At 57.1% G+C, this 460144-nt stretch carries 423 protein-coding genes, 11 tRNA genes, 1 other RNA gene and 2 pseudogenes (2 of these 437 running past the window's edge); 239 read left to right on the top strand and 198 right to left on the bottom strand.

Annotation, left to right across the window (positions count from 1 at the left end; genetic code table 11):
* From Q1B27_RS02820 to Q1B27_RS02830, 3 genes are all read left to right on the top strand, one after another.
* A protein-coding gene (locus Q1B27_RS02820) for a DMT family transporter (RefSeq protein WP_299843290.1) crosses the window boundary here: on the top strand, nucleotides 1–422 show its final stretch. 463 nt of this gene lie to the left of the window's left edge; only the last 422 of its 885 coding nucleotides appear in the window; its start codon lies off the left edge, out of view; it ends in the stop codon at nucleotides 420–422.
* A 103-nt stretch (nucleotides 423–525) separates the two neighbouring features.
* On the top strand, nucleotides 526–2088 hold the full coding sequence (locus Q1B27_RS02825; RefSeq protein ID WP_299843293.1) for a trimethylamine methyltransferase family protein: 1563 nt from the start codon (nucleotides 526–528) through the stop codon (nucleotides 2086–2088).
* Between the two features lie 701 nt (nucleotides 2089–2789).
* A complete protein-coding gene (locus Q1B27_RS02830; RefSeq protein ID WP_299843296.1) occupies nucleotides 2790–5576 on the top strand; it encodes an ATP-binding protein in 2787 nt (928 codons plus the stop codon).
* Between the two features lie 32 nt (nucleotides 5577–5608).
* Here the strand turns inward: Q1B27_RS02830 and Q1B27_RS02835 are convergent, their stop codons facing one another.
* A complete protein-coding gene (locus tag Q1B27_RS02835) occupies nucleotides 5609–7426 on the bottom strand; it encodes an ATP-binding protein (RefSeq protein WP_299843298.1) in 1818 nt (605 codons plus the stop codon).
* Nucleotides 7427–8112: 686 nt separating this feature from the next.
* On the bottom strand, nucleotides 8113–9060 hold the full coding sequence (locus Q1B27_RS02840; RefSeq protein WP_299843301.1) for an ABC transporter substrate-binding protein: 948 nt from the start codon (nucleotides 9058–9060) through the stop codon (nucleotides 8113–8115).
* 169 nt (nucleotides 9061–9229) lie between these two features.
* Between Q1B27_RS02840 and Q1B27_RS02845 the strand changes: the two genes are divergently transcribed.
* Nucleotides 9230–9931 carry a response regulator gene (locus tag Q1B27_RS02845; RefSeq protein WP_299843304.1) on the top strand — a complete coding sequence of 234 codons (702 nt, stop codon included), beginning with the start codon at nucleotides 9230–9232 and terminating at the stop codon, nucleotides 9929–9931.
* On the opposite strand, the gene Q1B27_RS02850 is transcribed toward Q1B27_RS02845, so the two are convergent.
* Nucleotides 9904–12846: an ATP-binding protein gene (locus Q1B27_RS02850; RefSeq protein WP_299843310.1), complete on the bottom strand. Its 2943-nt coding sequence runs from the start codon at nucleotides 12844–12846 to the stop codon at nucleotides 9904–9906. The two genes, Q1B27_RS02845 and Q1B27_RS02850, sit on opposite strands and share 28 nt — an antisense overlap.
* 71 nt (nucleotides 12847–12917) lie before the next feature.
* On the opposite strand from Q1B27_RS02850, the gene torT reads away from it, so the two are divergent.
* Nucleotides 12918–13976, top strand: a complete 1059-nt coding sequence (gene torT, locus Q1B27_RS02855; protein ID WP_299843314.1) for a TMAO reductase system periplasmic protein TorT — start codon at nucleotides 12918–12920, stop codon at nucleotides 13974–13976.
* A gap of 57 nt (nucleotides 13977–14033) precedes the next feature.
* Here the strand turns inward: torT and guaD are convergent, their stop codons facing one another.
* The gene (gene guaD, locus Q1B27_RS02860) at nucleotides 14034–15323 is read right to left on the bottom strand and encodes a guanine deaminase (protein WP_299843317.1); all 1290 of its coding nucleotides are present in this window, start codon (nucleotides 15321–15323) and stop codon (nucleotides 14034–14036) included.
* A gap of 134 nt (nucleotides 15324–15457) precedes the next feature.
* Here guaD and mgtE point away from each other — a divergent pair, with 134 nt between their 5' ends.
* The 11 genes from mgtE to Q1B27_RS02915 all read left to right on the top strand — a co-directional run bounded on the left by mgtE (nucleotide 15458) and on the right by Q1B27_RS02915 (nucleotide 27183).
* Nucleotides 15458–16888 carry a magnesium transporter gene (gene mgtE, locus Q1B27_RS02865; RefSeq protein WP_299843320.1) on the top strand — a complete coding sequence of 477 codons (1431 nt, stop codon included), beginning with the start codon at nucleotides 15458–15460 and terminating at the stop codon, nucleotides 16886–16888.
* Nucleotides 16885–17442: a 5-formyltetrahydrofolate cyclo-ligase gene (locus Q1B27_RS02870; protein WP_299843323.1), complete on the top strand. Its 558-nt coding sequence runs from the start codon at nucleotides 16885–16887 to the stop codon at nucleotides 17440–17442. The genes mgtE and Q1B27_RS02870 overlap by 4 nt, the downstream gene beginning before the upstream one ends.
* Before the next feature lie 360 nt (nucleotides 17443–17802).
* On the top strand, nucleotides 17803–18276 hold the full coding sequence (locus tag Q1B27_RS02875; protein WP_299843326.1) for an OsmC family protein: 474 nt from the start codon (nucleotides 17803–17805) through the stop codon (nucleotides 18274–18276).
* Between the two features lie 39 nt (nucleotides 18277–18315).
* Nucleotides 18316–19128 (top strand): TIGR00282 family metallophosphoesterase, encoded by an 813-nt coding sequence (locus Q1B27_RS02880; protein ID WP_299843329.1) that lies wholly within the window; start codon nucleotides 18316–18318, stop codon nucleotides 19126–19128.
* Nucleotides 19125–20066 carry a DMT family transporter gene (locus Q1B27_RS02885; RefSeq protein ID WP_299843332.1) on the top strand — a complete coding sequence of 314 codons (942 nt, stop codon included), beginning with the start codon at nucleotides 19125–19127 and terminating at the stop codon, nucleotides 20064–20066. The genes Q1B27_RS02880 and Q1B27_RS02885 overlap by 4 nt, the downstream gene beginning before the upstream one ends.
* Nucleotides 20066–21844, top strand: coding sequence for an SLC13 family permease (locus tag Q1B27_RS02890; RefSeq protein WP_299844858.1), 1779 nt, complete (start codon nucleotides 20066–20068; stop codon nucleotides 21842–21844). The genes Q1B27_RS02885 and Q1B27_RS02890 overlap by 1 nt, the downstream gene beginning before the upstream one ends.
* 1 nt (nucleotide 21845) lies before the next feature.
* Entirely contained in the window at nucleotides 21846–22751 is a 906-nt protein-coding gene (locus Q1B27_RS02895) for a DMT family transporter (protein ID WP_299843335.1), read from the top strand.
* 404 nt (nucleotides 22752–23155) lie between these two features.
* On the top strand, nucleotides 23156–24124 hold the full coding sequence (locus Q1B27_RS02900) for a DUF3179 domain-containing protein (RefSeq protein ID WP_299843338.1): 969 nt from the start codon (nucleotides 23156–23158) through the stop codon (nucleotides 24122–24124).
* 51 nt (nucleotides 24125–24175) lie between these two features.
* Nucleotides 24176–24946, top strand: coding sequence for a DUF1194 domain-containing protein (locus tag Q1B27_RS02905; protein ID WP_299843341.1), 771 nt, complete (start codon nucleotides 24176–24178; stop codon nucleotides 24944–24946).
* The gene (locus tag Q1B27_RS02910) at nucleotides 24943–26076 is read left to right on the top strand and encodes an aromatic ring-hydroxylating dioxygenase subunit alpha (RefSeq protein ID WP_299843344.1); all 1134 of its coding nucleotides are present in this window, start codon (nucleotides 24943–24945) and stop codon (nucleotides 26074–26076) included. The genes Q1B27_RS02905 and Q1B27_RS02910 overlap by 4 nt, the downstream gene beginning before the upstream one ends.
* 66 nt (nucleotides 26077–26142) lie before the next feature.
* On the top strand, nucleotides 26143–27183 hold the full coding sequence (locus Q1B27_RS02915) for a PLP-dependent cysteine synthase family protein (protein WP_299843347.1): 1041 nt from the start codon (nucleotides 26143–26145) through the stop codon (nucleotides 27181–27183).
* A 158-nt stretch (nucleotides 27184–27341) separates the two neighbouring features.
* Here the strand turns inward: Q1B27_RS02915 and Q1B27_RS02920 are convergent, their stop codons facing one another.
* Both Q1B27_RS02920 and soxR read right to left on the bottom strand, forming a co-directional pair.
* Nucleotides 27342–28880 carry a trimethylamine methyltransferase family protein gene (locus Q1B27_RS02920; RefSeq protein ID WP_299843350.1) on the bottom strand — a complete coding sequence of 513 codons (1539 nt, stop codon included), beginning with the start codon at nucleotides 28878–28880 and terminating at the stop codon, nucleotides 27342–27344.
* A 277-nt stretch (nucleotides 28881–29157) separates the two neighbouring features.
* On the bottom strand, nucleotides 29158–29628 hold the full coding sequence (gene soxR / locus Q1B27_RS02925; protein ID WP_299843353.1) for a redox-sensitive transcriptional activator SoxR: 471 nt from the start codon (nucleotides 29626–29628) through the stop codon (nucleotides 29158–29160).
* Between the two features lie 83 nt (nucleotides 29629–29711).
* Between soxR and Q1B27_RS02930 the strand changes: the two genes are divergently transcribed.
* The 5 genes from Q1B27_RS02930 to Q1B27_RS02950 all read left to right on the top strand — a co-directional run bounded on the left by Q1B27_RS02930 (nucleotide 29712) and on the right by Q1B27_RS02950 (nucleotide 35263).
* Nucleotides 29712–30086 carry a VOC family protein gene (locus tag Q1B27_RS02930; RefSeq protein ID WP_299843356.1) on the top strand — a complete coding sequence of 125 codons (375 nt, stop codon included), beginning with the start codon at nucleotides 29712–29714 and terminating at the stop codon, nucleotides 30084–30086.
* Nucleotides 30079–30993 (top strand): DMT family transporter, encoded by a 915-nt coding sequence (locus Q1B27_RS02935; protein ID WP_299843359.1) that lies wholly within the window; start codon nucleotides 30079–30081, stop codon nucleotides 30991–30993. The genes Q1B27_RS02930 and Q1B27_RS02935 overlap by 8 nt, the downstream gene beginning before the upstream one ends.
* A 281-nt stretch (nucleotides 30994–31274) precedes the next feature.
* Nucleotides 31275–32657: a cysteine--tRNA ligase gene (cysS, locus tag Q1B27_RS02940; RefSeq protein ID WP_299843362.1), complete on the top strand. Its 1383-nt coding sequence runs from the start codon at nucleotides 31275–31277 to the stop codon at nucleotides 32655–32657.
* A gap of 232 nt (nucleotides 32658–32889) precedes the next feature.
* Nucleotides 32890–34503 (top strand): citramalate synthase, encoded by a 1614-nt coding sequence (cimA, locus tag Q1B27_RS02945; RefSeq protein ID WP_299843365.1) that lies wholly within the window; start codon nucleotides 32890–32892, stop codon nucleotides 34501–34503.
* A complete protein-coding gene (locus tag Q1B27_RS02950; protein WP_299843367.1) occupies nucleotides 34490–35263 on the top strand; it encodes a squalene/phytoene synthase family protein in 774 nt (257 codons plus the stop codon). The genes cimA and Q1B27_RS02950 overlap by 14 nt, the downstream gene beginning before the upstream one ends.
* 93 nt (nucleotides 35264–35356) lie before the next feature.
* Here the strand turns inward: Q1B27_RS02950 and Q1B27_RS02955 are convergent, their stop codons facing one another.
* A complete protein-coding gene (locus Q1B27_RS02955) occupies nucleotides 35357–36535 on the bottom strand; it encodes an MFS transporter (RefSeq protein WP_299843369.1) in 1179 nt (392 codons plus the stop codon).
* Nucleotides 36536–36736: 201 nt separating this feature from the next.
* Here Q1B27_RS02955 and Q1B27_RS02960 point away from each other — a divergent pair, with 201 nt between their 5' ends.
* The 3 genes from Q1B27_RS02960 to Q1B27_RS02970 are packed head-to-tail and all read left to right on the top strand — an operon-like array spanning nucleotide 36737 to nucleotide 38753.
* A complete protein-coding gene (locus Q1B27_RS02960) occupies nucleotides 36737–37465 on the top strand; it encodes a cobalt-precorrin-6A reductase (RefSeq protein ID WP_299843372.1) in 729 nt (242 codons plus the stop codon).
* On the top strand, nucleotides 37462–38091 hold the full coding sequence (locus Q1B27_RS02965; protein ID WP_299843375.1) for a DNA-3-methyladenine glycosylase 2 family protein: 630 nt from the start codon (nucleotides 37462–37464) through the stop codon (nucleotides 38089–38091). The genes Q1B27_RS02960 and Q1B27_RS02965 overlap by 4 nt, the downstream gene beginning before the upstream one ends.
* A complete protein-coding gene (locus tag Q1B27_RS02970) occupies nucleotides 38088–38753 on the top strand; it encodes an alpha/beta fold hydrolase (protein WP_299843378.1) in 666 nt (221 codons plus the stop codon). The genes Q1B27_RS02965 and Q1B27_RS02970 overlap by 4 nt, the downstream gene beginning before the upstream one ends.
* 140 nt (nucleotides 38754–38893) lie before the next feature.
* On the opposite strand, the gene Q1B27_RS02975 is transcribed toward Q1B27_RS02970, so the two are convergent.
* Nucleotides 38894–39325 (bottom strand): VOC family protein, encoded by a 432-nt coding sequence (locus Q1B27_RS02975; protein ID WP_299843381.1) that lies wholly within the window; start codon nucleotides 39323–39325, stop codon nucleotides 38894–38896.
* 167 nt (nucleotides 39326–39492) lie between these two features.
* Between Q1B27_RS02975 and Q1B27_RS02980 the strand changes: the two genes are divergently transcribed.
* On the top strand, nucleotides 39493–40077 hold the full coding sequence (locus Q1B27_RS02980) for an HNH endonuclease (RefSeq protein ID WP_299843384.1): 585 nt from the start codon (nucleotides 39493–39495) through the stop codon (nucleotides 40075–40077).
* Nucleotides 40078–40097: 20 nt separating this feature from the next.
* Here Q1B27_RS02980 and Q1B27_RS02985 read toward each other — a convergent pair whose 3' ends face one another.
* The 7 genes from Q1B27_RS02985 to Q1B27_RS03015 form a co-directional block, all read right to left on the bottom strand.
* Nucleotides 40098–41162: a hypothetical protein gene (locus Q1B27_RS02985; protein ID WP_299843386.1), complete on the bottom strand. Its 1065-nt coding sequence runs from the start codon at nucleotides 41160–41162 to the stop codon at nucleotides 40098–40100.
* 6 nt (nucleotides 41163–41168) lie between these two features.
* Entirely contained in the window at nucleotides 41169–42680 is a 1512-nt protein-coding gene (locus Q1B27_RS02990) for an MBOAT family protein (RefSeq protein ID WP_299843389.1), read from the bottom strand.
* Nucleotides 42681–42706: 26 nt separating this feature from the next.
* Nucleotides 42707–43564, bottom strand: coding sequence for an MBL fold metallo-hydrolase (locus Q1B27_RS02995; RefSeq protein WP_299843391.1), 858 nt, complete (start codon nucleotides 43562–43564; stop codon nucleotides 42707–42709).
* A gap of 97 nt (nucleotides 43565–43661) precedes the next feature.
* A complete protein-coding gene (locus Q1B27_RS03000; protein ID WP_299843394.1) occupies nucleotides 43662–44183 on the bottom strand; it encodes a polymer-forming cytoskeletal protein in 522 nt (173 codons plus the stop codon).
* Entirely contained in the window at nucleotides 44173–45495 is a 1323-nt protein-coding gene (locus Q1B27_RS03005) for a M23 family metallopeptidase (protein ID WP_299843397.1), read from the bottom strand. Before Q1B27_RS03005 ends, Q1B27_RS03000 begins: the two co-directional genes overlap by 11 nt.
* A 278-nt stretch (nucleotides 45496–45773) precedes the next feature.
* Complete coding sequence (locus Q1B27_RS03010; RefSeq protein ID WP_299844861.1) at nucleotides 45774–46577, bottom strand: ferritin-like domain-containing protein; 804 nt, start codon at nucleotides 46575–46577, stop codon at nucleotides 45774–45776.
* 35 nt (nucleotides 46578–46612) lie between these two features.
* Nucleotides 46613–47074 carry a peroxiredoxin gene (locus Q1B27_RS03015; RefSeq protein ID WP_299843400.1) on the bottom strand — a complete coding sequence of 154 codons (462 nt, stop codon included), beginning with the start codon at nucleotides 47072–47074 and terminating at the stop codon, nucleotides 46613–46615.
* 110 nt (nucleotides 47075–47184) lie between these two features.
* Here Q1B27_RS03015 and Q1B27_RS03020 point away from each other — a divergent pair, with 110 nt between their 5' ends.
* From Q1B27_RS03020 to uvrA, 7 genes are all read left to right on the top strand, one after another.
* Entirely contained in the window at nucleotides 47185–50565 is a 3381-nt protein-coding gene (locus Q1B27_RS03020; RefSeq protein WP_299843403.1) for an AsmA-like C-terminal region-containing protein, read from the top strand.
* Between the two features lie 7 nt (nucleotides 50566–50572).
* On the top strand, nucleotides 50573–51622 hold the full coding sequence (gene queA / locus Q1B27_RS03025) for a tRNA preQ1(34) S-adenosylmethionine ribosyltransferase-isomerase QueA (RefSeq protein ID WP_299843405.1): 1050 nt from the start codon (nucleotides 50573–50575) through the stop codon (nucleotides 51620–51622).
* A 102-nt stretch (nucleotides 51623–51724) separates the two neighbouring features.
* Complete coding sequence (locus tag Q1B27_RS03030; protein ID WP_299843407.1) at nucleotides 51725–52999, top strand: MFS transporter; 1275 nt, start codon at nucleotides 51725–51727, stop codon at nucleotides 52997–52999.
* Between the two features lie 103 nt (nucleotides 53000–53102).
* Nucleotides 53103–53690, top strand: a complete 588-nt coding sequence (locus Q1B27_RS03035; RefSeq protein ID WP_299843410.1) for a DUF924 family protein — start codon at nucleotides 53103–53105, stop codon at nucleotides 53688–53690.
* Between the two features lie 124 nt (nucleotides 53691–53814).
* Nucleotides 53815–55209 carry a dihydrolipoyl dehydrogenase gene (gene lpdA / locus Q1B27_RS03040; protein ID WP_299843413.1) on the top strand — a complete coding sequence of 465 codons (1395 nt, stop codon included), beginning with the start codon at nucleotides 53815–53817 and terminating at the stop codon, nucleotides 55207–55209.
* A 214-nt stretch (nucleotides 55210–55423) separates the two neighbouring features.
* A complete protein-coding gene (locus Q1B27_RS03045) occupies nucleotides 55424–56026 on the top strand; it encodes an outer membrane beta-barrel protein (RefSeq protein ID WP_299843416.1) in 603 nt (200 codons plus the stop codon).
* A 175-nt stretch (nucleotides 56027–56201) separates the two neighbouring features.
* The gene (gene uvrA / locus Q1B27_RS03050; RefSeq protein WP_299843422.1) at nucleotides 56202–59060 is read left to right on the top strand and encodes an excinuclease ABC subunit UvrA; all 2859 of its coding nucleotides are present in this window, start codon (nucleotides 56202–56204) and stop codon (nucleotides 59058–59060) included.
* Nucleotides 59061–59207: 147 nt separating this feature from the next.
* Here uvrA and infC read toward each other — a convergent pair whose 3' ends face one another.
* Complete coding sequence (gene infC / locus Q1B27_RS03055) at nucleotides 59208–59753, bottom strand: translation initiation factor IF-3 (protein ID WP_299844864.1); 546 nt, start codon at nucleotides 59751–59753, stop codon at nucleotides 59208–59210.
* A 203-nt stretch (nucleotides 59754–59956) separates the two neighbouring features.
* On the opposite strand from infC, the gene Q1B27_RS03060 reads away from it, so the two are divergent.
* Nucleotides 59957–60775 (top strand): translation initiation factor 3, encoded by an 819-nt coding sequence (locus Q1B27_RS03060; RefSeq protein ID WP_299843425.1) that lies wholly within the window; start codon nucleotides 59957–59959, stop codon nucleotides 60773–60775.
* A 75-nt stretch (nucleotides 60776–60850) separates the two neighbouring features.
* Here the strand turns inward: Q1B27_RS03060 and Q1B27_RS03065 are convergent, their stop codons facing one another.
* The 6 genes and pseudogenes from Q1B27_RS03065 to cobA form a co-directional block, all read right to left on the bottom strand.
* Nucleotides 60851–61699, bottom strand: a complete 849-nt coding sequence (locus Q1B27_RS03065) for a ferredoxin--NADP reductase (protein WP_299843428.1) — start codon at nucleotides 61697–61699, stop codon at nucleotides 60851–60853.
* Between the two features lie 69 nt (nucleotides 61700–61768).
* Nucleotides 61769–62176 carry a DUF934 domain-containing protein gene (locus Q1B27_RS03070; RefSeq protein ID WP_299843431.1) on the bottom strand — a complete coding sequence of 136 codons (408 nt, stop codon included), beginning with the start codon at nucleotides 62174–62176 and terminating at the stop codon, nucleotides 61769–61771.
* A complete protein-coding gene (locus Q1B27_RS03075) occupies nucleotides 62173–62907 on the bottom strand; it encodes a phosphoadenylyl-sulfate reductase (RefSeq protein WP_299843434.1) in 735 nt (244 codons plus the stop codon). The genes Q1B27_RS03070 and Q1B27_RS03075 overlap by 4 nt, the downstream gene beginning before the upstream one ends.
* Nucleotides 62894–64561 carry a nitrite/sulfite reductase gene (locus tag Q1B27_RS03080; protein ID WP_299843438.1) on the bottom strand — a complete coding sequence of 556 codons (1668 nt, stop codon included), beginning with the start codon at nucleotides 64559–64561 and terminating at the stop codon, nucleotides 62894–62896. Before Q1B27_RS03080 ends, Q1B27_RS03075 begins: the two co-directional genes overlap by 14 nt.
* Nucleotides 64554–64862, bottom strand: coding sequence for a DUF2849 domain-containing protein (locus Q1B27_RS03085; protein WP_299843440.1), 309 nt, complete (start codon nucleotides 64860–64862; stop codon nucleotides 64554–64556). Before Q1B27_RS03085 ends, Q1B27_RS03080 begins: the two co-directional genes overlap by 8 nt.
* A gap of 1 nt (nucleotide 64863) precedes the next feature.
* Nucleotides 64864–65619 (bottom strand): annotated as a pseudogene (gene cobA, locus Q1B27_RS03090) (uroporphyrinogen-III C-methyltransferase); the annotation flags it as partial.
* Nucleotides 65620–65803: 184 nt separating this feature from the next.
* On the opposite strand from cobA, the gene Q1B27_RS03095 reads away from it, so the two are divergent.
* Nucleotides 65804–66265, top strand: coding sequence for an Lrp/AsnC family transcriptional regulator (locus Q1B27_RS03095; RefSeq protein WP_299843443.1), 462 nt, complete (start codon nucleotides 65804–65806; stop codon nucleotides 66263–66265).
* A 39-nt stretch (nucleotides 66266–66304) separates the two neighbouring features.
* On the opposite strand, the gene tpiA is transcribed toward Q1B27_RS03095, so the two are convergent.
* From tpiA to Q1B27_RS03115, 4 genes are all read right to left on the bottom strand, one after another.
* Nucleotides 66305–67060 (bottom strand): triose-phosphate isomerase, encoded by a 756-nt coding sequence (tpiA, locus tag Q1B27_RS03100; RefSeq protein WP_299843446.1) that lies wholly within the window; start codon nucleotides 67058–67060, stop codon nucleotides 66305–66307.
* Between the two features lie 41 nt (nucleotides 67061–67101).
* Nucleotides 67102–67452 carry an iron-sulfur cluster assembly accessory protein gene (locus Q1B27_RS03105; RefSeq protein ID WP_299843449.1) on the bottom strand — a complete coding sequence of 117 codons (351 nt, stop codon included), beginning with the start codon at nucleotides 67450–67452 and terminating at the stop codon, nucleotides 67102–67104.
* 29 nt (nucleotides 67453–67481) lie between these two features.
* Complete coding sequence (locus Q1B27_RS03110) at nucleotides 67482–67844, bottom strand: SUF system Fe-S cluster assembly protein (RefSeq protein WP_299843451.1); 363 nt, start codon at nucleotides 67842–67844, stop codon at nucleotides 67482–67484.
* Between the two features lie 193 nt (nucleotides 67845–68037).
* Nucleotides 68038–68574 (bottom strand): TetR/AcrR family transcriptional regulator, encoded by a 537-nt coding sequence (locus Q1B27_RS03115; protein ID WP_299843454.1) that lies wholly within the window; start codon nucleotides 68572–68574, stop codon nucleotides 68038–68040.
* A gap of 112 nt (nucleotides 68575–68686) precedes the next feature.
* Here Q1B27_RS03115 and Q1B27_RS03120 point away from each other — a divergent pair, with 112 nt between their 5' ends.
* From Q1B27_RS03120 to Q1B27_RS03130, 3 genes are all read left to right on the top strand, one after another.
* Entirely contained in the window at nucleotides 68687–69307 is a 621-nt protein-coding gene (locus Q1B27_RS03120; RefSeq protein WP_299843457.1) for a glutathione S-transferase family protein, read from the top strand.
* A 27-nt stretch (nucleotides 69308–69334) separates the two neighbouring features.
* Nucleotides 69335–70009, top strand: a complete 675-nt coding sequence (locus Q1B27_RS03125) for a cupin domain-containing protein (RefSeq protein ID WP_299843459.1) — start codon at nucleotides 69335–69337, stop codon at nucleotides 70007–70009.
* Between the two features lie 174 nt (nucleotides 70010–70183).
* A complete protein-coding gene (locus Q1B27_RS03130) occupies nucleotides 70184–71476 on the top strand; it encodes a DUF4375 domain-containing protein (protein WP_299843463.1) in 1293 nt (430 codons plus the stop codon).
* Between the two features lie 21 nt (nucleotides 71477–71497).
* Here the strand turns inward: Q1B27_RS03130 and lipB are convergent, their stop codons facing one another.
* Nucleotides 71498–72190: a lipoyl(octanoyl) transferase LipB gene (lipB, locus tag Q1B27_RS03135; protein WP_299843465.1), complete on the bottom strand. Its 693-nt coding sequence runs from the start codon at nucleotides 72188–72190 to the stop codon at nucleotides 71498–71500.
* A gap of 207 nt (nucleotides 72191–72397) precedes the next feature.
* Here lipB and Q1B27_RS03140 point away from each other — a divergent pair.
* A tRNA-Leu gene (locus Q1B27_RS03140) sits at nucleotides 72398–72483 on the top strand.
* A gap of 116 nt (nucleotides 72484–72599) precedes the next feature.
* Here the strand turns inward: Q1B27_RS03140 and Q1B27_RS03145 are convergent.
* The gene (locus Q1B27_RS03145; protein ID WP_299843468.1) at nucleotides 72600–73484 is read right to left on the bottom strand and encodes an HAD hydrolase-like protein; all 885 of its coding nucleotides are present in this window, start codon (nucleotides 73482–73484) and stop codon (nucleotides 72600–72602) included.
* A 237-nt stretch (nucleotides 73485–73721) separates the two neighbouring features.
* Here Q1B27_RS03145 and Q1B27_RS03150 point away from each other — a divergent pair, with 237 nt between their 5' ends.
* The 10 genes from Q1B27_RS03150 (at nucleotide 73722) to phnE (Q1B27_RS03195) (ending at nucleotide 82951) form a co-directional block, all read left to right on the top strand.
* Nucleotides 73722–74501, top strand: coding sequence for a DeoR/GlpR family DNA-binding transcription regulator (locus Q1B27_RS03150; protein ID WP_299843471.1), 780 nt, complete (start codon nucleotides 73722–73724; stop codon nucleotides 74499–74501).
* A complete protein-coding gene (locus Q1B27_RS03155; RefSeq protein WP_299843473.1) occupies nucleotides 74498–75520 on the top strand; it encodes an ABC transporter ATP-binding protein in 1023 nt (340 codons plus the stop codon). Before Q1B27_RS03150 ends, Q1B27_RS03155 begins: the two co-directional genes overlap by 4 nt.
* A gap of 42 nt (nucleotides 75521–75562) precedes the next feature.
* Nucleotides 75563–76816, top strand: coding sequence for an ABC transporter substrate-binding protein (locus tag Q1B27_RS03160; protein WP_299843476.1), 1254 nt, complete (start codon nucleotides 75563–75565; stop codon nucleotides 76814–76816).
* Between the two features lie 58 nt (nucleotides 76817–76874).
* Entirely contained in the window at nucleotides 76875–77768 is an 894-nt protein-coding gene (locus Q1B27_RS03165; protein ID WP_299843479.1) for a carbohydrate ABC transporter permease, read from the top strand.
* Nucleotides 77765–78574: a carbohydrate ABC transporter permease gene (locus tag Q1B27_RS03170; protein ID WP_299843482.1), complete on the top strand. Its 810-nt coding sequence runs from the start codon at nucleotides 77765–77767 to the stop codon at nucleotides 78572–78574. Before Q1B27_RS03165 ends, Q1B27_RS03170 begins: the two co-directional genes overlap by 4 nt.
* Nucleotides 78571–79368 (top strand): metallophosphoesterase, encoded by a 798-nt coding sequence (locus Q1B27_RS03175; protein WP_299843485.1) that lies wholly within the window; start codon nucleotides 78571–78573, stop codon nucleotides 79366–79368. Before Q1B27_RS03170 ends, Q1B27_RS03175 begins: the two co-directional genes overlap by 4 nt.
* 97 nt (nucleotides 79369–79465) lie before the next feature.
* Complete coding sequence (gene phnD, locus Q1B27_RS03180) at nucleotides 79466–80443, top strand: phosphate/phosphite/phosphonate ABC transporter substrate-binding protein (RefSeq protein ID WP_299843487.1); 978 nt, start codon at nucleotides 79466–79468, stop codon at nucleotides 80441–80443.
* A gap of 89 nt (nucleotides 80444–80532) precedes the next feature.
* A complete protein-coding gene (phnC, locus tag Q1B27_RS03185; protein WP_299843492.1) occupies nucleotides 80533–81327 on the top strand; it encodes a phosphonate ABC transporter ATP-binding protein in 795 nt (264 codons plus the stop codon).
* Nucleotides 81324–82136, top strand: a complete 813-nt coding sequence (gene phnE, locus Q1B27_RS03190) for a phosphonate ABC transporter, permease protein PhnE (protein ID WP_299843495.1) — start codon at nucleotides 81324–81326, stop codon at nucleotides 82134–82136. The genes phnC and phnE (Q1B27_RS03190) overlap by 4 nt, the downstream gene beginning before the upstream one ends.
* Nucleotides 82136–82951, top strand: coding sequence for a phosphonate ABC transporter, permease protein PhnE (gene phnE / locus Q1B27_RS03195; protein ID WP_299843498.1), 816 nt, complete (start codon nucleotides 82136–82138; stop codon nucleotides 82949–82951). Before phnE (Q1B27_RS03190) ends, phnE (Q1B27_RS03195) begins: the two co-directional genes overlap by 1 nt.
* 133 nt (nucleotides 82952–83084) lie before the next feature.
* On the opposite strand, the gene Q1B27_RS03200 is transcribed toward phnE (Q1B27_RS03195), so the two are convergent.
* Nucleotides 83085–85097 (bottom strand): TonB-dependent receptor, encoded by a 2013-nt coding sequence (locus tag Q1B27_RS03200; protein ID WP_299843501.1) that lies wholly within the window; start codon nucleotides 85095–85097, stop codon nucleotides 83085–83087.
* 224 nt (nucleotides 85098–85321) lie between these two features.
* On the opposite strand from Q1B27_RS03200, the gene Q1B27_RS03205 reads away from it, so the two are divergent.
* The 5 genes from Q1B27_RS03205 to Q1B27_RS03225 all read left to right on the top strand — a co-directional run bounded on the left by Q1B27_RS03205 (nucleotide 85322) and on the right by Q1B27_RS03225 (nucleotide 90719).
* The gene (locus Q1B27_RS03205) at nucleotides 85322–86377 is read left to right on the top strand and encodes a ChuX/HutX family heme-like substrate-binding protein (protein WP_299843504.1); all 1056 of its coding nucleotides are present in this window, start codon (nucleotides 85322–85324) and stop codon (nucleotides 86375–86377) included.
* A complete protein-coding gene (locus tag Q1B27_RS03210; protein WP_299843507.1) occupies nucleotides 86377–87267 on the top strand; it encodes a hemin ABC transporter substrate-binding protein in 891 nt (296 codons plus the stop codon). Before Q1B27_RS03205 ends, Q1B27_RS03210 begins: the two co-directional genes overlap by 1 nt.
* A 2-nt stretch (nucleotides 87268–87269) precedes the next feature.
* Nucleotides 87270–88343 (top strand): iron ABC transporter permease, encoded by a 1074-nt coding sequence (locus Q1B27_RS03215; protein ID WP_299844867.1) that lies wholly within the window; start codon nucleotides 87270–87272, stop codon nucleotides 88341–88343.
* Nucleotides 88340–89119: a heme ABC transporter ATP-binding protein gene (locus Q1B27_RS03220; protein ID WP_299843510.1), complete on the top strand. Its 780-nt coding sequence runs from the start codon at nucleotides 88340–88342 to the stop codon at nucleotides 89117–89119. The genes Q1B27_RS03215 and Q1B27_RS03220 overlap by 4 nt, the downstream gene beginning before the upstream one ends.
* A 289-nt stretch (nucleotides 89120–89408) precedes the next feature.
* Entirely contained in the window at nucleotides 89409–90719 is a 1311-nt protein-coding gene (locus Q1B27_RS03225) for a hypothetical protein (RefSeq protein ID WP_299843513.1), read from the top strand.
* 10 nt (nucleotides 90720–90729) lie between these two features.
* Here Q1B27_RS03225 and Q1B27_RS03230 read toward each other — a convergent pair whose 3' ends face one another.
* The 7 genes from Q1B27_RS03230 to Q1B27_RS03260 all read right to left on the bottom strand — a co-directional run bounded on the left by Q1B27_RS03230 (nucleotide 90730) and on the right by Q1B27_RS03260 (nucleotide 96507).
* On the bottom strand, nucleotides 90730–91536 hold the full coding sequence (locus Q1B27_RS03230) for an ABC transporter permease subunit (protein ID WP_299843516.1): 807 nt from the start codon (nucleotides 91534–91536) through the stop codon (nucleotides 90730–90732).
* Complete coding sequence (locus Q1B27_RS03235; protein WP_299843517.1) at nucleotides 91533–92417, bottom strand: ABC transporter permease; 885 nt, start codon at nucleotides 92415–92417, stop codon at nucleotides 91533–91535. Before Q1B27_RS03235 ends, Q1B27_RS03230 begins: the two co-directional genes overlap by 4 nt.
* 48 nt (nucleotides 92418–92465) lie before the next feature.
* On the bottom strand, nucleotides 92466–93191 hold the full coding sequence (locus Q1B27_RS03240; protein WP_299843520.1) for a transporter substrate-binding domain-containing protein: 726 nt from the start codon (nucleotides 93189–93191) through the stop codon (nucleotides 92466–92468).
* Nucleotides 93192–93225: 34 nt separating this feature from the next.
* Entirely contained in the window at nucleotides 93226–94002 is a 777-nt protein-coding gene (locus Q1B27_RS03245) for an ABC transporter ATP-binding protein (protein ID WP_299843523.1), read from the bottom strand.
* Between the two features lie 263 nt (nucleotides 94003–94265).
* A complete protein-coding gene (locus tag Q1B27_RS03250; RefSeq protein WP_299843524.1) occupies nucleotides 94266–95564 on the bottom strand; it encodes a tetratricopeptide repeat protein in 1299 nt (432 codons plus the stop codon).
* 24 nt (nucleotides 95565–95588) lie between these two features.
* Nucleotides 95589–96029, bottom strand: a complete 441-nt coding sequence (locus tag Q1B27_RS03255; protein ID WP_299843525.1) for a TerB family tellurite resistance protein — start codon at nucleotides 96027–96029, stop codon at nucleotides 95589–95591.
* A gap of 40 nt (nucleotides 96030–96069) precedes the next feature.
* The gene (locus Q1B27_RS03260) at nucleotides 96070–96507 is read right to left on the bottom strand and encodes a TerB family tellurite resistance protein (RefSeq protein WP_299843528.1); all 438 of its coding nucleotides are present in this window, start codon (nucleotides 96505–96507) and stop codon (nucleotides 96070–96072) included.
* Between the two features lie 454 nt (nucleotides 96508–96961).
* Here Q1B27_RS03260 and Q1B27_RS03265 point away from each other — a divergent pair, with 454 nt between their 5' ends.
* Nucleotides 96962–97567 carry a hypothetical protein gene (locus Q1B27_RS03265; protein WP_299843531.1) on the top strand — a complete coding sequence of 202 codons (606 nt, stop codon included), beginning with the start codon at nucleotides 96962–96964 and terminating at the stop codon, nucleotides 97565–97567.
* Here the strand turns inward: Q1B27_RS03265 and Q1B27_RS03270 are convergent.
* From Q1B27_RS03270 to Q1B27_RS03290, 5 genes are all read right to left on the bottom strand, one after another.
* The gene (locus Q1B27_RS03270; RefSeq protein WP_299843533.1) at nucleotides 97530–99173 is read right to left on the bottom strand and encodes a CTP synthase; all 1644 of its coding nucleotides are present in this window, start codon (nucleotides 99171–99173) and stop codon (nucleotides 97530–97532) included. The genes Q1B27_RS03265 and Q1B27_RS03270 overlap by 38 nt on opposite strands.
* Before the next feature lie 163 nt (nucleotides 99174–99336).
* Nucleotides 99337–99696: a preprotein translocase subunit SecG gene (gene secG / locus Q1B27_RS03275; RefSeq protein ID WP_299843535.1), complete on the bottom strand. Its 360-nt coding sequence runs from the start codon at nucleotides 99694–99696 to the stop codon at nucleotides 99337–99339.
* A gap of 169 nt (nucleotides 99697–99865) precedes the next feature.
* Complete coding sequence (locus Q1B27_RS03280; RefSeq protein WP_299843539.1) at nucleotides 99866–100744, bottom strand: sensor domain-containing diguanylate cyclase; 879 nt, start codon at nucleotides 100742–100744, stop codon at nucleotides 99866–99868.
* Nucleotides 100745–100840: 96 nt separating this feature from the next.
* A complete protein-coding gene (locus Q1B27_RS03285) occupies nucleotides 100841–101752 on the bottom strand; it encodes a sensor domain-containing diguanylate cyclase (RefSeq protein ID WP_299843542.1) in 912 nt (303 codons plus the stop codon).
* Nucleotides 101753–101883: 131 nt separating this feature from the next.
* Complete coding sequence (locus tag Q1B27_RS03290; RefSeq protein WP_299843544.1) at nucleotides 101884–102279, bottom strand: DUF6524 family protein; 396 nt, start codon at nucleotides 102277–102279, stop codon at nucleotides 101884–101886.
* Nucleotides 102280–102435: 156 nt separating this feature from the next.
* On the opposite strand from Q1B27_RS03290, the gene Q1B27_RS03295 reads away from it, so the two are divergent.
* From Q1B27_RS03295 to Q1B27_RS03330, 8 genes are all read left to right on the top strand, one after another.
* Nucleotides 102436–103728, top strand: a complete 1293-nt coding sequence (locus Q1B27_RS03295) for an adenylosuccinate synthase (protein ID WP_299843547.1) — start codon at nucleotides 102436–102438, stop codon at nucleotides 103726–103728.
* Between the two features lie 3 nt (nucleotides 103729–103731).
* A complete protein-coding gene (locus Q1B27_RS03300) occupies nucleotides 103732–103968 on the top strand; it encodes a DUF2842 domain-containing protein (protein WP_299843549.1) in 237 nt (78 codons plus the stop codon).
* A gap of 319 nt (nucleotides 103969–104287) precedes the next feature.
* On the top strand, nucleotides 104288–104989 hold the full coding sequence (locus Q1B27_RS03305) for a 2Fe-2S iron-sulfur cluster-binding protein (protein ID WP_299844870.1): 702 nt from the start codon (nucleotides 104288–104290) through the stop codon (nucleotides 104987–104989).
* A complete protein-coding gene (locus tag Q1B27_RS03310; RefSeq protein ID WP_299843553.1) occupies nucleotides 104982–105314 on the top strand; it encodes a succinate dehydrogenase in 333 nt (110 codons plus the stop codon). Before Q1B27_RS03305 ends, Q1B27_RS03310 begins: the two co-directional genes overlap by 8 nt.
* Nucleotides 105311–105652 carry a succinate dehydrogenase, cytochrome b556 subunit gene (gene sdhC, locus Q1B27_RS03315; RefSeq protein WP_299843556.1) on the top strand — a complete coding sequence of 114 codons (342 nt, stop codon included), beginning with the start codon at nucleotides 105311–105313 and terminating at the stop codon, nucleotides 105650–105652. The genes Q1B27_RS03310 and sdhC overlap by 4 nt, the downstream gene beginning before the upstream one ends.
* A 2-nt stretch (nucleotides 105653–105654) precedes the next feature.
* Nucleotides 105655–107418 carry an FAD-binding protein gene (locus Q1B27_RS03320; RefSeq protein ID WP_299843559.1) on the top strand — a complete coding sequence of 588 codons (1764 nt, stop codon included), beginning with the start codon at nucleotides 105655–105657 and terminating at the stop codon, nucleotides 107416–107418.
* Nucleotides 107415–108371 carry a fumarate hydratase gene (locus Q1B27_RS03325; protein WP_299843562.1) on the top strand — a complete coding sequence of 319 codons (957 nt, stop codon included), beginning with the start codon at nucleotides 107415–107417 and terminating at the stop codon, nucleotides 108369–108371. The genes Q1B27_RS03320 and Q1B27_RS03325 overlap by 4 nt, the downstream gene beginning before the upstream one ends.
* Nucleotides 108368–109036: a fumarate hydratase C-terminal domain-containing protein gene (locus Q1B27_RS03330; protein WP_299843565.1), complete on the top strand. Its 669-nt coding sequence runs from the start codon at nucleotides 108368–108370 to the stop codon at nucleotides 109034–109036. The genes Q1B27_RS03325 and Q1B27_RS03330 overlap by 4 nt, the downstream gene beginning before the upstream one ends.
* A gap of 45 nt (nucleotides 109037–109081) precedes the next feature.
* Here the strand turns inward: Q1B27_RS03330 and Q1B27_RS03335 are convergent, their stop codons facing one another.
* Nucleotides 109082–109849, bottom strand: a complete 768-nt coding sequence (locus tag Q1B27_RS03335) for a sulfite exporter TauE/SafE family protein (protein ID WP_299843569.1) — start codon at nucleotides 109847–109849, stop codon at nucleotides 109082–109084.
* Nucleotides 109827–110735, bottom strand: a complete 909-nt coding sequence (locus tag Q1B27_RS03340; protein ID WP_299843572.1) for a LysR family transcriptional regulator — start codon at nucleotides 110733–110735, stop codon at nucleotides 109827–109829. Before Q1B27_RS03340 ends, Q1B27_RS03335 begins: the two co-directional genes overlap by 23 nt.
* Before the next feature lie 246 nt (nucleotides 110736–110981).
* Between Q1B27_RS03340 and rarD the strand changes: the two genes are divergently transcribed.
* Nucleotides 110982–111896 carry an EamA family transporter RarD gene (rarD, locus tag Q1B27_RS03345; protein ID WP_299843575.1) on the top strand — a complete coding sequence of 305 codons (915 nt, stop codon included), beginning with the start codon at nucleotides 110982–110984 and terminating at the stop codon, nucleotides 111894–111896.
* Here the strand turns inward: rarD and Q1B27_RS03350 are convergent.
* Nucleotides 111839–112390: a TIGR00730 family Rossman fold protein gene (locus Q1B27_RS03350; protein WP_299843580.1), complete on the bottom strand. Its 552-nt coding sequence runs from the start codon at nucleotides 112388–112390 to the stop codon at nucleotides 111839–111841. The genes rarD and Q1B27_RS03350 overlap by 58 nt on opposite strands.
* 104 nt (nucleotides 112391–112494) lie before the next feature.
* On the opposite strand from Q1B27_RS03350, the gene Q1B27_RS03355 reads away from it, so the two are divergent.
* The 3 genes from Q1B27_RS03355 to Q1B27_RS03365 all read left to right on the top strand — a co-directional run bounded on the left by Q1B27_RS03355 (nucleotide 112495) and on the right by Q1B27_RS03365 (nucleotide 115987).
* Nucleotides 112495–113670, top strand: a complete 1176-nt coding sequence (locus tag Q1B27_RS03355) for a LysM peptidoglycan-binding domain-containing protein (RefSeq protein WP_299843582.1) — start codon at nucleotides 112495–112497, stop codon at nucleotides 113668–113670.
* A gap of 70 nt (nucleotides 113671–113740) precedes the next feature.
* Nucleotides 113741–115567 (top strand): ABC transporter ATP-binding protein/permease, encoded by a 1827-nt coding sequence (locus Q1B27_RS03360; RefSeq protein ID WP_299843585.1) that lies wholly within the window; start codon nucleotides 113741–113743, stop codon nucleotides 115565–115567.
* 234 nt (nucleotides 115568–115801) lie between these two features.
* On the top strand, nucleotides 115802–115987 hold the full coding sequence (locus Q1B27_RS03365) for a hypothetical protein (RefSeq protein ID WP_299843588.1): 186 nt from the start codon (nucleotides 115802–115804) through the stop codon (nucleotides 115985–115987).
* Between the two features lie 12 nt (nucleotides 115988–115999).
* Here the strand turns inward: Q1B27_RS03365 and Q1B27_RS03370 are convergent, their stop codons facing one another.
* Both Q1B27_RS03370 and Q1B27_RS03375 read right to left on the bottom strand, forming a co-directional pair.
* Nucleotides 116000–119758: an efflux RND transporter permease subunit gene (locus Q1B27_RS03370; protein ID WP_299843591.1), complete on the bottom strand. Its 3759-nt coding sequence runs from the start codon at nucleotides 119756–119758 to the stop codon at nucleotides 116000–116002.
* Nucleotides 119755–120987, bottom strand: coding sequence for an efflux RND transporter periplasmic adaptor subunit (locus Q1B27_RS03375; protein WP_299843594.1), 1233 nt, complete (start codon nucleotides 120985–120987; stop codon nucleotides 119755–119757). The genes Q1B27_RS03370 and Q1B27_RS03375 overlap by 4 nt, the downstream gene beginning before the upstream one ends.
* A gap of 211 nt (nucleotides 120988–121198) precedes the next feature.
* Here Q1B27_RS03375 and Q1B27_RS03380 point away from each other — a divergent pair, with 211 nt between their 5' ends.
* From Q1B27_RS03380 to Q1B27_RS03395, 4 genes are all read left to right on the top strand, one after another.
* On the top strand, nucleotides 121199–121864 hold the full coding sequence (locus Q1B27_RS03380; RefSeq protein WP_299843596.1) for a hypothetical protein: 666 nt from the start codon (nucleotides 121199–121201) through the stop codon (nucleotides 121862–121864).
* 64 nt (nucleotides 121865–121928) lie between these two features.
* On the top strand, nucleotides 121929–123257 hold the full coding sequence (locus tag Q1B27_RS03385) for a PQQ-like beta-propeller repeat protein (protein WP_299843598.1): 1329 nt from the start codon (nucleotides 121929–121931) through the stop codon (nucleotides 123255–123257).
* A gap of 51 nt (nucleotides 123258–123308) precedes the next feature.
* A complete protein-coding gene (der, locus tag Q1B27_RS03390; protein ID WP_299843601.1) occupies nucleotides 123309–124766 on the top strand; it encodes a ribosome biogenesis GTPase Der in 1458 nt (485 codons plus the stop codon).
* 92 nt (nucleotides 124767–124858) lie between these two features.
* Entirely contained in the window at nucleotides 124859–126004 is a 1146-nt protein-coding gene (locus tag Q1B27_RS03395) for a DUF2235 domain-containing protein (protein WP_299843603.1), read from the top strand.
* Here Q1B27_RS03395 and Q1B27_RS03400 read toward each other — a convergent pair.
* The 3 genes from Q1B27_RS03400 to Q1B27_RS03410 all read right to left on the bottom strand — a co-directional run bounded on the left by Q1B27_RS03400 (nucleotide 126001) and on the right by Q1B27_RS03410 (nucleotide 130069).
* A complete protein-coding gene (locus Q1B27_RS03400; RefSeq protein ID WP_299843606.1) occupies nucleotides 126001–126693 on the bottom strand; it encodes a hypothetical protein in 693 nt (230 codons plus the stop codon). The two genes, Q1B27_RS03395 and Q1B27_RS03400, sit on opposite strands and share 4 nt — an antisense overlap.
* Before the next feature lie 52 nt (nucleotides 126694–126745).
* Nucleotides 126746–128038: a serine--tRNA ligase gene (gene serS, locus Q1B27_RS03405; RefSeq protein WP_299843609.1), complete on the bottom strand. Its 1293-nt coding sequence runs from the start codon at nucleotides 128036–128038 to the stop codon at nucleotides 126746–126748.
* Nucleotides 128039–128194: 156 nt separating this feature from the next.
* Complete coding sequence (locus Q1B27_RS03410) at nucleotides 128195–130069, bottom strand: pentapeptide repeat-containing protein (protein ID WP_299843611.1); 1875 nt, start codon at nucleotides 130067–130069, stop codon at nucleotides 128195–128197.
* A 57-nt stretch (nucleotides 130070–130126) separates the two neighbouring features.
* Here Q1B27_RS03410 and yajC point away from each other — a divergent pair, with 57 nt between their 5' ends.
* The 9 genes from yajC (at nucleotide 130127) to Q1B27_RS03455 (ending at nucleotide 136969) form a co-directional block, all read left to right on the top strand.
* The gene (gene yajC, locus Q1B27_RS03415; RefSeq protein ID WP_299843614.1) at nucleotides 130127–130408 is read left to right on the top strand and encodes a preprotein translocase subunit YajC; all 282 of its coding nucleotides are present in this window, start codon (nucleotides 130127–130129) and stop codon (nucleotides 130406–130408) included.
* 39 nt (nucleotides 130409–130447) lie between these two features.
* On the top strand, nucleotides 130448–133081 hold the full coding sequence (gene secD, locus Q1B27_RS03420) for a protein translocase subunit SecD (RefSeq protein WP_299843617.1): 2634 nt from the start codon (nucleotides 130448–130450) through the stop codon (nucleotides 133079–133081).
* Nucleotides 133074–133826, top strand: coding sequence for a sulfite exporter TauE/SafE family protein (locus Q1B27_RS03425; RefSeq protein ID WP_299843620.1), 753 nt, complete (start codon nucleotides 133074–133076; stop codon nucleotides 133824–133826). The genes secD and Q1B27_RS03425 overlap by 8 nt, the downstream gene beginning before the upstream one ends.
* A 12-nt stretch (nucleotides 133827–133838) precedes the next feature.
* Entirely contained in the window at nucleotides 133839–134192 is a 354-nt protein-coding gene (locus Q1B27_RS03430) for an Mth938-like domain-containing protein (RefSeq protein WP_299843622.1), read from the top strand.
* 65 nt (nucleotides 134193–134257) lie between these two features.
* On the top strand, nucleotides 134258–134875 hold the full coding sequence (gene ccmA, locus Q1B27_RS03435) for a heme ABC exporter ATP-binding protein CcmA (RefSeq protein WP_299843624.1): 618 nt from the start codon (nucleotides 134258–134260) through the stop codon (nucleotides 134873–134875).
* The gene (gene ccmB / locus Q1B27_RS03440; protein WP_299843626.1) at nucleotides 134872–135528 is read left to right on the top strand and encodes a heme exporter protein CcmB; all 657 of its coding nucleotides are present in this window, start codon (nucleotides 134872–134874) and stop codon (nucleotides 135526–135528) included. Before ccmA ends, ccmB begins: the two co-directional genes overlap by 4 nt.
* Before the next feature lie 28 nt (nucleotides 135529–135556).
* Nucleotides 135557–136288: a heme ABC transporter permease gene (locus Q1B27_RS03445; RefSeq protein ID WP_299843629.1), complete on the top strand. Its 732-nt coding sequence runs from the start codon at nucleotides 135557–135559 to the stop codon at nucleotides 136286–136288.
* Nucleotides 136288–136443, top strand: a complete 156-nt coding sequence (ccmD, locus tag Q1B27_RS03450) for a heme exporter protein CcmD (RefSeq protein WP_367181320.1) — start codon at nucleotides 136288–136290, stop codon at nucleotides 136441–136443. Before Q1B27_RS03445 ends, ccmD begins: the two co-directional genes overlap by 1 nt.
* Entirely contained in the window at nucleotides 136436–136969 is a 534-nt protein-coding gene (locus tag Q1B27_RS03455; RefSeq protein WP_299843635.1) for a DsbE family thiol:disulfide interchange protein, read from the top strand. Before ccmD ends, Q1B27_RS03455 begins: the two co-directional genes overlap by 8 nt.
* A 102-nt stretch (nucleotides 136970–137071) precedes the next feature.
* On the opposite strand, the gene Q1B27_RS03460 is transcribed toward Q1B27_RS03455, so the two are convergent.
* The gene (locus Q1B27_RS03460; protein ID WP_299843639.1) at nucleotides 137072–137206 is read right to left on the bottom strand and encodes a hypothetical protein; all 135 of its coding nucleotides are present in this window, start codon (nucleotides 137204–137206) and stop codon (nucleotides 137072–137074) included.
* A 150-nt stretch (nucleotides 137207–137356) separates the two neighbouring features.
* Nucleotides 137357–138019, bottom strand: coding sequence for a hypothetical protein (locus Q1B27_RS03465; RefSeq protein ID WP_299843642.1), 663 nt, complete (start codon nucleotides 138017–138019; stop codon nucleotides 137357–137359).
* 323 nt (nucleotides 138020–138342) lie between these two features.
* On the opposite strand from Q1B27_RS03465, the gene Q1B27_RS03470 reads away from it, so the two are divergent.
* The 3 genes from Q1B27_RS03470 to Q1B27_RS03480 all read left to right on the top strand — a co-directional run bounded on the left by Q1B27_RS03470 (nucleotide 138343) and on the right by Q1B27_RS03480 (nucleotide 140981).
* On the top strand, nucleotides 138343–138828 hold the full coding sequence (locus tag Q1B27_RS03470) for a flavodoxin family protein (RefSeq protein ID WP_299843646.1): 486 nt from the start codon (nucleotides 138343–138345) through the stop codon (nucleotides 138826–138828).
* A 155-nt stretch (nucleotides 138829–138983) separates the two neighbouring features.
* Nucleotides 138984–139172, top strand: coding sequence for a hypothetical protein (locus tag Q1B27_RS03475; protein ID WP_299843649.1), 189 nt, complete (start codon nucleotides 138984–138986; stop codon nucleotides 139170–139172).
* Entirely contained in the window at nucleotides 139173–140981 is a 1809-nt protein-coding gene (locus tag Q1B27_RS03480; RefSeq protein ID WP_299844873.1) for a DUF3857 domain-containing transglutaminase family protein, read from the top strand.
* 93 nt (nucleotides 140982–141074) lie between these two features.
* On the opposite strand, the gene acnA is transcribed toward Q1B27_RS03480, so the two are convergent.
* On the bottom strand, nucleotides 141075–143762 hold the full coding sequence (gene acnA, locus Q1B27_RS03485; RefSeq protein ID WP_299843652.1) for an aconitate hydratase AcnA: 2688 nt from the start codon (nucleotides 143760–143762) through the stop codon (nucleotides 141075–141077).
* A gap of 222 nt (nucleotides 143763–143984) precedes the next feature.
* Here acnA and Q1B27_RS03490 point away from each other — a divergent pair, with 222 nt between their 5' ends.
* A complete protein-coding gene (locus Q1B27_RS03490; RefSeq protein WP_299843655.1) occupies nucleotides 143985–144680 on the top strand; it encodes a thioredoxin family protein in 696 nt (231 codons plus the stop codon).
* A gap of 131 nt (nucleotides 144681–144811) precedes the next feature.
* On the opposite strand, the gene Q1B27_RS03495 is transcribed toward Q1B27_RS03490, so the two are convergent.
* Complete coding sequence (locus Q1B27_RS03495; RefSeq protein ID WP_299843658.1) at nucleotides 144812–145987, bottom strand: MalY/PatB family protein; 1176 nt, start codon at nucleotides 145985–145987, stop codon at nucleotides 144812–144814.
* A gap of 121 nt (nucleotides 145988–146108) precedes the next feature.
* Here Q1B27_RS03495 and def (Q1B27_RS03500) point away from each other — a divergent pair, with 121 nt between their 5' ends.
* The 5 genes from def (Q1B27_RS03500) to Q1B27_RS03520 are packed head-to-tail and all read left to right on the top strand — an operon-like array spanning nucleotide 146109 to nucleotide 148553.
* The gene (gene def, locus Q1B27_RS03500) at nucleotides 146109–146627 is read left to right on the top strand and encodes a peptide deformylase (RefSeq protein WP_299843661.1); all 519 of its coding nucleotides are present in this window, start codon (nucleotides 146109–146111) and stop codon (nucleotides 146625–146627) included.
* Nucleotides 146624–147118 carry a peptide deformylase gene (gene def / locus Q1B27_RS03505; RefSeq protein WP_299843664.1) on the top strand — a complete coding sequence of 165 codons (495 nt, stop codon included), beginning with the start codon at nucleotides 146624–146626 and terminating at the stop codon, nucleotides 147116–147118. The genes def (Q1B27_RS03500) and def (Q1B27_RS03505) overlap by 4 nt, the downstream gene beginning before the upstream one ends.
* 28 nt (nucleotides 147119–147146) lie before the next feature.
* Nucleotides 147147–148052 (top strand): methionyl-tRNA formyltransferase, encoded by a 906-nt coding sequence (gene fmt / locus Q1B27_RS03510; protein ID WP_299843667.1) that lies wholly within the window; start codon nucleotides 147147–147149, stop codon nucleotides 148050–148052.
* Between the two features lie 10 nt (nucleotides 148053–148062).
* On the top strand, nucleotides 148063–148305 hold the full coding sequence (locus Q1B27_RS03515; protein ID WP_299843670.1) for a hypothetical protein: 243 nt from the start codon (nucleotides 148063–148065) through the stop codon (nucleotides 148303–148305).
* Between the two features lie 11 nt (nucleotides 148306–148316).
* A complete protein-coding gene (locus tag Q1B27_RS03520; RefSeq protein ID WP_299843673.1) occupies nucleotides 148317–148553 on the top strand; it encodes a GlsB/YeaQ/YmgE family stress response membrane protein in 237 nt (78 codons plus the stop codon).
* 100 nt (nucleotides 148554–148653) lie between these two features.
* Here Q1B27_RS03520 and Q1B27_RS03525 read toward each other — a convergent pair whose 3' ends face one another.
* Nucleotides 148654–149505 carry a LysR family transcriptional regulator gene (locus Q1B27_RS03525; protein ID WP_299843676.1) on the bottom strand — a complete coding sequence of 284 codons (852 nt, stop codon included), beginning with the start codon at nucleotides 149503–149505 and terminating at the stop codon, nucleotides 148654–148656.
* Between the two features lie 134 nt (nucleotides 149506–149639).
* On the opposite strand from Q1B27_RS03525, the gene Q1B27_RS03530 reads away from it, so the two are divergent.
* From Q1B27_RS03530 to glnT, 15 genes are all read left to right on the top strand, one after another.
* On the top strand, nucleotides 149640–151118 hold the full coding sequence (locus Q1B27_RS03530) for an aldehyde dehydrogenase (protein WP_299843678.1): 1479 nt from the start codon (nucleotides 149640–149642) through the stop codon (nucleotides 151116–151118).
* 17 nt (nucleotides 151119–151135) lie between these two features.
* Nucleotides 151136–152194: an LLM class flavin-dependent oxidoreductase gene (locus tag Q1B27_RS03535; RefSeq protein ID WP_299843680.1), complete on the top strand. Its 1059-nt coding sequence runs from the start codon at nucleotides 151136–151138 to the stop codon at nucleotides 152192–152194.
* Nucleotides 152184–152780 carry an amino acid synthesis family protein gene (locus Q1B27_RS03540; RefSeq protein WP_299843683.1) on the top strand — a complete coding sequence of 199 codons (597 nt, stop codon included), beginning with the start codon at nucleotides 152184–152186 and terminating at the stop codon, nucleotides 152778–152780. Before Q1B27_RS03535 ends, Q1B27_RS03540 begins: the two co-directional genes overlap by 11 nt.
* Nucleotides 152781–153575, top strand: a complete 795-nt coding sequence (locus Q1B27_RS03545) for an alpha/beta hydrolase (protein WP_299843686.1) — start codon at nucleotides 152781–152783, stop codon at nucleotides 153573–153575.
* Nucleotides 153576–153629: 54 nt separating this feature from the next.
* Nucleotides 153630–155318 (top strand): thiamine pyrophosphate-binding protein, encoded by a 1689-nt coding sequence (locus Q1B27_RS03550; RefSeq protein WP_299843689.1) that lies wholly within the window; start codon nucleotides 153630–153632, stop codon nucleotides 155316–155318.
* Nucleotides 155319–155343: 25 nt separating this feature from the next.
* Entirely contained in the window at nucleotides 155344–155772 is a 429-nt protein-coding gene (locus Q1B27_RS03555) for a GNAT family N-acetyltransferase (protein ID WP_299844876.1), read from the top strand.
* 78 nt (nucleotides 155773–155850) lie between these two features.
* Nucleotides 155851–156690 carry a TauD/TfdA family dioxygenase gene (locus Q1B27_RS03560; protein WP_299843692.1) on the top strand — a complete coding sequence of 280 codons (840 nt, stop codon included), beginning with the start codon at nucleotides 155851–155853 and terminating at the stop codon, nucleotides 156688–156690.
* Nucleotides 156687–157052, top strand: a complete 366-nt coding sequence (locus tag Q1B27_RS03565; RefSeq protein WP_299843695.1) for a carboxymuconolactone decarboxylase family protein — start codon at nucleotides 156687–156689, stop codon at nucleotides 157050–157052. The genes Q1B27_RS03560 and Q1B27_RS03565 overlap by 4 nt, the downstream gene beginning before the upstream one ends.
* A 97-nt stretch (nucleotides 157053–157149) precedes the next feature.
* Nucleotides 157150–157566 carry a translation initiation factor 2 gene (locus Q1B27_RS03570; RefSeq protein WP_299843698.1) on the top strand — a complete coding sequence of 139 codons (417 nt, stop codon included), beginning with the start codon at nucleotides 157150–157152 and terminating at the stop codon, nucleotides 157564–157566.
* A 124-nt stretch (nucleotides 157567–157690) separates the two neighbouring features.
* On the top strand, nucleotides 157691–158323 hold the full coding sequence (locus Q1B27_RS03575) for an XRE family transcriptional regulator (protein ID WP_299843701.1): 633 nt from the start codon (nucleotides 157691–157693) through the stop codon (nucleotides 158321–158323).
* An 89-nt stretch (nucleotides 158324–158412) separates the two neighbouring features.
* A complete protein-coding gene (locus Q1B27_RS03580; protein ID WP_299843704.1) occupies nucleotides 158413–159309 on the top strand; it encodes a glutamine amidotransferase family protein in 897 nt (298 codons plus the stop codon).
* Nucleotide 159310: 1 nt separating this feature from the next.
* Nucleotides 159311–159994 carry a GXGXG domain-containing protein gene (locus tag Q1B27_RS03585; protein WP_299843708.1) on the top strand — a complete coding sequence of 228 codons (684 nt, stop codon included), beginning with the start codon at nucleotides 159311–159313 and terminating at the stop codon, nucleotides 159992–159994.
* 12 nt (nucleotides 159995–160006) lie between these two features.
* Nucleotides 160007–161344: an FMN-binding glutamate synthase family protein gene (locus Q1B27_RS03590; protein ID WP_299843711.1), complete on the top strand. Its 1338-nt coding sequence runs from the start codon at nucleotides 160007–160009 to the stop codon at nucleotides 161342–161344.
* Nucleotides 161344–161601 (top strand): DUF3303 family protein, encoded by a 258-nt coding sequence (locus Q1B27_RS03595; protein ID WP_299843714.1) that lies wholly within the window; start codon nucleotides 161344–161346, stop codon nucleotides 161599–161601. The genes Q1B27_RS03590 and Q1B27_RS03595 overlap by 1 nt, the downstream gene beginning before the upstream one ends.
* 3 nt (nucleotides 161602–161604) lie before the next feature.
* Nucleotides 161605–162942, top strand: coding sequence for a type III glutamate--ammonia ligase (glnT, locus tag Q1B27_RS03600; protein ID WP_299843717.1), 1338 nt, complete (start codon nucleotides 161605–161607; stop codon nucleotides 162940–162942).
* 91 nt (nucleotides 162943–163033) lie between these two features.
* Here the strand turns inward: glnT and Q1B27_RS03605 are convergent, their stop codons facing one another.
* Together Q1B27_RS03605 and Q1B27_RS03610 are read right to left on the bottom strand one after the other, a co-directional pair.
* On the bottom strand, nucleotides 163034–163654 hold the full coding sequence (locus Q1B27_RS03605; protein WP_299843720.1) for a thiamine phosphate synthase: 621 nt from the start codon (nucleotides 163652–163654) through the stop codon (nucleotides 163034–163036).
* A gap of 70 nt (nucleotides 163655–163724) precedes the next feature.
* Nucleotides 163725–164054, bottom strand: a complete 330-nt coding sequence (locus Q1B27_RS03610) for a TfoX/Sxy family protein (protein ID WP_299843723.1) — start codon at nucleotides 164052–164054, stop codon at nucleotides 163725–163727.
* Nucleotides 164055–164186: 132 nt separating this feature from the next.
* Here Q1B27_RS03610 and Q1B27_RS03615 point away from each other — a divergent pair, with 132 nt between their 5' ends.
* From Q1B27_RS03615 to Q1B27_RS03625, 3 genes are all read left to right on the top strand, one after another.
* Nucleotides 164187–164927: an RNA methyltransferase gene (locus Q1B27_RS03615; protein ID WP_299843726.1), complete on the top strand. Its 741-nt coding sequence runs from the start codon at nucleotides 164187–164189 to the stop codon at nucleotides 164925–164927.
* Nucleotides 164928–164994: 67 nt separating this feature from the next.
* The gene (gene ctaA / locus Q1B27_RS03620) at nucleotides 164995–166134 is read left to right on the top strand and encodes a heme A synthase (RefSeq protein WP_299843729.1); all 1140 of its coding nucleotides are present in this window, start codon (nucleotides 164995–164997) and stop codon (nucleotides 166132–166134) included.
* 1 nt (nucleotide 166135) lies between these two features.
* Nucleotides 166136–167605, top strand: a complete 1470-nt coding sequence (locus tag Q1B27_RS03625; protein ID WP_299843734.1) for a carboxypeptidase M32 — start codon at nucleotides 166136–166138, stop codon at nucleotides 167603–167605.
* A gap of 69 nt (nucleotides 167606–167674) precedes the next feature.
* Here the strand turns inward: Q1B27_RS03625 and Q1B27_RS03630 are convergent, their stop codons facing one another.
* Entirely contained in the window at nucleotides 167675–168223 is a 549-nt protein-coding gene (locus Q1B27_RS03630; protein WP_299843737.1) for an isochorismatase family protein, read from the bottom strand.
* A gap of 12 nt (nucleotides 168224–168235) precedes the next feature.
* Entirely contained in the window at nucleotides 168236–169099 is an 864-nt protein-coding gene (locus Q1B27_RS03635; RefSeq protein WP_299843740.1) for a hypothetical protein, read from the bottom strand.
* Between the two features lie 127 nt (nucleotides 169100–169226).
* Here Q1B27_RS03635 and Q1B27_RS03640 point away from each other — a divergent pair, with 127 nt between their 5' ends.
* Nucleotides 169227–170096: a LysR family transcriptional regulator gene (locus Q1B27_RS03640; protein ID WP_299843743.1), complete on the top strand. Its 870-nt coding sequence runs from the start codon at nucleotides 169227–169229 to the stop codon at nucleotides 170094–170096.
* A gap of 245 nt (nucleotides 170097–170341) precedes the next feature.
* Here the strand turns inward: Q1B27_RS03640 and Q1B27_RS03645 are convergent, their stop codons facing one another.
* The 4 genes from Q1B27_RS03645 to hemC form a co-directional block, all read right to left on the bottom strand.
* Nucleotides 170342–170929: a GNAT family protein gene (locus Q1B27_RS03645; RefSeq protein ID WP_299843746.1), complete on the bottom strand. Its 588-nt coding sequence runs from the start codon at nucleotides 170927–170929 to the stop codon at nucleotides 170342–170344.
* Nucleotides 170930–170989: 60 nt separating this feature from the next.
* Nucleotides 170990–172387 carry an aminotransferase class III-fold pyridoxal phosphate-dependent enzyme gene (locus Q1B27_RS03650; protein ID WP_299843748.1) on the bottom strand — a complete coding sequence of 466 codons (1398 nt, stop codon included), beginning with the start codon at nucleotides 172385–172387 and terminating at the stop codon, nucleotides 170990–170992.
* A gap of 230 nt (nucleotides 172388–172617) precedes the next feature.
* Nucleotides 172618–173469: a DMT family transporter gene (locus Q1B27_RS03655; protein ID WP_299843753.1), complete on the bottom strand. Its 852-nt coding sequence runs from the start codon at nucleotides 173467–173469 to the stop codon at nucleotides 172618–172620.
* A gap of 21 nt (nucleotides 173470–173490) precedes the next feature.
* Nucleotides 173491–174450 carry a hydroxymethylbilane synthase gene (gene hemC, locus Q1B27_RS03660; RefSeq protein WP_299843755.1) on the bottom strand — a complete coding sequence of 320 codons (960 nt, stop codon included), beginning with the start codon at nucleotides 174448–174450 and terminating at the stop codon, nucleotides 173491–173493.
* Between the two features lie 96 nt (nucleotides 174451–174546).
* Here hemC and hemE point away from each other — a divergent pair, with 96 nt between their 5' ends.
* Nucleotides 174547–175581, top strand: coding sequence for a uroporphyrinogen decarboxylase (hemE, locus tag Q1B27_RS03665; RefSeq protein WP_299843757.1), 1035 nt, complete (start codon nucleotides 174547–174549; stop codon nucleotides 175579–175581).
* A gap of 68 nt (nucleotides 175582–175649) precedes the next feature.
* Here hemE and Q1B27_RS03670 read toward each other — a convergent pair whose 3' ends face one another.
* The 5 genes from Q1B27_RS03670 to gyrA all read right to left on the bottom strand — a co-directional run bounded on the left by Q1B27_RS03670 (nucleotide 175650) and on the right by gyrA (nucleotide 182641).
* Nucleotides 175650–177527 (bottom strand): nucleoside-diphosphate sugar epimerase/dehydratase, encoded by a 1878-nt coding sequence (locus tag Q1B27_RS03670; RefSeq protein ID WP_299843759.1) that lies wholly within the window; start codon nucleotides 177525–177527, stop codon nucleotides 175650–175652.
* A 259-nt stretch (nucleotides 177528–177786) separates the two neighbouring features.
* Nucleotides 177787–178578, bottom strand: coding sequence for an NAD(P)-dependent oxidoreductase (locus tag Q1B27_RS03675; protein ID WP_299843761.1), 792 nt, complete (start codon nucleotides 178576–178578; stop codon nucleotides 177787–177789).
* Between the two features lie 142 nt (nucleotides 178579–178720).
* The gene (locus tag Q1B27_RS03680) at nucleotides 178721–179071 is read right to left on the bottom strand and encodes a DUF6614 family protein (RefSeq protein WP_299843763.1); all 351 of its coding nucleotides are present in this window, start codon (nucleotides 179069–179071) and stop codon (nucleotides 178721–178723) included.
* Nucleotides 179072–179148: 77 nt separating this feature from the next.
* Nucleotides 179149–179748, bottom strand: coding sequence for a hypothetical protein (locus tag Q1B27_RS03685; protein ID WP_299843766.1), 600 nt, complete (start codon nucleotides 179746–179748; stop codon nucleotides 179149–179151).
* Nucleotides 179749–179911: 163 nt separating this feature from the next.
* Nucleotides 179912–182641 carry a DNA gyrase subunit A gene (gyrA, locus tag Q1B27_RS03690; protein WP_299844880.1) on the bottom strand — a complete coding sequence of 910 codons (2730 nt, stop codon included), beginning with the start codon at nucleotides 182639–182641 and terminating at the stop codon, nucleotides 179912–179914.
* Nucleotides 182642–182876: 235 nt separating this feature from the next.
* Between gyrA and Q1B27_RS03695 the strand changes: the two genes are divergently transcribed.
* Together Q1B27_RS03695 and Q1B27_RS03700 are read left to right on the top strand one after the other, a co-directional pair.
* Complete coding sequence (locus Q1B27_RS03695; protein WP_299843768.1) at nucleotides 182877–183146, top strand: usg protein; 270 nt, start codon at nucleotides 182877–182879, stop codon at nucleotides 183144–183146.
* 339 nt (nucleotides 183147–183485) lie between these two features.
* A complete protein-coding gene (locus Q1B27_RS03700; RefSeq protein WP_299843770.1) occupies nucleotides 183486–184106 on the top strand; it encodes a hypothetical protein in 621 nt (206 codons plus the stop codon).
* 75 nt (nucleotides 184107–184181) lie between these two features.
* On the opposite strand, the gene Q1B27_RS03705 is transcribed toward Q1B27_RS03700, so the two are convergent.
* On the bottom strand, nucleotides 184182–184742 hold the full coding sequence (locus Q1B27_RS03705; protein ID WP_299843772.1) for a YSC84-related protein: 561 nt from the start codon (nucleotides 184740–184742) through the stop codon (nucleotides 184182–184184).
* Nucleotides 184743–184967: 225 nt separating this feature from the next.
* Nucleotides 184968–185963, bottom strand: a complete 996-nt coding sequence (gene hemB, locus Q1B27_RS03710) for a porphobilinogen synthase (protein ID WP_299843774.1) — start codon at nucleotides 185961–185963, stop codon at nucleotides 184968–184970.
* 121 nt (nucleotides 185964–186084) lie between these two features.
* On the opposite strand from hemB, the gene Q1B27_RS03715 reads away from it, so the two are divergent.
* The 5 genes from Q1B27_RS03715 to Q1B27_RS03735 all read left to right on the top strand — a co-directional run bounded on the left by Q1B27_RS03715 (nucleotide 186085) and on the right by Q1B27_RS03735 (nucleotide 192740).
* The gene (locus Q1B27_RS03715; RefSeq protein ID WP_299843776.1) at nucleotides 186085–186615 is read left to right on the top strand and encodes a component of SufBCD complex; all 531 of its coding nucleotides are present in this window, start codon (nucleotides 186085–186087) and stop codon (nucleotides 186613–186615) included.
* A gap of 32 nt (nucleotides 186616–186647) precedes the next feature.
* Nucleotides 186648–190103, top strand: coding sequence for a transcription-repair coupling factor (gene mfd, locus Q1B27_RS03720; RefSeq protein ID WP_299843778.1), 3456 nt, complete (start codon nucleotides 186648–186650; stop codon nucleotides 190101–190103).
* A gap of 355 nt (nucleotides 190104–190458) precedes the next feature.
* A complete protein-coding gene (locus Q1B27_RS03725; RefSeq protein ID WP_299843780.1) occupies nucleotides 190459–190845 on the top strand; it encodes a nuclear transport factor 2 family protein in 387 nt (128 codons plus the stop codon).
* Between the two features lie 36 nt (nucleotides 190846–190881).
* Entirely contained in the window at nucleotides 190882–192282 is a 1401-nt protein-coding gene (locus tag Q1B27_RS03730; RefSeq protein ID WP_299843783.1) for an FAD-binding oxidoreductase, read from the top strand.
* Between the two features lie 89 nt (nucleotides 192283–192371).
* On the top strand, nucleotides 192372–192740 hold the full coding sequence (locus Q1B27_RS03735; protein WP_299843786.1) for a cupin domain-containing protein: 369 nt from the start codon (nucleotides 192372–192374) through the stop codon (nucleotides 192738–192740).
* Between the two features lie 294 nt (nucleotides 192741–193034).
* On the opposite strand, the gene Q1B27_RS03740 is transcribed toward Q1B27_RS03735, so the two are convergent.
* Complete coding sequence (locus Q1B27_RS03740) at nucleotides 193035–193295, bottom strand: hypothetical protein (protein ID WP_299843789.1); 261 nt, start codon at nucleotides 193293–193295, stop codon at nucleotides 193035–193037.
* Nucleotides 193296–193299: 4 nt separating this feature from the next.
* Complete coding sequence (locus Q1B27_RS03745) at nucleotides 193300–193953, bottom strand: alpha/beta hydrolase (protein ID WP_085801239.1); 654 nt, start codon at nucleotides 193951–193953, stop codon at nucleotides 193300–193302.
* 157 nt (nucleotides 193954–194110) lie between these two features.
* Between Q1B27_RS03745 and Q1B27_RS03750 the strand changes: the two genes are divergently transcribed.
* The 13 genes from Q1B27_RS03750 (at nucleotide 194111) to Q1B27_RS03810 (ending at nucleotide 203009) form a co-directional block, all read left to right on the top strand.
* Nucleotides 194111–194572, top strand: coding sequence for an Rrf2 family transcriptional regulator (locus Q1B27_RS03750; RefSeq protein WP_299843795.1), 462 nt, complete (start codon nucleotides 194111–194113; stop codon nucleotides 194570–194572).
* Between the two features lie 116 nt (nucleotides 194573–194688).
* Complete coding sequence (locus Q1B27_RS03755; RefSeq protein ID WP_299843798.1) at nucleotides 194689–195768, top strand: cysteine desulfurase family protein; 1080 nt, start codon at nucleotides 194689–194691, stop codon at nucleotides 195766–195768.
* 18 nt (nucleotides 195769–195786) lie between these two features.
* Nucleotides 195787–197310: a Fe-S cluster assembly protein SufB gene (gene sufB / locus Q1B27_RS03760; protein WP_299843801.1), complete on the top strand. Its 1524-nt coding sequence runs from the start codon at nucleotides 195787–195789 to the stop codon at nucleotides 197308–197310.
* A gap of 4 nt (nucleotides 197311–197314) precedes the next feature.
* Complete coding sequence (locus Q1B27_RS03765) at nucleotides 197315–197506, top strand: hypothetical protein (protein ID WP_299843803.1); 192 nt, start codon at nucleotides 197315–197317, stop codon at nucleotides 197504–197506.
* Between the two features lie 31 nt (nucleotides 197507–197537).
* A complete protein-coding gene (locus Q1B27_RS03770) occupies nucleotides 197538–197858 on the top strand; it encodes a heavy metal-binding domain-containing protein (protein ID WP_299843806.1) in 321 nt (106 codons plus the stop codon).
* A gap of 5 nt (nucleotides 197859–197863) precedes the next feature.
* On the top strand, nucleotides 197864–198004 hold the full coding sequence (locus tag Q1B27_RS03775) for a hypothetical protein (protein WP_299843809.1): 141 nt from the start codon (nucleotides 197864–197866) through the stop codon (nucleotides 198002–198004).
* Nucleotides 198005–198078: 74 nt separating this feature from the next.
* A complete protein-coding gene (gene sufC / locus Q1B27_RS03780; protein ID WP_299843812.1) occupies nucleotides 198079–198834 on the top strand; it encodes a Fe-S cluster assembly ATPase SufC in 756 nt (251 codons plus the stop codon).
* Nucleotides 198834–200120 carry a SufD family Fe-S cluster assembly protein gene (locus Q1B27_RS03785; RefSeq protein ID WP_299843815.1) on the top strand — a complete coding sequence of 429 codons (1287 nt, stop codon included), beginning with the start codon at nucleotides 198834–198836 and terminating at the stop codon, nucleotides 200118–200120. The genes sufC and Q1B27_RS03785 overlap by 1 nt, the downstream gene beginning before the upstream one ends.
* Entirely contained in the window at nucleotides 200120–200605 is a 486-nt protein-coding gene (locus tag Q1B27_RS03790) for a YIP1 family protein (RefSeq protein ID WP_299843818.1), read from the top strand. Before Q1B27_RS03785 ends, Q1B27_RS03790 begins: the two co-directional genes overlap by 1 nt.
* Nucleotides 200602–201201 carry a Yip1 family protein gene (locus tag Q1B27_RS03795; RefSeq protein WP_299843821.1) on the top strand — a complete coding sequence of 200 codons (600 nt, stop codon included), beginning with the start codon at nucleotides 200602–200604 and terminating at the stop codon, nucleotides 201199–201201. The genes Q1B27_RS03790 and Q1B27_RS03795 overlap by 4 nt, the downstream gene beginning before the upstream one ends.
* A gap of 3 nt (nucleotides 201202–201204) precedes the next feature.
* Nucleotides 201205–202425 carry a cysteine desulfurase gene (locus Q1B27_RS03800; RefSeq protein ID WP_299843824.1) on the top strand — a complete coding sequence of 407 codons (1221 nt, stop codon included), beginning with the start codon at nucleotides 201205–201207 and terminating at the stop codon, nucleotides 202423–202425.
* A 207-nt stretch (nucleotides 202426–202632) separates the two neighbouring features.
* The gene (locus Q1B27_RS03805) at nucleotides 202633–202764 is read left to right on the top strand and encodes a hypothetical protein (protein ID WP_299843827.1); all 132 of its coding nucleotides are present in this window, start codon (nucleotides 202633–202635) and stop codon (nucleotides 202762–202764) included.
* Between the two features lie 168 nt (nucleotides 202765–202932).
* Nucleotides 202933–203009, top strand: a tRNA-Arg gene (locus Q1B27_RS03810).
* 21 nt (nucleotides 203010–203030) lie between these two features.
* Here Q1B27_RS03810 and Q1B27_RS03815 read toward each other — a convergent pair.
* Nucleotides 203031–203936 carry a LysR family transcriptional regulator gene (locus Q1B27_RS03815; protein ID WP_299843830.1) on the bottom strand — a complete coding sequence of 302 codons (906 nt, stop codon included), beginning with the start codon at nucleotides 203934–203936 and terminating at the stop codon, nucleotides 203031–203033.
* 115 nt (nucleotides 203937–204051) lie between these two features.
* Here Q1B27_RS03815 and Q1B27_RS03820 point away from each other — a divergent pair, with 115 nt between their 5' ends.
* From Q1B27_RS03820 to Q1B27_RS03835, 4 genes are all read left to right on the top strand, one after another.
* A complete protein-coding gene (locus Q1B27_RS03820) occupies nucleotides 204052–205275 on the top strand; it encodes an acyl-CoA dehydrogenase (protein ID WP_299843833.1) in 1224 nt (407 codons plus the stop codon).
* 194 nt (nucleotides 205276–205469) lie between these two features.
* A complete protein-coding gene (locus Q1B27_RS03825) occupies nucleotides 205470–206867 on the top strand; it encodes an MATE family efflux transporter (RefSeq protein WP_299843836.1) in 1398 nt (465 codons plus the stop codon).
* 280 nt (nucleotides 206868–207147) lie between these two features.
* The gene (gene aroQ, locus Q1B27_RS03830; protein ID WP_299843839.1) at nucleotides 207148–207591 is read left to right on the top strand and encodes a type II 3-dehydroquinate dehydratase; all 444 of its coding nucleotides are present in this window, start codon (nucleotides 207148–207150) and stop codon (nucleotides 207589–207591) included.
* Nucleotides 207588–208343, top strand: coding sequence for a LuxR family transcriptional regulator (locus Q1B27_RS03835; protein ID WP_299843842.1), 756 nt, complete (start codon nucleotides 207588–207590; stop codon nucleotides 208341–208343). Before aroQ ends, Q1B27_RS03835 begins: the two co-directional genes overlap by 4 nt.
* A gap of 343 nt (nucleotides 208344–208686) precedes the next feature.
* On the opposite strand, the gene Q1B27_RS03840 is transcribed toward Q1B27_RS03835, so the two are convergent.
* From Q1B27_RS03840 to Q1B27_RS03860, 5 genes are all read right to left on the bottom strand, one after another.
* Nucleotides 208687–209799 (bottom strand): serine/threonine protein kinase, encoded by a 1113-nt coding sequence (locus Q1B27_RS03840; protein ID WP_299843845.1) that lies wholly within the window; start codon nucleotides 209797–209799, stop codon nucleotides 208687–208689.
* 69 nt (nucleotides 209800–209868) lie between these two features.
* Nucleotides 209869–210741: a translation elongation factor Ts gene (tsf, locus tag Q1B27_RS03845; RefSeq protein ID WP_299843848.1), complete on the bottom strand. Its 873-nt coding sequence runs from the start codon at nucleotides 210739–210741 to the stop codon at nucleotides 209869–209871.
* Between the two features lie 75 nt (nucleotides 210742–210816).
* A complete protein-coding gene (gene rpsB, locus Q1B27_RS03850) occupies nucleotides 210817–211617 on the bottom strand; it encodes a 30S ribosomal protein S2 (protein ID WP_299843851.1) in 801 nt (266 codons plus the stop codon).
* A 170-nt stretch (nucleotides 211618–211787) separates the two neighbouring features.
* Nucleotides 211788–212366, bottom strand: a complete 579-nt coding sequence (locus Q1B27_RS03855; protein ID WP_299843854.1) for a GNAT family N-acetyltransferase — start codon at nucleotides 212364–212366, stop codon at nucleotides 211788–211790.
* A 10-nt stretch (nucleotides 212367–212376) separates the two neighbouring features.
* Nucleotides 212377–213330 (bottom strand): homocysteine S-methyltransferase family protein, encoded by a 954-nt coding sequence (locus tag Q1B27_RS03860; RefSeq protein WP_299843857.1) that lies wholly within the window; start codon nucleotides 213328–213330, stop codon nucleotides 212377–212379.
* Nucleotides 213331–213706: 376 nt separating this feature from the next.
* Between Q1B27_RS03860 and Q1B27_RS03865 the strand changes: the two genes are divergently transcribed.
* Both Q1B27_RS03865 and Q1B27_RS03870 read left to right on the top strand, forming a co-directional pair.
* Nucleotides 213707–214615 (top strand): pseudouridine-5'-phosphate glycosidase, encoded by a 909-nt coding sequence (locus Q1B27_RS03865; protein ID WP_299843860.1) that lies wholly within the window; start codon nucleotides 213707–213709, stop codon nucleotides 214613–214615.
* Nucleotides 214616–214736: 121 nt separating this feature from the next.
* Entirely contained in the window at nucleotides 214737–215432 is a 696-nt protein-coding gene (locus Q1B27_RS03870) for a DUF502 domain-containing protein (RefSeq protein ID WP_299843863.1), read from the top strand.
* On the opposite strand, the gene Q1B27_RS03875 is transcribed toward Q1B27_RS03870, so the two are convergent.
* Both Q1B27_RS03875 and Q1B27_RS03880 read right to left on the bottom strand, forming a co-directional pair.
* Nucleotides 215429–216451: a patatin-like phospholipase family protein gene (locus Q1B27_RS03875; protein ID WP_299843866.1), complete on the bottom strand. Its 1023-nt coding sequence runs from the start codon at nucleotides 216449–216451 to the stop codon at nucleotides 215429–215431. The genes Q1B27_RS03870 and Q1B27_RS03875 overlap by 4 nt on opposite strands.
* An 87-nt stretch (nucleotides 216452–216538) precedes the next feature.
* Nucleotides 216539–217312, bottom strand: a complete 774-nt coding sequence (locus Q1B27_RS03880; protein WP_299843869.1) for a 3-hydroxybutyrate dehydrogenase — start codon at nucleotides 217310–217312, stop codon at nucleotides 216539–216541.
* Nucleotides 217313–217583: 271 nt separating this feature from the next.
* Here Q1B27_RS03880 and Q1B27_RS03885 point away from each other — a divergent pair, with 271 nt between their 5' ends.
* A complete protein-coding gene (locus Q1B27_RS03885; RefSeq protein ID WP_299843872.1) occupies nucleotides 217584–219410 on the top strand; it encodes an extracellular solute-binding protein in 1827 nt (608 codons plus the stop codon).
* A 57-nt stretch (nucleotides 219411–219467) separates the two neighbouring features.
* Nucleotides 219468–219944 carry an arsenate reductase ArsC gene (locus Q1B27_RS03890; protein ID WP_299843875.1) on the top strand — a complete coding sequence of 159 codons (477 nt, stop codon included), beginning with the start codon at nucleotides 219468–219470 and terminating at the stop codon, nucleotides 219942–219944.
* Between the two features lie 307 nt (nucleotides 219945–220251).
* On the opposite strand, the gene Q1B27_RS03895 is transcribed toward Q1B27_RS03890, so the two are convergent.
* Nucleotides 220252–220974 (bottom strand): RlmE family RNA methyltransferase, encoded by a 723-nt coding sequence (locus Q1B27_RS03895; protein ID WP_299843878.1) that lies wholly within the window; start codon nucleotides 220972–220974, stop codon nucleotides 220252–220254.
* A complete protein-coding gene (locus tag Q1B27_RS03900; RefSeq protein WP_299843881.1) occupies nucleotides 220974–222086 on the bottom strand; it encodes a Ppx/GppA phosphatase family protein in 1113 nt (370 codons plus the stop codon). The genes Q1B27_RS03895 and Q1B27_RS03900 overlap by 1 nt, the downstream gene beginning before the upstream one ends.
* A 237-nt stretch (nucleotides 222087–222323) precedes the next feature.
* Between Q1B27_RS03900 and Q1B27_RS03905 the strand changes: the two genes are divergently transcribed.
* The 25 genes from Q1B27_RS03905 (at nucleotide 222324) to Q1B27_RS04025 (ending at nucleotide 253954) form a co-directional block, all read left to right on the top strand.
* Complete coding sequence (locus Q1B27_RS03905; protein ID WP_299843884.1) at nucleotides 222324–222620, top strand: virulence factor; 297 nt, start codon at nucleotides 222324–222326, stop codon at nucleotides 222618–222620.
* Nucleotides 222621–222646: 26 nt separating this feature from the next.
* Nucleotides 222647–223579: a methylenetetrahydrofolate reductase gene (locus Q1B27_RS03910; protein ID WP_299843887.1), complete on the top strand. Its 933-nt coding sequence runs from the start codon at nucleotides 222647–222649 to the stop codon at nucleotides 223577–223579.
* A gap of 3 nt (nucleotides 223580–223582) precedes the next feature.
* Nucleotides 223583–224644: a methyltetrahydrofolate cobalamin methyltransferase gene (locus Q1B27_RS03915; protein ID WP_299843890.1), complete on the top strand. Its 1062-nt coding sequence runs from the start codon at nucleotides 223583–223585 to the stop codon at nucleotides 224642–224644.
* A 394-nt stretch (nucleotides 224645–225038) separates the two neighbouring features.
* Nucleotides 225039–225671, top strand: a complete 633-nt coding sequence (locus Q1B27_RS03920; RefSeq protein WP_299843894.1) for a glutathione S-transferase family protein — start codon at nucleotides 225039–225041, stop codon at nucleotides 225669–225671.
* A 26-nt stretch (nucleotides 225672–225697) separates the two neighbouring features.
* Nucleotides 225698–227767, top strand: coding sequence for a bifunctional diguanylate cyclase/phosphodiesterase (locus tag Q1B27_RS03925; RefSeq protein WP_299843897.1), 2070 nt, complete (start codon nucleotides 225698–225700; stop codon nucleotides 227765–227767).
* Between the two features lie 383 nt (nucleotides 227768–228150).
* Complete coding sequence (locus tag Q1B27_RS03930) at nucleotides 228151–229086, top strand: hypothetical protein (RefSeq protein ID WP_299843900.1); 936 nt, start codon at nucleotides 228151–228153, stop codon at nucleotides 229084–229086.
* Nucleotides 229087–229167: 81 nt separating this feature from the next.
* Complete coding sequence (locus tag Q1B27_RS03935; RefSeq protein WP_299843903.1) at nucleotides 229168–230661, top strand: phage tail sheath C-terminal domain-containing protein; 1494 nt, start codon at nucleotides 229168–229170, stop codon at nucleotides 230659–230661.
* A 24-nt stretch (nucleotides 230662–230685) separates the two neighbouring features.
* Nucleotides 230686–231147, top strand: coding sequence for a phage tail protein (locus Q1B27_RS03940; protein WP_299843906.1), 462 nt, complete (start codon nucleotides 230686–230688; stop codon nucleotides 231145–231147).
* Between the two features lie 5 nt (nucleotides 231148–231152).
* Nucleotides 231153–231635 carry a phage tail protein gene (locus Q1B27_RS03945; protein ID WP_299843909.1) on the top strand — a complete coding sequence of 161 codons (483 nt, stop codon included), beginning with the start codon at nucleotides 231153–231155 and terminating at the stop codon, nucleotides 231633–231635.
* Nucleotides 231636–231667: 32 nt separating this feature from the next.
* The gene (locus Q1B27_RS03950) at nucleotides 231668–231838 is read left to right on the top strand and encodes a DUF5908 family protein (protein ID WP_299843912.1); all 171 of its coding nucleotides are present in this window, start codon (nucleotides 231668–231670) and stop codon (nucleotides 231836–231838) included.
* A 13-nt stretch (nucleotides 231839–231851) separates the two neighbouring features.
* The gene (locus Q1B27_RS03955) at nucleotides 231852–232514 is read left to right on the top strand and encodes a hypothetical protein (protein WP_299843915.1); all 663 of its coding nucleotides are present in this window, start codon (nucleotides 231852–231854) and stop codon (nucleotides 232512–232514) included.
* Nucleotides 232507–234294, top strand: coding sequence for a type VI secretion system tip protein VgrG (vgrG, locus tag Q1B27_RS03960; RefSeq protein ID WP_299843918.1), 1788 nt, complete (start codon nucleotides 232507–232509; stop codon nucleotides 234292–234294). The genes Q1B27_RS03955 and vgrG overlap by 8 nt, the downstream gene beginning before the upstream one ends.
* 13 nt (nucleotides 234295–234307) lie before the next feature.
* On the top strand, nucleotides 234308–234607 hold the full coding sequence (locus Q1B27_RS03965) for a PAAR domain-containing protein (RefSeq protein ID WP_299843921.1): 300 nt from the start codon (nucleotides 234308–234310) through the stop codon (nucleotides 234605–234607).
* 6 nt (nucleotides 234608–234613) lie between these two features.
* Nucleotides 234614–235063 carry a GPW/gp25 family protein gene (locus Q1B27_RS03970; protein ID WP_299843924.1) on the top strand — a complete coding sequence of 150 codons (450 nt, stop codon included), beginning with the start codon at nucleotides 234614–234616 and terminating at the stop codon, nucleotides 235061–235063.
* Nucleotides 235064–235083: 20 nt separating this feature from the next.
* Nucleotides 235084–238920, top strand: a complete 3837-nt coding sequence (locus Q1B27_RS03975) for a hypothetical protein (RefSeq protein ID WP_299843927.1) — start codon at nucleotides 235084–235086, stop codon at nucleotides 238918–238920.
* 13 nt (nucleotides 238921–238933) lie between these two features.
* Entirely contained in the window at nucleotides 238934–239974 is a 1041-nt protein-coding gene (locus Q1B27_RS03980) for a hypothetical protein (protein ID WP_299843930.1), read from the top strand.
* Between the two features lie 16 nt (nucleotides 239975–239990).
* Nucleotides 239991–242537, top strand: coding sequence for a hypothetical protein (locus Q1B27_RS03985; protein ID WP_299843933.1), 2547 nt, complete (start codon nucleotides 239991–239993; stop codon nucleotides 242535–242537).
* Nucleotides 242534–246391, top strand: a complete 3858-nt coding sequence (locus Q1B27_RS03990) for a contractile injection system tape measure protein (protein ID WP_299843936.1) — start codon at nucleotides 242534–242536, stop codon at nucleotides 246389–246391. The genes Q1B27_RS03985 and Q1B27_RS03990 overlap by 4 nt, the downstream gene beginning before the upstream one ends.
* A gap of 500 nt (nucleotides 246392–246891) precedes the next feature.
* Entirely contained in the window at nucleotides 246892–247725 is an 834-nt protein-coding gene (locus tag Q1B27_RS03995; protein WP_299843939.1) for an ATP-binding protein, read from the top strand.
* Nucleotides 247722–248288, top strand: a complete 567-nt coding sequence (locus tag Q1B27_RS04000) for a DUF4255 domain-containing protein (protein WP_299843942.1) — start codon at nucleotides 247722–247724, stop codon at nucleotides 248286–248288. Before Q1B27_RS03995 ends, Q1B27_RS04000 begins: the two co-directional genes overlap by 4 nt.
* Nucleotides 248289–248291: 3 nt before the next feature.
* The gene (locus tag Q1B27_RS04005) at nucleotides 248292–249314 is read left to right on the top strand and encodes a hypothetical protein (RefSeq protein WP_299843945.1); all 1023 of its coding nucleotides are present in this window, start codon (nucleotides 248292–248294) and stop codon (nucleotides 249312–249314) included.
* Nucleotides 249315–249501: 187 nt separating this feature from the next.
* Nucleotides 249502–250362, top strand: coding sequence for a GH25 family lysozyme (locus Q1B27_RS04010; RefSeq protein WP_299843947.1), 861 nt, complete (start codon nucleotides 249502–249504; stop codon nucleotides 250360–250362).
* A gap of 40 nt (nucleotides 250363–250402) precedes the next feature.
* Nucleotides 250403–252646: a hypothetical protein gene (locus Q1B27_RS04015; RefSeq protein ID WP_299843950.1), complete on the top strand. Its 2244-nt coding sequence runs from the start codon at nucleotides 250403–250405 to the stop codon at nucleotides 252644–252646.
* Between the two features lie 567 nt (nucleotides 252647–253213).
* Nucleotides 253214–253417 (top strand): hypothetical protein, encoded by a 204-nt coding sequence (locus Q1B27_RS04020; RefSeq protein WP_299843953.1) that lies wholly within the window; start codon nucleotides 253214–253216, stop codon nucleotides 253415–253417.
* 201 nt (nucleotides 253418–253618) lie between these two features.
* Nucleotides 253619–253954 carry a hypothetical protein gene (locus Q1B27_RS04025; protein ID WP_299843956.1) on the top strand — a complete coding sequence of 112 codons (336 nt, stop codon included), beginning with the start codon at nucleotides 253619–253621 and terminating at the stop codon, nucleotides 253952–253954.
* A 2-nt stretch (nucleotides 253955–253956) separates the two neighbouring features.
* Here Q1B27_RS04025 and Q1B27_RS04030 read toward each other — a convergent pair.
* The 9 genes and pseudogenes from Q1B27_RS04030 to Q1B27_RS04070 form a co-directional block, all read right to left on the bottom strand.
* Nucleotides 253957–254046 (bottom strand) — tRNA-Ser (locus Q1B27_RS04030).
* A gap of 91 nt (nucleotides 254047–254137) precedes the next feature.
* Nucleotides 254138–254858, bottom strand: a pseudogene (locus tag Q1B27_RS04035) (alanyl-tRNA editing protein).
* Complete coding sequence (locus tag Q1B27_RS04040; protein ID WP_299843958.1) at nucleotides 254859–257276, bottom strand: DUF3772 domain-containing protein; 2418 nt, start codon at nucleotides 257274–257276, stop codon at nucleotides 254859–254861.
* Nucleotides 257273–258307 (bottom strand): cysteine synthase A, encoded by a 1035-nt coding sequence (locus tag Q1B27_RS04045; protein WP_299843961.1) that lies wholly within the window; start codon nucleotides 258305–258307, stop codon nucleotides 257273–257275. The genes Q1B27_RS04040 and Q1B27_RS04045 overlap by 4 nt, the downstream gene beginning before the upstream one ends.
* Before the next feature lie 55 nt (nucleotides 258308–258362).
* The gene (locus tag Q1B27_RS04050; RefSeq protein ID WP_367181322.1) at nucleotides 258363–259535 is read right to left on the bottom strand and encodes an NUDIX domain-containing protein; all 1173 of its coding nucleotides are present in this window, start codon (nucleotides 259533–259535) and stop codon (nucleotides 258363–258365) included.
* On the bottom strand, nucleotides 259483–259941 hold the full coding sequence (locus Q1B27_RS04055) for a TrgA family protein (protein WP_299843967.1): 459 nt from the start codon (nucleotides 259939–259941) through the stop codon (nucleotides 259483–259485). The genes Q1B27_RS04050 and Q1B27_RS04055 overlap by 53 nt, the downstream gene beginning before the upstream one ends.
* A gap of 2 nt (nucleotides 259942–259943) precedes the next feature.
* Nucleotides 259944–261152 carry a cyclopropane-fatty-acyl-phospholipid synthase family protein gene (locus Q1B27_RS04060; protein WP_299843970.1) on the bottom strand — a complete coding sequence of 403 codons (1209 nt, stop codon included), beginning with the start codon at nucleotides 261150–261152 and terminating at the stop codon, nucleotides 259944–259946.
* A gap of 70 nt (nucleotides 261153–261222) precedes the next feature.
* Complete coding sequence (locus Q1B27_RS04065) at nucleotides 261223–262644, bottom strand: deoxyribodipyrimidine photo-lyase (protein WP_299843975.1); 1422 nt, start codon at nucleotides 262642–262644, stop codon at nucleotides 261223–261225.
* A 57-nt stretch (nucleotides 262645–262701) separates the two neighbouring features.
* Nucleotides 262702–263928, bottom strand: coding sequence for an aminotransferase class V-fold PLP-dependent enzyme (locus Q1B27_RS04070; protein WP_299843978.1), 1227 nt, complete (start codon nucleotides 263926–263928; stop codon nucleotides 262702–262704).
* Nucleotides 263929–264298: 370 nt separating this feature from the next.
* Between Q1B27_RS04070 and Q1B27_RS04075 the strand changes: the two genes are divergently transcribed.
* The 5 genes from Q1B27_RS04075 to Q1B27_RS04095 all read left to right on the top strand — a co-directional run bounded on the left by Q1B27_RS04075 (nucleotide 264299) and on the right by Q1B27_RS04095 (nucleotide 274947).
* Complete coding sequence (locus Q1B27_RS04075; protein WP_299843981.1) at nucleotides 264299–266122, top strand: BCCT family transporter; 1824 nt, start codon at nucleotides 264299–264301, stop codon at nucleotides 266120–266122.
* Nucleotides 266123–266496: 374 nt separating this feature from the next.
* Complete coding sequence (locus tag Q1B27_RS04080; RefSeq protein WP_299843984.1) at nucleotides 266497–268332, top strand: serine protease; 1836 nt, start codon at nucleotides 266497–266499, stop codon at nucleotides 268330–268332.
* Nucleotides 268329–271370, top strand: a complete 3042-nt coding sequence (locus Q1B27_RS04085) for an ATP-binding protein (protein WP_299843987.1) — start codon at nucleotides 268329–268331, stop codon at nucleotides 271368–271370. The genes Q1B27_RS04080 and Q1B27_RS04085 overlap by 4 nt, the downstream gene beginning before the upstream one ends.
* Nucleotides 271371–271406: 36 nt before the next feature.
* Entirely contained in the window at nucleotides 271407–273374 is a 1968-nt protein-coding gene (locus tag Q1B27_RS04090) for a DNA/RNA non-specific endonuclease (RefSeq protein ID WP_299843990.1), read from the top strand.
* Nucleotides 273375–273642: 268 nt separating this feature from the next.
* On the top strand, nucleotides 273643–274947 hold the full coding sequence (locus tag Q1B27_RS04095) for a hypothetical protein (RefSeq protein WP_299843993.1): 1305 nt from the start codon (nucleotides 273643–273645) through the stop codon (nucleotides 274945–274947).
* Nucleotides 274948–275055: 108 nt separating this feature from the next.
* Here Q1B27_RS04095 and Q1B27_RS04100 read toward each other — a convergent pair whose 3' ends face one another.
* The 3 genes from Q1B27_RS04100 to Q1B27_RS04110 form a co-directional block, all read right to left on the bottom strand.
* Nucleotides 275056–276828, bottom strand: a complete 1773-nt coding sequence (locus Q1B27_RS04100; protein ID WP_299843996.1) for a sulfatase-like hydrolase/transferase — start codon at nucleotides 276826–276828, stop codon at nucleotides 275056–275058.
* A 307-nt stretch (nucleotides 276829–277135) separates the two neighbouring features.
* A complete protein-coding gene (locus tag Q1B27_RS04105; RefSeq protein ID WP_299843999.1) occupies nucleotides 277136–278614 on the bottom strand; it encodes an RICIN domain-containing protein in 1479 nt (492 codons plus the stop codon).
* Nucleotides 278615–278987: 373 nt separating this feature from the next.
* The gene (locus tag Q1B27_RS04110) at nucleotides 278988–279269 is read right to left on the bottom strand and encodes a type II toxin-antitoxin system Phd/YefM family antitoxin (RefSeq protein ID WP_299844002.1); all 282 of its coding nucleotides are present in this window, start codon (nucleotides 279267–279269) and stop codon (nucleotides 278988–278990) included.
* 156 nt (nucleotides 279270–279425) lie between these two features.
* Between Q1B27_RS04110 and ssrA the strand changes: the two genes are divergently transcribed.
* Nucleotides 279426–279776, top strand: a transfer-messenger RNA (tmRNA) gene (gene ssrA, locus Q1B27_RS04115).
* Between the two features lie 54 nt (nucleotides 279777–279830).
* On the opposite strand, the gene Q1B27_RS04120 is transcribed toward ssrA, so the two are convergent.
* Nucleotides 279831–281762 (bottom strand): hypothetical protein, encoded by a 1932-nt coding sequence (locus Q1B27_RS04120; RefSeq protein WP_299844004.1) that lies wholly within the window; start codon nucleotides 281760–281762, stop codon nucleotides 279831–279833.
* Between the two features lie 282 nt (nucleotides 281763–282044).
* Between Q1B27_RS04120 and Q1B27_RS04125 the strand changes: the two genes are divergently transcribed.
* From Q1B27_RS04125 to Q1B27_RS04150, 6 genes are all read left to right on the top strand, one after another.
* A complete protein-coding gene (locus Q1B27_RS04125) occupies nucleotides 282045–282857 on the top strand; it encodes a sulfurtransferase/chromate resistance protein (RefSeq protein WP_299844006.1) in 813 nt (270 codons plus the stop codon).
* Between the two features lie 5 nt (nucleotides 282858–282862).
* Nucleotides 282863–284116: a chromate efflux transporter gene (gene chrA / locus Q1B27_RS04130; RefSeq protein ID WP_299844008.1), complete on the top strand. Its 1254-nt coding sequence runs from the start codon at nucleotides 282863–282865 to the stop codon at nucleotides 284114–284116.
* 71 nt (nucleotides 284117–284187) lie between these two features.
* Nucleotides 284188–284658, top strand: a complete 471-nt coding sequence (locus tag Q1B27_RS04135) for an SspB family protein (RefSeq protein ID WP_299844011.1) — start codon at nucleotides 284188–284190, stop codon at nucleotides 284656–284658.
* 118 nt (nucleotides 284659–284776) lie between these two features.
* On the top strand, nucleotides 284777–286168 hold the full coding sequence (fumC, locus tag Q1B27_RS04140; protein WP_299844013.1) for a class II fumarate hydratase: 1392 nt from the start codon (nucleotides 284777–284779) through the stop codon (nucleotides 286166–286168).
* Nucleotides 286168–286344, top strand: a complete 177-nt coding sequence (locus Q1B27_RS04145; protein WP_299844016.1) for a DUF4169 family protein — start codon at nucleotides 286168–286170, stop codon at nucleotides 286342–286344. The genes fumC and Q1B27_RS04145 overlap by 1 nt, the downstream gene beginning before the upstream one ends.
* Nucleotides 286341–286559, top strand: a complete 219-nt coding sequence (locus Q1B27_RS04150) for a ribbon-helix-helix domain-containing protein (RefSeq protein WP_299844019.1) — start codon at nucleotides 286341–286343, stop codon at nucleotides 286557–286559. Before Q1B27_RS04145 ends, Q1B27_RS04150 begins: the two co-directional genes overlap by 4 nt.
* A gap of 194 nt (nucleotides 286560–286753) precedes the next feature.
* Here the strand turns inward: Q1B27_RS04150 and Q1B27_RS04155 are convergent, their stop codons facing one another.
* From Q1B27_RS04155 to Q1B27_RS04165, 3 genes are read right to left on the bottom strand one after another with little or no spacing between them, the layout of a single operon-like run.
* The gene (locus Q1B27_RS04155) at nucleotides 286754–288118 is read right to left on the bottom strand and encodes a cytochrome P450 (RefSeq protein ID WP_299844022.1); all 1365 of its coding nucleotides are present in this window, start codon (nucleotides 288116–288118) and stop codon (nucleotides 286754–286756) included.
* Nucleotides 288115–289341, bottom strand: coding sequence for a hypothetical protein (locus Q1B27_RS04160; protein WP_299844025.1), 1227 nt, complete (start codon nucleotides 289339–289341; stop codon nucleotides 288115–288117). The genes Q1B27_RS04155 and Q1B27_RS04160 overlap by 4 nt, the downstream gene beginning before the upstream one ends.
* 39 nt (nucleotides 289342–289380) lie before the next feature.
* Nucleotides 289381–290133 (bottom strand): cytochrome c biogenesis protein CcdA, encoded by a 753-nt coding sequence (locus Q1B27_RS04165; RefSeq protein WP_299844028.1) that lies wholly within the window; start codon nucleotides 290131–290133, stop codon nucleotides 289381–289383.
* A gap of 21 nt (nucleotides 290134–290154) precedes the next feature.
* Here Q1B27_RS04165 and Q1B27_RS04170 point away from each other — a divergent pair, with 21 nt between their 5' ends.
* Together Q1B27_RS04170 and Q1B27_RS04175 are read left to right on the top strand one after the other, a co-directional pair.
* Nucleotides 290155–290454, top strand: coding sequence for a sulfurtransferase TusA family protein (locus Q1B27_RS04170; RefSeq protein ID WP_367181323.1), 300 nt, complete (start codon nucleotides 290155–290157; stop codon nucleotides 290452–290454).
* 182 nt (nucleotides 290455–290636) lie between these two features.
* Entirely contained in the window at nucleotides 290637–291545 is a 909-nt protein-coding gene (locus Q1B27_RS04175) for a diguanylate cyclase (RefSeq protein ID WP_299844031.1), read from the top strand.
* A gap of 17 nt (nucleotides 291546–291562) precedes the next feature.
* Here Q1B27_RS04175 and Q1B27_RS04180 read toward each other — a convergent pair whose 3' ends face one another.
* The 7 genes from Q1B27_RS04180 to purC all read right to left on the bottom strand — a co-directional run bounded on the left by Q1B27_RS04180 (nucleotide 291563) and on the right by purC (nucleotide 300464).
* On the bottom strand, nucleotides 291563–292123 hold the full coding sequence (locus Q1B27_RS04180; RefSeq protein WP_299844034.1) for an AAA family ATPase: 561 nt from the start codon (nucleotides 292121–292123) through the stop codon (nucleotides 291563–291565).
* Nucleotides 292124–292275: 152 nt separating this feature from the next.
* Nucleotides 292276–295050 carry an Rne/Rng family ribonuclease gene (locus Q1B27_RS04185; RefSeq protein WP_299844886.1) on the bottom strand — a complete coding sequence of 925 codons (2775 nt, stop codon included), beginning with the start codon at nucleotides 295048–295050 and terminating at the stop codon, nucleotides 292276–292278.
* Nucleotides 295051–295594: 544 nt separating this feature from the next.
* Nucleotides 295595–296929: a sigma-54 dependent transcriptional regulator gene (locus Q1B27_RS04190; protein ID WP_299844037.1), complete on the bottom strand. Its 1335-nt coding sequence runs from the start codon at nucleotides 296927–296929 to the stop codon at nucleotides 295595–295597.
* A 5-nt stretch (nucleotides 296930–296934) separates the two neighbouring features.
* Nucleotides 296935–298695 (bottom strand): ATP-binding protein, encoded by a 1761-nt coding sequence (locus tag Q1B27_RS04195; protein WP_299844040.1) that lies wholly within the window; start codon nucleotides 298693–298695, stop codon nucleotides 296935–296937.
* 39 nt (nucleotides 298696–298734) lie between these two features.
* A complete protein-coding gene (purQ, locus tag Q1B27_RS04200) occupies nucleotides 298735–299403 on the bottom strand; it encodes a phosphoribosylformylglycinamidine synthase subunit PurQ (RefSeq protein WP_299844043.1) in 669 nt (222 codons plus the stop codon).
* The gene (gene purS, locus Q1B27_RS04205; protein ID WP_299844044.1) at nucleotides 299403–299642 is read right to left on the bottom strand and encodes a phosphoribosylformylglycinamidine synthase subunit PurS; all 240 of its coding nucleotides are present in this window, start codon (nucleotides 299640–299642) and stop codon (nucleotides 299403–299405) included. Before purS ends, purQ begins: the two co-directional genes overlap by 1 nt.
* Nucleotides 299643–299702: 60 nt before the next feature.
* Complete coding sequence (gene purC / locus Q1B27_RS04210) at nucleotides 299703–300464, bottom strand: phosphoribosylaminoimidazolesuccinocarboxamide synthase (RefSeq protein ID WP_299844048.1); 762 nt, start codon at nucleotides 300462–300464, stop codon at nucleotides 299703–299705.
* 156 nt (nucleotides 300465–300620) lie between these two features.
* Here purC and Q1B27_RS04215 point away from each other — a divergent pair, with 156 nt between their 5' ends.
* The 3 genes from Q1B27_RS04215 to bmt all read left to right on the top strand — a co-directional run bounded on the left by Q1B27_RS04215 (nucleotide 300621) and on the right by bmt (nucleotide 303984).
* Nucleotides 300621–300935: a DUF1476 domain-containing protein gene (locus tag Q1B27_RS04215; RefSeq protein WP_299844051.1), complete on the top strand. Its 315-nt coding sequence runs from the start codon at nucleotides 300621–300623 to the stop codon at nucleotides 300933–300935.
* A 132-nt stretch (nucleotides 300936–301067) separates the two neighbouring features.
* Nucleotides 301068–302936, top strand: coding sequence for a phosphatidylglycerol lysyltransferase domain-containing protein (locus tag Q1B27_RS04220; protein ID WP_299844054.1), 1869 nt, complete (start codon nucleotides 301068–301070; stop codon nucleotides 302934–302936).
* Nucleotides 302937–302973: 37 nt separating this feature from the next.
* On the top strand, nucleotides 302974–303984 hold the full coding sequence (gene bmt, locus Q1B27_RS04225) for a betaine--homocysteine S-methyltransferase (protein WP_299844057.1): 1011 nt from the start codon (nucleotides 302974–302976) through the stop codon (nucleotides 303982–303984).
* A 510-nt stretch (nucleotides 303985–304494) separates the two neighbouring features.
* Here bmt and Q1B27_RS04230 read toward each other — a convergent pair.
* On the bottom strand, nucleotides 304495–305328 hold the full coding sequence (locus Q1B27_RS04230) for a phytanoyl-CoA dioxygenase family protein (RefSeq protein ID WP_299844060.1): 834 nt from the start codon (nucleotides 305326–305328) through the stop codon (nucleotides 304495–304497).
* 71 nt (nucleotides 305329–305399) lie between these two features.
* Nucleotides 305400–306488 carry a PA0069 family radical SAM protein gene (locus Q1B27_RS04235; RefSeq protein WP_299844063.1) on the bottom strand — a complete coding sequence of 363 codons (1089 nt, stop codon included), beginning with the start codon at nucleotides 306486–306488 and terminating at the stop codon, nucleotides 305400–305402.
* A gap of 210 nt (nucleotides 306489–306698) precedes the next feature.
* On the opposite strand from Q1B27_RS04235, the gene Q1B27_RS04240 reads away from it, so the two are divergent.
* Nucleotides 306699–307403 (top strand): B12-binding domain-containing protein, encoded by a 705-nt coding sequence (locus Q1B27_RS04240; protein ID WP_299844066.1) that lies wholly within the window; start codon nucleotides 306699–306701, stop codon nucleotides 307401–307403.
* 72 nt (nucleotides 307404–307475) lie between these two features.
* The gene (locus Q1B27_RS04245) at nucleotides 307476–308132 is read left to right on the top strand and encodes a DUF1638 domain-containing protein (RefSeq protein ID WP_299844069.1); all 657 of its coding nucleotides are present in this window, start codon (nucleotides 307476–307478) and stop codon (nucleotides 308130–308132) included.
* 4 nt (nucleotides 308133–308136) lie between these two features.
* Here Q1B27_RS04245 and Q1B27_RS04250 read toward each other — a convergent pair whose 3' ends face one another.
* Nucleotides 308137–308553, bottom strand: coding sequence for a SufE family protein (locus Q1B27_RS04250; protein ID WP_299844072.1), 417 nt, complete (start codon nucleotides 308551–308553; stop codon nucleotides 308137–308139).
* A gap of 129 nt (nucleotides 308554–308682) precedes the next feature.
* Between Q1B27_RS04250 and Q1B27_RS04255 the strand changes: the two genes are divergently transcribed.
* Nucleotides 308683–309192, top strand: coding sequence for a hypothetical protein (locus Q1B27_RS04255; protein WP_299844075.1), 510 nt, complete (start codon nucleotides 308683–308685; stop codon nucleotides 309190–309192).
* Nucleotides 309193–309202: 10 nt separating this feature from the next.
* On the opposite strand, the gene rnd is transcribed toward Q1B27_RS04255, so the two are convergent.
* The 3 genes from rnd to purM all read right to left on the bottom strand — a co-directional run bounded on the left by rnd (nucleotide 309203) and on the right by purM (nucleotide 312081).
* On the bottom strand, nucleotides 309203–310360 hold the full coding sequence (gene rnd, locus Q1B27_RS04260; RefSeq protein ID WP_299844078.1) for a ribonuclease D: 1158 nt from the start codon (nucleotides 310358–310360) through the stop codon (nucleotides 309203–309205).
* 84 nt (nucleotides 310361–310444) lie between these two features.
* Nucleotides 310445–311038, bottom strand: coding sequence for a phosphoribosylglycinamide formyltransferase (gene purN / locus Q1B27_RS04265; protein WP_299844081.1), 594 nt, complete (start codon nucleotides 311036–311038; stop codon nucleotides 310445–310447).
* Entirely contained in the window at nucleotides 311035–312081 is a 1047-nt protein-coding gene (gene purM / locus Q1B27_RS04270; protein WP_299844084.1) for a phosphoribosylformylglycinamidine cyclo-ligase, read from the bottom strand. The genes purN and purM overlap by 4 nt, the downstream gene beginning before the upstream one ends.
* 451 nt (nucleotides 312082–312532) lie before the next feature.
* On the opposite strand from purM, the gene Q1B27_RS04275 reads away from it, so the two are divergent.
* A tRNA-Ile gene (locus tag Q1B27_RS04275) sits at nucleotides 312533–312609 on the top strand.
* A 295-nt stretch (nucleotides 312610–312904) separates the two neighbouring features.
* Here Q1B27_RS04275 and Q1B27_RS04280 read toward each other — a convergent pair.
* The 3 genes from Q1B27_RS04280 to Q1B27_RS04290 form a co-directional block, all read right to left on the bottom strand.
* Complete coding sequence (locus tag Q1B27_RS04280; RefSeq protein WP_299844087.1) at nucleotides 312905–313102, bottom strand: hypothetical protein; 198 nt, start codon at nucleotides 313100–313102, stop codon at nucleotides 312905–312907.
* A 116-nt stretch (nucleotides 313103–313218) separates the two neighbouring features.
* Complete coding sequence (locus tag Q1B27_RS04285; protein ID WP_299844090.1) at nucleotides 313219–315096, bottom strand: hypothetical protein; 1878 nt, start codon at nucleotides 315094–315096, stop codon at nucleotides 313219–313221.
* 105 nt (nucleotides 315097–315201) lie between these two features.
* The gene (locus tag Q1B27_RS04290; protein WP_299844093.1) at nucleotides 315202–316506 is read right to left on the bottom strand and encodes an ATP-binding protein; all 1305 of its coding nucleotides are present in this window, start codon (nucleotides 316504–316506) and stop codon (nucleotides 315202–315204) included.
* 142 nt (nucleotides 316507–316648) lie between these two features.
* Here Q1B27_RS04290 and Q1B27_RS04295 point away from each other — a divergent pair, with 142 nt between their 5' ends.
* The 3 genes from Q1B27_RS04295 to Q1B27_RS04305 all read left to right on the top strand — a co-directional run bounded on the left by Q1B27_RS04295 (nucleotide 316649) and on the right by Q1B27_RS04305 (nucleotide 318971).
* Nucleotides 316649–317560 (top strand): MBL fold metallo-hydrolase, encoded by a 912-nt coding sequence (locus tag Q1B27_RS04295; RefSeq protein ID WP_299844096.1) that lies wholly within the window; start codon nucleotides 316649–316651, stop codon nucleotides 317558–317560.
* 82 nt (nucleotides 317561–317642) lie between these two features.
* Nucleotides 317643–317717 (top strand) — tRNA-Asn (locus tag Q1B27_RS04300).
* Between the two features lie 231 nt (nucleotides 317718–317948).
* Nucleotides 317949–318971, top strand: coding sequence for a YaaC family protein (locus tag Q1B27_RS04305; protein WP_299844099.1), 1023 nt, complete (start codon nucleotides 317949–317951; stop codon nucleotides 318969–318971).
* A 184-nt stretch (nucleotides 318972–319155) separates the two neighbouring features.
* Here the strand turns inward: Q1B27_RS04305 and Q1B27_RS04310 are convergent, their stop codons facing one another.
* The 4 genes from Q1B27_RS04310 to Q1B27_RS04325 form a co-directional block, all read right to left on the bottom strand.
* A complete protein-coding gene (locus tag Q1B27_RS04310) occupies nucleotides 319156–320760 on the bottom strand; it encodes an AAA family ATPase (RefSeq protein WP_299844102.1) in 1605 nt (534 codons plus the stop codon).
* A 338-nt stretch (nucleotides 320761–321098) separates the two neighbouring features.
* Entirely contained in the window at nucleotides 321099–322586 is a 1488-nt protein-coding gene (locus Q1B27_RS04315; RefSeq protein WP_299844104.1) for a recombinase family protein, read from the bottom strand.
* Nucleotides 322587–322596: 10 nt separating this feature from the next.
* The gene (locus tag Q1B27_RS04320; RefSeq protein WP_299844107.1) at nucleotides 322597–322761 is read right to left on the bottom strand and encodes a hypothetical protein; all 165 of its coding nucleotides are present in this window, start codon (nucleotides 322759–322761) and stop codon (nucleotides 322597–322599) included.
* Nucleotides 322761–323978 (bottom strand): TraM recognition domain-containing protein, encoded by a 1218-nt coding sequence (locus tag Q1B27_RS04325; RefSeq protein ID WP_299844109.1) that lies wholly within the window; start codon nucleotides 323976–323978, stop codon nucleotides 322761–322763. The genes Q1B27_RS04320 and Q1B27_RS04325 overlap by 1 nt, the downstream gene beginning before the upstream one ends.
* A 207-nt stretch (nucleotides 323979–324185) precedes the next feature.
* Here Q1B27_RS04325 and Q1B27_RS04330 point away from each other — a divergent pair, with 207 nt between their 5' ends.
* From Q1B27_RS04330 to Q1B27_RS04345, 4 genes are all read left to right on the top strand, one after another.
* Complete coding sequence (locus Q1B27_RS04330; RefSeq protein ID WP_299844113.1) at nucleotides 324186–324716, top strand: DUF3768 domain-containing protein; 531 nt, start codon at nucleotides 324186–324188, stop codon at nucleotides 324714–324716.
* A 130-nt stretch (nucleotides 324717–324846) separates the two neighbouring features.
* Entirely contained in the window at nucleotides 324847–326139 is a 1293-nt protein-coding gene (gene lepB / locus Q1B27_RS04335) for a signal peptidase I (RefSeq protein ID WP_299844117.1), read from the top strand.
* A 423-nt stretch (nucleotides 326140–326562) separates the two neighbouring features.
* Entirely contained in the window at nucleotides 326563–326913 is a 351-nt protein-coding gene (locus Q1B27_RS04340) for a helix-turn-helix transcriptional regulator (protein ID WP_299844120.1), read from the top strand.
* An 82-nt stretch (nucleotides 326914–326995) separates the two neighbouring features.
* A complete protein-coding gene (locus tag Q1B27_RS04345; RefSeq protein ID WP_299844123.1) occupies nucleotides 326996–327382 on the top strand; it encodes a hypothetical protein in 387 nt (128 codons plus the stop codon).
* A gap of 146 nt (nucleotides 327383–327528) precedes the next feature.
* Here the strand turns inward: Q1B27_RS04345 and Q1B27_RS04350 are convergent, their stop codons facing one another.
* Together Q1B27_RS04350 and Q1B27_RS04355 are read right to left on the bottom strand one after the other, a co-directional pair.
* Nucleotides 327529–328347 carry a hypothetical protein gene (locus Q1B27_RS04350; protein ID WP_299844126.1) on the bottom strand — a complete coding sequence of 273 codons (819 nt, stop codon included), beginning with the start codon at nucleotides 328345–328347 and terminating at the stop codon, nucleotides 327529–327531.
* Nucleotides 328340–328723 (bottom strand): hypothetical protein, encoded by a 384-nt coding sequence (locus Q1B27_RS04355; RefSeq protein ID WP_299844130.1) that lies wholly within the window; start codon nucleotides 328721–328723, stop codon nucleotides 328340–328342. The genes Q1B27_RS04350 and Q1B27_RS04355 overlap by 8 nt, the downstream gene beginning before the upstream one ends.
* A gap of 208 nt (nucleotides 328724–328931) precedes the next feature.
* Here Q1B27_RS04355 and Q1B27_RS04360 point away from each other — a divergent pair, with 208 nt between their 5' ends.
* The 4 genes from Q1B27_RS04360 to Q1B27_RS04375 all read left to right on the top strand — a co-directional run bounded on the left by Q1B27_RS04360 (nucleotide 328932) and on the right by Q1B27_RS04375 (nucleotide 332969).
* A complete protein-coding gene (locus Q1B27_RS04360) occupies nucleotides 328932–329480 on the top strand; it encodes a hypothetical protein (RefSeq protein WP_299844133.1) in 549 nt (182 codons plus the stop codon).
* A 197-nt stretch (nucleotides 329481–329677) separates the two neighbouring features.
* Nucleotides 329678–330037, top strand: coding sequence for a hypothetical protein (locus Q1B27_RS04365; RefSeq protein WP_299844136.1), 360 nt, complete (start codon nucleotides 329678–329680; stop codon nucleotides 330035–330037).
* Entirely contained in the window at nucleotides 330037–332112 is a 2076-nt protein-coding gene (locus Q1B27_RS04370; protein ID WP_299844139.1) for a type IV secretory system conjugative DNA transfer family protein, read from the top strand. The genes Q1B27_RS04365 and Q1B27_RS04370 overlap by 1 nt, the downstream gene beginning before the upstream one ends.
* 20 nt (nucleotides 332113–332132) lie before the next feature.
* Complete coding sequence (locus tag Q1B27_RS04375) at nucleotides 332133–332969, top strand: replication-relaxation family protein (protein ID WP_299844142.1); 837 nt, start codon at nucleotides 332133–332135, stop codon at nucleotides 332967–332969.
* Here the strand turns inward: Q1B27_RS04375 and Q1B27_RS04380 are convergent.
* Nucleotides 332966–333802 (bottom strand): NotI family restriction endonuclease, encoded by an 837-nt coding sequence (locus Q1B27_RS04380; RefSeq protein ID WP_299844145.1) that lies wholly within the window; start codon nucleotides 333800–333802, stop codon nucleotides 332966–332968. The genes Q1B27_RS04375 and Q1B27_RS04380 overlap by 4 nt on opposite strands.
* Nucleotides 333792–334949 carry a DNA cytosine methyltransferase gene (locus Q1B27_RS04385; RefSeq protein WP_299844148.1) on the bottom strand — a complete coding sequence of 386 codons (1158 nt, stop codon included), beginning with the start codon at nucleotides 334947–334949 and terminating at the stop codon, nucleotides 333792–333794. Before Q1B27_RS04385 ends, Q1B27_RS04380 begins: the two co-directional genes overlap by 11 nt.
* A 341-nt stretch (nucleotides 334950–335290) precedes the next feature.
* Between Q1B27_RS04385 and Q1B27_RS04390 the strand changes: the two genes are divergently transcribed.
* Entirely contained in the window at nucleotides 335291–336121 is an 831-nt protein-coding gene (locus Q1B27_RS04390) for a hypothetical protein (RefSeq protein ID WP_299844151.1), read from the top strand.
* Between the two features lie 8 nt (nucleotides 336122–336129).
* Here the strand turns inward: Q1B27_RS04390 and Q1B27_RS04395 are convergent, their stop codons facing one another.
* The 4 genes from Q1B27_RS04395 to Q1B27_RS04410 all read right to left on the bottom strand — a co-directional run bounded on the left by Q1B27_RS04395 (nucleotide 336130) and on the right by Q1B27_RS04410 (nucleotide 338860).
* Nucleotides 336130–336864 carry a DUF2272 domain-containing protein gene (locus tag Q1B27_RS04395; RefSeq protein ID WP_299844154.1) on the bottom strand — a complete coding sequence of 245 codons (735 nt, stop codon included), beginning with the start codon at nucleotides 336862–336864 and terminating at the stop codon, nucleotides 336130–336132.
* 101 nt (nucleotides 336865–336965) lie between these two features.
* Nucleotides 336966–337364 (bottom strand): SH3 domain-containing protein, encoded by a 399-nt coding sequence (locus tag Q1B27_RS04400; protein ID WP_299844157.1) that lies wholly within the window; start codon nucleotides 337362–337364, stop codon nucleotides 336966–336968.
* Between the two features lie 127 nt (nucleotides 337365–337491).
* Nucleotides 337492–337788, bottom strand: a complete 297-nt coding sequence (locus Q1B27_RS24495; RefSeq protein WP_367181326.1) for a helix-turn-helix transcriptional regulator — start codon at nucleotides 337786–337788, stop codon at nucleotides 337492–337494.
* On the bottom strand, nucleotides 337751–338860 hold the full coding sequence (locus tag Q1B27_RS04410) for a site-specific integrase (RefSeq protein WP_299844163.1): 1110 nt from the start codon (nucleotides 338858–338860) through the stop codon (nucleotides 337751–337753). Before Q1B27_RS04410 ends, Q1B27_RS24495 begins: the two co-directional genes overlap by 38 nt.
* Nucleotides 338861–339525: 665 nt before the next feature.
* Between Q1B27_RS04410 and Q1B27_RS24500 the strand changes: the two genes are divergently transcribed.
* Both Q1B27_RS24500 and Q1B27_RS04415 read left to right on the top strand, forming a co-directional pair.
* Nucleotides 339526–339693: an RSP_7527 family protein gene (locus tag Q1B27_RS24500; RefSeq protein ID WP_367181327.1), complete on the top strand. Its 168-nt coding sequence runs from the start codon at nucleotides 339526–339528 to the stop codon at nucleotides 339691–339693.
* 417 nt (nucleotides 339694–340110) lie between these two features.
* Entirely contained in the window at nucleotides 340111–341592 is a 1482-nt protein-coding gene (locus Q1B27_RS04415) for an ABC transporter substrate-binding protein (RefSeq protein WP_299844166.1), read from the top strand.
* Here Q1B27_RS04415 and Q1B27_RS04420 read toward each other — a convergent pair.
* Nucleotides 341589–342311 (bottom strand): cytochrome c family protein, encoded by a 723-nt coding sequence (locus Q1B27_RS04420; RefSeq protein ID WP_299844169.1) that lies wholly within the window; start codon nucleotides 342309–342311, stop codon nucleotides 341589–341591. The two genes, Q1B27_RS04415 and Q1B27_RS04420, sit on opposite strands and share 4 nt — an antisense overlap.
* A gap of 165 nt (nucleotides 342312–342476) precedes the next feature.
* Between Q1B27_RS04420 and Q1B27_RS04425 the strand changes: the two genes are divergently transcribed.
* The 7 genes from Q1B27_RS04425 to Q1B27_RS04455 all read left to right on the top strand — a co-directional run bounded on the left by Q1B27_RS04425 (nucleotide 342477) and on the right by Q1B27_RS04455 (nucleotide 348507).
* Complete coding sequence (locus Q1B27_RS04425) at nucleotides 342477–343025, top strand: cytochrome P460 family protein (protein ID WP_299844172.1); 549 nt, start codon at nucleotides 342477–342479, stop codon at nucleotides 343023–343025.
* 144 nt (nucleotides 343026–343169) lie between these two features.
* Nucleotides 343170–343243: transfer RNA gene (locus Q1B27_RS04430), tRNA-Gly, on the top strand.
* A 95-nt stretch (nucleotides 343244–343338) separates the two neighbouring features.
* A complete protein-coding gene (locus tag Q1B27_RS04435; RefSeq protein WP_299844175.1) occupies nucleotides 343339–343797 on the top strand; it encodes a (2Fe-2S)-binding protein in 459 nt (152 codons plus the stop codon).
* A gap of 3 nt (nucleotides 343798–343800) precedes the next feature.
* The gene (locus Q1B27_RS04440) at nucleotides 343801–346029 is read left to right on the top strand and encodes a molybdopterin cofactor-binding domain-containing protein (RefSeq protein ID WP_299844177.1); all 2229 of its coding nucleotides are present in this window, start codon (nucleotides 343801–343803) and stop codon (nucleotides 346027–346029) included.
* A gap of 9 nt (nucleotides 346030–346038) precedes the next feature.
* The gene (locus tag Q1B27_RS04445) at nucleotides 346039–346602 is read left to right on the top strand and encodes a hypothetical protein (RefSeq protein ID WP_299844180.1); all 564 of its coding nucleotides are present in this window, start codon (nucleotides 346039–346041) and stop codon (nucleotides 346600–346602) included.
* Between the two features lie 37 nt (nucleotides 346603–346639).
* Nucleotides 346640–347692 carry an AbrB family transcriptional regulator gene (locus Q1B27_RS04450; RefSeq protein ID WP_299844183.1) on the top strand — a complete coding sequence of 351 codons (1053 nt, stop codon included), beginning with the start codon at nucleotides 346640–346642 and terminating at the stop codon, nucleotides 347690–347692.
* 59 nt (nucleotides 347693–347751) lie between these two features.
* Nucleotides 347752–348507 carry an SDR family NAD(P)-dependent oxidoreductase gene (locus Q1B27_RS04455; RefSeq protein WP_299844186.1) on the top strand — a complete coding sequence of 252 codons (756 nt, stop codon included), beginning with the start codon at nucleotides 347752–347754 and terminating at the stop codon, nucleotides 348505–348507.
* A 73-nt stretch (nucleotides 348508–348580) separates the two neighbouring features.
* On the opposite strand, the gene Q1B27_RS04460 is transcribed toward Q1B27_RS04455, so the two are convergent.
* From Q1B27_RS04460 to Q1B27_RS04470, 3 genes are all read right to left on the bottom strand, one after another.
* Nucleotides 348581–350404, bottom strand: a complete 1824-nt coding sequence (locus Q1B27_RS04460) for an ABC-F family ATP-binding cassette domain-containing protein (protein ID WP_299844188.1) — start codon at nucleotides 350402–350404, stop codon at nucleotides 348581–348583.
* A 37-nt stretch (nucleotides 350405–350441) separates the two neighbouring features.
* Nucleotides 350442–351170, bottom strand: a complete 729-nt coding sequence (locus Q1B27_RS04465) for a GNAT family N-acyltransferase (protein ID WP_299844191.1) — start codon at nucleotides 351168–351170, stop codon at nucleotides 350442–350444.
* A gap of 79 nt (nucleotides 351171–351249) precedes the next feature.
* Nucleotides 351250–351684 carry an outer membrane protein assembly factor BamE gene (locus Q1B27_RS04470; protein ID WP_367181329.1) on the bottom strand — a complete coding sequence of 145 codons (435 nt, stop codon included), beginning with the start codon at nucleotides 351682–351684 and terminating at the stop codon, nucleotides 351250–351252.
* A 111-nt stretch (nucleotides 351685–351795) separates the two neighbouring features.
* On the opposite strand from Q1B27_RS04470, the gene Q1B27_RS04475 reads away from it, so the two are divergent.
* The 8 genes from Q1B27_RS04475 (at nucleotide 351796) to Q1B27_RS04510 (ending at nucleotide 357549) form a co-directional block, all read left to right on the top strand.
* Nucleotides 351796–352344: a DUF177 domain-containing protein gene (locus Q1B27_RS04475; RefSeq protein WP_299844197.1), complete on the top strand. Its 549-nt coding sequence runs from the start codon at nucleotides 351796–351798 to the stop codon at nucleotides 352342–352344.
* Between the two features lie 153 nt (nucleotides 352345–352497).
* Nucleotides 352498–352704 carry a 50S ribosomal protein L32 gene (gene rpmF, locus Q1B27_RS04480; protein ID WP_299844200.1) on the top strand — a complete coding sequence of 69 codons (207 nt, stop codon included), beginning with the start codon at nucleotides 352498–352500 and terminating at the stop codon, nucleotides 352702–352704.
* Between the two features lie 23 nt (nucleotides 352705–352727).
* Nucleotides 352728–353834 carry a phosphate acyltransferase PlsX gene (gene plsX, locus Q1B27_RS04485; RefSeq protein WP_299844204.1) on the top strand — a complete coding sequence of 369 codons (1107 nt, stop codon included), beginning with the start codon at nucleotides 352728–352730 and terminating at the stop codon, nucleotides 353832–353834.
* Entirely contained in the window at nucleotides 353831–354805 is a 975-nt protein-coding gene (locus Q1B27_RS04490; protein ID WP_299844206.1) for a beta-ketoacyl-ACP synthase III, read from the top strand. The genes plsX and Q1B27_RS04490 overlap by 4 nt, the downstream gene beginning before the upstream one ends.
* A gap of 110 nt (nucleotides 354806–354915) precedes the next feature.
* Complete coding sequence (gene ihfA / locus Q1B27_RS04495) at nucleotides 354916–355218, top strand: integration host factor subunit alpha (protein ID WP_299844208.1); 303 nt, start codon at nucleotides 354916–354918, stop codon at nucleotides 355216–355218.
* Nucleotides 355219–355231: 13 nt separating this feature from the next.
* Nucleotides 355232–356254, top strand: coding sequence for a MerR family transcriptional regulator (locus Q1B27_RS04500; RefSeq protein WP_299844211.1), 1023 nt, complete (start codon nucleotides 355232–355234; stop codon nucleotides 356252–356254).
* A gap of 62 nt (nucleotides 356255–356316) precedes the next feature.
* Nucleotides 356317–356393 (top strand) — tRNA-Pro (locus Q1B27_RS04505).
* Between the two features lie 76 nt (nucleotides 356394–356469).
* A complete protein-coding gene (locus Q1B27_RS04510) occupies nucleotides 356470–357549 on the top strand; it encodes a 2'-deoxycytidine 5'-triphosphate deaminase (protein ID WP_299844214.1) in 1080 nt (359 codons plus the stop codon).
* A gap of 367 nt (nucleotides 357550–357916) precedes the next feature.
* Here the strand turns inward: Q1B27_RS04510 and Q1B27_RS04515 are convergent, their stop codons facing one another.
* The 8 genes from Q1B27_RS04515 to Q1B27_RS04550 form a co-directional block, all read right to left on the bottom strand.
* Complete coding sequence (locus Q1B27_RS04515; protein ID WP_299844216.1) at nucleotides 357917–358114, bottom strand: hypothetical protein; 198 nt, start codon at nucleotides 358112–358114, stop codon at nucleotides 357917–357919.
* 70 nt (nucleotides 358115–358184) lie between these two features.
* Nucleotides 358185–358847: an SMC-Scp complex subunit ScpB gene (scpB, locus tag Q1B27_RS04520; RefSeq protein WP_299844219.1), complete on the bottom strand. Its 663-nt coding sequence runs from the start codon at nucleotides 358845–358847 to the stop codon at nucleotides 358185–358187.
* A 4-nt stretch (nucleotides 358848–358851) separates the two neighbouring features.
* The gene (locus Q1B27_RS04525; RefSeq protein ID WP_299844222.1) at nucleotides 358852–359640 is read right to left on the bottom strand and encodes a ScpA family protein; all 789 of its coding nucleotides are present in this window, start codon (nucleotides 359638–359640) and stop codon (nucleotides 358852–358854) included.
* Entirely contained in the window at nucleotides 359633–360661 is a 1029-nt protein-coding gene (nagZ, locus tag Q1B27_RS04530; RefSeq protein WP_299844224.1) for a beta-N-acetylhexosaminidase, read from the bottom strand. The genes Q1B27_RS04525 and nagZ overlap by 8 nt, the downstream gene beginning before the upstream one ends.
* Nucleotides 360637–361551: an SPOR domain-containing protein gene (locus Q1B27_RS04535; RefSeq protein ID WP_299844226.1), complete on the bottom strand. Its 915-nt coding sequence runs from the start codon at nucleotides 361549–361551 to the stop codon at nucleotides 360637–360639. The genes nagZ and Q1B27_RS04535 overlap by 25 nt, the downstream gene beginning before the upstream one ends.
* 85 nt (nucleotides 361552–361636) lie before the next feature.
* Complete coding sequence (gene argS, locus Q1B27_RS04540) at nucleotides 361637–363382, bottom strand: arginine--tRNA ligase (protein WP_299844227.1); 1746 nt, start codon at nucleotides 363380–363382, stop codon at nucleotides 361637–361639.
* 91 nt (nucleotides 363383–363473) lie between these two features.
* On the bottom strand, nucleotides 363474–365306 hold the full coding sequence (locus Q1B27_RS04545; protein WP_299844229.1) for a sodium:proton antiporter: 1833 nt from the start codon (nucleotides 365304–365306) through the stop codon (nucleotides 363474–363476).
* Between the two features lie 2 nt (nucleotides 365307–365308).
* Nucleotides 365309–366478, bottom strand: coding sequence for a deoxyguanosinetriphosphate triphosphohydrolase (locus Q1B27_RS04550; RefSeq protein WP_299844231.1), 1170 nt, complete (start codon nucleotides 366476–366478; stop codon nucleotides 365309–365311).
* 78 nt (nucleotides 366479–366556) lie between these two features.
* Between Q1B27_RS04550 and Q1B27_RS04555 the strand changes: the two genes are divergently transcribed.
* Complete coding sequence (locus Q1B27_RS04555; RefSeq protein ID WP_299844232.1) at nucleotides 366557–366880, top strand: iron-sulfur cluster assembly accessory protein; 324 nt, start codon at nucleotides 366557–366559, stop codon at nucleotides 366878–366880.
* Nucleotides 366881–366908: 28 nt separating this feature from the next.
* Here Q1B27_RS04555 and Q1B27_RS04560 read toward each other — a convergent pair whose 3' ends face one another.
* The 3 genes from Q1B27_RS04560 to Q1B27_RS04570 are packed head-to-tail and all read right to left on the bottom strand — an operon-like array spanning nucleotide 366909 to nucleotide 369441.
* Entirely contained in the window at nucleotides 366909–367829 is a 921-nt protein-coding gene (locus Q1B27_RS04560; protein ID WP_299844233.1) for a DMT family transporter, read from the bottom strand.
* Nucleotides 367826–368902: a hypothetical protein gene (locus Q1B27_RS04565; RefSeq protein ID WP_299844235.1), complete on the bottom strand. Its 1077-nt coding sequence runs from the start codon at nucleotides 368900–368902 to the stop codon at nucleotides 367826–367828. Before Q1B27_RS04565 ends, Q1B27_RS04560 begins: the two co-directional genes overlap by 4 nt.
* Before the next feature lie 53 nt (nucleotides 368903–368955).
* Entirely contained in the window at nucleotides 368956–369441 is a 486-nt protein-coding gene (locus Q1B27_RS04570; protein ID WP_299844237.1) for a DUF6749 domain-containing protein, read from the bottom strand.
* Between the two features lie 344 nt (nucleotides 369442–369785).
* On the opposite strand from Q1B27_RS04570, the gene xth reads away from it, so the two are divergent.
* Nucleotides 369786–370568: an exodeoxyribonuclease III gene (gene xth, locus Q1B27_RS04575; protein WP_299844239.1), complete on the top strand. Its 783-nt coding sequence runs from the start codon at nucleotides 369786–369788 to the stop codon at nucleotides 370566–370568.
* Nucleotides 370569–370618: 50 nt separating this feature from the next.
* Here the strand turns inward: xth and Q1B27_RS04580 are convergent, their stop codons facing one another.
* Complete coding sequence (locus tag Q1B27_RS04580; RefSeq protein ID WP_299844241.1) at nucleotides 370619–371797, bottom strand: FAD-dependent monooxygenase; 1179 nt, start codon at nucleotides 371795–371797, stop codon at nucleotides 370619–370621.
* Nucleotides 371798–371869: 72 nt separating this feature from the next.
* Nucleotides 371870–372292: an RNA polymerase-binding protein DksA gene (gene dksA / locus Q1B27_RS04585; protein WP_299844243.1), complete on the bottom strand. Its 423-nt coding sequence runs from the start codon at nucleotides 372290–372292 to the stop codon at nucleotides 371870–371872.
* 191 nt (nucleotides 372293–372483) lie between these two features.
* Between dksA and Q1B27_RS04590 the strand changes: the two genes are divergently transcribed.
* The 4 genes from Q1B27_RS04590 to Q1B27_RS04605 all read left to right on the top strand — a co-directional run bounded on the left by Q1B27_RS04590 (nucleotide 372484) and on the right by Q1B27_RS04605 (nucleotide 376180).
* Complete coding sequence (locus Q1B27_RS04590) at nucleotides 372484–373326, top strand: MoxR family ATPase (RefSeq protein WP_299844245.1); 843 nt, start codon at nucleotides 372484–372486, stop codon at nucleotides 373324–373326.
* A gap of 121 nt (nucleotides 373327–373447) precedes the next feature.
* Nucleotides 373448–374815, top strand: coding sequence for a DUF2927 domain-containing protein (locus Q1B27_RS04595; RefSeq protein WP_299844247.1), 1368 nt, complete (start codon nucleotides 373448–373450; stop codon nucleotides 374813–374815).
* 3 nt (nucleotides 374816–374818) lie between these two features.
* Nucleotides 374819–374989 (top strand): hypothetical protein, encoded by a 171-nt coding sequence (locus Q1B27_RS04600; protein WP_299844249.1) that lies wholly within the window; start codon nucleotides 374819–374821, stop codon nucleotides 374987–374989.
* Between the two features lie 6 nt (nucleotides 374990–374995).
* The gene (locus Q1B27_RS04605; RefSeq protein WP_299844251.1) at nucleotides 374996–376180 is read left to right on the top strand and encodes a VWA domain-containing protein; all 1185 of its coding nucleotides are present in this window, start codon (nucleotides 374996–374998) and stop codon (nucleotides 376178–376180) included.
* Here the strand turns inward: Q1B27_RS04605 and Q1B27_RS04610 are convergent.
* The 6 genes from Q1B27_RS04610 to Q1B27_RS04635 all read right to left on the bottom strand — a co-directional run bounded on the left by Q1B27_RS04610 (nucleotide 376177) and on the right by Q1B27_RS04635 (nucleotide 384874).
* Nucleotides 376177–376956 (bottom strand): DUF2189 domain-containing protein, encoded by a 780-nt coding sequence (locus tag Q1B27_RS04610; protein WP_299844253.1) that lies wholly within the window; start codon nucleotides 376954–376956, stop codon nucleotides 376177–376179. The two genes, Q1B27_RS04605 and Q1B27_RS04610, sit on opposite strands and share 4 nt — an antisense overlap.
* A 63-nt stretch (nucleotides 376957–377019) precedes the next feature.
* Nucleotides 377020–378429 (bottom strand): amidase, encoded by a 1410-nt coding sequence (locus Q1B27_RS04615; protein WP_299844255.1) that lies wholly within the window; start codon nucleotides 378427–378429, stop codon nucleotides 377020–377022.
* Nucleotides 378430–378538: 109 nt separating this feature from the next.
* Nucleotides 378539–379666: a peptide chain release factor 2 gene (gene prfB, locus Q1B27_RS04620; protein ID WP_299844257.1), complete on the bottom strand. Its 1128-nt coding sequence runs from the start codon at nucleotides 379664–379666 to the stop codon at nucleotides 378539–378541.
* Between the two features lie 118 nt (nucleotides 379667–379784).
* Complete coding sequence (locus tag Q1B27_RS04625; protein ID WP_299844258.1) at nucleotides 379785–382307, bottom strand: penicillin-binding protein 1A; 2523 nt, start codon at nucleotides 382305–382307, stop codon at nucleotides 379785–379787.
* A 97-nt stretch (nucleotides 382308–382404) separates the two neighbouring features.
* Nucleotides 382405–383622 (bottom strand): N-acetylmuramoyl-L-alanine amidase, encoded by a 1218-nt coding sequence (locus tag Q1B27_RS04630; RefSeq protein WP_367181330.1) that lies wholly within the window; start codon nucleotides 383620–383622, stop codon nucleotides 382405–382407.
* 100 nt (nucleotides 383623–383722) lie between these two features.
* Entirely contained in the window at nucleotides 383723–384874 is a 1152-nt protein-coding gene (locus Q1B27_RS04635) for an aminotransferase class I/II-fold pyridoxal phosphate-dependent enzyme (protein WP_299844262.1), read from the bottom strand.
* Nucleotides 384875–384936: 62 nt separating this feature from the next.
* Here Q1B27_RS04635 and Q1B27_RS04640 point away from each other — a divergent pair, with 62 nt between their 5' ends.
* Together Q1B27_RS04640 and Q1B27_RS04645 are read left to right on the top strand one after the other, a co-directional pair.
* A complete protein-coding gene (locus Q1B27_RS04640) occupies nucleotides 384937–386262 on the top strand; it encodes a M48 family metalloprotease (protein WP_299844264.1) in 1326 nt (441 codons plus the stop codon).
* Between the two features lie 4 nt (nucleotides 386263–386266).
* A complete protein-coding gene (locus Q1B27_RS04645) occupies nucleotides 386267–387016 on the top strand; it encodes a DsbA family protein (RefSeq protein WP_299844266.1) in 750 nt (249 codons plus the stop codon).
* A 90-nt stretch (nucleotides 387017–387106) separates the two neighbouring features.
* Here Q1B27_RS04645 and ispG read toward each other — a convergent pair whose 3' ends face one another.
* From ispG to hemA, 3 genes are all read right to left on the bottom strand, one after another.
* Nucleotides 387107–388231, bottom strand: coding sequence for a flavodoxin-dependent (E)-4-hydroxy-3-methylbut-2-enyl-diphosphate synthase (gene ispG, locus Q1B27_RS04650; RefSeq protein WP_299844269.1), 1125 nt, complete (start codon nucleotides 388229–388231; stop codon nucleotides 387107–387109).
* A gap of 280 nt (nucleotides 388232–388511) precedes the next feature.
* A complete protein-coding gene (locus tag Q1B27_RS04655; RefSeq protein WP_299844272.1) occupies nucleotides 388512–389765 on the bottom strand; it encodes a helix-turn-helix domain-containing protein in 1254 nt (417 codons plus the stop codon).
* Between the two features lie 115 nt (nucleotides 389766–389880).
* Entirely contained in the window at nucleotides 389881–391104 is a 1224-nt protein-coding gene (gene hemA / locus Q1B27_RS04660) for a 5-aminolevulinate synthase (RefSeq protein WP_299844889.1), read from the bottom strand.
* Nucleotides 391105–391328: 224 nt separating this feature from the next.
* Here hemA and Q1B27_RS04665 point away from each other — a divergent pair, with 224 nt between their 5' ends.
* Nucleotides 391329–392705 carry a M20/M25/M40 family metallo-hydrolase gene (locus tag Q1B27_RS04665; protein WP_299844275.1) on the top strand — a complete coding sequence of 459 codons (1377 nt, stop codon included), beginning with the start codon at nucleotides 391329–391331 and terminating at the stop codon, nucleotides 392703–392705.
* A 90-nt stretch (nucleotides 392706–392795) separates the two neighbouring features.
* Here Q1B27_RS04665 and Q1B27_RS04670 read toward each other — a convergent pair whose 3' ends face one another.
* Nucleotides 392796–393911, bottom strand: a complete 1116-nt coding sequence (locus tag Q1B27_RS04670; RefSeq protein ID WP_299844278.1) for an alpha/beta hydrolase — start codon at nucleotides 393909–393911, stop codon at nucleotides 392796–392798.
* 122 nt (nucleotides 393912–394033) lie between these two features.
* Nucleotides 394034–394507: a hypothetical protein gene (locus tag Q1B27_RS04675; protein WP_299844281.1), complete on the bottom strand. Its 474-nt coding sequence runs from the start codon at nucleotides 394505–394507 to the stop codon at nucleotides 394034–394036.
* Nucleotides 394508–394687: 180 nt separating this feature from the next.
* Here Q1B27_RS04675 and Q1B27_RS04680 point away from each other — a divergent pair, with 180 nt between their 5' ends.
* Nucleotides 394688–395554, top strand: a complete 867-nt coding sequence (locus tag Q1B27_RS04680) for an alpha/beta fold hydrolase (protein ID WP_299844284.1) — start codon at nucleotides 394688–394690, stop codon at nucleotides 395552–395554.
* 249 nt (nucleotides 395555–395803) lie between these two features.
* On the opposite strand, the gene Q1B27_RS04685 is transcribed toward Q1B27_RS04680, so the two are convergent.
* The 4 genes from Q1B27_RS04685 to Q1B27_RS04700 all read right to left on the bottom strand — a co-directional run bounded on the left by Q1B27_RS04685 (nucleotide 395804) and on the right by Q1B27_RS04700 (nucleotide 396966).
* Complete coding sequence (locus Q1B27_RS04685) at nucleotides 395804–396253, bottom strand: GNAT family N-acetyltransferase (RefSeq protein ID WP_299844287.1); 450 nt, start codon at nucleotides 396251–396253, stop codon at nucleotides 395804–395806.
* A gap of 160 nt (nucleotides 396254–396413) precedes the next feature.
* Nucleotides 396414–396490: transfer RNA gene (locus Q1B27_RS04690), tRNA-Asp, on the bottom strand.
* 33 nt (nucleotides 396491–396523) lie between these two features.
* Nucleotides 396524–396600, bottom strand: a tRNA-Asp gene (locus Q1B27_RS04695).
* Between the two features lie 129 nt (nucleotides 396601–396729).
* A complete protein-coding gene (locus tag Q1B27_RS04700; protein ID WP_299844290.1) occupies nucleotides 396730–396966 on the bottom strand; it encodes a hypothetical protein in 237 nt (78 codons plus the stop codon).
* Nucleotides 396967–397062: 96 nt separating this feature from the next.
* On the opposite strand from Q1B27_RS04700, the gene Q1B27_RS04705 reads away from it, so the two are divergent.
* Entirely contained in the window at nucleotides 397063–397791 is a 729-nt protein-coding gene (locus Q1B27_RS04705; protein ID WP_299844293.1) for a helix-turn-helix transcriptional regulator, read from the top strand.
* Here Q1B27_RS04705 and Q1B27_RS04710 read toward each other — a convergent pair.
* The 20 genes from Q1B27_RS04710 to pyrH all read right to left on the bottom strand — a co-directional run bounded on the left by Q1B27_RS04710 (nucleotide 397774) and on the right by pyrH (nucleotide 414342).
* On the bottom strand, nucleotides 397774–398460 hold the full coding sequence (locus Q1B27_RS04710) for a hypothetical protein (protein WP_299844296.1): 687 nt from the start codon (nucleotides 398458–398460) through the stop codon (nucleotides 397774–397776). The two genes, Q1B27_RS04705 and Q1B27_RS04710, sit on opposite strands and share 18 nt — an antisense overlap.
* 269 nt (nucleotides 398461–398729) lie before the next feature.
* Nucleotides 398730–398984, bottom strand: a complete 255-nt coding sequence (locus tag Q1B27_RS04715; RefSeq protein WP_299844299.1) for a hypothetical protein — start codon at nucleotides 398982–398984, stop codon at nucleotides 398730–398732.
* A 148-nt stretch (nucleotides 398985–399132) separates the two neighbouring features.
* Entirely contained in the window at nucleotides 399133–400503 is a 1371-nt protein-coding gene (locus Q1B27_RS04720; RefSeq protein WP_299844302.1) for an MATE family efflux transporter, read from the bottom strand.
* A 233-nt stretch (nucleotides 400504–400736) separates the two neighbouring features.
* Nucleotides 400737–400812 (bottom strand) — tRNA-Val (locus tag Q1B27_RS04725).
* Nucleotides 400813–400867: 55 nt separating this feature from the next.
* A complete protein-coding gene (locus Q1B27_RS04730; RefSeq protein ID WP_299844305.1) occupies nucleotides 400868–401428 on the bottom strand; it encodes a histidine phosphatase family protein in 561 nt (186 codons plus the stop codon).
* 29 nt (nucleotides 401429–401457) lie between these two features.
* Nucleotides 401458–401532, bottom strand: a tRNA-Val gene (locus Q1B27_RS04735).
* Nucleotides 401533–401551: 19 nt separating this feature from the next.
* Nucleotides 401552–402088 carry an HU family DNA-binding protein gene (locus tag Q1B27_RS04740; RefSeq protein WP_299844308.1) on the bottom strand — a complete coding sequence of 179 codons (537 nt, stop codon included), beginning with the start codon at nucleotides 402086–402088 and terminating at the stop codon, nucleotides 401552–401554.
* Between the two features lie 271 nt (nucleotides 402089–402359).
* Nucleotides 402360–403511, bottom strand: a complete 1152-nt coding sequence (gene lpxB, locus Q1B27_RS04745) for a lipid-A-disaccharide synthase (protein WP_299844311.1) — start codon at nucleotides 403509–403511, stop codon at nucleotides 402360–402362.
* Entirely contained in the window at nucleotides 403511–404317 is an 807-nt protein-coding gene (locus Q1B27_RS04750) for an LpxI family protein (protein ID WP_299844314.1), read from the bottom strand. Before Q1B27_RS04750 ends, lpxB begins: the two co-directional genes overlap by 1 nt.
* Before the next feature lie 4 nt (nucleotides 404318–404321).
* A complete protein-coding gene (gene lpxA, locus Q1B27_RS04755) occupies nucleotides 404322–405125 on the bottom strand; it encodes an acyl-ACP--UDP-N-acetylglucosamine O-acyltransferase (protein WP_299844317.1) in 804 nt (267 codons plus the stop codon).
* 5 nt (nucleotides 405126–405130) lie between these two features.
* Nucleotides 405131–405595: a 3-hydroxyacyl-ACP dehydratase FabZ gene (fabZ, locus tag Q1B27_RS04760; RefSeq protein ID WP_299844320.1), complete on the bottom strand. Its 465-nt coding sequence runs from the start codon at nucleotides 405593–405595 to the stop codon at nucleotides 405131–405133.
* A 66-nt stretch (nucleotides 405596–405661) separates the two neighbouring features.
* Complete coding sequence (locus tag Q1B27_RS04765) at nucleotides 405662–406249, bottom strand: OmpH family outer membrane protein (RefSeq protein WP_299844324.1); 588 nt, start codon at nucleotides 406247–406249, stop codon at nucleotides 405662–405664.
* A 2-nt stretch (nucleotides 406250–406251) separates the two neighbouring features.
* Nucleotides 406252–408597 carry an outer membrane protein assembly factor BamA gene (gene bamA, locus Q1B27_RS04770; RefSeq protein WP_299844327.1) on the bottom strand — a complete coding sequence of 782 codons (2346 nt, stop codon included), beginning with the start codon at nucleotides 408595–408597 and terminating at the stop codon, nucleotides 406252–406254.
* A 126-nt stretch (nucleotides 408598–408723) separates the two neighbouring features.
* Nucleotides 408724–408849: a hypothetical protein gene (locus Q1B27_RS04775; protein WP_299844330.1), complete on the bottom strand. Its 126-nt coding sequence runs from the start codon at nucleotides 408847–408849 to the stop codon at nucleotides 408724–408726.
* Between the two features lie 95 nt (nucleotides 408850–408944).
* Nucleotides 408945–410294, bottom strand: a complete 1350-nt coding sequence (rseP, locus tag Q1B27_RS04780) for an RIP metalloprotease RseP (RefSeq protein WP_299844333.1) — start codon at nucleotides 410292–410294, stop codon at nucleotides 408945–408947.
* A gap of 2 nt (nucleotides 410295–410296) precedes the next feature.
* Nucleotides 410297–411475, bottom strand: coding sequence for a 1-deoxy-D-xylulose-5-phosphate reductoisomerase (gene dxr, locus Q1B27_RS04785; RefSeq protein WP_299844336.1), 1179 nt, complete (start codon nucleotides 411473–411475; stop codon nucleotides 410297–410299).
* Complete coding sequence (locus Q1B27_RS04790; RefSeq protein ID WP_299844338.1) at nucleotides 411472–412257, bottom strand: phosphatidate cytidylyltransferase; 786 nt, start codon at nucleotides 412255–412257, stop codon at nucleotides 411472–411474. The genes dxr and Q1B27_RS04790 overlap by 4 nt, the downstream gene beginning before the upstream one ends.
* On the bottom strand, nucleotides 412254–412997 hold the full coding sequence (locus Q1B27_RS04795; RefSeq protein ID WP_299844341.1) for an isoprenyl transferase: 744 nt from the start codon (nucleotides 412995–412997) through the stop codon (nucleotides 412254–412256). The genes Q1B27_RS04790 and Q1B27_RS04795 overlap by 4 nt, the downstream gene beginning before the upstream one ends.
* Nucleotides 412997–413560, bottom strand: coding sequence for a ribosome recycling factor (frr, locus tag Q1B27_RS04800; protein ID WP_299844344.1), 564 nt, complete (start codon nucleotides 413558–413560; stop codon nucleotides 412997–412999). The genes Q1B27_RS04795 and frr overlap by 1 nt, the downstream gene beginning before the upstream one ends.
* Nucleotides 413561–413610: 50 nt before the next feature.
* Nucleotides 413611–414342 carry a UMP kinase gene (gene pyrH, locus Q1B27_RS04805; protein WP_299844346.1) on the bottom strand — a complete coding sequence of 244 codons (732 nt, stop codon included), beginning with the start codon at nucleotides 414340–414342 and terminating at the stop codon, nucleotides 413611–413613.
* A 146-nt stretch (nucleotides 414343–414488) separates the two neighbouring features.
* Between pyrH and miaA the strand changes: the two genes are divergently transcribed.
* The gene (miaA, locus tag Q1B27_RS04810; RefSeq protein WP_299844349.1) at nucleotides 414489–415370 is read left to right on the top strand and encodes a tRNA (adenosine(37)-N6)-dimethylallyltransferase MiaA; all 882 of its coding nucleotides are present in this window, start codon (nucleotides 414489–414491) and stop codon (nucleotides 415368–415370) included.
* Nucleotides 415371–415449: 79 nt separating this feature from the next.
* Entirely contained in the window at nucleotides 415450–416256 is an 807-nt protein-coding gene (locus Q1B27_RS04815; RefSeq protein ID WP_299844352.1) for a helix-turn-helix transcriptional regulator, read from the top strand.
* Between the two features lie 56 nt (nucleotides 416257–416312).
* Here the strand turns inward: Q1B27_RS04815 and Q1B27_RS04820 are convergent, their stop codons facing one another.
* Nucleotides 416313–416906 carry a lytic transglycosylase domain-containing protein gene (locus Q1B27_RS04820; protein WP_299844892.1) on the bottom strand — a complete coding sequence of 198 codons (594 nt, stop codon included), beginning with the start codon at nucleotides 416904–416906 and terminating at the stop codon, nucleotides 416313–416315.
* Between the two features lie 192 nt (nucleotides 416907–417098).
* Here Q1B27_RS04820 and ssb point away from each other — a divergent pair, with 192 nt between their 5' ends.
* From ssb to typA, 3 genes are all read left to right on the top strand, one after another.
* A complete protein-coding gene (gene ssb / locus Q1B27_RS04825) occupies nucleotides 417099–417578 on the top strand; it encodes a single-stranded DNA-binding protein (RefSeq protein ID WP_299844355.1) in 480 nt (159 codons plus the stop codon).
* Nucleotides 417579–417891: 313 nt separating this feature from the next.
* Nucleotides 417892–418740 carry a GNAT family N-acetyltransferase gene (locus tag Q1B27_RS04830; RefSeq protein ID WP_299844359.1) on the top strand — a complete coding sequence of 283 codons (849 nt, stop codon included), beginning with the start codon at nucleotides 417892–417894 and terminating at the stop codon, nucleotides 418738–418740.
* An 84-nt stretch (nucleotides 418741–418824) separates the two neighbouring features.
* Complete coding sequence (typA, locus tag Q1B27_RS04835; RefSeq protein ID WP_299844362.1) at nucleotides 418825–420645, top strand: translational GTPase TypA; 1821 nt, start codon at nucleotides 418825–418827, stop codon at nucleotides 420643–420645.
* A gap of 40 nt (nucleotides 420646–420685) precedes the next feature.
* On the opposite strand, the gene Q1B27_RS04840 is transcribed toward typA, so the two are convergent.
* The 3 genes from Q1B27_RS04840 to recA form a co-directional block, all read right to left on the bottom strand.
* Nucleotides 420686–420973, bottom strand: coding sequence for a DUF1330 domain-containing protein (locus tag Q1B27_RS04840; protein ID WP_299844365.1), 288 nt, complete (start codon nucleotides 420971–420973; stop codon nucleotides 420686–420688).
* 1 nt (nucleotide 420974) lies between these two features.
* Entirely contained in the window at nucleotides 420975–423638 is a 2664-nt protein-coding gene (gene alaS / locus Q1B27_RS04845; RefSeq protein ID WP_299844368.1) for an alanine--tRNA ligase, read from the bottom strand.
* Between the two features lie 126 nt (nucleotides 423639–423764).
* Nucleotides 423765–424859, bottom strand: a complete 1095-nt coding sequence (recA, locus tag Q1B27_RS04850) for a recombinase RecA (RefSeq protein WP_299844371.1) — start codon at nucleotides 424857–424859, stop codon at nucleotides 423765–423767.
* Between the two features lie 191 nt (nucleotides 424860–425050).
* Here recA and Q1B27_RS04855 point away from each other — a divergent pair, with 191 nt between their 5' ends.
* Nucleotides 425051–425680, top strand: coding sequence for a gamma-glutamyl kinase (locus Q1B27_RS04855; protein ID WP_299844374.1), 630 nt, complete (start codon nucleotides 425051–425053; stop codon nucleotides 425678–425680).
* On the opposite strand, the gene Q1B27_RS04860 is transcribed toward Q1B27_RS04855, so the two are convergent.
* The 3 genes from Q1B27_RS04860 to guaB all read right to left on the bottom strand — a co-directional run bounded on the left by Q1B27_RS04860 (nucleotide 425672) and on the right by guaB (nucleotide 430739).
* Complete coding sequence (locus Q1B27_RS04860; protein ID WP_299844895.1) at nucleotides 425672–427855, bottom strand: ATP-binding protein; 2184 nt, start codon at nucleotides 427853–427855, stop codon at nucleotides 425672–425674. The genes Q1B27_RS04855 and Q1B27_RS04860 overlap by 9 nt on opposite strands.
* Nucleotides 427856–428075: 220 nt before the next feature.
* Nucleotides 428076–429245: an RsmB/NOP family class I SAM-dependent RNA methyltransferase gene (locus Q1B27_RS04865; protein ID WP_299844378.1), complete on the bottom strand. Its 1170-nt coding sequence runs from the start codon at nucleotides 429243–429245 to the stop codon at nucleotides 428076–428078.
* A 45-nt stretch (nucleotides 429246–429290) separates the two neighbouring features.
* A complete protein-coding gene (guaB, locus tag Q1B27_RS04870; RefSeq protein ID WP_299844381.1) occupies nucleotides 429291–430739 on the bottom strand; it encodes an IMP dehydrogenase in 1449 nt (482 codons plus the stop codon).
* Nucleotides 430740–430991: 252 nt separating this feature from the next.
* Between guaB and Q1B27_RS04875 the strand changes: the two genes are divergently transcribed.
* Nucleotides 430992–433049: an ASKHA domain-containing protein gene (locus Q1B27_RS04875; protein ID WP_299844383.1), complete on the top strand. Its 2058-nt coding sequence runs from the start codon at nucleotides 430992–430994 to the stop codon at nucleotides 433047–433049.
* A 368-nt stretch (nucleotides 433050–433417) separates the two neighbouring features.
* On the opposite strand, the gene Q1B27_RS04880 is transcribed toward Q1B27_RS04875, so the two are convergent.
* Nucleotides 433418–434335 carry a LysR substrate-binding domain-containing protein gene (locus Q1B27_RS04880; RefSeq protein WP_299844385.1) on the bottom strand — a complete coding sequence of 306 codons (918 nt, stop codon included), beginning with the start codon at nucleotides 434333–434335 and terminating at the stop codon, nucleotides 433418–433420.
* A gap of 105 nt (nucleotides 434336–434440) precedes the next feature.
* On the opposite strand from Q1B27_RS04880, the gene Q1B27_RS04885 reads away from it, so the two are divergent.
* Nucleotides 434441–435301: an NAD(P)-dependent oxidoreductase gene (locus Q1B27_RS04885; protein WP_299844388.1), complete on the top strand. Its 861-nt coding sequence runs from the start codon at nucleotides 434441–434443 to the stop codon at nucleotides 435299–435301.
* Between the two features lie 245 nt (nucleotides 435302–435546).
* Here the strand turns inward: Q1B27_RS04885 and Q1B27_RS04890 are convergent, their stop codons facing one another.
* The gene (locus Q1B27_RS04890; RefSeq protein WP_299844390.1) at nucleotides 435547–436173 is read right to left on the bottom strand and encodes a response regulator transcription factor; all 627 of its coding nucleotides are present in this window, start codon (nucleotides 436171–436173) and stop codon (nucleotides 435547–435549) included.
* A gap of 257 nt (nucleotides 436174–436430) precedes the next feature.
* On the opposite strand from Q1B27_RS04890, the gene Q1B27_RS04895 reads away from it, so the two are divergent.
* The 7 genes from Q1B27_RS04895 (at nucleotide 436431) to Q1B27_RS04925 (ending at nucleotide 444303) form a co-directional block, all read left to right on the top strand.
* On the top strand, nucleotides 436431–437603 hold the full coding sequence (locus tag Q1B27_RS04895) for an aminotransferase class V-fold PLP-dependent enzyme (protein WP_299844393.1): 1173 nt from the start codon (nucleotides 436431–436433) through the stop codon (nucleotides 437601–437603).
* A 10-nt stretch (nucleotides 437604–437613) separates the two neighbouring features.
* Nucleotides 437614–438588 carry a D-glycerate dehydrogenase gene (locus Q1B27_RS04900; protein ID WP_299844396.1) on the top strand — a complete coding sequence of 325 codons (975 nt, stop codon included), beginning with the start codon at nucleotides 437614–437616 and terminating at the stop codon, nucleotides 438586–438588.
* A gap of 195 nt (nucleotides 438589–438783) precedes the next feature.
* The gene (gene ggt / locus Q1B27_RS04905; RefSeq protein ID WP_299844399.1) at nucleotides 438784–440532 is read left to right on the top strand and encodes a gamma-glutamyltransferase; all 1749 of its coding nucleotides are present in this window, start codon (nucleotides 438784–438786) and stop codon (nucleotides 440530–440532) included.
* Between the two features lie 270 nt (nucleotides 440533–440802).
* Nucleotides 440803–441747: a CoA ester lyase gene (locus Q1B27_RS04910; protein WP_299844402.1), complete on the top strand. Its 945-nt coding sequence runs from the start codon at nucleotides 440803–440805 to the stop codon at nucleotides 441745–441747.
* A gap of 13 nt (nucleotides 441748–441760) precedes the next feature.
* Complete coding sequence (locus Q1B27_RS04915) at nucleotides 441761–442951, top strand: malate--CoA ligase subunit beta (RefSeq protein ID WP_299844405.1); 1191 nt, start codon at nucleotides 441761–441763, stop codon at nucleotides 442949–442951.
* Nucleotides 442951–443832 (top strand): succinate--CoA ligase subunit alpha, encoded by an 882-nt coding sequence (sucD, locus tag Q1B27_RS04920; RefSeq protein WP_299844408.1) that lies wholly within the window; start codon nucleotides 442951–442953, stop codon nucleotides 443830–443832. The genes Q1B27_RS04915 and sucD overlap by 1 nt, the downstream gene beginning before the upstream one ends.
* Before the next feature lie 156 nt (nucleotides 443833–443988).
* The gene (locus Q1B27_RS04925) at nucleotides 443989–444303 is read left to right on the top strand and encodes a TraR/DksA family transcriptional regulator (RefSeq protein ID WP_299844411.1); all 315 of its coding nucleotides are present in this window, start codon (nucleotides 443989–443991) and stop codon (nucleotides 444301–444303) included.
* Between the two features lie 176 nt (nucleotides 444304–444479).
* On the opposite strand, the gene Q1B27_RS04930 is transcribed toward Q1B27_RS04925, so the two are convergent.
* The 5 genes from Q1B27_RS04930 to Q1B27_RS04950 form a co-directional block, all read right to left on the bottom strand.
* Nucleotides 444480–445190 (bottom strand): hypothetical protein, encoded by a 711-nt coding sequence (locus Q1B27_RS04930; RefSeq protein ID WP_299844414.1) that lies wholly within the window; start codon nucleotides 445188–445190, stop codon nucleotides 444480–444482.
* 138 nt (nucleotides 445191–445328) lie between these two features.
* Nucleotides 445329–446318 carry a C45 family peptidase gene (locus Q1B27_RS04935; protein ID WP_299844417.1) on the bottom strand — a complete coding sequence of 330 codons (990 nt, stop codon included), beginning with the start codon at nucleotides 446316–446318 and terminating at the stop codon, nucleotides 445329–445331.
* A gap of 10 nt (nucleotides 446319–446328) precedes the next feature.
* Complete coding sequence (locus Q1B27_RS04940; RefSeq protein WP_299844420.1) at nucleotides 446329–447825, bottom strand: biotin carboxylase; 1497 nt, start codon at nucleotides 447823–447825, stop codon at nucleotides 446329–446331.
* Nucleotides 447826–447852: 27 nt separating this feature from the next.
* Entirely contained in the window at nucleotides 447853–450585 is a 2733-nt protein-coding gene (locus tag Q1B27_RS04945; protein WP_299844424.1) for an aminotransferase class I/II-fold pyridoxal phosphate-dependent enzyme, read from the bottom strand.
* 103 nt (nucleotides 450586–450688) lie between these two features.
* Nucleotides 450689–451672, bottom strand: coding sequence for a carbon-nitrogen hydrolase family protein (locus Q1B27_RS04950; protein ID WP_299844427.1), 984 nt, complete (start codon nucleotides 451670–451672; stop codon nucleotides 450689–450691).
* 212 nt (nucleotides 451673–451884) lie between these two features.
* Here Q1B27_RS04950 and Q1B27_RS04955 point away from each other — a divergent pair, with 212 nt between their 5' ends.
* Nucleotides 451885–453060 (top strand): benzoate/H(+) symporter BenE family transporter, encoded by a 1176-nt coding sequence (locus Q1B27_RS04955; RefSeq protein WP_299844430.1) that lies wholly within the window; start codon nucleotides 451885–451887, stop codon nucleotides 453058–453060.
* Nucleotides 453061–453087: 27 nt separating this feature from the next.
* On the opposite strand, the gene Q1B27_RS04960 is transcribed toward Q1B27_RS04955, so the two are convergent.
* From Q1B27_RS04960 to Q1B27_RS04975, 4 genes are all read right to left on the bottom strand, one after another.
* The gene (locus Q1B27_RS04960; protein ID WP_299844433.1) at nucleotides 453088–454827 is read right to left on the bottom strand and encodes an ankyrin repeat domain-containing protein; all 1740 of its coding nucleotides are present in this window, start codon (nucleotides 454825–454827) and stop codon (nucleotides 453088–453090) included.
* 270 nt (nucleotides 454828–455097) lie between these two features.
* Nucleotides 455098–455898: a 1-acyl-sn-glycerol-3-phosphate acyltransferase gene (locus Q1B27_RS04965; RefSeq protein ID WP_299844436.1), complete on the bottom strand. Its 801-nt coding sequence runs from the start codon at nucleotides 455896–455898 to the stop codon at nucleotides 455098–455100.
* Between the two features lie 32 nt (nucleotides 455899–455930).
* Entirely contained in the window at nucleotides 455931–456698 is a 768-nt protein-coding gene (locus Q1B27_RS04970; protein WP_299844439.1) for a GNAT family N-acyltransferase, read from the bottom strand.
* Between the two features lie 100 nt (nucleotides 456699–456798).
* Complete coding sequence (locus Q1B27_RS04975) at nucleotides 456799–457002, bottom strand: DUF3553 domain-containing protein (RefSeq protein WP_299844442.1); 204 nt, start codon at nucleotides 457000–457002, stop codon at nucleotides 456799–456801.
* A gap of 27 nt (nucleotides 457003–457029) precedes the next feature.
* Here Q1B27_RS04975 and Q1B27_RS04980 point away from each other — a divergent pair, with 27 nt between their 5' ends.
* Nucleotides 457030–457629, top strand: coding sequence for a histidine phosphotransferase family protein (locus tag Q1B27_RS04980; protein WP_299844445.1), 600 nt, complete (start codon nucleotides 457030–457032; stop codon nucleotides 457627–457629).
* On the opposite strand, the gene Q1B27_RS04985 is transcribed toward Q1B27_RS04980, so the two are convergent.
* The 3 genes in view from Q1B27_RS04985 to obgE are tightly spaced (at most 46 nt apart) and all read right to left on the bottom strand, a layout consistent with a single transcriptional unit that may run on beyond the window.
* Nucleotides 457626–458891, bottom strand: coding sequence for a glutamate-5-semialdehyde dehydrogenase (locus Q1B27_RS04985; RefSeq protein ID WP_299844448.1), 1266 nt, complete (start codon nucleotides 458889–458891; stop codon nucleotides 457626–457628). The genes Q1B27_RS04980 and Q1B27_RS04985 overlap by 4 nt on opposite strands.
* 46 nt (nucleotides 458892–458937) lie before the next feature.
* Complete coding sequence (gene proB, locus Q1B27_RS04990; protein ID WP_299844451.1) at nucleotides 458938–460044, bottom strand: glutamate 5-kinase; 1107 nt, start codon at nucleotides 460042–460044, stop codon at nucleotides 458938–458940.
* Nucleotides 460032–460144, bottom strand: partial view of a GTPase ObgE gene (gene obgE, locus Q1B27_RS04995; RefSeq protein ID WP_299844454.1) — the 3' portion only. The gene runs 925 nt beyond the window's last position; 113 of the gene's 1038 nt are visible here — the last part of the coding sequence; its start codon lies off the right edge, out of view — the gene reads right to left on this strand; its stop codon occupies nucleotides 460032–460034. Before obgE ends, proB begins: the two co-directional genes overlap by 13 nt.

A 460144-nucleotide genomic window follows, 5' to 3' on the forward strand; every position in this document is an offset into this window, starting at 1 on the left:
CAGGGGCAGGGCTGGGCCTGGGGGTGGCCGTTGTTCTTGCGCTGAATTTTGTCACGTTACGCGCCCGCCCGGAATTGCCGATCGCCCTGCTGATCGGGTGCGGCGCACTGATTTCAGGTGTCATGTCCGTTCTGGTCATCGGGCCTCAGGCGATGATGCAAGGGTGGATCCCGCCCATGATCGCAACCGGTGCGGTGGTGCTGCCACTGTCGTTTTTCTCACTGTCGCTGGCGTCACGCTACACGCTTGCATCCAATGTCAGCCTTCTGATGTTGCTTGAAACCGTGTTGGGGCCGTTTTGGGTCTGGCTGGTCATTGGCGAAGCCCCGACAAGCCGCATGTTGCTGGGCGGGATGATCGTGATTGTCAGCCTGGCGGGTTACCTGATTCTGACCGGACGGCGCGGGGCGTCGCCCGCCTAAACCACATCAACATACAAAAGCGACAATCTGCGTCGCAAAACGGCATACAACCACTCCATCGCAGGTGTTTCGTGAAGGCAGAGGTCAAGCGGAAGGTGCAGGTATGGCACGCGACAGCAATCGCAGGAAACGCAGCGGTGGACGGGCCGGGAGCGCGGAGCGGCGCGGCAGTGCGGCTATCGAACAAATGCCCTGGGCCCCGCCGCGCAACACGGATCGTCCAACCGAACCATTGGATGAGGCCGGCGTTCAGGCCGTTCACAACGGTGCGATGCGCATTCTCGAAGAGATCGGTATCGAATTTCTGAACGAGGAGGCCGTCGAGGTTTTACGCGGTTCGGGCGGTTGCACGATCGACGGTGAAAACGTCCGCATGGGCCGCGATTTCGTGATGGAGATGATCGCCAAGGCCCCGAGCCAATGGTCGATCACGCCGCGCAATCCGGGACGGCAGATCACAATCGGGGGCAATCATCTGAACTTCGGCAACGTCTCGTCGCCGCCCAGTTATTGGGACATGGAGATCGGCAAGAAGGTCACCGGCACACGAGAAATGTGCCAGAACCTGTTGAAACTAAGTCAGTATTTCAACTGCATCCATTTCGTCGGCGGCTACCCGGTAGAGCCGCAAGACATCCATGCCAGCATCCGCCATCTGGACGTGCTGTATGACAAGCTGACGCTGACCGACAAGGTGGCCCACGCCTATTGTCTGGGCAAGGAACGCGTTGAGGACGTCATGGAGATGGTGCGCATCGCGGGCGGTCACACGGATGCGGAATTCGAAGCGGGTCCGAAGATGTATACCAACATCAATTCGACCTCACCCCTCAAGCATGATTACCCGATGCTGGATGGCTGGATGCGGCTAGCGAGACGCAACCAAGGCCTTGTTGTTACACCCTTTACTCTGGCGGGTGCGATGGCGCCTGTCACCATGTCTGGAGCTGTGGCGCAATCGCTGGCCGAAGGGCTGGTGGCGGTGGTACTGGCCCAGATCATCCGGCCCGGCGCGTGCTGCGCAATCGGCACTTTCACGTCCAATGTCGACATGAAATCCGGTGCCCCCGCCTTTGGCACACCGGAATACATGCGTGCCACGCAGATGACCGGACAACTGGCGCGGTTCTACGACCTGCCGATGCGCGCGAGCGGGGTTTGCGCGGCCAATGTGCCCGATGGGCAATCTATGTGGGAGACGTCGAACAGCCTGTGGTCCGCGGTGCAGGCAGGGGCGCATATGGTCTACCACGCCGCCGGATGGCTTGAAGGCGGACTGATCGCATCCCCCGAGAAATTCGTGATGGATTGCGAAATCCTGCAACAAATTCAAAGATATATGGACCCAATGCTTATCGCTACCGGCCCTGATGAGATCGCGGTGGAGGCGGTGAAAGAGGTGGGCGACCAGGGCCATTTCTTTGGCATTCAGCACACGCAGGACCGCTACACGACAGCCTTCTATCAACCCTATCTGAGCGACTGGCGCAATTTCGAGGCCTGGGAAGCCGCAGGGGGCATCTGGACCGCACAGAGGGCGCACCAGACCTACAAGGACATCATTTCGAGCTTTGATGCACCGGTCATGGAGGATGCCATCCGTGAGGAGCTTGCCGCCTTTGTCGAGCGCCGCAAATCTGAAGGCGGGGCGCCGACAGATTTCTGATATCCGTCCTGCCACGGAGAATCAGGTTAACGCTCTGAAAACGCTGGAAAACGCCTGTCGGTATAACGTCGGTATTTTGTCGGTATTACGTCGGTGCCGGGATCGGTGTTTGGTGGGTTTAACGGGGCGTGCGGTGACGGGTGCCGGTTCTGCGGACAAAGTACCAATTTGCTGCATTTGTTTCCGATGGCACTTTCGGTTTACCGGGCATTTTGTTCGTAGAAGGTTTGGCGATCAGCGAACCTTGCTTTGCGGTTCCGAAGTAAGTGAATTGAGATTTCGGACCCTTTATCGGTCATTCGTGGTGTTTGTCTGGCTAAAGTTTCACGGTCGCTCCTAAATCAAATCCTCTGGCGGCGGACATGCCAGATGCCGCGGCGTGGCCTGACTAACCGAGCCTTGGTGCACAGTACGGAAATTCTTGCTTCAAAGGTGCCCGTTCAGCGGGGTAAACGGTGAGGCTGCTGCGTCTCAACTCCACTTCTGATTTTCGAGATTAGCGGGAATAATGATATTGGTTTTCAATTGGCAGCTTGTAGGATTTAGCTTTCTCGGCAACGTTCCCAACTTAGCGATTTACCGGCAGAGATCCGATGACGCGTATTGAATGCGCTTCGAGCAACTGAAATCAGCATTATTCCTTTACTCGATACACCTCAGAAATACTGCTAATCTGTCCGAAGTGATGGGGACATTTTAATTTGAAAAAGTTTTTGAAATTTCGAATTCGCGCGTATCTGGTCATGGCTTTTCTTTTGACCTCTGGCCTACCGCTTGCGGTCTTCTGGCTATGGCCGCATTCGGCAGCCCTGCAAAGCCAAGTCGACGAGGTTCATGAGCGACATCTGCTGATCGCAAAGAACTTGAGCTCGACGTTGCAGGTGTACCATCGTGACCTGACAACGGCATTTGGATCTTTCGCTCCGCAGATTTCCAGGGGGCAAGCGATCGAAGCAAAGGGCATTTTTGAAGTTCTGCACTTTCGGCACATTTGCGTTGCTTCCCCGGAAACGGGTGAAGTCATACACGAGTATTTTGGCACTCAATATGCCTGCCCGAAATTTATCCCAGAGGACCGGCTGCAGAATTTTTTACGCCTGGTGCCGCAAGAAGGGATAGGCATTTCGCACGTGGTAGCGGTCGAAGGCGAGCCGCCCCGAATATTCCTGGTAACGCTTGAAAACGGGTTGCTGGTTGTTGGAGCGATTCATACGACATACTTTAGAATCCTCCAGGCAGATATCAGTTTCGGCGAGCGGGGCCACGCGGCAATCGTCGACCGATCAGGGCATATTCTTGCCCATCCAAGCGCGGAATGGACCGATAAGGCGGCTGACCTTTCCAGCATTTCCATAGTCCAGCGGATCATGGCTGGCGAGACTGGTGTCGCCAGATTTTACTCTCCGGTCATGCAGACCGAGATGATTGCCGGATTTGCGTTTGCAGAAGGAACGGGTTGGGGCGTTATGGTGCCGCAGCCTGTTGACGAGTTGCAGGCATTTGCCGACCATATCAACAAAAACGCGCTCCTGGTATTGATCGCAGGACTGTTGTTTTCGTGGTTGGTGGCGTTGGTCATATCTTCCGGACTTTCCCGCCGTGTTAGACATATTGAGGAAGCGGTGGAAGCTGTTGCGGATGGCAAGAGTATCCAACCGGCGCTTCCCGGCAAATCGATTGCGAGCATCAGAGAGTTTGACAATCTGGAGCAGGGCGTGGTCCGGACCGCTGCTGAAATTGCGGGCGCAAAGGCAGCAGAAGCTAGAAAGTCTGAAGATTTGGAGAATGCCAATAAAAGGCTTCGCAACGAGATCAACGAAAAACTCAAAGCCGAATCTGCTTTGGCCAAAAGCGAGAAACGATTCAAAAGCCTTTTTGAAAGCCAACCTATATCAGTCCGAGAAGAGGATTTTTCAAAGGTCAAGGAAACGCTGCACGCTCTTCCGGTGAATAGCGCTTCCGAATTATCGATGTATTTCAAGAAGCACCCGGAAATCGTTCTGGAGTGCGCTTCCAAAATTATCGTGCGCAATGCCAATCAGAAAGCGCTTGAACTGCACGGATACACGGACAAATCGGCTTTTACGGTATCGGTTACGAGAAATTTGAGCGCGAGCGCTCAATCGGCACTTAAAAAGATCTTTCTAGCAATCTTTAGCGGTGAGGGGCTTGTTGAATACGAGAGCAAAATTGTCCGAAAGAACGGTAAGGAACGGACAGTTATGGCTAGATGGTCAGTCGTATCGGGATGCGAAGAAACCTACGAACGTATCATTCTCACTTCGATTGACATGACCGACTACCTGAAAGCGGAAGAACGTTTAAGACAAGCTCAAAAGATGGAAGCGATCGGTCAACTTACTGGAGGCGTCGCGCATGATTTCAACAACTTGCTGGCTGTGATCCTGGGAAATCAGGAGATGTTGAGGGATCAGGTGCAAAGCGAGTCCTTGAATGTTCCACTTTCAGTCGGCCTGATTGACCGCACGGTCGAAGCGACAAACAGAGGGGCAGAGCTAACTCAGAACATGTTGGCATATGCTCGTAAAGCGCAGTTGGTCCCCGAAAAGATAGATCTCAACCAAGTGGTGAAGGAAACAGAAAACTGGGTCGGCCGAACTATCGAAAGTCGCATCGAAATCGACACCATTCAGCAGCCGGATCTTTGGCCAACGATGGTCGATCGGGCTTCTGTACAAAGCGCGCTAGTCAATTTGCTCGTAAATGCGCGCGATGGAATTGATGGCTCCGGTCAGGTGGTCGTAGAGACAAGCAACGTTCACATCGATTTGGAAAATGCTAAAGGTCGAAACAAGGACATACCACCCGGTCGATATGTCATGCTGGCCGTAACGGATAATGGTAGCGGGATAGAACCCGAGATACTCGATCAGATATTTGATCCGTTTTTTACAACAAAAACTGTTGGCAAAGGCTCGGGGTTGGGTTTGTCCATGGTGCAAGGGTTCGTGAAACAATCAGGTGGTGTAATCAGGATCGATTCAAAGCCTAACAAGGGAACGAGTGTTAAAATTTACTTTCCCGCTACAAAGGATGAACTCCCTAAAAGCAGCGCGCAGGATAGCGACGAGCCAAACTATGCCTCGCGTGAGCGGTCCGGAAAACGGCTTCTTCTAGTCGAAGATCAGGAAGATGTGCTGATGGTGATGGAAAGGACGCTGGTGGCCGGCGGATATGAGGTGGTCAGCACAGATAGTGGCGATAAGGCCTTTGAAATTCTATGTAGCGACGATCAGTTTGACCTGGTTGTTACGGACATTGTCATGCCTGGGCGGCTCCAAGGCCCATCTTTAGCCAGGGAGATCCGTGCTTTAAATCCTGGAATACCGTTCATATTCGTTTCAGGATATGCCAGCGAAACGACGGTCCAAGACAAAGATCTGAGACCAGATGATGTTCGGCTGATGAAGCCAGTGTCGCGCAAGACACTGCTTAGAGCGGTCGAAACTGCCATTTCAGATCTGTGATAAGAACCGGCGTATTTTCTGGGCATATGTGATTATCTGAGAGCCTCTTTCATGGCTCTTGCGAGTTGAGCTACTCGGAAGGGTTTGTTCAGCAGCACGCTGTCAGAGTTGAGAAAGCCGTTTTTCATTGCGGCTTCGGCCGGATAGCCGGACATGAAGATGACCTTGATCTTTGGATAACCGGTCCTGAGCTCTTCGGCGAACTCCGGCCCGCTTGCACCTCCCGGCAGGATGACATCCGACAACACGAGCCCGATCTCGCTCCGTCCACTGACAATTCGCCGTGCTTCATTCGCGTCTTCGGCGCAGATGACATTGTATCCCAGGTTCCTGAGCATCATCTCGGCCAGATTCCGAACTGCCGGATCATCTTCGATCACCAGAATGGTTTCTCCTTGCCCGCGCGGCACGGCCTCGTCGTTGGGCTTTACCGGGCTTTCCGTTTCGGAATAGGCCCGCGGCAGGTACAGCTTGACCGTCGTGCCCTTACCCTCTTCGCTGTATATTGTCGCCTGGCCGCCTGATTGCTGGGCAAAGCCATAAATCATGGAAAGACCAAGGCCGCTGCCCTTGCCAACCCCCTTCGTAGTGAAGAAAGGTTCAAAAGCGCGTTCGCGCACCTCCTCGGACATTCCAACCCCGTGGTCCGATACCGAAAGGACCACATAGTCCCCGGCTGTGATCTCAGAGCCATCAATGTTGCTGTCTTCATCCAAAGTGATATTTGCGCATTCAATTATCAGTTCACCGCCATGTGGCATCGCATCCCGGGCGTTGATGCCCAGATTCAAGAGCGCGGCTTCTACCTGGCCAGGGTCGGCAAGAGCGCGCCAGACGCCGTTTCGTGAACCCACCGAAACCACGATAGTTTCCCCAAGCATGCGCTGCAGAACATCGGACATGTCTGAAACAAGTTTGCGTGTGTCGATCACCTCCGGTCTCAGCGGCTGTTTCCTGGAATAGGCCAGCAGGCGCTGCGTCAGTTCGGCACCGCGTTGTGAAGCATGGACGATCGCCGATGTTATGGGTTTGGAGTCCTCGCCTGACTTCAGCTCTTCCAACAGTTCGGCATTGCCCTGAATCACCGCAAGGAGGTTGTTGAAATCATGGGCGATACCGCCGGTCAACTGGCCAATTGCCTCCATCTTCTGGGCCTCGGCCAACCGCTTTTCCGAGCGGCGCTTTTCTTCGCTCGCCTCGGTTCTGGTCTCGGCCATCAGTTTTTCAATCGCCTTGTTGCTCTCTTCAAGGTCAAGCTTTGCCACGAATTCAGAGACGAATAGCTGAGCGTGCCGTTGGATGACCTGGAAGAAAATGAAGAAAAAACTGGCCGCGATGACAGAGAGGCCGATCGCCACTGGATTTGACGCCAGCACCATTCCAACCAAGGCGCCGACGGCAACCGGGCCGGAATAGGAGACGGCCGCGAGCGGAATGGGATAGAGCGTGATTGCCCCGCCACATATCATTCCGGTGACCAATGCGGCCGTGAAAACCTGCGCTCCGCCGTCCACTGATGGCAGCACGAACATGCTCGGATAGACCCAAATCAGGCCGAACATGACCGAGCTGCGAACGACCTTAAGTATGGCGCGCCGGCTGACGATCTCTGGCGCCGCCTTTCGGCGTTGGTGCAGGCTCTGAAGCAGCGTTCGAACCGAGACAAATCCAATCACCAAGGCCCAGATTGCGATCCCGAGAGTGAATTGCGCGGTGATGTAAAGCACCAAGACCAATGCGGCAGCATTCACCAGGTTCACGATCATCAGCGCAGGCATCAATCGAGATAACGCATAAACCTGTTGCGCCCGGATGCGAGCGGGAATTTCAGGATGCTGAAAATTTGTCAAAGACCAGTCGTTCCTTGTCTACAATGCGTATTCTGTTTTACCCAACTATGATTGAGTCACCTAGTCGCAATCGCTGCGTGTGGTTATCTTCACAATAACGGATTTGTCGCAAATTTTGTTATCAGACCCAGATACCCTAGTCGTTCTACGAAGATGTTGCCGCGCCACGCACCATTTCCGTTGATGCTGAACTGGATGTCAGCGTCCTTACACTGCTTGATCTGATTGGCATGCAGATCAAACTACAGTGCAAGTTCACTCATCGCTCCGTCACCCTTCAACAAAGCTACTGCGACTTGCAATCTGGACCATTCTATTGGGGGTGCTCAGGTCATCATATTCAGACATTCGAACTTTGCACAGCATCGGTCAAAATGGCCTTGAAGCTGCCAAACGCAGTGCATCCGGTCCAGGCTCACGTTGCCCGGACGCTGCGGGATGCATTGATGGTGAGATAGGCGGATGGCCATTATCAGCAACTTAGGCACCGCCATCGCTGAGCGAAATTGCGTTTAAGGCCTGCTGCTTGGTGCAAATCAGTGCTGTTTTTTGCACCGGGGCCTGACCTTACCGCTTGTCAGGGCGAGGGTGGGTTAGATGTAAGTAGAAGGATTTGAATCGCGTCGATCCTCCTGAAAATCCAGTCAGGAGGATCGAACCTTTGACGAAAGCAATCGGAAACGCTGTTAGCTGCTGCCGCCTGGCAACCACTCTTTCCAGACGTCTTCGTTGTCTTCCAGCCAGACTGCCGCGGCTTCATCGGGCTCCATTTCTTCGACGTCTACAAGCACGGCCATTTGAGCAATCTGGGCATTTGTGAAGGAGATCTTGCTCAGCACGCCAAAGGCATCCGGCCATTTCTCTTCCATGCCCTCCCACGCGGCTTTCTTGAGATAGCCATTTGCCGGGTTGCCGCAGTCATATAGTGCATCCGGGTTCGGGCCCACGGCTGGGTCCTTGTCACAGCCATCTTCCCACGCGGGGAATTCGACAAACTCGCCGGGCCAGACGGCTTCGGCAAAGTTCGGCGTCCAGTTGAACACGACAACCGGCTTCTTGTCAGCCTCGGCAGCACCGATTTCCGCCCACAGTGCCGCGGCGGAGCCAGCGTTGATCACGGTAAAGTTCATGTCCAGCGCATCCACACGTTCCTGCGCGTGCTTCAGCCAATCCACCGGTCCATCCAGATAGCGACCCTTGCCGCCGGTTTCCGCCGTCGCGAATAGTTCCGCGCAGTCATTCAGGGCCTTCCAGTCGGGCAGGCCGGGACAGGCCTCCTTGGTCCACATCGGGTACCACCAGTCTTCGCGGGTCACGGCATCATGGTTACCCACATCGACAATGCCGCCTTTTTCCAGGGCCGCACGGAACGACGCGCCAAAGGCGCCTTCCCACACCTCAAGTTCGAGTGTCACGTCGCCCAGACGGATCGACTCGTAGACCGCCTGACTGTCGGTGGTGACGAATTCAACGTTATTGCCCATGGATTCGAGTATCTGCCCCACGACATTGCTCATCACAATCTGGCTGGACCAGTTATGGATCGGAATGACGATCGGATCAGAACTGTCGGCCGCATGGACCGGCAGGGCCAAGGCACCAATCGTAAGGCCAATAGCAAGTTGATTTTTCATTATTTTCTCCCTGAAAGTGGTTCAAAGTTTTTTAGGAAACGTCGAGACGACACCGTCTTCCTGCGAGGGAAGGTAAGTCCGGGATGTGAACCAATCTACGGGCCAAGATGAACGCGCTTTACTGAATTGTTAAAAATTGTTAACAACATGCTTTCCAAGGAGCCCGCGCGTGCCTGATCGGTCCCATATTGTCGTTGTCGAGGATGAGCCGGTCACCCGGATGACGCTGACAAGCTATCTGGATGCGCAGGGCTATCGCACCAGCGAGGCGGAAGATTCATCGGAACTGGATGCGATCCTTCAGCACGATCCGGCCGATTTGCTGATTATCGACATCAACCTGGCGGGCAAGGACGGGCTGGAAATCACCCGGGAACTACGTGCCGTGTCCGAGATCGGCATCATTCTTGTATCCGCCCGTTCCGACGATGTTGACCGGATCGTGGGGCTGGAACTTGGCGCCGACGACTACGTGGTCAAACCGTTCAACAAGCGCGAACTGCTGGCGCGGGCAAAAAACCTGCTCAGGCGAACGCAGGCGGCCCGGCAACTGACCCGTAACGTGCGCCATTTCGACGGGTTTCAGCTTGACCTGTCGGGACGCTGGCTGACATCGCGCGAGGGTGATCTGGTGCCGCTGACGCGCGCCGAATTCGAGCTTCTCAAGATCCTGACGATGCATCCGGGCCTGGTGTTGAGCCGCGAGCGATTGATGCAAGGTATCACCCATCGGTCGGACGGGGTGAACGAACGGACAGCTGATGTTCTGGTCCGCCGCCTGAGAGCCAAGCTGGAACGTGATCCAAGGGCACCGCAAATCAATTCGACCGCCCATGGTGAGGGCTACATATTCACCGCGGCGCTTGAGTGATTTTGCCGGTCAGCGGAAATCTCGGCCCAGCAACGTGCAAGCAGACGTTCTGACATGACGACTTCCTGCTCCAGGGCGGGCAGGCAGGTTGTCAACGCTTCGATATCCCCGTCGCGTGCACGCTCTTCGGCATGGTGGAGCTGTCGCTGGAAGGTCGACAGATGAAAATTCGCCACAGCCCCCCTGAGCCTGTGCAGCTCTTGCCGCGCGCCCTCCGCATCACCTTGCCTGATTGCCTGCCGGATTGTCGCGATCCGCTTGGGGGCCTGCTGAAGATAGAGATCGACGATCCGCCCGACCTGCGGTTGACCGATCGCGGCGATATCGGCGGCAAGACTGTCTTTCAGCGCGCCGGCCTGCTGATCATCACCGCTTTGGGATCTGGAGGACGGGAAGACATTTTTGGTCTGGTTGTCGGAAATCACTGCCGAAAGCGCATTCATCAATCGTTCCGGTGAAACGGGTTTGGCCAGGAATGCATCCATGCCCTGCTTCAGATACGCATCAATCTGGTCATCGAAAACATGCGCCGACATGGCGATGATCGGCGTCCCGGCGCGTTTGGGATCGGGCAATTGCCGGACATGATGTGCCACGTCAGTGCCATTGACATCGGGCAGGTTGATGTCCAGCAGGATCACGTTGAAATCCTTTTCGGCCGCAAGTTTCATTGCCGCCGCGCCGCGATCAACCAGGCACACATCGTGCCCCATTTTCCTCAGATACCCGTCCGCCACCATCTGGTTAATTTCATTGTCTTCGACCACCAGAACCTTGAGCGGTGTCAGGGCGTAGCTGGCCTTCAGGGGGATCGTGCCCTGATCCAGCATCGCCCTGTCGCCCAGGCCGAAACTTGCTCTCATCGTAAAGATCGAACCGACATTCGGCGTGCTTTCCACCGACAGCGTGCCCCCCAGGGCCGTGATGAAGCGCTGGCAGATCGCAAGCCCGAGGCCGGTACCGCCAAGCCTGTGCATCGCCGATGCATCGGCCTGCTCGAACGCATCAAAGATACGTTCCTGTGCCTCGGGCAGAATGCCCTCACCCGTATCACTTACCTCGAGCACCAGATCGACATTGCTGTCCGTCACATTGATCAGACGGGCCCGTAGAACGACATCGCCATCCGATGTCGCCTTGATCGCGTTGGACAGCAGGTTGAACAAAATCTGCCGGAGCTTGTTCATGTCCCCGATGATCACCTCAGGCAATCTGCCGTCTACATCCAGGCTCAGATTTGTGCCCCGTTCCGCGGCCACCGGTTCCATCAGGTAGATGATGCCTTGCAAGAGATTACCCAGAACGAAGGGCATGTTGTTTACCACATCCCGCCCGGCTTCGATCTTCGACAGGTCGAGAATTGAATTCAGGATGCCCAACAGGTTTTCGCCAGAGACAAGCGCGGCGTTCAACCGGTCCATCTGGGTATCGGTCAGGGGATCTTCGGGCAGAACCCGCAACATTCCCAGAACCCCGTGCATCGGCGTGCGGATTTCGTGGCTCATCATCGCCAGGAATTCCGATTTTGCCCGGCTCGCCTGTTCGGCCCGCTCGCGGGCCGCACCGTGGGCCTCAACCTCGCGCTCCAACTGCGCCGTCCGGTCCGAAACCAGTCGCTGCAACTCCTCGCGATGCGCGCGCAGCTCCTGTTCGGTTCGCTCCCGCTCTTCTTCAAGTTCGCGTTTAACGATGGCCTGTTTGCGAAACACCTCGACCGCGCGCTCCATCTGGGCGATCTCGTCTGACCCGGCTGGGGTGACTTTCAGGTCGAGATCACCCTCGACCAGCGCCTTCATGTGCTGCGATAGCAGATCAAGCCGCCTTGTCAGGTTGCCACGCACGTAGAACCAAAGCACCGTCAGCGATGCAAGCGCGGCCACCGAGGCAATGACCGTCAGCCGGATCAGGCTGTCACGTATATCGCTTGTGGCCTTTGCACCGGAAAGAACGGCCTCTTCCTGCGATCTTTGTGCCAGATCGGTCGCCTGCTGCCCCAATGTCTGGGCAAGCACGGCGATATCGTTCTGCACCCAGACGATTTTCTCTTTGATAACAAAGGTTCGCGTCAGGATTTCAAAGATGTCCTTCGCAGCCTGATCGGCGGAGTTTACGCCGAGAATTTGCAGCAGATCGGTTGCCTGACCCGCCCGAACGGGATCGCGGATGGCGGACACACGCCGCGCGATAAACGCAAGCAGCCGGTCAAATTCACCTTGGAGCCTGACAAGGTCGGCCCGTTCATCGACATTCGAAATCTGGTTGATGATCAGCCCGATTTCCGACGCGCGAGAGCGTAATTCGAACATCAACCCCAATTGGAACAAATCGACCTCTATCAACTTGTCGAGCGCGTCGAAGTAGTTTTCCTGATCGTTGTCGAATTCGTAGAGCGAAGAAATGATGGCCGTGGTGGCCATATCCGCGTTGGCAACCAGCGTTTCTGAAATTTCCACCAAATCCGCCGCCGCCTTCAGGATGATGTCCAGCCTTTCGTCCCGTGCCTTTGCCAGTTCGATCCGGTGTTCCACCAGGCTGTCCAGATCGCGTATCTTTGCGCCGATCTGCGCGGTGGTTCGGCGCAGTTCCGACTTGTCCGACCCGTCCGGCCCCTCAAAACTGTTCAGACGATCCGATAACGCCTTGACGTGAAAGATCAGGAAAGCCTTGCGTTTTTCCCGTGCTTCCTGGGTGGAAACACTGCCAAGTTCGGGCGCGGCGACGACGATCCGGGCGCTGTCTTCGGCAATGGCGCGCACTTCGGTGATCCGGGGAATGGTCCGTTCGGCAATGCTGGCCTGGGTCTGGGCAATATCGCGCAGCTCGATCCATGCAAATAAACCCGCCAGTGCCGGTGCACCGGCGATCGCCAGGAACGCCAGAAACAATCGCTCACCAAGGCCAATGCGCCATTTCATCTAAAAAACCTACTGCCCGCGCCCGATTTCTGCAAATTGCGAAGCCACGCCGCTTGGCATAGTGTTTCTGAATGAAGTTCCTCGCTGGCTTTTCAACCTGGCTTTTTACGGCTGCTCTGGCAGCACCTGTCCATGGGCTGGACGATTGGGCGTTGGAACGCTGGCTGACGCCCATGGATTATGCCAGCGATACCGAGTCCATCCGGTACAGCCGCATTGAATCGGCCTCGCAAGACTGGAACCTGTGTGTCGCCTATCCGCATCTCAAGGATGCCTACTGGCTGAGCGTCAATTATGGCATGGTTCAGGAGGCGCGGCGACTGGGGGTCTCCTTCAGGCTGGTTGAGGCAGGTGGCTATCCCAATATCGACCGTCAGATTGAACAGATCACAGAATGCATGCGCGAGGGTGCGGATGCACTGGTCATCGGCACCGTGTCTTATGACGGGTTGACCGAAACCTTGCTTGAGATCGCACAGGGCAGACCGGTGATCGCGACGGTAAATGATATTGCCAGCGATGGAATCAGCGCAAAATCGGGCGTGTCCTGGGTGCAGATGGGTGCCGCGGCGGGTCTGGCCATCGCCAAGCGACATCCAAAGGGCAGCCCGCCGGTCAAGCTGGCCTGGTTTCCGGGCCCCGAAGGTGCGGGCTGGGTCAGGTTCGTCCAGCAGGGGTTCGAAGAAGCATTACAACAAAGCTCAGCCCGGATTGTCGTGACGAAATGGGGCGATACCGGCCGTGAAATTCAGGTCCGGCTTGTCGAAGAGGCGCTGATCGAACGTCCGGATGTCGATTATATCGTTGGCAGCGCCCCAGCCGCCGAGGCCGCGGTTTCAATTCTTCGCGCCCGGGGACTGAGCGACAAGATCGGGATCGTGTCCGATTACATGACCCATGCGGTGTTTCGAGGCATTCGTCGCGGCCGCATTCTTTCTGCGCCAACGGATTTTCCCGTCCTGCAGGGTCAACTGGCGATAGAGCAGGCAGTACGGGCCTTGGAAGGGAAGCTTGAGATTTCCCATGTCGGCCCGCGTGTCGTCATCGTCGACCGCGATAATCTGGACGAGATTGGGGCCGACGGGTCGCTGGCCCCTCCGGCATTTCAACCGATGTTTCGGCTGAACTAGGTTTGATGCCGTTTGCGGCCCTGCAATAGCGACGTGATGCTTTAGGGGTGTGAGCTGCTACGCCACGGGGCGGCCAGCGATCCAGACCTGACGGATCGCGCGGTCGTCGCCCATCATGATGGTGGGAAAGATGGCTTCCCATAGATCATCGGCCTGGGCGTGACGCTGGGCGATGGCAGGGGTGGAGGCGAGGTTGATCGCGATCACGTCGGCCTCGGTGCCCGGTTGGATATTGCCGATCACACCGTTCATATGCAGGGTTTCCGCCGACCCGACCGTGGCCAGCCACATCAGTTGTGCCGGATGCAGCGCGGTGCCGGTCAATTGTCCGATCTCATAGGCGGCAGCCATGGTGCGCAGCATCGAAAAGCTGGATCCGCCGCCGGTATCGGTGGCCAGCCCCACGCGCAGCCCCTCGGCGATGCGCGCGGCGGTATTGAAAAGGCCCGAACCGATGAAGGTGTTCGAGGTGGGGCAGTGGATCAGCGCGCCACCCACCTCGCGCAAGCGGTCGCGTTCGCGATCCTCAAGATAGATCGCATGGCCATAAAGCCCGCGCGCCCCCAGAAGGCCGTGCGCTTCGTAGGTATCGAGATAATCGCGCGCCTGCGGGTAGAGCGACCGGACCCAGTCGATCTCGTCGGTCTGCTCGCTCAGATGGGTCTGCATCAGGCAATCGGGATGCTCGGACCAGAGCGCGCCCATCGCCGCAAGCTGTTCGGGCGTCGAGGTAGGGGAGAACCGCGGCGTGATCGCATAAGACAGCCGGTCGACCCCATGCCATTTTTCCAGCAGGGCCTTGCTGTCGTCATAACCCGATTGCGCGGTGTCGCGCAGCCCCTCGGGCGCGTTGCGGTCCATGCAGGTCTTGCCGGCAAAGACACGCTGTCCCCGGGTCTGCGCGGCGGTGAAAAACGCGTCAACGCTTTCGGGGTGGATGGTGCAGTAGCTGCAAACGGTTGTCGTGCCATTCGCAAGGGTCAGATCAAGATAACGGCCCGCGATTTCAGTGGCATAGGTGGCATCTTTAAACTTCATTTCCTCGGGGAAAGTATAGCTGTTCAACCAGTCGATCAGACGTTTGCCCCAGCTGGCGATCATCGCCGTCTGCGGGTAATGCACATGGGCATCGACAAAGCCCGCCATGATCAGCGCGTCGGCCTGATCCTGCAGTTCAGCCCCGGGGGCCATCGCCTGCATTCGCGCGCGCGATCCGGTCGCCGTGATCCGGCCACCCTGCATCAGCACCGCCTCGGTCACCTCTGCCGCGCCCGCCGGATCGCCGTCAAACGGTGAGCGGGTGAAGGACAGGACCTGGCCGGTCAGGATGGTATCGGGATGGGTCATGGCGCCATGCGCTCCTGTTTGATTGCCGCCAGACAGGATACGCATCGCCAATCACAAGGTAAATCTGCCTATTTTCATTGTTTTCCCGAAGCTGCTTCTTTAATCCTCAAGGCAATCACGAAGTGGAGGGGCGCATGGCCGACGAACTTGACCAACACGACCCCGACAAGGACCGCCCCGAGGACGATCGTGAAGACAAGCGCGAGGATGAGCGCGAGGAAGACGCCTATCTGCTGAACCCGCAGGCGGTGGCGCGGATCATCCAGGCGGTCGATCTGGGCGATCAGCAGCTTTTGTGGGACGAGATGGAGCCGCTGCACGCGGCCGACATCGCCGACCTTCTGGAACAGATCAGCGCCTTTGACCGCCGCCGCCTGGTCGAACTTTACGGCGAGGAGTTCGACGGCGATCTGCTGACCGAACTGGACGATTCGATCCGCGAGGAAGTGATCGGCATCCTCCATCCCGAGGTTCTGGCCGAGGCGGTGCGCGAACTTGATTCCGACGATGTGGTCGATCTGGTCGAGGATCTGGAGGACGCGCAGCAAAACGCCATCCTCGAAGTGTTGGAAGACAGCGACAGGCTGGCCGTCCGGCAATCGCTGACCTATCCGGAATATTCCGCCGGCCGTCTGATGCAGCGCGAAGTGGTGATGGCGCCCGAGCACTGGAATGTCGGCGAAGCCATTGATTACATGCGCAATCAGGACGATCTGCCGGAACAATTCTACCACATTATCCTGGTCGACCCCAAGCTGCGCCCGGTGGGCAACGTGATGCTGGGCAAGATCATGGCCTCACCCCGTGTGGTGATGCTGACCTCACTGGTCGAAGAGACGTTTCACACCATCCCCGTCACACAGGACGAGGAAGACGTGGCCTATGCCTTCAACCAGTATCATCTGATCTCGGCCCCCGTCGTAGACGAAAATGAACGGCTGGTGGGCGTGATCACCATCGACGACGCGATGGTCGTGCTGGATGAAGAACACGAGGAAGACATCCTGCGCCTTGCCGGTGTTGGTGAAAGCAGCCTCAGCGACAAGGTGATCGACACCACCAAGCGGCGATTCCCCTGGTTGGCGGTCAATCTGGTTACGGCGATCCTGGCCTCGCTGGTCATCGCCCAGTTCGAGATGGCGATCGCGCAACTTGTGGCGCTGGCGGTCCTGATGCCGATCGTGGCGTCGATGGGTGGCAATGCCGGCACGCAAAGTCTGACGGTGGCGGTGCGTGCGATTGCCACCAAGGATTTGACCTCGAGCAACGTGTGGCGGGTCATCCGCCGCGAATGCATGGTCGGGCTGATCAACGGGCTGATCTTTGCCGTGGTCATGGGCGTCGTTGGCGTGCTGTGGTTCGGCGGGCCGGAACTGGGATATGTGATCGCCGCCGCAATGGTGATCAATCTGGTCGTTGCCGGGTTTGCGGGCACGGTCATTCCGGTGATCCTCGACCGTGTGGGTGTTGACCCGGCTCTGGCCTCGGGCGCGTTTGTCACGACGGTCACGGATGTGGTCGGGTTTTTCGCCTTTCTGGGGCTGGCGGCGGCGGTGCTACTATGAGCGATTTGCAGGCAATCAAGGATGCGGCGCGCAAGGCGGCCTTTGCCCGGCGCAAGCTGGCGCATGAGGCCGCAGGCCCCGGCCGTGCAGCGCTGTTATCGGGGGTTCTGGCGGGCCATCGCGGTGTGCCGATGTCGGGCTTCATGGCGATCCGGACCGAGATTGATCCGTTGCCCGCGATGGAGGAGGCCGCCGCCCACGGACCTGTCGGTGTGCCGGTGATTGAGCGCCTTGGCCTGCCGCTGAAATTTTCCCGGTGGGAGCCGGGCTGCGCGCTGAAGGACGGCCCGTTCGGGGCGATGATCCCGGCGGTGGACAATTTCTTTGAGCCGGAAATACTGGTGGTGCCACTTGTGGCGTTTGACCGCAATGGCGGGCGGCTGGGTTATGGCGGCGGTTTCTATGACCGCACGATCGAGCTTTTGCGGGCCAGGCGCCCGACGCTGGCCATCGGGTTCGCCTATGCCGCGCAGGAGGCCGAGAACCTGCCACTGGAACCCACGGATCAGCCGCTGGACATGATGGTGACCGAGAATGAGGTGATCACCTTCTAGCGACGCAATCGCCCAGCATGCGGCGTGTTTTCGGTGATGCCTGTTGGTTGGATATGTAGTGTCTTTTGTTTGGATATGCGGACGAGACAAACATTCGATCCCGCCACCCCGCCCGGAATCAAGCCGCAGGCGCCGGGCGAGCGCCGGACCGTCCCGACGGGCTGGCGCTTCTGTGAGGTTCGCGCGTTCCGGTGAAGGAGGGGGGATTAGGCGAGGATAAAGTGCCACGCTGATACGTTTCAGCGCCACCCCACGGTCCGGCGCTCGCCCTCAGTTCATGGTCAATAATCGGACGCAAAGCGCTTGTCCTCATCTCTCTGATCAGGTGATGTGGCAGCGACACCTGTGAGAGGACAGCCAATGGCCGAACATGACTATACCGCCCGCGTGGTCTGGACCGGGAACCGGGGGCAGGGCACGACCAGCTACCGCGCCTATGACCGGACCTGGAATGTGGAAACGCCGGGCAAGCCGGTGATCCCTTGTTCGAACGACCCATTGCTGGGGGGCGATCCGACCCTGCATAATCCCGAGGATCTGCTGATTGCCAGCTTAAGTGCCTGCCATATGCTGTGGTACCTGCATCTGGCCAGCGATGCGGGCATCGTCGTGCAGTCCTATGCCGATGATCCGCTGGCAGTGGGAGAGACCGACAAGACTGGTGCCAGCCGCTTTCTGCGCGCCACGCTGCGCCCTCAGATCACCGTGCCCGACGGCACCGATCTGGCGCTGGCCGATACGATCCACCACCAGATACACAAGACCTGCTTCATCGCGCGCTCGGTCAATTTTCCGGTCGATTACGACGCACGCTACCTGACGGCGGACGCTTAGGGCTTGCGCATGGGCGTTCTGCCGCCTACGGCTTGACCCATGAAGATCTTGTTTTTAGGCGATGTTATGGGCCGCGCCGGGCGCAAGGCCGTGACCGAGATGCTGCCGCGTCTGCGCGAAGACTGGCGGCTGGATTTCGTGGTGATCAACGGCGAAAACGCCACCGGCGGCATGGGGCTGAGCGGGGCGCATGCCAAGGTGCTGCTCGAGGCCGGGGCCGATTGCGTCACCCTGGGCGATCATGCTTTCGACCAGAAGGACATGCTGCAATTCATCGAAGGTGAGCCGCGGATCCTGCGGCCGGTCAACTTTGCCAAGGGCGCGCCGGGGCGAGGCCACCGGGTATTCTCGGACCGGCGTGGGCGCAAGGTTCTGGTGGCACAGGTGCTGGGGCAGGTGTTCATGAAACGTGCCTTTGACGATCCGTTCTCGGCCGTGGATCAGGTGTTGCGCAGCCATCCACTGGGCGGCGCGGTGCAGGCGACAATCGTCGATGTGCATTGCGAAGCCACCAGCGAGAAGATGGGCATGGGCCATTATTGCGATGGCCGCGCCAGCGTGGTCGTGGGCACCCATACCCATGTGCCCACGGGTGACGCGCAGATCCTGCCCGGCGGCACGGCGTTCCAGTCCGATGCGGGTATGTGCGGCGACTATCTGAGCGTTATCGGTATGGACAAGGCCGAACCCATGCGCCGCTTCGTCACCGGCATGCCCAAGGCGCGGTTCACCCCGGCGCTGGGCGACGCGACGCTGTCGGGGCTTTATGTCGAGACCGATGACAAGACCGGGCAGGCCACAGCGGTGCATATGGTCCGTCAGGGCGGCAGGCTGGCGCAGGCGGGGCCGTGAACGCCTCGCTCTACGGGTTTCTCGTGCTGATGGGCGCGGGCTGGGGGCTGTCTGTCCCGCTGTCGAAAATCGCCGTTAGCACCGGGCACCAGCCTTTTGGGCTGATCTTCTGGCAGCTTTTCATCGTTGTGGTCGTGCTGGGCGCGATCTGTGCCTGGCGCGGCAAACGCGTGGAACTGGGGCGTCGCTACTGGCGTTTACTGATCATGGTGGCCCTCACCGGTGCTGTTCTGCCGGATATCTTCTTTTACCTTTCTGCCGCCCGTCTGCCCGGCGGGGTGATGTCGATCATCATCTCAAGCGTACCGATGTTTTCACTGCCCATCGCGCTGGCCATGGGGAACGAGGATTTCGCCTGGCGCCGGCTGGCGGGCCTGATGGTCGGACTGACGGGCATCCTGCTGCTGATGGGCCCCGAGGCCAGCCTGCCGGATCGCGCGATGGCGGCCTTTGTGCCCATCGCCTTGCTGGCACCGATGCTATATGCGACCGAAGGGAACCTGGTGGCCAGATGGGGCACACAGGGGCTTGATTCCGTGCAGGTCATTCTGGGGGCGTCGATCCTGGGGATGGTGCTGTCCCTGCCGCTGGCGCTGATCAGCGGGCAATGGATCAACCCGCTGGCGAGCTTCGGCCTGCCCGAGATCGCCCTTGTCGGCGCCGCGACCCTGCATGCCATCGTCTATGCGGCCTATGTCTGGATGGTCGGGCGGGCCGGGTCGGTCTTTACGGCGCAGACCAGCTATCTGGTGACAGGCTTTGGCGTGGTCTGGTCGCTTGTGTTGCTGAAGGAAAGTTATTCCCCTTTCGTCTGGGCCGCGCTGGCGATGATGCTGATGGGTATGTTCCTTGTGCAACCCCGGCGCAGCATCCTGCTTGCCCCCGGCGCGGGCATCGGGGAAGGTGACGACAGATCGCAAGAGGACCGACCGGTTTGATCCAGCTTTTTGATATCTCGCAAACCACGCAGGGCCTGATGGCGCTGGGCGTCGTGGCGTTGATGTTCATCCTTTTCGTGCGCGAATCCTATCCCACCGAAGTGGTGGCGATCAGCGGTGCAGCGCTGCTGCTGGCGCTGGGGCTCTTGCCCTACGAGGCCGCGCTGAACGTGCTGTCGAATCCGGCCCCCTGGACCATCGCCGCAATGTTCATCGTCATGGGCGCGCTGGTGCGCACCGGGGCGCTGGATGCCTTTACCTCGATCGCGGACAGGCAGGCGCGGGTCAATCCCAAGATGGCGATCCTGATGCTGATGATCTTTGTCGTCGTCTCGTCGGCATTTGTGTCCAACACGCCGGTGGTGGTGGTGATGATCCCGGTCTTTGTGCAACTGGCGCGTTCACTGGGCATACCGGCGTCGAAACTGCTGATCCCGCTAAGCTATGCGGCCATTCTGGGCGGCACGCTGACGCTGATCGGCACCTCGACCAACCTGCTGGTGGACGGTGTGGCACGCGCAGAGGGGCTGGAACCCTTCTCGATTTTCGAGGTCACGCCGCTGGGCATCGCGCTGGTCCTCTGGGGCGCGATCTATCTGCGGTTCATCGGGCCGCTTCTGCTGCCCGCCCGCGATAGCATGGCCGATATGCTGTCGGACCGCAGCAAGATGAAATTCTTTACCGAGGCCGTCGTCCCGCCCGATTCCAACCTTGTCGGGCGCGAGGTTACCGGCGTGCAACTCTTCAAACGCGAAGGCGTGCGGCTGGTTGACGTGATCCGGGGCGATCTGTCGCTCAGGCGGAACCTTCAGGGTGTTGAATTGCAGGTCGGGGACCGGGTGGTGCTGCGCACCCAGATGACCGAACTGCTGAGCCTGCAACGCGACAAGAGCCTCAAGCGCGTCGATCAGGTATCCGCGGTTGAAACCACCACGGTCGAGGTGCTGATCACACCGGGCTGCAAGATGGTCGGTCGCAGCCTGGGCACGCTGCGTCTGCGGCGGCGTTACGGGGTCTATCCGCTGGCCGTGCACCGCCGGAACCAGAATATCGGGCGGCAACTGGACGATCTGATCGTCCGGGTGGGCGATACGCTGCTGCTGGAAGGCTCGCCCGAGGATATCCAGCGCCTGTCGCGGGACATGGATATGGTCGATGTCTCACACCCCTCTGCACGGGCCTATCGTAGGGGCCATGCGCCCATCGCCATCGCCGCGCTGGTGGGGATCGTCGCGCTGGCGGGGTTCGGTGTGGCGCCGATCTTTTTCCTGGCCGTTCTGGCGGTGGCGCTGATTTTCCTGACCCGCTGCATCGACGCGGACGAGGCGTTTTCCTTTGTCGATGGCCGGCTGCTGGCGCTGATCTTCTCGATGCTTGCGGTCGGCGCGGCATTGCAGGCATCGGGCGCGGTCATGCTCATTGTCGAGGTCATCGCGCCGGCGCTGTCGATGCTGCCGGGGGTGATGATCATCTGGGCGATCTACCTTCTGACCTCGATCCTGACGGAACTGGTTTCAAACAACGCTGTCGCCGTCGTCGTCACGCCCATCGCCATCGGGCTGGCCGATGCGATGGGCATCGACGCGCGGCCCTTGGTGGTGGCGGTGATGGTCGCCGCCAGCGCCAGTTTCGCCACGCCCATCGGCTATCAGACCAATACGCTGGTTTACGGGCCGGGCGGGTATCGTTTTACCGATTTCATGCGCGTGGGCATCCCACTGAACCTGACCGTGGGCATGCTGGCAAGCTTCCTGATCCCGATGATCTGGCCGCTTTAGAATGACCGCTTTGCCCGCCTCTCGCCCCGGCTGGGGCGTCTTCTGGATGGTGGTGACGGGCGCGCAATTCGTCGGCGTGACGGTGCTGGTCAAATCCATGGGCACACGCATCCCCGCGGCCGAGGCCGCGTTTCTGCGTTATGCCTTCGGGCTGATCTTTTTCGTGCCCATGCTGGGCTCGCTGATGCGGCAACGTTTTGACCGGCAACTCTGGTTCATGTTCACGGCGCGGGGCGTGGCCCATACCGGGGCGGTGGCGCTTTGGTTCTACGCGATGGCGCGCATCCCGATCGCCGATGTGACCGCGATGAACTATCTCTCGCCGGTCTATGTTACCCTTGGGGCAGCGCTGTTTCTGGGTGAAAAGCTGGCAATGCGCCGCGTGCTGGCGGTCTGCGCCGCGCTGATCGGTACGCTGATCATCCTGCGGCCTGGATTTCGCGAGGTCGGCCTGGGCCACCTGGCAATGCTCTTTGTAGCGGTCTGTTTCGGCGTGTCCTACCTGCTGGCCAAGCTGATGACCAACCGGGTCAGCCCGGCTGTCGTGGTGGCGATGCTGTCGATCATCGTCACCATCGGCCTGACGCCGCTGGCCCTGATCAACTGGATCACGCCCACACCGACCGAGGCGGCGCTGCTCTTCGGTGTGGCCTGTCTGGCCACCGGCGGGCATTATACGATGACACTGGCGTTTCAGGCCGCACCGCTTGCGGTCACGCAACCGGTCAGCTTTCTGCAACTGGTCTGGGCGGTCCTGGTGGGCGCGCTTTTCTTCAATGAAGGGGTCGACGTGTTCGTGGTGCTGGGCGGCACCGTGATTGTGGGCGCGGTCAGCTTCATCAGTTGGCGCGAGATGGTGCTGAAGCGGCAGGCTGTCACGCCCAACCCGTCGGCCACCAAGGTCTAGGCCCGCGACAGCGCGATTTCGCAGGGACAGCCACAGCATTCTGCCGGTTTAAGCCACATGCTTTCATCCTTGGCGGTGATGGAACCTGAATTGTGGGCATTGAGGTATTCGGGGAGAGCACCGGAAATTTTCTTTCTTGCCTGTACGGCTCTGCGCACGCCCTGTTAATCCGGCAAAACACCGATTTTCGCACCGACGTAATACCGACAAAATACCGACGTTATACCGACTGGGGTTTTCCAGCGTTTTCAGCCCGTTAACCTGATTCTCTGCCGGTTTGGGCCAAACCGTGCCTTCCTGCAGGGACACACCCCCTCACAATCGCGTGCGGTGGGCTATGCAGGGCGCCATGCGGGGCGCATCATCGGCGCTGCTCCGAAGCGCCGAAACAGGGGGAGATACCGATGCGTCGCCTGATCACGATCCTTGCCACTCTTTCACTCGTCACGGGCATGGCCCACGCTGACCCGGATTTCTGGAAACACGAATGGACCAAGACGAACTTTGACAAGCATACCATTGATAACTGGAAAGAAATTCTGGATGGCGGACCACCCAAGGATGGCATTCCCTCGATCCGCGATCCAAAATTTCGCACCGCCAGCAGCGAGACAAGGATCAGCGACACCGAGCCGGTAATGACGGTCGAAATTGGCAATGCCAAGCCGCGCGCCTATCCGATCCGCTACCTGACCTGGCATGAGATCGTCAATGATACCGTAGCTGGCGTGCCAATCGCCGTCACCTTCTGTCCGCTGTGCAATTCCGGCATCACCTTCGATCGGCGCACCAAGCATGGCACGCTCAGCTTCGGCGTCTCGGGCAAGCTCAGAAACTCCGACATGGTCATGTTCGACCGCGAAACGGAAAGCTGGTGGCAGCAGGCGATTGGCGAGGCCATCGTGGGTGATCTGACGGGCACAAGACTAAAGATGTTGCCCGGCTGGATGGAAAGCTGGGGCCAGTTCAAGGCCCGCAATCCCGATGGGCTGGTCATGGATCAGCCAAATTTTTCAAGAAGTTACGGCAGCAACCCCTATGCCGGGTATGATAGCCGTTCACGCCCCATGCTCTATAACGGCGCGATGCCCCCACATGGTATCTCACCGCTCGAACGTGTTGTCCGCGTGGGCGATCGCGCCTGGCCGCTCAACCGTGTTCGCAAGGAAGGGGGCGTGAACGAAGCCGGGGTCAATATCTCTTGGGAAGGGGGGCAGGCCTCGGCGTTGGATGCCCGTGTAATCGCCGAAGGGCGCGACGTGGGCACTGTCCGCGTGCGCGACAAACAGGGGCGCAACATGGTTCATGACGTGATGTTCGCCTTTGCGTTCCACGCCTTCTGGCCGGATGGAAAGTGGATGATCGGCGGGTAAGGCGTTCCGAAACACTTGACCGGATGCAAGATCCGTGGCCCAGATTGGACCATGATCTTCATGACCCGCCTGTTCCGCATCTTTCTGTGCGGTATGATCGCTTCGGGCTCAACGGCGCAGACCCCTCAAAGCGTCGCGGTTGAGCTTGTTCTGGCGGTGGATACCTCAATCAGCGTCAACGCTGCCGAATACCAACTGCAAATGCAGGGGATCGCCCAGGCGTTGCGCCATCCCGATATTCTGGACGCAATCAGCGATCAGCCCGGCGGTGTCGCGGTAACGCTGGTCCATTGGAGCATTGGCAGTCTGAACCATCAGGCGATCGGTTGGCGCAGGTTAAAGAACGCAGCGGATGTGTTTGATTTTGCAACTGAAGTCGAATCAGTACCGCGTGCCGGCGCAGGGCGCGGTACCTCAATCAGCGATGCTATCAGTTTCGCCACAGGGCTGCTTAGTCAGAATGACTATCAGGGCCGGGCGCTCAAAATCGACATCTCGGGCGACTCGCGCCACAACTCAGGGCCATCACCCAACGCCGCCCGCGATCTGGCGGTGCTGGCCGGGGTCACAATCAACGGTCTGGTGATCGAAGACGGGGACCGCAACCTGGGGGAATATTATCGTCAACTGGTGATTGGCGGCGAGGACGCGTTTGTCATGTCGGTTGATCGCCGCCAGGATTTCGCCCTGGCCATGCAGCGCAAGCTGGCGCGAGAGCTGACGCCGATAGCCCAGCAATCCCCGGGCGCACTTTCGCTGGCCGGGTGCGACGATTGCCATCCGTCTGTTGGAAAGCTTCGAAAAGGAAAGGTAAGCCAATGAACAAGCTGATCGAAATTGACCTTTCAAACAGTCGTCTTCCGACTGACCAAGCGGTCTCAATCCCGCCTGAATGCTACACATCGCCAGAGATTTGCGAAGCCGAGATTGCCCAGGTTTTCCGCCAGAACTGGCTGGGTGTCGGGCGCGCCGATATGCTGGCAGGCCCGGGTAGCTTTCAGACATTGGACATTGCCGGGCAGAACATCATCCTCTTGCGTGACAAGGAAGGCACCCCCCGCGCGTTCGCCAATACCTGTCGCCACCGCGCGGCGCGTCTAGTGGATGGCGCAGGCAGTTGCAAAGGGCTACGATGCCCGTTTCATTCTTGGTTCTATGGGCTGGATGGCCGCCTGGTGCAGGCCCCGCGGATGGACGATGTGCCCGGTTTCAACAAGGCCGATCATGGCCTGATTTCCTATCGCGCCGAAGAACGTCATGGCTTCTTGTTTATCTGCCTGAATGACACCGCCCCGCCGCTTGCCGATCACCTTGACGGGTTCGCGGAAATCCATGCGCCCTGGCCATTGGAGACGCTGGTCAGCGTGCGTCGGCAGGAGATTGAGGTCGACTGCAACTGGAAAGCCTTCATCGAGGTTTTCAACGAATATTATCACTTGCCATTCGTGCATCCCGACACGGTCGACAGCCTTTACTGTCCGCCTGATCCGCCCGAAGAGGTGGTCGGCAATTTTGCCACGCAATTCGGTGCGACGGATGGCACCGGGGGCTTGCTGGAAGACAAGCAAGACAGTGCCTTGCCATCCATTCCCGGCCTAACCGGGCGGGCGGCAAGCGGCGCGCGCTACACCTGGGTCTTTCCCAACATGACCTTTGCCGCCAATACAGACGCACTTTGGTGCTACGAGGCGTATCCGCTGGGGCCGGGCCGCTGCAAGGTGATCCAGACCGCCTGTTTCCCGCCCGAGTCGGTGGCGCTACCGGATTTTAAGGCTAAGGTCTCAGATTACCTTGACCGATTGGATGCAGCCCTGGCCGAAGACATCCCTGCGCTGGTCAATCAGCAAAACGGCCTCGATTGCCCTGATGCGCGCCCCGGGCGTTTCCAGCCCGCGCTGGAGCCGAATGTCGCGGCCTTTGCCCGGTGGTATGCCACCCGGATGTCGGAATGAGGAATGCGTTGGCCCGGTGCGCCGATAGTTCCCATTCGTTGATTGGATTTTCAGAGGATGTGAACGATGAATGATTGGGTGACCACGGCCATCAACATTATCGAGGCAGATTTTCAGCGCTCGGCCGATACGCATCTGTTCAAACTCGAAGTGCCCAAGTTAAGCGGTGTCGACATCTATCTTAAGGATGAAAGCACGCATCCGACCGGTAGTTTGAAACACCGTCTGGCACGCTCGCTATTTCTTTATGCGCTGTGCAACGGCAAGCTGAAAGAAGGCATGACGGTGATTGAGGCGTCGTCGGGCAGCACAGCAGTGTCCGAGGCGTATTTCGCCCGCATGATCGGCCTGCCTTTCGTCGCGGTGATGCCGCGCAAGACCGCCAAGACCAAGATTGCCCAGATTGAACGGTATGGCGGGCGCTGCCACTTTGTCGAAAGCGCTCCGCAAATGCATGATGAGGCGGTGCGAATGGCTGAGGAGGTTGGCGGATATTTCATGGATCAGTTCATGTATGCCGAACGCGCAACGGACTGGCGTGGGAACAACAATATCGCCGAAAGCATCTTTCGCCAGATGGAGCGCGAGCCACACCCCGTGCCGGAAACGGTGGTGATGAGTGCGGGCACCGGCGGCACATCGGCCACCTTGGGGCGCTATATCCTCTATAAAGGGTACAAAACGCGGTTGGTGGTGGTCGATCCCGAAAACTCGGTCTTTTATGAAAGCTTCATGTCGGGTGATCGCACCGTCACCCGCAGTTGTTCAAGCTGTATCGAAGGGATCGGGCGGCCCAAGGTCGAACATTCGTTTCAGCCCGACGTGATCGACGCGATGATCAGGGTGCCGGATCCCTCAAGCGTGGCAACGATCCTCTGGCTGGAACAGCTGACCGGGCGCCGGGCAGGGGCGTCGACCGGTACAAACCTGTGGGGTGTCTTGCAACTGGCCGAAGAAATGCAAAAAAACGGGCGGCAGGGATCACTCGTCACGCTGATGTGCGATAGCGGGGAGAGGTATCTGGATACCTACTACAACGCTGATTGGGTGGCCGAAAACATCGGTGATGTACAACCTTCCTTGGACAGGCTGGCAGCTTGGGAATGACGTATCTGTTAGCATATCATCCCGCTAATTCGTGTCGCCAGCATCACCGGATAAAAGACAGTGATGAAAGCGTCGCGGCCCTTTCTCGGGGCAGGCAACCACGCGGGATCAGTCGGCGCCGGCTTTCGGGCAAGCGCCAACTGACCCTTGAGGGACACTCAGGCAGACAGGTGAATATTGAACGCCTTGCGGATTTCAGCGTCGAGCATGGGATCGAACCGAGCCGCGGAGCGTTCGGACAGAATACGTTCCTTTCGCTCAATCGCATTGGCGATCAGGTCGGGCTTTTCGTTTTCATTCCATTCCTTGGGGCTCATCCGGTTGCCAAGCGCCGGGTAGACGTAATCTGACTGCATCCTGAGGAGCGTCTGATCCGTGCCCAGATAATGCCCCGGGCCATCAATGCAGACCTCGGCGATCTGATCCAGGGCCATGGTCACATCGTTGACCTCGATCCCGCGTACGCAGCGCATCGCATGGCCGATCAGGTCATCACCCAGGATAAGTGATTCATGGCAGAATCCCAGCAGCGATGCATGCATTCCTGCCGCTTCATAGACCATGTTCAACCCGGAAAGCCCCGCCATGACGTTCGAACACATCGCCTCCCACCCGGCTTGCATGTCGGGCAGTTTGGCATCGGTGATGCCGCCCACGGCGCCGCCCGGAAGCCCGTAATACTTATGCATCTGTGCGCAGCCAGAGCTTAGCAAGGCCTGCTCGCCGGAACCGCCGGTCATGGCACCGCTGCGCAGGTCCAAGCCGAAAGGCCAGGTGCCGAAGATGGCCGGGTGCCCCGGCTTGACGGCGTTGACATAGACGATGCCCGCAAGACATTCCGCGGTGGCCTGCACGATGGCACCCGCAATCGTCGACGGCGCGGTGGCCCCGGCCATCCCGGCCGACAATAAAAGCACGGGCATGCCGCCATCGATGCAGCGTTCCATGACTTCGCAGGCCTCTGTCGCGAATTTCATCGGCGGAACGACAAAGCAGTTTGAATTCGACAGGAATGGCCGGGCACGCCAGGCGTCCTCGCCACCTGCGATCATGTGCAGCATTTCAAGGGCAGGGGCCACGTATCCGGGTTCGGTGAATGATGTGCCAATGTGTTTGGTGGTGCCGGAACAACAGGCGTAGATGGTGTTCAGGTCCATTTCACGATTATCGGCGATATCGCGGCAGACCATGGGGCGTTGCACAAAGTGGATATTGTCCAGCTGGTCGCAGATACGCGCAGCATCATGCAGGTCCTGCACCGTGCTGTCGCGGTATTCACGGCCGTTGACATCGACCATGTGCACCGCGGCCCCGGCAGTACCGTAATGCACGCGGGAGCCCCACAACTCCATATCGTGACGCGGGTCGCGCCCGTGCAGCGTGATCTTTTTGCAGGCTTTGGCCAGTGCGTCTTCAACCACCGCACGGGGGAAGCGGATGCGCCCATCCTCTCCCTGAATGGCGCCGGCGCCGGTCAGGTAGGCAACACCACTTTCCGGGGCGTCGGCCAGACCGATGGTTTCCAGCGCTTCGAGAGCGGCGTTATGAATGCGGTCCATGTCCGCTTGGTTGAGTGGTTTGTAAGTACCACCTTCCATGCCCGGACGGATGGGACGCTCTGTGTCGGATAAAGGTGCCTCGCGGCTGGCTTTACGGGCGGCACGTCCGCCAGCGCGGCGGGAAACTGGGGCTGTCATATTGTTGGAATCCTTTGGAAAGCAGTTGTTTGGGGTGAAAGTTCAACCCTGAAACGGCCTGCCACGCGCCGCACGACCCCGGCTTGCGCCGATGGTGCGGACAATCACTGCAATCTTGCAGTTTGGTTCCATCGCCAGATCCTCCCTCAGTCCTGACGCGCGCAATCCGCACGATTCTTGCGGTGAAGTCTATTCCATTAGCGACCGATGTCGCAAACTGACCTTTCTGGCCATGTAAGTTCGAGAATTGTCCAGACGATCGACAGGCGCTGGCCTGTTAATCTGTTTCAACGGGGTCGCCCATCAGATAACGGGGCCCAGCACCCTTGCGGGCGACCCGGTCGCGCTTGTTGTAGAGCGCACAAGTCTTGAGCGACAGGCATCCGCACCCGATGCAGCCATCCAGACGCGCGCGCAGCGCCTGCATCTGCTCAATGCGCGCATCCAGCACAGTACCAAACCTGCGAGAGATCCGCGCCCAATCAGCCTTATTGGGGGTGCGGTGTTCGGGCAGGGTGCGGAGCGCATCGCGGATCTCGGCAATGGTAAATCCCAGGCCTTGCGAAATCATCACAAAGCTCAACCGCCTGATATCGGCTCTTGCGTATCGACGGTGGCCGCTTTCGTTGCGATCCGGCGCCACAAGACCTTCGTCCTCATAATACCGGATGGCTGATTGTGGCAGGCCGGTTCGCTGGGAAACATAGCCAATTGTCAGACCACGTTTTGCCAAGTGTCTGTCAGGCATTGATATTTTTCCTATTGAGTTAAAGTTAACTTGAAGAATTACGTTGGTTATCAAGAAGAATCAATGTTGAAAGGAAAAGGCAAATGAAACTGGAACATGTGAATATCACCGTACCCAACCCCAAGGTCAGCGCGGCTATCCTGTGCGATTTATTCGGTTGGCACATCCGGTGGGAAGGGGCGGCGATGGAGAGCGGTTATACCGTGCATGTCGGCGACGATGACAGTTACCTCGCTCTTTACGCGCCTGCAAAGGAGTTGACGCCTCTGGGCAATACCTATTCGCGGGTTGGCGGGCTCAATCATGTGGGCGTGGTCGTGGACGATATCAGCGCAACCGAGGCACGGGTCAAAGCCGCCGGATACAATCCCCATAATCACGGCGATTACGAGCCGGGGGTCCGGTTCTATTTTGATGGGCCGGATGGCATTGAATTCGAGGTTGTGAATTATGCTTGAGGCAGGATCTAACAGGCAGGCGATCGGGCTTTTGCTCTATACCGGTGGGCTTTTCGGTTTGAATTTCCCGCTTGGAAAGCTGGCGGCCGGGGCAGGGGTTTCGCCCCTGATATGGGCGCTGGTCGTGTCAATCGGGGCGGCGGGGTTGTTGCTGCCGGGGTTGATCTTGCAAGGCAGGCTGACACTCCCGCGCGGACAAATGCTGCGCTACACGGTTATCTCGGGGCTCTTGTCCTTCGCCTTGGTTAATGCGCTGGTATTTTTCCTGATTCCCCGGGTGGGTGCCGGATATGCTGGGTTGATGTTCGCGCTGTCGCCTGTCGTGACCTTGGCGCTGACCGCGTTGGCCGGGTTGAAAATTCCCGGGCGACTGGGGTTATATGGCATCGGGTTGGGGCTGATTGGCGCCGTGCTGGTAGCACTTGGCCGCGGCAGTATTGAAGGTGCTGCAATCTGGAGTGTTTTGGCCTTTGCCATCCCGTTTGCCCTGGCGCTTGGCAATGTCTACCGCACGCTTGATTGGCCAGAGGGCGCGCATCCGGCGGCATTAGCCTTTTGGAGCCACAGTTGGGCTATTCTGACCTATGTCGTGCTGCAATTGGGCCTGTCGGGTGACCTGCCCTTGGATCAACTGCGCGAGGTGCCACTGGCGACGATCATTCAGGCGATTGCCGCCGGTCTGATGTTCCCCGCTTACTTTCGCCTTCAACAGGTCGGTGGGCCGGTCCTGCTCAGCCAGATTGGCTATGTCGCGGCGGCGGTCGGGCTTGGTACTGGTACGGTCTTACTGGGAGAGGTCTATGGCATCGCCACTTGGGCTGGCGCTGCGATCATCGCTCTTGGTATCGGACTGACCGTACGGGCGCAGATCAAGCGGGCACCCAGACCGAGCAGTTGTACTGCTTGAGACAAAACTATCGCCGCCCTTACGCGCCCCACCCACCCTCCCTGGCGCGTGCGGGCGGCGATCCGGGTCTTCGTCCAGATGACACAACGAAAATATCCCCGCTTGCCAGAACCGGGCAGTCTCGGGTATGAAACTCTCATGAAACGGTCAATTTGCATCATTTGCTGCATTACCTGCTGAGATATCTCAGGCGGGCCGTTCTTTCTCATTCAAATCAGTGATTGAAGTTGCTAAGCCCGCCGCTAACCGGCCGTAGACGCCCATGCGCGCGCGAGGATGACATGACGACGATCAAACTGCACAACACCAGAACCCGCAAGAAAGAGGAATTCACCCCTCTCAATGAAAAAAATGTGCAGATGTATGTCTGTGGGCCAACGGTCTACGACCGTGCGCATCTGGGTAATGCGCGCCCCGTTGTGGTATTTGATGTGCTCTACCGGTTGTTACGACATGTCTATGGCACGGATCACGTGACCTATGCGCGGAACTTCACGGATGTGGATGACAAGATCAACACCCGTGCCGCCGAAAGTGGTCGACCGATCAGCGACATCACCGAGGAGACCATTCAGTGGTTTCTCGACGATATGGGGGCCTTGGGTGCGCTTAAACCTGATCACATGCCGCGCGCCACGAAATACATCCCGCAGATGGTCACGATGATCGAAAAGCTGATCGCCGATGGCCATGCCTACGCGGTTGAAGGTCATGTGCTGTTCCGTGTCCGGTCTTACAAGGAATATGGCAAACTGTCGGGTCGTTCGGTCGATGACATGATCGCGGGTGCCCGGGTCGAGGTGGCGCCGTTCAAGGAGGACCCGATGGACTTTGTCCTGTGGAAGCCTTCGAATGATGCACAACCCGGGTGGGACAGCCCGTGGGGGTGGGGCCGCCCGGGTTGGCATATCGAATGCTCGGCCATGGCCTATGAGCTGCTGGGTGAGAGTTTTGACATCCACGGAGGCGGCAACGATCTGATGTTCCCGCACCACGAGAACGAGATCGCGCAGAGCTGCTGCGCACACCCCGAGGGTGGTTTTGCGAAGGTCTGGATGCATAACGAGATGCTACAGGTCGAAGGCAAGAAGATGTCCAAATCCCTGGGCAATTTCTTTACCGTGCGCGATTTACTGGATCAAGGTATCCCGGGCGAGGTGATCCGTTTCGTGTTCCTGAGCACGCATTACCGCAAGCCGATGGATTGGACGGCGGAGAAGGCGCGGGAGGCTGAGGCGACGCTTCGGAAGTGGTATCGATTGGTCGGGTTGGCTGGAGGAAGCTCTTGTTACGACCCGTTGATACAAGCGCTAGCAGATGATCTGAATACGCATGAAGCAATCTCTCTCATCCACGCTTTGGCAAATGCCGGTGACGTTAACGCGCTCAGGTTTGGGCTCGAAATGCTGGGGCTTTGGCAGGGCCAAATACCAAAGTGGGTGGAGATTGAAGGTTTCACGGATGCTGAGGTTGGTACAGTGTCTGATCTCATTCAGCGTCGTGAGAACGCTCGGAAAAAGAAAGACTTTGCAGAAGCGGATCGTATCAGAGATGGACTGACACGGGCGGGCGTGAAGTTGGTTGATACTCCGCAGGGGACCGAGTTTGAGAAACTCCCGAATTACGATGTAAATGTGTTGGACGAAGTTTGGGGCGGGGCATGAGGCAGGCAAGCAAAACTACGGATCGAACTACACATGATTTCGAACCGCCTAAACTTGAGGTGCCAAAATGAGGTTCTTTGCGACAGAGGGCAGCGCCCGAGCCTGGGGGGGCGCATCTGACGCTATTTATTTTTGCGTCGGCGAAACGGTTGCCAAGTCTTTTCCGGTCGAAACGTCGCAAAAGCGCCCTCCCAGGGTCGGGCGGCCTGGGCAAGCCGGGCGGGGTGCGTAAATGACCAGAGAACGCCTCTATCTCTATGACACGACGTTGCGCGACGGCCAGCAAACGCAGGGGGTGCAGTTCTCGACACCCGAAAAACACCAGATCGCCAAGACGCTTGACGAGTTGGGGGTCGATTACATCGAAGGCGGCTGGCCCGGGGCCAATCCGACCGATAGCGAGTTTTTTGAGACGGCCCCGAAGACCCGGGCGCGCATGACGGCCTTTGGCATGACCAAACGTGCAGGTCGCAGTGCAGAAAATGATGATGTGCTGGCGGCGGTGATGAATGCGGGTACCGCCTCGGTCTGTTTGGTGGGCAAGACCCATGACTTTCATGTCGAGACTGCGCTTGGCATCTCGCTTCACGAAAACACACAGAATATCGCGCGTTCGGTTGAGCATATTGTCAGGCAGGGGCGTGAAGCCTTGTTTGACGCCGAGCATTTCTTTGACGGCTACAAGGCCAATGCCGCCTATGCGCTAGAGACGGTGAAGGCGGCTTATGATGCGGGTGCCCGGTGGGTGGTGCTGTGCGACACTAACGGCGGTACGTTGCCGCGTGAAATTTACGAAATCACCAAATCTGTGATCGCCGCAGGCATTCCCGGAGATCATCTGGGTATCCATACCCATAACGATACGGAAAACGCCCTTGCGGGCAGTCTGGCAGCCATTGATGCCGGTGCGCGGCAGGTGCACGGCACGCTGAACGGTCTGGGGGAGCGGTGTGGCAATGCAAATCTGACCGCATTGATCCCGACGCTTTTGCTGAAAGAGCCTTACGCCAGCACGTATCAGACCGGTATCAGCCTGGAAGCGTTGAAAGGTCTCACGCTCGCCAGTCGAAAGCTGGACGATATCCTCAATCGCGTACCACTCAGACAGGCGGCTTATGTCGGTGCATCGGCCTTTGCCCACAAGGCGGGGCTGCACGCCAGCGCGATCCTCAAAGATCCTACAACTTACGAACATATCAACCCCGAAAGCGTTGGGAACGCCCGGATCATTCCGATGTCCAATCAGGCAGGACAGTCGAACCTGCGCCGTCGTCTGGCCGAGGCCGGGCTGGAGGTGGCGCGCGACAACCCGGCCTTGCCGCGCATCCTGGATGAGATCAAGGCGCGTGAGGCCAAGGGTTATACCTATGACAGCGCACAGGCATCATTCGAGTTGCTGGCGCGGGGCGAGTTGGACCTCTTGCCCGAATTCTTCGAGGTGAAACGCTACAAGGTCACGGTTGAGCGGCGCAAGAACAAGTATAACAAGATGATATCGCTCTCCGAGGCGGTCGTGGTGGTCAAGGTCGACGGTGAGAAGAAACTGTCAGTGTCCGAATCGATGGATGAGGCGGGCAGCGACCGTGGCCCGGTGAACGCGCTTTCAAAGGCGTTGGCCAAGGATCTGGGCCGCTATCAGGCACAGATATCTGACATGCGACTGGTCGATTTCAAGGTGCGCATCACCCAAGGGGGGACCGAGGCGGTGACGCGCGTCATCATCGACAGTGAGGACGGGCAGGGGCGGCGTTGGTCTACCGTCGGGGTCAGCCCTAACATAGTCGACGCGTCTTTTGAGGCCCTACTGGACGCGATAAACTGGAAACTCTTGCGTGGAGACAGCTGACCTCAACGCCTGTGCCGATCTGGTGCGCCGGGGGGATCCGGACCGGTTTTTGGCGGCGATGGCATCGCCTGTAGCCGCGCGCCGGGTGCTCTTTCCAATTTACGCATTTAATGTCGAGGTTGCGCGCGCACCCTGGGTCACTCAGGAGCCGATGATTGCCGAGATGCGCCTGCAATGGTGGCGCGATGCGTTGCAGGAAATTCAGACGGGAGAGAATGTTCGCCGCCATGAGGTTGTCACGCCGTTGGCCGGGGTACTTGATGCCGAGGGCGCAGGGTTGCTGGATCAACTGGTGGCCGCGCGGCGGTGGGATATCTACAAAGATGCATTCGAGGATGCAGATCATTTCAGCGACTATCTGGAGAAGACTGCCGGCAACCTGATGCTGGCTGCTGCACGTTCGCTGGGAGCCTGTGACGAGGCTGCAATCCGCGATGCGGGCTATGCACATGGTGTGGCGAATTGGCTGCGGGCCATTCCCGCATTGGAACAGGCAGGACGTATCCCGCTGCCGGACGGTCGGCCCGAGGCTGTTGGTCAGCTTGCATCTGAGGCGCTGACACGGCTGCGTCGTGCCCGGGCGTCACGTGCCAAGGTCTCTGGTGATGCCCGCCCGGCGCTGCTGCCGCTTTGGCAAAGCGGTACGATACTGAACCGGGCGAAAACTCTGCCAGCGCGTGTGGGTGCGGGCACCCTTGATCCAGCCCCGATCCGGTCACGCCTGACGCTGATGGTGCGTGCGGCGACTGGTCTTTGGTGATGTCGTTAAAGTGAGTGCGCTTGTGCGCACGCTTGATATCTCGGCGTCCGCGCCGGGCGCGTCCACCTTGGATTGGTACCTGCCATACGGTATTTATGCGTCTTTCGGGCGCAGCATCAGCCAGATGAGCGCGCCACCGGCCAGCACGAGAAACGGGGTCATCGCCAGATTGACGGACATCCAGCCGGTCTGAGCATCTCCGCCGGAGCAATTCATCAGGCCACCTGATGACAGCGATGCAAGAGTTACACCGCCAAATACCAATAGATCGTTCAGGCCCTGCATGCGGCCCCTTTCATGCGGTTCATGCGCGGCTGCCAGCATGGTTGTGGCGCCGATGAAACCGAAATTCCATCCCAGGCCCAGTAGGATCAGGGCGATGAAGAAATTCGACAGATCAATTCCTTGCAATGCCACCATGCCCGCACATGCCAGGATCACCAGCCCTGTGCCCACGATCTTTTCGACGCCGAAGCGGGCAATCAGGTGCCCGGTAAAGAAGGACGGCGCGAACATGGCCAGCACATGACCGGTGACGATATCTGCGGCATTACCTTCGGTAAATCCACACCCCACAACCGCCAGGGGGGTCGATGTCATGACCAGGTTCATCAGCGCGTAAGAAACTGTCGCACAGATCACGGCCACCGCGATGCGTGGCGTTTTCAGCAACTCAAGGCGGGTACGGCCATGCGGGCTATCTTCGGATGGAGGCTTGGGTTTCGGAATGTCGAGAAAGAGAAACAGAAGTGAACCGAAAAGGTTGAGCGCGACAATGGCGATATAGGTGCCCATGAAGGGGATCACCATTGCCTGCGACGTCACCTTGACCAGTTGCGGGCCAATCACTGCGCTGGCCAGACCGCCTGCCATGACGTAGGAAATTGCCTTGGGCCGGAATGCGTCGCTGGCAGTGTCTGCGGCGGCAAACCGATAAAAAGCTTGGGCTGACATGTAGATGCCGCTGATCAAGCTGCCCAGAAGGAAGACCGGAAAAGACGCCAGATACAACCCGTAGGCCCCGATTGCCCCGCCAAGCGCACCCGCCCCGGCACCGATGAAGAAACCGGCCTTGCGGCCCCATTTCTGCATGATCGAGGAAAGCGGCGTGGCCGCCAGCATCGAACCCAGAACAATCAGCGAGATGGGCAAAGTAGCAAAGCAGATATTGCTGGCCAGCGTTTGCCCGGCAAGCCCGCCAACGACGAACATCATCGCCATCTGCGCCCCCAGAATTGCCTGTGCCAGCACCAGAACTTTGACATTCCGCATCGCGCGTTGGTCATCTGTTCGGATTGCGCGGGCACGCCCTGCCAAGGGCGAGGGCGACTCGATCGGAGTGGGGACAGGTTTGGGATTGCTCATGTGCCAAGAGCTAGCCCCGGGACAGAGGGCCCGCAAGCGCAATTGCATGCTGCGAGATTGGTAATGTGATGACTTGCGACTCGGAGCGCGAGACGACATGAACGTTTCATGACATTACTCTTGCTTGCAGGCACTGGCGAAGCGCAACAGATAGCGCGCGGTTTGGCGGACCGACAGGTGGATGCGGTGGTTTCGCTGGCGGGTGGCGCGCGCATGGCCACAGAAACGGATTTGTCGTGCCGTATTGGCGGTTTTGGGGGTGACGCTGGGTTTCGCGACTATCTGATCGAACAGAAAATCACTGCTGTACTGGACGCCACGCATCCCTTTGCCGCAGGTATCTCGAACCGCACCGCGTCGATCTGTGCCGAGTTTGATCTTCCCTACTGTCAGGTTTTGCGTCCGGCATGGACGGCGCAGGCCGACGATCGCTGGACTTATTTTGAACGCGAAGAGAATGCCGCCCTACACATTGCGCCCGGCAGCATTGTTTTTCTTGCGACAGGGCGGCAGACTTTGGATCGGTTTGCCAATTTGGCAGAGTGTACGTTGATTTGTCGGCAGATTGATCCACCAGACCGCGATTTTCCCTTTAAGAATGGGCGTTTTTTAGTGGGCAAACCGCCATTTTCAGTCGCGCAGGAGAAAGCGCTTTTCCTAGAGTTGAAAGTTGATTGGCTGGTTGTCAAAAATGCAGGCGGAATGGCGTCAGCAACAAAATTGACGGCTGCACGCGGACTGGGGATCCCTGTTGCCATGATCAACCGCCCAAGACAGCCCGAGGCGCGGAAGGTGAGAACAGTGGACGAGGCAATGGACTGGATCGCGGACCTGTGATCGGGCGTATTATTGAAACAGATGCCTGCGTGGCGGAAGGCGCCGAGGCGCTGTGCAAGATCTGTCCGAAATTGGCATATGCGTACGGAGCGACCGGCAAGCTACCACTTCGGCGCAGACCGGATGGATTTGCCCAGTTGCTAAGCGCGATTGTCAGCCAACAGGTTAGCGTGGCCTCGGCTGGCGCAATCTGGGGTCGCATGAAGGCGGCCCGATTGACCGGTCCGCGACAGATAGCACGCGCCAGCGACGATGATTTGCGAGCAGTGGGGCTGAGCCGTCAGAAAATCCGCTATGCGCGTGAATTGTCGAAGGCCGGGATCAATTTCAAAGCGCTACGCGATGCATCCGACGATGAAGTAATCGCGACCCTGATCCGCGTACCGGGAATAGGTGTCTGGACGGCTGAGGTTTATACAATGTTTTCCTTGGGGCGGGCAGATGTGTTTGCGCCGGGCGATCTGGCCTTGCAAGAGGCTGCGCGCATTCTTTATGAGCTGCCTGCGCGACCCACCGAGAAAGAATTGCGAAAGATGGCGATGGTTTGGCAACCATGGAGATCGGTTGCTGCCCGGATACTTTGGGCCTACTACCGGGTGGCGAAGGACAGGGAAGGGATCAGATGACACGCGTATTGAAGTCGGAACGGCGCGAGCCGGTTTCAGGCACGACCCGGTCGATTGTTGTGTTTCTGCATGGCTATGGGGCGAATGGGGCGGATCTGTTGGGGCTGGCTGACCCGCTGGGGGAGCATTTGCCGGATACGCTATTTGTCGCCCCGGATGCACCCGAGACGATCCCGGGTATGCCTTTCGGGTTTCAATGGTTTCCGATCCCCTGGATTGATGGATCGTCCGAGGAGGAGGCCGAGCGTGGTCTGCTTGCAGCATCGGATGATCTGAATGCCTATCTGGATGCCCTGATGGTGGATGAAGATGTGCTTCCCGAGCAGGTTGTTTTATTTGGGTTCAGCCAAGGCACGATGATGGCGCTGCATGTGGCCCCGCGACGTGAGGATGAGGTGGCGGGAATTGTCGCCTTTTCCGGACGACTGCTGTCACCAGAGTTGCTGAAAGATGAGGTGATCAGCCGTCCGCCAGTATTGCTGATCCACGGTGATGCCGATGACGTGGTGCCGCCGCAATCCTTGCCTCAAGCGGCAGAAGCGCTGCAAGAAGCTGGGTGGCAGGATGTCTACGCCCATATCATGAAAGGCACCGCGCATGGAATTGCGCCGGATGGGTTGCAGGTTGCCCTGGCTTTCATGATTGACAAGCTGGGTTTGTAATACTTCCCTCTACCGGCCGCTGGTAGAAAGAGTGCGCTAGAGCGCACGCATGATATCTCGTCGTCTGCCTCCGGCATCCTCCTCGGGGAGCGTGGGGCCAGCGTGACATATCAATTCAATGATGGTCTGCTTCGCAAATGTCAGTCCCACAGACGTGGTTCAGCCATTTCCAGGGAATTACCTGCCGGATCGCGAAAATAGATTGAGCGCGCACCGTTTGGCCAGTGGAAATCGGCCTCTATGGGGATTTTCAGCGCTATCAGCCTGTCATGCCATGCCGCAAGTTCCGCTGCCTCACAGGCAAAGCAAAAATGACCGTGGCCATAAGCACCATGCCCCGGAACTGGTAGATCGGCATTGTCCGATCCGGTTACTGTTACACGGGGATCGAAGATCAGCAGGATGGTTGCGCCGACCCGGAAAAAGACATGCCGCCCCTCGACACATGCGATTTCCTCCAGCCCCAGCAAAGTACCGTAGAAATGCTGTGCAGCCTTTAGGTCATCGACATATAGCGCCGCTTCCAGAGCGCTGGTGGGGGCGGGAGCATCGGGCAACGTATCATGAGTCATGCGGGCAGTTTACCCCGGTGGCGGCGCTCAGGTCATCCCTTGTGGATAACTGACATTGAATCCTTACATTTCACTCTTAGACAGATCTCAATATCTGCGGCCTATCTTGGGCTTGCCAGACTCAAAACACGAGATATAGTGTTCTCATACTCGGGACGGAGCGTTCAATGGACGGTGAATTCAGAACCGAATTTGTCAGGGAATCGGCGGCACTTAAGCAACATCCAGCGCTGGTGCTGAATGCGGATTACCGACCTTTGTCATATTACCCACTGTCCCTTTGGACCTGGCAGGAGGCGGTCAAGGCGGCCTATCTGGACCGGGTGGATATCGTGGCTGAATATGACCACTGCGTGCACAGCCCCAGTACGGTCATCCGAATACCTTCGGTGATTGTTCTGAAAGACTATGTAAAACCTCAAAAGCGCGTGGCCTTCACGCGCTTTAATTTATTTCTGAGGGATGAATTTCAATGCCAGTATTGCGGCGCGCGCGGGGATCTGACCTTTGATCACGTTGTACCGCGCGCAGATGGTGGTGTGACAAGTTGGGAAAATGTTGTCGCGGCATGCAGCCCGTGCAACCTGCGGAAAGGTGCGAAAAGCCTGCGGCGTGCGGGCATGAGCCTGCGCAAACCACCGCGCGCTCCGGGGGCGGAGCAATTGCGCAACCAAGGTAGAAAATTCCCACCCAATCACCTGCATGAAAGCTGGTTGGATTTTCTCTATTGGGATGCTGAATTGCAAGCCTGATAGTTTTTCAGAAGATGCGCTCAGTTCTGCGCAATGACAGGTTTGAATGGTCTGCTGAGGTAGCGTTCAACGACCTGATACACAACGACGTCATGCCGTTTCTCTGCTATCGAACTCAGGTCAGGCTCGCCTGAACGGTTATCGGTGAATGTGACGCTTTCAAACGTTGCTTCGAGGTATTTGACCAGCGAGTTGGAAAAGGAGTCGCCGATCAAAAGAATGGAGCCCGCTTTTGGCCCAATCTGTTTCTGATCGATCTCGACCGTCTGAATCGTTTCGGGCACGCCGTTTTCTTCACCCAAGAGACCATAGAGATCACCTCGAAAATCTTTATCTGTGCTCAAAATCAGCGCATCCCGGGGGATGTCCGGGATGTTGGCGCCGCGGGCATTAAGGGCCGACCGAAGCTCGGAAAACCCGATATAAGCACCTATTTCTGTCCAATGGCTATCGGTTTCATAGTAGATCTTGTCATGCGTTTTTGCCTCTTTCAGCGTATCGCGCAGATCGAACAGAGGTAGTTTGCGGGTGCGTGCCAGCCTTAGCACCTCGTCCAGACGGGATTCGCCAGCGGCCTTGTTGGGGTAGCCACTGAGATACTCTGGGAAGATCGTATGTTTGTTGGGGGCAATCATTGCAATGAAGGTCGCGCCCGAGGCTTCGGCCGTGTCTTGCACCAGTGTCAAACCATCCAGCCAACGATCCGCCTCTCCCTCGGAGAAGGGTAACAATCCCTGATGCAGGGCCAGCGCGCCGTTGAGCGCATTAAAGATCCATCCGTCATCGCCTCGCACTGCATTCAACGAACCGGACGAGCGCAGTACTTTGTCCAGTTGAAATCCGATCTTGAGGTAGGTTCGGCGCAGTCCGAAATGATCGCGCATCCAGGCATTTGTCTCTTCGGGCAGCGTGGTCCAGTTTGTCAGGGCCTGTGACAGCGCCGGGGCGGGGGACAGGCGGCGGTTTTCAACCTTGCTGTCGACAGAGCCGCCGCTGGTCAGATGCAAAAGGACCGGCGTCGTAATCAACACGACAAAGGACAAGGCGGTTAGCAGATTGCGGAAGGCAATGAGGTGTTGCGCCATGATTGCCTAGAACCGGAAATAGATGAAGGGATTGTAGGAACCCGTCGCCAGATCCGCAGCGCAGAGGATCAAGAGGCCGGCTACCCAGACGGGTTCCAGCGCAAGGCGCGGTGCTGGATGCGCCAACAGTGCCATGCGGTCGGTGATCAAAGCCGCCAGTCGACTTTGCGCCACGAGTGGCCAGACAGCAATGACCATGCCAACAGGCAAAAGAATGGCGAGCTGCGGGGCATAGACCAAACTCAGATCTACTCTGCCGCTACCCTGACCAAAAAGCGCGGCGAAATAGGTCAAAGCATCACCCAGATCTTCTGTTCGAAACGGTATCCAGGCCAGCATTACCACAAGCAACAGATAACAATGACGTAGCAAGGTAGGCATCGCAGCAATCCATGTGCCAAACGGGCTGCGTTCCAGAACCAGAAACGCGCCATGCCAGGCGCCCCAGATAATAAAGGCAAACTCGGCCCCGTGCCAGAAGCCGCACAGAAGGAACACGATCGTCAGGTTCAGATAGGTGCGCATCGGGCTCAGCCGATTGCCACCCAGCGGAATGTAGAGGTATTCGCGAAACCAGCGCGACAGCGACATATGCCAGCGCCGCCAGAACTCGGTCACGGACCGCGACATATAGGGGAAGTTGAAGTTTTCGGGGAAATCGAAACCCATCATCCGCCCCAGGCCAAGCGCCATATTGGAATAGCCAGCGAAGTCGAAATAGATTTGGAGCGTGTAGCAGATCAGCCCCAGCCAGGCAGCACCGGGCCCCAGTTCAGCAAGGTTGGCACCAAACGCGGCATCGGCGGCCTCTCCAAAGGCATTGGCCAGCAGGATTTTCTGCGCCAGTCCACGGGTGAATTGCCGGGCACCAGACGCGAAACGATCAAGCGTATGCGACCGTTCCTGGATTTGTCCGGCGACGGTGTGAAATCGGACGATCGGTCCAGCGATCAATTGTGGGAACATCGAAATGAAAAGCGCGGTATCGCGCCACCGCTCAGGTGCCTGAGCATCACGTCGGTAAATGTCGACCAGAAAGCTTATGGCTTGAAAGGTGTAAAAGGAAATTCCCAGAGGCAGATGCAGTTCCAGCGGCGCAACAGACAATTGCAACCCCAAGGATATACTCGTACCCAACAGCAGTTCCGAAAGGAAGCCAGCATATTTGAAGACACCAAGTGCCGCCAGATTTGCGCCCACCCCCAGGATCAGCAGTTGTTTGGTCCTGTTGCGGGACAAAGCGCGTGCCAGCACATGGTTCATCGTAATTGATGCCAGAAGCAGCAAGATAAAGACCGGCTCCCCCCACGCATAAAAGATCAGGCTACCGGTGAGGAAAACGGCATTCTTGAAGGGCAACAGGAAGTAGAGCGCCAGAAAACAAGGCAGGAAATAGAAAAGAAATGGGATGGATGCGAAGGTCACGTCAATTGGTGCCGGATCAGAACTCTGGGACAGGATGGCCTGAAGATGTCTTATCGGCACGGCTCTGGCGTGACAATTGGCAAACTGCCCCATACGTGTTTCACGCAGGAAATGGAGCGCTAGAGGTCTATTTTTAGCCCATCGGTGCCGATTGTCAGTGGCCCGTCCCAGGTTTGGCGGATGCCTACCTCCCAATCTTGTGGTGAGAAACGATCATCTGCACCGGGAACGAAATGGTTCAACGCCAAACGCCTGACACGAGCAAGCCGTGCAATTCGCCCAACATCCGGGGCCGCAGTATGACTGCGCATCAAATGCTGTTTCAGTCGGTCATCGGTGACACCCAAACTGGCGCAGAGCGCATCAACGCCCGCCTCTAGCAGGACTTCGTGCACCAGCAGATCGGCCTGATCGGCAAATGCGATCATTTCGGCGAAATATGTCGTGTCGCCTGACAGGACAATTTTCTTACCGCATGCTTCGAATTTCAAAGCAAAGCTATCGCGAATTGGTGGGTGCCGGTTTCGAAGCGCTGTAATTTTGACGGCGTTCTGATCATATATGAGACCTTCCGAAATTTCGCTGATCCGCGTCAAACCAGCCAGGTCGCAGCGCCCTTCGTCTTCGATGCGCAGGTTGATATCGTACTGCATGGACGACAGGAAAGCGGTCCAGTAGTGATTCAGACCAGCCGGTCCAATGACCGGAATCGGTGTTCTGAGGCCCGCGACCCAGGCCGTGTGAAAGAGCGCTCCAAGCTCAAGGTAATGATCCGAATGCAGGTGCGTAATGATGATCAGATCAATTTCGGTCAATGCGAGGCCCTGATCACAGACAGCCCGGGTCACTCCCAGACCGGCATCGACCAGAATATTCAGGCTGTTCATTTGCAGCAGTGTTGAACTCGGCATGTTTGACCCGGGCTTGATCGCCGGGCCACCTTTGACCCCCAACAGTGCAACGGATGTATCTGTCATCTTGTCACCCTAACGTCTTGTCCCGCACCGCAGACAAAGAAAAGGCGCCGCTGCACATAAGGGCAGGGCGCCTTTCCATCAGTCTGGATTGTTTGGCTCAGGCTTTCTGCGCTGTACCCGCGGCTTGCTGCGGCTTTGGGGCCGCGCCGGATTTGGCGTTCAGCGGGTCGTCCTGACGTTGGACCGAGCCTTCGAAATGTGCGCCGGATTCGATGGCGATTGTCTTGTGGATGATGTCGCCTTCGACACGAGCGGTCGATGTCAGGCGCACTTTCAACCCGCGTACGCGGCCCACGATGCGGCCATTGATCACCACGTCGTCGGCGATCACTTCACCTTTGACGGTAGCGCCTTCACCGATGGTCAGCAGGTGGGCGCGAATGTCACCTTCGACCGTGCAATCAATCTGTACATCGCCGGTGGTCTTGATATTGCCGGTCATGTGCAAATCGGAGGACAGGACCGATGCTGGGGGTTTGGCCTTGGGGGTGCTGGCCTTGAAGTCGCCGCCCGATGCGGGCTCCGGCTTGAAGGCGTCGGGCTTGCGTTCCGGCATTGCAGGCTTACTGGTTTCGTCAGCCTTGGCGCCGGGTTCGTTGATTTTGCTCTTAGAAAACATCTCTTGCAGCCTTGATATAGATCATGGGGTTGACGGCCTTGCCGCCGACACGGACTTCGTAGTGTAGATGCGTGCCGGTGGAACGTCCAGTGTTCCCCATAGCAGCAATTTTTTGCCCGCGCGAGACCCTTTGCCCCTTTTTCACGAAGATCTTAGAGTTGTGCGCGTAGCGGGTTTCGATCCCAAACTCATGCTGAATCTTCACCATCAGGCCATAACCCGATTGCCAGGTGGCATGAGTCACAACTCCATCAGCAGTTGCATAGATGGGGGTGCCGTGGGACGCGGCGAAATCGGTACCCTTGTGCATCCGTCCCCACCGCATGCCAAAGCCCGAGGTGAAGCGGAACGCATCCTTGACAGGAATGGCGAAGGGCGCCTTCTGAGCTGCAATACGATAGAGGTTCAGGTCATCCATCTGATCGAGTAGACGGTTGGCGCGCAGCATGTCCGCTGACGGCTCCTCGCCACGGGTCGAGAATGTCAGCGGTGTCAACGGGCCGCCCTGACCGGAATAGCCCTGGCGCACCTGTGACAAAAGCCTGTCGGTGTTCATGCCGGCGGCCTTGAACATCTTGTCCAGCGGTTCGACCGAGATTGTCATCGCTTCTTCCAACTGGCGGAAGATCTGATCGTTCTTGTCTTTCATCAGCTGAATTTCTTCAGCCATCTGATCGGCCTTCAACAGCGCATCCTGTGCATCCGCAATGACCTGGTCACGCTCTTTCGCGGTATCTTCCAGCGCGGCAGTCAGGAAATCAACGGTACCGTTGCTTTGCGTGGCGACGTCTTCGGCTCCCGCCGCTTCAGCTTGCCCGTCTCCGATGGCCTTAGCCATCTTGTGAACTTCCTGCCGCGCCAGTTCGCGTTCCTTCATCGTTCGGCGTAGCGTGCTTTGGATCACATCGATGCCGGTCTCCAGTTCACGGCGACGTATTTCAGAGGCCAGCAAATCGGATTGCATCACGGAAATTTGCGCCAGTGCCGAGTTGAAACGTTCCTGGGCTGCAAGCGCTTCTTCGGCGCGTTTATCGCGTTCGGATGACAGAGAGTTCAGTCGCGCCTCGTAAGTGCGCTGATCACGCTTGGCTTGTTCGCGGAAATTTCCCGAACCGATACTGTCCATCAACAAGATCGCTGTAGCGATGATTGCCCACGCAACAATCGCCGAGGCGCCGACAAAGGCTAATAGCTGGGATTCAGATCGAAGTCGGATAAAGCGCGTGTCATTATCTGACCGCAGAAAGACACGGCGTTCAGGAAAATGCCGCTCGAGCAGCGCGTGAAACTTAATCGCGATCCTTGTCCGCAAGAAACTGTCCCTCTAGTGACCCGACCCTTTGATGACGCTTTTTTATTGGATTTATATGCGTCTTGGGCAATTGATTAACCAGCCGTTTCCCATTGGGCAAGATTTTTGAACGGTGGTTCATTAGAAATGGGCTGATTGTTGCCTTAACGGCAAAAAATCGCCGATATGCAAAGGGTTGAAGGCTGAGGGATTTCAGATTTCTCCGCAATCTGGCCTCGAAAAAGCCCGCTTCAACTGAACGTTGCGCCAAATTTTGGGATGTTATCCAGGCGGGTGCATCAGGTTTTGACTGGTGACGAAGCGGCCAACGGCCAGTAGAAATCAGGCGGCAATCCGGCCTCTGCGCGCTTTTCTTCGTTGAAGGGAGGCTTCAACGCGCCGTGAAAATATCGCCGAACCAGGTTGTGAAACGCATCCTTCGGGTCGATATCATTCCGACCACAAAGAAAGTGAAACCATTTCGAGCCATAGGCGACATGGCCGACTTCCTCGGCATAGATCACTTCCATCGCAGCCACGGACTTGTCGTCACCTGCCCGCTTGAAAATGTCGATCATGCCGGGGGTTACGTCCAGCCCGCGCGCCTCAAGTACCATCGGAACGACCGCCAGGCGCCCCATGAAATCCTCCGTCGTGTCTTCGGCCGCGCGCCACATGCCCGCATGGGCCGGCAGATCGCCGTAGAAACTGCTATTTGCTTCAAGACAGTCGCATATCAGATTGAAATGCTTGGATTCCTCGTCAGCGGCCTTCACCCAGTCGTCAAAATATCCAATGGGCATTTTCACATCCGCGAACCGGGCGATGATGTCCCAATGCAGGTCGACCGCATTCAGTTCTATATGCGCCACGGCATGTAGGATGGCGATCCGGCCCTTTTCGCTACCGGGGCGGCGACGGGGTACGTCGCGCGGATCCAGCAGTTCGGGCTTTGCGGGTCGGGCGGGGCGCATGGGCGGTGGCGCCCTGCCAATCGCTATCTCTTCACCGGCGGATCGTGCCGCAAACCAACGCTGTGCATGAGCCCGCGACAGTGCAGTCTTCTCGCGACCATCGGCGGTGTTCAGCACCTCAACGGCCATGTCGCTCAGGCTCTTGCCGCTCAGGCTCTTGCCGCTCATAACGCCTGCGCCGCCTCCAACACCTCATCAACATGTCCTGGCACTTTGACCTTGCGCCAGGCACGCGCGATCGTGCCGTCACCGTCGATCAGAAAGGTCGACCGTTCGATCCCCATGAACTTCTTGCCATACATGCTTTTTTCCTTCCAGACGCCGTAGCTTTCGCACACGTCGCTGTCGGCATCGGACAGTAACGCCACCTGCAATCCATGTTTGTCACGGAATTTGTCGTGGCTGGCCACGGTGTCCTTGGAGACGCCAAGCACAGTCGCGCCCGCTGCGGCAAAGGCATCGGCCATATCGGTGAAGGCAATCGATTCCTTCGTACAGCCCGGTGTGTCATCGCGCGGGTAGAAAAACAAAACCACCTTGCCGGGACGCAGGGATGAAAGTGTGATTTCCTCGCCACCATCGCGCGGCAGGGTAAAATCGGGGGCAAGATCGGTGGCGTCAGGCATGGTCTCTCCTTTAAGGATGCAAAAAAGTGAGTTTCATATTAGGTCGCAAGCGGCAAGAATAAAGCCACGAGGCAGCAAAGACCGGCATTGCGCCGGATGAACCGATAAAAATGAACCAGACGAGCGATCAGAAAACTCTCCCGGTGCGTCGCAAGCGCCGCTGGACCTGGCTGTTGCTGGGGCTGGTCAGCATGCTGGTGGCCGGAGCTTTCTATGGAATGTCACTGGTTGGTACGCAAATTACCGCGCCCGAGTGGGTGCGGCAAAAGATCGTTTCCCGGCTGAACTCTGACCAGACGGAATTTGATGTCGCGATTGGTGAGGTTGCGGTGGTTATGCAAGAGGGCTGGAAACCGCGCCTCTTGTTGCGGAACCTTCGGGTCAGCGATGCGGCCGGGGCGCCGCTCGTGAACCTCTCTGACATTGCTGGGACTGTCGCGCTCAGACCATTGCTGCAGGGGCAATTGCAACCAACCTCGATCCGGCTTTCCGGCGCACGGCTCATTCTGCGCCGCTCCGCGGATGGCGTCTTTGATCTGGCACTTGGTGATACGGTCAAATCGGTCGATCAGGCACCGAACATCGCTGCATTGGTCGATGATCTGGATGCGTTTTTGACGCGTGACAGATTTACGGCGCTCAATCGGATCAGCGCCGAAAACCTGAGCATCCAATTCGACGACCGACGCGCCAACCGGTCATGGACAGTGGATGGCGGGCGGTTGGGCCTGACGCGTGACGGGGATGATCTGAACATCCGGGGCGATTTTGCGCTTTTGGGCGGGCGCGATTACGCCACCACGCTTGAGATGAGCTATAGCGGTCGCATTGGCAGCACCGCTGCGGACCTCGGGCTGAGTTTCGAGGACATGACGACCGATGACATCGCCGGACAATCTCCGGCCCTGGCCTGGCTCAGCGCACTCAAGGCGCCGATTTCCGGTGCTTTGCGCACTTCGGTCAGGCCGGATGGCACCTTCGGGCCGCTCAATGCAACCTTGCAGATCGGTGAAGGTGTTTTGCAACCGACCGAAGCGACCGAACCCGTCGCCTTTACCTCGGCCCGCAGCTATTTCACTTACGATCCGGTCATGCAGACCATGCAGTTTGACGATCTGTCGGTTGTCAGCAACTGGGTGACCGCCCGGGCTGCAGGTCGCGCGACCTTGATGAATGTCGAAAATGGCTTGCCCGAGGAAATACTGGGTCAGATTTCGGTGACCGAGATCACTGCAAACCCGAACGAAATCTATGCCGAACCGATTTCGCTGGCCGGTGCCAATATGGATGTCCGTTTGCAGATTGAGCCTTTTCAATTGTCGCTGGGCCAACTCAGTTTCAGCGATCAGGGCAACACGCTGGTCATGAAAGGGGCAGTCAAGGCCGCGCCTGACGGGTGGGATGTGTCGCTGGACGGCCAGATGGATACGCTGACACCCAAGCGTCTGGTCGAGCTTTGGCCGCCGGATTTCGCAGACGGAACCCGAAAATGGATTGACGAAAGTGTCCAATCCGCTGATCTGAAAAACCTGCAATTTGCACTTCGTATCGCGCCAAGCCGGAAACCAGAAGTGTTTCTTGGGTTCGATTTCGATGGGCTGAATACGCGCTTTATGAAGAAGATGCCGCCTATCCAAGAGGCGTCGGGCCATGCGTCGCTCTACGACAACCGCTTTACGATCACGGCCAATAGCGGCCATGTAGTAGCGGCACAGGGTGGTCGGATTGATGTATCGGGCACCAGTTTCATTGTACCGGATGTGCGCATCAAACGCAGCCCCGCGCGGGTACGCCTGAGCACATCCAGTACCATCACCGCCGCGCTTTCGCTGTTGGATGAAGAGCCTTTAAGGATACTTCAAAAGGCCGATCAACCGGTCACGCTGGCAGACGGCCGGGCAAAATTGACGGGGCAACTCGACTTTTTGCTAAAAGACAAGCTCAAAACCTCGGAAGTGGCGTTTGACGTCACGGGCGATCTTAGTGGTGTCCGCAGTGAAAAGCTTGCGCCAGGGCGTCTGATCACCGCTAACAAGCTTCAGGTTTCTGCCGGAAATGAGGCGTTGAAAATTGGCGGTGACGGCCAGATCAGCGGCGTGCCTTTCACCGGTCAATGGGAATCGGCGCTTGGAACGCAGGCAGATGGCACCAGCCGATTTAATGGCAAGATCGAACTTTCCGAACGCTTTACAGATGCCTTTCGGATCGGCCTGCCGCCGGGTGCGATTTCGGGGGCAGGGCAAGCAGACATCACGATTGAACTGGCGCGGGATGCGCCGGGACGTTTTTCGCTTTCCTCCAATCTAATCGGTGTCGGGCTTCGCCTTCGGCAATTGGGCTGGGCGCTGTCGCAAAAGGCATCGGGTACGCTGATTGTTGCGGGCCAGCTTGGGCAACCGCCGACAATTGAAACGGTAAGTCTTGATGCCGGCGGTCTGGTTGCACGCGGCAGTATCCAGCTTTATCCTTCGGGCGGCTTGAACCGGGCGTCGTTTTCGCAGGTCAAACTGGGTACATGGCTGGATGCGCCGGTCGATCTGATCGGACGCGGGGCAGGGGCCTCGCCTGCGGTTCATGTCCGGGGCGGCAGCATCGACCTGCGCCAGACCTCGTTGGCAAGTGGCGGTGGCTCTCAACGTGGCAAGCAGGGCGGGCCGATCACCCTTGAACTGAATTGGCTGCTGATCTCTGAAAGCATCGGACTGACCAATTTCCGCGCGCAGCTTGATACGTCACGGGGTCTTGACGGCAATTTCACGGGCAAAATTAACAATGGTGCGGTGATCAGCGGCCGTGTTGTGCCGCAAAACGGACGCAGCGCATTCCGTATCCAATCTGAAAATGCGGGCGCGGTCATGGTGTCGGCCGGTCTATTGCAGAATGCACGCGATGGCAAAATGGATCTGATCCTGACACCTGCCGGTGAAAAAGGCAGTTATAATGGCAGGCTGGGCATTGATGATTTCCGGGTCAGGGATATTCCCTGGATGGCCGCGCTGATGAATGCGGTCAGCGTCATCGGCATTCTGGAACAGATACAAAGTGATGGATTGCATTTCTCCCGGGTGGACGCGAAATTCCACCTATCGCCGGATCGTGTCACCTTGATCGAAAGCAGCGCAGTCGGTGCATCGCTGGGGATATCCATGGACGGCTATTACTATCTGGGTAGCAAGCGGATGGATATGCAGGGCGTGTTTTCACCGATCTACCTGGTCAATGCCGTCGGCAGGTTTTTCACCCGCAAGGGCGAGGGGCTTTTTGGGTTCACCTACAAGATCAAGGGGCCAGCGTCGTCCCCTTCGGTGTCGGTCAATCCGCTATCCGCGCTCACACCGGGCATGTTTCGGGAATTCTTTCGCCGCTCCCCTCCTAAGGTGCAGCGGGGGGCAAGCGATCAACCAACCACGCAGGCCCCTTCGACCAAACAGGTGCTGCCAAATGAAGAGCCACCGCGCCAACGCAATAACAGCAGTAGCAGGGACCGCTGAAAACCCCATGAAACTAAGTGATTTCGATTTTGATCTACCCGATGGGCTGATTGCAACGCGTCCGGTCAAACCTCGCAGTGCCGCGCGGCTTTTGGTGGCGGAGGGCAAGCGGATCACCGACACACATGTGAATCAATTGCCCGAATGGTTGCGCCCCGGTGACCGGCTGGTACTGAACGATACGCGTGTGATCCCGGCCCGACTCAGCGGGACGCGGACGCGCTTGGGCGATGCGGGAACAACCTCGGCCCGGATCGAGGTGACTTTGCTGGATCCCGGCCCCGAAGGCACGTGGAACGCGCTGGTCAAGCCGCTCAAGAAAATCCGCGAAGGCGAAACGGTGATCTTCTCAGACGAGCTTTCTGCCGAGTTGCTGGGCAAATCCGAAGGTCAGGCGCAGTTGCAGTTCAATCTGACAGGCGATGATTTCGACGCCGCCCTGACCGAGGCCGGAGCGATGCCATTACCGCCCTACATTGCCGCCAAACGCCCGGCGGATGCGCAGGACAAGACCGATTATCAGACCGTGTTCGCCCGCACGCCAGGCGCCGTTGCCGCGCCCACCGCGTCTCTGCATTTTGACGAACCGTTGTTGAAGATCTTGCAGGACAACGGCATCGCATTCACCCATGTCACCCTGCATGTTGGCGCTGGCACCTTTTTGCCGGTCAAGGTCGAGGACGTTAAGACGCATAAAATGCATGCCGAATGGGGAGAGGTCAGCGCGCAGGCCGCGTCCGAGATCGCTGCCACCAAACAGGCCGGGCATCGCGTGATTCCGGTGGGCACAACCGCCTTGCGCCTGATCGAAAGCGCTGCGCGCGGTGGACAGATTTCTCCCTGGCGCGGCGAGACCGATATCTTCATCTATCCGGGTTTCCGTTTTCAGGTCGCCGACGCGTTGATGACCAATTTCCACCTGCCAAGATCCACACTGATGATGCTGGTCTCGGCGTTGATGGGGCAGGGCACGATACGGCAGATTTATGCCCATGCGATTGCACAGCAATACCGGTTTTTCTCTTACGGAGACGCTTCCTTATTGATCCCGGAATAAAACACTGTCACGCGGGCCAAATGCGACCCCAACTGAGTCGCTGCCAAGGATGACAACGCGGTTTTGCAGTTTACGCTGACAGGAACAATCAGGAGTTCCCCGATGATCAAGGTAATGTCCAGCGCCTGGGCCCTTCTTTTGGGCATGATGCTTTTGCAGGTCGGCAACGGCCTTCAGGGGACATTGCTTGGCGTGCGCGGCGAGATCGAAGGCTTTACGACCTTTTCCATGTCGCTGGTGATGTCGGGCTATTTCCTGGGGTTTCTCTTTGGCTCGAAAATGGCACCGGAACTCATCCACCGCGTTGGGCATGTCCGGGTCTTTGCCGCGCTTGGATCGCTGATCTCGGCCGTGCTGATCCTGTATCCCGCGCTGGCCGATCCCTGGGCCTGGGCCCTTGGCCGGGTGCTGATCGGGTTTTGCTTCTCGGGCGTTTATGTAACTGCTGAAAGCTGGCTCAACAACGCATCGTCGAATGAAACTCGTGGCCAGGCGCTATCGCTTTACATGATCATGCAGATGGTCGGGATCGTCTCGGCGCAGGGCATCATGGTGATGGCAGATGCATCGGGGTATGTGCTTTTTGTCATCGCCTCGGTTTGCGTTTCCGTGGCGTTTGCCCCCATTTTGCTGTCAGTCACCCCGACGCCCGCCTATGACACCACCAAACCGATGAGCCTGCGTGAAATTCTGCGCATTTCACCCTTGGGATGTGTCGGTATGCTGCTTCTGGGGGGCGTGTTTTCGGCTCAGTTCGGGATGGCTGCGGTCTATGGCGCCGAGGCCGGGCTGAGCATTGGACAGATTTCGACATTCGTGGCCACCTTCTATGTGGGCGCCCTGATCGTACAATATCCGCTTGGGTATCTTTCAGACCGCATGGATCGGCGTGTATTGATCATGGCGGCAGCACTGGTGGCCGGGGGCGGGGCATTCCTGGCGATGATGTTTGGCAGCTTCTTCCCGATGCTGCTGATTGGCGCGTTCCTGATCGGGGGTACGACGAACCCCCTTTATTCACTGCTGATTGCTTATACCAACGACTTCCTTGAACCTGACGATATGGCCGCTGCCGCAGGTGGTATGGTCTTTATCAACGGGCTTGGTGCGGTTGCTGGCCCGATGGTAACCGCCTGGATCATGGGCGCTATTGGTGCACATGGCTACTTCCTCTTTATCGGCCTTCTGATGTTCAGCATGTCTGCCTATGCCGCCTATCGGATGACCCAGCGTGCCGCGCCTTCGGTCGAGGAAACCGACAGCTACACAATGGTTCTGCCGTCGGCCTCACCCATGGCTGTCGCCTTCGCCCAGGAATACGATATCGAAGCCGCCGAGGCCGAAGCCGAATTGCAAGCGGAAGAGGCAGAAGAGTAACACTCACCTCTATGTGACGTCCGGTAGTATTAATTTACTATCCGGCTTGGTAACAGTTGAGTAACGTGAATTAGTAAATCATAGGAAACCCAAGGAGATACCTATGGTCGCGCCGGACGATGTACTGAGTTTTTGGTTGGATGATGTGGGACAGGCGGGCTGGTACGAAGCTTCGCCCGAACTGGACCAGAAGATCCGGGATCGCTTTGAAGAGGCATGGCATGAAGCCCGAGAAGGCCGGTTTGGTCTTTGGCTGACATACCCTTCAGGCACCTTGGCTTACCTTATCCTGATGGATCAGCTTCCCCGCAACATGTTCCGTGGAGAGGGCTCAGCCTTTGCCACTGACCGCCATGCGCTGGCCGCCGCCAAGGCTGCCATCCATCGCAAATGGGATATGCGGATTGATGAACCCGCACGGCAGTTCTTTTATCTGCCGCTGATGCATTCCGAGAACCTGTGTGATCAGGATCGCTGCATCAGGCTGATCTGCGAACGGATGCCGAAAAATGGACCCAGCAACCTGCTGCACGCGCGTGCCCACCGCGAAGTGATCCGCATGTTTGGTCGCTTCCCCTATCGCAACAAGGCCCTTGGGCGGGAGTGCATCGCGGTGGAGCGTGAGTACATCGCGGATGGCGGTTATGGTGCGACGCTGCGGGATTTGCAAGCTGGCGACGCCGCCGCCTGATCTTCCTTCGAAATAACCCGGTCCAGAAGGCGCCGCGGCGAAATGCTGCGGTCGCAAATTGCTGCGTTGCTGCGTCTGCAAAGATAGTTTAATATCAAACTAATTCTGGAATTCGGAGAACCTCATGGCGTCCAAATCTTTTGATATGATTGTAATCGGGGCCGGACCCGGCGGCTATGTGGCTGCCATTCGCGGTGCCCAAAACGGATTGAACGTTGCAATTGTCGAGCGTGAACATATGGGCGGCATCTGCCTGAACTGGGGCTGCATCCCGACCAAGGCGTTGCTGCGCTCGTCCGAGGTGTTTCACCTGATGCACCGCGCTAAAGAATTCGGTCTCAAGGCGGATGGGATCGACTATGATCTTGATGCCGTGGTCAAACGCTCACGTGGCGTGGCCAAACAGTTGAATGGCGGTGTTGGCCACCTTCTGAAAAAGAACAAAGTGACGGCCGTCATGGGTGCGGCCACGCTGACTGGTAAAGGCAAGGTCAGCGTTAAGACCGACAAGGGCACCGAAGAACTGACCGCCAAGAACATCATTCTGGCCACGGGTGCGCGCGCCCGCGAATTGCCGGGGCTTGAGGCTGACGGAGATCTGGTCTGGACCTATAAACATGCGCTGTTGCCGCCCCGCATGCCAAAGAAATTGCTGGTTATCGGCTCGGGCGCGATCGGCATTGAATTCGCCAGTTTCTACAACACGCTGGGTGCCGACACGACCGTGGTCGAGGTAATGGATCGTGTTCTACCTGTCGAAGACGCCGAAATCAGTGCCTTCGCGAAGAAGGCGTTTGAAAAGCAAGGCATGAAGATCATGCAAAAGGCGATGGTCAAACAGCTTGATCGCGCCAAGGGCAAAGTGACCGCTCATATCGAGGTCGGTGGCAAGGTTGAAAAGCACGATTTCGATACCGTGATTTCTGCCGTAGGCATTGTCGGCAATGTCGAAGGTTTGGGGCTGGAGGAACTGGGCGTGAAGGTTGACCGCACCCATGTTGTGACCGATGAATTCTGTCGCACCGGTGTCGATGGCCTCTATGCGATCGGCGATATTGCCGGCGCGCCCTGGCTTGCGCACAAAGCGAGCCATGAGGGTGTGATGGTCGCGGATCTGGTCGCTGGTAAACATGCGCACCCGGTCAAACCAGAAAGTATTGCGGGTTGTACCTATTGCCATCCGCAAGTCGCATCAGTTGGTCTAACCGAGGCCAAGGCGAAAGAAGCAGGCTTTGACGTCAAGGTCGGACGCTTCCCCTTCATCGGCAACGGCAAGGCGATTGCGCTTGGTGAACCGGAAGGGATGGTCAAAACCATCTTTGACAAGAAAACCGGAGAGTTGCTGGGGGCCCATATGATTGGCGCCGAAGTGACCGAGCTTATCCAGGGTTACGTTGTTGGTCGTCAGCTTGAAACCACCGAAGAAGACCTGATGAACACTGTCTTCCCGCACCCCACGCTATCAGAAATGATGCACGAGAGCGTGCTGGATGCCTATGGTAAGGTCATTCATATCTGACACGTATCTGGCGCGACTTTTGTCGCGTCGCTGACCGGAAAATTCACCCTCGCGCCGCGTGTCGGCCGAGGGTTTTTTGATCTGACCACGCCATTTAACCCCCAATATGCGGATTTGTGAAACGCTGTGTTAACCTCTTGGAAACACATCTTTTACTTGTATCGGCTATTCTTTGGTTCTCGCTCAACAGGGCGAATCCATCAGGAGAATCCCGATGACCGCACATCCGAAACACTTTTGTCTCGCTGCGTTCGCTATATTCGTGGCCGTGCCGGTATCGGCGCAACAGGCGTGGGATGGGCCATATTTGGGCGTTCATGTTGGGGCGGTAACCTCAGATCTCTCAAATGGTATCGCGGCAACGCCGGGCCCGTCAGGCACCACGTCGGGTATGGTTGGCGGCTTCCAGCTTGGATATAACTGGCAGAGCGGCAGCTCTGTTCTGGGGGCCGAGGCTGACGTGACCCTCACCGATATCAGCGACCGTTTTGTTGGTGGCGCTTTTGATGAGGACATGATGACCTCACTGCGCATTCGCGCCGGGGTGACACAGGGTGAAACGCTGTTTTTCGGTTCTTTCGGTGTTGCCTGGACGGAACAGCACACGTCGCTGACCGGTACGGGGTCCAGCAGCGATTTCGAACCCGGCCTGATGCTGGGCGCCGGAGCAGAACGGTTTCTGTGGAACAATATCGCTGGCCGTGTCGAGGCCTATTATGTCGACGCCCCGGCTGAGACACGTAACATCGGTGGCACAGCTGCGGCGAATGGCTCGGAAAACGTGATCTTCCGCGCCGGTCTCAGCCTGCATTTCTAATCAGACGCTCTTCGCACGACGATTCCTGACATTTCCCGTCAGCATGCGCCTGTCGGTATTATCCCTCGCTGCGAAAACCTGCGCCGAAACTCTTATGTTCGCTTATTGTTCGCATTTTTGACTTGGAAGAACCCGCCGCCTCAACTATCTGTAACCCACTGACACGGGGGAGCTGATGGCCGATCTCAAGAAAATCGAGGTACGCGGCGCACGCGAGCACAATCTGGCATCAATCGACGTGGATATTCCGCGCGATGAACTGGTTGTAATCACAGGCCTTTCCGGGTCAGGCAAATCCAGCCTGGCATTTGATACCATCTATGCCGAAGGCCAGCGCCGCTATGTCGAATCGTTGTCCGCCTATGCCCGTCAATTCCTCAATATGATGGAAAAGCCGGACGTTGATCACATCAGCGGTTTGTCCCCGGCGATTTCGATCGAGCAAAAGACAACCTCCAAGAACCCGCGTTCCACCGTTGGCACCGTGACCGAAATCTATGACTATATGCGGCTACTTTTTGCGCGCGTCGGCACACCTTATTCGCCCGCCACCGGCAAACCGATCGAGGCACAGCAGGTTCAGGATATGGTCGACCGCGTCATGGCGATGGAGGAGGGGCTGCGCGCCTATCTTCTGGCACCCATCGTGCGCGACCGCAAAGGGGAATACCGAAAGGAATTCCTAGAACTGCGCAAGCAGGGGTTTCAGCGCGTCAAGGTCGATGGCCAATTCTACGATCTGGATGAACCGCCCACGCTCGACAAGAAATACCGCCACGATATTGACGTTGTGGTCGACCGGATTGTGGTCAAAACGGGCCTTGAGACCCGTCTGGCTGACAGTTTCCGCACCGCGCTTGATCTGGCAGACGGTATCGCCGTTCTGGAAACCGCGCCCAAAGAAGGCGATCCCGACCGCATCACCTTCAGCGAAAATTTCGCCTGTCCGGTCAGTGGATTCACCATCCCCGAGATCGAGCCACGCCTGTTTTCCTTCAACGCCCCCTTTGGGGCCTGCCCGGAATGTGACGGGCTTGGCGCAGAGCTATTTTTCGATGAACGCCTCGTTGTGCCCGATCAGAACCTGAAAATCTACGACGGTGCGCTGGCCCCCTGGCGCAAGGGAAAATCGCCCTATTTCCTGCAAACGATCGAAGCCATCGCCAAGCATTACGAGTTCGACAAGAACACCAAGTGGAAAGATCTTCCCGCCCATATCCAGCAGGTCTTTCTCTATGGGTCGGGCGATGAGGAAATCCAGTTCCGCTATGATGAAGGTGGTCGCGTCTACCAGGTCAGCCGTGTGTTCGAGGGTGTTATTCCCAACATGGAACGCCGCTACCGCGAGACCGACAGCAACTGGATTCGCGAAGAGTTTGAGCGCTATCAGAACAATCGTTCCTGTGGGGCGTGCGGTGGCTTCCGCCTGAGGGAAGAGGCGCTGGCCGTCAAAATCGCTGGTCTGCATGTGGGTGAAGTGGTGCAGATGTCGATCCGCGAGGCGTTTGACTGGTGCCAGACCGTCCCCGAAAGCCTGACCAAGCAGAAGAACGAAATTGCGCATGCGATCCTCAAAGAAATCCGCGAACGGCTGGGCTTCCTGAATAATGTCGGCCTTGAATACCTGACCCTCAGCCGTAATGCCGGCACGCTTTCAGGCGGTGAAAGTCAGCGTATCCGGCTGGCCAGCCAGATCGGTAGCGGCCTCACGGGCGTGCTCTACGTGCTGGATGAGCCGTCTATTGGTTTGCATCAGCGCGACAATGGTCGTCTTCTGGAAACCCTCAAGAACCTGCGAGATCAGGGAAATACCGTGATCGTCGTCGAACATGACGAAGAGGCGATCCGCACTGCCGACTATGTGTTCGATATCGGTCCGGGTGCGGGGGTACATGGGGGGCGCGTCGTCAGTCATGGCACGCCCGATCACATCGCCAGCGATCCAGCCTCGATCACTGGGCAGTATCTGTCGGGCCAACGTGAGATTGAATTTGCCAGCGACAGGCGCAAGGGAAATGGCAAAAAACTCAAAGTTGTCAAGGCGACAGGCAACAATCTTAAAGAAGTGACGGCGGAGTTTCCGCTGGGCAAATTCGTATGCGTCACCGGTGTGTCTGGCGGCGGTAAATCGACGCTGACGATTGAAACGCTGTTCAAAACCGCTTCGATGCGCCTTAACGGTGCGCGTCAGACACCTGCGCCCTGTGAGACCATCAAGGGATTGGAGCATCTGGATAAGGTGATCGACATCGATCAGCGCCCGATTGGCCGCACACCCCGGTCGAACCCGGCCACCTATACCGGCGCTTTCACCCCGATCCGCGACTGGTTTGCGGGTCTGCCAGAAGCCAAGGCACGCGGATACAAGCCCGGACGTTTCAGCTTCAACGTCAAAGGCGGGCGTTGCGAGGCGTGTCAGGGTGATGGGCTGATCAAGATCGAAATGCACTTCCTGCCAGATGTCTACGTCACTTGCGAGACTTGTCAGGGCAAGCGTTACAACCGTGAGACGCTGGAGATTACCTTCAAGGGCAAGTCCATTGCCGATGTACTGGACATGACTGTCGAAGACGCTCAGGAGTTCTTCAAGGCAGTACCCTCGATCCGCGAGAAGATGGACGCGCTCAGCCGGGTTGGTCTGGGCTATATCAAGGTCGGTCAGCAGGCAACGACGCTTTCAGGCGGTGAGGCGCAGCGGGTAAAACTTTCGAAGGAGCTTGCGAAACGCTCCACCGGGCGCACGCTCTATATCCTTGATGAGCCCACGACGGGTCTGCATTTCGAAGATGTGAAAAAGCTTTTGCAAGTGCTCCACGAACTAGTGGAGACGGGCAATACCGTGATCGTGATCGAACATAACCTCGATGTGGTGAAAACCGCGGACTGGATCATCGACATTGGTCCCGAAGGCGGCGACGGGGGCGGTCAGATTGTTGCCACGGGCACACCAGAGGCGGTCGCCGAGGTGCCTGCCAGCCATACAGGCCACTATCTGAAAGATATGCTCAAGCCCCGAAAAGTAGCCGCTGAATAGCCGTATAGCGTCTGACACTCGCCCATGTCCGAAATCGGCAAAATGACTGAAAGAGCGCAACGCGAGGTTGCCTGATTTCGGACGGGGAAGTGTACACAATCGGCGTACACTGTTTACACTGTGTACACCTGCGCATTGCCTTGACGATCAGCGGGCGACGGGGCCGATCACCATGATCATCTGACGGCCTTCCATTTTCGGCATATTCTCGACCTTGCCGATTTCCTTGGTGTCTTCTGCCACACGCTCCAGCAGATCACGGCCCAGTTCCTGATGAGCCATTTCACGGCCGCGAAACCGCAAAGTGACCTTCACCTTGTCCCCGTTTTGAAGGAATTTGACGACGTTGCGCATTTTGACGTCATAGTCATGGGTATCGGTATTGGGCCGGAATTTGACCTCTTTGACCTCGATAACCTTCTGCTTTTTACGGGCTTCGGATTCACGCTTTTGCTGTTCGTATTTGTATTTGCCGTAGTCCATGATCTTGGCGACCGGGGGATTGGCATTGGGCGAAATCTCAACCAGGTCAAGCCCGGCTTCTTCAGCCATATCAAGGGCTTGCTCGGGTGACACCACTCCGACATTATCGCCATCAGCGCCAATCAGGCGGATTTCGTTAGCGCGGATATTTTCGTTGACGCGGGGGCCGGTGTCGCGCTGAGGTGGCGCGTTGTGGGGTCTGCGAGCTATGGTTTTGATCCTTCGATAGCATTCTTATATGAGGCTGCAAACTATCTGCGCCTGCTGGGTGATTCAAGCGCCAAAATAGGCTGATCTGAGCCGAAACCGGCGACATTCCCCCTTGTGGGTTTTAATTTTCGGCTGCATCTGGTGTGTCACAACCTATGTGGCCAAGATTTGTGTGAATGGCCTGATAATTAAGGGGAACTTAGATGAGAAACCTACTTTGGATAATTGTCGCTGCCGTTGTTCTGATCGGGGGTTATATGCTGTTCACCGGAAAATCGGTGAATGAGATGACCGATTCCGTGACCGACACCACGACAGAAACAGAAGCGGCTGAAAGCGCAGCCGACACTGCCGCTGAAGCGGTTGATGAAGCCGCTGACGCGGTTGGCGAAGCTGCGGATGCAGCTGCCGATACTGCTGGCGAGGCCGCAGATGTTGGGGCTGACACGGCGCAGGAAGCTGTGGATACGGCGACCGAGGCTGCCGAATCAGCGACAGACGCTGTTAAGGATGCGGTCGATGATGCCGCAAATGCAGCCAGCGATGCGGTTGATGACGCGGCAAATGTCGCCGGTGATGCTATCGATTCCTTGACCGGCGCCACTGGCGATGCAGCGGATGCGGCCTCGGACGTAGCCACGGAGGCCGAAGAGGCAGCGGACACCGCAGGTGAAGCCGCTACTGACACCGCGACCGAAATGGCCGACGACGCTGCTGATACTGCAAGTGAGGCTGCTGACACAGCGGCCGATACCGCCGGAGACGCTGCTGATGCTGCGACAGACACCGCGACCGAAGCTGCCGATGCTGCAAGCGACACAGCAATGGACGCGACAGAAAGCGCAGAAGAGGCTTTGACGGTTGAGAATTTCAGCCTCGAAAAAGTTAATCAGATGATTGCCGACTCTGACCTTGGTGATGTCAAGAAAACCATGCTGCAAGAATCGGTTAAGGCTGCTCAAGATAGCCCGGAAACTCTGAAAGCGGCGCTTGAGGCGGTGAAGCAAGCCCTCGGCATGTAAGTCTCTAACACGACCAAAAGAGAAACCCGCGCCGAGAAATCAGCGCGGGTTTTTGTTACGGCAAAGCTATTCGTATCAATCCAGGAATGCCTTTTCGACGACGTATTCCTTGGGGGCCGAATTGGCACCTTCGCGCAACCCGAAACCTTCAAGCATTTCTTTTAGCTCCAGATTGAAAGCGAGGTTGCCGCAAACCATCGCGCGGTCTGTTTCAGGGCTCAGCGGCTCCACGCCCAAATCGGTAAATGCCTCGCCTGAGCGCATCAAGTCGGTGATACGGCCCATCTTGGGGCTCTCTTCGCGCGTTGTGGTTGGGTAGTAGCGCAGCTTTTTGAGATTCTCTTCGCCGATCAACTCTTGCAACATCTCGTCATTGCGGATGCTCTCAATCAACTCGGCGCCATAGGTCAACTCACCGACCTCGCGGCAGGTGTGGGTGATGATTACCTCGTCGTAATCCTCGTAGGTCTGCGGGTCGCGCAGGAGCGATGCAAAGGGTGCGAACCCGGTGCCGGTGGCAAAGAACCAGATGCGTTTCCCCGGCAGCAGCGCGTCATGCACCAGCGTGCCCACGGGTTTGGGCCGCAAAATGATCTCGTCCCCGGGCTGGATATGCTGCAACCGGCTGGTCAGCGGGCCGTCCTGCACCTTGATCGAATAGAACTCCAGTTCGTCATCCCACGAAGGCGAGGCGATGGAGTAAGCGCGCAAGAGCGGTTTCTGCTTGCCGGTTTTTGGGTCCGGGTCACCCATCAGGCCGATCATCACAAACTCGCCCGAGCGAAACCGCAGAGATGCAGGCCGGGTCACCCGAAAGGAAAACAGACGATCCGTCCAGTGCTTTACCTGTGTCACCGTCTGCGCATCGGGCAGGGTGGGAAGTTTGACAGCCTTGGCTTCGGTCACAGTAGTAATCTCGTTCATTGCGTTCTGCCGGTCGAATAGACCGGCACCTTTCATTAGTCTTTGATCCAGGTCAGGGGAAGGGGGTAATCAGCCGCGCAGGCGGGCCTGATAATCATGCGCTTGCCATTGAGCGCGGAATTGCCATTGATCTTGGGGCTGTCGGGCCGCCAGTTCATCGCTGATTTCGACCTCGTCAAAGCCCGAGCGGCGGGCCATGGCGTATTGATCGGCAATCACATGCCCCTTGGCGCGCAGGCGACCATCATACCCCATCAGGCGCAGCTGTCTTGCAATGGTAAAGCCGCGGCCATCGGCAAAACTGGGGAAATCGACGCGGATCATCCGCAGGTCGGCCAGCCGGTCGTTCAGCTCGGTCGGATCGCTGTCCGACGTCAGATCAATCGAATGGTCCTGCGCCGTGGCGTCAGACAGGGGGCTGAAACTTTCATTCCATCCATCGGGGGCAAAGCCGGTATCGGTGACAATCACGCTCATGCGTTCACTCCTTTTCGCACCATCTTGCCGTTCACAAAATGGATGCCACATTCGGTTTTTTCGGTATCGCGCCAGCGTCCGGCGCGGGGGTCTTCGCCGGGTTTGACCGGCGAGGTGCAGGGCATGCAGCCAATCGAGGGGTATCCCCTGGCAACCAGCGGATGGCGCGGCAGGTTGTTTTCCTCGATATAGGTGCGGATATCATCCGGCGTCCAATGGGCCAGCGGGTTGACCTTGATCCGGTGAGTGCCCTCTTCGATTTCGAAGAATTCCAGCCCGGCACGGGTGCTGCCCTGATAGCGTTTGCGCCCGGTGATCCAGCCGTCAAAACTGTGCAAAGCAGCCTGAAGCGGCAGCGTCTTGCGCAGGGTACAGCAGGCATCCGGATCGCGCTTGTGCAGATCATCGTCGGGGTCTTGCGCCAGCAGGCTGTTTTGCGACGCGTGCAGGATGCGCAGATCACTCAACCCCAGACGCTCAGCCACCTCTTGCTGGTACACCAGCGTCTCGGTGAACAGCATCTCGGTGTCGATGAAGATCACCGGCGTGTCCCGCTGCGTGACCGACACCATGTGCAGCAGCACCACAGATTCGGCCCCGAAGCTGGAGACCAACGCCAGTTTACCGGCGTAAGGGTCCTTGAGCGCGTGTTGCAGGACGGATATCGCCGAGTGATGGCGATACCTGTCGTTCAGCGCCCTGACCCGTTCGGTCAGGTCACTCTGCGGCATAGGCCTTGTCCTGCTGATAAAGGGCCACCTTGAACGGCGCGAGGCCGACACGGGCATAGGTCTGGGCGAATGTCTCGGTCGGATCGCTGCGCAGATCTAGATAGGCGTAAACGATCCGCTCGATCGCGGGCAGAATTTCGGTTGCCGAAAAGCCCGGCCCGGTCCGGTCGCCCACACGCGCGTTCTCGGTGGCATCACCGCCAAGGGTGATCTGGTAGTTCTCCACCCCCGCGCGGTCCAGACCCAGGATTCCGATATGGCCGACATGATGATGCCCGCAGGCATTGATGCAGCCCGAAATCTTGATCTTCAGATCGCCGACCTCATGCTCAAGCTTCAACTCATCGAACCGTGTGGCAATCTCTTGGGCGATCGGGATTGAACGGGCCGTGGCCAGCGCGCAATAATCCATGCCGGGGCAGGCGATGATATCGCTGATCAGGCCGATGTTGGCCGTGGCCAGCCCGTGTTTCTTCAGCATCGCATGGATCACCGGCAGGTCGGATTTATGCACATGCGGCAGAATCACGTTCTGCTCATGGCTGATGCGCAGCTGATCGTGGCCGTATTTCTGGGCCAGATCGGCCATGACGCGCATCTGTTCGGAACTCGCGTCGCCCGGTGTCGCGCCATGCGCCTTGAGGCTGATTTGCACGATCGCATAGCCGGGGGCGCGGTGTTCCGCCAGGTTGGTGTCGACCCAGGACCGGAAGATCGGATCGTGCTTGTAGGCGGTCTCGTACTCCGCCAACGATGCTTCCCGGAAATCCGGCGCGGCAAAGGCTTCCTTGATCTCGGCAAACAGCTTTTGGTCGATTCCCGAGAAGCTGGGGCGGATCATCTGGAAGACCCGTTCAACCCTTTCGCGGATGTCATCGATGCCATGCTCGTGCACGGTGATCTTGATACGGGCCTTGTATTTGTTATCGCGACGGCCCAGCAGGTTCCAGACGCTGACGGTTGCCTCGAGATAAGGCAGAAGATCCTCTTCGGGCAGGAAATCGCGCAGCACCTTACCGATCATCGGGGTGCGGCCCAAGCCGCCGCCGACGATCACGCGATAGCCGATTTCACCGTCCTGTTCGACGATTTGCAGACCGATGTCGTGGGCCTTGATCACCGCGCGGTCATTTGGGCTGCCGGTGACGGCAATCTTGAATTTGCGCGGCAGAAACTGGAACTCGGGGTGGTCGGTAGACCATTGTCGGATCAGTTCAGCCACGGGGCGCGGATCGGCGACCTCATCCGCGGCGGCACCGGCGAAATGGTCGGCAGTCACGTTGCGGATGGTGTTGCCGCTGGTCTGGATCGCATGCATCTGCACCTCAGCCAGCGCATCCAGCATATCCGGCACATCGCTCAGTTTCGGCCAATTATACTGGATGTTCTGACGGGTGGTGAAATGGCCATAGCCCTTGTCCCACTTGTCGGCGATATCCGCCAACTTGCGCATCTGGATGCTGCCCAGCGTGCCATAGGGGATGGCCACGCGCAGCATATAGGCGTGCAGTTGCAGATAGAGGCCGTTCATCAGGCGTAGAGGCTTGAATTCATCTTCGGTTAGCGCACCGGCGATGCGGCGTTCCACTTGGCTGCGGAATTGCTTGTTACGCTCGGCTACAAAGGCCGCGTCGAATTCGCTATAGTCATACATTGGTCAGCTCCGCTTGCTTGCCATGGTTGTAGTTCGAGGGGCCGGTGCGCCGGAAATCCTCGCGGAAATGGGTGGGTTCTGGCCCATTGTCGCCTGCAGCCACATCGGCCAGATAGGCGCCGACAACCAGCTCGGGCTGGCCTTCAGCCTGCAACAGGCGCAGTTGCGCATGGTCTTCCTCGGCTATCACCTCGGCCTCGCTCAACCGGCGAGTCCAGGTGTCTTCAGCGGTGAAGTAGACAACATCGCCTTCGATCAGTGCGTTGGCGGTCACGACTTTCGGGGTGAATTCACGGGGCATGTCAGGCAAGCTCCTGTTGGGAAATGGTTGAGAGTGAAGAATGCGCCTCGCGCGGGGCAAGGCCATAGAAGGTCAGCGCCGGTCCGTCGAAACCCGAGGCAGAAAGATCAGAGGGCAGGGTGCCCAGCGTGGTCGCTAAAACGCGCTGATCCCGGCGGCTGGCATTTTCGATGACGGTCACTGGCGTGGCCCGGTCCGCCCCATGCATGATCAGGCGGCCCTGAATAAATCGGGCTGATTTCTTACCCATGTAGATCGCTGCAACTTCGCCCTGGCGCGCCAGCGCTTTCCAGTCATGATCGGCAAAACCCTTCATGTCATGGCCCGTTAGTATGCGGACTGAGGCATTGCGACCGCGTTTTGTCAGGCTCTGACCGATGGTGGCGACGCTGGCCGAAGCGGCGGTAATGCCGGGTATGATATGCCAGGTGATGCCAGCGGCCTGAACCGCGTCGATTTCTTCGTCCAGACGCCCGAAGACCGTGGGATCACCGCCTTTGAGGCGAACGACATCTGCACCTTCGCGCGCATGTTCGACAATCGACGCGTTGATATCATCCTGATGGGTGGAGGGGCCGAAACCTTCTTTGCCAACATTGATCAGGATGCTCTTGGCACCCGAAAACGTCAAAATCTCTGAGCTAACCAGGCGGTCATGGATCACGACATCTGCGGCTTCAAGCGCCCGAAGCGCCTTAAGCGTCAGCAGTTCCGGATCTCCCGGGCCCGCACCGACGAAGGCGACATGGCCTGTGCTCTTGGGCGCATGATCAGTAGGGTTGCTCTCAAAGGGTTTCATCGGGCCGGATCCAGAAGTAATTGACTTGCCTCTATATAGGAAATATTCCCACTATTGCGCCAGATGCCCCGCCGAATAAGGACATATGTTTCTCCTGGGCCGCATAGGTGATGATATGTTCCACAATTGAAGGAAATGTAGAATGTCTGTCCGAATAGATGATCTGGACCGAAAAATCCTCGTGCAGTTGCAGCAGGATGGTGGTCAGTCGCTTGATGATATTGCCAAGATTGTAGGCAGTTCCAAGACGCCGGTCTGGAACCGGATTCGCAAGATGCGCGAAGCGGGGGTGATCAAACAGCAGACGTTTCTGTTGGATGCCGAAGCCCTAGGGTTTGAAGCCTGTTTCTTTGTGTTGATCCGTACGTCCGAGCATGATGCGGGATGGCAGAAAGCGTTTTTGAAGGCGCTGCGCGACAGGCCCGAGGTGCAGGAGGCGCATCGGTTGGCCGGGGATATCGACTATATCCTCAAGGTACGGGTTGCGAATGCGCGGGCTTATGACGTGTTTTATCAGGCGCTGATATCAGAGGTGAAGGTGCACAATGTCACTGCACTTCTATCTATGGAAGAGATCAAATCAACGACGATGCTGCCGCTTTGAGATGATGTTCACCGTTGAGCGTTAGGGCGCGGGGATAGATCAGGCGCTTTCTTCCAAAGCTTTGATAATAGGCGAGAAATCAGATTGTTTCAGGCTGGCGCCGCCAACAAGTGCGCCGTCGACATTATCGGTTTCGAAAATTTCAGCGGCGTTTGAGGGTTTGACGGAGCCGCCATAGAGAAGTCGTACGCCATTGCCAATATCGGGCCCGAAACGGGTGATCAGTCGGGTGCGGATGAAATCATGCACCTCGTCGATCTGGGCGACCGTGGGGGTGAGGCCGGTGCCGATGGCCCAGATGGGTTCATACGCGATCACCGTGTTCACGGCTGTCGTGGCATCCGGTACGGAGCTGGAGAGCTGGCCGGCGATGATGTCGAGCGTATTGGCAGCTTCGCGTTCGGACAGACTTTCGCCCAGACAAATGATGGCAGTCAGGCCAGCGGCATGGGCGGCGCGGGCTTTGGCGCGCACCAACTCACTGGATTCATTGTGATTTTCCCGCCTTTCTGAATGGCCGAGGATCACATGAGTTGCCCCGGCATCGGTCAGCATGGGGGCGGAGATATCGCCGGTATGGGCGCCGGTGGCTTCTGAATGGCAATCCTGCCCGCCTATATCTAGTGGTGCGGTGTCGGCCAAGGCTGCGGCGTCGCGGAGAAGGGTGGATGGCGGGCAGATGAGGATATCGACCGACGGATCAGGATGCGCGGAGACCAATGCCTGAAGCTCGGACAATGCGGCGCGTGTGCCGTTCATCTTCCAGTTTCCGGCGGCAAGTTTACGTCTGCTCATTTAAAAATATTTCCTGATACCAATGACTTGCGGCGACAGGCCTACATGCCTTCGAACTTGATGGATTCGCCGCAGCCGCAGGCCTCGGTCACGTTGGGATTGTTGAATTTGAAACCGGATTCCAGCAATGACACTTCGTAATCAATCTGGGTGCCAAAGAGGAACATCTGCGCCATCGGGGCGATCATGACCCGTGCGCCATCCTGTTCGACCACCTCATCATGGGGGTCGACCTGGGTCACATACTCCATGGTGTATTCCATGCCTGCACAACCGCCTTTTTTGACGCCGATGCGCAACCCCTCATGACCATCTTTGGCCATCAGCCTGGCAATCTGGCCAGCGGCGGCATCGGTCATGGTGACGGCCTGTTTTCCGGGAATGCCAAACATTAGCTTCGCCTTATAATCCTTTGATCATTCTACATGAAACCAAGTTCTAGACGCGCTTCATCACTCATCATGTCCATGCCCCAGGGGGGCTCCCATGTCAGCTGCACATCGACCTGCTTCACACCGGCCAAAGGCTCGATCGCTTCGGCGACCCAACCGGGCATTTCGCCCGCCACCGGGCAGCCCGGTGCGGTCAGGGTCATTGCGATGCTGACTGCATTTTCGCTATCAATATCAATGGTATAGATCAGGCCCAGATCATATATATTGACCGGAATTTCGGGGTCATAGACCGAGCGGCACGCCTCGACGATCTGATCATAGAGGGGATGATCGGTGCTGGAGGGCGCGATCAGCGGGGCGCCTTCAAGGGGTTCGGGGCTATGTGTCATCTAAGAGTCCTGACGTTATCCTGACCAAACATATAGGAATTATCCGGGGCCGCGTCCAGTGGCAGTAGGACGCAGCGAAACCGTACAAGGCGTACGTTTTGTACGTGCGAAACGTACGTAAATCAGCGTGTTCGTGGCAACAGGCGTACGGGCCGTACGGAATCGATCCTTTTTCTGCGCCAAAATTGCACCTTCAATCTGCCGCACTGGCACAAATCTGCTGGGCGGCCCGATCCATGACCGACAGATCCTTGAGACTGACCGCGACGGTCATCGCGCCCTGAAGCTGGCACTGGATGCGCAGGGCCAGTCCCGGCTTGTCCGGCATGTCAGGGGGCATGGCTGCGGTCAGCCACGCGATGTTGCCGCGAAAGAATTCGGACACGCGGGTGGCCACCTTGTCGGGCAGCCCCGCGCTTTCGGCGGCCAGCATGCCGCACAGGCATTGCAATTGGTTTTTGCGCAGCGCGTCCCGGTAGACCTGACAAAAGAGCGCCAGCGACCGCGGCCAGTCCTGGGCATCGGGTGCGCCAACCTGCGTCGCGATCCGATCGGCGTAGCGGTCGACAACGGCCAATCCCAGATCTTCCTTGTGGCGGAAATGATAGTGGATGCTGGCCGATTTGATCCCCATCTCATCCGCCAAATCCCGAAAGCTGACGGCGTGATAGCCGCGCAGGCGGATGGCGTTTTCGGCCAGATCAAGAATTTGAGTGCGGGTGTCGGGCATCAGTCTCACGTTTTTGCGATCTATCAGTAGATAGGCTTGACCCGGGGCGAGCGCAAGTGCATACATCTACCTACTACTAGATAGATACATAATACGAGAGAGAGGAAACACCATGAAGGTATATGAATTTGCCGGCTTCCCGAACCCGGCGCGCGTGCGCATTGCCCTGGCGGAAAAGGGTTTGACCGATCAGGTCGAGTTCATCTCGGTCAATGTGCCCGAGGGCGAACATCTGTCGGAGGATTACCGCGCCAAGAACCCATCCGCCGCGGTGCCGCTGCTGGAACTGGAGGATGGTACGTATATTTCGGAGTGTTCGGCGATCACCGAATATCTGGATCAGTTGGATGGTGCCCCGAGCCTGACCGGTAAGACCCCGAAAGACCGCGCGGTGATTCACATGATGCAGCGCCGGGCCGAATCTGGTTTGCTGGATGCGGTGGCAACCTATTTTCATCATGCGACACCCGGCCTTGGCCCAGATGTCGAAAGCTATCAATGTGCGGAATGGGGGACGCATCAGAAGGAAAATGTGCTAAAAGGGATGCGGTATCTGGATGGCGTTCTGGCAGATCAGCCGTATCTTGCAGGCGATGATTTCACCGTGGCAGACATCACGGCCTTTGCCGGGCTTGCCTTTGCCGGATTTGCCGAGATTGCCGTGCCGGAGGAGTGCAAGAACCTGAAGGACTGGCATGCGCGGGTTTCGACCCGGCCGTCGATCGCAGCCTGAGCGCATAGGGAAAAAAGGAGACGGATCATGGGGTTACATGACGATTTTTCCAAACGTGCGGTGGTTCACAGCGCCGACGAGCCTTGGGTGGCGTCCCCCATGCCCGGCGTGGACCGGCGTATGCTGGACCGGATCGGGGACGAGGTGGCGCGGGCCACCACCATCGTGCGCTATGCGCCGGGCAGCAAATTTTCGAGCCATGTGCATACTGGCGGCGAGGAGTTTCTGGTGCTTGACGGCGTATTTCAGGACGAGCATGGCGATTTCCCGGAAGGCAGTTACATCCGCAATCCGCCGCAATCGTCGCATACGCCGGGGTCGGAACCGGGCTGCACCATCTTTGTGAAGCTCTGGCAATTCGACCTTGCCGACCGCACCCATGTGCGGATCGACACCGGGAAAATGCGTTTTGTCCCAGAGCGCGCCGGGGTTGAGGTGATGCCGCTCTTCCATGACGCGCATGAGGATGTCGTGCTGGAGCGGTGGCAGGCCGGGGCGCAGCTTGATCTTGACGCCCCGGGCGGGCTTGAGGTGCTGGTGCTGGACGGTGGCTTTGACGAAGGCGGCGAGAGCTTTGGCAAGCATAGCTGGTTGCGCCTACCGCGCGGTGGTGCCGCGACCATTGCGGTTGGTTCCGAGGGCGCACGCGTCTGGATCAAGCGCGACCATCTGCGGGTTGATCCCCAGCCCCCGTCGGCCTGAGAAACCCTGAAAATCGGCAGACCGGGGCATTTCTGGTCTGCCGGGTCTCGCATGCGCGCATCCTTCACGGTGCCTCCGGCCCCGACAAAGCTGGATTTCTGCCCCAATTCTTCCGAATTCCTGAATCATACCCGAGAGGACCGTAGAACGCAGAAAACGCACGAGGATTGAGCCATGCTGAAAGCGATTGCACGTCTCGCGTCATCCATCCGGGCCCGGGGCAGCAACAGCGCAGAGCCGCCAGCGGAAAGCATTGATCTGTCAGACATGCCGATCATCGTCGCGCAATCGGCGCTGGAGGCGTTTCCCGAAGACCCCCATCCCCTTGTCGGGGCGGTGATTGATTACGTCAACGTGCTGACCTCGCAGGGTCATTTCAACCGCCGCGAAATCCCGGTGCTGGCGATGGCGGCCTATCATGCCGATTATTATCTGGCTCAGGTCAATAACGGCGGCCATTCGCAATTCATCCACAATAGCGGGGCCAACCTGCCGCAGACCACCGCCGATATCCTGTATTGTCTGACCGAAATGGATGCCGAGGAATATCTGTTGGTGTTCCGGATTTTCAACGAGTGGGTACAGTCGCATCCCGACGATGTGGCCCGGCAAACCGGGTTTGACGGGGGCAGGGCGGCGCGGCTGGATGAGCTGGACGATATGTTCTACGCGGTTGAAAGCGATGGATCGCTGCGCGAGATGATTGCCGCGTGGATCAGCACCGCACCCAACCTTTTGGCGCTGCCCGATGCGCAGGTCGCCAATGCCCGGGCACGGCTTTGTGCTGCCAACCCCTATCGCGAGATGCGTGACCGTATTCTGCGCATTGCGGGGCTTGACGCACAGGTGACCGGACAGCCGATGGCGGCGATCAGCATGGCGGCGGGGGTGGCCCAGCCGCTGGCGGCGATCACGCGGGTTGGCAATGGCAGCTACCAAGAGGTCGAGGGCGAGGAGCTGATGTGTGTCACCCTGTTCACCACGGCGGGCAAACGCTGGGCTGCGCTGACCGATGAGGATGTGGTGATTTATGACTGCGTCGAACATGACAACCCGGAGATGCCGTCAGATCCGCTCGAAGCGACGATGGAGCAGATTTCCAATTGGAAGGCGCCGGAGATCGGCGAGGAGCTGGGCAGTGTCACGTTGGCGCAGGCGGGTATGGCCGCCGAGATCGCCGCCCGCACCAAGGCAGCGGCGGCGATTGATCTGATGCTATCCCAACTGCTGCAACCGCCCAGGGTCGATCAAGTCACGATCCGCAGTGCCGGGAAGGGGCCGGATGACGAGGACGGGATGACGGTTCTGTTGGTGCTCAACAATGCCGCGATGGCGATGTCGGCGGTGATCGGTGAAAACGGCGCCAGCCTGCTGAGCGAGCCGGATCATCAGAAGATGGTGCAGGTGACCCGCGCCCAGATCGACGTCCACGCTGCCGAGAATGCGATTGAAAAGCTGGTTGGCTAGGGGGCTGCGGCAAACCCGGCGCTAGGAACGGTCGGTGAATGCCGTCTGAAACGTCTGTCTGAGCGCCACGTCCAGATCATGCATCGTGACCGGCAGGCCCAGATCGACCAGGCTGGTGACCCCATGTTCGGTGATGCCGCAGGGGACGATGCCGTTGAAATGGTCCAGATCGGGTTCGACATTGATCGAAATGCCATGAAAGCTGACCCATTTGCGCAGGCGAATGCCGATCGCGGCGATCTTGTCCTCGGGTTTTGCGCCGCTGGCGGTGAGGGGTTTGTCATCCCGCTGCACCCAGACGCCGACGCGGCCGTCGCGGATCTCTCCGGTGACGTTGAATCGTTCCAGCGTGGCGATCACCCAGCCTTCAAGCTGTTTCACGAAAAGGCGCACGTCATGGCCGCGCTTGCCCACGTCCAGCATCACATAGACAACCCGCTGTCCCGGGCCGTGATAGGTATATTGGCCACCGCGCTGACTGACATGCACCGGAAACCTGTCGGGATCGGTCAGGTCCTGCGGCTTGGCACTGGTGCCGGCGGTATATAGCGGCGGGTGTTCCAGCAGCCAGATCGCTTCGGGCGCCTGGCCCCGGGCGATGCGCGCAACCCGGTCTTCCATTGCGGTGACCGCCTGATCGTAGGGGACAAGCCCGTCCGAGACATGCCATTGCACGGCATCCGGTTCCAGATGGGCAGGGTCGGGCAGCAGCATCAGCACAAGGAGCCTTTTGGCAGAGATCAGGGCGCAGCACCCGCCGCGGGGCACCGTCAGGAGGGTTCTAGCGGTGACCGCGCGGAGTTTCAAAGCCGAATGCACTGGCAGAGCACGTCGGCAGGCAGCGCAGCGTCAAAAACTGCGGAAAAGCTCTTCACAAGCGACGGGCACGTTGATATAGCCTCGCCCACCAAGCCTAGACGTGCGGTCGTGGCGGAATGGTAGACGCGCAGCGTTGAGGTCGCTGTGGGGTAACACCCGTGGAAGTTCGAGTCTTCTCGACCGCACCATCACACAGAATTCGTTATAAATACCTGTATGTTGAGCTAATTTCTTAATCTTTGACCCATGTCGAAAATCGCTTGTTTCGGGTGATCTCTAAGGTGGTGCAAAACTGTGTGCTGCTTCAGATTCGTGCCAGGCGCCAATCCGGGTGCAATTCGGCCTCTGTGCAGAATTTGGCCGTGTCGTATCCGGCGAAGAGGCCATCGCCTGTTACCAATACGGTGCGCCATTCCCGGGCGGCGGCGCCCAGGATGTCAGTGTGAAGCGTGTCGCCGCACATGATGATTTTCCTGGCTGGCGTATCGGGCAAAGAGCGTTCTACCAAATTGTAGACCTCGGGGTAGGGTTTTCCGAAAAACCGGACATGCGCAAACCCCTGGTCCACCAGCAGATGGCCAAAGTGACCGGGTTCGAGTGAAAACCCGTTATCGCGTGGGGCGACCAGATCGGCGTTTGCGATGATGACCGGGCGATCCTTGCGCTGAAGGGAGGCCCGGAGTAGGTCTTGGCGCGTGTCGGTCCAGCCCGCCGAGGATAGAAACAGAAAGCCATCCACCTGATCGTACGCGTCCGCGGCGAGGCCAAGGCGCAGCGTGTCAAAGCCGATATCGGTCAACTGATCTTCGGGCGCGGCAATGCACCCCCAAAGGCCGGGGCTGAGGGCCGCTAGCGCTGCGTCGCGGCTGGTGATGATCTCATTGCTTTCAATCGCGATCCCCAGGCGCTGGAACTTGGCAACCGCCCCGGTGCGATCATAGCTTGCGGCGTTGGTCAGGATGCGAATGTCGCAGCCTTGGGCGCGCAGTTCTTCCAGTCTTCGATCAGCGCCGTCGATCAGGGTTTCGCCGACATTGAGCACGCCGAAAGCATCAAACACGAAGGCCGAGCTGCTGTCGGCAATGTCTGTCAGGGCCGAGATGTTCCGGGTTGTGATCTTTGGTTTTGCCTGCGGGAAGCGGGGCCGAACCTCTTGATATCGGTCGAAAATCGCGGGGGCGCTTAACATTTTTTTTGAGGGCCTTCGGTTCGGTTTCAATGACGCGTACTGGAATAATCCGGTTGCTTCAACTGTAGCGACGCGTGGAGAAATAACAAATCCAAAAGCGAACAAAGCAACAGAAATAGCCCTATAAGGCATACAATACGCCGCGATGCTGCATGGTTTTGTATGTTTGGAATAGATTTTTGTTGTTTTGTTGTTTTGGTAGCCTTAGCCTTGTCCCCAGACGATTCAGGGGTGGAGATGTCTGAAAGAAAGCGAAAGCGGCGGGACAGCATTCTTGGGATCGTGCAGGAGCGCGGCGTCGTTTCCGTGGGCGCGCTGGCTGAGTTGCTTGATGTGTCCACGCAGACAATACGGCGCGACATTGATGAACTGTGTGAATGTGACACGCTGCACCGCAAACACGGGCGCGTGGAACTGGCAGAGCAGCATCTGAACACGCCGTTTGATCAGCGTGCCGCAACAAACCCTGTCAGCAAGCGTGACATCGGCGCGGCGGCGGCCGAGCTGATCCCGGACGGATCGTCCTTGTTCATCTCAATCGGGTCGACGCCCCTGAGCGTGGCGCGGGCGTTGCGCGGCCGCAAGGGATTGACGGTGATCACCAACAATCTGAACGCGGCGATGGAACTGAGCGACGAGTTGTCCAACAGGATCATCCTGCCGGGAGGGGAGTTGCGGCTGCCGGATCGTGATATCCTGGGCGATGAGGTGGTGCAGTTCTTTGACCGCTATCGTGCCGAATACGGGGTTTTCGGTGTGGCCGGTGTGGCCGGTGATGGCAGTCTGCTGGAGTTTCATTCTGCCGAGGTGAAGGTGCGCGAGCGCATTCGCGAGAATTCGCAAGTGTCGCTGCTGGTGCTGGATCAGACCAAGTTTGGTCGCTTCGCCCCGGCGGCGGGTGAAAACATCCGCGATATGGATCACGTGATCCTGGACCGGATGCCCGATGCCGCCTTTGCCCCGCTTTTTGACGATATGAATGACCGGCTGGTGCTGGCGGAAAGAGAAACGGCATGACCGGCGCCCCCTTTGTCATCTTGAAGGATGTGGCCAAGCGATGGAATGGCCAGTTGGGTGTCGAGGAGATCTCGCTGGATATCGAAGAGGGGACGTTTGTTGCGCTTCTGGGGCCGTCGGGCTGTGGAAAATCCACGTCTTTGCGGTTGCTGGCCGGGCTGGAAATACCCGATGAGGGGCAGATTCTGATTGATGGTCGTGATGTGACCACGAGTGCCGCGTCGGATCGGAACCTGTCGATGGTTTTCCAGTCATATGCGCTTTTCCCGCATCTTTCGGTCGCTGAAAACGTGGTCTTTGGCTTGAAAGTGCGCCGGGTACCGCGGGCGGAGCGGGCGGAAAAGATGGCGCGGGCGTTGGAGATCACCGGGTTGCAGGGCTATGAGAGCCGCAAGCCGGGCGAATTGTCGGGTGGTCAGCGGCAGCGCGTGGCCCTGGCGCGGGCCATCGTGGCCGGGCAGCGCTTGTGTCTGATGGATGAGCCACTATCCAACCTTGACGCCAAGCTGCGCAATTCGGTGCGTAAGGACATCAAGAAATTGCAGCGCGACCTTGGCATCACGGTGGTTTACGTCACCCATGATCAGACCGAGGCTATGAGCATGGCCGACAAGGTCGTGCTGATGAAGGACGGGCGCATTCAGCAGGTGGGCACGCCCGACGACCTTTATAATCGACCGGTCAATACCTTTGTCGCCGAGTTCGTGGGCGCGCCGCCCATGGCATTGATCGATTCGTCAACTGTCGACGGTTTTGAGCCGGGGTTTACGCTGGGCGTTCGGGCCGAACATGTGTCAATCGTGCCGGACGGTAAGGGCCGGTTGTCTTGCACCGTGAGCGAGGCGGAATTCCTTGGCTCGGAAACACTGATCGGGCTCAACCATGCGGGGACGACCGGGTTATCGGTGCTGCAACCTGGTCTGTCGCTGATGCCCGAAGGCGCACATGTAGACGTTACATTCGACGATCATAATCTGCACAAATTCAACCAAGAAGGCGAGCGCCTGGCCGGGACATGACGTGGCGGGCGCTGGCAAAGAAATCCTAGGGAGGATCTATCAATGAAACACTTCAAGACATTTGGCCTGTCGGCGGCTTTGGCGGCAGGTATTGCGTTGCCGGCAGCGGCCGAGACCGAACTGACCATGTATTACCCCATCGCCGTCGGCGGTGCCCTGACCGAGGTGGTTGACGGTATCGTTGCGGATTTCGAAGCGGCCAACCCCGATATCAAGGTCAACGCGATCTATTCAGGTAACTATGATGACACCCGCGTGCGGGCGTTGTCAGCGCTGAATTCCGGAGAACCGGCGCAACTGGCGGTCATGTTCTCGATCGATGCCTATGACCTGATCGAACAGGATCTGATCCTGCCGTTTGACGATTTGACGGATGATACTGACTGGTTGAACAGTTTTTACCCGGCGCTGATGGCCAATGGGAAGATCGAGGGCAAGACCTGGGGTATTCCGTTCCAGCGGTCAACGATCGTGGCCTATTACAACAAGGACATGTTCCGCGAAGCCGGGCTTGACCCCGAAAGCCCGCCGACGACCTGGGATGAGCTGATCGACGCGGGCAAGAAACTGACCGGCGACGATACCTACGGGCTGATGATCCCATCGACGGGATATCCTTACTGGATGTTCCAGGCGCTGGCGATCCAGAACGGCAAAGAGGTGATGTCGGATGATGGCGTGACCACCTATTTTGACGATGCGGCGGTCGTTGACACGCTTAAATTCTGGCAGTCGCTATCGGCTGAACATGGCATCATGCCCACCGGAACTGTTGAGTGGGGCACATTGCGCCAGGCCTTCCTTGAAGGTCAGACCGCGATGATGTGGCATTCGACCGGCAATCTGACGGCGGTCAAGAAAAACGCCAGCTTTGATTTTGGCGTGGCCGAACTGCCCGCGAATGTACGCAAGGGATCGCCCACCGGCGGTGGCAATTTCTATGTCTTCAAGGACACAAGCGAGGAAGAGCGCGCGGCGGCCCTGAAGCTGATCCAGTTCATGACATCGCCGGAACAGGCGGCAGAATGGTCGATCGCGACCGGCTATATGGGGGTGTCGCCCGCCGCCTACGAGACCGACGCGCTGAAAGCCTATACCGAAGAATTTCCACCGGCGCTTGTGGCGCGCAACCAGTTGGAAAATGCGGTGGCGGAGTTTTCAACCTTTGAAACCGCCCGCGTGCGCGACGGTCTGAACAATGCCATTCAGTCGGCGCTGACCGGTGCGAAAAGCCCGGAAGAAGCCCTGGGCGAGGCGCAATCCGCTGCGGATCGTCTGCTGAAAGACTACCGCTAACTCAAAATGGCACCGGCCCTGATCAATGGGGGCCGGTGCACATCCGCAAGGCGCAAGCATGAGCAAACAAGTCAATCTGGAACGACGCAGGCAGGCCATTTACGGCTGGCTATTGCTGTCACCCGCGGCACTGCTGCTTTCGCTTTTTGCCTTTTACCCATCGGTCGCGACATTCTGGTCAAGCCTCTTTTCCAAGAATACCCGGCGCAAACCGTCCGAATTCATTGGATCGGAAAACTACGCCGATCTTTTTGCCGACCCGACCTTCTGGCTGGTGGTGAAAAACAACCTTTTCTATGCGGCCATTACCATTCCGGTTTCCATTGCCATCGCGCTGGCCATGGCGCTGTGGGCAAATTCGAAAATTCCGGTACGCGGGTTCGTGCGCACCGCCTATTTCACCCCCACCGTGTTGCCGATGATTGCCGCCGCAAACCTGTGGCTGTTCTTTTACACGCCGGGCCTGGGGGTTCTGGACCAGATCGGCGCCCTGTTTGGCCTGCCTTCGGTCAACTGGCTGGGGCAACCTGAAACCGCGCTTTGGGCCGTGATCATCGTGACGATCTGGAAAGAGGCCGGCTTTTTCATGATCTTCTACCTGGCTGCGCTCCAGACCATTCCCGAAGACCTGAAAGAGGCCGCCGATATCGAAGGGGCCAGCCGCTGGACCTATCTGCGCCGGATCGTGTTGCCGCTGTTGATGCCCACGACGCTTTTCATCATGGTCAATGCGATGATCAACTCGGTCAAGCTGATCGACCATCTGTTCATCCTGACCAAAGGCGGGCCGTCAGATGCGTCGAAACTGATCCTCTATTACATCTGGGAAATGGCCTTTGCCTTTTTCGATGCGCCCCATGCGGCGGCCATGACGATCCTTGTCCTGGCGGTGCTATGTATCGTGGCCGCGATCCAGTTCTTCTATCTTGACCGCCGGACCCATTACCAATGAGCGGTGTTTCAAGACATATCGAGGCTGCGGGGGCGATCCTGCTGGCGCTGATCTGGATATCGCCGCTGCTGTTTGCCTTTTGGGCGGCGTTTCATTCAACCTCGGATGCGGTCAATTTCAATGTGACCGCCCCGTGGACGCTTGATAATTTCCGCACCGCTTGGGATGGCGCGCCGTGGATGCGCTATTTCCTCAACACCTTCCTGCTGGTCACGGTGGTTCTGATCGGTCAGTTCATCCTGACCACGCTGGCCGGGTTTGCCTTTGCCAAGCTGGAGTTTCCGGGCAAGAACCTTGTCTTCATTCTGGTGCTGATGCAGCTTTTCATTCTGCCCGAAGTGCTGATCGTCGAAAACTATGCGATGGTTTCACGGCTTGGCCTGTTCGATACCATTCTGGGTGTCGGTATGCCCTATATGGCGAGCGCCTTTGGTATCTTCCTGATGCGCCAGTCATTCAAATCGGTCCCGATCGAACTGCACGAGGCCGCCCGCATCGAAGGTTGTGGATTGTTGGGTATTCTCTGGCGGGTCTATGTGCCCTTGGCCAAGCCCACCTATCTGGCCTATGCGCTGGTATCGGTTTCGACCCATTGGAACAATTTTCTGTGGCCGCTGATTGTTACCAACTCACCCGAAACCCGGCCACTGACGGTGGGCCTGTCGATCTTTGGGGCACCCGAAAACGGTGTTGATATCAGCGTCATTTCGGCAGCGACGATGATGTCGGTGGCGCCCTTGTTGATCGCCTTCCTGCTGTTCCAGCGCCAATTCGTCCAAGCCTTCCTGCGGGCCGGGATCAAATGACCACCGTTCTTCAGGTCTCGGACACGCACATCGTGGCGCCGGGCCAGATGGTGGCGGGGCGGCTGGATACTGCGGCGTCATTGCAAAAGCTGGTGACGCGGATCGGGGATATGCTGCCACAGATCGGACCGGTTGATGCGGTGCTTGTCAGTGGCGATCTGAGCGATGATGGCAGCCGGGAAAGCTATGCGCATTTTCGCGCGCTGCTTGCGCCTTTGGATCTGCCACTTTTTGTCATTCCGGGCAATCATGATTGCCGGGCACATCTGCGCGAGGCTTTCGCTGATGATGGTTATCTGCCTCAGACAGGTAGGCTGAACTGGCATCGGCAGGTGGGCGAGGTTGATCTGATCGGTCTGGACACGCTGGTCGAAGGGCAGGGCGGTGGTGTGCTGGAGGATGAAACGCTTGAATTTCTGCAAGATGCGCTAGCCAAGGTCGGGCAAAGGCCGGTTCTGTTGGCGCTGCACCATCCGCCTTTTGACTGTGGCATCTGGTTCATGGATGCGATTGGCCTGAGCGGGTCTGACGCCCTGACAGATCTGTTGCAAGCATCGCAAGCCGAAATTCGCATCCTCTGTGGTCATATTCACAGCATGATGGTCATGTCCGTCGGGCGCGCGGTGGCGATTTCGTCGCCGTCCCCCTGCAGCAGCTTTGCCTTTGACCTGCGCGCAGACGCGCCGAAGGGGTTTTTGACCCAGGAGGATGGGTTCTTGGTGCATCAATGGCAGCAGGGCTTCCGGTCGGTCCGTATTCCCTTGGAGGGAGGCGCCGGGCCGTTCCAGTTCTGACATTGCCCTTGCGGCAAGGCAGGTCACCGGGGCAATTTTTCCTTTGTTAAACGACACATTCGACACTAGCCTTGATCTTAATGGGAGGAGACTAAAAATGAATATGACTTCGAAATTATTGTCCGGCGCTGCCTTTGCTTTCTGCCTGTCGCTGGCGACGGAGCCAGCGTTGGCACAGGATTGTCCGCGCGGCGATCTGGATGAGCGCTTTTGCGATGTCGATGGCGATTTGCTGGCAGATACGCCCACCGATGAAAGCCAGTTGCTGGATCCCGACACGCTGATCTTTGCCTATACGCCTGTCGAAGATCCGGCGGTCTACAAAGAGGCCTGGGCGGATTTCCTGACCCATCTGGAAAGCGAGACCGGCAAGAGCGTCGTTTTCTTCCCGGTTCAGAACAATGCTGCCCAGATCGAGGCGATGCGGTCGGGGCGTTTGCATATCGCGGGATTCAACACCGGGTCGAACCCGCTGGCCGTGAATTGTGCGGGGTTCAACCCGTTCACGATCATGGCCGCCGAGGATGGCAGCTTTGGCTACGAGATGGAGATCCTGACCTTCCCCGGTTCGGGCATCGACAAGGTCGAGGATATCAAGGGCAAGCAATTGGCCTTCACCTCACCCACCTCGAATTCGGGTTTCAAGGCCCCGTCGGCGATCCTGAAAAGCGATTTTGATCTGCTGCCCGAGCGGGATTTCGAACCGGTCTATTCCGGTAAGCATGACAATTCGATCCTGGGCGTGGCCAACAAGGACTATCCGGCCGCGTCAATCGCCAATTCGGTTCTGGCGCGGATGATAGAGCGCGACGTGGTGAAAGAGGATCAGCTGGTTTCGATCTACAAATCGCAAACCTTCCCGACCACCGGCTATGGCGTTGTCTATAACCTCAAGCCGGAGTTGAAGGAAAAGATCAGAAATGCGTTCTTCAACTTCGAATGGGACGGCACCAGCCTGAAGGAAGAGTTCGAAAAGAACGGCGAAGGCCAGTTCCTTGAGATGACTTACAAGGAATATTGGGATGTGATCCGCAAGATTGATGCCGCCAACGGCGTCAGCTACGCCTGCGAATAACGTTATTGGTACTCCGGGAAGGGGCGGCGATTTCAGGCCGCCCTTTTCCATACGCTATTTGACATGCAATTCTGGGCGGGAGGGCTTTCATGCTGAGGCTTGAAAAGCTGGTGAAGACCTACAAGACCGGGGATCAGGCGCTGAAAGCGGTCGATCTTGACGTGCCGGACGGTCAGGTTTTGGCTCTGATCGGCCCGTCGGGGGCAGGTAAATCAACACTGATCCGTTGCATCAACCGCCTGGTCGAACCAACCTCGGGGAATGTCTATCTGGGCGATGTGGAACTGACCGGCCTGTCATCCGGCAATCTGCGAAAAGAACGCCGCCGGATGGGAATGATTTTTCAGGAATACGCATTGGTCGAGCGGCTGAGCGTGATGGAGAACGTCCTGTCTGGTCGCCTGGGCTATGTAAGTTTCTGGCGCAGTTTCCTGCGCAAATACCCGCAAAAAGACGTGGATGAGGCATTTCGGCTGCTTGACCGTGTGGGCCTGTTGGACATGGCTGACAAGCGTGCGGATGAACTTTCGGGTGGGCAGCGGCAGCGCGTGGGTATCTGCCGCGCGCTTATTCAGGATCCTGCGCTCTTGCTGGTGGATGAACCGACCGCCTCGCTTGATCCCAAAACCTCGCGTCAGATCATGCGGCTGATTTGTGAGCTGTGCAAGGAACGCGGGCTGGCGGCGATCATCAACATCCACGATGTGGCGCTGGCGCAGATGTTCGTGCAGCGCGTCATCGGGCTGCGTTTTGGCGCGATCGAATTTGACGGACCGCCCGATGCGCTGACGCCGGAGGTGTTGACCACGATCTATGGCGAGGAAGATTGGGAAGCGACCATCGAGAAAATCGACGAAGATGATGAGCCTGAGGCGGCGGAATGAGCACAGACCTCAACACAATCGTTGGCAAGCCTTGGAAGAAACCGCCGTTTATCCAGCGTGCCTGGCTGCGCTGGTTGCTGGTTTTCGGATTTGCGGCCTATCTTGTGGCGGCGGTCCTGACGATCGAGGTCAACTGGTCACGCGTCTATGAGGGGTTGGAGCGCGGCAAGCAGTTTGTCCTGGCCTTCACCAGTCCTGATTTCACTTCGCGCTCGGGCGATATCTGGGAGGGGATGCTGGAAAGCATCATCATGACGGTGGCCGCTTCGGTTGTGGGGATCGGTATTTCGATACCCATCGCGCTTGGGGCGGCACGCAATGTCGCGCCCTTGCCGGTCTATCTGATCTGCCGTGGCATCATTGCGATCAGCCGCGCCTTGCAGGAGATCATCGTTGCGATCCTGCTGGTGGCCATTTTCGGTTTTGGCCCGCTGGCGGGTTTCCTGACACTGAGTTTTGCCACCATCGGGTTTCTGTCCAAGCTGCTGGCTGAGGACATCGAAAGCATGGACCGGGTACAGGCCGAGGCGATCCGGGCGTCGGGTGCGCGGTGGGGGCAATGGATCAATTACGGTGTGCAACCGCAGGTGATGCCGCGTCTGATCGGCTTGTCGATGTATCGGATCGATATCAATTTCCGCGAAAGTGCCATTCTGGGTCTGGTAGGCGCAGGCGGCATTGGCGCGACGCTCAACACCGCCTTTGACCGCTATGAATACGATACGGCGGCGGCCATCCTGTTGATCATCATCGTCATCGTCATGGCGCTGGAATATCTGTCCGGCATCATTCGCGAGCGGGTGCAGTAATGCCGGTTCAGGACGTTCAGGGGCAAAAGATCTGGCAACGGCGTGCGGGCCGGGAATCGCTGTTTCACTGGGTGCTCTGGCTGATCGGGATCGCGGTCTTTGCCTATTGCTGGCAGCAGATTTCGAATGCGACTACCTGGTTCTTTGTCTGGGATGCGCCCAATATCGCAGGCGACATTTGGCGCCGGGCGACCCCGCCTAAATGGGAATACATCACGCAGCTGGGCAAACCCATCTGGGATACGCTGAACATTGCCACTCTGGGAACGATCATCGCGCTTCTTCTGGCGGTGCCTGTGGCGTTCCTGGCGGCGCGTAACACCACGCCGTCGGCGCTTTTCGTGCGCCCCATCGCATTGCTGATCATTGTCTCGACACGTTCGATCAATTCTCTGATCTGGGCGCTTTTGCTGATCGCCATCATTGGCCCCGGCGTCTTTGCCGGGGTGGTGGCCATCGCGATCCGGTCAATCGGGTTCTGTGCCAAGCTGCTATATGAGGCGATCGAGGAGATCGACCACACTCAGGTTGAGGCCATCACCGCCACCGGCGCGTCACGCTGGCAGGTCATGGCCTATGGGATCGTGCCGCAGATACTGCCTGCCTTTGCGGGCATCGCTGTTTTCCGCTGGGATATCAACATCCGCGAATCCACCGTTCTGGGCCTTGTGGGCGCGGGCGGGATCGGGCTGCAGCTTTCCGCGTCGCTGAACGTGTTGGCTTGGCCGCAGGTGTCGTTGATCCTGCTGGTGATCCTGCTGGCGGTGGTGATCTCGGAATGGGTGTCGGCGAAGGTGCGCGGCGCCATTATCTGATCCGGGCAGGTGTCGCAGTCCGATATGCAGGGGGCGGGTTTTTTGCCGCCTTTGGACTTTCAGATTGGGACAGGAATGGAAAAAAGGCGCGGCCAGATTGACCGCGCCCAGGTTGACGTCCGCTTCTCTGCGCTCAGAACGTCTTTGCCAAGGTGAATTTGAAGTTCCGGCCCGGTGCAGGCCGGGTGGAGAGCCTTGGCTGATACTGCTCGTCAAACAGGTTTTCGATGCCGATCCGGAACTCGGTGTCTTTCCAGACGCCTTTATCCGGCGCGATGGTTGCCCGCAGATTATGCGTGACATGGCCTGAACTGCGCACGCCGTCGACAGTAATTGAATCGTTGGCAACCACCTCCCAACTCAAATCGTAGGCGTCGGCAAAACGTTTGCCCACGGTCAACCGCACGCTATCGGCCGCCTGATTGCGCCAATCGCGCCTGACCTGTGCGGCGGTCGTTTCCTCTCCGTCGGTGAAATTGGCGTTCAGATCAAGGTAAAGGCCGTTCTGCATGGCGTAGGAGCCTTCGATCTCGATCCCGCGGGTTTCGATTTCATCCAGGGGCACAAATACAGGCGGCCCGAAGCGCGCGGTGTTGACCACGAAGGATGTGACATCCCACAACTGGGTATCGTAGAGGTTGGCCTTGAGCGACAGCGTGTCGCCGGCACGGAACGCGCCGGTCTTCTCGTAAGACGCGCCAATCTCGTAGGTGCGGGATTTCTCGCTTTGGGTGATGCGGGCGAGATTGTCCAGATCGTCAATCGGCGGCAGAACCTCGGTATACGCGGCGCTGCCAAAGATCGAGAATCCGTTGTCGAACGCATAGCGCAGGGACAGACCACCCATCAGGGCATCATCGGTGAAACGCCCGTTATTGGGCGCGGTTGACCCCTGAATTTCCGAGGTTTCGTAACGGATTGCGGGCGTGATGGTCCAGGCATCGCCGATGGTAATGTCATCGACAGCGAAAACGGCCCATCGGTGATCGTCGCCACCGGGGGCGGAAGACGCATCCAACCGGTCGCGGTGAATGTATTCCAGGCCCGCCACCAGATCGTGACCGACCGCACCGGTGTCAAATAGGGCGCGGTTCTTCAGTGTCACGGTGGTGGTTTCATACTGATGATCGGCGTCCAGCAAGGGGATCGGGGGTGAAAACGGGGTCGGGGTCTGGATGATCTCTTCGTTCGCGTAAGAGATTTGGAAGGTTAGATCGACCAGATCGTTACCTGTCGGATTGTAGCCATAGCGCAGCATCGCGGTCTCGCTGGAAACTTCACGATCCACATTGCCGAACCCCACCCCAAGGCCGAAGGAATCGTAGGGTACATCGAATTGAGTGGAATCGGTCTTGGTATAGGATGCGGTCAGCGAATGGGCATCATCTTCGCCAAAGGTAAGCTTGCCCTTGAAGAGATAAGAAGGGTCGTCAATCCCGCCCGCTGCGGGGTTGATGGGTGCGCCGCGCCCGTCCTTCTGCACATCCAGTTCGCGTTGGGTGTAGTTCAGCAGGAATTCAAGTTTTTCAGTCGGTTGCCAGGCCAGGATGCTGGAATGAGTGATCCCGGTGCCGTTGGATTGATATTCCAGCATCTGGCGAAACCGAAGCCCGACCTCGCCGCCGGTAAAATCGGACGCATCCTTGGTTTCCAGCCGGACAACACCGCCGACCACGCCCGAGCCATATTCGAACGAACCGACCGTACCGCGGATCACCTCGACCTCTTTGTAGAGAGACGGGTCGGTGAACAATTGGTTGCCGATACGATAAAGTTCTTCACTGCCTCGGGTCACACCATCGACCTGGATCAGCACCTTTTGATCAGTTCCAAACGTGTCGTTGGATCCATAACCGCGAATGTTGATCCCCGATCCCTGCGGTGTTGCGCCATTGACCAGCGTCACACCGGGGACGGAGTCGATCAGTTCGGCGATGGTGCCGGCCTGGCGGTCGTCAATTTCGGTCTGGTCGATTTCGGTCACGGCCGTTGCGGTATCGGTACGGACCTCTCGCTTACTTTCGCCAAGGGTGATTGTTCCCAGAAATCCAGCGTCCGTGTCCTGGGCCATTGCCGGTGTCAGTGCCAGATAGGTTAGACACAAGCTGGTGGTGCCCAGCAGCAGGTTGCGTGTGTTGCGCGTCATTGTAGTTCCTTCCGTCCTCGCAATCAGTGATTTTACCGAATGCTTGCGAAAGGCTGGCGCGGTGGTGTCCCGTTTTCCGGGCGTTAACTTTTTATGGTCTTGTGCGCCGTTAAGGAATCATACTAAAAGAGTCAAGAATTTTCATGCCGTCCCGTTGGCATGACCCTTAGCCACATCCGCCTTGTGCGATGCAGCCAGATTCTTTGAAAAGGAACGAGGTTGCCATGGCAGACACCCTGACAGTTGACGCAGAAGAAATTCGTGCCGCCATCACGGATCATCCGAAAATGCGCGCGCGCGATCTGGCGGATAAGCTTAACATCAGTGAGGCGCAGTTGGTGGCGGCGACCTGCGGAAAATCCGCGACCCGCATTGATCCGCACCCAGATCGCGTGATCTGGGCGGCGCAGATACTGGGTGAAGTCATGACCCTGACACGCAATGACAGCTGTGTGCATGAAAAGATCGGGGTCTATGACAATTACCATTCCGGTGCGCATGCCTCGATGGTGCTGACCGAAGAGATCGACCTGAGGATCTTTCCAGCCCATTGGAAGCACGCCTTCATGGTCGAAACCCCGACCGATGCGGGAACGCGCCGCAGTTTGCAGGTTTTTGATGCCGCTGGCGATGCGGTACACAAGATTTTCCTGCGCGACAGTTCGAACGGTATCGCATGGGACGATCTGCGCCAGGATCTGAAACTGTCGGACCAGTCTTCAGAGCAGACCGTGGGGCCAAGAGCGCTAAAAGAAGCGGCGAAATCCGATCCGGGCAAGGTTGAGATATTGCGCAAGGAATGGAAACGGATGACGGATACGCATCAGTTTCTGCGCCTGACCTCGAAGCTCAAGATGAACCGTCTGGGCGCTTACCGGATTGCGGGAGCACCCTTTGTCCGCGCGATTGCGCCGACCGCCGTGAATGCTGCGTTAAAGCAACTTGCGGTCGACGGGACAGAGGTGATGATTTTTGTCGGCAATCGCGGCTGTATCCAGATCCATCAGGGGCCGATCGGGACGCTCAAGGAAATGGGGCCGTGGCAAAATGTGCTTGATCCAGGCTTCAACCTGCATCTGCGGCTGGACCACATCGCCGAGGTCTGGGCCGTCGACAAGCCGACTCAGCGTGGTGCGGCGGTATCGCTTGAGGCTTTCGATGCCGAGGGTGGTTTGATTTTCCAGATGTTCGGCGTCGGAAAGGAAGGGCGTGACAGCCGCCCGGCCTGGCGCGCACTTGTGGCAAGCCTGCCTGATCTGGCGCTTGAAGGTGTTCAGTGATGGCGTTTGGAAACAGGGTTGCCCTGTCATCCGCCATCCTGACCTCGTTTTTCGGGGCAGCGATAGCGATCTGGGTGTCCAATAGTCCGGCCGAGGGCAACAATGACCCGCATGCCGAGGTTCTCAGTATCGGCGGATCGGTCACGGAAATCGTGTTCGCCCTAGGGGAAGGACATCGCCTTGTGGCGCGTGATACCACGTCGGTATATCCCCCCGAGGCAGACCGGCTTCCGGATGTGGGGTACATGCGTGCCCTGTCCCCCGAGGGGGTTCTGGCGGTCGCGCCCGCACTGATCCTGTCAGAGGAGGGCGCTGGCCCGCCCGAGACGATAGCCGTGCTTCAATCTGCCGATATCCCGTTTGTCACCGTGCCGCTGGTACAGGACGGGGCGGGCATCGCGCAGAAAATACGGATCGTCGGTGATGCGCTTGGGGTGCCGGAAAAGGCGGATGTGCTTGCCACCAATGTCGAGGCGGAATTCGCACAGGCGCTTGCCACGGCACAAGGCGCGACCGCAACAGAGCGCAAGCGTGTCCTTTTCGTGCTGAGCACACAAGGCGGGCGAGTGCTTGCATCGGGCACGGATACGGCTGCTGATGCCATCATCCAGCTGGCCGGTGGTGAAAACGCCGTGACAGGATTTTCCGGTTACAAACCCATGACTGACGAGGCGATAAGCCGGGCACGTCCTGATGTCATCCTCATGATGGATCGGACCGATGATCATGGGGCAGATAATCGCTCCTTGCTTTCCATGCCTGCCTTTCGCCCGACGCCTGCGGCCAAGAATGATGCGGTGGTGCGGATGAACGGGCTTTATCTGCTTGGCTTTGGGCCACGAACGGCTGATGCCGTCACCGATCTGAACCAGGCGATCTATGCGCCATGAGCATGGCCCAAGCCGGTGACATGGACACGCTGTCAGCGACCCAGGACAGATCGGACATCGCGCGGCGATGGCATTTATGGCTGGGCCTGTTCCTGTTCATGTCCTGCGTTGCCAGCCTGGCGGTTGGCGCCTCTGGCGCGTCATTCTGGTCAGCGCTTGGGCGTTTGGTTTCAGGGCAAAATCTTACTCAGCTCGAGCAGGTGGTGCTCTGGGATATCCGCTTGCCGCGCACCATCCTGGGTCTGCTGGTTGGCGCGGCGCTCGCGGTGTCGGGCACGGTCTTGCAGGGGCTCTTTCGGAACCCTTTGGCAGATCCCGGAATCGTCGGCATCACCGCCGGGGCAAGTGTTGGCGCAATATTCGCCATCGTCTTTGTCGCAACGCTGCCCCTGATCGTCCTGAACGCCGTTGGCATCTATCTGATCCCGCTGGCAGCCTGTATCGGAAGCTGGGTATCAGTGATGCTGCTCTATTCGATTTCCACAAGGCGCGGGCGCACCTCGGTGGCGACGATGTTGCTGGCCGGAATCGCATTGGCCGCGCTTGCGGGTGCAATTGTCGGTGTCATGGTTTTTGCGGCGGATGATCAGCAACTCAGGGATCTGACATTCTGGCAGTTGGGGTCGCTTGGCGGGGCAACCTGGGCCAAGATTGCGACCGCCGGACCCATCATCGGGGCGGCACTGGTCGGTGCCGTGATGTTGGGGAGCGCGCTGAACGCGATGTCCTTGGGGGAGGCCACGGCCATGCATCTTGGTATCCCCGTGCAGCGTGCCAAGAACCTTGCCATTCTGACTGTATCCATCGCGACTGGGGCTGCAGTTGCCGTCTCGGGCGGTATCGGCTTTGTCGGCATTGTCGTGCCACATCTTCTGCGTCTGGCAACCGGTCCCGATCACAAGCCATTGTTGATCAACGCGGCATTGCTGGGTGGCGCCTTGCTGATCTGGGCGGATGTCGTTGCGCGCGTGGTCATTGCCCCGGCTGAGCTGCCGATCGGCGTCGTAACGGCTATCTTGGGGGCGCCGGTTTTCCTTTGGATTTTATTGCGACGACGCGGAGTACTGGAATTATGAGCCTTCAGGCTGATAAAATCTCGTTGACCATCGGCCGCCGAGCCATTCTGGACAATGTGACGCTTGCGGCTCGGGCGGGTGAGGTTACCGCCATCGTCGGGCCCAACGGATCGGGTAAGACCAGCCTTTTGCGTGCAATCACCGGGGAATATCAGACCGCGGGCACAACGCATCTGAACGGGCTTCTTGTGACGCAGGCCAACGGTGCGCGACTTGCAATCATGCGCGGTGTGTTACCTCAGGCGGCGCGGCTGGCCTTTCCCTTCAAGGCGATAGAGGTGGTGCGCATCGGTCATCAGGCCGGGCCACATGGGGTAGATCGTCAATTGCCGCATCGGGCGCTGGCTGCGGTCGGTCTGTCCGGTTTTGAAGACCGGTTCTATCAGGACCTGTCCGGCGGGGAACAGCAACGGGTGCAGCTGGCCCGTGTTCTGGCGCAGGTCTGGCAACCGGTATTCAGTGGCCAACCGTGCTGGCTGTTTCTGGATGAACCGGTGGCCAGCCTCGATATAGGTCACCAGCTTGGCATCATGCAATTGGCCCGTGACTATGCGCAGCGTGGAGGCGGTGTCATCGCGGTCATGCATGATCTCAATCTTACCGCGATGTTCGCCCACAAGGTTGCAATCATGAAGAATGGTGAGGTTTTTGCGCGGGGCGATCCGCAAACTGTGTTCACCGACACCACCCTGTCTGCGGTCTATGGCTGCAATCTGCGTATCAACACAAAGCCCAGCAAGGACACACCCTTTGTTCTGCCGCAGGCCGTCATATAGGTCAAAGACCGATGGCGTGCCGCCGCTACACGCCACGGTCCTCTCTTAGGGGCGTATCGGACGGAAGGGCGGTCTGTTGCCGCTCACATAATATGATCCGGCGCAGGCGCCACCTGCAGGTGGCGCGGTTTGATCTGGGTCGCAGGCGGCAGGTACCGCCAACGGGCCTGAAAATTTTATGTCGAATTTAGTCATTATAATTCGGTTAAGGTTCAAAGCGTATTCTGAACAGGGTCCCAACGTAAGTAGTGGCGGTGGTTGGGTTTTTCTGATGTGAGTGGTGTTCGCTATGCTTGAACTACTGATAGCGTCGTTGGCGATGGCGATTGGCAGTTCGTTTATTATCGGCAGCGAAGACGATTCAGATGATCAGGTCGAAGCTGAAACTGATAACAACCCCAAGGTTGACCCGGAAAAATACCTTCAGGAAGATCCTCAGGCTGAGGGCGAGACCGACTATACCGTCGCGTCGGATAATGGAATTGGCAATCTGATCGAGGGTGGGGCAGAGGACGAAGCCTTCCTTGTATCAACGGATGATACCGTTTTTGGAAATGACGGGAACGACCTGATTGATATTTTGGCACGGGCCGATCTTGTCGATGGTGGCGATGGTGATGACCAGATTAACCTTGATAATGGCACGCCTGGAAACCCCGGTGGCTATGTCCATTTCAATGGCAGTGATTTCACGCATATCGATACAGACAAGGATATTGCCACAATCCAGGGCGGCGATGGTGATGATCACATCAATGTTGAAAGTGGTTACGCAGACATCTTCACCGGTGAAGGTATTGATACGGTCGATGCGTCGGGGCTTGAGAAAGGTATTATCCACGCCAATGCCGGTGATTTAGTACTGGGTTCTGACGTCGCGGATAGCGATGCGGTTGCCATCAAGACCGAAGGTGGTGCTGAATTTCGCGGGGGCGCTGCGGACGAACAGGGCTTTGCCACTGGCGATGGTTCGGTGCTGGATGGCGGCGGTGGTGATGACCTCCTGATGAGCGATGAGGGCAGCGCCACTTTGACGGGTGGCGACGGTGACGACACCCTGATCAGCGTTGCGGATAAACTGCGATTTAGCGAAGCAACGCGCACAACCGAGTTCGGCCAATGGGTCGACGGGTCTGCTGATATTCTGGATGGCGGCGATGGAAACGACCGGTTGGAGATGTCCAACGGCGACATCGGCACCGGCGGCGAAGGTGCGGATCACATTTCGATCCATTACCTAATGGAAGATGACGCCGCGACCGATGCCGAAAGAGATTTGGGCGGGGCCGTGGTGACCGATTTCGCAGTAGGCGTCGACACGGCCAGTCTGAAAATTGATGACGGGTTCGATGAATGGCACCCGACGGGCGGCCCGGAACTGGACCTGACAGATCGGGTTGAGGTGATTGAGGAAGCTGGCGACACCAAGATCCTCGTCGATGATGAACTTGCCACCACGCTCACCGGTATCACCGGGTTGAAGGTTGGGTTTTCTGATCGTGGTTCTTATGATGACGTCGTTGACAGCGATAGCGGGATTGTTTCGGATCGCAGCGAATTTGACGTTGTGGTCGAATTCTTCTTCGCGAAGGTTTCCTGACGCTAAGGACCTACCGGATGACGTTGACCTTCAGCTTGATTTTCTTGCGTGTTTCCTGCGGCAGGTGCCTATTGAGATAAGTGTTAACCAGCCCGAAGATGCTGACCACGACCAGCGTCAGCAGAATGAAATACATCGCAAGGATCGGGTAGGGAACAAACGGGTTGAATGTCTTGTCGGCGAAGTAGTTCGCGTAATAAAGCGCGTCACCCTTTTGCTGCCATGCCGGGAAACCTGAAAAGAACACCAGCGCGGTGGCGTGAAACAGGAAAATCGCCTCGTTCGTGTAGGCCGGCCAGGCAAGCCGCAACATTGTGGGCCAGACGATCTTTTTGAACCGGGGCCAGCCGGTAAAGCCATAGGCATCAGCGGATTCAACATCGCCCTTTGGAATAGAGCGCAGTGCGCCATAGAAGATTTCACCGGAATAGGCGGCAGTGTTCAGGAAGAGCACCACCAACGCCCCGAGCCAGGCGGCGGTGAACGGCTCGAATATCGGGAAGCTTTGCTTGAGGCTGAGAAAGAGAAAATAGCCAAAGAAGAACTGCACGAAAAGCGGCGATCCGCGGAACAGAAAGATGAACCATTCCGCCGGTTTGCGCAGCCACGGATTGCGCGCGCCCTTGGCCATCGCCAGCGCGGTGGCAAAGAAGAAACCGGCAAGCAGCGCCAGCACCCCGAAATAGATGTTCCAGATCATGCCAGATCCGATCAGCGTGAATTGCTGACAGAGGGTGAAATCCTCTTTCGGAAGCAGGCGTTCGCCAATGCCAATTGACCGAAGCCCATATTCCTGAATGGTCTGCCAGCAACTCATGCTGCGGCCTTTCTCTGGGCTTCACCGCCGGTGGTGGCCTGTCCTCGGGTGAGGCGGGTCATCGTGCGCTCCAGGAAAATCTCTGAAACACGGGTGAAGGCAAGGTAGAAAACCAGTAGGGCGAGGAAATACCACATCCGCCAGTCGCCATGTGGATAATCAGTGAACCTTGTGGTTTTCGAACCACCCATTTCACGTGCCCAATAGACGATATCCTCGACCCCCAGCAGGAACAGCAACGGTGTGGCCTTGATCAGCACCATCCAGAGGTTTCCAAGGCCGGGCAGGGCATAGACCCACATCTGCGGCACCATCACACGGCGAAATGCTTGCTTGCGGCTCATGCCATAGGCTTCGGCGGTTTCCATCTGGGCGCGCGGCACGGCGCGCATCGCGCCGAAAAGGACGTTGGCCGCAAAGGCGCCAAAGACGATGGCAAAGGTAAAGACAGCAAGGAAAAACCCGTAGGTCTCGTGTATCCATTGCGGTGCGTTGCCAAGCGGCATCTTGGCTGCTTGGCAAACAACAAAGTCATTGCCCTGGCGCACGGGTTCCGTCCATTCCGGACACAGGATTTTGTGGCGCGACCATTCGATGGCCTGATCCAGTGCAATGACGAAAAAGAGGAAAAAGGCGATGTCGGGCACGCCGCGCACAATCGCGATATAGGTTTTACCGATCCAGCGAACCGGTGCCACGACCGAGCGCGCCGCGGTGGCCCCCAGATAGCCGAAAAACAGGGCCGTGGGTGCGGTAATGGCTAATAGCAAAAGCACCGTCCCGAAGGACAGGTAGAAGGCCATATGCTTGCCCGTGGTCAGGTAACAACTGAGCCAGGTCAAACCGGAAAGCGTTGATGGGTCGGTGCAATATGAAAACATGAATAAAACGGCGGGGCCGAAGAAGGGCCCCGCCAGATCCTTGTCAGATCAGAAGGTTTCGCCGATTTCCCATTTGGTGATCAGCTCGTTCAGGGAGCCATCGTCTTTCATCGACTGAATGGCTGCATCGAATTTGGCACGCAGTTCACCGTCGCTTTCGCGAACGCCCATGCCGACACCGCCGCCCAACAGGACTTTCTCGTCGAGCAACATCAGAGTGTCATCCTCATCTGCGATAGGCAGCAGGTAGGAGCCATCCGCAAATACCGCATCCGCTTCGCCGTTGCGCACGGCGGCGATGGTTTCTTCAGGCGTGGCGAACTCTACCAGAGTTGCGTCGCTTTCCGCGATATGGGCTGCCTGGATCGTGCCTGTCTGGGCTGCGATCACGCCACCCATGACGTCGACATCCATCGACAATGCCATATACAAGGTCGGGTCAGGCTGTGTGTAGTTCTGTGTGAAATCAATGACTTCATCGCGTTCGTCGGTGATCGACATACCGGCGATGATGACGTCATAGTTGCCCGAGACGAGGTTGGGAATAATGCTGTCCCACTCGTTGGTGACCCATTCACAGGTCAGCTCGGCGCGTTTGCACAGCTCATCACCCAGCTCACGCTCGAACCCGTCAACTTCGCCGGAATCATTGATGAAGTTCCACGGAGGGTAAGCGCCCTCGGTGCCCATGCGAATTGTCTTTTCATGGGCCGCAGCCCAGGCCAGGCCGGCTGTCAGCGTCAGCGCCGCTGTTGCAAGTACTAGTTTTTTCATGAGTTTTCTCCCTTTTACTCAGAAACTTGTTGTCTCAAGCGGCCATCGTCGAGCTGAGGAACTGCTGCAGCCGCTCTGATTTAGGGGCGCCAAATAGCGTGTCTGGCGCACCTTCTTCCTCGATCAACCCCTGATGCAGGAACACAACGTGATCCGAGACATCAGCGGCCATTTTCATATCATGGGTAACGATCATCATGGTGCGGCCTTCAGCGGCCAAATCTTTGATAACCTTGACGACTTCCTGCTCCAGCTCGGGGTCGAGCGCGCTGGTGGGTTCGTCGAAAAGCAATGCCTCGGGCTCCATGCAGAGGCCCCGCGCGATCGCGGCGCGCTGCTGCTGCCCCCCCGAAAGCTGCGCCGGGTAAACGTCGCATTTGTCGCCGATGCCGACCTTGTCTAGATAGTAACGGGCCTTTTCATCGACCTCGGCGCGGTCGCGTCCCAAAACGGTCACCGGGGCCTCCATCACATTTTGTAGGATGGTCATATGGGCCCACAGATTGAATTGTTGAAAGATCATGGACAGGTTGGTGCGGATCCGCAGAACCTGTTTCTGGTCCGCCGGATGCCGGTTCAGCCCTTCACCCTTCCAGGTGACAGGCTCGCCCTTGAACAGGATGTCGCCCTGTTGGCTTTCCTCAAGCAGATTGGCGCAGCGCAGGATTGTGGATTTACCCGATCCCGACGATCCGATCAGTGAAACAACGTCACCCTTTTGGGCAGTAATGTCGACGCCTTTGATCACTTCCAGTGCGCCATAGGCTTTGTGCAGATTGCGGATTTCGATGACGGGCGTCTGATCGGTCAAGGGGTCGTCCTGAGTGGTTGCGGGCGTGTCAGGACGTTAATAGGGCCGAATTTTTGGCATAATGCAACTTGCAAAACGGTTGCTAGCGTCGATTAACTGCCGAATTGACGCTGGGTCAATCCATTTCGGAAGTTCATTCGCAAGGCGATACAGGATGGCCCACCCCATCACCAGGGCGCAGTTGAGGATGAAGACAGTCGGATACCAAACAGGTAAAAGTGACAACTGGGCAAGGGCAGGCGATCAGGATGTCTGCCCAGCGTTCAAACGGCCGCGCTTGTCAGATTTCGCCAGGCTACAGATTCTGCCAGCACGGGGCGACGCAGTGCAAGAATCTGGCGCGCCTCCGTTGCACGATCCTGCCTTAGAAGACAGGTCAGCAGCGCGTGCTCCAATAAATCGCGCTGTGCCCGACTACCGCCGATGCGGGCATGATCAGCCATGCAGTGTGTCAGGTGATGGGCGGCTTTGGCCCAATCCTGTGCAGCAATATGGCGACAGGCCAGCGCAACGTCGGGCACAAGATCGGCGGCGGGGCCCACGGGATGGTCGATGATCACCTGCAACGGTTCGCTTTTGCCGGCCATCGCATGGGCAAGGGCGGCGTGCATGTCGATAAAGGCGTTGCTGGTCTTAGGATAAAATCGGCTGGCATAAGCACTGACCTGTTGCCACCGCTCTGGGGCCACAGTCTCACCTGCAATCTCGGCTCGAAAGAGGATCGAGGCGGTATCCGTCAGCACATTGATCGGCAGGCCAAGTGCTGCGCCGGGGGCAACATCTGCATCGACCGTCTGCCACATCTGCGCGGTGTCGCCCTGTTCCAGCGACCATAGAGCGACATGCCACGATAGATGTCCGTGCATAACGGCGCTGCGGTCGTATCCTTTTAACCACTCTGTCAGGTAATCCGCACCGGTCTTGGTCTCGCCAGCCTCGTACCAGATGTGGGACCGGATATGTGCGCCATTGGCATTGTCGGGATTGAGCGCCAGCGAGCGGTCTATATAGGCATCGGCTTCTTTCAGATTGCCAGTTTCACAGAGCGCAAAAGCATATTGGCTTTGACACCACCAATCATCCTTTCCGTAATGTGGCAAAAGGGCCGCGTTGAAGGCCAGCATTTCGGCCTCGCGTCCGGGCTGGCCAGAAAAGCCGATCAACCCAAAGATCGAGCTACAGGTCTGTGCAACCATCGCGTCGCGAGGATATTCCGAAACATGCGCGCGGATCGCTGTGTAGGCATCGGCGGTCTTACCCGAAACCAGCAGATCCAGCGCGTGGATATGGCTTTGTTCGCGCATCTTGCAGGGGTCAGATAAGGTTTTGGCAGTTGCCATGGCTTCGCGGGTTGCTTCCGCATCGTTGACGGTCTGCAACGCACGGGCAAGGCCCACATGGGCCAGCGCAAATTGCGGATCATGGGCAATCGCTTCTTCGAAAGGTGCCACCACATCTGCCTGAGCGGCAAGCAACCGATACAGCCCGGTTGAATAAGCCTCGGCGGCCTTGGCGCTGTCGGTGGACAAGACATTGCCATATTGATCGGTCCGGACAGACATGAGCGTGGCCTTTCGTGGCGAATTTCAGGGTGAGCCTGCGATGCGTTGGCGGGCGCGGGCGCTATCCATGTCGCTGATACCAAGGAATTTGGCGACCAGACGCAAAAGCGCATCCTCCTGGGCATCGCGCTGCCCGTCGGCCAGGGCCACTTGCCATAATGCTTCAACCACGGCCAATCGGTGCTCGTAATCCACCGCATTCTTAATCGCTTGGGTGAAAACCACCGTGTCGGGCGCCTCGGCTTCCAACGCTTCGGCGCGGCTGCGCAACGCGGTCGCCTCGAACGGGGTCAGACCGTAACGCGCGCCTGTGATCCGGTCGATCCGGTCTTTTTCTTCCGGGGCATAATCGCCATCGGTACGGGCCACGCGGACCAGAAGGGCAGTCAATGCCAGACGCGCATCGTCGTCATTCAGTGGTTCGGGCGCGGGTTGGGTGAGTCTTTTCAGGAATGTAGAAAACATGGCTTAGACTATAGGGTCGACATGCACGAGGTCCAAGAGGTCACAACCCCTCGGCTGTTTCTCGGGCGGTATCGCTGTCAGATTTGCTTAACCCCATGGCAATGCGCGCGGCTTCGATTACAGCGGCCTCCTCGTCATGGCTTTCGCCATCGGCCAGCAGCACTTCCCACATCGCCTCAAGCGCATCAAGCCGCGCCTGAAAGCTGGTGGTTTCCCGGATCACCCGCGCGAAATGCTCGGTCTCTGGCGCTTCATGCTCCAGTTTTTCACAGGTGGCGCGGGTCTTGGCCGCCTCGACCGGATTGAGGCCAAAAAGACGGCTCAGCAACCGATCAATGCGGCTGATTTCCTCGAACTGGTAGTTGTGATCGGATTTGGCCACGCGAACCATCAGTGCACCGAGGGCTAGTTTTTCGTCGGGTTCTGGCAGTGGCTCTGGTTCGGGAGCGGAAAAGGCATTTAGGATACGGTGCAGCATAGATGCAGGTTAAGCACAGCGGCGGGCGTTGGGCCAAGTGGTTTTTGGCGGAAATGAAGCACAATTCCTGCCGATACTTGCAATTATGCCCACCTCCGCGCGACCAAGCCATCGCTTAGTATCCGAGCCTGCTTTGCAAACCCGAAATCACTGGGGTCAGAGCCGTGCAGGAGGGATCGTGCGATTCTGGCTTAAAATTTAATGAGGCGAGTTGCGTGATTTCTTAAAAAATCCCCATAACCCTTTGTTATATATAATGATTGCTAGCATTCTGAACGTGCTTTCCTGTGCCCGAAAGACGATAGGGTGCAATTTGGAAACGGCAGGTTTCCGCCGATGCGACAACCAAAGTGCATTCGCCATGAGAGCGACACATTTGCACCCAAGAATTTACCCGAAGATCGGTCAAACCTCAGAACAGAGAGCAGATATGGCGCAGGTTCGGAGAGAAAAAGTGCAAGAGTTCGAAAATTTCGACTGGATGCAGGGCAGTGCACAGGAGCATCTGGCGATGGCCAGATTGGGCAGCATGGATCAGATTTGCGACCTCGCACGGCGCTATGATTGGGATCAGCATCCCGAAGAGGTTCTGAGCTGGATCATGGCGCAGAAATGCGTCGACCTGGGCACGGCGCTGATGGTGTTCCTGAATGGCGGGCCCGAGCGGTTCAATTACATGCCCAAACGCGATGTGCCCGAAGGCTATCGCGGTGTCGTGCGTCTGCTGGACAATATCTGTCGACGGCTCAACAGCGGTTTCTACCTGGTCGACCCGATGAGCCCGTTGCCTGATCGCAAACGGATCAACAAGTGGCTCACCTATCAGGCTGCGGACCGTGCGGAAGGGCGTTTGGGGCGGTGGCAATTGGATGAAGACATTCTTGAACCGCTCTTGAACGACACGCTGCGCCTTGATGTGCCGGAAGAGGCCAAAAAACAGTCAAACCTGCTGCTCGATATTCTGAGCCCGGCGATTGATCTGGCAACCAAACGCGTGATCGAAGATGAGCCCGCGCCGAAATCTAAACCAGTCGCGACGTCTCAAGTGCAGCGCGGATAAAATCTGCAAAAAGCGGATGCGGTTCAAACGGTTTCGACTTCAGCTCTGGGTGGAACTGCACCCCGATAAACCACGGGTGATCTTTCCACTCCACGATCTCGGGCAAACGACCATCCGGCGACATGCCGGAAAACAGCAGGCCCTGTTTTTCCAACGCCTTGCGATATTTGGTATCAACCTCGTAGCGGTGGCGATGACGCTCATCAATCGCGGTGGTGCCGTAAACTTCGGCCACCTTTGATCCTTCGGTCAGCGTGGCATTATAGGCCCCAAGACGCATCGTGCCGCCTTTGTCGTCACCGACCTTGCGCTTGACCTTTTCGTTGCCCTGGACCCATTCCTTGAGGTGATAGACCACTGGAGTAAAACGTTTTTCTCCTGCCTCGTGGTCGAATTCTTCGGACCCAGCATCGGGTAGATCGGCCACGTTGCGGGCTGCTTCGATCACGGCCATCTGCATACCCAGACAAATGCCTAAGTAGGGGATCTTGTGGGTGCGAGCGAACTCGGCTGCCTTTATTTTACCCTCAGTACCACGCTCACCAAAGCCGCCGGGCACAAGAATGGCATGAAACCCTTCCAGATGCGGGGCCGGGTCCTGAATGTCGAAAATCTCGGCATCGACCCATTCGACATTCACCTTGACGCGATTGGCCATGCCACCGTGGGTCAGCGCCTCCTTGATTGATTTATAGGCGTCTTCCAACTGGGTGTATTTGCCAACGATGGCGACATTGACCTCACCATCCGTGGTGTGGATACGGTCATAGACATCCTGCCAGATCGTCAGGTCCGGCTTGGGCGCGGGTGAGATTGCGAAGGCATCCAGCACCGCCTGATCCAGCCCCTCGCGGTGATAGGCCAGGGGCGCCTCGTAGATCGAGCTGAGGTCATAGGCGGCGACAACTGCCTCTTTGCGGACATTACAGAAAAGCGCGATCTTCTCGCGTTCCTTGTCGGGAATCGGTTGCTCAGACCGGCAGACCAGAATATCCGGCGCGATGCCGATGGATTGCAATTCTTTCACGCTGTGCTGAGTGGGCTTGGTCTTTAACTCGCCACTAGCCGCCAGATAGGGCAGCAGGGTCAAGTGCATGAAAATGCATTCGCCGCGCGGTTTGTCATGGCTGAACTGGCGAATGGCTTCGAAAAACGGCAGTCCTTCTATGTCGCCAACGGTGCCGCCGATTTCACACAGCATGAAATCAACCTCATCCTCGCCGATGCGGATGAAATCCTTGATTTCGTTGGTGACATGCGGAACCACCTGAATGGTTTTGCCGAGGTAGTCGCCGCGCCGTTCACGCTCCAGCACGGTGGAATAGATCCGCCCGGAACTGACCGAGTCGGTCATCCGCGCGGGCACCCCGGTGAAACGTTCGTAATGGCCAAGGTCCAGATCGGTCTCGGCCCCATCATCGGTCACGAACACCTCGCCATGCTCGAACGGTGACATGGTGCCGGGATCGACGTTCAGATAGGGGTCGAGTTTTCGTAGCCTTACCGAAAAGCCGCGTGCCTGCAAAAGCGCGCCCAATGCAGCCGAGGCCAGCCCTTTACCAAGGGAAGAAACGACGCCGCCGGTAATGAAGATAAATCGTGCCATAGGCGTGGCAACCCCCGTGATATTCAGCTGTTTATGAGGCCCTGATCGGGTCAAAAAGACCACAGCACCACGGGACTCGACATATATAGGATTCGGGGCGGCCGCGCAAGACAGCCGCAAGATGATGTTGCGTTAACCCTTTCGGGCCTCAAGCGATAGTGGTTTAGTCGGCGGACGGTGCCAGCGGTGCGTTGTCGTCTGCCGCAGGCGGCAGCAGGTTGTCGTCACCCAAATCGCCCGCGGGGGCTTCGACCGGGGTCGGGGCGTCAGTGATCCGGTCCAGAACCGAACTGCCCGAAGCGTTTTTTGCTGCGATAATGGTCAGCGCCATCGACGTACAGATAAAGGCAATCGCCAGGATCCAGGTCAGTTTGCCAAGCGCGGTTCCGGCCGACCGGCCCGAGATCGCGCCACCGCCGCCGCCACCCATGCCCAGACCGCCGCCTTCAGAGCGTTGCAGCAGCACCACGCCGATCAGGGCGAGGGCAAGAAGAAGGTGAACGGTAAGGACGACGTTTTCCATGTGGGGCGGCCTGTCAGAATGGGTCGGGTCACGGCGCTATCTATGCAATTCGAGCGTCCCCCGCAACCCGGCAATCACAGCAAATGTCCGGGTGAAACCAATCAATCAACGCCGTGACCTGTCCAAAACAGAATTGTTGTGCCTTCCAGACCGCCTTACGGCCCGGCTTTTAGACAGACAGTCGTGCTGCAAGTTCACCTTTTTTCGCCATGTACATATCGCGGTCTGCATGTTGCAGCAGCGCCCGCAAAGATCGGGCATCGGTTGGGCAATGAGCAAAGCCCATACTGGCCGAAACGGTGATGTTCTGGCGGTTGGCCCTGAAGGGTGCGGTGAACATCGCGTGTAGCTTTGCCTTCACTTTCTGTATCGGCTCAGGTGTGGCAACATCGTTCAGGATTGCAGCAAATTCATCACCTCCCATCCGTGCGGCGACCCCTTCGTGTCCGATGGTGTCGACTAGACGTGTGGCGACCCCCTTCAGCAGCATGTCACCACACAGGTGTCCGCAGGTATCGTTGATCAATTTGAACCCATCCAGATCCAGGTAGATCAGGGCAAAACCCTGTCCCTGATGCTGGAAATTCCGATAGGCACTGCGCACCACCTCCAGAAATCCTGCCCGGTTGCGGATACGTGTCAACGGATCGTGGCGGATGCGGTGTTCCAGCGTTTCAAGCCGCTGGCTGGTGGGTGACATATCCTCTACGACCGAGATGAAATGGCCGCCCTCGCCATTTGCCCCCTGTATCAGCCGCACGCGCAGATTGGCCTTCACCACACTGCCATCGGCCCGGATGTACCGTTTTGGAAAGGTTTGGCTGCTGCTTTTGCCCGCTATCAACTGCTCTATGTGCGACAGATTGTCAGCTAGATCATCCGGGTGTGTGACATCCTGAAAGCGCATCTTTTCAAGCTGCTCTTGCGAATATCCCAATATATCGCAAAGCTGCTGGTTCACCCGTAACCAGGTTCCGTCCCTGCCTATGCGGGCCAGTCCGATGGGTGCTTCTTGAAAAATATCTTCGTCAGAATGATCGTGCGTCATTTGAATATCTGCCAGCTTGTTCTAACGGAAAATCAATATGTCGTTAAAGATCCTTAACAAAGTGTTAACGGACAATTAATCAATAACGTCGGTGCCTTACCGTGCCGATTGTTGTCGCTTGAGGCGTTGCGGATATGGTGATCTTTCGATCTCGCGCGGTGCAAGTTTCGCGCTTTTTTCGGCATACATGGACGCGTCGGCAAATTGCATTAACCCATGAATGGAGTGGGCATCCAGCGGGCATCGGGCCAGACCGACACTTGCAGAGATCGTTACATGCCTGTCGCTTGTCTCCATCGGGACGGAAAATACCGAATTCAGACGAAAGATTGCGGCATTCAGCTGTTCCATGCTTGCAGCATTGTTGAGCACGACGGCAAATTCGTCACCGCCGATCCGGGCTACAATACCATCTTGTCCGATCATGTGCGTCAACCGCCCAGCCACCTCTTTTAACAGCATATCACCGCCAACATGTCCCAGCGTGTCGTTGATCTTCTTGAAATCATCCAAGTCAATGTAGGCGAGGGCGAATCCCTTGCCGTGCCGCTCGTAGCGACGAAAGGCGGCGCGCACGCTTTCGGTGAATCCTGCGCGGTTGCGGATGCGCGTCAGCGGGTCATGACGAAGCTTGTGTTCCAAGTGATCAATCAACTGGCGTGTCTCTGAAATGTCTTGAACCGCCATGATGAAATGGGTGTCCTGGCTCTCGGACGCCTGAACCAGACTGACATTGAGATCGGCCCAAAAAATGCTGCCATCGCCGCGGATGAAGCGTTTCGCCATATTGAAGCTGCCGTGGTTTTGTCGCAGCAGCAGCGCCATTTGCGTTAATTCCGGCTCCAGGTCATCCGGGTGTGTGACGTGGTGGATGCGCAGGTGTTGCAACGTGTCTTCGGTCAGGCCCAGCGTATCGCACAGCCGCTGATTTGCCTTCAACCAGCTCCCGTCGCGATCAACGCAGGCAACCCCGACAGGTATTTTTCTAAAGAAATTTCCATCCGTCATATCGTGCGCCATATCTGAATTATCAAAGAAAACCGAACCCCGGGTCGAATCTCTCTGAGCGTGGTAAACAGTCGGTTAATTCACCGCAGATAGTTGACAGATCGTTAGCGGATATCCGCCAGTGGGTAGGCTTACTCGTCCACGTCATCCATGTCGGATTGGCCGCTCAGCATGCGTCGTACATGGCTCCAGCTTAACCCGATACCCAGCACCAGTGACAGGGCGACGATTCCCAGCCAAAGGTTGAAAGACCGGTTCTCCAGGTTCAGCCATCCGATGTCGTAGAGCACCCATAACAGTGCTGCGACAATCGCCAGGATCAATCCCATACCGAACGTCCCGATCGAACGCACGGTGGCGCGCAGGTAGATGATATAGCCCACTAACAGCAACAACCCGAAAAGCATGGCCATCGGCAGCTGGTCATTGAAGTTTTCCTGTGTCCAGCGGACATAATTCCAACGGGTCGGGTTGAAGGTGGCTGCCAACAGCAGAAAGGCCATAAGCCAACGCAACAAAAATCCCATTTTCAGCCTCCGAATTGCCCGTTGTGGCTAAACTGTTCAAATCCTGAGGCGTCTGTCCAGAGCCTCAGCGCGCTGTGGGGTGAATTAGGTGTTTCCCAAGTGCGCTCGCATCGGTATACGGGCGCGGGTTTATCCGGAATTCGAAGAGGAACTGCCGTGGCAAATGTCGTCGTCGTGGGCGCCCAATGGGGTGACGAGGGAAAAGGCAAGATCGTTGACTGGCTGAGTGAGCGCGCCGATGTGATTGCGCGGTTCCAGGGCGGTCACAATGCTGGGCACACGCTGGTGATCGACGGGGAAGTCTATAAGCTGCATGCTCTGCCGTCGGGTGTTGTCCGTGGCGGCAAGCTGAGCGTGATCGGCAATGGCGTGGTTCTCGACCCTTGGCATCTGGTGAATGAGATTGAAACGGTCCGGGGGCAGGGCGTTTCGATCACCCCCGAAACATTGATGGTGGCCGAAAACACCCCGTTGATTTTGCCCTTCCACGGAGAGTTGGACCGTGCCCGCGAAGGCCAGAACTCGGTTGCCAAAATCGGTACCACAGGTCGTGGCATCGGCCCGGCCTACGAAGATAAAGTCGGTCGCCGGGTGATCCGGGTCGCCGATCTGGCGGATGACGCCACGCTTGAATTGCGGGTCGACCGCGCGCTGATTCACCACAATGCCCTACGCAACGGTCTGGGGCTGGAGCCCATCGACCGCGACGTGCTGCTGGCACAGCTGCGAGAGATTGCACCGCAGATCCTCGAATATGCCGCCCCGGTCTGGAAGGTGCTGAACGAAAAGCGCAAAGCCGGCAAACGCATCCTTTTCGAGGGTGCGCAAGGCGCACTTCTGGATATTGATTTCGGTACCTATCCCTTTGTCACTTCCTCGAACGTGATTGCAGGGCAGGCCGCGACAGGTACTGGTATTGGCCCCGGCGCAATTGATTTCGTCCTCGGTATCGTCAAAGCCTATACGACCCGTGTCGGCGAAGGCCCGTTTCCAACAGAACTGCATGATGCGGATGGCGAACGTTTGGGTGAGCGCGGGCATGAATTTGGCGTCACAACAGGGCGCAAGCGTCGGTGTGGTTGGTTCGACGCTTGCCTGTTGCGTCAAACCTGCGCCACCAGCGGCGTCAATGGCATCGCCCTGACCAAGCTCGACGTGCTAGACGGTTTCGATGTGCTTAAGGTCTGCGTGGGCTATGAGTTGGACGGCAAGCGGCTTGATTACCTGCCCACCGCCGCCGATCAGCAGGCGCGTTGCACGCCGATCTACGAAGAACTGCCAGGTTGGTCCGAATCGACCGAAGGCGCGCGCAGCTGGGCCGATCTGCCCGCCAACGCAATCAAATATGTACGCCGTGTGGAAGAGTTGATTGATTGCCCGGTCGCGATGGTCTCAACCTCGCCTGAACGCGAAGACACAATCCTTGTCACCGATCCTTTCGCGGATTGAGTGATGGCGCTCAGCTACAAAGCTCGAAGACGCTGGTCGCTGGTCATCCTGCTTATCGGTCTGCCGGTCTATGTCGTGGTGGCGGTCACGATCGTGAATATGCTGAACCGCCCGCCGATTTGGGCCGAATTGTTGGTTTACGTGGGGCTGGGATTTCTCTGGGCACTTCCCTTCAAGTTCATCTTCAAGGGTATCGGTCAGGCTGATCCAGACGCATCCGAAGACAAGCTGGAAAAGTGATCTGGTTTCAGCTCACGCTCACACCAGACAAAACACTGCATTGCTAACATTTAGGCTCTTGGGCGGAGTCATTTTGACGGCATGACACCGTTCAGGTCAGACTTAGATCTTCAAAGCATCTTCTGATGTTGGATCAGCTTGTTGCTGCGCGCATCAGAAATCGCGATTTGCCATCGTTATTGTAAGCAGAAATTTCATAAGGTGTTAGTATTTTTCACTTTCAGTTAGAAAATCTCATAATGTAGAACTTGATGCGCTAAGACCCCGTTTCGTGAGGCGCAGAGTGACAAAGCCTGATCCATTGCATCTTGACGTCACGATCCGGCGCAGCGATCACGACGGCAGCCGAGACGCGCATTTTCAAGTTCCGGCGAGAGACAATCAAACCATTCTCGATGTTGTTTCGTGGATTCAGCAATACGCTGACCCCACGCTTTCATATCGTTTCGCGTGTCGGGTCGGCATGTGCGGCAGTTGCGCGATGATGGTGAACGGAGAGCCGCGCTGGGCCTGCCGCACGCATGTCAAAAAGGTGCTGAACGGCAGTAAAGTCCACATAGCGCCATTGCGAAACTTGCCTGTTATCAAAGATCTTGTCGTGGATATGGACCCCTTCTTTGACAAATGGGGGCAGGCCGAGGGGCGGCACCACCCCACGCAGACACGGGACGATCCGGTACCTCGGATAGACCCGGAAGGCGCACAGCGGGCCGAGGCAAACGCCGGCATCGAATGCATCAACTGTTCGGTTTGCTATGCGGCGTGCGACACCGTTGCAGGCAATCCGGAATACCTGGGCCCCGCAGCACTACAACGGGCCTGGACCGTGTTCAACGACGGTAAGAACGCGGACAGGCAGGCCATTCTGGATGCGGTATCGGGATCGTCCGGCTGTCATAATTGTCATTCGATGGGCAGTTGCACCCATTACTGCCCCAACGATTTGAATCCGATGCAGGCGATCACGGGACTTAAGCGGGAAACGGTAAAGGCATTTATCAGAGGCAAAAGTAATGCTTGATCTGAAGCTCTACATGGCACAGCGGATCAGCGCGATGATCATGGCGCCGCTGGTGCTGTGCCACATCGCCGTGATGATCTATGCGGTACAGGGGGGGCTCAGCACCGCCGAGATCCTTGGCCGGACCCAAGGATCGGTGTTCTGGTTCCTGTTTTACGGCACGTTTGTCATAGCGGTCTCCGTTCATGCAGCCATTGGCCTAAGGGTGATCGCACATGAATGGCTGCGTTTGACCGGATTCTGGTTGTCCACGTTAACATGGGTAATTTGCCTTGTCCTGCTGTTCATGGGGGCACGCGCCGTAGTGGCCGTGACGATGCTATGATGCGCCCATCAAAGTCACATCCCTTATGGTTCGCCTTTGTTGTGCATCGCCTGTCCGGCATTACGCTCGCCTTGTTCCTGCCAGCGCATTTCTGGATCATGTCCCTGGCGTTGACCAACGCGGATCAATTGGACCGGTTTCTGACCTTCGCCGATAATCCACTGGTCAAGATCGTCGAGTTCTGTCTGGTCTTCTTGTTGTCGATCCACATCTTCGGCGGGTTGCGTCTGCTGGCAATGGAATTTCTGCCCTGGAGCAATGCGCAAAAATCCTTGGCAGCGGCGGCGGTTGGCCTGTCGCTGTTTATCTCTGGCACTTTCTTCCTGCAGGCGATCTGAAAATGGGACCAGAGCAAAATATCAAACGACATGACACCGATATCCTTATCCTCGGCACAGGTGGTGCAGGCCTTTTTGCGGCGTTGCATGCGCAGCAATCTGCGCCACCCGACACGAAAATTACCATCGCGGTCAAAGGATTGCTGGGCAAATGCGGCTGCACCCGCATGGTTCAGGGGGGATATAACGTCGCCTTGGGTCCTGGCGATACGGTTGAGCGGCATTTCATGGATACGATCGAAGGCGGAAAGTGGCTGCCCAATCAGCAGATGGCCTGGCGCCTGTGCGAAGAGGCAGTTGTAAGAGTGCAGGAACTGGAAAACGAAATCGGGTGTTTCTTCGATCGCAATCCCGATGGCACATTGCACCACAAGGCATTTGCCGGACAGACGGCGGACCGCACCGTTCACAAGGGCGATCTGACCGGTATCGAGATCATCAACAGGCTGATGGAGCAGGTCCTGTCGCGCCCCATTGAACGGCTTCAGGAACATCGCGCTATCGGTCTGATTCCCACGCGTGACGGGGCTGCTTTGGCAGGCGTTCTGATGATTGACATGCGCACAGGCAGCTTTCGATTTGTGCGCGCCAAGACGGTGTTGATGGCCACCGGTGGCGGCCCGAGCATGTACAAATATCATACGCCATCCGGCGATAAGACAATGGATGGGCTGGCCATGGCCTTGCGTGCCGGGCTGCCTCTGCGCGACATGGAAATGGTGCAATTTCATCCAACAGGCCTGCTGGCGGGCGACCATAGCAGGATGACAGGAACGGTGCTGGAGGAAGGATTGCGCGGGGCTGGCGGTCAACTGATCAGCCATGCGAGACAGCGTTTCATGTTCGACCATGATGATCGCGGGGAACGTGCGACGCGCGACGTGGTCAGCCGCGGTATTTATGCCGAGATGCGCAAGAACAACAATCCGGAACAGGAAGGTGTATTTATTTCGATGGCACATCTGGGGCCCGAGAATGTGCGCCGGAAATTCAAGGGCATGGTGCAACGTTGTGCCGACAGTGGCTTTGATCTGGCCGCAGGGTTGGTCGAGGTTGTTCCCACGGCACATTACTTCATGGGTGGCGTTGTCGTTGATGTTGATACGCACACCGCGCTGGAGGGCCTCTACGTGGCGGGCGAGGATGCGGGAGGGGCACATGGGTCGAACCGTCTGGGTGGCAATGGCGTCGCGAATTCGACAGTCTATGGCGGAGTTTGCGGGGACACGATGGGTGCCGATATCCGCAAGATGGGCACGCTGCGCGACCCGGACGAAGACAAGCTGGCCGCAGAGGTAGAGCGCGCGTGCCACCCCCTGAGCCGCAAAGCAACGGTGGTTCAACCGCTGCGGCAGAAGTTGCAGGAGGCAATGTGGGAAGACGTGGGGGTCTTGCGGACGAGGACAGGGATGGAGCGCGGGTTGAAACGGATCGCAGAAATTTCCGGCGAACTGATGGATTTGGGCGTCTCACCGGAAAACCTGGCCTTCAACCTGACATGGCACGATTGGCTGAACATGCGATCCCTGTGTGATGTGTCCGAGGTGATCGCCAAGGCTGCTCTTGAGCGTGAAAACTCCCGTGGTGCACATTTCCGGGAAGACTTTCCCGAAGCCGGAGAATTGGACGCCTCCTATTTCACCGTGGCACAACAAAGCGCTGGAGTTGTTAAAATGGAAAGACACGCCGTAGACTTTTCAATCGTTCGCCCGGGAGAGACAATATTACCCGAAGGCGAACCTGAAACATTGGTAATTTCAACATGATAGCCATCGACCTGATCCAGAAGACAGCCGAAACCCTTATGGACAAGGCCGCCATCGAAATCCCCGAGGATTACCTTAGCGGGTTGCAGGCGGCGGCCGAGAGTGAGGATGGTGATCTGTCGTCCTTTGTTCTTCAGGCCATGCTGGAGAACTACAAGGCCGCCAAGGAGGACCGCCGCGCGATGTGTGGCGACACGGGCGTGCCGCGCTGGTACGTCAAGATGGGCAATGATGCGCAGGTCGCGGGCGGCATGGTTGCGCTTGAAGCAGCACTTCGGCGGGCGACGGCAAATGCCACCAACGGGGTGCCGTTGCGGCCAAATCGGGTGCATCCGCTTTGGCGCACGGATCACGACAACAATGTCGGCATCGGCGCACCTGAAATCGAATACGGGTTTGAACCCGAAGGCGACTGGATCGATCTTATCACGGTCCACAAGGGCGGACTTTTTGGCACTGATTACCGGATGCTGTTTCCCTCGGACGGCATCCAGGGGATCAAACGATTCTACCTCGACAGTCTGGTAGCCTTTGGCAAGCGCGGCCTCGCCTGTCAGCCCGCGATCATCGGGATCGGCTTGGGCGGCTCGAAAGATACCTGCATGGTATTGGGCAAACGGGCGGCGACGCTGCGCACCGTGGGCAGTCGCAACTCGGATCCGAAGATCGCGGCGCTTGAGGATGAATTCAAGGAACTTGGCAACTCGATCGGCATGGGCGCGATGGGGTTTGTCGGAAAAAACATGGTCATCGATTGCAATATCGAGGTCGGGTATTGCCACACCGGCGGCATGCAGATGAGCGTCCACGCGTTCTGTCTCAGTTCGCGCCGGGCCGTGGCGCGCCTCTGGCCGGATGGCCGCGTGGTGTTCCGGACCGACCCGGACTGGTTCACGCCCTATCAGCGCCGTGAAACGGTAGAATGGACCCCCGCATTGGAGGCCGCAGAATGAAGCCGCGCGAAATCCGCCTGTCTACCACGCCCACGCCCGAGGCGCTAGCAGAGCTGCGCCTGGGTGACATCGTCTACCTCGACGGGTTGCTCTATACCGCACGCGAGGGCGTTTATATGCGTGCGCTGGAAGACAAGGCCAATATCCCGATGGAACTGCCATCGGAAAGTGCCGCGAATTTCCATTGCTCTCCGGCAGCGGCAATCCGCGAAGACGGCAGTTTCGACCTTGGTGCGGTGACGGCGACCGCCTCTTTCCGCTTTGCGAAATGGCTGCCCGAGTGGATGGCCAAAACAGGGGCAAAGCTGATTATCGGCAAAGGCGGCATGTCGTCGAAAGATTACCGGGAATTTTTTGTCCCAAATGGCGCCATCTACCTGTCAACCGTGGGGTATGGAACGGGGGCGCTGTTGGGACGTGGCGTTAAAAACGTGGAAGCGGTTCATTGGAACGAGGCGTTGGGATTGGCGCAAGCCATGTGGGTGATCCGGTGCAAAAAAATGGGCCCGTTCATCGTTGCTTCTGATCTTGAGGGCAATTGCCTGTTCGAACGGGAAAACGCGAAAATCAGTAAAAATCTGCAAGCGGTATATGAAGGCACTACACCCGCCATCCTAAAGCGCTTTGGTGAGACGGATGATCGCAACGATGAATTGATCGGGTAAGGCGGGACTACGGTTCAGAGATGCCTTGTGGCCAAATGCTGTCTTTCAGGAAAACTCTCTGATCATCAATACAATGCCGGACACAAAGCATAACGCAATCAGCAACCGCTGAAACAGGGCGTCCGGGACACGTTGGTAGGCGATAATGCCGACCTGCGCACTTACGATTGCAACGGGCACGGCGATCAGTGCGAAATACAAGGTCTGCGCGGTGTATTCCCCCCGAATGGCCAGAAGACATGCACTTACCCCTAGAACGCAAAGATTGAAGGGCTGCAAGACACCTCGGGTTTCCGACTTGGGCCAGGAACGCATGGAACACCACATGGTTGGAAGGGCGCCGGACAATGATGCCAGCCCGCCAAGAACGCCACCAAGAAAACCGACCACTCCGTCCACCAGGGGCGTCGGTCGGTCAATGCGCGGCAGGTTGCGACGGAACGTGAAAAAGCCGCCATAGATAATCAAAAATCCGGCCACGACGATTTTCAGGGTTGGCACATCGACATAGGCCAGACTTTGCACCCCAATCGGAATGCCCACCAAGGCCGGCAGAAGAAATCGCATCAGACGCTTTGGGTTGTCGAACATGGCGCCCCGAACCACCCAGAGACCCTGAAGGCCTGTCGCTATCGCCAGCAGCAGGACAAGTGCTACAGCCTGGGCAGGGGGCAGCACGCCCAGAAAAAAGCCCAAGGCAAAAAGCGCTGTGCCAAATCCGGCCAGCCCGTTGATGAACCCGCCAGCGATGGCCCCTGACAGGATCAACAAGATTTCGCTGCTCGGCATTTCAGGTAGGACCGCCAGCGCCATCAATGCTCAGATAACCAATATCGACAGCTTCCAGGATGGCGTCATGGACCACGTTCAAAACCTGTACGCGTGGATTATCCGCCCGATGCGCCAGCACCAATTGCCTTTTGGGGGCGTCCTTTCCCAATGGAATGCGTTTGACGGGCATCGGGTTGGGTGTCTTGACGCAGGTTTCGGGCACAATGGAAACTCCCAGATTGGCGGCGACCATGCTCGAGATCGCCTCAAGGCTTTCCAGTTCCATCGTTTCGTCAACGCGAAGGTTTTTCGCCTGAAGCCAGTCTTCGATCAACTGGCCAACCACGGCATTGCGGTTGAACCTGATGAAAGGGTTATGGGTAATAAGTTCATAAGGATCGTCGCCATCAGTGCCGGGTGAGGCCAAAAGCTGTAGCGGCTCATCGACAATGGGTTTGATCGCAACGTGATTTGGGAGGGTTGCGGGTCGGGAAATGATCGCGGCATCCAGGCGGCCACGTTCTATTTCTGCCAGCAGGTGCAGGGTCAATCCGGGCGTCACCCGAACATGCAGATCGGGAAACCGCCCCTTGAGCAGGTTGATGGCAAGGGGTGTCAGCCCCGTCAGGCTGGTGGGCAGCGCCCCCAGCGAAATGTCCCCCCGCACACCATCGTCGCCAAGCACCGAAGGAACAATATCGTCATAGGCCTGAACCACATCCTTTGCCTTGGCCACGATCGCACGACCGACCGGGGTAAGCTCAGGGGTTCTTTTTGTGCGATCAAAGATCGCAACACCCCAATCCTCTTCCAATGTCTTCATTTGCTGACTGACGGCGGCATGTGTGATGAAAACCTCTTTGGCCGCATCGCTGAACGTCTGGTTTTTCTCTACCGCGATCAGGGTTCTTAGCATTCGGATTGACATGCTTGATCTTCTTACCTTCAGATTTTCTTACATAAGATGCCTTCTGGTTTCATTTGTGTAAAGTTTACTTTTGGTTTTGCAAACTCACTTAAAACGCGACGGTGCAAAACAGGCCGGGTGAAACCAACAAGGATTGAAGCAGGAGCGCAGGCGCGTAGCGGCAGAAATTCTTTCCCGAAACACCTTGCCACTCCTTGTTTCTTAGGTCAGCACCAAGGTTGAATATCAAGGGCAGGGTGCAGACTAATGAGCGAGGCGGCAAAAGGCGTTTGGGCGATGGTCGTGGCCTGCACGATCTGGGGCTTGTCGCCGCTCTATTACAAGCTTCTCGAACATCTTTCCCCGATCGAAATTCTGGCCCATCGAACCCTTTGGTCCTTTGTTCTTTTTGCGATTCTCCTGTTGTTCCAGGGCCGTATCGGGCAAATCGCCGTGGCATTGGGCAGCTTCCGATCGGTCCTGATCATCGGCTGCGCCGCCTTTTTTATCTCGCTCAACTGGTTCGTCTATATCTCGTCCATTCAGATCGACATGGTGCTTGAGGCATCTCTGGGCTATTTTATCTTTCCGCTCATCGCTGTGGTGTTGGGCGCGGTGGTGCTGGGCGAACGCATGGCCCGTGCGCAGGTATTTGCGGTGTTCTTGGCGTTTTGCGCGGTTCTTTTGCTGGCCCTCGGGTTTGGTGTGACCCCTTGGATCGCGTTGGTCTTGGGCACGTCGCTGGGGCTCTACGGCCTGATCAAGAAGGGGCTTTCCGCAGGGCCGGTGGTGTCGGTAACCGCCGAGGTTTTGTTACTCTCACCTATCGCTATCGGCGTTTTGTGGTGGATTCATGCGGGCGGTTCCGGGGCATTCGGGACAACACTACCAGACACGATCCTGCTGATCTTCTCCGGGGTTTTGACCGCCTGGCCCCTCATCCTTTTCAGCTATGCCACCAAACGCGCATCACTGGGCACGGTAGGGTTGGTTCAATACCTTAACCCCAGCCTGCAATTCCTTGTTGCAACAGTTATTTTTCTGGAGCCACTCAGTTATTGGCACGTCATGTCATTTGCGATGATCTGGGCCGCTTTGGTGATCTATTCCGCTTCGGCCCTGCGTCAGGACAGGGCTTTGCGCAAGGCCCCCGAAAGTTCTTTGACCGACCCTACGACCTGAACGTAATCCAGCAGCGCCGCCTCGGCAAAGCCCTCGGCAATCAGATGGCCCAGCATCTGGATCAGCGGTTGCCAGAAATCCTCGGTGTTGAGCAGGAAAATGGGTTTGTCATGCAGGCCCAGTTGCCGCCATGTCAGCACTTCGAAAAACTCGTCCAATGTGCCAGCACCACCGGGCAGAACGATGATCGCGTTGGAGTTTTTGAACATCAGCTCTTTGCGTTCATGCATCGTTGCGGTGACGATCAACTCGCTTAAATCCGCCTTGCCGATCTCGGTCGCCATCAGATGTTCGGGGATAACGCCAAAGGTCTTACCGCCAGCCTCCTGCGCGGCCCGCGCCGTGGCTCCCATCAAGCCAATATCACCCGCGCCGTACACCAGCCGCCAGCCATTTCCGGCCAGCATTTTGCCGACCTCCGTGGCTTCTTCCTCGAATATCGCTTGCACGCCCGAACGTGCGCCGCAAAAGACACAAACTGAGCGTGCGACCATGAATTCCCCCCGTTTCGCTAAGCGTTGTTTTGACCAGTGATACCCTTGTTGTTATCGTCCGACAACCGTACAGCTTGTGCGCGACCGCGGATGGAAGGTTAAAGATGAGCGAAAACAGCAGCTTGTCTCAGCGTGCGACCCTTGGATTTGTAAGCGCTGCAGTACTGGCGATTGTGGCGGCGGGGGCATATTACTCGGGCTTCCTATCACCCGCTGATCAACCCGAATCTGAACGGACGGTCACAGCGCAACCCAAGGGGGATGCGGCAACCGACATCACGTCGCAAACGCAAACGGATGGGGCCGCCATAAGTGAGGCCGAGCCGTCTGCCGACACGCCGCCGCCTGATCCGCCCACGATTGATACGTTCCGTCTGGAACCCGATGGCAGAATGCTGGTTGCCGGACGCACGATGCCAGACTGGGACACGTCAATCTTGCTGGATGGCGAGATCCTGGCATCCGCCACGCCCGATGGCAGCGGCCAGTTCGTTGAATTCCTTGATATCCCAACAAGTGAAGACCCACGGGTTCTGTCGCTTTCGATGCGCCCGGCCAGCGGCGGTGACGCCATTGCGTCTGAGCAGGAGATCATCATTGCACCGACCCCGCGCGAGGTTGCCGCGACGGAGGCATCAGGGGTGACAGCGCAGACCGGAGACGAGCAGACGAACGCAACCGGTGAGCCAACCGAAGGCGCCACGCAATCGCCAACCGTGATCCTTGCGGATGACAGCGGCGTGCGCGTGTTGCAGACGCCCGAGGCCGCCCCGGATGCCACCGACGAGGCTGCGGATGAGAATGGCCCGACACTGATGTCGAGCGTCGCGCTGGACGCAATATCCTATTCTGACGCCGGCCAGGTGCAGCTTTCGGGGCGCGCAAGTGGTGAGGGACATATCAGGGTCTATCTGGACAATGATCCGATCACCACGTCGCCGGTGACCGAAGATGGCAACTGGCGTTCGGACCTGCCTGAGGTTGATACCGGCGTCTACACCCTTCGGATTGACGAGGTAGACGCCGAAGGCAATGTCACTTCGCGCGTGGAAACGCCCTTCAAACGCGAGGATGAGGCGGTACTGGCCAAGGTCGATAGCGCGGCCGATACCCCCAAGATCAAGGCCGTGACGGTGCAGAAAGGATCAACCCTCTGGGCCATCTCGCGCGAGGCTTACGGCGATGGCGTTCTCTATGTGCGCGTGTTCGAGGCGAACCGCGACCGCATCCGCGACCCGGACCTGATCTATCCCGGTCAGGTCTTTACCGTTCCGGAATAGCCGGGCAGGGCTGGCATTCACCACGGCATCGGCCTATGTCACAGAGACGTGAAATGGACAATGCCTGCTGATGCGCCGACGATCGCTGACCACAATTGAGGCTCCGACCAACGGCTGGCGCACCATCCGGCGCGTGGCCCCGTATTTGTGGCCCAAAGATCAGGCATGGGTAAAGCGCCGGGTCGTGCTGGCGCTGATCGCGCTTTTCCTGTCGAAAATGATCGCCGTCGGCACGCCGCTTTTTTACAAGGCTGCTGTCGATGCACTGGCGGGCGAGGGGCAAAACACCGCCTGGATGCTGGCGCTTGGTGCCATTGGCCTGACCGTCGCCTATGGGTTTGCCCGGCTGATGGTGGTCGGCTTTCAACAGGCGCGTGATGCGATCTTTGCACGCGTGGGGCAGCGCGCCTTGCGCGCGCTCGCGCTCAAGACATTCCGGCACATCCACGCGATGTCGCTGCGCTATCACATCACCCGCAAGACCGGCGGCCTGAGCCGGATCATCGAACGTGGCGTAAAGGGTGTCGAGTTTCTGCTGCGCTTCCTGCTCTTCTCGATCGGGCCGCTGCTGTTGGAATTGCTGATGATCGCTGGGGTGCTCTGGACACTCTTTGATTTTCGCTATGTGGCCGTGGTGATGGCCGTTATCGGCGCCTACACGCTTTACACCTTCAAGGTGACCGAATGGCGCGTGAAACTGCGCAAGGAGATGAACGATCAGGACACCGATGCCAACCAAAAGGCCATCGACAGCCTGTTGAACTTTGAAACCGTCAAGTATTTCGGGGCCGAAGAGCGCGAAGCCTCGCGCTATGACGCAGCCATGGCCGGGTATGAGAAGGCGGCGCTGCATTCTTCCTATTCATTGGCGGTCCTGAATTTCGGGCAATCACTTCTGATCACCGGCGGGCTGGTCATCGTCATGGTCATGGCCGCGATGGGGGTGCAGGCGGGCACGTTGACGGTGGGGGATTTCGTCATGGTCAACGCCTATATGATCCAGATCACCATGCCGCTGAATTTCCTGGGCACGGTCTATCGCGAAATCCGCCAGTCACTTGTGGATATGGGTGAGATGTTCGATCTGCTGGAACAGGCCCCGGATGTGACCGATAAATCTGACGCGAAACCGCTGAAGGTAAATGGCGGTCATGTCGTGCTGGACGATGTGCGCTTTGGCTACGAGGATGCGCGCCCGATCCTCAAAGGTGTCAGCCTCGCGGTCAGGCCAGGGCAGACCGTGGCGGTTGTCGGGCCATCGGGCTCTGGCAAATCCACCATCGGGCGGCTCCTGTTCCGCTTCTATGATGTGCAGGACGGGGCGCTGATCATTGACGGGCAGGATGTGCGCACGGTCACGCAGAACAGCCTGCATGACGCCATCGGCGTAGTCCCCCAGGATACCGTCCTCTTTAATGACACGATCGGCTATAACATCGCCTATGGCCGCGACGGGGCCACGCAGGCCCAGATCGAAGAGGCCGCGAAGGCCGCGCAGATCCATGATTTCGTCAGCGGCTTGCCGGATCGCTACGACACGCTGGTGGGGGAACGGGGATTGAAGCTCTCGGGGGGTGAAAAACAGCGAGTGGGCATTGCGCGAACCTTGCTGAAAAACCCACCCATCCTGTTGCTGGACGAAGCGACCAGTGCGCTCGACAGCGAGACCGAACAAGACATTCAGGAGGCGCTGGCCCGCGCCGGGCAGGGGCGTACAGTGATCACCATCGCCCATCGCCTCAGCACTGTGGCCGATGCTGACCTGATCGTCGTTCTGGAAGACGGTCAGATTGTCGAAGAGGGCACGCACGCCGAATTATTGGCGCGACAAGGTCGCTATTCCAGCCTTTGGGACCGTCAGGCCAGCGAGAGAAGCCCCAGCAAGGCGGCAGAATGACGTAACGTCATTTTGCATCCAAAGGTTGTTTGGCGTTTTTTGATTTAGGCGTGCCGTTTTTCCCCTTTGGCGACCGCCAAAGCAGGCGCATGACCTAATTATCACAACAATTTAGTGGTTTCGGCGGGATGGACGCCGGATTCAGTCGGTTCGGGATGGGACCGGTAAGGACTTTATTTTGGAGTTGGTAGGATGATCGAAGGTGTCGTTCTGTTTTTTTCGCCCTGTGGGCGAATGGCACATATTTGGTGCGTGTTGAATGAGGTGCCGCTGTGTTTGGCGTATCGAGAGGATTTCCCGAAACTGTGGCGCAAGCTTCAGATCGGCTCGCGCGTTCAGTTGCGCTCGAAACCGGTGGGCAATCTGATGCGGGCCTGTGAATTACGGCTTTTCGCGATGGAAACGGCGGAGGGCCCATGAGCGCGTCGCGGATTATTCCGCAGCGCGCAGGGGGCGGCCGCCGCGCGGCCTCGGGGTTTCAGACGCGTCACCCTCGTCATTCTTGGCAACCGGTCCTTCCAATTCCCAGATGATCTCCGGCGCTTCGACGCGGCGCGCCTCGATGTTCAGCGCCCAGTCGCGCGCCACCCGGCTGCCCCGACCCAGCGAAAGTTTCGCAAGACCTTTTGAAATCCATTTGACATAGACCCCGGCCCAGATCCGCAGCGCCAGCATCGAGGGCGTGAAGATAAGCGTCAACACCGTCGCAATGCCCAGGCCAAAGACAACCGCCGTGGCCAGCTGCGTCCACCAAAGTGCTGTGGGGCTGTTGAACGAATACCCTCCCTCGGCAAAGTTCAGACTGAGACCGAACATCATTGGTGCCAGACCCGCCATCGTGGTGATGGTGGTCAGCAGAACGGGTCTGATGCGGGCCTCGGCGGTGCGGGTGATGGCCTCGATCCGCGGCATATAGCGGGAAAAGTCCTGATAGGTGTCGATCAGCACGATATTGTTGTTCACCACGATCCCGGCCAGCGCGACAATGCCGGTACCGGTCATGATGATCGAAAACGGCTGGCTCATTACCAGCATCCCGATCAGCACGCCGGTGGTCGACAGCACCACCGCCAGCAATACCAGCACGGCGTTATAGACACTGTTGAACTGCGCCAGCAGGATGATGAACATCAGTCCCAGGGCACCCAGAAACGCCTGTTGCAGGAAGGCGCCAGATTCTTCCTGATCTTCGGCGTCACCGGTCCATTCATATTCCAGCCCAGCGGGCACAACGCCGCTTTCCAGCCATTTCGTCAGCTCGGCAATCCGTTCATTGGCGGTCAGCGGTACCTCGGTCTGATTACCGTTTTCATCGGTCACAGTTGACATCAGGCCATCCACAGTCGCGGCCTTGACGTCGAAATACCGTTTCTGATCGACGCGGCTGATCTGGGCCAGTTTGGGCACCGGTTTGCGCGAGATGAAGTTGCTGAGCGGCACCAGACCCTTGTCGGTACGCAGTTTCAGCGTATCAAGCGTGCTCAGCACACGGTCTTCGTCTGGCAGGCGGATGCGGATGTCGATCTCTTCATCACTGCTGTCAACACGCATCGTATCCAGCAGGATGCCCCTAGTGACCAGTTGCACCATCGCGCCCACGGTCGCCACATCCGCGCCATAGCGCCCGGCCTGTTCAACATCGACGTCGATCTGCCAGTCGATACCGGGCAGGGGCAGGGTATCTTCGACCAGCTTCAGCCCCCGCGTCTCATCGAATTTTGCCCGTGCTTCCTCTGTAAAGGCTTTCAGGGCCTCCCAATCGTCACCCTTGAGGCGCAGATGCACCGGCTTGGCCGAGGCCGGACCCTGCTCAAGCGCCAGGATTTCGATCTGGATACCGGGGATTTTCTTCAGCTCGGCGGTCAACTCATCAAGGGTCTTGTTGCCGTCGGTTTCAGGGCTTGAGATTTGCCGTTCGATATCAATGCCCAGCAAGGGCACGGTGAACCACACCTCGCGGGCGGTCGGACGATCCTCCCACGGCAGCAGCTCGATCTGAACCCGGCCAACCGTATCCAGCGGCGCCTCGGCCCCGCTGGTATTGTTGTTCAGACCACCATCACCGGCAAAGGCAAAAGCGCTTTTGATATTGGGATGGGCCAGCACGATCCGTTCAGCCTGATCAACCAGCGCATCCTTCTGATCCAGTGACAGGTTTCCGCGCGCCTTGATATAGACCAGCGCGTTCTCGGGCTGCGAGTCGACAAAGAACTCGACACCCTTGTTGTTGTTGATGAAATACATCGTGACCGAACCGACCAGCACGAAGATCGCACAGAAAGACAGCAGCGGTGCAATCGGGTTGGCGGCAATCAGGTGGATAAACCAGCCAAAGCGCGTGCGTCGGTAGCCTGCTGTCACCTTGCTGCGGTGATGCGGAAAGAACCGCTCTCGCAGCACGCCCAGAAGGTTCGAGAACCGGCGCGGCAGCGATATCAACCCCAAGAGCGTGGCCGTGATCGCCGCCAGCCCGGCCGCGGCAAGGCACACGACACCCAGCAGGATAACGAAGGACGCGACCAGCGTGGGAATGACCGATGAGAGGATACGACTGCCGTCCATGCTGCCGAACTGGCCACCAACGGCCTCCAGCAATACCGGGATGATGCTGCTGGCGATCAGGCCCACGCCGATGGCCACCGGAAACAGCGACAGATGCCAGTACCAGCGCCAGCCGGCGATCTGGGCAATGCGTTCATTGAACCAGCGTTCCATACGCCCGGTGACCCCGCCGACCACCGGCAGATAGACCAGCGCCACCAACAGCGATGCCGACAGGACGAAGATCAGCGTGACGGGCAGCATCCGCATGAATTGACCCGGTACGCCGGGCCAGAACAGCATCGGCATGAAGGCACAAAGCGTGGTCGCGGTTGAGCTGATGACGGGCCAGAACATGCGCTTTGCCGCTTCGACATAGGCGTGCATCGGGCCCGATCCTTCGCGGATGCGCTTATCGGCATATTCGACCACTACGATGGCTCCGTCGACCAGCATACCCACCGCAAGGATAAGGCCGAACATCACCATGTTGGAAATCGCCACGCCCATCAGGGCCAAAAGCGCGAAACACAAAAGGAACGAGGTGGGAATGGCAAACCCCACCAACAGCGAAGGGCGGATGCCAAGCGTGGCCAGCATCACGATCATCACCAGCGCAATCGCCGTCAGAACCGAACCTTCAAGCTGTTTGACCATCGACTTGATGACCCGCGACTGATCATTCGATGTGCCCACCTCGATCGCCGTCTGCAATTCGGCTGGCCAGGTCTTTTCGGCCTCGGCCACGGTCTCGCGCACCAGTTCGGCGGTGTCGATGATGTTGTATCCCTTGCGCTTGACCACCTGCAGCGCCACGGTGTTTTCACCGTTGAAGCGCGCCGTGCCCAGCCGATCTTCGAAGGTCAGGTTGATCGTTGCCAGATCGCCCAACGTGACCACGCGGTCGCCATTTGTCTTGACCGGCAGGTCGTAGATGTCGCTGGGCTCGTCAAAGGACGAGGGGATCTTGACCGAAAACGTGCCCTGTTCGGTCTCGACCTCACCGGCGGCGATCAACTGGTTGTTGTTCTGCACAACACTGATCAGCTCCAGCGCGGTGACGTTATAGGCCTCCAGCCGCAGCGGATCGATCACCACCTCGACCATCTCGTCCCGGTTGCCCGCGATCCCGGCCTCCAGCACCGGCTCCAGCCCTTCAAGCCGATCCTGCAAATCCTTTGCCAGCCGCGCCATCGTCCGTTCGGGCACCGCGCCGGACAGGTTGACGATGATAATCGGGAATTCGCTGAAATTGATCTCGTTGATCGTGTATTTCTCGGCCCCGTCCGGGAAATCGGCCTCGGCGGTGCTCATGGCATCGCGCACATCGGCCATGATCTTGGTCTTGTCCCAGCCGAACTCGAATTCCAGCGCAACCCCGGCATAGTTCTCCGATGCCGTGCCGGACATTTGCTTCAGCCCGTCCAGGTCGCTCAGCTCGGTCTCCATGACCTTGACCAGCAGTTTTTCACTGTCCTCGGCGGAAATGCCGGGGAAGGGGACCGATACGAACAGCGCCGGAATCTCGATATCCGGTTCACCCTCTTTCGGCAGGCCGACATATGCCAGGCTGCCCGCCAGAAGCGACAGCACGATAAAGGCAATGACCATCCGCGCCCGCGCGGCGGCCCAGTCGACCAGACCTGTCATTGGCCAATCTCCTGAAACGTGGGTGCAACCCGCACCCCGTCGATGACGAATTCCTGACCGATGATGATAACATCGGCCTTTTCGGGCAATCCGGCAAGCCAGACGCCGGTTGGCGTGTCACGCAGCAAGGTCACTGCCACGAATTGCGCGGTCTGTTCCTCGGTAATGATCCGGACGCCCATCGCACCTTCGTTGTTCAGGGTCAGGGACGATTGCGGCAGCAGATGCGCGTTGGTGCCATCGGCGGCAATGATGATTTCTGCGGTCTGGCCGTCGCGCAGGATCAGATCGGGGTTGGGCACCTGAATTTCAACGCGGAAGGTGCGGGTTTCGGGGTCCGCGGCGCGCGACAGGAACGTGACCATGCCTTCGATCTGATCGCCTGTCGCCAGCCGTCCACCGGCGCGTGCGCCCATATTCACACGGTTCACCTCGGTTTCAGGAACAAATCCCACCAGCATCACCGGATCAAGCTGAATGACCGTTGCGCAAAGCGCACCGGGTTGCAGCAGGCTGCCCAGCTCTGCGGTGTCCGATTCCAGCAGTCCGGCGAATGGCGCCCGGATCGACAGACGTTCGATTTCCTTTTCCGCTGCAACAACCGATGCTTCGGCCGATTGGATGCCCGATTTTGTGGCTTCCAGCCCTGATCGCGCGGTTTCAACCCCGGCCATTGCGGCGCTGACCGCGGCCTTTGTGGAGGCCACGCGGGTTTCCGATGCAAATCCGCCCTCAGACAGTTTCGCCGCTGCATTATCGTTGATTTTTGCCTCTTCCAGACGGGCGCGCGCCTCATCCACCCGTGCCTCCGCTTCGGGAATGCGCGATTTGGCTTCCAGCAGGCGCGCCTGCGCTTCGGCCAGCGTGGCCTCGCGCGCGGCCGGATCAAGGCTGCACAGTAGTTGGCCCTCTTCGACAAAGGATCCCTTGCGCAGCGGGTCCGATATAACTTGCCCCGAGGTTTCGGCGCGCAGTTCCACCTCGCGATCCGCTTCGGTCTGACCGCGCAGGACAACCGCGCTGTCGATGGCGCGGGCGACCGAATGTATCGCCACAACCCCTACGGCCTCTGGCGCGTTGGCATCGCCTGTGGTCTGCGCCGCCTCAGCGCTGCCTTCTGCGGTGCTTGCGACGGCTGTTTCCTCACCGGTCAGCGTGTCACGCTGAAAAATGAACACATAGACCAATGCAGAAACGACAATTGCCGCCAGAATCGGAAAGAGACGCATGCGGGTACCTTCTAGTTCGTCCTGCCACCTCGACTATTGAGGTGGGTATTTCTTGAGCGCTTTACAACGCCATATACACTAAACTGTCCGGTTCAGATTATACTTTTCGACGCACCCCCGCAAGGTGGCCGTTTCCCGCCGTTTCGGCGGCCCCTTGGCAGGGCCGTGGCGACACGCTAAGAGGGGTCGAAAATTCAAAGAGGCATCAAGCGTGAGCGATACCGACAGTTTTATTGATGAGGTCACGGAAGAGGTCCGCCGCGATCGTCTGTTCAAAATGATGCGGCGTTATGGCTGGATCGCGGTTCTGGCCGTGATCGCCATAGTGGGCGGTGCCGCCTGGAATGAATGGACCAAAGCCAACGAACGCGCCGCGGCCGAGGATTTCGGCGATGCTATGCTGGCGGCGCTGTCGGTTCCCGATGGTGCCATGCGCGCGGCAGCCCTGTCGGATGTCGAGGCCCCGAATGCGGCCAGTCAGGCGATGATCGACCTGCTGGCGGCGGGTGAAGAATCAGGCGCCGAACCCGAAGCCGCGGCGCAACGCCTTCTGGCGCTTGCAGATCGCAGCGGCATTGATCCGGTTTACCGTCAGATTGCCACCCTCAAAGCGGTCGCGATCCCCGGGTCGGGTCTGACCGCTCAGGAACGCCGTACCCGGCTGGAAGGGCTGGCGCTGGAAAGCGGTTTCGTACGCCTTCTGGCCCAGGAACAACTGGCCCTGATCGCGGTGGAGCTGGGCGACAGGGACGGTGCCCTGACACAGCTACAGCAACTCGTCGCCGATGCAGAGGCCACGCCGGACTTGCGCCGTCGCGCGTCGCAGGTGATTGTGGCGCTTGGGGGTGACCTGTCCGAGGCACCCGAGGAAGAATAGAAACTACCTGTGCCCGGCGATCACGTCCGGGGCAGGGTCGCAGGCGACAAGTGGGGGCGTATCCGTGTTCAAATCGAGTGGTATTATTCTGGGCGCTCTGGGCGCCATTGCCCTGACAGCCTGTTCCAAGGACGAGCCGATCCTGCCGGGCGCGCGTGAAGGCATTCGCGACGTCAGCGTCGACCCCGCCGACATTCCCGCTCCGGCTGTCGCCGAGGATACTGCCCGCGCGCTTGCCCTGCCGCCAGCGCGGTCGAACGCGAACTGGCTGCAAAGCATCAGCTCACCCGGTACGCGCACCGATCACCCCGCGCTGTCTGCGGCCCCCAACCTGGCCTGGTCCGTGTCGATCGGCGCCGGTGACGGGCGCAAGAACCGGATCACCGCCGATCCCGTTGTCGGCGACGGGCGCATCTACACTCTGGACGCCGAAGCGCGTGTGACCGCCGTTTCAACCAGCGGTCAGGTATTGTGGACCACGGACATGGTGCCGCCCAACGATTCGAGAACGGATGCCAGCGGCGGCGGCCTGGCCTATGCGAATGGCACGCTCTATGTCTCATCCGGTTTCGGCCTGATGACCGCCCTTGATGGCGCTACCGGCGCGGAACGCTGGCAGCAGAACCTGCGCGCCACCGGTTCCGGCAGCCCGACCGTCAGCGGTGATCTGGTCTATCTGGTCGCCGGGGACGAGGTCGCCTGGGCCCTGGAAACCAGCACCGGCCGTATCCGTTGGCAGCTTGCCGCCACGCCCGACATCAACAATGTCATGGGCGGCCCGGCCCCTGCCGTGACCGACAAATACGTTGTCTTTGCCTTCGGGTCCGGTGAATTGCAGGGCGCGTTCCGCAAGGGCGGCCTGCGCCTTTGGGACGCACAGATCGCCGGTCAGCGGCCGGGCTATTCCGCCGCCCGCATCGGCGACATCACCGGCGATCCGGTCGTGGTCGGCGATACGCTTTACGCCGGCAGCCACTCGGGCCGCACCGTGGCGCTTGGCCTGGGCAACGGCAAACGCAAATGGACAGCCAATGACGGCGCACTGAACCCGGTCTGGCCTACGGGCGACTCGGTCTTCATGATCTCGGACCGCAATGAACTGATCCGCCTCAATGCCGAGGATGGCACCCGCATCTGGGGCAAGGAACTGCCCTTCTTCACCAAGGACCGCCCGCGCCGCCAGGCCGAAATCTTTGCCCATCACGGCCCGATCATCGCCGGTGGCAACCTGATCGTCGCCTCCAGTGACGCGCAACTCAGGCTGTTCGATCCGGTTTCGGGCGCGCTACGCCGGTCGGTGTCGATGCCGGGCGGCGCTTCGACCAATCCGGTCGTCGCCGGGAATACGCTTTACGTGGTGACCACCAAGGGGCAATTGGCCGCTTTCCGTTAGGCGCGCAATGCTGTAACAGGGCCGCCTGATCGGTTCCGGAGCCTGAAGGACATGAGTTTCACCCTTGCCATCGTGGGACGCCCCAATGTGGGCAAATCCACGCTGTTCAACCGCCTTGTCGGCAAACGGCTTGCCCTGGTCGATGACCAGCCGGGCGTGACGCGCGACCTGCGCGAGGGCGAAGCGCGCCTGGGCGATCTGCGCTTTACCGTCATTGATACCGCTGGCCTGGAAGAAGCAACAGACGCCTCGCTTGAAGGCCGGATGCGCAAACTGACCGAACGCGCGGTCGACATGGCCGATATCTGCCTGTTTCTCATTGACGCCCGCGCCGGGGTGACTCCCACGGATGAGATTTTCACCGACATCCTGCGCAAGCGCTCGGATCATGTCATTCTGGCCGCCAACAAATCCGAAGGTGCCGCCGCCGATGCGGGCGTAATCGAGGCTTATGGGCTGGGCCTTGGCGAACCCATCCGCCTGTCCGCCGAGCACGGCGAAGGGCTGAATGACCTTTACGCGCAACTGATGCCACTGGCCGACGCGTTCGAAGAACGCGCGCGCAAAGAGGCTCCCGAAACCGATGTGATCTTGGAGGAAGACAGCGAAGACGGCGTGCGTGTGCCCACCAAATCGCGCCCCTTGCAAGTGGCTGTCGTGGGGCGGCCCAATGCCGGGAAATCCACCCTGATCAACAAGATACTGGGCGAAGAGCGTCTGTTGACCGGCCCCGAGGCCGGGATCACCCGCGATGCGATCTCTGTGCAGATCGACTGGGATGGCCTGCCCACGCGCATTTTCGACACCGCAGGCATGCGTAAAAAGGCCAAGGTACAGGAAAAGCTTGAAAAGCTTTCTGTGGGCGACGGTCTGCGCGCTGTGAAATTCGCCGAGGTCGTGGTTGTCCTGCTCGATGCCGCGATCCCCTTTGAACAGCAGGATCTGCGCATCGCCGATCTGGCCGAACGCGAAGGCCGCGCCGTGGTGGTCGCGGTGAATAAATGGGACGTGGAGCCGGAAAAACAGCAAAAACTGCGCGATCTTCGTGAATCGTTCGAACGGCTTCTGCCACAGTTGCGCGGCGCGCCACTGGTGACGGTCTCGGCCAAGACGGGCAGGGGGCTCGACCGGCTGCGGCAGGCGGTGGAAAAGGCCAACGAGGTCTGGAACCGCCGGATCACTACCGCGCAGCTCAATCGCTGGCTGACCGGCATGCTGGAACAGCATCCGCCCCCCGCGCCGGGCGGCAAACGCATCAAGCTGCGCTACATGACCCAGGCCAAGACCCGGCCACCGGGCTTTGTTGTGATGTGCTCGCATCCCGACAAGCTGCCTGAAAGCTATTCGCGCTACCTGGTCAACGGGCTGCGCACGGATTTCGACATGCCCGGCACGCCCATTCGCCTGCATATGCGCAGCCAGTCGGACAAGAACCCTTACAAGGCAAAGAAGAAATCAACGCCCTCGCGTCTGCGCAAACATCTTGGCAAGCCTTCCACCAAATCCTGACGTAAGGATTGCCCTACCTTGACGCAGCCCTTGGTTGTGGCTGATGCTCTCCTGCAAGCGCGGTGGATTTTGCGCGGTCTTGGGGGACATTGATGAAACGTATTTTGATTTTTTGTGATGGCACGTGGAATTCGTCGACCATTGAACACGTAACCAATGTCGTCAAAGTCTATGATGCGGTGGTTCGAACGCCGGATCAGGCCTGTCTTTACATACCCGGGGTCGGTACCGGTGGCCGATTTGTCACCTTCGTCGGTAAGTGGGCCAACAAGATTGGCGGCGGCGCTTTTGGCTGGGGCCTGAACCGAAACATCAAGATCGCCTATGCCCAACTGGCCGAGCATTACGATCCGGGCGACAAGATCATGATTTTCGGGTTTTCCCGTGGGGCTTACACCGCGCGCTCACTGGCGGGGATGATCCGCAAGTGTGGCTTGCCACCGAAAAACGCGGTCACGGCACGGGTGGTGCGCAAGGCGTTCCGCCTCTATCGCAAGCGCGGCGACGCCAATGCGCCGGACAAACCCCATATCCGGCGCAAACGGAAGGCGATATCGCCGGGATATGTCACGTCGATCAAGGACAGGGACACGCGAAATGACGGATCGCACCTCTTGGAAATCGCCTATCTGGGTGTTTGGGACACGGTCGGGGCGCTCGGCATTCCCAAGAACCTGCTGGGCGCCGTGGGCAAGCACATCAACCGTCGCCATCAGTTCCACGACACTGATCTGACCAGCCTTGTCAAATCCGCGCGCCATGCGGTCGCCCTGGATGAACGGCGCAAGTTTTATCAACCGGCCTTGTGGGACAATCTCGACAGCGGCAAGAATGGTGGGCTGAACCGCGGTGTCCGGGGGGCAGGGCGGCCATATCAGCAGATGTGGTTCATCGGCGATCACCGGGTACTGGGCGGGCGCAGCACGGCGCGGGGTCTTGTTTCCTATGGGCTCAGCTGGATTGTCGCCGGCGCCAAGAAAGAGGGGATGAAGCTGAAACGCGACGCGGCGATACCCGATACGCGCGGGGATGCGACCGCCTCTGCGCCCGAGATGAACAATCCGCGTGGTTTCTACAAGCTTTCTCCCAAACTGCTGGTATGGCGCACCGGCCCCCGGCGCAAATCCGACAGGCATCCGTCGGTCGACCAGCGCCTTAACGCCGACCCGCTCTATCGCCCGCGTTCGATGGCATCGCTCCGGCCGGATTTGTGGCAAAACAACAGACGCATCACCTAGGCGGTACGGTTTTTGAACGCGAGCAGGGCCATCCCGATTGCCCCGGCAGCGGCAAGCAACGCGATGCCGGTATTCTCACCCCAATTGGCAACAATAACCGCCACCAGCGCCCAAACCACCGTCAGCCCGTATTCCGGCGCCTGTCCCAATGCCATCTGTATCCCTGCCGCAAAGACCAGTGCCGCACCAAGGGCGATCCACGCCCACCCGACTTCTTCGACACCGATCCCGTACCCGGCCCCGAGCAGGCCAAGCGACACGAAACTCGCCGCCGTCAGCCACCCCGCATAAATCGACAGCGGCGCCTGCAACAGCCAGCGATCCGGGCCTTTAGACCGGAAAAGAGCAGCCAGTGCCGTCACCAGCATCACCCAGATCAGGATCGTCGCCATCACCGGGCTGACCTGCGCCACCGATAGCCACGACGCCCCCACGGCAAGGCTGATGAAAAGCGGCCAGCGGGGCCGGTCCCACACCGCATCGGTATCGCGCCGCAACAGGCCAAACCCGCCATGCACCAGCAACCAAAGGTAAATCAGCCCCCAGATCGAAAACGCATATCCCGCGGGCTGCACCGGCGGATTGTCCTGCGCCACCGGGTAAAGGTTGGGATCAAACCCGTCAAACGGCACGAAAAATGGCGACACCGCAAACGCAAGTGCCGCCACGGCGACCAAAATGGCCTTCATTCTCATCTTATCCATGCCCCTGTAACGTATCACGGGGCGGTTTGGTTCACATTCAGATCAGGTTGCCATCCGCCGCCAGCGCGGTCTTGCCGCCCAGATACCCGTGCAACACCTCGGGCAGACGCACCGATCCATCCGCCTGCTGCCCGTTTTCCAGCACCGCGATCAGGCACCGCCCCACCGCCAGGCCCGAGCCATTCAGCGTATGCACGAATTGCGGCTTGCCGCCATCCTTGCCCTTGAACCGCGCATTCATCCGCCGCGCCTGGAAATCCCCACAGACCGAGACCGAGCTGATCTCGCGATAGGTATCCTGCCCGGGCAGCCAGACCTCGATATCATGCGTGCGCCGCGCCCCGAACCCCATATCGCCGGTGCACAGAACCACGGTGCGATAGGGCAGACCCAGCTTTTCCAGAATGCCCTGCGCACAGCCGGTCATCCGGTCCAGCTCGTCGCGCGAGGCATCGGGATGCGTGATGCTCACCATCTCGACCTTCTCGAACTGGTGCTGGCGCAACATCCCCGCTGTATCACGGCCAGCACTGCCCGCCTCGGACCGGAAACATTGCGTATGCGCCACGTAACGGCGCGGCAGATATGCCTCGTCCACGGTCACGCCATTGACGATATTGGTCAGCGTCACCTCGGCCGTGGGCACCAGCCACCAGCCATTGGTGGTCTCATAGCTGTCTTCGCCGAATTTCGGTAACTGGCCTGTGCCAAACATCATCTCGGGGCGCACCAGCACCGGTGTCCAGGTCTCGGTCAGCCCGTTCTCGTCGATATGCGTGTTCAACATGAACTGCGCCAGCGCCCGGTGAATGCGCGCCACCGCGCCGGACATGACGACAAACCGCGCTCCGCTCAGCTTGGCGGCGGTCTCGAAATCCATGCCGGGCTTCACACCCGCAATCTCGTAATGCTCCTTCGGCGCGAAATCGAAATTGCCGGGCGTGCCCCAGCGATGGATTTCAACATTGTCGTCCTCGTCCGCGCCATCGGGCGTTTCGTCAAACGGCAGGTTGGGCAGCCCCATCAGCACTTCCGTCAATTGCTCGTCGAATTTCTTGGCCTCGGCCTGCATCGCCGCCACCTCGGCCTTCTTCGCCGCCACCAGCATTCGCAGACGCTCGAATTCGGCATCATCGCCCTTGGCCTTAGCCGCGCCGACGTCCTTGCTGGCCTTGTTCTGCTCCGACTGTGCGGTTTCCGCCGCATGGATATGCGCTCGGCGCGCCTCGTCGATGCCCAGGATTTCCGCCGAAGGAGACGTCACCCCACGCCGCACCATGGCGGCATCAAAAGCGGCAGGGTTTTCACGAATGGCGCGAATGTCATGCATCGTTCAGGCGTCCTTGGGTTGAGTGAGTCGTCCCGCATCTTATGCCCCAGTTTTTCCCCGGGGTGTAGAGCGGGGTTTCACCTCACAGCCGAAAGAGATGATCACCACAAACCAAAACCGTAGGGTGGGTGCAGCCCACGCACCCCCGGTCAAGCCTCACCCATCATCCTTCGGAGGCTCCTGCGGCAAATATCCCTTTAAACCGGCCTGCCATTTCCGCCATTGCCGTTCGAAGTCATCGGCGGGAAGCTTTTCTTTGGGCCAATGCGCGGGCCAATCTGGATGGTCCGATTTATGTCCCCCCGGCAAAATAACCGACCCGTCACCGAATATGACGTCCAGATGATCGTGGATTAAATTCAGATTTGTAAGGTTTACACTTCGCATAGCGGCTCCTTTGAATGAAGCGCCATCGATAAGTGTGCCTCCATCAAATTTCGTCTGTGAAAAGTCGGCTCCATCAAAAACTGAGCTAATCAAATCGTGCCCGCGCAGATCTACTCCCCACAGATTTGTCCCTGTAAAATTGACATCGTTAAGCTCTGCATTTTGCAAATCCGCCCCCCAAAGAATTGCGTTTTCTAGTTTTGCATCAAAAAGACGCGCTTCTTGTAATTTCGCTCCCTGAAAATTCGCGTGTTGCAACTTCGCTTGTTCGAAGTTGGCAAATTGCAACTTCGCATGCTTGAGATTCGCTCCCTGTAACGCTGCAATCGAGAGACGGGCACCCATCAGTTGAGCGTTCGCTAGCTGCGCTCCCTGTAATACCGCGCGCTTGAGATCCGCTCCCTGCATTCTTGCGCGACTAAGATCAGCGGCTAGCAAATCTGCATTTCTAAGGTCAGACCCCTGCAATTCAGCTCGCCTCAGGTTTGCTCCAGATAAATTTCGGTACTGCAGCTTAATTTTGCGCAGCGGTGCACGTTCCAATCCCAGACGGTAGCCATTTTCCTTTTCCAGTTGTTTCCGCTCCAGCGATCGCCGCTCGATCACTCGCAGTGCTACATCCACATCCAGCCGGGGATGGTCCCGATTTTCTCTTCCCCAGACATTCCAGTCGTCGTTCGTCGGTTCTTCGTTGGGCAGTGGTACATGTTCTCGACCTGCATTCTGCCGGATGTAGGCACAGAGGATCTCCATGATTTGGATATGGTCGCGTACACTATCCTGACTGATACGTTCCAAAGCATAGATTGCACCAATTCGTACTTCTAGATTTGGTTCCGTTGTGTTGAGTGACTGTCGTTCACGGAACTCGTCAATATATTCGCCTATTGTCAATTTGGGTGGCTTTTCGCCCCATTGCACGACAATCCTTCGTGTCACGCCACTCTCAGCGTCCGGATTGGCGTGTGCCAAAACAACCTCCCGTCCAATCCGACTGACTGTCCTTTCTGCACCTAGCCCTTCGACCGCCTTATTGATCCGGTCGGTGATATGGCCTTGCTCGATAGTCTCAGTCTGGCGGCGCGAAAGCACCAGTCGATTCAAGGTCAGGGGCAGGGCGATCACAGCGCCAAGAACTGTTGTCAACGCCGCGACCTGTGCGATGGTAAAACGCCAGTTCCAGACCGCCTCGCTACCCGCCGGCACCGGATGCCAGATCATATCCAACACCAGTTTGTAGAGTCCGAAAAGCAGCGTCAGCAGGATCACCAGCCAGGTTGCACCCATGATCAGAATGATGGGGGCGCTGGCACTACCCAAACCGAGACCTTTCCCGAACCGTTCCAGATGATCGGCGGGTGAGATCCAGTTGTCCGGTTTCTGCGCCGTGATCCATTGAATGAAAAAGGTTACCGCTGTCAGCGCGACAAACACCCACAGCAAGGGGTGGGTCACAATGGCGATGTAACTCTCATATGCACTGGTCATCTGAAAATGCCTTCGTTCAATATTCCCCAATTCCCGCAACCATACCGCGAATTCGGCTAAACGCACGTCGGGAAAAAATACCGACGTAATACCGACGTAATACCGACGTGATACCGACGTCGTTTTCACGCCTTGCAAATAGGCCCTTACGGCCATAGGTTCCGTCAAAATTCGCGGGGGCCTCCCCGCCCTCTGACTCGAAGGAAAGCCCCTATGGAAGCGCTTGGACAGTTCATCCCTCTCATCCTGATTTTTGCGATCATGTGGTTCCTGTTGATCCGCCCGCAACAGAAGAAAATGAAAGAGCACAAGGCCATGGTCGAGGCGGTGCGCAAGGGCGATCAGGTGATCACCCAGGGCGGCATCATCGGTAAGATCTCGCGGGTTAAGGATGCCGATGAAGTCGAGATCGAGATCGCCTCGGGCGTCAAGGTCCGGCTGGTCAAGAACACCATCGCGCAGGTTTTATCCAAGACCGAACCGGCAGATAATTAAGTCGAAGATCACAACTCAACCCGTTGAAAAGGCAGTCTAATGCTTCAAATCGACCTGTGGAAACGCATTGTGATCTGGGGCATGGTAGCCCTTGGTTTGCTGATGGCCCTGCCAAACGGGTTCTACACACGGGTCGAGACCCACAATGACGCGGTGGCCGCCATCGAGGCGGGCCAGAGCAGCGCCGAACTGACCGCCCAGTCCGAGGCGTGGCCTGGCTGGATGCCATCGGGTCTGGTCAATCTGGGCCTTGATCTGCGCGGCGGTGCGCATCTGCTGGCCGAGGTTCAGGTAGCGGATGTCTACCAGGCCCGGGTCGAGGGGATGTGGCCCGAAGTCCGTGACCTTCTGCGCGAAGAACGCGCCACCATCGGCCCCATCCGCCTGCAACCTACCGACGCCCCGGAACTGCGCGTCCGTCTTGTCGAAAAGCCCGAACAGGTCGAAGAAGCCGCCGCCCTCGTCCGCGGCCTCGCCCGCCCGGTCACGACACTTACAGGCGTGGGTGCCAGTGACATAGACGTCACGACTGACGGTGATCAGGTTGTCGTCAGGCTTAGTGAAGCAGAGATGCTTGCCACAGATGAACGCACGGTGCGTCAGGCACTTGAGATCATCCGCCGTCGGATTGATGAGGTTGGCACGCGTGAACCGACCATTCAACGTCAGGGGGCGGATCGCATTCTGATCCAGGTGCCGGGTGTGGGGAGTGCGGCCGAATTGAAGGAGATCATCGGCACGACCGCTCAACTGACCTTCCAGCCGGTTGTCAGCCGCACTGTAAATGAAAACGAAAGCCCGGGTGCCAGCAACGAGGTTCTGCCGTCGCTCGATGAAGAGGGCACATTCTATATCCTTGAACGTGCAGCCGTTGTGACCGGTGAGGAATTGGTCGACGCACAGCCTGACTTTGACCAGAACGGGCGGCCAGCGGTTTCGTTCAGGTTTAACCCCACAGGGGCGCGGAAATTTGGTGACTACACGGCGGAAAATATCGGCAATCCCTTTGCCATCGTGCTGGATGGCGAGGTTATCAGCGCACCGGTAATCCAGAGCCACATTCCAGGCGGATCGGGCATCATCACGGGTCGATTTACGGTCGAAGAATCGACCAATCTGGCAGTGCTTTTGCGCGCAGGTGCCTTGCCTGCAGGGCTTGAGTTCCTGGAGGAAAGGACAATCGGCCCGGAACTGGGTGCGGATAGTATCGAGGCCGGTAAAATCGCTTGTATCGTCGCCTTTGCGCTGGTGCTGGTGTTCATGTTCCTCAGCTATGGAACCTTTGGCATTTTTGCCAATATTGCGCTCATCGTGAATGTGGGGCTGATCTTTGGGCTGCTGAGTTCGATCGGAGCCACGCTAACCCTGCCGGGGATTGCGGGGATCGTGCTGACAATCGGGATGGCGGTTGATGCCAACGTGCTGGTGTTCGAGCGTATCCGGGAAGAGATCAGGACCGCACGCGGCCCCGCCCGCGCCATCGAATTGGGCTATGAGAAAGCGCTTAGTGCGATTACAGATGCTAACATCACAACCTTCATTACCGCGCTGATCCTTTATGCGATGGGGTCGGGCCCGGTACGGGGATTTGCGATCACGCTGGGGCTCGGTATCATCACTTCGGTCTTCACAGCGATCTTCGTGACGCGACTGATGGTGATCATCTGGTATGAACGCAAGCGACCTAAAACTGTCTTGCAGGGTCGGGCGTTGCGTCTTGTACCAAAAGAGACGAAATGGGATTTCTTCCGTCGCTGGCGCATGTCATTGGGGATATCGGCCTTACTGATCGTGGTCGCATTTGGCTCATTCATGGTACAGGGGCTGAATTTTGGCATCGATTTCCGGGGCGGCACGACCATCCGAACCGAAAGCGCACAACCGATTGATGTCGGTCAATATCGCGATGCCATACAGCAGCTTGATCTGGGCGATGTGTCAATCACCGAGGTTTTCGACCCAACCTTTGGACCGGATCAGAATGTTGCGATGATCAAAGTGCAGGCTCAGGAAGGCGAAGAAAGCGTTTCAAATGAAGTGATCCAGAAGATTGAAGACGTGCTGCAATCTGCGATATCCGACCTGAAATTCACAGCCGTTGAAAGCGTCGGGCCAAAGGTATCAGGTGAATTGATCACCGCCGCCGTCATCGCGGTCGGCCTCGCGATTGGAGCTGTACTGGTCTATATCTGGCTGCGATTTGAATGGCAGTTTGCGGTGGGTGCTGTGGCGGCGCTTGTGCACGATGTCGTGCTGACCATCGGCATCTTTTCCGAGTTACAGATACAGTTCGATCTGGCCATTATCGCGGCGCTTTTGACCATCGTTGGATATTCGTTGAACGATACCGTCGTGGTGTTTGACCGAGTGCGCGAGAACCTGCGAAAATATAAGAAAAAACCGCTGTCCGAGGTGTTGAACATTTCGATCAACGAAACGCTCAGCCGGACGATCATGACATCCGTGACCACACTCCTGGCGCTTCTTGCGTTGTTTGTGCTGGGCGGTGACGTGATCCGGGGCTTTGTCTTTGCGATGATCTGGGGTGTGATTGTGGGGACGTATAGTTCGGTCTTCGTGGCAAGTACGATTCTGCTGTGGCTGGGCGTTAAGCGCGACTGGAGCAAACCCGACGCCAATGCCGGTAATCAGTTCGCCAATGTAGATGCCTGACATTCTGGCGCAGGTCCTGGCCACGCCGGGCCTCGTCTGGTTGATCTTGACCATCAGCGTTGCGGGCATCGTCCGCGGGTTCACGGGGTTTGGTACGGCAATGATCTTTGTGCCGATTGCGGGAATATTCCTGCAACCCGCGACCGTGGTGACCGTCATGGTGTTGACAGGCATTGCCAGTACAGCGGCATTGATACCGCGCGCCTGGAGGCAGGCATCGCGGGCAGAGGTGGGGCTGCTTGCCCTGGCGGCCATGATAACCGTGCCGGTGGGCCTCTGGTTTCTGGTGTTGCTGGATCAACTTACCGTACGCTGGATCGTTGCGGCCATCGTTGGCAGCACCTTTATCCTGCTGGTCGCCGGTTGGCGGTTTTCCGGCACCATCAGGTGGCCCGGCCTTCTGATGATTGGCGGGGCTGCGGGGGCCATCGGTGGCCTGACGGGATTGACCGGGCCTATCGTGGTACTCTTCTATCTGGCGGGAAAGTCGGCGGCGCAAACAATACGGGCCAACACGATCCTGTTTTTGGCAGCGCTAGATGTGGTCATCGCCGGAAATCTTCTGTTGCGGGGAACGGTAGGATTGGCCGAGGTTGCGCTGGCCGCGACCCTTGCCGTACCCTATTTCATAACAACGATGATCGGACAGGCGCTGTTTGACCCCAAGCTCGAACGGTTTTACCGCGTGGCGGCCTATGCCGTGATTGGTCTTGCGGTGGTCAGTGGGTTGCCGCTTTGGGGGTAAGGAGGCTTTCAGATGCAAATGACCGAGATTACATTTTCCCAGGCCACACCGATTGACGGCTATGGCCCCGGGTTTTTCCGTGTTGGCGGGCAAGTCTTGCATGGGGCGGTTTGCGTGACAGAAACCGGCGCGCAGATCTGGGGTGGATATGACGATTTCGAGATGCTGAAGGCGCTGGCTGAAAACGTCGATGTGATCTTTATCGGTACAGGTGCCGAAATTGCCCATATCCCAGGGAAATTGCGTGCTGACCTAGAGGAATTGGGTGTTGGCGTCGAAACCATGAGCTCCCCCGCTGCCTGTCGCACTTTCAACGTTCTTCTGTCCGAGGGACGGCGCGTTGCTGCGGCAGTCCTGCCGGTCTGAAAGCCTCTGCCGGAAAGGGCTTATCCCGCTTTTCCACCGCTCGTGATTGCGCTAAGCACATGGTCATGGCGATAAGCGTTTCCGATCTTTCCGTGGCCCGTGGCGGCATCAAGGTGCTTGAGGGGATATCTTTCACCCTCGCCTCGGGTCAGGCACTTGTATTGCGCGGCCCCAACGGGATTGGCAAGACAACGCTTTTGCGCACCATCGCCGGACTTCAACCGCCCATATCCGGCAAGGTCGAGGCCACGCCAGAGAGCATCGTCTATGCCGGGCACACTGATGGGCTGAAAGCCACTCTGAGCGTGCTGGAAAACCTAAATTTCTGGGCGCAGGTCTTTGGGAACAAAGATATTTCCGGAGCCATGAAGCAATATGAGCTGACGACATTGGCGGATCGTCCCGCAGGGGCGCTATCCGCCGGACAAAAGCGCAGATTGGGCCTGGCGCGGCTATTGGTGACGGGACGTCTAGTCTGGGTTTTGGATGAACCGACGGTATCACTGGATCGTGATGCCGTTGCGATGTTTGCGGGCGCTGTGCGGGCACATCTGGGGCAGGGCGGTTCGGCGCTGATGGCCACGCATATTGATCTGGGGCTGGATGAGGCTGCGATACTGGATGTCGCGCCCTACCGCGCCAAGGCGCCGGAACCGGATGATTTCGACGGGGTTTTCCTGTGATTGCATTACTCGTCCGCGATCTGAAACTGGCCATGCGGGCTGGTGGCGGATTTGGCCTTGGATTGGCTTTTTTCCTTATTGTCGTGACACTTGTGCCCTTCGGTGTCGGCCCCAAAAGCTCCCTTCTGGCGGCGATTGCACCGGGTATTCTGTGGCTTGGCGCGCTTTTGGCGTGTCTGTTGTCACTGGACCGGATTTTTGCATTGGATTGGGAGGATGGCAGCCTTGACCTGCTGGCGACGGCACCCTTGCCGATGGAGGCAATCGTGAGCGTCAAGGCCTTGGCGCACTGGGCCACTACGGGCTTGCCGCTGGTAGTGGCTGCGCCGATCTTCGGATTGCTGCTGAACCTGCCCGTTGAGGGGTATAAGCCCTTGATTTTGTCTCTAATTCTGGGCACGCCGGCGCTTAGCGTTATTGGTACTTTCGGGGCCGCGCTGACGGTCGGGTTGAAACGTGGTGGTCTGTTACTCAGCCTGCTGGTTTTACCGCTTTACGTGCCTACATTGATCTTCGGGGCCGAAATGGCGCGGCGTGGTGTCGCGGGGCTGGACAATACCACGCCGATGTTGATGTTGGCGGGGATCACCTGCGGCACGATCGCGCTGCTGCCTTTTGCCTCGGCTGCGGCGCTGCGGGTTAACCTGCGATGAACAAAGAAGAAAACCGGAAGAAACACCCATGAATTCGATCTGGGAATATGCCAACCCCAAGAAGTTCATCCAGACCACCGACAAGGTGTTGCCCTGGGTTTCGATCTTGTCCTGCGTGGCGCTTGTGGTCGGTCTGATCTGGGGTTTCTTCTTTACCCCCGATGATTACCGCCAGGGATCGACCGTAAAAATTATTTATTTACATGTACCTAGCGCGTTGATGGCGATCAATGCGTGGATGATGATGCTGGTTGCCTCGCTGATCTGGATCGTGCGACGGCATCATGTCAGCGCACTTGCTGCACGGGCGGCGGCGCCGGTGGGGATGATCATGACCGTGATTGCCCTGCTGACCGGGGCCATTTGGGGGCAACCGATGTGGGGCACGTGGTGGGCGTGGGATCCGCGACTGACCAGTTTTTTAATCCTTTTTCTCTTTTATCTTGGCTACATAGCCCTGTGGGCCGCGATCGAGAATGACGACACAGCCGCCGACCTGACCAGTGTTTTGTGCCTTGTGGGATCGGTTTTTGCGGTGCTCAGCCGGTATGCGGTGAATTTCTGGAACCAGGGATTGCATCAGGGTGCCTCGCTGAGCCTTGATAAGGAAGAGAATGTGGCCGATGTATTCTATCATCCGCTGCTAGTCTGCATCGCGGGATTTGTTTTACTTTTCATAGCCTTGGTGCTGCTACGGACCCGTACGGAAATCCGGGCGCGACGGATGCGGGCTCTGCTGGCGCGCGAGAGGATGGGATGATGCCGGAACTGGGAAAATATGCGGATACGGTTCTGTCGGCCTATGCGGTGTCGATCGTGTTGATCCTGGGGCTTGTCCTGGTCAGCCTGCTGCGCGCCAAGAAGGTTAAGAGCCAGTTGCAAGAGGTTGAAATGAAAGCGAAAGGCAATGGCTAAAGTCTCACCCCTGATGATGCTGCCGCCGGCAATCTTCCTGGGCCTGGCCGGGCTTTTCTATGTCGGAATGCTGCGCGAAAACCCCGATGCGTTGCCCTCGGCGCTGGTTGACAAGCCCGCCCCGGCGGTGATGCTGACCCAGCTGGGGACCGAAAAACCTTTTGAAGACAGCGACTTGCGCGATGGTACTGTGAAGCTGGTGAACTATTGGGCCAGTTGGTGTGGGCCGTGCCGGGCGGAGCATCCAAACCTTGAGGCATTGTCCGAAGAAGGGGTGACGATCTACGGGGCGAACTACAAGGACGACCCGGTTAAAGCCTTGAATTTCCTAGAGGAGCTTGGAAACCCCTATGCCAAGATCGGAGCGGATGACAGCGGTCGCATGGCGCTGAACTGGGGTGTCTACGGTGTGCCGGAAACCTATGTGATTGATGGCGACGGCAATGTCGTGCTGCGCTTTGCCGGGCCGATCACCGAACGCGTACTGGACAAAACGATCCGCCCTGCCATCGACGCCGCGCGCTGACCCCCCAAAAAACGTACAAGGCGTACGGAATGTACGGGTGAAACGTACGTGAACAGGGGTGATTTCAGAAACGAGCGTACGACCCGTACGTTTTGCCCGACTTTAGCGCCCGCAATCGCGTTCGGCGATGGGGGCGTTCACAGGGCATTTCATCGCATCACCGGTATTTCCCTGTGCGCCCAGAACGGCAAAGAGGGACAGGGCAACTGCCTGAAGACTGATAAGAGTGATACGCATTGGATTGACCGTTTCTGTTGTGCTCCGGGTCAAGATGGGGGTTGCGGACGATATTCAAAGGGGAAGAATATCGCAAATTGCTCACATTTAGGTCATCGGCAATTTGCTGCAGGCACGTGCGGGTGCCCCGTATGAAGCAGGCACTGGCGTTCAGGGGTTTTGCGCCCTTGCGATGCCACCCTCGGCCAGAAGCGAACGGTCGGGTTCGCACCAGCTATCGGGGAGGCTGTCCAGCTCCTCCACAGATCGCGGAAAGCCAAAGACGCAACGATTGCTTGACATGTATCCCGCGACACGCGCCGTATTCTTGATGATCATTTTGGAGACCCGAGCGGCGGTGAGGTGATAATCATCCGCTTTCAGCCGGGACAGCGAAATCACGATGATCTTGAGATCCTCGGCCACACCGCCATAGCTGTTGGCGAAAAGAAATTCTGAATTATTGCCGTTCATATCCTCCTTGATCAGAAAGATGTGGATGACATCCAGATCGGCAGACCGGTCAAGCGAGTTCCAGATCTGTTCGATCAGGGCGTTGGAATCCACTTTTCCCAAAAAAGACGGGGACAGATTGAAGTCACCCGTCAGTTTTCCAATTTCCAGCGGCGGTGCCAGATCGGCCATGAGCCGTTTCTGCAAGGGTTCGAGAAACCGCTGGTCTTCAATCGCCGCGTCGATCTGGATGACGATGCGACTGACCGGTGCAAGCTGATCGAGAGATTGGGCCTGCGCGGGCAGGAAAGGCAGCATCAGGATCAGGGAAATCCGCAGATATGTGATGACGCCCGCCCATGGAATGTCTCGCCTACCCATCTACTCACCATCCTGATTGTTCGTCTACCGTGCTACTTTGCCCGACGGTTTTCTTCTACCGGTCTTTGCAGCGCCGGGGAAGAACGATGCGGTGGGCCGGTGGCGGAGCGTATAATCAGGTACCAGTGCCGCTTTGAAACGGCGGCGCATGTCGCTGACCGGTGGCAGGGCGGCGGTCGATTTGCTAGTCCTGACCCATGTGGACATAAAACATGTGAACCAAAAACGCATTGGATCAGACCAAAAAGACGCCCGTTGGCGACGGATAGAAGCAGATAAGATGGATTTGCAGCCAGCGGATCAGTGAACCGGCATGAGGTGAAATGGCAGAGCTTTTGATCGTATATCACTCGAAAACCGGCGGGAGCCGACAGATGGCCGAGGCGACGGCAGCGGCGGCGCAGGACGAAGGGGCCGTGACGCTGAAACGCGCCGATCAGGCGGGGCCAGGGGATCTGCTGAATGCGGATGGCTATATCTTTTGTGCGCCCGAGAATCTGGCGGCGATTGCCGGGGTGATGAAGGATTTCTTTGACCGGTGTTACTATCCCGTGCTGGGGCGGATCGAGGGCCGGCCTTATGCCCAGATGGTCTGTGCCGGGTCGGATGGCGAAAACGCAGTGCGCCAGATCGCACGGATCGCCCAGGGGTGGCGGTTGCGCGAGGTTCAGGCACCGCTGATCATCTGCACCCATGCGCAGACGCCCGAGCAGATATTGGCGGAAAAGACGATCCCCGAGGCGGAACTGGAGCAGTGCCGGGCGTTGGGGATGGCGCTGGCCGCGGGGCTGAACATGGGCGCGTTCTGATCGCCGTTTCCGGTACTGCCCGGTCTTGCCCGAAACACGGTTCTTGCGGCGACAATCCGAGGCTCAATCCTTGATTGTTTCACCCGGTGCTTGCGTGTTGCACAAACGGGCCGCCGTCGCTAGTTTTCTTACCCATATGGAACAAGGAAATATGTGTGTTGATTAGGTTTTTCTGGTCATTTGTTTGGTTGACCGCGTTTTGCCTGCCCGGCGCGGCGCAGGAAATTTCCGACTATCTTGTCAAGCAACAGCACCCCGCATGGGTTGTGCTGGCGCAGGAGGGCGATTTTGGACCCGAAGCCGACACACCCGATCCGGTAGAATACCTGTTGGTGGATCGGTAGATCCGTGCCGGAGAGGCGGAGACCGACGCCTATTTCCGCCTTGCCACGCGGTTGAACAATTCTGTCGCGGTTGAGGGCAATTCGACGATCACGGCGACATTCGATCCGGAATACCAGCGCGTGATCTTTCATACCATCCGGGTGTTGCGCGGTGCCGAGATGCGCGATCTGCTGAGCGATGCCGCGTTCGACCTTTACCGCGCCGAGACCGAGCGGGATCGGCTGATCTATAATGGCACCCTGGAGCTTTCCTATATCCTGCCGGATTTGCGGGTGGGGGATGTGGTGGATTATTCCTATAGTATCGTCGGTAAGAACCCGGCCATGGGGCCGCATTTTTCGGATGCGGTGCAGCAGCAATATGGCGTACCGATGAAATCCTGGCGCAACCGTCTGCTGTTTCCGCAGGGCTACGACATCCACCTGAAGACCTTTAGCGGGGCGATGGCGCCCGAGGTGAGCGTCGAGGGGGCGCATGATGTCTATACTTGGCAGGACAGGGATGTGCCTGCGTTGCAGGTCGAGGGTAGTCTGCCGCCGGGCACGCTGAGCTTTCCGCAGACCCAGGTGAGCAGTTTTGACAGTTGGGCGGCGGTTGGACGATATTTTGCGCCTTACTTTGATGTCAGCGGACCGAAGTCCGAGGCGATTGCCCGCGTCGCGAGCAACATCCGCGAGTCCCATGCCAGCGAGGCCGCGCGGTTGCGGGCAGCGCTTGGGTTCGTGCAGCGCGAGGTGCGCTATCTGGGGATCGAACTGGGGGCAGGTGGCTATATCCCGCGTCCGGCGGGGCAGGTACTGGCGCGGCGGTTTGGCGATTGCAAGGATATGGTTGTGTTGCTGACCAGCCTGCTGGATGCACTGGATATCGAGGCGGCGCCGCTTTTGGTGAATTCGGATTTACGGGGCGCGGTGCAGAAGCTTGCCCCCACATACGAGGCATTTGATCACGTGATCGTCGCGGCCAAGATTGGCGGCCAGACGTATTTCCTTGATCCGACACGCGGCGAGCAGCTTGGCGATCTGGAGCATCTGCAACAGGGGAGGTTCGGCAAGGGGGTCGTGATTTCGGCGCAAAGCCCCGGCATGATTGAGGCGGATGGGCCACTGCCGCCATTCTACAAGAGTTTCAAGGACCGCTATGTGCCGTTGCCGGACTGGGGAACGATGCGGCTGATCAGCCTGTCCGAATATCACATGGGTGAGGCTGACAATATCGCCAATTGGATCAAATCAGCCGGGCTGAAGGGTGTTGAGCGGAGTTTCCTGGAATATTATCAGGGCATCTATAAGGGGTTGCAGCAGACCGGGCCGCTGAAGCTGGAGATGGACGAAGATGACGCCACGATCCGGCTGACCGCGGATTACATTATTCCCGCCGCCTGGACCCATGATCAGGATGAGCCTGCGATCCGCCGATTCTGGGTTGAACCGCATGGGTTTTTCGATCAGGTGCCGGATTTCGACAATACCACCCGCAAGAGCGCGCATGTGATCGCGCATCCGGTCCGGGTCCGGCATGATGTCGAAGTGCTGCTGGACGACAGCTGGCAGGATGAGAATATCGAGGAAAGCTATGATCATCCGGCGTTCAGCTTTGATGTGAAACACGGGTTCAAGGACGGTATCCTGTCGCGGCAGTATACCTATGTCACCAAGACCAACCGGGTCGAACCCGAGGATTTCCGGGCCAGCAAGGAAACGCTGGATCACGTCCGGTCAGTTTCGCAGACCGAGCTGGCGGAAAATACCCTGGGCGATGGCAGCCTCGGCAGCAATCTGCGCGGTATTTTCACGGGAAAATTCTGAAACAGCTTTCGGGCTTTTACCCGATCATCAGGTCCGCAAATGAAAACGGCCCCGCGATCGGGGGCCGTTTACTGACTGTGGGGCAGGCTGGGTTCAGGCCGCTTTGGCAAGATTCCTGAGCACGTAATGCAGCACGCCGCCATGTTTGATGTAGTCGATCTCGATCGCCGTATCGATCCGGCATTTGAGCGTGATCTCCTTGGTCGAGCCGTCCGCCATCTTGATGGTGCAGGGCACCTCTTGCAGCGGTTTCACGTCATCGAGACCCGAGATCGAAACCTCCTCTTCGCCGGTCAGGCCGAGCGAGGAGCGGGTATCGCCGCCGGTGAATTCGAACGGAATCACGCCCATGCCCACGAGGTTCGACCGGTGGATACGTTCGAAATTCTCGGCGATCACCGCCTTGACGCCCAGCAGGGCCGTGCCCTTGGCCGCCCAGTCGCGGCTGGAGCCCGCACCGTATTGTTCACCGCCGAACACGACCAGCGGCGTGCCCTGATCCTGATAGGCCATCGCGGCCTCGTAGATCGAGGTTTGCTTGCCATCGGGGCCCTTGGTGTAACCGCCTTCGACACCGTCCAGCATCTCGTTCTTTATGCGGATATTGGCGAAGGTGCCGCGCATCATCACCTCGTGGTTGCCGCGACGGCTGCCATAGGAGTTGAATTCGCGCACGGGCACCTGACGGTCGACAAGGTACTGACCGGCGGGCGTGCTTTCCTTGAACGAGCCTGCGGGCGAGATGTGGTCGGTGGTGACCATGTCGCCCAACAGGGCCAGAACACGGGCGCCGTTGATGTTCGAAATCTCGCCGGGGTCTTTCGACATGTTCCGGAAGTAGGGCGGGTTCTGCACATAGGTCGATTGTGGTGGCCAGTCATAGGTTTCGCCCTCGGAAGTCTCAACCGACTGCCATTTGTCGTCGCCCTTGAAAACATCGGCATATTTCGATTGGAACGCTTCGCGGGTAACGGTGCGTTCGACCAGTTCTGCGATCTCGCTTGCCGTGGGCCAGATGTCTTTGAGGTAGACATCCTTGCCGTCGGGCGTTTGGGCAATCGGGTCGGTGGCGAGGTTGATATCCATCGTGCCGGCCAGCGCGTAGGCCACTACCAGCGGCGGGGAGGCCAGGTAGTTGGCGCGCACATCCGGGCTGATCCGGCCTTCGAAGTTGCGGTTGCCCGACAGCACCGACGTGGCGACCAGATCGCCCTCGGCAATCGCCTCGGAAAGCTCCTTCTGAATCGGGCCAGAGTTGCCGATGCAGGTGGTGCAGCCATAACCCACGAGGTTGAAGCCGATCTTGTCGAGATCCTCTTGCAGGCCCGCGGCCTCAAGATAATGCGACACGACTTGCGAGCCGGGGGCCAGAGAGGTCTTGACCCAAGGCTTGCGATCCAGGCCCAAGGCGGCGGCCTTGCGCGCCACAAGGCCCGCGCCAATCATCACGTAAGGGTTCGACGTGTTGGTGCAGGAGGTGATCGAGGCGATAACCACATCGCCGGACGACAGGGTGTAATCTTCGCCCGCGACGGTCACTTCCTTGTCCATCGGACGTTTGAAGGTTTCTTCCATTTCGCGGCGGAAGGCGGGTTTTGCATCGGTCAGTGCCACGTAATCCTGCGGGCGTTTGGGGCCCGAGATGGCCGGGACGATGGTGCCCATGTCCAGATGCAGCGTGTCGGTATAGACCGGGGCGTAATCCGCATCGCGCCAGAAACCGTTTTCCTTGGCATAGGCTTCGACCAGCGCGATGCGGTCTTCGTCGCGGCCGGTATTGCGCAGGTAGCGCAGGGTTTCATCATCGATCGGGAAGAAACCACAGGTGGCACCGTATTCGGGCGCCATGTTGGCGATGGTGGCACGGTCGGCAAGGGGCAGGTTGTCCAGACCCTTGCCGTAGAATTCGACGAATTTGCTGACCACGCCTTTTTCGCGCAGCATCTCGACCACTTTCAGCACCAGGTCGGTGCCGGTTGTGCCCTCGACCATCTGCCCGGTCAGCTCAAAGCCCACAACCTCGGGAATGAGCATGGAAATCGGTTGGCCCAGCATGGCGGCTTCGGCCTCGATCCCGCCGACGCCCCAGCCCAGAACGGCAGCACCGTTGACCATGGTGGTGTGGCTGTCGGTGCCCACCAGAGTATCGGGATAGGCGACCTCATCCCCGTTCTGGTCAGTGTCGGTCCAGACGGTCTGGGCCAGGTATTCAAGATTGACCTGGTGGCAGATGCCGGTGCCGGGCGGGACAACGCGGAAATTATTGAACGCACCCTGACCCCATTTCAGGAACTGGTAGCGTTCCATGTTGCGTTCATATTCGCGGTCCACGTTCATCTGGAAGGCGCGAGGGTTGCCGAATTCGTCAATCATCACCGAGTGGTCGATCACGAGGTCGACCGGGTTCAGCGGGTTGATCTGCTGGGCGTCGCCGCCAAGGGCCACGATCCCGTCGCGCATCGCGGCAAGGTCCACAACTGCGGGCACGCCGGTGAAATCCTGCATCAGCACGCGGGCAGGGCGGTAGGAAATTTCACGCGGGTTCTTGCCGCCTTGCACGGCCCATTCGGAAAACGCCTTGATGTCATCGGTGGTGACGGTGTTGCCATCTTCGAACCGCAGCATGTTTTCCAGCACCACCTTGAGCGCGGCGGGCAGGCGCGAGAAATCGCCTAGTCCCGCAGCTTCGGCGGCGGCGATGGAATAATACGAGACTGACGCACCATTCACGCTGAGGGTTTTACGGGTTTTGGCTGTATCCTGTCCGACGACAATAGGCATCCGGGCCATCCTTTCGAAGAGAGTGCAGAGAAACTTGCCCCGCTTCTGACCGATTTGGCTGAAGCGATCAAGAGGTGTAACGATCTTTTTGTATACTATTGCACACAATGCATCAATATTTCAAGTTTCACGGTTCTCTCGCGAAACCTTGATTGGTCATTGAACGTGTTGTTCCGTAGATAAGTTCCCACCGGAACGGATGAAACACTCGGAAAGTAGAAGATGCGTAGAATAGTAACCCTGTTGGCCGCAGCGATGATGCTGGCAAGCCCTGTCGCCGCCCAGAACGATCCCGTTGTCATCGAACTCTATACTTCGCAGGGATGTTCGTCCTGCCCGCCAGCAGATGCCTTCCTGCACGAACTTGCCGCGCGCGATGATGTCATCCCGCTGGCGCTGCATGTGGATTACTGGGATTACATCGGTTGGAAGGACATTTTCGGCAGTGCCGAGAATACCAAGCGGCAGCGCGCCTATGCCCGCGCCGGGGGCCGCAGGATGATCTATACGCCGCAGATGATCATCAACGGTCGGGATCACGTGGTAGGCAATCGTCCGCGCGATGTAGTCGATCTGATCAAGAAGCACAAAGCTGCCGCGCCCTATGTCAAGCTGAGCGTTCAGCGTCAGGGCAACACGCTGCAAATTCGCGGACAGGCGGAAAAGCCGCTGAAAGATGACCTGACGGTTCAGGTGATCCGGTACAAACCCAAATCGACCGTCGCGATCAAGCGCGGTGAAAATGCCGGGCGTACATTGGATTACGCGAATGTCGTGACCGACCTGACGGTAATCGGCGAATGGGATACAAGCAAACCCTTGTCGATGAACACCAAGGTGAAGGGCGATGCGCCGATCGTGGTTTTGTTACAGCACCAGGGTCTGGGGCCAGTCGCGGCAGTGGCGCGGGTGAAGTAACCTGCATTCAGCAAGATTTTGATTGGGCGAGGCAGAAACAGCCTCGCCCTTTTAATTTTGGTGATGCTGGCACTGGGGGTGGCGCTGATCAGGGAAAGCGGCGTGTGCCACTCTCCGTCCGGTCTGGTGGGTTATTGCAGGTCGGAAAACGCCTGCTGCAACCGCTCGACCGCCTCGGTGACACGGGCGCGCGGTGTGCCGATATTGAACCGCAGGAAGCTTTCGCCGCCCGTGCCGAATTCAGCACCGACGGAAGGCGCGATGCGGGCATCCTGACGGACGCGGCGGATCACCTCGGACATCTCCATGCCGGTATTGGTGAAATCGACCCATGTCAGGTAGGTCGATTGCATCGGCATCGGCGTGACACCGGGAATCTGCGCCATGCCGTCCAGAAACACCCGGCTATTTTCGGCCAGATAGGGGCGCAGATCGTCCAGCCACGCCGCCCCTCGGTCGGAATAGGCGGCCCCGGTCAGGACAACGCCCAGCAGATTGGGGCTGATATCAAGGGCGCGGAACAGCTTGCCGAACCGCGCGCGGAGGTTTTCGTCCGGGATCGAGATTGTGCCCAGGCGGCTACCGGCGATGTTGAAGGTCTTGGAGGCCGAGGTGAGCATGACCAGGCGGTCCAGAACCTCGGGCGCGGCGACGGGCATCGGGACATAGGTTTCGCCCGGATAGATCAGATCGTGGTGGATGTCGTCCGACAGCAGGATCAGGTCGTGGCGCGCGCAGAAGGCGGCCAGCGCGCGCATTTCCTCGGGCGTCCAGATGCGCCCGGCGGGATTATGCGGCGAGCAGAAGATCATCAACTTCTCGCGACCTGTCATCGACGCCTCAAGCGCGGCGAGATCCATGTGGTAGACGCCGTCGCGGATGACCAGCGGGCTTTCCTTCAATGTGCGGCCGGACTTCTTCACCTTGACGGTAAATTCGTGGTAGACGGGGGTGAAAATGATCACCTCGTCCTCGGGCTGTGTCAGCGCCTGAAGGCAGATGCCGATGCCATTTCCCAGACCATAGGTCGAAAACATCGCGGCGGGATCGACCGTCCAGCCATGACGGGTCTGCATCCAGTTGGCGATCTTGTCCTTGAGCGGGTCTTCACCGATGAAATATCCGTAATTGGCCTTGTCGAGCAACCCTTGCGTGGCCTCTTGCAGGAAATCCGGGGCCGCGAAATCCATATCCGCGATCCACATCGCCAGACCATCTTCGGCGGGCACTCCGATCGAAGGCGCTGACATCATATCCCATTTGGTGCAATTGCTGCCGCGGCGGTCGATGATATGGTCGAAACTCATGGGGATCTCCTTGGATGGTCGGGGGCATGCTGCTGGGGATATGCGGGGCGCACGCTAGCGATTTGCCGCCCAAGTGCAAGGGGCGTTGCAGAAGGGCGTTTCATGTCCTAAATCAAGCGCCATGAAGCTGCCTATTCTCATACACCCCGATCCGCGCCTCAAGAAGGTCTGTGCGCCCGTCGACGATCTGTCGGACGAGTTGCGCACGCTGGCCGAAGATATGCTTGAGACGATGTATGATGCGCCGGGCGTCGGCCTTGCGGCCCCGCAGATCGGGGTGCTGAGCCGGTTGATCGTGCTGGATTGCATCAAGGACGAGGAAGAGCCGCCGCGCCCGGTGGTGATGTTCAACCCCGAGGTGGTGGCATCGTCGGACGAAAAGAACGTCTACGAGGAAGGCTGTCTGTCGATCCCCGAGCAATTCGCCGAGGTGACGCGACCCAAAGTGGTGGATGTCCGCTGGATCGGGATGGACGGGAACGAGCATTCCGAGACATTTGACGGGCTCTGGGCCACCTGCGTGCAGCACGAGATCGACCATCTGAACGGCAAGCTTTTCATTGACTATCTTGGTGCGATGAAACGGCAGCTGATCACCCGCAAGATGCAGAAGCTGAAACGCGAAAAGGCGCGGGCTTGAGCGTCCGCCCCTGTCTGCCCTGGCCCGACAAGCGCTTGCGCACGCCGGCTGCGGATGTGGCCGGGATCAGCGATGACATCCGCGGCATATGGGACGACATGATCGACACGATGGAGGCAATGCCCGGTGTCGGGCTGGCCGCCGTTCAGATCGGGGTGATGCAGCGACTGGCGGTGGTCGATGCCAGTGACAGCCGGGGCCAGGCGGTGCGCATGGCCAACCCCGAGGTGCTGCACGCCAGCACACAGCTGCGCGACCACACCGAGGCCAGCCCGAACCTGCCGGGTGTCTCGGCATTGATCAAGCGTCCGCGGGCGGTAACGGTGCGGTTTATGAATGAGGCGGGCGAGATCGAAGAGCGTGATTTCGTCGGGCTCTGGGCCACATCGGTGCAGCACCAGATCGACCATCTGGCCGGGCGGATGTATTTCGATCATCTCAGCAAGGTTAAGCGCGACATGTTGCTGCGCAAGGCAAGGAAGGCGGGCTGAACCCCGCCCTACGGATAAGGGGCAGACGATGCGTGTAATCTTCATGGGAAGTCCCGAGTTTTCGGTGCCGGTGCTGGAGGCGCTGGTGGATGCCGGGCACGAGATCGCCTGTGTCTATTGCCAGCCACCGCGTCCTGCCGGGCGGGGCAAGAAGGATCGACCGACACCGGTGCAAATGCGTGCTGAGGCGTTGGGGTTGCAAGTGCGTCATCCGGTCAGTCTGAAAGGCGCGGCTGAGCAGGCAGACTTTGCGGCATTGCAGGCGGATGTGGCCGTGGTCGTCGCCTACGGGCTGATCCTGCCGCAGGCCGTGCTGGATGCGCCGAAACGCGGATGCCTGAACATTCACGCCTCGCTTTTGCCGCGCTGGCGCGGGGCCGCGCCCATTCACCGCGCGATCATGGCCGGGGATGCCGAGACCGGCGTGTGTATCATGCAGATGGAGGCGGGGCTGGATACCGGGCCGGTCCTGTTGCGCGAGGCGACATCCATCGGGGCAGAGGAGACCACCGGGCAGTTGCATGACAGGCTGTCAGGGCTGGGCGCGGCGGCCATCGTTACGGCGCTGGCGCAACTGGACACATTGACGTCTGACGCGCAGCCCGATGATGGCGTGACCTATGCCGCCAAGATCGACAAGGCTGAGGGGCGGGTCGATTGGGCCTGGACTGCCGTAGAGGTGGACCGGCATATTCGCGGGCTTTCGCCCTTTCCCGGCGCATGGACCGAAGCGGCGGGCCAGCGGGTCAAACTGCTGGCGTCGCGCATCGGGCAGGGCTGTGGCGCACCGGGTCAGGTCATGGATGATGCTCTGACCGTGGCCTGCGGACGCGGGACGGTGCAGGTTTTGCGCTTGCAACGGGCCGGGAAGGCCGCGCAGGATGCGGATGAGTTTTTGCGCGGACTGCCCCTGCCCAAGGGCACCATGCTGTAGGAGAGTGCCGATGTTCTTGATGTTGTTCGGAACGGTCGTGATTGCCGGGATCGTTGGCTATGTCAGCGAAAAGACCGGATTCACGCGCAACGGCTATCTGCCCTCGATCATCATCTGCGTGGGCGGTGCGTTCCTGTTCTATTTCGTGCGGATCATGTTTGGCATCCGCTTCGGCGCGCCGGGGATCGATGCGATCCTGTCGTCGGTCGGGGCGCTGATCATCGTGCCGACCCATTGGCGCGGACGCAGGTAAGGGAGGCGGCAATGGGCGTGATCTGGCTGATTATCATTGGTGCCGCAGCAGGGTTCCTGGCGACGCGCCTGATGCGGATGGAAACCGATATCATCACCACCATCGCCATCGGAATCGGTGGTGCGCTGGTGGGCGGGGTGGTGCTGAACCTGCTTCTGAGGGCGATGGGCATGGCCTCGGGGCTGATCGGGGCGGTGCTGGGATCGTTGCTGCTGATCTGGATCTGGAAGACATATCTTCGCAAATAGGGCTGGCTTTTTTCTCATATCGGTTTTCGGAAGGTGATCCGCAGCGGCAAGTGAAAGGAAATGGTCATTTCCAGTCGTTGCAAAAACACAGAAAGCCTGGCTAGGCGGCGGCGGGCAAGGTGCACAATTCGTCGATCAGCGGGGCAAACCAATGCCAGTTCTGCGCGGCGGTGTCATTCACGATCAGGTTTTTCTTGCGCAGATAGACCGGTGCTTCGGTCAGTTCATGCAAGGTACCTGCGGCCACCAATGGTGCGGCCAGTGCCTGTGGCAGATAAGCCGAGCCACCGCGGCTGAGCAAATATTCCAGTGCCCAGCGTGCGCTGTCGAAACTGACCCGTGCGGTGCCCGCGTCGTGATAGCTTTCGCCGTGGGCGCGGCGGTAATCTTCGCCATGATCGACAAAGATGTATTTCGGGTCGGCCTTGATCGGCGTGTCAGGCTTGTCGGAATAAAGCACCAGTTTCTCGGCCGGCAGCGGATGCACCGTCTGGCTGCCTCGGGCCACGGATTCGTAGGTCAGGATCACGTCGACCAGACCAGAGGCCAGCCATTCCTCAAGGTCGCGGGAATTGCCGTGATGCACCGAGACGGCCATTTCAGGATGGCCCGAAACGACACCGTCAAAAAATGCCTGACCCGGTCCGTGCCAGAGCCCGGTATCGCAGCCAAACGTACAGACCGAGCTGAGCCCTGCCGGCAACCCGGTTTCGTATTTTGCCTGCCGCCAGAGGCCGGTCATTACCCTGGCATAGCGCAGCAGCTTGGTGCCGGCCGGGGTCAGCGTGGTGCCGGATTTCTGCCGGTTGAGCAGGATTTGACCCAGCTCTTCCTCCAGCGTTTTCAGCCGGGCGGTGACGGTGGATTGCGTGACATTCATCTGCTGTGACGCCCGGACAAGGCTGCCGGTTTCCACGATGGCCAGAAAGGTCTGAAGGGAGGTGATGTTCATACGCACGCCTCAAATTCGAATTTCTTGCATTTATCGCACAAAATATTTCGTTTTCAAGAAGTGTTAATTTCTGGCAGGGTGCAATGACAGGAATTTGGCGCGCCTAGTCCGCGCTGCGCGAAAGACAAACAGACATGACAAAAACATATCAGATGCTGATTGGCGGCGCTTGGGTGGATGCCAGCGATGGCGGCACCTTTACCACGTCGAACCCATCCACCGGCGAAGACTGGGCGCAGGTGCCCGAAGCCACCGCCGAGGATGTCGACCGCGCGGTGCGGGCAGCGCATGACGCGTGCTATAACGGCCCCTGGGGGCAGATGACCGCAACCCAGCGGGGCCACTGCCTGCGCCGTCTGGCCGATCTGCTGGCCGAAAACTCGGAATTCTTCGGCGAGGTCGAAACCCGCGATACCGGGAAGATGCTGAAAGAAACCCGCTGGCAATCGAAATACATCGCCGAGTTTCTGCATTTCTATGCCGGTGCTGCCGATAAAGTGCATGGGGAAACCCTGCCGATCGACAAGCCCGACATGTTCGTCTTTACCCAACGTGAACCGCTGGGCGTGATCGCCGCCGTGGTGCCGTGGAACAGCCAGATGTTCCTGACCGCCGTCAAGATCGGACCGGCGCTGGCGGCGGGCAACACCGTAGTGCTGAAAACCAGCGAATTCGCCCCGGCGGTCATTCTGGAATTCGGACAGCTCTTTGCCAAGGCGGGCATTCCCGACGGCGTGATCAACATCGTGACCGGCCATGCGGACCCTTGCGGCAAGGTTCTGACCTCGCACCCGTTGGTGGCGCGGATCTCCTTCACCGGCGGGCCGGTGGCGGCCAAGCATATCCTTCGGAACTCAACCAACAACTTCGCCGAGGTGTCACTGGAACTGGGCGGCAAATCCCCGTTTATCGTCTTCGACGACGCGGATTTGGAAAGCGCCGTCAACGGGTCGGTCTCGGGCATTTTCGCGGCCTCGGGACAGTCTTGCGTCGCCGGGTCGCGCTTGATCGTGCACGAGGATATCGCCGATGAGTTCCTCACCCGGATGGTGAAAATCGCCGAGGCGGCGAAAATCGGCGACCCGATGCTGGACGAAACCGAGATGGGGCCGCTGTGCACCTATGGCCAGCTTGAGAATATCGAACGGCAGGTCGCCCGGGCCGTAGTCGAGGGTGGCAAGGTGCTCTGCGGTGGCAAACGCGCGGCGGGGCAGGGCAGTGACATGTTCTATGAGCCCACGATCATCGACTGCCCCGGCCCGCATCTGGAAATCGTCGATACCGAACTTTTCGGCCCGGTGCTGAGCGTCCTGCGCTTCAGGACCGAAGAAGAGGCACTGCGCCTTGCCAATGACACCGAACATGGGCTGGCGGCGGGTATTTTCACCCGCGATTCAGCACGCGCCTTGCGGATGTCGCGCGCTGTGCGCGCAGGGATCGTCTGGGTGAACACCTACCGTGCGGTATCGCCGATTGCCGAATTCGGCGGCATGAAAAATTCGGGTTACGGCCGTGAAAGCGGGTTCCAGGCACTTTATGACTATACGCGCCCCAAAACGGTGTGGATGAATACCTCATCCGAGCCTTTGGGCAGCCAGTTTGTGGCGCGCTGAGAAAAAGGAGACAGATCATGAAATTCCAACTGGCGATCAATCTGGAGCGGATGGACGATAGCACGGATATGAAGGCCGTGCGCGATCATACGCTGGAAATGGTCAAGATGGCCGATGCGGCCGGGTTCGAGATTGCCTGGGCCGCCGAACATCACGCGATGGAGATGACCATTGCCCCCAACCCGTTCCAGATCCTGACCTGGTGGGGGGAGCACGCGAAAAATATTCGCCTCGGTGTGGGGGTCGTCAACGCGGCCTACTGGCACCCGATCAACCTGGCGGGCGAGGCGGCGTTTCTTGATCTTGTCAGTGACGGCCGCCTGGAATTCGGTATTGGCTCCGGCGCCTATCAGCGCGAGTTTGACCGGATGAAACCGGGATTGGATCAGAAGGACAGCTGGCGCTACATGCAGGAAATGCTGCCCGTGGTGCAGAAACTGTGGGAAGGTGACTACGCCCATAATGGCGAGTTCTGGCATTTCCCGACCGCCACATCCTGCCCCAAACCGGTGCAAAAGGCTGTGCCCGTCTGGGTCGCGGCGCGCGCGCCCATCACCTTTGATTACGCGGTCGAACATGGCTGCAATATCCTCAGCTGGCCGCTGACCATGCCGTTTTCCGAGGCCGAAACCTACCGTGCGCGGCTCGACGATGCGATCGCCAAGCATGATGGTGACTACACCGGCAAATGGGCGGTGATGCGCCACACTGCGGTCTATCAGGATGAAGCCGACCGCAAAGCTGCGATGGATGCCATTCGCGTTCAGCTCAGCCAGTTCGGCAATCTGATGATGAAATCCGGCGATGTGGTCAACGGCTTCCCGGACCGGGTGCCGCTCGACAGTCTCGAAGGCAATGCCCGGGTCGATCCGGAAATGCTGGAAGAAAACCTGATGTTCGGCAGCCCCGCGCAGGTTGTCGAGAAGCTGAGGAAATACGAACAGATCGGCGTCGATGCCTTCCTCTACTATGCCTCGATGGGTATGGATATGGATCAGCAGAAACGCTCTTTGCAGATGTTCATTGATCAGGTCATGCCTGAATTTGCCGAAAAGGAGCTGGCCCATGCCGGTTGAAATCCGCCGTACCCTGACCCTGGTTCAGACCACCTTCAAGGAAGGCTGGAAAGAGGTGGCCGAGCCGACCAAGCTGGTGACCGCGATGGCGATCATCCGTAATCCGTGGTTCGGGCGCGGCCATGTCGAGGATCTGAGCCCGGAGGTCCGTGAGCATGGCCCGGTGCTGGGCAAGCTGCTGACCGAGATGATCCTGAAGGAAACCGGCGGCACGGTCGAAGGCTATGGCAAGGCCTCGGTCGTCGGCATGGGCGGCGAGGTTGAGCATGCGCAGGCGCTGACCCATACACTGTGGTTCGGCAACCAGTATCGCGATGCGGTCAATGCCAAATCCTACCTGGTCTTTTCGAACACGCGCGGCGCGGCGGGCACGTCGCTGATGATCCCGCTGATGGACAAGGATGATGGCGGGCGACGCTCGCATTACCAGACGATCCATACATCCGTGCCGGATGCACCCGCCGAGGATGAGATGATCGTGGCGCTCGGTGCCTCGCTGGGCGGCCATCCGAACCACCGGATCGGCGACCGCTACAAGGATCTTGAGGAAATGGGCCGCGACGTTGACAACCCGGCGGGGGTGTAAATGCCCGTAAGCAAGGCAGGCACGGCCTATGATCTGACCGGCCCCGAAGATGCGCCCGTCGTGGCGATGATCCACGGGCTGGGGTTGACCCGTGCCGCCACGTATCGCGAGATGATCCCGATGCTGGCCGGTCAGTTCCGGGTGCTCAGCTATGATCTTTGCGGTCATGGCGAAAGCGCGTTGCCCCAGGAAACCCCCAGCCTGAACGTGCTCAGCGAGCAGCTGATCGCGTTGATGGACGAGCTGAGGATTGATCGCGCTGCGTTGGTGGGGTTCTCGCTGGGCGGCATGATCAACCGGCGGGTGGCAATGGATCATCCGGATCGCGTTTCGGCGCTTTGCATCCTCAATTCGCCGCATGAGCGCGGTGAAGAACAGCAGAAACTGGTCGAAGATCGCGCACGCGATACCTCTGCGGGTGGTCCGGGAGCGACGATCGACGCGACACTGGAGCGGTGGTTTACCGAAGAGTTCCGTCAGACCCGGCCAGATGTGCTGGCCGAGGTGCGCGATGTGGTGATGGCCAATCATCACGAGAATTACGCGTTGCACCGTTTCGTGCTGGCGGCGGGCGTGGTGGAGCTTATTCGACCCCAGCCGCCGATCACCCACCCGACGCTGATCATAACCTGTGAAAACGACAGCGGTCAGCCCCCGGCGATGAGCCACGCCATCGGGTCCGAGATCGACGGCGCTGGCGTGATCATCCTGCCGGGATTGCAGCATATGGGGCTGGTCGAACGCCCCGACCTCTTTGCCGGGCCGGTAAAAGGGTTTTTGCGGCGGGTTCTGTAGCCCCGCATGGCGGCCACGCCCAAAGCCCAATAAGTTGAAGACAGGAAACGCGACATGAAAAAGATGACAGGTGGTCAGGCAGCGGTCGAGGCGATCCGGGCCGAGGGGACATCCCATGTGTTCGGCCTTATCGGCTCGGCCACGATGGAGATGTTCGACGCGCTTTACGATGCGACCGATATCCAGTTCATCGGTGTGCATGACGAGCGCACCGGCACCCACATGGCAGACGGTTTTGCGCGAATGAGCGGGCAGGCGGGGGTGATCCTTGCCGGTCAGAACGGCCCTGGCGCCACCAATCTGGTGACCGGTCTGGCGCAGGCCAAGGCGGCCTATTCACCGGTGGTCAGCATCGCCGGTGCGCTGGCCAGCGGCCACCGGTATCGTGACGCCTTTCAGGAGGTCGATCAGGATGCGCTCTTCAAGCCGATTACCAAGAAGACCTGGACAGCGACGTCAGCGGATCGCGTGCCCGAGATGCTGCGCGAGGCCTACCGAGAGGCGATGGCTCCGCGCCGCGGTCCGGTGCAGCTCAATCTGCCGCGCGATGTGCTGTCGGCGCAGGCGGAATTCGATGATTTTCAGACCCCGGGGCAATACCGCCCCTTTGCCGCACCCGGTGGCGCCCCGCAAGCAATCGCAGCGGCGGCCAAGCTGCTGGCAAATGCGACACGGCCGGTGATCATCGCCGGTGGTGGCATCAAGAACACCGGCGGTGCGGATCAGTGCATGGCGCTGGCCGAGGCGCTGAATTGCCCGGTTGTCACCTCGCCGGGGCACGGCGATGCGGTGCCTTTCGGGCATCCGTTGAACGCGGGCCAGATGGGGCCGCGCGGTAACATCGTCGCCTCGCGGCTGGTGAAAGAGGCCGATGTGATCCTGGGTTTGGGCACCAGAATTGGCTTTAACGCCACCTTCTATACCTATGATAATATTAACAAAGATGCCAAGATCATCCATGTCGAGATGGAGCCCGCCGCCATCGCCCGCTATTTCCCGGTCGAGATCGGGATCATGGCGGACGCCCCCACGGCGGCGGATCAACTGCGCGAAGCCATCGGCAAGATCAGCGACCGTGCCAGCGCCGAGGTCTGGACCGCGGCGTTCAAGACCGAACGGGCGGCCTTTCTGGCGAAACGCGACGCCGACGCGCAGGTGGATGCGATGCCGATTCACCCCTCGGGCCTGTTCAAGACGCTGCGCGACGTGATGCCCAAGGACGCAGCAGTGACGATGGATGCGGGCACGTTGTGTCTGCAGGCCACCGACGCGCTGAACTACTGGCAGCCCAGGTCGCTCTTTACCCCGCTTGATTTCGGGCTGGTTGGCTTTTCCTTTGCCTGCGGGCTGGGGTTGAAGCTGGCGGCACCGGAACGGCCCATCATTTCGCTCATGGGCGATGGCGGTTTCGGCATGACCGTGTCGGAACTCAGCACAGCGGTCGACTATGGCATAAACACCGTCACCGTGGTGATGAACAACCGTTGCTGGGGGGCTGAGAAAGCCTATCAGCGCGATTTCTTCGGTGAGCGCTATATCGGTGCCGATATCTCAAGCCCGCCCTTCGACAAGCTGGCCGAGCTTTACGGCGCCAAAGGCTATAAGGCCGAAACGCTGGACGAAATGGCGCAGGCGATTGAGGCGGCGCTGGACTGCGGCAAACCTGCGGTTGTTGACGTCAGCGTCGATCCGGCGGCACTCTATTCCTTCAGAAGGGACAGTTTCAAACACCGGGGAGGGTGAAGTGCCTCACGATGTGCGGTTGAAAGTGGTAAAAGCGCCTGCCGATTGGGACGCGTTCCACCGTATTCGGCGCGCTGAATTGTTTACCTCGAAGGGGAAAATGAGCCCTTACGATGAAAATCATGCCGATGACCGAGTACCGGAAAATACGCCCTACCTGTTGGAGGTTGATGGCCAGGCGGTTGGGGTTGCCCGGCTCGACCGTCGGGAAAACATCGGGATCATCAGGTTGGTGGCGATATCTGCGACCCGTCAGGGACAGGGCCTTGGCCGTATTCTGGGCGACCTGCTGGACCGCGAAGCAATGGTAGCGGGGATAGAGGTTTTACGTGTCAACGCCGGCAGAGATGTGGTTGGTTTCTATGAAAGATTGGGATGGAAAGCCGCCCCTTGGGATAAATCGGAGTTGAGAGGTATCGCCGCAAATGCGGTACAAATGCAAAAGCCCCTATGAGGTGGCAGGGCTACCGCGCATGGAGCCGGGCAAAGGGGCTTTGAACTGGGCTGGCATGGCAATTGAGGGTCAGAGGATATGAAAGCACAGAAGATCACACCCGCGATCGGCGCTGAGATTACCGGCGTGGATCTCAGCCAGAAGCTGAGCGATGCAGTGGCCGATGGGCTATATCAGGCGCTTTTGGAACACCAGGTTATCTTCCTGCGCGGCACCGATATTTCTCCGAAAGCCCATATGGCACTGGCGGAAAGCTTCGGACAGATTGATGAGCCGCACCCGCTTTATCCGCATGTCGACGGGTTCGAGCGGATCGTGAAGCTGGAAAATGATAGCGGCGCGCCGCCGGATACCAATAGCTGGCACACGGACCTGACCTTCAAGGCGGTGCAGCCCTTTGCCTCGATCCTCGTGGCGCGGATGGTGCCCGAGGTGGGCGGGGATACGATGTGGTCCAGCAATTATGCCGCCTATGATCGCCTGCCCGAGGGGATGAAAGCCGATCTTGAAGGGCTGGAGGGGATGCATGATATGGGCGATTTTCGCAATTCCTTTGGCACCAGCCCGGAAAAGCTGAACGATGGCATGGCGCGGTTCGGGCATAGCATCCGCCCGCTGATTGGCACCCACCCAGTGACCGGCCGCAAGTTCCTGAATTTCAACGAGGCGTTCGTGACTCATATCCTCGGCCTGCCCACAAATCAGGCCAATGCGCTGAAAACCTGGCTGGCGAACCATATGAACAAGCCCGAGGACCAGATCCGCTGGCGTTGGAAAGCCGGCGACCTGGCGATGTGGGATAACCGCTGCACCATGCATTACGCGGTGGCCGATTACCTGCCGGCCTACCGTTGCATGAACCGCATCACCGTGGTGAAGGATCGCCGCGAAGGCACTGAAATGAAAGTGGCATCATGACCGAAAAAACCTATCCCGCGACCGAAGCACAGCGCCAGACCGATGACTGGAACCCGATGTGGGACATGCTGGCCGAAATGGACCCGGATTACCTTGAGGCGTTCCTGGCCTTTCGTGCGGTGCCACAAAAGCAGGGCCCGCTGCCGCAGAAAACCAAGGAGCTGATTTTCATCGCCATCAACGCCGCCACCACCCATCTCTGGGCGCCCGGCGTGCGGCGTCACATGCAAAACGCCCTGCGCGAAGGGGCCACCAAGGAAGAAATCCTTGAGGTGCTGCAGTTGACGTCGATCATGGGTGTCCATTCGATGGCCCTGGGGGCGCCGATCCTGAACGAGGAATGGGAGAAGGCGCAGAAATAACAGGGTTAATTGGGGATGACGTAGGGTCAGCCCGCGTTGACGCCAGGGCGATGAGGTGACAAGGGGCGCGGGTAATCGGTAAAAGAGAGACCCTCCCATGAAAATTATCCTTCCGCTGGCCCTGACGGGTCTTGTTCTGTCCGGTTGTGCGACCGTGACCCGTGGCAAGAACGAAGATGTGATGTTCACCTCGATGCCTGCGGGCGCGCATGTGACCACCACCAATGGCTATAACTGCACTACGCCCTGCGCGCTGAAGATGAAACGCAAGGACAAGTTCGTCGCCACGTTTGAACGGGATGGCAAGACCCGGCAGGTCCACGTGAAAACCATTGTGGCCGATGGCGGCGGGGCCGCGCTGGTGGGCAACGTGCTGGCGGGCGGTGTGATCGGGATTGGTGTCGATGCCGCCTCGGGCGCGTCACTGAACCATACGCCCAACCCCGTGCATGTCGATTTCACCAGACCGGCGCCAGTGGCAAAGCCCGCTGAAGAAGACGCAGGCACGTCGTAATCGGCCGGGTGGGCGGGGAAGGCGCGATCTTCTCCGCCCGCGGTCCGAATGCACATGACAAGTGCCCGGCAAGGCGTTACCCTGAAAGCGTTTTCAGCCAATAACCCTTGCACGAAGGAAGCACATGGCCAGCGGCAAACTCAGCCAGGACCCGCATAAGGTCAGGGATAAGCGCGAAAAGAACCTTGAGACGGCGATCGGCCGCGAGGTGCGCGATTTCCGCCGTCAGCGCAGCATGACCGTGGCCGATCTGGCCGAGGTGACCGGGTTGTCGGTGGGCATGCTCTCCAAGATCGAAAACGGCGTGACTTCGCCCTCGTTGACCACGCTACAGGCGCTCTCTGCGGCGCTCAGCGTGCCGGTGACGTCGTTCTTTCGCCGGTTCGAGGAGCGGCGCGAGGCGGTGCATGTCAAGGCCGGTGACGCGATCGAGACCGAGCGCGCAGGAACACGTTCAGGCCATCAGTATAATCTGCTGGGGCATCTGGGGGCGAATAACAGCGGTGTGGTGGTCGAGCCCTACATGATCACCCTGACCGAGCAATCCGATATTTTCCCGACCTTCCAGCACGAAGGGATCGAGCTTCTTTATATGCTGGAGGGCGAGGTGGGTTATCGCTACGGCGATCAAAGCTTTCACCTGCGCCCCGGTGACAGCCTGTTTTTCGACGCCGATGAACCGCATGGACCGGATCAACTGATCAAGCTGCCCGCGCGTTATCTTTCGGTGATTTCTTACCCGCAATCCAGCCATTAAATTATTCCTGACAGGAAACATTAATTCTTGAGGTTGAAAAACCTTAAGAGAATCTGTACCCTGTTTCAGAATGATTCATGGAGACGCCAATGTGTGGGATTGTCGGACTATTTCTGAAAGATAAATCGCTGGAGCCCCGTTTGGGCGAAATGCTGACTGAAATGCTGATCACGATGACGGATCGCGGTCCGGACAGCGCCGGGATCGCGGTCTATGGGGACACGCGCGAAGGGCATGCCAAGCTGACCGTGCAGTCGGCGACCCCCGAGGTTGATTTCGATAACCTTGGCAAGGACTTGAGCAGCACAATTGATGCGGATCTGTCGGTCCGCGTGATCGACACCCACGCGGTGATTGATCTGCCCGAGGCCAAGATGGCCGAGGCCCGCGCCGCCCTGAAATCCCTGCGCCCTGACACACGGGTGATGAGCGCCGGGGAAGTCATTGAAATCTACAAGGAAGTCGGCCTGCCCGAGGATGTGGCGCGCCGCTTTGACATTCCCAAGCTGACCGGTACACACGGGATCGGTCACACGCGGATGGCCACGGAATCAGCGGTGACGACGCTAGGCGCGCATCCGTTTTCCACCGGGGCGGATCAATGCCTTGTCCATAACGGCTCGCTCTCCAATCACAACTCGCTGCGCCGCAAGCTGGCGCGCGAAGGGGTGACCGTTGAGACGCTGAACGACACCGAGGTGGCCGCCGCCTATCTGACCTGGAAAATGCAGAACGGCAGCACGCTGGGCGAAGCGCTCGAAAGCGGGTTGGACGATCTGGACGGGTTTTACACTTTCGTGGTGGGCACCAAGGATGGGTTCGGCGTGGTCCGAGACCCGATCGCATGCAAGCCCGCCGTGATGGCCGAAACCGACCAATACGTGGCGTTTGGCAGCGAATACCGCGCGCTGGTCAGCCTGCCGGGCATCGAAGACGCCCGCGTCTGGGAACCTGAACCCGCAACCGTATATTTCTGGAACCATTAAGATGCAGACATTTGATTTGGCAGATAAGGGCCTGCGCGCCCTGAATTCGACCCTGCAAGGGCAGGGGCAAAACACCAACGAAACCGCGTGGGAGGTGGTGAATGCCAAGGGCAGCCACGCCATCGCTGTGGGGCTTGATGCCCCGATCGAGGTCACCGTGCGCGGTTCCACCGGCTATTATTGCGGCGGCATGAACAAGCAGGCGACAATCACCGTCGACGGCTCGGCCGGTCCCGGCACGGGCGAAAACATGATGTCCGGCAAGATCGTGATCGAAGGCGATGCCAGCCAGTATCTGGGGGCCACCGCCCACGGCGGTCTGATCGTGGTCAAGGGCAATGCCGCCTCGCGCTGCGGTATCTCGATGAAGGGTGTCAATATCGTGGTGCAGGGTAATATCGGCCACATGTCAGGCTTCATGGCGCAATCGGGCAACGTGGTGGTCTGCGGCGATGCGGGCGACGCGCTTGGCGACAGCTGCTACGAGGCGCGGTTTTTCGTGCGCGGTACTGTAAAAAGCCTGGGCGCGGATTGCGAAAAGAAAGAGATGCGGCCGGAACATATCGAGTTTCTCAAGGAAATCCTGGCCGAAGCCGGGGTGGATGCGAAACCCGAGGAGTTCACGCGCTATGGCTCGGCCCGCAATCTCTATAATTTCGATGTTGATAACGCTGGCGACTACTAAGGGGTTGAAACCATGACAGAAAACAGAATCCCACACACCACGCCGCGACAGTCGGCAACCTTCACGCAGGACGTCAACAGTGACATTCGCCGTGCGGCGGCGACCGGTATCTACGATATCCGCGGGGGCGGTGCCAAACGCCGTGTGCCCAATTTCGACGACCTGCTGTTTCTGGGCGCGTCGATTTCGCGCTACCCGCTCGAAGGTTACCGCGAGAAATGCGAAACCAATGTCACCATTGGTGGCCTGCATGCGGAAAACCCGATCGAACTGGACATCCCGATCACCATCGCCGGCATGAGTTTCGGCGCCCTGAGCGGCCCGGCGAAAGAGGCTTTGGGGCGCGGCGCGTCGGCGGCGGGAACGTCCACGACCACCGGTGACGGGGGCATGACGCCCGAAGAACGCGGCCATTCCACCAAGCTGGTTTATCAATATCTGCCCTCGCGCTACGGCATGAACCCGGATGATCTGCGCAAGGCTGATGCCATCGAGATCGTCGTGGGGCAGGGCGCCAAGCCCGGCGGTGGCGGCATGCTGCTGGGTCAGAAAATTTCCGACCGCGTGGCCGAAATGCGCAACCTGCCCAAGGGCATCGACCAGCGCTCGGCCTGTCGGCACCCGGACTGGACCGGCCCGGATGACCTTGAGATCAAGATACTCGAGCTGCGCGAAGTCACCGGCTGGAAGGTTCCGATCTACGTTAAGGTCGCCGGTGCGCGGCCCTATTATGACACCACGCTGGCGATCAAGGCGGGCGCGGATGCGATTGTGCTGGATGGCATGCAGGGCGGTACGGCCGCGACGCAGGACGTGTTCATCGAACATGTCGGCCAGCCGACGCTGGCGATCATCCGTCCAGCGGTTCAGGCGCTGCAGGACTTGGGCATGCACCGCAAGGTGCAACTCATCCTCTCGGGCGGTATCCGCTCGGGGGCGGACGTGGCCAAGGCGATGGCGTTGGGCGCGGATGCGGTCAGTATCGGGACGGCGGCGATGATTGCCATCGGCGACAACGATCCCAAATGGGAGGCCGAGTACCAGAAGCTGGGCAGCACTGCCGGGGCCTATGATGACTGGCACGAAGGGCTGGACCCCGCCGGCATCACCACCCAGGACCCCGAGTTGCAAAAGCGCCTTGATCCGATCGAGGGTGGGCGTCGTTTGCGCAACTACCTCAAGGTGATGACGCTTGAGGCGCAGACCATCGCGCGGGCCTGTGGCAAGAACCATCTGCACAATCTGGAACCCGAAGACCTGGTGGCGCTGACGATGGAGGCCGCCGCCATGGCACAGGTGCCTTTGTCGGGCACTGAATGGTGGCCGGGCAAGCCGGGAACCGCCTTCTGATGACACGGTATATGGTGATCGAACGCTTCAAGACGGGCAGTTCGGCCGCCGTATACCAACGCTTTGACGAAATGGGCCGGATGCTACCATCCGGCCTGTCATATCTTGATAGCTGGCTAAGCGCTTCGGACGATGCCTGCTATCAGCTTATGGCGACCGACACCCCCGAAACCTTTGACAAATGGATCGCCCGTTGGGACGATCTGGTGGATTTCGAGGTGATAGAACTGAAAGAAAAACCGACTGGGAGACAATAATCCATGACAAAAGATCTGGCCGCCTTCGCTGCGGAAAACGGCGTTAAATATTTCATGATTTCATTTACCGATCTGTTCGGGGCGCAACGCGCCAAGCTGGTGCCCGCGCAGGCGATTGCGGACATGCAGGAAGACGGCGCCGGGTTTGCCGGGTTCGCCACCTATCTGGATCTGACGCCCGCCCACCCGGATATGCTGGCCGTGCCGGACCCGAGTTCGGTGATCCAGCTGCCCTGGAAGCCCGAGGTGGCCTGGGTGGCGGGCAATTGCGTGATGGACGGTGAAGACGTGGCCCAGGCCCCGCGCAACGTGCTGCGCAAGCTGATCAAAGAGGCCGCCGACGAGGGCATGCATGTCAAGACCGGGATCGAGGCCGAATATTTCCTGCTGACCCCTGACGGATCGGCGCTCAGCGATGAATACGATACCGCCGACAAGCCCTGCTATGACCAGCAGGCGGTGATGCGGCGCTATGACGTGGTGCGCGAAATCTGCGACTACATGCTCGATCTGGGCTGGGGCCCGTATCAGAACGACCACGAGGATGCCAATGGCCAGTTCGAGATGAACTGGGAGTTCGATGACGCGCTCAAGACCGCCGACAAGCACAGTTTCTTCAAATTCATGACCCGGTCCGTGGCCGAAAAGCACGGGTTCCGCGCGACCTTCATGCCCAAACCGGTCGAGGGCCTGACCGGCAATGGCTGCCACGCGCATATTTCCGTGTGGGACGCGCCAGGCGACAAGGCCAAGACCAATGTCTTCGCCATCGAGGCCGGCACCGGCGAAGGTCAGGCCGGCGAATTGGGTCTCAGTGAAAAGGGCGCGCATTTCCTGGGCGGCATCATGAAACACGCCAGCGCGCTGGCGGCGATCACCAATCCGACGGTGAACAGCTACAAGCGGATCAATGCGCCGCGCACCACCTCGGGCGCGACATGGGCACCCAACACCGTGACCTGGACCGGTAACAACCGCACCCACATGGTGCGCGTCCCCGGCCCGGGCCGGTTTGAGCTGCGCCTGCCCGATGGTGCGGTCAACCCGTATCTTTTGCAGGCGGTGATCATCGCCGCAGGCCTCAGCGGCATCCGCCACAAGGCCGATCCGGGCAAGCGTCACGACATCGACATGTATGCCGAGGGTCACAAGGTGCGCGGTGCGCCGAAACTGCCGCTCAACATGCTGGATGCGATCCGGACCTACGACAAGGACAAGGAGCTGAAGGCGATGCTGGGCGAGGAATTCTCAGCCGCCTATATCAAGATGAAACTGCAGGAATGGAATTCTTTCACGGCGCATTTCAGCCAGTGGGAAAAGGACAATACGCTGGATATCTAAGCGGTTGTCACGACGCTAAAAAAGCCCCCGGAACGCAGATTTCGGGGGCTTCTCTTTTGGATCAACGCTGAACGGACAGCGGCTTTGATGATCAGGCCATCGCTCGGGTCAGAACGCCCAGGGCGGCGGCAGGATCATCGCTTTGCCAGATCTCATCGCCGATGCCGAAGAAATCGGTGATCGGTGCCAGCGCGCCGATGATCTCGGCGTCCAGATGCCCTTCGGCCACGACCGGCAGTTCGATCATCTGCGACCACCAGTCGAACAGCTCCGCCTCGGCGACAGAGCCATCGCCAAGCGCAGACACGCCAACCGGACCAAAACTGACGTAATCCGCCCCGGATTCGCCCGCATTCATGCCCTCGTGCCGCGAGGTGCCGCAGAAACTGCCGACAATACCATCGGGGCCAAGCTCCTTGCGGGCGGCGCGGACGGAGCGCGCACCATCGGTCAGGTGCACACCGTCGAGACCCAGCCGTTCGACCAGCATCAGATGGGTGTCGATCACCAGCGCCACGTCGCGGGCATGTGTCACCTCGCGGCAGGCATCGGCAGCGCGCGCGATACGGTCTTCATCCTGGCTGGCAAGGCTCAGGCGGACGCAGGCGATGTCATGGGCATCAAGCACGGCGGCAAGCTGATCGGGAAACCGGCTGAGTTCGATCTCGGGCGGGGTGATGAGGTAAAGTTGCGGCTGCTCTGGTTCGGCCATTGTCGGCGCTCCTGCATGGGTTTGCGCCGCTATAGCGTGGAAATTGTGGTTGGTCTACGTATCTGAGCGGCTATTTCGGCGGCAGGGTCGCGACAAACCCAAGGGCAAGGCCGATCAGGTCTTGCCGGACCCGGTCATCGGCCATCGCATCGTCATCGGCGTCGACCATGCCACCCATCTTGCGGCCGGTGAATGTCATCGGGCCAACGCCGTCCAGTGCCAGGGCCTGGGCCTCGTTTTCCTTGCCGACGCGGAACATCGCGCCGCCCGCATGTACGCCACAGATCATGTTGCCATGCTGCAGAAAACACAGCCCGCCGAACATCTTTTTCTCGGTCAGGCCCGGCAGGTCGGCCAGATCGCCGCGCATCAGTTCGGCCAGTCCGTCGTCATAGGCCATGAGTGCCTCCGTCGTTGGGTGCGGCCAATGTAGGTTTTTTGAGTATTTTCGCCAAGAAGAAGCAGGGGGCGGGGCTTTTCCCGGGCACGGCTTTGGCCTATGAGGCGCAGAAGAGTAACGGAGCCGCGTAACATGCCGACAGATCGTCCACAGCCCGCCTTTGTGTTGGTGCGCCCGCAGATGGGCGAGAATATCGGCGCGGCGGCGCGGGCGATGTGGAATTTCGGTCTGGACCGGATGCGGATCGTAGCGCCGCGCGATGGCTGGCCCAACCCAAACGCTGTGGCGATGGCCAGCGGTGCCGGGCGGCTGCTGGATGAGGCGGTTTTGTGCGCGGATGTGCCCGCAGCGCTTGAAGAATACCATTATGTCTTCGCCACCACGGCGCGGGCGCGAGGGCTGACCAAGCCAATCGTCAGTCCGGAACGGGCGATGCAGATCGCGGCCGAAAAGATCGCGGCTGGTGAAAAGGTGGCGGTGTTGTTCGGTCCCGAACGCGCCGGGTTGGAAAATGACGACATCGCCCGCGCCAACGCGATCATCAACGTGCCGGTGAACCCGGAATTTGCCTCGCTCAACCTGGCGCAATGCGTGTTGCTGACGGCCTATGAGTGGCAGCGCGCGCAGGGCGCGGCCCCCGCCGAGAGGGTCGATATGGCAAAAACCGACTGGGCCGAACAGATCGAGATTGAGAAGCTTTCAGCGCATTACGAGGATCGGCTGGACGAGGCCGGGTTCTTCTTTCCCGAGACCAAGGCCGAGGGCATGAAGATCAATCTGCGCAACATGTGGAGCCGGATGCCATTGACCCGCGCCGATGTGCAGATGCTGCACGGGGTGATGCGGCAGATGGTCCGCTGGAAAAATCGCTGAACGGGGATGCTTGAAGGGGGGGCATTGCCGCACTAGGCTCTGGCCCGGAAGGTAGAGGACAGGCGGGATGAGCGGCAAGCGCAGTATTTTCGAAGAGGTCGACAAGGCACCGGTGCGCGAGGCACCCAAGGGCGGCATGATCGACCGGGGACGCAAAGGCGCACGGGGGGCGATCCGGGCCTGGCTGCTGGTGCTGTTCGCGCTGGTCGTGGTGATGATCGCCGTGGGCGGGCTGACGCGGCTGACCGATAGCGGGCTTTCGATCACCGAATGGAAACCGGTCACCGGCGCGCTGCCCCCGATGAATGCCGCCGACTGGGACGCGGAATTCGCCAAATACAAGGAAATCCCCGAGTTTCAGGTACAGAACAGCTGGATGGAGCTGGCCGATTTCAAGCGCATCTACTGGTGGGAATGGGGCCACAGGCAGTTGGGCCGGGTGATCGGCCTTGTCTGGGCGATTGGGTTTCTTTTCTTTCTGGCAACCAGGAAAATTCCTACTGGCTGGACACAGCGATTGCTGCTTTTGGGCGTTCTGGGCGGCATACAGGGCGCCGTGGGGTGGTGGATGGTCGCCTCGGGGCTTGGGGCTGGCATGACCGATGTGGCCAGCTACCGACTGGCGACGCATCTGGGGCTGGCCTTTGTCATTCTGGGTATCATTGCGTGGTACGTGTTCATGCTGGGGCGGGAAGAGCGTGAGCTGATGCAGGCAAGGCGCGGCAAGGAGGCGAAGCTTTTCGGGCTCTCTACCGGCTGGCTGCATTTCGCCTTTCTGCAAATCCTCATCGGTGCGCTGGTGGCGGGCATCGATGCCGGGCGCAGCTATACCGACTGGCCGCTGATGGGTGGGCAGGTATTGCCGCCGACCATCTGGATGGCCGAGCTGGGCTGGCGGAACCTCTTTGAAAACCCCGGGCTGGTGCAGTTCATTCACCGCATCGTGGGCTACCTGTTGCTGGCCTTTTCCATCGTCGTCTTTTTGCGCGGTCGGCGCAGTGCCAATGGTGCGACCCGCGTGGCCTTCAAGGCGGCGTTCATTGCCCTTCTGGGGCAGATCGTGATGGGCATCATGACGGTCGTTTATGGCGCGCCCTGGCAGGTGGCGATCGTGCACCAGCTTCTGGCGGTGGCGCTTTGGGTGCTGATCCTGCGCGCCCGCTTCCTGAGCCTTTATCCGCAGGCACAATCCATCCGGGGGACCTGAATTGACCGCATTTGACGAATTGATGGCCTATCAGCGCGAGACCGAAGCGCTGAGCCAGATTGCCGGTCGCCTGAGCTGGGACCAGGAAACCATGATGCCCCGCGGTGCGGCCCCGCAACGGGCGGAAGAAAGCGGCGCGCTTGAGGCGGCGATCCATGCAAGGCGCACCGCCCCCCAGGTCGGGGATCTGCTGGCGGCGGCCGAGGCGCCGGATCAGGCCGGCGCGGCGCAGCTCAGGCTGATCAAACGCAGTTTCGAACGGACGCAGCGTGTGCCCGCCGATCTGGCGACGGCGCTTGCGCGGCTGACCAGCCGGGCGCAGGGCGATTGGGCCGAGGCGCGCGAAAACGACGATTTCGCCGCGTTCGCCCCGGTTCTGCAAGCGGTTGTCCAGCTCAAGCGCGAAGAAGGCGCGGCGTTGGCTGATGGCGGCGATCGCTATGACGCGCTGATGGATGATTACGAACCGGGCGCCACCGGCGCGCAGCTTCAGGCGATGTTCGACGAAATGCGCCCCGGCCTTGTGGCCCTGCGCGAACGGGCGCTGAACCACCCGGAACGGGCGGCTGTCAGCGGCAGCTTTGATCCGCAGCAACAGATGAAACTGGCGCGGGAACTGGCGAAGCTCTTTGGCTATGACATGGCGCGCGGGCGGCTTGACAAGGCGGTGCATCCGTTCAGCTCGGGTTCGGGCGATGACGTGCGCATCACCACCCGCACCAGCGAAACCGATCCCTTCAACTGTATCTATTCCACGATCCACGAGGTCGGGCATGCCTGTTACGAGCAGCAGATCGACCGCAGCTATGTGCTGACGCCGGTGGGGCAGGGCGTGTCGATGGGCGTGCACGAAAGCCAAAGCCGGATTTACGAGAACCAGCTAGGCCGCAGCCGGGCATTCTGTGGCTGGCTTTTTGACCAGATGCGCGACCGGTTCGGCGACATGGGCGTGGCGGATGCCGACGCCTTCTATGCCACGGTCAACCGGCTGCATCGCGGCTTCATCCGGACCGAGGCCGATGAGGTGCAGTATAACCTGCACATCATGCTGCGGTTTGATCTGGAACGCGCGCTGATCTCGGGCGATCTGGCCGTGGCCGATCTGGAGGCCGCATGGAATGACCGGTTTGCCGCCGATTTCGGCTATGGCGTCACCCGCGCCTCGGACGGATGCCTGCAGGATGTGCACTGGTCCGTGGGCCTTTTCGGCTATTTCCCGACCTACAGCCTGGGCAATGTCTATGCCGGCTGCCTGCACGAGGCGTTGCGCGTGGCGGTGCCGGATCTGGATGCGCAACTGGCGGCGGGCGATCTTGAGGCCGCAACCGATTGGCTGGCCGAGAATGTGCAACAGCATGGCGGGCTGTACGAACCGCACGAGCTGATCACCCGCGCTTGCGGGGCCGAGCCGACAGCAGCGCCACTGATGCACTATCTCGAAGAGAAGTTCGGCGCGCTCTATCCGGCATAATGCGGCCTGTTCTATGGCCTGAAATTACGCGCGATCAGCGCCGAACGAAGGTGTTGTCGAGGCGTGTCCTCACATGGACAGGATATCGCTTGTAGATCGCACCTGCGCGATCTCACCCTCAAGCGTGGCCATGCTGACCGAATGGATCTGGCTGGCACGATGCGCCGTCCCATCCGGCCCGGTGATGCCATAGGTCCAGACCGCATCAGACGCATAGACAGGCCGAAATCCCAGATCGGCGGCGCTGCGGGTGGTCGATTCCACGCAGTGATTGGCCGTCGCGCCGCACAGAACGACACGCTCGACCCCGGCCTCCTCCAGAATGCCCTGCAACGGCGTGCCGACAAAGCCACTGCTGCCGGTCTTGATGATCACCGGTTCGCCTTTCACCGGCGCGGCAACGGGCTGCACCGCCACACCGGGCGCATCGGGGTGAAACGGATCGTCCGGGTCGGTGCCATGATGGTGAATATGGAGTACCGGCGCCCCGTCGGCGCGGAACTTGGCCAGCAGCGAGGCGATGTTATTTTCGGCCTCCGGGCAAGACCGCTCCGTGCCCGTCGCATCTTCATGGGCCAACGCCATCTGCACATCAATTACCAGCAATGCTGTCTTCATCTCTCAAATCCCCTAAGCGCTGGCGTCGGCACGGCGACCGGCCAAAATCTTTTCCACCCGTTTGCCATAAATCCGGACGTTGATGTCGTCATCAATCACCCGGTCCGGCACTTCGTCATATGTCAGGATGGCCGAAATGCGCGGATGCGCACCTTCGACCTTGGTGACGCCATGCAGGGAATAGCCCCCACGAAACAGGGTGAAAGTTCCGGCACCACGCGAAAACGTCTGCGCCTGTGACATATCCCCCGAAAGCAACCGGTCAACTGCGGCGCGATCTTCGTTCTGATCATTGCGCGAATTGGGCAGAAAGGTGAATTCGCCACCCTTTTCCGCAGCCTGAAGCAGCAAGGTGACCGTGCATTCGGTAGTGTCATAATGCCAGGCGTGCCAACTGCCGGGGCGCAGCGCTACCACGTTCAGTGCCTGGAACTCATCCGCACAACGATAAAGCTGCGCTTTCTTCTGCACACGCCGTACGAAATCTGTCAGAATATCCGAATGATAAAGCCGTTTGATGCCCGTCTCGGCGGGTATCTGATCGTCGGCAAGCTGCACCGCGATATGGGTGAATTCCTTGCGGCGGGGGTCATCTTGGGGCAGCGAAGGATCTATCGCACCCTGATAGATGTTGCGTTTCACATGCAGCACATCAGCGGTCGGCAACAGGTCATTGGCTTCACCATTCAGTCGGATCAGCGCATCGGAGCGCAGGAAACCGTCCAGATTGCACCAGCCTTGGCGCTCCATGCTCTGCTGGCATTCGGCCAGGAACTGCGCCCCGGCACCGCTGTCCAGATCGACAATCGGATAACGATCAAGGTCCACCAGCTCCAGGGCGATATCATCCTGGGCGGAACTGCGGCGTGGCGTCATGGCGCTCTCCTGTCATTGCATGCCGCCGCAGAATGCCCGGCGGTCTTTCGACCCACTATGCAGCTGCGGCTCAAGCAGATAAAACGAAATAATAATCGCCCATGAACATAGAAAACTTGGTCAAACCATGCGCCACAATCTCAACCTGAACTGGCTCCGCAGCTTTGAGGCCGCCGCACGACTGCTCAGTTTTACGGCGGCCAGCCTTGAAATCGGGCTGACCCAGACCGCCGTCAGCCAGCACATCAAGGCGCTTGAGGCACAGCTTGGCGACAAGCTTTTCGTGCGTCGACCCAAGAGCCTGCAACTCACTGATGTGGGCAAAGCCTATCTTCTGACCGTGCGCGAGGCGCTTGATACGATCGAGATGTCGACCACTGGATTGTTCGGTCCCCGCCAGGCCAGCACGATTGTGCTGCGTGCCTCCATGGCATTTATCGTCTGGATATCGCCCCGTCTCGGGGCGTTTCTGCACGAACACCCCGATACCGGGGTCAAGCTGGTAACCTCAATCTGGAAAGGCCCCGCCGACCAGCAACCGGTTGATGTCGATATCATCCTTGGCCCGAATGAACATGCCCGCGCCGATCTTGAGAAACTGTCAGAAGAAACGATCGTGCCGATCTGTGGCACGGCACTCGCACGCGACATCAGAACGCCGCAGGATCTGCTTTTGCAAAAACCGATTCACATCATGGGATTTGACGATCACTGGGCACGGTACCTGTCGGCCTTCGCGTTGAAACCCGCGCTTTCGGGCGGTCATCTGGTCACCGATACCGCAACCACCGCAATCGAAATGGTTGCGGCCGGCCTGGGATGTGCTGCGGTGATCGAACGATTTGCCCGGCAGGCAATCGAAGCCGGGCGCGATATTTCGATCGTGGGTGACCCGGTTGCGTTGGGCCAGTCCCATTTTCTGGTGCGGGCCGAACGGCGCGCATCGGCCCAACCCGCTGTCGAGGCGTTCGAAGCATGGCTTCGGCGTCAATTCTGACATCATGTGCTGTTCTGACGGTACTGCCGACGCGCGCGCCCTGTTAATCCCGCCCATTGCGGTAAATTGCACCGACGTAATACCGACAAAATACCGACGTTATACCGACATGGGTTTTCCAGCGTTTTCAGGGTGTTAACCCGATTCTCCGGGCTTTTGTTGTGACGGATCGAAATCAGGTGTCGACCGCGCTTTAAAATCCGGGGGCAGGGCGCTGGTTAGGGCAGGCGCTAAATCCGCATTGCTCACACCGCGCGCGGCTTTGCCAGTTGCCATTCCAGATTGGCGCGCACCGCGGGCCATTCACCGGGGATGATCGAATAGACAGCGGTGTCACGCAGGCTGCCATTGGCCATGATCATGTGGTGGCGCAGCACCCCGTCGAACTTGGCCCCCAGCCGCTCGATGGCGCGGCGGGATTGGACATTCATGAAATGGGTGCGAAACTCAACTGCGATACAGTCCAGTACCTCGAACGCATGGCGAAGTAGCATCAGCTTGCATTCGGTATTCACCGGCCCGCGTTGCGCCGATTTGCCCAGCCAGGTTGACCCGATTTCGACCCGCCGGTTGGCGGCATCAATGTTCATGTAGGTGGTCATGCCAACCGCGCGGCCCGCCCTGTCCAGGATGGCAAAGGGCAGCATCGCGCCTTGCGCCTGAAGGTCCAGACGACGGGTGATTTCGGCGGCCATCCCGTCCGCTGTCGGGATCATCGTATACCAAAGCCCCTGAAGATCAGCGGCTGCCTCGGAGAGGTCACTGGCCTGCTCCTGCGACAGCGGCGCCAATGTTGCATGAGTGCTGCTTAGCGTGACAGGTTCGGGCCACATCGTTTTGATATCTTTCAGTAAAACCCCACCCCGAGGGAGATCGCAGGGTGGGGCATCAGCTTAACCAAATACTTTGGTCAAAGCCTTGTCAGTCGCACTGACGATCTGGTCGATATCGTCCTTGGTGGCGATCAGGGCCGGGCTGTAGCACAGCGTGTTGTTAAAGCCGGGGATCGATCGGTTGGTCACCCCGATGATCACACCCTGCGCGTTGCAATCGCCGACCACGGCTTGCGCCAGTTTCTCATCCACCGGCTCCTTGGTCGAACGGTCTGACACCAGCTCGGCCCCAAGGAACAGGCCCTTGCCGCGCACCTGACCGATCACTTCGTGCTTGTCCTGCAGCGCCTTCAGCTGATCCAGCATGTAGTCGCCCATCGCCACGGTGTTATCCAGCAGGTTTTCCTCTTCGATAATCGCCATGTTTTCCAGCGCCGCCGCCGGGCCCGCCGTACAGCCACCAAAGGTCGAGATGTCGCGGAAATAGTTCATCGGATCGCTGGCATCGTCACGGAACAGTTCGAACACTTTCTCGTTGGTCACACAGCAGGCAATCGCCGCATAGCCCGAGGCGACGCCCTTGGCCATGGTCACGAAATCGGGTTCGACGCCGTAATGCTGATAGCCGAACCATGTGCCGGTACGGCCCACGCCACAGACCACTTCGTCGATATGTAGCAGGATGTCATACTTGCGGCAAATCTCCTGCACGCGCGGCCAGTAACCCTCGGGCGGAACGATCACGCCACCACCCGCAGTCACCGGCTCAAGGCAGAGCGCACCCACGGTATCCGGGCCTTCACGCAGGATGACCTCTTCGATCGCATTGGCGGCGGCCAGTCCGTATTCCTCACCGCTCAGATCCCATTGCGCGCGGTATTCCAGACAATGCGGAACCTCAACGAAACCAGGGGTATAGGGGCCATATTGCGCACCGCGCTCAGGCTGGCCACCTGCCGACAGGGTGGTGATGGTGGTGCCGTGATAGTCGCGCTCACGGTAGAGGATTTTATGCTTTTTGCCGCCATAGCGTTTATGCGCAATCTGGCGCACCATCTTGAAGGCTTTCTCATTCGCCTCGGAGCCCGAGTTGGTATAATAGACCCGGCTCAATCCCGGCATTTTCGAGATCAGCTTCTCTGAAAACAGCGCGCCGGGGATCGACCCGGTGGACCCCGCGAAATAGGGTAGCTGGATCAGCTGATCCCGAACCGCATTGGCGATACGCTCGCGGCCATAGCCGACGTTGACGGTCCAGACACCGCCCGACACCGCATCGACATGCTCCTTACCCTTCTGGTCCCAAACCCGCATGCCGCGCCCCTCGACGATGATCCGCGGATCTGCCTTGGGATCAGGGCCCGTGAAGGGTTCGTGCTGAATCAGGTGGTGCCAGACATGGGCGCGGTCGGCCTCTACGATTTTGCTGATATCATTATCCAAAACTTTGCCGTCCATTTCGGTTCTCCATCGTTTGAAGCCCGGAGGGGTATCCAGGCGAATTATGCTGCGCGCGCCGCACGTAATATCTAATTCATATCAACGGTCAGAATCAGGGTTTCTGATAGGACCAGTTTCCAGCTTTATCTATCGCCAGTTTTGATCAAATAACAGCGTGGCGGGGAATAAACCCTTGTTTGTACGGCTGATTTCAATCACTCGCTTGTGCAGTCTTCAACGGGCGTTGCTCAAAGGTGACGCGCAAACCTGAGCAGCGCCGCACCGGCAAGGGTGAGTATGGTCGAGACCACTTTCGCCAGGTTCAAAGGCTCCTTCAGGAAGAACACACCGAACAACACGGCAAAAACAATACTGGTTTCACGCAATGCTGTCACCAGTGCAATGGGGGCTTGGGTAAAAGCCCAGATTACCAAGGCGAAGGCAATGAAAGATGCGCTGCCACCCATTAATCCGCGCAGTTTTTGCGTGGTCAGCGCTATGCGTACAATCTGAGGTCGCCAAAGCAACATGGTGCCGGTGAACCCCATTGTCGATCCGATTGCCAACCAGCCATAAAACCCCACCGCCGAACCCGAAAGCCGTGCACCCAGCCCGTCCACCAGCGAATAGGCGGCGATGAAGCAACCGGTTATCAGCGCAAGCGAGGCAGCAGTCAGATTGCGTTGCCCGGTTTCCTTACGCACCAGTGCAAGGCTGATGATGCCGATCCCGATCGTCGCCACGCCGATGATTTCGGGCAGGTTCAGGGCCACGCCCAGCATGCCGACAGACACGCCCGCCACGATCAAAGGGGCCACACCGCGGGCGATAGGATAGACCTGAGAGAGATCGCCCACTCGGTACGCCAATGTCAGAAATATCTGGTATCCGACATGCAACGCGATCCCGGCAAAGAGATACGGTAAACTCTCGGCGGCCGGTAAGGGAAAGCTGATCACGGCCAAGATCGCAAGCGGCGCCTGTCCCATCATCACCGCGCTCATGCCGACAAATTTATCCGTGCCGGATTTCAAAAGCGCATTCCAAAGCGCGTGCAGCAACGCCGCGGCGATCACCACCAGAAAAACGGTTGTGGTCATAGCGACCCCTCCGGTCCGGTCTTACGACCGCCAGTCAAAAAACCCGTCCCCGGCCTCGGACAAGAGGGTTGCCGCCATGGCGCGGCCCAGCTCGGCCCCATCTTCAATCGGTGCGGTGCGATCATCACTCAAGCTTTCGCTGCCATCGGGGCGCAGGATTTCACCGCGCAGGCGCAGCGTGCCATTGTCCAAATCCGCCAACCCGGCAATCGGGGTTTCACAAGACCCATCAAGTGCTTCCAGAAAAGCGCGTTCTGCGGCCAATTGATGACCGGTTTCAGTATGGTGAATGGCGGCCAGCATTTCGGCGGCACGTAGATCGTCCTGACGCCGCTCAATGCCGATAGCGCCTTGCGCCACGGCTGGCAGCATCACGTCAGGATCAATCGCGGCCGTGGCCACGTCGTTGCGATCCAACCGGTTGAGACCGGCCATGGCAAGGAATGTGCAGGCAGCGATGCCATCTTCCAGTTTTTTCAATCGGGTCTGAACATTGCCCCTGAATTCCACTACTTCAAGATGTGGATAGGCCAGCAAAACCTGGGCCTTGCGGCGCAATGAGGACGTACCGACCTTGGCCTTTTCGGGCAGTCCGCCCAGTGATTGTGCAACTGGCGAGACAAAGGCGTCACGTACATCTTCGCGCGGCAGGTAGCAGTCGATTACCAGCCCCCCGGGCTGCAATACGGGCATATCCTTCATCGAATGAATGGCAATATCGATGGCACCGGACAATAGCGCCTCTTCGATTTCGCGGGTGAACAACCCCTTGCCGCCGATCTCTTTGAGCGGCCGGTCGGCATCAATCATTGCGCGATTGTCGCCAGTGGTCTTGATCACCGTGATTTCAAATGCGTCCTGTGGCAGATCAAAGGCCGCCGCCAACCGGTCCCGCGTCTCATACGCCTGCGCCAGTGCCAAAGGAGAGCCGCGTGTGCCCAATTTCATAGGTGTCCGGGGCGAGGGTAAATTCAATGTCATAATAGCGGTTTAGACTTCGCCATTGGCTCTTGCAAGACGGCTGCTGTTGACATCTTGTCGCCTGGGGGCGACCACCCTCTAAACCGGAGGATGAACATGGTCAGGCAAAAGACGATTCTCAAGGCGTTGGCGGGCGAAACGCAGGATGTGCCACCCATCTGGATGATGCGCCAGGCCGGGCGCTACCTGCCCGAATATCGCGCCACCCGTGCCGAGGCCGGTGATTTCCTTTCCTTGTGCTACAACAGTGATCTGGCAACCGAGGTAACGTTGCAACCCATTCGCCGTTACGGGTTTGATGCCGCGATCCTGTTTGCGGATATCCTCTTGCTGCCACAAGCTCTTGGTGCAGATCTGTGGTTTGTCACGGGGGAGGGGCCGCGCCTTTCAACCATCTCCGATCAGGCCGGATTGGATGCATTGAAGCCAACGCCGGACATCCACGAAACACTTTCGCCTATCTATCAAACGGTACGAAACCTATCGGGCGCTTTACCCTCCGAAACGACCTTGATCGGCTTCGCTGGTGCCCCTTGGACCGTCGCCACATACATGATTGCCGGACGCGGTACACCCGACCAGGGCCCCGCCCATGCGCTGAAGGACGAAAATCGCACAGTATTTGAGGGACTGTTGGCGCGCTTGACCGAAGCGACGATCGAATATCTTTCGGCCCAGATCGACGCCGGAGCAGAAGTGGTCAAGCTTTTCGACAGTTGGGCAGGATCGCTTAAAGGTTCAGATTTTGACCGCTACGCGACCGGACCCGCCCGCCAAATAATTGAAGCGCTAAAAGCTCGCCACCCGGATACGCCCGTCATCGCCTTTCCCCGTGAGGCGGGTGACAAATATGTCGGGTTTCATCAGGCCACGGGCGCCGATTGTGTTGCACTGGACAATTCCGTCAGCCCAGGATGGGCGGTTGCGAACGTCCAGAAAGATGGCTGTGTTCAGGGTAATCTGGCGTCGTCGCACATGGTGACCGGCGGTGAGGCGTTGGCGCAAGAAACACGCGCCATTGTCAAAGCCTTCGGCAATGGTCCGCATATCTTCAACCTGGGTCACGGTATTACACCAGATGCCGATCCGGACAATGTCCAACGCATGATCGACGTTGTGCGGGGAGGGTAGCACAAGGGTCTGCCTGCGGTGAAGGCAGCTTCCTCAGCAACCAAAGACGTGCTGCGTTCTTCGTGATGTTACTCGTTGACGATGACGGGTTTCGCCTGATCGGCGCGTTCGATCCATTTCGACAGAGTTTCATTCATGAGTTTGGGATTGCGGGTTTCAATCGCCTGGCCCAAAGCGTTGAGCGCGTTGGCCATTTCGATCTCGGATAGGTGGTTTTCCTGGGCGCGCAGAATGCGTTTATGGGGCGTCGTCAGCATGTCGGACCCGATCAGCAGTTCCTCGTGCATCTTTTCGCCGGGGCGGAGCCCGGTTATTTCAATCTCGATATCGCCTTCGGGATTGGACTCGTCTCGTACGCTCAACCCCGCACCTTGGATCATCTTACGCGCGACATCACGGATCGGAACCGGCTTGCCCATGTCCAGTACGAAAACATCTCCGCCCCGCGCGAATGTGCCAGCCAATAGAACCAGCTGCACCGCTTCGGGGATGGTCATGAAATAACGGGTGATGTCATTATGGGTCAGCGTTATCGGTCCACCGCGGGCAATCTGCTCCTGAAACAGTGGAATGACCGATCCCGAAGATCCGAGCACATTACCGAACCGCACCATCGCAAAACGTGTCGTGGTCGAGCGCGTTGCCAGATCCTGGATCAGCAATTCGGCAAAACGTTTGGATGCACCCATGATCGAGGACGGGCGCACCGCCTTGTCCGTCGAAACCAGAATAAAGCGCTCTACGCCCGCCTCGCGCGCGGCATCAGCCACGACTTTGGTGCCAAGCACGTTGTTACGCATACCTTCAAGAGCGTTGTATTCGACCAGTGGCACATGCTTATAAGCGGCGGCGTGCAGTACGGTATCGACTTTGTATTTTGCCATTACGCCGGTTACCAGATCACGTTCACAGACCGATCCCAGTACCGGCTGAATGTCGATTTCGGTTCCCAGGTGGCGCAACTCTCGGTCAATTTCAAACAAAAGCAGTTCTGAGTGATCCATCAACACCACGCGTTCGGGGTTGAAGGCCATGAGTTGTCGGCAGATTTCTGACCCGATGGAACCGCCCGCACCGGTCACAAGGATCGAGCGGGAATGATAGGTTTCGGAAACGCCGGGCAGATCCTCTTCAAGGCGGTCGCGGCCAAGCAGGGCATTCAGATCGACGGATTTTTGGCCGGCTCCTTTGCCGGTGCGACGCCCGTTGAAATTGGCGAAGGACGGCAGGGCATGGATGTTACATCCCAGAGGCGACAGGCCGCGGATGATGCGGGACTGGACTGCGGCGCTGGCACTCGGCATCGCCAGGATGATCCGTTCGGCGTGGTGGTGTTGCACAAGTTGGGGGATGTCCGTGGGCGCATATACGCCAAGGCCTGCGATGATCTGACCTTGAAGTCGCGGATTGTCATCGGCAAAGGCGACAGGCCTCACGCTGTCATCGGATGCAAGCGCCGCGACAAGTTGCTGCCCCGTCTGTCCGGCCCCGTAGATGATGACCGGCGCACAGGGTTGTCCCGCATTATTACGCCGCTGTCGTCGATGGCGCAGCAGCAATCGGGCGGAAACGCTAAGTATGAGAAATATCAGGCCCGTCACCACAAATACGTGGATAGGTGTTCCAGTCTGAGCCAGCATCGGTGACGCAAGGGCAGCGATATTTGCCATACCGACGGCCACCAATGCTGAATTCGCAAAACCCTGCATCTGGTATATCGCAAGGTCAATTTTATGCAGATCCAGCAGAACCGTTGCAAGCGCCCCGGTGACCAATAACACCAGCAGATCGGTCGGGGCGGCCGCAGGCACGAATCCCCAACGCTCCGTGCCGGAAAGCAAAAGCGATGCGGCCAGATAGGAAATCACAATCAGCAATAGATCGAGTGCAAGCAGCGTCCAAGCCTTATGCGCCCGGTTGAGCGGCGTCGCTACTTCATGTTTCATGCCCGATACCCCCAACGGGCAGATATGCCCCGGTACAGCGTGACGGGCCCGATAGCCCGGCACCTGCTGGTCATTTGGTGTATCTTAGCCCGCCCATCAACACCCGAACAAGTCACGATAGCGCCAGTGCAAGAAACATGTTTTTGCTGATGCTTCTTGGTCCAAATGAGCGACCTGAAATAGTTGTCCGGGCGAAGGACACATTGCGTCACGGTTTTGTGGCAGCCCTTGACCGGTCAAGGGCGTGGTTTGTCGGCGTTCATGCAGGATCACGGTGTTGATGCCATTGCTCTATCAGAGTGTCGGCTTCTGTCGTGAGATGCAGATCGGGTAGCAGTTGGGCGAGGCGGGTTGTATCCAATGTTACCCGTTGAACTGCGCTTGTTGATGCGCGCCGCCAGAGGATTTCCTTGTCTGCGGCGGTTGCCAGAGCTTGCATCGAGATGGGGGTATGGGCCGCGATATTGAGGGTCGCGGGCAGGTCGGACGGAGGCACCCGTACCATCATAATCAGGATTTCGGCCAGATCGCGCGCACCGACATAGCTGCGTAAAGGCCCTTGGCCATCCTCAAACCGGTCGAGTGTCACAGGTTCAGTACCGGTAAGCGCAGGCGCAAGACTGTCTGCGCCCACGACATTGGCAAGCCTCAGGCATGTATGCGCAAGGCTGGGATCATCGAAACCTGCAACGCGCATTTCCAAAGCCAGTTTGGATTGGCCGTAGGCATTGATTGGCGCAGTCGGTGTTTCCTCGTCAGCGTGTTCAGCAGGGCCGTAAACGGCAGCACTGGAAATATGCAGCAATCGAGACGCGCCGCAGGTCAGAGCCACGGCGCGGCTTTCACCGGCCAGTGCCGGATTGAGGGACAGTGCCTCGGCATCCCCAGCGGTCTGGCCCCAAAGCGCGATTACTGTATCACAAGCAGGAAGCCTGTCCGCCGGTTGGCCCGGAGACCACTGGTGGGCGTTTGACCCGCGCAATTTCGTCCGCGATTGAAAATGCAGATCAACACCGTCGGGCGGATCACTCAACCAGATACGGCGTAACATCCGACCAAGCCTGCCGCCCGCACCCAGGGTCAGGACCGAAGCATTCTGTCTATCAACAAGCACCTGTTCACCGGAATTTTTTGAGCTTCATCAAGTAAGTGGTGAAACTGGAATGCTGATGTGGACCTGTCAAGCAGTTCAATCAGATCAGTGCCATCCGTTCTGCACGCTCCGGATCGGGGAAAGGGCGGTAGAGGCCAAAATCAGCCTCGGCGATCAGATCGTGCACACGGGCATGAAGCTGGGCGGTTTGATCATCCGGTTTGCCCGTTAAACGAAAGGCGCGATCAAGTTGGCTAAGGTCTTCAACCTCGACCTCCAACAGGAAATCGCGATAGACGCCGGCCGCCAGGTTCAGCTTGCGCCGGAAAAGTCGCCAATGACCAATAGCACCCTGTTGCTGAAGATGCGACATCCAGGCATCCAGAGCGGCAGAAAACACCAGCGCTTTAGCATCCTGTTTCAGGTCGATGTTGCAAGTATAGAGGTTCATTTCAAAGGCCTCTCAGCTGTCTCAATCGGGGACAGCATGGACCAGCGGGTTTGCCAGCAGGTTAACGCGCTTGAAATTCAGATGTTGGCAAAGAGGTTGATGTCGATGGCATCGTTCTTGTTATCGCGCTCAGCCGGGGGTTTCATGAAGGACGGCAGATCGAGCACCGGTCGCGCCACACGCGGTTCCGTTGGTTTTTTAAGGGCTGGCGGTGTCACGCGACGCGGAGTGACTTCAGCACCGGGAAAACGGATCTTGCGAACTCTCGCTGCGCGTCGGTGACGCATCAGAACTGCACGTCGCATCTCGTGTCGGTTCATGTTGGAGTAGTTCAATATGATGGCACAGACGAGCGTTACATCGCGCCAGAAGGCAGAAATATCTTCGAATTCCAGCAGCAGAAAATTTTGCATCAGGCTGGAACAGAAAACAAAAAGCGCCAGGATCAGTGCGGTATGGCGCAGGCTGATACCCAGCATGAAGGCGATGCTGGCGACGAATAGCAGCGTGGAGCCGATCAGATCGGCGATATTGGCTGGAAGAAACGGCAAGAAAAGTGCCTGTTGGTTGACGCCAGTCACCATATCAAGTGAGACCGCTACGAAATACGAGCCGATTACAATTCGTATCAGGTTAAGGCCTTGCTGATTGAGCCAGCGTTCGTCTCTGCGTTTCACGAGTCATCCCCGATTGGTTTTGAGGCATTGGAAAACAGTGACACTCGTCAGCGCCCGGAACAAAGTGTGGGCAGCCTCTGATTGTGGTCATAATTCGGGCAAGAATAGGCCGACCACGTGAAAATTCGTGGTTAATTGCAAGTTAAGGGCGAGTGATGCTGCCTTATTCCTCTACGGGAGATGGGGCGTCTGGCTGCGCTTCTGTTGCTTCGTCCGCCTCACTTTGTTCCGCGATCCATGCAACACTGACGACCTCTTCGCCCTTGCCGGTGTTGAATACTCGAACACCACCCGCACTACGCGAACGGAACGAAATACCATTGACCGGCACACGGATCGACTGACCCTTCGAGGTAGCCAGCATGATCTGATCTTCCAGCATGACCGGGAAAGACGCGACCAAAGGCCCACCGCGCATTGCTTTGTCCATCGCAGCCACGCCCATGCCCCCACGACCGCGCACGGGATAGCCGTGCGATGAACTGAGTTTGCCCGCGCCTTGGGATGTAATGGTGAGGATCAGATTTTCAGCCGCAAACATCTCATCAAAGCGCTCTTGGCTGATCGCGGCATTTTCGTTGCCATCCTCTTCGGGAGCCGCGTCATCTTCGGTTGCTCCCGCCATTGTGCGACGCATCTTGAGATAGGCGGCGCGCTCGTCCGGCGTGGCGACGAAATGGCGTATGACCGACATTGAGACAACCTGGTCGTCGCCGTTAAGTTTCACGCCACGTACGCCGACGGACGAACGGGAGTTGAACACGCGAACCTCAGTTGTGGGGAAACGGATTGCACGACCGGATTTGGTGACCAGCATCACATCATCGTCGTCCGAGCAGATGCGGGCGTTGATCAGCTTGGTCTCGGAATGATCATCCTCGAATTTCATCGCAATCTTGCCGTTTGATTTCACATTGGTGAAGTCGGACAGGCGGTTGCGTCGCACGGTGCCGGCGGAGGTAGCAAAGACGATCTGGAGTTCAGTCCATTGATCCTCGGGCACATCGACCGGCATGATTGCAGCAATGCTGACCCCGGTGGGGATCGGTAGAATGTTGACGATCGCCTTACCCTTCGAGGTACGCCCGCCTAGCGGCAGACGCCAGGTCTTGAGCTTGTAAACCATGCCATCCGTGGTGAAGAACAAAAGCTGCGTATGGGTATTGGCTACGAAAAGCGTGGTCACCACGTCTTCTTCCTTGGTCTGCATACCGCTCAGACCCTTACCGCCGCGCTTCTGGGCACGGAAATCAGCCAGCGCGGTACGTTTGATGTAGCCGCCGCTTGTTACGGTCACGACCATATCTTCGCGCTCGATCAGGTCTTCGTCTTCCATATCGCCCGACCAATCGACAATTTCAGTCCGGCGCGGCACGGCGAATTGGTCGCGCACCTCGCGCAGTTCATCCGCGATGATGCCCATGATCCGATCGCGAGACGCGAGGATGGCGAGGTATTCCTTAATCTTGCCCGCAAGTTCTTGCAGTTCGTCCGTTACTTCCTTGACGCCCAATTGGGTTAGGCGTTGCAGGCGTAGTTCCAGAATGGCCCGGGCCTGTGTCTCGGAGAGGTTATACGTGCCATCATCGTTGGCTGTGTGGGTCGGATCGTCGATCAGGGCGATATATTCAAGGATGTCGCCCGCTGGCCAACGCCGCGTCATCAGCTTTTCGCGCGCTTCAGCCGCATCGGCGGAGGACCGGATTGTGGCGACGATCTCATCGACATTGCTGACGGCCACGGCCAAGCCACACAGTATGTGGCTGCGTTCGCGTGCCTTACGCAGCTCAAAAGCCGTGCGCCGGGCGACCACCTCTTCGCGGAAGGCGATGAAGGAAGTCAGGAAGGCGCGCAAAGTCAACTGCTCGGGCCGGCCGCCGTTCAGGGCCAGCATGTTGCAACCGAAATAGGTCTGCATCGGCGTGAAGCGGAAAAGCTGGTTCAGCACCACCTCGGCAGTGGCGTCACGCTTGAGTTCGACCACGACTCGTACACCGTTGCGGTCGGATTCGTCCTGTACGTGGCTGACGCCTTCGATTTTCTTCTCGCGCACCTGTTCGGCAATCTTTTCGATCATCGCCGCCTTATTCACCTGATAGGGAATTTCGTCGATGACGATAGCATAACGGTCTTTGCGGATCTCCTCGACCCGGGTTTTCGAGCGGATGATGACGCTGCCGCGTCCCTCGATATAGGCCTTCCGCGCACCCGAACGGCCCAGCATGATGCCACCGGTGGGGAAATCGGGGCCGGGTACGTATTCGATCAGTTGTTCGCTTGTCAGGTCCGGATCGTCGATCAGAGCAAGCGTGGCGTCAACGATCTCTCCCAAGTTATGTGGTGGGATGTTAGTGGCCATGCCCACGGCGATGCCGCCCGCGCCGTTGACAAGCATGTTCGGGAACCGCGCGGGGAGGACGGTGGGTTCTTGATCCTTGCCGTCGTAATTGTCCTGAAAATCGACCGTGTCTTTCTCGATATCGGCCAGCAGCGAGGCGGCGGGTTTGTCCATCCGCACCTCGGTATAGCGCATGGCCGCCGGATTATCGCCGTCCATCGAACCGAAATTGCCCTGACCGTCCAGAAGCGGCAGCGACATCGAGAAATCCTGCGCCATCCGCACCAGCGCGTCATAGATGGCTGAATCCCCATGCGGGTGATATTTGCCCATGACATCGCCCACCGGACGAGCCGATTTGCGATAGGGCTTGTCGTGGCTGTTACTGGTCTCATGCATCGCGTAAAGGATACGCCTGTGCACCGGCTTCAGACCGTCGCGCAGGTCAGGGATGGCCCGACTGACAATGACGGACATGGCGTAATCCAGATACGACGTTTTCATCTCGTCTGTGATCGAGATTTTTGGGCCGTCATAGGCCGGGCGTTCCGGCATATTTTCTTCTGTATCTTCAGGGGGTTGCGGCGTATCGCTCACGTTGGTGCCTGTCCTGTTCGCAATTCTATATTTAGTTGCTGATCTTATATCAGAGACAGGATATGGGGTGCAATGGCTGTTGCCGTTTCGCACTGACAGTGATGTGCGCACGGTGACAACATATTGTTTTCATTGAAAAGTAATTTTTTTGCCCCATGATTAATATATCAGACAAATAATAAGGAGCAGAATAATGGAGATGTCTGAAACCGAGATGATGTTGAAGGGGTATGGGCTGACGACGGCGGAATTTTTCTATCACATGCCGGACTACACCCACGTGCTGAACAGCTTTGTCTGGCAGGAATATGATACCGCGCCGGACCATCCGCGGTTGTTTGAATTCATCGAGTTTTGGCAACGTGAGATCGAGGGCCCACTGCATTCAGTTGCCTTCAGCCATCGTAAATTGATTTCGCCCGGCGAGTGGCGCAATGTGACGGGGGAATTTACGCTGCATTGATCGCGGAAACGGGCTTGTTGCTGCCGCATTGCTTTTAGCAAGTTGTTGTTCTGTTGGCTTCCTCAAGAGTGACAACAGTATCTGCCCTAGAAATTCTTTTTTTATTTGGTGCAGCTAAATCGCAAAAGTCGATTTCCTCTTAGGTTTCTTGAGCTTTGTTGCTGTATTCCACTTAGAAAAACGTTAGCTCGGACGCATAGTTCAATACACTCATAAATGGATATTTTTCCAAAAAGGTTCCGCCAATAATTGTAAATTGGTGATTGATCGCCTTGGCAAATAAGTTGCTAAAACCTTCTGGTGAGGCTTTACTGATCATATTTTTTGGAGGATCGTTTTATGTCGAAGATCAATAGACTTTTCTTTTTCGATACTGTGCGTCTCACGCTGTTTGATGGAAAACTCCAGAAGAAACAGGTCGAAGGATTGACTGGCCTGCTGGATTATTGGGAAAAAAATCACGCAGCGAAGGATGATCGCTGGTTGGCATATGTGTTGGCAACTGCACATCACGAAGTTGACCGCAGGATGCAGCCTATCAAGGAATATGGCGGCGATCGGTATTTTTTTCGGATGTACGATATTCAGGGCGATCGACCGCATGTCGCCCGCGCGCTTGGTAATTTGGCCAAGGGTGATGGGGTGCTTTTTCACGGACGAGGGTTCGTGCAACTGACGGGGCGCGCCAATTATGCTGATTGGCAGAAACGTTTGGGTATCGACCTGACAAGTAGCCGTGCCAAGGCGGATCAGGTGCTCAAGCTCAAGGTTGCGACGCAAATTCTGTTTGAAGGCATGATCAAGGGCACGTTCACCGGTAAAAAACTGGGGGATTATTTCATGAATGTGAAGCAGGATTGGGAAGGTGCGCGGCGCATCATCAACGGCACGGACAAGAAAAAGCTGATCGCTTCCCATGCCAAGGCATATTACGCGGCCATTTCGTATACCACCGCTTGACCGGAAATTCTTTTGGGCTTTACCCGGTCAATGAAGGCGCAAGAAAGCGCCTTCATTTAGTGTAATAAGGTCGTTTTATGGTATGATCCGGGTGTATTTTACACCCTCAAGCGAGGCTCCGGCCATCGCGCCAGCCTGCCCAAAGATCACAGCCACCACCGGCGAGTTGAGTGCCGTGGTTTCTGCCCGAAGGTTCTCACCCTCGTCCTTGAAGACATATTCGATATCAGCCCCGGCGGCCCAACCCGACGAGCGGCGGAAATTTGAAAGTGCATCTTCGGTCATGAAAAACAGAACGTGCGAGAACTGCTGCCCACCGATCTGCAATCCAAAGCTGCCTTTGGTTGCGGAATAGTAATCCACGGTCGATCCATTGATCCGCAATGCTCCGCGACCAAAACCGCCACCCACGCCAAACCCGGCCTCGGTAATCAGAGGCATGACCAGTGTGCCTGCGGATTTCGCGGCGACGTCCTGGACGTTAGGGTAGGTGGTGTAGAGGTAGTTGAGAGTGGAATCGACCCGCGCATCGATGCGCGCGCCGCCTTGACTGCCGACGCCGTTATTGCATGCGGCGGTAAGGCCCGCGCCTGCAAGAGCGGCCAGCGTGAAGCTGCGTCTGGTGAAATTGCTCATAGGTTTGCCTGTTTGGTTGCCTGACTTGAATGCCGATGTTTTTCCTCACCGGTCTACCGCCAGAGTATAGGGGGCAAATCAGCCTCTGTCACTATGGATTGTGGGCGTAACAGGATATGATGGCGGTTGGAACAAGAACAGCTCGCCGCCATCCGTCGCATACAGAAAACCTTGTTGTACAATGTTTTGGATCGATCGACCGAGCCAATAGCTAAGATGTAAGGTTCAACCTAGTGCTTTGGCCACAGCAGGCGCGAAATAGGTCAGCACGCCGTCACAGCCAGCCCGTTTAAAGGCCATCAGGCTTTCCAGCATCGCGCGATCACCGTCGATCCAGCCGTTCTGCGCCGCCGCCATGATCATCGCGTATTCGCCCGAGACTTGATAGGCATAGGTTGGTGCGCCAAAATTGTCTTTGACCCTGCGACAGATATCCAGATAGGGCATGCCGGGTTTGACCATGACCATGTCCGCGCCTTCGTTCAGGTCGCGTTCAACCAACCGCAGGGCCTCATCCGAGTTGGCAGGATTCATTTGGTAGGTTTTCTTGTCTCCCTTCAGCGCACCTGACGCACCGACCGCATCGCGGAACGGACCGTAAAAGGCGCTGGCGTATTTGGCGGCATAGCTGAGCAGCAGCGTGTTCTTATGTCCGGCGGCTTCGAGCGCAGTTCGAATGGCGCCAATGCGGCCATCCATCATGTCCGAAGGACCGATAATGTCGACTCCGGCTTCGGCTTGGGAAAGAGCCTGCTTTACCAGCGCCTCAATCGTTTCATCGTTAACGATTTCGTCTCCCACGACAAAACCGTCATGGCCGGTGTCAGAATAGGGGTCAAGCGCCACATCGGTCATGACCGCAATCTCGGGCACGGCATCCTTGATGGCACGTGTCGCGCGATTGGAAAGATTGTCTGGGTTCCAGGCCTCGGCGCAATCGGCGGTGCGGTTTTCATCGGATGTGTAGGGAAACAGGCAAATAACAGGAATACCCAGATCGGCGGCTTCGCGCGCGGCCTGCACTACCTTGTCAACGCTGCGACGCAAGACGCCGGGCATCGAGGGCACGGGCTCTTCCACGCCGTCGCCTTCGCGAACAAAAACGGGCCAGATCAGGTCTGCCGGGCTTAGGGTGTTTTCAGCTACCAGCGCGCGAATTGCGGCGGATTGGCGGGTGCGGCGCAGGCGTGTTGCGGGGAAGGGGGCTTGGCTCGGGCGCATGGGACGGCTTTCGATGATGTTGCTGATTTCTGAGTGGCATGGAATTTCACGCATCTCAAGGGTAGGAATTGCCGCGCCGCGACGCTAAGAGGGGCGCTAGAGTGACATCAGAGGCGCGGCAGTGGACTGGTATCAGAGTGTATTCGAGTTAATTGACATGCGCAGTTTCAGCAACCTGTGGTTCTGGATTGCGTTGGCGGTGATGTGGTCATCGACCAGTCATTGGGTGTTGGGTGTGCCGTGGGACATGGCGCAACGCGCACGCAAGGAAGATGATGTGCAGGGGGTTACCGATTTTGAAGATCTGGTACGAATCTATACGAACCGCATCCTTTATATTGCGGATACATCCGGGCTGCTTCTGGCGGGGTTTGTCTGTTTCATTCTGACGGTGCTGCTGTTGATGGGATTTGTCTATCGCCATGAATTTGCGCAGGCTGTATTTTTGCTGGCCTTTCCGATGAGTCAGGTTGGACTTCTTTCTGTTGTCACAGCACGGCGCATCCGGCGCGACAAGCTACGAGGCAAGGAACTATATAAGCGGCTATACCGGCACCGGATCATCACCCAGGTGATTGGCATGCTGTCGATCTTTGTGACCGCCATGTGGGGTATGTTGCAGAACTTGTCAGTCGGTGTTTTAGGCGGCTAACGGATAGCAACAAGGCGCGGTGGACGCTTGGCATGGGTGGATCAGAACATATCACGGTGGGTGGTGCGCCCGAAGGGTTTGACGCCCGCCTGATCCTGAAAGAGGTGACCCGGCAAGGTGCGCCCGTTGTTCATATCGCCCGCGATGATAAACGCATGGCCGCCATGGCCGAGGCATTGCGCTTTTTCACCCCTGACATGCCAGTGATGCAGTTTCCCGGTTGGGATTGTCTGCCGTATGATCGGGTCTCGCCCAATGCCGATACCTCAGCCGCGCGGATGGCCACGTTGGCCGGGCTGGTGCACGGCATGCCAGACCGATTTATTCTGCTGACAACGTTAAACGCCGCGACGCAAAGACTACCATCGCGCAGCGTATTGAAAGAGGCGGCGTTCAGCGCCCATGTCGATCAGCAACTGGATGAAAACGCTTTGCGCTCATTCTTGACGCGGATGGGCTTTTCCCAGGCGCCCACTGTGATGGAACCCGGCGACTTTGCCGTTCGTGGGGGGATCATCGACATCTACCCGCCGGGCGATACCGGCCCGGTGCGATTGGATATGTTCGGCGATGTGCTGGATGGCATCCGTCGCTTTGATCCGGCCACTCAACGAACGATCGAAAAGTTAAAGATTATCGAACTGGCACCGGTATCCGAGGTTATTCTGGATGAGGCCGCGATTACTCGGTTCCGGCAGAATTACAGGATCGAGTTTGGCGCAGCGGGCACCGATGACCCCTTGTACGAAGCGGTGAGTGCGGGGCGCAAGCATCAGGGTGTTGAGCATTGGTTGCCGTTTTTTCATGATCGACTGGAGACACTCTTCGACTACTTGCCAGGGGCCACGATCACGTTGGATGACCAGGTGACACCGGCACGATTGGCCCGTTGGGACGGCGTTGCCGATCAGTACGAGGCACGAACCCATGCGCTGGCACAGAAAACTCGGGGCGATACGGTCTACAAGCCTGTGCCGCCGGGCCTTCTATATCTTGATGACGCGGCCTGGGACGATGCGATCAACGGCCACCGGTTGCTGCAACTGGCTCCCTTGCCGCAGGCCCTTGGCCCCGGTGTGATTGACGCGAGTGGCCGGATCGGGCGGAATTTCGCACCGGAGCGCCAGATGGAATCGGTGGCTCTTTTTGGCGCTCTCAAGACCCATATCGACGCAAAACTGGCATCGGGCCCGGTTCTGGTTGCGGCTTATTCCGAGGGCGCGCGCGAGCGTCTGGAAGGCCTCTTGGAAGATGAGGGCATGATCGGTGCGGTGACGGTGAAGGATGCGACCCGGATCGGCAAGACCGGTCTGCATCTGGCTGTTTGGGCATTGGAACAGGGGTTCGAGGCCCCTGATCTGACGGTGATCGCGGAACAGGATATTCTGGGCGACAGGTTGATCCGCGCGCCGAAGAAGCGCCGCCGGGCCGAGAATTTCCTGACCGAGGCGCAGGCGCTGAGCGCTGGTGACTTGGTGGTGCATGTCGACCACGGGATCGGACGGTATCATGGGTTGGAAGTGATCACCGCTGCCGGGGCGGCGCACGAATGCTTGGTGCTGGAATATGCCGAGGAATCGCGTCTTTACCTGCCGGTCGAAAACATCGAACTGCTGTCAAAATACGGTCACGAGGAAGGTTTGTTGGACCGGTTGGGCGGCGGCGCGTGGCAAGCTAAGAAGGCCAAGCTGAAAGAACGCATTCGCGAGATGGCCGACAGGCTGATCCGCATCGCCGCTGAACGCGCCCTGCGCAGCGCTCCCGTGCTGGAGCCCGAACATCACGCCTGGGAGGAGTTTTCCGCGCGCTTCCCCTATCAGGAGACCGACGATCAGCTGCGCGCCATCGAAGACGTGATGGCGGATCTCGAAGCCGGTACACCGATGGACCGGCTGATCTGTGGCGATGTCGGTTTTGGCAAGACCGAGGTGGCGATGCGTGCGGCCTTTGTTGCCGCCATGTCCGGCATGCAGGTGGTGGTGATCGCACCGACGACGTTGTTGGCACGGCAGCACTACCAGAGTTTTTCGGAACGATTCCGCGGTTTTCCGGTTTCTGTCAAGCCGCTGTCACGGTTCGTATCTGCCGGCGAGGCCGCAAAAACGCGGGACGAACTGGCGCGCGGGCAGGTGGATATCGTCGTGGGAACGCATGCGCTTTTGGCCAAGGGCATCCGGTTCAAGAACCTTGGTCTGCTGGTGATTGACGAAGAACAACGGTTTGGCGTGGGCCACAAGGAGCGGCTGAAGCAATTGCGCAGTGACGTGCATGTGCTGACCCTGACCGCCACGCCGATCCCCCGGACGCTGCAACTGTCCTTGTCAGGAGTTCGTGACCTGAGCATCATCGGGACGCCACCGGTGGACCGCCTGTCGATCCGCACCTATGTCAGCGAATTCGATACAGTCACGATCCGCGAAGCGTTGCTGCGCGAACATTACCGCGGTGGGCAGTGCTTTTACGTTGTCCCGCGGATTTCAGACCTGCCGGAGATCGAAGATTTCCTGAAAACGCAGGTGCCCGAGATCAGCTATGTGATCGCGCATGGCCAGATGGCGGCTGGAGAGTTGGATAGCCGCATGAATGCCTTTTATGACGGCAAGTATGATGTGCTGCTGGCCACGACAATTGTCGAATCGGGGCTTGATATTCCTACTGCCAATACGATGGTCATTCACCGGGCGGATATGTTTGGCCTCAGCCAGCTATATCAGATTCGGGGGCGCGTAGGGCGCTCGAAAACCCGTGCCTATGCCTATCTGACGACCAAACCCCGGATGCGTCTTACCCCAACGGCGGAAAAGCGGCTGCGCGTGCTGGGCAGCCTGGATACACTGGGGGCGGGCTTTACCCTGGCCAGCCAGGATCTGGATATTCGGGGGGCTGGCAACCTTCTGGGCGAAGAACAATCCGGGCAGATGCGCGATGTGGGGTACGAACTCTATCAGTCGATGCTGGAAGAGGCGATTGCCAAGATCAAGGCCGGAGAACTCGAAGGGTTAAGCGATGCTGATGATCAATGGGCACCGCAAATCAATCTGGGCGTGCCGGTCCTGATCCCGGAATCTTTTGTGCCTGATCTGGATGTGCGCCTGGGGCTATATCGCCGTCTCAGCGGGTTGCAACGCAAGGTGGAGCTGGAAGGCTTTGCCGCCGAACTGATTGATCGCTTTGGCAAACTGCCGCGCGAGGTCAACATGCTGATGCTGATCGTGCGGATCAAGGCGATGTGCAAAAAGGCAGGTATTGCAAAGCTGGACGGTGGTCCCAAGGGCGCAACGATCCAGTTTCATAATGACAAGTTCGCCTCGCCCCAGGGATTGGTCCAGTTCATTCAGGATCAACGCGGGCTGGCGAAGGTGCGCGACAACAAGATCGTGGTCCGGCGCGACTGGAAGAAAGAAGGCGACAAGATCAAGGGTGCCTTCGCCATCGCACGTGATCTGGCCGAAAAGGTCGTGGCAGAGAAAAAGCGCGCCAAACCCTAAATCTCTAACGTAGGTTCGGCCGACTTTTGCAGGGTGAGTCGGACCGTTTCCAGTGCCCAATTTCACTTTTGGTCGCCAACCGCGCGGTTATTGAACTATAGTGATGTCTAATTCCCACGGTAAATCGACGATTTTTTTATGTAATCCGCAAAACCAGGTGTCGCCAATCTGGCCTAATTTCAAAGTCAAACTGGCCCTATTGGATTGCCCGGTAAATGCCGTAGATGACGCTAGAAGTTACCATCGTCAAACCCCGCAAAAACGGGTTGATCAATGGCTCTGATCGAAGCGCGACCGCAAAGAAAGGCAGCGCTTGCCGACCCTGAAATCACACTGCTTTCCTGGAGAACTGGAAATGTCCAATACCCTGACCGCCCAAGACCTCTCTGACACATTCGATGCCTTCAACCGGCATGATGTGGATGGCGTCATGACCCATTTTGCCGACGATTGCGTATTCTACACCGTTGGCGGCCCCGAGGCCTATGGCGCGAAAATCGAAGGCGCCGAGGCGATCGCCAAGGCGTTCTCGGCCGTTTGGGCAGGCATGAAAGATGCCCATTGGGATCACCACAGCCATTTTGTGCATGGCGACCGCGCGGTTTCGGAATGGACCTTTTCGGGGACCGACGCCGAGGGCATGCGGGTCGAAGCGCAGGGCGCTGACCTCTTCACTCTGCGCGACGGCAAGATTGTCGTCAAACAAGCCCTGCGCAAATCGCGCCCACCTTTTAAAGTATAAGTAATCCTGCACTCTCTGACAGACTGGATGAGAAAAATGCCTGATACAATGCGACCCCGTCACTGGCCCAAGGCCACTTATGACCCCAAATACGATCCGATCATTGATGCGGGCCCTGGTCATAACCGTGACCATGCGCCAACCTATTGGATCGGAACCGCTGGCCCGTTGCCCGAGGATGACGGCCCTGTTTCGGGTGACATGGATGTGGATGTGGTTGTTATCGGATCTGGCTATACCGGTCTGTCAACCGCTATTCACCTTGCAAAAGAGCATGGTATCAAGGCCACCGTTCTAGAAGCTAACACGGTTTCTTGGGGATGTTCGACTCGCAATGGCGGACAGGCACAGATCTCGTCTGGGCGCCTGAAGCGGTCGCAATGGATCAAGCGTTGGGGAGTAGATGTCGCCAAGAAAATGCACGGTGAGGTTTGCGAAGCCTTTGAGCTTTTTAACGACCTGATCAACTCGGACGACATCGACTGTGATCCGCAAACCGGCGGGCATTTCTATATTGCCCACCGCGAAAAAGTCATGCCGAACCTTCAGGCCGAAAGTGACCTGCTGAACAAGACATTCGGCTACGGCTCGCGGGTCATGGGTCGGGATGAATTGCACGAGACATTCGTGAAGGACAACGAAGCAGCCGGCGCCATGTGGGAGCCGGACGGAACCTGCATTCATGCGGCAAAACTGGCATTCAGCTATGTGCGTCTCGCGCGGAAACTGGGCGCGACGATACACACTGCCAGCCCGGTCATGGGATGGAAGGTCGTCGACGGGGTGCATCACCTGACAACACCCGGTGGCACCGTGCGGGCCCGCGCCGTCGCCTTGGCGACCGCCGGATACACGCCCCCGGGGTTGAACTACCGCACCAAGCACCGGCTGATGCCGATCCTGTCGAATTCGATCGTGACACGCCAGTTGACCGATGAAGAGAAAGCAGAATGTGGTTTTCAGACATCGTCACCGCTGACCGACACCCGGACACTGCGCCATTATTATCGCTACCTGCCGGATGGTCGGGTGCAGATCGGCAGCCGCAGTGCCATCACCGGTCGTGATGCCGAGAACCCGAAACACTTGGCGTTGCTGCGCAAGGGGTTGCACCGCAAATTCCCGGCGCTGACGGATATCGACCTTGATTATTCCTGGTGGGGATGGGTTGACGTGAGCCATGATATGATGCCGCGGATATATCAGCCAGATCCCGACCGAACCGTCTATTACGCGATGGGTTACGGTGGCAACGGGGTCATGTATTCGGCGCAGGCTGGCAAACGGCTGGCACAGATCGTGGCAGGCAAGAAGATCGAAGTCGACCTGCCTATCTTCAATTCGCCGCTGCCAAGTCACGGCGTGCTGACACCGTTCCGCCGCATGGGCCAGCGCATCATGTATCCCTATTACTATGTCAAGGATGAGATCCTCTGAGCCCTCGACAGCTGGCGTAGTTATCAATGGAATGGGTCCGGTGTTCGCGCCGGACCCATATGGCTTGAAAGATGAAGGAGCAGGACAGAATGGGAAAATCCGTTATCAATTTCGCAACGCACGAGGGCCGCGCTGGACAGCGCCGCCTTGCTGATCTGCCTGACCGTGTGGTCGAAGGCGACCCACAGCATGAAACCGTGTCACATTTCGAAAGCGATGATGGCAGCGTTCTGGCTGGCACCTGGACCAGCACGCCTGGCAAGTGGCACGCTTTCACCGATCGCGACGAGTTCTGCTATATCATTTCTGGTCACTGTCAACTGATATCAGATGCGGGCGAGGTCCAGGATTTCCAGACCGGCGACGCGTTTTTGATCCCGAATGGGTTCAAAGGCTTCTGGAACGTTATCGAGACCACGACGAAACACTATGTGATCCGCGACTATGCAATTTCTTGATGCGTCTGACGGAATTCTTTTCAACGGTCGTTGCAACAACGTGAATACCGATCCCCGTCGTTACCGACGAGTGTGGACGCCCCGGAGCATCCGGCAAGTGCAAGCCCTGAGAGGGTGATGAGGAGAAGGAATTTTGAGCGCGGCATGGGTGCCTCCAGTCTGATCAAATAGCAGCGAAATGCTGTTTTCTGACCTTCATCTGGGGCGATTGCGTGATGAAAAAATATCTGATCGCCGCAAGGTGAAAAAAACCTCACGCCGGGTGACGCGGTCGGCATCAAAACTTGAGCGAATTTACGCTGATGTGTCGCCCTCGACCGGTTTCGCGCTGTCACGCTTGGCCTTGTAAGCCTTCACACGTTGAGTCAGCAGGGCCTTGGCCTTGATATTGGCACGGCGCACGCGGATCGAGGTCAGAAATGCCTCTTCCGCCGTCTGTGATGTCGCACCCAGCACCTTGACCAGGTCAGCGATAATATCCTCATCCCCGGTGGCGTCGATATACTTGATCGTATCGCTCGCCAGATCGTCGGCCATATCTTCGGTCACGCCCATGCGTTCACCGTGTGTTTTCGGTCAGACGACGTTTGACGTATGTGGTCACGTTGTCGATCATCGTGTCCATGTAAGGTTCTTCAAAAAAGTGGCCCGAGCCGTCAATCTCGGTATGGGTGATGGTGATGCCCTGCTGTTCGTGTAGCTTGTTCACCAGTGCCACGGTATCGGGTGGCGGCGCAACGCGGTCGTTCGAACCGTTGATGATCAGACCCGAGGACGGGCAAGGCGCCAGGAAAGAGAAATCATACATGTTGGCGGGAGGTGAGACCGAAATAAATCCGGTGATCTCGGGCCGACGCATCAGAAGTTGCATGCCGATCCAGGCGCCAAAGCTGAAGCCAGCCACCCAGCAATGTTTCGAATTGTTATTCATCGATTGCAGGTAGTCGAGAGCGGAGGCCGCATCTGACAATTCACCTACGCCCTGGTCGTATTCACCCTGACTGCGACCCACCCCACGGAAATTGAACCGCAGCACGGTAAATCCCATATTGTAGAAAGCGTAATGCAGGTTGTAGACAACCTTGTTATTCATCGTTCCGCCAAATTGCGGATGCGGATGCAGCACGATCGCAATTGGGGCGTCTTTTTCTTTTTGCGGATGATAGCGGCCTTCTAGACGGCCTTCGGGGCCGGGAAAAATTACCTCGGGCATGTTGTGCCTGTGTCTCCCATAAGAGGTGCCGGGATATTCTTGACGAAATCTCTCAAGCACCTTAGAACAATTCTAAGTTCCGGGCTGTGCCGGAAGCGCTGCAAGCGAGATAAGGCTTGTGTAGCGGCAGGTCAATCAATTCGCGGGGGAATGGGCCATGAAACTTAGCACCAAGGGCCGTTATGCCATGGTTGCGCTTGCTGACATAGCCCTGCAATCAGGTGATGCGTTGGTCACGCTTGGCGAGATTTCCAAACGCCAGGACATCTCTTTACCCTACCTCGAGCAGCTATTCGTCAAGTTACGGCGGGCTGATCTGGTGACGTCGGTTCGAGGCCCTGGCGGCGGCTACCGGCTGGCACGGTCAGCGTCGGATATCCGGGTGTCGGACATATTGGCAGCTGTTGATGAAACCGTTGATGCGCTACACAAAGGGGCAGGGGCTTCAGGTGCGGCATCGGGCTCCAAGGCGCAATCGATGACAAATCGGCTATGGGAAGGTCTGAGCGCCCATGTCTATGTGTTCTTGCACCAGACAAGGCTGAGCGATGTGGTCGGCAATGGATTGGCCCCCTGTCCAGCAGTGCCGCACCTTTTTGATGTGGTCGACGAAGAATGAGCGATTTGTGCAACAAAGGTATTGCGCCGTCTTCGGTACCATCGGGGGGTGCCCCAACCTGCGCGTACGTTGGGCGATCGTTATTCATCAAAGATAAAGGCTGGGGCCTGCTTTAGATGGGTCGGGTTTATCTGGATTATAATGCAACTGCGCCGCTGCGACCTGAGGCTCGCGAGGCAATGCTGCGGGCAATGGATGTGGTGGGAAACCCCTCAAGTGTGCATGGCGAAGGGCGCGCGGCTAAGGCAATCGTCGAGCGCGCGCGGGCGCAGGTTGCCAATGCCGTTGGATGCAAGCCGCAGGAAGTTGTTTTTACATCTGGTGCGACCGAGGCGGCGCGCGTGCTTTCAGTGCGTTCTATAGTGGGCTCTGTGGTTGTTCAGAATACAGCACATGATGCCCTATGGTCCTACGCTGCTTTTACGCCAGAGACTGAGCAACAACCTGACTCTGGAAATGTATTTGCGATGGGATTGGCAAACTCCGAGACGGGCGTGATCAGTGATTTGCCTGTGCGTGTTGAAGGTCAGTTTTGCGATGATGATTATCGAGCTGACCTGCTCTTGATCGACATCACCCAAGCTATTGGGCGCGTGCCGTTTTCGTTTGCCTGGTCAGGGGCCGATTTCGCGGTTTGCTCAGCGCATAAACTTGGCGGGCCCAAGGGGGTTGGTGCCCTTGTCGTAAAAGAGGGTCTTGATGTGTCTTCTTTGGCGTCTGGCGGTGGTCAGGAGATGGGCCGTCGTTCCGGCACCGAAAACGTTGTCGGCATCGCTGGCTTTGGGGCTGCGATTGACGCAGCGATGCGCGACCTTGCTGACGGGAAGTGGCAGCAAGTCGAAAAACTTAGAAACATTCTAGAATCATCTATTGAGGAATCGGCGAAAGAGACTATTTTTGTCGGGAAATCGGAAAAACGCCTGCCGAACACCTCTTGTCTGGCTGTTCCAGGATGGAAGGGCGAGACGCAGGTGATGCAGATGGATTTGGCTGGTTTTGCCATCTCTGCCGGCAGCGCCTGTTCAAGCGGGAAGGTGCGCGAAAGCCGGGTTTTGCGAGCGATGGGATATGACACAGAGATCGCGCGATCCGCGATCAGGGTAAGCCTTGGGCCCGAAACGACCGAGGATGAAATTTACCGCTTTGCCAAGACCTGGCTTAAGCAGTTGGACAAGCATCGCGCCCGCGCGGCGTGATACCGAGAGGAGATTAGCATGGCGGTACTTGACGAACCCCAAGTGAAAGAAGGTGTCGATCAGGAAACGGTCGATGCGGTACGTGAGGTTGGTGGCGCCTACAAATACGGTTGGGAAACCGACATCGAGATGGAGTATGCTCCCAAAGGGCTGACACCGGATATCGTGCGTTTGATCAGTGAAAAGAACGAAGAACCAGAGTGGATGACCAACTGGCGGCTGGAAGCCTATGAGAGATGGCTGACCAAGGAAGAGCCCGATTGGGCAATGGTCGACTATCCCGAAATCGACTTTCAGGACCAATATTACTATGCCCGGCCCAAGTCGATGGAGGTTAAGCCGAAATCGCTGGATGAGGTGGACCCAAAACTTTTGGCGACCTATGAAAAGCTGGGCATTCCACTGAAAGAACAGTTGATCCTTGCAGGTGTGGAGGGGGCGGAAAACGCGCCCGCTGAGGGACGCAAAGTAGCCGTGGATGCAGTGTTTGATTCCGTTTCTGTCGGCACAACCTTTCAGGCCGAATTGAAAAAGGCCGGTGTGATATTTTGTTCAATCTCGGAAGCGATCCGGGAGCATCCCGAACTGGTTAGGAAGTATCTCGGTTCAGTTGTGCCGGTCTCGGACAATTTCTATGCCACGCTGAATAGCGCGGTGTTCTCGGACGGATCGTTCGTCTATGTGCCGCCGGGGGTGCGCTGCCCAATGGAGTTGAGCACCTATTTCCGGATCAATGCAGAAAATACCGGCCAGTTCGAACGTACGCTGATCATTGCAGCCAAAGGCTCTTACGTCAGCTACTTGGAAGGTTGCACGGCCCCGCAGCGCGACACCTCGCAACTTCATGCGGCGGTTGTCGAAATCATCATCGAAGAAGACGCCGAGGTTAAGTACTCGACCGTGCAGAATTGGTATCCTGGTGACGAAAACGGCAAGGGTGGGATTTATAACTTTGTGACCAAACGCGCCGATTGTCGGGGCGATCGGGCTAAGGTGATGTGGACACAGGTGGAAACAGGCTCGGCGGTTACGTGGAAATACCCCAGTTGCATCCTTCGCGGGAATGAATCGCAGGGCGAATTCTATTCAATCGCCATCGCAAACAACTATCAGCAAGCCGATACCGGCACCAAGATGATCCATCTGGGAAAGAACACCCGCTCACGGATCGTGTCCAAGGGCATCAGCGCCGGCCATGCGCAGAATACGTATCGGGGTTTGGTGTCCATGCACCCAAAGGCAAAGGAAAGTCGGAACTACACGCAATGCGACAGTTTGCTGATCGGCGATAAATGCGGGGCTCATACGGTGCCTTACATCGAGGTCAAGAATAACTCGTCTCGCGTAGAACATGAGGCGACCACATCGAAGGTGGATGACGACCAGATGTTCTATTGCCGTCAACGCGGTATGGACGAGGAAGAAGCCGTCGCACTGGTCGTGAATGGGTTCTGCAAGGACGTGTTACAGGCGCTGCCGATGGAATTTGCGATGGAAGCACAACAGCTTGTAGCAATTTCGTTGGAAGGGTCCGTGGGCTGATCGAATGGCAGTTCCTTTATCCCAAAAGCTTGCAGCAGCGCTGCCCTATGTGATGCCGGTTGTTGGTGGTTTGATCGGGATCGCGTGGATTAACACAACGGCGCATGGCAACCCATTGTTGGGTATCGCGGTTGGTGCGCTGTCAGGGTGGGCAATAGCCTATTTACTGTTGAAACTTCTCGATCGCGGCGCGTAAGCGCAATGCATTCGTAATCTGGAGCCTGTTCATGATCATCACCACAACTCCGAGCGTAGAAGGGCGCAAGATAACTGAATATTGTGGCATTGTCGTTGGGGAGGCGATCATGGGTGCGAACGTCGTGCGCGACGTGTTCGCATCGATCACGGATATCGTTGGTGGTCGTTCCGGAGCGTATGAATCGAAACTGCAAGATGCGCGTGACACAGCCCTCTTTGAGCTGGAAGAGCGAGCGCGTTCCAAAGGTGCGGATGCGGTTGTAGGGGTCGATCTGGATTACGAAGTTGTGGGTCAGTCGATGTTGATGGTCAGTGCATCAGGCACGGCCGTGGTGCTGGCCCGGGAGTGACGCGAATGACCGTCAACGCAACCGAAGGAGGTCTGATGACGCGATTGGATTATCCGGCGCAAGAGGCCGCTCTCAGTAATGATGAGCGCACACGGCGCGAAGAAGAAACGGAATGGCAGATTCAAAAGATGAACGCCGCGAAATGAGTGCAGGCGAAGGCCTGAAAAAGAATTTCTGGGGCAAGTGAAGAGCTACCCCAAGACAGAAGGAAGTGAAGAAGATGCTGGAAATCACAGATCTACACGTTGATCTTGAAGAGGAAACCAAGACAATTCTCAAGGGTGTAAACTTGAGCGTTGAGGCGGGCAAGGTTCATGCAATCATGGGCCCTAATGGCTCGGGCAAATCCACACTCAGCTATGTTCTGTCAGGACGCGATGGATATGAGGTCACCAAAGGTGCGGCTTCGTTGGACGGCGAGGATTTGCTTGAAATGGAACCGGAAGAACGCGCTGCTGCGGGGCTTTTCCTCGCGTTTCAGTATCCGGTTGAAATCCCCGGTGTTGGCAACATGACCTTCATGCGAACAGCTTTGAATGCACAGCGTAAAGCGCGTGGTGAGGATGAAATGAGCGCTGCGGATTTCCTGAAAATGGTGCGCGAAAAAGCCAAGGATCTGAAGATTGACGCGGATATGCTGAAGCGTCCGGTCAATGTTGGTTTCTCTGGTGGTGAAAAAAAACGCAATGAAATCCTTCAGATGGCCATTCTAGAACCTAAGATGTGCATTTTGGACGAGACAGATTCGGGTCTGGATGTCGATGCGATGAAGTTGGTAGCTGAAGGGGTGAATGCCCTTCGCGGTGCGGGCCGCGGCTTTCTTGTGATCACTCATTATCAGCGCCTGTTGGACCATATCAAACCTGATGTCGTGCACATCATGGCAGATGGCCGGATCGTTAAGACCGGTGGACCGGAACTTGCGCTTGAAGTCGAAAACAATGGTTATGCCGATATCTTGGCGGAGGTGGCGTGATGTCATTGCCTCAGGCAAAACAGGACGCAACAGAGGCACGGCTGGTTTCGATAACTGGGCAGGGTGGCTCCGGTTGGTCGAAAGTTGCGCGCGATGCGGCATTAGAACGGGTCCGGTCAATGGGCCTGCCGACACGGCGTGACGAGTATTGGAAATTCACCAAACCAGAAACTCTGGTTCAAGTAGAAGCTCCGGAAGCAGCGCTGTTTGATGGTGACGACGCAATAATGTTTGACAGCGTTGATCGACTAAAGATTGTTTTCGTTGACGGTCAATACGATGCTGATGCCAGTGATGATCTGGCGCTTGAAGGCGTTACGATCGAAAGACTGTCCGAAGCGACGCAGGCAGATATTCATTGGGCAAAGGACGTCTATGGCGTGCTTGAGACCAATGGGCAGACACCGGTCGAACGCCCCCTTGCCGCTTTGAACACGGCAATGGCCAGCGATGGTATTCTGATGCATGTGACCGGCCGGGTCCGCAAACCGATCAATCTGATTTACAACCATAAATCCACGACATCAGATGCAATCCTGCATCACGTGATCAAGTTGGAAAGAGGCGCGGATCTGACTGTGTTAGAGACCGGCCCAGCCGCCGCGCGCTTTAATAAGACGATGGAAGTGGAGATTGCTGATGGCGCAGGCTTCCACCACGTTCGCGTTCAAGGACGTGATCATGAACGCCGTGCTGTCACCCACATGTTCGCTCGCCTAGGGGCAGAGAGCATATTCAAATCCTTCACAATGACAGCCAATGGTGTTCTGACCCGCAACGAATGTGTGATCGAATTGACGGGCGATGACGCTATCGCCCACGTGGCCGGAGCAGCGATGGGAGATGGTGATTTCCACCATGATGATACGGTGTTCATCACCCATGATGCAGAGCGCTGCGAGAGTCGTCAGGTCTTCAAGAAAGTGTTGCGCAACGGCGCCACCGGCGTGTTTCAGGGTAAGATCCTGGTCAAAGCGGGTGCTCAGAAAACTGACGGCTACCAGATCAGTCAATCACTGCTGCTGGACGAAGACAGCCAGTTTCTGGCCAAGCCTGAACTTGAAATCTACGCGGATGACGTAGTTTGCTCTCATGGTTCTACCAGTGGCGCAATTGACGAAGAGGGGCTGTTTTACCTTCGCGCCAGAGGGGTGCCTAAACCCATCGCGACCGATCTTCTGACATTGGCATTCCTTGCGGAAGCGGTCGAAGAGGTTGAAGACGAAGGTTTACGCGAGGAAATCAACGCTCAGCTCGTGGGCTGGCTGGAACGCAGACGGGGCTGATGCCTGTCGCCGCCGATATAGTAGCAACCTATCGCGGACCACGTCGGGTGATGCGACGCTTGCTTGGCTTGGGCGCGCGCGAAGACCGTGCGCTTGCTGTTTTGATGGCAGCTTGTCTAATCGTCTTCGTGGGTCAGTGGCCGCGTTTGGCACGCGAGGCGCATCTTTCCGGTCAGGAGTTGAACTCGCTTTTAGGGGGGGCATTGTTGGCGTGGATTTTTATAGCGCCACTTATGTTTTATGCTCTGGCCCTGATTAGCCATTTGGCGGCTAAACTGATCGGCGGGCAGGGGACGGGATATGGTGCACGCATGGCGCTTTTCTGGTCATTTCTGGCGGCAAGCCCCCTGATCTTACTACATGGATTGGTCGCAGGCTTTATCGGTCCTGGATTACAGTTGCAGATTGTGGGTGTGTTATGGCTAGTGATCTTTGGCTGGTTCTGGATCATGAACCTGCGTGAAGCGGAATGGGGCAAGGCATGAGCGAAGTGATCGATTTCAAAGGGCTGATACGTCAGTCACTCTTCGCGCCAGCGGATGCGGCTCGACTACTGCTGTCATTGCAGCTGCCACGTCAATGGTTGTGGATGGCGCTTGCGCTGATGTCGGTCCTTAATTCCATCGTCTATTCGATCGGCATAAGGCTTTCGGCACCGACTGATCCTACCGCAATGGCGATGATTCCACCTTTGTTTCAATCCCCATTACTGTTCACCATATTTCTCTTTGGCGGATTGGTGATCACGGTGTTCACCTTGACCTGGGTTGGTCAGAGCATGGGTGGCAAGGCGCAGCTTAGTGATATCTTGGTCGTCATTGCGTGGATGCAGGTACTGCGGCTTTTGTTCCAGGTGGCAGTAACCGTGATGGGTATTCTTTCGGCTCAACTGAGCGCGATGTTTGTGCTGGCCGGATCATTTTGGGGCATCTACATCCTGACCGGCTTTCTGAATACCGCACATGATTTTGGCAATTGGATCAAAGCACTTGGCGTGATGATTCTTGCGGGTATCGCCATGGCCATTGGTCTCACAATGATAATGACCGTTATTGGTGCCACTATTATGGGAGCAGTCTGAGAAATGATGGATCTCGAAAAAATCCGCGCGGACTTTCCTATTCTTAGCCGAGAGGTGAATGGAAAGCCTCTGGTCTATTTGGACAATGGCGCTTCGGCCCAGAAACCGCAGGTGGTGATAGATGCCGTGACCAACGCTTATTCGCATGAATATGCCAATGTACATCGAGGCCTTCACACACTCTCGAATATCGCGACCGAAAAATATGAGGCAGTGCGCGGGATCATAGCGCGGTTTCTTGGCGTGGCAGATGAAGATCAGATCATCCTAAATTCAGGGACAACCGAAGGCATCAACATGGTTGCTTACGGTTGGGCCATGCCACGAATGGAACCAGGGGACGAGATCATTCTGAGTGTCATGGAACACCATGCAAATATCGTGCCCTGGCATTTTCTGCGCGAACGTCAGGGAGTTGTTCTGAAGTGGGTCGATGTAGACGCTACCGGGGCTCTCGACCCGCAAAAGGTGATTGATGCGATTGGCCCCAAAACCAAGCTGATCGCGGTCACGCAGCTGTCGAACGTATTAGGTACGAAAGTGGATGTTAAGGCCATATGCGACGCCGCGCGCGAAATGGGTGTGCCTGTGCTCGTTGATGGCAGCCAAGGGGCCGTACATATGCCCGTGGATGTCGAAGATATCGGATGTGATTTCTATGCCATCACGGGCCACAAACTCTATGGTCCGTCAGGGTCAGGCGCGATTTATGTGCATCAGGACCGATTAGCAGAAATGCAGCCCTTCATGGGCGGTGGGGACATGATCAGGGAAGTTCACAAGGACGGCATCACCTATAACAGCCCTCCTATGAAATTCGAGGCTGGTACACCTGGCATTGTTCAGACCATCGGTTTTGGTGTCGCACTGGAATATATGATGAGTGTCGGCATGGAGGCCATCGCCGCCCATGAGGATGCATTGAGCGCTTATGCCGTGAAACGCTTGACCGGGCTTAACTGGTTGAATTTACAAGGCACAACAGTGGACAAGGCGGCGATTTTTTCATTCACGCTGGACGGGGCCGCGCACGCCCATGACATCAGCACCATTCTGGACAAAAAAGGCGTGGCGGTACGTGCAGGCCATCACTGTGCCGGACCGTTGATGGATCATCTTGGGGTTACTGCAACCTGTCGGGCATCGTTTGGCATGTACAACACCGAATCTGAGGTCGACACATTGATTGATGCATTGGAACTTGCGCACGAGCTTTTTGCCTAAGGTGAAGGCACCTGTTTGGCAACCCTGTTGATTTCATAAAAGTAAATAATATCAATATATTAAGCGTATTTTGGATGATTTGCTCTTCGGCTCAGCGTTGCAGCGTTGCAATCCCGGCACAGCTCCGCCTGTTTTTGCTCAACAAGGATTCGACAATTGGTCTAAGGTGTTGTTAGAGTGCAATTGTTGCCAACAACGGAGAAAAATATGAAACTCTTCAACATCCTGACAGTGATCATGCTCGGCGCATTCCTGACTGCTTGCGCGCAGCAAGAAGAACCCGAGCCCGTAATGGTCGAACCAGAACCGGTTTATGACAAATACGGCAACCCGGTCTAACTGACGACCTAGTTCCGAAAGAATCACTTTAAGCCTGGGTTTGCTTACGCATGCCCGGGCTTTTCGTTTTTGGCCTTTAGTCAAGTTAGCCGCGCGATCAGGAAAGCGGCTTCTATAGGCATTTTCCAATTGAGGCGAGGAAGAGTTTGTCCTATACCGCGCCGCAATGCACCTGTAGCTCAGCTGGATAGAGCGCTGCCCTCCGAAGGCAGAGGCCAGAGGTTCGAATCCTCTCAGGTGCGCCATTTCCCGGATTGTAGAATGAATTATCGGGGCAGGGGATCTTCGTGCTCGGTTTGACCTGCCAACCAGTCCCGGAATTTAGCCAAAGCAGGATCGCTGGACTTCTCTTGCGGCCAAACAAGATAATAGGCGCCGTCTAACTCCGTTGGTTCTCCCCATACAGGTACGAGCCTGCCAGTTGCCAAATCCTGTTCGGCCAAGTAATCCGGCAAAAGCGCTACGCCCAGCCCATGTAATGCCGCTTGAGTGATGGTGGAAAATTGATCGTGAACCGTGCCACTTATTGTTACAGTCTTCTCCCCATGTGCCGCAAACCAATGGTTCCATGCGTCCGGACGTGTTTCTATATGCAGAATGGGTAGTTTCAAAATCTCCTTGGGGTCGCGGATAGGGGCGTCGATCAGACTAGGGGCACAGACCGCGATCACCCGTTCGGTCTTTAATCGTAGATGTTGTGATAAGGGCCAGTCAGCTTTTCCGAAATGTATCGCAGCATCAAAAGGTTCCGTCGCAAAATTAAATGGTTTCAACCGCGTAGTAAGGTTGATTGTGACCTCTGGATGCAATCGGGCAAAATCGGCCAGTCGTGGTACAAGCCAGCGCATACCGAAAGTGGGCAGTATAGCCAGATCAAGACTGCCACCCGATGGGTTCACCGTGAGTTTGAGCGAAGCTTGTGTGATCTGTTGTAACGATTGCCGGATTGTGGCGGCATAGGCGCGCGCATCGGGTGTCAAGACCGTGCCGCGCCCCTGTCGCAGAACCAGCGTCACGCCTAACTGCTCCTCCAATGTTTGCAATTGTCGGCTGACCGCGCTCTGACTAAGTGACAGTTCAGCCGCGACAGCGGTGGCACTGCCCAGACGGTCTAAAGCTTCGATTGCTCGCAGAGACGCGATCGAAGGCAGGAGGCGTCTGGAAGGAGTCATTCTTGCTAATTTCTCATGTAACTTGCGGAATAATCGCTATTCTTGCACCCGAAAGAAGATTATTGTCCAGCTATCCCTGCAACGTCATGCGGAAAACTCATGAAATGGAGTTATTATGACACTCGACGCCCTTACAATGAAAGCCAAAGACGCCCCTGATCTTTCCAAGTTCGACTGGGAAGATCCTTTCCGCTTGTCTGATCAGTTGGAAGAGGACGAACGCATGATCGCTGAGAGCGCTCGTGCCTATGCCCAGGAAAAGCTACAACCGCGTGTAATCAAAGCTTTCAGTGAAGAAGAGACCGACCCCCAAATTTTCCAAGAGATGGGGGAAATGGGGCTATTGGGGACCACAATTCCGGAGGAGTATGGTGGATTGGGCAGCAGCTATGTCAGTTACGGCTTGGTTGCGCGTGAAGTGGAGCGGGTCGACAGCGGATATCGCTCTATGATGTCGGTGCAATCCAGTCTGGTGATGTATCCGATCTACGCTTACGGGTCAGAAGAGCAACGGCAGAAATTTCTCCCCAAGCTTGCCAGTGGAGAATGGATTGGTTGTTTTGGCCTGACCGAGCCTGACGCTGGTAGCGACCCAGCGGGTATGAAAACCCGCGCCGAGAAAACCGAAGGCGGTTATCGCATCACTGGTTCGAAAATGTGGATCTCAAACAGCCCGATCGCCGATGTCTTTGTAATCTGGGCCAAATCGGATGCGCACGACGGCAAGATCCGAGGTTTTGTTCTAGAGAAAGGAACCAAGGGTCTGAGAGCTCCGAAGATCGGCGGCAAACTCTCCCTGCGCGCCTCGATCACGGGCGAAATCGTGCTGGATGGTGTCGAGGTCGGCGAAGAAGCTCTATTGCCTAATGTTCAGGGATTGAAGGGTCCATTCGGTTGCCTGAACCGCGCCCGCTACGGTATCGCCTGGGGCGTCATGGGGGCGGCTGAATTCTGTTGGCACGGCGCGCGGCAATATGGCCTGGACCGCAAACAGTTCAACCGCCCACTGGCACAAACACAGTTGTTTCAGTTGAAGCTGGCTAACATGCAGACGGAAATCGCACTTGGGCTGCAAGCTGCACTTCGGGTCGGTCGACTGATGGACAAGGCCAATGCGGCGCCAGAGATGATCAGCCTGATCAAGCGCAACAATTGCGGCAAAGCACTTGAGATCGCGCGGCATGCTCGTGATATGCACGGTGGCAACGGTATTTCGGAAGAATACCAGGTAATCCGTCACATGATGAACCTTGAAACAGTGAATACGTACGAGGGTACACATGATGTACATGCCTTGATTCTTGGGCGCGCCCAAACTGGCCTGCAGGCTTTCTATTAGAATTATCAATATACTATAGAATAGAGTTAATCCGACGTAATCTCGTTATTCTCCGGTCAGGTGTGCTGATGGCACGCCTGACCATTTTCATGTGCATCAATGAACACGGACCTCGGCATCTGAGCCGTTGCACCGGACGTATAGAAGATTATTTGCTGTTAAGGTCTATGTCCCGGGCGAGGCGGAGAATTTCTATGGCGGTAGCCGAAGCCAGTTTTACCCAAGGCAATCTGATGCGGCATGTGTCGATGATGTCATTCACAGCCAGTCTTGGTTTGATGGCGGTCTTTGTCGTTGACCTGATTGACATCATCTTCATCTCGATGCTGGGGCAGGAAGCCCTGGCAGCTGCGGCGGGTTATGCCAGCACGGTCATGTTTTTTGCCAGTGCAGTAAATATCGGGTTGTCGGTCGCGGCAGGCGCGCTTGTGTCACGCGCGGTCGGGTCGGATGACGAAGTTGATGCTCGTGAATTTGCCACCAGCGTTGCGGTGCTGTCGATTGTGGTGGGGATCATATTGCCGTTGTTGGCGTTGCCCAACATTCAGGGTATTCTGAGTTTGCTCGGCGCGACAGGCGAGGTGGCGGAAAAAGCGGCGCAATACCTGTGGATCATTCTGCCGACAACGATGATTTCTGGACTTTCTATGACGACTGTCGCTGTCTTGCGCGCCTATGGCGATGGATCGCGTGCAATGTATCCTGCGCTTTCAGGAGGGGCAGCAAATGGTCTCCTTGATCCAATCTTTATTTTTGCGCTTGGGTTGGGTCTTCCCGGCGCTGCGATCGCTACGGTGGTTGCGCGTTTTGTCACGCTTGGCATGGCGTTGTATCCGGTGGTCACGCGCTATCAGGCATTCTCAAAGCCACGCCCGCAATGTATCAAGCGAGACGCCACAATTGCCACCCGCATTGCGATACCGGCGGTGCTGGGAACCGTGGCGACTCCTGTGGGCACCGCTATTGTCACTCGTGAAATGGCCAAATACGGCACTGATGCCGTGGCGGGCATGGCGGTGATCAGCCGTATAATCCCAGTAGTTTTTTCTGTAGTGTTGGCGCTTTCCGGTGCCATTGGACCGATCATCGGTCAGAACTATGGGGCAGGGCAGATGGATCGCGTGAAAGAAGCGTTTTGCGACGCACTTAAGTTCGTCGGCATCTATGTCATCCTAGCTGCTGCACTTCTCTTTTTGTTGCGGGAGCCAATTTCGGGCCTGTTCGATGCTACCGGAATGACCAAGACATTGATCTTTCTATTCTGTGGTCCTTTAGCGTTGGCATCGTTTTTTAACGGTGCGATTTTTGTCGCCAACGCGTCGTTCAACAATCTTGGACATCCGGGCTACTCAACATTGATCAACTGGGGGCGCAACACATTGGGTACATGGCCGTTGGTGATTTGGGCTGGCGCTACTTGGGGTGCACCTGGTGTTTTGATCGGGCAAGCCATCGGCGGTGTGATCTTTGCAGGGCTTGCGGTGATGCTTGGACTGAGGGTCATTGCCAAGCCAGAAGAGGACCTGATCCCGATAGGGTTTAAATATCAGGAAGATCGCATTCACACATTGTGCAATCGTTGTGGGCGCTAGGTTTAGCTTTAGTCAATACGTTAAGCGCATAATCAGTATTATGTAAATGTTAGTGGAATACATGGATTTGGATTCGTTGTCACTATTTCCGTTATTTTACAATGCAATACCTGGCATTCTTACTCTAAATACACTCAAATACTTTCATTATTTTGAAACATCTAGAGGCGCTCTGCCACCTAACGATTGTCAAAAAACCGCGAATTTCAAGAACTTGGTGATGGGATGCTCGACAGCGTCAAGCATTACAGTCTAAAAGGACAACGAGGGAAATTTCGCCATGACTTCTATACTTGTACTCAATGGACCCAATCTCAATCTGCTGGGTCAACGGCAGCCTGACGTCTATGGCAGCGCTACGCTCGCCGATATAGAAAAAATGTGCCGGGCTAAGGCAAAGTCTCTGGGCGTCGATCTCGAATTTCGTCAAAGCAATGACGAAGGTGCTCTGCTGGATATGATTCATGCAGCGCGAGGTGTGCATATAGGGATCATTTTGAACGCTGGCGCTTACACGCACACGTCAATTGCCTTGCGCGATGCAATCAGTTCGGTCGAGTTGCCAGTGATTGAATTGCACCTCTCGAACATACACGCCCGTGAAGAATTTCGTCATCATTCCTACATAAGCGGCGTTTCGTTGGGCATGATCTGTGGGTTTGGCGCTGCCGGGTATCCGATGGCTGTCGAAGCGCTGCACCGACACCTTGGGGGCGCAGGATGATTCCAACAACGCAAATCAATCGCCTGCTCAATACGCCCAGTATCGAAGAGCTCTGGGATATGCATACCAAGAGCATGGCGTCTTATGGTTTTGACCGTCTTATCTATGGCTATACGCGGTACCGCACCGCGACATCACTCGGCGATCCTGAAGATTTTGTGTTACTGACAAATCACGCGCCGGATTACACCGACGTATTCATCGGACAAGGATTATTCTTTCATGCACCTATGGTCCGATGGGCGCTGGAGCATGATGGGGCCTGTTCGTGGTCGGTTTTGAAAATGATGATAACTTCGGGCGCCATGACAGAACAGGAAGCCAAGGTGTTGGAGTTCAATCAATCCAAGAGCGTGACAGCCGGATACTCTGTCAGCTTCAAATCCATTTCACCAAGGACCAAAGGGGCCATTGCACTTACAGCTCGTGAGGGTTTGGATCAGGATGAAGTCGACGCTATTTGGGACGAACATGGTGATGACATTATTGCTCTGAACAACATGGCCCATCTGCGTATCCTGTCCCTGCCCTATACTGCGCCGGGACGTACCTTGACCAAACGCCAGCGCGAAGTTTTGGAATGGGTTGGAGACGGAAAAACCATCCAGGACATCGCCATGTTACTGGAATTGACACCCGCCACGGTTGAGAAACATTTGCGTCTGGCGCGTGAAGCACTCAGTGTCGAAACCACCGCACAGGCGGTTCTAAAAGCAGCTTTTCAGAATCAAATGTTCGTCATTGATACATAATACTCGTAAAACGAGAGTATTGTTTCCAACAAAAACATAAATTTACGCCTTGGTAAGGAAATCCAGACTTTCGTTACCTAGCGTAAAATAGCAATATGGTGATGTTCCGTGAGTGGTGGCTTTATAGCCCGGGAACATCGGATCCGGAACCTCTGTGATATCAGGGCACTCGGATCTGCCGGTCCTACCGGATGTCGGCCACTGGTCTTATTGATCGGGTCAGTGGTCGGCGCTTACCAGACTGTCGTTTCATCCCCAATTTTAGGGCAGTCTTCTACTACCGCGGTGTCGCTTTTTAGGGCGACACCGCAACCGTTTGACGGGCTTGCCCCCCCCTGCCCCGTCACATGTTCGGGAAGTAATCCTGGCATGTTCCTTCACGGTAGACGTCCGCAGTGCAACAATGAAGACCGCCACCAAACGCATATGCATCGCGCAGTTCGACCTCCACCACATTCAGTCCCAGCTTATCCATCTGCTCGGCCTGATATACTTCGGATTTCTCGACACAGACGGTTTTGGGATCAAGCACCAGTACGTTCATGCTGAGCCAAGTGGAAGAATAGCAAAGCGGTGGCGGAGCATTATGCGCGGGTTGCGCCGCATCCACGATCTCCCAGTCATTATCGCTGAACATTTTGCGCTGCTCGTCAGGTAGACGGCGCTGCGGGTTATTCAGGATCAGGCCTGGGCGCAAAGGTGTAAATGTTGCGTCGATATGGATCGGATACGGATCACCAGGAAAGTTGACGGTATGTATTCGGTGATCCGGGAAATGGCGGCGAATCCATTCAATGCCCTTAAGGTTGGTTGTGAACCCGTGCTGAACCACCAGATCGCGGCCAAACCGCAGGACATCAGCTGCGTCAAACAAGGGTTCTTCCTCTGTGGTAACAAAGAATTTTTCTGCGGCCCATTGCAGGCGCTTCTCCACACCGATTTTGTCCGAAAGATAATCGGGATGATAATCTGCATCGGTCAAACGTGGCTTGGGCGCGCATTCGTGGCGGAAATTCGGGTCTTCGTTGAAATACCGCTGCATCAGCGGGCGATAATTGAGGTACTCGAACCATCGGCAGCGGTACGACATCGTGGCTTCGAGCATTTCCGACCCGACCGTCAGCAAAACATCACGCGGTGGCATGCAACCAAATTGGCTATCCGTATGAAAATCCGGCGTCGTTGCGGGCTGGCTATGGTCAATAGAAATTGGACGATCCACGCGGATGCCGCGCTTTTCCAACATCGACGCGAAGTTATCCAGAAGCTCATTCGCGCGGTCGATGGTTTCCTGCGGGCGGCGGCCCCATTGGCCGCGCATATCGCTATCCTCGGGCACCTTGGCGTCCAGCGCAGGTTCTTCCGGCGGGATGTGACAATCATCCGCGCGGCCTACGATCACATGTTTCAGTGGATCCCACTCGTTCCAGCTGTTGACGACAGTTTTTTGAGACAATGTACCTCTCCCCGGAAATGAAACGGGGCACCCGATTGGATGCCCCGTCTATCTTGTGAAAACAGGCGCTTAGCCCTGAACGGCCTTGGCGACCTCGGCGGCGAAGTCTTCTTTTTCGACTTCGATACCTTCGCCGACCTCAAGCCGTACGAAACCCAGGATTTCAGCGCCGGCTTCTTTAGCTGCGACCTCAACCGTCAGATCGGGGTTCATCACGAAAGACTGACCCAGAAGCGTTACTTCGGACATGAATTTCTTCATGCGGCCGACGATCATCTTCTCGATTACCTGTTCTGGCTTGCCGGATTCGCGAGCGATGTCGATCTGGACCTGCTTTTCCTTCTCGACAACGGCCGGGTCCAACTCAGCCTCGTTCAGCGCTGCGGGATTGGTGGCGGCGATATGCATCGCAACCTGCTTGCCGAAACCAGCGTCGCCTTTCAGCGCAACCAACACACCGATTTTGCCCATTCCATCAGCGGCCGCGTTATGCACGTAGGACACAACGGTGTCACCTTCGACCGAGGCCATTCGACGTAGAGACATGTTTTCGCCGATGGTGGCGATTTTGTCGGTGATCGTTGCTTCGACGGTCTTGCCACCTAGGTCAGCGGCTTTCAGCGCGTCGACGTCGGCAGCGCCAACCGCAGCACCTGCGATGGCGCCAACCATGCCTTGGAATTCAGCGTTCTTGGCGACGAAGTCGGTTTCCGAGTTGATCTCGACAGCAACGCCGCGATCACCGTCAACCTTGACCGCTACCAGACCTTCAGCGGCGGTACGTCCGGATTTCTTGGCTGCTTTTGCCAGACCCTTGGTGCGTAGCCAGTCAACGGCAGCTTCCATGTCACCATCATTTTCAGTCAGGGCCTTTTTCGCATCCATCATGCCTGCGCCTGTGGAATCGCGCAGTTCTTTCACCATTGCAGCAGTGATCGCCATGTCGGCTCTCCTCGAATTTGTCAGTGGATCAGGGGGCGGGCCTACCCTGCCCCCTTGTCATTTCTGTAAAGCGGTTCAGCTTTCGGCGGGCGCCTCTTCGGCAGCAGCTTCTTCGGCTGGTGCTTCTGCTGCGACTTCTTCAATCGGCGCTTCTGTCATGGCACCCAGGTCAACGCCAGCCGCACCCATCTGCGCTGACATGCCGTCAAGCGCCGCGCGGGCAACCAGATCAGTGTAGAGAGTGATCGCGCGGGCCGCGTCATCGTTGCCGGGGATAATATAGTCGATGCCATCAGGTGAGCAGTTGGTGTCAACCACGGCCACGACCGGGATGCCCAATTTGTTGGCTTCGGCCACGGCCAAGGCTTCTTTCTTGACGTCGATGACGAAAAGAAGATCCGGAACACCACCCATTTCACGGATACCGCCCAGGGAAGCCTGCAATTTGGTTTGATCACGTTCGATGCCCAGACGCTCTTTCTTGGTCAAACCCTCGGCACCACCTTCCAGCGCCTCGTCAATCTGCTTCAGACGGTTAATCGACTGAGAAACGGTTTTCCAGTTCGTGAGCGTGCCACCCAGCCAGCGGTGATTCATGTAGTATTGCGCACATTTTTCAGCCGCCTCGGCGATTGGTGTGCTGGCTTGGCGTTTGGTTCCGACAAACAGCACCCGCCCGCCCTTCGCGACTGTTTCGCGGACAACGTTCAAAGCCGCGTCCAGCATCGGAACGGTCTGCGTCAGATCCATGATATGGATGCCATTGCGCGCGCCATAAATGAACTCGCCCATACGGGGGTTCCAACGTTGCGTCTGGTGGCCAAAGTGAACGCCAGCTTCAAGCAACTGACGCATGGTGAACTCGGGAAGAGCCATGTCGTTTTCCTTTTCCGGTTTTCGCCTCGGCACGGGGACGAGGCGAATGCCTCAACCGGTGGACATATGGGGATGTCTCCCCCAATGGCCCGCCCGTACCTGCGGATTTCAATGGAGCGCGCATAAAGGAGAACGCGCACCATGGCAAGTGTTAAATCCGGTGTAAAAGCCTATTCTGGCAGGCGGATCATCAGGATCCATTCGGTTCCGGGGCATTGCCAACCTTCGGCCTCGACCACCGGAAGACGGGCTTTTTCCTTATACCATTCACTACGATACAACTTAAGCGCTGCCACGTTGCTATCTTCGACAATCAGGCTCATGCCTTTTTCCAACGCGTTTCCGGCAACGGCCCGCAATAGTTTGCGACCGATACCAAGCCCCTGAAACTCAGGAAAAACAGCCAGTGCATTGACGTAGTGAGTGCGCGGCGCCAGATTTTCCAACTGAATCAGCGGCTTGAATAAAGGCGGCGTGTCATCCTCGATGGCTTCGGGTTCGTCACCGATGTCATAAGTGATAACCCCGCCTGCGGTCTGTCCGTCAACTTCTGCCACCAGGCAAGTGCCTTGTGCGGATTTTTCGATCTTTTCTCGCATGCGCTGCAGTACGATGTCGTCCAGATTACCGTCCGGCCCAGCCGATTGCGCCCAAACCCATGGGGCAAGTCCTTCGCTGGCCAACTCAAAGACGCGCCTGAAAGCAGGCGCGTCATTCGTGTTTGCGGGACGTAACAGTATGTTCTGCATGTCACCTCCTTCAAGCGGCATGAGCATGACTCTTCACGCAACACCTGCCCACTGCTTCGATATGACGGTGATCCGTGCCACAGCACCCGCCCAGAACCTTGATCCCGGTCAGACCTTGCATCATTGCCGCGTGAAGCTGACCAAATTCGACCGGATCACCATCGTCAAGCTCTTCGGCATTGTCCAATTCCTCGTGGCTCATCCGGCTGGCATTTGCACGCATGCCGCCCAGGCGCGAGGTCCAATCGGCGCCATCCAAAATAGCGGAATAGTGGTCCGGATGTGCGCAGTTGATCATATAGTAGATCGGTTCGGCATCTGTCGCAGCATCGACTTGCGCGATAGCGTCCGCGATCGTCTGGCCGGTTGGTAAGATGCCATTGGTCTCTACAGTGAAAGAGAGTACGACTGGTATGCCAGCCGCTTTGGCCGCACGGGCAATTCCGATCGCTTCTTCGACGTAGTTCATCGTCACAGCTGAAACCATATCGGCACCGGCCATCGCAAAGTTGACAACTTGTCTGGCGTGATATTCCTGCGCCTCTTTGGCAGTCAGCGCGTGATCCGCCACATAGCCATCACCCTGCGGGCCGATCACACCGTTTACGACAATAGTCACACCTTGCGCTTCCCAAGGAGCAGAAATGTCTCGGGCAAAACTGACGGCCTTGGCATTGATCTTATCTATAGCTTCGGCACTGAAACCGGTATCCTCGGCCCAGCCCTGACTTGCCCGCCAAGTCGGTGTGTCGAGCACAAACCCAGTGTCATTTTCTTTAGCGAGTTGCAGGAACTTCTCGAAATACCCGTGCAGAATAGTTCTGCCCTTCTCATCATTTAGCAGAGGGAACGCAGCAAAGGCTGGCAGGTCCAATCCTTCGAGAAAGACCAACGTTGTCTCCAGACCGCCATCCGTCAGGAAAGGTTTTGTTGTCGTAAGCAACGCGTCCAATTTTGAATTCATTGAAAATGTCATTTTAAAGTTCCTCATATCACAAGGTAGAGTGTCATTTACATTTTGATCGACGTGCCGTCCGTCTCAATTCCGTCGACATAGCGATGCGGCGGGTGTGCGCCGCGAAAGTTGCAGTTTGTTTTCATCGGCCCACAATTCAGGTTTCAAATGTTACAAACGAAGCTTTTGAAAAATTTTTAACTTAGCCAAATTGTATCAATGGCTTACTTAGACTTGGTTTCGTCAATTGAAATCTGATGCAGAAACAACTGAAACTCATTGCAATGCCTTGAAACAGAGTTGAAACAATGCGCTGATGCGAATGCCCGCTGCGACCATGAAATTCTCCTTTGCGCGTCCGTTCCGAAAACATCATGATCAAAATATGGATATCTTTGCCCTTTCTCCCGAAATTCACGGCGCACTTAAAAACGACCAACCGGTTGTCGCTCTGGAAAGCACGATCACTACCCACGGTATGCCCTATCCGGACAATCTGGAGACCGCCCATGAGGTTGAAGACGCCGTGCGCAATGCCGGGGCAACTCCTGCCACCATCGCCGTGCTAGATGGCCGTCTCCACATTGGTCTCAGCGATCCCGAATTGGAGAAACTTGCGACGTTACCAGACGCGTCCAAACTTAGCCGTGCTGATCTGGCGGTTTGCCTGTCGCGTGGTGGCACTGGGTCTACCACTGTCGCCGCCACAATGATCGCAGCGGCACAGGTGGGTATTGCCGTCTTCGCTACCGGCGGTATTGGGGGGGTGCATCGCGGGGCCGAACACAGCTTTGATATCTCCGCTGATCTTCAGGAACTGGCGCAAACTCCCGTCACGGTGGTCAGCGCCGGGGCCAAAGCCATCCTCGATTTACCCAAAACGCTTGAAGTTCTGGAGACATTTGGCGTACCCGTCATTGCTTATGGGCAAGACAGTTTTCCTGCTTTCTGGTCGGCCACGTCCCACCTGACCGCGCCTTTGCGCATGGATAGTGCGATGCAAATCGCCGTTGCTCACGGCATGCGGAATGCATTGAACTTGCCGGGTGGTCAATTGGTAGCAAATCCGATCCCCGAAGATGATGAAATCCCGGCAGAACAACTGGAACCGCTCATCAGGCGAGCAATTAGCGAAGCTGAAGTGGCGGGCATCAATGGCAAGGCGCTAACTCCCTTTTTGCTTAAGCGCATTTTCGAGTTGACCGAAGGTAAATCCTTGCGCGCAAACATCGCTTTGATTCTCAACAACGCGCGTCTGGCAAGCCGGATCGCAATCGAAATCGCCAAGCTGTGACAACGCCGGGTTGTAAAGTGATACAAATGCCTGACCCGGCTAGCTTTCTTAGCCGTTCCCCCATTGTCGCATGGCGGATTTCTGCTTACATAGCGGGCATGTTCAACTGCCTGACGAGCCAATGAATACGCCATTCGACGAAGAGCCGCCGCAACAGAAGAAACCGCGCATGTTCGCTGGGCTGCGCGCAAGTTTTCTGACTGGTCTGGTTGTTATTGCACCCGTTGGTCTGACGATCTGGCTGATGTGGACAGTGGTCGGCTGGGTAGATGGATTTGTGCTGCCTTTGGTGCCCTACAATTTCAATCCCGAGAAGTACATTGGCATCAACCTTCGCGGCGTCGGCGTTATCTTCTTCTTCGTATTCACGATTTTTATAGGTTGGATTGCCAAGGGCCTGATCGGACGGTCCCTGATCGCCTATGCGGAAACGCTGGTCGAACGGATGCCGGTCGTCAGAACCATCTATTCTGGTATCAAACAGATATCCGAGACGGTTTTCGCGCAATCAGAGCGTAGTTTTGAAAAGGCCTGTCTGATCCAATATCCGCGGAAGGGCATCTGGGCTATTGGTTTCATCTCGACCACTGCCAAGGGCGAAATCGCTGACCATCCCGAAACTGCCAGCGAGATGCTCAGCATCTTTCTGCCCACGACTCCGAACCCAACCTCTGGATTTCTGCTTTTTGTCCCCAAGGAAGATGTGATCGAACTGGATATGACGGTCGAAGATGCTGCCAAACTGGTGATCTCGGCAGGCCTTGTCTATCCAGGGCAGAACGGAAGTAATGGCAACGGGGCGTCTAATCAATCCTAGCCGAACATCTCTTCCAGATTGGTCGAGCTGACGTTGTTCAACAACACGAAATGATTCTCCAGGAAGGTATCTGCGGCCGCCCGCCCGGCTTCCTTCAAGCGTTTCAGCAGATACGGGTTAGGAAAAAGTTTCGTCGCCACGGATAGTTCGCGCATCAGATCGTCATCTGCGATCATATGCACCAGGACTCGTTTCATCGCTCCCTCATCTACCGTACCCTCTGCAATCAGTCGCTGGACAAAATTGATCGCGCGCAATTCGCGAAGCAGTGACGAGTTGAAACTGATCTCGTTGATCCGGTTCTGAATCTCATGTGCCGCCATCGGCACCTCAGCCCGTTCCAGCGGATTGATGTTCACGATAACAATATCAGCTGGCAATGCCGGGGCGAAAAGCGGAAACAATGCCGGGTTGCCCGTATAGCCCCCATCCCAATAGTGATCCCCTTCTATTTCAACGGCCTGAAACAGTGTTGGCAGACAGGCTGACGCAAGCAAACTGTCTGTATTGATTTCATCGCCTGTGAAAACGCGGATCTTGCCGCTGTGTACGTTGGTCGCACAAACGCAAAAAGCTGGGCCGTCGTTGGCGCAGATCTGGTCATAGTTGAACTGATCCACAATCCGTTGCAGCGGATTGCTGTAGAACGGCCCATACGCGTAGGGGGATACAATGCGCGACACTGTATCGGCGAAAGTGAAGGGAAACGAGAATTGCATCGCATCGCTCACCAAACCCGGTGTGGGTAAAAAACCGGACATCCAGACTGGCATCCGCATATCCTGCACCGCGCCTATTTGACGCCACAGCCAATCAAGGTTTTCGCGCGCGCCTTCTCGACCGTTCAAAAGCCACCCAGCCTTCAATGCCGCGCCATTCAGCGCGCCTGCTGAGGTACCCGAGATGCCCGCGATCTCAATACGCTCATCTTCTAGAAGCCGGTCCAACACGCCCCAGGTGAAAGCCCCGTGCGCGCCACCGCCTTGTAGGGCCAGATTAATTCGTTTCACCTCTGCCATGCGCCTTTACCTCTTTTGGGTCCAATGCTCGTGGGTTGTAGAGAGTGAACCCTACTGCAGTCGTATCGCGTCAGTGATGCGAAGCAATCACAGCGCTGTCCAACCGCCATCAACGCTGATCGTGGTGCCGGTGATTTGCGTCGCTGCATCGGAACATAGGAATACGGTTGTGCCGCCAATCTGATCCACGGTCGCCATCTCACGGCTAGGCTGGCGTGTTAGCATCACTTCACGCAACACTGTTTCCCGATCCATGTCATATTCTTTCATCGTGTCCGGAATTTGTGCTTCGACCAGCGGGGTCAGTACGTAGCCGGGGCAGATGGCATTTGCAGTGATGGGCTCCTCCGCCGTCTCCAGCGCCGTAACCTTGGTCAACCCCACAACGCCATGCTTTGCTGCGACATAGGCCGATTTGAACGGGCTTGCTGTCAGACCGTGTGCCGAGGCGATATTGACCACCCTGCCCCAACCTGCCTTGCGCATCATCGGCAAAGCGGCGGCGGTAGTATGGAAAGACGAACTCATATTGATCGCGATGATCGCGTCCCATTTCTCGGGCGGAAAAGCATCAATTCCTGCCACATGCTGGATTCCGGCGTTATTCACTAGAATATCGCAAGCGCCGGCTTTCTCGATCAACGCGCGGCATTGATCGCCTTTGGACATATCTGCCTGAATGTAGCGGGCATTGATCCCGTGTTCAGTGCCCAGTTTTTCGGCCAATGCGTGATCATCCGCCGAATCGGTGAAAGAGTTCAGAATCACATCGGCACCGGCACGGGCCAATTCCGTTGCGACCCCCAAACCGATCCCCGAATTTGATCCGGTGATGATTGCTGTTTTGCCAGAAAGCGACATGGAACACCTCTCCTTTTGTATATAGGCGTTGCATAACATGCTGCATCTGCAAAGTGCAGGGGGTCACCGATCACAACCGCACAAAAAAACGCCCGCACGAAGCGGGCGTTAAGTTATTGAGGCAGGTTTCATACAGGCAAGAAACCTATCGAGCAGTAACCTCTTTATAAGCAATCTGGCGCTCGCATCCAAGCTAAAAGTTTGAAAAGACGTGAATCCCTATTTACGTTCAGCGTCAGACAAACAAGGTGCCCAAAGGATTGTTGCCAAAATGAGATCAGAATTTTTCCGCTCATTGGCGGCATTGGTGACAGCTTTTTTGGTGATTTTTACCCCACAAGTTGCCCCGACGGAACCCATGCATGGCATAGCTATGTATGGCGATCCGGCTCTACCACCCGATTTTGTGTCACTGCCCTATGCCAACCCAGATGCCCCGAAGGGTGGTCGGGTCGTTACCGGCAATGTTGGCAGCTTTGATTCGCTTAATCCTTTCATCGTTAAAGGCACTCCGCCCTGGCAACTTCGTTATCTAACGCACGAGACTCTGATGGGGCGTTCCTATGACGAACCCTTCTCGCTTTATGGTCTTTTGGCCGAATCGGTTGAAACCGGGCCGAATCGCGAGTGGGTCGAATTCACGCTGCGTCCCGAGGCCCGATTCTCAGATGGTAGCCCCGTGACGGTCGAAGATGTGATCTGGTCTTATCAGACACTTGGCACCAAGGGGCACTCCCGCTACCGCGGCGCTTGGAACAAGATTGACCGGATTGAGGCCACGGGAAGCCGAAGCGTACGTATCTCGTTCAACGCACCTGACCGTGAATTGGCATTGGTCGCTGGCCTGCGTCCGATACTGAAGAAAGCTCAATGGGAAGGAAAGGAATTCGGAGAAACCCGGGTTGAGGACATTCCGATTGGCACTGCACCTTACCTAGTTGAAAACTACGAGGTCGGACGCAGCGTCGTACTACGTCGCAATCCGGATTATTGGGGCAAAGATTTGCCATTGCGTCGGGGTACGGCCAATTTCGATGAAATCCGCATTGAATTCTACGGCGACAACACCGTGCTGAAAGAGGCGTTCAAAGGCGGTGCCATTTCCTATGTTCGGGAATTCAACGCTGAGAAATGGGAAACTCAGTATGATTTTCCTACCATCGCACGCGGCGATATCGTGAAATCGGAAATCCCTCATCAGAAACCTTCGGGCATGACCGGTTTCGTCATGAACACACGGCGCGCGCCGCTGGACGATATCCGCGTACGCGATGCGTTGATCCATGCCTTCAATTTCGAGTTTATCAACGATACGCTGACTGGCGGTCGTCAGCCGCGCATATCGTCATATTTTTCGAATTCCGAATTGGGAATGCAACCCGGCCCGGCCGAAGGACGCGTGCACGAATTGCTTATGCCGTTCATGGACAGTTTGCCGGACGATACGATCAATGGCTACTCCCTGCCCCAAGGTGATGGCAGTAAACGCAATCGTGCGAATATTCGCAAAGCTATGACGCTGCTAAATGACGCGGGCTGGTCGGTACAGGATGGTGTACTCAAAAATGACAAAGGTGAGCTTCTGGAATTGACTGTTTTGTTGCAACAGGACGGGCTGATTCAGCAGGCAACCGCAATCATGGATATCTATGCGCGCGCGCTTGAACGATTGGGGATCAAGCTGACCATCGATAGCACGGACAAGGCACAGTATGCCGAACGAGAGGCGCAGTATGATTTCGACCTCACCTTCTTTCGTCGCGCCCTTTCGCTCAGTCCCGGAAACGAGCAACTGTACTATTGGGGCGCGGATATTGCGGACCAACCCGGTGGCCGCAATCTGATGGGTATGAAATCTGATGCTGCCGAGGCAATGATCGATGCGATGTTGCAATCACAAACCCGCGCAGATTTCATCGCAGCGACACGCGCGCTGGATCGTGTGTTGACCAGCGGTCGCTATGTAATCCCGATCCACCAATATGCCGTCGGCCGCATCGCTCACAAAAAAGAACTACGCTATTCTGAAAACAATCTCCCGATCTACGGCGATGGTGTTCATTTCCTACCTGATGTCTGGTGGTATGAGGAAAACTGAAAGCCCATCCGAAATGTCTGTCATAGCTTTGTTACATCGTCGGGATAGCAAACTGATATGAATATTCTTGTTCTCTGCACCGGCAACTCCGCCCGTTCAATCCTGCTTGAAAGCATCTTTAACACCTATGGTGCTGGTCGCGTGCGCGCGTGGTCTGCAGGATCAAAGCCCACAGGAGTCGTGCATCCTCAATCCTTAAAACTGTTGGGTAAACTCAGCCACGATATAACGTCGGCGAGATCGAATAGTTGGGATGAATTTGCAAGCCCGGATGCGCCAGCGATGGATCTGGTCATCACCGTGTGCGGTTCCGCAGCGGACGAGGAATGCCCGATCTGGCCCGGAGCACCGTTGCGCGCGCATTGGGGCGTTGACGATCCTGCCGCGGTGCCTCCCAAAGATTGGGAAAATGCCTTTTCCGTCGCCTATGAAACGTTGGAGCGCCGTGCTCGAGCTCTCCTGAGCAAAGAAATCGAGAGCATGTCGCCTCAACAGTTGCAAACAGAATTGAAAGCTATCAGTGCGCTTGCCTAGTCGGAAAATCAAAATAAATGCCCAGAATTTGATTTGGGAACGCACCAAAAACGCCTTAAATAGATGTCAACCAATGGCCTTCATTATCGTTGCACCGATAGCACGAGGGTTTCATGGCGCATCACCCGCGAATTTCAGATAACAAACGGCACGCCCGCCTGTTCGAGTTGATCCGACAGGAAAATTTCGCCGCTGACAGGACAAAATGCGTCCATCGTAAGTCTTCATTGAATACGAGTGAAATACAGCACTTCCTTACGCAAGCACATCGTTCATTGCACCCAGTCGAAACTGGAAAAGACCGACATTAACTTTCTCCCCTAAAGCCAGTTGCTACAACGAATTTTTCAGAGCTATCTGAACGTGAAGCTGGCGGTTTGACATTTGCAACCTTGGTAAAACGTTGCTTGAGGAGTTTCTGCAACTCGCCCTCGGCACCACCCGCAAGCACCTTGGATACGAACGTGCCACCCTGTTCCAACACATCGAATGCCAGATAGGCCGCAGCCTCGCACAGTGCCATGATCCGCAGGTGGTCGGTCTGTTTATGCCCAGAGGAGGCTGCGGCCATGTCCGACATCACCACATCTGCCGGGCCTCCCAACCATTCCTTTACCTTGTCGTCGGCGCCTTCATCCATAAAATCTAGCACGTGGAATTCGCACCCTGGCAAAGGTTCAACTTCTTGCAGGTCGATGCCGATGATCCGCCCTATTGCCTTGCCTGACTTTTCACCCCTGGCATTCACGCGCGGCACCGCCACCTGACACCAGCCGCCCGGTGCGCACCCCAGGTCAACAACCCGCGCACCCGGCACCAGAAAGCGAAACTTGTCATCCAGTTCCATGATCTTGAAGGCCGCCCGGCCCCGATATCCCTCGTTCTGGGCGCGTTTGACATAAGGATCGTTCAGTTGCCGTTGCAACCAGCGCGTGGACGAAGCGCGGCGCCCACGTGCGGTCTTGACCTTGATTGTCAGATCGCGCTGCCCCCGCCCGGAGGTATTTTTTCCATCAGGTCCATTAGCCATCAGTCGCTCCCATCCGTCAAAACACCATCTTCCGACATTTGCGCATACAGCATGCCCTCGCGCAGCCCGCGATCCGCCACCGACAAACGATCCGTGGGCCAACACCGCAACAACGCCTGCAATATAGCGGCGCCTGACATGATCAACGCCTGTCGGTCAGTCCCGATCCTTGGATCGCGCCGGCGTCCAACGGGTCCAAGCGCCAGATAGGACCGGATCACCTTGTCAATTTCTTCACTGGTCATGCGCAACCCGTCGACCTTGTTGCGGTCATACCGTTTTAGTCCCAAGTGACTGGCGGCTACTGTCGTAACGGTGCCGCTGGTCCCCACAATCTGAAAACCTTCGCGTGGCGGTTCGTCTTTGTAGGGCGCAAATTCCGCCAGGTTTTCCTCGAAGAACCAGCTCATTAACGCAAATCTTGCGCTGTCATCCTCGACATCGTTGAATTGATCGCGCAACGTCGCAACGCCCAAAGGTACACTGATCCAATCCACAACCTTGGCAGCAGACGAGCGATTATCGATGCTGTGAAATCCGGTGTGCATCCGCATAATGGATTTGGGCCGTTCATGAGAGGGCACATTCGTCAGGTCGATCCAGACCAGCTCGGTTGAACCACCACCAATGTCGACGACCAACAACTGGTCGGTCTTCCGACTGACCAGCGGAGCGCAGGATACAACAGCTAGTTGCGCCTCTTCCTGCGGTTCGATGATATCCAGTTTCAGACCTGTTTCACGTCGCACCCGTGACATGAACTCTTTGCCATTGCTTGCGCGTCGGCACGCTTCTGTCGCGACCAGACGCATCCGTGTAACCTTGTGTCGCTTGAGTTTTTGCTGGCACACCCGAAGGGCCTGAATAGTCCGGTAGATCGATGAACGTGACAGCCTTCCCGATCGCTCCAGCCCGGCACCCAATTGTACGGATTTTGAAAAGCTGTCCACAACAACGAATTGACTGCCCTGTGGCTGGGCAATCAACATACGACAACTATTTGTTCCCAGATCCAGCGCCGCGTAAAGGTTGGCTGGATCAGGCGAGCTCAGTGCGGGGCTCTCTACCGATTTCGGGATCGCGCCCGCACCTTCGGGACGCTTGGGCGCCATGACGTCACGCCCTCCATTTCGAGTTATCCCCAAACTATGACGAGAAATGCCGCCACGCAAGCTTTCAGAAGATTGATCATCTTCTTGAATGAAATTCGTATTCTCGCCGGTGGCACAGCCCCACTGGCTTGCGTTATGGTTGCGACGTCGCTCGCAGAACCTGTTCTGTCGAAAATCGACGTCGTGGATGGGTCGCCCTGCATTAGAGAAGGGCAACTGGGCAAAGAGGAATCAGCCATGGTTGACGTAACCATCGTATATTGGCGGGACATTCCCGCGCAGGTGATTGTCGGCAAAGGCCGTCGGGGTGCCAAACGGCAATTGCCCGAACGCTTTGAGCAGGCGATTGACCGCGCTGCCATGAAGGTGAATGCGAAAAGCACTGATGACTACCTGGCCGAATGGCGCAAGGCCGCGCCCTATCCGGTTGAGGGAGATGCCGAACTGGTAGCAGATTCCGAGGCTGCACGGCTGGACGCTGAATACGATCAGGATCGCATCAAAGCCCTGATCGCCAATGATGGCTGGGCATGAGCCCACGTTCTTTATGGGAGGCCGCAATGGCTCTTTTGAACTTCCGCAAGCGTGAAAAATCTGGGAGCACCCCGATCAATGGCCAGGTCGAGGCTTTCCTCAAGGATTATTCGATCGAAGTGATGCCGCGTACGGCCGAAAAGGTCGAGGATTTCCGCGCTCTGCTGCCCAAGGGCACTCGTGTCTATATCGCCCATATTGAGGGTACGCCGATTGACGATATGGTCGCCACCGCCAAACGTATCGCCAACGAAGGTTACGCGGTGATGCCGCATTTCCCGGCGCGGATAATCAAAGATCGAGCAACGCTGGCAGACTGGATAGCCCGCTATCAAGGCGAAGCCGGTGTCGATCAGGCCCTTCTTTTGGCTGGTGGCGTGGACAAGCCTCACGGCGATTACCATTCCTCGATGCAATTGCTGGAGGCCGGAGAATTCGACAAGGCAGGTTTCAAGCGCCTGCATGTCGCGGGTCACCCAGAGGGCAACAAGGACATTGACCCGGACGGGTCGATGAAAAATGTCGAAGACGCGCTGCGGTGGAAGCAGAAATTCAGCGAAACAACGAATGCCGAGATGGCGCTGGCCACGCAATTTGCGTTCGACGCCAAGCCGATCATCGCTTGGGCGGACAATCTGGCTGCGGCGGGTATCACCCTACCCGTTCATATCGGTATCGCCGGTCCTGCAAAACTTCAGACGCTGATCAAGTTCGCGATTGCCTGCGGCGTTGGTCCATCCCTAAAAGTTCTGCAAAAGCGGGCTATGGATGTATCCAAACTGCTGCTGCCTTACGAGCCTACTGATGTTGTCGCCGAACTTGCCGCCCACAAGGCCGCAAATCCCGAATTCAACATCTCGCACGTGCATTTCTTCCCGCTGGGCGGAATCAAGACCAATGCCACTTGGGCGATTGAAAACGGTGGCGCGTCAACCGTGCCCGCCAACCAACAAGGATAAGACATGACCCGTACCATCGTCGAAAGCAAAACCAAAACCGCCGTCATCGGGTTTGACGAACCGTTCTGCGTGATCGGCGAACGGATCAATCCTACGGGCCGCAAGAAACTTGCGGCCGAACTGGAAGCGGGCGATTTTTCGACCGTTGAATCCGACGCAATAGCGCAAGCCGCTGCCGGCGCCACAGTTCTAGATATCAATGCCGGCGTGGTCTACAATTCGAACCCCAACCCAAATGAGACCGAACCGCCTCTGATGCGCAAGGTGGTCGAGCTGGTTCAGGGGCTGGTCGATCTACCGCTTTGCATTGACAGCTCTGTCCCCGGTGCGCTCGAGGCCGGTCTTGAGACAGCTGAAGGCCGTCCGCTGCTGAACTCGGTCACCGGCGAAGAAGATCGTTTGGAGTTGGTGTTACCGCTGGTCAAAAAATACAACGTGCCGGTCGTGGCAATTTCGAACGACGACACTGGCATCTCGGAAGACCCAGACGTGCGCTTTGCCGTCGCCAAGAAGATCGTTGAGCGCGCCGCCGATTTCGGCATTCCAGCGCACGACATCGTGGTCGATCCGTTGGTTATGCCCATCGGCGCAATGGCGACTGCGGGTCAGCAGGTCTTTACGCTCGTACGCAAGTTGCGTGAGGAACTAGGTGTTAATACCACTTGTGGTGCCTCGAACATCTCTTTCGGTCTGCCCAATCGTCACGGCATCAATAACGCGTTCCTGCCGATGGCCATGGGTGCTGGCATGACATCTGCGATCATGAACCCGATTGCATTACCGGTAAAACAGGCTGAAATTGAGGCAAAGAAAGCCGAGATCGCTGCAGCCGGTCTGATCATTCCCGCTGATATGGACGAAGAGACCTTCTGTCAGCTTTTTGGGCTTGGCTCGACCAAACCCAAGGCCGGCAAGGAAATGGAGGCCATCATGGCCGCCAATTTCTTGACCAACAATGATCCGCACGGCGGCAAATGGATCCAATTCAACAAAGCGCCACCCAAAGCTGGCGAAGAAGGCCGTGGCCGTGCGGGCCGCGTTGGTGGCCGTCGTCGCCGCGCCTGATATGGTGCGAAATTAGAATGTAATAGGCCCTGCTGGATCCAGTGGGGCCTTCATTTTATGCCCAGATGCAATATTAAGGCCTGTGTGATGAGCGCAACCAATCGAAACGCCCTTCGTTAAGCTCCAAGGCCATGCGCATCCAGATTTCGCCCGGCACATCATCGTTGATAACAACTGGAGTACAGTCTGGGGGCAAATTATCCCCCGTTCAGTTATAAAAAACACGCAAAGGTTCAAAAATTTAAGGCTTCGCATTCGTTAGGTTGAAACACTATTTTTCCAAGAAAATTCGCGAAGAATTTTGCATCAAATGACGATGCTTAGCGGCTTACATTTAGCCCGATTTAATAGCCTTCCGTTACCGAGAAAGGGCACAAAACGGAAGGGAACTCTCGTGAACAAACTATACGCATGCCTCGCGTCGGGTAACTGTTTCAAGCCGTGGTTGGCGATGCATCAACTAGGGCAAGCCTTTGATCTCATTCTTGTTGATGTCCTCAAAGGAGAGCAAAAAACGCCGGACTACCTGAATATCAATCCACTTGGCGTAGTACCCTATCTGGAAACCGATGCAGGTTTCGGCATTGGGGAGAGTAACGCAATGTTGTGGTTCCTCGCTGAAGATAGCCCTCTTATGCCATCGGACCGGTCAGAGCGTGCCGAAGCGTTGCAATGGATGTTCTTTGAGCAATCCAAGCTTGAACCTTTCATTTCACCGGCCAGGTTTTTTACGACCATTCTACCGGAACAGCGAAATGATCGAGAGGCCGATATTGCCGCATGGCAAGCATCGGCAGAGGTTGGTTTATTTCGCCTTGATGCGCATTTATCGGGTCGGAAGTTTATGTTGAAAACAGGGTATTCTATCGCCGATATCGCTATCTTTGGATATGTGCATGTCTTGAACGAAGCAGGTCTTTCGAGAAACGACTATCCGGCGATCAGTCGCTGGATCGATGATGTCACTGAGACAGACGGCTTCCGACCATTGGCAGAATTGGGTCGCACGACAGGCAAAGCTGCCTGAATTACCTTCGGTCGGGCCAGCAGACCATGCGGAATGAAAAAATCGACATACAGGCCGCGGTGCCATTGCTTTCGGCCATGCGCTGCTCGAAAGCGGATACGGATGGCAATTTTGCTTTTGCAAGACGGTTGCGTGCCGCGATCTGGGTTTATGATATTGATAATTCGCGCATTGTTTACGCAAATGTGTCGGCGTGCGATCTCTGGCAGGCCCCGGACGAGGTATCTCTGCTTCAGCGTGATCTAGCGAAAGACATGTCATCAACCGTTGCAAGTCGTTTGCGTCAGTATCAGAGCGATTTTGTTGCGCGAGATGCGATGTTCAATGAAATGTGGACTTTGTATCCAAAAGGAAAACCTACAAGCGTGATGGTTTTCTTCAGCGGTTTTCGTTTGGCCGATGGGCGCATGGCGATGCTTTGTGAAGCGGTTGGGAATGCTGAGGATGAGCCGGAAAACTTGCGTAGCGCCGAGGCACTTTTGCATACCGACGTCATGATCACCCTATATGAAAAAAACGGACCACCACTTTACATGAACCCCGCTGCGCGCAACGCGGCTGCTGACGCACAGCAGAGTATTGCAGAGAAATTCACCCACCCGTTCGATTACAAAAAGATGATCGAGGCGTTAGAGGCATCCGGCGAACATCGCATGGTGTCCAGCGTGTCAACAAGCACCGGTCAGCGCTGGTATGATCTGTCAGCCAAGATGTGCTCGGATGCGGTGACCGGAAAGCCCGCCATTTTGGTGACGGCTGTAGATGTGAGCGAGTTGAAAATAGCCCGCGACAAAGCACGCTATCTTGCGGACCGTGACCTACTTACCGGCTGCTACAATCGCTCATATTTGCACCAACATATGTCACGGCTTGAACAATGCAAAAGTGAGCGTGGCGCATTACTGTGTTTCGATGTGGATCATTTCAAGCAAATCAATGATCGTTTCGGCCATGAAATGGGCGATGTCGTCCTCAAGGATATTGCGGTACGGGCAAGAAGCTCAATTCGTGAAAATGACAAACTGGTGCGATTGGGAGGGGATGAATTTGTCATTATTTTCGATGATACGCCGCCTGAGACCGAATTTGCGCCAATAGTTGAGCGCTTGCTGGAACATATTTCCCAGCCAATTATCCATGATTCAACGCGAACCTGCATTACAGTCAGCATTGGTGTCGCGACCTTCTCGCCAAAAGCGGCAGATTTTACTGCTATTATGAGGGAAGCGGATATTGCGCTTTATGCCTCAAAACAAGCGGGACGAAATCAGGTCACATTCTTCAGCGAGGAAATGGGCGTCGCGGCATTGGCGCGTCAAAATATAGAAACCGAAATCAAGATAGCGGTGGAGCAGCGCAACTTTGTTTTGCATTTCCAGCCACGAGTCGATTTGCAAACAGGTAAAGTCGTGTCCGCAGAAGCACTTGTGCGGTGGCAACACCCGGAGCGTGGCATGATCATGCCTGATGAGTTTATTCCGATTTGTGAAGAGACTGGTATGATTGAAGATTTGGGTCAAATGGTGCTGGCGTTAGGATGCGAGCAGGCGATTGCATGGCAGCAAGAAGGTTTGGATATCCAACTTTCACTGAATATTTCTCCGAGGCAATTTGACGACCAGCGTTTGATGAAATCTTTGCAGGCGTTTTCGAAAGATATGAATTTTCCGCACGGAAAGATCGAGCTAGAAATTACCGAAAATGTATTGATCGGCGATCTTGGACATATCGAGACTAAGCTCGAAGCAATTTCCCAAATGGGATATCGTATCGCGATCGATGATTTCGGAACTGGGTATTCGAATTTATCTTATATCTCAGAGTTTCCCTTGAATTGTTTGAAGATAGATCAATCCTTCATCAGTCAACTGCCAAAATCCGGGCCGATCATTAGTCTGATCCTGACTTTAGCCAAACAAATTGGGGCGACTGTTGTGGCCGAAGGGGTGGAGACAGGTGATCAACTCGCATGGCTTTCGAGGCAGAATTGCGAGCAGGTTCAAGGTTATCATTTATCAAGACCTGTACCAATTGACCAATTTAGGATGGTCATGAATCAATTGAATTCGGTCACATATCCAAGCTCAAAAAATTAGAATCGCTAAGTGTGTTCATCGCAGTGTTTCGTCAGTAAGTCGCGCGGAGAAATGCCGGGAAATAGCCCCTTGCAGTCAAAAAAGTTACGCTGGAAATTCCTGTCTGCAAAAAGAAATCCCAAATGATTTAGAGCAACAAAATAACACGTTTTAGTTGATAATGAGCATTCGCTCCTAGACGGAAGAAGGCGTGCCTAGCGCTGGAGAGTTCCAAATTTGCGAAAAATAGTAATAAAAAACTATTAATTCTAAAGATATTGTGAAATCCTCAAAGAGCAGTACAACAACCATACATTGTTTTATGATTTTTACCGACGTAACGGAAAACCGTGCTGAGCGACCAATATTTTGATGACGGCCACCAAGTGGCTCGGGGGGGAGAAATGGCAGAAAGCAAATCCGCAACGGCTGTTCCTGCAAATAAATCCAACAACAAAGCAAGCCACGATAAAAAGCAGGCTTCTGCCGAACAGGCACGCGCTGAAAGTAAGGCGGCCGCCATCAAAGCCGCTGAACAAAAGGACGCAGAAAATATTGCTGCAGCTCAACTGGCGCGCGCGCAGGCCGAGGCGAAATTGACGCTTGCCAAGGCGCAGGCCGAAGCGGCGCAAGCTAAGGCGAAAGATGATGCCGAAGCAAAAAGAGATGCCGCGGACGCCATCAAAAAATCTGCGGCCCAGGCTGTTAGCGACGCAAAAAAAGCGCTTGCGGATGCGCAAACGCAAGTCCAAAAATCTCTCGCTGAAATCAAGAGTGCTACAGATAAGGCTGACAGCGCCACAACAAAGGCGGCCACATCTAAGGCTGATTTTGACGCTAAAACTGCGGAGCTTGCTGCGGTACAAGCAGCCCAAAAAGCGTCTGATGATGCGGTATCTGCACTGGATGCAGCTAACAGTGACGACCTGAAGGCGGCATTGAAAGCGGCCAAAGATAACGCTTCTGAGATGGCTAAGACGCTAAAGAAAACGACAAGTGATCTGGCTGCTTCAAAAAAACAGTTAGAAAAAGATAATGCTGATCAGAAATCAGCAGAAACGGACGTAGCTGAAGCCGAAGCGGCGGCCAAAGCGGCGGAAGCTGCTGTCGCGTCTCAGCAGAAGGCGGTTGAGAAGGCGCAAGAAGCTGAGCATGCCGCCAGCGTTGCCTACGACGCAGCGTCGGTTCAGGCAAATACGGCTGAGGATACAGCCAAAGCCCAATACGAATTAGACTTGGCCAAGGCAGAAACTGATCGCGCAAACGCCGAAGCTGCTTATTACAATTCCCTTGCCGAAATCGCGGCTGCGGCATCCTGTCGAACTGTAAGCGCTACTTAGATCTGGCGCTGTTTTGTCTGCCCGGTCGTCTACCGGTGCTGACCAGTCACATTCAACGGCGTCACACTTCCGGAGGTTGGTATGCCACAAGAAAAAACACCAGGCGTTTACATTGACGAGAAAAATGCGTTTCCAAATTCGGTGGTCGAGGTGCCAACTGCGGTTCCGGCCTTTGTTGGATATACCGAGACAGCATTGCGTGGCACACAGAATGTCACAAACGTCCCTGTCCGCCTGACATCCTTGGCAGAGTTTCATACGATTTACGGTTTTGGCCCTGCACCCGTATATCAGTTCAAACTCGGTGATGACGGCACGCCAGAGTTGACTGCGGAAGAAGATACTTTATTCAATCTTTATAACGGGATGCGGCTTTTCTTTAACAACGGCGGCGGTCCCTGCTGGATCGTTTCTGTCGGCAGCTACAAGCCTGAACCCAAAGACCCGGATGCCTTTGGCCCAAAGGTCTGGGACGCCTTGTCTAAAGAACCTGAACCCACAATGATTGTAATGCCAGACGCGGTTCTGATGGCCTCGCCCGCTGACTACAAGAATGTCTGCGACGCGGGCTTTAATCATTGCATAGCCATGAAAAGCCGGGTGATGATCCTCGATATTTACCAGGGTTTTCGCCCCCGTAATGACCCGGACGGTATAGATGTGATCAGCGATCCCAAGGTTGGTTTTCGCCAACTTTTCGAGAATGATAAGATGAGCTATGGCGCGGCCTATTACCCGTGGATCAATACCAATATATTCAGCGGCTCCGACGCGACCTATCTGAACATTCTCAAAGACAACCGCGCTGCACTTGGGGCCCATGTAACGGATGAATTCAAGGGAGCATCGGATAGTGTCAAGGCCGGGGTTCAAAAACTGATCGGCGAAATGACTGGTGATGATGTCAGCGATGCGACGGTCAAACGCACTCACGAAGCGCTTTTTGCGATCTCGGGCAACTACAAGAAAGTGATGGAAGACGTTCTGGACAAGCTTAACCTGATGCCTCCCGCTGCCGCGATGGCTGGTGTTTATACACGGACGGATAACGAAATCGGTGTTTGGAAAGCGCCTGCGAATACCGGCATTTCCTCTGTCATGTCGCCCGCGGTGACGATCAGCAACGAAGAGCAGGAAGATCTGAATGTTCCGCTGGATGGAAAGGCGGTCAACGCGATCCGTTCCTTCCTTGGCCGCGGCGTGTTGGTTTGGGGCGCGCGGACACTTGACGGGAACAGCCAGGACTGGCGCTACGTGAACGTGCGGCGCACCATGATTATGCTGGAGCAGTCCATCGCGATCGCCGCTGAGGCATATGTTTTTGCGCCGAACGATGCCTCCACATGGACAACCGTTCGCACGATGATCGAGAATTTCCTTAATAATCAATGGAAATCTGGTGCACTTGCAGGGGCGACACCCCCTGAGGCCTATCAAGTCGACGTGGGTCTTGGGTCAACAATGACCGGCAATGATATTCTGGATGGGTACATGCGCATCACCGTGAAGGTGGCGATCACACGCCCAGCTGAGTTCATCGTCATCACATTCCAGCAAAAAATGCAGACATCCTGAGCGAACGTGTAGGGGAGAAAAACAATGGCCGATGAAGGTGATAAGCAAGGTTCAACATGGCCGATGCCGAAATTCTATTTCAGCGTCAATCTGGGCGATCCTGGTCAGATTCCATTTCAGGAAGTGACCGGGCTCGACACTGAATCCGAACCAATTCAATACCGTGCGGGTGACAACAAAGCGTTCAACGTCATCAAGATGCCGGGTTTGATCAAGTCTGGTAACGTAACGCTTAAGAAAGGTATTTTCGTTAATGATAACCGTTTCTGGAAATGGTTTGAGAACATCAAGATGAACCTGATCAAGCGCCAGTCCGTGACCATCAGTCTGCTTGATCTGGAAGCCAAGCCAACCATGGTCTGGAAACTCGCCAACGCCTTTCCAACCAAGATTGTCGGCACGGATTTGAAATCCGATGGCAACGAAGTAGCCGTGGAAACGCTTGAATTGGCACATGAGAAACTGACGATCGAAAACGGTAAATAGGGTTAATGTCCTACTATCCACCGGTCGCATTCTCATTTTCGGTGCGGGTTTCCGGCAACCGGGCGGATGTTGATCAGGGGTTCCAGGAAGTTAGCGGGCTGGATGCCGAGCGGATTTCGACCGAGCTGGAAGAAGGAGGTGAAAACCGTTTTACGCATAAGCTTCCGGGCCATGTGAAATCCAAAAATCTTGTTTTGAAGCGCGGTATCGTTCTGGCCAGCTCGCCCTTGTTCAAATGGTGTAAGGATACGCTTGAGAGCGACATGACAAAGCCGATCAAGACACAATCGCTGACGGTTTCCTTACTTGATCAAAAACAAAAGCCCTTAATGACGTGGGCCATATCCAATGCATGGCCCGTCAAATGGAATATTGGTGCGTTCAATGCAGTCAAAAATGAAATCGCTGTCGAAACGATGGAGCTTGCTTACACCCAAAGCGTCCGCAAGGTGAACCAGATGCAGAAAGTGCCAAACCTGCCAAAATAACCATCGATTCAGTTTGCATGTGAGGGGGAGAAATGCCGGTTGAAATTCGCGAAGTCGTATTACGGGCGCGTGTTGTAGATAAAGATACTGACCCAGCTCGCAACGAAGAGACGGCCTTCGATCCTGATCAGTTGAAAGAGGAAATCCTTGCGACATGCGAAAGAATGATCCGTGATGAGTTGTCGCGCGGTCGAAGACGTTAGGAGGCCGTAAACCATGCTGTCTAAGCTAAAAATTATAGCCTATTCCGATAACGAGCTCCGTTCGAAAACCGGTGACTATACGCTTCAAATCAACCCTAAGACGGTGACCCATAGCCACAGCTCCAGCTTTTCTCCGGCCAAGGGAAGTGACGCGGCCGGCACGATCCTGAAGTTCCATACCCAAAAACCGCAGGAAATGTCTTTTGACTTTGTGATCGACACGACGGGCGTTGTGCCCGGCGCAAAAAGCGTAGCGTCTGAAATAGAAAAGTTCCGCAATATCGCCTATACATTTCAGGGGAAAATCCACAGCCCCAACTACCTCAAAATCATATGGGGCGGGCTGGCGTTCAAATGTATGTTGACACGTCTCAATATCGCCTACCAGCTTTTCGCACCCACCGGCAAACCCTTGCGCGCCAAGCTTTCCGTGGGTTTCCGCCAACATCAAACACCAGAAGACCTTACGCGGAGAGCGGACAAGAAATCAGCAGATCTGACACATTTCGACATTGCAACGACCGGAATGACATTACCGCTGATGGCCTACCGGGTCTATGACAGGCCAGATTTATACGTTGAGGTCGCGCGCGCGAATGACCTTAATGATCTGGTTCATCTGACCGCCGGCCAGTCTGTTCGTTTCCCACCCTACGAGGAGACGGCGGATGCCTGAAAGCGTTTGGAAACCCGACGCTGATCTTGTCACCGTCGAAGTGAGCGTGAACGGGACGCGTATCCCCGATACGTATCTTGTCAGCGCCATCGAAACCGAGCACGCCATAAACCGCGTCGCAAATGCGGTTGTTAACATCGCGGATGGAAGCCGGGTCGAAACGGATTTTGCAGCCAGCTCAAGCAGTGATTTCGAACCCGGTGCTGAGATCGAAATCAAAGCGGGATATCACGTCAAGAACCAGACGGTTTTCAAAGGCATCATAACTGGCCAAAGCTTGCGCGTAGATACCTCGGGACGGTCGAATTTACGCGTCTTGTGTCGGGACAAGGCAGTCAAACTGACGATAACGCGCAACGCCGCACAGTATTACGAAATGTCTGATAGTGATGTCATCCAGAAGATCCTGAGTGATGCAGGTCTTGAGGCGAGCGTTTCTTCGACTAGTGCTACCTTACCCCAACAAGGTCGCACCCATGCAACAGATTGGGACTTTATCTTGGCGCGAGCTGAGGTGAACGGCCAGTTGGTAATGGCCCAGAACGGTAAAGTGTCGGTGGCGCCCCCCAAATTCGATAGTCCTGTGTTCACTGCGGAATACGGGTCAACAATAGTGGACGTGGATCTTTCGCTTGATGCGACAGATCAGTTGAGTGACGTCAAGACAGAAGCGTGGGATCCTAAAACCCAAGCTGTCATTTCGGGCAATTCGACAGAGCCTAATACGAATGCTCAGGGCAATCTGAGCGGCAAGAAGCTCTCTGAAGTGCTTTCACTGGGTACTTCAGTTTTGCTCAGTCAGGGACCTCAAACATCAGAGGCGCTAACAAGTTGGGCCAGTGCGCGACTTTTGAAATCCCGGTTGTCACGCATTCGAGGCCGGATCACCACGCCGGGTAATGCAGGACTGGCAATCGGCACTCAGATTAACCTTGCTGGCTTGGGCAAGAAATTTGACGGCGATGCCTATATCACAGGCGTGCGTCATCAACTAGCTGACGGAGATTGGAGCTCTGAACTTCAGTTCGGTCTGTCATCAAGTTGGTTTACGGATATCAATCGCGATGTCAGCCCTGCCCCGGCAGCAAGCCTAAGGCCTGGAGCTTCGGGTCTTGAAATAGCGGTCGTTCTAAAAACAGATGAAGATCCCGAAGGGGAAAGGCGCATAAAGGTCTCTCTTCCCCTGCGCACAGATGGCAATCAGGGGATTTGGGTCCGTATTGTCAGCCCTTATGCGACGAAAAACGCAGGTATAGAGTTTCTCCCTGAAATCGGAGATGAAGTTGTTCTGGGGTTCTTAAACGGTGACCCGGACGCGGCAATCATGTTGGGCTCATTGCATTCAAGTTCCCGCCCTGCCCCAATCGAGCCGGATGCTGAAAATACTATCAAGACAATCGTTACCCGTGCCCAGCACAAGGTAAGTTTTGATGATGACAAAAAGATAATCACCGTAGAAACCCCCGGCGGCCATTCAATTGTCATGAGTGACGAGGGCAAATCAGTCACGGTTACCGATTCAAATGCCAACAAGCTGGAAATGGCCGAAGGCGGGATCACCATGACATCACCCAAAGACATCACGATCACTGCAGATGGTTCGGTTGCGATCAAAGGGACAAGTGGTGTTGACGTTTCTTCACCCGCAGATGTTAGCGTCAAGGGTTCGAATGTCAGCGTGAACGCAGATATCGGGTTCACCGCGCAGGGCAACGCCACGGCTGAACTATCGTCTTCGGGCGAGACCAGCGTTCAGGGCTCCATGGTCATGATCAATTAAGGAGGGATATCGCATGCCGCCAGCTGCAAGATTAACTGATATGCATACTTGTCCGATGGTGACCCCCGGACTGCCGCCTGTGCCCCATGTAGGCGGTCCAATCGTCGGTCCGGGTGTTCCCAACGTTCTGATCGAAAAGTTTCCCGCGTCAGTGCTGGGCGATATGGCAACTTGCGTCGGCCCACCGGATTCAATCATCAAAGGGTCTGCCACCGTTATGATCTCGAGGCGTCCGGCGGCGCGGATCGGCGATACAACTGCGCATGGCGGGGTTATCGTGGCAGGCGCACCGACCGTGATCGTTGGGGGATAAGTGGTAATGTCAGATCCTTCCCCAAAATTCCTGGGACAGGGATGGAGGTTTCCACCTGAATTCAACGTGCAACTGGACGCGAGTGGCAGTGCGACCGGGCCGGGCAGTACGGGCATGATCGCGGGCGATGCAGACATCCATGAAAGTCTCCAGATTCTGTTTTCAACCTTTCGAGGCGAGAGAATTCTGAAACCCGATTATGGCGTCGGTATTGAAGAACATGTTTTTGATCCGACAGACGAGACCCAGCTTGGCGATCTGCGCAGCCAGATGGAACATGCAATCCTCTTTTTTGAGCCGCGGATCAAACTCACGTCGATCTCACTCGATACCAGTGAGGTGGAGAATGGTGTTCTCAATATCAGGATTGAATATCGAATTCCGGCGATCAACTCGCGCAGCAATATTGTTTATCCGATGTATTTCAAGGAGGGCACAAATATCCGGGCGCGCTAGAGTGCGACCGTGATTGGATTATGGACCACAAACGGCCCCATACCGCCGACAATGGCCATTTAACGCAAAGCACACGTGCGCTGCGGGCGCTTGATACAGATTATTTTCGACCTGACGAACGCAACCTTGCCGATCTGATCAACACCGCAACGGAACTTTCCCGGTTGCTTACTTATTTCGATGAAAATGACCAAGCGCATCACCCATCGAAATCTGCCGATTGCATCGGCGCATGGGAGGCGTTTTTTCGAGAGGACATAACGTTCCTTCTCGCTCAGATCGCGTCGGTCAATGTTCGTGCAGAGTTTCGTGCAAGCCGATTAGAAGATGCACAGTTGGAGCCACTGATAATCAGTCACGCCACACGTCTTTGGAGCTGGCATCAGCGCGCACAGGATCTAGCCGTTTTTGCCCCAGAAGATAGTTTGGAAGCAGCGCTTTTTTCCACACTTGATCAACCGCAAGAGAGTGATCTGAAAGGGCTGATACCATCTCTGCTGATGGATAAAATCCGCAAACGCGATGTCAGTGTGCCAAATTGCTGGCAGGCCAATACGCGCGTGGATCATTACCCTTACGCCACAGTCTTTAGCACCTTAAGCCGCGTCACAGCACAAATCGGAAATGCCGCTGAGCAATATCTTGAACTTTCGCTTGCCGACAAAAATGACCATGAAGCGCATGTGGGGCTTTTTCTTGCTTTCGTGCGTTTGCTTCAGAAATCTCAAATCGAGCTCAACAAGATCACAGATAGACATCTAGAATTTTATTTCCGCAAAGTTTTGCGCAGTAATCCACGCGAAGCCCAACCAGATCACGCCCATATCATATTTGAACTCGCTCCTGGCGCGCTTCCTGAGAATTTGTCCGCAGGCACCGCGCTTGTTGCAGGCAGCGGTTCGGGACCGGACGCAGCTATTTTCGAAACGGAACGTCCTCTCGTGGTGACTTCTGCCCGTGCTCTTGCCTTTAAGGCCGTCGCGATCGATCGTGATCCTGATTGGCGCGATAGAAACGGCACTCCTTTTGTCGAGGGGGCGTCAGTTTACCCCGTAGCGAATTCAGCAGATGGTAAGGGCGCGCCGTTACCTGACCCCAGTATCGGCTGGAGCCCATTTGGACCCGAAAAACCTGATGCTGCTTTGATCGGGTTGGCACTTGCATCCCCTGTTTTCAACCTTACTGGCGGCCAACGTTCAATCGAAGTGAAGCTTTGTTTTGATGACCAGTGCCGGATTACCCTGAACGAAGCGCTTATCCGGTATCGCGATGCTGTCAATCGGCGCTACGAGGGGCAATTATCCGAAAGAAGGTTCCGCCGTTTTCTAAATGACGCCTTTCGCCTTTCGCTTACTTCTGCCACCGGGTTTCACGCGATCACAGATTTTGTCATTGATCCCTCGGACTCTGCCAACAATAATCTTGCTCTCAGGTTTACCCTGTCCGAGCAGGATCCACCGATAACTGCCTGGACTGCTATCCATAACCAACCACTTCTGAAGATTGAGCTTGATCCCAAAGCTCGCGCCTATGCCTATTCCGCATTTCACAAAGCCCGGCTCATTCGCGCAGGCATTTCGGTGAAGGTCGAAGGCTTGAACAAGGTTAAGGTCACCGCAAATGGTGCGCCGGTAAAACCCGGCAAACCCTTCGCACCTTTTGGCCCTGCCCCCCTGCCCGGTGCACACATGACCATTCACGCGTCAGAACTGGCAGACAAGGAAATCCATTCCCTCGGAGTCAGAATGGCATGGACAGGGTTGCCAACGCCACCTGCCGACCTTGCCAGTCACTACGCCGGATACGGGGCTGACATCGCAAATGACAGTTTTAGAGCTTCCCTTTCGAAAGGCGATGATCAAACCTGGTGGCCGTTGAAGGTTATGGGACCAGGTGATCCCGTACCAGGGTCCGATGCGACGTTGTTTCCAATGGCTACAAATGAAGCCATTGCAATCGGTGAATTGCGTGTACCAACCCTTCCGGGCGACGCCCAAACCGGATCCGGTCACCAGAAAGCGGCCAAAGATGCCGCTTTAAGTAACTTTCGCATAGTGTTGACCAGTCCAGAAATGGGATTCGGCACACAGATTTTCCCGCGATTGGTCGCCAAGGCAGCAATTTCAAATGCCGAAGGAACAATCAAAAAGACAATTGGCTTGCTTGGTAAACTTCCCACGTTGAAGAAACCCAAAAAAGCTAAAATGAAGCCGCCGAAAATCAAACCACCTAAAGCAGCGGTCCCAGATGGTGATGCGGCGATCCCTAATCCACCCCTACAGCCGATGTTGAGCGGCCTGACGATTTCTTACACGGCAACAACTACCGCCCAGCTTCCGGGAAGCAATCAATCGGTTACGCTGCTCAGCCTTGGCGCTTTCGGTGAGATTTCGGAAGTCGAGGACGGCCAATTTATTCAAAGTGACTTGAATGCAGATGGCCGTCTAATGATAGGTCTTGATCGGGCAAACCCGCCCGAGCCATTGACGCTTTTTTTCAATATCCGCGATTCGCGCGCATCCAATTGGACGCATGACAATGTCGCGCCGCGACCTGGCCTTTATTGGAGTTACTTTTCCAACACGGGTTGGCGTATTTTACCCGACATCGCGATCATCGCGGACGGCACCGAAGAACTCACGACCCATGGGATTGTCGAAATCGCTCTGCCTGCCGACATGGAAGTGACCAACCGGTACTCGGATAATCCACTTGCCTGGATATCGATCGGATATCAGGGAGATCGCGCACGTTTTGGCAAGGTCATCGACATTAAAACGCAAGCTGTGAGCGTGCGCCGCCGTCCTCTTGCACCCACGGTGATAACGCCAGCGTTATTACCAGCGGGATCGATCAAGCGTTTTTTCTCGGCCCGGCCCGCCGTTGCAAAAATCACTCAACCCTTGGCAACTGAGGGTGGGCGCTCCCGCGAGACAACTACCATGCACCGGACACGATTATCCGAGAGGTTAGGCCACAAAATGCGCGCAATCCGTCAGATGGATTATGCTCGTATGGTGCTTGAGGCGTTCCCGGACCTGGGCGATGTGAAATGTCGGCATCTGGACGCTGGTAGGGTTGAACTGATTGTCAGTCCTCGACGCAGCAAGGACAGAACTCAAAGGTGCCCCCGTGTTGCCCTGCATACGCGGTCAAAAATCGCACGATGGCTTGAAGCACATACCCCATTGACGGTTGGGCAGGTCGATATTCGCAACCCGGCTTACGAGGACATCCGTGTACAGGCCCATCTGGTGCCGTTGGGTGCCGGTACAGCGGTGACGCTGGCACAAGTTGAAAATAACCTGTTTCGGCTGATCGCTCCGTGGATGTTCGAACCATCACTACCGCTGCCAATCGGTCATAACGAATTGGAGATTGCGACCATCACCGCCGCAATAGAAAAGATGCCGGGCATTTCACGGGTGCTGGGCCTGTCACTTGTTCACAGCTACCGCAATCGCGGTGCAAATGGTGGCGACACTGGACGATTTGGCATCAAGGATAGTGCGCGCGCGCATCAAGCCCGTCAAAAAAACGGTGCAGCTTTTCTGCGCGGTGCGACACCGGCATCGGTTTTTGTGCCCGCGTTACATCACGATATCTCTTTCCTGCCGCCGCGCGACGGGATTGGCGATCTGACCATTGGTCGCGACCTTGTTGCGTCAGATCCAAAACAGCGCGAGGCTTACCGCAACGAACCTTCCGAGCTGCCATATGAGGTGGCACCAACAGGCATTGGCAGTTTGTGTATCGGACGCGACCTGATCATCACAGATCCGGTTGATGCCATTCCACCTTCCTCTGAACTCGAAATCCGACCGCATCCTCTGGACGCTGTCTTTCTGACAAAATGAAATCGGATCAGCCATGACCACCACACGTGCAGAACTCATAGAAAATTTTTCCAACGGCAAACTGCCTTCGGGCGAAAATTTTGCTGACCTGATCAATTCCATGGTGCATCAGGATCAATTCGATGCGCATGTCCAAACTTTCGAGGATTGGAAAGCACGTGGTGAGGTTGCCCTGGGTTCGGGCGACCGGGCCTGGCGTATCGCCGTGAACGATAATGCACAGGTGCAACTCCTTCGCGGCGACGGATCAGATGGGTTAACCGCACCACAGGGTTTTGCTGATATTCAGCTAGGAGGATGGACAAGCCTTACCGGACGGATCGGCGATTGTAGCGATCCCAAGGCTTTCATGGGCTATAAGATCGAACTTGACGTCGCCGGAATGCCAAATGTGCCCAGCGATGGTAGCTGGCATCCAATAGTAAACATGCCCGGCCATCCTTGTGTTTTCGAGGTGACCGCGGGCACGGCACGTGTTGCCTACCTAGCTCCATTGGGTATCATGTCGATGGCTCGGGGCTTGATCGGTATCTCCGAAGAACAGAACGCCATCACCCACGGAACCATCGTCGCCACCGGAGCCAACCGTCAACCGTCATTAACCGTGTCCGCGCAACCCGATGCCGCGACAACCTGGAACGTTCTGGGTGCATATCTAGCAGCTGTTCTAATCCTGGTTCTGGGGGCCGCTCTGCTAGCAGGTACGCCCGCTGAAAACGAGATCGAAGTTGGCCTTGGATCCTTTGGTGACTGGCTTGTAACCTATGTGGGCAAATTGCTTGCGGGTCTCGGTATCACTGGTATCGATCCTACCAAGTTCACCCATCTATATCTACCTTTGGCGATACTTGTGGTGAATGTCCTCTACGCTCTACGCCTTTTGATCCGGGCCAATCATTTGCGTCGCCGTTCGGTCTGTCTGCGTTGGAAAAAAACCGGTGGCTCAGTCTTCAGCGGAGACAGGCAATGGACGTTGCAATTGCGCGGACCCACCCTTGCACCAGGTCCACAGGACAGCAATATCTATTACTCTATTACTAAGCTTTGGAACTAATCAGCGGTAGACCCTGATGACCCAGCAGGAGATCATTACCAAAGACCCCAAAGCGCCAGAAACGCTTGATTTTGAAGCATTGCTTGCGTCAGGCATTGCCTATGTTCAATCCCTGAGTCGCGATAGCTGGACTGACTACAATGAACATGATCCGGGTGTCACCATACTGGAAAACCTTGTCTTTGCATTGACCGACATTGCGTACCGAACAAACCATCCTATTGCAGATATTATCGCTTCGTCTGCCGCATCCACTGGCACTCCCCTAGAGCGTCTGCCGTTGTTTACAGGCGACAGGGCATTCACCACAGCGCCGGCAACCGGCAATGACTATCGAAAACTCATTTATGATCAAGTGGCCGATGTTCGTGATGTCTGGTTAGTACCTGTAACCGAACGACACGGGGTATCCGGTCTGTTTGACGTATTTATACAGGCTTTCCCGCCCGTCGCGTCAGAGCATGGTGCAATGATCAGACCCGATGAACAGGCCATTACGAAAGATGTGCAGCGCCTTCTGGAAGCAAGCCGAGGTATCGGCATTGATTTTCGAAAGGTAGAGCTTGTCCCGGAGGAGCTATTTGCGCTTGACCTCGAAATTTCGATCGCGCCGGACGAAAACCCAAATAGTTGCGTCGCCGCGGTCTTATTTGCCGTCGATAATGCGCTTAACCCTCCGCCTGAAATCGAAGATGTAGATCAGGCACTTTATGCTGGCATGCCCCCGGACGAGTTGTTTCAGGGGCCCAAACTTGATCTGGGCGTGATCCGTGACGATAGCTTGCGGCCTCTCGTCACGCAACTTGACCTGAATAAAACACGTGCCGCTATTCTGGATGTTACCGGTGTCGTGACTGTTGGTCAGTTCATGACGCGCACCGTTCGATCGCGCGTCTGCCCCGAAGGACCGTCCCTGCCGACCCTTTCGCGCCGTCCTGCAGACCTAAATGGTATTCAGGTTTTTCGAAATGGTGTGCCGATGAAGCTGGATTATGGCCGCGTCCTGCTCAACCTGCGCCATCTTGAAGAAAAAAGGCGATGGCAAACTCGTTACGCAATGCGCCGCATGTCGGATACCAGCTATGCCACAGTACCCTTGGGCAAGGATGACCGGCATCTGAACAGGTATCGTTCGATCCAACACATCTTTCCCGAAATCTATGGCATCGGTGAAAAAGGAACAGAGGGTGCTGTGCCGATCACCGAGCGGGGCAGGAACCAGCATCAGGAACAGGCACTGCGTCGGGCACGGGCTAGACAGCTCAAGGGGTATTTGACATTTTTTGAACAGATGATGGCCGACCACCTGAGCCAGTTGGATGCTACGGCGGACCTGTTCGCTTTACCGTCCGAACGCCCGACATACAACTGGCAGGCATTGACGCGGCCGAGCGCACATCCGGACGATCCGTCCAATTTGGCGCCAATCCTTGGCCAACCCACGAACGCTAAAGACAAGAAGAACAGCACATGGTTCCAGCAGTATTGTGACGGATTAGAGGCGATCTATACGAATATCGACCGTCCAGCCGAACGGCGTGGCAGGGCGCTTGACCACCTTTTGGCGCGGTTCGGCGAACAATTTGACACCGCCTCGCTCAAACGTCTTTACGATCAAGAACACCAGCCACGGGATGTGTTTGAGCAATGGTTATTGAAACGCAAAGCAGAACTCCTTGAAAATGTCATAGACCTCGGCGGCAAACGTGGTCTGGGAATCGACCTTTCTAACTCGGCTTCTTGTCCTCTCGAGACACGGATCGCGCTACGATCAGGCCATGATGCACCGCTTTATCTGATCGAACACATCTTGCTGCGCGACGGGGCACGTGGAGGCGGCATCGGGGCTGAGCAGATCGGCGTTGATTTTGCTGTCACGGCGCCTCCTCCGCTAACGGCTTTTCGACTGGCGCTGGACGGTTATTCAGTGCATTGGATTTTGGACCCTCAGCCACTTGCATCGGAAACCTCATCGCTGTTGGAGCTTTTGGTTACCCTTGGAGCGGATCAGGCGCATTACACGGCCTATCCACCGGGATCTTATCAGGTCTCTGTTCGTATTGAACAAAATGCTGGCTTGGGCGTCGACGTTCTCGAAAACTTTAGGTCAATGGATGAGGCTAAAGCGTGCATTGCTGACATGCAGCGCATCTGCCAAGAGGCACAAAAAACCAAACGTGTTCCCAGCGATTTCGTTGAACCCGTCTATCTGCCTCTGGATTTCTACAATCATGGCGTCAGCCTGATCATCAGCCCGGGAACTGAAGGAACATCAGAAGATCGTCGCGCTTTTGTAAGCGAAATCGCTGCGGCCGAAATTCCGGCTCACTTGTCGTGCGTGCATCTTTGGCTCCACCGGGATGAAATCGACTCATTTGATACTGACTATAAAGAATGGCAGAAGATTCATCGTGGCGTTCGGGCAACCGCGTTTCCCTCTGCGGCTGCCCGTCAGGAAGCTGTTGAGCGTTCGGAAAAACTGCGCAATCACATTCACAGGCTCTATTGCGCCAGTATCCAAAACGCTCGCAAGCGTCGGCGTGAAAGCGTGGGTGTGAAATGACAGCAGCGCATCAAATCGGTCGCGTTGTCTATGAATTCGATGTTGATGAAGACAGCGACGCTAAACAAGTCCAAGATCGTCTTAGTGATTTTTCCTATTCCCGGCTTGAGCCTGTGATCGATCTTAGCGTGGACGACGCTGCCCTTTCCGGTCATCTGATCCTTGACACGCTGGAATTGAATCTTGGCGAAATCCCAGCGGATGATTTCGACGATACGCTTGAATTGCGCCTACGCGAAGCACTCACGCTAGCGCTCCTGCAAGCCCAAATCCCTGGGAGGGACTTTGCCCTCAAACCACAACGCGCCACAATGTTTCCAGCCACGGTCGAACAAGAACGTGATTTAAAAAGTTACCTAAGCTTGGGTCGATATCCACATTTGCCTGACAATGACGCGCCGGGGTTGGCCGCCTTGCTTCGGACTGAGTTGGCCCGTGACCCACGCGGGGTGGTGAAAATTCTTGAAAAAGTTACCGACATGCCGGACGTGCAAAAACGTATGGCGCTTCAATTGCCGAAAGACCTCCGTGAAGACCTGATTGCCGCTGCAAGGACATTGGCCAACGGATCGTTTAGCTCATTGCAGGAATTGCTGACATCAAGTGTTCAAAGTGAAACCGTTTCGCGCGATAAAGCAGGCAGCTTATCGCAGAAGACCCAATCGCCGCCGTTGCTGACCGAACAGGGTGTCCAGGTCCAAAAGAAACAAAACGCGCGGCACCAATCCGAGGCTTTACAAAAAGCCTTATGGCAAGCTCTGAAATCAGGCCAAGTGACCGATGAGATAGCCCGATTAGACATCGCCGCAATCGTCAGGACCGATACCCTCATTCTTCCGCTCTTGACGGCTAATCTTGTCAACGCGCGCTTCCGATCGGCGCTTCGCTATCATCTGACATTTGGCTCGATTGAGGATTTGCATCTGAAAGGTCTTCCGGCGATTGGCGGTTTTGCCGTCACATTACTAAAAACTGCCCGAACTCTCAGATCGGATGTATTCGAGCAAGTGATTGACGCCAGTCTGGCTGGCCTGGCCCACCCCAAAGACGACGCAACGCAATGGCTGCAAGACATCACTCGGGGACTGCATCGTTCCGTCGTGGCGCAAGTCTATTCAGCTGCGGCGAAACTGCGTGAGATCGACGAACGATACGAAGTTCTATACAACATCATGGGATCGCTTGATATCGACGCCCCCGCTATTTCCACTGCTGAAAAACACGATCAGGAAGAAAGCGTTAAACCTTTCGAGGAACTTGTTACAGCGCTCCGATTCGGCGGCATGGAATCTAAGGATGTGCTGGCAACCCGGTTGCTAAACGCTTTGGTTGAAGAAGATGCTGAACACGATGACGTGATTGAGCGTTCGCATGTTTCTGGCATTGCACAACACCGCCTCGTCAAAATACTCGAAACTATTCCAATGAAAAAGCTTGATCGCGTTTTGCGTCAACGTTTGGGCAAGGCTTTTTCTGAACAGTTCGATCTTATCCAAGTTGCAACCAGCAAACCTGAGGACGCATCCCTACGCTTTCAGGTTTTTTGGGCACTTCTTGACACGCTTCGTACTCTCAATAAGCGGGAACAAACGCAGCAGGATGTTGCGCAACACTCGCTAAACCATTTCTGGTCAATCCTCGCGCAGCGCCTCCCCGAAAGCATAAAAAACCTTGAGAGTATCCGCCGAGAATTTGGACGAAAAAGTGATAAAACCTACGGGGATGACACGGCATCCGAACCTTTTTCGGGGGTTATGATACGACCAGAAGGAATTGAAATTCCGGGTAAAGACACCTGGGATAGCAAGCAATCCTCGAAGGAAATGCGACATGCGATCCCGAGGGCAAAAACATCCCCCAAAGAAACGCGAAAAAGGCCGAAGAACGATGTTGAGTCCCGCGAAGCCGCAGAACTTATGCAATTGTTGGCACGCGCTGGATTAAGGCTCAAGCCGACCGCGGTCGCACAGATACTTGCAGATACAAACCTGTTGTTTGAATCGAATGAAAAAAGCGCCAGCGCCGCTTTGGACGCTCTGGCTGGTGTTCTTAATTTATCGCGGAAAACGCTGGTGGAACATCTTATGCCACAGATCAGCGATTCACAGAGAGAATTGAAATCGACCGCGCTGAAACCACTCAACTTACTAATACTGCAGGGTTTTGAAAACCTTGAGAAGGCAGAGGATATTGCTTCGTTTTCGCAGCTACTGGTTCGTGCACGCCTTTGTGAAAATTTGACGCAAGCTGACAAGATACTGGACAGTGTCTCCCAGGCAACGCCGTTATCCGACGGTCACGAGTTAGCATTTCTAAGTGCAGTGGCTGAGCGGCTCAATCTAAGTCTCGCTGAAATGGTGAAACAGCTCCACGATCATCTGCCTGAGGAGTTTATGGGTCTGTCGGCACCGCTAATACGTGCATTCAAATCGGATAGGTCAACGTTATCAAAAACCAGTTCAGAGCAACAAACACTCACTCGGATCGCGAAATTGGTCGTAAAAGGCGGTATAACCGATGATGTTTCCCGAACGAGCAGCGATCTTGCTGACCTAGCGACGAACGCTTCGCCTATTACAGGTGACGCAACCACCTTCCTTGATGCACTCGCAGCCCGATATGACCTTGACCGAAATACTCTGATCGAAAGGCTTAAGCCGCACGTCTTGGCTCAAACAGTGCAATTGCCAGAAGCATTCACCGTTCTTTTCAATAACGATACAGATGAGAAAAATAAAGTTGGTGAACACCATCGAACCCTCACTCAGTTCGCTGAACTCATCCTGCGTTCAGGCGTAAGTGACGATCCCGAACAGGCCAAACAGATATTGTTTGAGGTTGCCAAAACTGACCCACCCATCAAAGGTTCGGAAAGCAAATTTCTGGATGCCGTTGCCGAAAGATATGAACTTGCCGAACAACTCGAGCCATATCTTGTTGAACATGAATTTCCATTCCAACAGCCCATGACGCGGGAACTTGAAGATGACGCATCAGGATGGCCCGATATTATGAAATCCAAACAACTGCTCAGTGACATTGTTCACCTGCTTCGGAAAGCAGGCGTTACGCTTGAGCCCATCGATCTTTCCCAATTACTTTTGGAAGTGATGAAAACGAACCCGCTGAGCGACGGAAACGAAGTAGCTTTTCTTGACACACTCGCGCGAAGACTTGATCTGAGCCGGGACGCCCTGATACGTCACCTTCGGCCGTATGTATCAAGCCATTCAGGGTCTCTTCCCCAAGCTTTGTTAGACGTAATTCAGCAAACAGTTTTTTCAGAGCATCCGATTGGATCGGACAGCACCGATGCGTCAGAAACCGCTGAAACGGCCATTCCAAGTAATGCCCCTATTTTCACGCCAATGTCTGGCTTGGTTCTTACCCATCCTTATTTGATAACTTACCTGGATCGCCTTGGTTGTCTCGAAAACGGGCAGCTACCGAAAGAACATACCGACCGAGCCGTGCATCTCTTTGGGTTACTTGCAAGCGGGCGTTCTGATTTGCCCGAACATGAACTTATGCTGCCAAAATTGCTGGCGAACCTTTCGGTTACCTCCCCAGTCTCGCATGGTTATGAGGTCAAATCTGAGGAGAGCGAATTGGCTGTTGAGCTTCTGCGGCACTTGGCGTCCCAGGTGCCCGGATTTGTAAATACGACACCCGATGCTCTGCGCGAAACATTTCTGATGCGCCACGGTCAAATCATACCCTCCTCTGATGAAAGCGGTATGATTTTGCGCGTTGTGAAAGGACCTTTCGACATGTTGCTGAACGACGTACCCTGGCCGTTTTCCATTATTCGTCTGCCCTGGATGCAGGAGGCTCTGCACGTCGAATGGATTTGAACGCCACCTCCAAAACCCTCACGCGAGAGCTTGATTGGCTTGATAAAGTGATCGAAACAGTGATTGCACGGCATTTTCAATCCGAAGAAAAGCCGCCCGATGCGCCCAAGCCCCCTTCCCTTCAGAAAGACAGGTCAGACTATGCCAAGGCCATAAAACAGGGGGCGTTGGGTGAAACTGATCGTCTAATCCTGATCCTTGCAATGGCCCCGACTTTAAGAGCCGAGGTTCTGGATCCATTCCTATTTCGCAATCCAAATATTGACCGCATATTCACTGAATTTTCCGCGCGCCCGAATGGCGACGGTACGTTTGTTCCCACACTTGGCACGGCCCAATTTCTGATCGGTGGGGGAGCGCTTGAAAAACGGCTATCGGCACTCGAATACTTCCAGAACGGTTCCCGACTTGTTGCGGGCGGGTTTTTGATGCCGTTGAACCTTTTCGGCGAGACAAAGCAGCACCAACCGCTTCAGGTTGTTCAGAATTTCCTCAGCCTGATGCTGACCGGAACGCGCCACCGCCCCGATTTCCAAGCAGATTTCCCGGCCAAACGGCTGACAACAAAGATGACTTGGGAGGATTTGATCCTCACGGACCGAACGCGGCACGAGGTTGGCGAAATCCTCGCCTGGATCGAACATGGCGAAGTGCTAGAACGCGACGCCGGTATTGGTCGCCTGATCAAACCGGGCTATCGCAGCCTCTTTCATGGACCACCAGGGACCGGCAAAACACTCACGGCTACGCTTCTCGGTCAGCGCACGGACCGCGATGTGTACCGGGTGGATCTGTCGATGGTCGTTTCCAAGTGGATTGGAGAAACCGAAAAGAATCTGGCGCAAATCTTCGATCAGGCCGAGGGACAGAACTGGATTCTCTTTTTTGACGAAGCTGACGCACTTTTTGGTAAACGTACTGAAGTCAGTCAATCCCACGACCGATATGCAAATCAGGAGGTCTCTTACATCCTTCAACGGATCGAGGACTTTGACGGTGTCATCATTCTTGCCAGCAACTTCAAAAGCAACATCGACTCTGCTTTCGCGCGCCGGTTTCAATCAATGATCCGGTTTGAATTACCCCGTCCGCCTGAACGGTTGCGGCTATGGAAGGCCGCATTTCCTGATCGTAGCCTGTTGGCAACCGACGTTGATCTGGAGGAGCTCGCCAAAGGTTTTGAGCTCTCTGGTGGCGCAATTGTAAACGCTGCGCGCTATGCTTATCTGGCTCGCTTGCGCAATCAGCAAAAAACCATCAGTCGTGCTGAAATTCGAACCGGTATCACACGCGAGTTACAGAAAATGGGAAAAATCGCGGGAGTGAACGAATGATCGACCAGACAATGACGTTCCTGTTGGGTGAATTGAACAATTATCTTGGTGCGCGATTTCCGGACAGCCCGAATCTGGCAGTGCTGGAAGATATCGTCCAGAATTCCGGCACCGGCGCGGAAGAGATTGAGAATAAACTGGTGGTGACGCTTGTAAATGTCGAGCGCGAACCGATCGCTGCAAATACCGCAAAAATGTACCGTCAAACCGGTGACGTTGCCAAACGCATCCCACAACCGCTCAATCTGAACCTTGTTTTCATGATCGCAGCCAATTTCCCAGAGAATTACACGGACAGCCTCAAGGTCCTGTCATCAGCGATTGCTTTTTTTCAGGCAATGCCGCTTTTTACCGCACAATCGAACCCGAATTTTCCCGATGCGCTTGAACGACTTTCAGTCGAGTGGCGCGAGTTGGATCTACAAGCCAGCCATAATCTGTGGACGGTTCTGGGCGGTCGCTATCGACCTTCGGTGGTATACAAAGCCCGTATGCTGATTATCGATGACGCCTTCATCGGCGCGGATGTTCCCATTATCACCGCAACCGACGTCGAGGGGTGAGGAATGGGTATCGGGATCACTCTTGCACCGCTTCTCAAACTGAAGATCGACCATGGCTATTATGGATCGGACACGCCCGGGATCAAGCTGATCGCCACCCATTCTACGTTAAAAACCCTGGCGAAGACACGCTGCCGGTTACGGACAATGCCTGACGGGATCGAACTCTATGCCAGCGCGCCATCCGGTGGCACCCCGAAGCGCGCAGAGGGCAGTGGCATGATCCTGTCTTTCTGGCTTGAAGCCACCGATCCTGATTTCTGGATTGTCACTCAACCGGACTGGGCGGGCGATGCCGTTAACAACTGTTTCTTCCTCAGCGAGAAAACGGAACAGGCCCAACAAATCCACTCTGCATCGGCCAACATGTTGCCCACCTATCCGAAGTCTTTTCACGATACGTTCAGTACTGCGATTTCGGGTGAAACCCTCAGACTCATAGATTGGCGCGGGGGCGTGCCTGTCTGGACATCTGCTGTGAAGGTTCAGGGACAGAAAACCCTTGATCTGTCGTTGGCCGCCGTGCCGGATGGACGGTACAGCTTACACCTCGACGGAACTCAACTTCGGGAATTCTACCTGACGGATCGGGCGGTTTCCGGCTATTGGGGGGTGATTGAAATCGACCTCGGCTCAGCCGAACCCACCCAGCACGGGCAAGATCCGTTGACCTATGGCATTGTCTTCAAGCCTCGGAAAAGCCGTTGGCGCTACGTGATCCGTAGCCTCAAAAAAGACCGTGACCTTGGCCAGGCGCGGATCACCGCTACCCCCAAGGCCATTAATTTCAACGACGCGATTCCAGATCCCAGCGGGCGACCCGATATCTGGATCATCGAATCTGAAACACTCCTGCCGCTTTATGCGTCGCCCGCGCCGCACCACACCATGACCTTGCATTTACCAGCCGCCGCCGGACCACCCCCTTTGCCCCTGCCCTTGCCTTACCCCACGGCGGATTCAACCCGCGTTCAAACCACTGGATCGGACACCGAAATGTGGTCGACCATTTACCTGACCGTTTGATGGATAATCGTGAAATCCCATTAAACGCATTATCAATCGGAGGACCAAACGGCTGAAATTTAGGCATTGACCAGTTTCGTCAAGAGTTCGTGCCACCAAGAGCGGCGCCTCGCAGATACCTGCTTCGCAAGAGGTCTCAGAACGCGTTTTAGAAAAATTCATACCTGTACCCAGAAAGGAATACGTCATGTTTTCTAAATATTTCGGTGCATTCATTTTCGTCTTGTCTGCCGCGGTGGGATCGGCGCTTTACGCTGTCGACCCGACAGACGGTAAATCCCGGGAAATCTCGCGATCTGATCGGAAATTGATCGCGGCCAGTACATATGGCTTTACGGGTAACGCCCTTTCTCAGCGCTTCCAATTTCCGGCGGATGCCAGCGACGGCAATTTCGGCATAGACGTGTCGCATTTCAATGGCGACATTAACTGGCAGAACATGGCCGCCGACGGTGTGAAATTTGTCTACATCAAGGCCACACAAGGCAAGGATATCGTCGATGCAAAATTTGAAGCGAACTGGACGGGTGCCAAGGCCGCTGGCCTGAAAGTTGGTGCCTACCATTTTCTGTCCTCTCTGGATCCGGCAGAAGAACAAGTGACCAACTTTCTGAACACCTACCAGAAGTTAGGCGTCGAAAAAGGTGGCGACGCTGATCTGCCTGCGGTTCTTGATGTCGAATGGGATTTTTCAACTGCCGCCGCGGACGGCCATCAAACAGACCGGTGGGCGACGCATAGTGCCAGTTCAATCGCCAGCACGGTCGAAGCCTGGTTGGCCGCAGTCGAAAAGACCACAAAGAAGTCTCCCCTGATCTATACAAACACGACCTGGTGGACCCAACGTGTGGGGGCGTCAGGTGATGATCTTGCAAAGACCTACAAGCTCTGGATTTCGGATTACACGCTATCCAACCTCCAATCAGATACACCGGTTGCGCCGCAAGGATTCGAAGTGGATTTATGGCAGTTCACGGATCGTGGTGGCGTCAAAGGCCTCATTGGACCGGTGGATGTCAACAAGGACCTTAATCTTCAGATGAACTGAAAGAGGGCTTTATATCCCGCCTAACAAGCGAGCCGAAAACATGAGAAAAGCATCCCGAAAACCAGCGCCAAAGACGGACGGCCGAACTGGGTCTGCTCAATCTGATCGCGCTCGCTTGGATGCTGGTTCAAAGAAAGACGGAGGGTGCAATTACCAATATTCAGGAGCCAGCAGCTTTGCGACACTGCAACGTGCGGCAAGGCAAAGCGCGCATTCGGAAATTCTGGCCGGACTTAAACGCGTGGTTCATACAGGGGCCAAACTCACTACTGATATTCGTTCGCCAATCTCCGGTCTGTCCGGCTCGACCGCTCCAATTCAACGCAATAGAACGCTTAATGCAGGCGAGAAAAAGAAAATCCGGGAAGTACTTGAGGAAGCTGACGTGGTTTACGATGCCCTGGTGCATTCGCGCATCTTCAGACGGGAGATCGCGGAAGAATCTGCCCAAATACTTTTTGACATCATGGAAAGAGCTGGCGACCTCTACGATAAAATTGATCAAGACGATTTTCCGGATGATTTTTCCCTCGATGATTTGGAAGAAAGCTTGGCCACGTTGCAAGATGCGATCAAAGAACCCTGGTATGAAACGAAGAGATTCTTCCAAGATCGCCCTCCGGCAGACACGCGTGGTATTGGTGACCAGCATCCAAAAGTGAAAGTGAAAACCGCGGCCCAACATGAAATCTCTGCACTTGGTGCCGAAAGTTCACTCAAGGCCAATCTCGAGATTCTGCGAAGCGAAGATCGCGTCTTCTACGTCTATGGCCGGTCTGCAATGGGCTCGGGCGATACCGCCTTTATCGTAAGAACCGTTGCTCTGTTGCGCGGGTATGGCCTGCATGCCGTTGCCGTCAAACAGGACGCCGCTGCACATGATTCAGCGCAGGCCTTTGGAAAAGCCCATGAAAAAACTCCGCAGGAAATGTATAAAGAGGCAAGGCCTCAGGACGTCATTGTCGAAGGACCATTGTCAGATTCGTATCACCGCCCCGAAATCGGCGCGACGGATTACGAGTCGGTCACCGAACGCGAATTCAACAAGCTGCATAGCGGAACAACCGAAACACCATTGGCTGAACTGCAAATGCCCTTCAACTTGCGTCTGTACGAGTATGGAACTCTTTCTCTCCGAGGCGGTCAGTTGTGCACCGGACCGGGTGACAATGTCGCAAGCAATGCGGGCAAGGTTCGCCACGGTTTTCTGGGCATGGGGCACGGCGAGATGGGGGCGTTCTACAACGCATCACAGGAACCCGACGCGCCGAGTTTTCTCGAGCTTGTCGAAAGCTATGCGGTTCCCAAAGCCGATGGAAAGCCCCTGCCCGTCGCCTTGAAACTATGGGAGCTCTGCAAAAAAAACGAAGGGGCAAAGTTTCTGTTGGGTTACACCAACAAGAGCGAGGAAGTTACGCATTGGTGTCAAAGTGTTGCAACCGCAGTCGCACCGCTTGGTGGGCATTACATCATCATCGGCGTCTTTGGCGGCAAGGCGATCCCCGACACCTTTCATGTTGAAGAAAGCAGTTTTTCGGGCATGTACATCTCCGAGAGGAAAAACCTGCAAGTGAAGGCACGGGAACCCAGCGTTAGCAAGCGATCAACAGGAAACTCCTCTGTTCTGATCACAAACCTTCTGCCTCGCCCGTTGATGGCCGCATTGCAGAATATTGCTGAGCCATTCATGGCGACAACAGGCAACTATTCCCTTTCCGAAGCGATTGAGGGTGGCAGTTTCCCATCCTACGAAGCGCTGCATTTTAATGCAGGCGTCTCAGAAGACCTTGAATGGCAGATTACACATGCAGCAGAGTACCTTGAAACTCCTCCAGTCGTACGTGACGCGATGCAAGGTCTGGCAGGTGTGTCGCCCCTCTTGCTGAGTGGTAAAGAAGCGCTGATCCAAACACTGCTCCAAAACCCGGCTGAAGTGCGTAAGTTGACAGCCGAGATCAGACGAAAGACCGATGCAGGCGCGAATCTGGTCGCCAAATTGGCCGCGTTGATCAGTGCCGGTGATGCGGGCCGCATTACTCTTGACCCACCCCGCAAAACACCTGCCCGCAAACCTCGGTCCGGTGTCTACCGTCCCCCCCAGCGTTCCCAACCCGCACCTGGAAGGCGCGACACCTACAGGTCAAAAAGCAGCAAAAGCTCCACATCAAGCTGGCGTCGTGATGACAAAAAATCGGGCAGCAGAAAGCCTCCGGCAAAGAAAAGCGATCCCAGAAATTGGCGCAGCAAACCCAGCGGCGGCGACTCAAATCGCAAGAACTGGTAGACAGCTCGCTCGACTGACAAAAACAGATCCCGGCAGCCAAACAAACGAGGGAATCGAAGCGCAGCTAATCGGGCTTGATGATCGACCAAAATATCGGTGAACGATGCGGTGATTGGCGCGGCAAGAACCCGGCATAAAGAGTTTTCGAGAAAAAATGGCGCAGCAATAGCCCTCTATATTGGTTCGTCAAATATTTGATTTACCTAGCTAAAGACTAAGCTATCTATTGATTACATCACAAATAATAGCGCAACATGCTTCTGCTGCGCACCTGACCAACCTTTGCTAACCGACGGTGTTTTTGGGGCGCTTGTGCTTTAATCATGCTTGGCCGTATCCGTGGTGAAGTTATATTTGTCGAAGTAGTCCTTGTACCGCGCCCGCAACCTTGTCGTGTCAATCGCATATTCCTCGTTGGAATACCCATGGCGGCCGTGCTTACCTTGCTGAGGTTCATGCCATCGCAGCCAACCCGCTTCTTCGCAGTCCACGTTGAAGCGTACTCTCCGACACACCAAACCGTATTGCTGTTTGAGGCAACGTCATGCCATCTTGCTGCATATAGCAATGAGCTTCCAAAACATCGTCAACACTCATCGGCCTTGGCCTGCCAATGGGGACGCCGTGTTCCCGCGCCGCGTTAAGTCCGTTGCGGGTGTTTTCTCGGATGAGGTCGCGGTGAAATTCGGCAACCTGCTCACCTCTTGCTGGTCGAAAAACAAAACAGGCAAGAAGCGCCCTTATTACATGTGCTTCCAAAAGGGGCTGTGACAGCTACCTTAAGTCCATCCGTCGCGATGATCTGGAAGGCGCATTCGAAGGTTTGCTGCAAGAGCTGCAACCTGCGCCAAGCCTCTTCAAGCTCGCCCGAGCCATGTTCCAGAAAGCGTGGGACATACAGGCGACAAAAGCCAAGAGTGTTCAAAAGCCCTGAAACGCGACCTGACAAAGATCGAGGGATAAATCGACGGTTTGGTCGAACGTATCGTTGAGACCACCAACACCACCGTGCAAACCGCCTTTGAGCACAAAATCGACAAGCTGGAACGCGACAAGCTGGTCTTGCAAGAAAAACTGCACTCCAATCCCGGCCCCCGGCGCACATTCGAACAAATGTTCGAACTCGCCATGAGCTTTCTCGCAATCCCTTGGAAACTACGGGAATCAGACCGCCTTGAAGACAAGCGTGCAGTACTGAAACTCACCTTCGCCGAGCGTCTGGCCTATTGCCGCAAAACAGGGTTTCGAACCCCAGAAAACCACCATGCCATTCAACATGTTAGGAGGAAATCGCATGCAATTTTGTAAAATGGCGGAGCGACAGGGATTCGAACCCTGGAGACGGTCTCCCGCCTACACACTTTCCAGGCGTGCGCCTTCGACCACTCGGCCACCGCTCCGTTGGGCCGGTGTGTAGCGCGACTTTCTTGACCTGTGCAAGAGGTGATTACCTTCGGACGCTCTGATCCAACAGATTGCTCTGATCCGGATTTAATCTGTCAAATGCAGGTAGACCCGGCGGTTCCGGCGGCCTTTCTTCTCGACCTTGCCAAGGCGCACCGACCCGATCTCTCCGGTACGTTTGACGTGGGTGCCGCCGCAGGGCTGCAAATCAACCTGTTCCGCACCCTCGCCGATACGGATCAGGCGCACCCTGCCCGCACCTGTTGGCGGCGCGACCGACATGGTTTTCACCAGTCCGGGATTGGCGTCCAGTTCAGCGTCGCTGATCCAATCCTGCGTCACAGGCAACTCACGACCAATCAATGCATTCAATTGCTCTTCCAGCGCGGCCTTGTCTTCGGGCGCGTCGGGCATGTCAAAATCAAGCCGGCCCTTTTTCGCGCTGATCGCGCCGCCGGACACCGGTAAAGGGATCACGACAGACAGAAGGTGCAGCGCTGTATGAATGCGCATGTGACGATACCGACGGTCCCAATCCAGATGTTGCGCGATCTCGGTGCCAATCGGTGGTAAATCCTGTGGTGCGGACGGGACCAGCACTAGTTCGCCTCCTGTCCCCTTTGACTGTCGTTGCCAAATCCAGCGCGCCACCGCCCCAACTGATGCGCCCACTGTCTCCGGGCTGGCCACCGCCAGTCGGATACTAGATCGACCGGTCGGGAACGATACCGCCATCAGGCATATGGGCCATCACGGTCGCAACAGCATTGGTTCGATAGGCATCGTCGCGAAACAGCAGTTCCGTCATCTATTCGCCGTCCCCGCCTCCGCCATCCATATCCGCTTCGCTGATGTGATCTTTGACCGCTTTGCGCCTTGTGCCGGGCTTCTTGGGTTTCGGGGGCGAGACCGCCTTTTCAAGGACTTCCGCATTGCGGAACCAGACATCGCGCTGCGCAAAGGGGATTTCGATTTTCTGCTCGGCGAACTTCTGGGCGATCTCATGGTTCATATCGGAATGCACGCTGAGGACCCAATTCACATCGCGCAGAATGGCCCGGATCTCGAAATCCAGCGAATCTGCGCCAAACCCTTTGAACACGACCGCAGGGGCCGGATTGGCCAGCACCATCGGATGCGCCTCGGCGACACTCATGAGAATTTTTTCCACATGCCGGGTGTCGCTGCCATAGGCGACACCAACCGGCACGATCACACGACCCACCGTATTGCCCCGCGTATAATTCGTAACAGTTCCGCTGATCAGGTCCGAGTTGGGAACAATCACGTCGGTTCGGTCAAATGTCTCGATCCGGGTTGATCGCACCGAGATATCACGCACGTAACCGTGCTGCCCCCCCACCTCGATCCAATCTCCTTCGGAGATGGGGCGCTCAATCAACAGGATGATGCCCGAGACAAAGTTCGACACGATCGTCTGCAAACCAAAACCGATCCCGACCGACAGCGCACCGGCAACGATGGCCAGCGAACTCAGATCAATGCCCGCACTGGTGATCGCAATCAGGGCCGATAGGAAAATCCCGACATATCCAACCCCTGAGACAATCGCGTTTTGCCCGCCAACATCCATTTTGGTTTTCGGCAGGACCGTGTTTTTCAACGTTCCCTGAATGAAACGTGTCACAAGATAACCGGCCGCAAATATCGCAGCGAGGGTCAGGAAGATCGTCGGGGAAATCCGGATACCACCTAAGTAGATGCCATCGGTGAACTGTGTCCAAAGCTCGGTCAGATCGGCAATACGGGCGCCCCAAATCAGGGCGAACAGCGGCACCGATAGCAAGATCAGTACCAGTCCCGCAATCACCGGGGTCAGCGATTCTGACGCTCCCTCAGAATTCCCGCTCAATAGCACGTAAACCTCGCTGACGAGGCGCTGCAACAATACCAGAACCGCAATCAACTGAAGCGACAACAGTGCCGGTAGCATCAAAGCCTCAGCTGCATTGAAATAGCCGATGGCAGCCAGTGTCGGCGCCACGACCGCCAGAACAAGAATAGCCCGACTAAGAAGACGGGTGATGCGATTGCGGAACCCTTCAGTCTCAGCCGCGCCACCAGTGTCAGTTTGAACCTTCATCAGGCGGGCCAGCCGCCACAGTAAGATTGCCGCCAGTATCATGACCGGGAAGACGATTACGATTGACGCGGCCTCTGACCAGTCAAAGACATCAGCCATTTCATCCAGGAAATTGATCAGGCCCATGGCCAGCCCCAGACCGGTTCCCAATCGTCGGCCCGAGCGGCGTTTTTCGGCTTCCAAGGGCAGCATCAAAGGTCGGTTTTCCGTGAACGGGAAAATTCTGACCGCAAGCCAGCGGGCAAGGAAATAGATGAACAGTGAACCGATCAGGCCGCCAAAGACCGCCTCGCCACGCAATCCGAACAAACCTGATGAATAGGCAGCGATTCCGAACATGATCGCGCCGATGTAGGGCAGCAGGAATTCACCAATGGAAATCACAAACGCGATCAGCCAGCGGCCCGCGCGGGCATTTGGCGTAAGAATGCGCCGGACAAGCCTGTTGCACCAACGCCGCCCGCGTATGATCAAGGCGGTGCCGATTGCCATGAAGATTATCAGTTTGGGTAATTGCTCAACGGTTTCGCTTCGCTTTGACGGATTCCCCCATGCCGTCATGAATTCGAATTCGACGGTGCGCCATGCGCTGAAAATGGACTCGGCCCCGGCCGGCCAATTCTTGACATTCAGCGGCGATGGCCCCAGTTCCAGCAATTCATTTTTTTGCCGGTCACGGATGATTTTATCCACACCTTTGATCAATCCATCCGCACGGCGATAGGCCGTCTCCGCGGTCTTGACCGGAACTTCCAACTCCGAAAGGCGTTTTTCCAAGGTGCTTCTCAAGGCGGCAATGTCTTCGGCCTCGGTGCCACTTTCAGGTGCGGGCCCAAGGGCGTCCAACTGCCCTTTCACGGTTGAAATCGCGTTGCTGTTGACGTTTTGCGCATCTTGAAACTGTTGCCGCCAACCCGCCAGCTCGTCCCGTAGTTCCTCAAGCACGGCGCTTGAGGCACGTCCGCTCTCGATTGCATTGTCGGCCCGGGTGGCTGTCTTCAACCATTCTTCAGGGTCCGGCGTGGTCGTCTCGGTTTGCGCTGCGGCGGGGATAACGTTGCTGAAGCCACTCGCACAAACAGCCAGCAGCGTTACAACAATCAGAGTGCGAAGATAGGTCATGCGTCTTCAAACACGCCCGGGATCACTCGGGGAGCATCGGTCAACCAGTCTGGTGTCGGCAAGCCCTTTTCACGCAGGAATTCAGGGTTGAACAGTTTCGACTGATAGCGTGTGCCGTAATCGCAGAGCACGGTCACAATCGTGTGCCCCGGCCCCAACTCACGGGCCATTCGCATCGCACCTGCAACGTTGATCCCGGTCGAACCGCCCATGCAAAGACCTTCCTCGCGCAGCAGATCGAAGACGATGGGCAGTGCCTCGTCGTCTGGGATTTGCCAGGACATGTCGGGCGTGAACCCATCCAGGTTTGCGGTAATGCGCCCCTGCCCGATACCTTCTGTGATCGAACTGCCCTCGGCCGCGGCGACACCGTCCCGGAAAAGGGTGAACATGCCTGACCCCATCGGATCCGAAAGCGCTACCTTCACGCCCTTGGGTTGCAATGCCGCACCAACCCCCGCCAATGTGCCACCCGATCCCACGGCACAGACAAATCCATCGACCTTGCCATCGGTTTGTTCCCAGATTTCGGGGCCGGTGGTCTCGATATGGGCCTGGCGGTTGGCCACGTTATCGAACTGATTGGCCCAGATCGCGCCGTTCGCATCACTTTGGGCCAGTTGCTCGGCCAGACGCCCGGAATAGCGCACATAGTTGTTGGGGTTCTTGTAGGGAGCAGCAGGCACCTGCACCAGTTCGGCCCCGGCCAGTTGGATCATGTCCTTCTTTTCCTGGCTTTGGGTTTCCGGGATCACAATCACCGTCTTGAAGCCCATCGACGCGCCCACCAGTGCCAGACCGATGCCGGTATTGCCTGCCGTACCCTCGACAATCGTGCCACCGGGCCGCAGATCGCCTTTCGCCATGGCATCACGGATGATGTACAATGCGGCACGGTCCTTGACCGATTGCCCGGGGTTGAGAAACTCGCATTTGCCCAAAATGGTGCATCCGGTTTCTTCGCTCGCCTTTTTCAGCTTGATCAGCGGGGTGTTGCCAATGGCCGCGGCCAGATCCTCTGCGTAACGCATTGCCTGATGCTCCTGTCTTAGCGCCCCCAAGGTTTATGTGCTGGCGAGGTCAACTTCAAGCGGCAGCACGTAACCTTTCGCGTTCCCGTTCCAGCCAGATCAGGCTCAGTATCAACGGGCCATTGGCAGCCTCGCCAGTCGGGATCAGCGCCATGGCGCGTTCGAACGTCAATACATGGGTACGAATGTCTTCATCTTCGCTGTCCAGCCCCCCTGTCCCTGTCCTCAGGTCGGGCAGATCGCAGATGCCAAGATAGCAATGAAAATACTCTGTCGAGCACCCGAGTGAGCAATAATGACTGGCGATATGTTCCAGCCGTTGCAACGCCAGTCCGGCCTCTTCCACGCATTCGCGATGCGCTGTTTCTTCCGGGGTCTCATCCGGATCGACCCGACCTGCCACCGGCTCCAGCATCCAGGGGTGCGGATCGCCCCTCCCGAACGGCCCCATCCGGAACTGCTCGACCAGCAGCAGCCGGTCTCGTACCGGATCATAGGGCAACACGATCGCGGCATCTGTGGCGACGAAAACCTCGCGCTTGACCGGCGCCGATATTCCGCCACCGAATTCTGGATGCCGCAAAGTAAATTCCCGGGTCAGGAAAAATCCCACATGGCTATTGTTTTGCGCCAGTATCTCGACGCCGTCAGCGGACATATTGCTCCGGATATCGGTCGGTACGGGTTTTGCCGCCGCCACACGCGCCGCGGCGCGCACCTCGATCATTGGCATCATCTTTGCCAGAATATCCGGGGGGATCACACCGTGATGCTGGATCACTTCTTCGGCAGCGAAAACGGCGATCTGGCCCCACTTTTCCCGCCAATCCCCGGCACGCCAATCCTCAGCATTTTCAAGGTGTTGCGCCTCTGGACGATACATTGTGACTGTTCGTGGCTTGCCTTCCACAATCACATCACACGTGTCAGCGACATACCCCAGCCCGGCAGCATAATACGCGATCCGATCCAGCGTGGGCTGATCCAGCGTGTCTGGTATGATCCCCGCCACTGACCCTTCATCCCGATGTAACCAAGGATGGCAAGCACGTGGTTGATCAAAAAGGCGATGCCCGGGAAGTTCCGCCTTGACCCCGTTCACAGATTGACCTGAAACTTGCGTCAATAATGGCGCGTAGGCCATTGGGCCATATAGAAAAATATTACACACGTCTTTACGACCAGCGTCGCGACGCCCATTCCGCCATGACCCCTGCGACGATGCCACCGACCAGCAGGACAAAAATCAGTTTGGCATCCAGAAGGCTGCTCCCGAAATCCACCCCAATTTCAAAAATGGCCACGATCGCCTCGACCGGTCCCTCATAACGCCGTTGCAAGGCCAGTTTAAGCATCTCGTTGAAGCTTTGCAAAAACAGCGCCCAGAACACCAGTGCCGCCATTCCGGTCAAACCCGCACTGAACGATTCAACATAACTGCGCCCGACCCGTGTGCCGACAACAAACCAGCCGCACAGCAGGCCAAGCACCAGGTTGACATAGTTGAACCAGCCGAAATCGGTACCATCAGGCATCAGGGGGCGGATAATCTCGGACGCGTACCAGGCCACGGCGCCAAGACAAATCGCGGCGGCCATCTTGGCTGCGGTGGGCATTTTGTCGGTGATGGGCATTTTTATTGCGGCCTTGCTACTGTGATCTGGACTACATCGCAATTACCGCTTCGGAAGGCCCCCGCACAAGAGGTCAGATAAAATTTCCACATCCGACGAAACCGCTGATCAAATCCAAGCTCGGAAATCTGATCCCATTTTGCGTTGAAAGTCTCATGCCAACGCCGCAGTGTCTGGCTATAGCTTTGGCCGAATTCAAGTGTTCTGGTCACGTGCAATCCGGCCTTGTCGATCTCTGCCCCAAGCACGCCGGGGCTGGGTAGCATGCCCCCCGGAAAGATGTATTTCTGGATGAAATCCACACCCTTCCGGTAGCTCTCCCACCGGCGATCTTCGACGGTGATGATCTGTAACGCAGCTTGGGCACCGGGGCGCAATCGTTTCCGTATCGTATCGAAATAGGCAGGCCAGTATTTTTCGCCTACCGCCTCGAACATTTCGATGCTGACGATCCCGTCATAGCAGCTGCACGCGTCGCGATAATCCTGTAATTTAAGGTCGACTAAACTTGTAAGTTGCGCCTTTTCAATACGTTCTCTGGCATACTTCAACTGTTCTTTACTGATTGTCAGGCCTGTTACGCGCAACCCGTGTTCTTTCGCCGCATATTCAGCGAACCCACCCCAGCCGCATCCGATCTCAAGCACATGATCACCGGGTTTTACACCCATTTGATCTATCAGGCTGGCGTATTTAGCTGTCTGCGCCTTCTCAAGACTTTCCTGCCCGGTCTCGAACAACGCGCTGGAATAGGTCATCGTGTCATCCAGCCATAACGCATAGAATTCATTGCCCAGATCATAATGATAACGGATGTTCTTGCGGGCCTGCTTGCGGCTGTTGCCGTTCATCCAATGTCGCAGCCGTTCATAGGCCCGCACAAACCCCATACCGGGAAATCCGTCATAAAGCGCATCATTGTCGTGATGCACAAAATCCATAAACGCCTGTAAATCTGGCGTGCTCCACCAGCCGTCCAGATAAGCCTCGCAATATCCAAGATCGCCTTCGCGGATCAATCGGGCAAAGCTGTCGGGGTTATTGATCCGCATCTCGGCGACGGGTCCGGGCTTTGGTCCCTTGGCGCGAAACACCCGTCCGTCCGGCAGTATGAAATCCAGCCTGCCGTGATTTATCCTGCGCGCGACATCGAATACCTGCGCGAAATAGCGCGGCAGATCGCGCTGGCCTGTGGTATCGGTCAGGGTCATTCGGCCTCCCTGTCGTTTCCTCCCAAGGCTAGGGTCCAGACAGCTATTTCGGCAAGGAATTTATGGACGATCAGCCATCCCTGGCCTGATATGCAGCCAAAGCGCGATTTCGTCCCGCAGGCAATTCCACCACAGGTTGCGGATAGGCGTCTTTGGGCGACATATTCCACGATTTCGGCACCGCATCAAAATACGCCAGCGCCGTGCGTTCGGGTGTTTGTTCCCCTTCGGCGATCCAACGCGCAACATAGGCCCCGTCCGGGTCGAACTTCTCAAGCTGGGTTTCCGGGTTGAATATCCGAAAATAGGGTGACGCATCGGGCCCTGATCCGGCCGTCCATTGCCATCCCATCGCATTCGAGGCCGGATCCCAATCCGTCAGGCATTCCTCGAACCACCTTTGTCCGATTTGCCAATGGGTCAGCAAATGCTTTGTCAGATAGCTGGCCACAATCATCCGGGCACGATTGTGCATCCTGCCGGTAACATACATCTCGCGCATGGCAGCATCGACAAAAGGCATGCCCGTCCGTCCCTGTTTCCAGGCCAGGACATCGGCCTGATTTTCATCCCTGCGCCAAGGGAACCCTTCCCATTCCTCACGCCAGTTCCGCGTCAGGATATGTGGCGTGTGATACATCAGGTGATAGGCAAATTCGCGCCAAACCAGTTCTTTCAACCAGGTCTCGGCCCCTTTCGCGCCGTGATGCAGCGCCCCCAGCCCCGCGTGCCAGCATTCCCGAGGCGAAATCTCACCCAGGGCCAGATAGTCTGACATGCCCGAGGTGCCATCGACCCCCACCATGTTGCGTGCATCGCGATAGGCTTCGATGCCTTCATAGGTGAACCAAGCCAGCCGGTCGCGGGCGCTGGCCTCGCCCGGGCGTTGCCAGCTTGATACCACCGCGGCGCCCCGGTGCATCGCAGCGCCCAGGTGCCAATCCGACAATGCATCGCTGTCGGGCCATTGCGCGGGTGCAGAAATTTCCTTGGGGGCGGCGTCCGGCGTGGGAACATCGCGATCCTTCACCGCGTTCCACATCGGTGTGTAAACCCGGTAGAACCCGCCCTGCTTGGTCTCGACACTCCATGGTTCAAACAGCAGATGGCCGTTGAAGCTCTGCGCGTCCACGCCGCGCTCTTTCAGGCTGGTCTTGATCGCGGTGTCGCGTTCGATGGCGTCGGGATCGTAAAGGCGACTCCAATAGACCGCACCTGCCCCGGTCTCCTCAATCAGCTGATCCAACACGTCCTGTGCGTTGCCCCGGCGCAGGATCAGCCGACTGCCCTTCGCCTCCAGGGTTTCGGAAAGGACATTCAACGACAGACTCAGCCGCCATTTCGGTGCGGCCCCCAACCGATCAACGGCCTCATCGCAGATGAAAACCGGAATGACCGGTGCCTCATTCGCGCACGCCGCCAGCAGCGCCGGATGATCGCCCAGCCGCAGATCACGGCGCAGCCACAAAAGTGTCGGTTTTCTCTCGCTCATGTCCGGCCCTCGTTGTTTCCCGCTGTCAGGATAGGACGATCAGACCGCCTGACCAGATCACAGCACATCCTCAAGCGCGTTGAGCAGCTTGTCGATCTCGGCCTGCGTGGTGTAATGCACGAAACTCAGCCGCAGCACCCCCTTGTCCTTGTCCACGCCCATGGCTTTCAGCGGCCGCTGCCCGTAGAAATTGCCACCTTCGGTCATGATCCCGTGCGCCACCAGTTCTTTTGCCGCCTCGGCCCCGGAACCGGGCAGCGCAACCGCCACCGTCGGTGCCTTGTGCGTCGCGTCGCGTGGACCAATCAGGCGTACCGAGTTTTTCTCACCCAGGTAATCCAGCACCGGTTGCAGCAACCTGGTTTCATAGCGGCGCATCATGTCATGTACGCCCATCGTACGCACGGCAGGATCACCGTCGATCCCATGATGTGCGGCCAGCGCGTCATAGTAATCCGCCATTCCGGCCGAAGCGGCCACCTGAGCATGATCCGGTCCCGCCGGAGTGAATTTCTTGTACAGCGTATCCGCATTGAACCAATGCCCCTGATTGGGCAGCAGCGCGCCCAATTCGCGGCGCATCACCATGAGGCCCTGATGCGGCCCAAAGGTCTTGTAGGCCGAGAACAGATAGATATCCGGGCCCATGTCTCCGACATTCACAAATCCATGCGGTGCGTAAGACACACCATCGACACAGACAAACGCCCCCGCCGCATGGGCGGCAGCGGTAATTTCGACAATCGGATTGATCGCACCCACGATGTTCGAACAATGGGTAAAACAGACCAGCCGGACATTTTCATCCAGCAGGTTCTCCAGATCCTCGACGTTCAAAAGCCCGGTCTCGGGGTCAAGCTTCCATTCGCGAATGTCGATCCCGTCCTCGGCCAACCGCCGCCAGGGGCCGGAATTGGCCTCGTGATCCTGATCGGTGACGATGATCGCCTGACCGGGTTCCATCCATTGCCGGAACGCCTGCGCCAACACATAGGTGTTCTGCGTGGTCGAGGGCCCGAAACTCAACTCTTCCGGTGCCACCCCAAGCATCGCTGACAACCGACTGCGCGCCTCGTCCATCTCCTCGCCCGCCAGACGGCTGGCCTCATAGGATTCATAGGGTTGAACTTTGCGTTGCCGATAATACCGTTCCAGCCGTTCGATCACCGGCAGGCAGGTATAGGATCCGCCGGCATTTTCGAAGAACGCCTGGCCCTGAAGCGACGGTTCCGAAAACGCCGGAAACTGCGCGCGTACAAAATCAATATCCAGGTCAGTCGTCATATCCAATTTCCCGCCACTGCTAAAACACCCTGCACGCCACACAACATCAATTCCCCCCACCACGCAACCGGACAAAATTCTGTGACATCTGGGTGGAATTAATAGGTCAGAATTAATGTCCTAGCGTTTCAATTTTCCTTATCTAATTTCAATTTTAATTGAATTTGACTTAATAAAATAAACAAACCTTTACGTAAGGCGTCGCAAAACGTCCCGGCAGTGCCGTAATTTTCCGTTTGAATAGTCCCTTGGCTGTGAGACACTCGCCGGAATGGGGAGACGCGCGTGACTAGTGGGACTAAAGTGGCAGAATAAATGCCATCAGCCGTGCTGACTTCCCCATTTCGTGAAACGAAAACAGGGACAAATCATGTCAATCAAACCTCCGTTTACGGATGTCGAAATCAATACGCAGGATGAGGGGTTCTATAAGGACAACAGCCTTCCCATCGCGCTGATTTCCAAGGGCATCATGGTCGCACTGGTGCTTTGGGCGCTGGTATTCCCGGCAAATGCCAATGGCACGCTGGGCAGCCTCAACTGGAAATTGCTGGAAGGTTTCAACCAGTTCTACATCATCATCGTCGGCTTCTTTGCCTTCTTCCTTCTGTTCGTGGCGGTCATGCCGCAATCTGGCGGCAAGGTAATGGGCGTCCCCGGTGAAAAGCCCGAATTCTCGAACTTCTCCTGGTTCTCGATGATGTTCGGCGCCGGTCTCGGCGTGGGTCTGATGGTTTTCGCCACGGCTGAACCGCTGGGTCTTTGGGGATCAAACCCGCTGACCGTTACAGGTGAAGTCGAAGGCAGCACACCCGAGGCTGTGAAATCGGCCTATCGTTACACCTTTGCACATTACGGCTTTCACGCCTGGTCGATCTATGTGGTGACCGGTCTTAGCCTGGCCTACTATGCCTATACCCGTGACATGCCGCTGACCATCCGCTCGGCCCTGACGCCACTTCTGGGCAAGGCCGTAAACGGTGTCCTGGGTCACGTCGTTGACGTTCTGGGTGTTGTTGCCACCATTCTTGGCGTGTCCGTCACCATCGGTTTCGGCGTCAGCCAGTTCATCGACGGTGTCTATGCGATCAGTGGTGTTGAATGGATCATGGATATGGGCGGCGAAGTGCCAACCCCCTCCAAGGCGGGTCTGATTGCCGGTCTTCTGGCGATCATGACCATGTCGATCATCTCGGCCGTGTCGGGTGTTGGACGGGGCGTTAAGTACCTGTCGAACCTCAACCTGGTGCTCTCGCTGATCCTGCTCTTCACTTTCGTGTTCTTCGGTTCGTTCGGTTTCGCGATGACCACCTATGGTTCGGCCTTCGTGGATTACATCCTGAACTTCGCGTCGCTCAGCTTCAACGCCTACGGGCCGCAATCGGCAGCCGACTTTGCCGCCGCACTGCCCGAAGCCGCCAAGCCGCTGGCAGGCGATCTGATGGCAGGTGCCACCAACGCATGGGGCAGCTTTGACGGGTTTAAATCCGGTCTTGAAGGCGCCGCTGCGGAGTTGGACGATGCCACCCTGACCGCCGCATATGCCGCCGGCACCGAAGGACGTCTCTTTGGCTGGCAAGCCGGTTGGACCACCTTCTACTGGGCCTGGTGGATCGCGTTCTCGCCCTTCGTTGGCCTCTTCCTGGCCCGCATCTCCAAAGGTCGTACCGTGCGTGAATTCATCGTCGGCTGCGTGTTTGCACCGGCCATGGTCTGCTTTGCCTGGATGACTATTCTGGGTGGCACGGCGATTGATCTGGAAATCAGCGGTGTGGCCGAAGGTGCGATCAGTGGCGCCTCGCAAACCAACCAGCTTTTTGCGACGCTGGGACAGATGCTGAGCAGCGGCATGCTGTCGGGTCTCACCATCATGTGCGTGGTTCTGATCATGACCTTCCTGGTCACCTCGGCTGACTCGGGCATCCTGGTGATGAACACCATCATGTCCGGCGGCAGCCAGGAAACAGGCATCAAGCACCGCATCATCTGGGGTCTGATCCTGACCGCCGTGATCGGCACGCTGATCCTTGCAGCGGGCGACAATAACCCGATGGACGCGCTGAAAAACGCGATGATCATCGGTGCCCTGCCGTTCACGATGGTGATGGGCCTGATGTGTATCTCCCTGGCCAAGGCGCTTTACCGCGACAGCCTGCGTGAGAAGCACGGCGTGGCTGACCAACCTGCCGAGTGATCCTCATCAGTTTTGCAAACGGAAACGGCGTTGCAGATTGCGACGCCGTTTTCTTTTGTTTGATCTGCCTCGCGGTTCGTCTGATGTGATAAAATTTTTTCAGTTATCGGCGTCAAAAATATCTTGTCCAAACTCAGGCATCCAACAAAGCCATCCGGTTTCACGTATGGCCCGCATCGCCACCTAACCCTCAAGTTGAATTCTAACGCTTTGGATTCGCGCAATTTCGCGTTATCATGCGTCATTGTTTATTTATTTGATTTGTTTTCAGGAGATTTAGGATGCCCAGCATTGTCTGTCGTATGCCCGATATCGGGGAACCGCCCCACCACGGCCAAAGCCCCGACCGCCGCGCGAAATAGCGTCACTGGCCAATGTCACGCCTTCTGCCCTCTTCACTGCTGACCCCGCTCTTACAGACCGAGGAAAAAAGAGCGCTGGTCGATCAGGTGCTCGAAACGATCTACAATGGCTGGCCCTTTCAGCACCGGCTTGAAACCCTGACCGTGGCTGCGGCGATCGTTGGCAAATCGACCGCAAAGATGCTCTCTGACACGCTGGTCGCTGATAATGTCGATCAGCAGTTTCTGTCCATCCTGCGCGCGCGCGGAACCGACCTGATACCCCAGAACGGTTTCATCCCGCCCATCTTCGAGGATGTCGAAAATGACTCCGTCGACCCGGAAGGTTTGGCCATTTTCAACAATACGGCCCGCACCGGACGCTGCCGGATCGTTGTGGGCGATGAAGTGATGGGCAGCGGCGGCCTGATTTCACGCCGCTTGGTCATCACCGCTGCCCATGTAATCCGCGATGCGCTGACCCCCACACGCCGCTTTAAGAACAAACCCCCGCGCCTGATGATCCGCGGCGCCGATGGCCGTGATTATCCCGCATGGCACGTCTTTGTTTCACCGCCACATGAAAACGAGCTGATGAAAAAAGCGGCCCCCGATGACGCTTACGAAAGTCACGCCGATGTCGCCATTTTGCGGATCTACAAGCCCATCGGTCGGCCGCATAAGTTTGGCCATTTCAAGCTGCCAAACGCCCCGTCCAGGGTCAGGGGGACGCAGCGGCTCTGGCTGGTGCATTTCCCAGAAGGCAAGGATGAAGGCTACTCCATCGGCCGCTATGTTCGCGATACCGAGCGTACCATGTATCTGGGCCATGATGCTGAAACCAATGGCGGCTCCTCAGGTGGCCCGGCCTTTGATGGCAAATTCAACTATATCGGTCACCACCAGGGCAAAATCGGCAAGAAAGGCCGGATTGTGCCATTCGAACGCTACATGCAGAACGCGGATTTCGCGAAAGAGATCGAAAGCGACAATCTGCCCGATTATCTGTGGTCGATTGACGAAAGCATCGACAGCCACATGATTATCGGACGTGAACCGTTCTTCGACGCGCTGACGGCGATGATCACGGGTTCGGCCAAGGCGTTGCGTGGGATTTGGGTGCGGCGCATGGATACCAGCCAGGAGGCCGGCTTGTCCTTCAGCTACAAGATCCTCAATGCCTTTTTGCAGGCCCATGAAAGCCCCAGCACGGTACACCGTATCTCGACCGATCTGCTCAGCGACGATCTGCTGGGCGATATCAGCCGCCAGGTCCTGGGTGTCGACGCTGCCCCGATAACCGGTGCCGCCGATACCAGCCTGGCCGCCTCGGACAAGGATCGCGCCAAGACCCTCGCCAGCGCGCTGCAACGACGCGCAATGAACCCGCCAAAAATGCCTGATGAGGGTACGGCGGACACAACGCGCGACGGAAAAAAGCCCGAACCGACCCACTGGTTCTATTTTGACAATCCGCCGTCGGGCCTGTCCCGCAATGCCCAGGTGCAGATGGAGCATTTGGTGGCCGAAATGCTGACCCGCCCCAATCTGCGTGTCGTGCTGGCGGGTTTTGAAACCTTCAGCCTTGTAGACCGACAGTTCGAAACCATCATGGAATCCAACAAGCATGGACCGCCGGGCCTCTTCGTCGAATATATCGGTGAATTCACCCGCGACGACCTGCACCAGACCATCGGGGCCATGATCGACGATCTGGGTATCGGCTGGACCGATGCGGTGATTGCCCATGTGATGACCTTCATTCTGACCGGGTTTAAATCGGTGGCCGGGGCCTACCCGTCAGGGATCGCGTCCGAAGTGGCGGAGAAGCTGCGCACCCATGTCCGGCTGATGGAGGGGATCAAATGAAATCCGTCTCCAAGGAGCTGCAGAAACTCTATGATGACGCCCGCACCTATGCCGCGTTGCATGACGCGTTCCGCCCGGCCGATGCACTGATCTGGGCCAATGACGGCACTACGCCCGAGGATCCCCAGGATGTCGCGCGCGCTCTGGCCATGCTCAGCCCCGATTGCGGCAGACTACCCGCGGAACACCCTGATCCGCCGCTCTGGTCGATGCGTCCTGCCGCCCGGCGTAAATTGCTGGAAATTGACCTTCTGGCCAAGACCAAAGAGGTCAAGTTCAATACGCCCATCACGGACGCTCTCAGGGGCAAGGGCGATTATGCACCGGCAAACCTAAGCCGACTTCTGGACGAAGGCGGTGATTTATCGCGGATCGCAGCCATCACCGGTACGCTCGACCGCGCCGGACCCAGGGCCCGGGGGTATAAACACCTCGTGGCGCTACGTGGATTGCTCAACCGCCTGCGTGCCGAAAAACGCACCGACAGCATTCTGGGCAAAAGCTTTGCCGGGCGCCAGGCCGAACTTAACCGCATTGCCCGGGGCATCGCCCGACCGCAATCCAAACCGCCGCTCAGGGCGATGTATATTTCGGGCATGGCCGGTATCGGCAAATCCTTCCTGATGGAACAGGCCGTGCAGAACGCGCGGCTGAAACACATCCCGATCTTCGTGCGGCTCGATTTCGATCGCTCGGGCCTCAATGTGCTTGATCAGGAAAGCTTCATTGATGAAATTTCGCGACAGGTCGGCGATGGCCTGCCCGAGATGGCCAAGAAACTGCGGGAGCTGCGCCTGAAAGTGGCGGGCAAGGACGCACCGGTCACCGACAGCAAGGCAACGGAACCGCAGGAGACCCTGATCGAAACGCTTGCAAATGCGGTTCGGGCTTCCGGGCGCACACTTTTGGTCATTCTGGATACGCTCGAAGTGCTGCGCAGCACTGGTGAAACCCGGATCGAGGTTCTGTTCGAGAAGCTTGATCTGCTGACCCGTGCTGGCATCGACAAGATCAGCATCATCGCCGCCGGTCGCGGCAACGCCTTAGAACCCGCCCCCCACCGTCTCAGAGGTAAGCCTCTTGCCCTGACAGGTCTGCCCGACAGTGCCGCCCGCGAATTCCTGCGTGGTCACAACGTGTCCGAAAAACTCTGGCCAAAGGTGATCAAACTGGCCCGTGGCAATCCGCTTTTCCTGCTCCTGACGGCCCAGTCGGTAACGCAGACGTGGTTTGATGAAAGCAAATTTTCGGCGGATGTCCCCGATGATGATGTCGGTGGTTATCTCTATAACGCGGTCCTGTCTCGCTTGCCCACCCCGCTCAATCAGGTCGCGGCCAACGCGTTGTTGCTTGGCAGTGTCACACCGGAATATCTGCTGAAAATCATCGCACCTGTCGCCGCCCCTAAATTGACCGAGGCACAGGCGGAAGAGGCGTTCGCGCTGATGAAACAGCAGGATTGGCTGGTGTTGACCGACCAAGCTGCGACCGAGCTGCAACACCGTATGAGCGTGCGCCGCGCTTTCCTGCCGATCCTCTATGACGCCGATCCTGATACCACCGCCGCGATCAACCGCAGGGCGCTGGAATGCTTCAAAGATGACACGTTCGAGCATCTTTATCACTCGCTACAACTGGTTCGCGCCGGTGAAGCTGTGCCGAAGGATCAGGACATCAAGACCGAATTGGCCCTGCGCTTTGATGAATTCATGCTTGAGGAGCTTCCGCCCCAGGCCCGCGATGCGGTGCGCCATGCCCAGGGACGCCGCTCGGATTATGGTCGCGCGGGCGACACCACCATCACCGCGCATCCCGATCAGCGGGCTGTCGATGACCTTGATCTGCTCCTGAAAAAAGGCGATCTGCGCGAGGCGGGGTTCGTGATCGACCACGCGCTTCAGGGTGTGACCGATCCCGAAGGTCCGGTCGCTCTGCTGATGCTATGCCACCAATGGCTGACCGGGCGCTGGTCGGCGGCACAAAAGTTATTCGCGACAATACCCACCGGAAAACTGGAGGATGCGGTTGAAAAAAGCCCGCTCCTGCAGGGTCGGGTTCTGCTGGAAATCCACGCTGAATATGAATTCGATACGTTGGTCGAATTTCTGCGGGATCCCGCATTTCTCAAACGCGCACTGGAATGTCACGCCCAATCCGCCCGGATCGGGATGGAAGGGGCCGCGCTTGATTTCGCCTTGACCATTGCGCTCTCTGAAACGGCAAAACCGCCGCGCCTCAATCTGGCGCGCGGTATCCTGGCCCATAACGGGCTTGAGGACTGGCAGTCCCGCCAACGTGCCCGCGAAATGGTGCAATCGCGGCGTCACCGCCACGGCCTGAAATCCAACAGCACCAGTGCGGCCTCACATTCGGTGGGTCTGGCCAGCCTGTCGCCCTTCGGCCCGCGCATTCAGGCGTTCTTGAATGCCCATGTCGGCACCCGAACCGGCATTTGGCTGAGAAAAGCGCAATCGCTGCCACGCGCCGCTGCCAACCATTACGCCCCGGCACTTCAGGCCGTTGATCAAGCTTTACCCACCCGGTTTCTGACCGCAACGGATGTGGCCGCCGGTTTTGACCTCCTCGGGCTCAGCGCCGAATGGGCCACGGGGTTCACCGCGCTCCACCGCGTTCCCGATTTCCCCAGCCTTGCCCGCGCCGCTGATCGCTGGCGCCGCGCCACCGCCGGTGAATGGTGCTGGGGACAGACCCGCCCACCCTATTGGGTCGGCACCGAAGGCGGGCCGGACCGGGTCACGCTGGATCGCGCCAAACGCCTGATGCTGGCCGCAAATCCCGCCAGCGCGGCGGCCGATCAACTCCTATTCTGGGCCAGCCCGACCCTGTCCGGGAAAAAGGCCGCGGCGCAGCTTGTCACCCGCTATGGCAATCGCACAGATCAGGCCCGGTCGACCGGCACCCTGCCCGCCACGCTCAACCACCTGATCCACAACGACGTGCCACCGCTGATCGCCGCATCTCTGGCCGTTCTCGCCACAACCAAGACCCGCCTCAAAGACGCATTCACCGCCACCTGACCGCCGCAGACATTTTTTCACGAAGGAGAGTTGATTATGACCGATAGAACCACACAGGAAAGCATCAAGCGCCTCGGACAACTCTCGCAGGATGGCACCTTCGACAAGGTTCTCAAAAGCCTGAAAGCCGGAAATCCGGTCCTCGAAAACTCGCCCCTGTCCGTGGAAGCGATCGAAAATGCCCTGAATACCACCCCGGACGGGCTTGAATCCGTGGGCATGGTTCCCGGTCAGCTTGAAGCGATCATCAAGCTTGTGGGTCGCCCGCCGCTGGTGGTGCAGAATGACCGCGTACAGGGCAAAACCGCGCTGGATGAGTTCTTTGCCGACAATATCGGCGGCAAGATCACCCGGGTTGAAAAATTCCTGCCCTCGGTCGGGCGCATCGAATTCATGAACCATGATGTCGACTGGGGCGGCACCGGCTGGGTGATCGGCGAGGATGGCCCAGATCACCTGCTTGTCATCACCAACCGCCATGTCGCCAAATTCGTCGCCGAGCGTAATTTCCGCGGCGAAGCGATCTTTGGCTACGGGCCCGGCAATGTCCTCTATGGGGCCCGCGTCGATTTTGTCGAAGAGGTCGATATCGGCCCCGACGCCGCCCGCGTTTTCCAGATCGAGGAATTTACCTATCTCGCTGATGATATTTCAGCCGACGTCGCCATTGGCCGCATCCGCAAGATAGATAACATGGGCCGCATCTCGCCTCTGCCACTGGCGGAAACCGATGGCGAGGATGGCGAAACTGTCGCCCTCGTGGGCTACCCGGCCTACGACTCGCGCAATGAACATCAGCATATGGAATCGTATTTCAAGGGTCTCTACGACGTGAAACGTTTTGCTCCGGGCTTTCTGATCAAGGGCGATGAACTGGGCATCCTCAGTCATGATTGCACCAGCCTGGGCGGCAATTCCGGCTCACCACTCATCAGCCTTGACCGAGGCGTCGCCATCGGATTGCATTTTGCTGGCCGCTTCGGTGTGGCCAACAGCGCCGTGCGCGTCAGCACGATCAAGGGCATCCTTGCAGGCCAGACCCAGATGCATGTCGTTGCCGCCCTTGCCAGCCAGGGAAGCGAAGCCGCCGACAAATCCCACCCCACCGAGTATTTTGAGGGCCGCGAAGGCTATGATCCTGACTTCCTGCAAGGCGCCCGCGTCCCCCTGCCCGACTTGCCCGCGAAACTGGAACTCGCCGCGCCCGAGGATGCCACCTGCGACCGCCCCCATGAATTGCGCTACCAGCATTTCGGTGTGCTTTATTCCGCCCGCAACAAAGGGCCCGCCGTCACCGCATTCAACATCGACGGCAGCCAGTTCCGCGCCATCAAACGCCATAATCGCACCTGGTTCCACGACCTGCGCATCCCCCGTGACATCCAGCTTGATCGAGAAGGGTATGGCCACGCCAAGATCGACCGTGGCCATATGGTACGCCGTTTCGCGACCAACTGGGGTACCGAAGAGGAAGCCCGGCGCGCCAATCTTGACAGCTACCACTACACCAATGCCAGCCCGCAACATTCCGGGCTCAACCGGTCGCGCGCGAAATGGCTCGGGCTCGAGGATTATATCCTGAACAGCACCCGCACCCATGGCTTCCGCGCCAATGTCTTTACCGGTCCGGTCTACACCAAGCGTGATCCGGGTCTCGGTGATACCGGCGCCCCCCTGCCGCTGCATTTCTGGAAAGTGGTGACCATGCTGGCCAAGGAGGGCGACGGTGATACCCACCTGCACGCCACCGCCTACATGCTCAGCCAGGGCCAGCTGATACAGCAAATGCTGCAAAATGACGGGTTGACCGAAAGCACCGAAGGTTTTGAATTCGGCCAGTTCAAGACCTTCCAACTGCGCATCAAGGATCTGGAATGCATGACCGGCTATAAATTCGGTGACCTCGCCAATCACGATCCGCTGAACGCCCTTGCCGAAAGCGAATCCCTGGTGACCACCAAACCCGTCATCGAATTGGACGCGCTGGAGCAGATCGTGATCTGAAAAGGCCCGGATTTGCGCGCAAGAGCAACGCGTTGCGCGCGCATGTCCCGGCGATGCCCGTAAAATTCGCCCGCCGTGATACGGCATGGTAGACGGTGCTTTGCCCTTGCAGGGCGCGGAAACCTGCCGATGGCAGAGGTGTCATAAATTGGTTTTACACCCGAATTAGTGTATCCTGACCGCATTAAATACAATTTATAATTGCGGCGGGATCGCCCTATTTTCCAACGCTCCTGCCGTGTTGCTTTACAACCAAGGAGTTTACGCCATGATTTTTCGTCGGCTTATTTCCCTATTTGCCACATCCGCATTTCTGACCTCCACCGCTTTCGGCCAAACCCCGGATACCTCATCCGGCTCCCTTCCCTTCGCTTCCGGCCTTTCCGGAGAGCCCACGTTCAATCTCACGATTGGCGATCCGGTGGACGACCCCAAAATCGATATCGCGGTGGAGTGTCTGGCAGACACGCGCGTCCTCAGGTTCCAGGCGGCGCCCACCACGGTGCAGCCCTTTGCCGCCACCACCCTGTCCTGGCAGGTTCAATCGCCCCCGGGTTGCCCCGTCGCGCTGAATGTTGCGGGTCAGAAAGTGCCCTCGACCGGCACGCTGAATGTCACCCCGGTTCATGTGACCAACCGTTTCGGCCTGTCGGCCTCGATGCTTGGCGTGCGCGGCACGCTGGCCACGACCGAGGTCAATGTCGATCAGGCGACCTGCCGGGATCAGGACATTCCGCAAAACCTTGTGACACCTCAGATCATCGCCGCAATTGATGAGTTTGATGCCGATGAAGGTGACATCGAACAGATCGAACCGGCGCAGGTGCAAATTCAGTCCAACGGTCTTTTCATCCACATGGTCATGAAGGCCAAGACAAGCCCGGTCAGCAGCGCCCGCGTGACGCTTGATATCGGGTTGCGCTTTATCGTGCGCGACGGGATCATCAATCCGCGCTACACGCTTTTCCGACCGAATGCCGATACCATCCTCCCGGACGATTTTGTCGAGAGCAAGTTTTTCGATCGTGCCGATGGCATTCTCGCGGATTTCAGATCTGGCTTTAATGAATCAATCGGTGTGATCGTGGGCAACAATCAGAAGCTTTTCGATCTGGTCACCGAACAATTCAATCTTCGCGCTACGATCTGTGAAGTCGAGGCGCCGCCAGCACCGCGTCTGACGGTCCAGCTTCGCGTTCTGCCAGCAGGCGATCCCGGGCGCTTCAATCTGCGTGTCGATGGGGTCACGCGGGCCGGTAATCAGGGGAATGGTGGCAGCACCCCGGTGCTGAACGTGACCGAGGGAACTCATGCTGTCTCGCAAACCGCGGCGGGTCAGACCAAGCTGTCCGATTACAAGACCTTCATCGGTGGCAATTGCAACACCGCTGGGGCGGTCTCGCTTCAACCGGGTGATTTCAAGATCTGCCGGATCACGAATATCCGGCAACAGAACCCGGACCAGTGCCAGGCGGATTGTCGGCGCGAACAACAGGTCTGCAACAGCGACCCCTCAACGACACCGCAGATTTGCGCGCAATTGTTCAAGATTTGCACGGCAACCTGCAATTGAGGCGTCGCAGCTGATATCAGGGATGATCAGGCCGGAATTGATCTTGCGTCCAAACCGGCCTGATTGAAAATCCACGATCCCCACCGCACGCCAGTTCGAAACGCTGCATCATTGCGATGAAGCGGTCGGGCGATCAAAAGCATTAGACGTCGCAGCCAGTGATCCTGTCACGTCCGGCGAACCCGGACGCATTCGGTCTATCCTGACCTCGTCAAGGTCCGGCGCAGTCCCCATGCCATTGATAAGCTCGACCGATTGCAGCTCATGATCCTGAAACTCCAACCGCAGCTGACCCGCTAGCCCCGACAGGTCCGACCCATTGATGAAAATCTCTTTTTCCGAGGCATCCTGCACCGCCAGATCATATCCCATGAGCCGCAGGACAAGCGTCGCCATGTCGAAATGCGATTGCACCTTCCTGACTTCGCTCATCGTGTCGGCGGGGTCTGGCGCGTTGATCGGCAGAAACAGAAACGGGACGTTGAACACCTCGTTCTTGAACCAGCCATGCCCGCGTCTCATCCCCTCGCCTTTCAGCAGTTCGCCGTGATCCGAAGTCATCATGACATATGTGGGCTTTGTGCTGTGCTGACGCAGTTGCTCGATCAGCCCGCCCACGACATGATCGGTATAGTGAATCGCATTGTGGTATTCATCGCCGAACTTCTTGAACGCTTCGGGCGATTTCTCGGCATACGGGCTATGGGCGCCGCTGGGACCGATCACGATGAAGTTCCGATCATCATAGTCGATCTGCTCCAGATGATAGGCGAGGCTGTCATCAAAGCTGCGCATCTCGGGTGGTGCATCGGTGCTGACACGGATCGAATCGATCGATTTCGAAGACATCAGCGGCAGCAACGTATCCGCCACATCGCGATCATGCGAATAATGGAAATGAGTCTTGAAACCATTCTTCTTTGCCAGCCGGAAAAGACAGTTTGATTGCGACAGGAACTGCGTACCGATACCGGGATATTTCAGCCGGTTTATCAGCCCGGCAAATGAGGTGCGCGTCATTGTTCCCGAAGAATAGATCGACGAGGCGTATAGGTCTTCGATCTGATCAAGTCGTGGCGTCGTTTTCCTCTCGTACCCCAACACAGACAGGCTTTCGGCGCGCACGGTCTCGTTCAGGATCACGATGATGTTCACATCTGGGCTCGACAGCGCCACAGGCTCCGGCAGCGCCGGATAATCAGGCGATTTACCCGACAGCTTGTCCGGCAGAATACCAACCGTCAGATACCGCGCGGACCGATAGGCATTGTCGACACCCAGACGGTTGATATCCGGAAACAGCCGAAGATACGACGGCTCTCCCAGCTTTTCCTTGTTGACCGAGATGAACATGTAATTCCCGGCAAAATCGCAGCCCAGAATGATGACGACGAACCAGGCCGCCCGGGTCACGACGATGCGATGACGCGACATTGGAACAAGGACCGCGATGATCAGAACCACCACCACCCCTGCCATCAACAGGACCGGAATCATCTCACCGGTAGCCTCGAACAATGATGACATGATCAGCAGGAAATCAGGTGCCAACTGGATGTAATGAATGGGCAGGATGTAGCTGCCGAAATATTCGAAATTGATGATCTGGAACACCGACATCGCGAAAATGATGGTGATGAAAGACCGGTAGAAAATCTTACCCGCGAAGGTCGCGGCGAATATCAACACACAGGTGAAGAGGTAAGAAATCTGGAAAAGGCTCGAAACCTTGAACACATAATTACTGTTGACGAACTGATAATACGCCAGATCCATCAGCGTAATCGTCGCGATACAGAATACCGCTATGAACAGATTGTATTTGATCCGGGAGAGCGCGCCCAGGGGCCGCGTATTTACGTTTTGTGAAACGGTCTGCATGCTTCTTCAGTTTCCTGCTCAAAAAGGAACGAGATCATCGCGACCGTAACGCCATCTCGTTAAAAGTAACGAAACAGCTTGAATGCAAGCCAAAGCCCACCGTCACAACCGCGATACCCGTCCCTCATATTCGGTCTGCAACAGGGTCTAGAAATCATCGCACTATGTCAGAAAAATGTTCTTTCAGTTTCAATTTCTGGGGCATTCTATAGCGACTTTTTGCAGATCTTACCCTGTTGAACGGGTTCCGCCTGCCTGCGATTGGGTGCAAAGGCATCGCAGGCAGGTCGCGATCTGGCCGGAAAACCTAGAACGGCGGCTCTTCCTCGCGAAGCGTTATTGCCCATTGTTTCAGAACGATACCGTAGTGATCAGACAGGTCGCGAGGGGCCAGCGTTACCCCATCTCGCTCTGGATGCTCGGGGCGAAATTGCTCGGTCTCTACATACATTCGGCAATGCTGATCCGCCCTGCCCGCGGGCCATCTGAAGAAATAGTCGATGCGCGCGCCCCTGTCGCTCCGTGTCGCCAGGTTTCGAATGCTCAGAGGGAACCGGGGCCGCGTTGATCGTCCGACTTCGAAATCGCGCATGCTATCATGGGTGATGCCCGGCCCCTCATGACGACCGCAAGACGGCCATAGATCCTCGGACAACCGCATTTTCTGTCGTCTGAGAAAAGCAATGCTGGGGTTCAAGGCATCTAGGTTGAAATCTCCCATCATCAGGGCAACGTTGCCGGGGGCGGTATTCTCTTTCACGAACTGCTCGACCAATCCGGCCTGATTAAGGGTTATCCCGATGGCCGCATCTGGCCCGCCAGCATCGTCATTTTGAAGATGCGTGACGAAAAAATCATAGGTCACAGGGTGCCGGGGAATGCTGACTCTCGCATGTAAAATACCCTTCAGCGCCCAAAAATCATCGCCTTGCGGGGTGCCAATCGCGGGGAAGTCTTCGGTGTGAAACACATTGGGAAAAATCAGCGAATTACGGCTGATAATCGGGTGTCGGCTTAACAACAGCAACCCGCCGTCAGACCGCGGATCACCGGCACGGTCGGGTCCGTCAACGCGGTTCCCGCGCGTATAGATATCCCTTAATGAATCGGCGATTTTGTCCCGTTCCCCATCGCTGAAAACCTCTGCCAGGCCAACAATGTCGAATTTTTCACGCCGTAGTTTCGCAATAAGATGGTTTATGGCCCCATCGCGGTCCAGTCCCGAATAGCTACCGGGGAAAACCAGCAGGGCCATGTTCTGAAAGTAGACCGAAAGCGGATGCTGTACCAATCGCCATTCCTGATCCGTGGTATTGGCGCAGGAATAGGATGTCGCTGGCGCGCCTTCGAAATCATGGGCGCCCCGGTTCAGGTTCAGGCATCGGCCAGTGCTCCGGTTCTTCAGCTTGATCACGCCATTCGGACGACGAATGACCTGCCATTGCTGATCCGGAGAGCTGGAACAACGATAGACGGTAATCCTGCCGCCTTCAAAATCATCCTTGCCCCGATGAATATTCAGGCACCGGTTAGAGCCGCGGTTTTTCAGGCGTATCCAGGTTGAGCCTGAAAACAGTATCTCCCAGTCCTGATCAGGTGTTCTGGCACAGGAATAGACCGTTGCTGCGCCTCCATCGAAGTTGTCTTTTCCGCCATGCACGTTGAGGCAGCGATTTGTTGAGACATTATCAAGTTTGATGATGGTTTGGGCCAGGCTGGGGCCAGAAACACCCAGCAGTATGAACGGTACCGCCGCAATAAAAACAAACAAGGTCCGGAGCGTCATGGTCGACTCCTTTGATCAAAAAATGCGCATCCGAAAAACTGAGTTTCCAAGCCGCAAAATCTGTCGCGGCAAAAAAATTTCGGGTTTGGCGCTGGTGAAAACAATTAAATCATGCGCCGGTATTAATACGTCTACAGTACATAATCTGGCGTGATCTGACCACTTCTTTGTCGCCATTGTGGGTTTGCTCGACACGGACCATTGATGCTGGGAAAACCCGTCAAGTGTCGCACAAGAACTGCCAACAATTTCAGCGCGTCCGTCACGCCTTGGTCAATTTCAGGGTTCCAATCAGTCAACGGCCGTCCAGAAACCTGAAGGGCTTCGCGAAGACAGCGTTCATCTGTCAACAGTCTTCGGTAATGGAAATACCTCACCCCTCTCCGTCCAGAACCTCCTTCATGGCTCGAAATTCGCGCATCTTGGCATCGTGGCGATTCTGCATGAATATTTCACGATTGTTCTCGACCTTCTCCAGCGCGTTCAAATCCTTTGGCGATACCAGCGCGGCGACAGGTTTGCCGTGCCGGGTGATCAGGACGCGGTCCCCGGTCGACAGCATATGATCCAGGTAGCTGCGTAAGTTCTCGCGCAGACGGATGCTGTTGGCTTCGATATACATGAAATTCTCCTTGGGCTTGGTCGGAGCGTTCACGATCACATCCAAGAGTTAAGGCGTGGCTCAATCGGCGTTCGGCACCGTCCGGTGTGAAAAAGCTGGCCAAAACGTACGGGTCGTACGTCAGGTTTCCAAAACGGGCCGATTTCCGTACGTTTCTCGCGTACAGATCGTACGCTTTGTACGTCCTCGGCCCTTTGCAAACCCGCCACACTTGCCTATATAGGACAGGTCCTTCGGGACTATGGACATAAACGCGCTCGTAATAAGCGGATCGGACCCGGGGGCGGTACCCGGCGGCTCCACCAAATCCCTTTCATTTGAAGGGTTTAGGGGCCGAAACAGGATCGACGAACGTCTAAAGGGGTTTGCTTTGTCTCGGTGAGGTACCACCGTTATCGGTCCGAAAAGTACAATTGCAAATGACAATCGTGCTCCAGTTGCTCTCGCAGCGTAAGCTGTTGGAAAGACTGAAACTTTAAGCCCTTGCCTCTAGCCAGGTAAGGCGGGGTTCGCAGGCACCTGGCAACAGAAGCCTGCACTAAAAAGGCCCGCTTGACGCGGGCCTTTAGGTTTTTTTAACGCCTTATCAGTGGCTTATGGGACAAGACAGAAGGATTGCGTGTAAGGCGTCCTGTTTCCGCCATCATCAATACTGAAGATGTTTTCATCCCAGTCCATACCGCCCAGACGCGCCCGGTCAAAGACCACCATCCGGATCGAATAACCGCATTCAATCAACACGCCGCCTTGCGGATGCGCCGCAAAAGCTGCTGTTAAATCAAAGCGTTCCAGCAAGGCATCGGTCTCAGGGGGTGTCACGACTGTGCCCGTATCACTGAGCGCGGGGCGCGAGTTATACGTCCGCGTCATCGTCTGCGGTACTGCGCCACCAATATTGCCATCTGCCGACCAACTGAGCGAGTAGACACGGAAGTGATCATCCGAGAACGTGCCACGAATGTCGATCTCGACCGGATTGCCCTCACCGTCGATCTTGCACTGGTTGTCGAACGGATCGGTTTCGCCAGCCTTATAGAGCGACATCACAACGTTTTCAGGGCGTTTGTTATCTACCCGAATACGCACCGTAGAACTGGAAACTTCAGGTCCACCTCCGATTGGGCGCAGCACGATGCGCATATCGACCGTCGCAACATCACCCGGTACATCCGCCGATGAACGCCAGACCGCCAGCGACTCGTCATTCGGGCAATTGACCACACGTTGATAGGCCGTCAACGCAAACCAGCCGTTGGGATCCGAAGTATAGGGCGTCGCCAATCCGGCACAAGGTGCTTCGAGCGTCATCCAGTTCAGGCTGGCAGGATGCTGCACAGGCTGCTCAGGCGCGCCATCAATCGACACGCGCACCTGAAATTCATGGGTCCGATAGACATCACATTCAGGCCCGGGAACTTCACCCTGAACCCGAATGTCGCGGCCAAAAGGGCGATCACCATCAAACAGCCCGGTTGCCGGATTGATACGTGCGTTCACATCCACATGGCTGATCGCCGTTATGAATGAATTACAGGTATCCACCCGAATTCCAGCAGCCAACGCATCCAGCCCCATATCAGTATCGAGCGGTTCAAGCGAGTTGATCAGATCTCTGTTACGGAGATAAATGCCTGGCCCAACCGTCAATGCATCACCATCGGAAATGGTGTTCTTCCGCGCCTGAATTTCGGTTGAAAAGATCTCGATCGGGACCTGCTCAATTGAGTCGATCGCAGGCGTGTAGGCGTCTAGACCATAATCTACACCCTTGTCCGGCAGGCCAGATGGCAAGTTGGGCAGGAGATCATTGTTCGAACGCACAATTGTCCCGTTTCTGGCCGACAGCAGATCACCATCCAGAAACCGTGGCTTCTGCACTTCGGGCGGTGTTCCTTCCGTCGAAAACAGGATGTCAGTGTTCGTGCCTTCCAAAATTTCGATCAGAATGCCTGGATTTTCACGCAGTTGATCAACATCTGTGCCGTCAAGTTTTGCAAGCAACTCACGCTTTTCATTCGGAGCGCCCTCTATATGGACAGCGTCCAATCCCAGGTTCAGGGTGCGCGGCAGATCAAAACGCGCCAGCAAGGCATTGTTGGGCACAACCACGCCGTTGCTAAAGAGCAGGTCGCCGGCAGTGAATTGTGCCGCCCCGTTGACGGAATCGATCTCGGTCGAGAAGGCGGCAAAGACTACTTCCTTATTGATTTCGATCTTTTCCAAAGCATCAAGCCCGTGATCGTAACGACTGATGTTGAACACGTTCAACAACTCCTCGTTACGGGCACAAAGCGTTGTACCTGATCCAATTTCGTAACTCAGAAGGTCGCCGTCCGACACGACCGGACCACCGGGCAAACGCGGACCTTGTGAGAAAAAATCCTCGGAAGTTGAAAACCAGAGGCCCGTACATTTGGCGAGGTTGGCATTTTGTGCAACCGCTGACTGAGCAGTCGACAGGTATAGGGCCGAGGCCAATGCCGTCGCGACAAAGACCAATCGGCCCGAAAAATCGGGTAAATTCATTTTTCTTCTCCACAAATCAAAACGCCCTAAAATTAGTGGGCAGGTTATCGGCGGAAAAATTTTCGCCGAACAAATCAACCCTAACACGAACATGGTGCTGGGTAGAGTGTGGAATACCCTACCCGGCCCGTTTACCACTTGTCAGATCGTAGACGCTCTTGCTCTGGCGGATTGACAACGTGCTGTTTTTTGCGGAAGTTTGGCGCATGGGGCCTCATTTGCGACTGCCCCGTGAGGCTACGCGCCCAAAGTCGCATCCACTGTCTTGCCAGAGGATGTGCTATGCCTGCTCCAAACGAAATCACACCCCAACAACTTCTTCGACTGATGGGAACGCCCGATTGCCCCGCCATCGTCGATATCAGCATTGATCCCGATTTCGAGGCTGATCCCTATCTGATCCCGGGATCCTTTCGCCACTCGCATAAGGATATTCCCAGATTGGTTGATCGCTTGGAAGGCAGAGCGTGTGTGATCATCTGTCAGAAAGGTGTTAAACTGAGCCAAGGATTGTCAGCCTGGCTACGGAGCGAGGGCATCCAGGCCGAATATCTGTCTGGCGGCATGTATCGTTGGCGCGACACGCCTGGTGCACCACGTATCCCTGCCGCTTCCCTGCCTGATGCCAAGGATAATCAAACCCTTTGGGTTACACGGCACCGACCCAAGATAGACCGTATCGCCTGTCCCTGGCTCATCCGGCGCTTTGTTGATCCTGATGCACGATTTCTTTTTGTTTCGCCCGCCGAAATCGAAGGTGTTGCCGATCGCTATGGCGCGACGCCTTTTGATATCGAGGGAGTGTTTTGGTCACACCGGGGTGAGAATTGCACCTTCGACACCATGCTGGAAGAATTCTGCTTGCAGACCGAGCCTCTCTTGCGATTGGCGCGTGTCATCCGGGGGGCGGATACGGACAGACACGACTTGACTCCGCAATCTGCGGGGCTTCTGGCGGTATCCGTGGGACTGTCACGCCAATACCGGGACGATGTGGCTCAGCTGGACGCCGGAATGGGTCTTTATGATGCCCTGTACCGATGGGCACGCGATGGATATGACGAAGGCCATGACTGGCCCCTCTCAAAGAACTGATACACATGCAGAAACCAACATTGAGTGACCTCTTTCGTGTCTTTGGGCGTATCGGCATTTTCTCCTTCGGTGGGCCTGCGGCGCAGATCTCGCTGATGCATACCGAATTGGTAGACCGTCATAAATGGCTGAAAGAACAGCAGTTTCTGGGCGCGCTGTCATTCTGTATGCTGCTTCCCGGCCCGGAGGCCATGCAATTGGCAACCTATTCGGGCTGGCGGTTACATGGCATTCGCGGCGGATTGCTGGCCGGGTCTCTGTTCGTCCTGCCGGGGGCTTTCGTGATCCTGTGCCTGGCCTTGGGGTATGCTTTCTACGGTGACCTGCCGCTTGTGCAATCCATATTTATCGGCATCCAGGCAGCCGTCGTCGCGATCGTCTTCAAGGCACTTCTCAACCTGTCCCGCAAGGCATTGAATGGCTTGGATAGTTGGGTGCTGGCATTGCTGGGATTTGCTGCCATTTTTGTCTTCTCTGTCCCGTTTCCGGCGATTATCGCCCTGGCCGCCCTTTGGGGGTTCCTCAAGAAAAGCGGTGATGAGACTGGAAGTGCCGCGCATGTTCACCAGCATGTCTCAACCGCGGCGACACTCAAAACCGTGGCGATCTGGAGTGTCCTCTGGTCAATGCCCTTGATCCTGCTTTGGATCGCAGATGCTGCATTCCTTTTTGAGCTGGGCGTTTTCTTTAGCAAATTGGCGATTGTCACCTTCGGTGGGGCCTATGCCGTTCTGGCTTATATGACCCAGGCCGTCGTTAACACACATGGTTGGCTGACCACTCCACAGATGATCGACGCGCTTGGGTTGGCCGAAACCACGCCGGGGCCACTGATCCTGGTGACCGAGTTTGTGGGCCTACTGGCAGGTTTTGAAAAGGGCGGTGTTGGCTTGTCTTTGGTAGCGGGCGCATTGACCCTATGGGTTACCTTTACACCTTGTTTCTTATGGATTTTCGCTGGTGCACCCTATGTTGAAAATATCCTGTCGCGACCAAGATTGAAAGGCGCGCTTGCCGCGATTTCGGCAGCGGTTGTAGGTGTCATTCTGAATTTGTCGGTATGGTTCGCGCTGCATGTGCTTTTTACATCAGTTGAACGCGGCACATTCGGTCCGGTGCCGGAAATCAGCAGTTTCTCACCTGTCAGTGCCGGTTTCGTTACGCTGGCTTCTATTCTTTTCCTGGTCTTGCGCCTGCCAATGTTGGTTGTTCTGGCGCTGATGGCTGGGGCTGCTGCGGGCGCGCATTTTTTCGCCTGAACAAGCGCGCGGCAGGTCTTTTGTTTTGCTTCGAATCCCCTATGCTGAATCTCAGCTAGCCGGGGAAAAAAATGTCGCGCTCGATTGACTATGGAAATCTGATGCACCGGGCCATGCGTGGTCTGATCCAGGACGTTTTGAATGATGTTCGTGACAACGGCCTGCCCGGCGCGCATCATTTCTTTATCACCTTCGACACAACTCACCCCGATGCCCGCCTCGCCGATTGGCTGAAGGAGCGGTATCCAAGCGAGATGACCGTTGTGATGCAGCATTGGTTCGATGACCTTGAGGTGACCGATCAGGGTTTTTCCGTAACGTTGAATTTCGGCGATGCACCGGAAAATCTGTATGTGCCGTATGATGCAATCGAAACCTTTGTTGATCCGTCGGTCGAGTTTGGGCTGCGGTTTGAAACGCAAGAAGATGACGACGATGATGATGAGGCCGAGGCGTCATCCGAAAGCCAGGATGCGGAAAATGAGGCTGAAGACCACAAGCCCGAGGCGGATGTCGTGAGCCTTGACAGTTTCCGCAAGTGATCGCCCTTTTATAATTTTTCAAAACAATCACAGTTACTTACAGCCTATTCTCCGTGATGCATTGAACTTTCCGGTATCTCGGGTATGACATGGCAGAAACATCAAGGAGAGCTTTGACATGTCCCAGACCCGCACCGAAACCGATAGTTTTGGCCCGCTCGAAGTTCCCTCGGACAAATACTGGGGCGCACAAACCCAACGCTCGATCATGAACTTTCCAATTGGCTGGGAAAAACAGCCTGTGGCGATCGTACGTGCGTTGGGCGTGATCAAGAAAGCCTGTGCCCAGGCCAATATCAAGCTGGGTAAACTGGACGCCGAACGCGGCGATGCCATTGTGCAGGCGGCAGGCGAAGTGGTTGACGGTAAACTGGACGATAACTTCCCGCTCGTGGTCTGGCAAACCGGATCAGGAACACAATCGAACATGAATGCTAACGAGGTGATAGCCAACCGCGCGATTGAAATTCTGGGCGGTCAGATCGGCTCCAAGGACCCGGTGCATCCCAACGATCATTGTAACATGGGTCAGTCTTCGAACGATACGTTTCCGACGGCCATGCATATCTCGGCCGCGATGACTGCGCATGATGTTTTGTTGCCGGGGTTGGCGAAACTGCACGGTGCGCTGGAGCAGAAAGTCAAGGAATTTGAAGGTATTATCAAGATTGGCCGCACCCACACTCAAGATGCGACACCGTTGACGTTGAGCCAGGAATTCTCGGGCTATACGCATCAGGTGGCGATGGGTATCGCGCGCGTGAAGGACGCTTTGGGCCGGATTTATGAGCTGGCGCAGGGCGGCACGGCGGTGGGAACCGGACTGAACACCACCAAGGGCTGGGACACGATGGTCGCCGCGAATATGGCAGAGATCACCGGGCTTCCTTTCGTCACCGCACCCAACAAGTTCGAGGCATTGGCGGCGCATGATGCGATGGTCGAAATCTCGGGCGCGTTGAAAACAGTTGCCGCCTCTTTGTTCAAAATTGCCAATGATATCAGGCTTTTGGGTTCTGGTCCGCGTTGCGGGTTGGGAGAACTGGTGCTGCCCGAAAACGAACCCGGAAGCTCCATCATGCCGGGCAAGGTCAATCCGACCCAATGCGAGGCGCTGACGCAGGTCTGCGCGCATGTCATGGGCAATGATGCGGCGGTCGGGTTTGCGGGGTCTCAGGGGCATTTTGAACTTAACGTCTACAAACCGATGATGTCGTATAACGTCTTGCAATCCATGCAACTTTTGGGGGATGCCAGCAGCGCCTTCACGGATAACCTGGTTGATGGGCTTAAGGCGGACGAGGCCCGGATCGACAGGCTGATGCGCGAGTCGCTGATGCTGGTGACCGCGCTGGCGCCGGAGATCGGATATGACAATGCCACCAAGGTTGCCAAAACCGCCCACAAGAATGGCACAACGCTGAAAGAAGAAGCGATTTCATTAGGTTACGTGGACGAGGAAACCTTTGACCGGGTGGTGCGTCCGGAAAACATGGTTGGACCGAAGTAATGGCAGAGCCGGTCAACCTGAACCGGTATCGCAAGACGAAGGCGCGGGCCGAGCGCAAGGCGCAAGCCGCGGAAAACGCAGTGAAATTTGGCCGCACCAAGGCGGAGAAAGAGCTTGAAAAAAACCGCGCCGAGAAGGCCGACACCACGATTGAACAGCATAAGCTGGACGAATGAGTGGTCGGCCGGTCAAGCATTCTCTGACGTTAAGAGGGCATCGGACCAGCGTATCGCTGGAGGATGAATTCTGGCGAGCCTTTCGAGAAATAGCGACTAAAAAAGATATGCCAATCAATGTGTTGGCTGCCGAAATTGATGCGGATCGGGGGACGGAGATTGGGTTGGCCTCGGCCATTCGGGTCTATGTATTGAACCACTACCGGTCGCGATAGTTGCGAATCCCCCCTCAAGCCTTTGGTTAACAACGTAAAACCCCTATCGGTATAACGTCGGTATTTTGTCGGTATTACGTCGGTGTGCTATCGGTGAAGGTCAGAATATTAACAATGCGCGCGCGTAAACTGTGTAAACTCTGTACGCGGATTGTGTACACAAAGCGCCGCGCAGTGACCCTGACAGGACCTCATCATCCGCGCGGCTTGATCCTGAGCCAGATGCCGTCCTTGCCCCGGACGGTCAGGTGGGCGACGGGAATGGCCGGTTTTTCGGCAATCAGATCGAAGCGGTAGGCACGGGTCAGAATCGACAATAGCAGCGGCCCTTCGATCATCGCGAAGCCCGCGCCGGGGCAGACGCGCTGACCGGTTGAGAACGGGATATAGGCGGTGCGCAGGCAGGTTTTGCCGTTTTCAGTGGCATAGCGCGCGGGGTCGAAACCATCGGGATTGTCCCACAGGCGTTCGTGCCGGTGCAGATGCCACGGGCTGAGCACGATCTGCGCGCCCTTGGGCACGTCGCGGTCGCGGAACCGTTCGGGGCACGTGGTCTCGCGCACCATCATCGGCACGGGCGGATAGAGGCGCAGCACCTCGCGGAAGACATCGCGGGAGAGACGCAGTTTCGACATCTCGGCAAAGCCAAAATCATCCTTGAGCACACCCGCAGCCTCATCCGCCAGCCTGTCCTGCCAGTCGGGGTACATCGCCAGCAGGTAGAGCGCCCAGGCGAGGGCCGAGGCGCTGGTTTCATGGCCCGCCAGAAAGAAGATGGCGACCTGATCGACCATTTCATCGGTGCTGAAAGTCTCGCCGGTTTCAGGGTCGGGTGTGGTCATGATCTTGGTGGCCAGATCGTCAGGCGCATCCCCTGCCCTGATCTGATCCATGCGCGCCGCCGTCAAGGTGGTGATCAACTGCCGGATGCGTTGGGCGGTGTGCCGGGTCGCGGCCCTGTGGAAACGCGGAAACCAGCGCGGTAAGGGCAGAAGCGCGCCGAGGTTGACGACCGGCTGGGCGCGCTGATGGGCGCGGAACGTATCGAACACCTGGCCCGCCGTTTCATGCTCGATCGGGATCGAGAAGAGCGTGCGAAAAATCACGTCAGCGGCGGCATGGCTGGTCTGGGCCTCGATCTCAATCGGTTCGCCGTCCGCATGGGCGGCCAGCCGATCGACCGCGCCCTGCCCCGCGGCGAGCATCGCTGGGAACGTATCGCGCAAACGCCCGCCTTCGAACGCGGGGTCGATGATGCGGCGCTGACGTTTCCAGACCGCGCCATTGGTGACAAAGACCGAATTGCCCAGAAGAGGTTTCAGCCCTTCGCGGATGCGGTCGGATTTGGGGAAATCATCGGGGCGCGCCTTGAGCACCAGATCAATCAGTTCCGGTTGATTGCAGAGGTAGGAACGGAAGAAAGGCGTTTTGAATTCGGCCATCCAGGCGCGATAAAGCCGCGCTGGCTGAGCCGAGAGGATGTCCTGCCGGAAGAGTTTCAGGTAACGCCAGAGCGAGACGCGGCCCTCGCGGGCGGGCGGTTTGGGGGGCCGCGTCATGGCGTGACGCTCGTATGCGGGGATATCGGGGCTTCGATCCGGGATTTCGATGGCGCGCGGCCTGCAAAACGGTCGCCCAGCGTGCGCGGCCCGGCGGTGATCTGGAAATAATCATAGTCACCCGGATTGTCGAAGGCGCAGAGATACTGGAAATGCAGGCGGAAGAAGCGCCAGCGCAGTTCCTGCCAGCGCGCGGGGCTGAGGGTCTGGGTGAAGGCGGCTGAGATCACCAGCGGCCAGCGTTTGGCATCGGTGGCGACACCGCTGACGCTGACCGGATCGCAGAGCGCAAAGGCGCAGCCATCGCCGGGGGCGGTGACATCGACCCATGTCAGTTCATCCCGGGTCGACAGGTAGCGCAGATCGGCGCGCAGGCGGTGGGCGTCAGGTAAAAATGAGACCATCGGCACCACTTGCCCCAGCGACAGGAAGGAAAGCGCGGGGCCGTCATCGCCCACCCGGCCCTGACGGATCAGATCGGCCAGGATCGACACCGCCAGATGCGCGCCCGAGGAATGGCCGACCACCAGCACCTCGTCAGCGTCGCCTTGGAGTGCGGTGGCGATTTCATCGGTGAAGGTGGCCATGCGGGCCTCAAGCTCGGGCGGGTTGGCGCCTTTGGCCTGGGCGGTGTAGGCGTAGTCATGCATCAGGTAATAGGCAAAGAACCTGTTATCCTGGCGCTTGAACCAGCTGAGGAGCGCGTAGGCCAGCGCCACCCCGGCGGCGAGTGCGATCATGTGACCAAACGTGCCAAGCGCGGGGATCAGTATCGCCTTGCCCGCCCAGGTGAGGATCGAGGTGGCAAGAATGGCGAGGATCAGTTGCACCAACAAGAAGCCCACAGGGTAGAGCGCGGCGATGACCGGCCCCTTGCGCAGTCGCATCAGGCGAAAGAGTGCGCCGGTGCCGATATAGGTCCAGGCAGTGCGGAGCAGCTGGCCATAGGTGGCGGCGATGCCCTGATCCATGCTGTCGCGCACGATGTCGGACCAGATCAGGGTTTCCACATCGGTGGCGGTATCGGTGCCGTCAATCGTAGCTTCGAGGTGCCAGCCATAGCGCCCGTCGGTGCGTTGCGGGCTAAGGGCGATCCGGTAGCCGGAAATCCCTGCCTGCGCGGTGCTTTCCTTGCGGTAAAGCTCGCGGTAGCGGCGGGGATGGATCGGGTCGTAGCCCGGAATGTAGAAAACGTGCCTGCGGTGCACTGTTCGGCTGCTCATGGGCGTGACGTTAGCGCAGGAATTCGCGATGCGGTAGGCTTATCCGATATTGGCAAGCGCCGGGAAGACCTCGAGCAGCCAGAAGGAGAAGGCCGAGAAACCGCCGGTCAGCATCAGTAGGCCGATGGTCCACAAGAGCAGGCCCATGACCTTCTCGATCTGTTCCATATGGCGTTTCATCCAGCCCATGACGCCGGTCAGGCGCGGCAGGAAGGCGGCGACAAGCAGGAAGGGCACGCCAAGGCCGATGGCGTAGATCGCCAGCAGGAAGGTGCCGCGCGGGACCGAACCTTCGGAGGCGGCCAGAGACAGGATCGCGCCCAGTTGCGGGCCGATGCAGGGCGTCCAACCGAAGGCGAAGGCGAGGCCGAGGATATAGGCGCCAAACGCGCTGCCGCCGCGGTCGCCCGCGTCCATCCGCGCCTCACGGTCCAGAAAGCCGATGCGGTAGATGCCGATGAAATGCGCCCCGAACCCCATCACCAGGATGCCCGCCACGGTGTTGAAATAGCTTTGATATTGCAGGAAGGCCGTGCCGATGGCCGAGGCCGCGAACCCGAGGAACAAAAACACCGTCGAGAGGCCCAGCACGAAGAATAACGCCGGCACCGTGGCGCGGGCGCGATGGGTTGTGCTGGTCGACAGATCGTTCAGGGTCACGCCGCTCATATACGCCAGATAGGGCGGCACGATGGGCAGCACGCAGGGGCTGAGGAATGAAATCACGCCTGCCAGAAGCGCCACGATCATGGCGGGCAGAAGGCTTGCGTCGATGATTTCTATGCCGAACATTTCCCCCACATAATCAATTCCATGGCCCGCGTCACGCGCCCTTTGGTCACAAGGTTGTGGACAGGGCGTGAGTTGGCGCATATGTCGCGGCCCATGAACGAGATCGAGATAGATGCCCGTGGGCTGCTCTGCCCGCTGCCGGTGCTGAAGCTGGCCAAGCGGATGAAATCGCTGGCGGCGGGCGATCAGGCACGGTTGCTGGCGGACGATCCGGCGGCGGTGGTGGATGTGCCGCATTACTGCGCCGAAAGCGGTCACGAGCTGATCTCGGTCATCGAGGCCCAGGGTGGCCAGGTCTATCTGGTGCGCAAGGCCGGCTGAGGCCGATGGCGAATGCCGACCCATACCCTAAAATTCACATTAGCTTTTACCTAAACGCCATTGAATTGACTGAATTTATCCAAGTGATTCCGCAAACCCGCGGCTAGGTTTGCGAAAGTGGGTGGGGTTTGAATTGCTTGTCAGTGCCGCACCCTTGGGTTTGGGTATGGGTGCATTGCGTCATGTTTATAGATGTTCATTGGAATACGAAGGCTGTCATTGACAGTATGGGGGTGGGTGTCAGCGTTTTTGATAACGATCTGAACCTGACGATCTGGAATCAGAAATACATCGAGATTTTCGAGAAACCGCTGAGCGAGGTCTATCCGGGCGTGCCGTTCAGATACCTGCTGCAATGCGAAAAAAGCCGTGGAGATTTTCCCGGCGATATCGACAAACATCTGGAAGAGCTGAAACGCAACCTGCGCAACAATGAGACCGTGGTGGCCGAGTTTCGCACGCGTCAGGGCAAAGTCATCAGCTCGACCCATTCACCAATGCCCGGCGGTGGCTGGGTTGGCACGCATCTGGATATCTCGGCGCAGGCACTGGCGACGGAACGTATCGAACATGCGGCCCTGCATGATGTGTTGACCGGCCTGCCCAACAGGCTGGCATTCAACTCCCGGATGGAAGAGGTGCTGGAACACGAAAGCAGGACCGGTCACAGCGTTGTGCTGATGCTGCTGGATCTGGACAGGTTCAAATATGTCAACGACACGTTCGGGCATCCGGTCGGCGATGAGTTGTTGAAACTGGTCACGGACCGGGTGGGCGGTTGCATCCGCAAAAACGACATTGCGGCGCGCATCGGCGGGGATGAATTTGCCATTGTGCTTGAGGCCCGGCGCGAAGACATACGCGATGTGGCCATTGGCATTGCCGAGGCGATCCTGCACGAGGTGCACCGCCCCTATTTTATCTGCGGCAACGAGATTTCGATCGGGGTCAGTATCGGCATCTGCGTGGTCAAGGATGGCACGCAAGATCAGGAACGCATTATCCGGCAGGCCGATCAATCGCTTTACCGGGCCAAGAATGCGGGCCGAAATCGATATGATTATTTCGAGATGATCCGGCACGGCGACTGATCGCCAAGTTCTGCGCGTTACAGTCCGAAATGCACCTTGATGTGTTGGGCAAAGTCCTGTGGGGCAATATCGGTATTGTCGATGCGCAGGTAGTTTTTCGCGTCAATCTCCCCCGCGTCGGAGTTGAGCCGATGCTTCGCGGCGGTTTCGCGTAGTTCGGCCTCAAAGAGATCGAAATTTCGTTTTGACGGCTTGTGTTCAAGGCGGTTGGGCGACGCGTTTCGCGCGATGCGCGTCTCGAACTCGGCCTCAAGCTCGACAAGGTAAACCTGCCGCCCAACGCTCTCGAAAAGCTGGGTGATCTTGTCGATATAATCGCGGTCGGACGGCAGATCGAAGGCCCAGACATAGGTGAAAATCAGGCCCTCAAGATCACTGGCGGCAACGGCCTTGAAGATATCCCAGCGGACACGCGCGACCAGTTCGCGGCCAATATCGCTGCTGTAGGAAAAGAACTGGCCGATCAGATCAATCGACATGTGATTGTGAAAAAGCCTGAGACCGGTCAGCTTTGCCAATTCCTGACCGACGGTCATTTTACCAACAGCCTGTGGCCCGATGATGATAACGAGTGACATCTCTGCTTTGATCCCGGACCTCGTGGTGCGCGCTATCGGCAGCGTGGTCCGTCATTTGAGGGCTGTCAATGCAGGTTGGAGTTGTCAGCCGCCGGAACGAAAAACGCAGCACCCGTTAAAGTGCTGCGTTTTCAAAATCTTATGATCCGGGTTTAACGCCCCAAAGACCACCAACCCTTGCGCTTGGGCTTGTCGGGATCAGGGGCTTTTTCGACCACCGGCTCGGGCTTTGGTGCCGGTTTCGCTTGCGGTGCCTCGGCCACGGCCACCTCGGAAACTGGCTCGGCGATGACAGCGGCAGGTTCGACACTGGCTTCGGCCATCGCAGGCTCTGGAGCGGGTTCAACCACGGGCGCCTCAGCCACTTCCGGCTCTTTCTTCTTTGCGCGCGAGCGGCGTTTCTTTGGCTTTTCTTCTGCCTCGGGTGCCGCTTCTTCAGTCTTGGCCTCTGGTGCCTCTGTGGCCTCCTCCTTAGCTGCATCATCCTGGGCGACATCCGCCGCCGGCGCAGCTTCGGCCTCATCCGCCTTCTTGCGGGGCCTGCGGGTGCGCTTGGATTTGGGTTTCACCTCCTCCTCGGAGGTGTCGGTTGCGGCATCCGCGACCTCAGCGGGTTGATCCTCAGCCGGGGTGGCGTCTTCGTCCTTGGGTGCATCCGACGTGTCGGTGGCCTCGTTGGCTTCATTCGTGTCACCGTCCTGAGCGTCAGCGGACTGATCGTCACCTCCGTGATCGGATTTGGACTTACGACGACGACGACGACGGCGACGCTTCTTGGGTCTGGCCTCTTCCTCCTCAGACGCCGCGACAGGTACTTCTTCGACCTCGGCCTCAGTCTCTTCGTCGATGTCATCCATCAATGAGCTGTTGACAGACACCACGGGCGCGCTGGCTTCGGGAACGTTGCGCGTGGCGGTCTTGAACTTTTCAAGCGTGAAATCCGGGCTGATCAGCATCGGATCACCTTCGATCCGCACCGAAAGACCATACCGGGCCTCGATCTGCGCCACATGCTCACGCTTCTGGTTCATGATGAAGTTGGCAATGCCGACGGGGCATTTGACCAGCACTTCGCGCGAACGGCGGCGGGTGCCCTCTTCTTCGATCTGGCGCAGGATGCTGAGTGCCAGATTGTCGTCCGAGCGGATGAGCCCGGTGCCGTGGCAGGCCAGGCAGGGCTGGGTCGTCGCCTCGATCATGCCGGGGCGCAGGCGCTGACGCGACATTTCCATCAGGCCGAAACCGCTGATCCGGCCCACCTGAATGCGGGCGCGGTCGGTTTTCAGCTTTTCCTTCATCCGCTTTTCGACGGCCGAATTGTTGCGACGTTCATCCATGTCGATGAAGTCGATCACAATCAGACCGGCAAGGTCGCGCAGGCGCAGCTGGCGGGCAACTTCCTCGGCGGCCTCAAGGTTGGTCTTGAGGGCGGTTTCCTCGATCGAGCCTTCCTTGGTGGCCCGGCCCGAGTTGACGTCGATGGCGACAAGCGCCTCGGTCACACCGATCACGATATAGCCGCCGGATTTCAGTTGTACCGTCGGGTTGAACATGGCGCTGAGGTAGCTTTCAACCTGGTGGCGCGCGAAAAGCGGCATCGCATCAGCATAGTTTTTCACGTTCTTGGCGTGGGACGGCATGATCATTTTCATGAAGTCCTTGGCGATGCGGTAGCCGCGTTCGCCTTCGACCAGCACCTCGTCAATCTCGCGATTGTAGAGGTCGCGAATCGACCGTTTGATCAGGTCGCCCTCTTCGTAGATCTTGGCGGGGGCGATGGATTTCAGCGTCAGTTCGCGGATCTGCTCCCACATGCGCTGAAGGTATTCATAGTCGCGCTTGATCTCGGATTTGGTACGTTTGGCCCCGGCGGTGCGCACGATGAGACCCGCGCCGCCCGGCACGTCGATCTCGTTGGCGATTTCCTTGAGCTTCTTGCGGTCCGCAGCGTTGGTGATCTTGCGGCTGATGCCGCCGCCACGGGCGGTGTTGGGCATCAGGACGCAGTAACGCCCGGCAAGGGACAGGTAGGTGGTCAGCGCCGCACCTTTGTTGCCGCGTTCTTCCTTGACCACCTGCACCAGAAGGATCTGGCGGACCTTGATGACTTCCTGAATCTTATAACGGCGCGGGCGTGGTTTGCGCACCGGGCGGATGTCTTCGCTGTCATCTTCGTCGGCGACGGATTCGATGGTTTCATCCTTGGCCGTGGCATCGGATTTGGGCGCATCATCGTCGTCGTCATCATCGTCGCTGTGATCCACCGGGGCGACATCATCGCTGGTATCCTCGGCAGCGTCTTCCGCTGGAGCATCCGCCGCGGCGGTTTCATCAGAGGGTTGTTCGTCTGTCGTGTCATCGGAAGTGCCCTCGGTCGGGGCATCGTCGGCGGCCTCAGCAACCGGTTCTTCGACAGGGGTTTCACCGACCATTTCCATCGGCGACATGCCCTCATCCGGGTCTAGCGCATCATCACCGAGGTCGATGGTTTCCATGCCCGAAATCTGGCCATCGGTCAGATCAGAGGTGACAACCGCATCATCCGAACTTGTTTTCTCGGCCTTCGCCTTGGAGCGGCCGCGTGAGCGTCGTTTTTTGGGTTTTTCATCCTCTTCGTCGCGGGCTTTCTGGGCCTCGGCATAGGCGCGCTCTTCTTCCATGAGCGCCTCGCGGTCCGCAACGGGGATCTGGTAGTAATCAGGATGAATTTCTGAAAAGGCTAGGAAGCCGTGGCGATTGCCGCCATAGTCGACAAAGGCCGCCTGAAGTGACGGTTCGACCCGGGTAACTTTTGCCAGATAGATATTGCCAGCTAGCTGGCGTTTGTTCTCAGATTCAAAGTCGAACTCCTCAACCTTGTTTCCGTCAACCACCACAACGCGGGTTTCTTCCGCGTGGGTGGCGTCGATAAGCATTTTCTTAGCCATGTTATCCAATTGCATCGCGGCAATCGCGCCTGCCCTGGTGGGGCGGCGGGTTGCGGGCAATGTCTGATAAGGGCGATAGCGGGCGCAGGTGCCAATCCACCAACGAGGGTGCCGATTTCGGCCCCTGCTCTGATTAGGTTTTGCCTCGCGCGCTTCATCGCGTTTCTTCTCCGGCGCCTTGGGTGACGCCAATTCAGGGCCTGCTTTGCCATTCGATGGGCTGCAGGCATGTAGTTGGCCCTGTTTTCAAGGGCCCAATCGGTCTGTTCAGGGTCGCGGGCATGGTGCCCGCAGGCGTCTGATACAGCGAATCTCATGCGGGGTGATTGCGTGAACCACTTCCGTCAAATCACACTAAAGCGGGAAAGTGTCAGATTACAATGGGCAAAGTGCATTGCAGCGTGAAAATCACGCGTAACTTATTTGGGATAAGGTTGAAATTTGCCTCTTATATCAACGATTTCGGATTTTCCGGGAACATGTGAACCCTGCCGTGCGCACAGAAACAGCACACACGGCAGACATTCTTAAGGTCGTTGTCAAATCAGAGGTAATCTGACCGTTGCAGGCCGTATTTGGCCATCTTTTCGTTGAGCGTGCGGCGTGGCAGGCAAAGCTCGTCCATCACCGCGGCGATGGAGCCCTTGTGGCGACGCATGGTGTTGTCGATCAGCATACGTTCAAAGGCTTCGACATATTCCTTGAGCGGTTTGCCCTCGGTCGTCATCACCGGTTGCATTTCCTGATGATCGGACATCAGCAGCGATGCGATGGTGCCCGAGCCCCGGCGCGATTGCAGCACCGCGCGTTCGGCCACATTGAAAAGCTGCCGAACGTTGCCCGGCCACGGCGCCTGCAAGAGCTGTGCCGCTTCCTGGGCCGAGACTTTGGGCGGCTCACAGCCATAGTCATCGGCGAACTGATCACCGAACCGGGTGAAAAGCGTAAGAATATCTTCGCCGCGCTGGCGCAGGGGCGGCACGGTAATGCGCAGGCTGGCCAAACGATAGAACAGGTCCGGGCGCAGCGCATCTTCGCAGGTGCGATCCTGTTCCTGCATGTTGCAGATGGCGACGATACGGGTTTCGGGCGGCGTGCCCTCTTCGTTCATGAAGGTCAGCAGGCGGGCCTGTGCCGTGTCGGAGAGCGCTTCGATATCTTCCAGCACAAGTGTGCCGCCGCGCGCTTCTTCCACCGCCGGAAGCTGGGTATCTTCGGGGTTCATCGGACCAAAGAGGCGTTTCATCAGCGTTTCGTCTTCGTAGGCCGAGCATGGCACGAGGACGAATTTCTTGCCCGCGCGGGCGCCAACGGCGTGCAGCGCATGGGCCACGAGGGTCTTACCGGTGCCGGTTTCCCCTTCGATCAGCACATGGCCGTCGGCCTGACCCAGATCCAGAATATCTTCTTTCAGGCGTTCCATGATCGGGCTTGCGCCGATCAGCTTTTTCATCAGTTGACCGCCATCGGAGAGTTCACGGCGCAGGGCGCGGTTATCCAGTGTCAGGCGGCGGGCATTGGCGGCTTTCTTGGCCAGTTCGTTCATCCGGTCGGGGTTGAACGGTTTTTCAAGGAAGTCATAGGCGCCGATGCGCATCGCCTCGACCGCCATCGGCACATCGCCGTGGCCGGTAATCATGATCACCGGCAAAGAGCTGTCCGCGCCCATCAGCTTTTTCAGGAATTGCATCCCGTCCATGCCGGGCATCTTGATGTCGGTCACCACGATGCCGGGGTAATCGGGTCCAAGTTTCTTCAGCGCATCCTCGGCGCTGGCAAAGGCTTCGGTGTCGTAACCGGAAAGCGCCAGCCACTGGCTGATGGATTGGCGCATGTCCTTTTCGTCGTCGACGATCGCGATCTTCATGGCACTTGGCATATCGTTCACTCCGCTGCACGGGTCTCTTCTGGTAAGATAGGCAACTGCATTTCAAATACAGCCCCTCCGTCCGATCCGTTTCGTGCGGTCAGACGTCCCCCAAGGTCGTTTACGATACCCGACGAAATGGCAAGACCCAAGCCGACGCCATCGCCGGGCTGCTTGGTAGTATAGAACGGTTCAAAGAGATTGTCGTGGTCGGTAATGCCCGGCCCGTTATCGCGCACCGTGAGGCTGGCGGTTTCACCCGCGGCCAGGATGATATCGACGGTGGGATCATCGACGGCTTCGGTGGCATCAAGGGCGTTGCGCAGGAGGTTGATCATCACCTGTTCGATGCGCACCCTGTCGCCCATCACCAACACCGCCTGTTCCGGCAGGGCGCGGTTGATCGTGACGTGGCGCTGACGCAGTTGCGGTTCCATCATCGCGAGGGCCGAGGCCAGCGCATCGCCCATATTTACAGGCTCCATCGCGTCCGCATTGTGCCGTGCATAGGATTTGAGCTGCCGTGTGATCGCGCCCATGCGTTCAATCAGATCGTCAATCCGCTGGAACGAGGAAAGGGATTCATCCGGCCGGTTGCGTTGCAGCAAGAGCCGCGCCCCTGCAAGGTAGGTTTTCATCGCCGCAAGCGGTTGATTAAGCTCGTGGCTGACGGCGGCCGACATCTCGCCCAGAGCGGCCAGTTTCGAGCTTTGCGCAAGCGTCTGTTCGGCCACGGCCAGGTTCTCCTGCACCCTTTCACGCTCGGCAATTTCCCGCTGTAGCCTTGCGTTCAATGCGCGAAGCTCTGCCGACTCGCGCTGGAAAAGCACCATGCGCAACGCGGTTTTGCGGTTCAGGAAATAGAAGGCCAGCGCCAGAAGAATCGCGAAAACCATGATTTCGAGCGCGAGGAAGCCATTCACTTTTTCCCTTACGCTATTGTAGGTTGTGAAGCTGGCGATGCGCCACCCGCGAAAGGCGATACGCCCCTCGACGCGCATCACCGCTTCGCCCTGCAGATAGGCATCTGCCGGCAGCGTGGTCCAATCCTGGGTGGCCTGAATGGCGCGTTCAATGGCGCTGGTCACCGGTTGGCGGGCCAGGGCATCGACCTCGGACAGGCCGCGCCAGCGCGGTTCGGTGGACAGGATGATCTTGCCTTCGCTGTCGGTGACCAGGACAGCATCGGAAATTCCCGACCAGGCACGTTCATATTTCGCCAGATCGACCTCGACCACGATCACGCCGATCAACTGGTTCTGGCTTTCAATTCGGCGCGAATAAAAGAAACGGTAATCGCCCGCCTCGCCTTCGAGCACTTTGAAAATCGTGTCAGAGGAGCGCAGCGCGTCGATGAAATAGGGCGATTGCGGGTGGTTTTCGCCCAGCGAGTTGCGGTCGGTCGAGGCCACGGTACGCCCGTCTTTATCGAGCAGTGTCAGGGTTTTGGCGCCAATTTCCTCGATAAACGAGATCAGGCGCGCGGTAGATTGTGTATAATCGCCGGAATTCAGCGCGATGATCAGCGCCGGGTCACGCGCCAGAAGCTGCGGAACGATGGCGTTCTGGCGCAGTTCTGACAGAAGGTTACCGCTATAGAGAACAAGGCGCAGTTCCGCCCGGTTGCGGGTGTTTTCGGTAAAACGGTCGGTCAGCAGCCGGTTGGTAACAAAGACGATCGAGATCGCCACGGCCATCAGCGCCAAAAGCGCCCCGCGCGCACTCCAGCTGAAGGTGCGCGGGCGGTCGACCTGTTCCTTGGCGCCTGGGCTTCTCATGGGGCAAGGATACGCCGCACGGGGCGACGCCTCAAGATGTTAGGCGTGAACCAGTTGTTCGACGACATGGGCAAAGAGCGTTGCGCCCTCGGCATTGCCGTGCAGCGCCTCGGCCATGCGTTCGGGATGGGGCATCATGCCCAGCACGCGACGGTTTTCCGACAGCACGCCCGCGATATCGGCGACTGAGCCATTGGGGTTATCGGTATAGCTGAAGGCGATGCGGTCTTCGCCCCGGAGACGGGCAAGGTTATCGGCGTCGACGTTGTAATTGCCGTCATGATGGGCAATCGGCACGGTGATCACCTGCCCCTTGTCGTATCCGCCGGTATAGATGCTGTCGGCGGTTTCGACCTTCAGCCCCACCGGTTTGCAGATGTATTTCAGCGCGGCATTGCGCAAAAGCGCGCCCGGTAGAAGCCCGGTTTCGGTCAGGATCTGGAAGCCGTTGCAAACGCCAAAGACATAGCCGCCGCGTTCCGCATGTGAAATGACCGACCGGCAGATCGGAGAATTGGCGGCAATCGCGCCACAGCGCAGGTAATCGCCAAAGGAAAACCCGCCCGGCACGCCGATAAAGTCGATGCCCGCGGGCATTTCTGTATCCTTGTGCCAGACCATGCTGACCTTGGCCCCTGCCCGTTCCAGCGCCACGGCAAGGTCACGGTCGCAGTTCGAGCCGGGAAAGACGATGACCGCAGCGTGCATCAGACCAGCTCCACCGAATAGCTTTCGATCACCGTATTTGCCAAAAGCTTTTCGCACATCGCGGTGACGGTATCGCGGGCCGATGCCGCGTCTGTCTCGGCCAGATCCAGCTCGATCACCTTGCCCTGGCGCACTTTTTCGACCCCGTCGAAACCAAGTGAACCGAGGGCATGGCGCACCGCCTCGCCCTGTGGATCAAGAACCCCGTTTTTCAGCATGACATGCACGCGTGCTTTCATCGGATTTTCCCCATTTTCAAGGTGGCGCTGCATGGCGCCGGTTTGGCGACCCAGCCCCGATCAGTTGATCAGGGTAGGCCGGATCATCGGTGTGGCGCCCTTGGGCATGACGCCCAGGCGTGTGGCAACTTCGGTATAGGCGTCGGTCAGGTTTCCAAGATCGCGGCGGAACACATCCTTGTCGAGCTTCTGACCGGTTTCGATATCCCAAAGGCGGCAACTGTCGGGGCTGATCTCATCCGCGACGATCAGGCGCTGGAAATCGCCGTCGAACACGCGACCGATCTCAATCTTGAAATCAACCAGCTTGATGCCGACGCCGTACATGACGCCCGCAAGGAAATCATTCACCCGCAGGGCGAGGCTGAGGATATCATCCATGTCCTGCTGGCTGGCCCAGCCGAAGGCTGCGATATGTTCCTCGGTCACCAACGGGTCACCCAGAGCGTCATCCTTGAGGCAGTATTCAACGATCGGGCGCGGCAGCTGCGTGCCCTCGTCCATGCCCAGCCGTTTGGCCATCGTGCCCGCGGCATAGTTGCGCACGATCACCTCAAGCGGGACGATTTCACAGGCACGCACCAGTTGTTCGCGCATGTTGAGCCGTTTCATGAAATGCGTGGGCACGCCGATATTGTTGAGCCCGGTCATGAAATATTCGCTCAGAAGGTTGTTCAGCACGCCCTTGCCTTCGATCACGGCCTTTTTCTCGGCGTTGAACGCGGTGGCGTCGTCCTTGAAATACTGGACAATCGTGCCCGGTTCCGGGCCTTCATAAAGGGTTTTCGCTTTACCTTCGTAGATCTTCTTGCGCCGTGCCATGCACACCTCGTCGCTGGACCGGGGCCTAATCCCCATGGTCGTTGCGCCCTCATAGTCTATGGGCACGATTGCCGCAAGATCACGATAGAGGCCTTGCACAGCCTGACCCGGAGTTGCATATCTAGGGTAACATCAAGCAAATTCAGGGACCAAACCATGACGACCTTTGACGACCGCGAAAACGCCTTTGAGAACAAATACGCCCATGACGAACAGATGACGTTCAAGGCAGAGGTACGCCGCAACAAGTTGCTGGGCCTCTGGGCCGCCGAGCTGCTGGGAAAAACCGGCGAAGATGCTGATAACTATGCAAAAGAAGTCGTGAAATCGGATTTCGAAGAGGCCGGTATCGAGGACGTCGTGCGCAAGGTTGCCGGTGATCTGGGCGATATCGCTGATGCCGATACGATCCGCAGGAAAATGGGCGAATTGCTGATCGAAGCCAAGGGTCAGATCATGAAAGAAGCCTGATCCAGTCATGCCTGAAACAACGATGACGCGCCTTTCGGGGCGCGTTTTGCTTTTTTCACGACATATTTAATTGTTAACGCTGGCGTAAACCCACCTGCCTACCCTGCCCGTTCAGTACAGGGTGACGCGGTTATGCAGTATGTGACGAACAGCCTCCGGCGGCGGGCTTTGCCGGTTTCCAAGATCATTCTGCCACTTGCCATTGCCGGCATTTGCCTGTGGGTCCTGCATCAACGACTGGACGCAGGCGCGATGAATGAAATCGGATCGGCGCTGCAACAGCTAAATATGCGGCAATGGGTGCTGGCCGCGCTGGCCACAGGGGTCAGTTTCTGGGCCATCGGGCGCTATGATGTGATCATCCATCGCCATATCGGCACGGGATGTAGCCCACGACAAGCGGGGATTGTCGGTGCCGCGTCGATTGCGTTGGGGCAACTTCTGGGGATGGGAGCTGTTGTGGGTGCATTGGTGCGCTGGCGCATGCTGAAAGGCATCAGCGCGGCACAGGCCACGCGGATCGCACTTACGGTAACGGGGTGGTTCTTTTTCGGGCTTATCGGGGTGTTTGCGCTGGTCAGCTTGGTGGGTCCGGTCGTGATCTTACCCGAAATGGCTGCTTTTCTGGTGATTTTATCTCTTATTGCCATTGCCTTGCGCAGCTTTCTTAATCCAGAACTGACACTCTTTGGCAGGTGTTTCAGGTTGCTGTCCCTGCCCGCATTGGGCGGTATCCTGACATTGACGCTTATTGACACGGCCGCCGCAGCCCTGGCGTTGTGGATCTTGATGCCGCAGGGGTTTGATGCCGGATTTGCCATCCTGTTTCCGGTCTACCTGGCGGCGCTGACGGCCGCCCTGATCACCGGGACACCCGGTGGCGTCGGCCCGTTTGAGCTGTCCCTGCTGGTGTTTCTACCGCATTGGCCCGAGGCAGAGTTGATGTCCGGGATCGTGGCCTTCCGACTGGTCTATTATGCAGTGCCAGCGGTGATCGCCATGATGGTTTTGTGCAAATCGTTCCCGGCCTGCAGACCGGCAGAACAGATGGCGACGGGTATTACCGAAACCCTGATCGCAAACGCGCCGCGCGCCGAAACAGGGGTGTGCCGCCAGAACGGGGCCAGCCTGATAAGCAGTGGTCGCACGACCCTGGCTGTCACCAAAACCCATCAGGCACAAATCGCCCTTTTTGATCCGCTGCGTGGCAAAACAAGGGATGCGCTTGGCCCATTAAAAGCCGTCGCCCGAGGCAGCAATCGCTGCGCCATGATTTACAAGGCATCGGGGCGGCATGCGGCGGCGTGTCGTCAGGGTGGATGGAAAGTGTTCCATATTGCCGATGAAGCGGTGTTGAACCCGGTTATGTTCACGCTGGAGGGTCCTGCGCTGCGTCAGTTGCGGCGCAAACTGCGACAGGCTGACCGTGCCAGCATAATTGCCCGCCGCGCAGGTGACCTGCCGGTACATCATATGCGGGCGATAGATGCGGAATGGCAGGCGCGATCAGGTCACGCACGAGGATTTTCCATGGGCGTCTTCTGTCCGGATTATTTGCGCCATCGGCGGGTTTATCTGGCGTATCATGAAGATGTGATCGTGGGATTTGTCAGCTTTCATGTCTCGGCAGGGGAAATCTGCCTGGATCTGATGCGCACGGGCGCCGACGCGCCGGACGGCACAATGCACGCTCTGATCATGGCAGCAATCTCGGAGGCCGCAACAGAAGGCCGTACACGCCTGTCATTGGCAGCCCTGCCCCCGCGATCCCATAAGAACCTTGTATTTTCCGTGATCTTGCGACGTTTCACCGACGCGGGCCTGAGCCGTTTCAAGACCTGTTTCGCGCCGGTCCGTGTGCCGTTATATGCCTTGTCCCCCTCCTGGCCGGGCATGGCGCTGGCATTGTTGGATGTTGCGCGGGCGGTGCATCTGCCCAATGCAAATCCGGCTCACACACATAATGAAGATTATGAATTTGCGCCCCACAGGCAAACGTGACACATGATGACACGCAACACATGTGGGAATGCTGACAATGACAAACGCCCTGAGCAGGCTGCTGGAAACGCGTGACTGGATTTTGGCTGATGGCGCGACAGGCACCAATCTATTCAACATGGGTTTGGAATCCGGTGAACCGCCCGAGATGTGGAATGATCAGCACCCCGACCGCATTCATCACCTCTATAAATCCGCGGTTGATGCGGGCAGCGACCTGTTTCTGACCAATTCCTTTGGCGGCAACGCGGCGCGTCTGAAACTGCATGGCGCGGAAAAGCGTGCCAATGAACTGTCGCGCATCTCTGCCGAGATCGGGCGTGAGGTTGCCGACAAGTGCGATCGCACGGTCATCGTGGCGGGCTCTGTCGGCCCTACCGGCGAGATCATGGCCCCGATGGGGGCATTGACGCATGAGTTGGCTGTCGAGATTTTTCATGAACAGGCTGAAGGGCTGAAAGACGGCGGCGCCGATGTGCTGTGGCTGGAAACGATCAGCGCGCCCGAAGAATATATTGCCGCTGCCGAGGCGTTCAAACTGGCCGACATGCCCTGGTGTGGCACGATGAGCTTTGACACCGCGGGCCGCACGATGATGGGCGTTACCTCGGCCGATATGGCGGCGATGGTCGACAAGCTGGAAAATCCGCCGCTGGCCTTCGGCGCCAATTGCGGTGTTGGCGCATCGGATTTGCTGCGCACGGTGCTGGGCTTTGTCGCCCAGGGCACCGAACGGCCCATCGTGGCCAAGGGTAATGCGGGCATTCCGAAATATGTCGACGGGCATATCCATTATGATGGCACCCCCGACCTGATGGCCGATTACGCGGTGCTGGCGCGCGATTCCGGGGCGACCGTCATTGGCGGATGTTGCGGCACCATGCCCGAACATCTGTCGAAAATGCGCGAGGCGCTGGAAACACGCCCGCAAAGCGAACGCCCGACACTGGACCAGATCACCGCAGCTCTTGGCGCGTTCTCCTCGGCCGCCGATGGCACCGGCGATGACGAACCGGCCCCTCGCAGACGCAGCCGACGCCGGGGATAGATCAGAGCCAGCTTAACAGACCCGAAGTCACTAGTGTGCAACGGACGATGCCGCCGTTCGCGACAGCCGTGTCAATGAATGAACTGCGTTGTGAATTCGCCGCGATTGATCAAAACTATGTCGTCTACTGATCGGGCCGTGCTGGGAAAAACACCAAATGACGAAGATGAACTAAGAGCGCTCTACAACGATCTTAAGACCGTCTTTGACAAACATGGCATCAGACTTGCGGCATATGAAGCTGCGTCATTTCCAACGAAAAACTGTTGATGCGATATTGTGAGGAATGTCGTCAGTTGATGATAAACAGGGATGTAAATCCAGCCAAGTTCGACGGCTGCTACCACTTCGACGATCATGATGAGCTCTGTCTGGACGGCGGGACGCATGAAAGCAGAGAGCTTTGCGAAGAATGCCTGCCAATGACGCATCGTTGGGGGCGCTTTTCATGAAAGAAGGTTCCCACAGGCAAAAAAATGGGATGACCTATTCGCCCCTGCACGGGTTTGATCAGGTCGGACGCACCATCGGGAACTTGGCACAGATATCTATGCGGTCGCCGGTCCGAAGGCTCGGATCGCGATAGGTTTCCAGCGCCGGCACGTCATCATAGGTGACATCATCGCCGACCCAGTTGATCGAAAAACCGGCACGGCGTCGATCCAGACGGTTTCCGGGCGCCGCGTGCAGGACCCGCGAGCTGAATATCAGAAGATCCCCGGGCGCCATTGCCGTTGCCAGCAGTTTGGCATTTGGATCAGCCTCGATCTCGGGCAGCGGCGGATGACTGTCCCGCGCATATTTGTAGGGCTTTGACGGATTTTCGAAATTCGCGGCGCGATAGACAATGCCGGACAGATGCGACCCTTTCCAGAAGCGCAGCGCGGTTTCCAGTGGGATCGGATCAAGCGCGGTCCAGCAGTTAATCACCTTTGTGCCGGAAAGCGGATAATAGGAATGGTCCTGATGCCAGGGGGTTGCCGCACTGTTGCTGTTCGCCTCTTTGATCAGCAGGAAGTCGTAGAACAATGTCAGGGTTTTGGATTGCAGGATGTATTGCGAAAGGTCGGCCAGCGGGCTTTCAAAAATATAACGTCGAAACTGGTCAACTTTCTGCCAGGCCTGCGAACTGACGGTGAATTTGCCGCTATCGCCGGAGGCCTTGACCACATCAAGATCGGTGCTGGCGCCCGAGAGTGCCGCCACGATCCCCTCTTCGATCCGGGCCCGCCAGTCGGGACTGATGGCTTGGCGCAAGCAAACCACACCGTCAGAGTTGAACGCATCTATCGCCTCTGCATTGCTCAGAACGGAAGCTGCATCGAAGCTCTGAACCTTGTCCATCTCTTTCGCCAAATAGACGCCTCCCGAATGCCCGGTGTCATTTCATTGATCACCGGCTGCGAAGTGTCCGTCTAACGGAAAAGCGACATCTGGGCGTTGTTGCCAAGGGGCGTCTGAAAGAGATCGCAGCGCAGGGCGGGTTGCGATTGATCCAGTCCAAGGCGCCGCGCCGCATTTTGAAACCGCGCTGCAATCAGTCGCGCATAGGGGCCAGACCCGCGCATGCGGCGGCCCCAATCGGCAGCGTAATCCTTGCCGTCATGCATAGTGCGAACATGGCTCATTACCCGGTTGGCACGGTCTGGATAATGTGTGGCCAGCCATTCCTGAAACAGCGGCGACACTTCAAGTGGCAGACGCAGCATGATCCAACTTGCGGCATCTGCGCCGGCCCTGGCACCGGCAGCAAGCATCGCCTCGATCTCGAGGTCGGTAAGGCCGGGGATGATCGGGGAGGTCATGATCCGCACCGGAATGGCGGCCTCAGAAAGCCTTTGGATCATTGCCAGTCGCCGGTCGGGCGCAGGTGCGCGTGGCTCAAGCAGGCGGGAAAGCTTTGGATCAAGCGTGGTGACAGAAATGCCGACGCGAGCCAATCCCCTGCCCGCCATGTCGGAGAGAATATCGAGATCACGTTCGATCAATGCGCCCTTGGTGACGATGGCCACCGGGTGGTTAAAATCGCGCAGAACCTTCAGGCAGTCCCGCATGATTTCATGTTTCTTTTCTATAGGTTGATACGGGTCGGTATTGGTGCCAATGGCGATCGGGCGGGCGCGATAGCGTTTTTTGCGCAATTCGCGTTCCAGTACGTCGGCGGCATCGGGCCGGACGATCAAGCGGGTTTCGAAATCCAGACCTGGTGAAAGGCCCAGATAGGCATGCGACGGGCGGGCAAAACAATAGACACAGCCATGTTCGCAGCCGCGATAGGGATTGATTGAACGATCAAATGGCAGATCGGGCGACCTGTTGTAGGTGATCATGCTTCGGGGGCGTTCGACAGAAACATGGGTACGCAAAACCTGCTCTTCACACGGCTGATCCCAGCCATCGGATTCGAAACGCCTGTCCAGCATTTCATACCGACCAACGCGGTTGCTGATGGCGCCGCGCCCGGCGCGCCGCATTGCGGGGTCTGTGCTATTGTCCGATGTCATACCCCTAATTTGGAACATTTAGGGAACATTTGCAATAACACCATATAGACCATGAATGTTTTTCAGTAACGACCGAGTGTAATTAACGGTATAGGTCGGTTGCGGAAGCAGTGATGTCGCAATTCGCAAAGTGCGGATGCGACAAATTGACGAATGCTGCACCTAACGAAACGATGCGCGACCCCTGCGCCAAGATTGAGGAAATCGTTAATGTCAGACGAAGAAGACGACATCATCCTGTCCGAACTGGACGATGAAGAACTTGTCCAGCAAATGTTTGATGACCTCTATGACGGCCTGAAAGAAGAGATCGAGGAAGGCGTCAACATCCTGCTTGAGCGCAAGTGGGAACCCTATCAGGTGCTGACCGAAGCGCTGGTGGGTGGCATGACCATCGTCGGTAAGGACTTCCGCGACGGTATCCTTTTTGTGCCCGAGGTGCTTCTGGCGGCCAACGCGATGAAGGGCGGCATGGCTATTCTCAAGCCGCTGCTGGCCGAAACCGGTGCCCCCCGCGTGGGCAAGATGGTGATTGGCACGGTCAAGGGTGACATCCACGACATCGGCAAGAACCTTGTGTCGATGATGATGGAAGGTGCGGGTTTCGAAGTGGTCGATCTGGGCATCAACAACCCGGTCGAGAACTATCTGGAAGCGCTGGAAGCTGAAGAGCCCGACATTCTGGGCATGTCAGCGCTGCTGACCACGACCATGCCCTACATGAAAGTTGTGATCGATACGCTGGTGGAACAGGGCAAGCGCGATGACTATGTCGTTCTTGTCGGCGGTGCGCCGCTGAACGAGGAATTCGGCAAGGCCATCGGCGCTGACGCCTATTGCCGCGATGCTGCCGTGGCCGTGGAAACCGCCAAGGATTTCATGTCGCGCAAACACAATCAGGGTGCCACGGGCTGAGGCATCCGCTCAGACAATGAGATGATAGACGGCCCGTTTGTGCGGGCCGTTTTTTTGTTGGAAGGAAGTGCCATGACGATCTTGCCAGCCGACGACACGTTGACTCAGCAAGGCTTTGCCGAGGGCGCGAGCGAGGCGTCGATCCTGCTGATCGCCTGCGGCGCGCTGGCCCATGAAATCCTGGCGCTGACCCGGGCCAATGGCTGGACCCATATGACGCTGACGTGCTTGCCCGCCAAATACCACCTTTATCCCGACAAGATCACCGAGGCCGTGGAGGAGGCCGTTGCCAAGCATCGCGGCGACTATGACGAAATCTTCGTGGTCTATGCAGATTGCGGTACCGGCGGGCAATTGCAGGCGAAATGCGAAGAGCTGGGCGTGAAGATGGTCGAGGGGCCGCATTGCTATTCGTTTTTCGAGGGCAATGACACATTTTCAGAGCGCTCGGAAAATGGTGAGATCACCGCATTTTACCTGACCGATTTTCTGGTCAAGCAGTTTGACGCGTTCATCTGGAAGCCTATGGGGTTGGATCGGCATCCCGAATTGCGCGACATGATCTTTGGCAATTACACCAAGCTGGTCTATCAGGCGCAGATCAAGAACCCGGCCCTTGTCGAAAAGGCCAAAGCCTGTGCCGAACGGCTGGGGTTGGACTTTGAATATCGATTTACCGGCTACGGCGATCTTGAAACGACGCTACGGGATGTGTCGAAAAAGGGTTGAAAACTTAACCCCGCGCCTCTTCGGCGGCCACCAGTCGGATACGTTCGATCATTGCGCGCAAACCGTTTGAGCGTTGGGCCGAAAGGTGATCATTAAGGCCCAGCCGTGCCAGTTCAGCCGGCGCGTCGATCTTGGGCACGTCGGCCACTGCCGACCCGTTGTAAAGCGCCCTGAGAACCGAGATCAGACCGCGCACGATCATGGCATCACTGTCACCGGTAAAGGAAAACACGCCGTCTTCGATCTTTGGGTGCAGCCAGACCTGGCTGGCACAGCCGTCAACCTTTGTGGCAGGCACTTTCAGCGCATCGTCCAGCGGGTCCATCGCTTTGCCGTGGTCGATGACGTAGCGATAGCGGTCCTCCCAATCCTCGAGAAAGTCGAAATCGGCAACGATGTCTTCAAAGGCGGTCTGGGCCATGGTTTTCCGTCCGTAGTACTGATGTCAAACACCTAAGCGCGCCTCTGAGAAAGGTCCAGCCCCACCTTCTGTCTTTTCAACGCGGGCGCGATGAGGTAACCCGAAGTGAGGTAGCAGAAGGCAGGTGTGATGCGAAGGTTTGTGGCAATTCTGGTGGTTTCGTCGATAGTATTGTCGGGCTGTTCGCGTCTGCGCGACTCAAGGATCAATCCCGGCAATTGGTTTGGCGGCGGCAGTTCCCAACCGGCGGTCACTAACGGCAGTGAAGCCAATCCACTGATCCCGAAACAGACCCGTATCCGTCGCAAGGACAAGCGCAAGATTTACCGGGGCACACCCGTTGATCAGGTGACCAGCGTCCAGGTCGAGCCCACAACGTCAGGGGCGATCATACGTGTCTCTGGCGTGTCGCTGCAACAAGGCGCCCATGACGTGCGGTTGACCTCGGAAAATGACGGAGAACCGATTGGCGGGGTGCTAACACTTCGCCTGCGCGCATTGCAGCCCACGAACACCCCACAGGGGCAGGCCCGCCAACGCACACTTCATGCCGGGCGTTTCGTGTCAAACAACGATCTTGCGTTGACCAACACGATCCGCGTCATCGGCGCCCGCAACGAGATCACAGCACGCCCCTGAGCAGGCTTGGTTAAAGCTCGATAATCTTGATGTTGTTGCCGCGGGCGGTCAGTGCGACCTTGCCTTCGCAGAGCCGGAGCGCATCCTGCCCGAACACATCCGCCCGCCATCCCCTGAGCGAAGATACGTCCCGGATACCAGCGGCGATCTGATCCAGTTCCGCTGCATTGGCAATCAGCTTGGGCGCGACCCCATAGCTTTCGGTCTTGGCCTTGAGCAACACGCGCAGAAGATCGGCCAGCGCCGGATTCACCTGTAGTTTTTCCTGCCGTGTATCGGGTTTTGGTTGGTTTTTCGTCGGACAGTCCAGACCCGCCTTGACCGCAGCCAGAATGCCATCGGCGATTTCCCCCTTGCGGGCCTCGCGCAGCAGCAGGCGTGAACGGCCCAGATCCTGCTGTGTGGCAGGTTTGGTCGACGCCAATTCAACCAACGCGTCATCCTTGAACACACGGTTGCGCGGGATGTTGCGCGATTGCGCATGGTTTTCGCGGAACTGCGCCAGCTCGCGCACGATGGCCAGAAACTTGCCTGAATTGTTGCGCGTCTTGACCCGTTTCCACGCCTCTTCGGGATGCGTGATATAGGTTTCGGGGTCAGTCAGGATATGCATCTCTTCGGCGACCCATTTTTCACGATTGGTTTCGTGCAGCTTGGCGGCTAGGAATTCGTAAATACCGCGCAGGTGGGTCACATCGGCCAACGCATAGGTCTTTTGCGCATCGGTCAGCGGACGGCGCGACCAATCGGTAAACCGCGAGGTTTTGTCGAGCTGTTGCTTGGCAATCTTTCGCACCAGCGTTTCATACCCGGCCTGTTCACCAAAGCCGCAGACCATCGCCGCCACCTGGGTGTCGAAGAGTGGCGTGGGGATCACGCCGGCATCGACATAGAAAATCTCAAGATCCTGCCGGGCGGCGTGGAAAACCTTGACCACCGATGTATCACGGAAAAGGTCATAGAGCGGTTCCAGCGACAGCGCGCCCTCCAGCGGGTCAACCAGTACCGCGTCATCCTCACCATCGCCCTGCACCGCCAATTGCACCAGGCAAAGCTTGGAATAATAGGTCCGTTCGCGCAGAAACTCGGTGTCGACGGTGACATAATCGTAGGTCGCGGCCTTTTGACAGAACGCGGCCAGATCTTCGGTGGTGGTGATTGTTTTCATGTGGTGTTGTCAGTCTCTGTCACGGGGGGCTGAAGTTGCGACGGTATAGGGCAGCGCAGGGCAAATGGAAATGCCCTCAAAAGCCTAGGGCAAGGCAATCATCTGCCTGTTGCCCTCGGCGAATTGGCGTAGCACGGCGGGGTAAAGAATATGTTCTTGTTCCAGCACGCGCGCGGCAAGGCTCTGAGGCGTATCATCGGGGTGAATCGGCACCTGGGCCTGCCCTAGGATCGGGCCGTCATCCAGCGCCGGTGTAACCTCGTGCACCGTGCAGCCCGCGCTGGTGTCTCCGGCGTCGAGCGCGCGGGCATGGGTATTGAGGCCGCGATACTTGGGCAAGAGCGAGGGGTGGATATTCAGCATCCGCCCCTGCCAGCGGCTGACGAACCCTTCGGTGAGCACGCGCATGAACCCGGCGAGGCAAAGGATGTCCGGCCTGGCCTCGATCAGGCGGGCATGCAGAACATCCTCGAACGCGGCGCGATCTTCGCCGTAAGGCCGGTGATCAACCACGGCCGTGTCAACGCCCCGGTCCGCGGCCTTTTGCAACCCACCAGCGTCGTGATTGTTGGACATGACCAGGCAGGCGCGCGCAGGATGATCACCCGTCATGCTATCAACCAGCGAGACCATGTTGGACCCGCTGCCCGAAAGCAGGATGGCCACGCGTTTGGTCAAAGAAGCGCCCCGGAATAGCTGACGCCCGGCGTGCCGGTCACTTGGCCCAGACGGCAGACAGTCTCGCCTTCGGTCTCAAGCAGGGATTGCAGCGCATCGGCGCGATCTGCCGACACCGCCAGCACCATGCCGATGCCACAGTTAAAAGTCTTGAGCATTTCGCTTTCGGCCATGCCGCCTTGCACTGCCAACCAGCTGAAAACAGGCGGTATTTCGCAACTATTCAGATCGATTTCAACGCCCATTTCTTCGGGCAGGACGCGCGGGATATTCTCGGTCAGGCCACCGCCGGTGATATGGGCCAGGGCGTGTACGCCCCCTGCCCTGACAGCCGCCAGTGCCTGTCTCACATATAGCCGTGTCGGGGTCAGCAATGCGGCCCCCAGCGTGCCCTGGGACCAGGGGCAATCCGCCTCCCACTCCAGTCCCGACATCTCGACCAGCTTGCGCACAAGGCTGTAGCCATTCGAATGCACCCCGTCGCTTGCCAGCCCCAGCAATACATCGCCCACCGCAACATCAGCGGGCAGGTCGCTGCCACGTTCCATCGCGCCCACGGCAAAGCCTGCAAGGTCGAAATCGCCTTCGGGATACATGCCCGGCATCTCGGCCGTCTCACCACCAATCAGGGCACAACCGGACCGCACGCAGCCTTCGGCGATACCTTCGATAATGCGCGCTGCCTTGTCGGTTTCAAGCTTGCCGGTGGCGAAATAATCAAGGAAAAACAAAGGCTCAGCGCCCTGACAGACCAGATCATTGACGCACATGGCGACCAGGTCAATGCCCACGCCATCCACGTTTCCGGTGTCGATCGCAATGCGCAGCTTGGTGCCCACCCCATCGGTCGCGGCCACAAGGATGGGGTCGACATAGCCCGCGCCCTTGAGATCGAAGAGCGCCCCAAACCCGCCCAATCCGGCCATGACCCCGGACCGTGTCGTGCGTTTTGCCGCTGGTTTGATCCGATCCACCAAAGCATTGCCCGCGTCGATATCCACACCGGCATCGGCATAGGTCACACCGTTCTTGCCATCGCTCATGACATTGCCCTCTCCTTGGGTTTTGCGGGCGGGTTAGCCTATGCGCGCGGCAAAGAAAAGCACGTTGGACGGCATGTCTGGGCGAATCGTGGTTAACGCACTGATTTCAGGGGAAATTACCAATCGGTATAACGTCGGTATTTTGTCGGTATTACGTCGGTGCAAAAATCGGTAAAAGTGCGGGTTAATGCGGCGCACGCCCGACCGCCCCACAAGATGTTGATTGCGCGGCAAGGGTCATAAAGCAGGGTCCATTTCAGGCCAGGTGCCGAAATACCTGCTGGAACGAACGCGCTTACTTGCCCCCGGCATTGCATTTTGCGAAGAGAGTTTAGCCTGGCCTTGGTCAAGCGATACCCCGAGTAGTGCCCGGCGCGGATGGGCGATATGGCGGCGCGGGGTCAGAGTGGCTTGACCACCTCTACCGGTCTGCTAGAGACACATTCAGGTCGGGCCTGTAGCTCAATTGGTTAGAGCAGAGCGCTCATAACGCTTTGGTTGGGGGTTCGAGTCCCTCCGGGCCTACCACCATGGTTACTTCAATGGCTGACCTTCCCATTCGGCAGCGAGGCATATCCCCGTAACTTCGGCCTTTCGATGGTCAAAGCCGACGAAGCGCCCGGTAAAATCAGAAATTCCGTAGCCTGCGCGCCCCGCAGGCATGCCCCCGGTCGGTGGTTTCGCTGGGGTGGTTCATATGGAGATGCGAAGCAAGGTTGCGCCACCGGAAATCAGATCATCCCGGAACCGGTGTTTAGAACAGCAAAAAGCCCGCCGGATAGAGCGGGCCGTGGTCAGGCGTTTGTCTGGAATGGTCGCGGTGTCAGCGTTTGCCGGTGATCAGATCGGTCTGCTTGCTGGCCCATTGCATCCCGAAAGCGGCGCCAACGAAAAGCATGATTGGCCAGATGATGACTTTCAGAGTTTCGACCGGTGCGGCATCCGACGCCTTCCAGGCGATGAAGCAAAGGAAGAATGCCATCCCGGCGGCGATTTCGCGTTTGAAGGTTTTCTGTTGCATGACCCTGATCCTTGATGGCTCCCTTTTAGCGCCCTCGGGATGCAAGGCGATTACCGCGCCGCACGGTCCATAAAGACTTGCCGCACCTATGGGGCGCGGATCGGCCCGGCGACACGTCATTTTCCCTTCTGGGTCAACCCTGCCAGCGCCAGGCCCAGGATCGAACCGATCGCCCATCCCAGAAGGGTCTGAAGCCAGAACCAGCTGCGGATGCCCAGATGATGGATCTGGGCGGGAACATTATCCTCGAACGCTTTGTCGAAGGTGATGACCGGCACAAGGTTGTCGAGGCTGGCCATGAATTTCCACACCCATGATCCCGATGCCCCGGCGACGATTTCCTTACCGCTCCAGACCTCGTCCAGATGCAGCATGAAGGCCCCGAAGACCGTCAGCGCGATCATCCACGGCAGAATTCGCCAATACCCCATGCCGATGCCGTACCCAATGAAGATACGTTGCAGAAAGACGCCAAACCACTGGCCGTAATGGCCTGTGGCCCAGTATTTCGCAGCCTGTTTCTGTTTCGATTTGCGCAGCAGGTCGTCGGCGATACCGGTTTCCCCGACGCTCTGAAACAATCCGGCGCTGACGATATAGGGCTGCGCATAACCGGATTTATCCCGATCCAGCAGATCCTTGAAAGATCGCCCCAACGTGTCTGCCTGATCCCCTGACTGGAGAAACTTGTGAAGTTTCATGCCCTTGAGGTTCAATTCCCTGGGCCAGGTCTCCAGCGCCGTGGTGGTGGGGGTCGACGCCTCAAGATCAAGCCAGCCCAGATCGCTGCCGGCCAGATCAAGGCATGTCCCGGTGCCCCAGACCGGCACCGGATCCATCCAGTTGCAGAACGACAGCGCGCCCTTGATCGTGGCATTGCGGAAGGTGACATGTTTGAAATTTCCCGATGACAGAATGACGTTGCGGCCAAAACTGGCGCGTTCAGCAGAGAAGGAAATCGTGGATGGCCCGAACGCCATTTCGACATTGCCCTGAAATTTCGCGTCCTCGCCGTAAAGCTCGATTTCCTCCGCGGCTGCCTCCAGTCGGGTGTTCGCGGCCAGTTCCACCTCTTTGAAATTCAGGCTGAGCGGGCTTTCCGAGGTCAGCAGAAGCGTCGTGTCATGGCCCACTTTTGCGCGCGACAGGATGAAAAGGGCCGCATTGGAAAGCGATGCGTCAAGTTTGGCCTCGAGCGCGGCAAAGGCTTTTCCGGTCTGGTCAAGCGACACCCACAATGTCGTCGCCACTTCGATCGCTTTCAGATTGCAGACATCGGTAAAGACCGTTTTGCCGATGAATAGCTCGTTGCATATCAACCGTTCGGCGTTGAGCGTTTCCGCCGACGCCTCGGAAATGTAGATATTTGCGCCACTCGTCCCCTCAAGGCTGATCCTGCCAGCACTGAGCGAATTAATCGCCAGGTCGTTGTTCAGCGTGCATTTTTCGATCACCAGCCGCTTCATCCTGGCGGGAAAAAGCGGCTCGCCCAGCAGTGATACACCCGATACGTTGAAGAACCCACGCGCCTCGACCGTGTTGAAGCGTGCGCCCTCTTCGGCGGTGGTGGCGGTCAGGTAGACGCCGGTTTCGATGGTGGATTGCGCCACCTCAAGACCACCGGTGATATAGCAAAATTCCAGCGTGAGCCCGCTCAGCGTGCTGTGTTTGATCGTGATATCCCCGTCGATCCGGCATTGCGTCAGCGACAGGGTGACATGGCCCGGAAGCCGGGAAACAAAGCCGCCGGTTAGTCTGGCCCCGTGGATGATCATGCGGACCGGTGTCTTGCTTTCCAGGGCTTTTTCGGTGGCAAATGCGGCCAGCGCTGCCAGTCTTATGGTGCCGCTTTCCGTCCAGCCCTCTTCGGAGGCCGGGTTCGGGATCACCCCGGTTCGGTCACTGAAATCGGCAATGAAGCCCTGCGAGAACCGGTCGAAAAGCCAGTGTTCAGTCTCGGTCCATCTGTCGGAATCGGTCAAGGAATGTGTCACGGGTGCCAACCTATGCGATGCGATTGCAAAAAAACTGCGCGCGGAAATACCGCAAGCGTAAACGCCCGGCGCGAAAAGTCAAAATGGTGTTTCCGAAGGGCGGCGTCAGCGACCGATCACGATATCGGCGCGTAACCCGCCCAGTGTTTCACTGGTGCCCAGCCGCAATGTGCCGCCATGCACCCGGGTGATATCGGCGGTGATCGCAAGCCCAAGGCCCACGCCGCTGCCCTTGTCCTGATTGCGCGCCGGGTCCAGCCGGGCAAAGGGCTTCAGTGCCTCTTCGCGCTGGTGCTCGGGGATGCCGGGGCCGTCATCCTCGACCCGGATGCGCAGGGTCTTGTCGGTCAGCAGAACCGACAACTCGGCCCGGGTGCCATAGCGCACCGCGTTGTTGATCAGGTTCTCGACCGCCCGGCGAATACCGCCTTCGCGCAAGGCGACCTTGCCGCTCCCTTCGGCACTGACAAGTGTGGCGTCGATTTTGGCGCGGTCGCAATCCGCGACAATCTGCTTCATCAACTTGATCGGGTCGATCCGCTTGGGCTCCCCCTCATGGGCGCCGCGGGCAAAGGCGAGGAATTCATCCAGCAGGCGTTCCATGTCCGCGACATCCCGCTGCATCAGGTCGACATCTTCATCGTCCAGCATCGACAGGCCCAGTTTCAGCCGCGTCAGCGGGGTGCGCAAATCATGGCTGACCCCCGACAGCATCAGCGTGCGCTGTTCGATCTGGCGTTCGATCCGCGCCCGCATGTCCAGAAAGGCATTACCGGCGGCGCGGACCTCGATCGCGCCCGCAGGCCGATAGACATCGTGACGGCCCCGGCCAAACGCCTCGGCCGCGCGGGCCAGACGGGTGATGGGCCGCAGCTGATTGCGCAGGTAGAGAAAGGCAATGACCGTCATCAAAACGCCAAAGACAGCCATGTAAACCAGCAATTGATGCGGGTTCGAGGCCGAAACTCGGCGGCGATCAAAGCTGAGCGCCATGGCCCCGTCCTGGGTTTCAAAGAACAGGCGCACGACCTTGTCATTCGGCAGTTCAATCGCCCTGACATTGGGCAGCAGACGGCTGAATTCGCTGATCACCACGACCCCGGTGAAATCGTACCATCGCCGCTGATTGGCCTGGGGCATCTCGGACGCGGTGACATCATCGACGGCAATCTGCAGGACCGACGCCATCTGCGCCCCCTGCCCGTTATCTGTCGATGCGTCATATTCCAGCAACAGGCTGACCTCGCGGCTGACGGCCTGTGTCATCTGCTTGGTGACCCCTTCGAAATGGCGCTGGATGAAGACGATCGAGATCACCAGCAGCAATGACGCCACCGGCAGGAGCAGGATCAGAATCGCCCGACCATAAAGACTGCGGGGCATGTAGGGTTTGAGCCAGCGAAAGTTCATGTGCCAAACCTAGAGCGATGGATGGCGAAGCGAAACCATTTTCGCTGTGGACATCACGCAATTTCAGATGGTTAGAGTAGCTTGGCCATAACACCGCCAAAATTCCGGTATCGCGGTGGGCCGTTCTGCAAGGGAAAGACCGATGGATACAGACCGTGATTTCAACCCGCCCGTCGGCATCGCCCAGGACGTCGGTGCGGGCGTGCGCCGCATTCTGGCCCCCAACCCATCGCCAATGACCTATCGCGGCACAAACACCTATCTGCTGGGCGAAAGACAGGTCGCAATCATTGACCCCGGCCCCGAGGACAGCACGCATCTGAAGGCCATTCTGACAGCGCTGCGCCCGGATCAACAGGTAACGCATATCCTGATCACCCATGCCCATCTGGACCATTCCCCGCTGGCGCAACGGCTCTCGCGCGAAACCGGTGCCCATGTCTATGCCTATGGCGCTGCCGATGCCGGTCGCAGTGAGGTCATGCAGCAGCTTGCCGATGGTGGCCTTGTCGGCGGGGGTGAGGGTGTGGATGCCGGGTTCTGCCCGGATGTCGGGCTGGATGATGGCGCGGTGATCGAAGGCGAGGGCTGGCGATTGACTGCCCACTGGACCCCCGGACATTTCGGCAATCACCTATGTTTTTCGATGGGCGGCACGGTCTTTTCCGGCGATCTGGTGATGGGATGGGCCAGTTCGCTGGTGTCTCCACCCGACGGCGATCTGACCGATTTCATGGCGTCCTGCCGGAAGCTGCAAAAGCTGGGCGCGGCGGTCTTCCAGTCCGGCCACGGCGCGCCGATCACCGACCCTGCCGCGCGGCTGAACTGGCTGATCGAACACCGAACCGCGCGCGAGGCCTCGATCCTGGAACATCTGGCACAGGGCCCCAGCACGGCGCAGAGCCTTGCGAAGACCATTTATACTGATACGCCATCCGCGCTGATCCCTGCCGCAACCCGTAATGTCTTGGCGCATCTTGTTGATCTTTATGGTAAAAACCGTGTCGCGCCAGTATCTGAACTGACCGCCGATACGCCCTTCTCACTGGTCTGACCGATAAAATGCAATCCGGCCAAAAAAGTGTCACATCCCCTCTGGACGGGGAGTATCGGGATTGCTATACGGGCCTCCGTGTTCCGGCGTAGCTCAGCGGTAGAGCAGTTGACTGTTAATCAATTGGTCGTAGGTTCGATCCCTACCGCCGGAGCCAGAAATTTCAAAGGCTTAGCATAATATGCTAAGCCTTTTTGCTTTTCGTAGTCTCTTTTCAGTCTCTTTTTCTGTCTCTATTTGTGTTTTCTCGCTATTCGCTAAGATTAGGGGGCGTGTGATCTGAAGAGATATCGTGACCGCTAGACTCAATTGAGTTTCAATGTACTGCCTGTCCGACTAGAATTTCGTAACAGTGGATCATTATTAATATCGGTGTACTATCTATTCAATGTCAGGAATTCCTCAAGAAACCGTACGTTTGCTTCGTCCCCTTGGTAGCGTTGATCTCGTCAAGAGAACATTCAATGAAATACATAATCTCACATTAAGTACCACTAGGGCAAAGCAAATTGTCGCAAGCTACCGTCAGGGGCAAGAGTATTTCAACAACGCTGCCAAATCTGACATTTCAGTTAAACCGTTGTTATTGTTTTATGGCATTTCAAATCTATCTCGCAGCCTAACGCTCATACTTACCGCCAGAGGTGGCGAAGAGACATTAAGCCCGTCACATGGTCTTTCCTGCGAAGGATGGTCAAATCTACTTGAAACCGACATCGGGATCAGTCTGCCAAGACTTGCCGAACTTTCTGTAACTCGTTGCCGAGGGCTGTTCTCGTCATTGATGGAAAAAACCGAGAATACCGTCTTTTTACACACTCAAAGCAGTAAAACTGATTGGTCAGCCTCTTTTGATCCACCGAGTGCTGATATTGCTTTGAGCTTTTCAGACGTAACTTCAAGAATCCCTGACCTGATGTCGGAGTACAAATTGTGGACAGGAAACCAATCACTGGTCATTTGTGTTCATGAAATCAGTGCCGTAAATGACCTAGTATCGTTCAAAGTAAACAATCAGACAAATATCGCTGAGATCTTTCAGTACGCAGGTGGCAAACTAAATATAAAGGATATCGGCAGGCAAAAACAGGTAGAAGCCGCCACCGACGACATCCCTCTATTTTTGAACTCATTCGTGCACCAATCCTTTGGAACAATTCCCAATTTGTTTGCGGTTTCTCCCACAAATGAAACAACAACTTACTCGCAGATATGCTTATCTTTTATGCTCTCGTATTTTCTCGGAATGTTGTGTCGTTACCACCCTTCTCATTGGATGGCATTAAGCCGCGATGGAATTTCAGACACTTCTTGGCCAATGATTGAGGCATCAATGGATTATCTAGAAATTGCGTATCCACGTATGGTTGCTGAATGCATCAACTATAAGGCTGAAAGAAACACCGCCTGATAGAGACCCGGCTAAATGTTTTGGATCTTCAAGTTGTACTTCCACAGTGGAACACCGGGTTTCTTCTTAGGTTTGATGGGAATTGGACCTGGTGGGGCGAGTAAGTGACGTTGGATGTGTTCGTCTTCTGCCGCCCACTGAATCTATCAAATTATAGCTGCTGTGTCTTAAGCTCCGACTAAACTCAGTTGAATGCAAGTTCACTACAACGATTTAGAGCGGCAAATACCTCTGGCATCTCTGCTTCAAACTGTTCGCGTGATATCTCAGACGCTACTTGGTTCGCATATTTTACCTTTTCGCGGGTCATCGCTTTTACTTCATCCTCACTCTTCGTCCATGGTTTAGGGTAACATTCTTCCAGTGAACAGCTCGGGAGTTCTAGTATCCGGCCCTCTGCGAACAAAAAGGGATATCCTTTCTGGAACAAAGCATATTTCTTTTCTTGAGAAGCATTTGGCTTGTCGATCAATACGACTACCTTATCCCGATAGACGGGATTCTCTGAATCCGTAAGAGGAACCAAGACCTTATGGACCGCCTTCATGCTTTCTTTTTGCTCATCAATATCACCACCACCAAACAACACTTTTAGACCCTTGAAATCTTCTGAATAAAATCGCCGAATTACTGTAGTCAAAAACGCAAATTCGGACTTTCCTTCTACTATGAGAAAGTTTCGGGGTAGCAACAAATCAGCAGGGCTGCCGCCTAGTAGCTCAAAAATTACGTCTGCCAAACCTAGCTCATCGAGCTCACAGATGTTAGTAACGCCCTCTTCCTTATCGACCCTGAATACTTTCTGATGGGCATCGCTATCAGAAACAAGAACTGACGAATGTGTATTCACCAGGACTTGGTCTGTGGAACATATATCCAAGAGAGCGTTTTTGAGAGCCCTTTGAGCCGAAGGGTGTAAATGCAACTCAGCCTCATCAATTAGAAATAGAAAAGTCCCTCCACCCAGCTGTATTCGCCTGTGATCTGCAAAGGCTTGGATAATCGACAACATGATAGCTCTTTGCATACCGTCGCCCTTTGCGTCGGCACCCGTCTCAATGCCATCATTGATCGTAGTGTCAAAGCTCTTAAGCAGCTCCGTAAATTGGGGAGGGTTCACCTTGAATTTAACACTCGTTCCGTCTGGAAATTGTTTTTGCAGATATACCTCTACTGCCGCTCCTAAGCGGTCTAATTCTGCACGCACTTCAGATTCTTCGCCTTCAAATAAGACTGCGAATTGTTCTCTAAACTTTTTGTACTCTTCAGAAGATTCAATAATCGCGGTGAGTACACCCGACAACATTGCCCCAATTGGATTTCTGTCTTTGTATTTTGCTACGTCATCTAGTCTAATCTTGGTGTTTACGTATTCTAGCCTAGGTAAAAATTCATTGATGGCTGTATCTAAGCCTTGCGGATTAGGTTTTTCTTCACCGGAAACAATATATTTCCGTTTGTGATCGGTACTCGCCTTAACAACAGAGAATGAAGTCTGGTCACCAAGCAAATTTCTAATTTTTGTTTTTGCCGCATCTGTTGATAGTTTTTCGATGTCTTCGTCAACGACACCGGAAAACTCAATTTCAACGCGAATAACTTTGTCCGTTTCCTTCTTGAAGTACTCTTCCTCAGTCGACTTCTTTGCGTTGTAAAACCATTGAATTGCTTCGAAAAAATTTGTTTTGCCGTGATTGTTTTGTCCAACAAATACACCAAACTCACTTGGTTCAACCTCAATATTTTCAATTGAACGGTAGTTTTCAACTTTTAATTTCGAAATACGCATAACAATACACTCTTAGCGGCAGATTCAGCCTACCCTATGACGATATTGGGTCAAGCTATGCCTTACCATCTGAACAAGAACACATTCGAATGACTCAATTTATGGTGTTTTTCATAATACAGAAAATCACCTACCCAAATGTCATTTAATAATGCGAGCCGATATTCAGTTGTTGCCCTGATACCTTTCCAGCAAGTCAAACAATGGCTGAATTAGCTGCATATCAGTTGGGATGATATCGTGACCGTTTCGGCCCCTATCTCGCTCATGTGCACCACCCAGGAGGGAATGTAGCGAGGAGAGTTCGATCTTTGCCAAGGGTTGGGTCAACATCGGGGTCAAAGATCGAACTCCCGAATTACATTCGCAATTTGTTCTTTGGTTCGAGTTCTGTCCTGGTCTGGGGGACCACATAAGACACTGATGGCCCATTGCGTATCAGTAAGCCATTTCTGCGGTGTCAGATAAAGGTTTTTGCCGGTGAGTATCCGGTTCGAGAACAGTATTTTGGTCAGTCGTCGCTTTTTCTGCGAATCCGCCATTTGGTAAAGCAGGGCAACGTGTTTTGCCAGTTCGAGAAAATTTCGTGCTAGTCGCTCATCGGTAGCAATATCACCTATTTGGGTGCGAGATTGCTCCAAAGCCTGCCGGTCACTCAAGAGCCGTTCCTTTCGTTCCGCAAAGACTTCCTTGTCGATCAAGCCGTCCAGCAACGCATCCGTCAGTTGTTCTTGCCGCTGTGCCAGGTTGGTCAGTTGCAGATCAATCGCCTGCAAATCTCCTGCTCTTGAACGTCGCCGCAACCAGCGTTTTATCGCAACCTGCAATCGCCGGTGGTCAGCATCATTTATCTGCACCGATACCAAAGTGGCTCCAATCTCTGCTTCGAGCTGATCTTGGCGAATGGTGTTAGTTGGACAGTCACGGGTGTGGCACCGCATATAGACGTGCCCTTTCTGAAGTTCGCCGCAGAGTGACCGCTGGCAGCCACCGCACTTGATCAAGCGACGGAAGGAGTGGTTGTGGGTGGTGCGTTTCTTGATCTGTTTATTGGATTTGAATTTTTGCACACAATCAAACAACGCCTGTTCGATGATCGGCTCATGAATACCATCATAGGCTCGGCCTGTCCGTTTGAGGACAATCTTGCCGTGATAAAATGGATTATTAAGCAGGTTTTCGAGACACCCCATGGTGATCAGCTTGCCGCTGGTGTTCATAAAACCACGGCGGTGCAGCTCCTCCAACAACGAGCGAAAAGAGTGTTGCTGGCTAGCATACAATTCAAACGCCTGTCTCACAAACGGTGCCCGCATCGGGTCAAGCACCTTAGGTTTCCCTGGGCCTTGATCCAAATACCCAATCGGTGCTTTGAAGGGATAGAGTCCCTGTTTCAATCGACCTTCAATTCCTTTGATACACTCTTCCCGCAGGTTTCGTACGTAATCGGCGGCAATGACCGCTTGAATGTCAGCAGTGAGGCGTCCGCCTCGGGAATTCATATCCAGGCTTTCGTGTGCGAACCGCACATCAACTCCACTATCGATTAGCTCCCCGACCATAGCCCAATCCGAAAAATTTCGAGCCGAACGGTCAATTTTGTGAACGATTAACCCGGCGGCTGTGCCTCGTCGCAGAGCAGCGACGGTACTGTTGAAAACGGGACGCCCTCGCTTAGCAGCGGTTTCCTTTTCCTCAAACCAGGCGGTGATGGTGAGGCTATGTTTGGCGGCGTAAGCAGCAATAGCATCCCGTTGGGCATCAAGTGAAACACCATCTCCCTGCTTGACGGTACTCACCCGAGTGTATGCAAAGTACTTTGTCATTTTGAAAAGGTTAGCTGTCTTCGGACTCTAACAAATCCTCAGAATTTGACGAATCGTCCGGCCACAACCAAGTACCGTTGTCGAGCAGTTCGAGATAGAACTCCTGACAAATCCGCAGGTATTCGTTGAATGCCTCTTCGGACATGCGGGGTGGGAATTCGTCTGGCCGGTTCATTATCCGATTATATGAATGTGGTGTTGTCCTGCATAGCGGCCACCATATCTCCCAGACCGATACCAAGGCATCATGCTAGCGGAGAAGGGCTTGGACTTGGTGCCATCTACCATCAGCCGCACAAATGCTCGGTGGTTTGGCAGATTGGTCAGATCGTTGGTGCCAAACGTGCCCAGTTCTGTTTGCAGTATTGGAGCGTCACGGGCACCAACCCGGAACATGATCTGCGTCCCCACATTGCCCAGAATAGCCTCAAAAACGGCACGCTCGGATTGAGCTATGTGTTGGTGGGCCAAGGAAAGGCCCAGACCATACTTGCGGGCCTCAGACAAAAGCGAGGCAAAGGCGGTTGTGGTGAAATTGGGAAACTCATCAACGTGCAGGAAAAACGGTTTGCGGGCTAGTTCCGGCAAGCTATGGCGAGAGAAGGCAGCGTGCATGATGGTCGACACCAACAGGCCCCCCAGCACGTTGCTGATATCCGTCCCCAGTCGTCCCTTCGCCAAATTCACAATCAGCGGTCTGCCGGTATCCATCAACTGTCGGAACTTGAGCGGGGTCTGTGGCGTGCAGACCGCTTGGCGTACCACCGGGTGAGCCAGAAAAGCCCCTAGCTTGTTGGCAATTGGTGCCACGCCATCAGCCGCATTTTGGTAGTTCATGTTCTCAAATTCGTGCTTCCAAAAGAACAGTGATTGTGGATCGGTGAGACGTTCGATGATCTGCTTGCGGAACGATTTCCAGACAAACAGCTTCACGATGTCTCGCAGATCAGCCTGCGGCTGCTCTAACAACGCCAGAATGGCATACCGCAGCAAGTGTTCCATCCGAGCACCCCAGGCCTCAGGCCATTGCTTTTTGAGGGTGTCTATCAGGGCCGAGGCGATGAGAGGCCTGAATTGAGCGGATACCGGCGTCAGCGGGTTATATCCAAACCGACTGTCTGCATCAGCCACGTCCCAGTATAGGTGTGGTGTTTCAATTGACTGGTGAAGTCGCAACGCCAAATCGCCATGCGGATCAATCAGACAAAAGCCGTTGCCATGGACAGCATCTTGCATCGCCAGGTTGCCCAAGAGCGTCGATTTGCCGGTTCCTGTCTGGCCGACGATATACAGGTGCAACAGTCGATCTGACAATCTGATCCCAAAGGGTGTCGGGTCGCTATAGCGGTGGAAGGCCAGCCCAAGAGTGCTGGTATTGGGCTGGGTACGCATATCCTCCAGTCTCGCCCGATCATTCGTGAGCCGCTAGCGGTCACGATAACGCCACAGACGATATCAGCTGTGGTGATATGGTGCCCTCTAGTGACCCCACTTGAGTTTTGCCATTCTAGACCAAGACCCGTTCTTTCCCGCTTCGCCTTTCGGCGGGTTCGCCTGAGCAATGATGCTCGGACGCACCCAATCGAAAGGAGATCGAATATGAGTACAACGAAACAGACCATCCCCGAAACGATAAGCAGCGTGCCCCGGTGCGGGAGCTGTGGATCAGAACGGGTGGTGAAAGACGCCTGGGCTTGTTTCAACCCGGAGAGCGGGTTGTGGGAACTGGAAAATGTCTTTGACGATGCGTTTTGTCACCAGTGCGAGGAAATAACCAAACTGGAATGGGACACCGCCGACGCAATCCAGAGCAAGCGAGTCCGTGAGCTCAATGATCGGTTTCGCACTAGCGGCCTCGGGAATGGCACGATGCTGGTAACGAGCGGTGTACAAGCAGAGGGTAGTGAATTTGTCGTGGCTGCGGTGGATGCTGTTCGCACCTTCAGTGATTTCTCATCGGACAACGATCCGTGGGCTGAGCATGACTATGGAGCGGTTGAAATTGCCGGACACAAAGTATTCTTTAAAGTCGACTGCTATGACCCAACCTGCACGCAGGGCTCGGAAAATCCGGCCAATGAAGCCCTCACCCACCGGGTTCTCACGATCATGTTGGCGTCTGAGTATTGAAGCACCGCCGCTTGGGAAAGCGGCGGTTTCCTATTCGATTTTCTTAGATCTGCCGTACAGCTTTAAATTGATCAAAAAATTTACAGTTTTGTATTAATCGCTTATGGTTGAACTTTTGAGAGACAAATTAATGCCTTCGGTAATTCGCGACTTCAGAAATTTGTACAACTCCTCCGGCTACTTGGGTAAAGCTCTTACAGTTTTTATGAAGTATTGCCGAACCCTGATTGCCTGCTTGTTACTTAAGAAAGAAATTGCAGTAAAGAATCCAAAGTTTCTGGAACCTGTAACCTTTTTCGCTCTATCTATCGTGTTCGTCACAGCAATTCTAAAAGCGTATTGGCCTTTGAGCCCTTTGGAATACTACGCCGCAGAATACGAAAACGCCCTAGTTAGATTGTTGTTTGAAATACTGCCGTTACCAATCTCTACTATTTTCATTTTGCTGTGTTTGATCATTGCTATCCCATTCGTTTTGATAGCTTTTTCCTTTAGATTTGATGTCAGAATTGTCCGGGTTTTCAGGGTCATCCTTTATCTCAATGCTTCGGGTCTAGTGCTTGTTGCTGTTCTATATTTTGGAACGTTGACAGGGCTGGGTTTCTTTACGCAAAGATTTGACAACCTGTACACGTATATCTATATGTTTTCCCTTGTAATTATCGGAATTTATTTCGTTTTCGCACTCGGATATTTTCTTTCGGTTAGTTGTGGCCTATCAGCTCCTCAATTTCTGCTCGTCCTTTTGGTTTCTGCAATCGTTCAGCCATTGATTGTAGCATTGGCATTTGGATTTGATGCAGCAAAGAAGTTCAACGAACTCAGTTACAGTTTCCCAACGCCGGTAACCAATATACACGTCCGCAATGTCGCAATGGAACCAACCATTCCATACGGCTCATTGGTTCTTGTTGACCGTTTGGCGATGATAGAAGATTTCGATATTGGTGACCTCATAATCTATCGGACGGACTACGGATCAAGTATTGGTAGGGTTTTCGGCACTCCCCGAAATAACTTAGCTTTGCGAGACGGCCTCTTCTTCCTGGATGGCGATCCAGTTGAACGCCAGATAGTCGACGAAAAAAATAGCTATCCTGAGTTCGAAGGGGTTTGGGATGACGACGACAACTTCCTCTTTAATCGGGAACATCCTATTTCCACAAAAACATACCGTGAGAAATTGCCAACTGGCAAATCTTACCAAGTTTTTCAAAGTGCTGGGCTTTTGGATGTTGGAGATTATGAAGCCGATGCGGAGGATTGGGAGACTTATGTCAGAGAGGATTTGATATATACATTTTCAGACAACCGCCAATACACTGTCGATGACGAATTTGGTTTTGGCTGGGTGCACAGGCATGACATAATTGGGAAGGTATTTTTTGTTGCATTTCCTGCCCACATTGGCCCAATCGACTGAGAAAGAAATTGCTGTCTTAACGCTTCTGCTATCACCCTCAGTGATAACGTGCCCCCTAGCCTCTTTCTCGCTTTCATCTTCGATTGCAAGTCACTGAAAGAAATCACCCCCGAAATACGTCTTAGTAGAAGCAGCTTCGGGCTAGTCAGCCCTATCTCGGTGCTGTGCCACATTCAGTCGTGGGATGTCGGCAGACAGACAAACTTTGATCAAACGACGCCCATTTGGTGACAGACGGGCGTTTGTTGCCAGAACCCATTGGGGGTTCTGGTCCCCTCGCTCCCGCCTGCCACCACGGAAGCAACGCAGTCATACAACGTGGGGTCACCATATCCTCTGATCAGATATGGTGACCGCTAGAGCCAAAAGACGAACATCCATACACTGATACTCTATCAGGAGAAGATGTAACCAAAGCAAAGTATGAGCACAGAGTTTGCCCTCGATTTGAGGGCCGCCCGCCGCAAGGCGGGCTATACGCAGGGTGATATCGCCCATTTACTAGATCATCATCAGTCCCATGTGTCTGATCTGGAAAAAGGGCGGGTGCAGCCGTCTCTCAACCAGATCGTAACGCTGTCACTGATCTATGGCCGGTCGTTTGAGAGCTTCTTCGCCGTGGTCATGGTGGAGTGCCAGTCGCACCTCACCACCAGGCTGTCAAATTTGCCGCCCTCGGGAGCAACCGCCGCCGGAACGTTCAATCGTGACAGCTCGCTGAAGAAGCTAGAACGTCGATTAGCAAATAGCCAACAGCACCATGGCAGCACTTAGGGTCTTGGCCATAGCGGTCGCCAAAGGTCGAGCCGGGTATGTCTATATGGCCGGGGGCGAGTTGCGGGATTGGAACGTCTCAGTGAAAGCAGTGGAATCTGCCACCAATCTAGCCGAGTGGATGCAAAAACTGATCAGTGATCTCAAGCCGGACGTGGTGGTAACCGAGAAAATCACGGAACACTGCCGCAAAGGCAAGAAGACGAAACGGTTGATCAATGCGGCAGTCGAACTGGCCTCGCACAACTATGTACTGGATGTGTCGGTTGAGCGACCCCGCAACCATCCATGCAAGTACACCGAGGCCGAAGAGCTGGCCGGACGGTATCCCGAACTCATCGGTTGGCTGCCGAAAAAGCGGCGATACTTTGAAAGCGAGCCCCGCAATACCATTCTATTCGAAGCCTTGGCATTCGCAGAAGCGATATTGAACGGTTCGCCGCTCAAGCTGGCGAGAGCCATGGGATAAGAAAACGCCTCGAGCCATGTGCTCGTGGCGTTTTTTTGTTTGGAAGACAAACTTGTTCAATAAATCTGCATCCTTGAGATTTGGGAAGCAGAACAAGAATACAAATTTGGTTTCAAGGCAATCCGCAAAGTATTAATCATGGTGCATCACTCAAGGCGATCTCTCAATGTTGGTTCATCGAGTGTAAAACTTCTATCCTGTTGAAACACAGCGGAAAAAAAGAGATGTCCACACTTTCCACCAGGTGTTGAAAGGATCGGCTCCAACATCGCTAAGCTGTATCCCTCAGGTCCGAGCTCGGACGCAACCTCCTCAAACGTGCCGATATCACGAGTGTAATCGCAAGATATTTCAATGACATCTTCGGATTTCTGACCCAGCACATCAATAGCTGCGGGTTTACTTGAATCACCAACATGTACCGTTCTTTGAGTAATTCGGACAGGTTGGGGGCTAAGTCTGCTGGTCAGAAGCGAAAGTTGAGCGAGTATTCGATCTTCATCAAAGTCGTCGGTTGCGAAAATCCTAGGTTCGAATGATTTTAACTCGTCTTCTATACCTTGCGAAACCGCTGTCAAAACCCTGATTTCTGTCCGAAGGCTTTCTAACTCTCTCGAAACATTTGGAGATTGCAAAGCATGAATAGGTCGATTTTCTTCGATTAACGCCAGTTTCAGATTAGCCTCCACCCGCTCGTTCTCTGCTTTGTTCTTTTCTTGTGTTGCGAGTTGAACAGCTAAAATGGCGGGCAAAATACCCATTACGGCAACTAGCGACAATATAGTGGGAAGATAACCTAGAAAACGTTTCCGACGAAACTTCTCTTCACCCGCCTCCAATTGAGACAACAAGAAGACATCATCTTGAGAAAAGTTACTGGTTTGCCCAGAATATCCGCTTCTTCCTCTGGCACCTCCCCTCACTCCGGGAGGATGGCTTGCCCCTTCGTGCTTTTCGCTATCCACTGGGCAAACCTCCGGTAGCAATGAGGGACAAGGTTTTAGTCTGGACTTGCGGCAGATTACTACTTGGAGGCGGGCCGAAGGCTTGAGAATAGATATTAAGCCAGTCATTGGCAGTTCTGATTTTGTCACGAAGGGACAAGAGCGTATAGCACAAGCAACCCCCTGCACCAAAAGTGACCAATCCGCTTGCGGTAACAGCTAATTGCTTGACAAAAACACCTTCGTCTTCGCCGTATTCACTCCAAAGATAAAAGAACATTACTGTTCCCAAAGCCGTAGCGAGCAAGCCAATAATGCTATGGAAAACAACATCTTCACGATATCGCTTTAAGCGGGTTTCAATGGCGGGTTGAAGGTTGTCTGCGATAAGCATCATGACTAAAGCATTATTGAACTAATCCTCAACCAATAACAGGTTCCAATTAGGAAATCAATTTAGGGTTGAGGTCAGGCAGACAAGGAACCCAGCAAACCAAATCTGTCCGCCCTAAGAGGGTGGTTTTTATCATACTCACCCGAATGCCGGTTGACACCCAACTACCTATGATTGCAGCTTCCTTAAAAAATTTTGGAAAGGAAATTTGATGCGTTCATATGATGCTGCCCGGAATCTGTTTGGGTTCCTGGGCTTTTGTAGTTGGGGAGTGATTGCTCTTGGTGTCATTGCTGCATTTGGCGGTGTTGCCGCTATCAGCGGTATCGGTCGTGACCCAGGCGGCATGCAAGTGCTCATGGCTTCCATACCCGGTCTCGGTCTTGCGGTATTTGGATTAGTCGGCCTGGCCATGGTGCAGATTGGCCGGGCCGGGGTTGATAGTGCCGAATACGCTCAGCAATCACTTGATGTCTCCCGTCAGCAGTTGGAAATCTCAAAGCAACAACTGGCACAGGGCAATAGCGTAGCTCAGTCTTATGCTGCCGCACCGAAGCCAGCCGACAAGCCAACTGCTGGCGAGCCTATATCGTATGGTACGCAAGCAGGCTCAGCTGCCTCACTTGATACATCCACGAATGGCGATGCCACTCCAAGTCTGCCTGAAACGAATGGTACTGACGCTCAGATTGAGCAGCAGGAAGCCGTACCATTGGCCCAGCTAGAACAATCGGCTGGAGAAAAGGTCAAAAAATCATAAGCGATGACACCCCCACACAGACCCCCGACCCGTATGGGGGTCAACTGTGGGGACCATTGCACCACATAGCAGCACATATGCGAACAAACTGCTTTGTTTTTCTGCGTGACTTCATCTGCATTCGCAGCTGAATCTCCATCGCAGTAGATGATGCTCCCTCTAGTGCCCTTATACCGCCCACCCCCTAAGGACCGATTATGCGTATAACGATCAAACATGACACAGTGCGGCGTGGGTTTATCCTCAAGACTACCTATTATCAGGTATCACTCACCGTGTTGTTTTCTCATGAAGAGAAACAGATTCTCAGGCAGCGTAATTTGCTCAAGACCAAGCTTCTTGACCGTCGACCCGCCACCGCCAAGGTTGACGACCGGGACAGTAAATTTGAACTCTTGATTGGCGACCTCATAAACGGCCAAACCGATCACTTCCTCGCTGCTGATCCCTCTTCAGCCAAACGATATCAAGATACGCTGATTGAAACGCTTGAGCAGCTCAAACTGTGGATCAGTGACAATGCGGAACTGGGCGATGACTTTGTGGTAGAACTCTGATGGGGCGGGAATTCGGTGATCTCTTTAGCGGACTGGTAGGCACCGCCATCATCGTCATTGGCCTATTGATCGGTGCCATAATAATCACCCCACTGTTTCTGATCGGCATTGCTGGCTACGTGGGGTTTCGTCTGTGGCGTGATAGCCCGGTTCGGGCTGAACGGCTGGCCCGGGCCGAGACAGAGCAGCTGTATCAACATGCTCTTTCCGGCACCGTGCATTTGTCTCCGGCTGAGATTGACGACGCACTGTCTGCCCACTGGCCACCCCAGACACCTGACGCACTGCGAATACAGCTGCTAGAGGTCGGACGAGCCCTCTTTGAAGCCGAAGGGCTCAATCCTGACGTTCCTCCGCCACCCACGCTCTGCAATACGGTTGAAGGGGGTCGGTATCGTGACCTCCTGGCCAAACTGGGGCAGGCCCGCAATGATCCTCAGATGTTGCAATCGGCGTTGTCGGTGATTGGCGAGGCCTTGGCCCCCATCGCCAAAGCCGTGCCGCCAATGCAAGGTGACGTGCTGGTATCAGTATCTCAGTTTCTTTCCCCACCCGGCCCGGTGATTGATCAAATCATCACACCGTTTTTCCAGGATAACGGATACAACCATTTCAAAGGTGTGCGAGAACAGCTCGACCAAAACCTGCGTCAAACCCACCGTACTAACCCAGTGTTTCCACGCGATTATCGGGGTGATGATGCGATTGAAACGTATCTCGACGGCACACTCCTACGTGATCTGTTTTCCCTGCGTACCCCGTTTACTATTCCCGAAGAGCTACGCTTTGAGCACACGCATATCATTGCCGGTAGCGGGCACGGCAAAACGCAGACCTTGCAGTATTTGATCGCCAAGGACCTGCCTGACGTGGCTTCCGGCAACAAGTCGGTGGTGGTGATCGACAGTCAGGGCGATTTGATCAACACCATTCTGCGAGCCAAGCTGCTTGCCCCCGAAGACATTGTGCTCATCAACCCCGAAGACATTGCGTATCCGGTATCCCTGAACCTTTTTTCCATCGGCCAAGAACGGTTGGATGGTTATGCACCGCTGGAGCGGGAACGCCTGACCAATTCCATCATTGAGCTCTATGACTTCGTACTGGGATCGCTTCTCTCTTCGGGCATGACCGCCAAGCAATCGGTGGTATTCCGGTATGTCACCCGGCTGATGTTCCACATCCCCGACGCCACCATTCATACCCTGCGTGACCTGATGGAACCGGGCGGAACGGAAAAATACGAAGAGCACATTGCCAAGCTCGAAGGCACCCCCCGCCGCTTTTTTGCCACTGAGTTTAACAGCAAGGAATTCACCGCTACCAAAACCCAGGTCTTGCGTCGATTGTATGGCGTGCTCGAAAATCAGACGTTTGAACGCATGTTTTCGCATCCCCAGTCTACATTTGATATGTTCTCGGAGCTGAATGCCGGAAAACTAATCCTGATCAACACCAGCAAGTCGCTCCTCAAAGAACAGGGTACCGAAATCTTTGGACGCTTCTTCATTGCCTTGATCGCCCAGGCCGCTCAGGAACGGGCGGTCCTGCACCCATCAGACCGCTTGCCTGCGATGGTCTATATTGACGAGGCCCAAGATTATTTTGATCAGAACATTGGTGTGATCCTGTCTCAAGCCCGCAAATACCGGGTGGGGATGGTGATGGCCCATCAGTATCTGGGGCAGCTTTCCAACGGCCTGTCTGAAGCCTTTGAAGCCAATACGTCGATCAAGCTGGCTGGTGGTGTCTCGGCCCGTGATGCCCGGACACTGGCGAGCCAGATGCACGCCACCCCGGAACTGATCCAACAGCAACCCAAAGGTTCATTCGCCACCTACCTGCGGGGATTGACCCAGAAAGCTGTGCCGATTGCCTTCCCGTTCTTCGAATTGGAAAAGCTGCCCCGCACCACAAAAGAAGAGCATGCAGCAATCCGGCAACACAGTCGTGACCGGTATGCAGAAGCATGGGAACCCAAGGGGAACCATAGTGATCCAGAACCGGAAAAACCGGAGATCATCCCGCCAAAAAAAGACGATGATGATCCACTCGCACCTTCCCCAGAGCTCTGAGCGGCTGGCAGATTGGTGGGATGAAACATTCCCTAGCAACCCCCGCACTTCGCCGCACCGACGTTAAACCCACCACCAGAGAACTACGCTGGTTTGCCCAGATCGACCGGCATGGACCACAATCGTCAGAATTTCTATACGAGCTCACCCGTGATACCCACCGCTGCCGCGATACAAGCCTCAGGCGGCTGCAAGCCCTAAGAGAAGCGGGCTATCTGCGGCTACCACCACAGCAGCGTCAGATCGCCAAGGCGGAGTTCAACCCCTATATCTACGACCTCACACCGCTTGGGTTTGATACACTCGCAGATGAACAAGAATTGGAGCGACAGTGCCGCCCTACCGGTCACTGGTGGCACGGGTATTGGGTGTCAGCGGTATCAAGTGCGATTGAAATCACCGTCACCAGGGCTGGTCTCACCTACATCCCCGCCACCCGGATTCTAGCAATCAAAGGAGCTGATCTAGGCATACCACTCCGACACACCAAACTGATCCCTGATCAACTCTTTGCCATCAAGTACCCTAGCGGATTTCGAGCGTTTGCCTTGGAGGTAGATCGCGGCACCGAGCCGGTGCAATCGAAAGCAGCCAGGAAATCACTCAAGAGATCGGTGCATCAGTATCGAGAAGTGCTGGAGCAGAAACTCCACCAGCGGCACTATGGCCTCAAGTCCAACTTGATAGTGCTATGGGTGTTTTCAAACAAACGTCGACAGCAGCAATTTGAAGCAATGCTCATTCCTGATGATAAGGTGATCAGGAACACTGTCGTTTCCGGCTCAACACCACGGTTTCACCGTACCAGTTCAAGCATCACTTCCGCGTTAGCTTTGCCCAAGCCCTCAACCATTTAGCGTGTTAGAGCCTCGACTATCTTTCCCTTGAAGGCATCTTTTGATGGTGCTTCTTTGTATAAGATCGCCTGCTGCAAACTGGCGTGACTGGTGCCTTCCACCCGCTGTAGCTTGGGTCGGAATTGCCCTGGTTTCTCAGGATCGTCTTCAAACACATACGTCATGAAGATGATGTTCACGTTGTTATCGGCGACATTATCTGATCGCATAAAGTCCGCTTTATCAATAACATACTGATATACTTGATCTTGAATGACTGCGACAATCTTGGTGCCCCAGTGGTGGTGGAAATAGCCTTTTCGGATCAGCTGGGTAATATATCGTTTGTACACATTGTCCCAGTTGAACCCGTAGGTCGGCCTTTTAGGAAGCTGCTCACCAGCCCGCAATGCCTGGTATGCCGGAAACACGGAACCGGTGATATCTATGGCTTGTAACTCGACGGACAAAAAATTGCCGATGCTGCCGTCTGCGTCTTGATCAGCAATCACGAAATCGACGTTGCCAAAGCCTTTCATTTTGACTTCGGTGGCGACAACCGGATTTACCGGTGGCGAAAAGGGCCAGCAATTCTCAACGACCGCCTTCAGCCAATCGACCTGATAAAACCGTTTGGGGCAGACACATATGAGATCGCTCGTTGGCTGCCGCTCGACCTTGCTATTCTTCCATAAGGAACAAACGGGATAGGGTTCTTCACCAAGATTAGTGGAACGTTTTGGACATCGTTTTTTGATGTATGGGCATAAAAAATCGGACGTGGTGGGATCAACCGCTTGAGACGCCCGCTGCCCTTGAACCTCAGCGATGGCGTCAGTTGGATCAAACGGCATACAGTTTTCCAGTATTGCCGCTGCTAAGCGAAACGCTGTGCCTCATTTCGTCAGCTTCCAGCACCGATTCTGCGACAGCACGACCCAACAGCGGTGGCACAGCATTGCCAACCTGTACGTATTGCTCAGTTCGACTTCCTGCGAAGGTGAAAAAGTCTGGGAACGATTGCAGTCGAGCGGCCTCTCGAACGGAAAATGATCGATCTTGGGTTGGGTGGATGTACGCTCCCCAATGCACATCACATTTAGTGAGCACCGTGCAGGCCAAGTCAGTTTTGTTGGGTCGCCCATACCTTTTCGTGTGATCGCTTCGTTTGGCCTTTTTCATGCCAGCTGGCAGCAAATCAAACGGTATGTCACGCCACGAGCCACCCGGCGGAATGTGCTGCATCCGATCCATATTTACTTTCGAAAGACGGGGAGCACTGTGGTTTTCGGTCAGCTTTTGATCACCTCTTAGGAGTGCCTGGTACGAATTCTGTGGCGTGCGACGGTATTTAGTTGATCCCGCATCTTGGCCGTTTTGCAACGAAGGTAGGTCCGAAATTGCATCCCACACCGTTACAAACGGTTCCAGCTCAGGGCCGTGTGTAGCGGTTGGAAATAAGATTGGGCATTCGTCTTCGCAGGTTGCAATGAAGAACATACGGCGGCGTTCTTGAGGAACGCCATATTCCTCAGCCTTCAGCAACTTCATGTCGACCCGGTATCCCAACTTACGCATACCGGCCTGGATTTCACGAACAATACCGCCTCCGGCTATTGAGGTGATACCAGAGACGTTCTCCATGACCAGCCAACGCGGCTTTATATCTGCAACCAGTCGAAGATATTCTTTGAAGAGCCCTGCTCGTGGATCGTCGATACCCCGTTGATGGTTATATACTGAGTACCCTTGGCAGGGTGGTCCGCCGACAAGAACGTCAACCTCCCCCTTCTTTACGCCAGCCGCCGCCAGCAAATCAGTCGCAGATACGTCTTGGATAGGACCGTGCACAAAACTTGCACCTGCATGAGTTTGCTCAAATGTGCGACCAAAGGTTGCGTCGATATCCTGTCCCGCCAGCACGTGAAACCCAGCCTGTCGAAATCCTTCTGACAGGCCACCCGCTCCACAAAATAAGTCTATTGCCGTTCTACTGCCCATGCTCGCCGCCTCCCGCATCTTTTGCGATGCCTTTTTCTCAATACAACAGGTTGAGGTGTTCTAGGCAACAGGTTTAACTTATCCAAGGAATGTTCACAATATGTTCTCATCAACTATTCTTCAGAATTTCAGGGGTTCACACTTAGCTTTGAAGCTGATGGTGATGCTCTGAAAAAACAGTTGTGGTGTAGATAGGGTGGCCGAGTTTGCAACCTCGACCGCCCAAGTCCTTAAAGCGGGAGCCACAATCCTAAACGAACGGGACCCAACCAGATTTAGCTAAACTGTGAACCAGTGTTAGAGTGTCCGTCGGTTACACATCGTTTTATTCGGAGTAAGTTATGACGGACGGGAAACTTGAAGCTCTTCACCCAATACCGCATTCAACCCAGAAATGGGGTTATGACCACCTGCCTTATTTGTACCGAAAACAAGACCTTCAATGGGAAGCGATCACCGGCACCAAGAGCTTTGAAGCTGGGCTTTGCCGCCTAGTCTCAGGTTGGGATGGCTCAAATTTTTCTCGTGGACCTGACTCCTGGATTAGTCTTGACACCTATTCAATAGGAATTGCCCATTGGTGGGCAAAAACTGCACCCGAACTTCTGAGTTCGATCTGCGACCAACAGCCAATTCTGGCTGAATTTGCCTGGGGAAAAACTACTTCCATGGCCATGACTAATCCAGACTGGCTGCTAGAAGTCGTTCCGCCAGTTCGAGGCAAGACACCACACCATAAAAATTTGGATTGGCTACTCTCTGGGTGGTTCGCAATTGCTCGGCACCCAAACGTGATAAAAATTTGCGTGGACACCTGGCTTGCAGGCTATACGAAGACGCCATTGAAGCTAATGGAGGAATATGGTTGGAACAATGGCACTAGTCTAGCCGGACTTGTCCGAATGACAAATTCTCGGGGGTCGAGCGGTGTTAAAAAACTGGTCAAAAGGGCTATAAATCTCGTGGGGAACAGCACTGACGAGATGGCTGTAATCAAGTTGGCATTTGAACATCCTGATTTGTATGACAAACCAAAGCGTTTAAAATTAATTCAGAGTTGGCCTGAATTTGTTGCCGCCGCACCTCAAGAAGTTGACCACCTCACGCTGTTCTACGATGCAGAGCCACAACGTGTCGATGGAACTGTCCCGGTCTTTCCCAAGGAGACGTAATGTCAAAGTTAACCGACCTTTGCATTTTCGGTAAGTTGCACTTCGCTAACTATAGGAAAGGTTATGTTGTTTTGTATATGTACCATCCAACTACCGGTCGACGCTAGACGACCGTCGTCTGTGATATCGACTGAAATTCGGCTCACGGTTTGACCAACATTTCCGCCAATGATGAATGCTTGTTTCGCGGCAGTGTCGATTTCTACGACAATGTCTGAATGAGATGTATACCATCCAGTACTGGGAGCATTTTCATAAGTAACACCATCACCTCGAGGCTTACCTAGCAAATCACCAACCGCAAGAGGTATTTCCGTCGGGCGATACCCAACGAGTGCAGCCTTTGCGTGGCCCTTTTGGCGGTTTCGAATGGCTTTATTCATCCATTTGTAGTGCCCAGAAGAGTAAGGGAAAGAGGTTCCAGCTCCTGCGGTCTGCATACAGTATGAGATGAATGCAGCGGACCACGCCAAATTTACGGTTCCATCCAACTTGCCCTTATCTTTCGCAAATCCCTTGACCAATTTGTTGTAGTCTTTTGAAGGAATTGACAGCCAGTAGTCCCCAATTCGTTGGGAATAGGGTTTTACTGTCTCCTTGCGTGGATTGGTCGACCCACCGCTCTTTTTCTCTAATGTGGTGTTTCCATCAGGGTCGATGTAGTGATCTGATTTGCCTTCATCACTACCAAACCAATCCCATTCGCCGACGGTTACATCATAAAGCACCTGATTGAATGTCATGTTCCCCTCATTTGAAGTGGCGTGTCAGTCCAACACGAAAACTCAACTCTGAAACGTTATTAAACACGCGGCTAATGTCTTAGACATGCCATGCAATGTTATCAGCCAGCAATCAATTTCGTATAATTTCTAGAAACCCACCCCGACAAACAAGTTCCATCATATTCTCCTTCAGATGGAATCTCACAGGTACCACTCTCGTTTTCCACAACAACGCCGAGCCAATCACCATTGTCCGAGCAATACCAAAGGAAATCTCCATTTTGCAGCTTTCCGACATTCGAAAAGTCAGTGCCCGGACCATTCCGTACCGCTAAAAAATTACCGGCTACATTTTGGAGCCCGACAACTTCGATAGCAGCTTCACAACCAGATTGAGGATCAATCAAAACCGGAACGGTATTCTCAACATCATTCGCCAAAGAACAAGATGCATTGAACGCAATAAAAGCGGATGACATCATCAAAACAACTAGTCGCTTCATCGCACAGAATTTCAAATGATGCTCCCATCGGCTTTAGAATTAGAAATTTTCAAGTTTGGCAGGGCAAGTTTCCTCATCTTCGGCTGAAGTAACGGGTGACCGAGTTTGCAACCCCGGTCACCCAGCTCCCTTTAGGGGAGTGTCAGTTTGGCACTTTGCGTTCCGCCAGGCGTTTTTCGAGCCACTCTAGCAGCTCACTTTCCACCCACCCGACCCGGTTCGGGCCTAGCTGTACCCGCTGGGGGAATAGGCCTGCCTTCTCCAGACGGGCGATGTGTTGCGGTGAGTACAAGACCAGCTCCTTGACCTGGCGTTTTGAAAGTATCCTCATCACGATCTCTCCTAGATAGAAGAGCATCGCAATGCTCGGGTTTCGACAAATTCCCCGAGGAGCTTGCAGCCTAGCAATCAGATAGCAGTTTGGCGAGATATTCATCATAGGCGTCCATCGCCGCCCGCATTTCTTCCATGTATGAATGGCGGTTATACACCGCAGCTACCCCACTAATCGTACCGCTGACATGGTTGAGCAGCTTCTCAGTGACATGGATCGGCGTGCCAAGCTTCGCATGAATGGTGGAAAAGGTCCGCCTGAGATCGTGCAAGGTAAAGTGGTTAAGACCAGTCTGTTTAATGATCCGACGTTGTGCACGCGACCAGCCATTGAATGGAGTATCATCGTCGACAGTTCCAAAAACGAAACAGCTCCCCCCGGCAATGCTATGTAATAAATCAAGTGCTTGCTGACCTAACGGTACAGTATGTTCACGCTTGTTTTTGGTTCGCTCTGCGGAAAGGACCAACTGATCATCATTGATCTCCTGCCATTGCAGTCCAGAAATTTCACCCTTTCGTTGTCCGGTCAGAGCCAGCAGGCTGACGACGTTATTAAACCGGTCACGGTTATTCAGCGTGTAGGTCAACAAAACCAGCAACTCTTCATCTGAAAGAAAGCGATTTCGGACTGCGGATTTGTTGGGCCGTTTTAGGGCATTGAGCGGATTGGCAGCGAGATATTGCCTTCGTACCGCCCAGTTGAAAAAGACTTTGAAGGTGGTGAATGCATAATTCTGGCTGGACGGGCTACTCGTGTACTTCTCAATTGCCTTGAGGACATCGCCTTGAGTTACCTTTGAAATTGGACCTTCAAAGTTGATGTGGCCAAGATAAAGTTCGTACCCCTTAAGGGTGCTGCCTCGCAGACGTTGGTGGCAGTCTTTTAGATACTCCACAACCACGGTTTCGTAGTCATATTCGATTGGCTGCCTATGCGGTTGGACGTGCGTTGCCTGAAACAACTTTGCCTGCTTTCGGGCGTCTGAAAGTGCAAGGTGCGGATACCGCCCCAATGTCTTTAGTTGCCGCTTGTCACCGTACATCACAACATATGACTTGCTCTTGGTTGAGCACCTGATGCCGAATCCGGGCGTGGTTTGATCCCAGTGTGTCACTTGCCCTTGTGGCGGCAACGCAAGCTTCTTTATAGCGAGATCAGTGAGCCTCGTTTTCATCTTAGTCTCTTTTTAGTCTCTTTTTTCTCGTGCATAAGGGCGGTTTTCTATGGTCACCTATGTTCACATAAATCGCCTTACCTATTGTTCTTGTACAGTTTTTATTCAGATATGAAAACCTATGATTAGCCCCAATATTTGACTGTTAATCAATTGGTCGTAGGTTCGATCCCTACCGCCGGAGCCAATTTCTTCGAGCTATCCTTTTGAAAGACTTAAGAATAAGTCTTTCTTGTATTCCCAAGAGCTACTTTGCGGGATACATGGAATAGTGGCTTTGCTAATGAATCTGTCCAGCGTCATCTCCAACACAGGCAAGTTTGTCTAGAGACACAAAGCCAGATCTCTTTCCCACTATAGTCGTAGCTTCATTTACAAAAGCGTCGGGTTTGAGCGCTACGAACGTTGCTCATGATATGGGACCAACGGGTATTTCAACGCGCTTTGAACCGGCGTTGCGACGGCAATCCATGACGACCTGTCTCAAGGCTGGGCGCTCGCCTACCGCTCAAGATATTTCAATCCCACCCCGAAAATGAGGAAGATCATCGTTTTGGCAAAGCCACGCGCTCTACGCATAACGGCTATGGTTTGTAATTTCTTCGAGGATGCGCACTTAAGAGCGCGTGGAGGAAGGGAGCCAAACCGAGTGAAGGAACCAAACAATGAGTATCGAGCGTAAATCTACTTACCCCACGCAAGCCGAAGTTGACCAAATCATCGCACGAGCGCGCGACATGAGAGCCGAATGCATGGCCAGATGGATACGGTCGGGAATGTCTAAAATTGCGAGCCTGTTCTCGCGTTCTCGCAAGCCATCCATCGCGAGTTGACCAACACCTTTAGGCGAAGCAAAGAACGCGATAGATGTTGTGAATTGACCGGGCCGACTGGACAGTCAGTGCACTTGTCATACCAAGTCGTATCTTGGGAACAACTCTATCGCCTTCGCCAAGTTCTCTATGGTTGGGTTTCCCCGTCGACCACTGCAAGCGCCCGGGAAGGTTGGCCTGAACGCCGCTTTTGGGGCATATTGGGATACCCAAGGGGATACTTGAGAAGCGGATCAGCGATTTTCTTAATGAATTTCTATAGGGTAGAATGACGTTAACGCTATCGCCGGCACCTTCCGCCGGATCCAAAATCCTCTCTCTTCACATCTCCGATGGTTTCATTGCTTTGTCCGCAATTCTGCGCGACTAATGGCGCGTGGGTTTCCTTGGGGAATTCGCAGGTATCGGAGAGTTTATATGCGCGCTGTGCTTTCTGTCGTGGTGTCTTTGTTGTTGAGCATGAACATGGCCACGGCCGAACCATCGGGCACGTTCCGGCATGCGCACACGCTTGGGTTCGGCAGCCTGTCCAGCCTTGATCCAATCTCGAAAGGGCGCGTGCTTCAGATCACCGAAAAGATCATGAACAGGCTTGTGCGCCCGGGTCTTGACGGCAAGCCGCAGCCCGATCTTGCAACCGAATGGTCGGTCACGGACGACGCGATGTACTGGACCTTCAAGCTGCGCCAGGACGTGCGGTTTCACGATGGCAGCGCGTTTGATGCAGACGATGTCGTCTATACGTTCGACCGTATTCTCGACCCCGAAATGGACAGCCCCGTACGCTCGGTCATCAGCATGATCAAAGGCGTCGAGGCACTGGACCCGATGACCGTCCGCCTGACACTGAAACATGGCTATGCCGACCTGCCCCTGCAATTGATGGACGCGCGCCTGCGGATCATCCCCGAAGGGTCGGGAGACACGATCGGACAGACCGGGATCGGCACCGGGCCCTTCAAGGTCCAGAAATTCGATGCCGACGGGATCACCTATCTGACCGCCAATACCGATTACTGGGAAGGCCCGCCCAAGCTGGACATGATCGAAGTGATCGGCATTCCCGATGCGCAGGCGCGGCTGACCGCTTTCCTGAGTGGACAGCTGGACATGGAGCGTGGGATTGATCCATCGCTGCGCCGCGTCTTGCAGAATTCCGGTGATTACAACGTGCAGGACATTCCCACCGGCAACTGGATCGGCATGGTGTTTCGCACAGACGTGGCCCCCTATGACGATGTGCGCGTACGCCGCGCCATCCGGCTGGCGGTGGACCGGGCCGACCTGCTGAAACTGGCCGTTGGCGGCAATGGGATCGTCAGCTGTGACACGCCTGTGGGGCCAAACGATCAGTATCGCGCCGATCTGGACTGCCCGCAGGATATCGAAAAGGCCCGCGCATTGCTGGCCGAGGCCGGATATCCGGACGGTCTGGAGATCGAGGTCAATATCGCCACGCTTGAGCCGTCCTGGCCGTCGATGGCCGTCGCACTGCAGGAACAGCTGGCACCCGCTGGCATTCGGGTCAAGATCGTCAAAGTGGCCAATGACGGCTACTGGTCACAGGTCTGGATGCAGAAGGATGCGGTCGGCACCGCCTGGGGAGAGCGCCCCGCCGACCAGGCCCTGAACGAGATCTTCCGTTCGACCGCGAAATGGAATGAGAGCTATTTCAAGGATCCGACCTTTGACGCCATGCTGGATATCGCCAGCCAGGAACTCGATTTCTACAAGCGCCGTGCCCTGTATCAGGGTGCCCAGGAATACCTCTTTGAAAATTCGGGCACGCTGATCCCCTATCACATCACCCAACTGGTCGGCCTGTCGCCCCGGGTGCATGATCTGGACGCGGTCAAGAACGACGCGGTGCGCTGGCACCTGGTGCGTATCGAAGACTAGGTATTGGAGCTCCAGAAGCAGCGGTCGAAATCGACATATTTCAGCATGTCCTCGGTGCGGCCAACCGGCACCAGACGCGAACATCCCTCAAACGCGTCAGCATGTTCAAAAACCGTGACCGTGCCGGTCCTGACCGTTTCCGCCACGCTGGTGCAGAGCACCTCACCCGGCTTCAGCATCTCTATCCGCCGATCCGCGCCCGGCGCGTCGACGGCAAAGAGGTGTTCGTGACTATTGAGGTTGCGCACGCAGACGGCGTTGGCGGCGGTCTCCACCGGGCCCTGATCTGGCAGTGCCGATTGCGCCCCCTGCGCCGCGCCTTCGCTGAAACTTGCCAGATAGGCGATGACATCTTGCCGATCCTCTTTTTTCTTCAGTCGGAACGTCATCCTGGCTTTGGCCCCGGGATCGTCCAGCTGCGCCCGCAAAAACCTGGTCGGGTCGGACAGGTAATCTGAAAGGTTTTCCGTGTCCCACACCAGACCGGCTGCGCCTGCCACCGTCATGCTCTTGCTGAATTTATAGCCATCAACACTGCCAGCGGCCCGGCCAACCACCCCGGTCAGCGCCGGGCCAACCCGGTTCCGGGCCCCCTCGCCCACCTGATGACAGGCGGCGCATTTCTTGAAAATCTTCTCACCATTTTCCGCATCCTGCGCCGCGGCGCCAACTGACAGCATGGCGATGACAAAACTCAGGCCGATCCCTGATTTCTTCATGACTTTTCTCCGATGGATACCCCAAGGATCGGGCATGACCCGGGTGTCGGTCAAATCCCATTCCAGTCCGAAAGTTACACAAACAGGTGATTGCAAAGTGATCCTAGGCGACCGGTTTTCGCATTAGGCTATGGAAATCATAACCAAAAGGGAGAGGGTGAGGCTATGAAAAAGCAATTGATTGCCGGGATATCGGCACTGATACTTGGTGCCACATCTGCGCTGGCTCAGGACGCGCCATTCGGCACCGATGCCGACGCAGACTATGCGGCCAAAATCTGGTCCGCGATGGAAGCGGCCAACCTGGCGGGGGACGGTATGCTGCGCAGCTTTCCGTATGAGGGCGTGGCCCCGCATGGTATGATGCTCGAGACATTCTACAGCTCGGCCACGATCGACGGCCATACCGGTGATCTGATCGTCAAGCGCAACTACGGTCCCGAAGGCATCGGTACGGATGAGGTGCTGGCCGATCCGGGCAAACATCTGGGTGCGGTCACGGTCATGTTCCGGCGCGAAAAGGGCTTTGATGCCGACAACCAGGACTGGTTCTGGGTCAAGTTCCTGCCCGACGGATCGCTCGACAAGAATCCCAAGGGCATGCGTCTGGCCGGAAAGGTCGCCAAAGGGGCCGACAAGGGCTGTATCGCCTGCCATTCGGGGGCTGAAGACTACCTTTTCACCACCGATCATGTCGGCGCGATGATGCAATAACCACTCACGTGATATGCGCATCGAAACGAATGCCCTGACAGCAATGTTGTCAGGGCACTTTCCTTGCGGCATCGATCCGCCGGTCGATAACCCTTTCCCACCTTGACCCTGCTGGGCCAACATCCTATCTCCAATGCGCTGAGCGCGGGTATGGTGAAAAGGTATCACAGCAGCTTCCCAAGCTGTTATTGCGGGTTCGATTCCCGCTACCCGCTCCACCCCTCACATAAACCCATTGGTCGACGCGACGTCGCACTGGACGCGCGCTTTGTGCGCGATACATTTCAACAATATCCCGAAGACAGGTTTGCCCATGAAACTGACGGTGAATGGAACGCGTCACGACGTCGATGTCGAACCCGAGATGCCGCTTTTATGGGTGCTGCGGGATGAACTGGGGATCACCGGGCCGAAATACGGCTGTGGCATTGCCCAATGCGGTGCCTGTACCGTGCATGTGGACGGTCAGCCGGTGCGGTCCTGCCAACTGCCGGTCGGCGATCTGGACGGTGAGGTCACGACGATTGAGGCGCTGGGCACGCCCGACGCGCTGCATGCGGTTCAGGCCGCCTGGATCGACCATCAGGTCGCACAATGCGGATATTGCCAATCCGGGCAGATCATGACCGCCGCCGCCTTTCTGGAGGTGAACGCCACCCCCACCGATGCCGAGATTGATCAGGCGCTCAGTGCCAATCTTTGCCGTTGCGGCACCTATCCCCGCATCCGCGCCGCTGTGAAATCCGCCGCCGCGCGTTTGAACGAGGCCTGAAGCATGGGACGCATCCGCACCATCGCACGTCGCAGTTTCCTGATCGGATCGGCTGCCCTTCTGGGCGGTGTGGCGTTTGGTGCGGTGATGTACAGACGACCGCATAAAAACCCGCTGCCGGAACAGCTTGTGGCCGGTGAGGCTGCGATCACGCCCTATGTTCTGATCACGCCGGACGGGATCACCCTGATCGCCCCGCGCGCCGACAAGGGCCAGGGGGCCTATTCCGTTCAGGCCGCGCTGATCGCCGAAGAACTGGATGTGCGTCTGGATCAGGTGACCGTCGACCCCGGCCTGCCCGCGCCGGTCTATTACAACACCGCGCTGGCCAGCGACCTGCTGCCGATCCGGTCGACCAATACGAACTACTTGGCGGACTTGGCCCGCCGTGTCGCCGACGCGCCGGTCAAGTTTCTGGGCATCCAGATCACCGGCGGATCGACCACTGTGCCCGATGGCTATGACAAGCTGCGCCATGCCGGGGCCGTCGCCCGCGAAACGCTCAAGGCCGCAGCGGCCCGGAAAACCGGGCTGGACACGGCGCAACTGACCACCAAAGACGCCCATGTGGTCCTGCCGGATGGAACTACGCTCAGTTATACCAGCTTGGCTGCCACCGCTGCGGGGATCGAGCCGGCAGATGCGCCGGCACTGCGTGATCCGTCGGAATGGCGCTATCTGGGCAAGCCCATGCAGCGCCTTGATATGGTGGCAAAATCCACCGGGGCGCAGGAGTATGGCATTGATGTGCAACTGCCCGACCTTCTGCATGCAGCGGTCCGGCTGAACCCGCGACGTGGGGTGGTAATCAGCCATGACGCTACTCAGGCGGAAACCATGCGCGGGGTACGGTCAATCCTGCCCATCACCGGCGGCCTCGGTGTCATCGCCGACAACACCTGGCGCGCGATGCAGGCGGCGCAGGCGATCACCGTGGAATGGGGCCCTGCCCCCTACCCGGCCGGAATGGACGCGCATTGGCAGGCCCTCAGCGACAGTTTCACCAAAGAACAGATCGACAGCCAGTACCGCGACGATGGCGATGCAGCCGTCGCCGAACGCCCCATCACCGCCGAATACCGCGCGCCCTACCTGGCCCATGCCCCGCTGGAGCCGATCAACGCCACCGCGCTGGTCACCGACACCCGCATCGACATCTGGACCGGCACCCAGATCCCGCGCTTCATCCAGTCGAACATCTCGGCCCTGACCGGGATCGACACTGACAACATCCATGTTCACGTCCAGATGATCGGCGGCAGTTTCGGGCATCGCCTGGAAGATCAGGTCGTGCGCCACGCGGTCGAGCTGGCGATGAGCATGAAAGGTACCCCGGTCAAACTGACCTATAGCAGGGAAGAGGATTTCGCCCAGGATTTCACCCGCCAGATCGCCATGGCGCGGATGGCGGGCAGCGTGACGAGCGGCAATGTCGAAACCTGCGATCTGGGCATCGCCATGCCCTCGATCATCGCGTCACAGATGGGCCGCCAGGGCTTTCCCGCTGCCGGGCCGGACACGCAGATCGTCGCCGGTGCCTGGGACCAGCCCTTCGACATCCCGAATTACCGCGTCACTGGTTATCGCGCCCCCGACCTTGCACCGATCAGTTCCTGGCGCTCCGTCGGGGCTTCCACCAACGGCTTCTTCCACGATTGTGCGCTGGATGAGCTGATCCATGCCGCCGGGGCCGACCCGCTGGCCGAGCGTATTCGCCTGTGCAATCACGCCCCCTCGCGCAAGGTGCTTGAGGCCGTGGGCGAGATGTCGGATTGGGGCAGCGACATGGGTGAAACCCGTGGCCGCGGCGTGGGTTTCTGCCTGTCCTTCGGCGTACCTTGTGCGGTGGTGGTTGAGGTGACGAACTCGGCACAGGGCATCCGCCTCGATAAGGTCTTTGCCGCCGCCGATGTGGGCCGTATCATCGACCCGGTGAATTTCGAGGCGCAGGTCTCGGGCGGTGTCATCTTTGGAATGGGCCACGCCATCAATTGCGAAATCACCTATGCCGACAGCGCAGCGCAGCAGACGAACTATCATCAATACGAGGCGATGCGCCTCTATCAATGTCCCGAAGTAACCGTCCGGGGTCTGGAAAACGGCGATCGCATTCGCGGCATCGGTGAACCGGGTGTCCCCCCGGCCGCCCCAGCCCTGGCCAATGCGATCTTTGCCGCCACCGGGCAGCGTATTCGCGAGATGCCGTTCAACAAACATATCCGCTTTGTCTAAGGGCGCGCCATGAAATACCTCCCCCTCGCCATCCTTCTGCTCTTCCCGCTCAGCGCCGCCGCGCAGGACAGTGAAGGGCTTGAAGCATGGGACCGCATCTACCAGGTCACCGCGCACCCACGCTGCGCCAATTGCCATGTCGGGCCTGATAACATCCCAGTCTGGTCCGGTCCCAGCCTTGGTGCGCCGCGTCCGCACGGCATGAACATCACCGCCGGCGACAGCCGCATCGGTGCCGAAACCCTGCCTTGTGCGGCCTGCCATGTCAGCAGCACACAGCCCAATGACACGCCCCATGCGCCGCCGCATATCGACGGATTCTGGCAGCTTGCCCCGGTTGAATTCGAATGGTTCGGCAAAAGCACCAAAGAGGTCTGCAATCAGTTGCGCGATCCGGACCGCAACGGCGGGCGCAGCTTTGTCGAACTGGCCGACCATCTGAAACATGACGCCTTTGTCGCCTGGGGGTTCAACCCCGGCGGCAAACGACAGCCCGCTCCTTTCACGCTGCGCGACCATGTGAACGACGTGCTGGCCTGGGGCGTTGCCGGGCAGCCCTGCCCCGGCGATTAGGCTTGCAGGCGCATCGGCACACTGGTTCAAGAGGGCCATGCGCCAGACCGCCACCACGATTATCCTGATCAGCATCTCGGCCCTTGCCGGGATTGCGGCAGAATGGATCGGGTTGCCACTGCCCTACCTGCTGGGGCCGCTCAGCGTCACCGCGCTGATCGCGACTGCCTTGCCCGCGCAACTGCCAACCGGGTACACTTTCCCCAACTGGCTGCGCATGATCTTTATCGCCGTGATTGGCCTGATGATCGGCGCGCAGGTCCGGCCTGAACTTTTTGCCGATGCCGGTCGCCTGGTGGCCAGCCTATTGGCGCTGGTGGCCTTTGTCGGGCTAGCATTAGCCTATAATTACCTGATATTCCGCAAGCTTGGCGGCTATGACCGCCCCACTGCCTTTTATTCCAGCACGCCGGGCGGGCTTTATGAATCGCTGGCAATGGGCGAGGCTGCGGGCGCCGACATGCCCCGCTTGATCCTGCAACAATTCCTGCGCGTCATCGTGGTGGTCACCGTCCTGCCCATCGGCCTGTCACTCTGGCTAGGGGCGCCCGTGGGCAGCGCGGGCGGCATGACGCTGGCCCGCCCCTCGGTCCCGCTAGAGGTGCTGCCTGTAATCATCCTTGCCAGCGCCATCGGGATCGTCGCGGGCAAAGTCCTGTGCCTGCCTGCCGGGCAATTGACCGGGCCGATGGCGGTGGCAGCGGCGCTGTCGCTCACCGGGCTCTGGCCGCTTGATATCCCGCAATGGCTGGTAAATGACGCGCAGATCATCATCGGCACTGCTTTGGGCATGCGTTTTACCGGCCTCAGCCGGGCGCTGATCCTGCGCGGGCTTGGCCTGTCGCTGGTTTCGGTCGGTGGCATGCTGATCGTCGCCGCCCTCTTCGCCGTTCTGCTCGCCCCGCAGGCGGACGAAGGCTTTGACGTCATGCTGATCAGCTTTGCCCCCGGCGGCGTCACCGAAATGGCCCTGGTCGCACTCAGCCTTCAGGCCAATCCGGCATTCGTCACCCTGCATCACATCGTGCGCATCCTGATCACCGTCATCGCCCTTGGCCTCACTCCCAAACGCCTGCGTCGCCCCCTTTGACAGACACCTCGCTTTGGTTTATCTGAACACTTGTTCATTTACTGACAAAGGGCAGAGCCATGCGCATCACCGACACAGCCGCGATCATCACCGGGGGCGCCTCGGGCCTGGGCGAGGCAACGGCCCGCCATTTCCGCGACATGGGTGCGCAGGTCACGCTGCTGGACCGCGATACCGACCGAGGCCAGGCCATCGCCACCGAAATCGGGGCGACCTTTGCCGAAACCGATGTCACCTCGGAAAGCTCGGTCAGCGCCGCGATTGCCGCCGCCAAAGCTGCGATGGGTCGCATCACTGCCGCCGTGAACTGCGCTGGCATCGCCACCGGGGCGAAGACGCTGGGCAAGGACGGCCCGCATGATCTGGCGGCGTTTCAGCGCACCATCGACATAAATCTGGTGGGCAGCTTCAACGTAGCCCGCCTTGCCGCAGCCGAGATCGCCCAAAACGATCCCCTGCCCGATGGCACCCGCGGCGTGATCATAAACACTGCCTCCATCGCCGCCTTTGACGGCCAGAAGGGCCAGACCGCCTATGCGGCCTCCAAGGGCGGCATCGTCGGTCTCAGCCTGCCAATGGCGCGTGATCTGTCCCGCGAAGGCATCCGCGTCATGGCCATCGCGCCGGGCACCTTCCTGACACCGATGCTGCAGGGTCTGCCCGCCGAGGTGACCGAGGCATTGGCGCAGGACGTGACCTTCCCAAAACGGCTGGGCGATCCGGCGGAATTTGGTGCATTGGCACGCTTTATCGTCGAATGTGATTACCTGAACGGCGAGGTGATCCGCCTGGACGGCGCATTGCGGATGCAGTGATCTTACCGACAGTCCACCGACGTAATACCGACAAAATACCGACGTTATACCGACATCGGTTTTTCAGCGGTTTTCAACCCGATTGCTCGGCTTTTTCGGCCAGCATCAGCCACTCTTCCTCGGCGCTCAAAAGCTTTTCCTGACGCTCCGCCAGCGCCTCTGACGCCTTCTTGAACTTGACCGGTTCACGGGTGAAAAGCTCGGGATCCGCCAACAAACCTTCCAGCTTTCCAATCTCTGCCTGCCAGCGTTCCATCAACCCCGGCAATTCCTCCAACCGGTGCTTTTCGGTAAAGGATAACCCCTTTTGCGCGGCTTTAACTTGCGTTAACTTCTTGTCATTTCGCTTTGTTTTTTCAGCATTATTTTTGAGGTTTCCAAGCGCATCGCTGCCTTTCTGCGCCTGGTAATCGCTCCACCCGCCCGCATAGACCGTTGTGCGCCCATCACCCTCAAATGCGATGGTCGTCGTGGCAACACGGTCAAGGAAATCTCTGTCGTGACTGACCAGCATCACCGTGCCGTCATAATCGTCCAGCAATTCCTGTAACAGGTCCAGTGTTTCGATATCCAGATCGTTCGTCGGTTCATCCAGCACCAGCAGATTGCTTTCCCGCGCCATCAGCTTGGCCAACAGCAACCGGGCTTTTTCCCCGCCTGACAAGGACTTAACCGCCGCCCGCGCCTGCCGTTCATCAAACAGGAAATCCTTGAGATAGCCCACCACATGGCGCGGCTGGCCCCGTACCAAAACCTGATCCGCCTGGCCCGACACCCGCATCTCCTTGTCGCCGGTCAGGCTTTCCCAAAGGCTCATTTCCGGGTCCAGCTGGGCGCGGGTCTGATCAAACACCGCCGGCAACAGGTTGGTGCCATGCACCACCTCGCCCGCATCCGGTTCTATCTGTTTTAGCAGCAGCTTCAGAAGCGTGGTCTTGCCCACGCCATTCGGCCCGACAAAAGCCACCCGGTCGCCGCGCTGCACCTTGAGGTCAAACTTTCTTAAGATTTCCCGCCCATCATAGGATTTCTCGATCCCGCGCGCCTCGATCACCTTTTTCCCGGATTTCGGCCCAGATTCCAGCGCCATCGCCGCGGCACCCTGCCGCTTGATCTGACTGGCCCGTTCCGCGCGCAGCGCCTGTAGCGCCCGTACCCGACCCTGATTGCGTTTGCGCCGGGCGCTGATGCCTTCCACGGCCCACCGCGCTTCGGATTTGATCTTGCGGTTCAGCTTGTGGCGTTGCTGATCCTCTTCTTCCCACATCTTGTCGCGCCAGGCTTCGAACGCATCGAATCCTTTTTCCTGACGTCGGGTCATTCCCCTGTCAATCCATAGGGTTGCACGCGAAAGTTCACGTAGAAATGCGCGGTCATGACTTATCAGAATATAACCGGCGCGGGTCTGTTTCAGCTCTGCTTCAAGCCAGGAAATCGCCTCGATATCCAGATGGTTGGTGGGCTCATCCAGCAGCATCAGATCGGGCGCTTCCGCCATCAGCTTGGCCAGCGCCGCGCGCCGCCGTTCCCCGCCAGAGGCGGTTGCGACCGGTCGGTCAGGATCGAATTTCAGACCTTCGCCGGCGCGCTCCACCCGGTACATCTCGCCCGCGTCCAATGCGCTGGCGGCATAATCCCCAAGCGTGGAAAAGCCTTTCATTTCAGGCTCTTGCTCCATGTAGCCCACGCTGATACCCGGCGTGACGACGCGATTTCCCCGGTCCGGTTCGACCAGTCCGGCCATGACTTTCATCAGTGTCGATTTTCCGGACCCGTTGCGTCCGACCAGTGCCACCCGGTCGCCGGGATGCACGATCAACGACAGATCATCAAAGACAGGTTCCCCGCCGAAAGTCAGCGAGATATCCGTCAGTTGGAGAAGAGGAGCCTGTGCCATGCCGGGCGGGCTACCCCGCCACCTCGGGCGCGTCAAGCTATTGCGCAACCGCCCGCAGACGCCGCTTGCGCGCGGCGGGTATGGCGCGGATTTCAAGCCCGGTGAAAACATGCAGCGTGTTCAACTGCCGGTCCACCACCGCATGATCGCTGACCCAGCCTCCCATCGACAGGTAACTGCGCAACAAAGGCGGCATTTTGGTCAGCGCCTTGCGCATATCCGGCTTATGCCAGGTCTCTGCGAACCGAAAGATGGACGCCGCCTTTACCCTTGGGGCCCAATGTATTGGGGCAACGTGCCGCTTTTTCAGCAGGCCGAAAGCATCAAGGTATTGCCCCGCGTCCGTACCGGGAAAGGAGGAGCAACCAAATAGTATTTCCACAGTGTTTTCATCGACATAACGCGTCATGGCACCCCATGCGATGCGCAGGATATCGGGATCGTTCAATCCGGGCAGAACACAGAACCTGCCCATCTCAACCATCTTGCCGGGAAACCTTTGAAGGGCGGATAGATCATAAAACTGGGCGGCATAACTACGGTCGATCTCGGCGCCGGACGGCAGCGGCAGAATGCGAAAGCAACAGACCAACTGACCGGTCTGACATTCTTCGATCAGCATATGGGTGCAGATGTCATCGAAACGATCCTGATCCAGCCCCTCACCGCCGAAAAACGCTTGGTGCCTCAGGCGCTGCGCCGCCCTGAGATCGTCCTTTGTCTGCCCAATCCGGGCGCGGTAGCGACCATTGATCAGATCGTGCATGTCAAACCTCGGTCAAACTTGTGCAGGCATCATCTGCCCGCACATGCTCACGCAAGATACCACAACGGCATGACACTGATCAGTTCAGAAAATCTGCCGGATCGAAGTTGCCGATATTGCCCAGAAGCTGACGCAGGAAGCCGTTATTCACAACGGACGAATCCGTCACCCGCCGGGTCAGCGGAATGATGTTCCCGTCCGCCAGACTAAACCGTTCGATATTGGCGACCGTGTCACTATCGTCAAAACTGATGGCAAGCACCTGACGCTCGACCACTTCGGGTTTGAACATGCCAAAGGTACGGATGCGGCTGCGGATGTAATAATAGTCACCCTCGCTCAGCACGCCCGAGGCCGAGGGTGGACCGATCACATCGTCCACCGTTGCCCGGCTATCAACGCCCACAACCAGCTCTGCCAGCTCGTTCTCGTTCGGGACATACCCGTGATTCTGATAGATGGCCGTGCAGGACGTCGCCGCAAAAAGGCAGAGCAACGCGAACAGTTTACTCAAACGAAAGTTGACCACGAACATATACGACCCCTTGATCCTGGCGTTTTGCGCCTTTCATCCCGCTTACAACAAGGTGATACAATGGTTCAAGAAAGGATGCGAGATTCGCCTATGCCAGATGACATTCCCCCCATCACGATCCTGCGCGTGGCCGATCTGCCGCAGAACCGTGCAACACCATTTCATCTAAAGCCGGACAGCACCGGTAATGCCGAGATTGCCCATGAACTTGGTATTCTGGGCATCCGGAAACTGGATTTCAAAGGTACGGTGCAAGCTGAAGGCAAATCCGATTGGCAACTTACCGCCCAGTTGGGCGCGACCGTTGAACAGGCTTGTGTCATTACGCTTGATCCGGTGATCACGCGGATCGACCAGCCCGTGACGCGCAGCTTTGTTGCGAACTTATCGGCCGATCTGGCCGAAGAAATTGAAATGCCAGAGGACGACACGACCGAAGCGCTTGGGGCAGAAATCGACCTGTTCCGGGTGATGACAGAGGCCCTGGCACTGGCGTTGCCCGACTATCCACGCCGCGATGATGCCACCCTGGATCAAAGCGAATTTGCCGCCCCCGGCGTGACCCCGATGAAAGACGAAGATACCAAGCCATTTGCCGGTCTGGCGCAGTTGAAAGACAAACTAGAAAAAGGCGATTAATGGCAGCAGAAAACGCTTGCCCCGGCAGCAATTCACTGTATTTTCGCGCTTCCATCGGAATTTGGGGTTGAAACGTCGGCTCATCACAGATTAAGAGCCGCGAACACTCGTGAAACCGGGCTATCTGAGGCCCACAGGAATTGAGGTTGTGACATGGCTGTCCAACAGAACAAAGTATCGAAATCGCGTCGCAACAACCGTCGCGCGCATGATTCACTGGTTGCGGCAAACCCGAATGAATGCCCCAACTGTGGTGAGTTGAAGCGCCCGCATCACGTCTGTGCCGCATGTGGCCACTATGCCGATCGCGAAGTTGTCGCGCTGGCGGACGAGGTCGATCTGGACGACGACGCGGCATAACTGCCCAAAGGACGCTCGCCCGAATGACCGCGCTAAAGGATCAGTCCCAGGCCGGTGCAGGGCGCACCATCATCTCCATTGACGCCATGGGCGGCGATAAAGGGCCGGCGGCAGTAGTCGCCGGCATTTCGTATTCGGCCAAGAAAAACCCGGATATCGGCTTTATTCTGCATGGCCCCAGGGACAAGCTGCAAAAGCTTGTCGAGCGCCGCAAAAACCTGGCGGACCGTTGCGAAATTCGTGATGCCAAGGACATCGTCTCGATGGAGGACAAACCCGCACAGGTCATGCGTTCCGGGCGCGAGACCTCGATGTGGTCCGCTCTCGAATCGGTGCGCAATGGCGAGGCGACCGTTTGCGTTTCCTGTGGCAATACCGGTGCACTGATGGCGCTTTCGATCCTGCGCTTGCGCAAGCTCAGCGGTATTTACCGCCCGGCAATCGCAGTAATGTGGCCGTCCAGCAACCCGCAGGCGTTCAACATCATGCTGGATGGCGGCGCGGATATAAGGGCAGATGCCAAGGATTTGATGCAATACGCGTTGATGGGCACATCTTATGCCCGCAACGGGTTCGGCATCGAACGACCGCGAATCGGCCTGTTGAACGTGGGCACTGAAGAACACAAAGGTCGTTCCGAATTAAAAGAGGCACATGATCTGATTTCCGCCAATGCGCGCCGGGCAGAGTTTGAATTCGTGGGCTTTGTCGAAGGCCGCGATATCCCGGGAAACACCTGCGATGTGATTGTAACCGATGGCTTTACCGGCAATGTCGCATTGAAGACCGGTGAAGGCATTGCCGGGCTGATCTCGGATCAGTTGAAAGAGGCTTTCAAGTATTCTCCTCTGTCACGACTGGCCTCGGTTCTGGCCTACACATCCCTGCAACGGCTGAAGAAACGCATCGACCCGCGTCGGGCCAATGGCGGGGTCTTTCTGGGGCTGAATGGAACAGTGGTCAAATCCCACGGCGCAGCGGATGCAACAGGCATATCCGCTGCAGTAAAGCTTGCGTTTGAATTGGCGCAATCCGGCTTTACGGAAAAACTTGCCGCACGGGTTGCATCTGCCGCCATGCTTGACCAAGATGACGCAACCGAAGCCAAATCCGACGGTGAAAATCAATGACATTGCGCGCCGTCGTCCACGGTATCGGGCACTACCTTCCCGAGCGTATCGTGCCGAATTCTGCGTTCGAAGAGACGCTGGACACATCGGATGAATGGATCCGGACACGGTCCGGTATTGAACGCCGCCATTTCGCTGCCGAAGGACAAACAACCTCGGATCTGGCGGTTCGCGCGGCGCAGAATGCGTTGGACGATGCTGGCCTGCAAGCGAACGACATTGATGCGCTGATCGTTGCCACGTCAACGCCCGACCTGACCTTCCCATCTGTTGCCACCATGGTGCAGGAAAAGCTGGGTATGACGCAGGGCTTCGGATTTGACGTGCAGGCCGTTTGTGCCGGATTCATCTTTGCCCTCACCAATGCCAATGCGCTGATCGTTGCAGGGCAGGCCAAACGGGTGATGGTAATCGGTGCGGAAACGTTCAGCCGGATCATGGATTGGTCAGACCGATCCACCTGCGTACTATTCGGTGATGGTGCAGGCGCACTTATCCTTGAAGCCGGTGAAGGGGCTGGCACAAGCGAGGACCGTGGTGTGCTGTCGGCGGACATCAATTCCGACGGCCGGTATCGCGACATGCTTTATGTCGACGGTGGTGTGTCTTCTACGGGCACGTCGGGAAAACTGCGGATGCAGGGCAACCCGCTGTTCCGTCAAGCCGTGGAAAAGCTGACATCAACCGCTGAAACCGCGCTTGAAAAGGCGGGTCTTGGCAATGCCGATGTGGATTGGATTGTCCCGCATCAGGCCAACATTCGGATCATTCAGGGCACCGCGAAAAAGATGGGCGTCTCGATGGATCATGTGATCGTGACGGTTCAGGATCACGGCAACACATCTGCCGCCTCAATCCCGCTTGCCATGTCCGTTGGTGTGGCCGAGGGGCGCATCAAAAAGGGCGATTTACTGGTTTCCGAGGCAATCGGAGGTGGTTTGGCCTGGGGTGCTGTGGTTCTCAGGTGGTGAATTACTGCTAGTTTTGGGAAATCATTCGCTTAAAGAGCATTGTGCAAGTTGTTGACATTGACTCGGAAATTCCCTTCGCCCTAAAGTCTGTCAAAGACAGAGGGGAAGTTATGAGCGAAAAAACTTTAACCAGAATGGATCTGAGTGAATCGGTATTCCGAGAGGTCGGTCTCTCCAGAAACGACTCGGCCCAACTTATTGAAAATGTACTTGAATACATGTCCGATGCCCTGGTGCGCGGCGAGCAAGTCAAGATTTCATCTTTTGGCACCTTTTCCGTACGTGACAAATCGGCTCGTGTTGGGCGTAACCCGAAAACTGGCGAAGAGGTTCCAATCAACCCCCGTCGTGTGCTGACTTTCCGTCCTTCGCATCTGATGAAAGATCGTGTTGCCGCCGGTAACAAGCGTTAGGACATAGGCGGTTATGGCCAAATCAGCCGACGCTTTTCGCACAATCAGTGAAGTTGCCGACTGGCTGGAAACGCCGGCGCATGTGCTGCGTTTCTGGGAGAGTAAGTTCAGCCATGTAAAGCCTGTCAAACGGGCCGGTGGGCGCCGGTATTACCGCCCGTCAGACATGCTGTTGCTGGGGGGTATCAAAAAACTGCTCCACACCGACGGCATGACGATCAAGGGCGTGCAGAAGCTTCTGCGCGAAAAAGGTGTAAAGCACGTCGCGGGGCATTCTCAGCCGCTTGATGACGTGACCGTCGCCGAAGCAAGCGACGCTGCACTCGAACTACCCGGCGAAGCGGTCAGCCCCCCAGAAGAAACTGTTGTGGACTTTCAACGCGGCGCGTTGAAGGGAACGGATCAACCTGTTGCGCCTGATGAGGCAGCGCAAGCGCAGCCTGCGGAAGAGTCGCTTCAGGAGGAAGAGCCACCACAGGAAAGCGCAGATGAGCCGCCGCAAGACATTGCGGAGGAACCTGATCAGCAAGAAATGACGCTTCAGGAGGAAACGGCGGACAATGAGCCTGCTGTAACCGAGGACGAGCCTGGCGCTGTCGAGCAAGAGCCCGCCAACGAAGTTGAGGCTGAGCCCGTTGCCGAAATTGAGGCCGAGGCAGACGCTGCCGTCGAAGACGAGAGCGCGAAAGAAGAACCCGAGCCTTTGCCGATAGAAGAAGCGCAGGAAGAAACGCCAGACGCACCAGTCGAAGAGCCGCCGGTCATGCCCAGCTTTTCACATCGTCCGGCCCAGCCTGAGCCCGAAGAGGAAGTCCCTGCACCCGCGGCTGAGATCACCGCCCCCCCTACCCCTAAACCCAACAGCGTAGATCTGCCAGACGATCCTACCGATGACATCGAGGCTGAACCCGGTGTTCTGACGCAGATTGCCGCCTTGCGACCACCGATCTCAAACGACATGGCAGATCGACTGGGGTTGGTTCTTGACCGCCTGCGTCACGGTGACGACGGGAATGGGCCCAGTCAGGGCAGCTAGGGCAAAAAAGTGGGATTTAGTGCTTGTCCCTGTTGGGAAAACCAGTATGAAAGCCCAATCGTCGGGCTATGGCGCAGCCTGGTAGCGCGTCCGTCTGGGGGACGGAAGGTCGCAGGTTCGAGTCCTGCTAGCCCGACCATCAACACCACACTCCCCGCCCTTGAACCCTTGTCAGGGGTCGCGCCCGGGGCGCGGAACCGCCAGGGGGCATGGACATGACCGGTGTTCTTTCCAGTCAACAACTGAAGGCATTGATCGCTGACGGTCGTCTTGCCGCTGATCCCTGCATCATCCCTGAGCAGATACAGCCCGCCAGCCTTGACCTACGCCTCGGTCACACGGCCTACCGCGTACGTGCCTCGTTTCTGGCAGGTCATGGTCGTACAGTTGCCGACCGGCTGAGCGAATTCGAGATGCATCAGATTGACCTCAGCGACGGGGCCGTGCTGGAGAAAGGCTGCGTCTATGTCGTGCCTTTGATGGAAACGCTTGATCTACCCGCTGACGTCACGGCCGTAGCCAATGCCAAATCATCTACTGGCCGTCTTGACCTTCTGACGCGCACCATTACCGATGGCAGCGAAGAATTTGATCGCATCGCATCGGGTTACAATGGGCCGCTCTATGCCGAAATTTGCCCGCGTTCTTTCTCGGTTCTGGTACGTCCCGGGATGCGCTTGAACCAAATCAGGTTTCGCGACGGCCAGGCCGTACTGGATGATGCCGCGCTGCGGGCGCTGCATAGTGAAAGCCCCTTGGTTGATGGTGCCGCGGTAATTGACGATGGTCTTGGATTTTCCGTAGATCTAAAACCGACCTCAACCACCTTGGTGGGATATCGCGCCAAGCCGCATACAGGCGTGATTGATTTGGATCTTATTGATCACTACGCACCTGCGGATTTTTGGGAAGAAGTTCATGCGGACAAAGGCCATATCATCCTTGATCCGGGTGCTTTCTACATCCTGGTGAGCCGCGAAGCCGTGCACATTCCGCCGGCCTATGCTGCCGAAATGGCCCCCTACCTAGCGATGGTGGGCGAATTTCGGGTGCATTATGCGGGCTTTTTTGACCCTGGCTTTGGCCATAACGCAGCCGGTGGTGCCGGGTCTCGTGGCGTGCTTGAAGTACGCTGCCACGAAGCACCTTTTGTGCTGGAACATGGCCAGATTGTCGGTCGCCTGGTTTATGAGAAAATGCATCAAGTTCCCGAGCAACTTTACGGCGCTGGAATTGCCTCAAACTATCAGGGCCAGGGGCTGAAACTTTCCAAGCATTTTCGGACAGTTGGCTAAAAAATTTCGGCTAGAATCCGCCAATGTTGAAATCCCCTATACGAAAGGATATACTTTAATACATCTTTAAGTAATATTACAGATACATTAGATAACTTTAAATTGTTTCGTGAGTAGGAACACAACTTGCATATATTGCGGCTATTGCCTTCCAGACCACTTGTTATTCTTGCTGGCTTTTCTCTTTTTCTCGCATATGTCTCTGTCAGAGACCTGATAAACGCGGTCCCGCAAGGGCAAACCGCCACGCCAGCATCGCACCAGCTTATCCCTGATAACTAGCTGTTCGAAAACGCACATTTCTTTAAGCAGATTGGCAGGACCAACCGTTTTGCGATCTGAATTGATGTGCCATAACGACTAGGGATTAACGGAGACGTCGCATCATCCGCATTGTCTGTTTCGCGCGCTTGCCCGTCTCGGCGGTGTCGGTCATCTTTGGACCGTCCTCTTTTCCACGGTTCATGCGTTTTCCCACTGCATCCATGCCCGCGTTGACGCCCGACCGCATCAGCTTACGCATCACGATGCGCACCACCATATTGACGATTTGATTGGCGTTCATTGCGCCCTCCTCAACTGCCTCTGGCCTTTGATATAGCACGTAAACATGAAAATTTCAGGGCAAAGCGGCGTTAATCTTCAAAAAGCTCATTCTGCCCTTCGTTGGTTTGCTCTTCTGCATCCTCGTCACCATCACCGATTTGAGGCATTGTTCCCGGTGGCGGACGATTTTCCAACAGGCCAGCCGAACGCAATTCCTTGAGGCCTGGAAGGTCGCGAGCGCTTTCGAGGCCAAAGTGATCAAGAAAGGTCTGGGTCACGACAAATGTCACCGGACGCCCTGGCGTCATCTTGCGTCGCCCGAAGCGAATCCATTCCATTTCCAAGAGTTGATCAACTGTGCCCCGGCTGACGGAAACACCCCTAATCTCCTCGATTTCTGCGCGCGTAACCGGTTGATGATACGCAATTATCGCAAGCGTTTCTGTGGCCGCACGACTTAGCTTGCGGGTCTCGATGGTTTCCCGCTGCATCAGAAAGCCCAGATCCGGCGCTGTGCGCATGGCCCAGGCATCACCGACCTTGATCAGGTTCACACCGCGTCCTTCGTACCGTTTCCGAAGATGTACCAAGGCCTCGGCAGCATCGCTGCCATGCGGCATGCGCGCTTCCAATTCGCGCACGGTCACCGGTTCAGCCGTCGCGAACAGGATCGCTTCGCACATACGTTCCTGCTCACCCATTGGTGGCGCTTCAAACAGGCTTTCGCCCTCATCTTCAATATCTTCCGTCATACTCTTAATCCTTGCGCCTCAACTCAATTGGCGCGAACACATCTGATTGCCTTATCTCGACTTTGCCTTCTTTGACCAGCTCTAGCGAGGCCGCAAAGGTCGATGCAGTGGCCGATCTTCTGCGTGCCGGATCAGTGGTGAAGCCGTCAGGAAGATAACTTGAGATATCGGTCCATGTACCAGCAAATCCTATCAGGCCGCGCATGCGTTCCAACGCCTGTTCCAGCGTAAAGACTGCGTCCCGGTCCATCACGTAGGGACGGAACTCATCCTTGGTGCGAATTCGGGCATAGCCTTGCATCAGGTCCAGCAGCGTGGCGGTGTAGGTCACGCGTTTGATACGGGTCACATCTTCGGGGATACCGCGGGCAAAGAAATCACGGCCCAACCGGTCGCGCGCCATCAACTTGGCAGCGGCTTCGCGCATGGCCTGCAACCGCTCTAGCTGGAATGCTAGATGCGCTGCCAATTCTTCACCCGATGGTCCTTCTTCGGTGGGATCTGGCGGTAACAATAAACGGGACTTCAGGAATGCAAGCCAGGCCGCCATCACCAGATAATCAGCCGCCAGCTCAATCCTCAGCGCTTTGGCCTTCTCGACAAAACCCAGATATTGTTTGGCCAGTTCCAGAACCGAAATCTTACGCAAATCTACCTTCTGCGTACGACTGAGCATCAATAAAAGGTCCAGCGGGCCCTCAAACCCGTCCACATCCACAATCAGCGCTTCGGCGGCCATACGGTCGGCCACGTTATCGAAGCTGCTTATGTTTTCATACGTGTTCTCAGACATGTCCGCGCCCACCGATCAGCGCGCCAAGCTTTGCCTCAAGGGCCGGAATGTCAACCTCGTCCGGCGCTTTCCGCTGCGCCAGGGCTTTTTCCGCGCGCATTTGAGCCAAGTCATCCATCTCACCAGAGGCGTCAGCCACCTCGTGACGCTCCTCGAGTGTTCCATTACAATGCAGGATTACATCACAGCCAGCCTTCAGCGCATCGCGGGAAATCTGCCCCAAAGACCCTTTAAGGGCTCTCATCGATATATCGTCGGTCATGATCAGGCCATCGAACTCAATCTGGTCGCGGATCATCTGCATCATCACCGGTGATGTCGTGGCAGGCCGACTGTCCACCGCGCTATAAACCAGATGCGCCGTCATTCCCATTGGCAGATCATTCAGAGCGCGAAACGGTTCGAAATCCACGCGATCAAGTTCCTCCATGACGGCGTTGACAACCGGTAAATCCATGTGACTGTCCACGATTGCGCGTCCATGGCCGGGGATATGTTTGAGTACGGGCAAAACACCGCCATCCAGCAGGCCATTGGCAACGGCCCGGCCAGTTGTCGCAACGCTGTTAGGGTCAAATCCATAGCAACGGTTTTTCAGGAAATCATGGGTCTTCGGGACTGCAACATCCACCAAAGGCGCGCAATTACTGTCGATTCCCAGTGCGCGCAGCTCAGATGCGATGATCCGGTAGCGCAGATACATGGCCTCGGGTGCGTCATCTCCGGCAGCCGTGACGTGATCCAGCGGTGGCAACCATTCCCGCCATTGCGGGCTACGCAGGCGTTGCACACGCCCACCTTCCTGATCAATGGTGATCGGGGCCGCGCGCCCTACTGTCTCGCGTAGTTCGTCACAAAGCGCCCGAACCTGATCTGGCGTGTCGATATTCCGCGCAAAGAGAATAAAACCAAACGGATTAAACTGCCTGAAAAGCACCTTTTCCTCTGCCGTCAGCCGCAGCCCCTCGGCATCGAGGATCGTGGCGCCGTATCGGGTCAACGGGTGACCACCGGGATACATTCAGCGTTTTCTGCCACGAGGGCCGAGCAGAAACGACGCGCATCATTCAGATCGGCAAAGCCCATTGCACGCAGGCGATAGAAAGTCCGCCCGCCACTTTTTGCCTTCTGCACGACACGGTTCTTGCCTTCCAGATATTCACCAAACTTGCCCGAGAGGCGTTGCCATTCGCTGCGCGCAATCTCGGCGCTTTCGAAAGCCCCCAATTGCGCCAAACGTGTGCCGGTCGGAACCGCACCTGCATCAACCTCGACCGATTCAGCGGTTGTCACCGCCATTGCCGGTTGAGGCGCTGTGGACAGTGAAGCAGGGCGTATGAGTGGACGTAAGGATTTGCTCAAGCCGCCCGCGACCTTTGGTGTTTCGGCAATATCACTAGTGTCATCAGTCGTTGCAGTCTGGATGTCGTCCAGCGGTTCTGCATCCTTAATGATCTGTGCCACCAGGGCGTCAACCGATGCGAATTGAACATTGTCTTCTTCGGTTTCGGGAACAGGCTCGCCCGCCTCGGCGGAGGGCGTCGTATGCTCGGTCTCCTCAACCTCCACGATCGGCTCGTCTTCCAGCGACAGTTCCAAAGGTTCCGGTGCCAACACCAACCGGTCTGCTGGGTCCTCAGCAGTCCCTTCGGCGGCGACGTTATTCACGGCCAACCCCTGATTAAGAGCTTGAGCGCCGCCCGGCTCTTCGGGTTGAACCCGCATCGGACCCTCTGCCGCACGCACCACCGGGACGCCGCTGACATCACGCACCAGTAGCTTGTATCCCCAGACACCGATACCAACGACCAACCCGACCGAAATCGCTGCCCCCAGAAAGTTGGTCAATTTCTTGATTGATTGTGCCCGTGTTGGCGCAGCCATCTGCTGCATACCCTGAACCTGTGCCATGTCTCGCCTCTCGTCCACCGGCGCTACGTGACGACCGGGGTTGATACAATCTGCCTCATCCCCGGTTTTCATTGTCGTGCGATTGCTACCGCATCTCTTCTGCCGGAGTTACGCCAAGAATACCAAGACCTGCGGAAATAACAACGGTTACGGCACGGGCCAGCGCGATTTTCGTCTGTGTGCCCGCTACGTCTGCATCATCCAGAAAGCGCAGCGATGGTTCATCATGGCCACGGTTCCAAAGCGCATGCAATTCACTCGCCAGATCATAGAGATAAAACGCGACGCGGTGCGGCTCGTTCGTGCGGCCTGCGATTTCGACCAGGCGCGGCCATTCGGCCACTTTCTTGGCAACCGCGATCTGCGCCTCGTGGTTCAAAGCGTTCAAATCTGCCTTGGCCAGCGTTGCATCATCCACATCAATCTTCGCCTCACGCGCCTTGCGGAGTACCGAATTCACCCGAGCATTGGCATATTGGACGTAGAAGACCGGGTTGTCCTTGGACTGCTCCAGCACCTTATCAAAATCAAAATCCAATGGCGCGTCGTTCTTGCGCGTCAACATGACAAATCGGGTCACGTCGGCGCCAACCTGATCCACAACGTCACGTAGGGTCACGAATGTACCTGCGCGTTTGGACATCTTGAAAGGTTCGCCATTCTTGAACAGCTTCACCAGTTGGGTCAGCTTGATATCCAGTGTCACCTGACCGTCGCTGAGCGCGCTGACCGCGGCTTTCATTCGTTTGACATAGCCACCGTGATCGGCGCCGAATACATCAATTAATGCATCGAAACCCCTGGAAACCTTGTCGAAATGATAGGCAATATCCGGTGCAAAATAGGTCCAGTTACCATCTGATTTTTTCACCGGACGATCCACGTCGTCCCCGTGATCAGTAGATTTGAAAAGCGTCTGCTCACGCGGCTCCCAATCTTCGGGCTTTTTACCCTTCGGCGGCTCCAGCACCCCCTCATAGATCAAGCCCTTGGAGTTGAGCAAATCCAATGCCTGCTCGATCCGGCCCGTGCCATAGAGTGATTTCTCTGAATAGAAAACATCAATCTCGACGCCCAATGCCTTCAGGTCGGCGCGGATCAGGTCCATCATTGCCTGAGTTGAGAATTCACGTATTTCTACCAGCCAGACATCTTCTGGCTGGTCAACATAGGCATCGCCGACCTTGTCTTTCAGCGCCTGTCCGACATCGATCAGGTAATCGCCGGGATAAGTGCCATCCTCAAACGCCACCGCCTGCCCGTGTGCTTCGAGGTAGCGCAAATAGACGGATCGCGCGAGCACATCAACCTGCGCCCCGCCATCATTGATGTAATATTCACGCGTCACTTCATGGCCGGTAAAATCCAGCAGGCTGGCCAGCGCATCACCAAAAACAGCGCCACGAGTGTGGCCCACATGCAGCGGTCCGGTGGGGTTGGCACTGACATATTCGACGTTAACCTTGGCACCCTGCCCCATGTCTGAACGCCCAAATTCGTTTCCGGCGTTAAGTGCGGCCTGTAAAACCTTTTGCCAGATGCCGGTATCCAACCGCAGATTCAGAAAGCCCGGGCCAGCAACTTCGGCACCGGTGATACGGTGATCAGCTATCAGTTTTGCGGCCAGTGCCTCGGCAATGTCGCGCGGTTTCAGACCCGCGGGCTTGGCAAGTACCATTGCCGCATTGGTCGCCATATCCCCATGTGCCGCATCGCGCGGAGGCTCGACCGCTACGTTGTCGAAAGACAGCCCTTCGGGCAGCGTACCTTCAGCCTGCAACGCGCCCAGCGTTTCAAGTACCAGTTCCCGAATTTCGGTGAACACATTCATTGCAACATTCCTTCCAGCGTCGCGCCGGGTTTACCACTAACAGCCAGGGCGTCAACGCGTCATTCCTTCTGACGCCTGATCGAATGCTAGGCTATTGCTCGGCCTTCGCCTGAAGCTCATTATTGTCACCATCCGGACCAAGCCACAGCATCCGCATGCCAGCCTCGGCACGCAGATTTGCGTTCTCATCCAGCAGACGAAGTGCTCCCTGGTCGCCGATTTCGGCCAGCGGAACAGCTTCAGGGTTCTTTGCCTGCCAATCTTCTAGGCTGAAATCATCGGTCAACAGCGTTGATTTGATTTTCCAATCTTTTCGCATATGCCGCGCGATCTCCAGAAAGCTCATCCCCGCTGCAAAAGGCCGCCCGCCCAGTGAAGGTGGCAGGGCATGGCGCTTATTCTCTTGCTTGGCCTGTTTAAGTTGAAAGACATTCTCGCGTCCGAATTCCGGAGCCAGATCAGTTGCAACAAGCGTATTATATGCTTCGTTGTCGCTGACGGCGACAACCCTACCAAAGCTCATCAGTTCGACACCATGTTCAGCCGCTTCAGACAGGATATCACCATAGAAAACCGGCACACCGGCTTCGCGTGCGCTGCGCAATCGTCCGCGGTTCGCATCTGCGACCAGCACATCAATCTCGTGTTTCTGCAAGGCTTCGCCCAAAGCAGTCGCGAATTGCGATCCGCCGACGATGATAACACCGGGTGTGTTGCCGCCCGCCAAACCGAAAAGACGCGCCATTGGGCGCAAAGAAAACCCATGCAAAACAACCGTTGCTGCCACCAGCGCGAAAGCCAGTGGCGACAGAAGCGCGGCATCATCTATACCCGCTGCGACCAGGCGTTCACCAAAAAGGCCTGCCACGGCCACCAGAACCACACCACGCGGACCGGTGAACGCGACCAGCAAACGTTCCCGAAACGGAATCTTGGTGAATGCAAGCGAGGTCATGACCGTCATCGGGCGCACGACAAAGATCACTGCAACGACCAATGCGGCGGCGGGCCAACCAAGCAGGGACAGCGTTTCAACATCCATTGACGCAGCCAATAGGATGAAAACACCCGACACCAATAGAACCGTGGCGTGTTCCTTGAAACGCCGCAACTCCGTGTAGCTAGGCAAATGTGCATTGGCGATCCAGATGCCCATGACCGTAACGGCCAGAAGACCACTTTCATGCAACACGTAATCGGACAAGGCGAAGACGCCCAGTAGCACTGCAAAAAGCACCGGCACTTTCATATATTCCGGCACATAGGCCCGGCGAAATGCTTCAGCCAAGATCCAGCCCGACGCCAACCCCATCACTGTTGCTAAGACAATGCCGCGGATCATGTCGAAAACCGCATCGCCGAAGGTTTCCGCGGCCTGCATGACCAAAACCAACTCGAACGCCAGAACAGCCGCCAATGCGCCGATCGGATCGTTTACGATCGCTTCCCATTGTAACAATTGAGCCGGGCGTTTCTTTAATCGTGCTTGACGCAACAGCGGCGCGATCACCGTAGGACCCGTGACGATCATGATTCCTCCAAACACGGTAGACGAAGCCCAACCCAGCCCGGCCACATAATGCAACGCCAAGGTCGACCCGAGCCACCCTAGCGGTGCGCCTAAAAAGACCAACCTGCGAACACCTTCCGCAGCGCCTCTCAGGCTTTCGAGGTTCAGGGTCAATCCTCCTTCGAAAAGGATGATGGCAACCGCGATGGCGATCATGGGTTGCATCAGGGGACCGATGTCGCGCTCCGGATCAAAAATCCCGAGACCCGGACCGACCGCGAGCCCGGCGACCAGCATCAGGACGATGGCAGGCATACGTAATCGCCAGGCCAACCATTGCGCGCCAACACCCAACGCGCCGACCAGCGCAAACCCCATGACCGGGGGCATTCCGACCGCTGCCTCAACCGCCATTTCTACCTTTCCCCTCGTTCACCGATACCGCCGGGCCCACCCAGCAATCGCTTATGAGATTGCAACGCAAATCGGTCCGTCATGCCCGCGATATAGTCGCTGACCAGACGCGCCAGCGCGGTTTCATCGTTTGCACGCTCAATATCTTTACGCCATTGCTCTGGTAAATGTTCCGGTTGACGCAAATAAAAAGCAAATAGTTCGTCTACGACACCGGTAACGCGCTGGCGCATTTCCATCACCGAAGGCGCGCGGTACATCTGAGCAAAAAGGAAATCACGGATCACGTGAAGCTCCCGCCACAACCGGTCAGAAAACCGAATGACCGGGGTGCCATGTTGCCGAACCGCGGCCGCATCCTTCGGTTGCGCCTCAGATAGAAGCGAGGTCGAGGTGGTTATCACATCCTCGACCATAACACCGAAAACGCGCCTGAGCGCTTCGTGCCGCCGTCGGTAGGCGTCCAGCCCGGGATATTTTGCGTCAACCGCTGCGTAACATGGGCCAATGATCGGTAATTCCCGAACATCATTCTCGGAAAACAATCCGGCGCGCAGGCCATCATGCAAATCATGATTGTTATAGGCAATATCATCGGCAAGAGCGGCAACTTGCGCCTCAGCGCTGGCATGGGTGTCCAGTTCCAAATCATGCAGGGCGTTGTAATCGGCTAAGGCATACGGCAAATCACCGATCACCGGCCCGTTATGTTTGGCAATACCCTCAAGCGTATCCCAAGTCAGGTTCAACCCTTCAAATTCGGCATAGTGACGTTCCAGCGATGTGACGATCCGAACGGCTTGGGCGTTATGATCAAAACCGCCGTACGGGGCCATCAGCACATTCAACGCGTCTTCACCTGTATGACCAAAGGGCGTGTGACCCAGATCGTGCGCAAGCGCTACGGCCTCGGTCAACTCTCCATTCAACAGCAAAGCCCCCGAGATCGTTCGCGCCACCTGCGCCACTTCAATCGAATGGGTCAAACGCGTGCGGAAATAATCCCCCTCATGCTCCACAAAAACCTGGGTTTTGTGTTTTAGCCTGCGAAACGCACTGGAATGAATAATTCGATCCCGGTCCCGTTGATAACAGGACCGAAACGCACTTTCTTCCTCCGTCACCAAACGGCCTCTTGTCTGGCCCGGGTCAGAGGCATAGGGCGCTTTCATATCGGATGTCCTTGTCGCCTGTTCCCTGGGTCCATATATTGTATCGCGAAGCTATTAGAAACCGTTGGGACGTTTGAAATGAACCTGCCACCAAAAGTCACGGATCGTGCCTTTTCCCGCCTGGCCGATATTGGTGCTGGCGATCAGGGTCAGGCCCTGCGTGTTGCAGTCGAAGGCGGAGGATGCTCGGGCTTTCAGTATGAAATTAAACTCGATGCACCGGCCAAGGACGATCTGATCTTGGAAGGTCAAGGACAAAAAGTTGTGGTTGATTCGATCTCACTGCCTTTTTTGGCAGGCGCGACGATTGATTTCACGGAAGAGTTGATCGGTGCGCGGTTTATCATCGACAATCCCAATGCCAGCAGCTCCTGTGGCTGCGGAACCTCTTTTTCCATGTAAATCATAGGATTGATGGCGAAACTTAATCTTATTCTGCCGGGATGATACCGGGTTTTTTCGCTGCCACAATGTTCGGCTTGGGCGCAGCCTGATCGTAAATCAGCCAAGCACCTGCCGCGATGATAATTGCAGCACCAACGAACACCATCGCGCCGGGCATCTCTCCGAAGATGAGGATTCCAATCGCAACCATCCATAAAAATTGAAGGTTCATCAGCGGTGTGACCACGAAGGCGGGCAACATTTTCAGTGCCGCGACCAACACCCACCGCGCGCCGAAGAGAAAGACCGCGTAGGCCAGTGCCCAGCCCAGATCAATAAGTGCCATCGGTTTGTACACAAAGGGCAATGCGGCACCCATCACCAGCATCAAGGCAAGATTTGGGTAGAAAACCTGTGCCAGTAGGTTGTCGTCTCGTTTCCCAATGTAGCGTGATGCCACCATCGACACGGTCCCCAGAATCACGGCGGCCAGAGCGATCAGATGTCCTCCTCCAATCGACTCTAGGCCCGCCGGAAACAAACACATTACGCCAACGGACCCAAGTGCAAGTGCGGTCCAAATTTGCGGACGCACCGCCTCTCCCAATATTGGCCCCGACATCAGCGCTGCCAACAACGGTATCAGCGCGATGAACAGAAATACCTCTGCGAAGGGCAACAACCGGAAGGCATAGAAAAAGGCGATGGTGCCTCCGATGGTCGCCAGCACCCGAATTGTCATGGCAATGGGGCAACTTGTGCGCATATTACGCGGCCTTGCGCCTTTCCGGTTCACCAGGAAACTCAAGAGCGCAACGATCCCACCGGACAACGCAAAAAGCTGCGGGGCGGCATAGTTTGCGGCGAACAGCTTGGTAATGCCATCCGCACTTGAAATCAGCAGGGTATAAAGTGCCGTCAGCCCGACACCCGCGGTAACCGGGCCGGTGACACTTCGTGCGATCATGCGCTTACGCCCCGCAGGCCGACACGGGCAAACCCGGCAAAAAATTCGTCGAACCGGTCATTTGCCGCTTCTGCGGCGGTCAGTACAGTGTGCGCTTCTTCCGAAAGCCGGGTGGAGACGGCGCGCCGCATCTTTTGCCAGTCACCGCTTCTTTCATCGCCCATCTCATAGACACATTCCGAAAGCTCATGCAGTGGTAAGCTTGACGGTCGGGGTTGGTGAAACGTCACCCTTCCTGTCGGCACATTCGTGCCAAATCCTCCATACCCGACGACGGCCATGAACCAATTGACCATCAGATACTGGTGATAGTCATCTTGCAAAGGTTCATTCTCTTCATCGCTCAATACGAAATTCTTAGCCTGTGAGATAAGCCAGTTCTCCCAAATTATCGAAGGATTTTGGCCCGCAAACCTCAGTGCGATGCAAATTTCGGAAAGCAGGTCGACATTCAAATCAAGAAACGCAAGCGTCCCTGCGAAATTCAGGCTTTCGACGATCTTATCGTCAATCTGCGGGTCTTTCCGGCCATATTCAGAAAGATAGAAAACGATATGCGTCAGTTCATACGCCGCTTTTTTGTTGGGCATTGAAAAGGTTTGCGACCTGCGGGCAAAACGGCGCAAACGATCATCCAACCCTATATCTGCGCGCAACGGGTCGATCCCGCGCCGAAGGCAAAGTCGACGTGCCTCTGCTCTTTGCAAATCAGATATTTCGGCGCCGGCCAATTGCTGTTCGGCAACCCAATCTACAAGTTTGGAACCTTTTCCGCCCGGCACACCCAGATCTTCGATGTCCAGGCAGATCGAAAGTAAGAACCTGTAATATTGCGGGAAAAACTCCATCCGCTTTTCGATATCTTCATAAAAATGCCCATGTATAGCCAGAGCGCTGGCGTCAGGCCTGGCCCCGGTACATTCTAAAACATTAAGGGCTTCGGCATTTTCCTTCAGCCAAAAGACATCATCCCCAAAGCGGCGGTGTTTGGCGAAAAGGGCCAGCAGGGCCGCCTGGCGGGCAGCCGTGCTGTTTTGCCGGAACGGAGTGTTCAGCCTGATAACATTGGTCATATCACTGATATCCTTGTCAAAATTTCAGGCCAAAGCCCCGTTCCGCTTATGGCTTACATGCTCGAGGTGAAAATCTCGCAGCCATCTCCTTCGGTTGTGTCACTCTTCAACGTTGGCGCCATCGACGAAGTAAAGCTTCCCACCGCATCGCCGGAGGCTGTAGCACTCGCGGAAACGGGGGTCATGGAAGACGTGAACATCTCGACCGCGTCGCCTTTCGTTGCATCCGTCAACGCTACCGTTGCCATTGACGATGTGAACATTTCAACCGCCTCACCAACGCTGGCTTCGGTGCTTGTTGTCGGGCTCATGGACGAGGTAAACATTTCGACGGCGTCGCCCAATCCGGCTTCGGCCGTGGTCGCAGGACCCATCGAGGACGTGAACATTTCGATCGCATCACCCTGCCCAACCGAGGCGGTAGTGGCTGGCCCCATCGAAGAGGTGAAAGCCTCTACCGCCTCACCGCCATGCAGGCTGGTGTTGGGTAGGATTTTGGTAACTTTTGCAACAGATACTTCTTTGCGTAGTGCAGACATCTTTAGTCTCCCAGGTTGTGTGATTGCAGCCTAAAAACGCTTGCACTTAAAACGTGTTTTGCCAAGCCACTTTGCTCGTTAACCGGGTGTTTGAGATGCCAAAAACAACTTGCACAAATAGGCAAGTTTCTGAAATCAATGCAAGATTCGTAGTAAAAAAAATTTCACAAAGCAGGCCTGTCAATACTTTGATTCATCCCGCAACTACGAGTTATCCACAGGGAGGCACAGCGAATCATCACTTCAGGCCGGGCCGCTTCCTGCGCTCGCGAATTGCTTCCCGACCCCTTGTCAGACCGCGCGGCCTGAGCGATAGATAAGATGGCCAATTAGGGGATCGAGTGATGAAAATTGCCAGCTTCAACATCAATGGAATCAAGGCACGGATTCAGGCCCTGCCCGATTGGTTGGATGAGGCGGAACCGGATGTCGTTCTCCTGCAAGAGATCAAATCAATCGACGAAAATTTTCCCCGCGAGTTGTTCGAAGACAAAGGTTATATCGTGGAGACCCACGGCCAGAAAAGCTTCAATGGCGTGGCAATCCTGTCGAAACTTCCGCTCGAGGATGTCACGCGCGGGTTGCCTGGCGATGACGAAGACGAGCAGGCGAGATGGATCGAGGCAACGGTGATGGGCGAAAAGACCGCCGTACGTGTTTGTGGCCTCTACCTGCCCAATGGCAACCCGGCGCCAGGCCCAAAATACGATTACAAATTGGCTTGGATGGAGCGTTTGCGTGATCGCGCCGCCGATCTGATGGCGGGCGAAGAACCCGCTTTGATGGCAGGGGATTACAATATCATCCCGCAAGACGAAGACGCCAAGCGTCCAGAAGTCTGGCGCGAAGATGCCCTTGCCCGCCCAGAAAGCCGCGCTGCGTTCCGCAAACTCCTCAATCTGGGTTTCACCGAAGCGTTTCGCGCACGCACAAAAGGACTAGGGCACTATTCGTTCTGGGATTATCAGGCCGGGGCCTGGAATCGCGATGATGGTATCCGCATTGATCATTTCCTACTGACCCCGCAAGCTGCGGATCTTATGACTGAATGCCGGATAGATAAGGAAATTCGCGCCCGTGAAAAGCCGTCAGACCACGTTCCCATTTGGGTTAAACTAGACGCTTAATATCCTGTTATTAAAAGGTATTTTATATTTGGACAGCAAGTATTTAATTGTTAATGTAGCTGGTTGTTTTCAGTGACATCATGACCATATAGCCAATCGAACTGCCGCATCATGCGCATTGGCGCAAATGCACCACCCAAGCGAAGGGCCGATTGAGTCACCCATCGTAGTGGCGGAAAAGACAGGTGATATTTGCGTGCATTGCCATTTGCGGCTGAAATCACCCGCGTCACACGAGCCTGACGCCGGGCCTGATAGTTTTGTAACGCCTGTTTCATATCATCTGCGTCAGAAAGAGCGTCGGCAAGAACCCAGCCATCTTCCAAGGCCATCGACGCCCCTTGTGCCAGAAACGGTAGGGTAGGATGGGCAGCGTCCCCCAGAATGACCGTCCCTCCGCCTTGCCAGATTTCAGCTACAGGGTGACGGAACAGTCCCCAGAGATGCACCTTTTCGACTTTCGACAGAATCGTTTGCACATCCTCGCTGAAATCCGAAAATGCGGATTGAAGAACCAGGGGGTCGTCTTCCTGGCTCCAGCTTTCTGATGCCCACGCGGCACGTTCCTGCACCGCAACAATGTTGAGGAACCGGCCTCCTCGTATCGGATAGCTGACCACATGTCTGAGCGGCCCCATATGCACCTGCACTTCGGGACCGCGCGCCGTATCGTTCGGCACGACAGCCCGCCATGCAGCTTGCCGGGTAAAGAACGGTGCCAACGTTCCGTTCAGCGCCTGTCTAACCTTCGAATGCAATCCGTCTGCGCCGATGATCAGATCAGCCTCGATCTCTGCGCCATTCGCAAGCACGATACTTGGCCGCTCTCCGGGTTTGACTTTTTCGACCTTCTGCAGCAGCCGGATTTTGACGCCTGCCGAACGCGCGCCATCAGCCAATAGATCGATCAGATCAGCGCGATGAACAAAGTAATAGTCACGGCTTTCCAATAAAGTCAGGTCCAACCGCAGCACTTCGCCTCGACGATAATCTCGCAAACTGACCGCCTGTCCCTGAACTGCATCAGAAACCAGCGCCTCGCCCAAACCAAGCGCACGCAACACGGCGAAGCCGTTTGGGCTGATCTGAAGCCCTGCACCGACTTCGGTAATTGCCTCGGCTTGTTCCAAGACGGTCACATCGGCCCCGCGGAGCGCCAAGGCCCGGGCGACGGCCAGCCCGCCGATCCCTGCGCCGATCACGATGATTTTCTTGCCGATTTGCGTCATAACGCTTTAGTGAAACGAAAAACGCCGGAGCGAAAGCCCCGGCGTAATACTTTGCTGTGGTCAACCCCGCGATCAATCGTCGCGATGCACCTTCTCCCGGCGCTCGTGACGCTCTTGCGCTTCAAGGCTCATGGTTGCGATTGGACGAGCATCAAGCCGTTTCAGACTGATCGGTTCTCCGGTGACTTCGCAATAGCCATATTCGCCATTGTCGATGCGGCGCAAAGCGCTGTCGATCTTGGCAACAAGCTTACGCTGACGGTCCCTTGTACGCAGTTCCAGCGCGCGATCAGTCTCTTCACTGGCACGATCAGCAACATCGGGAATCGCCCGCGTGCCATCCTGCAATGCTTCGATCGTATCGCGGCTTTCTTCCAGCAGGTCACTTCGCCATTCAAACAGTTTCCGGCGGAAGTATTCCAACTGTCGCTCGTTCATAAAAGGTTCGTCTTCAGCAGGACGATAGTCGTCAGGCAGAAAAGTTTCCGCTTTCATGTCTTCTCCCCTATCAAGGCCAGTGTCCGGCATTTTACTCTCCTCAGACAAGTGGCACCCCAATGCGCTGCGTTTACACCCGCCAAAAAGGATTGTCACTAGCCAATCACGCGCCATTGATGTGAATTGCGGTTGCCGCTAGGGTGCGGCCTGCTGCGCAGGCAAAATGCCACGAAAAGGGTTGATAAAGAATGAAATTCCAGGGCACCGACAGTTACGTCGCCACTGATGACCTGACAATTGCGGTTAACGCTGCGGTAACTTTGGAGCGTCCGCTTCTGGTCAAGGGTGAACCGGGCACCGGCAAGACCGAACTGGCGCGACAGGTTGCAGACGCCCTTGGCCTTGAAATGCTCGAGTGGAACATAAAATCGACCACCAAAGCGCAGCAGGGACTATATGAATACGACGCCGTCAGCCGCCTGCGCGATAGCCAGTTGGGCGAGGAACGGGTGCACGACGTGCGCAATTATATCCGCAAAGGCAAACTTTGGCAGGCGTTCGAGGCAGATCGCAAAGTGGTGCTGCTTATTGATGAGATCGACAAGGCGGATATCGAGTTCCCGAACGACCTGCTGCAAGAACTCGATAAGATGGAATTTCATGTTTATGAAACCGGCGAGACCGTGCGCGCGCAAAATCGCCCCATCGTCATCATCACATCGAACAATGAAAAAGAGCTGCCAGACGCGTTCCTTCGCCGGTGTTTTTTCCACTACATCCGCTTTCCAGACATGGAGACGATGCGCCGGATCGTTGATGTTCACCATCCCGGGATCAAAGACGCGCTGCTGACCACGGCGCTGACGCAATTCTACGAAATCCGTGATCAGGCTGGCCTCAAAAAGAAACCTTCGACCTCCGAGGTTTTGGATTGGCTCAAACTGATTCTGGCAGAAGATCTCAATTCAGAGGACCTGCGTCGCGATGGTGCCGATGCGCTGCCCAAACTGCATGGGGCGCTGCTTAAAAATGAACAGGATGTGCATCTTTTCGAGCGCCTCGCCTTCATGGCACGAAGGCAACAACGCTAAACGGACCAAATCCCGCCCGATTGCTGACGTAAAACACCTTAAATTCCCCTCATGACGGGCTCGGAGTTGATCCATGATCAACAACGAATATAGTGCTCGTAGGACAAGTTATGGGGTAATGATGCGATTTCTGGTAATTCCACTTTACCTAGCACTTGGTGCCTGTGGCGCGGCCCCGTCGGTTGATATTCCGACTCGTGCCGCCACTGCAGGCCAGACGACACTTCCCGCTATGCGAGTGTTTCCAGCCCCACGACCTATTCCTCCTGCCCGATCAAATCATGATATTCAGCGGGATTTTCTTGACCTGGCCTTCAATCTGGAATCTGGCCGTGCCTTGCCTGTCTTTTCCCGTTTCGAAGGCCCGATAACCATCCGCGTGACCGGCGCGCCACCGCCCACTCTGGGTCCGGATTTGAACCGGTTGATTGGCCGTTTGCGCACCGAGGCTGGCATCAATATCCGCCGCGTTTCGGGTTCTGACGCAAACATCACCGTTCAGGCCGTCACGCGTGCCCAGATCCAAAAGTATCTGCCAAAGGCTGCCTGCTTTGTCGTGCCCAATATCTCGCACCTGTCTGAATACCGAGGTGCCCGGCGTCGCGGCGCCGCCAGTTGGTCACAACTCAAAACCCGTAAAAAACTGGCCGTTTTTCTTCCCAATGACGCCAGCCCTCAAGAGGCGCGTGATTGCCTGCACGAGGAGCTGGCCCAAGCACTCGGTCCACTGAATGATCTTTACCGCCTGCCCGACAGTGTCTTCAACGACGACAATGTGCATACGGTGTTGACCGGCTTTGACATGTTGATCCTGCGCGCCTTTTATGCGCCCGAGCTTCGATCTGGCATGACCCGCGATCAGGTGGCGGCGCGCCTTCCTGCGATCCTGACACGCCTAAACCCAGCAGGTGATCGCCTGTCGCCGATCTACCCTTCAGCCACTCCGCGTGCCTGGACCGAAGCCATACAGACTGCCCTTGGCCCAGGTGCCGGGCAACGCCAACGTCTTGCTGCAGCACGCGATGCCGTGCGCATTGCTAAGGCGCAGGGTTGGCAAGATCATCGCCGCGCCTTCAGTCACTTTGCCTATGGCCGAATTTTACGAGTCTCAAGCCCCGAAAACGCCTATCAACAATTCACCACTGCCGAATATTTCTATCGCAGGACGCCCGGGACCGACCTGCATCGCGCCTATTCGGCCTCGCAACTTGCTGCGACCGCGATCACCCAAGGCGACGGCCAAAAGGCTCTCGCTTTTCTCAACCCACATCTGGCAACGGCTGAGCGTCATGAAAACGCGGCCTTGCTTGCGAATCTGATGTTGCTCAAGGCCGAAGCACTGGACATGACAGGCCGCCCGGGGGATGCCCACGCTGCACGGCTGGACAGTCTGGGCTGGGCACGCTACGGCTTTGGCGCCGAGTGGGCGTTGCGTGCAAAACAGCGCGAGCTTACGGTGATCGGCGCACCAAACGCATCGAACGGGTAAATCATGATCGTACTTCTTGGGGCCATTCTGGGCACCATCACCGGGGCTTATGTTGCCTGGCGTCGGAAAGGGCGTATTGCTGACATCCTGCAATATGCCTTTGTTTACTTTCTGATTTTCACTCTGGCCGGCCTCTTCATCACTTTGCTGATTCACCGCGCCGCTGCGCTATAACGTCTTATGTTCCTGCCTTTCTTCGATAATTTACGCAACGCCGGAGTACCGGTCAGTTTGCGCGAATATCTGACCTTTCTCGAAGGTGTGGGCGCAGGGCTGGTCACCTATGATATTGACGGTTTCTATTACCTTGCCCGCACAGCGATGGTGAAAGACGAGCGCAACATCGACCGGTTCGACCGCGCCTTTGCCGCAAGTTTTGACGGGCTTGAGGCAATAACGGCCGAACAGGTGATGAACGCAGTAGATTTGCCCGAGGATTGGCTACGCAAGATGGCCGAAAAGCACCTCAGCGCTGAGGAAAAGGCCGAGATCGAAGCGCTTGGCGGTTTCGACAAACTGATGGAGACCCTCAAGGAACGGCTGAAAGAGCAGGAGGGCCGCCATCAGGGCGGCAACAAGTGGATCGGTACTGCGGGCACCTCCCCTTTCGGTGCCTATGGGTACAATCCCGAGGGCATCCGCATCGGCCAGAACGAAAGTCGCCACCAGCGCGCGGTCAAGGTCTGGGACAAGCGCGAATTCAAGAATTTTGACGACAGCGTCGAGCTGGGCACCCGTAACATTAAAGTGGCTCTCAAACGCCTGCGCCGTTGGGCCCGCGACGGTGCTTCGGACGAGCTAGACCTTGATGGCACAATTCGAGCCACGGCCGAACATGGCTATCTTGACGTGCAAACCCGACCTGAGCGCCGCAACGCGGTCAAGGTACTGCTGTTTCTCGATGTGGGTGGCTCGATGGATGCCCATGTGAAAGTGGTCGAGGAACTGTTTTCTGCGGCCGCCGCCGAATTCAAACATTTCGAACACTACTATTTCCACAATTGCCTCTATGAAGGCGTATGGAAAGAAAACAGACGTCGCTGGGATGCACAGACGCCAACCGACGAAATTCTGCGCACCTACGGATCTGACTACAAGTGCATCTTCGTTGGGGACGCATCGATGTCGCCTTATGAAATCGCCTATCCGGGCGGCGCGAATGAACACTGGAATGCCGAGGCCGGGCAGGTTTGGCTCGAACGCGCGCGCGCACAATGGCCGTCGAACCTCTGGATCAATCCAGTGCCGGAACGCTCCTGGCCGTATACCCAGTCCATCCAGATGATTCACGAGATTTTCGAAGGCAATATGGTACCGATGACCCTAGCGGGCATCGAGACCGGCATGAAAGCACTCGTGCGTTAAGCCGCCTCTACCATCAATCGGTATAGGTGCCACGAGGCATGGCCCAGCAACGGCAAGACAATGAACAAACCCATGAATGCGGGGATCAGCGCTAAAAACGTCAACCCTGCGATCAGCAAGCCCCAGCTCAGCATCGGCACGGGACTTTGCAGAACGGCCTGAAAACTAGTGATCATGGCGGTCACGAAATCCACCTCGCGGTCCAGAAGCAGGGGCAGTGCCACAACGGTGATCATGTAGATTAACAGTGCGAAGAGACCGCCTACCACTGTACCCACAAACAGCATCATCATACCGTTTCCGGTCAGAAACACTTCGTATGAACTCATGATATTGGTCATGGTCGACATGCCTAGAAAAAGCGCAAAGATCATATGGGCCAAAAAGAACCAGAACAAGAAAACGATGATGATGATCGCACAGATCGAGGGTAATTGTCGCCGTCGCTGATGGGCTATGACCCCTAGAACACCTGACATTTCAAGCGCTCTGTCCTGTTCCAACCGGTGACTGACCTCATAGAGACCAACAGCCGCGAAGGGCCCGAACAGCGGAAAACCTACCGCAGCGAAGATCAGCCAATAACCGTGCCCGGTCACCCAGGTTATCCAGGCCATGATAAGCCCAAGCAGAACATAAGTGCCGGCAAACAAGGCTGCATATCCCGGTGCGCGCTTCATGTCAGACCAACCCCGGCGCAGCGCTTGACGCAGCATCGTAAATGTCACGGGCCCCAATTCCGGCACGCCATGCTCTGGTGCGTTTTCTGTGTCCATGCCGCCTCCCTCTTATCGGCAGCGTATCGTGTGCGCGTGCCGGTAAAAAGATACAACTTTGGCTTACCTTTTCGGCGGATTGCGCTGCGGCCAATGCGTTTCACTATGATAGACTTCGGCCAGGGTCAGCATGCCCTGATCATCGCCGTGACGCCCGATCAATTGCATGCCCATCGGCAGACCCTGTGGCCCAAATCCCACCGGCACTGCCAGCGCTGGCAGCCCGATCAGGCTGGCAGGAACCGTCACTTCCATCCACCTGTGATAGGTATCCATCCCCTGCCCTGCGATCTGGGTCGGATACGGTGTGTCCAAGGCAAATGGCCAAACCTGTGCGGTCGGCGCCACCAGCGCATCGTAACGGTCAAAAAGCGCCGCCGCCGCGCGAAACCAATCCGATCTGATCACACTTGCTGCATGCACGTCTGCGGCACTCAATGCTGCGCCGCGTTCAGCCTCCCAAATCGCAGTGTCCTTGAGTTGGCACCGGGTTTTGGGATTTTCCATCAGCGGTCTCAAACCTTCCGAAACAGACCAGTTTCGCAAAGTCGTCCAGCTCTCCCACAACGCTTCACGGGCAAACGGGGCTTTGACTGACTCGATCTCACAGCCCAAAGCCTCGAACACGTTCAATGCATTCTCACAAATATCCAGAATGCCGTCTTCCATCGCCCAGGCACCGCCCCAATCGCCTAACCAGCCAATACGTTTACCACGCACATCCAGCGTATCGACGCTAAAGGATTGGGGTGGCAAACTGTGCGGTTGATGCGAATCTGGGCCAGATATCACATTAAGTAGCAGCGCCAGATCGGCCGGACACCGCGCCATTGGCCCATTGGTCGACAACATGTGCAAAAACGTTTCACCTTCCGATTTTGCAGGCACCCTCCCCCAGCTTGGTCTAAACCCGTAGACATTGTTCCACCCCGTCGGATTACGCAGACTTCCCATCATGTCTGATCCGTCGGCCAAGCTTAGCATCCGCGTCGCCAACGCCACCGCCGCCCCGCCGGACGAGCCACCGCAGGAAACAGTATCATCATAGGCGTTACAGGTCGCACCATAGACCGGGTTGAACGTGTGGCTGCCCAACCCAAATTCCGGCGTATTGGTCTTGCCGATGAAAATTGCACCCGCTGCCCGCATCCGCGCCACATGCAGCGCATCGGACTTAGCGATCCGGTCTGAAAAAGCGGTCGATCCTTCCGAAGTGACAAATCCCTTCACATCGGAAAGCTCTTTTACAGCCACCGGCCTCCCATGCAGTGCCCCAAGGGTTTGCCCCCGGTCGACGCTGCACGCCTCTGCCAGTAAATCATCCGGATCGCGCAACCCAACAATCGCATTGACCGAACCGTTCACCGCCTCGATCCGTGCCAAGGTCGCGCGCATCAGCTCTTCTGCACTCAGGTCGCCACGTGCCATTAGCGCGAGTTGTGAGCTTGCATCCATTTCCAGAATTTCATTCATGACAGCACGCTACCGCACCCAGCATCACACACAAATACGCTGCTTCGACTTTTTTGGAAAGTTCTGTGCCTGACGGCCAAAAACTTACCAGAGGCCACGCTCCAAGGATTCAGCCTTCGCCCTGCGCCTCGGCCCGGGATTTACCGCTGACATCCATTGCCAGAGTGGCCGCCATGAATGGATCAAGGTCTCCGTCAAGAACACCCTTCGTGTCCGATGTTTCGTGATTGGTGCGCAGGTCTTTGACCATTTGATAGGGCTGCAACACATAAGACCGAATCTGATTACCCCAACCTGCATCGCCCTTGCTTTCATGCGCCTCGTTGATCGCCGCATTACGCCGGTCCAGCTCCATCTGATAGAGCCGTGATTTCAGCGCTTTCATCGCGATGTCCCGGTTCTGATGCTGTGATTTCTCGGAACTAGTCACCACGATGCCGGTCGGATGGTGGGTGATACGCACCGCCGAGTCGGTGGTGTTCACGTGCTGACCGCCCGCACCTGAACTGCGATAAGTATCAATCCGGATATCCGCCGGGTTGACCTCGATCTCGATATCATCATCCACCACCGGATAAACCCAGACCGAGCAGAAAGACGTATGCCGCTTGGCCGCGGAATCGAACGGTGAAATACGCACCAACCGATGCACACCGGATTCGGATTTCAGCCAGCCATAGGCATTGTGCCCGCTGATCTTGTAGGCTGCGGATTTGATCCCGGCCTCATCGCCCGATTGCTCGGATTGCAACTCAACGGAATACCCACGCTTTTCAGCCCAGCGGACATACATCCGCGCCAGCATGTTGGCCCAGTCGCAGCTTTCAGTCCCGCCCGCCCCTGCGTTGATTTCCAGGAAGGTATCATTGCCGTCGGCCTCACCGTTCAGCAATGCTTCCAACTCTTTCGCGGCGGCGCGTTTCGCCAGTTTTTTCAAAGTGGCCTCGGCGTCGGAAACGATTTCGGCGTCCTCTTCCATCTCACCCATTTCAATGAGCTCGACATTGTCGCTAAGCTCTTGCTGAATGGCATTATGTGTATCCATCGCATCGACCAGGCTCTGCCGGTCGCGCATCAGCTTCTGCGCCTTGGCCGGGTCATCCCACAGGTTCGGGTCCTCGACCCGCGCGTTGAACTCTTCCAAACGATGCGATGCGGTTTCCCACCCCATCCGCTGGCGCAATAGCTCCAGCGACTTTTCGATCTCGGCAACAAGTGTCTGGGTTTCGGCGCGCATTCGGGCTTCCTGCTCGGATTGGAGTACTGCTCAATTGGAGGTGATAACGCAGGCCCGGTGAACGGGCAAGATCACCCGCACCCAAGTGCGCATATTCCTGGCGCCACGCAGCCGCAGATCAATACAATCCACCTGAACTGATTTCACCGAATGTGGCCTTGTCCCCCACCTGCGCGGTCCCTCCGGTCGAGGTCGTGACCTCGCGGATTTGCTCGCTCTCGCCCGCGCTGAAGAGATCAAGATCCGACCCCATGGCGAAACCGCCGTCGAACATCAGGCCAAAGATCGGATCTTCACCATCGCGGAAATACTCCGCCACGACGTAATCGCCATTGGCCTCATCCGACAGGCGGGCACCGGTGTACCGGTCGATCTTGATAAAATGTCCACCCGGCGGCACGCGGAACTTGCCGCCACCGTATTTCTCAACCGCCTTGGTCATGAATTGCTGAAAGACCGGCCCGCACATCGTGCCGCCATAGGCACCACGACCCAGCGAACGCGGCTGATCGTAGCCAATATAGCAGCCCGCGACGATATTGCTGGTGAACCCGATGAACCAAACATCCAGCGCATCATTGGTAGTGCCGGTTTTGCCCGCGACCGGCACCGGCAGATTGACATGGCGCGCCGCAGTCCCGCGATCCACCACGCCCCGCATCATCGAGGTCAGTTGATAGGCGGTAATCGGGTCCATCACCTGCGCCCGGTTCGATTCAATGCGTGGCCCGCGTGCCGTTGGCAGGTCAGGCTTATCGCAATCCACGCAGTCCCGGGTATCGTGGCGATAAACTGTCTTACCGAACCTATCCTGCACCCGGTCGACCAGCGTGGGCTCAACCCGCTGGCCGCCATTGGCGAACATCGCATAGGCTGAAACCATCTTGTACAGCGTTGTCTCGTCCGAACCCAGTGAATTGGCCAAATACTGACCCATATTGTCATAGACGCCAAAACGCTCGGCGTAATCGGCGACCACATCCATACCGACTTCCTGCGCCAGACGGATGGTCATCAGGTTCCGCGATTGCTCGATCCCGGTCCGCAATGGCGTCGGCCCGTAGAATTTATTCGACGAATTTCGGGGGCGCCATAAACCTTGTGGCGTGTCGATCTCAATCGGCGCGTCAATGACGATCGTTGCGGGCGAGTAGCCACTATCCAGTGCGGCGGCATAGACGAAAGGCTTGAAGCTTGACCCCGGCTGACGTTGCGCCTGCGTGGCGCGGTTGAAGACCGAATTCTGATACGAGAATCCGCCCTGCATCGCCAGCACCCGACCGGTATTCACATCCATCGCCACGAAACCGCCCTGCGCCTCCGGCACTTGCCTGAGCGTCCAGCGAATGAAAGTATCACTTTCATCGTCGATCATCCTGCGGACATGCACGACATCGCCCACCTCAAAGTTTTTCTGAAAATCGCCGGACAGCCAGGAAATATCCTTACGGGGAACGACTTGCGGTTCAGTCTCGCTGTCGGCAACACCGTCTACGCCAATACGCATCTGCTGCTCGCCCACTTCCAGCACTACCGCCGGGTACCAATGCCCATCCAGATCAACGTCACGTGCCACTTCTAGATTTGCCAAAGCTTCACGCCAGGTGGGTTCATCGGTCAGAACCTCGGCTGGCAATGTCTTGCCTGTGCCGCGCCACGCGCCCCGCCCCCGGTCGTAATTTTCCAATTGACGTTGCAACGCGGTCGCGGCCTCGACCTGCATCTCCGGGTCAATGGTGGCGCGCACGCTCAGACCGCCAGTAAAAAATTCTCCTTCGCCAAAATCCTGGCTCAACTGGCGTCGGATTTCGTCGGTGAAGTAATCCCGCGGGGGCAAAGCCTTTGCGAAAGGTTCAAAGTCACCGTTCTGCACACTGCGCAACGGTTGCTCAACCTCGGCCAGATAAACGTCCTGGGTGATGTACCCGTTTTCGCGCATCTCTTTCAGTACGAAATCACGCCGCGCCAACAGCCGCTCTTTCTGCCGTACCGGGTGGTAATCGCTAGGCGCTTTCGGCATCGAGGCAAGAAAGGCCGCCTCATGTGGTGCCAGTTCCGACAGTGACTTGTTGAAATAGGTCTGTGCCGCAGCCGCCACGCCATAGCTGTTCTGGCCCAGGAAAATCTCGTTCAGATAGAGTTCAAGGATTTTCTCCTTGCTCAGGGTATCCTCGATCCGGGTCGCCAGAATAATCTCTTTGATCTTCCGCGCGATCTTACGGTCGCCGGATAGGAGGAAGTTCTTCATCACCTGCTGGGTGATTGTCGATGCCCCGCGCACGGTCTGCCCACGCGTCTGCACGGCTTCGACGACCGCCGCTGCAATACCGCGCGCATCATAGCCGCCATGCGAATAGAAGTTCTTATCCTCGGCCGAGATGAACGCCTGCTTGACCAGATCTGGAATATCCTCTGCAGGTGTGAACAAGCGACGTTCCTGGGCAAACTCGTCGATGATCCGTCCCTCGCCAGAATAAATCCGGCTGATCGTGGGCGGCGTATAGGTAGACAGCGACTGATGGCTGGGCAGGTCTTTTCCATAAACATAGAAAACCGCGCCGATGCTGAGCGCGACCACCATGATGCCCAGGGTCATCACGCTGAAAATTGTACCAAAAAATGTCAGTATCGCACGTAGCACACCGGGCCCCACTCGTCGTTTAGGTTCATATAGGCACGCTGCCGCCCATCGTCAAAACACATAAGGTTGCATCCTGCGCCGGTTTCCGCCCAGAAATCTACTGCCGGACCAGATCTGCCGCTGCCGCATCCGCAATCGACCAGGCCTTGAGCGCATCGGTAATGCCCTGCGCCAGATCGTTCCGCCACGCGGCGTCTTTCAGGTTCTCAAGGTCGCGCGGACTGGACAAAAACCCCAGTTCCAGCAAGACCGACGGGATATCCGGCGATTTCAGGACCGAAAAACCGGCTGACCGTATGGGGCGTGAATTTACCGGCAGGTCATATTCGCCAATTCCCAAAATCAATGCCTCGGACAGCAGCGTCGCCCGTGGTTGCGTTTCCTGACGCGCCAGGTCAATCAACACATCGGCGACCACATCATCTGTGCCGTGCAGGTCAATTCCCGCCAAAATATCTGACCTGTCGTGGCGTTCCGCCAACGCCGCACTTGCCTTATCCGACGCGCTTTCCGATAAAACATAGGCTGTCACACCCGTCGCTTGCCCTTCGGTGACCGCATCGGCATGCAGCGAAATCAGAATGTCCCCGTTGACCTGATGGGCAATGGCAACCCGGCGTTCCAACGACACAAAGCTGTCATCCTCACGGGTCAGGATAACCTCGAAACCGCCTGCCCGGATAAGCGTTTCCTTCAACTCGCGCGCAAAGCTCAGCATCAGGTTTTTTTCAACCGCGCCTGCCTTTTCAGCACCAGGGTCAATCCCGCCATGTCCGGGGTCCAGCACTACGCGCAACGGGCCCTCCCCGCGCTGTCTTGGTTTGATCACCGCTGGTTTTCCATCCTCCGGCAAATCCCAGCCGGACATGGCAGGCGTACCGGACCGTGCGGCAAATTCCTCGGCTTCGCCCTGCCGCAGGACCACCTCCAACGCCGCTGCACCACTTTCCGCATCCACGTTCAGCGCCGTGGTCTGCATCAGGTAAGGCCCTTCCAGATCAACCACCATCCGTGACCAACCGGGACGAAATCCGCCCACGCGCACATTGCTCACCCGCTCGCTCTGATCCAGTTCGCGCGGGGCCATATCGCCCCAATCGACTTCGCGGAAGTCCAGAACCAGACGGCGCGGCGCGTCCAGCGTGAAGGCCCGATACGGCACGCCCTGTGACAGCTTCAGGTCCACCACCACACTACGGCCCTTATCCGTAATCCCGCTCGCCTCGACATCAAGACGTGCCAGACCGCTGAATTCCTGCGCCGCGACAGCCCATCCTGTCGCACAGGCCAAAACAGCCAGAAATTTCCTGATCATCCTGCTCATCCGCCGTGCTTCCGGTCTTCTTTGCCACAACGTACACCAGCAGAAACACCAATGCACTTCTTCTTGGCAAAAATACTCAAATCAGACCGCCTCAGATAGCATCACGCTCGACCATGAAGCGCTGCAACCGCAGCAATCCCTCTTCGATATCCGCTGTTGAGCGCGCATAGGAGAGCCGGATCGTGCCCGCACCGCGCACCGGATCAAAATCCAACCCTGGTGTTACGGCCACACCTGCCTTGTCCAGTATCTCGGCAGCAAATGCCCGGCTGTCATCGGTCAGATGGCTGACATCCGCATAGACGTAGAACGCCCCGTCAGGCGGCGCGATCCGGTCGAAACCGGCCTTTGGCAACCCCGCAAGCATCAGCGCACGGTTGGCGCGGTAGACGGCCATGTTGGCCTCAAGCTCGTCACCGCATTCCATCGCCGCAAGGGCGGCCACCTGGCTGGCATGGGGCGGGCAGATGAACAGGTTCTGCGCCAACCGCTCGACCACGCGCACATGATCCTCGGGCACCACCATCCAACCCACTCGCCAACCGGTCATGCTGAAATATTTGGAAAACGAGTTGATCACATAGCAATCGTCGCTGATTTCAAGCGCGCTCACTGCCTTGGCCTCATATTCGATGCCATGGTAAATCTCGTCGCTGATGAAACTGGCCCCCTGCGCGGCAGTTGCACCCATCAACGCGGCCAGTGCCTCCCGCCCCAACATCGTGCCGGTGGGATTCGCCGGGCTGGCCACCATCAGGCCGGCCAAATTGAGACCTTGCAGATCGTCCGGCACCGGTTGCAGGCGATTCTCCGCCGCCGTCTCGATGTCAACCGGCACCAGATCAAGCGCCCGCAGGATCTGTCGGTAGCTGGGATAACCGGGCGCCCCGATCCCGACCCGGTCTCCGGCATCGAAAAGCGCCGTGAACGCCAGAATGAACGCGCCTGACGATCCCGGTGTCACAACCACCCGTTCCGGTGCCAGATCAATATCATACCAGTCCCCATAAAGCTGAGCGATCCGCGACCGCAGCGCAGGTAGGCCAAGCGCCACCGTATAGCCCATCGCGTCCTTCGCCATCGCATCGCTCAAAGCCCTGCGCGCGCCCTCAGGTGCCGGCGTGCCAGGCTGGCCAACTTCCATGTGAATGATATGACGCCCGGCTGCTTCGGCACGGCGCGCCGCCTCCATCACATCCATCACGATAAATGGATCAACCTGGCTTCGGCTTGAGTTCCGCATATATTTGTTCCTAACTCGTCGCGAGACACCCAACCTTTCACTAGGAAAGCCGTCAGCCGTCAATGCTCGTTCTTCGTCTTCTTACGATCTGCATGTTTCTGACCGTGACTGCCGCCAATCCGGTCAGGGCACTGACCCTTCTGCGCGACCCGGATATCGAATATGCGCTTGATCAACTGGCCGCTCCCGTCCTCAAGGCGGCAGGGCTCAGCCCCGCGCGGATCGACGTGCTGGTGATCGACGACCGGCGCCTCAACGCATTCGTGGTCGATGGCAATAACATCTTCATCCACTCCGGTCTTCTGCTGAAGATGAAGAACGCCGCCATGCTGCAATCCGTGCTGGCGCATGAGGCAGCACATATCTCGAACGGCCATCTGGTACGCCGGCCCGTCGCCGCCCGCAACGCTCGCACCGCTGCCGGTCTGGGCGCCATTCTGGCTGCCGCTGCCGCCGTCGCCGCCGGTGGTCCAGAGGCCGCAGGCGCCGTTGCCCTTGGCGCACAGAATACAGCGCGCCGCCTCTTTCTGGTCCATACAAGAGCCGAAGAGAATTCCGCCGACAACAGCGGTTTGCGCTATCTTGCAGCCGCCGGGATCGACCCGCAGGGCGCGGTGGATGTGATCGACATCTTCCGCGGGCAAGAGGCTCTTTCCTCTGCCCGTCAGGATCCCTACGCACGCACCCACCCGCTCTCGTCAGATCGCTACCGTTTGGTGAAACGTTTGGCCGATGGCTATAAGGACAAGGCCCGCCCCAACCCCGCCGCCGATTACTGGTTCGCCCGGGCCAAGGGCAAACTGTCAGCCTTTCAACGCTCTCCTAAGTGGACGCTGACCCGCGCAGGTGAATCCGGCTACAAAGACGTCAAGTTGATGCGTCAGGCCATCGCCTATCACCGCAATTCCAGGCTCAAGAAAGCCCTCGGCGCCATCGACGCCGCAATCGCGATGCGCCCCAAAGACCCTTACCTGCACGAGCTGCGCGGCCAGATCCTGATGGAAAGCCGTCAAACCAAAGCGGCTGTGGCAGCCTATGCACGCGCCACCAATCTGGCCCCGAAAAACGCACTGATCCTTGGTGCCTATGGCCGCGCATTGCTTGCCACGGGTCAGACACAAAAGGCCCAGAAGGTACTTGAGCAGGCGCGCGCGCGCGACGGTCGGGATGCCCGCGTTATGCGTGACCTGGCAGCGTCCCACGCCAAACTGGGCAACAACGGCATGGCCTCACTGGTCACCGCCGAACGCTATGCCATGCTGGGCCGGCTGAAAGATGCCGGTATCCACGCCAAACGGGCTTCCGATCTGCTGCCACGCGGCTCAGGTGGGTGGCAACGCGCCCAAGATGTGCTATCTGCCTATGAGGCCGTGAAGAAAAGGAAATGATATGATGAAACGCTCCGTAACGACCGCCTTTTTGCTGGCCTCATCGCTGGCCCTGCCCGCCCAGGCACTCGATCTCGATCAGATGAACGATGCCGAACGCGAGATGTTTCGCGCCGAAATTCGCGCCTACCTGCTGGAAAACCCAGAGGTGATCATGGAGGCCGTCGCCGTTCTGGAAGAACGTCAGGCCAACGCCCAGGCCCAGGGCGACATGGACCTCGTGCGCGTCAATGCCGAAGATATCTTCAACGACGGGCATTCCTGGGTTGGCGGCAACCCCGACGGGGACATTACACTTGTCGAATTCATGGATTATCGCTGTGGCTATTGCCGCCGCGCCTTCGACGAAGTGCATGACCTGCTGGAAAATGACGGAAACATCCGTTTCATCGTCAAGGAATTTCCGATTTTGGGTGAAGAAAGCACACTGGCCTCTCGTTTCGCTATCGCCACGCAACAGCTTAACGGGGAAGAGGCATATAAATCCGTGCATGACGCCCTGATGACGTTCAAGGGTGGCATCAACGAGGCGTCTTTGTCGCGCATCGCCGATACGCTGGGCCTTGATCCTGCGGTGATCATCGACCATATGAACAGCGACGAAGTAAACCAGATTATTGCCGAAAATCATGCGCTTGCGCAACGTCTTTCGATCAGCGGCACACCGTCCTTCGTGATGGCCAACCAGATGCTCCGGGGCTACCTGCCTGCGGATGAAATGCAAAAACTGGCTGACGAAATCCGCACCCAATAAAGGGATTTTTCAGCGCTCCCCCCTCATTTCGGGACGGCGGGCGGGGCGTCGTTCGGCCGAAGACCCTGAACGCGCGCCCGACCGCTCGTCCTATTCTGCGGCCTGTGTGGTTTCCGCTTCAATCTCCGCGGCGCGCGTTTCCACTTGCTCGACGATATGATCAATCATCTGATCGTTGCTCATCTTGTGACTCTGTTTGCCCGCAAGATAAACCATGCCACTCCCCGCGCCACCACCGGTAAAGCCCACGTCGGTCATCAGCGCCTCCCCCGGACCATTGACCACGCAACCGATGATGCTCAGGCTCATCGGCGTCTTTATATGCTCCAGCCGCCGTTCCAGAGCCTCGACGGTCTTGATCACATCAAATCCCTGGCGCGCGCAACTGGGACAACTGATAATGTTCACCCCCCGGTGTCGCAGCCCAAGAGATTTGAGCATTTCATAGCCCACCTTGACCTCTTCCACCGGATCAGCGCTCAGCGATACGCGGATCGTATCGCCGATTCCCATCCAAAGAAGATTGCCCATGCCGATGGCCGATTTGATCGTGCCTGACATCAAACCGCCCGCTTCGGTGATACCCAGATGGATCGGGGCATCCGTCGCATCGGCAAGCTGCTGATAGGCAGCAGCGGCCATGAAGACATCACTGGCCTTCACACTGATTTTGAAGTCGTGGAAATCATTCTCCTGAAGGATACGCATATGCTCCAGCCCGGATTCCACCATCGCGTCCGGGCACGGCTCTCCATATTTATCCAGCAGGTGCTTTTCCAAAGATCCGGCATTCACGCCGATTCGCATCGAACAGCCATGATCACGCGCTGCCGCGATCACCTCGCGTACACGATCCTCGGAACCGATATTGCCCGGATTGATCCTAAGGCAAGCGGCCCCCGCTTCAGCAGCTTCGATCCCGCGTTTGTAGTGGAAATGAATGTCAGCGACGATTGGCACCGGGCTTTCACGAACGATCTCTTTCAATGCAGTTGCGCTGGCTTCATCCGGCACTGAAACGCGCACGATATCCGCACCCGCATCTGCCGCAGTCAACACCTGCGCCACCGTCGCCGCCACATCGCGCGTGTCGGTATTGGTCATCGTCTGCACCGAAATCGGCGCCCCACCCCCGACCGGCACCGAGCCCACCATGATCTGGCGACTGTTCCGGCGATGGATGTCCCGCCACGGGCGAATAGGGTTCAGCGACATCTTTCATGTCCCGTCATTTCAAAAGATATAACCCCATAGATAGAACGCGCGCACCCGTCCCGCAATGCGGCAAAGGCATTGGATTGAGCCTAGGATGAGTTCTGAAAACGGAATGTTCAACCTTTGACGTCGCGAGTTTCAGGCTAGTAGGTCCATTTTCGCGCTCGCTTGCGCGGCAACTAAAACGGAAACGTACTCGAAATTTTTTGTAAAATTATTCCACAACAATGCTTTGTGTCGCAAAGTTAAAGCAACGTGTGCAAAGGTTTCTCGCTAAAGGTCACTCTTGTGGTGCAACGACCCCAGTCTGCAATTCCGCGACATAGCGTGACAGATCCTGATCGCGACTCAAATCCGCGACTTTCAGCTTGTCGGTCAGCATCTCGGCATCCAGTTCCAAGCCGGAGGTGACTGAACCACCCTGTCCTACCGGACCATAATGTTTGCCATTCACCGCGAAATATATCGAACCCGATTCCCCGGCACGCAATGTCGCAGGTTTTTCGGTCGATGGCACATCATAGCTGTCGCCGGCATTCAGGATGCCTTCAAAGATGACGCTGCCATCCGAGGCCCGCACCCGTACCCATGCGGGACGTACCGCGACCATTTTCACTCCGGGGGCGGCATCGGCCACAACTTTGGGGCTGTTGATTACCTGCGGGTCTGGCGCCACCACCGGCTCTACGTCGAAGGGAGAACCATAGCGTCCCGCCACAGCATAACGTTTGTCAGTTTCTGGCAATTCGGGGCGCAGTGTGCCCACTTCGGCCGGATTCAGCGTCGAAATCGGCGCGTCGCGCGCCACCATGACCGGCACATCCAGTGCCTCGGGGCGATAAAGACGATCAAGACGGTCATCTACCGGCGGTTGGAACCCGCCACCGTCAGCTACCGCCACATCGACATTGTCACCCGTAGTCACCACGCCTTCCAGCGGGTCCAGATCGGACAACACATCTGGGGTATTTTCCACCGGTGCAAACTGCACGCGCTGTACTTCGTTCAGAACGCTCCAGCCGCCGTAGCCAATCCCACCAATTAGAGCGACCAGCACCAGCGCTGATCCAATTGCGCCCGGCTCGATGGACGAGAACATGCCCTCGGATGCGGGGATAAACGGTGTGTTGGGCGATATCAGCGGATCACCCCTGCCGACACTGCGCCGGATCGGTTGATCATTGGATTTGCGGATCGAGGACGCCTCGGCAGACATGCCATGTGCCGTCGAAAAGCCGCTTTCGACACAGAAAGACTTGAAAGCCTCATCCGGGTCCATGTTCAGGTAGCGCGCGTAGGACCGCACATAGCCGGGAATGAAGCCTGGGGTGTCAAACGCATCGGGATCGGCGTTTTCGATCGCGGCCACGTAATTGGCCTTGATCCGCAATTCACGTTCGACATCAAGTAGGGATTTGCCCATCGTGGCACGCTCACCACGCATGACATCGCCTAAACGCAATTCGAAGGCATCAAACCCGCGGGCTTCAACCTCTTCCTTATCGTCATTGCGCGACAAACGACGCCGTATCATGAACGCTGCCTTTTTAAAACCTGACTGCCCTGGGTTCGAATTTGCCGATTCGAACTTTTGCCCCGTTATTCAGGTTAGGTTAACACATCGCAATAAACTTTGCACGTAACCCTAACTAACCCGTTAATTCGGCACGATTTAGCGCACAATGCGACCAAAGTTCGTCCATTGCACGAACCAGGCCGTCCATTTCGTCAGGGCCGTGCACCGGCGATGGGGTAAAGCGCAGCCGTTCTGTGCCGCGCGGCACGGTCGGGAAATTGATCGGCTGGGCGTAAATCCCGTAGCGTTCAAGCAGCATGTCGCTCAGGATTTTGGTGTGCACCGGGTCACCAACGATCACCGGTACGATATGGCTGCCATGGTCAATCAGCGGCAGCCCCAGACCTTTCAGTCGAGTCTTGAGAATCTTTGCCTGCGTCTGATGTTGTTCCCGCAGCTTATGATCCCGCTTCAGATGCGCGACACTGGCGGCAGCACCAGCCGCAACCGCGGGCGGGATCGACGTGGTAAAGATGAAACCCGGCGCATAAGAACGCACGGCGTCACACATTTTGGCGGAGGCGGCGATATAGCCGCCCATCACGCCAAAGGCTTTGGCCAATGTGCCGTTGATGATGTCCAGACGGTGCATCAGCCGGTCCCGTTCAGCCACACCGGCCCCGCGGGGGCCGTACATGCCAACCGCGTGCACCTCGTCGATATAGGTCAGTGCGCCGAATTCGTCGGCCAGGTCGCAGATCGCTTCGATGGGGCCAAAATCGCCATCCATCGAATAAACCGATTCGAAGGCGATCAGCTTGGGCGTCGCGGGATCATCCGCCGCCATAAGCTCGCGCAGGTGATCAACGTCATTGTGCCGGAAAATCCGCTTTGCCCCGCCGTTGCGGCGCACACCTTCGATCATCGACGCATGGTTCAATTCGTCCGAGTAAATGATCAGGCCAGGGAAAAGCTTGGGCAGCGTGCTCAATGTCGCGTCATTGGCAATATACGCGCTGGTAAAGAGCAGGGCCGCTTCCTTGCCGTGCAAATCCGCCAGCTCGGCCTCAAGCCGCTTGTGATACACCGTGGTGCCACTGATATTGCGCGTCCCGCCCGATCCGGCGCCGGTCGCGTCAATCGCCTCGTGCATGGCCTCCAGAACGACAGGGTTTTGCCCCATGCCCAGATAGTCATTGCCGCACCAAACCGTGATCTGTTGTTCCGTCCCGTCCGGCCGACGCCACATGGCGTGGGGGAAATTGCCCTGGCGGCGCTCAATGTCGATGAAAGTCCGGTAGCGACCTTCTTCATGCAACCGTCCGATCGCGTCATCCAGCTTGGCGGAATAATCCACGGGCATCCCCTCTTTCTGTCCAGTTACCGGTTTGGGCACAAAGGCCGACAGCACCGGTATTTTATCCATCTCTGGCAAGTTCCGATAGTTATAGAAACCTTACCCTTCCGGCAATAGTTACAAAATGCCGCTGCCCCTGCCTTGACTTGAGTCAAGCCGCTGGACAGCGCCGCACCGCCTGATACGGTCGCGCCTGATCAATCACAAATTTCAGGGCTTATTCCATGTCTCTTCCCGCCGTTTTATCTCGCATTGACGACCAATTGCCCGACGCGCTTGACCGTCTCATGGGCTTACTGCGCATCCAGTCGATCTCGACTGATCCAGCCTATGCGCAACCTTGCCAGGACGCCGCCGACTGGTTGGTAGCTGACCTGCAAAGCATTGGTATTGATGCAAAAAAACGCCCAACCACCGGGCACCCGATGGTTGTTGGCCATATAGACGGGCCCGGCCCGCACCTGCTGTTTTATGGCCACTACGATGTACAACCGGTTGATCCGCTGAACCTTTGGCACAGCGATCCGTTTGATCCGCAACTCGAAGATACCGCCAAAGACCGCGTCATCCGGGGGCGCGGTTCATCGGATGATAAGGGCCAGCTGATGACCTTTGTCGAAGCCTGCCGCGCCTACAAGCATGTGAATGGCGCGTTACCTTGTCGCATCACGTTTTTCTTTGAGGGCGAAGAGGAATCCGGCTCCCCTTCCCTTATCCCTTTCATGAAGGAAAACGCCGCCGAACTGGGCGCGGACCTGGCCCTCGTTTGCGACACGTCGATGGTGGCGCCGGGCGTGCCGTCGATCGCCTCGCAACTGCGCGGCATGCTGAAGGATGAATTCACCGTGCACGGGCCCCGCATCGACTTGCATTCGGGCCATTACGGCGGCCCCGGGCTGAACCCACTGCGCGAGCTGTCGCGCATTATCGCGTCCTTCCATGACGATCAGGGCCGTGTTGCCGTCGACGGTTTCTATGACGGCGTCCACGAAGTGCCCGACGATCTGCTGCGCCAATGGGAAAGCTGCGGCTTCAACGAGACCGATTATCTGAATTCAGTCGGCTACACCCAACCGCATGGTGAGAAAGGCTATTCCACCCTTGTCCAGCAATGGGCCCGCCCGACGCTTGAGATCAACGGCATCTGGGGTGGTTATCAGGGCGCTGGCAGCAAGACCGTGATCCCGGCCGAGGCGCATTGCAAACTGACCTGCCGTCTGGTCGGCGACATGGACCCCGACGATCTGCGCCGCAAAATCCGCGCACATGTCGATGCGCAACTCGCCCCCGACACCCGCGTCACCTGGGATGGCGACCTCGAAGGGGCGCCGGCGGCGGTGATGAACATTTCCCGGCCCGAGTTCGAAAAAGCCCGTCAGGCGCTCAGTGACGAATGGAACCGAGAGGCGGTGTTCTGTGGCATGGGCGGCTCGATCCCGATCGTGGGGTTCTTCAAAGAGATTCTGGGCCTTGATTCCATGCTGATCGGTTTCGCCAACGAAGATGATGCAATCCATTCGCCGAATGAAAAATACAACGTCGAAAGCTTCCACAAGGGTATGCGCAGCTGGGCACGCGTGCTGGATGCGCTGGCCGGATAATCACAGCCATCGCGCGGGTCGATCAAGGCCCGCGCGATAGGGCGGCCGGACAGTTTCCTGAAACCATCCGCCCTGTCGATCACGACATCTTTAGTGACGCAGAATTCGGATTGGCACCTTGTAAAGAATGTCCCCGATACGGGAATTGTGACTGGCATCGAAGCGGCCCGATGATTTGAGACCCGTCCCGATAAGTTGCACGACATCCGGAGAGCCTGCAAATTTCGAATGGCTGCCCGAGCTTGAGTTTTCGATTTTGGATAAATCAATAACTGTCACCCCAAGGTTCTCAAGCTGTTCGGCCTCAAACGCGCCGACACGCGGGATACCACCAGCAATAAGGCGCGAAAATTTCAGCGCGCGGTCATCTGCCGAGATAAAGATATACATCTTGTCCTTGATCGACTGAGGCAGCAGGGAAATCTGCGTGCGAAAAAGGTCAATATCGATATCCGGCGAGGCCAGCATGATATGGTTTATGGCCTTCCGGCTGCCCAATCGCCCTGCCTGCTGTGCGTCAACCAGCCCCTCCATGGTCAGGAACGCCCCCATGGAGTGACCCAGAATGTCGATGCCTTCGGCCTTGGTGCGCGACAGGATATCGGACATCTCCTTCAACTTGACGCGCGCCACCAGAGCGCTGTTGAGGTCATAGACATACCGGGGCGCCTTGGCCGCTGACGCCCAGTCATACAGAACCGCAACGCCCTGAAACTCGGTATCCTCGACGAATTGCGTCAGTCGCAACACCGCGTCGCTGGTCGTGTTATTGTACCCGTGAATAAAGATCAGAAGCCTGCGCTGCCCTCTCGGGTATTTGGCAAGGGCGCGATTCACATCCGCGATGAAAGCGTTTTCGCTCTTGTAGATATGCGGATTGACGACCGCGAATTCCCGGCGCGGATCCGGGGGAAGGCTCCGGGCCCGCTCCAATTCTCCCAAAACGTGATTTGGCGGCACCGTAACATCCACCGAGGCCAGGCCAAGCTTGTTGGCCCGTTGGGCGGAGAAAAGAACACCCGTCGCCTCGAAGGGCTGGCGCGTCGTGGTAATGAAAATCTGGTGCTTGCTGACTTCTGGGACCGAGGCGGCAGGAAATTCCGGGTTATCGACCCCAAGCAGTTCGGGCGGACGCCCGCATCCCACAAGAACCGTTGCAATCATCACCAGATAGAAAGCGAAAAAAGGCAGTCTTTTTGTTGTCATTTCAGCCCCCCAATCCCGGGAAAATTAATGGATGCTGAAAAAGGCGCAAGTAATTTCGAAAATAGTCAACCGCGCGGGCCTCTTGGCTATGGCCGCGCACGGACGCACCGTCCTCAGTTCTGCTACTGCAATTGCGCCATCATCGTATCAGCAAGCTCAGCCGGTCCCAGCCCGGCGGCCAGACCAATCAACATCCCAAGGGCAAAGGGAATGCGCGCCGGTTCGCTTAGCACCCGGAACGTGGCGCGTTGCAGCTTGAAGGCAAAAAATATCAGGACAAAAATGATCGCCACGGCAATTCCCGCCATGATGGTCGAGGTGAAGGGCGCCAAAATGTCCGTGCCATCCAGCAGCAGATGAATATCCGACATCCGCCGCACCAGCATGAAACTTGCAAACATCAGCAGAAAGCCCGCGCCAAACCGGATGGGTTTACCGACCCCCATACCTGCGGATTTGCCACCGGCTTTCGATTTTTTGGAACTGATCTGTTTTTCCACCTCTTCCGAGACGCCCGCCAGCATTCTCTCCGTCACAGGCCGCGACTGGGCCTTTTCGATCCGCTGCAAACGTTCTGCGAAACTCGTCTGTACCATGATGCCCTCGTTCAGTCGCTTTCTGATTGCACCCGAAATCTGGCAACAATCTGGCAGACAGGCGGAGAGAATGAGAATATCCATTACAGGAAGATTTAACGGCCCGACATCAACGGGTTACAGCCACGTGATCACCTGTGTAAACTTGAACCGGATTGACCCTTGCAAAAGGCCACCTGCATGACGATTCCCGGTTTCACCGACCATGTCGAGATCCTTGACCAGACCCGGATCGCCTTTTCCAAGGGCGGCAACGGCCCACCACTTTTGCTCCTACACGGTTTCCCCCAGACCCGTGCCATGTGGGCCCGCATTGCCCCTGCGCTCAGCCGTCGCCATACGGTCATCTGCCCTGATCTGCGCGGCTATGGCGACAGCGGCAAGCCCACTGGCGTCGCCGCATACACGTTCCGTGAGATGGCGCAGGACCAACAGGCGCTGTTACACCATCTCGGCTTTGAACGTGCGGCGGTGATCGGCCACGATCGGGGCGCGCGCGTCGCCCACCGTCTGGCGCTGGATGCCCCCGAACTGGTGAGCCGTTTGGCGCTGCTCGATATCATCCCGACCCACACGCTTCTGGCCGATCTGCGCCGCGATGTAGCCAAGGCCTATTACCACTGGTTCTTTCTGGCCCAGCCCGAGCCCTTTCCCGAAACCATGATCGGCCATGATCCGGACGCCTATTACCATTCCTGCCTGCTGGGCTGGGGCGGTGCCGCGCTAAACGATTTTGACGACGACGCGTTAGCCGCCTATCGCACCGCCTGGCGCGACCCGCAGACAATCCGCGCCATGTGCGACGATTACCGTGCTGCCATTGAATACGATTTCGACCATGACGCCGCGGATCTGGACAAACGCATCCCCTGCCCCACGCTGATCCTCTACGGGGCCGAGGGCGCGATGGCCCGCGCCTATGACGTGCCTGCCACATGGGCGGGGAAATGTACGGAGATCACCGCCCGAACCGTCCCCGGCGGCCATTTCTTTCCCGATACCAATCCGGATGACACCCTTGCCACCCTGCAAGCGTTTCTGTCGTAGCTGGTAAGACCCGAAAACCAGATTGCGGCCCGTTTCAATCGTAGCATCCTTGCCCGTAATCAAGGAGCTTTAGCGACACCGCCCCCATGGGCGGGCGCTTTTGCGACGTTACTCAAGCAACAGGCGTTAGATGTATGCGGCGCGATCAAGTGGCAGATAGAAATGAAAGCGCGCCCACCCGCAGTCGGGCGCCGCCCTCTTATTATGACAGTTCAAATGTTCGCTGTGAGCCCAAATCATCCCAAGACTTCAAATGGACTTTCGAAGTTCCAATTTGCCGTCTTTCTGCGAAGTGTAGCCAAAACTCTCGTAAAATTTTTTGGCCGTTACGGTACTTTCCAAAAAACACTCGTTTGCACCTTTGTCGCGCACATATGCTTCTAGGGTTCGCAAGACTGCTTTGCTTACACCGGAAAATCGAGCGTCCGGACTAACATAATTGAGTAAAACCTCACCTTTCTCGCTGACCATGCCCACACCGACAATTTCGTTATTCTTTATTGCCACATAAACAGCGGCGTCATCCCGGGCTAGCCACGTCGTCCAAGCCCGCTCCGTCTTGTTTGAAATCCAATCCGAAATCTCATCGGGGTCATTATTGTGGTCTGGTTCACAGAGTTCAAAAATCGAGCGGCAGAGGACTTCAATAGCCTCTTTGGCGTCAGCTTCGCACCCCTCACGAATTGAAACTTCATACACTCTGTTGCCTCCACCTCACGGTAGGCAGATTACGAAGCGTGTTTAAGAACATCAATGGCAGCAAAGTCCGCAGAGCAGGCCTTGTGAATTTTCCAGTCAACGGACGGCTTCCAACGCCAATTCTCAGAACCGCTAGGTCTTCATCTGTTCGAAAGGAAAGTGGCGCGGTTGACGGGGCTCGAACCCGCGACCCCCGGCGTGACAGGCCGGTACTCTAACCAACTGAGCTACAACCGCGCTGACGCGTCAGAAACCGATGCGGGGCAGTGGTGGCGCGGTTGACGGGGCTCGAACCCGCGACCCCCGGCGTGACAGGCCGGTACTCTAACCAACTGAGCTACAACCGCTCACTGCCCGCCCGATCCTCTGGGCGTTGGACCCGTCTCATATGCCGGGGCACCGGCCCCGTCAAGCGGCAGAAAGATGAATTTTGGGCTTTCTTCACGGATACGGTCCGGGTGGACCGTCATCGGGCCTCAGTGCAGATCGGCAAAGGCGTCCTTCATCAGCCGAAGACCGCCCATCGCGTCAAATATCTTCAGAAGCTCTGCCTTGCAGGCATTGTCGTCGCAGTCGATGGCCCATTGCAGTACCATCACCGCCTCGGCCGGGCGCAATTGCGCGTCCCGATCCTCGTCCATTTTTTGTCGAATGGCGGAGAGAAGCTCGTGCTTCTTTCCACCATTCCGCGCCAACCCACTCGCCATACTCATTCCACTTAAACTTGCGCGACGCCGCAATCTATTTGACTTATTCGGGTATTTGTCAATATAAGTTACTGTCTATCCGGAATTTAGGACCATTAACCAGTGACCGACCTGCACGAGCGCCTGAAAACGCTGATTAAAAATTCTGACTACGATTACAAAAGCTTATCTCTCGAGATTGGCCAAGGTGAGCGGTATATTTCCAACCTGCTCTCAACGAAAAGTGATCCGGGTTTCACAAGTGTCATAAAAATTTGCGCCTCGCTGGGGGTCACCCCGAACCAAATCGCGGGCCTCAACGATCAACTGAAGCTGGTCAATGATGACATCGACAACCGAATCGTTTCAGCCCATGCCGAACGCATCCTCACATCGGTCACGCGCGAGGCGCATCGCAAACTCTCGGCCCGCGGCACCGGCCCGCTGATCGACGATGTGCTGACCTGGTGGCACCAGCAACACGGCGTGCTCAGCAATTTCGACCGGCTGTCGGAACATGTCGACCTCTATCACGCGCCCGATGCCGATGCCCGCCTGCCCCAGCCCTACATGGTCGGCGAACAAAGCCTGGCGCGGGTGTCCTTCGGGGTGAAATCCGCCGAACATCTGGGCTATCTCTTCACCACCTTCGATCAGGGCCTGACCGAACAGGTGAAAATGGCCCATGTCGAGGCGACCAAGGGCGAACCGCAGCTTTCGATCCAGGAGATCGAGGTCAACCTGCCCAATCACAGCTTTCCGCTCAGGTTCAACTACAAGCGCCTGCTGCTGCCGGTGCGTGACATGCAGGGCAACCACTACGTGCTGAATTACTCACAAGCTCTCGAGTGATCCCGCGTAATGCGCCATCATGTGGCTGAGGTTATCTTCGGACACCGCCACCAGCCATTCCGAACTGCCGCGTCCCGGCGGGGCCGGTTCCGACCAGCGCGCCACGCCGGGGATCTGGATTGAAAATCCGTAATTCGTGGCAAAGCCCAGTTTGACATCCCGGTCGCGCATCATCGCATAGGTCCAGTCGATCGGCCATTTGGTGGCGATGGTCGTGTGCAAGAGCATCATGAAATAGCGCAGCTTCTGCCGTGACCCGCGAAACCCCGGGCGCATGAACAGCTCCCCGATATAGGCCATCCGACCGTGGAAATTCGGCGGCAGCGCATCGGTGAAACTCAGGATCGTATCGCTGCGCTGCTGCGGATAATGGCGGCGCATGGTGCGGATCATGTAATCGCCCATCTTCTCGCGTCCGATATCGTCATAGCGCACCGAGACGGACGCGGAATATTCCCCGTCCTCGCGCATGAACAGCCAGAACCCGCTTTCCTCGGTGAAATCGTTATAGTCGCTGGACAGTTTCGGCGTGAGACCGGGTTTGCCCATATCATCGGTCAGTTCCTTGGCATAGGCAAAGTCACTGATCATCTCGACGGTCACACCAATCTCGGCCAAAGCGCCAAGGCACTCCCCGCCGACCGTGATCAAGTCCAACGCATTTTTCATTGCCCCATCCTGGTACTTGCCTGCCTCATGCCCGTTGCGATCCTCTTTGGGACCTGCGGGTCTATGCTTTGTCTCTCTACATTTTAGCAGAGAACGCCTCAGGTCAGTTGAATCACGCCCACCCCGCTTTGGGCAAGCTGCAATTGGGCTGAAATACCAATTTTACAGGCAGTTTGCACGTCATGCGTGCGAATATGCATCTAATTTCTCGCCTTGATGGTCCGAGTCCTGAATAGAGGATCAAACCAGCCCGTCAGGCGCTGAAAAGATCAGGCACGCGTCCACCGCGGCACCCGGAATTTCACGTTCGGAAAAAACAATTTGGTGGTCAGCATCGACGCCGGTGGACAGGCGCAGGACATGAAAAACCACTTGTGACCCAGATCCGCAATTGGCAACCCGAACTCTTCTTCCTGAAAGCCTTGCCAGATCCCCATGGCGTAAATGCCGGTGCCAATGCCTGCTAAAATCCAGAAAACGCCCAGCAGGCCGAGGTTCAGATAGGGGGTGAAAATGTCGATCATGCCAAGGCTCCGATGCTGGGGCGCGAAAAACGCCCACTCATGGGTGGCACCCTAGGGCTTCCCTCCTTGATCACTTCTTTGCAGATCGTACGGTGGCGTTAAGGACGTGTTACGCCGCCCCTTGCCCGGCACCAACCGCGCCGAGCCGTCAAAGGTGCAGGGAGTCGCCCTGATGCACCAGCTCATGCTCCTGCTGACGCTTGAACATTTCCTTTTGCCGCAGAATGCGCGCCTCATCGGCAAAGGGTTTCAGCCGCACCGTGATCCAGATCGAGATCAGCGCGAACACCACCGCCCCCAGCAGGAACCCATAGGCCACGCCCCAGACCCCCATCACATATTCGCCAACCGCCACGAAGGGCAGAATGCCAAGCGTATTGCGCGCCCAGTTCAGGATCGGCGAATAGCCGGGATAGCCCAGATTGTTGAACGCCGCGTTCGAGATGAAGATCGCCCCGTTGAAAAATGAGATCAGCGCCAGTGGGCCACAGTAGAAATACAGGATTTCGCGGGTCAGCCCCTCGGCCCCGAAGGCATCGGCGATGGGCGCGCGAAAAAGATAAAGCACCAGCGTGATCCCGATCACATAGGCCGCCAAAAACTTGAGCGCGTCGAAATAGGCGGATCTGGCGCGGTCGGCACGCCCGGCCCCGAAATTCTGTCCGATGATCGGCCCAATGGAGCCGCAAAGCGCGTTGACCACGGAAAAAACGACCGGTGCCAGCCGTCCGATCACCGCCAGCCCTGCCACCGCCTCGGGGCCGAACTTGGCGATATAGCGCATGATGATGGCCTGCCCCACCGGTGCCGCGATCGAGGAGGCGACCGCCGGCACCGCGAACCGGGCAATCCTAGGGGCATCGCCCCGAAACGCGGCCCACCCGATCCGACTGAACCCGCGCCGCATCACCGCCGAGGCATAGATTGCCAGGCCACAGGTTGCGACCCGCGCCATCACCGTCGCCGCCGCCGCCCCTTCTAGGCCCAGATCGAAGCCGAAGATCAGGATCGGATCCATGATCAGATTGACCAGCGCCCCCGCCAGCGACGGGTACATCGACCATTTCGCCACGCCGCGCGACCGCAGCACCGCAATCGCCGTCATCGAAACGCCGGAAAAGCAGGTCGCGGGCAGGATAATGACCAGATAGCTCTGCGCCATCACCGATACATCACCCCGCGCCCCGATGAGATGCAGAAGATCCGGCAGGTACGGGATCATCGCAATCGGCACAAGAATGCCCATGCCAATCGCGATCAGCGCCGCGGTGGTGGCAATCTCGCGCGCCCGGTCCTTGCGCTTTTCACCCACCGCCATCGCCACCAGCGCACCCGAGGCGATCGACAGGCCCAGGTTGATGGTGCTGACAAAGAACAAAACGGTGCTGCCATACCCGGCAGCGGCGGCCATTTCCTTATGGCCCAGCATCGAAATGAACAGAATATCAAAGAGATCGACAAGATAGATCGCCATGATGCCGACGCTCGATGTCAAGGACATCACCGCGACATGGCGCATCAGACTGCCGTCCGTAAATTGTCTGTCACCCCCCCGAGCCACAACATTTCCCCATTCATTCAGCGGCTTATTCAAAGCTCTTTACAGATATGAATATCTTGCAATGGCGCGATACTACGTCAGGACAACGGCCTGTCGATAGCTAATTTATGTTTCAATGCAGCTTATGTCTCCCGGTCATCATGTGCCGACACGCGCCTGATGTCCGCAGATCAGGGTGCCGCTTAGGAGAATGGTGGGTGATGAGAGACTCGAACTCCCGACATCTTCGGTGTAAACGAAGCGCTCTACCAACTGAGCTAATCACCCGACCGGCGCTTATTGCCCCAGAATTGTGGCCTGCGCAACCCCCTCTTGCGCCCTCTCAAGACAGAATTTTTTCCGCGCCGTTTTCCAGCACATAGACACAGCCCTGGCGATTGCTCAGCGCCGTCATCCCGGCCTGATCCAGCCCGCAGACCTGCCCGCGCAGCACCTTGCCCAGAATTCCGTGCGACACGATGATGCTCGGGCCGCTCAGCGTGTCAAGAAAGCCGCTCACACGCGCTTGCAGCGCCGCCATCCCTTCCCCGCCAGGGGCCGAGGCATAGGTCTCGATATCCGAATTGGCCTGGTCGATCTCAGATCGCAGCTTGCCCTCCCACTCTCCGGTATTGATCTCGGCCAGGCGCTCATCCAGTTCAAATCCATACCCGTTCAGCGCAATCCGTGCGGTTTCCTGCGCGCGCCCCTGGGGCGAGGCATAGATGCCCCCCGGCCCGGCCAATACCTCTTCGATATAAGGCGCGATCAGATCAGCCTGCTTATGCGCATCCGCTATGCCCTGCGCCGTCAGGTCCGAATTCAGGCGCCCCTGAATGCGCCCGACGGCGTTCCATTCGGTCTGCCCGTGCCGCAGAAACCAGATTTTCGGAAAATTTGCCATCGAACACGCACCGCCAGATCAATAAAAAATGGTGGGTGATAAGGGATTTGAACCCCTGACATCTTCGATGTGAACGAAGCGCTCTACCACTGAGCTAATCACCCGTCGGGCCGGTATCTAGCCTCACTCGGCGGCGTCTGCAACCGTATCCTGGGTCGGTGATGCCGAGGTTTTCGTTGGCTTGCTCTGACGGATCTTGGCCACGATAATGCGTGCCGATGTCGTCTCTTTGGTGCGGTTGTATTTCAACTTACCCAACGGTTGCAGGTTCAGCTCACGCCCCTTGGCAAGGGTCTCGCCCAGAACTTCCAGCAGCGCCTCGACCACCGGTTTGGCGTACTTTTTCTTGATGTCACTCTTGGCCACGACCAGGTCAATCAGCTCGCGCTTTTTCAGTTCAACCGGCAATCCGATTTCGGGCTTTTTCGACATGTCCGGCGCCGGGATCTTGCTGGTCGACGCTTTCGCATCCCGTGCCGCCGCCACGCTGGCCGCTGTTACCGGTTTGGAAACAGTGCCGGTCTTGGCTGCCGTCGCCCGCGCCTTGGGCGGTTTCGGCCCCGCAAGGCGCGATTTCGGTTTTGCTGCTGCTTTCGCTTTGGATTTGGTCGCTGTCTTGCCGGTGGTCTTTGATGTGCTCGATGTCGATTTAGCGCTCATGACGGGCCTCATTGTTTTTCCCTTGGAAACATTTCTAAGCAGATCGCGCCCACATTGCCAGCGATGTGTTCATTGGTCCCTCCGCACTCCACGGCATTTCAGTCGGTGTATCTGAACAACATCTCATGCTCGGACCCGGCGCATTTGGGTTAGGACGTGATTGTGCAGATCAACGTTTTGTCAGGGGTAAAAACGGCCCACGGGCGCGGTACGTACATAATCCGCGTACATTGTGTACGTAGTTGACTCAATTCTCATATTGCCCGTCGGCTCACGGCATCCGGTTCAGAACCGCCTTGGCCGCACGCAGCCCTGGTGCCTCGCCACCCTTGCCCAGACGATCCATCGTCAAACGCATAGCAGCGATCTGATCGCCCGGGTTTTCCATCAATTCCAATAGCTTGGGGGAAATTATATCAGCCTGACAGTCCTTTCCAAGGCATTCAGGAACCGCCCGCGTGTCGCTCACCAGATTGACCAGTGTCAGCGTGTCCACTCTCAGCATCCGCGATATCAGCGCCCGGCTTATCCAGTTCATATCATAGGCAATCACCATCGGTGTTTCCGCCGCGGCCAGCTCCAGCGAGACCGTGCCAGACGCCGCCAAAGCCCAATCCGCAAGCCTGAAAGATGACGCCTTTTCAATAGCATATTCCTCACTCTTCATCTCTCTTGGATCAAGAATGATAGGCGCTTTCGGCCATTCCAGAGTATGTTGACGGACCATATCCGTCACCGTCGCCGTTGTCGGCAGTACCAGTTGAATCTCTGGATGGTGCTCCAACACCTGCCGCAAGGTCTGGCCAAAAATCGGCGCCAGTCGCGAAACCTCTCCCCGGCGCGAGCCTGGCAAAACCAAAAGGACCGGGTTGTTCCCTATTTCATATTTTTCTTTGAAATCTGATACTTGATCATCTGTTGCAACCTGTTCTGACACCACCGGGTGCCCAACGAAATCACAATCCATCCCGGCGGATGCCATATATGGTGGCTCAAACGGCAACAGGGCCAGCACATGGTCGATGACTTTTGCCATCTTAATCGCACGCCCCGGCCGCCAGGCCCAGACACTTGGCGCCACGTAATGAACTGTTCTGATTGAACTTTTCGCCTTTACCAGCTTGGCGACCCGTAGGCTGAAATCAGGGCTGTCAATGGTGATCAGCACATCCGGTTGTGTGGCCAGAACAGCCTCTGCGGTTTGATGTAATCTCCGTCTAAGCTGCGGATATTTAGGCAAAATTTCTGCCAACCCCATGACGCTCAGCTCGTCCATCGGGAACAGGCTTTGCATCCCCTCGGCCTGCATCAACGGTCCGCCGACACCCAGAAATTCTACATCCTTCAGCGATTTCAGGCCAGCCATCAGGGCCGCACCCAGCCTGTCGCCCGAGGCTTCTCCGGCAACCAAAAAGACCCGCATCAAAGCGTCCGTGCGGTTAGGAAAATCCCATTACCTTCAACCGCTTGCAGTGTTTTTTCTCGCTCCAGGATCATCACGCGACCGGCTTCGATTACCAGTCCGGCCAATCCCGCGACTGCCACCGCAGCCACCGTTTCCGGTCCGATGGCGGGCATATCCACCCGTAAATCCTGCCCCTGTTTGGCCGCCTTGACGTAAACACCCTTGTGTCCACGCCGTAATTTCTCTGGCGTTTCAGAGACATAGCGCAACAGGGCGTCCGTTCCTTGCAGGGTTTCGATACCCAGGCATTGCCCGCCGGCCACAACGCATCCCTGCCCTACGTCCAGTGGTGACAGCGCCTTGAGGATCGCGCACGCACGATCGGTATCTTCCAGTTCTTCAACGCCAGGCACCGGCCCAATCTGCAACCCATCTATCGCGGTCAGTTCCGGCAATAGCTCATGCGCTCCTATCACGGAAACGCCGGTTTCCTCAAATATCTCAATAACTTGCCTGAGCAACGCATCATCCCCGCCCTGCATCGCTGCCAAGAGCCGGGGCGCAACCGAGGTCATCACCGCATCAAACGCCGCCGGGTCCATCGCGGGCCGGTTCAGCGATCCGGCAAACACCAGTTGGTCAATTTCTGCAGCCTTCAAGGCGTCGAAAACACTGCCCAGATGCTCAATCGGAAATTCCTGGCTGTCCTGACCCAGACGGTGCGGCACACCTTTCAGCGTTATTTTCAGGGCCTCCGGGTAGGCCTGCGCGATTTGTACCGGCAACGCGCCATCACAGGCCAGCATCGCCAGCTTGCCCGCCATCGGCCTAACCCTGCCCCGGTGTCAGAAAGGAACGGTCCGTCGCACTGGTAACAAATTCAACGATTTTACGGACGTAGTCGCTCTCGGTCTCTTCCCCCAGACGCCGCGCGCGATCCTGAAAGGCGCCGTCCCCCTGCGCCAGCATCTGAAATGCCGCCCGCAGCGCTGTAATGTCCGAACGCGCGACACCGCGCCGCTTGAGGCCGACCAGATTAAGCCCATCCAACGCCCCGCGGGGGGCCTGAACAAGGCCATAGGGGATTACGTCGTTGGTGACCATGGTAACAGCCCCAATGATGGCCCCTTCGCCGATCCGAACCCATTGATGCACGCCAGACAGCCCGCCGATGATAACGTCGTCGCCAATCACGCAATGTCCGGCAAGTGCAGCATTATTCACGATGATCACACGGTCGCCTATAATCACGTCATGGGCCACATGACACCCGGCCATGAACAGCCCATCATTGCCAACCCGCGTCTCACCGCCGCCGCCGCCAGTGCCCGTATTCATCGTCACGTGTTCGCGAATGCGATTACGCGCCCCAACGACCAAACGGGTTTTTTCGCCTTTGAATTTAAGGTCTTGCGGTACTTCGCCAATGCAGGAAAACGGGAAAACGACAGTCTCGGCGCCGATCTCTGTCGCGCCGGTCACGACCACATGAGATTTCAGAACCACGCCGTCGCCCAGACGCACTTCGGCGCCAATGTGGCAAAATGGACCGATCTGAGCGCCTTGCCCCAGTTCCGCACCAGGCTCGACCACAGCGGAGGCATGAATGAACGTCTCGGTTTGGTCCGGCATATTCTTCACCCCGCTGGCAAATCCATCATCGCGGTGAATTCGGCTTCGGCCGCCATTTCACCGCCAACCTCGGCCACACCGTTGAATTTCCAGACCTTGGCTCCGGGCTTGCCTCGCATCGTTTCAAGCTTCATCTCAAGCACATCGCCGGGCGTGACCATGCGGCGGAATTTGCACTTATCAATCGACATGAAATAGACCAGCATGTTGCGGTCCTCCATGCCAAGCGCCGTCCCCACCAAGACGGCTGCGGTCTGCGCCATCGCCTCGACAATCGTGACACCGGGCATGATTGGCTTACCGGGAAAATGCCCCTGGAAATGCGGTTCGTTCATGGTGACGTTTTTGATGCCACGGGCGGTCTGATAGCCATCGATATCGACAACCTTGTCCACCAGCAAAAACGGGTAGCGGTGCGGAATAAGCCGCTGGATCAAATGGATATCAGCAGATTTCAGCGGCTCGGTCATGTGATGTCCTTTTCCACGGCTCTTTGCATTGTCCCTAGCAAGTCGGGTCAGAATGGGCAAGCGGCGCTAGTTTTCGGTTTCGGAATCTGTTGCCGGACTTTCCGGCTGCGACTGGGCACCATCGCCAATCTCTTCGTCGACACGAATGATCGCAACGCCTGTGATATCAACGACATCTGCACGCAACAGAACACTTCGAATGTCCAGAATGACCGCCCCACCCGCATCGCGCATCAACTGCACCAGCACCGGTTCGACAATGCGCATGAAGGTGACAGGCGCGCGGTCGCGACTACGTTCAAGATCACGCACAGCACGTTCACTGTCCCGGCGGATTTCCTGAACCTTGGCATCAAACGCATCCGCAAGATCGCGAAATTCTTCGGGTGTTTTCTCAGACCTGAGTTTGGTAAGCGACAGCTCTTCCGCCTCAAGTTCCGCTTCGATCGTACGGTTGCGGGCAATAAGCTGTTCGCGCTTTGCCAGATATTCCTGATTGATGCGCTGACCAAGTTTCGTTTCCGAAAACAATCTGTCGGGGTCCAGAACAAGAATATCGCTTTGCACCACACCGACGTTCTGGGCAGCCACGGGAAATGCTGACAGCGCGCTAAGGGCAATCACCAGCCTGATGATGGCCCACACGTTACGCATGATCAGAAGTCCGTTTTGACCGTGACGTCAAATTGCTGCTCCTCATCGCCCGGTTCGGACTTGAGGGCTTTTGAAAAGTTCAAGCGCAGCGGCCCGAACGGTGACGCCCAGAACAGAGAGAATCCAACCACGTGCCGAGCATTAAAGCCGGTTGATTCCACCCCACTGGTCGCGTTCGAGGAATCAATGCCCCAAATCGAACCAATGTCGTAAAAGACACCACCGGAAATGCCGAATTCTTCAGGTGTACCAAGCGGAAATTCGGCTTCGAATTTCAATGCGGCGAAAAAGTCTCCGCCCAGCAATTCGCCGGGATCGGTCGCAGTCCTACCTTCGATCGGACCCATCCCATTGGGTTCAAACCCACGGATGATCTGTTGCGAGTAGCGGTCAACAAAACGACTGTCCTGACTACCCAGATAGTTCAGCGCGCCACCTTCCAGGGTTGCACGCAATGTGACCTCTTCGTTAAAGACTTTAGTTTGGGCAATGGCGCGAACCGATGTTTCGACATAGTCACGATCGCCGCCAAGCCCGCCAAATTCCTGCCCGAAGGACAGCAGCACACCGGCATTGGGGTTCAGCCCCCCACGACGGGTGTCGTAGCTGTAGGAATAGCCAACTGCGCTTGCGATAGTGTCCCCCTGTGCCACCTCTGCCGCCAGGATACCTGACATACCCGTGTAGTCGTTCATATCTTTGTATTCAGCGTTATAGAACACTTCGAACCGGCCATTTTCACTGACCGGGAAGGTCAGGCTGGGCCGGATTACCCCATTGATCGTATCAAAGAGGCTGAAATCGCTATCGGTTTCGATCAGCGAGAAATCCAATCCGAACGCCACATCACGGCCTAGGAACGCCGGCTCGATGAAGTTGATCGAGTAGTTCACATTGTCTTCGCGTCCGGCGAAAGAAAACCCGAGCGTCTGACCGCGTCCAAGGAAGTTCCGCTCGCGGAAACCAATCGAGGCACCGGCACCGCCACTGGTAGAATACGTGACACCAAACGACAGCGAACCGGTTGTGGTTTCTTCGACATCAACATCTACAATCACCTGATCCGGGCGCGACCCTTCGCGGGCGTTCACATCCGTGTTTCCAAAGAAACGCAGGGCGCGGATGCGCTCGGCGGCCTCACGAATTTGACGCGGGTTGAACGGATCCCCTTCGACCGCATCGAACTGACGTCGGATAACGCGATCCAGTGTGGTGGTGTTGCCTTCGATATCAATACGCTCAACAAAAACGCGCGGGCCTTTTGTCAGCACGAATTCGACATTCAGCGTCAATTCACGGTCGTTGCGTGTGATCCGTGGCTCGACCCGCAGGAAATCAATGCCTTTTTTGACGGCCAGGCGCTCCATCCGTGCGATCGAATTTTCCACCAGCGTCGGAGAGTAGATGATGCCCGGGCGCACCTTGAGGACAGCTTGGAATTCATCCGCTTCCACTCCGTCCATTTCACTGACGGTGGTTACGTCGCCGAACCTGAATTGCTGACCTTCCTGGATGTTGAAGGTCACGAAATAGGCGTCGCGTTCGCGGGCCAGTTCAGCATTCGTGCCGGTCACACGGAAATCCACATAACCGCGCGACTGGTAGAAATCGCGCAGGACCTGCTTATCGAATTCCAGCCGGTCTTCGACAAACGTGTCACGCGCCACCAGGGCCCGCAAAAGACCCGCCTGCTTGCTTTCGATCACACGGCGCAGGCGGCGGTCGGAATACTGTTTGTTGCCGACAAATCCGATCCGCTGAACTTCGATGGCTTTGCCCTCGAAAATCTCAAAAACCAGGTCCACGCGGTTTTCGCTGCGGCGAATGACGCGCGGGGTCACCCGGGCGGCTGATCGGCCATTTTGTCCATAGGCCTCTGAAATAACGGCTGCGTCACGCTCGGCCTTGGTTGGGCTGAAAACCTGGCGCGGCCGGCTTTCGATAAAGCCCTCCAACTCGTCATCTTTCAGCTTTCGATTGCCCTCGAACGCGATCTTGTTGATCGTCGGAAACTCAATGACCTTGATGTAGAGGTTGCTGCCACGCGGCTCGATCTCAACGCTTTCGAAAAGGCCACTGGCCAGGATGTTCTGATAGGCGTCATTGACCTGCGCATTGGAAACCGCGTCGCCCGGTGAAATATTGGCATAGGTCAGGATCGTAGCGGTCTCGACACGCTGGTTCCCTTCAACGGTAACGGAACTGAAGCGATAGTTCTGCGCGTCGGCAGCCCCGGATGCGACCAGAAGGACAAGGGCGGCGATGGCCACACTCAGCGTTTTAAAGCGATCTCTGAAAATTCCTGATTCTACCCAGTGAAAACCCAGCCGCTTCATCACACTTTTCATTGGTCAAACCCAGTCAGACACCCCGTTACGAATTGTCAGTAACCGGATTACAGAGGCTTGTCAAAACGCCAATCGAGTGCCGTGCACACATAGCATAAAGAGGCCGAAATTTAGGGAATATAGTGCTTAGAGCGAGCCGACAAAAGCGCCAAGCATCAAGGCAACAAGAATCGTGGCCAGATACACGATCCGGTCCCAGTTCAGATTGAACAGCAGGCTAAGCCCGCGATATCCATGAGCGATCTGTTGCATGATGTGACTATGCCACTCCTTTCACCTCCAACAGAATGGCAAAAGAATGTGGCATGTTTAGGTTTCAGAATGTGGCGATAATGTGACGCGAACCCTCAGGGACAGAGCAGATCAGTGCCAATTGCAAACGCCATAAGAGCAAGGATCAGGGTCAGGCCCACGGTCATCAAAACCCGCAGTACCGCATCGCTGGGGGGCTTACCGGCAACGGCCTCATAGGCATAAAACACCAGATGGCCACCATCGAGAACCGGGATCGGGAAAAGGTTCAGAAGCCCCACAGCCGTTGATAGGAAAGCGATAAACAGAATGAAACTGTCCGCGCCCTGACGCACCATCGCGCCGGAAACCTGGGCAATGCCAATCGGGCCGGTCATGTTGCAACTGCTGATCTTACCCGCGACCAGGTGGTAAAGCCCCGACAATGATGTCTCAATCACCTGGCCGGTGCGTTCAAAACCACCCGCAACGGCGGCGCCAAATCCCAGTCTTTCCGTCGCTGGCTCAAACGCAAGCCCTCCGGAGATGCCAATTCGCCAACTGGTTTTGAATCCTCCTTCGGGCTGCGGCTCGTCCACGCGTCGAGGCGCCAGCGCAAAATCCAGAACTTCACCCGCACGCCAGACCTTCAGTTGCAGCGCGCGCCCGTTTGAGGTTTCGACGATGTCTTTCAGCTCGGAAAAGGCGGAAATCGGTTGCCCGTCGACCGAAAGGATGACATCGCCCTGCTTCATGTCGATATCATATGCTGCCGATTGCGGTGAGATATTCACTGCCCGCGGCGGCATCGGGTACGGGCCTGAAACCTCAAGTGTACGACCGTCGCGTTGAACGGTGTACGGCAGGTTCCGATCAGTCGGCAAGGATTGGATCAGGTCATCAAGCGAACCACCCTGCCCGGTTTCCGGCAACAGATTACCCCCAATCGCAACTAGCTGATCACCCGCCTGAAGGCCGTATTCTTCGCCCGGCAATGGTGAAATCTCGCCAACAACCAACGGGTCGGCAACCTTGCCCTGAAACATCATCAAGCCCGCAAAAACCACGATCGACAGGATAAAGTTGAAGACAGGCCCCGCAGCTACGGTAGCAGCGCGTGCCCAAAGCGGGGCGCCATGCATGGTCTGGCGCAGCATTTCAGGCGGCATTTCCTGCACGGCATCTTTGTCGGTATTGGCGCTGGCGGCATTCGCGTCGCCCATGAATTTGACATATCCACCAAAGGGCAAAAGCGCGAACTGCCAGCGTGTGCCGTATTTGTCGACCTTGGAAAACAGCACCGGTCCAAACCCCAGCGAAAACACATCCGCCTTGATGCCAGACCATCGCCCCACGATGTAGTGACCATATTCGTGGATGGCCACGATGACCGAAAGCGCCACAACAAACGCAAGGATCGTCGTGAAGAGACTGCCGAACTGGGGGATCAGTGTGGTGATATCCAAATCTACTTCCTATTTGCCTGTTCACGCATGACGTCATCGGCGCATATACGTGCCAGATGGTCCACTTGCAGCACTCTATCAAGGGTGATCGAGACATCTTTGTGGCTCTGGCCGGGCGATTGCCGGTTCAATACCTCTTCGACGATCACATTCATATCCCAAAACCCGATGCGGCCGCCGATGAAATGATCCAGCGCGCGTTCTTTGGCGGCGTTGAAGACGGCACCGCTCAGACCACCCGCTTCCATCACCTGATGTGCCAGCCCCAAGGCCGGGTAACGGTTCAAATCTGGCGTCCGGAACGACAGTTGCCCAATCGCTGCAAGGTCCAACCGCTCGACCGGCAGCGTATCGCGACGCGGCCAGTTCAACGCATACCCGATCGCATGGCGCATATCCGGCGGGCCAACATGGGCCATCAGCGCGCCATCCTTGAACCCTACCAATGCGTGAACCGTCGATTCCGGGTGAATCAACACTTCGATCTGCTCGGGGGTAAACCCAAAGAATTCTCGCGCTTCGATCATCTCAAGCGCCTTATTGAACATCGAGGCACTATCAATCGTGATCCGTTGCCCCATGTCCCAATTCGGATGGGTCGACGCTTGCTCGATCGTGGCGGTGGCCAGCTTTTCCAATGGCCAATCCCTGAACGCCCCGCCACTGGCGGTGATGATCACACGGGAAACCGCTGACCGATCCTCGCCAACCAAGGCCTGAAAGATGGCAGAGTGCTCGCTGTCGACCGGCAGGATACGGGCGTTGTTGGCCCGCGCCGTCTCCAGCAGCAACGGCGCGGCCGCCACCAGCGATTCCTTGTTCGCCAATGCCAGCGTAGCCCCTTGTTCCAACACCGCCAGCCCCGGGCGCAGCCCAGCCGCGCCAACAATTGCGGACATGACCCAAAACGCAGGACGGAAAGCGGCCTCGACAATGGCTTCTTCACCGGCGGCAGCTTCGACATCGCTACCTGCAAGCGCTGCGCGCAAATCGTCCAGAAGGTCTTCATACGCGGTAACGGCGATATCCGCCTGTAACTCGATGGCATCTGCAGCCAGTTGCGCGATGTTACGTCCGCCGGTCAGTGCCACGATGTTGTAGTCTTCCCGCGTGCGCCGGAGCAGATCAATCGTATTTTGTCCAACTGATCCGGTAGCGCCCAGAACCGAGATTTTTTTCATGACAGCCCCGGCAACACCTGCAAGGACCATAGGATCATCACCAGCATCGCCGCCCCCAGAAGAGCATCAAGCCGATCCAGAACGCCCCCATGACCCGGGATCAGGTTTGAGCTGTCTTTAACTCCGACCCGGCGCTTGATGAAACTTTCCAGGATATCACCCATCTGACCTGCCAGCGCGACCGCCATCGAGATCGGTACAAGTATCAAGCCCGCTTGTGTGGCCCTGGCAAAGCACAGGCCGATCACTGCCGCACCGATCCAGCCCGCCACCGTGCCGGACCATGTCTTCTTTGGGCTGATCGCTGGCCAGAATTTGGGTCCGCCCAACATACGGCCTGCAAAGTAGCCTGCGATGTCCGAGACAATCACAACCAATACGACCCATGAAATCCAGATCACGCCGGCCTCTTGCCTCAGTATCCAGATCGAAAATCCGGACACAAGGATCCATGCGGCAAAGGGTGTGAACAGCGCCCGTTCGCGCGATACCTGCCCCGCGCCGACCAAAGCTGCTGCCAGTAGAAGCGGCATTACCAGAAGATAAGGCGCGACACTGGCCAAGGTAAAAGCCGCAGCACCCAGAAGGCTGATGCGGATGGCGGCGGTTTGCTCGGCCCCGAACATCCGCGCCGCTTCCCATAGCATCAGCGCGCAAAGGCCGATTACCGTGATCTCAAAGATTACACCGCCGATCCAGATATCTGCGGCCCCGACACCAGCCATCGCCACACCCGACACGACACGAGGGGCGAGGTCTGACCATTTGGCGGCGTCGCTCATACAGACACGGCCCCAAAGCGTCGTTCGCGCGCCCCATAGCCACTGAGAAGCTTGCTGAACACTTCCTTGGTGAAGTCTGGCCAGAGCGTGTCGATGAATTCATATTCCGAATAAGCGGACTGCCAGAGAAGAAAGTTCGAGATACGCGCCTCTCCGCTGGTCCGAATGACCAGATCGGGATCTGGCAACACATAGGTATCCAGATATTTCGGCAACGTCTCTTCGTCTACGTCCTTGGGGTCCAATCGCCCGACGGCGACGTCCTGCGCCAACCGCTTGGTCGCGCGCGACACCTCATCACGCCCGCCGTAATTAAGCGCGATTGTCAAGTTTGTGCCGGTGCATTGATTGGTCATCCGCTCGGCTTCGTCCATCAGGCCACGCAGTTTTTCATCAAGGCGTGGGCGATCCCCGATAAACCGCACCCGCACATTTGCTTTCACAAATTCCTGCATCTCTTTCATGATGTAGCGGCGAAAGAGAGTCATCAGACCGGCAACTTCGGTCTGGGTGCGTTTCCAATTTTCCGTCGAAAAGGCAAAAATGGTCAGATATTTGACCCCGAGTTCTGGACAGGCCCCGACGATATCCCGAACCCGGCGCGCGCCCGCATGGTGGCCAAACAGCCTTGGTCTGCCGCGGGCCTGCGCCCAACGTCCATTGCCATCCATGATGATCGCAACATGACAAGGGCCCGATGGTGGCTGACCCAGTTCGGGATTATCCGGCTGAACGGTCATTAAACTTGCATGATCTCGGCTTGCTTGGTCTCCAACGCGTCATCGACATTACCAATAAACGTATCGGTCAGTTCCTGAACCTCGGTTTCCCAGAATTTCTGATCATCTTCAGACATGCCGTCAGCCTTGGCTTTCTTGATCTGGTCCATCCCGTCGCGACGCACGTTGCGGATGGCCACCCGGGCATTTTCGGCATATTGCGAGGCAACCTTGGTCAACTCCTTGCGGCGCTCTTCGTTTAGTTCGGGGATCGGCAACATGATGATCGTGCCGTTAAGCTGCGGATTGATGCCCAGACCGCTTTCGCGGATCGCTTTTTCGACTTTGCCCACCAGGCCCTTGTCCCAGACATTCACCGTCACCATCCGCGGTTCGGGCACGTTTACCGTCCCCACCTGATTGATCGGCGTGTTCTGGCCATAGGCGTCCACCATGACCGGCTCAAGCATGCTGGCCGAGGCGCGCCCGGTGCGCAACGATGCAAATTCCGTTCTCAATGATGCGATCGCACCGTCCATACGCCGCTGCAGATCACCTGTATCAATCTCAAAGTCTTCCGCCATTACGGTTCTTCCTTTGTTTCGGCCTCAATCGTGCCTGTTCTTATTTAGCGTCAACCGTGCACGGTTGTATAGGTACCGTCCCCGGCCAGTATACCTTTGAACCCGCCGGGCTCATCCAGGCTGAACACGATGATCGGCAGGCTGTTGTCACGCGCCAGTGCAATCGCGCTGGCATCCATCACTTTCAGGTTCTTGGCCAGCACCTCGTCATAAGAAACGCGATCATAACGTTTGGCATCGTCATTTGTCACCGGATCCTTGTCATAGATACCGTCCACCTTGGTGCCCTTGAAGATCGCCTGACAGGCCATTTCATTGGCCCGCAGCGTCGCCGCCGTATCAGTAGTGAAATAGGGGTTGCCGGTGCCCGCGGCGAAGATGCAGACCCGCTTTTTCTCAAGGTGGCGCACCGCCCGGCGGCGGATGTAGGGCTCGGCCACTTCGTCCATCCGGATGGCGCTGATCACCCGGCAATAGACACCGAGTTTTTCCAGCGCGCTTTGCATCGCCAGCGCATTCATCACCGTGGCCAGCATGCCCATGTAATCGGCCGTCGTCCGCTCCATCCCCTGCGCGCTGCCCTGCAACCCGCGAAAGATATTGCCGCCGCCGATCACCATGCAGATCTCGACCCCAAGATCATGCACGATCTTGACCTCGCGCGCGATCCGTTCGACCGTGGGCGGGTGCAAGCCATATCCCAGATCCCCCATCAGCGCTTCGCCAGATATCTTCAACATGACGCGGCTGAATTTGGTTTGGTGGGACTGGGGGTCAGACATCGGCGCTCTCCGCTTGGGGCCATCGGGTAATCGCGCGCAAAATGTCCGAAAAGTCGGGCGGGTTCAATCACAGAGTCCGTCCAGCCAGCGATTTCGCGCAAAACTGCCTCGTAAATTTTCCAGAACTGCCGTATCTGACGGCTCTGATGCGACTTTCATTAGACATCCCTGCGGATCAACCTGTCCTGATTGCCGGCCCCACGGCTTCGGGCAAGTCCGCGCTGGCACTGCATATCGCAAAAAATCAGGGTGGAACGATCATCAATGCTGATGCGATACAGGTTTTCGCCAACTGGCGTATCCTGTCCGCCCGCCCCTCATCCGAAGACGAAGCTACAGCCCCTCATAAGCTTTACGGCCATATCGCCGCTGACGCGGATTATTCGGTCGGGCATTGGCTGCGCGAACTGCAACCACTGCTTGCCTCGGCGTCACGCCCGATCATCGTCGGTGGCACGGGTCTTTATTTTACCGCGCTGACCGAGGGGTTGGCCGACATACCCTCCACACCAGCCGAAATCCGAAGCGCAGCAGATACGCTCCTGCGGGAAAAGGGCCTTGATGCAATGTTGGCACAGGTGGACGATGCCACACGTCAACGTATCGACATTCAAAACCCGATGCGGGTTCAGCGCGCCTGGGAGGTTTTACGTACAACCGGCAAGGGTCTGGTCAATTGGCAAGATCAGACACCACCACCCCTCTTGCCGCTCTCTCAAACGACGGCGATTCTGTTTGACACCGACAAAGACTGGCTGAACGCAAGGATCGCGGACCGGTTCGATCAAATGCTGGACCAGGGTGCGCTTCAGGAAGCCAAAACCAACCTGGCTAACTGGAACCCGTCGCGCTTGTCGTCAAAGGCCATCGGTGCGCCGGAACTGATCGCCCATCTCAACGGAGAGGTGTCACTGGACCAGGCGCGAACGCGCGCCACCATTGCCACACGGCAATTCGCCAAACGGCAACGAACGTGGTTTCGTGCCCGCATGCGCGGTTGGACGCCGATCGATCCATTAGCTCTTTGACATAGCCTGCTGAAATAATTGATAAACCCGTACCATTCGCTAGACTATTCCTATCCCCAACACCCGGCCCGAATTTGGCATGCCTCATCGGATACGCATACAGACTTTAACCCAATGGGCCGACGGTGCCCCTTGGCGTTGGGAGCTGCAACACAGCCTCGATACCCATGCCTTCATCTGGATCACCCGTGGCCAGGGGGTGTGTACAATCGAGGGGCGCAGGCGCGGTGTGGGCGTTCATAATGCCTTCGCTTTGCCCGCGAAGTCATTGTTTTCATTTGATCTTGGAAAGCAGGTCTTTGGGCTTATCACGCTTATTCCGGCGGGCAGCCCAATCCTGATGCCGGACGAATCTCAGCATCTGCGCATTCGCGACGCCCAACCCCAGGCTGAACTGACCGCGATTCTCGACGCGCTTCAACGCGAACAGAATAGCACCCGCGCTTTCGCGGATGAGGCCATGCAGGCTCACGCGCACCTCCTGACCGTCTGGTTACGGCGCGCCATGATCATGCAAGACGCTCTGCCGCAAAAACCCAACGCCGCTGAAAACCTTCTCCGGGCCTTTTCCGCCCTGATCGAACGTGACTACCAAAGCGGCAAGCCGATGGCAGATTACGCCCGGGCGCTTGGTGTGACGCCAACTCATCTGACACGATGCTGCCGCCAGTGTTGCGGATTGACGGCCGCCGACATGCTGACCCAACGCACGGTCCACGCCGCCCGCGAGTTGCTGGAGAGCAGCAGCGACCCAATTCAGAACATCGCGTCTCGGCTGGGTTTCAATAGCGCCGCTTATTTTTCTCGTTTCATCCTGCAAAACACCGGTCAAACCCCGTCTGGCCTGCGCAAGAGCAAATCCCGCAAACCGGTACTGGTCGACTAGGTTCCAGCCCGAAACACTCCGAATTTTGTGATTGATACGTTGTCCCTGAAAAGCAGTCAGCTGCCCCAAATAATACGGACGTAGTTCTTGGTTTCTTTGTAGGGCGGCACGCCGCCATATTTCTTAACCGCTGCGGGCCCGGCATTATAAGCCGCCAGCGCCAGGCGCCAGGATCCGAACGTCTGGTACTGTTCGGCAAGATAGCGCGCGCCACCTTCCAGGTTTTCGTAAGGGTCATGCGGATTGACCCGCAACTTCCGGGCCGTTCCGGGCATCAGTTGCGCCAGACCAATCGCGCCTTTATGAGAGAGCGCTTTTGGTTTCCATCCGGATTCCTGTTGAACAAGTCGCAGGAACAAATCGCTTGGTACGCCATGACGGCGCGCCGCATCCTTCGCCATTTGCAGGTACTGCCCGCGATATTTGCCCACATAAGATGCGGTTGATTCGTCGCCCCATTTCGTTGGCGTAATCACCTTTTGCGGCTTCAGGCGCACCGAGTTGTTGTATTGCTGACGTGCCCGGTTATCCAGCACGCTGGTTTGCGATTTAAACAATTTGGCCCGTGATTTCGTTGATAACGTCTCGGCGATACCGCCCGAGGGCAATGCCACCCCTAAAGCCAAAACCCCAGCCACAATCTTTTGCATACCTGTCACAGCCCCAACCGCATTTTTGAGCAATATAGCCGGTTTAAAGAAAATATCCAGATTTGCCCGCAACTTCGGCCCCATCTCGCCAGATCGAAAGAAATTGTTAAGCGTTTCGGCTTTCCTTCAAGCGCAGGAGATGATGTAACCTCCGCTAACCAAAATAAGACTGCAAACGACAAGGAGGTCAAAATGGCCGGATCGGTAAACAAGGTAATCATTCTGGGTAATCTGGGCCGCGACCCCGAAGTGCGGACATTTCAGAATGGCGGCAAGGTTTGCAATCTGCGGATCGCCACCTCTGAAACTTGGAAAGACCGAAATACCGGCGAACGCCGCGAACGCACGGAATGGCATACGGTTGCGATCTTTTCCGAAGGTCTGGTGCGCGTGTGCGAGCAGTACCTGCGCAAAGGATCAAAGGTTTATATCGAGGGCAAACTCCAAACCCGCAAATGGCAGGACCAATCCGGTCAGGACCGGTACTCCACCGAAGTCGTATTGCAGGGCTTTGATGGCACGCTGGTCATGCTAGATGGTCGTGGCGAAGGCGGCGGTGGTGGTGGCGGCTACGGCGGGGGCCAGGGTGGCTATGACAGCGGCCCATCACAAGGTGACCCGATGGGCGGCGGTGCGCCGTCAAGCGACATCGACGACGAAATTCCGTTCTGATCTGTTTGAGAGTTCAGCAGGACAAGGCCGCCCATTCATGGGCGGCCTTTTTTGTTAGAACAGCATGTCGGCGACTGTTAAAAAGACAGAGACCGGAACGCTGAGGGCAACCGCCAGAAGGAGCGCGGCACCAAGGGTTGGACGCGGGGCTGGTGCATAAACCCCAAGGACGTGGTGTTTTTTATATGCCATAGCCTCGATTAACCACGAATTAGGTTTTCATTCGGTTAATCGGAACATGGAATTTCACCGATCCCCCCCAGAGAATTTTCCATGCCTTCCCTGTGCCCTGCAACAAACAGAAGGCTACGCTGTGGCAATCCGTGAACTGGGCGCCTCGGTGGACACTGTTTTCGCCTATGAAGGCACAACGCCCATCGCCAAAGTTCAGGTTGTGACCCGGCAATTCGGCCCGCTGAACATTGCCTGGCTTCCACGGGGGCCGGTCTGGGCCGGCACCTCATCAAAAGATCGTTCCAATGTTGTCCGGGAATTGCCGAATGCACTGGACACGCGGGCAATATGGGTCATTGCGCCCGAAACCCCGGAAGATGCGCATTATTTTCCGCACACAGCCCTGATGTCCTCGCAACATGTCGCAGAAATCGACCTGAAAGCGGGCCCTGATACCCTTCTTGCAGCGCAACACGGGAAATGGCGCAACCGCCTGCGCCGCGCCCAGAACGCGGATTTGCGCGTCATGCACCGACCTTTCAAGACAGATCGTGATATGCCGCTGCTGATCCATGAAGCCACTCAGCGCATGCAACGGCAATACAAGGCGCTGCCGCCTGGGTTTATACGCGCCTGGGTGCAGGCAAATCCGAAAGCCAGTCGTCTGTTCACGATTTTTCAGGGCGAAAAGGCGTTGGCGTATCTGCTGATACTTCTTCACAAACCTGTCGCCACCTATCATATCGGTTGGACCGGTGCGGACGGGCGACGCCTATCCGCACACAACCTCGGCCTCTGGGAAGCAATGAATTGGCTCTCTCAGAAAGGGTATGAGCGTTTCGACCTTGGCAGCGTTGATACCCAACACGCCGCCGGACTGGCGCGGTTCAAAATCGGGAGCGGTGCTAACGTCCGCCCCCTTGGGCCAACCTGCCTCCACCTGCCGCGGCTGACCCGGCGGCGACGCATCCGCCACGACGCCGCGTGAAACACGCTCACCTGTCGAATTGCCTCTGGCCTTTAGTCGCAACGGCGTATAGGGCGCGGGCAAACAACCCAAGGACACGTCCCAATGGATATGCGCAACATCGCCATTATTGCCCATGTCGACCACGGCAAAACCACGCTGGTCGATGAGCTGCTGAAACAATCCGGAGCTTTCCGTGAAAATCAGGCAGTGGATGAGCGCGCGATGGACAGCAACGATCTTGAGCGGGAACGCGGCATCACCATCTTTGCCAAGCCCACCAGTGTCGAATGGAAGGGCACGCGCATCAACATCGTCGACACCCCCGGCCACGCCGATTTCGGCGGCGAGGTTGAGCGTATCCTGAGCATGGTCGATGGCGTGGTGCTGTTGGTTGACGCCGCCGAAGGTCCGATGCCGCAAACCAAATTCGTGACCTCCAAGGCGCTTGCGCTTGGTCTGCGCCCCATCGTGGTCCTCAACAAAGTGGATAAGCCCGATGCGGAACCTGATCGCGCGCTGGATGAATGCTTTGACCTTTTTGCCAATCTCGATGCGTCCGAGGATCAGCTTGATTTCCCGCATATGTACGCTTCGGGCCGATCCGGCTGGGCCGATCATGATCTTGACGGGCCACGCAAGGATCTGACGGCGCTGTTCGATCTGATCGTCAACCACGTCCCTGCCCCGCGCCAGATCGCCCGCCAGAACGAGGATTTCACGATGCTGGCGACCACGCTGGGCAGTGATCCCTTTGTGGGTCGCATCCTTACTGGGCGTGTCGAATCGGGCAAGCTCAGGGTCGGCGCCACGGTTCAGGCACTGACACGCGTCGGGCAGAAGATCGAACAGTTCCGCGTGACCCGCATTCAGGCGTTCCGGGGTCTGGCAACGCAGGACATCGAAGAAGCCAGCGCAGGCGATATCGTTACGCTGGCGGGCATGTCCAAGGCGACCGTGGCCGATACGATCTGTGCGCTGGCAGTTGATGTACCGCTTGAGGCACAGCCCATCGATCCGCCGACAATCACCGTCACATTCGGCATTAATGACAGCCCTCTGGCTGGTCGGGACGGCAAAAAAGTGCAGTCCCGTGTGATCCGCGACCGCCTGCTGAAAGAGGCCGAATCCAACGTCGCCATCCGTATCACCGACACGCCCGGCGGTGACGCCTTTGAGGTCGCCGGTCGTGGAGAATTGCAGATGGGTGTGCTGATTGAAAACATGCGCCGCGAGGGATTTGAACTCTCGATCTCGCGTCCGCAGGTTCTGATGCGCGAAGACGATGACGGTAACCGCCTCGAACCCATCGAAGAAGTGACCATCGACGTCGATGACGAATATTCAGGCGCGGTCATTGAAAAGATTACCGGTCCCCGCAAGGGCGAACTGGCCGAGATGAAACCGGCAGGTGCGGGCAAAACCCGCATCATCGCGCATGTACCCTCGCGTGGTCTGATCGGATACCATGGCGAGTTTCTGACCGACACCCGTGGCACCGGTGTTCTCAACCGCGTATTCCACGGTTGGGCCCCGCATAAAGGTGCCATTCCGGGCCGGCGCGCAGGGGTCCTGATCTCGATGGAAAACGGCGAATCCGTCGCGTACGCGCTGTGGAATCTCGAAGACCGCGGCAAGATGTTCATCGGCGCGCAGGCCAAGATCTACACCGGCATGATCATTGGCGAACACAGCCGTGAAAACGACCTTGAAGTGAACCCGCTGAAGGGTAAAAAACTGACCAACGTCCGCGCAAGCGGAACCGACGAAGCCGTGCGCCTGACCACCCCGGTCATCATGAGTCTGGAACAGGCCATCGCCTATATCGACGACGATGAACTGGTCGAGGTCACGCCAAACGCCATCCGCCTGCGCAAGCGCTATCTCGACCCGCACGAACGTAAACGAAGGTCAAAAACAAGCTGACCGAGGCCACCTCTTTGAACTTTTGCAGCTTGAAATTGCGTCAGTCGTCGGTCTCGACAACCACGATCTCCCGCTCTGCGGCTTCTTTGGCCCAAACCACCGCTTCCTGATAGCGAGGATCATTATAGGCTGCCTGCGCCGCGTCCACAGATGGGAACCGCGCCACGACATTGCGCGAACGGCCCCGCCCTTCAAGCTGCTCGACCCGCCCACCACGGGCAATGAAAACACCGCCATGTTCGGGGATCACGACCGAGGCCACATCGATATATTTCGCATAAAGCTCAGCGTCGTTCACATCGACCCGTGCGATCCAGAGTGCTGCCATTTTATCCTCCCACTACTGCGCTTGCGGCCTTGATCGCCGCATCTGCATTTGCCACGTCCTTGCCACCGCCCTGAGCCATGTCCGGACGGCCGCCGCCGCCTTTGCCGCCAAGCTCAGGCACCGCCGCGCGCACCAGATCGACCGCAGAAAGTTCACCCTTGAGGTCATCGGTAACGCCCGCTGCGACCGCCACCTTGTCTCCGGTATCGGCAATCAGCAGCACCGCGCCTGACCCAAGCCGCGCCTTGTGCTCGTCGATCAGCGACGGCAGATCCTTGCCCGACACGCCGCTGAGCACCTGCGCCAGGAACTTGACGCCGTTGATCTCCTGCGCCTCGGGGCCATCACCTTGCCCTGCACCTCCGGCCATCGCCAGTTCGCGGCGCAACTGTGCGACCTCGTTGGACAGTGCCTTGCGCTCGTCCATCAGCGCCTTGATCCGCGTGACGACATCCTGCGGCTGCGCCTTCAACTCACCGGCCAGGGCTGTCATCCGCCGGTCCTGCTCGCTCAGATAGCGGAACGCCTCAGCGCCTGTCAGCGCCTCGATCCGGCGCACCCCGGCGCTAGACGCAGAATCGCCCAATGCCACGAAAAGGCCGATATCGCCGGTCTGACGCACATGGGTGCCACCGCAAAGCTCGATCGAATAGGTCTGCCCGTCCAGGCCTTTGCCGGACCCCTCTTCGACACCCATCGACACCACGCGCACCTCGTCACCGTATTTCTCGCCAAAAAGCGCCTGCGCCCCAAGCGCACGCGCGTCATCGGGGGTCATGATCCGGGTCTCGACCGGCGCGTTCTGCCGGATGAAATCATTCACCTCGGTTTCAACCTGCATCAGTTCCGCGGCGCTCAGCGCTTTGGCATGGCTGAAATCGAACCGCAGGCGATCCTCGGCATTCAGCGACCCGCGCTGCGCCACATGATCGCCCAGGGCCTTGCGCAATGCTTCGTGCAACAGATGCGTTGCCGAGTGATTGGCGCGGATGGAAGTCCGCCGCGCGTGGTCGACTTCTAACTGCGCCGCCTGACCTTTCGAAATCTCACCCTCGGTGACCTCCGCCAGATGAATGAACACCCCGGCCGCTTTTTTCGTGTCGGTGATCCGCGCCAGCCCACTTTCGGTTCGGATTTCGCCGCTATCGCCAACCTGACCACCGGATTCCGCGTAAAAAGGCGACTGGTTCAACGCGATCTGCACGGTTTCACCGGTGTTCGCACTGTCCAACGGGGCACCGTCGCGCACCAGCGCGATGATCTGCCCTTCGGCCACTTCGGTGTCATACCCCAGAAAATCGGTTGTGCCGCTTTCCTCGGCAATATCGAACCAGATGGTCGAATCCGCCGCTTCACCCGTACCGGCCCATGCCGCACGCGCCTTGGCCTTCTGCTCGGCCATGGCGGTGTCAAAACCATCAGTGTCCACCTCCCGGCCCTTTTCGCGCAGCGCGTCCTGTGTCAGGTCCAGCGGAAAGCCATAGGTGTCATACAGCTTGAACGCCGTTTGCCCCGGCAGCGCCGCATCCTCAGGCAAATCACCCAACTCGTCCTCAAGCAGTTTCAGCCCGCGATCCAAGGTCGTCTTGAACCGGGTTTCCTCCAGCTTCAGCGTTTCTTCGATCAGCGCCTGTGCCCGCCCCAACTCCGGGAAGGCCTGGCCCATCTGCGTGACCAGCGCAGGCACCAACTGATGCATGACCGGGTCTTTTGCGCCCAGCAGATGGGCGTGCCGCATCGCCCGGCGCATGATCCGGCGCAGCACATAGCCCCGCCCCTCGTTCGACGGCATCACCCCATCGGCAATCAGGAACGAGGTCGAGCGCAGGTGATCCGCGATCACCCGGTGATGCACATTGCCCGGCCCGTCCGGATCCTGGCTGGTGACATGCGCACTAGCCTCGATCAGGCTGCGCATCAGGTCGGTGTCATAATTGTCATGCTTGCCCTGCAGCAGCGCGCCGATCCGTTCCAGCCCCATGCCGGTGTCGATCGACTGCATCTCAAGATCAATCTGAGAACCGTCCTCGAACCGTTCATTCTGCATGAAAACCAGGTTCCAGATCTCGATGAACCGGTCACCATCTTCCTCGGCGCTGCCCGGCGGCCCACCCCAGATATCCGGGCCGTGATCATAGAAAATCTCGGTACAGGGGCCGCAGGGACCGGTCGCGCCCATTGACCAGAAATTATCATCGGTCGCGATGCGAATGATCCGGTCATCCGGCAGACCGGCATATTTCTTCCAGATTTCCGCCGCCTCATCATCGGTATGGTAGATCGTCACCAGCAGCTTGGACTTGTCCAGCTCGAAATCCTTGGTCAGCAAGTCCCAGGCATACGGGATCGCCTGTTCCTTGAAATAATCGCCAAAGCTGAAATTCCCCAGCATTTCGAAAAACGTGTGGTGGCGTGCGGTATAGCCCACATTGTCCAGATCGTTATGTTTGCCACCCGCGCGCACACATTTCTGGCTGGTTGACGCACGTTTGTAGTCGCGATGCTCAACCCCAGTGAACAGGTTCTTGAACTGCACCATGCCCGAATTGGTGAACATCAGCGTCGGGTCGTTGCGCGGCACCAAAGGCGAGCTTTCGACGATCGCATGATCGTTACGTTCAAAGAAATTCAGAAAGGTCGATCGGATTTCGTTCAGCGTCGGCATGGATATCTCTTTTTCGGCAAAAATGGCCCGGCGTCCCGATGATTTATCCCTGCCCGTGACCCATGTCCACCGCAAGAAAAAGCCCGGGTTGCGGCCCGGGCTTTGCATTATCAGATTTTGGCGGCGTTATGCTTCTAGGATATCGTCATCCGTTTCTTTTTTTGCGGCATCCGCTTCGCCGTCGGGCATATCGAAATCAAGCCCGTGCGCCGCGCGAATCTTATCTTCGATCTCATAGGCAATGCGGCCGTTTTCCTTCAGGAAAGTCTTGGCGTTTTCGCGCCCCTGGCCGATACGCTCATCGCCGTAGCTGAACCAGCTTCCCGATTTCTCGACCACACCGGCCTTGACGCCCAGATCCAGCAACTCGCCCATCTTGCTGATGCCTTCCCCATACATGATGTCGAATTCCACCTGCTTGAACGGCGGTGCCACCTTGTTCTTGACCACCTTGACACGGGTGGCGTTGCCGACCACCTCGTCGCGATCCTTGAGCGCGCCAATCCGGCGAATATCCAGCCGGACCGAGCTGTAGAATTTCAGCGCATTACCACCGGTCGTGGTCTCGGGGCTGCCGAACATCACGCCGATTTTCATCCGGATTTGGTTGATGAAGACCACCGTGCATTTGGTGCGGTTGATCGACCCGGTCAGCTTGCGCATGGCCTGACTCATCAGGCGGGCATGAACGCCAACACTGCTGTCCCCCATCTCGCCTTCAAGTTCGGATTTCGGGGTCAGGGCCGCCACGGAATCGACCACAATCATGCTGACCGCGCCCGAGCGCACCAGCGTATCGACGATCTCAAGCGACTGCTCTCCGGTATCGGGTTGCGAGATCAGCAATTCATCCAGATCAACCCCCAGCTTGCGGGCATAGATCGGATCCAAAGCGTGTTCGGCATCGACAAAGGCGCAGACACCGCCTTTTTTCTGCTCTTCCGCGATGCAATGTAGCGTCAGCGTGGTCTTGCCTGAACTTTCCGGGCCATAGATTTCGACAATGCGGCCTTTTGGCAATCCACCGATGCCAAGGGCAATGTCCAGCCCGAGCGACCCGGTCGAGGTAGACTCGATATCCTGCGCGGGATTGTCCGCGCCAAGCTTCATGATCGAGCCTTTGCCGAACTGCCGTTCGATCTGCGCGAGCGCGCTGTCGAGCGCCTTTTGCTTGTCCGTGCTTTTCTTGCTGTCCATTGCGAGTAAATCTGCCGTTGCCATTGTTATGCTTCCTTATTCCACACCCTGTTGCGGGCGGCAATCGCTGCCTTGTTCACCTCTTGTTCTCATGTGTATGCAGACAAAAAGAGAACATTTCAAGAAAATTGTTCGTATCTCCACTTTTTCCAACAACGGTTAAAGAGTCGTTTACGAAAACTTGAAAATCTCCCCGCGAAGGGGAAGCGCCGGAAATGCTCGTGTTTTCAAATGCCAGGTTAGTCATCATGTCGGTTCCCAAAACCGGCTCCACCGCGTATCAGCAGGCCCTCGCGCCGCTGGCGTCGATGACAATCAGTGGACCGCCTGATCTGAAACACGCGCCGATTTATCGTTACAACCGGTTTTTTCGTCCCATGTTCGAGAAATTTGTCGACGGAAACATGGATATTCTGGCAGTCGTGCGCGAACCCGTCAGCTGGCTTGGCAGTTGGTACAGATACCGTCAGCGCCCCGAGATGGAGGGATTGTCGAACGCCACACATGGCATCAGTTTCGATGATTTCGTACTTGCCTATTCCAGACAAAAAAAACCCGCCTTCGCAAATGTCGGGTCGCAGGCACGTTTCCTCAGGCCAACCCCAAATGGCACAGCCGCGCGGTATCTGTTCCGATATGAAGACCAGGCCGGTTTGATTGAATTTCTGGAGCACCGGCTGGAAACCAAGATCACGACTTTTCCCGCCAATGTCTCCCCCGGGGTCACACCCCCGCTTTCAACCGGGGTTGAGATCAAGCTGCGTCGCGTTGCCTCGGATGATTTTCAGCTATGGGAAAGTATAGAGCCCGGCGGCACCTACGGCTCCCTTCTCGCTTCAGCTTAGCTGCCGCTGTACCGTTTCCGTCAGCTCAGTCAGTGAAAACGGTTTCGGCAGGAAGACCGAGTTCGGAATTTTCGACTGCGTATCGCCAAAGGTTTCTTCGGCATAGCCTGACACGAAAACAACGCTGACATCCGGCCGTTGTTTCAACGCTTTCTGAACCCAGCTGGGGCCATCAATACCTGGCATCACGACGTCGGTAACAAAGACGTCAATGTCCAACCCATCATCCTCAAGAAGCTCAAGGGCATCTTCGGCTGATTCCGCCTCAAGCACCGTGAAGCCCCGCAGTTGCAATGCACGGCTGGCAAAGGCCCTGACCGGGGCTTCATCCTCGACCAGCAGCACAACGCCTTCGGCTGGCGCATCGTTTGCCACCACGGCCTCGGATTTGACCGGTTTTTCTTCAACCACATCATGGGCCGGCAGCAACAGTTGAAAACTGGTGCCCGCGCCCAGCGTACTGTCGACGAAAATGAACCCGCCGGTTTGCTTGATGATACCATAGGCGGTTGACAGGCCCAGCCCTGTCCCCTCGCCCGTGCGTTTGGTGGTGAAGAACGGCTCGAACACTTTTTGCAGCTTGTCCGCGGCGATACCTGTGCCCTGATCAACCACTTTGACCGACACGTAACGTCCGGGTGCCACAACCGCGCGGTCGCGGCGCAGTGGCTCTTCGAGGATCATGTTTTCCGTTTCGATGCGGATATCACCACCCTGCGGCATGGCATCACGGGCATTGACCACAAGGTTCATCAAAACCTGCTCCAGTTGCCGTTTGTCCGCGCGAATGGCAGATAGCATCGGGTCATGGCTCAGCGACAGCGTCACCTTCTCACCAACCAGTCGGTTGAGCAGATGTGTCAGATCAGACAATGCATCGCGCAGGTCCATCACCTCGGGCCGCAGTGTTTGCTTTCTCGAATAGGCCAGCAATTGCCCGACCAAGGCAGCCGCCCGATTGGCATTCTGGTTAATCTGGATCAGATCGCTGTAATCCGCATCCCCCTCATCGTGACGCAGCAGCAACAGGTCGCAATGCCCGGAAATCGCCGTCAGCAGGTTGTTGAAATCATGCGCAACACCACCGGCAAGCTGGCCAATGGCCTGCATTTTCTGGCTTTGCACAAACTGCGCCTCAAGCGATTTCAACTCCGTTGCATCGTTCAGAACAGCGATCAGAACGGTTTCACCATCCTCTTTCGCGCGGTTCAGCGTGACCTGAACGAAAACCTCCCGGTCCTCCCGCTTCACGCGCAGGAATTCCGAATGGACCGTGCCGCGCCCCACCGCCGCATCGTCCAGCCAATCCGAGATTGACCGTCCCAGGCCTTCCATCAGATCGCCAAGCAGTTTGTCACCACAGCTTTCGACGCCCAGCAGATCACGAGCCTGACGGTTCGAAAGCTGCACGGCCCCGTCCCGGGACAATTTCAGCAATGGCACCGGCATTTCGTCAAAAAAGGCCCAGCCATCGGGCTGTCTTTCTGCCGCCGCCACGCCGGGCAGCAAAAACACCTCGCGCCGTCCGGCTGTCCCTTCCAGTTCGACAACCAGGCAGGACGCCGTCCCATCGGGCGTGTTGATATCGTTCAGCTGACCAGACCGCATCGGCAATTTCGGGCAGATCCGGTCAAGGTTTCGCGCCCTTTCGCCAATCAGCTCGCGCGCCGCCGTGTTCATGAACAAGACCGCATCGTTGCGACCAACCGTCAGCATCGGCAACGGTACCGGGTCTCCGCTCCGTTGCGGGCGATCTGCCGATTTCTCGATCCGCCAGAGGAAATTCCCGTTGCCGACACGGTGAACGCCCAGCCGCAAATGACCCAGTCGCGTAACAACGTCTTCATGCGCCGACCCGGTTGAGCGGGCGCGCGATTCCATTCGGAACAAGATCGCGCCGGGATTGGCCAAGACCTTTTGCAGCGCGCCGGCCAGCGTCTGTGCCTCATCGGCCGAATAGGCGCGCACGGCGGCCGGATTGTGACAAATGATCTTGCGGTCTTCCGAGGTCACGATCGTCGGGGCTGAATCCGCTTCGATCAATTGGGCAACAGATCCGCTCATCCCGCGCCCCGCTGCGCCACCAAAGCCGGTCGCAATGCCGCTCCAGGCGGCAATCACTGTCAGGGTGCCCGCGATGGCGGCCAGTGCCAGCTGTGAAATCCCGGTGGGCATGAACCATGCGGCGACGGCAAACCCGATAGCGGCAATCGCAACGATCAAGGCACGAGACCGAAATTGAATTGCCGCGCGCCGGATGGGTCCCAAGGTGGTTGCTGTAAAGGCCAAAATCAGTGTTCCAGTTATCGTTCCATTAAGCCGTTATTGTCGCAAAAGACTTAACTCTGACTTAACGGATACTTCCGAAACACGTCAAGGTTGCAAGGATTTAATTTTAGTTTCTCGATAGCTGTGTCAGGAAAAACCCATCGCCCATTTCGGACATCTGCCAGCGGCGCTGCACGTCGACACGCCAGACCGGATTCCTCTCCAGAAACGCGGCCACACGATCCTCGTTTTCGCAGTTCAGCAAAGAACAGGTGGCATAGACAATCCGCCCCCCGGGGCTGACCAAATGAGCGGCACGATCAAGTATGTCGTCCTGGGTTGCGTTCAACGCCTCCAGATCAGTGGCGCTCAGACGCCATTTGGCATCCGGGTTGCGCCGCCAGGTCCCACTGCCCGAACAAGGCACGTCGCAGAGGACCAGATCATAACCCTGATCATCCAACGCGCTGCCGTCCACGATCTTGACCGTGACGCCCGCACGTCTGGCCCGTGCTGGCAGGTCCTTCATACGTTGCGCGGCGGCATCATGGGCATGCCATTTCGCCTCCGCTCGCGCCGCAAGCGCCAACACCTTGCCACCCCCACCGGCGCAATAGTCAAGCACCCGCGCGCCCTGAGGGATGTCCATCATCTCCATCGCGGCCTGGCTTGATCCGTCCTGCAATTCGACCAGACCTTCAAGATACGCCGCAGAGGATGAGACGCGTCGCGCGCCGTCAAGAACGCTCAGTGCCGTGCTGGCCACGGAAACGGGCCTGACCGCGACGCCGTGGCCGGACAAGGCCGTGACTGCCTGCTCGACAGATGCTTTGCGGAGATTCACACGCAGCATGACCGGCGCCCGGTCTTTCATCATCCCTGTGACGATTTCTGCGTTACCTTCGCTACCCAGAGAATTGATAAATAACGGAATTAGCCAATCAGGAATATCCATGCGGTCCCCCGCATACCGGGGCGGTCCTCCCACCTCCAATTCCGCCTGTGTCAGCCGATCCGGCGCATGACCCTCGCCCGAGAATATCTCGGCAGGATCCCCCCCCGCGGCACGCAAAGCGCCGATCATCACCCCCCGTCCGGTATTCGCCCCCCCCAGACACGCATAAGACCGCAAACACCTTAATGCCTGAAATACGTGATCGCGTACCGCTGCCCGATCTTTGGAACCGGCAAATCTGGACCGACGCGCCCAACCGGTGATCGCACGTTCAGCAGGCGCGCCATCCCTGATCTCATCCAGCAGGTCAATCGCCGCCTGAACTCTTGCGCCGGGCGTCATTAAATTACCTTAATATCGCCGCGTAAGATATTAATATATAATAACTTACCCAACACGATAATTAGGGCTTTCCCGTGTAATCTGCACATCATGCACATGGCTTTCGCGCAGGCCCGCCCCGGTGATCTTGACGAATTCGCATTGCGACCGCATCGTCGGAACCGTAGCGCAGCCGGTATAGCCCATCGCTGCCCGCAAACCGCCCACCAGCTGATGAATCACGCCACCGGCGGGGCCTTTATAGGGCACCTGCCCCTCGATGCCTTCCGGCACCAGCTTGTCACTGGCGGCATCCTTCTGGAAATAGCGGTCGGCACTGCCCCGCGCCATCGCGCCCAAACTGCCCATCCCGCGATAGGATTTGAACGAGCGACCCTGGTAAAGGATCACCTCGCCGGGGGATTCGTCAGTGCCCGCCAGCATCGAGCCGACCATCGCACAGGACGCGCCCGCCGCAATCGCCTTGGCAAAATCACCGGAAAACTTGATGCCGCCATCGGCAATCACCGGCACGTCACCGGCCCCGCTGGCACAATCCAAGATCGCAGTCAGCTGCGGCACGCCGACGCCCGCCACCATCCGCGTCGTACAAATGCTGCCCGGCCCGATCCCGACCTTGACCGCATCGGCTCCGGCACCGATCAGCGCGCGTGTGGCCTCGGCCGTGGCCACGTTACCGGCAACGATCTGCACCTCGTTCGACAGTTTCTTGGCCCGCTCAACCGCCAGCGCCACCCCTTCGGAGTGGCCATGCGCCGTGTCAATCACGATCATGTCGACCCCGGCATCGACCAGCGCGGCAGAACGCTCGAACCCCGCATCGCCCACGGTCGACGCAGCCGCCACCCGCAGCCGCCCAAGACCGTCCTTGCACGCATGTGGGTTCAAAACGGCCTGCTCACTGTCTTTCAGCGTCAACAGCCCGGTCAGCTTGCCCTTGCCATCGGTCACCAGCAGTTTTTCGATCCGGCGCGCCTTCATCAGGCTTTTCGCCTCGTCCAGGTCGGCGGGCTCCTGCAGCATCGCCAGATTATCGCTGGTCATCATTACCCGCACCGGTGTGGCGTCATCTTCGGCAAAGCGCATGTCGCGGTTGGTCACGATGCCCACAACCCGCCCCGCGTCATCGACCACAGGAAAACCGCTGACGCGGTAACGCGCCTGCAGTTCCTTGGCATCGGCCAGGGTTTGATCTGCGGTCAGGGTAATGGGATTATAAACGATGCCGGATTCGAACCGTTTGACCAGCCGGACCTGCCGCGCCTGTTCCTCGGCATCCAGATTGCGGTGAATGACGCCCATGCCGCCCGCCTGCGCCATGCAGATCGCCATTTGCGATTCCGTGACCGTGTCCATCGCGGAACTCAGCAGTGGAATATTGAGGTCAATCGAGCGTGTCGCCCGCGTTCGCGTATCCGCCGTATTGGGCAGCACACTGGATGCAGCGGGTACCAGCAGAACATCATCGAAGGTCAGCGCCTCACGAATCTCCATCACGTTTCTCCATGAACAGATCGTTTGGCGCTTCCCTATTACACGGCCTGCGGGGAATGGAAAGGGGCAGCATGTCCGCCGCGCTTTTTTGCCTCGACCCTCGCCAAAACCTGCCACTTTAGAAGGCACAAAACCGACAGGCAGATAAACATGACGCTGAGATGTAATTTTATGCCGGTTGCGACCTTTCTTGTGTCGCATGCCAAACTATGATCTGCGGCAAGAGAACACCCTGGCTGAAAGGCACCCGGCATGAGCAACGATCCCCTTGTCGTTTTCACCCCTTCTGGCAAGCGCGGCCATTTCCCCAAAGGCACGCCGGTTCTGACCGCCGCGCGGCAACTTGGGGTCGATCTGGATTCGGTCTGCGGCGGGCGGGGCATCTGCTCGAAATGCCAGATCACCCCCAGCTATGGCGAGTTCTCGAAACACGGCGTCACGGTCGCCGACGATGCGCTTTCGGAATGGAATTCGGTCGAGCAACGCTATGACGACAAGCGCGGGCTGAAAAAGGGCCGCCGCCTGGGCTGTCAGGCGCAGGTCATGGGCGATATCGTCATTGACGTGCCCGCCGAAAGCCAGGTCCATAAACAGGTCGTGCGCAAACGGGCGGAGGCGCGCGATATCGTCATGAACCCCTCCACCCGGCTCTATTATGTCGAGGTTGAACAACCCGACATGCACGAACCCTCGGGTGATCTGGAACGGCTGGTTCGCGCACTGAAGGAACAATGGCAACTCGAAGGTGTCCGCGCCGATCTGCATATCCTGCACATGATGCAGCCCGCGCTGCGCAAGGGCGACTGGAAAGTGACCGTCGCGGTGCATCACGGCGACGACACCCACGTGCCCAAGATCATGCATATCTGGCCGGGCTATTACGAAGGCAAGGTTTACGGTCTGGCCGTCGATCTGGGCTCCACCACCATCGCCGCGCATCTCTGCGATCTGGCGAGTGGCGAGGTTGTGGCTTCCTCGGGCATCATGAACCCGCAGATCCGCTTTGGCGAAGACTTGATGAGCCGCGTCAGCTATTCGATGATGAACAAGGACGGCGCGGTCGAGATGACCCGCGCGGTGCGCGACGGCATGAACGCGCTCTTTGTCCAGATCGCCGCCGAGGCCGAGATTGACCGGACCCTGATCGTAGATGCGGTCTTCGTCTGCAACCCGGTCATGCACCACCTCTTCCTGGGCGTTGATCCGTTCGAACTGGGACAGGCGCCCTTTGCGCTGGCCACCTCCTCCTCGCTGCAACTGCGCGCGGCCGAGCTTGATCTTGAAATCCACCCCGGCGCGCGCGCCTATATCCTGCCCTGCATCGCGGGACATGTGGGCGCCGATGCCGCCGCCGTCGCACTGTCCGAAGCACCGGACAAATCCGAAGACCTGGTGCTGGTCGTCGATGTCGGCACCAATGCCGAAATCCTTCTGGGCAACAAGGACAAGGTGCTGGCCTGCTCGTCGCCGACCGGCCCGGCTTTCGAGGGCGCGCAGATCAGCTCGGGCCAGCGCGCCGCCCCCGGCGCCATCGAGCGCGTGGAAATCGACCCCGAGACGAAAGTGGCCCGCTTCAAGGTGATCGGTTGCGACCTCTGGTCGGACGAAGACGGCTTCGAGGCCGAAACCGCCACCACCGGCATCACCGGCATCTGTGGCTCGGGCATCATCGAAATGGTCGCCGAGATGCGCATTCATGGGCTGTTGGACGGCCCCGGCCTGATCGGATCGCCTGAACAAACCGGCACCGACCGCTGTTTCCTCGACGGCCGTACCTATTCTTATATGGTCTGGGACGGGTCAGCCGAGGGCGGCCCGGTGATCACCGTGACCAACCGCGACATCCGCGAGATTCAGATGGCGAAGGCCGCGCTGTATTCCGGCGCGCGCCTGCTGATGGACAAGTTCGGCGTCGACAAGGTGGACCGCGTGGTGCTGGCCGGCGCGTTTGGAGCCCATATCAGCCCGAAACACGCGATGGTGCTGGGCATGATCCCCGACGCCCCGCTTGACAAGGTGACCAGCGCCGGCAACGCCGCAGGCACCGGCGCGCGCATCGCCCTGCTCAACACCGAAGCCCGCAAGGAGATCGAGGCGACGGTCCACAACATTCACAAGATCGAGACCGCCATCGAACCGCGCTTTCAGGAGCATTTCGTCAACGCCTCGAACATCCCCAACTCGGTCGAGCCGTTCCCGATCCTGCACAGCATCGTCACCCTGCCGGACGTGAATTTCAACACCGGCGGGCGCGACAGCGGCGGAGAGGGCGAAGGCGGCGGCGGTCGCCGACGCAGACGCCGGGGCTAAGAACGCGACAAGCGCTTTTGCACCACATTGGTCAATTACCTCAATGTCTTGCCAGAACCCTTTACTGACCTGATGACGAGGTCGAGCGACAGCCTGTCAGGACATTCCGGCGCACGCGGCATAAGTCCGGGCGGGGTGTCGAGATCAAGTGATTACTAAGTCGGAAAATGACCAAAGGCCGCATTGAGCCCAAAGTGCCGAATTCTGCAGCGTGCGCGAATATCGGCGATGCGTAGGAAAGCCGACGTACCTTCGCCTACTTTGTCGCGGTCATGGTGCGACAGCCCGAATGCGGACACTAGAAAATTGCATTACATTGCCGGTTCGTTGACCTGAATTATTACCGCAAAGATTTTGCTCTTTTCAGTCTACAGCAAATGAGCGGGCGTCCATCGGAACAGGCTTTTCTCATATTCAGTGATCGATTTCGAAAGCCACTGCATGAACAGCTTTGCCGCTGGCCGAACCGGACCAGGTAGCGTGACAAGGTAATAGCCGATTTGCGGTATTGGATCATCGAACAGTGCCACGAGCTGTCCTGACTTCAACTCGTCAGAGATAAAGGCCGGTACCGTCGCTCCGATACCATCACCTCGGCGGATGCCATCCAGCAGCATGTTTCCTGGCATGCGAACCACTCTCCGATCCGCTTCGGGCGGGATTCCGACCTTTTCCAGCCACAGATCAAACTCGACCGACGCCTGTTCCTGAAGAAGAGTGAAATCAAGTAATTCTGCAGGACTCGTCAGCACCCGGTTTCCGATCAGTTCGCGGGACGCGACGACCGTCAGACAGCCGGGGAGCAGCATCTGCGAGACAAGCCCTGGCCAGTTTCCGGTTCCGTATCGGATGGCCATATCAATTCCGCCAGGAATAAGGTCGACAGCCTGGATCGTTGAATCGATCCTCAGTTCGATATTGGGGAATTCGTCAATGAACGTCGACAGGCGCGGCATCAGGAACGCGCTTGAAAACATCGGGGTCGCGCTGACCACCAGTGGTCGAACCGACTCTGCACTCGACACGCTCTCGGTCACGGAGGCCATTTCAGCGAAGGCTTCAAGCAGGCCAGCCGACAGGAATTCGCCTTGCGATGTCAGAGAAATGCCGTGCCGGGTACGAGTGATTAGCCGGGTGCCAAGATGCTGCTCGAGCCCGCGGATTTGTTGGCTGACTGCGGAATGGGTCACGTTCAGTGCCTCTGCCGCCCGGGTCAGATTTCGCAACTCGGCAGCGGCGGCGAAGGCTCTGAGAGAAGTCAACGAGGGAAGCGTGCGCCAATCCATAAGTTAGAACATCTTACAATATAGAAAAATTTACAACTATGTGATCCCCCGATGCCGGCGCATGCTGGCGCAGGAATTCATTGGCGGACATAGGAGGCTAACATCATGAAACTTGCTGTATTGGGACTGGGCAATATGGGTTCAGCTCTGGCGCATTGCCTGCTCAAGGCAGGCCACGATGTCAGTGTTTGGAACCGCACATCGGAAAAGGCAGAGGTTTTCGCTGAGGCTGGCGCCAGGATTTGCTCTTCACCGGATGATGCTGTTGCGACGTCTGATTTTGTCATCATCTGTATCAAGAGCCACAAGGAAACTGTTGAACTGGTCAACGGGCTGAGTGTTTCGCTAAAGAGTAAGACCATCTGCGACATGAGCACGGGCGATACCTCGGATGCCGATAGACTGGTCGCCATCCTTGAGAGACAGGGGGCCGGCTACATGCTGGGCATGATTAATGCCTATCCGTCCAGTATCGGTGGCGACGAAACCACAATCCTCACGGTGGGCAGTGCCGGAACCTGGGACCGCTATGGCGGCATCATCAGAGAATTGGGTGGAAAATCAACCCATGTTGGTGAGAAACCTGCAGCGCTTGCGGCGCTCTTCGCCGGGCTCTTCACGGTTCGGCAAGGGTTCATGTTCGGAATGATCTACGGTGCACTTGTCTGCCAGAAAGCGGGCATTCCGATGCAGGTTTATGCCGACCAACTCCCTGCCACGATCAAATTGGTCAAGGACTACCATGATCTCTTTGCCAGAACCGTTCCGGTCGAGGATTACGACAGTGCCGAAGCCTCCCTGAAGGTTTACGCGATGGCGCAAGACGATGCGTTGAAGACCTATCTCTCTCTTAATGCTCCCGCTGATTTCATTCGGTTGATGCACAACCGCACCAAGGCGGCTTGGGATGATGGCTATGGCGACAGACAGCTGACCTCACTGGTCCAACATATGACGGATGCCTGATGTCATAGGGCTCTAGCCGTCAAAAGCGGTCGTTCGGACCGATACCGTCAACGACAGCTTCGTCCGCATAGTCGACACCCTTTATCGCACGCCCCGTTAAGCCCGCCAAACACCGATCCCGGCACCGACGTAATACCGACAAAATACCGACGTTATACCGACATGGGTTTTTCAGCGTTTTCAGCGCGTTAACTTGATTCTACCGCGTTGGTTCCGGGGTCGTTGTTTTTTGCAGCCTGTTGACCTCAGTAATTCCCGGCCACGTATTTCGCGATGGCCCCGCCGCGCGAATTCACGTCCAGTTTCTGGTAGATCGCCTTGAGGTAATATTTGACCGTATTCTCGCTCAGCCCCAGCCGGGCTGAGATCTGGAAGTTGGTCAGATCGTTGACCAGCAGGCTCAGGATCTCATGTTCCCGCCGCGTCAGCGTGTCGGTGTTTTCAGATGTCAGGCGCTTCAAAATCTCGGTCGGTACGATCGAATGTCCGTCCACCAGCTTGCCCAAAATCTTCGGCAGGCTGACCAGGATCTGGCTCATCATGCAAACCGAATTTGCCCCGGATTTGATCGCCGTACGGATGAACGCAAACTCGGTATCCTCGGCCACCACGACCACCATGGCGCGGGGAAATTCCTTTTGCAGCATCCCCAACGCCAGCGTCAGATCGCAATCCGTCAACCGCACCCCCAGGATCACGATCGCCTTGCCGTCCACCGCTGTCAGCGCTTTTCTCAGGCTCGCCTGATCAGTGGCAAAGCATCCCAGTTTGACCTCGGGGATGCCCGATACAAGCGACCCGATACCCTGACAAACAATCACCTGCTTGTCGGCAACAATCACTTCCGGCTCTGATCCAATTCGATCCTGCATGTCCCCGTTACATCACCTTAACCACTTTTCCGAAATCCAATTTCCGACAGATAGACAGGCGAAACCGATGAAATCAAAGGAAAAATCAGTATGCATCTGCATGCCGCCCTTCCCTTGTACACACCGCGTCCCCCAACCGGGTAGTCCCGCCTACCCGTTCGTTGGCGACAGCGCGCTGCGGATCACCTCCCCCATCTGTCCGGGCGTACAAAACCGATCAAACCTGCCGATACTGGGCAAAAATCAGGAGTCACCCCATGTACGGCAATAATCACCTTTTCATCCCCGGCCCCACCAATGTACCCGAGCCTGTGCGTCAGGCAATGAACATTCCGATGGAGGATATGCGCGCGCCCGATTTCGGTGCCTTCACCAAGCCGCTGCTGGCCGATCTGAAAAGGGTGTATCGCACGGAAACCGGCACCGTGTTCCTGTATCCCTCCTCGGGCACGGGCATGTGGGAAACCGCCATCACCAACACGCTGAATGTCGGCGACAAGGTGCTGATGTCGCGTTTTGGTCAGTTCTCCCTGCTCTGGGTCGACATGGCCACGCGCCTCGGCCTCGATGTGGATCTCAGCGAGGTTGAATGGGGCAAAGGTGTCCCGGTCGAGGAATATGCCGAAAAGCTGGCGGCCGACAAGGAACACCAGATCAAGGCGGTTTTTGCCACCCAGAACGAAACCGCGACCGGCGTGAAATCCGACATCGCCGCCGTGCGCAAGGCGCTGGATGACGCGGGCCACCCTGCGTTGCTTTTCGTGGATGGCGTCAGCTCCATCGGCTCGGTCGAATTCGAGATGGATAAATGGGGCGTCGACTGCGCCGTGTCCGGCTCGCAAAAGGGCTTCATGCTGCCCGCTGGCCTGGGTATCCTCGGTGTCAGCGCAAAGGCGCTGGCCATGCGCGAAAACGCCAAGATGCCGCGCTGCTATTTCGACCTGCAGGACATGCTCAACCTCAATGGCGATGGCTATTTTCCCTATACCCCCGCGACCCAGCTTTTCCGCGGCCTGCGCGTGTCGCTCGACATGCTGATTGAGGCGGGGATGGAGAATGTCTGGGCCCGCCAAAGCTGGCTTGCCGCCGGTGTGCACAAGGCCGTCGCCGCCTGGGACGGCTGCGAACTGGTGGCGCGCGGCCCGGAATGGGCATCGGACACGGTGTCGGCCATCTATGCGCCCGAGGGCGTCGATGCGCGCGACGTGATCGCGGGCGCCTATAACAAGTACCAGACCTCGCTCGGCACCGGCCTCAACAAACTGATGGGCAAAGCCTTCCGCATCGGGCATCTTGGCTCTTTGAACCCGGTGATGCTGTGTGGCGCGATCTCGGCGGCCGAAATGGCCCTGCGCGATGCCGGTGCCAAGATCGAACCCGGCTCGGGCGTTGCCGCCGCGCAGGAACATTACCGCGAACACGCCGGTTAAGGAGGCCCCTATGAGCACCCCGAAAATACTTGTCACCCGTCGCTGGCCACAGGAAACGCTGGACCGCGTGGCCGAGGTGGGCGACGTCACCTTCCGCGATCCCGACACCACGATGAGCCAAGATGAATTCATGGCCGCGGCGCGCGAATATGACGTGATCATGCCCACCGTGTCCGACAAGATCCCGGCGGAATTCTACCCCGCCGCCAAAGGCAAGGTGAAGATCCTGGCCAGCTACGGCGTCGGTTACAACCATATCGACGTCGACGCCGCCCGCGCCAACGACATCGCGGTCACCAACACGCCCGACGTGCTGACCGATTGCACCGCCGATCTGGCGATGGGGCTGCTTCTGACCGCCGCGCGCCGCATCGGCGAGGGTGAGCGCGAAACCCGCGCGGGCAAGTGGGAAGGCTGGCGACCGACGCATATGATCGGCAAGAAGGTCTCGGGCGCAACGCTGGGCATCGTGGGCTTCGGCCGCATCGGTCAGGCGATGGCGAAACGTGCGCATTTCGGCTTTGGCATGAAGATCGTGTTCCAGGACGCCTGGGAGGTGCCCGATGACATCAAGGCCGCCGCCGGCAACGCCACCCAGCTCAGCAGCATCAACGAGGTCGCCGCGCATTCGGACTTCCTGTCGCTCCACTGCCCCGGCGGCGCCGACACGTTCAAGCTGATCAATGCCGAGGTTTTCGGCGCGATGAAAAAGGGCTGCATCCTGGTCAATTCGGCGCGCGGCGACGTGGTGGACGAAGACGCGCTGTTCGACGCACTTGACAGTGGCAAGCTGACGGCGGCGGGGCTGGATGTTTACATGGGTGAACCCGCGCTTGATCCGCGCTTCCTCAAGTACGAGAACATCGTTCTGGCCCCGCATCTGGGCAGCGCCACGGACGGCACCCGCAACGCGATGGGCCACCGCGCCATCGACAATCTCGAAGCATTCCTCGCCGGGGAAAAACCCCGCGATCTGGTGAGCTGACGAAAGCCCACTTACAACATTACCTCTGAACTTGGGCCGTGATCGACATCACGGCCCTTTTTTCGTGCTCGGATCGCCTTGCACTCAACCACAGATAATGTCCTAATCAAAAGGTGCAGAGCTTCCCAATGTGGTCCCGCCGCCCTCCCCAAGCCGCTTTGCCCCCAAAGACATATCAACCGACGAGGTTTGACCATGCGCATCGCCAAGAAATTCCTTATTTGCCTGACTGCCACTGCCCTCGCGGGTACTGCACTGGCCCAGGATCCTGCCCCCGAAATCGGCTATGGCTGGGAAGACAAGCATTCGGTCACTGCCAGCGATTTCATGGTCTCCGCCGCCAACCCGATCGCGGTACAGGCAGGCTACGATATCCTCGCCGATGGCGGCACGGCTGCGGATGCGATGATCGCGGTGCAACTGATGCTGAACCTGGTGGAGCCGCAATCATCGGGCATCGGCGGTGGCGCGTTCCTGCTCTACTGGGATGCGTCGTCGAAAACCCTGTCCACGTTTGACGCCCGCGAAACCGCCCCCGCCGCCGCCCAACCCGAACGTTTCCTATTGCCGAACGGCGAAAAAATGCCTTTTGGCGAGGCGATATCCGGCGGGCAGTCCGTCGGCGTGCCCGGCGTGCCGAAACTGCTGGAGGTTACCCACGCGCTTTACGGTAGGAAAGACTGGTCGTCGCTCTTTCAATCCACCATCGAACAGGCGGAAAACGGCTTTGTCGTCTCGCCGCGCATGGCCAGTTCCATCCAGAGCACCATCGCCTGGGGATCACCCCTCAGTGCCTTTCCCGGCGCAAAGAAGTATTTCTTTACCGAAGACGGCAGCCCGGTCCCCGCCGGAACATTGCTCAAGAACCCCGCCTATGCCGACACCCTGCGCCTCATGGCGCGCGACGGGGTGAAACCCTTCTATCAGGGCGAGATTGCCCAAGACATCGTGGCCGCCGTCGCCGCCACATCGACAGTTGAAAACAACATCACCCTGCAGGACATGGCCGACTATCGCGTCAAGCTGCGCCCGGCGATCTGCGCCGATTATCGCGGCTACGATATCTGCGGCATGGGGCCGCCCACATCGGGCGGGCTGACCGTCGGGCAGATATTAGGCATCCTTGGTAATTATGACGTGAAATCAATCGGCTGGGGGGCAGAGTTCGTGCACCTTTATGCCGAGGCTGCAAAGCTGGCCTATGCCGACCGCGCACTTTACATGGCTGATCCTGATTTTGTCGATGTGCCTTCCAAAGGCCTGCTGGATCAGACCTATCTGGCGGATCGTGCCGGGCTGATTGATCCCGGCGCTGCCAGCGAACCCCGCAGCGCCGGTCAGCCGCCCGAGGATCACACCCAGTTGCTGGCCCCTTCGGTAAACCCTGATCGGCCCGGCACCAGTCACATCGTCATCCGCGACAGTTATGGCAATGCCCTGTCGATGACCACGACCATTGAAACCGCCTTCGGCAGCCGCGTCTTTGTCCGGGGCTTCCTGCTCAATAACGAACTGACCGATTTCGACCGCGCACCCAAGGATGGCGACCGGCTGGTGGCCAACCGGGTCGAAGGCGGCAAACGCCCGCGCAGCTCGATGTCGCCGACCATCGTGATGAAGGACGGATCGCCCTATCTGCTCATCGGCTCGCCGGGCGGCAGCCGGATCATCAACTACGTGGCCAAAACCATCATCGCCATCCTCGACTGGGAGATGGATCCGCAGGATGCGATCGAAACCGGGCACTTCCTGCACCGCAACGGTGCCAGCCTCGATCTCGAAGAAAACACCTCGGCCGCCGACCATGCCGACGCGCTGACCGCCATGGGTCACACCGTCGAAATCCGCGATCTGAACAGTGGGTTACATGCGATTCTGATCCGGGATGACACGCTGATCGGCGCTGCCGACCCCCGGCGCGAAGGGGTCGCATTGGGGCAGTAGAATACCCTGCATGCGGGGCGGGCAGCACTTGGGTTTCCTATCGTAAACACCTGTTATTCTTAGGATACTTCTGCGCGCTCTTGGGTGCCCCACTGCATCCCGAACGCGCCCGACGGGTAGTCACCCCCTACCCGTTCGGTTCGCCAACCCAACCCCAAGCGTGCATTCTTACCCAGGGGAAAGTGTCTCCTCCGGCACATCCACGCGACACTTGGATCAAACCAGTGCGCGCAATTCCGCGTGACCGGGTGGCAATAAGGACATGACTGAATGAGCTACACGCTGCACCCCCTGAAGAAACAACGCCTGCAACGGTCTGAACTGGCCGTTCCGGGGTCGAACCCGACGATGATCGACAAGGCCGCCGACTCGGATGTCGATTACATCTTCCTCGATCTTGAAGATGCGGTTGCCCCGCCGGAAAAGGTCCAGGCCCGTTCCAACATCATTCAGGCGCTCAACGACATCGACTGGAAAGCCAAAGGCAAGACCATGTCGATCCGGATCAATGGCCTCGACACCCACTACATGTACCGCGACGTCGTCGAGATCGTCGAACAGGCCGGGCAGCATCTGGACACGATCCTGGTACCCAAAGTAGGCGTGCCCGCAGACCTTTACACGGTCGAAACCATGGTCAGCCAGATCGAAGAGGCGATGGGCTTCACCCATCAGATCGGCCTTGAGGCACTGATTGAAACCGCGCTTGGCATGGCCAATGTCGAGGCCATCGCGGCGGCACCCGGTCGTCTGGAAGCGATGCATTTCGGCGTCGCTGACTATGCGGCCTCGAACCGCGCGCGCACCGTTGTGATCGGCGGCCTGAATCCCGACTACCCGGGCGATCAGTGGCATTTTGCCCTCAGCCGCATGACCGTTGCCTGCCGCGCCTACGGATTGCGCGCCATCGACGGGCCGTTCGGCGATTTCAGCGATCCCGACAGTTTCATCCTCGCCGCCAAACGCGCCGCTGCCCTGGGTATCGAAGGCAAATGGGCCATTCACCCCAGCCAAATCGAACTGGCCAATCAGGTCTTTTCACCGCCCGAGGCCGAGGTTACCCGTGCCCGCCGCATCATCGAAGAACTGCGCAAGGCCGAGGCTGAGGGCAAAGGCGCTGCCAGCCTTGACGGCAAGATGATCGACGCCGCCAGTGAACGCATGGCCAACAACGTCATCGCCGTCGACGACGCCATCCAAGCTCAATCCAAGTAAGGAGACCCCGAAAATGGATATCCATGAATATCAGGCCAAGGAGCTTCTGACGAAGTTCGGCGTGAACGTGCCGCGCGGGGGCATTGCCTATAGCCCCGAACAGGCGGTTTACCGCGCGCAAGAGCTTTCGGGCGACAAATGCGTGGTCAAGGCGCAGATCCACTCGGGCGCACGCGGCAAGGCGGGCGGCGTGCGTGTCTGCTCGTCGGATGACGAGATTGCCGATGCCGCAAGTTGGATGCTGGGCCGCAAGCTGGTGACACATCAGACCGGTCCTCAGGGCAAGCTGGTCAACCGGCTTTATGTCGAAGAGGCCACCGATATCGCGCAGGAGCTTTACCTGGGCTTTGTCATGGATCGCACCGAAGAGCGTGTGGTTGTCGTAGCCTCAGCCCAAGGCGGCATGGAGATCGAGGATATCTCGGCCAATGAACCCGATTCCATCATCCGTTCGGTGGTTGATCCGGCCGTTGGCATGCAAGCCTTCCAGGCCCGCGAAATCGCCTTTTCGCTCGGCCTTGATGCAGCACTCATTCCACAGGCGGTCAAGGCCATCACCGGCTGCTACCGCGCCATGGACGAACTTGACGCCACCATGGTCGAGGTGAACCCGATGGTCGTCACCGGCAGCGGCGAGATCGTAGCGCTGGACGCCAAGCTCAGCTTTGACGAAAACGCGCTTTTCCGCCGCCCCGAGATTTCCGAACTGCGCGACAAGAGCCAGGAAGATCAACGCGAAACCTACGCCAATGACCGTGGCCTCAACTATATCGGCCTCGAAGGCAAGATCGGCTGCATCGTCAACGGCGCGGGCCTCGCGATGGCCACGCTCGACATGATCAAGATGGCCGGTGGCGAGCCTGCGAACTTCCTTGATGTGGGCGGCGGCGCCAGCCCCGAACGCGTTTTGATGTCCTTCAAGGCCGTCCTCAATGACCCCAATGTCGAGGCGATCCTGGTGAACATCTTCGCCGGCATCAACCGCTGCGACTGGATCGCCGAGGGTGTCGTGCGCGCCGTGCAGGAACTCAATCTGAAAATGCCGCTGGTGGTGCGCCTCAGTGGCACCAATGTCGAAGAGGGTCAGAAAATCCTCAACGAAAGCGGGCTCAGCATCACCACCGCAAACACCCTGGCCGAAGCCGCCGAAAAGGTGGTTTCCCAGTGGAAAACAGCCGAAGCCAAAGAAATGGAGACCGCGTGATGGCCATTCTGATCGACAAGGAAACCAAGGTTCTGGTGATGGGTATCACCGGCCGCATCGGCAGCTTCCATGCGCAGGACATGATCAACCACGGCACCAATGTCGTGGGCGGCGTGACACCCGGCAAGGGCGGCACCACCCATCACGGCCTGCCCGTGTTCAACACCGTCAAAGGCGCGGTTGCGGAAACCGGCGCAACGCTGGCGATCTGCTTTGTCCCACCGCCCTTTGCCGCTGACGCGATCATGGAAGCGGCTGATGCAGGCATCAAGACCTGCGTCTGCATCGCCGACGGCATCCCGGCGCAGGACATGATCCGCGTCAAACGCTACATGCGCCGCTACAAGTCGGAAAACCGGATGCGCCTCATCGGCCCCAACTGCGCGGGCATCATCACGCCCGGACAGGCCTTTGCCGGCCTCATGCCGCCGCATATCTATCAGCCCGGTCGCATCGGCATCATTGGTCGCTCAGGCACGCTGGGATACGAGGCCGCCAGCCAGATGAAAGATAAGGGCATCGGCGTCAGCTCCTCCATTGGCATCGGCGGCGATCCGATCAACGGCTCGTCGTTCCGCGATATTCTGGAGCTGTTCGAGAATGACCCGGATACCGATGCCGTGGTGCTGGTCGGCGAAATCGGCGGCCCGCAAGAAGCGGAAGCGGCCGAATATATCCGCGACCACATGAAAAAGCCCGTTGCGGCCTATATCGCGGGCCTCTCGGCGCCCAAGGGCCGTCGCATGGGCCATGCCGGAGCCATCGTCTCGGCCTTCGGCGAATCTGCACAGGAAAAGGTCGAGATCCTGAAAGAGGCAGGCGTTACCATCGTCCCCACCCCGTCCTCATTTGGTGAGGTCGTGGAAAAGATGATCGCCTGACCGACCCCGACGCGGCCCTGACCCTCCCCGGGGCCGCGTCACCTTTTTTCCGGTCTTTACCGGGCCCGCACCCTCCCCAAAATCGTTTGACCCGTATCAAAGCCCGGCGCCGCCGCATGCGCTAGCGTAGGGATTGATAGAATGTGGAGGACCCCAATGGATTTGGAGAGACAGAAGACGGTTTTGCAAAAACGTCGCAACAAGTTGACCGCCGACCTGACCAAGGTCGAAAACAGTCTGGATGAAACCCCCAGCAAGGATTGGGAGGATCGCTCATCAGAGCGGCAGGGCGACGAGGTGCTTGAATCGCTTGGCATGGCCGAACTGGCCGAGCTCCGGCGGGTCGATGCCGCGCTGACGCGGGTCGCCGACGGCACATATGGCGATTGCCAGCAATGCGGCGAACAGATTTCGGCGGCACGGCTGGAGTTGCTGCCCGACACCCCTTTCTGCAAAAGCTGTGCCCTCTGATCCGGTGCCCACTTCTTCAGCCGCTAGACCCCGATAGGCGCGTTGTCGGGCACCGCGATGACCCGGCTACCCTCCTCGAAATCCTTCAAGGTGAAATCCCACGCCACCCCGGACCAATGGACCGTCATCTCGCGTTCATGCGCGCGGTCCGTTTGCACGACACTGCGGATGCTTGCTCAGCCCCGCCTAATCCTGAAAAGGGCAAACAAGCCTGCGAAAAGAAGCACCCCACTCGCCGGCAATGGAACCGCAGCGGGCGTAGGTGTCTTGTCGGAATAGTCGATGACAAGCCGGGCGGTCGTGGTGCCCAGATAACGATTTTGAGGCGCCCAGACGGGAATACCGAAACTTGTACCAAAGGCAACTTCACTACCGCCTGATCCATCGACATTTGTCTGTAAAGCGCTCAACCCCTCGGCATTGAATGCAATCGAAAGAAGATCGCCGGCTTTCGTATTGGCATCCAGCAGCCTGGATCCCAGCGAAACTGGTCCGAAATTCGGATAGATGGTGCGGTTGGTCGAAAATGTCGGACTTTTAAAGTTGTCGGTCTTCAGCACGGTCAGATCGCCGGAATATCCTTCGACACTTAGCGTTTCGTTTTGCGCACTGATAAATGAGTGAACACCCAGCTGCAATGTGACAGAATCTACCGTAACAGACCTGCCCTTGATCTGCGCCAGATCGAATATGTAATGCGATTTAAAGACATCACCATAGGTTCGAAAGGTCCCGGTGATCGGCACCGCACGCGCCTGATTAATACCCCCGCGGCTGGTATAGCCAAGCCTTGTCGCATCCAGTGTGATCGTGGTGGCATGGGCCGTTTCCGCGACTATCAGAAAACTGGCCAATACGCCAAAAAGCGTTAACGAGCGAATAAACAATTAAAAGTCCCCCAACTTGTAATTTTGAACACTATTACCAAGGCCAATCCAATAATCAAGCCGTGTCCGCGTCGGGGAAAACGTCTTTAAGTTGAAGAATGGCACCCGGAAATTTGATGGGGTTTTGACTGCTGTGCGTCAAACACCAATCGGTGTGTTTTCGGGCACCGCGATGACCCGGCTACCCTCCTCGAAATCCTTCAGGGTGAAATCCCACGCGGCCCCGGGCCAGTGGACTGTCATCTCGCGTTTGCGCGGTCGATAGACGGCTGTGTAGAGCGTGCCGAACCCGACCGAGAACGCCGTTGAATAAAGCGGTGGCTTCAGGAAGGCGTTGATAAACTTCTCTTCGGTCTCGCGGTGCAAGGTCAGGCGTTGCAGCAAGTAACGTTCACGCTCGACCGTGGCGGTGAACCGCGCGTGGCTGACCCATTCGACGTTTTCCTGATGGTTCGTGGCCACCGCCGCATGGGTGATCACCGCAGGGCGATCGGGGGCCATCATCGCTGTCAGATAACGCCGTTTGGCATCCAGCACGGTCACGTTATAGCTCATATGCGTGGGCACCCGCGCCAGCACCTCGCCGGCCTCTTCGGCGGTTTTGCAGGTCTGCAGCACATAGCGCAGGATCAGCGGTACGCCAAAGCCTTCGCCGACCACGCGCCGCCCGCCAAATGTCAATGAGATCGCCAGCCCGGCATCATTGGTGCCATCCACCAGCCCCCAAAGACCGTCAGAGGTGCCCATCACCCCGCGCCCCTGCCATTTCGTGCGCAGGATCAGGCTGTCAAAGGCATGCGGATCATAGTCATAGTTCCGCACCATGACCGGCTGCTTGCCGGGCCAGATCGCCTGGGAACAGCCCGAAAGATACGGGGGCGGGCAGTAAAAGCTCAGAAACCGCGCCTGCTGATCGCCACCGCCGACCAGCTCGCACAGCTCATCGTATAGCGGCACGATCTCGGGCATGTGCTTTTCCAGTGCCCGGCGGCATTCCAGATATTTCGGGCGGGCATTATCGCCCTCGCGGGACCACCAGCGGTGATAATCCGGCCAATATTCAGCAAAAAGCCCGGCCCATTTAGGGCCGGGTTGATCTTCGGATATGGCACGCCAGAGAACGTCCATATCAGATGGCTCAGAGGATCTTGTGGTGGTTGTCCGACAGCTCCTGCGCCGTCGGCAGGGGCCGCGCCTCGAACGCCGACTTGATCCCGTGAATCCACCGTTTGGCGCGCTCGTTCAGCTTGAAACCTGGGGTCATCGAGCGCCCGCGCGTCACCAGAATGCCCAGATCGGCGCCCTCATAACGGAAATCACCGGGTTTCTGGATGCGCAGGAAGAACGCCTCGTTCTCATTCTCGACCGCACGGCGGTGATAATCGAACCGGTTGAACTCCACCCGGCCATCTTCCTTCATCGTGTAGATGCCGGTAGGCGGTGCCTTGGTGATCACATCGACGCTGTCATCGGTATGCTTGATCACCATCTGCGACCAGTTGTCGATCATGTCCGGATCGGCCCAACGCGCGTTCAGCTCATCCACGTCCAGCTTGAATTTTTTGGAACAGAATTCCAGCAGGTGGAACAGAAAGAGCGGCGCATCCGCATGGGCAAAGGCCGCATGGTTGGTCATCGACGAGGCCCCGGTGATGCGCGGGTTCAGCTCACCCAGCCAGAGATCGCCGGTCTTCTTGTCGATCAGGAAATCCAGCTCGAAATAGCCACGATAGCCTTCCTTGCGCAGCTGTTCACCGAACTTGAAGGTCAGATCGCGGGCCTTTTCACGCACCTTGGGCGAAAACGCGGTCGCAAAGATTTCATTGCCGCACCAACCGCCGCGATAGGGCGTCAGCTCCTTGAAACCCACCAGTTCGGTCATCAGCGGACCCACGATGGTGCCCTGCTCGGTGGCGCAGGCCTCGATCGCCGAGCCCCGGCAATCAATCCGCTTCATGATCTTGATCTCGCCCTCGCCAACGATCTCGTGCTCGTGGCGGCGGAAATCGGCCTCGGACTTGATGAAAAACGTGGTGTGGCCGCTGTCACCAAAGGCCGATTGCAACACTAGGTCGTGACCGATGCCCGCCTTGTCGCAGGTCTTGCGCAGATCCGCGTAATCCTTGACCACACTCAGCGTATTGGGAACCGAGGGCACACCCGCCTTGTTGCCGATCCGCACGGTTTCGATCTTGTTGTCCATCCGCGTGCGCAGCTTCGCCTTGGGGAACCAGACCTTGCCGCCCAGTTCCTTGACCAGCCGCTCGGTCTCCTCGTCGAACATCAGGAAGACGAAATTGGGCTTGCCGCCACGGCGTTTGATCAGGTCAATCACCTCTTTGTGCTGCAAGAGGTAATTGTTGATATCCTCAATCGACTGGAACTCCGCATGCGGTGCCTCGGACGGGCAGAACACGTTGGGGTGCTGACCGTCATAACAATCTATATAACTGATAAACTTGAAATTCTTGGCCCATTCATCCAACCCCAACAGGTTGAAATTGGTCGCCGACACGAAATAGATCGGATCTTCGCTGCGGTGAAAATACCGCCGGATTTCCGAGATGTTCTGCAACACCTTGCGCGGTTTCGGTTTTGCTTTTGCTTTGGGTTTGGTCGAGGTTTTCTTGGCCATGTTTTCTGGTCCCTCCCTGTTTATCGTTTATTCTGCGGCCCGGCTGGCAGCACCCTGTCCCATCTGACGCGCAAGCGCCTCGGACGAGAAGATGCGCAAGCCCAGATCAGGCCGGTAGCCATGAATTTCGTTCACATCCAGCGCCCGCATGAAATCCAGGATTTCATCCGAGATCACCTGCCCCGGCACCAGGATTGGAAAGCCCGGCGGATAGGGGATGATGAACGAGGCCGAGACCATCTCGGCCCCTTCCTTGGTCTTGGCGGTCTGTAAATCGACGTAATCGCAATTGCTTTCGTCATAACTCATGAAAAACGCGGTACGGATATCGCCCTCGGGCGTCTGCTGATCGGTGCGGAACGCATCATGAAAGCGGCTGAAATCCGGCAGCGGCGGCAGGTCTTCCATCAGGCTTTTCACCCGCGTGTCAAATGCCCGCTGTTCCATCTGCGAGGCATCGTCCTGCAGATCATCCAGTTCCTGCGCGATCTGCACCAGCACCTCGATCAGATAAGCGACCGAACTTCGCGTGGTGCCGATATTGGTCATGAACAAGACCGTATTGCGCGAGGTCTTGTTGATCTGAATGCCGAATTTCTCCATCAGGATCTTGGTCTTGAACGTATCGCCATCCCAACCGGTGCCGCCCACCGACAATGTCACCCGGCTGGCGTCCAGCACGAATTCGTCTCGTGCCCAGCTGTCCCAGATGTCATCCCAGCCCTGTTCCGGCTCGTGATAGGATTTGATCCCGCTCTCGCGGTGCTGCTCGGGGATCATGTCCGACGCTGTCAGCACCTTGAAATACTTCTTTAGCAGCGGATGCGTGGCAATCGCCCGCCGCATCGAAATCGCCGCCTCGATCTGGCGCTGGACAAACTCGTACCCCTCCAGTTCAACCTGACGCCGCCCGACATCAAGCGAGGCGATGATCTGGTAATTGGGCGAGGTCGACGTGTGGGTCATATAGGCTTCGTGGAAGCTCTGTTCGACCTCTCCCTTGAAGTCCTGGTCATGCACATGGATCATCGACCCCTGCCGAAGCGAAGTCAGTGTCTTGTGCGTCGACTGCGTGGCATAGGCCCGGACCCGCGCGTCGGGTGGCGGCAACAACCGCGTCGCCAGAAGCGCCTCCATATCCGCGTCCTTAAGCGCCTCCTGCTGCGCTTCATAGGCCGTGGCTGCCTGTGTGGTCCGCAGGCATTCGCGCAGATATTCCGCCGTCGCCATCGCCGTCCGCTGGCGATAGATCGGGTTGAACCGGGCAAAGGCAAACCACGCCTCGTCCCAGAGGAACACCAGATCTTTCTTGATCGCCAGACACTCCTCCATGACCCGGCGCACGTCATAGACCATCCCGTCAAAGGTGCAGTTGGTCAGCAGCAGCATCCGCACCCGGTCCAGTTTCCCGGCGGCTTTCAGCTCCAGCAACTGTTTCTTGATCTCATGCACCGGCACCGCGCCATACATCGAATACTGGTTCAGCGGGTAGCTATCCAGATAGACCACGTTGGCCCCTGCCAGCACCATGCCGTAATGGTGCGACTTATGGCAGTCACGGTCGACCAGCACGATGTCGCCGGGCTTGATCAGCGCCTGCACCACGATCTTGTTGCAGGTCGAGGTGCCGTTGGTGGCAAAAAACGTCTGTTTCGATCCGAACGCCCGCGACGCGTTTTCCTGCGCTTTCTTGATCGGCCCGACCGGTTCCAGCAGGCTGTCCAGCCCGCCACTGGTGGCCGAGGTTTCGGCAAGGAAGATGTTGGGCCCGTAAAATGCGCCCATATCCTGAATCCAGTGGCTACGGCTGATGGATTTGCCCCGGCTGATCGGCATCGCATGGAACACGCCGGTGGGCTGTTTTGAATAATCCTTGAGCGCGGTAAAGAACGGCGTCTTGAACCGGGTCAGCACGCCACGCAGGATATTCAGGTGCAGTTCCTGGAAATCTTCCTGATTATAGAACACCCGTCGGCAGCGGCCCAGATCAAGCCCCGCGATGGATTCGACCGACCGGTCGGTGATCAGGTAGCTGTCCAGCTCGGGGCGAACCTTGGCAATCAGACGAGTCAGCTTGGGCCCGTAATCCTCGGGGCGCATCTCGTCGATGTCTTCCTCGATATCCATCAGCGTCAGATAGCGTTGCAGAACCGAGATTTCGTTGCGCGACCGCAGCGTCAGACCGGGGCGGATGACCACCGCCTGAATGTTGTGATTAAAGAGGATGCCAATCAGCGCATCCTCGAAACTGGACACGATCACCGGTTCATAATGGAACTGGTCCTCGGTCCTGTGCATGCTCTGCAATGAATTGCGCAGCCAGCGCTCCTGATGCTCGCTCAGGTCGTCGACGACCAGCACCTCGAAATAGGGCTTGGTCATCGCCCGCGCCTCGGGCGATAGCAGCGCCTCGTCTTCCAACTCTTCGGTGTCGGCCTCGTCACGACCCAGCGGAATCGACCGGCGCCGATATGCGCCCGAAATCAGCGCCCGCGTGATCCGGCGCACGTTATAGGCCAGATCCTCGTAATTGCGGTGTTCAAAATTGCGGCGCAGATGGTCGAATGCGCTGATGCCCGGAAAAGCCCAGTAGCACTCGATCGTGGCAAGCTGCTGAAACAGGGCTTCGATCCGGGGCGATACTTTGTTGACGGTTTTTTCATCCGGCGACCGCGCCAATGCGCCTGCCGCTTCATTCAATGCGCTCCAGCTATCGGATCTAAGTTGAATAGCACTAAAATAATTGCTCATCGTCTTCATGAAACATGGTCCTCCCGTTCGCTTTTCCAATCGCGATCAACGGGCACCCTCCCCGGTGCCCAATCGTCACAATCGTCGCAAGGGGAGCATGTTTCATGCACCCCTACCCGTTGGCGAATTTATCCGCCGTCGGGATTTGCTGGGCTTGTCCGGCATCGTCATTGGCCGGGGGTTGCGGCGCCGCGGGCGTTTCAATCCGCGGATCCGTCAACAGCAGCGGGGCACCCCTGTCCCACTGCTTGGGCATCTCCAGCGGCCCCAGCGTCTGCAAGAATGCATCCGCCCCGCTGGCACGGTCATAGACCGGAAACTCGACCTCGCGGTCGCGGAAGCTTTTGAGAACCTGACCCAGGCCCTTCATGCCGGTATTGCGCTGGCGGCGCACCTGATCCAGGTCGATCTCGATGGGAAAGATATCCTCCTGCCCCGCCGCCTGGTGCAGAACCTGCGCCGACGGATCGACAACGCAGGATTTGCCCACGCCGCCCGATCCCAGCCCGTTCACGTCAAAGACGTAGCACTGGAACTGCGCCGCCGTCGCGCGCGCAATCGCCAGCTCGGCGTCGCGGTCGGTGGTGCCGGTCAGCACCGGATGCAACAGAACCTCGACCCCCTGCGCCGTCAGGTGGCGCGTGGTTTCTGGGAACCAGATATCATAGCAGATCGACAGGCCGAACCGGCCCACCTGCGGCACGTCGAAGATGCAGAAATCCGACCCCGCCGATATGCCCGCCTCATAGGGCCGGAACGGGAACATCTTGCGGTAAGTGCTCACGATTTCACCTTCGGGGTTGATCACCACCGAGGTGTTGAAAATCCGCCCATCAGGTGTTTTTTCGAACATCGAGCCGGGGATCAGCCAGATCTTGTGCCGCTTGGCGTCTTCCTGGAACAACCGAATGGTATCGTTCTCCAACGGCTGGGCGAATTTCGATAGCGGCCCATAAGCCGCCAACTCGCTGAACAGCACCATCTGTGTCCAGGGAAACCGGGCCATCGCCAGGTCAATCTTGTGTCGTAACGCATCCACATTCGGGTGGGCGGCGGCAACATGCATCTGGATGCCTGCAATCGCAAAAGGTGTCACGTCTCATGTCCTTCAAATGCCGCTCGCGGCGTTCAGTGGACCCCGAGTGTTACATACCCGTCAAGGACAGTCCACAGCCGCCGCGAAATCATTTTCGAGAGTTTTGCAGCCCTTTACGCCACGTCATCGCGCACGCAGTATTCACGAACTTCACCATTGACATAAAGGCCGCCGCGGTTTTCACCTGCACCCCACAGGCAAGGACAGCAATAATGACCGATACGGCATCCGGGCTACCGCCCGCGCAGACAGTTTCAACCGGCTTTGTCGTGGCCATCGTCGGCTTTTTCAGTTCTTTCCCGATCGTGCTACACGGGCTTGATGCGATGGGTGCCGACCATATGCAGGCGGCCTCGGGGCTGATGGCGGCCTCGCTGTCGATGGGGATCGCGGGCATTCTGCTCAGCCTCTGGACGAAACAGCCGGTCAGCGTGGCCTGGTCCACACCGGGCGCGGCCCTTCTGGCCATCAGCGCGGCCCCGCCCGGCGGGTTCGACGGGGCCGTGGGCGCGTTTCTGATTGCCGGGCTGCTGACACTGGTGGCCGGGCTTTTCCGCCCGCTGGGGCGGCTTGCGGCGTCTATTCCCGCACCTTTGGCACAGGCGATGCTGTCGGGCGTGCTTTTTTCGATCTGTATCGTGCCGTTTCAGGCGGTCGCGGCCACGCCGTGGACCACCCTGCCCATTGTCCTGACATGGTTCATCATGGGCCGGATCAACCGGCTTGTCGCCGTCCCCGCCGCCGTGCTGATGGCGGCCTTCGTGGTACTCTATGTTTCGGATTTTTCCGTGCCACTGCCCAATACCCCCTTCACCCAACTGCACATCACCTGGCCCACTTTCTCGGTCGAGGCCACCCTGGGCATCGCCCTGCCGCTTTTCATCGTCACCATGGCCACGCAGAACATCCCCGGCATCGCGGTGATGAAAAGCTATGGCTACACGCCCAGTGCCGGCCCGCTGCTGTCGACCGTGGGCGCCGCCAGCATGATGTCATCCCTGATCGGCGCGCCTGCCACCTGCCTGGCCGCAATCACCGCCGCCATGTGCTCGAATGACGAAAGCCATCCCAACCCGGCGCAACGCTACTGGTCCGCTGCCATGGCGGGCCTGTTTTACTGCCTGCTGGGCATCTTTGCCGCGATCATCACCGCCTTTGCCGCCGCCGCCCCGCCGCTGGTGCTGGGCACACTGGCGGGCATCGCGCTGCTGGGGGTCTTTGCCAACAGCGCACAAGCCGCCCTTGATGATGCCGGTTATCGCGAAGCTGCGGCGATCACCTTTCTGATCACCGCCTCGGGCATCACCGTCTTCGGGCTGGGTGGCGCGGTCTGGGGGCTGATCGCAGGTGGGATCGTGCAGCTGGTCAAGGATCGCCAGACCACCTGACCACCTGAGCCGGAAGCGCTGGCAAATTCACACCTCCCGGCTCTGAAATTCTGCCAGCACCGCCCGCACCCCGTCCCCCGCCTGCGCCTCGGCAACCGACCAGACCGTGCCGCCCTTGCCATCCGTCACCGTCATATCGGCACCCGCCTCCAGCAACAGCCGCACCGCCTCGGGATGGTCACTGGCCACGGCAAAGACCAGCGGCGTGGTCCAGCCATTTTCCGGCACCACATCGCCCGGACAGATATCGGCAAAGCGCTGATCAAGGCGCGTGGGGTCCTCGACCAGCCGCGCCCGGATCTGATCAAGGTTGCCCCGCGCCGCAGCGGTAAAGATATCCATCCGGCAGCGGTCCAAGAGCGCGATCATCGCCGCGTCCTCCATATGCAGCGCATAGCCCATTGGCGTCGCATAGTAGTTCAGGTCGCGCAGCGTCGGATCCGCACCCGCCTCCAGCAACAGCTCCGCAATACCGACATCTTCGCTCATCACTGCCTCGTGCAGCGCCGAATTGCCGCTAAGACCGTTCAGATCAAAGCCAAGCGCGATCATCACTTCCAGCGCCTCGCGATTGCCACGTCGCGCCGCATCGCGCAGCATATCCGTCCGGCGCAGACCGGGCAGATCATCACCAGACCGTTTCAATATCGCCTGCGCCTCGGTCAGATCACCGGCCATGCAGGCCACCTGAAACGCTTCCTCGGGCGACAAATCGCGTTGCTCTGCCCCCGCCTCGGCCAACATCGAAGCTATCGCGCCCTCACCCATCAGCAACGCTGCCTGATAGGGCGTCTTGCCCTTGGTGCGCGTATCATAGGTCTCGTCCGGTTTGTTCAGATCGACGCCATGTGCCACCAACAGGCTGACCCGGTCGGCAAAGCCACGTTTGATCGCGCTGATCAGTTGAAAATGCAGGGTATCGCTGGGATGAGGCAACAGCTTGTCATCCTCAACCAACAGCCAGTTGTTCTTGTCGCTGGCACTCAACCCATATTCCAGCAACAGCTCCAGACAGGTGTCATCCGGCTCAAAAGACCGATTATAGGCCGCCTGACTGTCATTCGGATTGGCACCCCGTTCCAGCATCGCCCGGGCAAACGCCACGTAATCGGGATGTTCCGGCTGATTGACCGGCCCGCCCTCACCCTGGCCGAACACGCCGGTCAGAGCAGTGAACTTGTACTGCCCGCCCCACATGTAATAGGCATCGGGATCGGCTCCGCGCTCCAGCAACCGCAGCCCGGCGGCATAGGTTGATGTGCCGGGCAGTCGCCCATAGGCCGCGTACATCAGCGGCTCCCAACCGAAAAATCCGCCTTTCTTGTTGATCAGGTCGGGTTGCTGATCCAGCCAGTGGTCGATGCCGGCCACATCGCCAATAGCCGCAGCGGTATAGATGCTGTCCTGCGCGATCTCCGGATGCTCGGTCAAAAGCTCCCGCGCCTGCTCAAATCGTGCCGGCCCGAAATCTGGCACCGACCCATAGGCAACCGTGACCAGATCCAGAAACCGGTTGGCCAGTTGATCCGCGCCTTCGTCGCGCGCGCCCTCAACGTGCCGCTTCAGCCGGGTCCAGCTGGAAAACCCGTGGCTTCGGGCAATCACAAGCTGCGCCTGTTGCAGGCTGATCGCGCGTGGATCGCCAAAATACGGGCCGACTTGTTGCGCAGCCTGCGCATCGCCCGCCTGCACGGATTTCAGCAGCGTCTTCGCGCGCTTTTTGAGGTTCTCAAGATTTGGATTCGCGGGAAGTGGGGTGATCGCCATGATCGACCTCCTTTCAATTCGTCCGGTATCCGCGCCCTCGGACCTGAAAAGAGGTGTATGAGGTTTTCTGCTATCGTTTCAGACAGGCTTGGCCCTTCCCGCGGATCGGATGCCTTCTGACAGGCACCTTGATCCTGCCATGCCAAAACCGTCCACAGCAAGGAAAAACCGGGGTTTTGTTGCCAATTCCTTACCCCCACCGCACGCCTGCGGGCGATTGTTTACACAATCCGCGTACACAATTGTAACTGTGTAAACTCTCCGAGTGTTTTAACCGCTGATCTGACGACCCGCCGGCATGCCGCCGCGAACGATCGTTTCCAAATGCGCCGCCAGCGCCTTGCGGTCTGAAAATTCATCAACCTTTACAGGGGGATGGTAGATCACCGTCACTGATCCCTGCCAGCGTGCGGCCATGACATGCAACAGATGCGGTCCAAACTCCATATCGCCCCACCAGCCATAAAATCTTTCATCCTGATCCTGTGGTGCCTGATAAACCACTGTAACGGGTTGAATGTGCATTTTATGGCGCAGATCCAGTCCAAAAAAAGACTGAAAAAGCGTTGTTTTAAAAGGTAAAACTCGCAACCCGTCGGTCGAGGTTCCCTCGGGAAAAAACAGCAGCTTATGCCCGGCCAACAGGCGTTTTTCAAACAGCACGGTCTGGGTTTTCGCCTGCCGCGGGTCACGGGCAATGAACACCGTCCCGGTGATTTTCGCCAAAAGCCCGATCCCCGGCCAGCTCGCCACCTCAGCCTTGGACACGAAATAGATGCGCTTACGGGCGTTGAGCGCGAAAATATCCAACCATGACGCATGGTTAGCGACAATCGCGCCCGGTCTGTTCATTCGCTCTCCGCGGGTTTGATGGCGTATTCCCAACACCAGAAACGCCGCCCGGCACACCCATTGAGTGACATAAGGGGTTATCGGTCTTTTCTCTTTGAAAACAGGTGCTTCTACCAATCTCAACAAAGCCGTGGCAAGAACTCCGCACAGCAGGATCACGATCAGGATCAACCCCCTGGCAATCACGCGTAGCCATCCCGTCGGGCTGATCTTGGGCAAGCGCGGTTTATCTGTTGGATTCCACGTTAGGTTCACGTGGTAACCTCTTTGGTATAAATGCTTTTTTGTTTATCATTCAGACGCACGGTGTCCATGATCAGACAGACATCCGTCGTGTTGAACGCATGGTCCACATAGGCCCCGTCGCCAACATATCCGCCTAACCGCAGATAGGCTTTGATCAGTGCGGGCACCTGCAACATTGCAGCACGCCGGTCCAATTCTTCCTCAGCCAGAAGGTCAAGCTTTTGATAATGCGCGGGTTTTGCCCTCACGCGTAGATCTTCCGGGGCAAGGTGACGGTGATAAAGCAGTGACAATGGTTGCGCCAATGCCGCAGGATCAACACCGTGGAAACTGGCGACTCCAAACAGGATTTCTATATCGTGATCAGCAACATAGCGCGCCAATCCGTTCCACAGATGATACATCGCCGCCCCGCCCCGATAATCGGCATCCAGACAGGAGCGCCCCAACTCCATCAACCGTCGCCCGGAAGATCTGAGCCGACTAAGATCGTATTCATCCTCAGAATAAAACTGCCCGGCGCGGCGCGCCTGATCATCCCGCAATAGCCGGTAAACACCCACGACTGCGTCATTTTTTTTGCCATCGAGCAGCAAAAGATGATCAAAGAACGGATCAAATCTGTCGGTCTCAAGCCGCGCCTGATGATCCACCATCGGCCCGTCCCCGCCCAGTTCTTCGACAAAGACCTTGTAGCGCAGCGCCTGCGCCGCTCTTAGCTCCGCTTGAGAACTGGCAAGTTTTACATGAAATTCAGGGGCTTGATCGTGCATTTGGATTTCAGAGCAACCGTTTCGTCAGGGTTTTAGAAAAGCTGGGACACAAAGGCAAACATTCGACCATGGCGATACTAGAACTCTCCCTAAGCGTGTGTTAATCTTCTGGTAACCCTGTTGAGGGATGAAGGACAGGCAACAGAGCAACGCACCTCCCGTCGATCACGACTTTCCCGGCATTGGGAAAGTTCACCGTGATTTTACCCGCGATGTTCGATTGCACCTGTCCGATTCCCCAATCGGGCATGCCCGGGTGCTCTACCAACATGCCGGGTTCCAGTAACGCGTTAAGATCTGACATCTGTCGCCTGCCTTGTGGAGAAACTCTGTGACCAACCATACCGCGAATGTTGCTGCTCTGATAGGCTCACGTATCTGTCATGATCTGATCAGCCCCGTGGGGGCGGTCACTAACGGTTTGGAATTGCTGGCAATGTCGGGTGTCAGCGACAGCCCTGAGTTATCGCTTGTCAACAGCTCTGCCGCGGATGCCAGCGCCCGGATCAAACTGTTCCGGCTGGCCTTTGGCACGGCGTCGGACGGTCAGAAAACCGGCAGCGATGAGTTGCGCCGCATCCTTTCAGATCACTATTCGGACGGGCGGATCAATGTTCAATGGCAGCCTCAGGGTGATATTCCTCGCAAGGTCGCCAAAGCTGCTGTCCTCGGAGTTTTATGTGTTGAACAATCTCTTCCGTTTGGGGGAGAGCTACAGATCACCACGGATGGCGAAAGATGGTCGGTTACCGGCACCTCCGATCGGATCAAGGAACGCCCCGAACTATGGGACGGCCTGATGGGCAAGGCCTCATTGGATGACCTTGCGCCCGCAGATGTACAATATCTGCTTCTGAACGTGTTGCTGGACGCAATGGGCCGAGACTGTAGCGTTTCGGCCAGCGATAACGCGGTCAGTCTGCGCTTTTAGACGCGCACCGTCCCATCCCCATCCACAAGATATTTGAAACTGGTCAGCTGAGCGGCACCAACAGGGCCGCGCGCATGCATCTTGCCGGTTGCAATGCCGATCTCGGCCCCCATGCCGAATTCCCCACCATCGGCAAACTGGGTCGATGCATTGCGCATCAGTATGGCGCTATCCAGCCCGGCAAAGAAACGTTCAGCGGTCGCGTCGTCTTCGGTCACGATACAATCTGTGTGGTTGGAGCCATAGGCACGGATGTGATCAATCGCCTCATCGACCGATGAAACCACCTTTGCCGCGATGATCATGTCCAGAAACTCGCATCCCCAATCATCCGAAGACGCAGGCGTAACGCCTTTAATTGATTGCAGAACCTCGTCACCCCGCACTTCAACCCCAGCCTCAAGAAGCGCACGAACTACCCCTTGTCCGATCGTGTCAGCAATATCTTGGTGGATCAACAAACACTCAGCCGCGCCGCAAATCCCCGTGCGACGGGTCTTGGCGTTCATGACGACCTTCAACGCTTTTTCCGGGTCGGCGCCCGCATCCAGATAGATATGCACGATACCTTCAAGATGGGCAAAGACCGGCACCCGCGCCTCGCGCTGGACAAGACCGACCAGACCTTTGCCACCACGCGGCACGATCACGTCCACGGTATCGGTCATGGTCAATAGCTCCTGCACCGCCGCGCGATCCCGGGTGGGGACCAATTGAACCGCATCCCCCGGCAACCCCGCCTTTTCAAGACCCGCAACCAGACAGGCATGGATCGCGCCAGACGAATGGAAACTTTCCGACCCCCCGCGCAGAATGACCGCATTTCCCGATTTCAAGCAGAGCGCACCTGCATCGGCGGTCACGTTCGGGCGGCTTTCATAGATCACACCGATTACCCCCAAAGGCGTACGCACCCTGCGGATATGCAACCCGGATTCCATGTCCCATTCGGCCAGAACTTCGCCCACCGGATCATCCTGCCCGGCGACCGCCCGCAATCCGTCAACGATGCCCTGAATACGCGCTTCATCCAGCATGAGGCGGTCCATCATCGCGTCGGACAGTCCCTTTTCGCGCCCATAATCGAGGTCTTTTGCGTTGGCCGCGATAATAGCGCTACGCTGCGCCAAGACCGCGTCCGCCGCGGCCTGGAGCGCCGCGCGTTTGGCATCGGCGCTGGCAGTGGCAAGTTGCGCAGACGCTGCTTTGGCACGGGCACCAATATCGGCCATCAGGGCGGGTATGTTATCAAGGTCTTTCATTCGCAGCATCCTTGGTGTTCAGACGTCAAATTAGCATCAAGTGGCATCAAAACGCCATATCATCACGGTGGATAAGCGGACCCCGGGCAGGATAGCCCAGCACCGGCTCAATCTCAGACGTACGCAACCCCTTGATCTTCAAGGCATCACCGGCATCGTAGCGGGTCAGCCCCTGCCCCAGGCTGATCCCGTTTTCATCAAGGACTTCGACGGCATCGCCACGGGTGAAACGGCCGCTCACCGCTGTCACCCCTGCAGGCAAAAGGCTGCTGCCCTTTCGCAGAGCCCCCGTAGCGCCCGCATCCACGGTAACACTGCCACGGGGTTTCATCGCGGCGATCCAGGCCTTGCGTTTCTGTTGCGGATCACCCTGTGCCAGGAACCAGGTACAGGCCGCTCCGTCTTCCAGCGCCTTGACCGGATGCAGGACCGAGCCTTCGGTAATCACCAGGTCGCACCCGGCAGCGGTGGCCGTCTTGGCCGCCATCAGTTTGGTTTTCATGCCGCCTTTGCTGAGGCCCGATCCGGCATCACCAGCCATGGCTTCGATTTCGGGGGTGATTGTCTCAATTACATCGAAACGCTGCGCGGAGGCGTCCTGGGCGGGGTTTGCAGAATAAAAGCCGTCCACATCGCTGAGCAGAATCAATTGGTCTGCCCCCGCAGTGACCGCTATCTGCGCCGCCATCCGGTCATTGTCGCCATAGCGTATCTCGTCGGTGGCCACCGTGTCGTTTTCATTGACGATCGGTATGACGCCCAGTTTCAGCAACTGTTCCAACGTGGCGCGCGAATTCAGATAGCGTCGGCGATCTGTGCTGTCTTCCAAAGTCACCAGAACCTGTGCGGCCTTGAGATCGTGATCGGCCAGGGCACGGTCATAGGCCCCTGCCAGTTTGATCTGGCCCACGGCGGCGGCGGCCTGCGATTGTTCCAATGTCAGCTCACTGGGCGGCAACCCAAGCGCATTGCGGCCCATCGCAATTGAGCCCGACGACACCAACAGAACATCCGTGCCTCGCTGGCGAAGCCGGGCCACATCGGCGGCGAGCGCTTCGAGCCATTCCACCCGCAAATCCCCGCTCTGCCGGTCCACCAGCAGGGCCGAACCGATCTTGATCACCAGGCGTTTTGCATCTTTCAGGGTTGCCACGACTCGGGTTCCGTATCTTCGGTCTTGTAGCGCAGCTTGTCCTTGTCGATCTGGCTGCGCAATGCACGCAAGACTTCGGTCACGCCTTCGCGCGCCACGC

The organism is uncultured Roseovarius sp., from assembly GCF_947489715.1.
Lineage (GTDB): Bacteria > Pseudomonadota > Alphaproteobacteria > Rhodobacterales > Rhodobacteraceae > Roseovarius.

What these genes read in the sequence shown, in the direction of transcription:
- Q1B27_RS04560 (WP_299844233.1), bottom strand. Translation starts at nt 367,829, where the DNA reads ATGATCGCACGAAGTGTCACCGGCCCGGTTACCGCGGGTGTCGGGCTG.
- Q1B27_RS03880 (WP_299843869.1), bottom strand. Translation starts at nt 217,312, where the DNA reads ATGTCGCTTTCTGGCAAAACAGCAATCATCACCGGATCAAATTCGGGG.
- Q1B27_RS04570 (WP_299844237.1), bottom strand. Translation starts at nt 369,441, where the DNA reads ATGTCTGCACTACGCAAAGAAGTATCTGTTGCAAAAGTTACCAAAATC.
- Q1B27_RS04960 (WP_299844433.1), bottom strand. Translation starts at nt 454,827, where the DNA reads ATGGCGATCACCCCACTTCCCGCGAATCCAAATCTTGAGAACCTCAAA.
- Q1B27_RS03630 (WP_299843737.1), bottom strand. Translation starts at nt 168,223, where the DNA reads ATGAAGACAGCATTGCTGGTAATTGATGTGCAGATGGCGTTGGCCCAT.
- Q1B27_RS03935 (WP_299843903.1), top strand. Translation starts at nt 229,168, where the DNA reads ATGCCACAAGAAAAAACACCAGGCGTTTACATTGACGAGAAAAATGCG.
- Q1B27_RS03705 (WP_299843772.1), bottom strand. Translation starts at nt 184,742, where the DNA reads ATGAGCAATTTCACCAGACGCAGCTTCACGCTGGCCGCTCTTGCAGGC.
- Q1B27_RS04595 (WP_299844247.1), top strand. Translation starts at nt 373,448, where the DNA reads ATGCGATTTCTGGTAATTCCACTTTACCTAGCACTTGGTGCCTGTGGC.
- Q1B27_RS04165 (WP_299844028.1), bottom strand. Translation starts at nt 290,133, where the DNA reads ATGTTCGGCATAGAAATCATCGACGCAAGCCTTCTGCCCGCCATGATC.
- Q1B27_RS04305 (WP_299844099.1), top strand. Translation starts at nt 317,949, where the DNA reads ATGTCAGGAATTCCTCAAGAAACCGTACGTTTGCTTCGTCCCCTTGGT.
- ggt (WP_299844399.1), top strand. Translation starts at nt 438,784, where the DNA reads ATGCGCATCGCCAAGAAATTCCTTATTTGCCTGACTGCCACTGCCCTC.
- Q1B27_RS04095 (WP_299843993.1), top strand. Translation starts at nt 273,643, where the DNA reads ATGATTTTTCGTCGGCTTATTTCCCTATTTGCCACATCCGCATTTCTG.
- fabZ (WP_299844320.1), bottom strand. Translation starts at nt 405,595, where the DNA reads ATGACCGAGCCGCTGAAATCTGCTGATATCCATTTGATCCAGCGGCTT.
- Q1B27_RS04155 (WP_299844022.1), bottom strand. Translation starts at nt 288,118, where the DNA reads ATGACGCGGCCCCCCAAACCGCCCGCCCGCGAGGGCCGCGTCTCGCTC.
- bamA (WP_299844327.1), bottom strand. Translation starts at nt 408,597, where the DNA reads ATGAAAAGTGTGATGAAGCGGCTGGGTTTTCACTGGGTAGAATCAGGA.
- Q1B27_RS03130 (WP_299843463.1), top strand. Translation starts at nt 70,184, where the DNA reads ATGCTGAAAGCGATTGCACGTCTCGCGTCATCCATCCGGGCCCGGGGC.
- Q1B27_RS03755 (WP_299843798.1), top strand. Translation starts at nt 194,689, where the DNA reads ATGGGTCGGGTTTATCTGGATTATAATGCAACTGCGCCGCTGCGACCT.
- sdhC (WP_299843556.1), top strand. Translation starts at nt 105,311, where the DNA reads ATGATGCGCCCATCAAAGTCACATCCCTTATGGTTCGCCTTTGTTGTG.
- Q1B27_RS03225 (WP_299843513.1), top strand. Translation starts at nt 89,409, where the DNA reads ATGCTTGAACTACTGATAGCGTCGTTGGCGATGGCGATTGGCAGTTCG.
- Q1B27_RS03075 (WP_299843434.1), bottom strand. Translation starts at nt 62,907, where the DNA reads ATGCCGCAGAGTGACCTGACCGAACGGGTCAGGGCGCTGAACGACAGG.
- chrA (WP_299844008.1), top strand. Translation starts at nt 282,863, where the DNA reads ATGCAGAAACCAACATTGAGTGACCTCTTTCGTGTCTTTGGGCGTATC.
- Q1B27_RS03035 (WP_299843410.1), top strand. Translation starts at nt 53,103, where the DNA reads ATGGTCGCGCCGGACGATGTACTGAGTTTTTGGTTGGATGATGTGGGA.
- Q1B27_RS04970 (WP_299844439.1), bottom strand. Translation starts at nt 456,698, where the DNA reads ATGCACGATCAAGCCCCTGAATTTCATGTAAAACTTGCCAGTTCTCAA.
- Q1B27_RS02995 (WP_299843391.1), bottom strand. Translation starts at nt 43,564, where the DNA reads ATGACAGATACATCCGTTGCACTGTTGGGGGTCAAAGGTGGCCCGGCG.
- Q1B27_RS03790 (WP_299843818.1), top strand. Translation starts at nt 200,120, where the DNA reads ATGCCTGTCGCCGCCGATATAGTAGCAACCTATCGCGGACCACGTCGG.
- Q1B27_RS03465 (WP_299843642.1), bottom strand. Translation starts at nt 138,019, where the DNA reads ATGGGTAGGCGAGACATTCCATGGGCGGGCGTCATCACATATCTGCGG.
- Q1B27_RS04090 (WP_299843990.1), top strand. Translation starts at nt 271,407, where the DNA reads ATGACCGATAGAACCACACAGGAAAGCATCAAGCGCCTCGGACAACTC.
- Q1B27_RS04020 (WP_299843953.1), top strand. Translation starts at nt 253,214, where the DNA reads ATGAGCTTCCAAAACATCGTCAACACTCATCGGCCTTGGCCTGCCAAT.
- Q1B27_RS03360 (WP_299843585.1), top strand. Translation starts at nt 113,741, where the DNA reads ATGCGCCGACGATCGCTGACCACAATTGAGGCTCCGACCAACGGCTGG.
- der (WP_299843601.1), top strand. Translation starts at nt 123,309, where the DNA reads ATGAGTTTCACCCTTGCCATCGTGGGACGCCCCAATGTGGGCAAATCC.
- rarD (WP_299843575.1), top strand. Translation starts at nt 110,982, where the DNA reads ATGAGCGAGGCGGCAAAAGGCGTTTGGGCGATGGTCGTGGCCTGCACG.
- Q1B27_RS03015 (WP_299843400.1), bottom strand. Translation starts at nt 47,074, where the DNA reads ATGCCTGACGCCACCGATCTTGCCCCCGATTTTACCCTGCCGCGCGAT.
- vgrG (WP_299843918.1), top strand. Translation starts at nt 232,507, where the DNA reads ATGCCTGAAAGCGTTTGGAAACCCGACGCTGATCTTGTCACCGTCGAA.
- Q1B27_RS04125 (WP_299844006.1), top strand. Translation starts at nt 282,045, where the DNA reads ATGCCTGCTCCAAACGAAATCACACCCCAACAACTTCTTCGACTGATG.
- Q1B27_RS03065 (WP_299843428.1), bottom strand. Translation starts at nt 61,699, where the DNA reads ATGAACGAGATTACTACTGTGACCGAAGCCAAGGCTGTCAAACTTCCC.
- Q1B27_RS03340 (WP_299843572.1), bottom strand. Translation starts at nt 110,735, where the DNA reads ATGTCAATCCGAATGCTAAGAACCCTGATCGCGGTAGAGAAAAACCAG.
- sufB (WP_299843801.1), top strand. Translation starts at nt 195,787, where the DNA reads ATGGCGGTACTTGACGAACCCCAAGTGAAAGAAGGTGTCGATCAGGAA.
- Q1B27_RS03805 (WP_299843827.1), top strand. Translation starts at nt 202,633, where the DNA reads ATGAAACTCTTCAACATCCTGACAGTGATCATGCTCGGCGCATTCCTG.
- rpsB (WP_299843851.1), bottom strand. Translation starts at nt 211,617, where the DNA reads ATGGCTCTTCCCGAGTTCACCATGCGTCAGTTGCTTGAAGCTGGCGTT.
- rpmF (WP_299844200.1), top strand. Translation starts at nt 352,498, where the DNA reads ATGGCTGTCCAACAGAACAAAGTATCGAAATCGCGTCGCAACAACCGT.
- mfd (WP_299843778.1), top strand. Translation starts at nt 186,648, where the DNA reads ATGGGTGGATCAGAACATATCACGGTGGGTGGTGCGCCCGAAGGGTTT.
- guaB (WP_299844381.1), bottom strand. Translation starts at nt 430,739, where the DNA reads ATGGAGATTCGTGAGGCGCTGACCTTCGATGATGTTCTGCTGGTACCC.
- Q1B27_RS04740 (WP_299844308.1), bottom strand. Translation starts at nt 402,088, where the DNA reads ATGAGCGCTAAATCGACATCGAGCACATCAAAGACCACCGGCAAGACA.
- lipB (WP_299843465.1), bottom strand. Translation starts at nt 72,190, where the DNA reads ATGCTGCTGCCCGACCCTGCCCATCTGGAACCGGATGCCGTGCAATGG.
- lpxA (WP_299844317.1), bottom strand. Translation starts at nt 405,125, where the DNA reads ATGCCGGACCAAACCGAGACGTTCATTCATGCCTCCGCTGTGGTCGAG.
- serS (WP_299843609.1), bottom strand. Translation starts at nt 128,038, where the DNA reads ATGCATGACATTCGCGCCATTCGTGAAAACCCTGCCGCTTTTGATGCC.
- Q1B27_RS03240 (WP_299843520.1), bottom strand. Translation starts at nt 93,191, where the DNA reads ATGAAAAAACTAGTACTTGCAACAGCGGCGCTGACGCTGACAGCCGGC.
- Q1B27_RS03585 (WP_299843708.1), top strand. Translation starts at nt 159,311, where the DNA reads ATGCAGACATTTGATTTGGCAGATAAGGGCCTGCGCGCCCTGAATTCG.
- Q1B27_RS03365 (WP_299843588.1), top strand. Translation starts at nt 115,802, where the DNA reads ATGGCACATATTTGGTGCGTGTTGAATGAGGTGCCGCTGTGTTTGGCG.
- Q1B27_RS03235 (WP_299843517.1), bottom strand. Translation starts at nt 92,417, where the DNA reads ATGTTTTCATATTGCACCGACCCATCAACGCTTTCCGGTTTGACCTGG.
- Q1B27_RS04925 (WP_299844411.1), top strand. Translation starts at nt 443,989, where the DNA reads ATGGATTTGGAGAGACAGAAGACGGTTTTGCAAAAACGTCGCAACAAG.
- Q1B27_RS24495 (WP_367181326.1), bottom strand. Translation starts at nt 337,788, where the DNA reads ATGATGAATATCTCGCCAAACTGCTATCTGATTGCTAGGCTGCAAGCT.
- Q1B27_RS04775 (WP_299844330.1), bottom strand. Translation starts at nt 408,849, where the DNA reads ATGCAACAGATCGCTCATGGATATCGCGGGCTTAGCCTGCTGTTCAAT.
- Q1B27_RS02935 (WP_299843359.1), top strand. Translation starts at nt 30,079, where the DNA reads ATGCTTGAGGCAGGATCTAACAGGCAGGCGATCGGGCTTTTGCTCTAT.
- dxr (WP_299844336.1), bottom strand. Translation starts at nt 411,475, where the DNA reads ATGAAAAAAATCTCGGTTCTGGGCGCTACCGGATCAGTTGGACAAAAT.
- Q1B27_RS03775 (WP_299843809.1), top strand. Translation starts at nt 197,864, where the DNA reads ATGACCGTCAACGCAACCGAAGGAGGTCTGATGACGCGATTGGATTAT.
- Q1B27_RS04985 (WP_299844448.1), bottom strand. Translation starts at nt 458,891, where the DNA reads ATGAAAGACCTTGATAACATACCCGCCCTGATGGCCGATATTGGTGCC.
- Q1B27_RS04895 (WP_299844393.1), top strand. Translation starts at nt 436,431, where the DNA reads ATGTACGGCAATAATCACCTTTTCATCCCCGGCCCCACCAATGTACCC.
- Q1B27_RS03635 (WP_299843740.1), bottom strand. Translation starts at nt 169,099, where the DNA reads ATGACGCCACGCCGCAGTTCCGCCCAGGATGATATCGCCCTGGAGCTG.
- Q1B27_RS03175 (WP_299843485.1), top strand. Translation starts at nt 78,571, where the DNA reads ATGACCACCGTTCTTCAGGTCTCGGACACGCACATCGTGGCGCCGGGC.
- Q1B27_RS02905 (WP_299843341.1), top strand. Translation starts at nt 24,176, where the DNA reads ATGATCTTCATGACCCGCCTGTTCCGCATCTTTCTGTGCGGTATGATC.
- dksA (WP_299844243.1), bottom strand. Translation starts at nt 372,292, where the DNA reads ATGAAAGCGGAAACTTTTCTGCCTGACGACTATCGTCCTGCTGAAGAC.
- Q1B27_RS03320 (WP_299843559.1), top strand. Translation starts at nt 105,655, where the DNA reads ATGGGACCAGAGCAAAATATCAAACGACATGACACCGATATCCTTATC.
- Q1B27_RS04840 (WP_299844365.1), bottom strand. Translation starts at nt 420,973, where the DNA reads ATGGCAGCACTCTGGATCGCACGGGTCGATGTGAACGACGCTGAGCTT.
- Q1B27_RS02970 (WP_299843378.1), top strand. Translation starts at nt 38,088, where the DNA reads ATGACACGCGTATTGAAGTCGGAACGGCGCGAGCCGGTTTCAGGCACG.
- Q1B27_RS03650 (WP_299843748.1), bottom strand. Translation starts at nt 172,387, where the DNA reads ATGGACGGCAAAGTTTTGGATAATGATATCAGCAAAATCGTAGAGGCC.
- Q1B27_RS04630 (WP_367181330.1), bottom strand. Translation starts at nt 383,622, where the DNA reads ATGATCAGGAAATTTCTGGCTGTTTTGGCCTGTGCGACAGGATGGGCT.
- Q1B27_RS03740 (WP_299843789.1), bottom strand. Translation starts at nt 193,295, where the DNA reads ATGGGCGTGACCGAAGATATGGCCGACGATCTGGCGAGCGATACGATC.
- Q1B27_RS03525 (WP_299843676.1), bottom strand. Translation starts at nt 149,505, where the DNA reads ATGAACATCACCTCCCTTCAGACCTTTCTGGCCATCGTGGAAACCGGC.
- Q1B27_RS04945 (WP_299844424.1), bottom strand. Translation starts at nt 450,585, where the DNA reads ATGAAGACGATGAGCAATTATTTTAGTGCTATTCAACTTAGATCCGAT.
- Q1B27_RS04550 (WP_299844231.1), bottom strand. Translation starts at nt 366,478, where the DNA reads ATGAAAGCGCCCTATGCCTCTGACCCGGGCCAGACAAGAGGCCGTTTG.
- Q1B27_RS04730 (WP_299844305.1), bottom strand. Translation starts at nt 401,428, where the DNA reads ATGGCAAATTTTCCGAAAATCTGGTTTCTGCGGCACGGGCAGACCGAA.
- Q1B27_RS03230 (WP_299843516.1), bottom strand. Translation starts at nt 91,536, where the DNA reads ATGAGTTGCTGGCAGACCATTCAGGAATATGGGCTTCGGTCAATTGGC.
- Q1B27_RS04635 (WP_299844262.1), bottom strand. Translation starts at nt 384,874, where the DNA reads ATGCGGAACTCAAGCCGAAGCCAGGTTGATCCATTTATCGTGATGGAT.
- Q1B27_RS04790 (WP_299844338.1), bottom strand. Translation starts at nt 412,257, where the DNA reads ATGAGCGACGCCGCCAAATGGTCAGACCTCGCCCCTCGTGTCGTGTCG.
- queA (WP_299843405.1), top strand. Translation starts at nt 50,573, where the DNA reads ATGAAACTAAGTGATTTCGATTTTGATCTACCCGATGGGCTGATTGCA.
- Q1B27_RS04885 (WP_299844388.1), top strand. Translation starts at nt 434,441, where the DNA reads ATGAAACTTGCTGTATTGGGACTGGGCAATATGGGTTCAGCTCTGGCG.
- Q1B27_RS02870 (WP_299843323.1), top strand. Translation starts at nt 16,885, where the DNA reads ATGAGCGATTTGCAGGCAATCAAGGATGCGGCGCGCAAGGCGGCCTTT.
- mgtE (WP_299843320.1), top strand. Translation starts at nt 15,458, where the DNA reads ATGGCCGACGAACTTGACCAACACGACCCCGACAAGGACCGCCCCGAG.
- Q1B27_RS03925 (WP_299843897.1), top strand. Translation starts at nt 225,698, where the DNA reads ATGCGGAATGAAAAAATCGACATACAGGCCGCGGTGCCATTGCTTTCG.
- Q1B27_RS03875 (WP_299843866.1), bottom strand. Translation starts at nt 216,451, where the DNA reads ATGGCAGAGGTGAAACGAATTAATCTGGCCCTACAAGGCGGTGGCGCG.
- Q1B27_RS04000 (WP_299843942.1), top strand. Translation starts at nt 247,722, where the DNA reads ATGATCGACCAGACAATGACGTTCCTGTTGGGTGAATTGAACAATTAT.
- miaA (WP_299844349.1), top strand. Translation starts at nt 414,489, where the DNA reads ATGCGACTTTCATTAGACATCCCTGCGGATCAACCTGTCCTGATTGCC.
- frr (WP_299844344.1), bottom strand. Translation starts at nt 413,560, where the DNA reads ATGGCGGAAGACTTTGAGATTGATACAGGTGATCTGCAGCGGCGTATG.
- Q1B27_RS04700 (WP_299844290.1), bottom strand. Translation starts at nt 396,966, where the DNA reads ATGAGTATGGCGAGTGGGTTGGCGCGGAATGGTGGAAAGAAGCACGAG.
- secD (WP_299843617.1), top strand. Translation starts at nt 130,448, where the DNA reads ATGCTTCAAATCGACCTGTGGAAACGCATTGTGATCTGGGGCATGGTA.
- Q1B27_RS03980 (WP_299843930.1), top strand. Translation starts at nt 238,934, where the DNA reads ATGACCACCACACGTGCAGAACTCATAGAAAATTTTTCCAACGGCAAA.
- Q1B27_RS03355 (WP_299843582.1), top strand. Translation starts at nt 112,495, where the DNA reads ATGAGCGAAAACAGCAGCTTGTCTCAGCGTGCGACCCTTGGATTTGTA.
- Q1B27_RS03080 (WP_299843438.1), bottom strand. Translation starts at nt 64,561, where the DNA reads ATGTATGACTATAGCGAATTCGACGCGGCCTTTGTAGCCGAGCGTAAC.
- Q1B27_RS02975 (WP_299843381.1), bottom strand. Translation starts at nt 39,325, where the DNA reads ATGACTCATGATACGTTGCCCGATGCTCCCGCCCCCACCAGCGCTCTG.
- Q1B27_RS03540 (WP_299843683.1), top strand. Translation starts at nt 152,184, where the DNA reads ATGCCGGTTGAAATCCGCCGTACCCTGACCCTGGTTCAGACCACCTTC.
- Q1B27_RS04615 (WP_299844255.1), bottom strand. Translation starts at nt 378,429, where the DNA reads ATGAATGAAATTCTGGAAATGGATGCAAGCTCACAACTCGCGCTAATG.
- Q1B27_RS04675 (WP_299844281.1), bottom strand. Translation starts at nt 394,507, where the DNA reads ATGGTACAGACGAGTTTCGCAGAACGTTTGCAGCGGATCGAAAAGGCC.
- Q1B27_RS04385 (WP_299844148.1), bottom strand. Translation starts at nt 334,949, where the DNA reads ATGGGCAGTAGAACGGCAATAGACTTATTTTGTGGAGCGGGTGGCCTG.
- Q1B27_RS04875 (WP_299844383.1), top strand. Translation starts at nt 430,992, where the DNA reads ATGAGCAACGATCCCCTTGTCGTTTTCACCCCTTCTGGCAAGCGCGGC.
- Q1B27_RS03270 (WP_299843533.1), bottom strand. Translation starts at nt 99,173, where the DNA reads ATGGCACGATTTATCTTCATTACCGGCGGCGTCGTTTCTTCCCTTGGT.
- Q1B27_RS04720 (WP_299844302.1), bottom strand. Translation starts at nt 400,503, where the DNA reads ATGCGCCATGTCGCGGTGATGTCCTTGACATCGAGCGTCGGCATCATG.
- Q1B27_RS02960 (WP_299843372.1), top strand. Translation starts at nt 36,737, where the DNA reads ATGACATTACTCTTGCTTGCAGGCACTGGCGAAGCGCAACAGATAGCG.
- ssb (WP_299844355.1), top strand. Translation starts at nt 417,099, where the DNA reads ATGGCCGGATCGGTAAACAAGGTAATCATTCTGGGTAATCTGGGCCGC.
- Q1B27_RS04105 (WP_299843999.1), bottom strand. Translation starts at nt 278,614, where the DNA reads ATGACGCTCCGGACCTTGTTTGTTTTTATTGCGGCGGTACCGTTCATA.
- Q1B27_RS02990 (WP_299843389.1), bottom strand. Translation starts at nt 42,680, where the DNA reads ATGGGGCAGTTTGCCAATTGTCACGCCAGAGCCGTGCCGATAAGACAT.
- purQ (WP_299844043.1), bottom strand. Translation starts at nt 299,403, where the DNA reads ATGCACGCTGCGGTCATCGTCTTTCCCGGCTCGAACTGCGACCGTGAC.
- Q1B27_RS02880 (WP_299843329.1), top strand. Translation starts at nt 18,316, where the DNA reads ATGAAGATCTTGTTTTTAGGCGATGTTATGGGCCGCGCCGGGCGCAAG.
- Q1B27_RS03105 (WP_299843449.1), bottom strand. Translation starts at nt 67,452, where the DNA reads ATGTTTGGCATTCCCGGAAAACAGGCCGTCACCATGACCGATGCCGCC.
- Q1B27_RS03990 (WP_299843936.1), top strand. Translation starts at nt 242,534, where the DNA reads ATGACAGCAGCGCATCAAATCGGTCGCGTTGTCTATGAATTCGATGTT.
- Q1B27_RS02875 (WP_299843326.1), top strand. Translation starts at nt 17,803, where the DNA reads ATGGCCGAACATGACTATACCGCCCGCGTGGTCTGGACCGGGAACCGG.
- Q1B27_RS03335 (WP_299843569.1), bottom strand. Translation starts at nt 109,849, where the DNA reads ATGGCGCTGGCGGTCCTACCTGAAATGCCGAGCAGCGAAATCTTGTTG.
- Q1B27_RS04190 (WP_299844037.1), bottom strand. Translation starts at nt 296,929, where the DNA reads ATGCCAAGTGCCATGAAGATCGCGATCGTCGACGACGAAAAGGACATG.
- guaD (WP_299843317.1), bottom strand. Translation starts at nt 15,323, where the DNA reads ATGACCCATCCCGATACCATCCTGACCGGCCAGGTCCTGTCCTTCACC.
- Q1B27_RS03010 (WP_299844861.1), bottom strand. Translation starts at nt 46,577, where the DNA reads ATGGCCGTTGAGGTGCTGAACACCGCCGATGGTCGCGAGAAGACTGCA.
- Q1B27_RS03455 (WP_299843635.1), top strand. Translation starts at nt 136,436, where the DNA reads ATGGCTAAAGTCTCACCCCTGATGATGCTGCCGCCGGCAATCTTCCTG.
- argS (WP_299844227.1), bottom strand. Translation starts at nt 363,382, where the DNA reads ATGAATGTGTTCACCGAAATTCGGGAACTGGTACTTGAAACGCTGGGC.
- Q1B27_RS04915 (WP_299844405.1), top strand. Translation starts at nt 441,761, where the DNA reads ATGGATATCCATGAATATCAGGCCAAGGAGCTTCTGACGAAGTTCGGC.
- Q1B27_RS04475 (WP_299844197.1), top strand. Translation starts at nt 351,796, where the DNA reads ATGCCAGATGACATTCCCCCCATCACGATCCTGCGCGTGGCCGATCTG.
- Q1B27_RS03605 (WP_299843720.1), bottom strand. Translation starts at nt 163,654, where the DNA reads ATGGCCGAACCAGAGCAGCCGCAACTTTACCTCATCACCCCGCCCGAG.
- Q1B27_RS03855 (WP_299843854.1), bottom strand. Translation starts at nt 212,366, where the DNA reads ATGCAGAACATACTGTTACGTCCCGCAAACACGAATGACGCGCCTGCT.
- Q1B27_RS04900 (WP_299844396.1), top strand. Translation starts at nt 437,614, where the DNA reads ATGAGCACCCCGAAAATACTTGTCACCCGTCGCTGGCCACAGGAAACG.
- lepB (WP_299844117.1), top strand. Translation starts at nt 324,847, where the DNA reads ATGCCTTCGGTAATTCGCGACTTCAGAAATTTGTACAACTCCTCCGGC.
- Q1B27_RS04320 (WP_299844107.1), bottom strand. Translation starts at nt 322,761, where the DNA reads ATGAACCGGCCAGACGAATTCCCACCCCGCATGTCCGAAGAGGCATTC.
- bmt (WP_299844057.1), top strand. Translation starts at nt 302,974, where the DNA reads ATGACAAACGCCCTGAGCAGGCTGCTGGAAACGCGTGACTGGATTTTG.
- Q1B27_RS03530 (WP_299843678.1), top strand. Translation starts at nt 149,640, where the DNA reads ATGACAAAAACATATCAGATGCTGATTGGCGGCGCTTGGGTGGATGCC.
- Q1B27_RS03300 (WP_299843549.1), top strand. Translation starts at nt 103,732, where the DNA reads ATGGCGCTCAGCTACAAAGCTCGAAGACGCTGGTCGCTGGTCATCCTG.
- Q1B27_RS03290 (WP_299843544.1), bottom strand. Translation starts at nt 102,279, where the DNA reads ATGGGATTTTTGTTGCGTTGGCTTATGGCCTTTCTGCTGTTGGCAGCC.
- glnT (WP_299843717.1), top strand. Translation starts at nt 161,605, where the DNA reads ATGACAAAAGATCTGGCCGCCTTCGCTGCGGAAAACGGCGTTAAATAT.
- Q1B27_RS04340 (WP_299844120.1), top strand. Translation starts at nt 326,563, where the DNA reads ATGAGCACAGAGTTTGCCCTCGATTTGAGGGCCGCCCGCCGCAAGGCG.
- Q1B27_RS03460 (WP_299843639.1), bottom strand. Translation starts at nt 137,206, where the DNA reads ATGCGTATCACTCTTATCAGTCTTCAGGCAGTTGCCCTGTCCCTCTTT.
- Q1B27_RS03070 (WP_299843431.1), bottom strand. Translation starts at nt 62,176, where the DNA reads ATGAGCGTGATTGTCACCGATACCGGCTTTGCCCCCGATGGATGGAAT.
- Q1B27_RS03940 (WP_299843906.1), top strand. Translation starts at nt 230,686, where the DNA reads ATGGCCGATGAAGGTGATAAGCAAGGTTCAACATGGCCGATGCCGAAA.
- Q1B27_RS03565 (WP_299843695.1), top strand. Translation starts at nt 156,687, where the DNA reads ATGACCGAAAAAACCTATCCCGCGACCGAAGCACAGCGCCAGACCGAT.
- Q1B27_RS03400 (WP_299843606.1), bottom strand. Translation starts at nt 126,693, where the DNA reads ATGAAGGCCATTTTGGTCGCCGTGGCGGCACTTGCGTTTGCGGTGTCG.
- Q1B27_RS03020 (WP_299843403.1), top strand. Translation starts at nt 47,185, where the DNA reads ATGAACCAGACGAGCGATCAGAAAACTCTCCCGGTGCGTCGCAAGCGC.
- Q1B27_RS04360 (WP_299844133.1), top strand. Translation starts at nt 328,932, where the DNA reads ATGCGTTCATATGATGCTGCCCGGAATCTGTTTGGGTTCCTGGGCTTT.
- Q1B27_RS03095 (WP_299843443.1), top strand. Translation starts at nt 65,804, where the DNA reads ATGTCTGTCCGAATAGATGATCTGGACCGAAAAATCCTCGTGCAGTTG.
- Q1B27_RS04600 (WP_299844249.1), top strand. Translation starts at nt 374,819, where the DNA reads ATGATCGTACTTCTTGGGGCCATTCTGGGCACCATCACCGGGGCTTAT.
- Q1B27_RS03610 (WP_299843723.1), bottom strand. Translation starts at nt 164,054, where the DNA reads ATGGCCTATGACGACGGACTGGCCGAACTGATGCGCGGCGATCTGGCC.
- Q1B27_RS03310 (WP_299843553.1), top strand. Translation starts at nt 104,982, where the DNA reads ATGCTTGATCTGAAGCTCTACATGGCACAGCGGATCAGCGCGATGATC.
- Q1B27_RS04325 (WP_299844109.1), bottom strand. Translation starts at nt 323,978, where the DNA reads ATGCGTACCCAGCCCAATACCAGCACTCTTGGGCTGGCCTTCCACCGC.
- phnE (WP_299843495.1), top strand. Translation starts at nt 81,324, where the DNA reads ATGAGCACAGACCTCAACACAATCGTTGGCAAGCCTTGGAAGAAACCG.
- Q1B27_RS03280 (WP_299843539.1), bottom strand. Translation starts at nt 100,744, where the DNA reads ATGACGCACGATCATTCTGACGAAGATATTTTTCAAGAAGCACCCATC.
- Q1B27_RS04070 (WP_299843978.1), bottom strand. Translation starts at nt 263,928, where the DNA reads ATGACGACTGACCTGGATATTGATTTTGTACGCGCGCAGTTTCCGGCG.
- Q1B27_RS03125 (WP_299843459.1), top strand. Translation starts at nt 69,335, where the DNA reads ATGGGGTTACATGACGATTTTTCCAAACGTGCGGTGGTTCACAGCGCC.
- Q1B27_RS03915 (WP_299843890.1), top strand. Translation starts at nt 223,583, where the DNA reads ATGACCCGTACCATCGTCGAAAGCAAAACCAAAACCGCCGTCATCGGG.
- Q1B27_RS04765 (WP_299844324.1), bottom strand. Translation starts at nt 406,249, where the DNA reads ATGCGTAACGTGTGGGCCATCATCAGGCTGGTGATTGCCCTTAGCGCG.
- aroQ (WP_299843839.1), top strand. Translation starts at nt 207,148, where the DNA reads ATGACTTCTATACTTGTACTCAATGGACCCAATCTCAATCTGCTGGGT.
- Q1B27_RS03165 (WP_299843479.1), top strand. Translation starts at nt 76,875, where the DNA reads ATGAGCAAACAAGTCAATCTGGAACGACGCAGGCAGGCCATTTACGGC.
- Q1B27_RS03985 (WP_299843933.1), top strand. Translation starts at nt 239,991, where the DNA reads ATGACCCAGCAGGAGATCATTACCAAAGACCCCAAAGCGCCAGAAACG.
- Q1B27_RS03350 (WP_299843580.1), bottom strand. Translation starts at nt 112,390, where the DNA reads ATGGTCGCACGCTCAGTTTGTGTCTTTTGCGGCGCACGTTCGGGCGTG.
- Q1B27_RS04415 (WP_299844166.1), top strand. Translation starts at nt 340,111, where the DNA reads ATGCGCGCTGTGCTTTCTGTCGTGGTGTCTTTGTTGTTGAGCATGAAC.
- Q1B27_RS04935 (WP_299844417.1), bottom strand. Translation starts at nt 446,318, where the DNA reads ATGGACGTTCTCTGGCGTGCCATATCCGAAGATCAACCCGGCCCTAAA.
- Q1B27_RS04865 (WP_299844378.1), bottom strand. Translation starts at nt 429,245, where the DNA reads ATGACGCCCGGCGCAAGAGTTCAGGCGGCGATTGACCTGCTGGATGAG.
- Q1B27_RS03735 (WP_299843786.1), top strand. Translation starts at nt 192,372, where the DNA reads ATGGGAAAATCCGTTATCAATTTCGCAACGCACGAGGGCCGCGCTGGA.
- Q1B27_RS04230 (WP_299844060.1), bottom strand. Translation starts at nt 305,328, where the DNA reads ATGGACAAGGTTCAGAGCTTCGATGCAGCTTCCGTTCTGAGCAATGCA.
- Q1B27_RS02980 (WP_299843384.1), top strand. Translation starts at nt 39,493, where the DNA reads ATGGACGGTGAATTCAGAACCGAATTTGTCAGGGAATCGGCGGCACTT.
- Q1B27_RS03975 (WP_299843927.1), top strand. Translation starts at nt 235,084, where the DNA reads ATGGACCACAAACGGCCCCATACCGCCGACAATGGCCATTTAACGCAA.
- Q1B27_RS04135 (WP_299844011.1), top strand. Translation starts at nt 284,188, where the DNA reads ATGTCGCGCTCGATTGACTATGGAAATCTGATGCACCGGGCCATGCGT.
- Q1B27_RS02930 (WP_299843356.1), top strand. Translation starts at nt 29,712, where the DNA reads ATGAAACTGGAACATGTGAATATCACCGTACCCAACCCCAAGGTCAGC.
- Q1B27_RS04295 (WP_299844096.1), top strand. Translation starts at nt 316,649, where the DNA reads ATGGATACAGACCGTGATTTCAACCCGCCCGTCGGCATCGCCCAGGAC.
- Q1B27_RS04375 (WP_299844142.1), top strand. Translation starts at nt 332,133, where the DNA reads ATGAAACATTCCCTAGCAACCCCCGCACTTCGCCGCACCGACGTTAAA.
- nagZ (WP_299844224.1), bottom strand. Translation starts at nt 360,661, where the DNA reads ATGTATCCCGGTGGTCACCCGTTGACCCGATACGGCGCCACGATCCTC.
- Q1B27_RS04580 (WP_299844241.1), bottom strand. Translation starts at nt 371,797, where the DNA reads ATGACGCAAATCGGCAAGAAAATCATCGTGATCGGCGCAGGGATCGGC.
- Q1B27_RS04440 (WP_299844177.1), top strand. Translation starts at nt 343,801, where the DNA reads ATGGGACGCATCCGCACCATCGCACGTCGCAGTTTCCTGATCGGATCG.
- Q1B27_RS03515 (WP_299843670.1), top strand. Translation starts at nt 148,063, where the DNA reads ATGTTCTTGATGTTGTTCGGAACGGTCGTGATTGCCGGGATCGTTGGC.
- scpB (WP_299844219.1), bottom strand. Translation starts at nt 358,847, where the DNA reads ATGACGGAAGATATTGAAGATGAGGGCGAAAGCCTGTTTGAAGCGCCA.
- Q1B27_RS04910 (WP_299844402.1), top strand. Translation starts at nt 440,803, where the DNA reads ATGAGCTACACGCTGCACCCCCTGAAGAAACAACGCCTGCAACGGTCT.
- Q1B27_RS04890 (WP_299844390.1), bottom strand. Translation starts at nt 436,173, where the DNA reads ATGCAGGATCGAATTGGATCAGAGCCGGAAGTGATTGTTGCCGACAAG.
- Q1B27_RS02910 (WP_299843344.1), top strand. Translation starts at nt 24,943, where the DNA reads ATGAACAAGCTGATCGAAATTGACCTTTCAAACAGTCGTCTTCCGACT.
- Q1B27_RS04150 (WP_299844019.1), top strand. Translation starts at nt 286,341, where the DNA reads ATGAGTGGTCGGCCGGTCAAGCATTCTCTGACGTTAAGAGGGCATCGG.
- Q1B27_RS03590 (WP_299843711.1), top strand. Translation starts at nt 160,007, where the DNA reads ATGACAGAAAACAGAATCCCACACACCACGCCGCGACAGTCGGCAACC.
- Q1B27_RS24500 (WP_367181327.1), top strand. Translation starts at nt 339,526, where the DNA reads ATGAGTATCGAGCGTAAATCTACTTACCCCACGCAAGCCGAAGTTGAC.
- Q1B27_RS03955 (WP_299843915.1), top strand. Translation starts at nt 231,852, where the DNA reads ATGCTGTCTAAGCTAAAAATTATAGCCTATTCCGATAACGAGCTCCGT.
- Q1B27_RS04715 (WP_299844299.1), bottom strand. Translation starts at nt 398,984, where the DNA reads ATGATCGACATTTTCACCCCCTATCTGAACCTCGGCCTGCTGGGCGTT.
- Q1B27_RS04710 (WP_299844296.1), bottom strand. Translation starts at nt 398,460, where the DNA reads ATGAAAAATGCGTTGGACTTGATCACGGTCGGCGGGGAGTGCCTTGGC.
- Q1B27_RS03085 (WP_299843440.1), bottom strand. Translation starts at nt 64,862, where the DNA reads ATGCCCCGTGAATTCACCCCGAAAGTCGTGACCGCCAACGCACTGATC.
- Q1B27_RS04645 (WP_299844266.1), top strand. Translation starts at nt 386,267, where the DNA reads ATGAAACGCTCCGTAACGACCGCCTTTTTGCTGGCCTCATCGCTGGCC.
- Q1B27_RS04245 (WP_299844069.1), top strand. Translation starts at nt 307,476, where the DNA reads ATGACGATCTTGCCAGCCGACGACACGTTGACTCAGCAAGGCTTTGCC.
- phnE (WP_299843498.1), top strand. Translation starts at nt 82,136, where the DNA reads ATGCCGGTTCAGGACGTTCAGGGGCAAAAGATCTGGCAACGGCGTGCG.
- Q1B27_RS02895 (WP_299843335.1), top strand. Translation starts at nt 21,846, where the DNA reads ATGACCGCTTTGCCCGCCTCTCGCCCCGGCTGGGGCGTCTTCTGGATG.
- Q1B27_RS02900 (WP_299843338.1), top strand. Translation starts at nt 23,156, where the DNA reads ATGCGTCGCCTGATCACGATCCTTGCCACTCTTTCACTCGTCACGGGC.
- recA (WP_299844371.1), bottom strand. Translation starts at nt 424,859, where the DNA reads ATGGCAACGGCAGATTTACTCGCAATGGACAGCAAGAAAAGCACGGAC.
- Q1B27_RS03330 (WP_299843565.1), top strand. Translation starts at nt 108,368, where the DNA reads ATGAAGCCGCGCGAAATCCGCCTGTCTACCACGCCCACGCCCGAGGCG.
- Q1B27_RS04545 (WP_299844229.1), bottom strand. Translation starts at nt 365,306, where the DNA reads ATGGCGGTTGAGGCAGCGGTCGGAATGCCCCCGGTCATGGGGTTTGCG.
- Q1B27_RS03145 (WP_299843468.1), bottom strand. Translation starts at nt 73,484, where the DNA reads ATGTTAAGCGCCCCCGCGATTTTCGACCGATATCAAGAGGTTCGGCCC.
- Q1B27_RS03825 (WP_299843836.1), top strand. Translation starts at nt 205,470, where the DNA reads ATGGCGGTAGCCGAAGCCAGTTTTACCCAAGGCAATCTGATGCGGCAT.
- secG (WP_299843535.1), bottom strand. Translation starts at nt 99,696, where the DNA reads ATGGAAAACGTCGTCCTTACCGTTCACCTTCTTCTTGCCCTCGCCCTG.
- Q1B27_RS04370 (WP_299844139.1), top strand. Translation starts at nt 330,037, where the DNA reads ATGGGGCGGGAATTCGGTGATCTCTTTAGCGGACTGGTAGGCACCGCC.
- typA (WP_299844362.1), top strand. Translation starts at nt 418,825, where the DNA reads ATGGATATGCGCAACATCGCCATTATTGCCCATGTCGACCACGGCAAA.
- ctaA (WP_299843729.1), top strand. Translation starts at nt 164,995, where the DNA reads ATGAGCGGCAAGCGCAGTATTTTCGAAGAGGTCGACAAGGCACCGGTG.
- Q1B27_RS03535 (WP_299843680.1), top strand. Translation starts at nt 151,136, where the DNA reads ATGAAATTCCAACTGGCGATCAATCTGGAGCGGATGGACGATAGCACG.
- Q1B27_RS04255 (WP_299844075.1), top strand. Translation starts at nt 308,683, where the DNA reads ATGCGAAGGTTTGTGGCAATTCTGGTGGTTTCGTCGATAGTATTGTCG.
- gyrA (WP_299844880.1), bottom strand. Translation starts at nt 182,641, where the DNA reads ATGCCGGAACGCCCGGCCTATGACGGCCCAAAAATCTCGATCACAGAC.
- Q1B27_RS04290 (WP_299844093.1), bottom strand. Translation starts at nt 316,506, where the DNA reads ATGAACTTTCGCTGGCTCAAACCCTACATGCCCCGCAGTCTTTATGGT.
- Q1B27_RS03815 (WP_299843830.1), bottom strand. Translation starts at nt 203,936, where the DNA reads ATGACTCCTTCCAGACGCCTCCTGCCTTCGATCGCGTCTCTGCGAGCA.
- Q1B27_RS03640 (WP_299843743.1), top strand. Translation starts at nt 169,227, where the DNA reads ATGCGCCACAATCTCAACCTGAACTGGCTCCGCAGCTTTGAGGCCGCC.
- Q1B27_RS03445 (WP_299843629.1), top strand. Translation starts at nt 135,557, where the DNA reads ATGAATTCGATCTGGGAATATGCCAACCCCAAGAAGTTCATCCAGACC.
- Q1B27_RS04395 (WP_299844154.1), bottom strand. Translation starts at nt 336,864, where the DNA reads ATGACATTCAATCAGGTGCTTTATGATGTAACCGTCGGCGAATGGGAT.
- Q1B27_RS03680 (WP_299843763.1), bottom strand. Translation starts at nt 179,071, where the DNA reads ATGAACCTCTATACTTGCAACATCGACCTGAAACAGGATGCTAAAGCG.
- Q1B27_RS04975 (WP_299844442.1), bottom strand. Translation starts at nt 457,002, where the DNA reads ATGTCAGATCTTAACGCGTTACTGGAACCCGGCATGTTGGTAGAGCAC.
- tsf (WP_299843848.1), bottom strand. Translation starts at nt 210,741, where the DNA reads ATGGCGATCACTGCTGCAATGGTGAAAGAACTGCGCGATTCCACAGGC.
- Q1B27_RS04565 (WP_299844235.1), bottom strand. Translation starts at nt 368,902, where the DNA reads ATGACCAATGTTATCAGGCTGAACACTCCGTTCCGGCAAAACAGCACG.
- Q1B27_RS03910 (WP_299843887.1), top strand. Translation starts at nt 222,647, where the DNA reads ATGGCTCTTTTGAACTTCCGCAAGCGTGAAAAATCTGGGAGCACCCCG.
- Q1B27_RS03550 (WP_299843689.1), top strand. Translation starts at nt 153,630, where the DNA reads ATGAAAAAGATGACAGGTGGTCAGGCAGCGGTCGAGGCGATCCGGGCC.
- Q1B27_RS04120 (WP_299844004.1), bottom strand. Translation starts at nt 281,762, where the DNA reads ATGAATTTACCCGATTTTTCGGGCCGATTGGTCTTTGTCGCGACGGCA.
- Q1B27_RS04215 (WP_299844051.1), top strand. Translation starts at nt 300,621, where the DNA reads ATGACGACCTTTGACGACCGCGAAAACGCCTTTGAGAACAAATACGCC.
- pyrH (WP_299844346.1), bottom strand. Translation starts at nt 414,342, where the DNA reads ATGTCTGACCCCCAGTCCCACCAAACCAAATTCAGCCGCGTCATGTTG.
- Q1B27_RS03120 (WP_299843457.1), top strand. Translation starts at nt 68,687, where the DNA reads ATGAAGGTATATGAATTTGCCGGCTTCCCGAACCCGGCGCGCGTGCGC.
- Q1B27_RS04075 (WP_299843981.1), top strand. Translation starts at nt 264,299, where the DNA reads ATGTCAATCAAACCTCCGTTTACGGATGTCGAAATCAATACGCAGGAT.
- Q1B27_RS03905 (WP_299843884.1), top strand. Translation starts at nt 222,324, where the DNA reads ATGGTTGACGTAACCATCGTATATTGGCGGGACATTCCCGCGCAGGTG.
- Q1B27_RS04535 (WP_299844226.1), bottom strand. Translation starts at nt 361,551, where the DNA reads ATGGCACAGGTTCAGGGTATGCAGCAGATGGCTGCGCCAACACGGGCA.
- Q1B27_RS03670 (WP_299843759.1), bottom strand. Translation starts at nt 177,527, where the DNA reads ATGAAACATGAAGTAGCGACGCCGCTCAACCGGGCGCATAAGGCTTGG.
- Q1B27_RS04045 (WP_299843961.1), bottom strand. Translation starts at nt 258,307, where the DNA reads ATGCGTTACGCAGAGGATCTGGCCGCGGCCATTGGCAACACCCCGCTG.
- Q1B27_RS04465 (WP_299844191.1), bottom strand. Translation starts at nt 351,170, where the DNA reads ATGCACGATCTGATCAATGGTCGCTACCGCGCCCGGATTGGGCAGACA.
- Q1B27_RS04590 (WP_299844245.1), top strand. Translation starts at nt 372,484, where the DNA reads ATGAAATTCCAGGGCACCGACAGTTACGTCGCCACTGATGACCTGACA.
- Q1B27_RS03995 (WP_299843939.1), top strand. Translation starts at nt 246,892, where the DNA reads ATGCTGACCGGAACGCGCCACCGCCCCGATTTCCAAGCAGATTTCCCG.
- Q1B27_RS03575 (WP_299843701.1), top strand. Translation starts at nt 157,691, where the DNA reads ATGGCCAGCGGCAAACTCAGCCAGGACCCGCATAAGGTCAGGGATAAG.
- def (WP_299843661.1), top strand. Translation starts at nt 146,109, where the DNA reads ATGAAGCTGCCTATTCTCATACACCCCGATCCGCGCCTCAAGAAGGTC.
- Q1B27_RS04060 (WP_299843970.1), bottom strand. Translation starts at nt 261,152, where the DNA reads ATGACCCTGACCGATACCACAGGCCAGCGCGATCTGCCGCGCTATTTC.
- uvrA (WP_299843422.1), top strand. Translation starts at nt 56,202, where the DNA reads ATGGCCGATCTCAAGAAAATCGAGGTACGCGGCGCACGCGAGCACAAT.
- Q1B27_RS04515 (WP_299844216.1), bottom strand. Translation starts at nt 358,114, where the DNA reads ATGAACGCCAATCAAATCGTCAATATGGTGGTGCGCATCGTGATGCGT.
- acnA (WP_299843652.1), bottom strand. Translation starts at nt 143,762, where the DNA reads ATGCCTATTGTCGTCGGACAGGATACAGCCAAAACCCGTAAAACCCTC.
- Q1B27_RS03255 (WP_299843525.1), bottom strand. Translation starts at nt 96,029, where the DNA reads ATGTTTTCTACATTCCTGAAAAGACTCACCCAACCCGCGCCCGAACCA.
- Q1B27_RS04280 (WP_299844087.1), bottom strand. Translation starts at nt 313,102, where the DNA reads ATGCAACAGAAAACCTTCAAACGCGAAATCGCCGCCGGGATGGCATTC.
- Q1B27_RS03675 (WP_299843761.1), bottom strand. Translation starts at nt 178,578, where the DNA reads ATGTTACGCCGTATCTGGTTGAGTGATCCGCCCGACGGTGTTGATCTG.
- Q1B27_RS04005 (WP_299843945.1), top strand. Translation starts at nt 248,292, where the DNA reads ATGGGTATCGGGATCACTCTTGCACCGCTTCTCAAACTGAAGATCGAC.
- Q1B27_RS04085 (WP_299843987.1), top strand. Translation starts at nt 268,329, where the DNA reads ATGAAATCCGTCTCCAAGGAGCTGCAGAAACTCTATGATGACGCCCGC.
- Q1B27_RS04100 (WP_299843996.1), bottom strand. Translation starts at nt 276,828, where the DNA reads ATGCAGACCGTTTCACAAAACGTAAATACGCGGCCCCTGGGCGCGCTC.
- Q1B27_RS04010 (WP_299843947.1), top strand. Translation starts at nt 249,502, where the DNA reads ATGTTTTCTAAATATTTCGGTGCATTCATTTTCGTCTTGTCTGCCGCG.
- Q1B27_RS03800 (WP_299843824.1), top strand. Translation starts at nt 201,205, where the DNA reads ATGATGGATCTCGAAAAAATCCGCGCGGACTTTCCTATTCTTAGCCGA.
- Q1B27_RS03000 (WP_299843394.1), bottom strand. Translation starts at nt 44,183, where the DNA reads ATGTTTTCTAAGAGCAAAATCAACGAACCCGGCGCCAAGGCTGACGAA.
- Q1B27_RS03215 (WP_299844867.1), top strand. Translation starts at nt 87,270, where the DNA reads ATGGCCCAAGCCGGTGACATGGACACGCTGTCAGCGACCCAGGACAGA.
- Q1B27_RS04490 (WP_299844206.1), top strand. Translation starts at nt 353,831, where the DNA reads ATGACATTGCGCGCCGTCGTCCACGGTATCGGGCACTACCTTCCCGAG.
- Q1B27_RS04815 (WP_299844352.1), top strand. Translation starts at nt 415,450, where the DNA reads ATGCCTCATCGGATACGCATACAGACTTTAACCCAATGGGCCGACGGT.
- Q1B27_RS03695 (WP_299843768.1), top strand. Translation starts at nt 182,877, where the DNA reads ATGGAGATGTCTGAAACCGAGATGATGTTGAAGGGGTATGGGCTGACG.
- Q1B27_RS03470 (WP_299843646.1), top strand. Translation starts at nt 138,343, where the DNA reads ATGGCAGAGCTTTTGATCGTATATCACTCGAAAACCGGCGGGAGCCGA.
- hemE (WP_299843757.1), top strand. Translation starts at nt 174,547, where the DNA reads ATGGTCAGGCAAAAGACGATTCTCAAGGCGTTGGCGGGCGAAACGCAG.
- Q1B27_RS04195 (WP_299844040.1), bottom strand. Translation starts at nt 298,695, where the DNA reads ATGAGAAGCCCAGGCGCCAAGGAACAGGTCGACCGCCCGCGCACCTTC.
- hemC (WP_299843755.1), bottom strand. Translation starts at nt 174,450, where the DNA reads ATGACATTGAATTTACCCTCGCCCCGGACACCTATGAAATTGGGCACA.
- Q1B27_RS03410 (WP_299843611.1), bottom strand. Translation starts at nt 130,069, where the DNA reads ATGGCCGTAAGGGCCTATTTGCAAGGCGTGAAAACGACGTCGGTATCA.
- rnd (WP_299844078.1), bottom strand. Translation starts at nt 310,360, where the DNA reads ATGAAAACAATCACCACCACCGAAGATCTGGCCGCGTTCTGTCAAAAG.
- Q1B27_RS03220 (WP_299843510.1), top strand. Translation starts at nt 88,340, where the DNA reads ATGAGCCTTCAGGCTGATAAAATCTCGTTGACCATCGGCCGCCGAGCC.
- Q1B27_RS03970 (WP_299843924.1), top strand. Translation starts at nt 234,614, where the DNA reads ATGTCAGATCCTTCCCCAAAATTCCTGGGACAGGGATGGAGGTTTCCA.
- Q1B27_RS04605 (WP_299844251.1), top strand. Translation starts at nt 374,996, where the DNA reads ATGTTCCTGCCTTTCTTCGATAATTTACGCAACGCCGGAGTACCGGTC.
- Q1B27_RS03770 (WP_299843806.1), top strand. Translation starts at nt 197,538, where the DNA reads ATGATCATCACCACAACTCCGAGCGTAGAAGGGCGCAAGATAACTGAA.
- Q1B27_RS02920 (WP_299843350.1), bottom strand. Translation starts at nt 28,880, where the DNA reads ATGACAGCCCCAGTTTCCCGCCGCGCTGGCGGACGTGCCGCCCGTAAA.
- Q1B27_RS03570 (WP_299843698.1), top strand. Translation starts at nt 157,150, where the DNA reads ATGAAAATTATCCTTCCGCTGGCCCTGACGGGTCTTGTTCTGTCCGGT.
- Q1B27_RS03870 (WP_299843863.1), top strand. Translation starts at nt 214,737, where the DNA reads ATGAATACGCCATTCGACGAAGAGCCGCCGCAACAGAAGAAACCGCGC.
- Q1B27_RS03750 (WP_299843795.1), top strand. Translation starts at nt 194,111, where the DNA reads ATGAAACTTAGCACCAAGGGCCGTTATGCCATGGTTGCGCTTGCTGAC.
- Q1B27_RS03820 (WP_299843833.1), top strand. Translation starts at nt 204,052, where the DNA reads ATGACACTCGACGCCCTTACAATGAAAGCCAAAGACGCCCCTGATCTT.
- Q1B27_RS04750 (WP_299844314.1), bottom strand. Translation starts at nt 404,317, where the DNA reads ATGGCGGGCAAGCTGGCGATGCTGGCCTGTGATGGCGCGTTGCCGGTA.
- prfB (WP_299844257.1), bottom strand. Translation starts at nt 379,666, where the DNA reads ATGCGCGCCGAAACCCAGACACTTGTTGCCGAGATCGAAAAGTCGCTG.
- alaS (WP_299844368.1), bottom strand. Translation starts at nt 423,638, where the DNA reads ATGCCGACGCTGAACGAAATCCGATCGACCTTTCTGAATTTCTTTGAA.
- yajC (WP_299843614.1), top strand. Translation starts at nt 130,127, where the DNA reads ATGGAAGCGCTTGGACAGTTCATCCCTCTCATCCTGATTTTTGCGATC.
- Q1B27_RS03545 (WP_299843686.1), top strand. Translation starts at nt 152,781, where the DNA reads ATGCCCGTAAGCAAGGCAGGCACGGCCTATGATCTGACCGGCCCCGAA.
- Q1B27_RS04655 (WP_299844272.1), bottom strand. Translation starts at nt 389,765, where the DNA reads ATGATACGGCGTCGTTTGTCGCGCAATGACGATAAGGAAGAGGTTGAA.
- Q1B27_RS03260 (WP_299843528.1), bottom strand. Translation starts at nt 96,507, where the DNA reads ATGCTGCACCGTATCCTAAATGCCTTTTCCGCTCCCGAACCAGAGCCA.
- Q1B27_RS04435 (WP_299844175.1), top strand. Translation starts at nt 343,339, where the DNA reads ATGAAACTGACGGTGAATGGAACGCGTCACGACGTCGATGTCGAACCC.
- Q1B27_RS03835 (WP_299843842.1), top strand. Translation starts at nt 207,588, where the DNA reads ATGATTCCAACAACGCAAATCAATCGCCTGCTCAATACGCCCAGTATC.
- hemB (WP_299843774.1), bottom strand. Translation starts at nt 185,963, where the DNA reads ATGCGCCCGAGCCAAGCCCCCTTCCCCGCAACACGCCTGCGCCGCACC.
- Q1B27_RS03560 (WP_299843692.1), top strand. Translation starts at nt 155,851, where the DNA reads ATGAAAGCACAGAAGATCACACCCGCGATCGGCGCTGAGATTACCGGC.
- Q1B27_RS04310 (WP_299844102.1), bottom strand. Translation starts at nt 320,760, where the DNA reads ATGCGTATTTCGAAATTAAAAGTTGAAAACTACCGTTCAATTGAAAAT.
- Q1B27_RS03370 (WP_299843591.1), bottom strand. Translation starts at nt 119,758, where the DNA reads ATGACAGGTCTGGTCGACTGGGCCGCCGCGCGGGCGCGGATGGTCATT.
- Q1B27_RS04880 (WP_299844385.1), bottom strand. Translation starts at nt 434,335, where the DNA reads ATGGATTGGCGCACGCTTCCCTCGTTGACTTCTCTCAGAGCCTTCGCC.
- torT (WP_299843314.1), top strand. Translation starts at nt 12,918, where the DNA reads ATGAAGTTCCTCGCTGGCTTTTCAACCTGGCTTTTTACGGCTGCTCTG.
- Q1B27_RS04820 (WP_299844892.1), bottom strand. Translation starts at nt 416,906, where the DNA reads ATGCAAAAGATTGTGGCTGGGGTTTTGGCTTTAGGGGTGGCATTGCCC.
- tpiA (WP_299843446.1), bottom strand. Translation starts at nt 67,060, where the DNA reads ATGAGCAGACGTAAACTTGCCGCCGGAAACTGGAAGATGAACGGCACA.
- Q1B27_RS04380 (WP_299844145.1), bottom strand. Translation starts at nt 333,802, where the DNA reads ATGCCGTTTGATCCAACTGACGCCATCGCTGAGGTTCAAGGGCAGCGG.
- Q1B27_RS04315 (WP_299844104.1), bottom strand. Translation starts at nt 322,586, where the DNA reads ATGACAAAGTACTTTGCATACACTCGGGTGAGTACCGTCAAGCAGGGA.
- Q1B27_RS04500 (WP_299844211.1), top strand. Translation starts at nt 355,232, where the DNA reads ATGGCCAAATCAGCCGACGCTTTTCGCACAATCAGTGAAGTTGCCGAC.
- Q1B27_RS03210 (WP_299843507.1), top strand. Translation starts at nt 86,377, where the DNA reads ATGGCGTTTGGAAACAGGGTTGCCCTGTCATCCGCCATCCTGACCTCG.
- Q1B27_RS03595 (WP_299843714.1), top strand. Translation starts at nt 161,344, where the DNA reads ATGACACGGTATATGGTGATCGAACGCTTCAAGACGGGCAGTTCGGCC.
- Q1B27_RS04170 (WP_367181323.1), top strand. Translation starts at nt 290,155, where the DNA reads ATGGCCCGCGTCACGCGCCCTTTGGTCACAAGGTTGTGGACAGGGCGT.
- Q1B27_RS04610 (WP_299844253.1), bottom strand. Translation starts at nt 376,956, where the DNA reads ATGGACACAGAAAACGCACCAGAGCATGGCGTGCCGGAATTGGGGCCC.
- Q1B27_RS04450 (WP_299844183.1), top strand. Translation starts at nt 346,640, where the DNA reads ATGCGCCAGACCGCCACCACGATTATCCTGATCAGCATCTCGGCCCTT.
- Q1B27_RS04015 (WP_299843950.1), top strand. Translation starts at nt 250,403, where the DNA reads ATGAGAAAAGCATCCCGAAAACCAGCGCCAAAGACGGACGGCCGAACT.
- Q1B27_RS02985 (WP_299843386.1), bottom strand. Translation starts at nt 41,162, where the DNA reads ATGGCGCAACACCTCATTGCCTTCCGCAATCTGCTAACCGCCTTGTCC.
- Q1B27_RS03490 (WP_299843655.1), top strand. Translation starts at nt 143,985, where the DNA reads ATGCGTAGAATAGTAACCCTGTTGGCCGCAGCGATGATGCTGGCAAGC.
- Q1B27_RS02915 (WP_299843347.1), top strand. Translation starts at nt 26,143, where the DNA reads ATGAATGATTGGGTGACCACGGCCATCAACATTATCGAGGCAGATTTT.
- Q1B27_RS04510 (WP_299844214.1), top strand. Translation starts at nt 356,470, where the DNA reads ATGACCGGTGTTCTTTCCAGTCAACAACTGAAGGCATTGATCGCTGAC.
- Q1B27_RS04145 (WP_299844016.1), top strand. Translation starts at nt 286,168, where the DNA reads ATGGCAGAGCCGGTCAACCTGAACCGGTATCGCAAGACGAAGGCGCGG.
- Q1B27_RS03890 (WP_299843875.1), top strand. Translation starts at nt 219,468, where the DNA reads ATGAATATTCTTGTTCTCTGCACCGGCAACTCCGCCCGTTCAATCCTG.
- Q1B27_RS04455 (WP_299844186.1), top strand. Translation starts at nt 347,752, where the DNA reads ATGCGCATCACCGACACAGCCGCGATCATCACCGGGGGCGCCTCGGGC.
- Q1B27_RS04355 (WP_299844130.1), bottom strand. Translation starts at nt 328,723, where the DNA reads ATGATGCTTATCGCAGACAACCTTCAACCCGCCATTGAAACCCGCTTA.
- Q1B27_RS03885 (WP_299843872.1), top strand. Translation starts at nt 217,584, where the DNA reads ATGAGATCAGAATTTTTCCGCTCATTGGCGGCATTGGTGACAGCTTTT.
- Q1B27_RS03200 (WP_299843501.1), bottom strand. Translation starts at nt 85,097, where the DNA reads ATGACGCGCAACACACGCAACCTGCTGCTGGGCACCACCAGCTTGTGT.
- Q1B27_RS04220 (WP_299844054.1), top strand. Translation starts at nt 301,068, where the DNA reads ATGCAGTATGTGACGAACAGCCTCCGGCGGCGGGCTTTGCCGGTTTCC.
- Q1B27_RS03865 (WP_299843860.1), top strand. Translation starts at nt 213,707, where the DNA reads ATGGATATCTTTGCCCTTTCTCCCGAAATTCACGGCGCACTTAAAAAC.
- fmt (WP_299843667.1), top strand. Translation starts at nt 147,147, where the DNA reads ATGCGTGTAATCTTCATGGGAAGTCCCGAGTTTTCGGTGCCGGTGCTG.
- Q1B27_RS03495 (WP_299843658.1), bottom strand. Translation starts at nt 145,987, where the DNA reads ATGAGTTTCGACCATATCATCGACCGCCGCGGCAGCAATTGCACCAAA.
- Q1B27_RS03045 (WP_299843416.1), top strand. Translation starts at nt 55,424, where the DNA reads ATGACCGCACATCCGAAACACTTTTGTCTCGCTGCGTTCGCTATATTC.
- ispG (WP_299844269.1), bottom strand. Translation starts at nt 388,231, where the DNA reads ATGTCGCTGAACCCTATTCGCCCGTGGCGGGACATCCATCGCCGGAAC.
- ccmA (WP_299843624.1), top strand. Translation starts at nt 134,258, where the DNA reads ATGGCGATAAGCGTTTCCGATCTTTCCGTGGCCCGTGGCGGCATCAAG.
- Q1B27_RS03205 (WP_299843504.1), top strand. Translation starts at nt 85,322, where the DNA reads ATGGCAGACACCCTGACAGTTGACGCAGAAGAAATTCGTGCCGCCATC.
- Q1B27_RS03110 (WP_299843451.1), bottom strand. Translation starts at nt 67,844, where the DNA reads ATGACACATAGCCCCGAACCCCTTGAAGGCGCCCCGCTGATCGCGCCC.
- lpdA (WP_299843413.1), top strand. Translation starts at nt 53,815, where the DNA reads ATGGCGTCCAAATCTTTTGATATGATTGTAATCGGGGCCGGACCCGGC.
- Q1B27_RS03785 (WP_299843815.1), top strand. Translation starts at nt 198,834, where the DNA reads ATGTCATTGCCTCAGGCAAAACAGGACGCAACAGAGGCACGGCTGGTT.
- Q1B27_RS04795 (WP_299844341.1), bottom strand. Translation starts at nt 412,997, where the DNA reads ATGACCGTTCAGCCGGATAATCCCGAACTGGGTCAGCCACCATCGGGC.
- Q1B27_RS04425 (WP_299844172.1), top strand. Translation starts at nt 342,477, where the DNA reads ATGAAAAAGCAATTGATTGCCGGGATATCGGCACTGATACTTGGTGCC.
- Q1B27_RS02955 (WP_299843369.1), bottom strand. Translation starts at nt 36,535, where the DNA reads ATGCGGAATGTCAAAGTTCTGGTGCTGGCACAGGCAATTCTGGGGGCG.
- Q1B27_RS04160 (WP_299844025.1), bottom strand. Translation starts at nt 289,341, where the DNA reads ATGAGCAGCCGAACAGTGCACCGCAGGCACGTTTTCTACATTCCGGGC.
- Q1B27_RS03745 (WP_085801239.1), bottom strand. Translation starts at nt 193,953, where the DNA reads ATGCCCGAGGTAATTTTTCCCGGCCCCGAAGGCCGTCTAGAAGGCCGC.
- Q1B27_RS03700 (WP_299843770.1), top strand. Translation starts at nt 183,486, where the DNA reads ATGTCGAAGATCAATAGACTTTTCTTTTTCGATACTGTGCGTCTCACG.
- Q1B27_RS03900 (WP_299843881.1), bottom strand. Translation starts at nt 222,086, where the DNA reads ATGGCGCCCAAGCGTCCCGAAGGTGCGGGCGCGATCCCGAAATCGGTA.
- Q1B27_RS03945 (WP_299843909.1), top strand. Translation starts at nt 231,153, where the DNA reads ATGTCCTACTATCCACCGGTCGCATTCTCATTTTCGGTGCGGGTTTCC.
- Q1B27_RS03645 (WP_299843746.1), bottom strand. Translation starts at nt 170,929, where the DNA reads ATGTGGCCCGAACCTGTCACGCTAAGCAGCACTCATGCAACATTGGCG.
- Q1B27_RS04955 (WP_299844430.1), top strand. Translation starts at nt 451,885, where the DNA reads ATGACCGATACGGCATCCGGGCTACCGCCCGCGCAGACAGTTTCAACC.
- Q1B27_RS04460 (WP_299844188.1), bottom strand. Translation starts at nt 350,404, where the DNA reads ATGGCACAGGCTCCTCTTCTCCAACTGACGGATATCTCGCTGACTTTC.
- Q1B27_RS03285 (WP_299843542.1), bottom strand. Translation starts at nt 101,752, where the DNA reads ATGACGGATGGAAATTTCTTTAGAAAAATACCTGTCGGGGTTGCCTGC.
- Q1B27_RS03155 (WP_299843473.1), top strand. Translation starts at nt 74,498, where the DNA reads ATGACCGGCGCCCCCTTTGTCATCTTGAAGGATGTGGCCAAGCGATGG.
- Q1B27_RS03030 (WP_299843407.1), top strand. Translation starts at nt 51,725, where the DNA reads ATGATCAAGGTAATGTCCAGCGCCTGGGCCCTTCTTTTGGGCATGATG.
- Q1B27_RS03520 (WP_299843673.1), top strand. Translation starts at nt 148,317, where the DNA reads ATGGGCGTGATCTGGCTGATTATCATTGGTGCCGCAGCAGGGTTCCTG.
- Q1B27_RS04235 (WP_299844063.1), bottom strand. Translation starts at nt 306,488, where the DNA reads ATGACATCGGACAATAGCACAGACCCCGCAATGCGGCGCGCCGGGCGC.
- Q1B27_RS04680 (WP_299844284.1), top strand. Translation starts at nt 394,688, where the DNA reads ATGACGATTCCCGGTTTCACCGACCATGTCGAGATCCTTGACCAGACC.
- Q1B27_RS04240 (WP_299844066.1), top strand. Translation starts at nt 306,699, where the DNA reads ATGTCAGACGAAGAAGACGACATCATCCTGTCCGAACTGGACGATGAA.
- Q1B27_RS02840 (WP_299843301.1), bottom strand. Translation starts at nt 9,060, where the DNA reads ATGAAAAATCAACTTGCTATTGGCCTTACGATTGGTGCCTTGGCCCTG.
- ccmD (WP_367181320.1), top strand. Translation starts at nt 136,288, where the DNA reads ATGCCGGAACTGGGAAAATATGCGGATACGGTTCTGTCGGCCTATGCG.
- Q1B27_RS04525 (WP_299844222.1), bottom strand. Translation starts at nt 359,640, where the DNA reads ATGTCTGAGAACACGTATGAAAACATAAGCAGCTTCGATAACGTGGCC.
- ihfA (WP_299844208.1), top strand. Translation starts at nt 354,916, where the DNA reads ATGAGCGAAAAAACTTTAACCAGAATGGATCTGAGTGAATCGGTATTC.
- phnD (WP_299843487.1), top strand. Translation starts at nt 79,466, where the DNA reads ATGAATATGACTTCGAAATTATTGTCCGGCGCTGCCTTTGCTTTCTGC.
- Q1B27_RS03150 (WP_299843471.1), top strand. Translation starts at nt 73,722, where the DNA reads ATGTCTGAAAGAAAGCGAAAGCGGCGGGACAGCATTCTTGGGATCGTG.
- Q1B27_RS03425 (WP_299843620.1), top strand. Translation starts at nt 133,074, where the DNA reads ATGCCTGACATTCTGGCGCAGGTCCTGGCCACGCCGGGCCTCGTCTGG.
- Q1B27_RS04860 (WP_299844895.1), bottom strand. Translation starts at nt 427,855, where the DNA reads ATGCCCACCGGGATTTCACAGCTGGCACTGGCCGCCATCGCGGGCACC.
- Q1B27_RS03325 (WP_299843562.1), top strand. Translation starts at nt 107,415, where the DNA reads ATGATAGCCATCGACCTGATCCAGAAGACAGCCGAAACCCTTATGGAC.
- Q1B27_RS04065 (WP_299843975.1), bottom strand. Translation starts at nt 262,644, where the DNA reads ATGAGCGAGAGAAAACCGACACTTTTGTGGCTGCGCCGTGATCTGCGG.
- Q1B27_RS03580 (WP_299843704.1), top strand. Translation starts at nt 158,413, where the DNA reads ATGTGTGGGATTGTCGGACTATTTCTGAAAGATAAATCGCTGGAGCCC.
- Q1B27_RS04445 (WP_299844180.1), top strand. Translation starts at nt 346,039, where the DNA reads ATGAAATACCTCCCCCTCGCCATCCTTCTGCTCTTCCCGCTCAGCGCC.
- sucD (WP_299844408.1), top strand. Translation starts at nt 442,951, where the DNA reads ATGGCCATTCTGATCGACAAGGAAACCAAGGTTCTGGTGATGGGTATC.
- cysS (WP_299843362.1), top strand. Translation starts at nt 31,275, where the DNA reads ATGACGACGATCAAACTGCACAACACCAGAACCCGCAAGAAAGAGGAA.
- Q1B27_RS04555 (WP_299844232.1), top strand. Translation starts at nt 366,557, where the DNA reads ATGAACCTGCCACCAAAAGTCACGGATCGTGCCTTTTCCCGCCTGGCC.
- Q1B27_RS03765 (WP_299843803.1), top strand. Translation starts at nt 197,315, where the DNA reads ATGGCAGTTCCTTTATCCCAAAAGCTTGCAGCAGCGCTGCCCTATGTG.
- purS (WP_299844044.1), bottom strand. Translation starts at nt 299,642, where the DNA reads ATGAAAGCACGCGTGCATGTCATGCTGAAAAACGGGGTTCTTGATCCA.
- purC (WP_299844048.1), bottom strand. Translation starts at nt 300,464, where the DNA reads ATGGCACGGCGCAAGAAGATCTACGAAGGTAAAGCGAAAACCCTTTAT.
- phnC (WP_299843492.1), top strand. Translation starts at nt 80,533, where the DNA reads ATGCTGAGGCTTGAAAAGCTGGTGAAGACCTACAAGACCGGGGATCAG.
- Q1B27_RS04250 (WP_299844072.1), bottom strand. Translation starts at nt 308,553, where the DNA reads ATGGCCCAGACCGCCTTTGAAGACATCGTTGCCGATTTCGACTTTCTC.
- Q1B27_RS03730 (WP_299843783.1), top strand. Translation starts at nt 190,882, where the DNA reads ATGCCTGATACAATGCGACCCCGTCACTGGCCCAAGGCCACTTATGAC.
- Q1B27_RS03895 (WP_299843878.1), bottom strand. Translation starts at nt 220,974, where the DNA reads ATGGCTAATGGACCTGATGGAAAAAATACCTCCGGGCGGGGGCAGCGC.
- Q1B27_RS03115 (WP_299843454.1), bottom strand. Translation starts at nt 68,574, where the DNA reads ATGCCCGACACCCGCACTCAAATTCTTGATCTGGCCGAAAACGCCATC.
- Q1B27_RS04175 (WP_299844031.1), top strand. Translation starts at nt 290,637, where the DNA reads ATGTTTATAGATGTTCATTGGAATACGAAGGCTGTCATTGACAGTATG.
- Q1B27_RS03930 (WP_299843900.1), top strand. Translation starts at nt 228,151, where the DNA reads ATGGCAGAAAGCAAATCCGCAACGGCTGTTCCTGCAAATAAATCCAAC.
- Q1B27_RS04040 (WP_299843958.1), bottom strand. Translation starts at nt 257,276, where the DNA reads ATGACCTATCTTCGCACTCTGATTGTTGTAACGCTGCTGGCTGTTTGT.
- Q1B27_RS03395 (WP_299843603.1), top strand. Translation starts at nt 124,859, where the DNA reads ATGAAACGTATTTTGATTTTTTGTGATGGCACGTGGAATTCGTCGACC.
- xth (WP_299844239.1), top strand. Translation starts at nt 369,786, where the DNA reads ATGAAAATTGCCAGCTTCAACATCAATGGAATCAAGGCACGGATTCAG.
- Q1B27_RS03795 (WP_299843821.1), top strand. Translation starts at nt 200,602, where the DNA reads ATGAGCGAAGTGATCGATTTCAAAGGGCTGATACGTCAGTCACTCTTC.
- cimA (WP_299843365.1), top strand. Translation starts at nt 32,890, where the DNA reads ATGACCAGAGAACGCCTCTATCTCTATGACACGACGTTGCGCGACGGC.
- Q1B27_RS03950 (WP_299843912.1), top strand. Translation starts at nt 231,668, where the DNA reads ATGCCGGTTGAAATTCGCGAAGTCGTATTACGGGCGCGTGTTGTAGAT.
- Q1B27_RS02825 (WP_299843293.1), top strand. Translation starts at nt 526, where the DNA reads ATGGCACGCGACAGCAATCGCAGGAAACGCAGCGGTGGACGGGCCGGG.
- Q1B27_RS04420 (WP_299844169.1), bottom strand. Translation starts at nt 342,311, where the DNA reads ATGAAGAAATCAGGGATCGGCCTGAGTTTTGTCATCGCCATGCTGTCA.
- Q1B27_RS03725 (WP_299843780.1), top strand. Translation starts at nt 190,459, where the DNA reads ATGTCCAATACCCTGACCGCCCAAGACCTCTCTGACACATTCGATGCC.
- Q1B27_RS03375 (WP_299843594.1), bottom strand. Translation starts at nt 120,987, where the DNA reads ATGCGTCTCTTTCCGATTCTGGCGGCAATTGTCGTTTCTGCATTGGTC.
- Q1B27_RS04365 (WP_299844136.1), top strand. Translation starts at nt 329,678, where the DNA reads ATGCGTATAACGATCAAACATGACACAGTGCGGCGTGGGTTTATCCTC.
- Q1B27_RS04180 (WP_299844034.1), bottom strand. Translation starts at nt 292,123, where the DNA reads ATGTCACTCGTTATCATCATCGGGCCACAGGCTGTTGGTAAAATGACC.
- plsX (WP_299844204.1), top strand. Translation starts at nt 352,728, where the DNA reads ATGACCGCGCTAAAGGATCAGTCCCAGGCCGGTGCAGGGCGCACCATC.
- Q1B27_RS04185 (WP_299844886.1), bottom strand. Translation starts at nt 295,050, where the DNA reads ATGGCTAAGAAAATGCTTATCGACGCCACCCACGCGGAAGAAACCCGC.
- Q1B27_RS03250 (WP_299843524.1), bottom strand. Translation starts at nt 95,564, where the DNA reads ATGTCTGTCCGGACCGATCAATATGGCAATGTCTTGTCCACCGACAGC.
- Q1B27_RS04410 (WP_299844163.1), bottom strand. Translation starts at nt 338,860, where the DNA reads ATGAAAACGAGGCTCACTGATCTCGCTATAAAGAAGCTTGCGTTGCCG.
- Q1B27_RS04390 (WP_299844151.1), top strand. Translation starts at nt 335,291, where the DNA reads ATGACGGACGGGAAACTTGAAGCTCTTCACCCAATACCGCATTCAACC.
- Q1B27_RS03655 (WP_299843753.1), bottom strand. Translation starts at nt 173,469, where the DNA reads ATGACCACAACCGTTTTTCTGGTGGTGATCGCCGCGGCGTTGCTGCAC.
- Q1B27_RS04055 (WP_299843967.1), bottom strand. Translation starts at nt 259,941, where the DNA reads ATGCCCATCACCGACAAAATGCCCACCGCAGCCAAGATGGCCGCCGCG.
- Q1B27_RS03430 (WP_299843622.1), top strand. Translation starts at nt 133,839, where the DNA reads ATGCAAATGACCGAGATTACATTTTCCCAGGCCACACCGATTGACGGC.
- purM (WP_299844084.1), bottom strand. Translation starts at nt 312,081, where the DNA reads ATGAGCGATGGCAAGAACGGTGTGACCTATGCCGATGCCGGTGTGGAT.
- lpxB (WP_299844311.1), bottom strand. Translation starts at nt 403,511, where the DNA reads ATGCGGGTCTTTTTGGTTGCCGGAGAAGCCTCGGGCGACAGGCTGGGT.
- Q1B27_RS04855 (WP_299844374.1), top strand. Translation starts at nt 425,051, where the DNA reads ATGCTCGTGTTTTCAAATGCCAGGTTAGTCATCATGTCGGTTCCCAAA.
- Q1B27_RS02850 (WP_299843310.1), bottom strand. Translation starts at nt 12,846, where the DNA reads ATGAAATGGCGCATTGGCCTTGGTGAGCGATTGTTTCTGGCGTTCCTG.
- Q1B27_RS04330 (WP_299844113.1), top strand. Translation starts at nt 324,186, where the DNA reads ATGAGTACAACGAAACAGACCATCCCCGAAACGATAAGCAGCGTGCCC.
- Q1B27_RS03615 (WP_299843726.1), top strand. Translation starts at nt 164,187, where the DNA reads ATGCCGACAGATCGTCCACAGCCCGCCTTTGTGTTGGTGCGCCCGCAG.
- sufC (WP_299843812.1), top strand. Translation starts at nt 198,079, where the DNA reads ATGCTGGAAATCACAGATCTACACGTTGATCTTGAAGAGGAAACCAAG.
- Q1B27_RS04940 (WP_299844420.1), bottom strand. Translation starts at nt 447,825, where the DNA reads ATGGCCAAGAAAACCTCGACCAAACCCAAAGCAAAAGCAAAACCGAAA.
- fumC (WP_299844013.1), top strand. Translation starts at nt 284,777, where the DNA reads ATGTCCCAGACCCGCACCGAAACCGATAGTTTTGGCCCGCTCGAAGTT.
- Q1B27_RS04665 (WP_299844275.1), top strand. Translation starts at nt 391,329, where the DNA reads ATGTCTCTTCCCGCCGTTTTATCTCGCATTGACGACCAATTGCCCGAC.
- Q1B27_RS03860 (WP_299843857.1), bottom strand. Translation starts at nt 213,330, where the DNA reads ATGAATTCAAAATTGGACGCGTTGCTTACGACAACAAAACCTTTCCTG.
- Q1B27_RS03160 (WP_299843476.1), top strand. Translation starts at nt 75,563, where the DNA reads ATGAAACACTTCAAGACATTTGGCCTGTCGGCGGCTTTGGCGGCAGGT.
- soxR (WP_299843353.1), bottom strand. Translation starts at nt 29,628, where the DNA reads ATGCCTGACAGACACTTGGCAAAACGTGGTCTGACAATTGGCTATGTT.
- Q1B27_RS03170 (WP_299843482.1), top strand. Translation starts at nt 77,765, where the DNA reads ATGAGCGGTGTTTCAAGACATATCGAGGCTGCGGGGGCGATCCTGCTG.
- Q1B27_RS03965 (WP_299843921.1), top strand. Translation starts at nt 234,308, where the DNA reads ATGCCGCCAGCTGCAAGATTAACTGATATGCATACTTGTCCGATGGTG.
- Q1B27_RS04670 (WP_299844278.1), bottom strand. Translation starts at nt 393,911, where the DNA reads ATGACAACAAAAAGACTGCCTTTTTTCGCTTTCTATCTGGTGATGATT.
- Q1B27_RS04640 (WP_299844264.1), top strand. Translation starts at nt 384,937, where the DNA reads ATGCTCGTTCTTCGTCTTCTTACGATCTGCATGTTTCTGACCGTGACT.
- Q1B27_RS04080 (WP_299843984.1), top strand. Translation starts at nt 266,497, where the DNA reads ATGTCACGCCTTCTGCCCTCTTCACTGCTGACCCCGCTCTTACAGACC.
- Q1B27_RS03060 (WP_299843425.1), top strand. Translation starts at nt 59,957, where the DNA reads ATGAGAAACCTACTTTGGATAATTGTCGCTGCCGTTGTTCTGATCGGG.